Origin of the sequence: Acidovorax sp. 69 (assembly GCF_002797445.1) — a bacterium.
Taxonomy (GTDB): Bacteria; Pseudomonadota; Gammaproteobacteria; order Burkholderiales; family Burkholderiaceae_C; genus Acidovorax.
In genome coordinates, this window is the sequence record NZ_PGEP01000001.1 from 4,038,790 (window position 1) to 4,493,081 (window position 454,292).

Consider the following 454,292-nt stretch of genomic DNA (forward strand, 5'->3'; position numbering starts at 1 on the left):
CAGAGCTTCATGCACTGGATGGAGCTGCGCAGCCCCGCTGGTGCTGCCGGCGGCGTGGTACCACTGATCCAGCAGCTCAACGCCCAAACGGACGAATGGCGCGCTGCTGAAATTGCCCGCGCCAAGAAGCTGCTGTCCAAGGGCGAGGATGTGGACGCCGTGCTGGAGGCGCTGTCACGCGGCCTGACGCAAAAAATGCTGCACGGCACCCTGGCCGAGCTGCGCGCAGGCGACGCTGAAATGCGTGCCCAGACGGCGCAGACCGTCTCGCGCCTGTTCCTGCGCTCGCAAAGCAAGACCGGCCTGTAGCGCCGCTCTGCCGCCTTGGCCCGCCCTCCAACGGGTGGGTTCGGGGCAACGCCGGTTCGGCAGCCCCGGCTGCCCGCTGTTTCCCCTCACCTGAAAATCCAGCCCATGGCCTACCTGCACTACACCGCCCTTTCCATTGCCTTGGCTGTCACCCTGTCGGCCAGCCCACTCGCCCAGGCCAGTTCCGCGCTGGCCGTGGAAATGGGGTGCAACAACTGCCACAGCAACGCGTTCCACCCCAACGCGCCCAGCTTCAAGGAGCTGGCAGACCACTCGGCCAAGCGCCGCGGAGGAAACGGCGCCGAAGACCACCTCATCGGGGAATTGCGCAAGCCGCGCCTCGTGGGCCGCATTGGCGCCCACGAGCACCTGAGCGAAGAAAGCGCAAGGGTGCTGGCGCGCTGGATTCTGGACGGAGCCCACTGAATTTTTGCGCCATTTTTTTTAACCATTTTTTTATGTAGTGCCTGTCACATAAGCGCTAACAGCTACTTTTTTAGTAGCAAAACCACGATTCCGAATGAAACCTTTTCTCCGAAGCCAGCTGGAACGCTACGCGCAGCGTCTGGGCGAACTCGACTTTTTGCTCTCGCGCGAAGACATCATGGCCGACATGGCGCAGTACCGCGTGCTGTCGCGCGAGCATGCCGAGGTCACCCAGGTGGCCGGCCGCTATGCCCGTTTTCTGCAGCGCGAGACCGACCTGGCCGGTGCGCGCGAGATGCTGACTGACCCCGACATGGCGGAGATGGCGCAGGAAGAAATCACCGCCGCCGAAGCCGATTTGCTGCAGCTCGAAGACGAACTGCAGCGCCTGCTGCTGCCCAAGGACCCCGACGACTCCCGCAACGCCTTCATGGAAATCCGGGCGGGCACGGGTGGCGACGAATCGGCCCTGTTTGCGGGTGACCTGGCCCGCATGTACATGCGCTACGCAGACCGCGTGGGCTGGAAGGTGGAGATCGTGAGCGAGAACGCGGCCGAGCTGGGCGGCTACAAGGAAATCGTGCTGCGCATCGAAGGCGACCATGTCTACGGCGCCCTCAAATTCGAATCCGGCGGCCACCGCGTGCAGCGCGTGCCCGCCACCGAAACCCAGGGACGCATCCACACCAGCGCCTGCACCGTGGCCGTGATGCCCGAGCCCGACGAGCATGAGGCCATCAAGCTCAACCCGGCCGACCTGCGCATCGACACCTTCCGCGCATCCGGCGCGGGCGGCCAGCACATCAACAAGACCGACTCGGCCGTGCGCGTGGTGCACTTGCCCACCGGCATCGTGGCCGAATGCCAGGACGGCCGCAGCCAGCACGCCAACAAGGCCAAGGCGCTGCAAGTGCTGCAGGCGCGCATTCAAGAAAAAGACCGCAGCGAGCGCGCCGCCAAAGAGGCCGCGCTGCGCAAGGGCCTGATCGGCAGCGGCGACCGCAGCGACCGTATCCGCACCTATAACTTCCCGCAGGGGCGCCTCACCGACCACCGCATCAACCTCACGCTGTACAAGCTGCTGTACGTGATGGAAGGCGACCTGGGCGACGTGCTGCAAGCCCTGGCCCACGCCCGCGAGGCCGAGCAACTGGAAGAGCTGGAGACGGGCAGCACGGGCTGATCTCCCTCAGAAATTAACTCAAATAAGCCTCTCGCGCTTGATTGATAAGCGCTAGCAGCTATAAAAATCATAGTGAACAGCACCACACCCACCCTCGCCCTGGCTTTGGCCCAGGCCCACACCCTGGGCTTGGCGCGCATCGACGCGCAACTGCTGCTGCTGCACGCCGTGGGCCGCCCCGATGCAGGCCGCGCCTGGCTGCTGGCACACGACACGGACGCGATGGCTGAGGCAGAGCACGCCCAGTTCATCGTCCTGTGCCAGCGCCGCGCGGCGGGCGAACCCGTGGCCTACCTGACCGGGCGCAAGGAGTTCTACGGCCTGCCGCTGCACGTGGACGCCCGCGTGCTGGACCCGCGCCCGGATACCGAAACGCTGGTGGACTGGGCACTGGAAGCCATCGCCCCACAGACCGATTCGCTGCGGCCGCCCCGCATCCTGGACCTGGGCACCGGCAGCGGCGCCATTGCGCTGGCACTGCAAAGCCAGCGCCCCGATGCACAGGTATTGGCGGTGGACACCAGTGCCGATGCACTGGCCGTTGCGCAGGCCAACGCAGAGCGGCTGGGCCTGCCCGTGCGGTTTCAGCAGGGAAACTGGCTGCAAGGGGTTGAGGGGATGTTCGACGCCATCGTCTCCAATCCCCCCTATATCGCCAGTGCCGACCCGCACCTGGCCGCGTTGACCCATGAGCCCCTGCAGGCCCTGGCCAGCGGCACCGATGGGCTCGACGGCATCCGCACCATCGTGACCCAGGCCCCCGCACACCTCACGCCCGGCGGCTGGTTGCTGCTGGAGCACGGCCACGACCAGGCAGATGCTGTGCAGGCGTTGTTGCTGGCGCAGGGGTTTGTGCAGGTTCAAAGCCGTAATGACCTCGCAGGCATTGCGCGTTGTACGGGTGGTGTGTGGCAGACGGCGCAGACAGTGAAATAATCCACCCAGTCCCAACACGGCGGCGACCTTGTCCGCCCAGACCCCTTTTCAGGAGCATCCCCATGAGCGATCCACAACAACGCATCGACGCCCTCGTCAAATCCAGCGACATCCTTCTGTTCATGAAGGGCAACGCCAGCTTCCCCATGTGCGGCTTTTCGGGCCGTGCCATCCAGATCCTGAAGGCCTGCGGCGTAGACCCCAAGAGCGTGGTCACCGTGAACGTGCTGGAAGACGAAGAAATCCGCCAGGGCATCAAGGAATACAGCAACTGGCCCACGATTCCGCAGCTGTACGTGAAGGGCGAGTTCATCGGCGGCTCGGACATCATGATGGAGATGTATGAGTCGGGCGAACTCAAGCAGGTGCTGGGCACAGAAGCCTGAGAACGCCCTCCAGGGCATCACCCCAGACAGGCCGCCCTTGGGCGGCCTTTGGCTTTTATGGGGCTTGGCGGCAACAGAAGCACCATTCGGGGGCTTTTCCGATATTGGTGCAGGCATGTTGTGTGCTTGAATGATTGTGTGACCCACATCACAAGGAGCATGCAATGACCAGCCATAGCCTTGTTCCCCAGCCACCGGCCCTGCGCCTGCCCGTGGCCCAGATGCGCAACGTGTTCCACCCGGGCGATGTCGAGCGCAAGCTCGCACGGCTGCAGGAGTCGGGCAACCAGCGCGAGTACGAAACCCTGCGCACCGTGTATGAACGCATGCTGGAGCGCGGCCCGGAGCGTTTTCAGGTCAAGCCCTCGGGCATCCCCGACATGGCCAGCCTGTACGAGCTGTTGCCCAACTTCACCGAGGTGCTGGACGACGTGAAACGCCACGTGGCCCTGGCCCAGGACAGCAGCGATGGCCTGGAGGTCACGCCCATGCTGCTGCTGGGCCCGCCCGGCATTGGCAAAACCCACTTTGCACGCCACCTGGCCGAGCTGCTGGGAACGGGTATGAACCTTTTGCCCATGAGTTCCATGACAGCGGGCTGGCTGCTGTCGGGTTCGTCCTCCCAATGGAAAGGCGCCCGGCCCGGCAAGGTGTTCGAAGCACTGGTAGAGGGCGAATACGCCAATCCTGTCATCGTGGTGGACGAAATTGACAAGGCCAGCACCGATGCCCAGTACGACCCGCTGGGCGCTCTGTACAGCCTGCTGGAGCATGACACCGCACAGAGCTTTACTGACGAGTTTGCCGAAATCGCCATCGACGCCAGCCAGGTGATCTGGATCACCACGGCCAACGACACCCGAGGCATCCCGGACCCCATCCTGAACCGCATGAACGTGTTCGAAGTGATCGCCCCCACGCAGGAGCAGGCGCGTGCCATCGCCCGCAATCTGTACACCGGCATCCGGGCGGGCCACGACTGGGGTCGCCTGCTGGACCCCGAGCCTCTGGACGACGTGCTCGACCACCTGGCCCAGATGCCACCGCGCGAGATGCGGCGCGCACTGATGACCGGCTTTGGCAATGCCCGGCTGGACCACCGCTGCACTGTAGAAATCGCCGATTTGCCCAAGGCCGCCTCGGGGCGCAGTCGCATCGGCTTCGTGCAGTAGCACTATCGATAGACACCGGCGCCGCACAGGGGTGCCGCCGGTATCGGTCTCCGCCCACAAGGCACGCAGATACACTCGGAGCGCTGGTGTGCCCAGGCCTGTGCCGCCCTCTCTCTCCATGACCCTGTCCCAAAGCCTCTTCGTCATCGTGCTGCTGATCGCAGCCAGCGCCTTCTTTTCCATGGCCGAGATCTCGCTCGCGGCGGCACGCCGGCTGCGGCTGCGGCAGATGGCCGACGAGGGCGATGCGCGCGCGGACCGGGTGTTGCGCATGCAAGAGCAGCCGGGTGACTACTTCACCGTGGTGCAGGTGGGCCAAAACGCCGTGGCCATCCTGGGCGGTATCGTGGGCGAAGGCGCATTGAGCCCCCACTTCAGCGCGCTGTTTGCGCTGTGGCTGTCCGAATCGACGGCAGAAAAAGCAGGCTTTCTGGCGTCCTTTCTTGTCATTACCTCGTTGTTCATCCTTTTTGCCGACCTGTTCCCCAAGCGCCTGGGCATGGCAGAGCCCGAGCGGCTGGTGGTGCGCCTGGCCCAACCCATGGCCTGGTGCACGGCGCTGCTGCGCCCGCTGGTGTGGTTCTACAGCCGGGGCGCCGATGCGCTGTTCCGCCTGCTGGGGCTGTCGTCGCTGCGCGACGACCGCATCACATCCGATGACATTCTGGCGATGATGGAAGCAGGCGCCCGGGCCGGTGTGCTGGCGGCGCGCGAACAGCAGGTCATCACCAATGTGTTTGAACTCGACACACGCACCGTCTCCAGCGCCATGTCACCCCGCGACCGGATTGCGTTTTTTCTGCGCGACGAGCCAGACTCCGTCATTCGCCTGCGCATTGCCGCAGAGCCGTTTTCGACCTACCCCGTGTGTGAGGGCGACATCGACCATGTGGTCGGCTACGTGGACGCGAAAGACCTGTTCCAGCGCGTGCTGAACAACCAGCCCATTTCGCTGGCAGATGACAGCCTGGTGCGCAAGGTGCTCATCGTGCCGGACCGGCTCACCCTGTCCGAAGTGCTGGAGCAATTCCGCCAAGTGCATGAAGACTTTGCGGTCATCGTGAACGAATACAGCCTGGTGGTGGGTGTGGTGACGCTGAACGACGTGATGAGCACCGTGATGGGCGACCTGGTGGGCCCGGCGGATGAAGAGCAGATCGTGCGGCGCGATGAAGATTCATGGCTCATCGACGGCGTCACACCGGTCGAAGACGTGCTGCACGCCCTCTCGCTCGACGAGCTTCCCCATACCGGTGAATATGAAACGCTGGCAGGATTTTTAATGGTGATGTTGCGGCGTGTACCCCGTCGCACCGACAGCGTGAGCTGGGGGGGCTACAAGTTCGAGGTGCTGGATGTGGACAGTTACCGCATCGATCAGGTCATGGTCTCGCGCCTGAGTGCATCCCACAGCGGAAGCCATCCACCCCCGCCACCGGTCCTCCAGGATGCGACTGCTGCCACGCAGCAGGGCAAGTAGGTCAGCCCCGCTCCGCCTGAATACACCACACGCAACCCAGGCCACACGCGTGCGGCCTGCGCCCGTCAGACAGCGGGCGCGTGGGGCCGATCAACAAACGCCCAGCCACGCTGCGCGCCAAACACCGCATCGGGATACGGAGAGCGGCCCCGGCTGCCGTTGTAGCGCCCCAAAGCCAGAAAGAGATCGCCCTGCTCCCGGTCAATGTAATGGCGCAGGATGACGCAGCCAAAGCGCAAATTGGTCTGCATGTGAAACAACTTGCCAGCATCTCCATCACCGATCACCCGCGTCCAAAACGGCATGACCTGCATGTAGCCTCTGGCCCCTACACTGGAAACTGCAAACTTGCGAAAGCCACTTTCCACCTGAATAAGCCCGAGGACCAGTGACACATCCAGCCCCGCTCTTTTGGACTCGTACCAGACGGTCTGCAGAAAATCGCGGCGAACTTCCCATTCCGGCTTGCGGCGGCGCAGACGGTCGCTCTGTGTGCCCAGCCAGCGCAGGTAGTGCAGGCGGGACTCGGTGGTGACAAACTCTGGCTCTGGCGGCGCCTGGTTGACAACGGCCGAACTCAATGCCGTGCGTACGGAGTCCATCAACGGCTCTTCCAGCTGACCTCCGGCATACGCAGCCTGTGGCGCGGCAAGCCATGCGGCCGGCGCAGACAGCGAGGCCACAGAGACCAGGCAGGCACGCCGAGACAGCCCCCCTGCAGCGGCGGCAAGTCGGCCAGAAGAAGATGCTTCCAGATGACTCATACGACCATGCGGCCCTTCACATGGGAGAAAATGTCCGCAACTGCCACCTTGGCGGGTGCAGCGTCACGGCGGTGCTGGTACTCGACCACACCTTCCTTGAGACTCTTGTCACCAACGGTCACGCGATGGGGCACGCCAATCAACTCCCAGTCAGCAAACATGGCGCCAGGGCGCTCCCCCCGGTCATCCAGGATCACGTCCACACCAGCGGCCAGCAGGTCGGCGTAAAGCTGCTCGGCCGTGGCTTTCACGGCTTCGCTACGATCCATGCCGACCGGACAAATCACCACGGTGAACGGAGCAATCGCGTCTGGCCAAATGATGCCGCGTTCATCATGGTTCTGCTCGATAGCGGCCGCAGGAAGACGGGTCACGCCAATGCCGTAGCAGCCCATCTCCAATGGCTGGGGTTTGCCGTTCTCGTCGAGGAAGGTCGCATTCATGGCGCGGCTGTACTTGGTACCCAGGTAGAACACATGGCCTACTTCGATGCCGCGCTCGATGGCAAGTTCACCTTTGCCATCTGGTGAAAGGTCGCCCGCCACCACATTGCGAAGGTCGGCCACAACGTCCGGCTCGGGGAGGTCACGTGCCCAATTGACGCCAGTGATGTGGAAATCCGCTTCGTTGGCGCCGCAGATCCAATCGGCCATCCGTGCAACGTCGCGGTCCACTACCATCTTCAGAGGCTTTTGAAGACCGATGGGACCGAGATAGCCGGGCTTGCAGCCAAAGTGCTCTTCGATTTCGCCCAATGTGGCAAAACGGAAACCCGCCAGGCCGGGCACCTTGCCCACCTTGATCTCGTTCATGTCATGGTCACCGCGCAGCAGCAGCAACCACACCTGGCTCTTGACGATCTCGCCCGCTTCGTTGGTTTCATCGGTGGCCAGCACCAGCGACTTCACCGTGGTCTTGAGCGGTACACCCAGCAACTCGGCCACATCAGCGCAGGTGCTCTTGCCAGGGGTGGCGGTCTTGGTCAAAGCCTGGGCAGCCGTGGCGCGCGGCCCCACAGGCGCCAGGGCTTCGGCCTTTTCCATATTGGCGGCGTAGTCGCTTTGTGGGCAGTAGACGATGGCGTCTTCGCCGGTAGCTGCGATCACCTGGAACTCTTCGCTCAGATCGCCACCAATGGCGCCGCTGTCAGCGGCCACAGCGCGGTAGGTCAGGCCAAAGCGGTCGAAGATGCGCCGGTAGGCCTGTGCCATGACCTGGTAGCTGGCTTTGGCCGCCACCTGATCGCGGTCAAAACTGTAGGCGTCCTTCATGATGAATTCACGCCCCCGCATCAGGCCAAAGCGTGGGCGTCGCTCGTCGCGGAACTTGGTCTGGATTTGATAGAAGTTCTTGGGCAGTTGCTTGTAACTTTTGAGTTCCTGGCGAGCGATGTCAGTCACCACTTCTTCGCTGGTAGGCTGCACGATGAAGTCGCGGCCATGGCGGTCTTGGATACGCAGCAGCTCAGGGCCCATCTTGTCAAACCGCCCCGTCTCCTGCCAAAGCTCCGCAGGTTGCACCACGGGCATGGTCAGCTCCACGGCGCCTGCGCGGTTCATTTCCTCCCGCACGATGGCTTCCACCTTGCGGATCACCCTGAGGCCCATAGGCATGTAGTTGTAAATGCCAGCACCCAGCTTCTTGATCAGCCCCGCCCGCATCATGAGTTTGTGGCTGACCACTTCGGCGTCAGCCGGGGCTTCCTTGAGGGTGGAAATAAAGAATTGGGAGGCTTTCATCGGAATCGATTTCAGGCAGAACAGAGCGGTCCACTTGCTGCGCGCTAGGCGCCGTGCATAATGGACACAGTTTAAAAATTTGGGGTTTGATTATGCTTGACCGGGACGGCTTTCGGCCGAACGTCGGCATCATCCTGCTCAACCAGAAAAACCAGGTGTTCTGGGGCAAGCGCATACGCACCCACAGCTGGCAGTTTCCGCAAGGTGGCATTGACCGGGGCGAGACCCCCGAGCAGGCCATGTTTCGTGAGCTGCACGAAGAGGTGGGATTATTGCCTGACCACGTGCGCGTGGTGGCCCGCACCCGGGACTGGTTGCGCTATGAGGTGCCTGACCGGTACATCCGCCGCGATGCACGCGGACATTACAAGGGCCAGAAACAAATCTGGTATTTGCTGCAACTGGTGGGCCACGACTGGGATTTGAACCTTCGTGCCACCAACCATCCGGAATTTGATGCATGGCGTTGGAATGACTACTGGGTTCCTCTGGACGTAGTGGTTGAATTCAAAAGAGGCGTCTATGAAATGGCGCTCACCGAACTATCACGGTATCTGCCGCGGTATGAGCAGCGCAATCGCTACCTGCGCAGCGGCATGCGTACGCGTGAAGGCGACCACGCGGGAGCAAGCATGTACCGCACTGGCTCCATGCTCATCAATCCAGGAATGGAACTACCGCCAGGCGCCAGTTTTGACCCAGACCCACAAAACAGCATGCCGGGCGAGCTCGATGGGATACCGCCGTCCATGACGACAACCACTCCGCGGTGAGCACCGCACCCACAAAAAAATGCCTGCAACTGCAGGCATTTTTTTGTGCTGGTGCGCAGCAGTCGATCAGGAACCGGCCGCCAGCACCAGATTGTCCCGGTGCACCATCTCGGGCTCGGCCATGTAGCCCAGCAGTTTTTCAAATTCAGCCGATGGCTTGCGGCACAGCAGGCGCGCTTCGGCGGCGGCATAGTTCGCCAAGCCACGCGCAATCTCAGCGCCCGAAACATCTCTCACAGCAATCACATCGCCGCGTGAAAAATCGCCTTCAACGGCCGTCATACCAATGGGCAACAGGCTCTTGCCTTCATCACGCACCTTGGCTGCGGCCCCAGCATCCACGACCACGGAACCCCGCAGTTGCAAATGGTCCGCCATCCACTGTTTGCGGGCCTGCTTTTTCTGGGTTTGTGCCACCAGCAAGGTACCCAGCGCCTCCCCCTCCACCAGACGAACCAGCACATCGGACTCGCGCCCCCAGGCAATGACGGTAGATGCGCCCGAGCCCGCTGCACGTTTGGCGGCCAGTATTTTGGTAATCATGCCGCCCTTGCCAATGCTGGAGCCCGCACCACCCGCCATCGCTTCCAGCGCCAGATCTCCGGCCTTGGCCTCATGCACAAACTGAGCCGATGGATCACGGCGCGGATCGGCGGTGTACAGCCCCTTTTGATCGGTGAGGATGATCAGCGCGTCAGCCTCCACCAGATTGGCCACCAGGGCGCCCAATGTGTCGTTGTCGCCAAACTTGATTTCGTCATTGACAACCGTATCGTTCTCATTGATCACTGGCACCACACCCAGTCGCAGCAGCGTGAGCAAGGTCGAACGCGCGTTCAAATACCGCTCTCGGTCTGCCAGATCAGCGTGTGTCAGCAACACCTGGGCACTGCCCATGCCCTGTTCGCGCAGTTTGGTCTCATACATCTGCGCCAAGCCCATTTGTCCCACCGCTGCCGCGGCCTGCAACTCATGGATTTCCTGCGGTCGCGTGGTCCAACCCAGTCGCTTCATTCCCTCTGCGATAGCGCCGCTGGACACCATCACGACCTCACGCGGGGCACCGCCGTCGCCACGCACCAGAGCCGCCAGCTGGCGGCTCCACTCACCGATGGCCGCTTCATCCAAACCACGACCTTCGTTGGTCACAAGGCTGGAGCCCACTTTGACCACGATCCTGCGGGCATCTCGCAATACGCTGGAAACCATCTTTTAAGTCATTTGAGCCACCAGCGCTTATTCATCAAGCGTCGGAAGCTATTAAAAATATAGCAGTCCTTCAGAGCGACAACAAAGTGCCGTCAGGCAGGCGCATCTCCAGCAAACCGCGGATCCACTTCAACCGGCTCATTTTCTATGCGCTGCTCGGACTGCACGTGGCGGAAGATGGCGTGGATCAACGGCTCGCAGCCTTCACGTGTCAAAGCGGATATCTCAAACACAGGCCCCTTCCACTTGAAGCGCTTCACAAAGTCTTTGACTCTCGCCTCCCGCTCGTCGGATGGGACCATGTCCAGCTTGTTAAGCACCAGCCAGCGCGGCTTGTTGTAGAGCTGTTGGTCGTACTTCTTGAGTTCATTGACGATGGCTTTGGCCTGCGCCACAGGGTCCACCGCATCGTCAAACGGTGCCAAATCCACAATGTGCAACAACAGGCGCGTACGCTGAAGATGACGCAGGAATTGGTGGCCCAACCCAGCCCCTTCGGAAGCCCCCTCAATCAAGCCGGGGATGTCGGCGACCACAAAACTCTGCTCGGGCCCCACGCGCACGACACCCAAATTCGGGTGCAGCGTAGTGAATGGGTAATCGGCGATCTTGGGTCGGGCATTCGAAACTGCCGTGATAAAGGTGGACTTGCCCGCATTTGGCATGCCCAGAAGCCCCACATCGGCAAGCACCTTCAGTTCGAGCTTCAGGTTCTTCTTTTCACCAGGCCAGCCTGGCGTCTTCTGGCGCGGAGCACGGTTGATGGCGCTTTTGAAGCGCATATTGCCAAATCCGCCATCACCGCCCTTGGCAATGGTGATCACCTCACCTGGGTTGAGCAGTTCGTATAACACCTCACCCGTTTCTGCATCCGTGATGATGGTCCCCACAGGCATCTTGAGGGTGATGTCAGTGCCTGCGGCTCCAAACATATCCGAGCCCATTCCATGTTCGCCTCGTTTGGCTTCGTGGCGCCGCGAATATCGGAAATCCACCAACGTGTTCAGATTGGGGTCAGCCACTGCAAACACGTGGCCGCCACGTCCCCCATCCCCCCCATTGGGTCCACCGAACTCCTTGTATTTTTCGTGCCGGAATGACACGCAGCCATTGCCACCGTCACCGGCAGCAATGTCAATAAAGGCTTCATCGACGAACTTCATGGGATATCCAGTTTACAAAGAGGCGCGAGCTCGACCGCAAGCAGGCTTGCTAATTTTGACGGCGGCAAGCGGAGCGCCTTTTTTCGGGCGCCACAGACAGACAACACGAACGCGTCATCGTACAGACCAAACAACAAAGCCCCGGCAAAGCGGGGCTTCGAAGGTAGCCTAGGGGGAAACCTTAGGCGGGGATCACATTGACCGTGGACTTGGACAATGCACCCTTGGTACCGAACGACACATGGCCGTCCACCAGTGCGAACAAAGTGTGATCCTTGCCCACGCCAACGTTGTTACCGGGGTGGAAACGTGTGCCACGTTGGCGCACGATGATCGAGCCAGCGCTGATCAGTTCACCACCGAACGCTTTGACACCCAGCATCTTTGGCTTGGAGTCGCGCCCGTTTCGCGTAGAGCCGCCGCCTTTTTTCTGTGCCATGACTCAGCTCCCTCGATTAAGCAGCAATCGCACCGATTTGCAGTTCAGTGAACTGCTGGCGATGGCCTTGGCGTTTTTGATAGTGCTTGCGACGGCGCATCTTGAAGATGTGCACTTTGTCGTGCTTGCCGTGGGCCACAACAGTGGCTTTCACGGTTGCGCCGGACACCAGGGGCGTACCGATCTTGAGTTCAGCGCCGTTGCCGACTGCCAAAACCTGATCGATCACAATTTCCTGGCCTACGTCCGCAGCAATCTGTTCTACTTTAATTTTTTCGCCGGAAGCAACGCGATACTGCTTGCCGCCGGTTTTTATGACCGCGTACATGTTGACCTCTTGATATGAGTTCTGCAGACGAATTTCTACAGAGCCCATGACTATAGTGCATCATCTTTAAGCCGTCAAGACCCCCGTCGGGGATCTGCAAAGTGTGCGCGCCGCAGCACGATGCCTGCTCGCAGGTCTTCCTATAATCCGGGCACTTTCTGCGACCGCCATCTTGACTGACCATACCGCCCCCGCTGCATCCCCCTCACGCTCGTTGCAAACGACATGCACGAGGTTGACAAGGTCATTGCTCAGCGCCTGACATCCAGCGTGCCGCTGGTGGCGCAAATATCACAGTACATCATCGCTGCGGGGGGCAAGCGGCTCCGGCCCGCGCTGCTATTGATGGTGTGCGGAGCATTGGGCTACAACGGAGCACATCGTTTCAGCCTCGCTGGGGTGGTTGAATTGATTCACACGGCCACGTTACTGCATGACGACGTCGTAGACGCCTCTACCCTGCGGCGTGGACGCGCCACGGCCAACGAAACTTTCGGAAACCCCGCCAGCGTGCTGGTGGGCGACTTCCTGCACACCCGCTCCTTTCAGATGATGGTGGAGGCCGGAAGCATGAGGATTATGGAAATCCTCTCCGAGGCCACCAACGTGATCGCGGAAGGAGAGGTCCTCCAACTCATGAATATGCACGACGCCTCGCTGGATGAGGCGGGCTACTTGCGCGTGATTCGCTCCAAAACTGCCAAACTGTTTGAAGCGAGCGCAAGACTCGGAGCCGTCTTGGCCTGCAGCCCCCGCGAGGTCGAAGAAGCGTGCGCAACGTACGGACAGGCACTGGGTACTGCGTTCCAGATCATCGACGATGTCCTCGACTACGATGGCGATGCTGCGGAAATGGGCAAAAACCTGGGGGACGACCTGCGGGAAGGCAAGTCCACGCTGCCACTGATTGCAGCAATGGAGCGAGGCACGCCCAATCAGGCGTTGATTGTGCGACAAGCCATCGAGCAAGGCTCAACAGAGCGACTGAGTGAAATTGTCAGCATCGTCCGAGCCACCGGCGCGTTGGAGGTCACGCGTGCGGCAGCCTTCGCCGAGGCCCGCCGAGCGATGGCGGCTGCCGAGCAACTACCCACCAATGCGTACTCCCAAGGCTTGCTGGAATTGGCAGCACAGTTGCTCACCCGACGCAACTGAGACATCCATTACGTTCGCGCATGAATACTATGATCGTCTGCGGGGCGCAGCTTGACCTGATTGCGCGCTAGTTCGGGACGTAGAGGCCGGAAGTTCCGTCCCTCACCCTGACCATAAATCACGCGCTTGCACCGCCATTTGCACCCCTTTTGTGGCGCAGTTACCAATATCGGGCGCTGTACACCCTTCACGCAATCGGTGATGATAGGATGGTTTCTTTTCCACACCTAACACATTACCGGTTACATGGCCGCTGTTGATACTGCCCCCAAAGAAGCCTCTGCAGTCGCACTTCCTGGACTGGGTCGGGCTTTGATGTCTGCGGGCAAACTGACCCAAAAGTCAGCCGAGGACATTTACAAAAAATCACAAATCAGTCGGACCAGCTTTATTGCCGAGCTAACAGGCTCCGGGGCAGTATCTGCGGCTGATTTGGCACACACCGTGTCTGCAGTATTTGGGGCACCACTTCTTGATCTCGATGCCATTGACCCTCAGCGCCTGCCCAAGGAGCTGCTGGACAACAAAATATGTCAGTCATATCGTGTTGTTGTCCTTAGTAAACGCAATAACCGCCTGATCGTTGCGACAGCAGATCCGACCGATCAGGAGGCCGCTGAGAAAATCAAATTCACCACCCAGATGGGGGTTGATTGGATCATTGCGGAGTACGACAAGCTAAGCCGACTTGTAGAAGCGACCACCAAATCCACCAGCGAATCGATGGACACGCTGGTGAGCGGCGGCGGTGATTTTGAATTTGACGATGTTTCCATCGAAACTGCACCCGAAGAAGCGGACACGGGCGTCACCGAAGTTGAAGACGCGCCTATTGTCAAGTTTCTCCACAAGATGCTTTTGGATGCATTTAATATGCGTGCGTCCGACTTGCATTTTGAACCCTACGAACACCAATATCGCGTTCGATTCCGGATCGATGGAGAGTTGCGTGAAATTGCTTCCCCTCCAATCGCGATCAAAGATAAATTAGCATCGCGAATCAAAGTTATTTCACGGCTGGACATCTCAGAAAAACGCGTGCCACAAGATGGTCGCATGAAGCTGAAAGTGGGCCCAGACAGAGTCATTGACTTTCGGGTGAGTACTTTGCCCACGTTGTTTGGGGAAAAAATAGTTATCCGCATTCTGGACCCAAGCAGCGCGAAACTTGGTATCGATGCCTTGGGTTATGAACCTGTAGAAAAGGAACGTCTCATCCAAGCGATTGGTCGCCCCTATGGAATGATCTTGGTTACAGGCCCTACAGGCTCTGGAAAGACAGTCTCCCTATACACCTGTCTTAACCTTCTCAACAAACCTGGCGTCAATATTGCAACAGCAGAAGACCCATCCGAAATCAATCTTCCAGGCGTTAACCAAGTCAATGTTAACGAGAAAGCAGGAATGACTTTTGCGGTGGCTTTGAAATCATTCTTGCGACAAGATCCCGACATCATCATGGTTGGCGAAATTCGGGATCTGGAAACTGCAGATATTTCGATCAAAGCAGCGCAAACTGGACACTTGGTGCTGTCTACTCTGCACACGAATGATGCTCCCACTACGCTGACGCGCATGCGCAATATGGGCATTGCCCCATTTAATATTGCATCCAGTGTGATACTAATCACCGCGCAGCGATTAGCACGCAGATTGTGCCCTGTATGCAAGACCCCAGCGGATATACCCCATGAAACGTTGGTCGAGGCAGGCTATGCGGAGCATGAAATTGATGGGTCTTGGGTGACTTACCGACCCGTTGGGTGCCCTGCTTGCAACAACGGCTACAAGGGCCGGGTGGGCATCTATCAGGTCATGCCCATTTCCGAGGAAATTCAGCGCATCATCCTGCGCGATGGAAGTGCCCTGGAAATTGCCGAGCAGGCACGGGCTGAGGGCGTACGCTCACTACGGACATCAGGGCTGCACAAAGCCAAGTTAGGCATGACTTCCCTTGAAGAAGTTTTGGCCGTCACCAACGAATAGCATCCACTGACGAGGGCAGTATGGCGACCGTAGCATCAAAAAGAGATATCAAAGATTTTGTCTTCGAGTGGGAAGGCAAGGACCGCAATGGGAAAATCGTCAGAGGCGAGATTCGTGCCTCTGGCGAGAACCAGGTGCAGGCTACGCTGCGCCGCCAAGGCGTTTTCCCCACAAAAATCAAAAAGCGCCGCATGCGCTCTGGCAAGAAAATCAAGCCAAAAGACATTGCATTATTTACACGCCAGCTGGCAACAATGATGAAGGCAGGCGTCCCGCTGCTTCAATCTTTTGATATTGTGGGCCGGGGAAATACCAATGCCAGTGTCACCAAACTGCTCAATGACGTTCGAGCAGATATTGAAACAGGCACCTCACTGAATGGTGCTTTTCGCAAGTACCCAATGTACTTCGACAGCCTCTATTGCAACTTGGTGGAGGCTGGTGAGTCTGCCGGTATTTTGGAAGCTTTGCTGGATCGACTCGCCACATACATGGAAAAAACGGAGGCAATCAAGTCAAAGATTAAATCTGCCTTGATGTATCCCATTTCGGTGGTTATTGTCGCGTTTGTAGTCGTGACAGTTATTATGCTTTTTGTGATACCTGCTTTCAAGGAAGTATTCACTTCGTTTGGCGCAGATCTTCCTGCACCCACACTCTTTGTGATCGCGGTCAGTGAAATTTTCGTCAAATGGTGGTGGCTGATCTTTGGGGTAATCGGTGGTGGTTTCTTCTTTTTCATGCAAGCGTGGCGGCGCAATGAAAAGATGCAAATGTTCATGGACCGCGTTCTGTTGCGCATTCCCGTTTTTGGGGCTTTGATCGACAAATCATGTGTAGCACGCTGGACTCGCACACTGTCCACCATGTTTGCCGCTGGAGTCCCCCTCGTCGAGGCGCTCGACTCCGTCGGCGGCGCTGCGGGCAACTCCGTCTATTTGCTGGCAACCGACAAAATTCAGCAGGAAGTGTCCACCGGCACCAGCCTGACAGCGGCAATGGGCAACGCCAATATCTTCCCGTCCATGGTTCTCCAAATGTGTGCCATTGGGGAAGAGTCGGGTTCGATTGACCACATGCTCGGCAAGGCCGCCGATTTTTACGAGGCAGAAGTGGATGACATGGTTGCAGGCCTGTCCAGTTTGATGGAACCCATCATCATCGTTTTCCTTGGAACCTTGATCGGGGGTATCGTTGTTTCGATGTACCTTCCTATCTTCAAACTCGGTCAGGTTGTGTAATGGTCCTGGACGCGTGGTGGGACGCTGCATTTGGCGGCGTGATTGGATTGCTACTCGGTAGTTTCCTGAACGTTGTTATTTACCGCCTTCCGAAAATGATGGAGCGGCAATGGGCGGCAGAGTTGGCCCAAATGGATGCAGCGAATCAGGGCAAGGACTCTCTGGCAGACACCCAACCCCCCTTCAACTTGATGACACCTCGGTCACGTTGCCCCTCCTGTGGGCACGTGGTGCAGTGGTATGAAAATGTCCCGGTGCTGAGCTACCTGTTCTTGCGCGGTCGCTGCTCGGCATGCAAGACGCGCATCAGTCCTCGTTACCCGTTGGTCGAGATCGCAACAGGTGCACTTTTCTACTTTTGCATCTACCGTTGGGGTGCCACACCCGCTGGCGTTGCATGGTGCGGGTTTTCGGCAGCCCTTGTGGCACTGGCGTTCATCGACTGGGACACGACCCTTCTGCCGGATGACATCACCCTGCCGCTGCTGTGGGCGGGGTTGTTGTCTGCTGCCATGCAATGGATTGAAGTCCCGCTGTATGCGTCCGTGATGGGGGCAGTGGGGGGATATCTCTCCCTTTGGCTGGTCTACTGGGGCTTCAAGCTGGCAACCGGAAAAGAGGGAATGGGGTACGGTGACTTCAAGCTGTTTGCTGCGCTTGGGGCTTGGTTTGGCTGGCAGGCGCTGGTGCCCATCATTTTGATGTCTTCGGTCATTGGCGCCATTATTGGTATCGCAATGAAGATTTTCAGCAGCTTGCGCGAGGGGGGATATATCCCTTTTGGCCCCTTTCTCGTGGGCGCGGGGTTCACTGCGATGGTGTTCGGGCCCAACGCGATCCTGGCTACCATACTGAAACTGCTGGGTCTTTGATCTTGGCGATGGCGACAAAGAGGACCCCGTGGCGGCTGGGCCTTACCGGCGGTATCGGTAGCGGCAAGAGCACTGTCGGTGACATGCTGGTCTCCATGGGCGCCACTTTGATTGACGCAGACCAGATCGCCCGTGACGTCACCGGGCCCCGAGGGGCTGCAATGGAAGCCATACGCAGCGCTTTTGGCGACGCCTACGTCGATGCGTCCGGGGCGATGGATCGTGCGCGCATGCGAGAACTGGCGTTCAGCACTCCGGAGGCGCGCATCCGACTGGAAAACATCATTCACCCGCTCGTCACCCTTCAGAGCGGTCTCCAGGCACAACAAGCCGGGGTCTCTGGCTCCCCACTGATCGTGCATGACATTCCTCTGCTCGCAGAGTCAGGTCGATGGGCGCGCCAGCTCGACGCGGTGGTGGTCGTCGATTGTTCGACGCAGACACAAATGGAGCGAGTCATACGGCGCAATGGGCTCACCCAAGAGGCGGTACTGGGCATCATTGCATCCCAAGCCACTCGCCGTGCGCGCAGGGCGGTGGCTGATATCGTGATTGCCAACGAAGCCTCCTGCACACTGGATGAGCTGCAGGCCCAGGTAGCACAGACAGCGATGCTGTTCGGGCTATGATGCGAACGAAACCGTTTGTGCTTTCACACCGTGCCGTGCGCCACCGGCGTCAGAATACTCCCTGAGCCTCCAGGAACCCGCCAGCGTGATCCTTTACGAATACCCCTTTAACGAGCGTCTCAGAACCTATCTGCGGCTTGAGCAGTTGTTTCGCCGTCTGGGGGAGTTGATCCCCCGTTCCCACGCACTCGATCACCACTTCGCCTTGGTCACAATCTTCGAGATCATGGATGTGGCCGCTCGGGCAGATCTGAAGTCAGATGTGCTCAAGGACATCGAGAAACACAAGCACCAACTCGACAGCTACCGGGGCAACCCCTCCATATCGGAAGCGGCGCTGGATTCAGTGATCGCCCAACTTGACCGGTGTTTTATCGCCCTCAATACCCAGACGGGGAAATCTGGCCACACGCTGACCGAAAATGACTGGCTGATGAGCATACGCAGCCGCATCGGGATTCCCGGCGGCACCTGCGGCTTTGATCTACCCGCCTACTACGCATGGCAGCACCATGCAGCCGGAGTCCGGCAACAGGCCTTGGAGGAATGGGCCTCTACGCTGGCGCCACTGGCAGAGTCGATTTATGTCTTGCTCAAGCTGCTGCGTGATTCGGGTGTTCCCCAGAAGGTCGCTGCAGAGCGGGGACAGTTCCAGCAGAACCTGCCGCAAGGCCGGACGTTCCAATTGCTGCGACTGCGCATTGATCCGGCACTGAACCTGATTCCTGAAATCAGTGGCAATCGTTTGATTGTCTCGGTGCGACTCATGCGGTTGGAAGGTGATGGCCGCCTCCACGCCTGCAACGAAGACGCCGCATTTGAACTAACGCTGTGCGCCTGAGCCTCCTGAACAGGGGAAGCTGCAGGTCAGGACATTGAAGATAACAACCAGAATGGTTCACCCCCTGCGCACCGATACTGCCACACGCATCGTCACTTGCCCCTGCTGTGGGGGTGACAGCGTCTACGGCCCTGCCAATGTATATCGCCCCTTTTGCAGTGAGCGCTGCAAACAGGTGGATCTTGGTGCTTGGGCCAGCGAAGACTTTCGCATGCCTGCAGAAGCTCCACCCGCCGACGCTCCGTATGGAGATCCGCGGCTGCAACACTGACCCGGTCTAACAAGCCGACGAAATTTGATATGAAGCAAGGTGCTAGCGGCTTCTTCACCTGCGTGAATAGCTATCAAATTTGCAGCAAACTGCATCACTCCGGCAAAAATGGAAGACCACGTTCTTCCGCCAACCATTGCAGCACAGGATAAGCACCGGGCAGCACGGGCGCCACGCTCAGGGGCATCTGCTGCCAGGCCATTACTTGGCCCTCCCGCATTTCAAACTCTCCCGTCCACGCCCAGACCTTGCACCAATGCAGGCGCACCAAGGCATGGGGGTAGTCATGCTCGGTGACCTTCCAGACACTAGCTGGCCCGATGGTCACACCCAGTTCTTCGACTAACTCGCGGCGTAGCGCCTGCTCGACCGTCTCACCCGACTCCAGCTTGCCACCCGGAAACTCCCAGTAGCCCGCATAAGGTTTGCCAGGCGGGCGCGTGGACAGCAACATCGCGCCATCCTCCCGCAGCAAGATCCCCACGGCCACCTCGGTATGTTTGCGTGTCTCAGCCACTGTGCCGCCCCGCATAGTCACGCGCAAACTGGTAGGCCACGCGGCCACTGCGCGAGCCACGCTCCAGCGCCCAGACCAGCGCCTCGGGCCGCGCCTCAGCAATGGCAGTGGCCGGTACATCCAGCGACGACAACCACTGGGCTGCGATGGTCAGGTACTCCTCTTGACTGAAAGGGTAGAAACTCACCCACAGTCCAAAACGTTCCGACAGGGAGATTTTTTCCTCCACCACCTCACCGGGATGCACTTCGCCATCGGCCGTATGGGTGTAGGTGAGGTTCTCCTTCATGTACTCGGGCAACAGATGGCGCCGGTTGCTGGTGGCATAGATCAGCACATTGGGCGTGGCCGCCGCAACCGACCCATCAAGAATAGACTTGAGCGCCTTGTAGCCCGGCTCCCCATCTTCAAAGCTCAGGTCATCGCAAAAGACGATGAATTTCTCGGGCCGATCGGACACCACATCCACGATATCGGGCAGATCCGTCAAATCGGCCTTGTCCACCTCGATCAAGCGCAGACCCTGGGCCGCGTATGCATTCAGGCAAGCTTTGATAAGCGATGACTTTCCGGTGCCACGCGCACCGGTCAGCAATACATTGTTGGCCGACTTCCCCTGGACGAACTGCAGGGTGTTGCGTTCGATTTTTTCCTTTTGTGGATCGATTTCCTTGAGATCGGCCAGCCCCATCGCCGCCACATGGCGCACGGGCTCCAGCGTGCCATGGCCGCTGCTGCGCTTGCGGTAGCGCCAGGCAATAGAGGCCGACCAATCCGGTGCGCACAGGGGCTGCGGTAGCACAGACTCGATACGGGCAATGAGCTGCTCGGCACGCTCAATCAGATGTTCAAATTTTTCATTCATTTCGGCACCAGGCGCTTGTCAATCAAACACCAATAGCTATCAAATATATAGCAAACTCAGTCTCATGATCGATAGTCGGCATTGATTGTCACGTACTCGTGGCTCAAGTCGCAGGTCCACACCGTATCCACCGCGTCACCGCGGCCCAGCAGCACGCGCACGGTGATCTCGCTTTGTTTCATCACGCGCTGGCCATCTTCTTCGCGGTAGACCGGATTGCGGCCACCTTGCACGGCCACATGCACATCGTCCAGATACAGATCGATGCCCGTCTGGTCCAGATCGTCGATGCCCGCGTAGCCCACCGCCGCCAGGATGCGGCCCAGATTGGGGTCGCTGGCGAAGAAGGCCGTTTTGACCAACGGCGAGTGGGCGATGGCATACGCCACCTTGCGGCACTCATCACCCGTTTTGCCGCCTTCCACGCGCACCGTGATGAACTTGGTGGCGCCTTCGCCATCGCGCACGATGGCTTGGGCCAACTTCTGCGACACACCCAGCATGGCTGTCTTGAGGGCCTGACCCTCGATGCTGTCCAACGAGGTGATGGGCACGTGTCCGGCCTTGTTCGAGGCCACCACGACAAACGAATCGTTGGTCGAGGTGTCACCGTCGATGGTCACTCGGTTGAAGGACGCATCGGCCAGCTCGCGCGCCAGCTGCTGCATCAGGCTGGGCGCAACACACGCATCCGTGGCCAGAAAACCCAGCATGGTGGCCATATTGGGGCGGATCATTCCCGCGCCTTTGCTGATGCCCGTGATGGACACCGTGGCACCACCGATCTGCACCTGGGCCGAGAAGGCTTTGGGCAGTGTGTCAGTGGTCATGATGCCCTCGGCCGCACGCGCCCAGTGGTCAGCTTGTGCATCGGCAATGGCAGCAGGCAACCCTGCTTCGATGCGGTCGCAGGGCAAAGGCTCCATGATCACGCCGGTGGAGAACGGCAGAATTTGCTCAGGCGCCACATCGAGCTTGCGCGCCAGCGCAATGCAGGTGGACCGCGCGCGCACCAGGCCATCGGCGCCCGTGCCCGCGTTGGCATTGCCAGTGTTGATCACCATGGCTCGGATGGACTGGCCACTGGCCAGGTGCTCGCGGCTGATTTGCACCGGCGCGGCACAGAAACGGTTCTGCGTGAACACGCCTGCCACGCTGGCGCCTTCGTCCAGCAGAAACACCGTGAGGTCCTTGCGGTTGGCTTTGCGGACACCGGCTTCAGCCACACCGATTCGGACACCCGCAATCGGGTGCAAGTCAGCGGCAACAGGGGCAAGTAGATGGACGGGCATGGAGGTCTTTCTCAAAAAACTGCGGCCGATTATCCGGAAAACCGTGGCGCGCCAGTAAAAACACGGGCCGCAGCCCGTGTCATTTGGTTCTATTTCATCAGGCCAGCTTGCCGTGGCACTGCTTGTACTTCTTGCCGCTACCACAAGGGCAAGGGTCATTGCGTCCCACACGAATGCCTTCCGGCAAGGCCTGGCCGACGGTCTGTGCATCGACCGTGGTCTCCACCTCACCCGTTTCGGTGGGGGCCGTGTAAGTGACGTTCGCAATGCTCTCGGCGCGGCTTTCCATGTCTTGTGCAGCTTGGTCGAGCTGCGCTGGAGACTGTACTTGCACGGTCATGAGGATCTTCGTGACCTCATTCTTGACCTGGTCGATGAGCTGACGGAACAGCTCGAAGGCTTCGCGCTTGTATTCCTGTTTAGGCTGTTTCTGGGCATAACCACGCAGATGGATGCCCTGGCGCAGGTAGTCGAGGGCGCTCAGGTGGTCGCGCCAGTTGGAGTCAAAGTTCTGCAGCAGCACGACACGCTCGAACTGCGTGAAGTTTTCACGGCCCACCTGCTCCACCTTGGCATCGAACGATGCATGGGCAGCAAGCAACACCTTCTCCAGAATTTCGTCATCCGTGACGCTGTTGGCGCCCTGCACTTCCTGCTGCAACGCCAAGGAGACTTGCCATTCTTCGGCCAGCACCGTCTCCAGCGCCGGCAGATCCCACTGCTCTTCCACCGACTCGGCAGGAACGTACTGACGTACCAAATCGGTCATGCAGTCTTCACGCATGGCTGCGATCACGTCCGACAGGTCGGAGGCATCCAGAATGTCATTGCGCTGCTGATAGATCACCTTGCGCTGATCGTTGGCCACATCGTCGTATTCGAGCAGCTGCTTGCGGATGTCGAAGTTGCGGGCTTCCACCTTGCGCTGGGCCGATTCGATGCTGCGGGTCACGATACCGGCTTCGATGGCTTCGCCGTCGGGCATCTTCAAGCGGTCCATGATCGCCTTGACGCGATCACCCGCAAAGATGCGCATCAGTGAATCGTCCAGACTCAAGTAGAAGCGCGAGGAGCCGGGGTCACCTTGACGGCCAGAGCGGCCGCGCAGTTGGTTGTCGATGCGTCGGGATTCGTGACGTTCAGTGGCAATGATGCGCAGTCCACCCAGGGCCTTCACCTTCTCATGGTCGAGCTTCCATTGCTCACGCAAGGCGTTGACCTTGGCAACGCGATCTGCTTCGGACAGACTTTCATCGGTCTCAATGGCTGCCACATCCTTTTCGATATTGCCACCCAGCACGATGTCGGTTCCACGGCCCGCCATATTGGTGGCGATGGTGATCATGCCTTCGCGGCCCGCTTGGGCCACGATGTCTGCTTCGCGGGCATGCTGCTTGGCATTGAGCACCTGGTGCGGCAGACCTTCCTTGATCAGGAGCTGGTCGATGATTTCAGAGTTCTCGATCGACGTGGTCCCCACCAGCACAGGCTGACCGCGCTCGTGACACTCGCGGATGTCCTTGATGGCCGCTTCGTATTTTTCGCGCGTGGTCTTGTACACGCGATCGAGTTGATCGTCGCGCCTGCTTGGACGATTCGGGGGAATGACCGTGGTTTCCAGGCCATAGATTTCCTGGAACTCATACGCTTCGGTGTCGGCCGTACCGGTCATCCCAGCGAGCTTGCTATAGAGGCGGAAATAATTCTGGAAGGTGATGGAGGCCAGCGTTTGATTCTCGGCCTGGATGTTCACCCCTTCCTTGGCTTCCACGGCCTGGTGCAAGCCTTCGCTCCAGCGGCGGCCCGACATCAGGCGACCGGTGAACTCGTCCACGATCACGATCTCTCCGTTTTGCACCACATAGTGCTGATCGCGGTGATACAGGTGATTGGCCCTGAGCGCCGCATACAGGTGGTGCATGAGCGTGATGTTGGCCGGGTCGTACACAGACGCACCTTCAGCAATCAAGCCCTGGCTGGCCAGGATGCGCTCTGCGCTTTCATGGCCCTGCTCGGTCAGGAACACCTGGTGCGTCTTCTCGTCCAGTGTGAAATCACCGGGCTTGGTCACGCCCTCGCCCGTGCGGGGGTCGGCTTCGCCCTCCTGGCGCACAAGCAGCGGGACCACCTTGTTCATGGCCAGGTACGTGGTCGTATGGTCTTCAGCTTGGCCGCTGATGATCAGGGGCGTGCGCGCCTCATCGATCAGGATCGAGTCCACCTCGTCGACAATGGCAAAGTTCAGGCCCTGCTGCACGCGGTCTGCCGCCTCGTAGACCATGTTGTCTCGCAGGTAGTCGAACCCGTACTCATTGTTCGTGCCGTAAGTGATGTCGGCGCGGTAGGCCGCCTGTTTTTCCTCGCGTGGCATGTTGGGCAGGTTGATACCCACCGTCAGCCCCAGGAAGTTGTACAGGCGCCCCATCCACTGCGCGTCGCGATTGGCCAGGTAGTCATTCACGGTCACCACGTGCACACCCTTGCCCGACAAAGCGTTGAGGTAGACCGGCAGCGTTGCCGTCAATGTCTTGCCCTCGCCCGTACGCATTTCCGCGATCTTGCCGAAATGCAGCGCCATACCGCCGAGCAACTGCATGTCAAAGTGCCGCATCTTCATGATGCGCTTGGAACCCTCTCGAACCACCGCAAAAGCTTCGGGGAGGATGTCGTCCAGCGACTCGCCCTTGGCCACGCGCTCCTTGAATTCCTGCGTCTTGGCACGAAGTTGGTCGTCCGACAGCTTTTCGTAGTCGGGCTCCATCGCATTGATGCGGGTGACCGTCTTGCGGTATTGCTTGAGGAGCCGGTCGTTGCGGCTGCCGAATATTTTGGTGAGGAAGTTGGTGGCCATGCGAACAGGACCGCTTGTCCCGCTGCAATCAGCGCGCCAAGCGACCGAAATCCCTAAGATGAATTGAGTTCAGGTGGGTCCTTGGGCCGTGATTGCAAGCACTGCAAACCTGAGCCAAGAACACCGGACCCGCGATTTTACCTGCCCGATGCGGGCACTACTGCCCTGACACCCAACGCGGCGGGCTGTGCAGCCGCCACCTGGGCACTTGTGGACGAGCCACCAGCACTCAGGAATTTCTGGGGATCCTGAAAAACCCCTTGTACCAGCACCTCAAAATGCAGATGAGGACCTGTCGAGCGCCCCGTCGTGCCAATTTCAGCAATCTTCTGCCCACGTCGCACGATGTCCCCTTGTTTCACCAGGGTGCGTGATGCATGGGCATAGCGTGTCACCAACTGGTTGCCATGGTCCACCTCGATCATGTTCCCGTAGGCCGGGTGGTATTCCTGCGTCACGACCACGCCCCCTGCAGCCGCCAGAATGGGGGTACCGGTATCAGCCTGAAAATCAAGCCCCGTATGCAGGGCAGACTGGCCGGAGATGGGATCTACGCGCCAGCCAAATCCGGAGCCCGCAGACCGTCCCGTGACAGGAGCATGGGTGGGCACCATTTTCTTGCGGATGTGCTGATCAAACAAACGGGACTCAAGCACCGTCATCAGGTCAACCCGCTGGTTGGTCAGGCGCTCCAGCTCATCCAGGGTGGACTGCAGTTCTTCCATGGACAGATTGTGCGCACTCACCAACACACCACCCCTGCCCTCGGCTTTCTGGATATCCGCTGGCGCCATACCCGCCAATCCGAGAACGCGGTCACCCAGGGATTCCAGCTGCACCATGCGGGCCTGCATCTCGCCCACGCGGCGCGCCATGGCGTCCAAATTGGCCCGCATAAAGCGGTCACGCTCCGCGAACTCGTCCTTGACCACCAGCCGCACCAGCGAACCCACAATGGGCCATCCTTCCCGCGCCCCCTTCAAGAAGACCCAGTGATACAAGGTCGCGGCGACCAGCATGAGGCACAGCGAAACCGCCAACCCCGCAAGAAACAACCGTGTGCCAGACAAATGTATGGCCCGACTGCGCGCCAGTCTCGCGTCCGTGATAATCAAATGCACTACGAATTCTCCACGCCCAAAGACGCCACACCATGAGTCGCCGCCACTACGCTGTCACGTTGCAGCAAGCCAGCCAAGACAGCCCCACGCTGGCCAAGCTCACAGCGCTGACACGCGACTCCAGTGATCGGCTCCGGGCCATTGAATTGCTGATTCCAGCAGCGCTACGACCAGCCATCCAGGCAGGCCCCATCGACGGGGACAGCTGGTGCCTGCTGGTCAAGAGCAACGCGGCGGCAGCAAAAATACGCCAACTGCTGCCTGCATTGCAGGCGCATTTGCGCAGCCGGGGGTGGGAGGTTAACGCGATTCGCCTGAAAGTTCAAACCTAACAACCAGTGTCAGATCCAGGGAATGCGAAAGAAGAAGAGAAGAAAATGGTGCCGGTTGTCGGAATCGAACTGACGACCTACCGCTTACAAGGCGGGTGCTCTACCAACTGAGCTAAACCGGCGAAGTCCGAATTTTATCTTGTAAATTCTGCCAAAAAATCCAAAACGACTACTATTTAACGCGTTTGAGCGCAGGCCGCGTACCGCCCGAAGCAGGGGGAGGCCGGGGCGCATCGCCTCCCGCATCCTTGTTGCCGTCATCCACCCCTACCAGCTGGACCACACGGTCTTCTGATGACTCTGGATCAACCGCCATGGACTCAGAAGGCGCGGAGGCATTGGCCAGCGCCACGGTCACATCGCCGCCAGCAAGCATGTCCACGGGCGGAGGGAACGCCATACCCTGGCCATTTTCACGGGCGTAAATGGCAATCACACGACCCACTGGCACCAGTATCTCGCGTGGTTTGCCGCCGAAACGGGCCTTGAATTCAATGAAATCATTGCCCAATTGCAACGCACTGGTCGCATCAAAACTGATGTTCAGAACGATCTCGCCATCCTTCACATACTCCCGTGGCACCTGTACGGAATCGTCAACGCGCACCGCCACGTAGGGCGTCAGCCCGTTGTCGGTACACCACTCGTACAAAGCACGAATGAGATAAGGGCGCGTTGAGGTCGATTCCGGTGCGGTCATGAATATGGGCAACTGCGATGGGTAAAGAGAACGTCAGCAGGCCGCAAATTACTTGCGCATGACCTTTTCGGACGGGGTCAACGCCTCGATGTAAGCGGGACGCGAGAAGATGCGCTCGGCATACTTGAGCAGCGGAGCCGCATTCTTGCTCAGGTCGATGCCGTAATAGTCGAGACGCCACAACAACGGGGCAATCGCAACATCCAGCATCGAGAAGTTATCACCCAACATGTACTTGTTCTTGAGGAACACAGGGGCCAGCTGGGTAAGACGATCGCGGATATGCGCACGTGCTTTTTCCAGCGCCTTTTCGTTGCCCTTGGTCGCACGCGACTCCAGCGTGTTCACATGCACGAACAGCTCTTTCTCGAAGTTCAGCAAAAACAGTCGCACACGTGCACGGTCCACCGGGTCGCCGGGCATCAACTGAGGATGGGGGAAGCGCTCGTCGATGTACTCGTTGATGATGTTCGACTCGTACAAGATCAGGTCGCGCTCCACCAGAATGGGCACCTGACCATACGGATTCATCACGCTGATGTCTTCGGGCTTGTTGTACAGGTCCACATCGCGGATTTCAAAGTCCATGCCCTTTTCGAACAGGACAAAACGGCAGCGGTGGGAAAAGGGACAGGTCGTACCCGAATAAAGCACCATCATGGTGGGAGGCTCCTAAAAATCAAAAGAGTGGGACGCCAAAAGCGCCCACTCTGCAAAAAAAACCATACGCACCCCGGAGGGTGCTTTTGATGGATCTGGCGTTTACTTGATGTCCTTCCAGAAGGCCGCGTTCAACCTCCAGGCAATGACGGTGAACACACCCAAGAAAATCAGCACCCAAACGCCCACGCGCCAACGGATGTTCTGTGCAGGCTCGCCCATCCACTGCAGGTAGTTCACCAGATCGCCGATGTTCTGATCAAACTGCAGAGGAGTCATGCTGCCTGGCGAGATTTGCTCCCAACCCTTGAACACCTGGGTCTTGTGGCCATGGCTTTCATGCTCTTCAAACACCGGGCGGCGATCACCTTGCAGCTGCCACAGGACATGGGGCATGCCCACGCTGGGGAACACGAGATTGTTCCAGCCCGTCGCCTTCGTTTCGTCACGGTAGAACGTGCGCAGGAACGTGTACAGGTAGTCCGCGCCCGTACCACCATGCCCTGCACGCGAGCGCGCAATCACGGTCAGATCAGGCGGATTGGCACCGAACCATTCCTTGGCCTGCTTCGGATCAATCGAGGCCTTCATGGTTTCACCCACCTTGTCGGTCGTGAACAGCAGGTTGTCTTTGATCTGCTGCTCGGTCAAACCGATGTCACGCAGACGGTTGAACCGCATGTAAGCCGCAGAGTGGCAGCTCAGGCAATAGTTGACGAACACCTTGGCACCGTTTTGCAGCGACGCCAGGTCATTGGTCTTGTTGGGCGCCTTGTCCCAGGCAATGGTGTCGGCACCAGCAGCATGGGCCGCACCGGCTGCCAAGCCCACAGCGGCGATCAACGTGAGGATGATTTTCTTCATTGTTGTTTTCTCCAGGCTCAGTGCGCCACAAAGGTCACACGGTCAGGCACGGGCTTGGTTTCACCAATGCGGCTCCACCAGGGCATCAGCAAGAAGAAGCCGAAATAGAACAAGGTACCAACCTGCGACACGCGCTCACCAATCGGTGACGGAGGCTGCACACCCAGGTAACCCAAGATCAGGAAGTTGATCACGAAGATACCGTAGAGGTATTTGTGCCAGTCAGGACGATAACGAATGGACTTCACGGGGCTGAAGTCCAGCCATGGCAGGAAGAACAGGATGATCACGGCACCGCCCATCACCACAACGCCCCAGAACTTGGCGTCAATCGACAGCATCAGCAGCACAACCACCACCGCCGCACCCGCGATACCGGCCTTGATGAAGCTGGGCAGCTTTGCCTTGACCACGCCCAGACCGGCACCGGCCAGCACGCAGGCGATCAGGGCATACATCATCTCGCTGGTGATGGCACGCAGCATGGAGTAGTACGGCGTGAAGTACCACACTGGGGCAATGTGTGCAGGCGTCTTGAGGGGGTCAGCCGGGATGAAGTTGTTGTACTCCAGGAAATAGCCACCGAACTCAGGAGCAAAGAACACCACGGCCGTGAAAGCCATCAGGAACATGCTCAGTGCGAAGATGTCGTGCACCGTGTAGTAGGGATGGAAAGGCACACCATCGAGCGGCTTGCCATTGGCATCCTTGGGGGCCTTGGGACCCTTGATTTCCACACCATCAGGGTTGTTGGAACCCACATCGTGCAGCGCCAGCAAGTGAGCCACCACAAGACCCAACAACACCAGCGGTACAGCAATCACGTGGAAGCTGAAGAAGCGGTTGAGCGTAGCGTCACCCACCACGTAGTCGCCACGAATCAGCAGGGCCAGGTCGGGTCCGATGAAGGGAATGGCAGCAAACAGGTTCACGATCACCTGCGCGCCCCAGTACGACATCTGACCCCAGGGCAGCAGGTAGCCCATGAAAGCCTCAGCCATCAGACACAGGAAAATGGCACAGCCAAAGATCCAGACCAGTTCGCGCGGCTTGCGGTAGCTGCCGTAGATGAGGCCACGGAACATGTGCAGGTACACCACCACAAAGAACGCCGAAGCACCCGTGGAGTGCATGTAGCGAATCAGCCAGCCCCAGGGCACATCACGCATGATGTACTCCACCGAAGCAAACGCCAGGCTGGCGTCGGGCTTGTAGTGCATGACCAGAAAGATGCCGGTCACGATCTGTATCACCAGCACGACCAGCGCGAGCGAGCCGAAGATGTACCAGAAGTTGAAGTTCTTCGGAGCGTAGTACTCCGACATATGCACCTTGTAGGCATCGAACGCCGTCGGGAACCGGTTTTCAAACCAGTTCGTGACTTTGGCGCCTGCCGAGGCGTTGGGAGAAATTTCTTTGAATTCGTGGGCCATGTCGTTCTCCGTCAAGCCTTCTTGTCTTCACCGATGATCAGGCGCGTATCGGTCAAGTACATGTGCGGAGGCACTTCAAGATTGTCCGGTGCTGGCTTGTTCTTGAAGACGCGGCCCGCCATGTCGAACGTGGACCCGTGGCAAGGGCACAGGAAACCGCCCTTCCAGTCGTCGGGCAGCGAAGGCTGGGCACCGGGCTGGAATTTGTCCGAGGGCGAACAACCCAAGTGAGAGCAGATACCCACACCCACAAAAATTTCTGGCTTGATCGAACGGGCTTCGTTGCGGGCGTACTCCGGCGTCAGCTCGGACGGCTTGCGCTCGGACTTGGGATCAGCCAGCTGCCCATCAAGCTTCGCCAGCTCTGCGAGCTGCTCGGGGGTGCGCTTGATGATCCAGACGGGCTTTCCGCGCCACTCCACAGTGACTTTTTCTCCGGGTTTGAGGGCGGAGATATCCACCTCAACAGCAGCACCAGCAGCTTTGGCGCGCTCAGAAGGCTGGAAAGTACTCACGAAAGGAACGGCGGTTGCCACGCCGCCCACCGCACCAGCACATGCTGACGTGATGATCCACGTCCGCTTGCTGGAGTCGATTGGAGTGTCACTCATGGGGATCCTCGATTGATCATCGCTAGATTGGGGTCAACCGCGAATTGTAGCGGAGTGAAAATGGTTATTTCAAACTGGGTGACTGTCTTGACAGGGCATCGTACTGAGCAATACTCCAGCATCAACGTTCACACAAGGAGCAACAACATGGGAATGATGCAAGAGTTCAGGGAATTCGCGGTCAAGGGCAACGTGGTGGACCTTGCAGTGGGCGTCATCATTGGCGGCGCATTTGGCAAAATTGTGGATTCGGTGGTGTCCGACCTGATCATGCCGGTGGTGGGCCTGGTCTTCGGAAAACTCGACTTTTCCAACCTCTTTGTGGTGCTCGGCCCAGTGCCAGCGGGCACGTTGCAGACACTGGACGCACTCAAGAAAGCCGGCGTGCCCGTGTTTGCCTACGGCAACTTCCTGACGGTGGCCGTCAACTTCATCATTTTGGCGTTCATCATCTTCATGATGATCAAGCAGATCAACCGCATCAAGCGCGAGAGCCCTGCAGCCGCAGCACCCGAGGTGCCCGCAGCTCCCGCTGAAGACATCGTGCTGCTGCGCGAGATCCGCGACAGCCTCAAGCGCTGACCGTCCATCGGCAGGCACTGATCCTGCCCACCAACGCCCGCATCGCTTTCGCCGCATGCGGGCGTTTTGGTTGATGGAGCATGGTGACGGGCACTCAGCCCGCCAATGCACGGGCCATACGCACAGCCTCGATCAGACTGGAAGCATCAGCCACCCCCTGCCCGGCAATGTCAAAGGCTGTGCCGTGGTCGGGACTGGTTCGCACAAGGGGGAGCCCCAGCGTCACATTCACACCCTTGTCTACGCCCAGGTACTTCACCGGAATCAGACCCTGATCGTGGTACATCGCGATAACCACATCAAACTCGCCCGGCCGCCCGGGTGTGCTGCGCGCCCGCATGAACACCGTATCCGGCGCAAAGGGGCCTTGCACATCCAGCCCCAGTAATCGCGCGGCCGTGATGGCCGGAGAGATCACCTCGATCTCTTCACGACCAAACAACCCGCCTTCGCCTGCATGGGGGTTGAGACCCGCCACCGCAATACGCGGCACACGCCCCAGGCTGCGCAGCAGTGCAGCATGTGTGATGTGCAGAGTCTGCAGCACATTGTCCAGCGTCACAGCGGCAAGAGCATCACGCAGCGACACATGGATGCTGACCAGCACCGTGCGCAACTCGTCGCTGGCCAGCATCATGCGCACAGGCATGTCTGCCAATGGCACGCCCTGGTGCGCAGCAGCCTCGGCCTGCAACAACTCGGTATGCCCCGGAAAATCGACGCCAGCCGCAGACAAGGCCTCTTTGTGCAAAGGCGCTGTGACCAGCGCACCCACCTCGCCCCGGAGCGCTGCACGGGCGGCCCAGACCACACTGCCTGCGGCCGCACGCCCCGCCGCTGCACTGATTTGGCCCCAGGGCTGGGGGCCAGCGATACCCGGCAAAGGCAAAACGGGAATACAGCGCCGAGGCACATCCCGTGCTTCGCTGGGTGTATTGATCTGTGCCACGGGAACCCCCGGAACGCCGGGGCGCGCAATGGCCTGTGCCGCGCGTCGCAAGGTCGCCACATCGCCCACCACGAAGCAGTCGAGCAAGTCGTCGGGCGCGTCACGAAATGCCTTGGCCACGATCTCTGGGCCAATACCGGCAGTGTCCCCTTGGGTGATGGCAATCAGGTGCATGAATTTGAACCAAATAGGCCGGTAGCGCTTATTTTAATTACGCCATCAGCTATAAAAAACTGAGCAAAAAATTCAACAATAGCTGCGCAATGCCAGCCACTACGCAGGATTGTCGATCTCGATGAACTGGTGCTGAAGCCCCCACTGGGTCGCCACATGGGCTGCCACTGCCGGCGCGCCATAACGCTCAGTGGCGTGGTGCCCCGCAGCGATGAAACTCACACCCGTCTCACGCGCAAGGTGGGCCTGGGGCTCCGAAATTTCACCGGTGATGAAGGCATCGGCTCCAGCGGCAATGGCCGACTCGAAATATCCCTGTGCACCGCCCGTGCACCACGCGACGCGACGGATGGGCCGCGGCAATGGCACCGCATCAGCCACGCCGAACGGCTGTACCAGCGTGACAACGCGACCCAGCGCCTGCGCCACGTGGTCGGCCAGGGCTTGGGCGTTGTCAAATGCCGCTGGCGCGGCAAAGCCCAGGTCTTGCTCGCCAAATCTAGCATCGGCAGCCAACCCCAACACCCGACCCAATTGCGCGTTATTGCCCCACTCGGCGTGTGCGTCGAGGGGGAGGTGATACGCATACAGATTGATGTCGTGCGCCAACAAGAGCTGCAACCGCTGCTTCATCCAACCGGTCACGCGGCCATCTTGCCCGCGCCAAAACAGGCCATGGTGGACAAAGATGGCGTCCGCCTGGGCCGCAATGGCTGCCTCAATCAGCGCCCGGCTGGCCGTGACACCGCTCACCACACGCTGAATCTCGTCCCTGCCCTCGACTTGCAAGCCATTGGGGCCGTAGTCCTTGAAACGTTCGGGCAGCAACAGGCCGTCGAAGGCCTGCAAAAGTTGGTTGCGGGAAATGCTCATGCAGCTATTGTCGCGCGCAGCCAGAGCCCCCACATTGGGAGACAATGCCCACAGGGAGGTGGTCTGTTGCCATAACCGCAGGCTTCTAGCGCCACCCCATCGTCCACCCCCTTTCGTACGTTCACTGGTACGCAAATTTCATGAAGCGAATCTGGCTGCTGTTTTCCCAGACCGTGACGGTCCTCGTTGCGGCCTACTTTGTTGTGGCCACCCTACAGCCCGACTGGCTGGGTCGGGGCACCACACGCTCCAGCGCAGGCATTGCACTGCTGGAAGCGCCCGCCTCGCCCCCGTCACAACCCGCTGCAGGCAGCTTCAGCGGCGCTGCGCGCAAAGCGGCACCGGCCGTGGTCAGCATCAACACCAGCAAGGAAGTCCGCCATCCGCGCAGCAACGACCCCTGGTTCCAGTTCTTCTTTGGAGACCAGGGCAGCCAGGCGCAGGCAGGCCTCGGCAGCGGTGTGATCGTGAGCCCGGACGGCTACATCCTGACCAACAACCATGTGGTCGAGGGCGCCGACGAGATCGAGGTCACGCTCACTGACAGCCGCCGCGCTCGTGCGCGCGTGATCGGCACCGACCCCGACACCGATCTGGCCATCCTGAAAATCGAACTCGACAAGCTGCCCGTCATCGTGCTGGGTAACTCCGACGGGCTGGATGTGGGCGACCAGGTGCTGGCCATCGGCAACCCCTTCGGCGTGGGCCAGACCGTGACCAGCGGCATCGTGAGCGCGCTGGGCCGCAGCCAACTGGGCATCAATACGTTCGAGAACTTCATCCAGACCGATGCCGCCATCAACCCCGGCAATTCGGGCGGCGCGCTGGTGGACGTGAACGGCAACCTCATGGGCATCAATACCGCGATCTACTCGCGCTCGGGCGGCAGCATGGGCATCGGCTTTGCAATCCCCGTGTCTACGGCCCGCATGGTGCTGGATGGCATCGTGAAGGACGGCCAGGTCACGCGCGGCTGGATCGGAGTGGAGCCCAATGAGCTGTCCCCCGAGCTGGCCGAAACCTTCGGCGTAAAGAAGGCCACCGAGGGCGTGATCATCACCGGCGTACTGCAGGATGGGCCCGCTGCGCAGGCAGGCATGCGCCCTGGCGACGTGATCGTGCGCGTGGACGGCAAAAACGTGGCCAATGTGTCCGAACTACTGACCGCCGTGGCAGCGCTCAAGCCCGGCACCCAGTCCGCCTTCAACGTGCAGCGCGGGGACAAGCAGGTGGATCTGAGCATCAACCCCGGCGTACGCCCCCGACCCCAGCGCAACGTGAAACGGTAGCGTGGGCACACGGCGATGGCGCCGTAACGCTGGACTGGAGCAACAGAACACCAGGTCGGCAAGCGGCCCTGGCAACCAGCCTATGGGTCTCGCAGGGCATACGCCGAGACTATCAAAACAATAGCTGCCAGCAATTGCCCACCGGGCGCTTGCAGCTATTTTTATTAGCACCCTATTTGTGGTGGCCAGCCCCTTGCCTCGTGGATCCGAAGGGCCAGCAGCGGCGCCACGCACAGGGGCCACAGCCCCATCCCCTTCACGACGAGGAAGTGCTTTCCTCGGTGGCCGCTTCAGGCGCCTGGGTGTGCTTGATGAAAATCTGTGCGGCCCAGATGCCTACCTCGTACAAGATGCACATAGGCACGGCCAATGACAACTGCGACACCACATCGGGGGGCGTGACCACCGCCGCGACCACAAAGGCCAGCACGATGAAATAGCCACGAAACTCGCGCAGCTTTTGCACACTCACGATGCCCATGCGGGCCAGCACCACCACGGCAATCGGCACCTCGAAAGCCAACCCGAACGCCAGGAACATCGACAGCACAAAACTGAGGTAGGCCTCGATATCTGGCGCAGCCGTGATGCTCTTGGGCGCGAAACTCTGAATGAACGCGAAGACCTGACCAAACACCAGGTAGTAGCAAAACGCCACGCCGATGAAGAACAGCAGCGTGCTGGAAACCACCAACGGCAACACCAGCTTCTTCTCATGCGAATACAGCCCCGGCGCCACAAAGGCCCAGACCTGCCACAGCACAAAAGGAAGGGCCAACAAAAAGGCCGCCATCAGCAAAATCTTGAGCGGCACCATGAAGGGCGAGATCACCGAGGTGGCGATCAGCGTGGCCCCTTTGGGCAGATGAGCCACCAGGGGCGCCGCCAAAAAGTCGTACAGCGCGCCAGGGCCAGGAAAGAAGAACAGGATCGCTGCTGCAATGCCAATGGCAATGAGGGCCTTGACCAGCCGGTCGCGCAGCTCCATCAGGTGCTGAACAAACGGCTGCTCGGTACCGGCCAGCTCGTCTTCTTTGGAAGGGGTTTCGGACATGGTGGGTTTTCGTGGGCGTCAGGGCCGCCCATGCGGCGCGCAGGGCGCCGCTGGCTGCATCAGTGAAATTTTTGGGGACGGTAGCGCGCCACACGGGCCGCGCCAGACTGCGCCTTGGTGCGCACGCCACTCTTGGACTTGTACCACTGGGGCACGGCACCCCGCTTGAGGCGCCAGTTCTTTCCGGGGTGCTTGTAGGCAGGCACTACAGCGGTCTGGTCCTGCAAGGCAGCACTGGCGGTGTCAGTGGCTTCGGCCCAATCCTTCTCGAACTCGCTCGCGCTGGTCTGGATGGAGTTCTGCACATCACGTGCAGCGTTTTCCACCGTGTCCTTCATCTTCTTGAGCTCATCCAGCTCCATGGACCGGTTGACCTCGGACTTCACATCGGCCACGTAGCGCTGCGCCTTGCCCAGCAAGGTGCCGACCGTACGGGCCACACGCGGCAGCTTTTCGGGGCCGATGACGATCAACGCCACGGCGCCGATCAGCGCCATCTTGGACAGACCAATATCAATCATGGATCAGGCGCCAGGGCGAAGCGTGCAGCAGAGGCCGGTCAGGGACGACACCGGCTCAGCTCTTTTGCTTGGCTTCAACATCGATGGTGGTCTTGTCGGAAGCCTGGCTGTTGGCGACCTGGCCTGCGGGCGGGGTGGTGGCAGCGTCTGAAGCGGCGCCGTCTTTCATGCCGTCCTTGAAGCCCTTGACGGCCCCTCCGAGGTCCGAGCCCATGTTCTTGAGCTTCTTGGTGCCGAACACCATGACAACGATCAGCAGCACGATCAGCCAGTGCCAGATGGAAAAAGAGCCCATGAAATATCTCCTAACGAATTGCAATCATTTTAGACGGGGGGCGTGGCAGGAGTTCACAGTGGCGGAGTGCCTGCGCACAACTATCTGCGACGCCCGTCAGCCTGGTTCAGCCTTTGAGCCAAGGACGGGGGCCACCCATCACATGGACATGCAGGTGGTGGATTTCCTGGCCACCTTCAAACCCCGTGTTTACCACGACGCGAAAGCCACCCTCCGGGTACGGGTTGCAACCCTCCTCCAGAGCCAGCTTCGGCGCCAGCGCCATCATGCGCCCGAGCATGCCCGCATGTTCTGCGGTGACCTGTGCCATCGAAGGGATATGCAGTTTGGGAACCATCAAAAAGTGCACCGGCGCCCAAGGATGGATGTCGTGAAAGGCAAAAATTTCTTCGTCTTCGTAGACCTTCTTCGAAGGAATCTGGCCCGCGATGATTTTGCAGAAAAGGCAGTTCGGATCGTGCATGAGAAAAATGTCGGTACGAAGTTAACAGTTCACCGGGCGCTGCTCAGCCCCCAAGCCATTGAAACCGGCGCGCCCCAAGCCAGCGCCACCGTGGAACTGGCTCCGCCAGGCCACGGGTGGCGTCCCCCTGAGGGGGAAGGTGCCGCAGGCGACACAAGGGGCTTCACGCATTGTCAGCGATCTTGATGGTGGGCCGCACGCCCACGTCCTTGTGGTGCGCCTGCAGCCACTCCAGCCCGGCCGCACGACCCAGGGCGAAGAGCTTGCGCACAAAAGACAGGTCAGCGCGCATCTTGCTGTCCGCACCGAACGGCGCCAGCACCGAACCACCATCAATGCGGTGCATGCGCACGCTTTTGTAGCGGCGGGCATCCAGTTTGCCTTCGGCCAGCAGCCGTCGCACAAATTCGATGGCGCGCAGTTCTGCCAGCAGGCTGGCGTTGAAGGTGACCTCGTTCATGCGTTCCATGATCTCGGCGGCGGTGTTGGGCACTTCCAGATGCTCGATGGGGTTGATCTGCACCAGCAGGATGTCCGAGGTTTCGGTCTGGTAGATCAGGGGATGAAGCGCCGGATTGCCCGAATAGCCACCATCCCAATAGGCCTCCCCTTCGATCTCGACCGCCTTGAACATCATCGGCAAGCAGGCAGAGGCCATCACGGCATCCGCACTCAAGCGGGGGCCCGAAAAGATTTCACCCCGGCCGGTGCGCACGTTGGTAGCACAGACAAAAACCTTGGGCCCCACCACGCCGGTGCGCGCGGAACACAGCAGGCTGAAATCCACCTCGCGCTCCAGCAACTTGCGCAAGGGATTGAGCCCCATGGGATTGGTCTGGTAGGGCGAGAACCATTGGGACATCATGCCCACCAGCGGGTTGGCAGCCGATAGCGGCGTGCCCCAGGTAAGGCTACCCAAAGAGCCAACCCCTTCCCACAGCCGCTTCAGCGACTCTCGGGCCAGCACGCAGCCCACATGGTGGGCTTCCTCGGGGTCTTTGTGGGCCTGGGCTGCCTGGGCAAAGCCATGCGCAAGGGCCACGGCATTCATGGCGCCAGCACTGGTGCCACTCACACCGTCCAGTTGCCACCGCCCATCTTCCAGCAATGCGTCCAGCACACCCCAGGTGAGCGCACCGTGCGAGCCGCCGCCCTGTAGCGCCAGATTCAGGCGCGGGCGGGCTGGCGCATGAGCCCTTGGCTCAGACATCCACCGCCTGGCTCTTGTTCATGGCCACCATGCCACGCACGATGCGGTACAGGAACCAAAGGGAGATCAGGCCCCAGGCAATCCAGCCGGGCAACACAAACAGCAGCCACAGCGGCGCCGTCACGATGTACAGCACACCCGCCCAGATGACGGTGCGGATGCGCCACGAGAAGTGGTTGGCTTGCCAGGTGCCCTCGGCATCACCCTTCTTCACAAGGTCGAGCACCAGGGCAATGATCAAGAGGACCGCCCCCGGCTGAGCACCAGGAATGACAGCGCCCACGGCCACGATCAAGTGCAGGAGATAGCTGACCCAGCCGATGGCCTTGAGGTCTTCGGCCTTCTGGTCGTTGGTTTGCACATCGATGATGTCGCTCATGACGAACCCTCCTCGGCAGCACGCGCAACCACCTTGCGCAGGGCTTTTTCCTCAATGCCGCTGGTGCCCTCGCGGCGCTCCAGTTCGGACAACACGTCGGCTGGCGTCAGGCCGTAATGGGCCAGCGCCACCATGGAGTGAAACCACAGGTCCGCCACTTCGTAGACCAGTTTGGACTTGTCGGCGCCATGGTCCACGTCCTTGGCCGCCATGACCACTTCGGTGGCCTCTTCGCCAATCTTCTTCAGAAACGTGTCCGGCCCCTTGTGCAGCAGGCGCGACACATAGCTTTTTTCGGGGTCGCCGCCATTGGCGGGCTTGCGGCTTTCGATGACGGCGGCCAGGCGCCCGAGGGAATCATTGGAACTCATGGGTCTTACTTGTAGATGGACTCGGGGTCTTTCAAGACCGGATCGATAGCCTTCCATGCGCCGTCCTTGAGCACGCTGAAGAAGCAGCTATGACGGCCCGTGTGGCAGGCGATGCCGGGCTCATGGCCCAGCTGCGTGACCTTGAGCAGCACCACATCGTTGTCGCAATCGAGGCGAATCTCGTGCACGGTCTGCACGTGGCCGGACTCTTCGCCTTTGAACCACAGCTTCTTGCGCGACCGGCTGAAAAACACGGCACGACCGAGCTCCGCCGTTTTCTGCAGGGCCTCGCGGTTCATCCACGCAAACATCAGCACGTCGCCCGTGCCCTGCTCTTGCGCAATCACGGGCACCAGGCCCTGCGCATCCCATTTCACTTCATTGAGCCAGTTCATGGGGCCATTGTCGGTGATCCGGATGGCATGCCGGGGCACACCATGGCACCCACCTACACATTTAAAGCGTTTTTGGCCGCTAGCGCATACGCTCCATGCGCTAGCAGCTATCAAATCAGGAGTAACGTTAGATCACATCCGCACGGGGATGCCCCGCTCGGCCATGCGCTTCTTGGCCTGGCCCACGGTGTACTCACCGTAGTGAAAGATGCTGGCGGCCAGCACTGCGTCGGCGCCGCCCTGCTGCACACCATCGGCCAGATGGTCAAGGTTGCCCACACCGCCAGAGGCAATCACGGGCACACTCACCGCGTCGCTCACGGCGCGCGTGAGCGTCAGGTCAAAGCCCGCCTTGGTGCCGTCACGGTCCATGCTGGTCAGCAGGATTTCGCCCGCGCCGCGCTGCGCCATCTCGGTGGCCCAGGCCACGGCATCCAGACCGGTGTTTTTGCGCCCGCCGTGGCTGTAAACATCCCAGCCGGCGCCCACGGGCTGGCCGTTCGCACCGATGCGCTGGGCGTCCTCGGCCGAGCGGCGCTTGGCGTCGATGGCCACCACAATGCACTGCGCGCCGTACTTGGCCGACACGGCGTTGATCACCTCGGGGTTGGCGATAGCGGCCGAGTTGAAGCTGGTCTTGTCCGCACCCGCATTGAGCAGCCTGCGCACGTCTTCCACGGTGCGCACGCCGCCACCCACGGTGAGGGGGATGAACACCTGGCTGGCCACGGCTTCGATGATGTGCAGGATCAGATCGCGCCCATCGCTGGTGGCGGTGATGTCAAGGAAGGTGAGTTCGTCAGCGCCTTGCGCGTTGTAGCGCGCGGCGATCTCGACGGGGTCGCCCGCGTCGCGCAGTTCGACAAAGTTGACACCCTTGACCACACGGCCTCCGGTGACGTCGAGGCAGGGAATGATGCGTTTGGCGAGCATGCGGTCCTTAGCCGTTCAGCGCGTCGGCACGGGCCTGCGCGGCGGCAAAGTCGAGGTCGCCGCTGTAAATCGCGCGGCCGCAGATCACGCCTTCAACGCCTTCGCTCTCGACCGCGCACAGTTGCTCGATGTCGGCCATGCTGCCCAGTCCGCCCGAAGCAATGACCGGGATGGACAGGGCCTGCGCCAGCTTCACCGTGGCGTCGATGTTGATGCCCGAGAGCATGCCGTCGCGGCCGATGTCGGTGTAGATGATGGATTCGACGCCCCAGTCCTCGAACTTCTTGGCCAGGTCCACCACTTCGTGGCCCGTGAGCTTGCTCCAGCCGTCCGTGGCGACCTTGCCGTCCTTGGCGTCGAGGCCCACGATGATGTGGCCACCGAAAGCACTGCAGGCGTCCTTCAGGAAGCCGGGGTTCTTGACTGCCGCCGTACCGATGATGACGTAGCGCAGCCCGCCGTCGATGTATTTCTCGATGGTGTCCAGGTCGCGGATGCCGCCACCGAGCTGCACCGGAATATCGCGGCCCACCTCTTGGAGGATGGACTTGATGGCGGTGTAGTTCTTGGGCACGCCGGCAAAGGCGCCGTTCAGGTCCACCAGATGCAGGCGGCGGGCGCCGGCATCCACCCACTTGCGCGCCATGGCGGCAGGGTCTTCACCGAAGGTGGTGGATTGGTCCATATCGCCTTGTTTGAGGCGAACGCAGTGGCCGTCCTTGAGGTCGATGGCGGGGATGAGCAGCATGGTGATGAAGTTCGGGGGGAGAAAAAGGGCGAGACACAGCTCGGCCCGAACGGGTGGATGTTAGGGAGTCAGGGGTTCCAGTGCAGAAAATTGCGGTACAGGGCCAGGCCGTGTTCCGCGCTTTTCTCCGGGTGGAATTGCGTGGCAAAAATATTATCGCGCGCAACGGCAGCGGCGAACCAACCGCCGTAGTCGGCCTGCCCCGCACAATGGGCGGCATTTTGCGGCACGGCGTAGAAACTGTGCACAAAGTAAAAGTAGCTGTTGTCCGGCACACCGGCCCACACCGGATGCACGGCACCGGCATGGTGCATCTGCCGCACCTGGTTCCAGCCCATCTGGGGCACCTTGAAGCGGCTCCCGTCGGGCTGGGTGCGGCCTGCCAGGTCGAACTTGAGTACGTCGCCGGGGATCAGGCCCAGGCCGGGGATTCCACCGTTGGGGCCTTCAGCGCTGTGGTCCAGCAGCATCTGCATGCCCACACACACGCCAAACATCGGCTTGGACGCAGCGGCTTCAAGCACCGATTCCTGCAGGCCCGATTCGCGCAGCTCGCGCATGCAGTCGGGCATGGCGCCCTGCCCTGGCAGCACGATGCGCTGGGCCGCACGCACGTCTTCGGGCCGCTGGGTGACGACGACGGTCCAGCCCGAGCCCTCGGCGGCGGCCTGCACGGCTTGCGACACCGAGCGCAGGTTGCCCATGCCGTAATCGACGACCGCGACAGTTTTTGCTTCCATATTCATAGCTGCTAGCGCTTATAAATCAAGCGCTAGCGCCCGATTTGACCTAAAAAATTCACAAAGAACCCTTGGTGGAGGGGATCACGCCCACCGAGCGCGGGTCGCGCTCCAGCGCCGCGCGCAACGTGCGGCCGAAGGCTTTGAAAATCGTTTCGCACTGGTGGTGCGCATTGACGCCCTTGAGGTTGTCGATGTGCAGCGTGACGCCCGCGTGGTTCACAAAGCCTTGGAAGAACTCGTACACCAGCTGCGTGTCGAGCTGGCCGATGCTGCCAGCCGTGAACTTCACGTCGATGTGCAAGCCGGGGCGGCCCGAGAAATCAACCACCACGCGCGACAGGGCTTCGTCGAGCGGCACGTAGGCATGGCCGTAGCGGCGGATGCCCTTCTTGTCGCCCACGGCGCGCGCAAACGCCTGGCCCAGCGTGATGCCCACGTCTTCCACCGTGTGGTGGCCGTCGATGTGCAGGTCGCCTTCACAGTCGATGTCGAGGTCGATCAGCCCGTGGCGGGCGATCTGGTCGAGCATGTGGTCAAAAAAACCGATGCCGGTGTGCAGCTTGGCCTGGCCCGTGCCGTCGAGGTTGATGCGCACGGTGATGCGCGTCTCGGCGGTGTTGCGGCTGACCTCGGCGATGCGGTCGGCCAGGGGATCGGTGGGCGTGGAGGTGACGAGTGCAGAGGAAGTCATAGGGAGGCTTGGAGCGCAGCCAGCATTTGTGCGTTGTCGGAGGCAGCACCTACCGTGAGACGCAGGCAATTGGTCAGCAATGGGTGCATTGTAGAAACGTTCTTGACGAGGACCTTGCGGCTTTTCATGCCCTCGTAGGCCTTGGCGGAATCCGCCACGCGGATGAGGACCATGTTGGCCTCGCTGTCCCAGCATTTTTCAATACCGGGCATCTGGCGCAATGCGTTGACCAGCAGGGTTCGCTCAGCCACCAGCTCGGCGGCCTGGGCGGCAAACACCTCGGCGTGTTCCAGGGCAAACAGCGCGGCCTCGCAGTTGAGCACGCTCACGTTGTAGGGCGGGCGCACCTTGTCGATCTCGCTCACAAACGCCGAGGGTCCGATGAGGTATCCCAGGCGCACCCCCGCCAGGCCGAACTTGCTGAGCGTGCGCATCAGCAGAACATGGGCGTTGCGCCCGGGCTCGGCCCGCATGCGGTCGATGAAGGTGCGGCTGGCGAACGGCTGGTAGGCCTCGTCCATGACCACGATGCCGCCCTGCGCGCCCGCGGCGTCGATGATGCGCTGCACCGCGCCCTCGTCCCACAGCGTGGCCGTGGGGTTGTTGGGGTAGGCGATGTAGGTGATGGCGGGGTTGTGCTGCGCGATGGCGGCCAGCATGGCGGGCTCATCCAGCTCAAAATCGGGCGTGAGCGGCACGCCGACAAAGTCCAGGCCCTGCAGCTGCGCCGACAGCGGGTACATCACGAAGCCGGGCATGGGCGCGAGCATGGTGGCGCGCTGGCCCGTGCCAGGCTGCGCACAGGCCAGGGCCAGCAGGGTGATGAGCTCGTCCGACCCGTTGCCCAGCACGATGCCGTAGCCCTCGGGCATGCCCGCGTATTTGGCCAAGGCGGCTTTGAGGTCCAGCAGGCGGTCGCCGGGATAGCGGTTGAGCGCCAATGCGCCCAGGCGCTGGCCCAGTGCGGCCTGCAGGTGCGCGGGCAGGCGGAACGGGTTCTCCATCGCGTCCATCTTGAGCATGCCGGTGGAGGGCTGCACGCCATACGCGTGCATGGCGCGCACGTCAGGGCGGATACGGGCCAGGGCCTGAAGCGGGGAAGATGGAGCGGCGTTGGTCATTCGGCAGTGTCCAGTTCGTTGGGGGATACAAGAAAAGGGTTGATGGGGCGCACGGCGTCCAGGGGCTCGTTGTGCGGCAGCGCCTCGGTCAGCAGGTAGCGGCAGCCTTGCTGGTGGGCGGACGAGAGGATCAGCGCGTCCCAGTAGCTCAGGCCATAGCGGTCCTGCAGGTCCCAGGCGCCGTCCACGGTGTACGAGTCGAGGTGCGGCGGCAGCCACACGCGCAGGCGGCGCACCTGGGCGCGCACCTGCTGCAGCACGTGGGGGCCATCAAAGCGCTGAATGGCCTGGTTGTACAGCTCGTTGAGCACCTGCGAGCTGATACGGCCACTGCGCGTCTGCCAGCAAAAGGCGATCCATTCGCGGGCCCTCGCCTGGCGCTCGGCATCCCGGTCGTCCACGCTGGCAAGCAGGATCTCGGTGTCTACAAAAATCGGGGTCGTGCTCATGGAGATCAGCGCTTGAACAAGGTTTCGCGGGGCACGTAGGGCCCGCTGGATGCCCCCCACGACTCAAAACCCAGCGCCTCGCGCATGGCCTGGGCGTAAGCATCTTCCTGGCGCATCTTCTCGGCCATCCATTCACCGAGCAACCGCGAGACGCTGCTGCCGCGCTTGGCGGCCTCCACGCGCACCCATTCGGCAACGGTGTCGTCCATGGTCACGGTGACGTTTTTCATGGGTGAAATATTACACGAACTTCGTGTAACACGAACTTCGTGTTGCTCTTTGGCATTTATGCAGCCTTGGGTTGTGACCCTTTTTGCAACATCCGGCACGCCATATCGCCCACGGTGCGCAGTGCCTCCAGGTGGGCGGGCGTCCAGTCACCCCCCACCCCAATGCGCAGGCAGTTGCGAAACCGCCCGCTGGCGCTGAACACCATGCCGGGCGCAATCAGGATCTGCTGGGTCAGGCAGGCCTCGTGCAATTGCACTGAATCGAGCGCGCGCGGCAGCTCCAGCCACAGCAGCAGGCCACCGGGCGGGTCGCTCACCCGGGTGCCTTGCGGAAAGTGCGTGGCAACGATGTGGCGCACCTCGTCCATGCGCGCGGCCACGGCAGCACGCAGTTGCCGCATGGCGGCCGCATGACCCGCCTGGGTGATGAGGTCGGCCAGCGCCAGCTCCAGCACCGCCGACTGCCCACCCGCCTGCAGGTCTTTGATGGCGCGCAGCTGGTCAGTCCAGCGCCCGGCCTCCAGCCAGCCCAGGCGTAAACCGGGCGCGAGGGTTTTGGAGAACGAATCGCACAGCATCACGTGGCCCGTGGTGTCGTACGACTTGACGGTGCGGCGCATGTCATCCACCTCGACCAGATCGTTGTAGATCGCGTCCTCGATCACCGCCACACCATGGCGCGCCGCCATCTGCGCCAGGCGCTTGCGTTCGGCCTGCGGCATGCAGCTGCCCAGCGGGTTGCTGAGCGTGGGGACGATCATCACGGCCTTGACCGGCTGGGTGTCCAGCGCCAGTTGCAACGCATCGAGCGACAAGCCATTGCGCGGGTGGGTGGGAATCTCCAGCGCCTTGAGGTGCAGGCCCTGCAGCACCTCCAGAAACGAAAAATGCGTGGGCGACTCCAGTGCCACCACATCCCCCGGCTGCGTCACAGCGCGCAGGCACAGCGCAATGCTGTCCATGCAGCCGCCGGTGATCACGATGTTCTCGGGGTCCAGGCTGCAGCCCAAACCCACGGCGTAGCGTGCGATGGCGCGGCGCGCGTCTTCGTGGCCTGAAGAGCTGGGATAGGTGCACAGCAGGTTGCGGTGGCGCTGCGCGGCGCGCACCACGGCGCGGCGCACGCGGTCGGGGTTGAACAGCTCGGGGCCCGGTGTGCCGCTGCTGAAGGAGACCATGTCCACCGGCTGCTTGCGGCCCAAAATGCGCTGACCCAGCCAATCCACCGACACCTCACGCGGGCGACGCAGGGGGCGGGGGTGCTGGGCTCTGGCAGGCTCACGGGGCGCGCTGCCACAAAGAAACCCGAGCGTGGTCGCGCGGTGACCAGGCGCGCGTCTTCGAGCCAGTGGTAGGCCTGTACCACCGTGGTCTGCGCCACCGCATGCTGCCGCGCCAGCTCGCGCACGGAGGGCAGTTTTTCGCCGCGTGCCAAGGTGCCGTTGCGGATCAGCTGCGCGAGTTGCTCCGCGATTTGCAAGTACAGCGGGGGTGCGTCATCGGTGGTCATGGTGCCATTCTGTACTGGCACCGTGTTCAACAGACAGTACAGAGGCGCGCCAGTGCGTACAGTACAGATGGGCTGGGCGGCCGCTCTGTACTGGCCCAGATCGTTCATTCCTGTGGCTGGCGGCGCTTGGCAGCTGGCCGCACAGTGAGGGCATGAACTCGCTGCACACCCCCACCCCACCGTCGCCCGCTCTGCCCCCGCAGCCTGCGGTTCCCCTCACCCTGCAGTGGAAGCGCCAGCCGCTGCCGCCCTTGCAGGCTGTCCAGGTGCTGGACTTCCGCGCAGGCGACATCGCCCTGCTGGAAGTCGAACAAGGCCGCGTCTGGGTGACCTGTGATGGCCTGCTGGAAGACTATTTTCTGGAGGCGGGCCAGCGCCTGTCGTTCACGGGGCCCGTACGGCTGCGGGTGAGTGCCGACGGCCACCGGCCTGCGCGGTTGAACTGGGCGCAGCACCGGGCGGTGGAAGGGGCGGCGTACCCACCCGCCCCGGCTGCCACACCGCAGGCGGTGACCGTGGTGCCCACCTCCTACGCTGCCGGCCGGGCCCTGCCTCGCGGCGCCATCAGCGCGGCTTGACCGGGCTCTTGAGGCGCATCTCTGCGGCCTGCGCGTGGGCCTGCAGGCCCTCGCCATAGGCAAGCTCGGCGGCGATGGTGCCCAGCACCTGGGCACCGGCTTCGCTCACCTCGATGAGGCTGCTGCGCTTTTGGAAGTCGTACACGCCCAGCGGCGAGCTGAAACGTGCCGTGCCGCTGGTGGGCAGTACGTGGTTGGGGCCCGCGCAGTAGTCGCCCAGGCTTTCAGACGTGTAGGCGCCCAGGAAGATCGCACCCGCGTGGCGCAGCAACGGCTCCCAGCGGTGCGGGTCGTTGCTGCTCACCTCCAGATGCTCGGGCGCGATGCGGTTGCTGATGGCGCAGGCTTCTTCCATGTCACGGGTCAGGATCAGCGCGCCGCGGCCGGTCAGGCTTTTGGCGATGATCTCGGCGCGCGGCATGGTGGGCAGCAGGCGGTCGATCTCGCGCTGCACGGCGTCGATGTACGCAGCGTCGGGGCACAGCAGGATGGACTGGGCCAGTTCGTCGTGTTCGGCCTGGCTGAAGAGGTCCATCGCCACCCAGTCGGGCGGCGTGGTGCCGTCGGCCAGCACCAGAATTTCGCTGGGGCCCGCGATCATGTCGATGCCCACCGTGCCAAACACGCGCTTTTTGGCGCTGGCCACGTAGGCATTGCCGGGGCCGGTGATCTTGTCGACCTTGGGCACGGTGGCGGTGCCGTAGGCCAGCGCCGCCACGGCCTGGGCGCCGCCGATGGTGAAAGCGCGTGTGACGCCCGCCACGTAAGCGGCGGCGAGCACCAGCTCGTTGCGCTCGCCCTTGGTCGAGGTGCCCTCGCCTGTTCCACCGGTCGCCACGCTGCCGCGCACGGGCGTGGGCACGACCATGATGATTTCCTGCACGCCCGCCACGTGGGCGGGGATGGCATTCATCAGCAGGCTGGAGGGGTAGGCCGCTTTGCCACCGGGCACATAGATGCCCACGCGGTCTAGCGGTGTGACCTTCTGCCCCAGCAAGGTGCCGTCTTCGTCGCGGTAGCTCCAGCTTTCGCCAGAGGCCTTCTTCTGCGCTTCGTGGTAGCTGCGCACGCGCTTGGCAGCGGCCTGCAGCGCATCGCGCTGGGCCTGCGGAATGGCGTCGAACGCGGCCTTGAAGTCGGCCTGGGTCAACTCCAGCGCCGCCATGTCGGGAGCGCTGAGGCCGTCAAAGCGGGCGGTGTACTCCAGTACGGCGGCATCGCCACGCTGTTGCACGTCGGCCAGGATGTCGGCCACGCGCTGCTCGATGGCCGCATCGGTGTCGGCAGACCAATGCAGGCGGGCTGCAAAATCAGCCTCAAAAGTGGCCGCAGCGGTGGACAGACGGGCGGGAGCAGCTACCAAAGTCATAGTGTCAGTCGGTGGAATGAATCAATTTTTTTTCAGCAGGAATGGCCGAGGCAAACGCATCGATGATGCGGCGCAGTGGTGCCTGCTTGAGCTTGAGCGCGGCCTGGTTGACCACGAGATACGAGCTGATGTCCATGATGCGCTCCACCTCCACCAAATGGTTGGCTTTGAGCGTGTTGCCGGTGGACACCAGATCGACGATGGCGTCAGCCAGGCCAATCAGCGGCGCCAGCTCCATGCTGCCGTACAGCTTGACCATGTCCACGTGCACGCCCTTGCTGGCAAAGAAGTCGCGCGCAATGCCGGTGTACTTGGTGGCGACCTTGAGGCGCGAGCCCTGTTTGACGGCGCGCTCGTAATCAAAATCGTTGCGCACGGCCACGCTCACGCGGCATTTGGCAATGCGCAGGTCCAGCGGCTGGTACAGGCCCTGGCCCCCGTGTTCGATGAGGGTGTCCTTGCCCGTCACGCCGATGTCAGCACCGCCGTATTCCACATAGGTGGGCACATCGGTGGCGCGCACCAGCACCACGCGCACGTTGGGCTGGTTGGTGGGCAGGATGAGTTTGCGCGACTTTTCGGGGTCTTCCAGCACCTCGATGCCGGCGGCAGCCAGCAGAGGCAGGGTTTCGTCAAAGATGCGGCCCTTGGAAAGCGCCAGGGTGATCATGTTGCTGCTGCTCATGCTTTTACTCGTTCGATGTCAGCGCCGATACCGCGCAGTTTGGCTTCCATGCAGTCATAACCACGATCCAGGTGGTAAATGCGGTCCACCACCGTTTCACCATCGGCCACCAGGCCCGCGATGACCAGGCTGGCCGAAGCGCGCAGGTCCGTCGCCATCACGGTGGCACCCGACAGGCGTGTAGAGGCAGAGGCCAGGCCCTCAATCACCGCCACTTTGCCGTCGACCTGGATCTTGGCGCCCAGGCGCACCAGCTCGTTGACGTGCATGAAGCGGTTTTCAAAAATCGTCTCGGTCACCGTGGCCGTGCCCTGCGCCATGCAGTTGAGCGCCATGAACTGGGCCTGCATGTCGGTGGGAAAACCGGGGTACTCGGTGGTACGAAAGCCCTGGGCCTTGAGTGTGCCGCCGCCCGCGCTTTGCACGCGGATACCGCCCTCCACCGCCTGCACGGTGGCGCCAGCTTCCCGCAGCTTTTCGATGACAGCGTCGAGATGGTCGGACCGCCCGTGGCGCAGCACCACATCGCCGCCCGTAGCCGCCACGGCGCACAAGAAGGTACCGGCCTCGATGCGGTCGGCCACCACGCGGTGGGTGCAGCCGTGCAGCGTCTCGACACCCTGGATGCGGATGCGGCTGGTGCCATGGCCTTCGATCTTCGCGCCCATGGCGATCAGCATCTCGGCCAGGTCGGAAATTTCAGGCTCCTGCGCGGCGTTTTCCAGAACCGTCTCGCCCTCGGCCAAGGCGGCAGCCATCAAGAAGTTTTCGGTGCCCGTCACCGTGACCATGTCGGTGGTGATGCGTGCGCCTTTGAGGCGCGTCCAGCCCGCAGGCAGCTTGGCGATCATGTAGCCGTGCTCGACCACGATCTCGGCGCCCATGGCAGCCAGGCCCTTGATGTGCTGGTCCACCGGGCGGGAACCAATGGCGCACCCACCGGGCAGTGACACCGTGGCCTCGCCAAAACGCGCCAGCAACGGGCCCAGCGCCAGTACCGAGGCGCGCATGGTCTTGACCAGCTCGTAGGGGGCCTCGGGGGTGTTGAGCGCTCCGGCATCGATACGGACCGTGCCGTCGTCGGCACGCTCTGCGGTCACGCCCATGTTCCGGATGAGCTTGAGCATGGTGCTCACATCCTGCAGCTGGGGCACGTTGAGCAGGGTCACGGGGTCGGCCGTGAGCAAGGCGGCGCACAACTCCGGCAGGGCGGCGTTCTTGGCGCCAGAGATCAGCACCTCGCCCTGCAAGGTACGACCGCCGCGAATCAGGAGTTTGTCCATCTCAAATCACCACAATAGGAGTCAAAAATGCCAGTAGCGCTAGTGAAATATGCGCCAGCAGCTATCAAAAAGTGAGTAATCAGGCAATCACTGCGCCTGAGCGGCCCATTCGGCCGGAGTGAAGGTCTTCATCGACAGTGCGTGCACTTCGTCGGTGTGCATTTTCGCGCCCAACGTGGCGTACACGCGCTGGTGGCGCTGAATGGCGCGCTTGCCCTCGAACTCCGGCGAAACGATGGTGGCATACCAATGGCGGCCATCACCTTCGAGCGTGATGTGTTCGCAGGCGAGGCCCGCAGCGATGATGTCTTTGAGTTGGTCGGCGGTCATGTCAGTTCCGAATTTTGTAGCCGGTGCGCAGCAGGTGTACGGCCAGCGCGCTCACGGCCAGCCAGGCGATGCCCACGATGGTGAGGCTGAGCCAGGGAGAGGTGTCGCTCTGGCCAAAGAAGCCGTAGCGGAAGCCGTCAATCATGTAGAAAAACGGGTTGAGGTGACTCACGGTCTGCCAGAAAGGCGGCAGCGACTGGATGGAATAGAACACGCCCGACAGGAAGGTCATGGGCACGATGACGAAGTTCTGGAATGCGGCCATCTGGTCGAACTTGTCGGCCCACAGGCCGGCAATCAGCCCCAGCGTGGCCAGCAGCGCCGCGCCGAGCAGCGCAAAAGCCAGTATCCACCATGGCGCCGCGAACTCCGGCCGCGCGAACGCCAGGGTGACGATGAACACCCCGAGGCCCACCATCAGACCCCGCACAATGGACGAGCCCACATAGGCCACGAACCACGCCCAGTGCGACAGCGGTGTGAGCAACACAAACACCAAGCTGCCCATGATCTTGCTCTGGATCAGGCTCGACGAACTGTTGGCAAACGCGTTCTGCAGAACGCTCATCATCACCAGGCCGGGCACCAGAAAGGCGGTGTAGCTGATGCGATCGTAGACCTTGACGTGGTCTTCCAGCACATGGCCGAAGATCAGCAGGTACAGCACGGCGGTGAGCACGGGCGCAGCGACGGTCTGGAAGCTGACCTTCCAGAAACGCAGCACCTCTTTGTAGAACAGGGTCTGCCAGCCGGTCATTGTTGTGCTCCCACGCTCGGCACTGCCGTGTCCTCGCTGCCCCCCAAGGGGACCGCGCCTTGTCCGGGGCGGCCCGGCGCAGCGGCGGGCACGCCCTCCAGGCGGATGTTGGATACCGAGGTACCGGACATCACCTGCAAAAACACATCTTCCAGATCGGGCCGTCGAATCTCCATGTCCTGCGCCTCCACCTCCGCCACGCGCAGCGCAGCCAGATGGTTTTCAATCTCTGCGGCATCATGCGCAGGCAGCTGCACGATGCGGCCGGTGACACGCGCCACAGCCGCCAGCGCCGGTGGCAACGCGGTATCGGTCTTGAACTGCAGCACGCTGCCCGAGGCGGCCTTGAGCAGCTCGGACGTGCGATTGAGCGCCACGACCTGCCCCGCCTTGAGCATGGCAATCCGGCCACACAGCGCCTCGGCTTCTTCGAGGTAGTGGGTGGTGAGCAGCACGGTGTGCCCTTCCTTGTTCAGGCGAGCGATGAACTGCCACAGGGTCTGGCGCAGTTCCACGTCCACACCCGCAGTGGGCTCGTCCAGCACGATGATGGGCGGCTTGTGCACCAGCGCCTGCGCCACCAGCACGCGGCGTTTCATACCGCCCGACAGCTGGCGCATGTTGGCATTGGCCTTGTCCGTGAGGCCCAGATTTTCGAGTAACTCGTCAATCCAGGCATCGTTGTTCTTGACGCCGAAATAGCCGGACTGGATGCGCAGCGCCTCGCGCACGTTGAAGAACGGGTCGAACACCAGCTCCTGCGGGACGATGCCCAGCTTGCGGCGAGCGTCGGCGTAGTTGCCATGTACATCGCTGCCCTGCACCAGCACGCGGCCGCTGGTCGAACGCGCCAGGCCCGCCAAAATGCTGATGAGGGTGGTTTTACCGGCACCATTGGGGCCGAGGAGCCCGAAGAACTCGCCCTCCTCAATGTCCAGATTGACCTGGTTCAGCGCCTGAAAAGGGCCTTTGGGCGTGGCAAAGGTCTTGGAGATGGCTTGAAAGGAGACTGCGGGCATGAAGCCTTTGATTTTAAGGCCTCAGCCCCTGGCGCGCAGGTGTGCCGGTTTGATGCCCCTTGCGCACACGCCCCAAGGTCCCGGCCGCGAAGGCGCGCCGGCAGCGTCGGCAATCAACGCGCCGCTGCGAGCAGGGCGTCCACCCCGTAGAGCCCCGCCATGCCCGCGAGCGCTGCGGGCATGCCTTGCACAATAAAACTCTTGCCCCCAGACAAGGCTTCGCGCCGACATTCCAGCAACACGGCCAGTGCCGATGTGTCAAAAACCGCCAAGGCATGGGCATCCACCACCACCGCGCCGTCGCGGTGCACCCGAAGTCCCTGCATGAGCATGCTCAGGCAGGCCGTGGCCTGACGGTGGGTGAGTTCGGGGGGTAGCACCAGCATGGTCAACGTGCCTCAGCCCTTGGTGCCTGCATTGGCTTTGTTGCGGGCCACCAGCGTCTCAATCAGACCGTCCATGCCTTTGGTATTGATCTCCTGCGCAAACTGGCCACGGTAGGTTTCCACCAGCCAGACGCCGAGAACGTTGAGGTTGTAGATTTTCCAGCCGGCGCCGTCGCCCGGGGTCTTTTCAAGACGGTAGTCGAGCTGGATGGGGTCACCCCGGCCCACGATCTCGGTGCGCACCAGCACGTCCTTGTCCTCGGCCGCCGCGCGCAGGGGCTTGACCTGGATGCTCTGGTCATTGACCTGAGCCAAAGCGCCCGCATAGGTACGCACCAGCAGGATCTTGAACTCGTCCTGCAGCCGCTTTTGCTGCTCGGGCGTGGCCTGGCGCCAGCCAGGGCCCACGGCTGCAGCTGTCATGCGGCGGAAGTTGACGTTGGGCATCACGGTTTTATCCACCAGCGCGACCACTTTGCTCAGGTCCCCGCTCTGGATGGCCTTGTCGGACTTCACCGTGCTGAGCACATCGGTGGACAGGCGCCTGATCAGCGCGTCGGGCGCCTCATCGGCGGCCTGGGCCGACAACGGCAGGCCCAGCGACACGCTGGTTGCCAGGCAAAGGGAAAGGGCCATGCGCCCTACGGAGCGTCGGTTCATCATGTTCAAGACTTTCAATCAGTACGGGCTGTCGCCCATGAATTCATTGTGGTGGCGCGCACCGGCGGACATACGTCGCTGCGGTTGCGGATTGCAATAAAGTGCAACCAGCGCCACCCGGGCCGCCCACCACAGGGCGGTAAGCCAAGCCAGGCGTCAGCGGGCCGGCTCTTCGGGCAAAACGCCGTCGTTGGAATTGCCCGCGTCCTTGCCGTCCGCGTTCTGTGCCTCGCCCGCCTGACTGCGCACTTGCAGGAAAACGTCGCGGGTGAAGCTGTACTTGTCCAGCGCCGCGCTGTCGAGTACGGAGCCCGCCCGCAGGAGGTTCGATCGCACCTCCACGGCACGCAGCCCATACAAAGAGTTGCGGGCAGACACCGGGTCCACATAGCTCACCACGTTGCCTTTCATGTCCACCGGCAGTGCAAGGGTGTCGCGCACGGTCGAAGGCCCAAGAATGGGCAGCACCAAATATGGCCCGGTGCCCACGCCCCAGCGCCCGAGGGTGAGGCCAAAGTCCTGCTTGTAGCGATCGATGCCCAACTCGCTGGCGATGTCGAGCACACCGCCCAAGCCCATGAAGGTGTTGACGTTCACGCGCATGAAGCTGGAGGCCGCAGCCTCGCCACGCAACTGCAACACGTTGTTCACAAAGGACCAGACGTCGCCGATGTTGGCAAAAAAGTTGCTCACCCCGGTTCGCACAGGCGCTGGTGTGATCTCTTTGTAGGCGACGGCCACCGGCTTGAGCACCATTGCATCGACCTGCTCATTGAAATTGGTCATGCTGCGGTTGTAAGACTCCATCGGGTCGCGCGGATCCGGGTTCGCCACCGTGGCACACCCGCTCAGCAATGCGGCCCCCAGCAAGAGTCCCAGCCATGCCACCACGCGCGATGTCAGAGGCCGGAGTCCAGCGCGATGGACCAGGGCTGTGTAGTTTGAGTTCATCATTTTTTTCCGCCTGTCCCTGCAGGCTTCCCGCCATCTTCGGCTTTGCTGTAAAGAAATTGTCCAATGAGGTTTTCCAGCACCACGGCTGACTGGGTTGCAGTGACCATGTCGCCTGGCGCCAGATTTTTCTCGTCCGCTCCGGCTTCGATTCCGATGTATTGCTCACCCAGCAAGCCACTGGTGAGGATTTTCAACGAACTGTCCTTGGGGAACGCATACCGGTCCTCCATCGCCAGGGTGACCCGCGCCTGGTAGGTTTTATCGTCGAACGCAATGGATTCCACGCGCCCGACCACCACACCGGCGCTGCGCACAGCGGCCTGGGGTTTGAGGCCGCCAATGTTGTCAAAACGGGCCGTGATGCGGTAACCCGACTGAAATTTCAGGCTCAGCAGGTTGGCCGACTGCAGCGCCAGAAACACCAGCGCTACCGCACCGAGCATGACAAAAAGCCCTACCCAAAGATCGTTTTTGGAGCGTTGCATTGTTTGAGATTCCTTCACCTGCCAGCATCGCCAGCGTCAGATACTGAACATCAGGGCCGTGAGAACGAAGTCCAGCGCCAGAACCGCCAACGACGCCATGACCACGGTGCGTGTGGTGGCCCGCGACACCCCTTCGGGTGTCGGCTTGGCCACAAACCCCTGCAAAAGCGCCACAAAGGTCACGGTAAAGCCAAAGACCAGGCTTTTGAGCACGCCATTGCCCACGTCTTTCCACACATCCACCCCGCCCTGCATTTGGCTCCAGAATGCGCCAGGGTCGATGCCAATCATGAGCACACCCACCACCCAGCCACCGACGACACCTACCGCGCTGAACACCGCAGCCAGCAGGGGCATGGTGATCACCCCGGCCCAGAACCTGGGTGCAAGAATGCGCTGCACCGGGTCCACCGCCATCATTTCCATGGCGCTCAATTGCTCGCCAGCGCGCATCAGGCCAATTTCTGCCGTGAGCGACGTACCGGCGCGGCCCGCAAACAACAGCGCCGTGACCACCGGGCCCAACTCACGCACCAGGCTCAACGCCACCAGCAACCCCAGGGCTTCGGATGAGCCATAGCGTTGCAAGGTGTAGTAACCCTGAAGCCCCAATACGAAACCCACAAACAGGCCCGACACCGCAATGATGGCCAGCGAATAGTTGCCCAGGAAATGCACCTGATCACGCACCAGTGACGGCCGCAGAAAGGTCGCCCCGACCAACCGCACCAGCCGGAAAAACAGGCGTGCGCCCATGCCGATGTCTGCCAGCTTGTGGCGCACAGCAAAACCGACATCCGAGGGCCGGTACCAGCTCATAGCGCCCGCCCTTCGACGGGCCCGAAGTCCTCGGCCACCGCCGAGCCCGGGTAATGAAACGGCACCGGACCGGACGGCAGGGCATTCACAAATTGGTGCACCAACGGATCAAGGCTGGCGCGCACCTCCTCCGGTGAGCCCTGGGCGGCAACCACGCCCTCGCCCAGAATGATCACGTGGTCCGCCAGTCGGAAAGTTTCTTCCAGGTCATGCGACACCACAATGCTGGTGAGTCCCATCGCATCGTTGAGCTGGCGGATCAACTGGGCCGCAGTGCCCAGCGAGATCGGGTCCAGGCCCGCGAAGGGCTCGTCATACATCACCAGCTCGGGATCGAGCACGATCGCGCGGGCCAGCGCCACGCGGCGCGCCATGCCGCCGGAAATCTGGCTGGGCATCAAGTCGCGGGCACCGCGCAGGCCCACTGCGTGCAGCTTCATGAGCACCACATCGCGGATCAGCGCTTCCGACAGGTCGGTGTGCTCGCGCAGCGGAAATGCCACATTCTCGAACACACTGAGATCGGTGAACAGCGCCCCGAACTGGAACAACATGCCCATGCGCCGACGGGCGGCATACAGCGCCGGTACATCCATCCCCCCCACATCGTGGCCATCGAACAGCACCTGGCCGCTCTGGGCCTTTTGTTGTCCGCCAATCAGGCGCAGCACGGTGGTTTTACCCCCGCCGGAAGCCCCCATGAGCGCAGTGACCTTGCCACGGGGAATCGCCAGGGTCACATCGCGCAGGATGGCGCGATCACCATACGAGAAGGTGACATTGCGCAATTCAGCGAGAAAAGTGGGCTCAGGCATGCAGAAAATAAAGTGGAGTCAATCCGGGAGGCGCCCGCTTGGCTCCAGCCCTTCGCCCAGTGGGCGTAACGCGCAATGGTAGCTGAAGACACAAAGCATACATTCATGTATGTTTGTAAAAAAAGACCCCGCGAGAAGCCCCTTCGACACGTCTTGGCCCGAGACAACCCCGGATTGACAGGGACACCGATTGTGCCAACAAAGAGCAAACACAGTTTGCGCGCTGTTTTAGCCATGCTCCATGGCTCTGCATTGATCCACCCCTCCCCAAGGTCCGAGTCAAGAAAAACGGCGCCCTGCGGCGCCGTTGACTCAAAGATCCCGCCACCAATCAGCGCGGCAGATCGGAGTAACCCATGAGGAACTCATCCACCGACCGCGCTGCCTGACGGCCTTCGCGGATAGCCCAGACCACCAGCGACTGGCCCCGGCGGATGTCGCCTGCGGCAAAGACCTTGGGCACATTGGTGGCGTAACCGCCGTCGAACTCAGTCGTGGCGCGGGCATTGCCACGGGCGTCCTTGTCCACGCCAAAGGCGTCGAGCACGGCGGCCACAGGGCTCACAAAGCCCATGGCCAGCAGCACCAGGTCGGCCTGGTAGTGTTTTTCGGTGCCGGGGACTTCGACCAGCTTGCCGTCCTTGAACTCGACCTGCACGGTGGTCAGACTCTTGACCTTGCCCTTGTCGCCCGTGAACTCCTTGGTGGAGATGGCGAACTCGCGCACGCAGCCTTCGTCGTGGCTGGAGCTGGTGCGCAGCTTGAGCGGCCAGTAAGGCCAGGTCATGGGGCGGTTTTCCACCTCGGGGGGCTGGGGCATCACCTCAAACTGGGTGACGCTGGCTGCGCCGTGGCGGTTGCTGGTGCCCACGCAGTCGCTGCCCGTGTCGCCGCCACCGATCACGATGACATGCTTGCCAGTGGCCAGAATCTGGCCCTTGAGCTTGTCGCCCGCGTTGACCTTATTTTGCTGGGGCAGGAACTCCATGGCGAAGTGAATGCCATCGAGGTCGCGGCCGGGCACGGGCAGGTCGCGCGATTGCTCGGCACCGCCGGTCAGCAGCACAGCGTCGAACTCCTTGTTCAGCTGCTCAGGCGTGATGGTTTCCTTGGCCCAGTTGGTGACCTTGGAGTCCTTGCCCAGGCCGTCCTTGGCGGCGCCAACGAACACGCCGGTACGGATGACCACGCCTTCGGCTTCGAGCTGCTTGGCGCGGCGGTCGATGTGCGACTTCTCCATCTTGAAGTCAGGAATGCCATAGCGCAGCAGGCCGCCCACGCGGTCGTTCTTTTCAAACAGCGTGACGCTGTGGCCAGCGCGCGCCAGTTGTTGGGCTGCCGCCAGGCCTGCGGGGCCCGAGCCCACCACGGCCACCTTCTTGCCCGTTTGGTGCTTGGCGGGGCGGGGCTTGACCCAACCTTCTTCCCAGGCGCGGTCAATGATCGCGTGCTCGATGGACTTGATGCCCACAGCGTCGTCGTTCACGTTGAGCACGCAGGCCGCCTCGCAAGGTGCGGGGCAGATGCGGCCGGTGAACTCAGGGAAGTTGTTGGTGCTGTGCAGCACCTCGATCGCGCTCTTCCAGTCCTGGTGGTAAACCAAGTCGTTGAAGTCCGGGATGATGTTGTTGACCGGGCAGCCGTTGTTGCAAAACGGCGTGCCGCAGTCCATACAGCGCGCGCCCTGTACCTTGGCCTGAGCGCTATCGAGCCCAATGACAAATTCCTTGTAGTGCTTCAAGCGCTCGGGCACGGGCTTGTAGCCCTCTTCGATGCGCTCGTATTCCATGAAGCCGGTAGTTTTTCCCATGACGGTGTCCTTGTTTATGAATGCTGTGCGAAGGTCTATGGCGCTGCCTTATTTGGCAGGCGCAGCTTCTTTTTTGGTAGCAGTTACCGCTGGTGTAGCGGACTCCTCCAGCACTTTTTGTTCATAAATTTCAGCCAGGGCACGCTTGTACTCGGTCGGGAAGACCTTGACGAACTTGCCACGCGAGGCCGCCCAGTTGTCCAGCAGTTCGCGCGCGCGCTTGCTGCCCGTCCAGCGGTTGTGGTCTTCCAGCAGCTTCTTGAGCTGGGCCTCATCCGTCTGGCCACCGTGCCAGATGGCGCGCGGCACCGTGGCCTCTTGCTCCGAAGCCGGCAGGATGCGCTCCAGCGTGACCATGGACAGGTTGCAGCGCGTGTCGAACTGGCCGTCTTCGTCGTAGACATAGGCGACGCCGCCGCTCATGCCCGCTGCAAAGTTGCGGCCGGTCTTGCCCAGCACCAGCACGGTGCCGCCGGTCATGTATTCGCAGCCATGGTCGCCCGTGCCTTCGACGACGGTCGTAGCACCGGACAGACGCACCGCAAAGCGCTCACCGGCCACGCCGCTGAAGAACGCTTCCCCCGTGGTGGCGCCATACATCACGGTGTTGCCCACGATAGTGTTGCGCACTGCGTCGCCGCGGAAGTCGATGCTGGGGCGCACGATGACGCGGCCGCCCGACAGGCCCTTGCCCGTGTAGTCGTTGGCGTCGCCGATCAGGTACAGCGTGATGCCACGTGTGAGGAACGCGCCGAACGACTGGCCGCCCGTGCCTTCCAGCTGGATGCGAATGGTGTCATCGGGCAGGCCTTCGGGATGGGCACGCGTCACAGCACCCGAGAGCATGGCGCCCACGGAGCGGTTCACGTTGCGCGCCACCTCGATGAACTGCACGCGCTCGCCCTTTTCAATGGCGGGCTGGCTGCGCTCGATGAGCTTGCGGTCCAGCGTGTGCTCGATGTTGTGGTCCTGCACATCCACGTGGAAGCGCGGCACTTCGGCAGGCACATTGGGCTGGGCGAACAAGCGGCTGAAGTCCAGGCCGCGCGCCTTCCAGTGCGAGAGGCCTGCGCGCATATCGAGCAGATCGGTGCGACCAATCAGGTCGTCGAACTTCTTGATGCCCAGCTGGGCCATGATCTGGCGCACTTCTTCAGCGATGAAGAAGAAGTAGTTCACCACATGCTCGGGCTTGCCCGAGAACTTCTTGCGCAGCTCAGGGTCTTGCGTGGCCACGCCCACGGGGCAGGTGTTCAGGTGGCACTTGCGCATCATGATGCAGCCTTCCACCACCAGCGGCGCGGTGGCGAAGCCGAACTCATCCGCACCCAGCAGCGCGCCGATGGCGACGTCGCGGCCGGTCTTCATCTGGCCGTCGGCCTGCACGCGAATGCGGCCGCGCAGGCGGTTCAGCACCAGGGTCTGCTGGGTTTCGGCCAGACCGATTTCCCAGGGGCCGCCGCAATGCTTAATGGAAGACCAGGGCGAAGCGCCCGTGCCGCCGTCGTGCCCGGCGATCACCACGTGGTCGCTCTTGCACTTGGCCACGCCAGCGGCGATGGTGCCCACACCCACTTCAGACACCAGCTTGGTGCTGATGCTGGCGTGCGGCGCGACGTTCTTCAGATCATGGATCAGTTGGGCCAGATCTTCGATGGAGTAAATGTCGTGATGGGGTGGTGGCGAGATCAGCCCCACACCCGGTACGCTGTGGCGCAGCTTGCCGATGTAGTTGGAGACCTTGCCGCCAGGCAGCTGGCCGCCTTCGCCGGGCTTGGCGCCTTGGGCCATCTTGATCTGGATCTGGTCGGCCGACGACAGGTATTCGGCCGTGACGCCAAAGCGGCCAGAAGCCACCTGCTTGATACGGCTGCGCAGAGAATCGCCATCCAGCAAAGGCAGGTCCACCTCCACGTTCTCGGCACCAATCACGCTCTTGAGCGTGTCGCCCTTCTTGATCGGGATGCCCTTGAGTTCGTTGCGGTAGCGTGCCGCGTCTTCACCGCCCTCACCCGTGTTGCTCTTGCCGCCAATGCGGTTCATGGCCACGGCCAGCGTGGCATGCGCCTCGGTGGAGATGGAGCCCAGCGACATGGCGCCGGTAGCAAAGCGCTTGACGATGTCCTTGGCGGGCTCGACCTCATCAATGGAGATGGCCTTGGCAGGGTCGATCTTGAACTCGAACAACCCGCGCAACGTCATGTGGCGCTTGCTCTGGTCGTTGATGAGCTGGGCGTACTCTTTGTACGTGTTCCAGTTGTTGGCGCGCGTGCTGTGCTGCAGCTTGGCAATCGCGTCAGGGCTCCACATGTGTTCTTCGCCACGGGCACGCCAGGCGTATTCACCGCCCGCATCCAGCATGGTTTCCAGCACGGGGTCGTCACCGAAGGCGGCCTTGTGCATGCGGATCGCTTCTTCAGCGATCTCGAACACGCCGATGCCTTCCACACGGCTGGCGGTGCCGGTGAAATACTTGCCCACAGTTTCCGTGTTCAGGCCAATGGCCTCGAACAGCTGGGCGCCGCAGTAGCTCATGTACGTGCTTACGCCCATCTTGGACATGATCTTGGACAGGCCCTTGCCGATGGCCTTGACGTAGTTGTAAATGGCCTTGTCGGCCGACAGGTCGCCACCGAGGTCCTTGTGCATCTCGGCCAGGGTTTCCATGGCGAGGTAGGGATGCACAGCCTCGGCGCCATATCCAGCCAGCACAGCGAAGTGGTGCACTTCGCGGGCCGTTCCGGTCTCGACCACCAGGCCTGCCGTTGTGCGCAGGCCTGCGCCCACCAGGTGCTGGTGGATGGCAGACAGTGCCAGCAGCGCAGGAATGGCCACTTGCGTGGCGCCCACAGCGCGGTCGCTGATGATCAAGATGTTGGCGCCACCCTTGATGGCGTCCACGGCCTGTGCGCACAGCGAAGCCAGCTTGGCCTCCACACCTTCACGGCCCCAGTCCAGGGGGTAGGTGATGTCGATGGTGGCGCTCTTGAACTTGCCTTGCGTGTACTGCTCGATATCGCGCAGCTTGGCCATGTCGGCAAAGTCGAGCACGGGCTGGCTCACTTCGAGCCGCATGGGTGGGTTGACCTGGTTGATGTCCAACAGGTTGGGCTTGGGGCCGATGAAGCTGTTGAGCGACATCACGATGGCCTCGCGGATCGGATCGATCGGCGGGTTCGTCACTTGGGCAAACAGCTGCTTGAAGTAGTTGTACAGCGGCTTGTTCTTGCCCGAGAGCACGGCCAACGGACTGTCGTTGCCCATGGAGCCGATGCCTTCTTCGCCGTTCTTGGCCATGGGCGCCATCAGGAACTTGATGTCTTCCTGCGTGTAGCCAAAGGCCTGCTGGCGGTCCAGCAGGGGCAGGTCAGCGGCCTGGGGCGCAGCAGCCTGGGCACCGGCTTCGATGCTGTCGAGCTTGATGCGCAGGTTCTCGATCCACTGCTTGTAGGGCTTGGTATTGACGATGTTGGCTTTCAACTCGTCGTCGTCAATCATGCGGCCTTGCTCCAGATCGATCAGGAACATCTTGCCGGGCTGCAGGCGCCACTTGCGCACGATCTTGTTCTCAGGAATCGGCAGCACACCCGACTCGGAACCCATGACGACCAAGTCGTCGTCGGTGATGCAATAGCGCGAAGGACGCAGGCCGTTGCGGTCCAGCGTGGCGCCGATCTGGCGGCCGTCGGTGAACACGATGGAGGCCGGGCCATCCCAGGGCTCCAGCATGGCGGCGTGGTATTCATAGAACGCGCGGCGGCGCTCGTCCATGGTGGTGTGCTGCTCCCATGGCTCGGGGATCATCATCATCACGGCTTGGCTGATGGGGTAGCCAGCCATGGTCAGCAACTCCAGGCAGTTGTCGAACGTGGCGGTATCGGACTGGTCGGCAAAACTGATGGGGTAGAGCTTTTGCAAGTCGGCCGCGAGCACGGGCGAGGCCATCACCCCTTCGCGCGCCTTCATCCAGTTGTAGTTGCCCTTGACGGTGTTGATCTCACCGTTGTGCGCCACATAGCGGTACGGGTGGGCCAGCGGCCACTCGGGAAAAGTGTTGGTCGAAAAACGCTGGTGCACGAGGCCAATGGCCGAGATGCAGCGCTCGTCGGACAGGTCCTTGTAATACACGCCCACCTGGTCGGCCAGCAGCAGGCCCTTGTAGACCACGGTGCGGCTGGACATGGAAGGAACGTAGTATTCCTTGCTGTGCTTGAGCTTGAGCGCCTGGATGTTGGCGCTGGCCGTCTTGCGGATCACGTACAGCTTGCGCTCCAGCGCGTCCTGCACGATCACGTCGTTGCCACGGCCGATGAACACCTGGCGCAGGATGGGCTCCTTCTTGCGCACGGTGGGCGACATGGGCATGTCCACATTGACAGGCACGTCGCGCCAGCCCAGCAGCACCTGGCCTTCGGCCTTGATAGCGCGCTCCATCTCCTGCTCGCAAGCCAAGCGGGAGGCATGTTCCTTGGGCAGGAAGATCATGCCCACGCCGTATTCGCCAGCTGCAGGCAGTGTCACGCCCACAGACCCATCGGGGGCCGTTCCAGCCCGGGCCATTTCTTCACGGTACAGCGCGTCAGGAATCTGGATCAGGATACCGGCGCCGTCACCCATCAGCGGATCGGCACCCACCGCGCCGCGGTGGTCGATGTTTTCCAGGATCTTCAGGGCCTGCGTCACGATGTCGTGGCGCTTGATGCCCTTGATGTGGGCCACAAACCCGAGGCCGCAGGCGTCGTGTTCGTTACCCGATGAATACAAACCGTGTTGTTGCAGATGCTGGATCTCGGCAGCCGTTGTGGTCATGGCGCACTCCTCATATTTTTCGCAGGGAGTGGAAGATTAGTGCATTGCAACATGATTTGGCAAGAAGATTAATTAGGGTCAGATTCCATATTTAAACCATATCACTTGGCCATTTTTTATATTGGGGACATATCAAAATCAGTAACAGCGTCACAAAGAGATAGCGCCACTTTCGCCTAAGTTTGCAATATTTTTTTTGAACGGGGACGCCCGGGTTGCCCCTGCATCACCCGACGTAGGGTCTGCCTTTGCAGTTCCTCGATGAACTCAGGGCCACCCAAGGCCCAACCGCTCAAGACCGAAGACGTCAACGCTGTCTGCTCCAACGACCCAATCCCCGCCTGCACCAGCGCCGCGTAGGCGGCCTCACGTGCAAAAGGCGTGTTGCCCAGCGCCCAGTACAAGGCATGGGGCGTCAGCAGTCGGTCGTTGCGCACACCACGCCAGTGGGCATGGCTGGACCAGGGGTAGTCAACGGCGTGCACCACGAGCCCCGCCCTCACCGGGTTGAGATCCAAGTACACCATACAGGGCAGCAGGTACCGCTCTGGCTGCAATACGGTCGACCGGTAGCGCCCTTCCCACAAGGTGCCGGTACGCGCATGACGGCGGTTGAAATACTGCACATATCGCCGCCCCACTGCCTGCATCATCTGAGGCAGCCCTTCCAGCGTAGAAGGCGTGACCAGCAAATGGAAATGGTTGTCCATCAATACATAGGCATGGACGGCGACCCCATGCCGCAGGGCGTTGTCGGCCAGCAGACCGAGCATGGTCTCAAAATCTTCTCTATCCTGAAAGATGGACTGGCGGTTGTTGCCACGCTGGATCACGTGATGGAGGTGACCCGGCAAAGTAAGGCGCGGAAGGCGGGCCATGGGGGGACGAAATCAAGAAAGGAAGAAGACGCGATGATAGACCCGCCCCAGTTCTCAAATCACCCAGTCCGGCCGCTCAGCCCACGGTCACTTGAGCCCCTGTCTCATACCAACACGCCAATGCTGATGACCGCGACAAAGGAAGCCCCCCCGTGACTTGGAGCCTTCAGCCCGCAGCATCCTCAGCGGCGGTCGTCAGCGCCTTTTCTGCGGCAGACAGGCCAAAGCGCGGCCCCAAAGCGCTATCCAAACCGAACTCGACCAGAATGGAGCGCAACCGGTCAGCCGCACTGCGCTTCTTCTGGCCGGTGAAGCGGGCAATGATGAGCTCGTTCTTCATGCTGTGCTCCCACCCCACCAGCTCTGTCACCGTCACCTGGTAGCCACTGGCTTCCAAATACAGGCAGCGCAGCACATTGGTTACCTGGCTGCCCAATTCCCGGGTATGCAGAGGATGACGCCACAGCTCGGCCAGTGGCGTACGCGCCAGTTGAAAGGCCTTGCCCTGCCGCAGGCAGGCGGCCATCTCAGCCTGACAACAAGGCACCAGCACCATGGCTCGCGCCTTTTTTTGCAGGCCAAAGGCAATGGCATCATCCGTGGCAGTGTCACAGGCATGCAGGGCCGTGACCACGTCGACTTGCTCGGGCAACTCATCGGTATCCGACGACTCAGCCACCGACAGATTGAGAAATGACATGCGGTCAAACTCCAAGCGCTGCGCGAGCTGACGGGACTTTTCCACCAGCTCGGCCCGGGTCTCGACACCGTAGATATGACCACGGCCCAGGGCTTTGAAGTAAAGGTCATACAGGATGAACCCCAGGTACGACTTACCAGCCCCGTGGTCGGCCAAGGTCGGCCCACCGCTGTCCGACGACAGTTCCGCCAGTAAAGGCTCGATGAAATTGAACAGGTGGTAAACCTGCTTGAGTTTGCGCCGCGAGTCTTGGTTCAGACGCCCTTCCCGGGTAAGGATGTGTAGCTCCTTGAGCAACTCGATCGACTGCCCCGGCTGCAACTCCGACAACTCTGGGGTCTGGGGCTTGGAATGGGGTCGGTCCTTTCGGGTCGGCGCACCAGGTGTGGGCACTGCCTTTTTCTGATTCATCGAGGGTTCTCCACATCGGTTTGCGCCGTCTTCTGCTCAAACCCACTCGGGCCGACCTCAAGTGTCTGCCAGCCCTTCATCCCCAGCGCTTCTAAAACTTCCATGTTCCTCTTAAAGATGGACTCCGCCTCGGGAAAGACTGCGACTGCACGGTCGATGCTGGCCTCACGCAACAGGTGCAGCGTGGGATAGGGCGAGCGGTTCGTACAGTTGGTCACATCATCCACATCCGTACCCGCAAACTGGAATTGGGGATGAAAGCTCGCTATCTGCAGAGTACCGCCCAAACCCAAAGAATCCAGCAACCCCTCAGCTTCATTGAGGAAGTCATTGAAATCCAGAAAATCCTGCAAGCAGTTCGGCGCCACCATCAAGGTGGTGTCACGCACTTCGGCCGATGTCCCCTGCAATGCCAAAAGCTCCTCGCGCAACAGTTGCAGCAGAGATGAAGGCTCCTGGGTCAACGTCACCGCATAGTGGACCTGGTCCTTCACATGCACCCCCTTGGCAAAAGGGCACAGATTCAACCCAATCACGGCCTTCTCCAGCCATCTGACAGTGTCATGCAAGGACCGGGCAGCCAGATCTGGCGCGCCCACGGAAGGAATGGAGGGGGATGTGGTCATGGGGCGTGCGCGTTAGCGCATTAAAACGGATGTCGATTTTACCGGGGGCTGTTGGCGAGCCAGTCCCTCCAGATTCTCCACGCACACACCCTATATTGATGACCCGTCACCGCAACACAGCGGCACCCTGCGAGGCACCACGGAGGTGGACATGGAACGTCCTTCTGCAAGGTGGACGATCAAGAAATGTAGGCCATCAACCTCGGAAAACTGCGACAGGTCATCCGTCCAACAGACGGCGCCCCGTCAAACGCTCATGCTCACGCGCGGCGAAACGGTCGGTCATGCCCGCAATGAAGTCGGCTACAGCCCTCGCTCGGACCGATGCATCCCCCGCCAACGCCTGCTGCGCAAACGCGGCCTTCATCTCCTGCGGCGCCGCAAAATAAGCGGCAAAGAGGTCGCGTACGATCTCCTGCGCCCGGCCTGTGGTTTCCATCACTTGGGGGTGACGATAGAGGTGTTTGAACAAAAACTGCTTGAGCACCTTGGAGTGTTCGCGCATGGCATCGCTGAAGTGCACCAGCGGAGGAGACTTGCGCACCTCATCCGCACTGGCAGGCGCATACAGAAGCAGGGCAGACTGCGTCGCCGCAATCACGTCGTACACCTGCGCGCTCAGCATCCGCCGGATGGCTTCGAACAACAAACGCCTTTCTCGAGACGGTTGCGCGAGATCGGGATACTCTGCCTGCGCGGTTGCCCGGTATTGGTCAAACAAGGGCACTTCTCGCAGCTGAACCAAGGTGATCAAGCCAGACCGCACGCCATCATCGATGTCGTGCGCGTTGTAGGCGATCTCATCGGCCAGATTGCACAACTGCGCCTCCAGGCTGGGTTGCTCCCGACGCAAGAATCGCCCACCGACACCATGAGGCTCTGCAACCTCCAGTTGCTGCGCGTGTATCCGAGAGCAGTGCTTGAGAATCCCCTCTCGCGTCTCAAAGGTCAGATTGAGACCATCGTACTGTGGGTAGCGCTCTTCTAAACAATCGACCACTCGCAAGCTCTGCAGATTGTGCTCAAAACCTCCGTATTCCACCATGCACCCGTGCAAAGCATCCTGCCCGGCGTGCCCAAAAGGCGTGTGTCCCAAATCGTGGGCCAGCGAAATCGCCTCTACCAGGTCTTCGTTGATTCGCAACGAGCGCGCAATGGAACGGCCAAGCTGAGCGACTTCCAGGGAATGGGTGAGACGAGTGCGGAATAAATCTCCCTCATGGTTCAAAAACACTTGCGTCTTATAAACCAAGCGTCTGAATGCTGTCGAATGAACGATCCGGTCGCGATCCCGCTGGTACTCCGTGCGGGTAGGTGCGGGTGCTTCAAGATAGCGTCGCCCCCTAGTCAAAGCGGGGTTGGACGCACAGAGGGATAGATCAGAACTTTGGATCAAAGAGGCCACGTGTGCTTAAAGTAGGGACGCTATCCGCTCTCAATTTGATAACAGCAGGCACCGTCATTCACAACAGGCGTCAATCACCTCACGCACCAGCGCATCCGGCGCAGTCCGAAGAATAGCCTTGCCTGGTTCGGCAAGCAGCACAAAACGGATCTCCCCGGCCTCAGACTTTTTGTCTATGCGCATCAATTCCAAGTAGCGGCCAGAGTTGTCCGTTGCATCCAGAATCGGCCCCTTAACAGGCAAGCCAGCCCGTTGAATCAAGGCTGTGAGCCGCTCGACAAACACTGCATCCACAAAACCCAACCGCCGTGACAACTCTGCGGCCATCACCATGCCAGCAGCTACACCTTCACCGTGCAACCAAACGCCGTAACCCATGCCCACCTCGATAGCATGTCCAAAGGTGTGACCGAAGTTGAGGATGGCACGCAGGCCCGTTTCTTTTTCATCCTGGCCCACAACCCAAGCCTTGATTTCACAGCTGCGTTGAACGACATAAGCGAGTGCATTCCGGTCTTTCGCTAACACACCATCCATCGAACCCTCAAGCCATTCCATAAATTGCGTGTCTGCTATGGGTCCATATTTGATGACCTCCGCCAAGCCCGCGCTGAGTTCACGGGCTGGCAAGGTCTCCAACATGCTTAAATCGCAAATCACCAACTGCGGCTGATAGAAAGCCCCAATCATATTTTTGCCCAATGGATGATTAATTGCCGTTTTCCCGCCCACAGAAGAATCTACCTGCGCCAACAATGTTGTTGGTAGCTGAACAAACGGGATGCCTCTCATGTAGGTGGCAGCGGCAAAACCAGTCAAATCTCCGATCACACCGCCACCAAGGGCAAACAATACTGTTTTTCGGTCACATTCCCATGTCAGCATGGAATCGAAAATTCTATTCAAAGAATCCCAGTTTTTATAAATTTCACCGTCTGGAAGCTCAATGACGTGTACTTTTTCGAAAAATTTCCCCAACGGGTTGATCACTCGAGGCAAATGTAATTTCGCAACGACCTCGTTTGTTATGACAACAGCTGTCTTTGTAGATATATCGAGACTCAAAAGAGACGCAGACAAATCAACATCATTTTCAATAGCGATGTTATATTTTTTATCCACCAAATCAATGTGCACCAAATTCATGTCTTTACCACCGAAATACAATCCAATCGCCCCAGCGAAAAAGGCCAACTTCTAAAGTTGGCCTTTTAAATCAGTGAATATCTCTATTTAAGGACAAACAACAGCCCCACCATCTTTAATGGTTAGAGATACGGTTTGCTTGACCAATTTCGAATCATAGATATCAATTGGAACCACCTTATCAGCAGTCACGCAGCGGGCCCCACCTCCAGGGACAGTAACTGTCAGTGTGTTTGCCGCTATCGAAACAGTTGCGTAAGCAGCATCTGCAGGACTGATCAAAGGTGTATACGGAGCAGTACCGCCCGCAATTAAATATGTCACAACAGTACTAGTGGCACTTTTCTCATCAACGGTCTGACTCGCAGGAGAAACTTGCAAGACGCTAGTATTGACGGTAACGGAAACAATCACCGATTGACCCGCAGCATCCGTGATGGTGACGCTTGATGCGCCCGAAGCAAGCAATGCAACCGACACAGAAGACCCAGACACACTTGCCGTAGCCACCGATGTGTTACTAGAGTTAACAGTATAAGGGGCAACACCCCCGTTAATTGCAATGCTATTCGCTGTGGCGGCAGGTCCAGTGATAGATGTAGGAGACGCTGACAATGTGCTTACTTGAACCGTAACTGTGACGCTCAGCGTCGCACCTGCAGCATCAGTAATCAGCACCGTCGAGCTACCTGCTTTGGATTGCCCCGTTACAGTTACCGTCGATCCAGAAATTGAAGCGACCACGACTCCAGAATCCGAACTGTTAACAGAATATGGAGCTACTCCGCCCCGTATATTAAATTGAAGCGATTGATTCGGCTTCAAAGTGATGGCAGTGCCCGCACTACTCGCGAGTGGAACCGCCTTAGCCGTAACTGTAATCTTCACTTGCTGAACAGGCAAACTCTCATCGTATACGGTGAGTGTAGAAGTGCCATCGCTATTTCCAGAAATGAACAAAATGCCATCTGGAGACAACATAGCGCTGACGGATGCATCGGAACTGATCACACCGTAAGGTCCCTTCCCACCACGAACCTCAACACCGGTAGAACCACTGGCCCCAACTGGAAGACTAATAGCGTCAATGGGAGGATAAACTCGCAAGGTAGCAGAAGGACCATTTGGCGTGCCACCGCCCCCACCACCACCGCCACAAGCCGTCAAAAAGAAACCGACAGCAACAAAAAGCAATGCTTTAAGAAAATTTTTCATAATCACCTACACAGTTAACCAATTAACGTTTCGAACCACTGTCCGAAATTACCTTTGGCGTAATAAAAACCAACATCTCACGCTTGGTAGACTCTTTGGTCCGACTTTTGAACAAATTACCAACCACAGGTACATCACCCAGAAGGGGCACCTTGTTTTCCTGATTGGTTTCTTCCATTTCGAAGATACCACCGATAACTACCGTACCACCATTTTCAATCAAAATTTGTGTTTTGACATGTTTGGTATCAATCGCAACACCCTGTGTGGTGGTCTCTCCCCTACTATCTTTGTTCACATCTAGATCAAGGATGATATTACCCTCTGGAGTAATTTGCGGGGTTACTTCCAGCTTCAATACAGCCTTCTTGAAGGCCAAAGTTGTTGCCCCGTTAGGCGCTGTCACTGCATAGGGGTATTCCGTACCTTGTTCAATCAATGCCTTGGTTTGATCTGCTGTAATAATTCGTGGACTTGAAACAATTCGACCCTTTCCATCGGCCTCCATCGCTGACAGTTCCAACGTCAAAAACCGGTTAGCAGCAGAATTGAAGATGGAGAGAGCAAAACTGCCCACGCTACTTACATTAGACAAACTAGCAGGGAGGTTTACAAAATTCCCACTAGTACTGGTCGTTCCACCTGCACCGCTGGAGGCAACAGCATTGTCGTACGATGTGCCGAATGCCGCTCGATTGTTGCCCCCAAGTCCATAACCTCCGTCGCCCCCACGATTTGCACGAAGATCAGTCCCCCCCAAACGAACGCCGAGCGACCGACCAAACGAATCACGTGCCTCCACAATGCGCGCCTCAATCAATACCTGACGAACTGCCACATCCAAACTTGCCAATAGAGACCGCACCTCTTCTAACTTACTGGGTGTGTCCGTCACGAACAGTTGATTGGTTCGAGGTTCAGATATTACGCTCCCACGTTCAGACAGAAAGCGGGTTGCACCACCGCTACCACCACCAGATGATGTTAGTTGGGTAACAATATCAGCTGCCTTAGCATAATTTAACTGATAGGCCTGCGTTTTTAGTGGTTCTAATTTTTGTATCGCCTGAACAGCTTCAAAATCTTTCTTGGTTCTGGCATCAATTTCATCTTTCGGTGCAATCCACAATACTGATCCCGTCTTCTTCATGCCTAAGCCCTTGGCATCCATAATAATTTGAAGAGCTTGATCCCAAGGTACGTCTTTCAGCCGCAGCGTCAAAGCACCCGTCACCGTATCAGAAGTAACGATATTAAAATTGGTAAAATCAGCAATTACTTGCAGTAAAGATCTCACCTCAATATTCTGAAAATTCAACGAAAGCTTTTCACCCGAATAACCAGGCCCTTGAGTCAACTTGCTAAGATCAATTTTTCTCTGACGAATTTCCACAACAAATTGGTTGTCGCTCTGGTACGCGCTATGTTCCCAGTCCCCGCTTGATTCAATGGTCATGCGAACACGCTCACCTGTCTGGGTCGTGCTCACGACCTGGACGGGAGTGCCGAAATCTGTAACATCTAGACGTCGGCGCAACCCCTCAGGCAGGGAAGTCCGCATAAACTCGACCACAATGCCCTTTGGTTGCTTTTGTAGATCCACACCAACTTGATTGCTTGCGAGGTTTACAACCACTCTTCCAGATCCGTCTGCACCTCGTCGGAAATCAACATCTTTCAGAGGGAGAACATCGTTATTTTGGCTCTCAGAAAAAGCAATCGCGGGAGCGGCACTTAAAGTGGTGGCTCCTACAACAGGATCCAAGTAGATAATTAAAGATTTCCCAGAAACATCAACTCTGTATGAGGTAGGAGATTTCAAGTTCAGCACAATACGAGAACGCTCTCCAGCCTGAACAATGTTTACGCCCTTTAAATTGCCCAAATTCACATCATAAGCAGACTTGCCAGTCGCATTCGTCACCCCCAAAAAATCGAGTGCAATTCGGGCGGGAGATTGAGTCGCAAAACCAGCCGGAGGAGCCGTGACATCACTTGCAAAATCAATTTTCAGCGTTTCAACGCCACCTTGAACACTGGCAGAAACAGCATTGATAGCGCCTTGCGCAGCCACACCCAAAGAGAGAATGGCCATCGAAGCACCAACGATAGCGCCACGGCAGCGACTTACAAAAGAACCACTGTTATGTTTCATTTTTTACCCTCTTGCAGATCAAGCGACGTTGAGCGCTCTATCCAATCCCCGGTTGCATCCTGCGCAATTTCACGCAGTTGAATTACATTCTCAGTTATTCGAATGACTTTTCCATAATTTTGGCCCAGATAATTACCTACTTTGACTTGATAAATTAAATTATCAACCTTGAGCAAAGCAGTTGGTGCACCTGTTTTATTCAGGCTACCGACCATTGCCATGGCATCCAAAGGAAAAGCTTCCAGAGGTTCTTTTCGTCTTGCCATTTCCGGGGCGATCAAAGCCGCATTAGATGCCACTTGCGTGGAATCTCTTCGCAATGCCTGAGTCAACTTGCTCTGATTAAAGGGTTCGACAACCCCTTCTTGTGAGTAAGGTTCCGGAATGAATTTTTTAGGCTCAGTTAATGGTGTAACAACAGGCCTCGTATTGGCTCGTTGCTCTGCCATCCACTGACGCAACTCATCTTCACCAGAAGGGCCACATCCAGCCAGCACCATTGCAAGCAATGGGATGAGTGAGCCACGACAAATAATTTTCATTTCGCGCCCCCTGCCTTCTTCTGAGCCTGGATCTCTTCAGGGTCCAGATATCGGAAAGTGCGAGCCGTAGCGTCCATCACCAAACCATCGCGAGCCCCAGGGGCAATTGAAATATTATTGAGGGTCACGATGCGTGAAAGATGTGCCACATCCGAGGCAAAAGAACCAATATCGTGGTACTTACCCGTTACGCGAATTGAAATAGGCAGCTCAGCATAGTAATCCCTGGCAACAACCTGACCAGGCTTAAAAAGATCGAATTGCAAACTCCGTCCCAAGCCAGACTGATTGATATCAGACAGCAATGCAGCCATTTCGGCCTTGCTAGGCAGTTGCTTTTCCAACTGAATAACATACTGTTGAATCTGCTCTCTCTGCTTCTTCAAAGCATCCAAACTCACCGCCTTAACCAGTTTTTTCTGATAATCAGTCCGTAATGCAACCTCTTTGTTGCGCTCGCCATCCAGTTGTACTTCGTAGTCCTGCAAAAAAGCAAACCAAGCGACTGCCGCAACGGCGCCAGCTATAAAAACACACAAGAAAACTTTTGGCAGAATGGGCCAAAGGGAAGGATCCTTGGTGTCAAGATTTTTAAATTGCCGCTGAACTACGTCAATCCGTTCGGCAAAGTTAATAGAATTTTCTTTTTTACTCGCCATTTCACTTCCCTCCCGACGAAGCCGCAGCAGCTATGGTTTTCTGTGCATCACTCGCCCGAACCAGTTGAAATTTGAGATTAAAAGAAGAAACTCGCCGCTGATCACGCTGAGTCAGTGAGACGGTGCTGGCGGTAATCTCACTCAATTCAGGCTTGGCAAGCCAAGGTGTATTGTTGGCAAGATTTCGCAACAGCTCTGAAATCCGTTCGTTAGACTGGGCCATGCCCTGCATAGTGATTGTTTGCCCAGCCTGTTTAATTGCAGTAATGTAGACACCATCCGGCAATTGCTTGACTAATTCAGTCAGCAAGTGCACAGGCAAATTTCTGTCTGATTGGAGATCTTCAACCGCTTTTTGCCGCGCGCGCAACGATGCAATCTCATCTTCAATGGATGCGATTTCTTTTATTTGCCCTTCAAGAACCTTAATCTCGCTTTGTAGAAAAGCGTTCTTATTTTGCTGATCCGTAATCATCATCTGGAACCACCAATAGATAGCACCAGCGATTACCAGCCCGAAGAGAAATGACGCAAACATCGTGGCCTGAAAGGCTTCCTTGCGACGTTTGCGAGCCTCCTCTCGGTGAGGGAGTAAATTGATCAAGATCACAGCAAAAACCTCCGCATGGCCAGCCCACAAGAGGTCAAGTAAGACGGCGCCTCACGCACCATTTTTTTCAACCGGACGGAACTTCCTATTTCCATTCCATCAAACGGGTTGACCGCACTGCACGCAAAGCCGGTCTGCTGAGTTACGGCCTCAGTCAGACCTGGCAAGGGAGCGGAACCACCCGCAAGCATGATGTGATCGACTCGGTTATGTGGCGTACTGGTAAAGAAAAACTGCAAAGCCCGTCCGATTTCCTGTGCCATGCTTTCGACAAATGGACGTAGCACTGCAGACTGATAGTCTTCAGGAAGGTCGCCGTTGCGTTTTTTGCTCTCGGCTTCTTCTACTGAAAAACCGTACTGACGCACGATCAATTGGGTCAACTGAGCTCCGCCAAATGCTTGATCGCGGTCATAAAGGACTTCTTCGTTGCGAATAACCTGCATGCTCGTTGTCAGAGCACCCACTTCGAAAAGTGCCACCATCGCATCAACACCCTTGTTGGGCAGCGCTTCAATCAGCCGCCCTGCGGCAAGACGGGAAGCGTGGGACTCTATATCGACGACTACGGGCTTTAATCCAGCAGCCTCCGCAAGGCCCTGCCTGTCTTGAACTTTCTCACGGCGAGACGCAGCAATAAGCACATCCACATCGCCCGGCGCATTCTTACTTGGCCCGATCACGCAAAAATCCAGACTCACTTCATCTAGCGAGAACGGTATGTACTGATTGGCTTCGGATTCGACTTGGACCTCAAGCTCTTGCTCGGACATCCCCCCTGGCAGCGTGATCTTCTTGGTGATGACGGCCGAAGGCGGCAGTGCAAGTGCGACATTCTTTGTCCGCGTCCCGCTTTTCTTTACCAGTCTGCGCAAAGCATCCGCGACTTCGTCAAATTTTTCGATGTTGCCATCGGTGATCCAGCCACGCTCAAGCGGCTCGATTGCGCAACGCTCTAGCACCAGGCTGCCCGCCTGGTCACGCCCCAACTCCACCAGCTTGACGCTGGAGGAGCTGATGTCGATTCCCAGCAGCGGGGCTGACTGGCGACTGAACAAAGACCCCATTGAGATCAAGATTGGTCCCCTGTAACTTGCCAAAATGAGGCAACAAAACTTAACACTTCACATGAATGCTATCAGTAAGATAGTTCTCCAGCAAAGATTTTTCCCGTTGTAACGCCTGTCGAGCGTTGCCAAAAGCAGACGAAATTTCTGCGCTTGGCAATACCCTTCAGCAATGGCCGGATGCCTTTTGGCAGCTCTGCAGCGCACAGATTTGGAGATTTCCGGTACCCACCGGGCAGACATTTTTATAATGGGCGGCCTTACCCACCCGGAGCGATATGCCGCCCTCTCCCTCGAAGCCTTCCGACAAGTCGGACGCATCCTCCGCTCGCCACCGCCCTAGCTGGCTTCGCTGGTTTGTTCGCATCACCTTGTGGATGTCAGGTCTGGCCGCCGCCGCTGCCATGGGGCTGGCACTGACGATCGCTGTGGCGCTGTCGGTGGCGTATCCCAATCTTCCAGACATCTCGGATCTCGCAGACTATCGACCCAAGCTCCCTTTGCGGGTGTACTCCGCAGAAGGTGCTCTGCTGGGCGAGTTCGGAGAAGAGCGCAGGAACCTCACGCCGATTTCAGAGATCCCCAAGGTCATGAAAGACGCCGTCCTTGCCATCGAAGACGCGCGCTTCTTTCAGCATGGCGGCGTCGACTATAAAGGGGTGTTGCGCGCTGGATTGGCTAATTTGGGGCGTGTAAAAAGTCAGGGTGCGTCCACCATCACCATGCAAGTTGCGCGTAATGTTTACCTGTCATCTGAAAAAACATTTACACGCAAAATTTACGAAATCTTACTGACATTCAAATTGGAGCACTTACTGACCAAGGATCAGATTCTTGAGATTTACATGAATCAGATTTACTTGGGCAATAGGGCGTATGGTTTTGCCGCAGCTTCCGAGGCGTATTTTGGCAAGCCACTGAAATCCTTGTCGATCGCCGAGGCTGCCATGCTTGCCGGTTTGCCTAAGGCGCCATCGGCTTACAACCCCGTCAGCAATCCCAAGCGTGCGCGTATTCGACAGCAATACATCATCGAGCGCATGGAGGAAAACGGATTTATCACCGCGCCACAAGCAGCTGAGGCGAAGAAAGAAGACCTCAAGATTCGAACCGGCCCGGACAACACCCGCGTTCATGCGGAGTACGTGGCTGAAATGGCGCGCCAGCTGATCTTTGCGCAATATGGCAACGAAGCTTACACACGCGGGCTTAACGTTTACACCACCCTGAATGCGGCTGAGCAAGAGACTGCCTATGGTGCCTTGCGTCGCGGCATCATGGACTATGAGCGACGCCAACAGTACCGGGGACCAGAGAAGTTTGTGACCCTTCCCAGTGTGCCGCAGGAAGTGGAAGACGCCATTGACGATGCTCTGGCCAACCATCCGGACAATGGCGATGTGCTCTCTGCCGTGGTGCTGGAGGCATCACCGCGGAAGATCCTTGCAGCGCGCGCCAATGGGGACACTCTGGAAATTGCCGGGGATGGGCTCAAGCCCGCGCAATCAGGGCTGAGCGACAAGGCACCGCCAAACATCAAGATTCGTCGCGGTGCCGTGATTCGTGTGGTCAAGACACCCAAGAACGCATGGGAGATCACACAACTCCCCGAGGTGGAAGGAGCCTTTGTCGCGCTTGATCCCCGCAACGGGTCCATCCGGGCCCTGGTCGGGGGCTTTGACTTCGACAAGAACAAGTTCAACCACGCGGCACAGGCATGGCGCCAGCCCGGCTCCAGCTTCAAGCCGTTCATTTATTCTGCGGCCCTCGAAAAAGGCTTCACCCCCGCCACCGTCATCAATGACGCGCCGCTCTTCTTTGATGCCGGGGTCACTGGGGGACAGCCCTGGGAGCCCAAAAACTATGATGGCAAGTACGATGGGCCAATGAGCATGCGCACGGGACTGGCAAAGTCCAAGAACATGATCTCGATCCGCATCCTGCAAGCTGTAGGGCCCAAAACTGCACAGGAATGGGTCGGCCGCTTTGGCTTTGACCCCGAGAAGCACCCCGCCTATCTGACCATGGCCCTGGGCGCGGGATCGGTCACGCCATTGCAGATGGCGTCGGCCTATTCGGTCTTCGCCAATGGGGGCTACCGCGTGAACCCATGGTTGATCGCCAAAGTCACCGACCACAAAGGCCGTGTGATTTCCGAGACCACACCTCCGGTCACTAGTGAGCAGCCCCGAGCCATTGATGCGCGCAATGCATTTGTAATGAGCAGTCTTCTGCAAGAAGTGACCCGATCCGGAACCGCTGCCCGAGCACAAGCCACGCTCAAGCGGCCGGATTTGTATGGGAAAACCGGAACCACCAACGATTCAGTCGATGCCTGGTTTGCAGGCTTCCAGCCCACCATCGCGGCCGTCACATGGATTGGCTATGACACACCGCGCAATCTCGGCAGCCGAGAAACAGGCGGGGGCCTCAGCCTGCCTGTCTGGATCAACTTCATGGAGCGTGCACTCAAAGGCGTGCCAGTCATGGAACCCACGGTTCCAGCGGGGGTGGTCAACGTCGGAGGAGAATGGTTCTATGAGGAATATGCCCGCAACGCAGGAGTTGCCAGCATGGGCCTGGAAGACCGTTCCGCGTCTCCGGCCATCGCACCTCGGACACCGCCACCCTCCGAAGAGCGCAGCCGAATTCTGGATTTGTTCCGCAACTAACCTTGTCGCCCGCCCAGCCTTTGCGCCCGGGCGGGTGGCTCGCTCAAGCGGCAAACTGCAAGGGTGTGCCAGCCTGCTCGGTGGCATCGCCGCTCAGGCGCCCGAAAAACTCTCCCGCCCCCTTGGTATCCTGCCAAGTGCTGCCGTCGAAACGATAGTGGTAGCCCCCAGAGCGGGCGGCCATCCAGACTTCATGCAGTGGCTTTTGCAGATTGATCACGATCTGGCTGCGATTGGGAAAAGTCAGTGTCACCATGCTTCCCGAACGCTGGCTGTCCACATCGGCATCCGTGGTGTCGTTGATGCGGTCGCAACTGCGCTCGACAGCAAGCAGCAGTTTCTCGGCGTGGTCGATGAATTCGAGGTCGGTCATTACAATTTACGCATGTTGAAAGCTCACCAAATTCTAGTCAGGACATTTGTCCTTGCTGCCAGTACGGCAGCCCTCCTTGGCTGCGGCCAGCGGGGCCCGCTGTATCTTCCCACCGCTTCCGCAGCCGGCCAACGTGCCACGCTGCCGCAGACACTCACTCCAGGCAACAACGCTGCCACTGCGGCGCAAGCGCCCGCCACCACCGCCTCAGAACCTCGCTGAGCTGCCAGAGCGCTTGCACCTCCATGCAGGCAATACCGTTTCACTTGATTTCCATCAAGCACAAACCGTAAGGGTAATCGTACAGTCTGCGCTTTATTGCACAGCAGGACAGCCATGGCCCTGGAACTCTATCGCGACAAGAATCACGCTTGCCTGATGTTCACCGACCTCATCGAGGAGGACGGCCAGGCCGTACAGGCCAATCAATTCCTGATCGTGGACGACGATACGGGTGCCATCATCGACCCGGGCGGCAACCTCGCATTCAACGAGTTGTTCATGGGGATGACCAAACATTTCCCGCCGCACAAACTGTCGTATGTGATCGCGTCACACGCTGACCCGGACATCATCGCTTCGCTGGACCGATGGATGACCAGCACCAAGGCGAATCTTGTGATCTCCCGTGTGTGGGAACGTTTTGCCCCCCATTTCACCAAGGTAGGCAAGACGGAAAACCGCGTGATCGGCGTACCCGACGGCGGGGGCCACCTGCCTTTGGGCCGCCACGAACTGGTGCTGCTCCCGGCGCATTTCATGCACTCCGAAGGCAACTTTCATTTCTACGACCCGGTCAGCCGCATTCTGTTCACGGGAGACCTGGGCGTGTCGATGATGTCGGGTGCCGAAGCCCGGATCCCGGTCACCGACCTGAAGGCGCACATCCCGCGCATGGAAGGCTTCCATCGCCGCTACATGGTTTCCAACAAGATCCTGCGCCTGTGGGTGAGGATGGCGCGGCAACTCGACATCTCCATGTTGGTTCCGCAACATGGAGCGCCGATCATGGGCAAAGAAGCCATCAATGACTTCTTTGAGTGGATCGAGAACCTGATGTGCGGCATTGACCTTTTCGACGACCGCGCCTACCAGATTCCCACCGCTTACATCGACCCTGTGACTCGACAGATGCGCCCAGCACTGCGGGCAGTCAACGGCTAAATTTTAGCCAAATCGGCTGCTAGCGCATGATATTCGTGCGCTAGTAGCTATTAATTTCAGAGCAATCCATGGGTCATGGTGAACCCACGGCGGACCGTCTGGACGCAGCACCTGCCGGGGCAGATCTGCGCTTTCGCAGCCGCTGCCAGATGCGCCAACCCAGCAGCGTGCCCAGGATGGCCGCATACACCGCCACTTCGCCAAAATTATTTTTACCCGCGCGCATCCAGAAGAAGTGCAGGATACCAAGCCCTGCCACGGCATATACCGCGCGGTGCAGCACCTGCCAGCGCTTGCCGCCCAAGGCCTTGATGGCACGATTGAACGACGTGCCCGCCAGCAGGGTCAGCAACAACAGGGCCAGCGTTCCCACCAGGATAAAAGGCCGCTTGGCGATATCGCGCAAGATGTCCGCGAGGTCGAACCCCATGTCGAACCAGCTGTAGCTCAACAGGTGCAATACGCCGTAAAAGAACACAAACAAACCCAGCATCCGCCGAAAGCGCGCTAGCTGCGGGGTCGATGTAATCACACGCAACGGCGTCACAGCCAGCACCAGACACAAAGCCCGCAACGTCCAGTCGCCAGTGGCACGGATCAACGCCTCTGCCGGGTTGGCGCCCAGCAGATTTGCGACCGTCGCGTACACAAGCCATGCCAGAGGAAGCAGGCACAACACGAACACCACGGGTTTGGCCAAGGGGCGTAGCAATAGTTTTCGCATGGCGATCAGGGTCTTTCCCGAACTTAAACCGACGGATACAGCCGAAAGGTCAATGAACGTCAGTAGAACTTCTTCAGGTCCATGCCCGCATAGAGCTGGCCCACCTGGGCTTCATAGCCGTTGAACATCAGCGTCTTGCGCTTCTTGGCAAACAAACCATCCTCGCCGATGCGCCGCTCGGTCGCCTGGCTCCAGCGGGGGTGGTCCACATTGGGGTTCACGTTGGAGTAAAAGCCGTACTCCTGCTGGGCGGCCTTGTTCCATGCCGTGCCAGGTTCTTTCTCCACAAAGCGGATCTTGACGATGCTCTTGGCGCTTTTGAAACCGTACTTCCACGGCACCACCAGGCGCACGGGCGCGCCGTTCTGGTTGGGCAGCACCTCGCCATACATACCGAATGCCAGCAGTGTCAGAGGGTGCATCGCTTCATCCATGCGCAGGCCTTCCACATAAGGCCAGTCCAGCACACGCGAACCCACAAAAGGCATCGTTGCCTTATCGGCCAGCGTCACAAACTCGACGTACTTGGCGCTGCCCTGGGGTTCCACCCGCTTGATCAGCTCGGCCAGCGAATACCCCACCCAGGGGATGACCATGGACCAGCCCTCCACACAGCGCAGGCGGTAGATGCGCTCTTCCTGTGCGCTGAGTTTGATGAGGTCTTCGATGCCGTATTTGCCGGGTTTCTTGACCAAGCCCTCGACCTCTACCGTCCACGGTGCGGTTTTGAGCGTATGGGCGTTGCGGGCTGGGTCCGCCTTATCGGTACCGAACTCATAGAAGTTGTTGTAGGTGCTCGCATCCTTATAGTCAGTGAGCTTCTCCATCGACATCGCGCCGGCCACGGCCGACTTGGCGCCGGCCAATGCGGCCAGCTTGCCAGGGCGCGCCACTGCAGCCTGCTGCGCCAGCGCCTCACGGCCAGCCCAGGCCGCCATCGCGGCCCCAGCGGCTCCTCCCGCCATGAGCTTGAGCATCTGGCGACGGTCTTCATAGACCGCGCGCGGTGTGATTTCAGAGGGGTGCGGGTGGTTAAAACCCGAGTCGCGCGGTGGGATCAGCATAGGGGGCTCCGGTCATTGCATGGTTGAAACAGCTGTGCGGTAGAGCAAGGCAACTGTAAGTTCGTTCCCTGGACCGCTCAGGTTACACCGAAGACGCAATAGTTATTACCCGACCCCGAATGCCCGACGCCCCCTTAAACCATCACAGCGTTCCGTAACTGTGCAGCCCGCTCAGAAACATGTTCACGCCCAGGAACGCGAACGTGGTCACGGCCAAGCCCACCAGCGCCCACCAGGCGGACACGGAACCACGCAGGCCCTTCATGAGGCGCATGTGCAGCCACGCTGCGTAATTCAGCCAGACAATCAACGCCCAGGTCTCCTTCGGGTCCCAGCTCCAGTAGCCACCCCAAGCCTCGGCAGCCCACAGGGCGCCCAGCACCGTGGCGATGGTGAAGAACGCAAAACCCACGGCGATGGATTTGTACATCACGTCGTCCAGGATTTCGAACGACGGCAGGCGCGCGGCAATGCGCTTGCGGCCCAGCAGGATGCCCGCCACGATGAAGGCCGAAATGCCGAAGTACACCATCCAGTAGCTGCCGCCGTTTTCGGTAGCGCCCTGGCGGAACACGATGGGCTCAAAACACAACACCACGCCCAGCAGCCACAGCGGCGCCAGTTTGTACCAGCGGGTTTCCGTGGCCTGTTGTTTGATCAGGTAGGCAAACGCCACCATGGCCGACAACGCAAACGTGCCATAACCAATGAAGTTGGCGGGCACATGCAGCTTCATCCACCAGCTCTTGAGCGCCGGGACCAGTGGCTGGATCTCATGCGCCTCACGCACCACGGTGTACCAGAGCAAGAAGCCCACGGCGGCACTGACCACCAGCATCACAAAGCCGCCCAGCGCGCGCGTGTCGTACTGTTGTTCGTAGTACAGATAAAACGCCGCCGTCATCCAGCAAAACAGCACGAACACTTCGTACAGATTGCTGACAGGGATATGTCCGATATCGGGGCCAATGAGATAGCTTTCATACCACCGCACCAGCGTACCGATGAGCGCCATGGCCACGGCCACCCAGGCAATACGTGAGCCGAGCATGCTCATGGTCTTGCCCTCGCCCCGCGAGAACATGCCCACCCAGTAGAACGCCGTGCTGATGAAAAACAGCATGCTCATCCACAGGATGGCCGACTGACTCGACAGAAAATACTTGAGGCCAAACACCGTGTCCGCCCGCGCCAGGCTACCCGCTCCGTCTTGCTGGTACAGGCCAATCGCCAACAGCGCCACCGCCACCACGATGAGCATCAGCGCCCGCAGCGGCCGCCAGAACCAGCCCAGCCAGATCGTGCACGGAATGGCGCCCAGCAGGATGCCCTTTTCGTACACGTCCATGAAGCTGCCATACCGCTGCAGCGTATACAAACCGCCCACGGCCACGATGGCAGCAAACAGCCAGTCAAACCAGTTTCGGCGGGTGAAAAAACCTTCGTTCAGGGTGATCGTGGTGGTCGTCGCGGTGTTCATGCTGTGCCTTCGCGGGGCAACGCCCCGATCAGTTTTTGTGCGAGCTGTACAAACTCTTGGTCGCCATCCATGGTCTTGCGATTGGTCGACAGGGCCATGGTGGCGTGCGTGTGGCCGTCCTGCGGTGCCACCCAGACCCACACGCGACGCTCGCGGATGTAGAGCATGGCAAAAACGCCCAGGATCAGCAAGGCGCAGCCCAGATAGACAACATTCTTGCCAGGGGCTCGCGCCACCTGGAAGACGCTGGCCTGCACCTGGGTGAAGTCCTTGAGTTCAAAGGCCATGGGCGCGGGGTAGATTTGCGCATCGCTGAGCGAGAGCACGGCCTGGGTCATGAAACCCTGGGTTTGCTCGTTTTGCGGCAACGGCGGAAGACCGGCGCGCTGGCGGGACAACTGGGCCACCTCGAACAGGGTGCCGTTGAGAATGCGCACCAGCACCTCGCCCGCCCGCGCACGCTCGGCCTCGGGCACATTGGCTTCCATAAAGTCCGACACGGCTTGCAACCCCCCGTGGGTTTGCCATCGACCATGCCCTTGCCCGCAAACAACGCCAACGCGCGCACGGCAGATTGCTGCAATTGCTCGGCCAACTCAGGGCGCGAGGAATCCATGGCCTGCGACACATAGCGGCGCACCGCCTGCTCGCGGGCATCGGGGTCAGCCAGTGTCGCCTTCATGCGCATGAAGCCATCCACACTGCCCTTGTCATCGGCGGGCACACGCAGATAGCGAAAAGGGTCGGCGGGAGACTCCCGCACGCCGAGCAAAAACACCGGCACGCCATCGCCGGTGTCCACCGGCAGCATGTAGTTGTGAAACTCGCGCGCCTGGCCTGCCGCATCGCGCAGCTTGTAGCTCACGCTGGGGCCTACATTGCGCAGCTCTTTTTTGGTGACCGTTTTGTTGGCCGCACCCAGGCGCGATTCCACCGACTCGCGCAGATCCACCTTGCGTACATCGGCACCGCTGCCGCCGGGGCCAGCGCCGCCAAAATTCTCGACGTTGATGGTGCGCAGCGCCGTGAACTCCAGCGTCAGCAAGTCGCTGCCTGCGCCGCCGCCCTTGTTGACGAGCTGTGTGGAGTTACCCACCACGCCTTCCACATCAAAACCCTTGGCCCCTGCCACCATGGGCACGGCGCGCAGCTTGAGCAACGAGCCACCATCGTCGAAGCTGGACTGGTAGATCTCGACGCCTTTGTAGCTGGCTGGGTGATTCACCTCGACGCGGGCGGGCGTCTTCTCGCCGGTCGCCTTGTCGTGGATGATGATCTCGCTGGCAAACAGCTTGGGCATGCCGGTGGAGTAGTGCTCGACGATGAACTTCTTGAGTTCAATCGCAAAAGGCAGGTCCTGCAGTAGCACCCCGTCGGACTGGCTCAGGATGGCGGTGCTCGATTGCGTGCCTTCCGCCACCAGCAGGTTGCCCCGAAAGGTGGGGTTGCGCTCGGACAGGCGGTGCTCTGGCTTCACGTCGGCAATCAGCCCACCGCCTTGATAGGGCGTCTTGCCTCCCAGCAGCATCTGGGCGCGAACGATCAGGTCGCCGTCCAGCAAACCACCCAGGCACACCAGCACGATGGCGCTGTGTGCAGCGATGTAGCCGATCTTGTTGGCAGCACCTGCCTTGGCGGCAACCATCCAGCCCGTACCGGGGCCTGCGGTAGTGTCGCGCTGCTGCAGACGGACTTTCCAGCCACCACCGGCCAGCATGGCTCCAATGCGGCGCGCCTCGACCTCGGCGGAGCCCGGCAAGGCGGCCTGCGCTTTGTGGTGAAAGGCCTTGAGGCTTTGCTCGCGGATGTTTTCCTTGTAGGCCTTGAGATCGACCAGGATCTTGGGCGTATTGCGCGCGATGCACAACGATGTGCTGGTCACCAGAAAAGCCAGAATCAGCAGGAACCACCATGCGCTGTACACCGCATTGAGTTGGATAGCGCTGAACAGCTCAGCCCAGAACGGCCCGAACTGATTGACGTAGTTGACGGCCGGCTCGTGCTGCTTGAGCACCGTGCCGATCACCGACGCGATACAAATCACCGTGAGCAGCGAGATGGCAAATCGCATCGAAGACAGAAGCTCAACCCCGATGCGCAGGGCGTGGGAGCCAGACTTCAGGCTAAGGCCCTGGGTGTTGTCAGACATGGATAAAAAAGGGCTACAGGGCGCGAAAGAAAAAGGGCGGGACCATCTGTGCGATGGACCCGCCCTTTTTGGGTTTGTTATTGGCGGTTGGTTCCGTGCAGCCCGGACCCCGGGCTACGGGTAGCGCTCAGAGATCAGCGCAGGCCGGCGATGTAATCCGCCACGGCCTTGATTTCCTTGTCGTTCAGCTTGGCAGCCACCTGGGTCATCTGGATGCTGTTGGCGCGGGAACCGTCGCGGAACATGTTCAGCTGCGACACCGTGTAGTCGGCATGCTGGCCCGACAGGCGGGGGTACTGCGCAGGAATGCCAGCGCCATTGGGGCTGTGGCAGCCAGCACAAGCGGCGATGTTGCGGTCGGAAATGCCACCGCGGTAGATACGCTCGCCCAAGGCCACCAGATCCTTGTCCTTGGAAAACCCAGCCTTCGCGGGCTTGGAGGCCAGCCAGTAGGCCACGTTACGCATATCGTCATCTGACAGGGCTGTAGCAAAGCCCTTCATGATGGCGTTGTTGCGTTTGCCGGACTTGAATTCCTGCAATTGCTTGACCAGATATTCGGGGTGTTGCTGGGACAGCTTGGGGTTGGCCGCAATGGCCGAGTTGCCGTCCGCGCTGTGGCAGGCCGCGCACACCGCAGTGAAACTGGCCTCGCCCTTGACGAGATCCGGCTTGGCCGCTTTGGGGGCATCGCCCGCCGCAAAGGCCGAGAAAACAGGTGCTGCCAGTACGGCAGCCGTCAACAAAGAGGCGAGCAACTTCATATCGAGGGTGTGTGTTTATGTGCGCAAAACCCCGCGATTCTACAATGAGGCTCCCTCGCATCCCAATTCCTCATGACGACATCCTCCATCGCGCCAGTTGCTGGCTCCCTTCCGCCCGCACCCGACGCCAAGATCGCCATGGGCTGGATGCACACCGCAAAGTTCCTGACCACGGCCGCGCAGCTGCACCACCTGCCCCCCGTCGACGTGCCCGAGATCGCCTTTGTGGGCCGCTCCAACGCGGGTAAATCCACCTGTATCAACACACTCACACAGCAAAAGCAGCTGGCGTTTGCCTCCAAAAGGCCGGGGCGTACACAGCACATCAACCTGTTCTCGCTGGGCAAGCATGGCGTAACCGACGCGGTACTGGCCGATCTGCCCGGCTATGGCTATGCAAAGGTGTCGCGGTCAGACAAGGTGCGCTGGCAGCAGGTGATGGTGAATTACCTGGTGAGCCGCCCCGGGCTCACCGGCATCGTCTTGCTGTGTGACCCCCGGCTCGGGCTGACCGAGCTGGACGAGGCGCTGCTCGAAGTGCTGCGCCCCCGGGTCGAAGAAGGCCTGAAATTCCTCATTGTGTTGACCAAGGCCGACAAGCTTACCCGCGCCGAGCAGGTCAAGGTGCTGTCGATTACGCGACTGAACGCGGGCGGCGGAGAGGTGAAGATGTTCTCGGCCCTCAAGAAGCAAGGCGTGGACGAAGTGGCTCAACTGCTGTGGCAATGGGCGCACCCGGCGCTACCCGCAGGGGGCACGGCACCCGACGCAGGCAGTACCGCCATCGATGCCCCCGCGTCGCCCGATTCCGAGGATATTCAGCAAAATTAGGCCCTAGCGCTTATTCATCAGGCGCTACTAGCTATTAAATGCGTAGCGCTATGATTCAAAATCACCCTGTCCCCCTGCCGCACGGAACCACCCTGCACTGCCGCGTGAGCGGTGTGGCCGGTCGCCCCGTGTTGCTGTTTTTACACGGTTTTCCGGAGGGCGCCTTCATCTGGGACGAGATGCTGCTGCACTTTGCCCGCCCTGAAAACGGCGGCTATCGCTGCGTAGCACCCTATTTGCGCGGGTTTGGCTCCTCCAGCAGCCCGGCCGAGGTGGACGCCTATCGCGCCAAACACCTGGTGCAGGACCTGGTGGCGCTCATAGCCCACGAATGCCCTGGCGGTGCCCTGGAATGCCTGGTGGCGCACGATTGGGGCGGGGCTGTGGCCTGGAACCTGGCCAACCAGCAGCCGCAGCTCATGAAGCGGCTGGCCATCATCAACTCCCCGCATCCCGGCGCCTTCTTGCGCGAACTCCAGCACAACCCGGCCCAGCAGGCGGGCAGCCAGTACATGCACTTTCTGTGCAGGCCTGACGCCGAGGCGCTGCTGGCCGAAGACGACTTCCGCCGGCTTTTCGCCTTTTTCAACGCTCCGGATGGCAGCGCCCCGGGATGGTTGACCGACAGCGTGCGTGCCCAGTACCGCGCCCTGTGGCAGCAGGGTCTGACCGGCGCCTGCAACTACTACCGCGCCAGCCCCATGCGCCCACCGCGCGATGGAGACCTGGGCGCAAAGGCCATCACCCTGCCCGACTCCATGTTGACGGTGACGCTGCCCACGCTGGTGCTGTGGGGCATGGACGACCCCGCGCTGCTACCCGGCCTGCTCGACGGCCTGCCCGGCTGGGTGCCGCAGCTGGAGCTGCACCCGGTGGAGAAGGCCTCGCACTGGATCGTGCATGAGCACCCAGAACGCGTGGCGATAGAGCTGCAACGCTTTTTGCAATCAAAACAATAGCTGCTTGCGCTTGATGGATAAGCGCCGGAAGCCTTTTTGGCACCAACTATTCAGCCGTAGACCGACGGCTCGCCTTCGGGCCGTGTCTTGAAACGCTTGTGCACCCAGTAATACTGCTCGGGCATGGTGTTGATAACGGCCTGCAGCTCGTGGTTCATGCGCAGGGTGTCGGCCTCGGCATCATCGGTGGGGTAGTTCGCCCAGGCGGGCGAGACCTCGGCCACGTAGCCGGTAGGCGTCATGCGCGAATACACGCCCACCACCTTGGCGCGCCCCAGCCGCGCAAAACGCGACAGCGACGGAATGGTGGCCGCCGTCACGCCGTAGAACGGCACAAACACCGAATCATTGCGGCCGTAGTCCATGTCGGGCAACAGGTACAGCAGACCGCCTTTGCGCAGGTTGGCGATGATCGGCTTGACGCCATCGGAACGGTTGAGCATGCGCACATCACCAAAACGCTGGCGCCCGGCCATGAACCAGCCATCCACCGCAGGATCGGGGTGGGTGGCAAAAATGGACGTGAACGCACGGCTCGAATGCAACGGCAGCGCCAGGCCCCCTGCATCCATGCCGCAGAAGTGCGGCGCAAACAGGATGGTAGGCGTGTCGCCCTCCAGCTCGTGCACGGCGCCGGTCAGGCGCACGCGCCGCTCCACGACCACACGCGGCGCGGCCCAGAGCCAGCTGCGGTCCAGCCAGGTCTGGCAGAACACCACAAAACTGGCGCGCGCCACAGCGCGGCGGCGCGTCTCGGTCCAGTCGGGGAAACACAGCGCCAGGTTACGCAGCGCCACCCTGCGCCGGGGTGCCACCAGCACAAAGGCCACCTGCCCCAGCAGCCAACCCATGCCGCGCAGCACAGGCAGCGGCAGAAGCGCCAGCACGCTCATGAACCATACGCCCAGGCGCCCCGTCATGCGGCAGCTCCCTCAGCAGGCACTGCCTCAGCGCGCGGCTGCTTGTAACGCGCGTAGCCCCAAAGATACTGCTCGGGGCACTGACGGATGAGATGTTCCATGGCCTGGTTGATCTGCACAACGGCAGCTTCCAATTGATCGGACAAGGGCTGCGCCAGCGGTTCGAAATGGGTCACGAAGCCTTTCCCCCACGAAAGCCGCTCGCAGCGTACCAGCACCACGGCGGCACCGGTCTGCTGGGCCAGGCGCACGGCCAGGGTCATGGTGTACGCGTCGCGGCCAAAAAAAGGCGCCCACTGCCCCTGGCCCGCGGGCGGAACCTGGTCAGGCAACAGGCCGACGGCCTCGCCCCGGCGCAGGGCCTTGATCATCTGGCGCACCCCCGCCAGCGTAGTGGGCACGGCCAGCATGCCGGGGCGGTTGCGCGCAGTTTCCATGACCTTGGCCAGCCAGGCCTGGCGCGCAGGGCGGTACAGCACGGTGATGGGGCCGCGCTCCGCGCTCCAGCGCCGGGCCGCTGCCTGGGCCGACAGCTCGAAGCACCCCTGATGTGGCGTCAGGTACAGAATGCCGCGCCCGGCTGCATAGGCCTGCTCCACACAGGCCTCACCTTCGATGCGGCAGGGCATGGGGGCGCCCAGCCACAGACGCGGCAGCTCGGCCACCATGCGGCCGGCATGGGCCACGGCGGCACGCACGGCGCAGAACGAATAACCAGCCATCGTCGAGTTGGCCAGGAAACGGCGCCGGTACGTGGGCGACGCACAAAAAGCCACCCAGCCCATCGCCGCGCCCATGATGTGCAGCAACCACAGCGGAAATACGGAAAAGAATCGAAAGACGACTGGCATTAAAATAGAGGGGTCGCTGAGTTAAATGAGCAACTTGCAGGGCGACGTTAAAAAAATCTGCTAAAGCGTTCGCCAAAGCTCCTTCGGGGTGAGGGCAACGCCCCAAATGCCGGAACACAGGAGTTTATTCAAATGGCGAACGACTTTCTTTTTACCTCGGAATCCGTCTCCGAAGGCCATCCCGACAAGGTGGCCGACCAGATCTCGGACGCGATTCTCGATGCGATCTTCAAGGAAGACCCCCGCTCGCGCGTCGCCGCAGAAACGCTGACCAACACCGGTCTCGTGGTGCTGGCGGGCGAGATCACCACCAACGCGCATGTGGACTACATCCAGGTGGCGCGCGACACCATCAAGCGCATCGGCTACGACAACACCGACTACGGCATCGACTACAAGGGCTGCGCCGTGCTGGTGGCCTATGACAAGCAGTCCAACGACATCGCCCAGGGCGTGGACCATGCCAGCGACGACCACCTGAACACGGGCGCTGGCGACCAGGGCCTGATGTTCGGCTACGCCTGCGACGAAACGCCTGAGCTGATGCCCGCGCCCATCTACTACGCGCACCGCCTCGTCGAACGCCAGGCCCAGCTGCGCAAGGACGGCCGCCTGCCCTTCCTGCGCCCTGACGCCAAGTCGCAAGTGACGATGCGCTATGTGGATGGCAAGCCCCACAGTATCGACACCGTGGTGCTCTCCACCCAGCACCACCCCGACCAGAGCGAAACGCAAACCAAGATGAAGGCCTCGTTCACCGAAGCCATCATCGAAGAGATCATCAAGCCCGTGCTGCCCAAGGAGTGGCTGCAGAACACGCGCTACCTGATCAACCCCACCGGCCGCTTCGTCATCGGCGGCCCCCAGGGCGACTGTGGACTGACCGGCCGCAAGATCATTGTGGACACCTACGGCGGTGCCTGCCCCCACGGCGGCGGCGCCTTCAGCGGCAAAGACCCAACGAAGGTGGACCGCTCGGCCGCCTACGCCGCGCGCTACGTGGCCAAGAACATCGTGGCCGCGGGCCTGGCCCGCCAGTGCCAGATCCAGGTGGCCTACGCGATTGGCGTGGCCGAGCCCATGAACATCACCGTGTACACCGAAGGTACGGGCGTGGTGTCGGACGAGCGCCTGGCCGCACTGGTGCGCGAGCATTTCGACCTGCGCCCCAAGGGCATCATCCAGATGCTGGACCTGCTGCGCCCGATCTACGAAAAGACGGCGGCCTACGGCCACTTCGGCCGCGAAGAACCCGAGTTCAGCTGGGAAAAGACGGACAAGGCTGCTGCGCTGCGCGCAGCAGCGGGCCTGTAAAGGCCACGAGCGAAGCGAGCTTGTCCGGCTTTCGGCGCAGGCTCATATCGCGCAGCGATGTGAAGGGCCGCAAGGCCCGTGCCGCAGCCAACGTACGGACAAGGCTGCCGCACTACGCGCGGCAGCAGGGCTGTAAGCCCTCCTCGCATCGCGCGGCTTTCCGTACGTGGACGAAGCTCATATCGCGCAGCGATGTGAGCGGAGACCCAAAAACCGTCAGAGCCGTAACAACCCCCAAGCCGCAACGCCCCGCGTTGCGGCTTTTCTTTTGGCGCATCACGCCTGACATCGCCCCTCTCCTACAACAACAGCCCGCCCGATCTGACGGCTGCTCCGATGGCCCACCGGTATCGTTCCTGCACACCCTTTCGCAGCCTCACGCTGCCAGACCGTCCACTGCAAGGAGCGACCATCATGCTGAAGTACGCCATCATTTTTGCCCTGATCTCCCTGGTGGCAGGCGCCCTGGGTTTCAGCGGTGTCGCCGTGGGCGCGGCGGGCATCGCCAAGGTACTGTTTGTGTTGTTTCTGGTGGTTGCCGTGGTGTTTGTGGTTCTGGCAGCCATCGGTGTAGGCGCAGCACGCAAGGTGCTGAAGTAAACAACTCTCGCCATCGCCTTGCGGCACAAACCACACCACTCCAACCGACCCCACCATGACCAACACCCATATCTTTGAAGCCTTGCGCGAAAGCCACGAACGCCAGCGCGCGCTATACACCGCACTCACCGACACCAGCGGAGACACCCCCGAGCGGCGCGAGCTATTTGACGAACTCAAGACCGAGCTGGCCGCCCATGCCATGGCCGAGGACCGCCACTTCTACGTGCCGCTGATGGCGCACGATGCAGGCATTGACCTGTCGCGCCACGCCATCTCGGAGCACCACCAGATCGACGAGCTGGTGGAGTCGCTGGAAGACACCGAACTCTCCAGCCCCGCATGGCTACCGCTGGCAAAAAAACTAGCCGAAAAGGTGGAGCACCATCTGAAAGAAGAAGAACACCGGTTCTTCCAGATGGCCGGAAAACTGCTCACAGAAACGCAGAAAGCCGCGCTGGCAAAAAGCTACCGGGCCGACTATGAAGACGCCAAGGCCACGATGGCCTGAGCCACTGCGCGCAGTGGTGATCACACCCGGTTTGCGACCCCCACCCGCCAGGGAAAAGGTCACACCGCTTCTTTGGCCTGCACCACGCAGTTGCGGCCGCTCGACTTGGCCACGTACAAGGCGGTGTCCGCACGTTTGATCAGGGCGTGGCTGTCTTCCCTGTGGTCCCAGGTCGCTACGCCAAAGCTGGCGCTGACATGGCCCACGGCATCGAAGGGGACGCTCGCAATGCGGGCGCGGACCGCTTCAGCCATTGCCATGGCTGCGTCCACTGGCGTCTCCTTGAGCAAAATGATGAACTCCTCGCCCCCGAAACGTGCCGCGCAGTCGGACGTGCGCAGCAGTTCGCGCACACGCAGCGCTGTGCTCTTGAGCACCACATCGCCCGAGTCATGCCCAAACGTATCGTTGATGCGCTTGAAAAAATCGATGTCAAACATCACCACCGACAGATGACCCTTTTTGATGCGGGTATCGGCCATCTCGGTCTCCAGCCTCTCGAAGAAGCGACGGCGATTGACCAGATCGGTCAGGAAGTCCTTGGTAGCCAGGTCTTCGAGCTTGCGGTTGAGTCGCGCCATGGGCTCGATCACCAGTGACGACAGCGACAGGTTCAACCCCACGAACAGCAGCACAAAACTGCCCACGAGCGCAGCCATCACTGTGTTGAAAGTCTGACGCGCCTTCTCCAGCGGGAAGTACATCGGCACCTTGACCACCTGGATGCCCACCGTCTCATTCATGCCCCAGCCAAAACCATTTTTGTCGCCATACACCTTGAGCATGGTGGGCGGCGCCACGGCCGGTGTGCTGTGGCAAGCCAAACACTGGGCCTGCTTGATCGTGATGGGACGCGCCACATACATGGCGCGGTGCATACCCTCACCCACCTCCCCTGTGATCTCTTTCTTGGGGTCGGCACGGCCTTCGCGAAAGTCGCTGATGACCCGCTCTTCCCACTCGTTGGCCCGGTCACGCAGGTTGGTGGGGTTGAGCACCGCCTCCTTGTACTCATAGCCCGGGAACCGGTTCTGCAAGCGGCGCAGCGTCTCGGTCGCGGCATAGGCGGGCACGGTTTGCGGCAGAAATTTTTCGGCCAGCGTCACATCCAGGTGCGGCTTGACGAGTTCGGTGGTGTAGTCCCGGATCGCCATGGCCGCATGCATCATGATCTGCGAGTTGTGCTGCACTTCCTCGATGGCCGACTGCTGCAAAAAGCGGTGCACGTAGAGCCCCGCACCCGCCGCGGCCACCAGCAGCACAGCCGCCAGCACCAGGTTGAATTTAAGCCGCAAAGACATGCATTTCCCTCAGGCGCCAGCGTCGGGCTGGCTTATGGTTGGCGATGCTGCGGGGGCGCCCCTGCTCGCGCGGCGCGCACCCATCATTCATGGGACACAAAGTTTGCGTTTGTGCCAGATTTCACGGGGCCGGTCCACCTTTTTGTGCCCAGGGCGCCTGCCACCGCCTCCCGCGCCCGGACGGCACCCTGGCCCGGGGGCCACGCGGCCGACAACCCCGTAGCACCGAGCCGGTTGCACTTGAAAACCCGGGGCCACACTGTGCGACGATGAAACCGGCCGCGCCCATTCGCACCAACGGCCCCCCGTCAACCACGGGCCCCAAGGACCAGACCATGCTTCGCATCACCATCGCCCAACTCAACCTCACCGTCGGTGACATCGAAGGCAACGTGGCCCGCATGGTGGCGGCCGCGCAGCAGGCCGCACGCGAGCAGGCCAACCTCATCGTGTTCAGCGAGCTGTCGCTGTGCGGCTACTACCCCGGTGACCTGCTGGAGGAAACCGCATTCCAGGAACGCATCGCCGCAGGCATTGCCACGCTGCAGAAGGCATCCGCCGCACTGCCGCAACTGCACTGGGTGGTGGGTGCGCCCACGCCCACCAGCGGCCCGGGCAAAAAACTTCACAACAGCCTGCTGGTACTGCAAGGCGGTGCGGTACGCCTGCAATACGCCAAGCAGCTGCTGCCCACCTACAACATCTTCGACGAGCGCCGCCATTTCGAGCCCGGCCCCGATGTGGCCAAGGTGCTGCGCATCGGCAACGCGCAAGTGGGCCTGCTGATCTGCGAAGACGGCTGGAACGACCACGGTGCCGACTACGCCACCAACCCCTTCGAGCGCATGCGCGACGCCGCGCCCGACCTGGTCGTCAGCATCAACGCCAGCCCCAGCCACACCGGCAAACGCGAACAGCGCCACCAAATCTTTGGCGACGCCGCCCGCCGCCACGGCCTGCCCATCCTGTATGTGAACCAGATCGGCGGGCACGACCAGCTCGTGTACGACGGTGCATCGTTTGCGGCCGAGCCCGAGGCAGGCATCGTCTTTGAAGCCCAGCGGTTTGTGGAAGACGTGCGCACCCTGCAGTTTGACAATGGCCACTTCCGCATGGCCGATGGCGCAGCGCCTGCCCAGGTGCCCGCACAGGGCCTGCCCACCATGGACTTCTACCGCCAGCAGATGGTGCTGGGCTTGCGCGACTACGCACGGCGCTGCGGCTTTACGCAGGTGGTGGTCGGCAGCTCGGGCGGCATCGACAGCGCGCTCACGCTCGCACTGGCGGTGGAGGCGCTGGGTGCCGACAACGTGGTGGGGATCACCATGCCCTCGCGCTATTCCAGCAGCGGCTCGGTCGATGATTCGGTGGCGCTGTGCCACAACCTGGGGGTAAAACTGCGCACCCATCCCATTGCCGACTTGGTGGCAGGCTACGCCCAGCAGTTTGCAGCGAGCTTTGACAAGCCGCTGCAAGGCCTGCCGCTCGAAAACCTACAGGCGCGCGTTCGCGGCACGGTGCTGATGGAATACTCCAACGCCTTTGGCCACCTGCTGCTCACCACGGGCAACAAGTCCGAAATTTCAGTGGGCTACTGCACCCTGTATGGCGACACCAACGGCGGGCTGGGCCTGATTGGCGACCTCTACAAGACAGAGGTTTTTGCCCTCTCGCGCCACGTCAACGAACACACAGGGCGCGAGCTGATTCCGCAGGCCATCATCGACAAAGAGCCGTCCGCCGAACTGGCGCCCGACCAGCGCGATACAGACAGTTTGCCGCCGTATCCTGTGCTCGATGAAATCCTGAAGCTCCTGATTGAAGGCGACCGCCTTTCCGCCGCCGAACACGCCGCCGCCAAGGCATTTGTCGCGCAGCTATACACCGACGACGCTGGCCACGCCCTGGTGCAGCGCGTGCGCAGGATGGTGGCGCGCAACGAATACAAGCGCCGCCAGGCCCCGCCCATCGTGCGCGTGCGGGCCCGGGCCTTTGGCAGCGGGCGGCAGATGCCGATTGCAGCGCGGTATGTGTGAAACGGCTCCACGGTAAAATTACTACCAAAAAGATAGCTGCTAGCGCTTTATGGATAAGCGCTAGCAGCCAAAAACACTTCAAAATCACCCGACAACGATTGGAGACACATGGTCGACACTGCCATCTACATCGGGCGTTTTGAACCCGTGCACAGCGGCCACATGGCGCTGTTGCAGCGCGCGCTCGACAGCGCGCAGCAGGTCATCGTGGTGGTGGGCTCGGCCTGGCAGGCGCGCTCTCCCAAGAACCCTTTTACCTGGCAAGAGCGCGAAGCCATGCTGCGCGGCGCGCTGCCCGAGGCCGACCGCAGCCGCGTGAGGGTGCTGCCCATGCGCGACTACTACAACGAGGCCGTGTGGGTACAGGCCGTGCGCCAGGGCGTGGCACGCATGGCCCCACCCGGTGCGCGCATCGGCCTGGTGGGCCACTTCAAAGACGCCACCAGTGGCTACCTGAGCGCGTTCCCCGGCTGGGAGCTGATCCATGTAGAGCGCCAGGGCCCGATCGACGCCACCGCAATTCGCAACGCCTGGTTTGGAGCAAGCCCCGACACCGTACCGGCGGCCCTCGCCCCCCTGGCCAACCAGATGCCCGCCAGCACGCTGGCCACGCTGACCAACTTTGCGCAGACCCCGCAGTACCTGGCGCTGCAACAAGAATGGCAGATGCTTCGCGGATACCGCGAGGCCTGGGCCGCCGCACCCTACCCGCCCGTGTTCGTGACGGTCGATGCCGTGCTGGGCTGCCAGGACCATGTGTTGCTCATACGCCGCGCACACGCCCCCGGCAAAGGCCAGCTGGCCGTGCCCGGTGGTTTTATCGAACAGCGCGAAACGGTGTGGCAGTCATGCCTGCGCGAATTGACGGAAGAAACCCACTGCAATGTGCCGGAAACCACGATGCGCGCCGCGCTGCAATCGGTGGCCGTGTTCGACCACCCCGACCGCAGCCAGCGCGGTCGCACGCTGACGCACGCGCACTACTTCGATCTGGGGGACGCGCCGTTTCCGGTGGTGCAGGCCGACGACGATGCGGCGCTGGTACAGTGGACGCGCATTGACCAGCTTGCGGGTCTGGAAGAGGAGTTCTTTGAAGACCACTTCCACATGCTGGATCATTTCCTGGGGTTGACGGGCTCGGTCACGTCTAACGCATAGCCCGGGAAACGAAAAAGACAGGGCGAACCCTGCCTTTGCCAAGCCCTATCGTGGGCTCACGCCACCCGGAACTGCCCCACCGTCTGCGACAAAGTGACCGCCTGCTGGCTGAGCGACTGCGCGGCGGCCAAGGCTTCCTCCACCAAAGCCGCGTTCTGTTGCGTGCTCTGGTCCATCTGCGAGATGGCCTGGTTGACCTGGGCAATGCCGGCGCTTTGCTCGCCGCTGGCAGCGCTGATCTCGGCCACCATGGTGGTCACGCTTTTCACACCCGCCACCACCTCACTCATGGTGGCACCCGCCTGCTCCACGAGTTGCGTGCCCACACCCACCTTGGCGACGGAGTCGTCGATCAGCCCCTTGATCTCCTTGGCAGCGGCCGCGCTGCGTTGCGCCAAGCTGCGCACCTCGCTGGCCACCACGGCAAAACCACGGCCTTGTTCACCCGCACGCGCTGCTTCCACCGCAGCGTTCAGCGCCAGGATATTGGTCTGAAACGCAATGCCGTCGATGACGCTGATGATGTCCACGATCTTGCGCGATGACTGGTCGATGGAGCCCATGGTGCCCACCACCTGCTGCACCACATCGCCACCGCGCACAGCCATGTCGGATGCAGCACGCGCCAGTTCGTCGGCACGCTTGGCGTTGGCGGCGTTCTGCTGCACGGTCGAAGTCAGCTGCTCCATCGAGGCCGCCGTCTCCTGCAGTGCGCTGGCCTGCGATTCGGTGCGGGCCGACAGGTCGCCATTGCCCGCTGCGATTTCGGACGAGGCCGTGGTGATGGAGTCGGTGCTGTCGCGCACCTGTGTCACCAGGTGGGCCAGGTTGTCGCGCATGGCGCGGATGGCGTGCAGGATGCTGGTGGTGTCGCCGGGCAATGTCTGCACATCCACGGCCAGGTTGCCTTCAGCGATCTGCGTCACCACATCAGCCGCGTATTGGGGCTCGCCACCCAGCTGGTGCACCAGGGTGCGCAGCATCTTCCAGGCCATCAGCGCGATCACCAGCATCAGCGCCGCGCCGATGGACAGCAGGATCGCCGTGTTGCGCCAGAAGGCGTTTTCAATGTCGTCCACATAGTCGCCAAAGCCGATGATCCAGTCCCAGGGCTCGAACTTGATGATGGCGTAGAGCTTGTCCACGGGCTCCTTGGCACCGGGGCGCGTGCCGGGCGCGGTGACCATACCCACGGTCACGCCCTGCAGCGCGGCGCGATAGCGCACGCCCGCTTCCTTGCCGCCTTTTTCATCGACGATGCCGATGCGCTTGGGGTTGGGGTGCACATAGTTCACGTCGTTGGTGAAACCACGGACAAAGAAGTACTTGTCCTTGTCCACAAAACTGCCGATGGTGCGGGTCGCTTCCTTGATGGCGTCTTCGCGCGACAGGGTGCCGCTCTTTTCCTGCTCGTGCGCTTTTTGCGCAGCAGCATGGGCCAGCACCACCAGGTTGGAGAGCTGCGCCGTGCGCTCTTTCATCATCGACTGATAGAGCGTGGTGAGCGCCACGGCCGACAGCACCACCAGGCCCAGGAGTGTGGCAGCACACAGCCACAGGATGCGGGTTTTGAGTTTCATGGCCTGTCCTCTTCTCGGAATACGGAATTAAAAGTAACCAGAAGATACAACGAGGCCCATATCCTGTGGGCGCGATGGTCTAAATCGAAGGGCGCGCTGCCCCGTGTGGCCGCGCCCGATCAGGTGCCTGCGCGCTCCAGCATGGCGTGCAGCAGCACATTGCACCCCGCCTCGATGTGCTCAGGCTTGGCGTCCTCAATCTCGTTGTGGCTGATGCCATCCTTGCACGGAATGAAGATCATCCCGCTGGGCGCCAGCTTGGCCATGTACACCGCGTCGTGCCCCGCTCCCGACACCGCTGGCATGTGGCTGTATCCGAGCTTGGCCGCCGCGCGCCCCACTGCGTCCACGCAGCTCTCATGGAAGGCCTGCGCGGGGTAGCTGGACACCATTTCGACATGGATCTGTACGCCATGTTCCTTGCCCACCTGCTCGGCAAAGGTTTTGACTTCTGCAGCCATCTGGTCCACCAGCGCGTCGGTGCTGTTGCGCAGGTCGATGCTGAACTTGACCCGGCCCGGGATGACGTTGCGGCTGTTGGGGAACACTTGCACCATGCCCACGGTGCCGCGTCCGTGCGGCGGGTGGCGGTGGGCTGCTGCCACCACGTCTTGCATGATGCGTGTGGCGGCCAGCAGGGCGTCTTTGCGCAGCGCCATGGGCGTGGGGCCGGCGTGGGCTTCCATGCCGGTGACGGTGCAGTCGAACCAGCGGATACCCAAGACGCCACTGACCACGCCAATGGTCTTGTCGTTGTCTTCCAGCACCGGGCCTTGTTCGATGTGGGTTTCAAAGTAGGCGCCGATGGGGTGGTCGCCGGGCTCCTGGTCGCCGATGTAGCCGATGCGCTCCAACTCACCCTTCACCGTTTTGCCTTCGGTGTCGGTCGCAGCGTAGGCGTGCTCCAGCGTGAAGGCTTTGGCGAAGACGCCCGAGCCCATCATGACGGGAACAAAGCGCGATCCTTCTTCGTTGGTCCAGAAGGCCACTTCGATGGGGGCTTCGGTTTCGATGCTGTGGTCGTTGAGCGTGCGCACGACTTCGATGCCCGCCAGCACGCCGTAGTTGCCGTCGAACTTGCCGCCGGTGGGCTGGGTGTCGATGTGGCTGCCGGTCATGATGGGTGGCAGGTTGTTGTTGCGGCCGGGGCGGCGCATGAAGCCGTTGCCGATTTGGTCGATGGTGACGCTCATGCCAGCCTCGCGTGCCCAGCGGGTGACGAGGTCGCGACCTTGTTTGTCGAGGTCAGTGAGGGTCAGGCGGCACACGCCGCCCTTGGGCGTGGCGCCGATCTGGGCGAGCTCCATGAGCGATGACCACAGGCGGTCGCCGTTGATGCGCAGGTCTTCAATGTCGGGTTTGACGGGGGTTTCCATCGAGGCTCCAGAGAAATAGGTCAATCAGGGAAAAGCGGTCACGTTGCCCAGCGGATAAACAGGCTGCCGCAGGTTCTTAAACGGAAACAGCCGGTAGTCCGAACTGGTAACGCCCGGGCTGTCGCATTCGACCAGGCCCGCGGACAGCGGAACAAACACCGGACGGCAGTACATGCGCGACTTGAGCAACAGGTAGCGATATGCCGTGGGATCCAGACCCACACAGGAGAAAACCCCCAGGTCCCAAGGTTCGTGCGGCTGTTCGACCACCACGATCTGCGTGCCCCCTGCATCCAGCCAGACGGCACGGCCCATGGAACACCGCTGCCCCGTGTAGATGGGTCCGCTCACGGTGTAGCAGCCATCGCTGATGGCTCGCACGGTGCCCTGCACCAGCACAGGCTCCTTGGTGATGCCCAGCTGGGTCAACGCCACCTTGTTGCCCAGACGCACCGACACCTGGGCACCCACGCCCGCAGCGACGAGCTGCGCCACGGCCTCCGGGTCGGACAGCGGCCCGGTGGCGATATCCGTCAGGCCGTGCTGCCAGGCTGCCTGAAGCACATCCATGGTGTCGCAGGTCCCGCCCGACATGCAGTTGTCACTGTGATCCAGCAGCAGCACAGGCTTGTCTGCTCCTTGCGCCAGCGCACCGGCCCGTGCGAAGGCTTCACCCAATGACTCACTGGCATACACATAACCTTCGCGCTCGGCCCAGATCTGGCCAGCCACGCGGTCCAGGGCGGCAGCACACAGCGCCTCGCTGTCGGGTGTGCGCTCGACGGTGGCGACCACACTCATACAAGGCGCAGCGATGTCGGCGAGCGAAAAACCCGCAAAGATGGTCATGGCCGGCACACCCTTTTCCTCGGCCTGCCGTGCGGAGGCCACTGCCGCAGCCATGGCCCCGCCCAGCGTGGTACTGCGCAGCGTGTGGCTCAAGAGCGGCAGGGGCCGCCAGCGCACCAAATACTGGCGCCCTTCCTGCAGCATCTGCAAAACCAAGCGCGCGGCATGTTCGCCGGTCTCGTACATGTCCACATGCGGGTAGGTCTTGAACCCCACCATGACATCGGCGTTGTCGATCATCTTCTGGGTGATGTTGCCATGCAGGTCCAGTGCCACGCCCAAAGGCACGCCGGGGGCTGCAGCCCGCACGCGCGCGAGCAGATCGCCTTCACCGTCCGGGGTGTTCTGCGCCACCATGGCACCGTGCAGATCCAGCAGGATGGCATCACAGCCCGCAGCCGCCGCCACGATGCGATCGGTGAGCGCATCGTAGGCATCGGCAAACACGGGGCCGCTGGGGTTGGCCGTTGCGGAGACCGGCGTGACGCACTGCGCGCCCACGCGCTGCGCTGCGTCGATGAAAGCGGCCATCGCGGTGCGCATGCCTCTGTTGGCCAGGAAGGCTGCAGCGTCGTAGTCAGGCGCAAACGCCTGCAGGGGCGTCGGAACCGGTGAAAACGTGTTGGTCTCGTGGTTCAGACGTGCGATCAGAAACTTCATGGAATGCCCTTGGTTCAATGCTGCGTTGGCCTGCAATCTATCAAGCCAGGCCCACACCGAGGTAGCGGTCCTTGACTTCGTCATCGGCCAGAAAGGCTGTGTTGTCGGCGGTGTAAACAATGCGCCCCTGCTCCAGAATGCAGTGCCGGTCCGCCAGTTGGGTACAGACCTCCAGGTTCTGCTCGACCAGCAGGATGGCAACGCCTGCAGCCTTGATCGTCTTGAGCTGCGCCACGATCTCTTCCACGATGACCGGCGCCAACCCTTCCACGGGCTCGTCGAGCATCAGCAGCTTGGGATCGTTCATCAGAGCACGACCGATGGCCAGCATCTGCTGCTCGCCACCCGAAAGCTGCCCACCACCATTGCGCCGACGCTCCTTGAGCCGGGGGAAGATCCGGTATACATCCTCCAGCTGCCAGGGCGAACGCTGACGCAGGCCCAGCAGCAGGTTCTCTTCCACCGTCAGCAGTTTGAAGATACCCCGATGCTCAGGCACCAGGCACACGCCCTGCCGGGCAATGGCATGGGGCGGCAGGCCCTGCACCGGTTTACCGCCGAAGGCGACACGACCCTGGGTGGGCGCGACCACCCCGGCAATGCTCTTGAGCGTGGTGGTCTTGCCCGCACCATTGCGGCCCAGCAGCGTGACCAGTTCACCATCGCCCACCTGAAAACCCACACCCTGCAGCACGTGGCTCTTGCCATAGTGCGCGTGCACGTCGTCCACATCGAGAATCATGCTTTGCCTCCGGTGATCATGTTGCCCAGGTAGGCCGCGCGCACGCGGTCATCGCTGCGGATATCGTGCGGCATGCCCTCGGCAAGCACCCGGCCCAGCTGCATCACCGTGACGGTGTCCGAGATGTCCATCACGATGTTCATGTTGTGCTCAATCAGGACCACGGTGTGCTCATCGCGCAGGCTCTTGATCAGGCGCTTCATGTCGTCTAGGTCATCGATGCCCATGCCCGACGTGGGCTCGTCCAGAAAGATGGCCTTGGGTCGGGCGGCGAGGGCCATTCCGACCTCCAGGCGACGCTGCTGGCCGTGCGACAAGTTGCCTGCCGGGGTGTCGGCCAGACTCTCCAGCCCCACTTTGGCAAGCACAGACTCCACCACCTTCGACAGTGCCCGAGGCCCCACGGGCTCATGCCAAGGATTGAGGGCATGCACAGGTGCGACGCCCTGTGCGCCCAAGCGCAGGTTCTCACGCACCGGCAGGCTCAGAAACAAGCTGGTCACCTGAAACGACCGCGCAATGCCGCGCTGCACACGCCGGTGGTCGGGCTCGTGCGTGACATCCTGGCCATCAAACAGGATGCGCCCACCGCTCACCGTCTTGGTCCCTGTGAGCATATGGAACAGAGTGGTCTTGCCGGCCCCGTTGGGCCCGATCACCGAATGCACCGTGTTCGCACGCACCCGCAGGCTCACGCCCCCCAGTGCGGCGAACTTGCCATAGTGTTTCTCGACATCAATGGCTTCCAGGAGGATGGGTGCCTTGGGGCTCATGCCTTTTCTCCTTTGGCGGTCACTTCAACCATCGATGGCGCCGCTGGCTTCCGATGGCCCTGCAACTTGTTCCAGATCGTTTCACCCAGGCCCCACAGCCCCCGTTGCATCCACAGACTGACGGCCATCAAAACGATGCCCAACAACAACAGCCAGCGCGGCCACAGCTGCGACAACCAGTCAGCCAGCAACAGGTAAAACGCCGAACCGAGCAGCGAGGCAAACAGGTTGCCCGTGCCCCCGATCACAGTCATCACCAGGATCATCTCGCTCGTGTGGTATTCGGCGTTGGAGAGCGGCGCCAGGCCGGTCATCATGGCGTGTAGCGCTCCTGCCAGACCCGTGACAGCGCCCGAGATCACAAACGCCTGCAGCTTGAGCAACCGCAGGTTGTAGCCAATGGCCGCCGCGCGCTCTTCGTTGTCGCGCACGGCCAACAGGGTGCGTCCAAAGGTGGAGCGCGACACCTTGAACAACAGCCAGAACACCACCATGAAGATCACTGAGACAAAACCATAAAACTGCCAAGGCGACGCCAGCGTCCACACATCGACGCCGAAGATAGACAAATTGGGGCGAGGAATGTCCATCAGTCCGTTATCCCCCCCCGTCAGACCAGTGGTTGTGTAGGCGATGAAATAGAACATCTGCGCGAAGGCCAGAGTCAGCATCACGAAATACGTGCCCCGCTGGCGGATCGCTACCCAGCCCACCACTGCGGCGCCGAGCGCACCCATCACCGTGGCCAGCAACAGCGCCAGTGGCATGGGCACGGGCCAGCGCGTCAACATCAAGGCCACGGTATAGCTGCCCAAGCCAAAAAAAATGCCCTGGCCGAACGACAGCAGCCCTGTGAAGCCCAATAGCAGGTTGCAGCCCATGGCGGCCAGCCCAAAAATGAGCACCTCGCTGGCCAATGACCCCGACTGCATCATCAGCGGCATGACCGCCACCACCAGCGCCGCGAACAGGAAATGTGTGTACTTCTTCATGGGGTTCACTCCTTGCGGCCCAAAAGACCATGGGGGCGCAATAGCAGCACGGCCGCCATGGCGACATAGATCATCAGACGGGCACCTTCCGGCCACAGCGTGCTCATGACGCTTTGCACGATGCCGATCATCAGACCGCCCAGCAGCGCTCCGCTGAAGCTGCCCATGCCCCCCACCACCACTACAACAAAAGCCACCGCGAGGGCCTCGACCCCCATGAAGGGCTCAGCACCCCGGATCGGTGATGCCAGCACGCCAGCCAGCGCCGCCGTTGCCGCGCCCAAGCCAAACACGAGGCTGAAGATGCGCAGTACATTGATGCCAAGCAGCGAGACCATCTCGGTCGACTCGCTACCCGCCCGCACCGCACTGCCCAAACGCGTGCCCTCCAGCACCCACCACAACAACACCGCCAGCACCGCAGTGAAACCGATCACGAACAGGCGGTACTTGGGGTACACAAAGCTGCCCCACATCACCACACCCTGAAGCGCGTCAGGCACCGCCACACTGTCGCCCAGCGGGCCCCACTGCAGGATCACCAGCTCCTGCACCGCCAGGGCCAGGCCCACCGTCACCAAAATGTGAAACTCATGGTCCGTGGCGTATACGTGGCGCAGGATGAGCTTCTCCGTCGCCCAACCAATGCCACCGACCACCAGAGGCACCACTACCAGGGCCAGCCAGAAACTCATGCCCCAACGTGTCATCTGGTAGCAAAAATACGCCCCGATCAGATAAAAAGCGCCATGCGCGAAATTCACAAATCGCAGCAAGCCGAAGACGATGGACAGGCCCACCGCCAACAGGAAATACAGCATGCCAATGCCAATCCCGTTGATGACCTGTAGCAGGTAGATGTTCATAGAGTGCTCAGCCAGAAGACCACCAGCAGCCCCTTCCGGGGCCACTGTGGTTCACCAAAAGGAGCGCCCAGCACCTGTGCAGGGCCTGTCAGCCATGCAAGCGCTGTGCGGCGCCAGGGAAATCAGGTGCGTTTGCAGCCCGTCTGATCGATGGGCAGGAACGACTTACCCGAACTGAGAACGTCCACGTAGTCGTCCTTGTTCTTCATCTTGGCCTTGGCCTTGCCCTTGAGCAGGTAGTAGCTCTTGAGCACCTGGTGGTCTGCCTTGCGCACCTCCTCATCGCCCGTCAATCCCTGGTACCTGTGGCCCTCCAGCGAGGCAATCACAGCTTTCTGGTCCACCGAGCCTGCCTTGATGATCCCGTCAATCAGAAGCTTGGTGCAGATGTAGGAACCTGCCAGGCTGTAGTTGGGATTCATCTTGAGCTTGTCGTTTGTGCGTTTGACGAGATCCCGGTTGAGTTCGGAATCCACCGTGTGCCAATACTGGGCTCCAAAATAGATGCCGTCGCACAGATCGGCACCCAGCGATTCGAACTGCTCCAGCCCCGAAGCCCAGGCCACCAGGATCGTCATGTTCTTGTGCATGCCGAAGCTCACAGCCTGGCGCAGGGTGTCGGCACACTGCGCACCAAAGTTCAACAACAGCAGCACATCGGGCTTGGCAGCCATCGCATTGGTGATGTAACCACTGAACTCTTTTTCGGTCAGCGAGTGGTAGCTATTGCCAACGTGCTCAATGCCCTTTTCCTTGAAGATGTTCTTGGCGGCCGACAACAGGCCGTCGCCGAATACATACTGCGGCGTGATGGTGTACCAGCGTTTGGCCTTGGGCATCGAATCGATCAGTGGGCGCACAGTCTGCTCGATGGCACCAAACGTGGGCACCGACCAGCGGAAGGTCGCGGCATTGCAGTCAGACCCCGTGATTTCATCGGCTCCTGCGGTGGTCACGAACAGGCCACCAGCCTTCTCGGCCTCCTTGCCCATGGCCAGGGCTTCGCCCGACAGGATGCCTCCAGCAAAGAAACGTGCGCCTTGCTGCTGTGCAGCCTCTTGCACCTTGCGCACAGCAGTGGCAGGCTTGCCCTCGGTGTCCAGCAGGGTGTACGCCAGGGGGCGATTGAGGGCCTTGCCATATTGCTCGATGGCCAGCCGCATGCCCATGTCTGCAAATTTCCCGTTGGCCGCAAACGGGCCCGACATCGGCACAGGGCAACCGAACTGGATGGCGCCCGGGGTCTGTGCAAACGCACTGCGGGTCAGGCCGATGGAAGCGGAAAGTGCACTCAGTGCCGAGACTTGCAGAAGATGACGACGTTGCATGGAGGGCTCCAGTGAAGAGTAGTGGGAGATCAAGAGATGCCACCTCCATGGTGTGCAGGAAACCCCCTTCGCGGTCTTTCCAAATCTTTCATTTGGATTCATGCAAACAAAGGGTTAACCCGCCACACCGCCCCTGTGGGCACAGCCAAGCCAGGCGCACTCCCCACCGGGAGTGCTCCTCGATGAACCACTGGCCGGGGAATCAGTGCAACCGCTGGGTGTCTTGCGCCAACTGCGTCGTGGCAGTGAAGGCGTAACCGATCTGGTGCAGCGTCTTGACCGGCAGGGGCTCGGCGAACGCTTCGGCCGCCTTCTTGCGCAACCGGGTGAGCAGCAGGTTGAGTCGCTCGGCACCGTTCTGGGCACGGGCACCAAACAGATGGGTGCTGAGATCCCGCTTGGGCACCGGCTGGCCGTCAGCACGCATGAGCTGCTGTAGAAACATGAACTCGTGGGTGGTCAACTGCAGGCACCTGCCCTGGGGCGACGACAGCACCCATTCCTTGATCGCCAGCACCCAACATGCGGGTTGTGCGGCAGGCAAGGGGATAGTAGGCAGCGGCATGTCTGTGCCCACGCTCCCCCTGGGCAGCAGCCGGCTCGCGGTGGCGTCGATGTTGGCGGCCAGCTCCAGCAGGTTGACGGGTTTGACCAGATAACGGTCCGCCCCAGCGCGCATTCCTGCAAGCCGGTCGTCGAGCGAATCGCGGGCACTGAGAATGATCACCCCGACATCGGGCCTGGACTTGAGCAGCGACGCCACACTGAGCCCATCCTCACCGGGCAGGCCCAGGTCCAGGATCACGACATCGACGGGTTGAAAAGTAAACCCCTTGTAGAAAGCTTCGGCACTGCATGCCCCCCAAACGCTGTAGCCCGAGTCGAGCAGGAACTCCTCGATGCTGTGCAGTTGGTCGGAGTCATCCTCCACGATTGCGATGCTGGGCTTGAATTGGGTCATGTTGCGAATACCTCCGGCGTCCGTCCGGAATGCAACATTCAGGCCACCGGTGTCACTGTCAACGGAATGTCGATCACAAAACGCATGCCCCGGGGCTGGCGTGCACGCAGCCAAACAGCTCCACCATGCAGGTCGACAATGCGTTTTACCAAAGCTAGGCCCAGTCCGGCACCGGGTTTGCCCTCTGCCGAACGACCGCGGCGGTATTTCTCAAATACCAGCGCCTGTTCTTCGGGGGGGATACCAGGGCCCTCATCTTCGATCGCAAAGCGGCACAAGGCCCCTTCTCGGTGCACGCTCAAGGACACCGACATGCCGACCTCGGAATACTTGAACGCGTTGGAGAGCACGTTCATGAGCATCACGCGCAACAGTACCGGATCGCCGTTCAGTGCGGGTAGGTCTGGCTCCACGCTCAGGTGCAGCGGGTGCTCGGCAGACAGTTGCCCACCATTTTCGATCACCCACAAACACAACTCCCCCACATCAACGGGCGCAGGCTCCAGGGCGAAGTTGTGGCTATCGATACGATCCTGAGTGAGACAGTTATCAAAAAAATAGCTCAGCCGCGCGGAGCCCCGCAAAATGCGCAACGCCAGCGCCTGTTGCGCCGGAGCCTCCTTGGATCGCAACGAGAGCAACTGCCCCGCAGTATTGATCACCGCCAGCGGTGAACGCACCTCGTGCGACAGCATGGCGATGAAGTGGCGCTGGTCGGTCAGTGTCTGTTCAATGGAGGTCACCGCGCTTTCCAGCTCTTGCGTGCGTTGCGCCACCATCTGCTCCAAGTCCTCGGCATGCTCCTTCAAATGCCCAGCCATGTAACCCATGGAATCCGCCAGTGACCGCAGCTCGCGGATCGGACTCGACTTGGGCGCCTGGGCATTCCAGTCGGCCTGCGTCAGTCGGATTGCCCAGTCACTGAGCACCTGCAAAGGCCGCACCAAGCGGCTGGCCACGAACAGTGAAAACAGCACCGACGCAAGCATGACCGCCACGGTGGTGTAGATCGTGTTGCGCAACACCCCGCGCAAAGGTGTGTTGAACCGGCTCTCTGGGAGGATGATCGCCATGGTCAGTGCAGGACCACGGGGCAGGACATGCGTCCACCAGCGCGCCAGATGGCGCACGCCATCTACCTCCATAAACTGGTTGCCCTCAGGTTGACCGCTCTGCAGAATATGCTGTCCCAGTGAACTCATCACGGGATCGCCGCTTTGGTCGATGCGCATGCGATGCCCATCTGCAAGAGCCGTCACCCCTCCAGATGGATCGTGCGAGGACATGGCCAGCAGCTCCCCCGACGCCTCGGCCAAAAAGGCCCTCCCACCTGATTCTGAGGCCAGCGCCGCCAAAAATTCATTGAGTTGGGAGAGCGACACATCGGCGGTCACCACACCTATCAATTGGCCATCGCGCGAACGCACCGGCGCGGAAATTCCCATTCCAATCGCAGCATAGGCTCCCTGTGCATCGTTGATCATGTAGCGGTAGGGGGCGTACCACGAGACCCCGTCGTTGGCGATCGCAGACTGATACCACGGACGATTTCTCGCATCAAAACCTACATCGCTGCGCGAGATCAACGTGGGCTGGCGGGTCACCGCGTCGACACGCAGCACCTCCATGGCTCGGCCATCGCTGATCCGGGCGCGCAGCATGCGCAGTGCGCGGTCATCACCCAGCGGCGGACGGCTGCCAGCGTAATACTGGCCGTCGGGCATGCCCATGGAGATGAAGGTGAGCTGGGGCTGCTGGTCGATCTGCAGCATGAACTGGCGCATCAACACATCGGGTTGCTGCACCATCAAGTGCCCTGCGCGCACCTGCTCGACGTTGAAGGCCACCACCCGCTGTGGAACGTCGAAGAACGACACCACCTTCTCACGCACACGGCCCGAAACCTCGTCAGCCAACTGCAGTGCAAACTCTTCCATGGCCACAACAGCTGAGCGATAAAACAGGCTGCCGCTGGCCAGTACGATGGGCAGCAAAACCGCCAGCAGTGCAAAGGTGAGGTAACTGCGCAGCGCAATGCGGCGAGCAAACATGAAGAAAACTGAGTGTGTGGGCGCTGTAGGTTTATGGCCCGAAACCTCCTCGAGGCTTCGGGCCATACGCACCGTATTCAATCACAGGCCAGCAAAGGCCGCCGGGGCAACACACACGTCGCCCGCCGTCCCCGCAGGGTTTAATCTCTTACACGGCCTCCGTCAGCACACCTTTGCCTGCTCCAGCATGGCGTGCAGCAGCACATTGCACCCCGCCTCGATGTGCTCAGGCTTGGCGTCCTCAATCTCGTTGTGGCTGATGCCATCCTTGCACGGAATGAAGATCATCCCGCTGGGCGCCAGCTTGGCCATGTACACCGCGTCGTGCCCCGCTCCCGACACCGCTGGCATGTGGCTGTATCCGAGCTTGGCCGCCGCGCGCCCCACTGCGTCCACGCAGCTCTCATGGAAGGCCTGCGCGGGGTAGCTGGACACCATTTCGACATGGATCTGTACGCCATGTTCCTTGCCCACCTGCTCGGCAAAGGTTTTGACTTCTGCAGCCATCTGGTCCACCAGCGCGTCGGTGCTGTTGCGCAGGTCGATGCTGAACTTGACCCGGCCCGGGATGACGTTGCGGCTGTTGGGGAACACTTGCACCATGCCCACGGTGCCGCGTCCGTGCGGCGGGTGGCGGTGGGCTGCTGCCACCACGTCTTGCATGATGCGTGTGGCGGCCAGCAGGGCGTCTTTGCGCAGCGCCATGGGCGTGGGGCCGGCGTGGGCTTCCATGCCGGTGACGGTGCAGTCGAACCAGCGGATACCCAAGACGCCACTGACCACGCCAATGGTCTTGTCGTTGTCTTCCAGCACCGGGCCTTGTTCGATGTGGGTTTCGAAGTAGGCGCCGATGGGGTGGTCGCCGGGCTCCTGGTCGCCGATGTAGCCGATGCGCTCCAGCTCGCCCTTGACGGTCTTGCCTTCGGTGTCGGTGGCGGCGTAGGCGTGCTCCAGCGTGAAGGCTTTGGCAAAGACGCCCGAGCCCATCATGACGGGAACAAAGCGCGATCCTTCTTCGTTGGTCCAGAAGGCCACTTCGATGGGGGCTTCGGTTTCGATGCTGTGGTCGTTGAGCGTGCGCACGACTTCGATGCCCGCCAGCACGCCGTAGTTGCCGTCGAACTTGCCGCCGGTGGGCTGGGTGTCGATGTGGCTGCCGGTCATGATGGGTGGCAGGTTGTTGTTGCGGCCGGGGCGGCGCATGAAGCCGTTGCCGATTTGGTCGATGGTGACGCTCATGCCAGCCTCGCGTGCCCAGCGGGTGACGAGGTCGCGGCCTTGTTTGTCGAGGTCGGTGAGGGTCAGGCGGCACACGCCGCCTTTGGGCGTGGCGCCGATCTGGGCGAGCTCCATGAGCGATGACCACAGGCGGTCGCCGTTGATGCACAGGTTCTCGATATCGGGTTTGACTTTGGTATCCATGGTGTTCTCCGTGTGCGTGAAGCCGGTCAGCGGGTGACGGCCGTGGGGGCCAGATCGTGGGCGCGCTTTTGCACCGCCTGGAAGTTGGCGCCAAACGCGGGACGCTTGATGTAGCGGCCCTTGCCCTGTTCGGCCCTCAGGTCGCCGTTGGCATACACCACGCGGCCCTGGCTGATGGTGTGGCTGGGGATGCCCCGCACGGTGCGGCCTTCAAAGATGTTGAAGTCGCCCTTGCTGAACTGCGTCTTGACCGAGAAAGTCTTGGTGCCTTCGGGGTCCCACAGCACCAGATCGGCATCGGCGCCTTCGCCAATGAAACCTTTGCGTGGGTAGATGTTGAACAGCTTGGCGCAGTTGGCCGAGGTGATGGCCACGAACTCGCTCGGCGTGAGTCGCCCGGTGTTCACGCCACCGTCCCAAATGGCCGCCATGCGCTCTTCCACGCCACCGGTGCCGTTGGGGATCTTGGCGAAGTTGTCTTTGCCCGCCGCTTTTTGCGCGGCGCAGAAGGTGCAGTGGTCGGTGGCCGTGGTGTGCAGCTGCCCGGATTGCAGGCCACGCCACAAGGCCTCTTGATGGCCTTTGGGGCGAAATGGAGGGCTCATCACATGCGCGGCAGCCTTGGCAAAGTCGGGGTCGCGGTAAACGCTGTCGTCCACCAGAAGGTGCCCCGCCAGCACCTCGCCATACACGCGCTGGCCCCGCGCACGGGCGCGGGCAATCGCGTCGGCCGACTCCATGCAGCTCACGTGCACCACGTAGATCGGCACGCCCAGCACGTCGGCAATGGCGATGGCGCGGTTGGCGGCCTCAGCCTCGACCATGGGCGGGCGCGACAGCGGGTGGCCTTCGGGCCCGGTGATGCCCATCTTGGCGACCTCTTGCTGCAGCAGGTACACCAGCTCGCCGTTTTCGGCATGTACGGTGGGCATGGCGCCCAGCTCGAGCGCGCGCTTGAAGCTGTTCACCAGGGTTTCGTCGTCGCACATGATGGCGTTCTTGTAGGCCATGAAGTGCTTGAAGCTGTTCACGCCTTCGTCCTGCACCAGCGTGCCCATGTCGGCGCGCACCTGCTCGCTCCACCAGGTGATGGCGACATGGAAGGAATAGTCGGCCGCCGATTTTTCAGCCCAACCACGCCACTTGCGGTACGCGTCGAGGATGTTTTCTTGCGGGTCCGGGATAACGAAATCGATGATGCTGGTGGTTCCCCCGGCCAGGCCCGCTGCCGTGCCGGTGAAGAAGTCATCCATGGTGGTGGTGCCCATGAACGGCAGTTGCATGTGCGTGTGCGGGTCGATACCGCCGGGCAGCACGTACTGGCCGCTGGCGTCCAGCACCTCGGCCCCCGCTGGCGCCAGCGCCGCTGCGCCCTCGCCCACCGCCACGATGCGGCCGTCCACACACAGCACATCGGCGGCTTGCTCGCGGTCGGCGTTGACCACGGTTCCGCCGCGGATCAAAAGGGCTTGGGTCATGGGGGTCTCCTTCAGGGGTACAAATCAAAACAAGGGCCTGCCCTGGCCACGGGCCAGGGCAGGCCATACGGTCACTTTTTCTTGGCAGTCAGGTAGTAGTAGGTGCCTGCCACTGCCAGGCTGAAGAACCAGCCAAAGTCAAACAGGGACAGCAGCAAGCCTGGTACGGCGGCTTTGTCGATGACGCCAGACACCGCCAGGTAGCCGGGCAGGCACGGCAGCACGCCCAGAGCAAACGCAATGAGCGCTTGCACATTCCAGCCGTTGCTGTACTCGTACTCCCCGCCCCTGCGGTACAGGTCATCCACCTTCAGCTCGCTTTTTCGCACCAGGTAGTAGTCCACCAGCAAAATGCCTGCAATGGCGCCCAGCAGCGTGCCGTAGCCGCCAAGCCAGGTGAAAAGGTAGCCGCCCGACGTGGCCAGCAGCTTCCAGGGCATGAACAGCAAGCCGATGACGGCAGCGATCATTCCGCCCATGCGAAAGCTGATCTTGGACGGTGCAACCTGGCTGAAGTCATACGATGGCGACACCAGGTTGGCGGCCACATTGGTCGTCAGGTTGGCCAACAAAATCACCAGCAAGCCCACGCCCGCAGCCACGCTGCCCATCTGCGTCAGCAGGCCGTCCGGAAAGAGCTGCGCCTTGCCATACAGGATGGCCGACGCCGAGAAGCCAATCACACCCACCATGGAGAACAGCGCCATCGGAATCGGCAGGCCGATGGCCTGGCCCATGACCTGGTCCTTCTGGGTCTTGGCAAAGCGTGTGAAGTCCGGGATATTGAGCGCCAGAGTGGCCCAGAAACCGACCAGGCCGGTCAATGCCGCCCAGGTCTTGGGGCCCCCTTCGACCACCTTGGCGGGCAGGTTGAAGAGCTGGCCCGAAGGCACCTTCATCATCAACACCACGACCAGCACGATGGACGCGATGATCATCAGCGGCGCGGCAATCACTTCGAGCTTGCGGATGGACTCTGGGCCCTTCCAGATGAAATAAAGGTGCACCGCCCAGAACGCCAGGAAACACACGAACTGCGAGGTGCTGATGGTCTGCCCATCGGCCGGGCCCGCGAGCCCCATGCCCAGAATGTTCAAGAAGCCATGCAGCGCCAATGCACCGAAGTAGCAGTTGATGGAGAACCAGCCACAGGCCACCAGGCCACGCAGCACGGCGGGCAGGTTGGCGCCCTTGACGCCGAACGAGGCACGTGCCAAGACTGGGAACGGCACACCATACCGGGGCCCGACACGCCCGATGAGCACCATGGGCACCAAGACGATGCAGTTGGCCAAAAAGACGAGCCACACGGCCATTTGCCAAGTGAAGCCCTGGTCCAGCATGGAACTGGCCATGGTGTAGGTGGGCACGCACACCACCATGCCCACCCAGAGCGCGGCGAAGTCTTTCCAGGTCCAGTGCCGTTGTGCGGCGGTGGTGGGGAGCAAATCTTCATTGGCGAGCGTGCTGGAGGCTCCGCCGGGCATTAGCCCCGCCACGTGGGCAGCGCTGCCGGTACTGTTGGTCATGCCTGTACTCCTGTCAAATTGGGGTTGGACACAACCCGCTGTCTCGCCCAGCGATGTCGCGCTGGCAGATGGCGGGCAAGGGGAAGCGGACGATGCTAAATAAGACGCAAGAACCGCACCAGATGCAGTGCAGCATGCGTTGCAAATCGGCACCACGACGGGAGCGCCCAGAACGACTGAAACAGGCGGTGATGGACGCGCGCATCGGGTGTGTGGTCAAGCCGCAGCAGCCACACGCTGCGGGTTGTTGGGGTGCGTGGTCCAGTTGGCGTATTCGCCCGTGACCTTCTTGCCCGTGCGCACGTCGACCTCGCCAGGCTCCAGCGCACGCATGGTGATGCACTCGGGCACAGGGCAGATCGACACGCAGAGGTTGCAGCCCACGCACTCGGCGTCGTTGATCTCGAACTTGCGCACGCCGCCTTCTTTGGTGAACGTGATGGCCTGGTGCGAGGTGTCTTCGCACACCACATGGCACCGGCCACACTGAATGCACGAATCCTGGTTGATGACGGCCTTTTCGATGTGGTTGAGGTTGAGGTTCTTCCAGTCCTTGACCGTGGGCACGGCCTGGCCCTTGAAGTCGTCGAGCGTCGCGTAGCCGTGGTCGTCCATGAAGTTGGAAAGGCCGTCGCACATGTCCTGCACGATTTTGAAGCCATAGACCATGGCCGCCGTACACACCTGCACGGTGCCGCAGCCCAGGGCAATGTATTCGGCTGCGTCGCGCCAGGTGGTGATGCCGCCGATGCCGCTGATGGGCAGGCCGGCGGTCTGCGCATCGCGCGCGATCTCGGCCACCATGTTCAGGGCAATGGGCTTGACGGCCGGGCCGCAGTAGCCGCCGTGTGATCCCCAGCCATCGGTGCTGGGGCTCATGGTCATGCGGTCCAGGTCCACGCCCATGATGGAGTTGATGGTGTTGATGAGCGACACCGCGTCGGCACCGCCGGCCTTGGCGGCGCGGGCAGGCTGGCGCACATCGGTGATGTTGGGGGTGAGCTTCACGATCACAGGCAGCTTGCTGTAGTGCTTGCACCACGCCGTGACCATCTGGATGTATTCGGGCACCTGGCCCACGGCCGCGCCCATGCCGCGCTCGCTCATGCCGTGCGGGCAGCCGAAGTTGAGCTCGATGCCGTCGGCGCCGGTGTCTTCCACCAGCGGCAGGATGGCCTTCCAGCTTTGCTCTTCGCACGGCACCATGAGCGAGACGATCATGGCGCGGTCGGGCCAGTTGCGCTTGACGCGTTTGATCTCTTCAAGGTTGGTGTGCAGGGGCCGATCGGTGATCAGCTCGATGTTGTTCAGGCCAATCACCCGACGGTCTTGCGACATCAGGGTGCCGTAGCGCGGGCCGTTGACATTGACCACCGCCGGGTCTTCGCCCAGCGTTTTCCACACCACGCCGCCCCAGCCCGCTTCAAAGGCGCGGGTGACGTTGATCTCTTTGTCGGTGGGTGGTGCAGAGGCGAGCCAAAAGGGGTTGGGGCTCTGGATACCCAGAAAATTGCTGCGAATGTCTGCCATGGGGTGCTCCCGTGTGTTGTGCGGTATGACTGGTTGGCCGGTCAGGCAGCCTTGGCGGCAGGTGCCATGAGTGCGGCATGCATGGAGACAGCGGCGACCTTGCCGTGCTCCACCGCCTCTACAGTGAGATCGCGGCCGCCGACGCGGCAGTCGCCACCCGCCCAGACGCGCGCCAGGCTGGTGCAGCCCTCCGCGTCGGTCACGATGCGGCCAGACTTCAGTGCGATCGATGCGCCCGCAGGTTCGGCCACGTACGTTTGGCCAATGGCCTTGAGCACCATGTCGGCGTCGAGCACGAAGGTCTCGCCGGTTTCCACCAGCTGGCCACCGCTCAGGGCCGTGGCGGCAAAACGCACGCCCTTCACGGCACCGCCTTCGCTGAGCACTTCCTGGGGCGCCGCCCAATGGCGGATCTTCACGCCGTGCGTCTGTGCCCACTGCTGCTCCACGGGTGAAGCAGACATGGCATCAGCGCCCCGGCGGTACACAATGTTCACGTCTTCAGCGCCCAGCTTGCGCGACTGCACTGCAGCGTCTACCGCTGTCATGCCGCCCCCTATGACCACCACGCGGCGGCCCACGGGCAGGGTTGAGAGGTCGGTGCTCTGGCGCAACTCGGCAATGAAATCCACTGCGTTGCGCAGCCCGGTCGCCGTAGGCTCGGCCACGCCCAGCGCATTCACACCTTGAAGGCCCAGCCCCAGGAACACCGCGTCGAAACCTTGCAGCAGGCCGTCCAGGGTGATGTCACGGCCCAGTTGCTGGCCGGTGCGCACCTCGATGCCGCCGATGGACAACAACCATTCCACCTCCTTCTGCGCGAAGTCGTCGGTGGTCTTGTAACTGGCCAGGCCGTATTCGTTCAAGCCACCCAACTTGGGGCGCGCTTCCAGCAGCACCACGTCGTGCCCGCGCACGGCCAGCCCATGGGCGCAGGCCAGGCCTGCGGGGCCAGCGCCCACCACGGCCACCCGCTTGCCAGTCGATGCCGCACGCTGAAACAGCGGCGCCCCCGGCTTGGCAAAAAAAGCATCGGTGGCGTAGCGTTGCAGCGAGCCAATCTCTACCGGCTTGTCCTCATTGGTGTTGCGCACGCAGGCCTGCTCACAGAGCACCTCGGTGGGACAAACGCGGGCGCACATGCCGCCCAGCGGGTTGGCCTCCAGGATGGCGCGGGCGGCACCGCGGTTGTTGTCCTGCGCAATGCGATGGATGAACGAAGGAATGTCGATGCCCGTGGGGCACGCCGTGGCGCAAGGTGCATCGTGGCAGTAGTAGCAGCGCTCCGCCTCGATGAGGGCCTGGGGCTTGGTAAGCGGCGGGTGCGCGTCGCTGAAATTGGCGGCGTAGTCGGCCAGGTTCAGGCGTGCGGCATGAATGCCACAGGCACGGCTTGCGGGTGTGTCCATCAGGTTTCCTCCGAGAGGGTGAGGGTGGGGGTCTGGGCGCGTGCCTGGCAGGCGGTGGCACGCGCAAGCGCCTCGCTGCGCCGCCGGAACGTGCGGCGCGAGCCGGCCAATGCTGCGCATGCAGGGGTGCTTGCGCTCGCAAACTTCGGAGGTTTCATCGTGGGCCTCGCTGTAGGTGCAGGTGCCCGCTGCGCTGCTGCAGCGGTGCCCTGTGTGGTGGGTCAATTTACCAACCTGTAAAACTTTACCAATTGGTAAAATCCCTAGAGCAAACCCCGTGCCAGCCAAATCCCCGTGAATCTTGGGCTTATGCCAGCGAATTGCCAGTTTTTAGCCCATGGCTTGTTCCACAATGGTGCAATGACCGACGCCCGCCCGTCCAAAGCCGACACAGCCCCCCGCCCCGCCAAGACACCCCGGACCGCGGTGGGGGATGACCCCACACCCCGCGCGCCCACGGCCTCCCGGCTGCTCAAGGAGCAAGGCATCCTCACCGAGGCCGAGAACCACTTTGCGCAGTTTGGCTTTGAAGGCGCATCGCTGGAGAGCATTGCGGCCGCCATCGGCATCAGCCGCCACAACCTGCTGTATTACTTCCCAAGCAAAGAGGCCCTTTACCAACGCGTGCTCGACGATGTGCTCACCCAGTGGCTGGCCGGTATGGAGGATCTGTCCCACAGCGACGATCCTCAGCAGGCCCTTCGGCGCTACATCCGTGCCAAGCTTCACTACTCACGCACACGCCCTCAGGGTGCCAAGGTGTTCACCAAAGAGGTGATTGCCGGTGCGCCACGCTATGGCCAGGCCATCACCGAGCGGGTGGCGCCGCTGCTCAAGACCGAGGTGCGTACCTTCGAGCGCTGGGCCCGCGAAGGCCGGATCGCCAAGGTCAACTTCACGCACCTGATGTTCATCATCTGGTCGGTGACGCAAGCCTATGCAGAGCAGGAGGCCCAGTTCGCCCTGCTGCTGGGCAAACCGGCACTGACCGAACGCGACTACGACAAGGCCGAAGAGCTGATCGTGCGCATGGTGCTCAGTGCGCTGGCGCCCGACGCCGTGGTGTGAAGCAGCGCCTGGGCCCGACCCAGAAAGTGCGTGACTGCATTACTCTTTTTTGCTACTTAATTAATAGCATTTCGCGCTTGAAGGATATGCGCTTCAGTCTGATTTCGCCATCACTCAGCGTTTGGCATTCAATGCTTTGAGACGCCGGTACAGCGATCGTTCGCTGACGCCCAGTTGCTGCGCCAGCGCCACGCGGCTTCCCTGGTGGGCTGCCAGCGCACGGCGCAGGGCATCGTCGTCCATCGCGGTGTGGCGAAGTGGCAGGCCTGCGATTGCAAGCGCCTGTGCCTCGATGGGTGGCGGGTCCGAGACCCCCCGCTCCTCGCTGGGCGGCAGGCCACAGGCCAGGGCCTGCTGCACGTGTTCGGCTTCGATGGCATCACCATCACACAGCAGGGCGGTGCGCTCCAGCAGATTGCGCAGCTCCCGCACGTTGCCTGGGTAGCGCTGCGCTTCCAGCAAGGCCACCGCTGCGTCCGACAGCTGCAGCACACGGGGTGAAGGCACCACGCGCTCCAGCAGCGCGTGCGCCAGCAGGGCCCTGTCGCCCTGGCGCTCGCGCAGTGGTGGCAGGTAGATCGGAAAGATGCTCAACCGGTAGTACAGGTCTTCACGGAACCGGCCCTCAGCCACCATGCGCTGCAGGTTGCGGTGCGTGGCAGACACCACGCGCAGATCAACATGCCGCTGGTCGGTGCTGCCCACGCGGCGGTAAGTGCCGGTCTCCAGCAGGCGCAGCAGTTTGACCTGCAGCGGCAGCGGAATGTCACCCACCTCGTCCAAAAACAGCGTGCCACCGTCGGCTGCCTCTACCAACCCTGGCCGGGCCTGGGTCGCGCCAGTGAACGCTCCTTTTTCGTGCCCGAACAGCTCGGACTCAAACAGCGCCTCGGGCAGGCTGGCGCAGTCCACCGGCACCAACGCTCGCCGAGCCCGCGAGCTACTCTGGTGCACCGCGTGCGCCACAAGCTCCTTGCCCGTACCTGACTCGCCCATCAGCAGCACCGCAGCCCGCGAGGGCGCCACGCGCGCCACCAGACCCAGCATTTTCTGGAATGCGGGCGAACGCCCGATCAGCCCATGGGCCGAAGGCCCGTGCTGTGCAGCGACCGGCAAGGGCACCATCTTTTCGACAAAAAACCCCGGCCCGTTGTTTGCCCCCGCCACCGGTGTCAGCTCGATCTGCACATATTCCTCACCCAGCGGCGTGTGGTGCAGGTGCAGCACCCGTTCGCACCGACCCGAGTCGCGCGCCTGCGCCAAAGGGCAGGACTCGCCCGCCTGATCACAAGGCACGTTGAAACGGTGGGAGACAGCATGGCAAGTGCGCCCCACCACACTGCTCTCCGAGCCGAACTGGCGACGGTAGGCCGCATTGGCCGCCAGGATGCAGTAGCCGACATCCAGCAGGATATGGGGCTCGGCCAGGCTCTCCAGAAAGGACACCAGTTCAGGGGGTGGCGTGGTGGAAGGGGTCACGGCGGAACCTCGGGACATGCAGGGCCTTCACGATGCACCCGATCCGCCTCCTGGCGTTTGACCTATGCCATGCCGACTGCACTTAGTGGCAGATGGCAGTCGAACTGGCAGTTTCGCTGGCGGTTCACGGGCTCGGCAGCAGTCAGCGTTGACATCGACACCGACGCAAACCGTTGAATTCAAAGACTTTTTCTGAGCGGCTCAGTGCGCACCCGCTGTGGCACGCCCCTTGCGGTAAAGCCATGCCTCAGCACGACTGTCTTGGCACTTCCCGGTGCTCCACTTCTGCCCTTCTTCACCCCTGACGAAAGCCCGCCATGCCCCTCACCAGATGCTCCACGACTGCCCCTCTGATGGGCCGTGACAGCCCCCACGATACCGAGCGCCGCCAGATGGTGATGCTGACCGCCGCCGCTGGCTGCGTGGCCGCGGCTGGAGTCGCCGTGCCGCTGGTGTCCAGCTTTGCGCCCAGCGAACGCGCTCGGGCCATGGGCGCCAGCGTGGACGTAGATATCAGCGACCTGCCCCCCGGTGGCGTCAAAACTGCAGAGTGGCGTGGCAAGCCCGTGTGGATCCTGAGGCGCACCCCTGAAATGCTGGCGGGCCTCCCCCAGCAGGACGCGGCGCTGGCCGACCCGGCTTCACGCAAGGATCAACAGCCCGAATACGCGCGCAACCCGCTGCGCTCGATCCGACCCGAGGTGTTTGTCGCTGTAGGCATCTGCACCCATCTGGGTTGCTCGCCCACCGCCGTTCCGGCAGGCACGGCCAACCCCAGCGTGGGCGACCATTGGCAAGGCGGCTTCTTTTGCCCTTGTCACGGCTCCACCTTCGACCTGGCAGGCCGTGTTTTCAAGAACAAGCCCGCGCCCACCAACTTGGAGGTTCCGCCACACCGCTATGTGTCCGACACCCAGTTGCGCATTGGGGACGATACGGTCTGATACCTCCTTACCACCATCAGCGACGCACCTGTGTATCCGTGAGCAGCCGAGTCCGAATGAAACGCCGTGGCGTGCGCTCCGTTGACCCAAGTCTGCGGCCCGCAGCCCCCGTCAGATCAGACCTGCGTTTGCTGCCACAGCACGTCCAGCACATGCTGGATCGCACGCTCTACCGGGCCGGTACGGTGCGCAACACCCAGGGGCCGCCAAAGCCTGGGCTGTAGTGGCAGCATGCGGATACGGGGGTCCAGTGGCGCTGCGGATAGCGCCTCGTGAGGCAACAGCGTCGCCCCGTACCCAGCGGCCACCAGGCTCTTGACGGCATCGTTGTAGTTCAGTTGGATGCGGGCCTTGGGGTGCTCGGCTGCCAACGCGAACCACTCAGTGGTCAGGCGCGACAGGCTGGTGCCTTCGTCATTCAGGATCAGCGGCTGGTGTGCCAGCCAACGGGGGGTGATCCGCCGAGGCAATGCCCATGACGACGGCACAAACGCCATGACCGGGTCCCGACGCCACTGCAACACGGTCACGCCCCGCACAGCCCCTTGAGGCAGCGCCACCAGGCCTATGTCCAGCGCCCCGCTGGCCAGCCGTGCCATGGCTTCTGGCGAGGTCAGCACCTGCACCTGCACGTCGATCCCGGGATGCTCCTCGCCCAGCACTTCCAGCGCCTGGGGCAGCAGGTGCGCAATGGCCCCCGTGGATGCGCCCAGGCGCACACGCCCGGCCAGCCCCTGAACCTGCCGTTGCACCAGATCCATCACCTCATCCGCATCCGCCAGAAGGCGCCGGGCACGCTCGACCAGCAACTCGCCCACCCCGGACGGCTTTACCTCGCCCCGCTTTCGCACCAGCAAAGGAGCCCCCACGAGAGCCTCTAGATCTGCAATGTGCAGACTCACCGTGGGCGGCGCCAGGTGCAAAAAGCGGGCTGCCTCGGCAAAGGAGCCCAGGTCGGAAATGGTGACCAGCGTGCGCAGCCGGTCGAGATTGAGTTCGCGCATATCGTTCAGTAAAACTGATGTTGATGTTTGTGAAATTCAACTTTTCAAAGTTTACCTGCACAACGAAGATGGCTGCTTCCACCGCCGCCACTGGGTGGATCTCCCTCTGATTGCATGGAACCACACCCCATGACCCACCATCCGCTTGTTTTCATCGACGGCGATCAAGGCACTACCGGCCTGCAGATCCATGAGCGCCTGCGCGACCGGTCTGACCTGCGCCTGCTGACCCTGGCCGCCGACGAACGCAAAAATACCGCCCTGCGTGCCGAAGCGGTCAATGCCTGCGACATCGCCATCCTGTGCCTGCCCGATGCCGCTGCGCGCGAGGCCGCGGCCGCCGTCGTCAACCCCGCTGTGCGCGTGATCGATGCCAGCTCGGCGCACCGCACAGACCCGCAGTGGGTGTACGGCTTTCCCGAGATGGGAGCCGCACAGTCCGCGCGCATTGCGGGGGCACACCGTGTGAGCAACCCTGGCTGCTACCCCACGGGCGCCATCGGTTTGCTGCACCCGTTGGTAAAAGCAGGGCTGATTGGCGCCCACACACCCATCACCATCCATGCGGTGTCGGGGTATTCAGGTGGCGGGCGCGCACGGGTGGAAGAACATGAAGGACCTGCCGAAAAATCGGCGCCTGCTTTTCAGCTGTATGGGCTGAAACTGGATCACAAACACACGCCAGAGATCGCACAACACGCCGGCTTGTGGCAACGCCCATTTTTTCTGCCGGCGTATGGATCGTTCCGCCAGGGCATTGCGTTGACCATCCCTTTGCTTCTTTCGCATTGTCCGCCGGGCATCAGCGGCGATGATTTGCGCGCATGCCTGCAACAGCACTACGCAAACGCAGCCTGCGTGGAAGTCATGGACTCAGCACGCACAGAGTCCACAGAACACCTGGACCCACAGGCCATGAACGGCACCAACCAGTTGCGGCTGGGCGTTTTCAGCAACGCGCAGCACGGGCAAGTGCTGCTGACAGCCGTGTTCGACAACCTGGGCAAGGGGGCCTCGGGGGCTGCAGTGCAGAACCTGGACCTGATGCTGGGTCAGCTTGCTGGGTAGCCCCCAACCTTCCCACCGCTTGTGAACCACGCCGTCGCAATCGTGGGCGCAACCCTCAAAAGCGAGCGGATTCCACGCCGGTGCCAATGCGCGGCCGCAACAAAAAAGGGCTCCCCAAAGGGAGCCCAATTGGCTTTGATCTCCATGCAGGCTCAAAACACTCCCCATGGCAGCTCCCCCCGCCAATGCGAGGGACCGCCACCATGGGAAGGCCCGCAAATGCGTCAATTACATGGCGCTGAATTCGCCCGAAGGGATCTGGCCGGTGCGCAGAGCTTCAGCAGCCTGGGCACGCACCGCAGCGCGGTCAGCCGTGGACTTGTAAGTCACGACACGCGAGCCAGCAGGCTCGATGGAACGGGTCTGGGCGACCGTAGCGGCTTCAGCAGCCACTTCAGCGCGGGTGCGGCTGGTTTCAAACTTGGTGGCAAATTGCGAAGCATCGGCTTCGTCGGCTTGTGCGCCAAAAGAAGCGAAAGCGGCCACAGCGGCGATGGAGAGGAAACGTGCAGTCTTGTTCATGGTGAAACTCCAGTGAAATTCAAAAAATGGGGGTGAGGTACTGACAAATACGCAAACAGGGGAACAGCGGATTCAAAAAGAATCAACCGCGCTCGCCCGAAGGGATCTGGCCAGTACGCACAGCGTCAGCAGCCTGGGCACGCACCGCAGCGCGGTCAGCCGTGGACTTGTAAGTCACGACACGCGAGCCAGCAGGCTCGATGGAGCGGGTCTGGGCCACGGTAGCGGCTTCAGCAGCCACTTCAGCGCGGGTGCGGTTGGTTTCAAACTTGGTGGCAAATTGCGAAGCATCGGCCTCGTCGGCCTGGGCACCAAAAGAAGCGAAAGCGGCGACAGCGGCGATGGAGAGGAAACGTGCGGTGTTGTTCATGATGAAAATCCTTGAAGTTAAAAAAAGCGGCTCAATCAAACCGGAACGGCTGCAAAACAAAGAAGGGCTGCTGAACCGGGTTCGGTGAGTCGCCTTGCGGGTTCGGCTCATCGATGGGTTGAACTGTACGCCGATGGTGTTCAGAGAAAAACCACCGGGTCGCGAACTAACTGTTCCAGTAATAGAAACAATAGAGATCTGCGGCGGCAATCGAGAGCAGGACCATTTCTCACGCCAAAGACCCCCTGCATGTCTGGGGGTGTCTTGAAATGGCCATAAATACCCCTATCATTAGCACTCACTACAGACGAGTGCTAACAGCGCTACGGCTGTTGGAAGTTTGGTGGTGCCTGGATGTCCGGGCACTGAGTACGTCAGCTTTTTACTGAAAACAGGAGCATTGCAATGAACCTTCGCCCTCTGCACGATCGCGTGATCGTCAAGCGTATCGAAAGCGAAACCACGACCGCCTCGGGCATCGTGATCCCTGACAACGCCGCTGAAAAGCCCGATCAAGGTGAAGTGCTGGCCGTCGGCCCAGGCAAGAAGAACGACAAGGGTGAAGTGCTCGCCCTGAACGTCAAGGTCGGTGACCGCGTTCTGTTCGGCAAGTACTCGGGCCAGACCGTCAAGGTCAACGGCGACGAGCTGCTGGTCATGAAGGAAGACGATCTGTTCGCAGTCGTCGAGAAGTAATTCTCGCCCTCTGATTTACTCATCTTTTCATAGCTGCTAGCGCTTTATTTGTAAGCACTGGCAGTCAATTTGATTCAAATTTAGGAGCTCCAAATGGCAGCAAAAGACGTAGTTTTCGGCGGCGAAGCCCGCGCTCGCATGGTTGAAGGCGTGAACATCCTGGCCAACGCGGTCAAGGTCACGCTGGGCCCTAAGGGTCGCAATGTGGTGCTGGAGCGCTCGTTCGGCGCCCCCACCGTGACCAAGGACGGTGTGTCCGTGGCCAAGGAAATCGAACTCAAGGACAAGCTGCAAAACATGGGCGCCCAGCTCGTGAAGGAAGTGGCCTCCAAGACCAGCGACAACGCTGGTGACGGCACCACCACCGCTACGGTGCTGGCACAAGCCATCGTTCGCGAAGGCTTCAAGTACGTGGCCGCCGGTATCAACCCGATGGACCTGAAGCGCGGTATCGACAAGGCTGTTGCAGCCCTGGTGATCGAGCTGAAGAAGGCTTCCAAGCCCACGACCACCTCCAAGGAAATCGCCCAAGTGGGTTCGATCTCCGCCAATTCCGACGAAACCATCGGCAAGCTGATCGCTGACGCCATGGACAAGGTTGGCAAGGAAGGCGTGATTACTGTGGAAGACGGCAAGTCCCTCGACTCCGAACTGGACGTCGTGGAAGGCATGCAGTTTGACCGCGGCTACCTGTCGCCCTACTTCATCAACAACCCAGAAAAGCAATCCGCCATTCTGGACAACCCCTTCGTGCTGCTGTTCGACAAGAAGATCAGCAACATCCGCGACCTGCTGCCTACGCTGGAGCAAGTGGCCAAGGCTGGCCGTCCGCTGCTGATCATTGCCGAAGAAGTTGATGGCGAAGCCCTGGCTACGCTGGTGGTCAACACGATTCGCGGCATCCTGAAGGTGGTGGCTGTGAAGGCTCCTGGCTTCGGCGACCGTCGCAAGGCCATGCTGGAAGACATCGCCATCCTGACGGGCGGCAAGGTCATCGCTGAAGAAGTGGGCCTGACCCTGGAAAAGGTCACGCTGGCCGATCTGGGCCAAGCCAAGCGCATCGAAGTGGGCAAGGAAAACACCATCATCATCGACGGCGCTGGCGCTGCTGCTGACATCGAAGCCCGCGTCAAGCAAGTGCGCGTGCAGATCGAAGAAGCCACGTCCGACTACGACCGCGAAAAGCTGCAAGAACGCGTGGCCAAGCTGGCCGGCGGTGTGGCAGTGATCAAGGTCGGCGCTGCCACCGAAGTCGAAATGAAGGAAAAGAAGGCCCGCGTGGAAGACGCACTGCACGCCACGCGCGCAGCGGTGGAAGAAGGCGTTGTGGCTGGTGGCGGCGTGGCCCTGCTGCGTGCCAAGCAAGCCGTTGGCAACTCCATCAAGGGTGACAACGCTGACCAGGACCACGGCATTGCCCTGGTGCTCAAGGCCATCGAAGCGCCTCTGCGCGAAATCGTGAACAACGCCGGCGGCGAAGCCTCGGTGGTGGTGAACGCTGTGTTGGCCGGCAAGGGCAACTTCGGCTTCAACGCAGCCAACGACACGTACGGCGACATGCTCGAACTGGGCATTCTGGACCCCACGAAGGTCACCCGCACGGCTCTGCAAAACGCCGCTTCGGTGTCTTCGCTGCTGTTGACGACCGAGTGCATGGTTGCTGACGCCCCCAAGGACGAAGCCGGCGCTGGCGGCGGCATGCCTGACATGGGCGGCATGGGTGGTATGGGCGGCATGGGCATGTAATTGCCCGGCTCGCTCCTGCGCAGCGGCCTTGGCCTGCTGCGCAGACAGCCCCAAAAAAGCCCGCAGGCCTTACGGCCTGAGGGCTTTTTCCTTTTTCGATCGGACTTCTATGAGGCTCCGCCTCTCTGTCCGACAAGTTCGGTGCACGCCTGCGACGGGCCTGCCAGGCCACAGCGCCGCCCGGGTCTTACTCACCGCTGGGTTGCACCCACCAGTAAATCAGCACCAGGGTGCCGATACCGGTGAGCGACAGCAGTTGCCACCAGCCAGAGCGGCCAATGTCATGCAAGCGGCGAGCCCCCACGGCCAGCGCCGGCAGCAGCAGTGCCAGCGCGGCAATGCCATAAAGCACCTGACTGATCATGGTGGCAATCACCAGCACCCCGAACTGGAACAAAGCAAACCACCAGAACTCGGAACGCGGCGCACGGCCCGAAAACCCTGCGTACTGCGCAAAGCAGCTTTTGACAGCCGAAACAAAATCCATAGCGAACTCCCTCTCTTGAACAATCATTGCTTGGTCACGGGGTTACCCCGCGTGGCCATGATAGGGGGGCGCTACGACAAGTCCAGCGGGCTTGGCGTGCACAGCACGCCTCGCTGTGCCGCCAATGCCACGCGACGAGGCGTCAATTGCTCTTATTTTTATAGCTACCAGTGCTTACTGCACTGTCGCATCCAGCGGTTTTCGCTACCCATCCCGCTCCAGCGCCACCTCAGGCCGCCGCGCGCAGTGCCTGCGTGGCGAGTGCCAGTTGGGTGATGCGCGCCCAGTCGCCCGCACGCACCGCGTCGGCGGGCGTGAGCCAAGAGCCCCCCACACAACGCACGTTGGGCAGCGCCAGGTAGTTGGGTGCGGTGGTGTTGGTAATGCCGCCCGTGGGGCAAAAGCTCACCTGCCCAAACGGGCTGGCCCAGGACTTGAGCAGCGGGATGCCACCCACGGCCTCGGCCGGGAAGAGCTTGAGGAACGAAAACCCGTCAGCCAGCGCCGCCATGATCTCACTGGACGTGGCCACGCCCGGCAACAGCGGAAGGCCCAAGCCCTTGCAGGCACTGCCCACCTCAGACGTATAGCCGGGGCTCACGGCAAAGCGCGCGCCGGCCTCGCTGGCGCGGCGGGCATCGTCGGCGTTCAGCACCGTGCCCACGCCCACCACCGCCTCCGGCAGCTTGCGCGCAATGGCTTCGATGGCCGGCAGGCCCGCAGCCGTGCGCAGCGTTACTTCCAGCACTTTCACGCCACCGGCCAGCAAGGCCTCGGCCAGGGGCAGCGCGTCTTCCACGCGGTCAATCACGATGACCGGGATGACCGGGCCGTGACTGGCGATGTCCAGCGGGCTCATGGAGGAAGAGGATGGGGTCACAGCCATGTGCAGGCTCCTTGTTCGGCACCGCCAGCATGGCGGCGAAAGTTGGTAAACAGTTCCCGGCCAAAGCCGGTGGCGGGGGGTGCGGTGTACGGTGCCGGAGTGCGTGCGGCCCAGGTGGCTTCATCCACCAACACGTCCAGCGTGCCCGCCACGGCATCGACCCGCACGATGTCGCCGTCCAGCACCTTGGCCAGCGGGCCACCGGCCATTGCCTCGGGCGTGACGTGGATGGCGGCGGGCACCTTGCCCGATGCGCCACTCATGCGGCCGTCTGTGACCAGTGCCACCTTGAAGCCCTGGTTCTGCAGCACGGCCAGAGGCGGCGTGAGCTTGTGCAGCTCGGGCATACCATTGGCCTGCGGCCCCTGAAAGCGCACCACGGCGACCATGTCTTGCTGCACCTCGCCCGCACTGAAGGCGGCGAGCAGGGCCTCTTGCGAATCGAATACGCGTGCGGGTGCTTCGATGATGTGGCGGTCTTCCGGCACGGCAGACACCTTGATCACCGCGCGGCCCAGTCGGCCTTGCAGCAGGCGCAGGCCACCCGTGGGCGAGAAGGGCTTGGACACCGGGCGCAGCACGCTGTCGTCGCCCGACTGCACCGGGGCACCCTGCCCGCCTGCGGCAATGCCACCGGCATTCACGCTCATTACATCGGGGTGCATGAAGCCGCCCGCCAGCAATTCGCGCAAGATCCACGCGGGGCCGCCTGCGGCCTGGAACTGGTTCACGTCGGCATCGCCATTGGGATACACGCGGGCCAGCAACGGCACGGCGGACGACAGCTCATCAAAATCCGTCCAATCGATCAAGATGCCGGCGCTGCGCGCCACGGCAACCCAGTGGATCAGGTGGTTGGTAGAGCCCCCCGTGGCCAGCAGGGCCACCATGGCATTGACGATGCAGCGCTCGTCCACCAGCTTGCCAATGGGGGTAAAGCGGGCGCCGCGCTTATCGATGTCGAGCACCGTGCGCACGGCCTGGCGCGTGAAGGCTTCGCGCTCTTCGGTGCCGGGCGGTGCAAAGGCCGCACCGGGCACATGCAGGCCCATGGCTTCGAGCAGCATCTGGTTGCTGTTGGCCGTGCCGTAAAACGTGCAGGTGCCGGGGCTGTGGTATGCGGCCGATTCAGCTTTCAGAAGTTCGTCGCGCCCCACCAGCCCTTGCGCGTACTGCTCGCGCACCTTGGATTTATCCTTGTTCGACAGGCCTGTGCCCATGGGGCCTGCGGGCACAAACACGCAGGGCAGGTGGCCGTAGTGCAGTGCGCCGATCAACAGGCCCGGCACGATCTTGTCGCACACGCCCAGCAGCAGCGCGCCATCGAACACGTCGTGGGACAGCGCTACCGCAGTGGCCATGGCAATGGCATCGCGGGAGAACAGCGACAACTCCATGCCGGGCGTGCCCTGCGTCACGCCGTCGCACATGGCGGGCACGCCGCCAGCCACCTGCGCCGTCGCACCGTGCTTGGCGGCTTCGTCGCGCAGGATGGCGGGGTAGCTCTGGTAAGGCTGATGGGCCGACAGCATGTCGTTGTAGGCCGTGACCACACCGATGTTGGGGGCCTTTTCGACCGTGACCTTGAACTTGTCTGCGCCGGGCAGCGCGGCATAGGCGTGGGCCAGGTTGGCGCAGCCCATGCGGTCTTGCGCGGGCTTGCGGGCGATCATGGTGTCTACGGTGTCGAGGTAGGCTGCGCGGGTGTCTGCGCTGCGCTGGACAATGCGGTCGGTCACGCGCGCTACAACTGGATGCATGGAAGTCTCCATCGGTGGGTGGTTCGGCCCCAGGGCGGTGTGCCTGGCGCCCGTTGTATGAGACCCTAGAATGTAACTCGATAACCACCCCGATTCAACCCATGCCCCTGCAAACACTGCCCCTGCCGCCGTCCGAACTGGGCGAATCACCCTTCTGGCATCCCGTCGAAAAAGCCCTTTACTGGTGTGACATCCAAGGGCAGGTGGTGCATGTGTGGGAGCCGGACAGCGGGCGCCACCGCCAATGGTCCATGCCCAGCGAACCGGGCTGCTGCGCCCCCATCGCAGGCGGCGGTTTGGTAATTGGGTTACGGAACGGATTATATCGGCTGGATACGGCGAAGGACAGCGGCGGCCCCACCGCCCTCACCTGCCTGGCCCTGCTGCCGCCCGAGCAGCACGACACCGCAGTGCTACGCCTGAACGATGGCCGCTGCGACACCGCAGGCCGCTTCTGGGCAGGCTCCGTCATCGCGCCCCGCACCGCACCGAATGCCGCGTTGTGGTGCCTACAGGCCGATGCCAGCAGTGCCACGGGCTACAGCTTGCGCCACATGGCGGGCGACAACTTCACCGCCAACGGCCTGGCCTTCAGCCCCGACAACCGCACGATGTATTGGTCCAACACACCCGAGCACCGCATCGACCAGTTCGACTTTGAGGTGACCACGGGCGCAATCACCAACCGCCGCCCCTGGGTGCAGTTTGACCGCAAGGTAGAGGGACAGCCTTATGGCGGGCGGCCCGATGGCGCGGCGGTGGATGTGGAGGGGAACTACTGGGTGGCGATGTACGAAGGCGCTTGTGTGTTGCAACTCTCGCCAGCAGGTGAGGTGCTGCAGCGCATTGCGGTGCCGGTGCAGTGCCCGACCATGGTGTGTTTTGGGGGAAAGGATCTGCGGACACTGTTCATTACGTCGGCGCGAGCGGGGAGGCCTGCTCAAGAACAGCAAGCAGCAACCCCTGCAGGGTCCATGTTCAGTCTGCAAGCAGGGGTGGGCGGACTGCCGGTCAATTTTTTTGCGCTGGTCAATCGCAAGTAGCGGACGATGTCTTGTAACGAAGCCAGCTTCAACCACCAAAAAACCGCACTGGCTTCTCCATCTTGGGCACACGCACCCACCTGACCAAGAACACCCCCATGGCCGTGCATGCCGTGCTTGTGCTTTGGGTTGAAACCGTTTCATCAGGCTGGTGATGAACGAACTGCACTTCAATGAAATTTGCACGTTCAACAATGTCACGGAAATACAGTCCGTGGCAGCCGCTGTACCCATGCCCCCGTGAAATCCCAATCACCATGTACCGGTTGAAATCCACAGCAGGTCGCCCATGGCGAGGGACGTTTTCATCACGCGGATCCATCACAGTGCCCTGATTCCAAACACGCTCCCACTCGTCCTCGGTTCGAGCAACATACTCCGCCGAAGGCCACATCCGCGCAACGGGATACTCTGGTTGCAGATAAACCAACTCCAGAGGCTTGTACTCGGGTTCGACAATTGGCGCAGGAGTCGCTCCGCAGCCCGCAAGCGCGCTCAGTGCGATAAACAAGGCGGTGCACTTCAAGCGCATGTTCAGAGTAAAAACAGCCATAGTCGATCTCCTGCTGGTACAGCGTGTATTGGCATGCAACAGGATTGAACAGGGAACTCCGCAAATTTGCGAGATGAACTTGGCAAGGTAGGCTTACCAGGTTCGGTAGGGCTTTGGCGCTGGGTATTTGAGCCTTCGGAAATTAGGCGGCAACCGCTGTTCCAGCCATCGACAACCTACAGCTCGCTCCTTTATCCCCCGCTCAACATTCCCAACACGTCATAACACGCCCCCATGTTGTGATAGTCCACCTTCCCCGCGTTGCTCTTCTCGCGGGTGGTGTTGCGGTTGTTGCGGTGCAGGATGCGAAACCACGCGCCATGTTCGTGGTCCACAAAGTGGGTCCAGCAGTAGGCCCAGATGCGGTCGTACCACAGCCAGTAGCGCTCATCGCCCGTGCGCACAGCCAGCACCGCTGCAGCCGCCATGCTCTCGGCCTGCACCCAGTGGTATTTGCCGTCGTCGCAGATGCTGCCGTCGGGCGCCATGCCGTAGTACAGGCCGCCGTGTTCGGCATCCCAGCCCCGCTCCACAGCGGTATCGAACAGGCGCTGCGCACACGGCACGTGCCATTCGGCGGGCAGCAAGGCGTCGAGTTGCAGCAGCAGCTTGGCCCATTCGGTCTGGTGGCCGATCTGGTAGCCCCAGGGGCGGAAGATGTTGCTGCCGTCATGGCGGTTGTAGTCCCAGTCCACGGACCAGTCGGCATGGAAGTGCTCCCACACCCAACCTTCGGCAGCGGGCGCAAGGGCGCGGGTGGACAACGCGGCCTGCCGCTGGCAGATACCTTGCGCGAGTTGTTCGGCACGCTCGATGTAACGACGCTCGCCCGTAGCGCGGAAGGCCGAAATCATGGCCTCGCAGGCGTGCATGTTGGCGTTCTGGCCTCGGTAGCTGGTCACCTGCCACTCGGGGCTTGCCTCGTCGGCATACAGGCCTGCGGCAGGTTGCCAGAAGTGCTGTTCGGCAGTTTCAAAAGCCTCAGCCAGCCAAGCGCGGGCCTCGGGCACTCCGGCCTCGTAAGCGCGGGCATACGCCAGCATCACAAAGGCCATGCCGTAGCAGTGGCGCGTGGCGTCTTGCACGGTGGTGCGGCCATCCTGCCAGTCGATCAGCCAGGCGTAGCCGCCCGTGGCAGGGTCGAGAAACGCGGTGCGCAGGAACGTGAGCGCGTGCCGCATGCCCGCCTGATAACGCGCCTCCCCCGTGGTGCGGTAGAGCATGGCGTGCGTGACCACAAAACGTGTGGCGCTGACGAGGTGGCGCGCGCGCGCGTTGTAGACCGTGCCGTCGTCGAGGAAGAAGTGGTACTGACCGCCAGTGGGGTCGGCGGCCACGGGGGAGTAGAACGCCATGGTGTCCTGCAGGTGCTGGCGCAGGAAGGCGGGGGAACGAAAGTCTGGCAGGGGCGCGCTCATGGTGGGGTCTCCTGAACCGTTCGGTCTGAGCTGATTGAAAGAGCGAAGACTGGTGCCGCGCTTCGACAGGCTCAGCGTGAACGGATATTTGTTTTTAGATGCCTACTGAAAGGCGCACTGCGCAGGGCTTCGACAAGCTCAGCCCGAACGGGCGGGGTGGGCGCAGTGGCGCATCAATCCACGCTGCGCAGCAGGCTTAACCAGCCTGCGGTGGAGCTGTCGAGCCCTGTCGCATCGCCGCTGTCCAGGCGCGTCTCCAGGTCTTTGGCCAGCACCTTGCCCAGCTCTACGCCCCACTGGTCAAAACTGTTGATGCCCCACAGACTGCCGCTCACAAAAACGCGGTGCTCTTGCAAAGCGATCAGCGCGCCCAGCGTGGTGGGGTTGAGCGATTCGAGCAGCATCAGTGTGCTGGGCCGGTTGCCCGGAAAGTGGCGCTGGCCATCGTCGCTTGCCTTGCCCACCATCAGCGCCTGCGTCTGGGCCAGGGCGTTGGCCAGCACCTTTTTCTGGTGGCCGGGAAATGGGTGCGAGGCTTTGCGGACGGCCACGATTTCCAGGGGCAGCACATCGGTGCCTTGGTGCAACATCTGGAAGAACGCGTGCTGGCCGTTGGTGCCAGGCTCGCCCCAGATGGCGGGCGATGTCGCGCAGGCCAGTGTGCTGCCATCTTGCGCCACGCGCTTGCCGTTGCTCTCCATCTCCAGCTGCTGCAGGTAGGCCGCGTAACGGCCCATGGATGCGTGGTACGGGGCCACGCAGCGGCTGGTGAAGCCGTGGAAGTTGCGGTACCACAGGTCCAGCAGCCCCAGGCGCACAGGCAGGTTGCGCGCCAGCGGTGCGGTGCGGAAATGCTCGTCCATGGCGTGCCCGCCCGCTAGAAAATCACGAAAGCCTTGTCCGCCAATCGCAATGGCCAGCGGCAAGCCAATGGCCGACCACAGCGAGTAACGGCCGCCCACCCAGTCCCAAAAACCAAAGGTGGTGGTGATCCCCAAATCGCGTGTGGCTTCCAGGTTGGTCGACAGCGCCACAAAGTGCCGCGCCACATCGCGCCCGCCCTGGGCGGCAAACCACGCCAGCGCCGAGTGCGCATTCATCATGGTCTCTGCCGTAGTGAAGGTTTTGGAGGCCACGATGAACAACGTGCTCTCAGGCCTCAGGCCCTGCAGCACATGGTGCAGCTCATGCCCGTCTACGTTAGAGACAAAGTGAAAGCGCTTGCCCGGCGTGCGGAACTCTTCCAGCGCACGCACGGCCATGTGCGGGCCCAGGTCCGAGCCGCCGATGCCGATGTTCACCACATCGGTGATCGATGCATCACTGCGCACCTGCTCGGCAAACGCCAGCATGGCGCCGAGCGTGTGGTGCACATCCGCGAGGCGCTCTGGGGTTTCAGGCACATCACCGGGCAGCATCACACCCGCCGGGCGGCGCAGCAGCGTGTGCAGCACGGCGCGGTTTTCGGTGGTGTTGATGGGTTGGCCCGCAAACATGGCGTCGCGGTGCGCCTCCAGCCCTGTGGCGCGGGCGAGCTGAAGCAACAGGGCTTCGGTGTCGCGCCCCCACAGGTTTTTGGACAGGTCTGCAAACAGGTGCGGGGCCGATTGGCTGAAATGGGCAAAGCGGCCGGCATCGGTCGCAAACGCCTGGCGCATGTCCAGGGTGCGACCCTGGTCGGTGAAATGGGCCTCCAGCAGGGGCCAAGGTGCAGTCTGGTCGCAACGAATGGGCATGAACGTCATGTCGGCTGAGGATTGAAACGCGCCAAGATAGTAACTTGATTACACAAAAATGCGTTGATTCTTTGGGTTCTTTCTGGTTACAAGAGACTGCAACACAGAGATAGAGGCCCAAAAATCATGTAACGTGATTACAATTCCACGCAACAAAACGATCCAACCCATCACGGAGACACCATGAGTTTTGACCTCGTCCTGTTTGGCGGCACCGGCGACCTCGCCTGGCGCAAACTCATGCCCGCATTGTTTCAGGCCTTCAGGCATGGCACGCTGCCCGAGGGCGGACGCATTATTGCCGTGGCGCGGGACGATCTGAGCGACGAACAATACCGCAGCCTGATCCAGTCGCGTTTTGACAGCGTAGAGCTGGCCAAGCGCCCCACACCGGACGAGTTTGCACGCTTTGCGGCGCTGCTGCAGTACCTGCGCATGGACCTGTCCCAAACCCAGGACTATGAGCGCCTGGCCGAGGTCTTGAAGGCGCGCGGGGCGGATTCGGTGGTGATGTACGTGGCCACCGCGCCCAGCCTGTTTACCAATGTGTGCGAGCAGATCGCCGCCGTAGGACTGAACGGCCCCACCACCCGCGTGGTGCTGGAAAAGCCCCTGGGGCATGACCTGGCCTCCAACCAGGCCATCAACGACACGCTGCGCCGCGTGCTCAAGGAAGAGCAGGTCTTTCGCATCGACCACTACCTGGGCAAGCCGTCGGTACAGAACCTGTTTGCGCTGCGTTTTGGCAATGCGCTGTTCGAGCCCCTGTGGCGGCGCGAGACCATTGCCAACATCCAGATCACGATCGCCGAAGAACTGGGCGTGGAGTCGCGCGGGGCCTTTTACGACCAGACCGGCGCGATGCGCGACATGGTGCAAAACCACGCGCTGCAATTGCTGTGCGCGATTGGCATGGAGCCGCCCATCAATTCCAGCGCCAACGCCATCCGCGACGAAAAACTCAAGGTGCTGCAGTCGCTCAAACCCTGGACCATGGAGACCATTGGGCAGCATGTGATCCGTGGGCAGTATGCCGCGGGCAACCACCAGGGCCAGCCTGTGCCCGGCTACGCTCAGGAGAAAGGCGTGGCCGCCCACAGCGCGACAGAAACCTTTGTGGCGCTGCGCACCGAGATCAGCAACTGGCGCTGGGCGGGTGTGCCGTTTTACATCCGCACCGGCAAACGGCTGGCGGGACGCGACGCGCACATCGTCATCAACTTCCGCCCGGTGCCGCACCCCATCTTCAAGACGCCCGCAGGTGCCGCCAACCGCCTGGTCATCAACCTGCAGCCCAAGGACGGGCTGGAGCTGCACCTGATGGCCCAAGGCGCCGCGCAGCACCAGACCGAGCCCGCCTTGTCGCAAGTGCACCTGAACCTGGACTTTGACCAGCGTTTTGGCACCGAGCGCGTGGGCGCCTACGAGCGGCTGCTGCTCGATGTGATCGCCGGGCGCCTGAACCTGTTTGTGCGCAGCGATGAGCAGGAAGAAGCCTGGCGCTGGGTGGAGCCCATCCTGCAATACTGGAAGAACGATCCAGCCGGCCCCCGCCCCTACCCCGCAGGCAGCTGGGGCCCGCGTGCCGCCAGCGCGATGATTGCGCGCGACGGGTATTGCTGGAGCGAAGAGATGTGACACTGAAAAAGGCCCGACAGGGCCTTTTCTTTTTTGGGGGCGAAAGAAATCAGCGCGGCACGGACACGGGCCCCACCAGCTCGATCGGCAACCCGTCCGGGTCTGCAAAAAAAGTGAACAGCGCGCCGGTGAACGGATCCGTGCGCACGGGCTCCACCGCAATGCCGTGTGCTGCCAACGCGGCCAGGCCAGCCTCCATGTCGGCCACGCGCAGGGCCAGGTGGCGCAGGCCACAGGCCTCGGGGTACGAGGGGCGCGGCGGTGGATGGGGGAAAGAAAACAGCTCCACCTGCGTGCCATCGGGCAGTTGCAGGTCGAGCTTGTACGACTGCCGCTCGGCGCGGTAGTGCTCGTGCACCACCTGCAGGCCCAGCACCTCGGTGTAGAAGCGGCGCGAGCGCGCGTAGTCGCTCGCAATGATGGCCACGTGGTGCACGCCCACCAGCGGCAATGCAGGCCACGCGGCCTGCTCGCAGCTCATGTCCCCGACCCGGCGATATCGAGCGCACGCGAGGCGCCATACAGCGCGGGCGTGGCACCGGGATCGATGATCCAGCAGGGGATCGCCGCCAGATAGGACTGAAACCGCCCCTTGGATTCAAACCGCGCACGGAAGGGGGACTGGTCAAACCACGTGCCCAGGCGCGGCACCATGCCACCGCCCAGGTACACGCCGCCGCGCGCACCCAGCGTGAGCGCCAGGTTGCCCGCCACGCTGCCCAGAAAGCCGCAGAACAGCTCCAGCGCCTCCAGCGCCAGCGCATCGTTGGCCTGCAGCGCGAGTTCGGTCACCTGCGCGGCCGAGCTGACTTCCTTGCCGCCGCGCTGGGCCAGCCTGCGCAGCGCGTGGTACAGGTCCACCAGCCCGGCGCCACACACGGCGCGTTCGGCCGACACGTGCCCGTAGCGCTCTTGCAGGATGCCCAGCACATCGAATTCGCGCTGGGTCTGCGCGGCCAGCGTCACATGGCCGCCCTCGCCCGACAGCGGCACACCCAGGCTGGAGCCCGGTGGAAACACCAGGCCCGACACGCCCAGTCCGGTGCCTGGCCCCAGCAACGCAATCGCCGCGCCGGGCACCGCCTCGCCGCCGCCCGCGGGGCGCAGCTGGTCAGGGCCAAGTAGCGGCAGCGCCAACGCCAGTGCGGTGAAGTCGTTGATGACCACCAGCCGCGCAAAACCAAACGCCTCGCGCACGGCGCGCTGCGAAAAGCTCCAGCTGTGGTTCGTCATGCGGATGGCGTCGCCCGTGACCGGGTTGGCGATGCCAAACGCCGCCTCATGGGGGGTGGCAATGTTCACTTCGGCCAAATAGGCCGACAGGGCGGCATCCACCGTGGGGAACTGGGCACAGGGCAGCACACGGGTGTCGTGCAGGGGGCCGTCGGGCTGGTCTTGCCAGGCCAGGCGAATGTTGGTGCCGCCGATATCGGCCAGCAGGCGCAGGGGTGTCATGCGGTGTTTTTAAGCAAAAACAGCTGCTGGCGCTAGTAGAACATGCGCTAGCAGCTATTGTTTCAATAGCAAACAGAGGGCAAGCGCCCTGCGGCATTCACGCCGCGCGGGTCACGCCAACCGATTCTCGCTGCTCGCGTCAAACCAGTGGGCGTTCGCGGGCTCTACCGCCAGGCCCACGGCGTCGCCGGGCTGCACGCGGGTCTGGGCGTCGGTGCGCAGCGTGACGGTGCCTGCGGCAGTGTCCACCATCACATAGGTGTCGGGGCCAGTGGGTTCGACCACGCTGACCCTGCCGCGCCAGGGAGCGGTCTCCTGCATCACCAGATGTTCGGGGCGCACGCCCAGCAGCACCTCATTGGCAGTGGATGGGGGCACCAGATTCAACGCCGCGCCCTGAATGCCAAACTGCCCACCCGTGGCCGCACCGCGCAGCAGGTTCATGGTGGGTGAGCCGATGAACGTGGCCACATAGGTATTGGCCGGGCGGTTGTAGATCTCGTCGGGCGTGCCCAGCTGCTGCACCACGCCGCCCTTCATCACCGCAATGCGCGAGCCCAGTGTCATGGCCTCGACCTGGTCGTGCGTGACGTACACGCTCGTGATGCCGCTGGCCTGGTGCAGGCGCTTGATCTCGGCGCGCATCTCCACGCGCAGCTTGGCATCCAGGTTGGACAGTGGCTCGTCAAACAAAAAGAGCTGCGGCTGGCGCGCCAGGGCCCGGCCCATGGCCACGCGCTGGCGCTGGCCGCCCGACAGCTGGCTGGGGCGCCGGTCGAGAAGGTGGGTGATTTGCAGCATGGCGGCCACTTCGTCGATGCGCTGCTTGCGCTCGGGCTTGGGCATCTTGCGCATCTCCAGCGCAAAGCCGATGTTGTCGGCCACGCTGAGCGTGGGGTACAGCGCGTAGCTCTGGAACACCATCGCAATGTCGCGGTCGCGGGGGGGCATGCCCACCACGTTCTTGTCGGCAATGCGGATCTCGCCTTCGGTAGGCTCGTCCAGGCCCGCAATGATGTTGAGCAGGGTCGATTTGCCACAGCCCGAGGGGCCCACCAAGATGAGGAACTCGCCCGGTGCCACGTGGATGTCCACCTTGCGCAGCACCTCCACGCTTTTGTCGCCCTTGCCAAAACGCTTGTTGATGCCTGCGATGTCGAGTGATGACGCCATGATTGCTTAACCTCTTTAACCCTTGACTGCGCCAGCCGTGAGGCCGCGCACAAAAAACTTGCCTGCAAGAACGTAGATCACCATGGTCGGCAGGCCCGCGATGATGGCCGCGGCCATGTCGACGTTGTAGGCCTTCACGCTGCTGCTGGTGTTGGCCAGATTGTTCAGGCCCACCGTTACCGGCTTGGACTCGGTGCCCGAGAACACCACACCAAACAGGAAGTCGTTCCAGATGTTGGTGAACTGCCAGATCAGCGTGACCATGATGATGGGCGTGGACAGCGGCAGCACGATGCGCCAGAAGATCTGAAAGAAGCTCGCGCCATCCATGCGCGCTGCGTTCACCAGCTCCTTGGGGATGGCCGCGTAATAGTTGCGAAAGAACAGCGTGGTGCCCGCCAGGCCGGCCAGGCAATGCACCATCACCAGGCCGGTGATGGAGCTGGACAACCCCAGCCAGCCCAGCACCTGGCTCATGGGCAGCAGCACCACCTGGAAGGGCATGAACACGCCGAACAGCAGCATGCCGAACAGCGCATCGCTGCCGCGAAACTTCCACAGGCTGAGCACGTAGCCATTGAGCGCGCCCCACACGGTAGAGACCATCACGGCCGGCACGGCCATGGACACGGAGTTCCAGAAGAAGGGGCGCAGGCCGTTGCAATCCACACCCGTGCAGGCAGAAGACCACGCAGAGCCCCAGGCCGACCAGTTCAGCGCCGCAGGCAAGGCCAGCAACGACGTGCTGCGGATTTCGTCAGCGTCCTTGAAGGACGTGACCAGCATCGCGTACAGCGGCAACAAGAAAAAGGCGGTGGCCAGCGCCAGCACCGCGTAGACCAACAGGCGGCCTACGGAAGGGAGAAGAGAAGGCTTAGCGGTCATGGGGTTTGCTGCGCAATTCGCTGTACAGGTAGGGGATGACCAGGGCCGCCACGGTGGCCAGCATCATGGTGGCACTGGCGGCACCCAGGCCGATCTGGCCCCGCGAGAAGGACATGGTGTACATGAACGTGGCGGGCACATCGGTGGCAAAGCCGGGGCCTCCGGCCGTGAGCGCCATCACCAGGTCAAAGCTCTTGATGGCCAGGTGCGACAGCACCATGAGCGTGGAAAAGAACACGGGCCGCAGCGCGGGCAGCACGATACGCCAGTAAATGCGCGGCAGCGAGGCGCCATCGACCTGCGCCGCCTTGATGATGCTGTCGTCGATGCCGCGAAGGCCCGCCAGGAACAGCGCCATCGCAAAACCCGCGCTTTGCCAGATGCCCGCGATCACCACGCAGTAGATGGCCATCTCGGTGTCCACCAGCCAGCCGAATTCAAAGTTGGGAAAGCCCCAGTCGCGCACCATTTTTTCGATGCCAAGGCCCGGGTTGAGCAGCCACTTCCAGGCCGTGCCGGTAACCACGAACGACAGGGCCATGGGGTACAGGTAGATGGTGCGCAGCGCGCCTTCGGCACGGATCTTCTGGTCCAGCAACACCGCCAGCACCACGCCAATGGCGAGCGAGCCGCCCACGTAGCCCACGCCAAAAATGCCCAGGTTCTTGAGGGCGACCCACCAGCGGTCCATCTCCCAGAGTTTTTCGTACTGAGCAAGCCCGGCCCATTCGTAGTTGGGCAACATGCGCGACACGGTGAAGCTGAGCACACCGTTCCACACCATCAGGCCGTAGATGAAGGCAAAGCCCAGCACAAAAGCGGGTGCGACGACCAACTTGGGCAGCCAGGATTCGAAGGAGTTCTTGGTCGTCATTGCAAAAGAAATATCGGGTTCACACCATGTCGGCAATACAGAAACACAAGCGAAGGGAATGCCACGCATTCCGTCTTTACGGAAAAAAGGGGGGCACGCACGGAGTGCCCCCAAGAACAAAGTCACCTCTGACTAACTCGCTTTCTCACTCGCTCCCTCTCACCACCACACTTCATATTGCACACCCACCAGCGTGCGAGAAGTCTTGCCATTGGCGCCGAAGCTGCCTGCGTTGGCCACCGCCGCGGCCTGGTTCCAGTTGGCCTTGGTCACGTACAGACGCAGCTCGGGGCGCGACCAGAAGTCTTCCGACAGGGCCAGGGCGCCTGCCAGCGTGACCTTGCTCAGGCGCTGGTCAGGCCCGGAGCCTTTGCGGGTGGTGGTGGACACTTCAGCGAGGCCCTTGAAGTTCTTCGTGAAGGCGTACGAGCCACGGCCGCCCAGCGAGAAGTCCTTGGTCTCCACGCCGGTCAGGTCGGCTTTGTTGGTCTGGTAACCAATGAGTGCCTGGCCACCAAACGGGCCGCTTTGCCAGTTGATGGAGTCGGCAATGCGGGTGGCGCGCTTGCCCGCGCTCGTGCCCTCGATCGCCTCGAACTCGCCGTCGATACGGGCATGGCCGCGCGATGTCTGCAGGTACAGCGTGTTGCTGATACTGGGCAGCAGGAACTCTTTTTGCGTGTGCATCAAGGAGATGCCCGAGCCCGAGGCGCCGCCCACCTGGTTCTTGCCACCCACTGCCGTCAGCAGCACCCGCAGCTTGCCGCCGGGGTTGGTGTTGATCTCGGACAGGTCGGCATTGATACGGTGCGCCTTCACGTTGCTCGGCAGGCCACCATCGAACTTGTCGCCCGAGAACACCCCCACACCCAGCTTCATGCCACCCACAGGCACTTCCGTCACACCGGCGCCGATGTTGTCGCCGTAGTTCAGCAAAAAGTAATCAACAATGTGCACGTCCTGGATGCGCAGGCGGCGCTGGCCCACCCAGAACTTGGCTTCGGGCGAGAACGAGAAGCCGCTCATTTCCACAAAGGCCTGCTCGGTGCTGATGTCCCCACTGCCCCACTTGGCGGGCATGTAGTTGACCTTCCACTGGATGCCACCGGCTTCGAAGCCCTTGGCAAAGTTGACTTCGATGCCGTTGTCGCCTTCGTTGCCCAGGCGGTATTTCTGCAGCTCGCCGCCCAGCGCCAGGTTGCCCTTGACGCCGTCGGAGTGGTTGAACACCGGGCCACCCCGTGAGTAGCCGTTGAACTCAAAGCCTGCTACGTCCATAGCAAAGGCGCCATTCGCGCATGCGGCGGCCAAAGCCACCGCCGTGAGGCGGTTTCTTGTCTTCATGATGATTCCCTCAGTGGTGTTGGTTTATTCGGCTTACTTGGTCTTGGCGGCGGTCGCGATCTTTTTCACCGCATCGGCCACGCTGACCTTGTCGTCATTCCAGAACTGGCTGACAACGTCTTTGATGGCGCCTTCCGTGGCGGGCGCAATCGCCATGCCGTGGGCCACGCTGGGCAGCAGGCTGCCGCTTTTGGCGGTGTCGACAAAGTCCTTGGCGGATGCCTTGGCGCAATCGTCAAACTTGTCCATCGGCTGGCCGGCGCGCACGGGAATCGAGCCCTTGTTCAGGTTGAAGACCTCCTGGAACGCCGGACTCATGATGGCGCTGGCCAGGTCGCTCTGCGCCTTCTGGGCCGCTGCGTCCTTGAGCTTGAACAAAATGAACGAGTCGACGTTGAAGGTGTACGACGTGGTCGTGCCCGGTGCGGCTGCACACAGGAAGTCTTTGCCTGGCACCTTGTTCGCGGCCAGGAACTCACCCTTGGCCCAGTCACCCATCAGCTGAAAGCCTGCCTTGCCCTGGATCAGCATGGCCGTGGCCAGGTTCCAGTCGCGGCCCGGGGCGCCAGGATCGGTGTACGACTTGATGCGGCGGAAGGTCTCCAGCGACTTCTTCATGGTGTCGCTGTTGATGGCCTTGTCGTCGAGCTTGACCAGGGCGTCCTGGTAGAACTTGCGGCCACCCACGCCGAGCACCACCGATTCGAAGGTGGTGAAGTCCTGCCAGTTCTGGCCGCCATGGGCCACGGGCACCAGACCTGCGGCCTTGAGCTTGTCGGCGGCGGCAAAGAACTCGTCCCAGGTCTTGGGCATGGCGGTCACGCCGGCCTTCTTCAGGGCTTCGGAGCTGCCCCACATCCAGTTGACGCGGTGCACATTGACCGGAGCAGCCACGTAGGCGCCCTTGTACTTCATGACATCGGCAACGACCTTGGGAAGCAGGTCGTCCCACTTCTCGGCCTTGGCCAGGGTGTCCATGTTCGCCAGCACGCCTTCGGATGCCCATTCCTGGATGGCGGGGCCCTTGGTCTGCGCGGCCGATGGCGGGTTGCCCGAGATCACACGGCTCTTGAGCACGGTCATGGCACTGTCGCCACCACCGCCGGCCACCGCAAAGTCGCGCCAGGTGTGGCCCTTGCCCTGCATGATCTTCTTGAGTTCAGCCACCGACTTGGCTTCGCCGCCCGAAGTCCAGTAGTGCAGGACCTCGACCTCCCCGGCGCTGGCCGACATCGCTGCCACCATTCCCACCGCCAATGCGGCGATCTTTGTCATCTTCCACATACCCTTGTCTCCTCGACGTTGTTTTAAGAATCCGTTGCTGCGCCGTGATACCGGTGCCGTTCAGCGCAGTTGGTACTTTAATTACAATAATTAATGAACATATCAGGGCTTTCCCGGGTGTGGGTTACACACCAAAGCGATGCGCCTGTTATCGAATTACCAGCCGCTTGGGCATGCCACCGGTTGGGCGGCACCGCGCAAGGTGCTTTGTTATGCTCAATCCATGGCCACGATATTGATTGTTGAAGATGATGCGCTGCTTCTGGACGCATTGACGGGGCAGTTGCAGCAGCTGGAATTCAGCGTCTGTACGGCCTCCAGCGTGGCCGAGGCCACGGCCCTGCTGCAGACGCAGGCGGTGGACGGCATCATCCTGGACCTGGGCCTTCCCGGCGCCGATGGCATGGAGCTTCTGACCTGGGCACGCACCCACATTGCCGGACTTCCGGTGCTGATTCTCACCGCACGCGACGGGGTCGAGGACCGCATTCATGGCCTCAACGCCGGAGCCGATGACTACATCACCAAGCCCTTCAACATGCAAGAGTTGCAGGCCCGCCTGCAGGCGATGCTGCGCCGCGCACGGCAGCCCGCCTTTACGCAGGCCAGCAGTGCCACGGGGAGTGCCAGCAGCACCATCGGCCCCCTGGTGCTGGACCACGCCAGCCATTCGGCCGCCCTCAATGGCGACCTGCTGGAACTGACGCAGCGTGAATGGGAGCTGCTGGAGTTGCTGGTGCACCGCTGCGGCGAAGTCGTCACACGCGATGACGTGCTGGCGGCCTGGCGCGCCAGCCCCCCGAGCCCGGGCAGACGGCTGCGGCCTTGAACTCCAATGCGCTGGAGGTGTATGTGCACCGCCTGCGTAAAAAGCTGGACGTGTCGAACCTGGTCATCCGCAACATCCGGGGGCTGGGCTACATGCTGGCCAAACCAGCGGAATAGCCCCATACAGCGTCTGCGCCTGACACCCCCATTCACCATGGCCACGATGCGCCCGATTCCCGGTGTCTCCCTGCAACGCAAGCTGCTGCTGTGGCTGTTGCTGCCACAACTGGTGCTGTGGCTTTCCGGCGGCTTCCTGGCCTGGCGCATTGCGTTGCAGAACGGCGAAAAAGGCATCGACCAGACACTGACCCAATCGGTGCGCGCGCTGGCCCGGCAGATCAAGCCGATTGGCGACGGGCTGCTGGTGGACTTCCCCAAGGCCGCGCAGGACATCCTGGAGCAGGACCCGGCGGACCGTATCACCTACATGGTGTCGTCGCCGCCTGGTCGTTTCTTGCTGGGCAACGCCCAACTACCGCCGCCGCCGCCCATCGATGTGGCCGTGGGCGAGGCGTTTTTGTACCAGGCGCGGGTGGACGACAAACCCGTGCGGGTCGCCCTGCTGGACGTGGACTACGGCACCGCCCAGACTCGCCAGCGCTTGCGTGTGCAAGTGGCCCAGAGCCTCACGGTGCGCGAGCGCATTGCGCAGGAACTGCTGGCGCAGATGCTGATTCCCATGGGCCTCATGGGGCTGGCGCTGAGTGCGCTGGTGTATGCGGGCGTGCTGCGCGGGCTGCAGCCGCTCAAGCGCCTGGAGGCGCAGATCGAACAGGCCGGCGCCCGCCCCCACGGCGCCAATAACCCACTGCCCCCGATCGAGCTGACCTCCGCCCCCCAAGAGGTGCATTCGCTGGCCAGCACCATCAACCGCCTTCTTGATGCCGTGGCCCGGGGCCAACAAAAGGAAAAACGCTTTCTGAACGACGCCGCGCACCAGTTGCGCACGCCCCTCGCGGGCCTGATCGGACAGACTGAGCTGGCCCTGCACGAAAGCCACGAACCCGCCGTGCAGGCGCGCCTGCACAAGGTGCTGTCGGCCGCGCAGCGCAGCGCCCACCTGGTGCACCAGCTGCTGCAACTGGCGCGTTCGGAGTCCACCGTCGACCTGCAGACCATTGACCTGGCTGCCCTGGCCCGCGAAGTGGCGCGCGAATGGGCAGCACGCGCCCTGGCGCAGGGCATGGACCTGGGGTACGAAGGTGATGAACAGCTCACGGTACAAGGACAACCGCTGCTGCTGCGCGAGGCCCTTAACAACCTGATCGACAACGCGCTGCACTATGCGGGCTCCGGCGCCACCGTTACGGTGCGGGTGACCACAGCACCCAGCCACAAGGCCATGCTGGTGGTAGAAGACGATGGCCCCGGCGTGCCACCCGAGCACCTCACCGATCTGTTTGCGCGCTTCTGGCGCGGATCCGACAAGGCCGGAGGTTGCGGTCTGGGCTTGTCCATCGTCAAGGGCATTGCACAACGGCACGGTGGTGACACCCTCGCCGAGCCCTTGGTGCCCCACGGCCTGCGCGTGGGACTGCAGATACCGCTGCCATAAAAAAAGCGCTCCCGGGCGCTTTTTTGGTGGCAATGCCGAGGCCCACCGGGTCTGCGGCGGGGCGGCTCAGGCCGCAAGGATCAGTTTTTCCAGCTTCACCGCATCGACGGCAAAGGCGCGAATGCCTTCAGCCAGCTTCTCCGTGGCCATGGCATCTTCATTGAGTGCGTAGCGGAATCCGGCCTCGTCGTAATTGACGGCCGGCAGGTCCAGCTGGCGCGCAGCCTCGGCGTTGAGTGCAGGCTGCAGTGGAGCATTGCTCGCAGCCAGCTGGGCCAGCAGCTCGGGCGCAATGGTCAGCAGGTCACAGCCCGCCAGGGCCGTGATCTGGCCCACATTGCGAAAGCTCGCACCCATCACCTCGGTGGCAACACCGAAACGCTTGTAGTGGTTGAAGATCTGCGTGACCGACAAGACGCCCGGGTCATTGGCGCCGCTGCGGGCGGCCTCGTCCCACTGGGCACCCGCCTGCTTCTTGTACCAATCGTAAATGCGACCCACAAACGGGGAGATGAGCTGCACCTTGGCATCACCGCAGGCCACGGCCTGCGCGAACGAGAACAGCAGCGTGAGGTTGGTGTGGATGCCCTTGCGCTCCAGCTTTTCGGCGGCCTTGATGCCCTCCCAGGTGGCAGCGATCTTGATGAGCACGCGGTCGATGTGAATGCCTTCGGCCTGATACAACTCAATGATGCGCTCCGCGCGGGTGACGGTCGCACTGGTGTCGAAGCTCAGGCGGGCATCCACTTCGGTGGAGACGCGGCCCGGGATGGTGGCCAGGATCTCGCGACCGAAACGCACCAGCAGGCGGTCAATGATCTCGTCCATCGGACGGCCCTTGAATTGCGCAACCGTGTCATGCATCAGCGGTGCGTACTCGGGCTTTTGCACGGCCTTCAAGATCAACGAAGGGTTGGTGGTGGCATCTTGGGGCTGGAACTGCGCCAGTTGTTTGAAGTCGCCAGTGTCGGCAACCACGGTGGTGAACTGTTTGAGGGCGTCGAGTTGGTTCATGCCGCCATTATTCCGCATCGGCCTGCGCCCCATCGGTACTACCAACCACCGATACGCCATGCACCCCCAGGCCCAGCAGCACATCGTCACCCACCGCCAGCACATCGTCGAGGTCGGAGGACACCACAAAAATGCGGCCCAGCGCTGTGTCAAAGGTGTATTCGTGCACCGCGCCCAGATAGGCCGACTTGGCCAGCCGAGCGGGCACAAGCCCTTCGCCACGGCGTGCAATGCGCCAGGCCTCGGGCCGCACCGCGACCTTGACCGGGCCACTGCGGACCACCGCGCGCGGTCGCAGCACCAGCGGCCCCAGCAAGACCGAGCCATCGGCTTGCGCGGTCGCAGGGAACAACATGGCCTCGCCCATGAAGCCGGCCACAAACTCGCTGCGCGGGGTTTCGTACAACTCGCGTGGCGTGCCTTTTTGCGCGATGAGCCCCTGATTCATCACAATGATCTGGTCGCTCACGGCCATCGCCTCGGCCTGGTCGTGCGTGACATAAGCCACCGTGAGCGACAGGCGCTGCTGCAGCGCCCGAATCTCCTCGCGCATCTCTCGGCGCAGGCGCGCGTCCAGGTTGGACAAAGGCTCGTCAAACAGCAGCACCTCGGGCTCCAGCACCAAAGCGCGGGCCAATGCCACCCGCTGCTGCTGGCCGCCCGACAGCTCGCTGGGCAGGCGGTCGTCAAAGCCCACCAGACCCACGCCGCGCAAGGCCTCTACTGCCTTGGTGCGCGCCACGTCCTTGGGCTGGCCCGACATGCGCAGGCCGTACATCACGTTTTCGGCCACGTTCATGTGCGGGAACAGCGCGTAGCTCTGGAACATCATGCTCACATTGCGCTGCGCGGGGCCGAGCGTGGTCACATCCTTGCCACCGATGAATATCTCGCCCGCTGTGGGCGATTCGAGCCCCGCGATCATGCGCAGCGTGGTGGTTTTGCCGCAGCCCGATGGCCCCAGGATGGTGGTCAACGTGCCGCGCGGCACCTCAAAGCTGATGCCCTTGACGGCCAAGGCCGCGTTGCTATCGGCGCCGTAGCGCTTGGTGATGTTGCGGAACACAATGCCCGCGCCGCTGTGGTTCATGGCGTGTCGTTTCTGGAAAAAATTGATCAGTCAGTGCGTGCCAGCCGGGGCCGCCCGTGCCCCGCTGCGACGACCCAGCTTGCGCTCACCCACCAGCCACTGGATGAGGCCGATGGAGACGGACATCAGGACGATGAGCACCGTGCAATACGCCAGCGCCACGCCATAGTCCCCATTGCCCACGCGGCCAATGATGTAGGTGGTGGCCAGCTCGTTCTCGGCAGTGACCAAAAAGATCACTGCGCTCACCGTGGTGATGGCACGCACAAAGCTGTAGACCAGTGCCGCCACCAGCGCAGGCTTGAGCAGCGGCAGCACCACATGGCGCAGCGTCTGCACACTGCCTGCGCGCAGCATGACGGACGCCTCGTCGAGTGATCGGTCCAGCTGCTTGAACGCCGCCGTGCCCGCCCGCACGCCCACCGGCAAATTGCGGAACATGAAGCACAGCACGATGATGAGGGCGGTGCCCGTCAGCTCGAACGGTGGCACGTTGAAGGCCAGGATGTAGCTCACACCCAGCACCGTGCCGGGGATGGCAAACGCCAGCAATGCCGCAAATTCAAACGCGCCCTGCCCCCGGAATTCGGTGCGCGCCAGCAGCCACGCAATGCCGATGCCCAGCGTGGCCGTGAGCGGCGCCGAGATGGCCGCGAGCTTGATGGTGGTAAAAAATGAGTTCCATGCCGTGCCCGCCCACACCGCGCCAAACTCGCCCCACTCCACGTTGAAAGCGGTGCGAAAGTGCACCAGCGTGATGGTGTAATCGCGCCCCCAGGTCTGCACCAAACCACCCGCCAACGCAAACAGATAGACGATGAGCGTGAACGCCATCCAGGGCAGCGCGATGGAATGCACCACGCGGCGCACACCCGCAGGCAGCGGCATGGCAATGCCCGAGTCACCCTTGCCCGACACAGTGGTGAAGTTCTGCTTGCCCAGCAAACCCCGCTGGATGGCAAACACCGTGAGTGCAAAGAACGTCAGAATCCACGCCAGCGACGCGGCGCGCCCCTGGTCGTACTGCGCACCCACGATGGCGAAGAAGATTTCGGTCGAGAGCACCGAGAATTGCCCGCCCACCACGATGGGATTGCCAAAGTCGGCCATGCTCTCGATGAAACCCACCAAAAATGCATTGGCAAGCCCCGGCTTGAGCAGCGGCAGTGTGACCGTCATGAAGGTCTGGTGCGGGCTGGCGCGCAGCGTCTGGGCCGCCTCTTCGAGGCTGGGCGCCACGCCCTGCACCACACCACGCATGATCATGAAGGCGATGGGTGTGAACGCAAAGGTCTGCGCCACCCATACGCCCAGCCAGCCGTAGAACCAGCGCGTGGGCGTGATGCCAAACGCATATTCGAGAAACTGGTTGAACACGCCAGCGCGGCCAAACAGCAAAATGAGCCCCAGGCCCACCACAAAGGGCGGCGTGATGATGGGCAGCAGCGCAACGATGTTGAGCGGCCTGGCATACCGGCGCGATGCGCGTTCGGCCATCAAGGCCATGAAGGTGCCCAGGAGCGTGGTGCTGGTGGCCGTCATCAGCCCCAGAAACAGCGTGTTCCACGCCACGCCGCAGCGCTGTCCTCCGCTCAGGCACGCCAGGCCAAAGTTGCGCTCGTGGGCGATTCGCTCCCACACCACAGTCACCGAGAAGGGGCCGTCTTCCAGGAAAAAAGCGGCCGACAGCGCCTTGAGCACCGGAAACACGATGAACAACGCCAGCAGGCTGCCGCAGCCCAGCACGGCCGCCGCCACAAACAGATCGCCCTTGAAGAAGCCCCGGCGTGCCACACCAAATGCCAGCAGCACCAACAGCGCCGAGAGCACCACAAACCCGCCCCAGCCCATGCCCGGCTGGCGCGTGCCCAGTTCGCCCAGGCTTTGTGTCATCCATTCAAATGCCCAGCCGCGCGCGCCAATCGCAAAGCCGCTGAGCAGCAAGGCTGCCAGCCCCAGCGCGCCCCCTGCCACCAGAACAGCGCCCTGCCTGCGACCTGCAGGCAGGCCCGCACCCACACCCGCCACGGCCAGACCCATCAAACCCAGCCACAACCAGGGTCGGCCGAACTGCGCCGCCTGCAGCACGCCATTGGCAGCCGGTGCATCGCCCCACACCTGCCCCACGGCCAGCAGGCCATTGGTGTCCTGCTGTGCATACCAGGGCACCAGCAGATAGCCCAACACTCCGATCAGCAGCCAGACCCACAGGGGCCGGTTGGCGGCACCCACCCTCCAAGGTGCGGGCCCCTTCGCCAAAGACGCCGCCGCCATCAGCGCGACGCGTTCTGTACGTCTTTCTCCCAGCGCGCGATCAGGCGGCGGCGCTCGGCGCTGGCACCGTATTTGGCGTAGTCGTAGTTGATGAGCTTCATCTTGGCCGGATCGGTCATGCGTGGGTCCTTGGGCACCTGGGTGTTGCTCGGCAGTTGGAACTGCTTGGCCGCCAGGCCAAACTGCTGGCCGCCGGGCGTGAGCGCCCATTCATAGAACTTCTTGGCGACCTCGGTGTTGGGGCCGTTCTTGACGATACTCATCGAGCCCACCTCGGCGCCAGTGCCCTCTGAAGGCGTGACGGACCCGACCGGGAAGCCGTTGACGGCCTCGGTGGTCACATCGTGCACGAAGCTGACGGACACGGTGGTTTCACCCCGCGCTGCGGCCTTGACCGGTGCGGTGCCTGAGCGCGTGTAGGTGCTCACATTGGGGTGCAGCGCCTTGAGGTACTCAAACGCCTTTTCCTCGCCCATGATCTGCACCAGCGTGGCGATCATGGTGTAGGCCGTGCCGCTGGAGGCCGGGTTGGCCATCTGCACCTCGCCCTTGAACTCGGGCTTGAGCAGGTCGGCCCACGACTGCGGCGGGTTGAGCTTGCGCTTGGCCAGCAGCTCCTTGTTGTAGCCAAAGCCCAGCGGGCCCAGGTACACGCCCACGGTGCGGTATTTCGAATCGGCTGCCTGCTTCTGCGCCCAGGGGTAGAGCTGAGCGAGCTGGGGCGACTTGTATTCCAGCGTCAGTCCTTGCTCGGCCGCCTGCAAGTGCGGGTCGCCCGTGCCACCGAACCAGATGTCGGTCTTGGGATTCGCCTTCTCGGCATTGAGCTGTGCCAGCGCTTCGCCCGAGCCCTTGGCGGTCATGTTGACCTTGGTGCCAGTGGTCTTGGCGTACACGGTGGACATGAGATTGCACCACTCGGCCTGGACCGAGCAGATGATGTTGACCTGACCCTGCGCCAGGGCGCTGGAGGCCAGCAATGCCAGGGCGGCGGCCGCCAGGGTGTTCTTGGTGAGCTTGCGCATCAGAATGCTTCCGTTGGAATGTGACAGTGAGGTTACAGGCCATCCTAGACCCGGCCCACGGCTGCGGCCATCGGGATAACACGCACGGCGTGGGTGCTCTCGCGGTAACTCATGCACCGCTCACCATGAAACGCAGTTACCATTTCTCGCTTGCCCCCGCAAACGCCAGCACCCGCCCAGATCGATTGCCCAGGAACCACGCCCCACCATGCTCGACCGCATCACCGCCTCGCTCTCATCCCTGGCCCCCGCCGAACAGCGCGTGGCCAAGCTGGTGCTGGCCGACCCCCGCGCCTTTGCCCGGCTGCCCGTGCGCGAACTGGCCGAGCGCGCGCACGTGAGCAAGCCCACCGTGGTGCGTTTTTGCCGCAGCATCGGTTACGACGGCTTGGCAGATTTCAAGCTCAAGCTCGCGGGCAGTGTGAGCGAGGGCGTGCCCTTTATCCACCGCAGCGTTGATGCCGATGACAAGACCGGCGATGTGCTGGTGAAGGTGGTGGACAACGCCGTGGCGGCATTCCTCCAATACCGCAATGCCGCCAGCACTGCGGCCATCGAACGCGCGGCCGATGCCATTGCCGCCACCTGGAAGACGGGCAAACGCATCGAGTTCTACGGTGTAGGCAACTCGGGCATCGTGGCGCAAGACGCGCAGCACAAGTTCTTTCGGCTGGGTGTCACATCCATTGCGACCAGCGACGGCCACATGCAGGTGATGAGCGCCACCTTGCTGGGGCCGGGCGACTGCGCAGTGATCATCTCCAACTCGGGCCGCACCCGCGATCTGATGGATGCCGCCGACATCGCCCGCCGCAACGGTGCCACCACCATTGTCATCACGGCCAGTGGCTCGCCCTTGGCCAGCACTTGCCAGATCCACCTGGCCGCCGACCATCCCGAAGGGTATGACCGCTACAGCCCGATGGTGTCACGCCTCATGCACCTGCTCATCATCGACGTGCTGGCGACCTGCGTGGCGCTGCGCATTGGCAGCTCGCTGCAGCCGATCCTGCAGCAAATGAAAGAAAACCTGCGGGCCAAGCGCTACGCATAGGCGCGCCAGGAGGGCGGCCCGGCTGCGCGGGAGCCGTCCAGGGGCCGGGCCTCCATCAGCTCGCCCAAAATCGCTGGCAAGACCGGCCACGTTCTTCGTCCCCCCAAGCCGTTCACGCTGCGCCGGTCGGAGCGCGGCGTAAGGCTTTGACAGGCCCCGCCCGAACGGATGGGGCGGACCGAAGGGACGGAGGAGAGTGGCGGTGCTACCGCCCTCCGCATCTGTCAGTCCAGCGTCACGCCCGCGTTCTTGATCACCTTGCCCCATTTCACCGTCTCTGCCTCGATGAAGGCATCGCAGGCCTCGGGCGTCGTGCCTTCTGGGAAGGTGCCCATGGCATCGAGCTTGGCCTTCGTTTCTTCGCTCTGGATGATGGCGTTCACCGCGTCGGACATGCGCTTGACGATGTCACGCGGTGTACCGGCCGGAGCAATCATGCTGGCCCAGGTGCTGCCCACCAGGCCGGGGATGCCCTGCTCGATGAAGGTGGGCACATCGGGCACGGCGGGCAGGCGCTTTTCGCCCGAAACACCGATCAGGCGCACGCGGCCTGACTTGCCGGCCTGGATCAGCCCCGTGGGTGCATCCAAGAACAGCTGGATCTGGCCCCCCAGCAGGTCGGTGAAGGCTGGCGCTGCGCCCCGGTAGGGGATGTGCACCATGTAGGTCTGGGTGAGCGCCTTCATCAGTTCGCTGGTCAGGTGCGCGGCCGAGCCCGTGCCCGACGAACCAAAGCTGACCTTGCCGGGATTGGCCTTGGCGTAAGCCACCAGTTCCTTGGTGTTCTTGAACGGCGCGTTGTTGGGCACCGCCGCCAGCAGGGGCGACACGCCCATGAGCGACACCCCCACCAGGTCCTTGCGCGGGTCGTAGGGCAGCTTGGGGTACAGGCTGGTGTTGGCCGCATAGGCGGCAATCACCACGCCAAACGTGTGCCCGTCGGGCGCGGCCTTGGCCACGGCATCCACGCCAATGATGCTGTTGGCGCCCGCCCGGTTCTCGATCACGATGGCTTGGCCCAGCGCCTTTTGCAGGCCCACCTGCACGAGGCGTGCCATCTGGTCGGTGAAGCCGCCGGCCGTGTAGGGCACGATGATGCGGATCGGCTTGCTCGGCCAGGCCGTTTGCGCCATGGCGGGCAGGGCCACGCTGGCCAGGGCAGCGGCGCCCGCATGGACGAGGGTGCGACGGGAAAGGGGTGCGCTCATGGTTTTGTCTCCTTTTTGTTGTCAAATCGGGCTGTGGTGCATGTTTTATATGCACCTTCAGCTATCACTTCAATAGCAATTAACCCTCCCTGGCAATCCATGGCCAGGAGCGGCAGCCGCCTCAGAACACGCCTTACAGCGCCTTGACCAGTTCAGGCACGGCCGTGAACAGATCCGCCTCCAGCCCATAGTCAGCCACCGAGAAGATCGGTGCCTCAGGGTCCTTGTTGATCGCCACGATCACCTTGGAGTCCTTCATCCCGGCCAAGTGCTGGATGGCGCCCGAGATACCGGCAGCCACGTACAACTGGGGCGCCACGATCTTGCCGGTCTGGCCCACTTGCAGGTCGTTGGGGGCGTAGCCCGCGTCCACCGCTGCGCGGCTGGCACCAATGGCGGCGCCCAGCTTGTCGGCCAGCGGGGTCATGACTTCGTCAAACTTTTCCTTGCTGCCCAGCGCCCGGCCACCAGAGACGATGATCTTGGCGGCGGTCAGTTCGGGGCGGTCGTTCTTGGCGATTTCGCTGCCCACATAGCTGCTCTTGCCTGCGTCGGCCGTTGCGGCGGCTGTTTCGACGGCGGCACCACCACCGGTGGCTGCTGCGGCATCAAAGCCGGTGGCGCGCACGGTGATGACCTTCACGCTGTCTGCGCTTTGCACGGTGGCGATGGCGTTGCCAGCGTAGATGGGGCGCTCGAAGGTGTCGGCGGCCACCACTTTGGTGATGTCGCTGATCTGGGCCACGTCGAGCTTGGCAGCCACGCGGGGGGCCACGTTCTTGCCGCCGGCGGTGGCAGGGAACAGGATGTGGCTGTAGTTGCTGGCCGCATTTCCCTGAAGTGCCAGGACTTGCGCAGCCACGTTTTCTGCCAGGCCATGGGCCAGGCCGGTGGCGTCGGCGTGGATGACCTTGGCGACACCGGCGATCTGGGCAGCGGCAGCGGCGGCGGCGCCCGCGTTGTGGCCTGCCACCAGCACGTGTACGTCACCACCGCAGGCCACAGCGGCCGTCACGGTGTTGAGGGTTGCGCCCTTGATGGAGGCGTTGTCGTGTTCAGCAATAACGAGTACCGACATGTCAGATCACCTTCGCTTCGTTCTTGAGTTTCTCGACCAGGGCGGCCACGTCGGCCACCTTGATGCCTGCGCCGCGCTTGGCGGGCTCGGCCACCTTCAGGGTCTTGAGGCGGGGGGCTACGTCCACACCGAGGTCTTCGGGTTTGACGATATCGAGCTGCTTTTTCTTGGCCTTCATGATGTTGGGCAAGGTGACGTAGCGGGGCTCGTTCAGGCGCAGGTCGGTGGTGATGACGGCGGGCAGCGACAGGGCCAGGGTTTCCAAGCCGCCGTCGATTTCACGGGTCACGCTGACCTTGTCGGCCGCCAGGTCCACCTTGCTGGCGTTGGTGGCCTGGGGCAGGTCCGCCAAAGCGGCCAGCATCTGGCCGACCTGGTTGGCGTCGTCGTCAATGGCTTGTTTGCCCAGGATGACGAGGCCGGGTTGTTCCTTGTCCACCAGGGCCTTGAGCAGTTTGGCCACGGCCAGGGGCTGCAGGTCCAGGTCGGCTGGGGTTTCAACCAGAATGGCACGATCGGCACCAATGGCCATGGCGGTGCGCAGGGTTTCCTGGCACTGCGTGACGCCGCAGGAGACAGCGATGACTTCGGTCACCAGGCCTTTTTCTTTCAGGCGCACGGCCTCTTCAACGGCGATTTCGTCAAAGGGGTTCATGCTCATCTTCACGTTGGCGATGTCCACACCCGTGTTGTCCGACTTCACTCGGACCTTCACGTTGTAGTCCACCACGCGCTTGACAGGGACGAGGATTTTCATGGGTTGGGTCTTTCTCGAACAAACAAAAAAATCGGTTAACGCGACAGCGTGGCGTGCAGTTCGCGCAGCTCGCGCTTGAGCACCTTGCCGATGGCGCTGCGGGGCAGCTCATCGATGAAATAGACGGCTGACAGCCGCTGCGTCTTGCCGGCGCGGGCGTTGTACCAGGCCATGAGCTGGGCGGCGTCGTCCGTAGCGCCGGGCAAGCGGCACACAAAGGCCACCGGCGTTTCGCCCCACTGGTCCGACGGAACCCCCGTCACGGCCACATCGGCCACAGCCGGGTGCTTGCGCAGCTCAGCTTCGAGGTCGCTCGGGTAGATGTTGAAGCCGCCACTGATGACCATGTCCTTGCGGCGGTCCAGCAGGGTCAAAAAGCCCTGTTCGTCAAACCGGCCCACATCGCCTGTGCGGATGAAGCGCTTGCCAGTGGCGTCAAACCACTCGGCCTCGCGCGTCTTGTCGGGCTGGCGGTAGTAGCCGGTCATCATGCCGGGCGAATGGCCCACCACCTCGCCGGTGGCACCGGGCGGCAGTTCTCGGCCCTCTTCATCGATCAGGCGGATGTCGCTGGTGGTTGCGGGCTGGCCCACGGTGTGCAGCTTGTCGGGGTGCTCGTGCGCGGCCAGGATGCAGGTGCCGCCGCCCTCGGTCATGCCGTAGAACTCGAACAGCGCGCCCGGCCAGCGCGCCAGGATGTCGGCCTTGAGATCGGAGCGAAACGGCGCACTGGTGCAGAACTTGGCGCGAAAGGACGACAAGTCGAATTCGCCAAACTGCGGCAGCGCCATGATGCGCTGGTACTGCACCGGCACCAGCATGGAGTGCGTGGCGCGGATCTTCTGCGCAATCTGCAGGTAGCGCAGCGCATCAAACTTCGCCATCAACCGCGCGCTGCCGCCCCAGCACAGGCCGGGGAAGAACGACACCAGCGTGGTGTTGGAATACAGCGGCGTGGCCAGCAGCGTGACACTGTCAGGCCCGTAGCCCTGGGCCTGGCCGCGCACCAGGTGCGCCCAGCGCATGCCGTGCGACTGCACGATGCCCTTGGGGTGGCCCGTGGTGCCCGACGAATAAATGATGTTGAACGGGTGATCGGGCCCCACCTCCACCGGCTGCGGCACCGCGCCTTCGGGGGCGAGCCATTCGCTCCACGGCGTGCCCGCGCCCGCGTCGTCCAGCGCCACCAGCGCCAGAGCGGCCGCAGCCTCTGGCGGCAGGGCCGCCCTGCCCTGCGCATCGGCAAACAGTGTGCGCGCCTGGGCATCGCCCAGCATCGACGCCATGGCCCCTGGCGTGACCGACGGTGCCAGCGGCGCCACCACCACGCCCGCGCGCAACGCGCCCAGGTACACGGCGGCATAGCGCACCGACGAAGCGGCGCACACCGCCACCACGTCGCCCGGGGCCAGCCCGTCGCGCTGCAGCGACGCTGCGACGCGGTCTACCAGCGCATCGAGCTGGGCCCAGTTCAGCGCGGCGTCATCGTCGGCCAGGGCGCTGGCGCCCGGGCGCTGCCCGGCGTTGTCGCGCAGCAGGTCAGAAACACGCCGAAATGGCGGGAAGGGGGCAGACAGGTCAGGGGAAGCGGAGCGGTTCATGGCACACAACTTACTCGAAGACGATGCCCTTGTCGCGAATCACCTGCCCCCACTTGGCGTAATCGCCGTTCACGCGCTGGGCCATCTGTGCCGGGCCCTGGTAGTGGGCAATGGCGCCAGCGTTGAGCAGCTTGTCCTGCACTTCCTTGTCGGCCAGGATGGCTTTGACTTCGGCGCTGATGCGCTCGACCACATCCTTGGGCGTGCCGGGCGGCGCCATCAGGCCGCCCCACGACACGGCATCAAAGCCCTTGAAGCCCTGCTCTGCAATGGTGGGCACGCTGGGGATCACGCCCACGCGCTGGGGCGAACCCACGGCAATGGCGCGCAGCTTGCCGGTCTGGATGTGGGGCAGCGCCGCCACGAGGTCGGCGTACATCATGGGCACCTGGCCGCCCAGCGTGTCGGTGATGGCGGGCACGCCGCCCTTGTAGGGCACGTGCTCCATCTCGAACTGGCCCAGCTGCTTGAGCAGCTCCATGCTCAGGTGGCCAAAGCTGCCCACGCCCGAGCTGGTGTAGTTGAGCTGGCCAGGCCGCGCCTTGGCGTGGGTGATGAGCTTTTGCAGATCGGTCACGGTGGGCATCATGGCGGGGTTGACCACGACGACGATGGGCAGGTCGTACACGGTAGCCACCGAGACAAAATCCTTGGTGGTGTCGTAGCCTGCCTTCTTGTACAGGTGTGGCGCCAGCAGCGTGGGGGTGGCCAGCATCATCAGCGTGTACCCGTCGCCGGGGGTCTTGGCGATCTGCTGCGCGGCAATCGAGCCCGAGGCACCGGCGCGGTTCTCGACGACCACGGGCTGCTTCAGGCGCTCGGCCAGCTTCTGGCCCACGATGCGCGAGGCGGTGTCGGTGGGGCCGCCCGGCGGGAAGGGCACCACCAGCTTGATCACCTTGTTGGGCCAGGCCTGTGCATGAGCGGGGGCCGTGCCCAGCAGGCCAAGAGCCGATAACGCCGCAGCTGTGGAGAGAACGGCGCGACGTGAAAAAGCCGCGCGCAAAGAGGATGGTGTTTTCATAAAGAATTCGTTTGTGCTGTCTGTATCTGCGGCCCTGCTGAGGCCCGAGGCGTCTTAAACCGGCGCTGCCCAGGCGCGGGCAGCCGCGCAAGGGCCGCCCCGCCGCGCTGGCTGCGTCCCCCTGCCCGCAACGCGCAGCGTTACGAGAGCGGGGGGAAGGCGCGAAGCGACTCAGGGGGGTGTCAGTCGAGCTTTGCGCCAGACACCTTGACCACGCGCTCCCAGACCGGCGCGTCTTTTTTGAATTGGGCGCTGAATTGTTCAGGGCTGCTGCCAACGGGGATAAAACCCATCTGCTGGATGCGCTCGCGCACCTCAGGCATCGCGATGACGGCCTGCAGTTCGGTGCCCAGACGGGCCACCACTTCGGGCGGCGTTTTGGCAGGGGCGCTCATGCCCACCCAGCCGGTCACTTGGAAGACCTCGTCCTTGATGCCCTGCTCGGCCATGGTGGCCACCTTGGGCAGGGCATCCATGCGCTGGCCGCCCGTCACCGCCAGCGGCTTGAGCCGGCCCGTTTCAATGTACGGCCGGGCCGACTGCAGGCTGGCAAACGCCATCTGGAACTGTCCGCCCACCAGGTCCTGCAGCATGGGCGCCTCGCCCTTGTAGGCCACGTGGTTCATGTCGGCCTTGTGCTTGTCAGACAGCCAGGCGCCCGCCAGGTGGGCATACGAGCCCATGCCCCAGGAGCCATAGGCCATCTTGCCCTTGTTGCGATCGATGTAGGCCATCAGCTCGGAGGCATTGGACACCGGCAATTGCGGGTTCACCAGCAACACGACCGGAGCCAGCGCGATCTGCGTGATGAGCGACTGGTCCTTTTGCGGCTGGTAGGGCAGGCGGTCGTACAGGTACTGATTGATCAGCATGGTGGTGCCCAGCGACACCAGCAGCGTGTAGCCGTCGGCCGTCGACTTGAGCGCCAGGTCGGTACCCGTCACGCCCCCGGCACCCCCGCGGTTGTCCACCAGCACGGGCTGGCCCAGCCGGGCCGAGAGCTTTTCGCCCAGCGTGCGTGCGGTGATGTCGGTGGCGCCTCCAGCCTGGTACGGCACGATCAGCTTGATGGGCTTGGCAGGCCAGGCGTCTTTGCCCGTTTGCGCAAGGGCAGAGCCGAGCAGGCCGGTGCTGGCCAAAGCGGCCAAGCCCTGGACGACGCGGCGGCGGTGAATGTGGGTGAAGTTCATGCTTGTCTCCTGATTGAGGTTAAAAATTGGCTCCAGCGCTTATCTAACAAGCGCCTAAAGCTATTATTTTTATAGTGCTTAGAGCGGTGGAAGCGTGAGTACGCCCTTGTCGCGCAGCGCCTGCAGCTCGGCCTCGGGCAGCTGCAGCAGCTGCTGCAGCACGTCACGCGTGGCGGCGCCCAGCGTGGGCGGTGCATGGCGGATCGGCAGGCGCTGCCCATCCATCCGATAGGGCGGCGCGAACACGTGCGTGGTGCCCGCCACGGGGTGCGGCATTTCTTGCAGCAGGCCGCCCCGGCGCGTGCGCTCGCTGGTCAGCGCCTCATGCAGGCCTGCCACGCGGCCGCACGGAATGCCGGCAGCAGTCAGGCGCTCCAGCAGCACGTCGCGGGCGAAGCTGGCGATCAGCTCTTTCATCAACGGCAGCAGGGTCAGCCGATTGCGGGCACGCTCGACGTTGGTGGCGTAACGCGGGTCTTCCACGATGTCGGGGCGCATCACCACATGGCGGCAGAACTTGTCGAACTGGCTGTTGTTGCCCACCGCGATGATCAGCGGGCCATCCTGCGCCTCGAACATGCCGTACGGCACGATGGAGGGGTGGGCATTGCCGTAGCGCTGCGGGTCGTGGCCCAGCAGCATGGCATCCAGCCCGTAGTAGCCGGTGATCATCAGCCCGCAGTCGTACAGCGCCATCTCGATGTGGCGCCCCTTGCCCGTGGTGCAGCGACGGAACAGCGCCGCCAGCACGGCCTGCGCCGCGTACATGCCGGTCATCATGTCTACCGCCGCCACGCCGAACTTCAGGGGTGGCTGGCTGGCCTCTCCATTGATCGCCATCAATCCCGCCTCCGCCTGGATCACCAGGTCGTAGCCGGGGCGCTTGGCCTCGGGCCCTGAGCTGTCATAACCGGCGACCGAGCAATAAATCAGGTCGGGCTTGATGGCTTTGAGTTGCTCGTAACCCAGACCCAGTTTTTCGGCGCCGCCCGTCTTGAAGTTCTGAACCACCACGTCGCACTGCGGCAGCAGGTCATGGATGATCTTCACGCCTTCGGGCGTTTGCAAATCGACCGTGATGGACCGCTTGTTGCGGTTCATGCTGTTGTAGTAGGTGGTCTCGGTCTTGCCGACACGCATGCCCCAGTCGCGGGTATCGTCGCCCCGGCCGGGGTGCTCCACCTTGATGACATCGGCACCAAAGTCGGCCAGCACCTGGCCACACAGTGGCCCGGCAAACACGCGCGACAGATCGAGCACGCGCACGCCCTCCAGCGGGAAGTCCATGCCCTCGGGCAACGGTGGTGTGGGTGTCGTTGTGGTCATTTCTGAGTCTCCTGTTTGTCAGCGCCTGTCGCGTTGATCTGACGCAGGCGCGCGAAATCGGCTGGGCGTTTTTCCAGAAACGCGCCGATGCCTTCACGGGATTCCTCGGTGGCCTGTGCCTGCACCATACGCTGCGCCTCCTGCTCCAGCTGGTCGTCCAGCGGCAGCGCATAGGCGCTGCGGCACAAAGCCTTGATGTGGGCCATCGCCAGGTCGGGCCCGGCGGCCACCTGCGCAGCCAGTACCAATGCCTGGGTGAGCGCCTCGCCCGGCTCTGCCAGGCGGTTGACGGGGCCCAGCGCGTGCAGCCGCTCGCCCGAGATGCGTTCACCGGTGAGGCACAGCTCGGTCAGCACCTGGCGCGATACGAACTCGGCCAGGAAAGCGGTGGCACCGCCATCGGGCGTGAGCCCCACCTTCACGTACGCCACCGAGAACACGGCGTTGCGTGCGGCCACCAGCATGTCGCAAGCCAGCGCCAGCGACAGGCCGGCACCCGCCGCAGCGCCCTCCACCGCCGCAATCACCGGCTTGCGGCAGTCGCGCACGGTGCGGATCAGGTCGTGCAAGCCTTCGAGCTTGGCGCGGCGCTCTTCCACGGGCAGCTCGCGCCGCTTGGCCAATTGGCGCAGGTCGCCGCCCGCGCAAAAGTGCCCGCCTTCACCCGTGAGCACGATGGCGCCCACGGTGGGGTCGGCCTCGGCCTGCGCCAGGGCCTCAGTCAACGCCGCGTAGAACGCGGGCGACAATGCATTGCGCGCGGCGGGGTTGTTGTTGGAGAGCACCAACACCGCGCCCTCGCGGCGTTGCAGCAGGACGTCGTTCATTTCATTCTCCGGTTCCGGGCGACGCGACTCAGGCGGTCGGTCATTCCAGTGATCCATAGCGGTGCCTGCCACCCGCATCGCGTGCAATGGGCGCGGACCAGGCCAGTGCTCCCGCGCAAGGGCCGCCAAGACGCGCATGCGGCACTTCGCTTGCGTGCGCCGGGAGCGTCCCCCTGCCCGCAGCGCGCAGCGCTGCGAGAGCGGGGGGAAGGCGCCGAAGGCGACACAGGGGGGTGTTTCATTTCCTGCCCAGCGCGATGAAGCGCGCCAGGTGGTGGTCTTCGTCGCCAAACTGGTGGTCCACCATGACCAGGCGCTTGGCGTAGTGCGACAGCGGCAGCTCCCACGTCATGCCAATACCGCCATGCAGCTGAATGCTTTCTTCGGCCACCAGCGCGCCAATGCGGCCCATGGTGACCTTGGCGGCCGACAGCGCGCGCTCGCGCTCGGTGCGGTCGGTGCTGTCCATGGCGGCAGCGGCGTTGATGACCGCAGAGCGGGCCTGTTCCACTTCGAGCAGCAGGTCGGCCATGCGGTGCTGCAGCGCCTGAAAGCTGCCAATGGGCACGCCAAACTGCTTGCGCGTTTGCAGGTATTCCAGCGTGTGCTTCTTGGCCACATCCATCGCGCCCAGCGCCTCGGCGCACACGGCCAGAATGCCCCAGCCCACCGCATGCTCCAGCGTGGCAAAGCCTTGCCCTTCGGTGCCCAGCAGGGCCTCTGCGCCCACCTGCACATTCTGCAAAGTGACTTCGGCCACGCGGCCACCGTCGATGCGGCCCATGCCACGGCGGCTCAGGCCTGCGGCACCGGCGGGCACCAAAAACAGCGAGATGCCGTCTGGGTCATCTTCCGCGCCCGAGGTGCGCGCGCTGACCAGCAGCAGCTGGGCCTGGTCGCCATGCAGCACCACGGCCTTGTGGCCCGTCAGCAGCCAGCCGTCGCCGTTGCGCACTGCGCGGGTGGTCACGCGGTTCAATGCGTAGTGGGCGCCGGGCTCCTCATGCGCCAGGGTGGCCACGGTGTTGCCGTCGATGATGCCGGTGATGTGTTCCTTCTGCGCTGCGCTGCCATCCAGGCCCAAGGCACGGCCTACCAACAGTGCGCTCAAGAAGGGCTCGGCCACCAGGCCTGCGCCCAGGGATTCGAACACCACGGCCACGTCAAAGCCTGCGCCGCCAAAGCCACCATCGGCTTCAGGGAACAGCGCGCCAATGGCGCCCAGCTCGGCAAAGCGGGCCCACAGCGCCGGGTTCATACCGGTGTCGCCATAGGCGATGTGGTTGCGCGTCTCGATGCCGTACTGCTCGGACACAAAGCGGTTCAGGGTGTCCGCCAGCATGCGGCGGTCTTCGGTATGTTCAAAGTTCATTTCCACGTTCCTCTGGAATCAGTTGTTGGCAGGCTCGCCAAGGTGCAGGGCGGATGCAACTGGCGCCGCCCAGGCCAGCGGCCGCCGCGCAAGGGCCGCCGCGACATCCTGATGTCGCCTGCGCTCCGTGCGCTGGCGGTGTCCCTCTTCCCGGCGAAGCCGAGAGAAGGGGGAAGACGCGCAGCGGCTCAGGGGGTTGTTCACTGCTACAAACCAAGGATCATTTTTGAAATGATGTTCTTCTGGATTTCATTGGAGCCGCCGAAGATCGACAGCTTGCGGTAGTTGAAGTAGTTGGCCGCCGCCGTGGCCGCCTCCTTGGGCCCCACTGGTTCGTCGGCAAAGCCTTCGTACTGGGCTTCTTCGATGAAGGGCAGCGCATACGGGCCCATGGCGCGGCGGATAAGCGACAAAATTTCCTGGCGGATCTCGGTGCCGCGAATCTTGAGCATCGAGCTTTCAGCCCCCGGCACTCCGCCACCCGCCACGGCGGCAATCACGCGCAGGTTGGTGGTCTTCATGTTCTCCAGGTCAATCTCGACCTGGGCCATACGGGCGGCAAACAACGGGTCCTGGTCTAGCGGCTTGCCGTTCTTCACCACCTTGGCGGCAATCACCTGGAGCTTGGCCAGCGCTGCAATGCAAAAGCCCACGCCTGCAATGCCGGTGCGCTCGTAGGTCAGCAGGTACTTGGCGTAGGTCCAGCCCTTGTTTTCCTCGCCCACCAGGTTTTCCACCGGCACCTTCACATCGGTAAAGAACACCTCGTTGACTTCCTTGTCGCCATCGAGCGTGCGGATGGGGCGCAGCTCCACGCCGGGCGCGTTCATGTCCACCAGCAAGAAGCTGATGCCCGACTGCGCCTTGGCCTCACGGTCGGTCCGCACCAGGCAGAAGATCATGTTGGCGTGCTGTCCCTGGGTGGTCCAGGTCTTCTGGCCGTTGACGATGTAGTGGTCACCTGTTTCGTCCGTGACTCGCACCGCCGTGGTCTTCACTGAAGCCAGGTCCGAGCCCGCGCCGGGCTCGGAGTAGCCCTGGCACCACCAGTCCTCGCCGCTCAAGATGCGCGGCAGCCAGTACTTCTTCTGCGCCTCGTTGCCAAACTTGATGAGCACCGGGCCCAGCATGTTCACGCCAAAGGGCACGATGCGCGGGCCGCCAGCCAGTGCGCATTCGGTGTCGAAAATGAACTTCTCCACCGCGCCCCAGCCCGGGCCGCCATAGGCCTCGGGCCAGTGGTTGGCCAGCCAGCCGCGCTCGTTCAAGATGGCGTGCCACTCGTCCTGGTCGGCCCGTGTCAGGCGCTGCCCGGCCTTGACCTTGGTGGCAATGCTTTCGGGCAGCTTGGCTTTCAGGAAAGCCTGCACCTCGGCGCGGAAGGCTTGTTCTTGGGGGGTGAAATTCAGGTCCATTGACAGTTTTCCTCAGTCATCCATGGCGCTGTGCGCCTGTCTACGGCCTTCGCACTGGCGCACCTCACGCGGGGGACGGCAAGCCAGGGCCGCCCCGCAGCGAGGGCATCGTCCCCCTCCCCCAGGAGAGGGGGAAGCGGCGCCAGCCGCTCAGGGGGTGTTTCAATAAATCTCGAAGAGACCTGCCGCGCCCATGCCGCCTGCGATGCACATCGTCACCACGCCGTACTTGGCCTTGCGGCGGCGGCCTTCGAGCAGCAGGTGGCCCACCAGGCGCGCGCCCGTCATACCGAAGGGGTGACCGATGGCAATCGCTCCGCCGTTCACGTTCAGCCGCTCGGTCGGAATGCCCAGTCGGCGCTGGCAATACAGCGCCTGCGAGGCAAAGGCTTCATTCATCTCCCACAGATCAATGTCCTGCACCGTGAGGCCGTGGCGTGCCAGCAGCTTGGGCACGGCAAATACGGGGCCAATACCCATCTCGTCGGGCTCGCAACCGGCCACCGCAAAGCCCCGAAACGCGCCCAGCGGCTGCAGGCCAAGGCGCTCGGCCTCTTTGGCTTCCATGAGCACGCAGGCGCTGGAGCCGTCGGACAGCTGCGAGGCATTGCCCGCCGTGACGAACTGGCCTGGGCCCTTCACGGGCTCCAGCTTGGCCAGGCCTTCGAGCGTGGTGCTGGCGCGGTTGCAGTTGTCTTGCGTGGCCGTCACTTCGCGGTAGGTGACCTCGCCGGTTTCCTTGTTCTTTTCCATCATGCGCGTGGCGCAGGGCACGATCTCGTCGGCAAACACGCCGCTCTGCTGTGCGGCGGCGGTGCGCTGCTGGCTTTGCAGCGAGAAGGCGTCCTGGTCTTCGCGGCTGATGCCGTAGCGGTGGGCCACGATGTCGGCGGTGTCGATCATGGCCATGAACAGGTCGGGTTTGTGTTCCTGCAGCCAGGGGTCCACGTCACCCGGCTGGCCAGCACGGATGGCCGAGATACTCTCGACCCCGCCTGCGACCATGGCGGGCACCCCTTCGGCCACGATGCGGCCGGCGGCAATCGCCACCGACTGCAAACCCGACGCGCAAAAGCGGCTGGCCACCATGCCTGCCACCGACAGCGGCAAGCCCGCGCGCAGCGCCGTCTGGCGGCCGATGTTCTTGCCGGTGATGCCTTCGGGGTAGCCGCAGCCCATCACCAGGTCTTCGATCAACGCGGGGTCGATGCCCGAGCGCTCCACGGCCGCCTTGACGGAAAAGGCCGCCAGCTGCGGACCGGGCGTGGCGTTGAACTCGCCCCGGTGCGACTTGGTCAGCGGGGTGCGGGCGGTGGAAACGATGACGGCTTCACGCATAATTTGCTCCTGATTTAATAGCTACCAGTGCTTATATTGATTGCACTTGAGGCTGAAATTATTCAAAAACCGGTGCTGGGGCCTGCAGCAGCGTCCGGGAGTGATGAGTTCGGGTTGGGGTTGGGGTTCGGTCTCAGCCCATCCATTCACCCGCCCGTTCGGGCTGAGCTTGTCGAAGCCTTGCGCAGCGCTTCGGCAGGCCCAGCTTCAATGGGCGTGGTCATGCGCCCTTGTTCAGGCTGTCGAAATTGCGGCCCTCAGCCACCAGTTGCTCCAGCAGCGGCGAGGGCTTCCAGAACAGCGGGTCTTCCTTCGCGAATTCGCGGATGTCGGCCAGCACCTTGTCTAGGCCCGCCATGTCGGCCCATTTCATGGGGCCACCACGGTGGCGCGGAAAGCCATAGCCCGCCACAAAGGTCACATCCACATCCAGCGGGCGCAGGGCAATGCCCTCGTGCACCACATTGGCCCCTTCGTTGACCATGGCGGCCATGTAGCGGCGCATGATCTCGTCGGCGCTGAAGCTGCGGGGCATGACGCCTTTTTTGGCACGCTCGGCGTCCACAATGGCCAGCACTTCCGGGTCCGGCTGGCCCACGCGGGCGCCATCGGGGTACCGATAAAAGCCCCGCCCCGTCTTCTGGCCAAACCAGCCGCGCTCGCAGATGCGGTCGGCAATTTCCACATAGCGGGCCTTCGGGTCGCGCGTGGCGGCGCGGCGTTTGCGGGTGGCCCAGCCAATGTCGCCACCGGCCAGGTCGGTCACCTGGAAGGGGCCCATGGCAAAGCCAAAGCCGCGCACGGCAGCGTCGATGTCGTACGGGCTGGCGCCGTCTTCGAGCAGGTAGTCGGCCGCCTGCTTGTACACGGCCAGAATGCGGTTGCCAATGAAACCGTCGCACACACCGGCGCGCACGGGCACCTTTTTCAGCTTCTTGGCCAGCTCGAACGCCGTGGCCACCACGTCGGGCGCCACCTGGGCGGGCACCACGATCTCCAGCAGCTTCATGATGTTGGCGGGGCTGAAGAAGTGCAGGCCCACCACGTCCTGCGGGCGGCTTGTGGCGGCGGCAATGGCGTCGATGTCGAGGTAAGACGTGTTGGTGGCCAGCACCGCACCGGGCTTGCACACGCGGTCCAGCTCGCGGAACACGGCCTTCTTCACTTCGATGTCTTCAAACACGGCTTCGATCACGAGGTCCACCTGGGCGATGTCGGCGTAGTCGGTGCTGCCGGTGTAGCGCGCCATCACGGCGGCCTGGGCAGCGTCGGTCATGCGGCCCTTGGCTACCAGGGCGTTGTAGACCTTCTCGACATTGGCGCGGCCCCGGGCAATGGATTCGGCATCGCGCTCGATCATGGTCACCGGCAGGCCCGCATCCAGCGCCGCCACCGCAATGCCCGCGCCCATGGTGCCGCCACCGATGACGGCAATGCGGGCGACAGGGCGTGGCTGCGTAGCCCGCGCCTCTGGCACCTTGACGACCTCGCGTTCGGCAAAAAAGGCGTGGATGAGCCCGGCGCGCTGCGGGCTGTCGATGCATTCCATGAACAGGGCGCGTTCGCGCTGCATGCCTTCATCAAAGGGCAGCTGCAACGCCGCCTGCACGCATTCGATGATCTTGAGCGGCGAGAACAGGCCGCGCGATTTCTTGGCGGTCTCGGCCTTTTGTTCTCCCAGCCAGACCAGCGCGGCCTGCGGCTCAGCAATCACCAAGTCGCGGGTGCGGCGCACGGGGGCCTGGGCGGCCAACAGTTCACGCACATAGGCCAGGCCTGCGGCCAGTGGGTCGGTGCCGTCCACCAGCTTGTCGACCAGGCCCGCCTGCAGTGCGGCTTGCGCCTTCAGGGGCTGGCCGCTGAGCATCAGGGTGGTGGCGGCCTGCACGCCCATCAGGCGCGGTGCGCGCTGCGTGCCACCGGAGCCGGGCAGCAGGCCCAGGTTCACCTCGGGCAGGCCGAGCGTGGCGGCAGGCAATGCCAGGCGGTAGTGGGCCGACAGCGCCACTTCCAGACCACCGCCCAGGGCTGCACCGTGCAGCACGGCCACCACGGGCTTGTCCGAGTCTTCGATGGCGCGGCAGACCTGGGGCAGCAGCGGGGAGACGGGCGGCTGGCCAAACTCACGGATGTCGGCCCCCGCAATGAAAGCCTTGCCGGCGCCCACCAGCAGCACGGCGGCCACGGCAGCGTCGGCCTGTGCCTGCTCCATGGCGGCCAGAAGGCCCTGGCGAACCGCGGCACCCAAGGCGTTGACGGGTGGGTTGTCGATGGTGACGACCAGCACATCGCCACGAAGCGCAGCAGTCACAACGGAAGAAGCGGGGATGGCAGCGCCCATGCGGGTAAGTCTCCTGGTCAGTGGCGGGTGCCGTTGGATGAACCCGCGATTGTTGATGCGTGAAGTTATCTTGACAATTACATAGCGCATTGACAGACTGTTAAAGAAATTTTGACAAACAACGCAAAACCGCGGCTTCGCGCCGTCTCTGATTCATGGAACTGACCTCCCTGACCGTGCTGGTCGACATCCTCGATGCAGGCAACCTCAGCCAGGCGGCGCGCAACCTGAAGATGACGCGCGCCAACGTCAGCTACCACCTGCACCAGCTGGAAAAATCGGTGGGTGTGCAGCTGGTGCGCCGCACCACGCGCCGGGTGGAGCCCACCGAGGTGGGCCTGCGGCTGTACGCACATGGCCGCGCCATCCAGAACGAGATGCTGGCCGCGCGCGAAACCATCACCACATTGGGCCAAGGCCTTCAGGGGCGGGTGGGCCTGAGCGTTCCCAGCGGCTACGGGCAAATGGTCATGTCCGACTGGTTGATCGACTTCAAGCGGCTGTACCCCGGCATCGTGCTCGATGTGCGCTTTGAAAACCGGGTGGACGATTTGATCCGCGATGAGGTGGACATCGCCATCCGCGTGATGCCAGAGCCCCCGCCCACGCTGGTGGCACGCGACCTGGGCAGCGTGCGATACATCGCCTGTGCCTCTCGGGAGTACGCCAAAGCGCAGGGGCTTCCCCAAAGCTTCGAAGCGCTGAGGGCCGCGCCGGTGATCACCTCAGGCGTGGTGGGCAAACAATTGCGCCTGCGCGGCTACCGGGGCGACGAGCGCCAGGAGGTGCTGCTAGAGCCCACCATCATCTCCGAGCACTTTCCGTTTTTGCGCCAGGGCATCCTGGCCGGTCTGGGTGTGGGGCTGGTGCCTGACTATGTGGTGCAGGACGCCGTGACCAGCGGCGAAGTGCTGACCACGTTGGATGACTGGCGGCTGAGCATTTTTGGCACCCAGATGTTCATGCTCTACATGCCCAACCGCCACCAGACACGGGCGGTGCGCACCTGCATTGATTACTTGCTGGGGCGGGCGTTACCCGCCGCCGAGCCCACAGTGACCGCAGAGTCCTGATCAGCACGTTGACTGCATTTTGTATAAAAAAGGCTGCAGGCGCTGGTTGAATATGCGCCAGTAGCTATATTTTTTATAGCAAATGTCATTCCTGCGGAATGCCGTCGCCCTGCGGGCGACAGCGCCGCACACCGGTGCGGCGCTGGGCGTCAGATACGCCCCTCCTCCACCGCGTGGCACGCAATGCGGATGCCGCCAATGCTCTTGAGCTGGGGGCGCTCTGAGCGGCAGCGGTCGTTCACATGCGGGCAGCGCGGGTTGAACGCGCAACCGGGCGGTGGGTTCAATGGGTTAGGCACCTCGCCCTGCACCGGAGTGCGCGCCTTGCCGGTGTCGTGCATCTTGGGGATGGCATCGAGCAGCATGCGCGTGTAGGGGTGGCGCGGGGTGTCAAACAGCGTGTGTTTGTCGGCCAGCTCCACCAGGCGGCCCAGGTACATCACGCCCACCTGGTCGCTCACGTGGCGCACCACGGCTAGGTTGTGGCTGATGAACAGGTAGGTCAGCTGCCGCTCGCGCTGCAGGTCCTTCATGATGTTGAGCACTTGCGCCTGTACCGACACGTCGAGCGCCGAAGTGGGCTCGTCGCACACCAGAAACTCGGGCTCGGTGGCCAGAGCACGGGCGATGGAAATGCGCTGGCGCTGCCCGCCCGAGAACTGGTGCGGGTACTTGACCATGTCGAGCGGCGACAGGCCTACGGATTGGAGCAGCTCACCCACACGCTGTTTCAGCTCGGCCTTGTCGGTGATGAGGCCGTGTTCCTTGAGCGGCTCGCCGATGATGTCTTCGACCAGCCAGCGCGGGTTCAAACTCGCGTAGGGGTCCTGGAAGATCATCTGGATGCGGCGGCGCATGGCCTGCGCATCCTTGCCCTTGAAGGCAGCGTGTGCATCCTGGTTGTCAAACGTGAGGCCGCCGCGTGTGGGCTCGTACAGCCCCACCAGCAGGCGGGCCACGGTGCTTTTGCCGCAGCCAGACTCGCCCACCAGGGCCAAGGTTTTGCCTTTTTCGATCTCGAAGCTGACGCCGTCCACAGCATGCAGCAACGTACGGGGCTTGCGCTCCAGCACGCGGTTGAGCCAGGGTGCGGACACGTCAAAAGTCTTGGCCAGGTCGTGCGCCTGCACCAGGGCTTTGCTTTTGACGGTGGCAGCGGTTGAGGTGTTGGCGGCGGTGCTCATGCGATCACCTCGGCTTTTGTCGTGGCACCAGCGTGCAGCCAGCAGGCGGCCCGGGTGGGGCCTGCGTCCATCAGGTCAGGGCGGTCGGTCATGCAACGGTCAAAGGTCTTGGGGCAACGCGGGTTGTAGGCGCAGCCCTTGGGGATGGCATTCAGGCGGGGCATGGCTCCGTCGATCTGGTTCAGGCGCTCGCGGTCCTGCTCCATGTCGGGGATGGAAGCCATCAGCCCTGCGGTATAGGGGTGGGCCGGCTTGTTGATCACAACGTGCACCGGGCCGATTTCGGCCACACGGCCGGCATACAACACAGCCACCCGGTCGCAGGTTTCGGCGATCACACCCATGTCATGGGTGATGAGCATGACGGCCGCACCACGCGATTTGCAGATGTTCTTGAGCAGCGTGATGATCTGCGCCTGAATAGACACATCCAGCGCGGTGGTGGGCTCGTCGGCCACGATGAGCTTGGGCTCAGCCGCCAAGGCCAAAGCAATCACCACGCGCTGGCGCATGCCGCCAGAGAACTGGTGCGGGTAGTGGTCAATGCGCTCTGCCGCAGCGGGAATGCCGGTGTCCTGCAACAACGCGATGGCACGCTGGCGCGCCTCGGCGGGCGTGACCGGCAGGTGGGCCAGGATGGTCTCGGTAAGCTGACGGCCCACCGTGTACAGCGGGTTCAGCGATGTCAGCGGGTCTTGAAAGATCGCGCCGATGTGGCGGCCGCGGATATGACGCATTTCCTCGTTGTTGAGGTTGTCGATGCGTTTGCCTTCCAGCAGGATCTGGCCAGACGCCACGCGGCCCGGTGGCTCCAGCAGGCCGATGATGGCGGCACCGGTGAGCGACTTGCCCGCACCGGACTCCCCCACCACACCCAGGATCTCGCCGGGTGCGATAGAGAAGGAAATGTCGTCCAGGGCGCGCAGGGTGCCGCGACGGCTCGGGAATTCGACAACGAGGTTTTTGACTTCTAGGAGACTCATGGGGTCGTCACTTCTTCTGGTTCAACGCAGGCGTGGATTGAGGGCATCACGCAGCCAGTCACCCAGCAGGTTCACCGACAGGGCAATCAGCACCAGCATGGCGCCGGGGAACACGGTGATCCACCATTCGCCCGAGAACAGGTAATCGTTACCAATGCGGATCAGCGTGCCCAGCGAAGGCGACGTGGGCGGGGCCCCGACGCCCAGGAAGGACAACGTGGCCTCGGTAATGATGGCCGTGGCCACCTGGATAGTGGCCAGCACGAGCACCGGGCCCATGACATTGGGCAGCACATGCTTGCGCATGATGCGCAGCGGCGAGACACCCGTCACGCGGGCAGCCTGGACGTATTCCTTGTTGCGTTCCACCAGCGTAGAGCCGCGCACGGTGCGCGCGTACTGTACCCAGCCAGTGAGCGAGATGGAGATGATCAGCACGCCAAAGGCCAGGGACTCATGCGCATTGGGGAACAGCGCACGGCCGACACCCGCAATCAGCAGGGCAACCAGGATGGCAGGGAAGGACAGCATCACGTCGCACAGGCGCATGAGCACGGCATCAACCCAGCCGCCGCGAAAACCCGCCAGCAGGCCAAAGGCCACGCCCACCACCACCGAGAGCACCACCGACGCGATGCCCACTACCAGCGAAATGCGTGCGCCGTAGATCACAGCAGAAAGGATGTCGCGGCCCTGGTCGTCAGTGCCCAAGGGGTATTTCAGAGAGCCCAGTTCACTCCAGGCGGGTGGCAACCGCGCATCGCTCAGCTCCAGCGTGGTCAGATCAAACGGGTTGTGGGGGGCGACCCATCCGGCAAATACCGAACAGAACAGGCAGATCAGCGCAATCGCGGCGGCGACCATCGCCATCGGGGACGTGCGAAAGCTGTAGCCAACATCGCTGTCGAGCCAGCGGGCAAGGGTAGTTTTCATTGTGGGAAACCAGTAAACAGGCAACAACCCACGCAGCGGGTAGCCACGTGTGTTGTTGCGGGCTTGGAGTAGCCGATGGCGTTGTTTTTTCTTGTGTCTCGCTACGTGCGACTTACTTGTCGATGCTCATCCATTTGAATGGCATGTAGTTGTCGGCCATCTGCACCAGCTTGACCTTCTTGCTCACGCCCCAGGCCAGCGCCTGCTGGTGCAGTGGCAGGTGGCCCACATCGGCACTGTGCAGGTCAAAGGCTTCCTTGATCATGGCGTCACGCTTGGCCTTGTCGGTCTCAACCAGAATCTTCTTGGTCAGCTCGTCCAGCTTGGGGTTGCAATAGGCACCCAGGTTGAACTGGCCCGCGCCACCCTTGTCGTCGGGGCAGATCATCAGCGCATTGAGCGCGTTGTGCGCGTCGTACGTGGTGGGGGTCCAGCCCAGCATATAGAAGCTGGTGTCGCGGCGCAGCACCTTGGGGAAATAGGTGCCCTTGGTTTCGGCCTGAAGGTTGATCTTGACGTTGATGCGCGACAGGTTGGCCGCGACGGTCTGGCAAATGCGGCCGTCATTCACATAACGGTCATTGGGGCAGTTCATGCTAACTTCAAAGCCATTGGGGTAGCCCGCTTCGGCCATCAGCTTCTTGGCAGCTTCCACGTCGTAAGGGAGGCGCTTGACGTCTGGCTGGAATCCGTTGACACCAGGGCCCACCATCAGGGCCGATGGGTTGGACGCCCCACGCATCACGGTCTTCTTGATGCCGTCGATGTCGATGGCCTGATAGAAGGCCTGGCGTACGCGCTTGTCCTTGAAGGGGTTCTTGCCCTTGACGTTGGAATACAGCAACTCGTCCCGCTTTTGGTCCATGCCCAGGAAGATGGTGCGCAACTCAGGGCCGGTGATGGCGCGCGCATTGGCACTGCTGTTGATGCGGTCGATGTCTTGCACGGGCACCGGCTCCATCACGTCGACCTCACCCGACAACAAGGCCGCCACGCGCGTCGCGTCGTTGCCAATGGGGGTGAAAACGACCTCGGTCGCATTGCCTTCGATCTTGCCCCAGTAAGCGCCGTTGCGCACGAACACGGAGCGCACATTGGGCTGGCGCTCGCGCAGCCGGTAAGGGCCTGTGCCGTTGGCGCGGAACGATGCCGCGTTTTCGATGCCCTTGCGGCGGTCCACCGGCATGACGGCCTGGTTGGTCTCACACCATTTTTTGCTCATCATGTACGAGGTGGTGATCACATCCGGCAAGATGGGCTGCGGTGCCATGGTGTCGATTTCGACCGTGTGATCATCAATCTTGCGAACCTGCTTGATGTCGCTGTTGGTTGCCTTCATGTCGGAGCCTTCGCCCTTCATGCGGGCAAAGCTGAAGATCACGTCATCGGCGGTGAAGGGGGTGCCGTCATGAAATTGCACACCCTTGCGCAGCTCAAAGCGCCATACGGTGGGTGCCGTCTGCTTCCAGCTGGTTGCCAGCGCCGGGGCCAGGCTCAGGTCCTTGTTGCGGCCCACCAGGGGTTCGTACACGTTGCTGGTGACGCTCAGTTGCAGCGACTCATTGAGCGAGTGCGGGTCCATCGAGAGCGCGTCGCCCTGGTTGGCGATGCGCACTGTCTGTGCGTGGGCTACCAAACTCGCCGCCGTCAGCGCAGCAAAGAGGGCGGTAACGACAACTTTTTTCTGGAATTTCATGGAAATCTCCTGGTAGTGAAAGTGGGGGGGAAAGTACGGGACTTCCGGGGTGAGTGAGTGTGCAAAAGAAGGTACTGGTCAGCAAGACCGCCTCAGGGCATGGCCAGGGGCATGGCCTGCTCGATCAGGCTGGCGTGCAACGCAGAGCCCAGGGGCAGGATGTCATCATTGAAGTCATAGCGGCTGTTGTGCAAGGCGCTGCCACTGGACCCCGTGCCTTGGCCAATGCGCAGGTACGCACCCGGCCGCGTCTGGAGCATGAAAGAGAAGTCTTCCGCGCCCATGCTGGGCTCCAGATCGCGCACCACATGGTCCGCACCCAGAAGGGACTCGGCCACGTCGCCCGCGAAAAGCGCCTCGCTCTCGCTGTTGATCGTGGCGGGGTAGATGCGCTCGTAGTGCACGGTGGCCGTAGCCCCAAAGCCCAGCGCAATGGCATTGCACAGCTCCTTGAGGCGCTTCTCCACCATCTCCTGCACCTGGGGGTCGAACGTGCGGACGGTGCCCACCAGCGTGGCCGAACCCGGCAGCACACTGAACGCGCCGAGGTCACCCGCCTGCATGGCACACAGGCTGACCACGGCACCATCGATCGGGCGTACATTGCGCGACACAATAGTCTGCGCCGCCGTGATGATGTGCGCGGCCACCACCACCACGTCCACCGTCTGATAAGCGTGGGCTCCATGGCCACCACGGCCGGTGATCTCGACAGTAAAACGATCGGCTGCCGCCATCATGGGGCCGGAGTTGATACCCACTGTGCCGGGTTTCATGGCAGGCCAGTTGTGCATGGCGAAGATGGATTGCACCGGAAACCGGTCAAAAAGACCATCCTCCATCATGACCCGTGCACCGGCGAAACCCTCCTCACCGGGCTGAAAGACCAGCACCGCGGTGCCGTCGAAATTGCGGGTTTCAGCCAGATAGCGGGCGGCGCCCACCAACATGGCGGTGTGGCCATCATGGCCGCAGCCATGCATCAGCCCTTGCTTGCACGACTTCCAGGAGAAGTCGTTTTGCTCTGTCAGGGGCAGCGCATCCATGTCGGCCCTCAGCCCCACCATGCTGCCACTGGAGGTGCTGCGCCCACGAATCACACCCACAATGCCGGTTCGCCCGATGCCGTCATGGATCTCGTCCACACCGCAAAGCTTCAAGGCTTCTTTCACACGTTTGCCTGTGTAAACCTCCTCAAAGCCCAGCTCCGGGTGGGCATGCAAGTCACGCCGCAGTGCCGTCAATTCGGGGTGGTATTGGGCAATGTGCGCAAACGCCCGACCGCCCGCCTTCAGACGAGGGCCCTGCATCAGTGGCCCCCTGCCTTGCCGACGCGCAGGCGGGGATCCACAGCAAAGTACAACAGGTCCACCACCAGATTGATCACCACAAAAATGAGGGCGATCAGGCAGAGGTAGGCCGCCATCACCGGGATATCAGCAAACGTCACGGCTTGAATGAACAACAAACCCATGCCCGGCCATTGGAAAACCGTCTCAGTAATGATGGCAAACGCGATCAGACCACCGAGTTGCAGGCCGGTGATGGTCATCACGGGTACCAGCGTGTTCTTGAGCGCATGACCAAAATGAATGGCCCGGTTGGACAGGCCACGGGCACGCGCGAACTTGATGTAGTCGGTGCGCAGCACCTCCAGCATTTCTGCCCGCACCAACCGCATGATCAGTGTGAGTTGAAAGATGGCCAGCGTGATCGCCGGCAAGGTGATGTGGTGCCAGCCCTTCGCCTTGAGCAGGCCGGTGCTCCACCAGCCCAGTTGCACCACCTCACCCCGACCAAAGCTCGGAAACCAGCCCAGGGTGACGGCAAAGAGCAATATCAGCAGGATGCCAATCAGGAAGGTGGGCAGGGACACCCCCAACAGAGACAGCGTCATGAACAGCTGACTGGTGAAAGTGCCGCGCTTGAGTGCGGCATACACCCCCATCGGCACACCAATCGCCAAGGCCAACAGCGCGGCGACCAAAGACAGCTCCAAAGTGGCCGGGAAGCGCTCCGCAATCAGGCGTGACACCTTGGCCCCTTGGCGCAGGCTCAGGCCGAACTCGCCTTGTGCCGCGTTCACAAGAAAGTGCCAAAACTGCACAAAAAAGGATTTGTCCAAACCGAGCGCGCTGCGCAATTCGCGGATTTGCTCGGGGGTGGCGTCCTGACCCAGCAGAAACACCACGGGGTCTCCGACGTACTGAAACAGCATGAAGGAGATGAAGGCCACCGTGACCATGACAATCACAGCCTGTATCAGGCGGCGCAATATAAAGGCAAGCATCAGAGAGTCGAGTGAGTGTTCGATAGAGACACCACAGCCACTTTTGGTAACCGCAGCGTCGTGGAGCAAGACGTCGTCGTCAAACTAAACCAAAGAGAGCAAGGACTTACGGGCCCTTGCTCTCAGTGTGTCGAGAATAAATCAGTTCATCTTGACCGTACGCATGTCCACGCGGTTATCTGCGCGATGGACCACTTCCACATTTTTCTTCATGGCCCAAGGGATGACCTGGTCATGCAATGGAATGTGCGAGACAGTGTCATTGGACAGTTGCAGCGCCTCGGTCAGCATGCGTGCCCGCACGGGGGCATCGGTTTCGGCCTTGATGCGGTCCACCAGATAGTCCATGCGCTGGTTGCTGTAGCGACCCACGTTGTAATTGCCATCACCCCCTTGGCCCACTGTACGCACCAACGATTGCAAGCTATACAACGAATCAAATGTGGGCACACCCCAACCCAGCATGTAGATGCTGGCTTCGTTGCGCTGAATCATCGGGAAATAGTTCACCAGCGGCAAGGTGCGCAACTTGGCCTTCACCCCCACGCGAGACCACATGGCAGTCACAGCCTGGCAGATAGCTTCATCGTTGATATAACGATTGTTCGGGCAGGCAAAATCCACCTCGAATCCGTCGGGGTAACCGGCTTCTGCCAGCAGCTTCTTGGAAGCATCCACGCTATAGGGGAAACGCTTGCCCACGGCCTCGGTATAGCCCGCCACCTGTGGCGCCACGATCGTGCCCGTGGGCTTGCCCAGACCACGCATGATGTTGCGCGAGATGGTTTCGGCATCAATGGCTTGGTACAAGGCCTTGCGCACGCGAACATCCTTGAGTGGGTTTTTGCCCTTGATGTTGGATCCGGGAAGCTCATCGCGGAACTGATCCATACCCAGGAAAATGGTGCGATTCTCGACCCCGTCAATCACCCTCAGATCCTGGCTGGCACGCAGCCGCCCCAAATCCTGCGGCGAAGGGTCCAGCACCAGGTCCACCTCGCCCGACAGCAATGCCGCTATGCGCGTGGCGGCTGACTTGATCGGGGTATAGACGATTTCGGTCACATTGCCGTCCATCTTGCCCCACCAGTTGGGATTGCGCTTAAACACCATTTTTACATCAGGCTGCCACGACTCCAGCGTGTAAGGCCCCGTTCCCATCGCATTGCGGTGCGCGAAGTTTTCATCGGTACCCTTGATGTCCTTGGGCTCCACCGACTTGTTTTTCTCCGCCCACGCTTTGCTCATGATGCGCAACTCCGTCATCTGGCGAAGCAGGACGGGATTGGGCGCAGACAAAATGACATCGAAGGTCTGGGCATCCACCTTGGCAACCTTACTGATGCCTTGAACATACGGCGTGAAATTCGACGTCTTGGCCATGGCTCGCTGAATGGAATACACAGCATCATCGGTCGTCAGCGCTGAACCATCGTGGAACTTAACCCCCTGGCGCAGAGTAAAACGCACCTGGGTGGGGCTCACTTCTTTCCAGGATGTCGCCAGAACAGGCTCCACATCAAAAGTCTTGCTGTTGTAGTACACCAGGCTCTCATACACGTTCGCATGGAGGCCGTTTTGCAGAGCATTGTTCTGGGAATGAATGTCCCAGGTCGAAATCTCTCCCTGACTTGCCCATTTGAAGGGTTTGGCTTGCAATGCTGGCGCAAACAACAGCGCGGCGGCAACGGCTGCCGACAAAAGACTGTATTTGAGTTTCATGGAACCCTCTTGTTGAAAAGTTTTACTATGCAGTAAAGGTTGCTCTATAGCCAACGGGAAATCCCTGAATCCCTGGTGTACCGAAGGGCCTATAAATGCATCTCTATGCGGACCTTCCATGCAAGGATGGTGCCAAGCATTTGCACCGCTCCCATCAAATACTCCACCCCGCTCACGGATCACGTGCCCCAGCAGTCACCAACCCATCTTGATCGCCTCAGGCGTATGGGTGCCGTTACAGATACCTCTATCCATCATGTAGAACGGGGTAACCAACCCACTCACAGCCCCTATGGGCAGCGCAGAATCTAGCGGCCATGAAAAAGCCGCCCGAAGGCGGCTTTTTTTGCTTTGATATCGGCAGTTGGCAATAAGCCAACCTTCGATATTAGAAGCTGTGACGGATACCGAAGTCGTAGCCGTTGGAGTTGCTGTTCACACCAGTCACAGCACCGTTCAGAGCTTGAGCAGCGCCGTTCTTGTTGCTCAGGTGAGCGTACGTTGCGTACAGAGCCGTGCGCTTGGACAGGTTGTGCACATAGCCCAGAGCCAGCTTGTTCGTACGTGGATCAGCACCAACGGTGTCGATCTTGTAGGTCGAGTAGGACAGACGAACTTCGCCAGCGCCCACGGGAACCAGACCACCGATCAGGAAGCCCTTACCGTCGTTGCCGCCGCTGATCTTGTCTTGGTTGTAGTGAGCCATGATCTTGGCAACGCCCAGATCATACTGACCACCCAGGTTCACGGCCTTGATGTTGCCAGTCAGGAACTTGGTTTCGGAGAAAGCGATAGCGGCGTTGATAGGGCCGTTAGCGTAACCAGCGCGCAGTGCCAGGCCGTTGCCGTCCTTCTTGTTGGCAGCGTTGCTGTTGTTTTCACCCATGTAGTACTGGGCTTGGCCGTAGAAACCACCCAGGTTGCCAGGCAGGAAGTAGCCGATGGCGTTCGAAGCACGGATGGTGGTAGGGCCACCCAGGCTGGAGTTCAGGGTTTGGGTCGTGCCGACGCCGTTCGTGCCGAACGGATCAAACACAGTCAGGTTCCAGAATTGGGGGGTGTAGTCACGGCCCAGACGCACTTCACCGAAGCCGCCGTTCAGGCTAACCGTCGAACGACGGTTGAAAGTCAGGCCGCCGCCAGTGCTGGTAGCTGCTTGGTTGTTGGTGTTGGTAACGCCGCCAGTGCCGTTGTCGTTGTTCAGACCAGCTTCGAGCCAGAACGAAGCGGACATGCCGCCACCCAGGTCTTCAACGCCGCGGAAACCCAGACGGCTGCTGTTGTAGCCGGAGTTCGTCAGTTGCGACTTGTTAGAGACGCTACCGGAACCGTAGGCGTAGGTTGCATCAACCACGCCGAACAGGGTCACGGAAGATTGAGCCATTGCAGCGCCGGAAGCAGCCAGCACAGCCAGGGCAATCAGGGATTTTTTCATTGCGAGTTACTCCAAGGTTAAACATCGGGCTCCGGTACGGGGGGTCTATGGTGAAAACACCTGCACAGTCCCGCCGGTTTCCCGGGCCAACCTCCTGGTGGGGAAGTTGCTCTTATTGCACCAGACCCGGCCCGGTTTCGCAAAGGAATTCACCCACAATCGGCCCGAAAGGGAAAATTCGTTGCAGTGTTGCAACATTTCAGTGCGCACAGGCAAAATCCCATTTGGGCTATGCAACTCCCGTGCCCCATCTTTGGATTTTTTGTATCCAAGTGCAATTTATGTTTCGGCGCCCTTGTGCGTCCAAAGGCTTCCATGGACTCTTTACTGACTGCTGCTGACGGCGCATTGCGCACGCTTTTCGCGAAACCCAGAGCCACCGAGAGGACGCCCGCCCACGGCATGGCAGAAGCCGAACTGGACGCAGCCCAAAAGAAACTGGCTGGAGCGCTGATGCGCGTGAACCATGTCGGCGAAGTCTGTGCCCAAGCGCTTTATTCCGCTCAGGCTGCCGTGACACGGGACCCCCAACTCCGCGCCCATCTACAAACTGCCGCGCAGGAAGAAATGGACCACCTGGCGTGGACCCAGCAGCGATTGGACGCACTAGGCGCCCGACCCAGCCTGCTCAATCCATTGTGGTTTGCTGGCGCTTTCGCCCTGGGCCTGGCCACTGCCAAGATCAGCGACCGCGCCAGTCTGGGGTTTGTGGTGGAGACGGAAAACCAGGTGGCAGCCCACCTTCAGAGCCACCTGGAGCGACTGCCCGAGCAGGACAAGGCATCACGGGCCGTGGTGGCCCGCATGAAAGAGGATGAAGAGAGGCACGCGGCGCAAGCCAGAGCGTCCGGCGCATTGACGTTGCCAGCCCCGGCCCGTGCAGCCATGCGGGCTGCCGCCAAGGTAATGACCACAACGGCGCACTATCTCTAGATCTAAAACCTGTCCACAGCGTCCCAGGAAATCACGGAAAGGTTCGCCACACCCCTGCGCCCTTGATACCCCCGGCATGCGGCATCAAAAAGCGTGAGGGAAATGAGGCGATGAGAGACAGAAATTCAGATGGGCGCCGCGCTCACCCCTCCAGCACTTCAAAACCGGTGGTGATTTCTGCCGTTTTCCCCAGCATGATGCTTGCAGAGCAGTATTTGTCATGGCTCATGGCAATGGCGCGCTCCACCGCGGCAGGAGGAATCCCTGTGCCGGTGACGGTGAAATGCATGTGGATCTTGGTAAACACTTTGGGATCGGTCTCGGCCCGCTCAGTGGTCAGTTTCACACTGCATCCGCGCACCACATGGCGACCCCGCTTGAGGATCAGGACCACATCGTAGGCCGTGCACCCACCGGTACCGGCCAGCACGGTTTCCATGGGTCGAGGGGCCAAATTCTGGCCGCCGTTGGCAGGGTTCGCCGCATCTGGCGCACCATCCATGGTCAGGACATGGCCGCTGCCTGTTTCAGCCACAAAGCCCATCCCCGACTTGGTTCCAGCGCCGCCCGTCCAGCTGACTGTGCATTCCATTTGTGTTTCTCCTGTGTGACACGTGGTTTTTTTCGCACGGAATGGTCCGACGAAACGAATTTGATGCGAATTTTGCTGCATTGCAACAAGACTCGCGCTAAACTGACCTCAAGCGCTGCTTTTCACGGAGTGACAAAGCAGATGGCAAAAGCCCGACACACTGTCCGGCCCCAGCCACGCACCGATTGTCTCCTCCATCTCCTCAAAGGATGGATTAGCCCCAGGCCTCACGGCCCGGGGCTTTTTTTTATCTGTACGCAGTGCCTCACCCCGGTCAGCCCCCCACTTGCAGCAGCTTAGCGAGGGTGACGCCCTATGATGTGGGCCCCCGCCTGCCCTGCGCCTGAGCGGGTTCTCTCCCCTGCCCTGCCATGACCCTGCACCTCACTCCCGCCGACTACCTGAAGAAAATCCTGACCGCCCGCGTATACGACGTGGCGGTAGAGTCGGCCCTGGAGCCCGCCAAGAACCTCGGCCGTCGCCTGCACAACAAGGTGCTCTTGAAGCGCGAGGACCAACAGCCCGTGTTCAGCTTCAAGCTGCGCGGCGCCTACAACAAGATGGCGCACCTCACGCCAGAACAGTTGGCACGCGGCGTGATCTGCGCCTCGGCCGGCAACCACGCCCAGGGTGTGGCCATGAGCGCCCACAAGCTCGGCACGCGCGCCGTCATCGTGATGCCCACCACCACGCCGCAGCTCAAGATTGACGCCGTCAAGACGCTGGGTGGCGAGGTCGTGCTGTTTGGCGAGAGCTATTCCGACGCCTACACCCACTCGGTCAAGCTCGAACAGGAACAGGGTCTGACCTTTGTGCACCCTTTTGACGACCCCGACGTGATCGCCGGCCAGGGCACGATTGCCATGGAAATCCTGCGCCAGCTTCAAAGCCTGGGCAGCAACCAGCTCGATGCGGTGTTCGTGGCCATTGGTGGCGGCGGACTGATCTCGGGCGTGGCCAACTACATCAAGGCCGTGCGCCCCGAGATCAAGGTCATTGGCGTGCAGATGAACGACTCGGACGCCATGATCCAGTCGGTCAAGGCGCATGAGCGCGTCACGCTGGCCGATGTGGGCCTGTTTTCCGACGGCACGGCCGTCAAGCTGGTGGGCGAAGAGACTTTCCGGATCGCTCACAGTGGCCTGGTGGATGACTACATCACCGTGGACACCGATGCCGTCTGCGCCGCCATCAAGGACATCTTTGTGGACACGCGCAGCATCGTCGAGCCAGCCGGTGCACTGGCCGTGGCCGCCATCAAACAGTATGTCGCCACGCACAAGACCAAGGGCGAGACCTACGCCGCCATCCTGTGCGGCGCCAACATGAACTTCGACCGCCTGCGCTTCGTGGCCGAGCGTGCCGAGGTGGGCGAGGAACGTGAGGCCTTGTTGGCGGTCACCATCCCCGAAGAGCGCGGCAGCTTCCGCCGCTTTTGTGAGGTGGTGGGCGGCCTGCCCGGCGGACCGCGCAACGTGACCGAGTTCAACTACCGCATCAGCGACGCCGCCCAGGCCCATGTGTTTGTGGGCCTGACCACGCAGGGCAAAGGCGAATCGGAAAAGATCGCCAAGAACTTTGGCCGCCACGGCTTTGAGGCACTGGACCTCACGCACGACGAACTGGCCAAGGAGCATCTGCGCCACCTCGTAGGCGGGCACTCTGCGCTGGCGCAGGATGAGCGTCTGATGCGCTTTACCTTCCCCGAGCGGCCCGGTGCGCTGCTCAAGTTCCTGAGCCTGATGCAGCCGACCTGGAACATCAGCCTGTTCCACTACCGCAACCAGGGCGCCGACTACGGCCGCATCCTCGTGGGCATGCAGGTGCCCCCCGAAGACGCCGCCACGTTCGACGCCTTCCTGGCCACGCTGGGCTACCCGTATGTGGAAGAAACGCTGAACCCGGCCTACCGGCTGTTCCTGCGTTCCAAATAAGAAAAATTTGGGTGAAATTGGCCTTCAGCGCTTATCCGATAAGCGCTGGTAGCTATCAAATCTGATAAACCTACGGCCCAACCTCCATGCAAGCCCTGCGCCATTACCTGCTGGCTGTGCAGTTCTTCACGCGCATCCCGGTCACCGGGCGGCTGGCGCAGTGGGTGGGCTACAGCCCGGCCATGCTGCGCGCCAGTGCGGCGCACTTTCCGGGCATTGGCTGGCTGGCGGCGTTGCTGTCCACCGGCGTTTATGCCGCACTCCACTGGGCCCTGGCGCCCAACCCGCTGGCCCCGGCCGTAGCGGCCGTGTTCTGCACCATCGCCACCGTGCTGATGACCGGCGGTTTTCATGAAGATGGCCTGGCCGACGTGGCCGATGGCCTGGGCGGCAGTGACGACCGCGAACGGGCGCTGGACATTATGAAAGACTCGCGCATCGGTGCCTTTGGAGCCATGGCACTGGTGCTGGCGCTGCTCGCCAAGCTCAGCCTGCTGGCGCTGCTGGGTGCCCACAGCCTGCTGGCTGCGGTGGCCGGGCTGGCGGGGGCGCATGTGCTGTCGCGTTTCTGGCCGTTGCTCATTGTGCGCAGCCTGCCGCATGTGGGCGACACGGCACGCTCCAAGAGCAAGCCCCTGGCGGACCAAATATCTGGCGCAGCACTGGCGGCAGCGGGTTTGTGGTGTTTTATGCCGCTGGTGGCAGTTGGATATGCCCAGTCAGCTCTGTTTTTAATAGCATCTATCACCATCAGCGGGCTGACTGCCGCCTGGATGGCTCGCTGGTTCGCCCGCCGGTTGCAGGGTTTCACGGGGGACTGCCTGGGTGCCACGCAGCAGGTCAGCGAGATCGGTTTCTACCTCGGCGCCGCACTCGCCCTGCCATGGATGTGACCCCCCGCAGTAGCCGCCTGTGGCTGGTACGCCATGCAGCTCCTCTTGTGGCACCCGGCACCTGCTACGGCGCGCTAGACGTGCCCGCAGACGCCGAAGCGACCCGCATTGCGGCAGAACGCCTGGCCATTGCCCTGCCCACCCGGGCACCGGTATTTTGCTCTACGCTACAAAGATGTGAGCAGCTAGCGCTTGCGATACAAGCGCTCAGGCCCGATTTGGCCTCAAACCCAGACACACGCCTGCGCGAGATGGACTTTGGAGCCTGGGAAGGACGGGCCTGGAACGCCATTGCCCACAGTGACGTTGACGCCTGGGTGGCTGCCTTCGCCACCCATGCCCCTGGCGGGGGTGAGAACCTGGCCTCTGTGTTACAGCGGGTGTCGTCGGCCCTGCAGGCCGCCCGCCAATGGAGCACCGACCACGGCGCAGCCGATGTGGTGTGGATCACCCATGCGGGCGTGGCACGCTGCGTGGCATGGCTGGAACACCATGGCCCAGGGGCCATGCCCCGCTCCGAAGACTGGCCTGTGGCCGCGCCAGCATGGGGCGACTGGGAAATACGGGACCTGGCCTGACAACGCCACCGACAGGAACCTCAGAATCCCCCCACACGTCGGTTGGTGAATTGGTGGATTGGTTGGTGACAGGCTTAATTCTTGAGTGGCATGTCCAGCGTCACCGTGGCAGGCCCGCCCATGCCAGACCCCAACTGCGCCTGCCGAGGCCCCAGGGCCTGCAGCACCAGGCCTTCCTCCACGGCCGCCCCCACACGAAACGGTTTGGCGGGCTTGCCGTCCACAGCAATCAGCGCCGCTCCACCGCCACTGCTGCGACCCGACAACACACCAATGAGCGAGAACCGGCTCGCCAATGAAGCCACAGGCGTTGACGGAGCCACGCCAGGCGCGGAAGGCCCGGCGCCCAGCAAGCGCGCCATTGCCTGGGCATCCAGCGCCACCGGCGCGGTTGCCACCACAGGCGCGGTGGTCGCGGCCGAAGGCGCCGACAGACGCAGCCCCCAAAAAACCACACTGGCACCTGCTGCGGCCCAGAGCGCCAGAGTCCCCAGACGGACGCCCCATTTGCTGTACGAATTGGTCACCATGCGGGGATTATGATTCACGCGATTCGACCATCCCGAGAGATCGCCAGCAGTGAACACTTCTTTCTCCCTCCTTGTGCGCTCCGCCCCCCGTCGCATGGCCCGAACCATGGCCCGGGGTTTCACCCTCATCGAGCTGATGGTGGTGCTTGTGATCATCGGCGTGCTGGCCGCGCTCATCGTGCCCAATGTGCTGGAGCGCGCCGACGACGCGCGCGTAACGGCCGCCCGCACCGACATCACCAACATCATGCAGGCGCTCAAGCTCTACCGCCTGGACAACCAGCGCTATCCTGCCGCCGAACAGGGCCTGCAGTCGCTGATCATCAAGCCCACGTCAGGTCCGGTGCCCAATAACTGGAAGCTGTACCTCGAAAAGCTGCCCAACGACCCCTGGGGCCGCCCCTACCAGTACCTGAACCCCGGTATCAAGGGCGAGATCGACGTGATGTCGTTCGGCGCCGATGGCCAGTCGGGCGGCGAGGGCAAGGACGCCGATATTGGCAGCTGGCAGTAAAGAGATGTGGCCCCCACGGTCGTGCACTGGCGTGTCACGCCCTGCCCCCCGCAGCAGGCTCGCCCTGCGCTTCGCTGGTGCATGGGGCCGGGCTTGGCTTGGGACGGCCCGGCGCTGCGACCGCACGCCTTGTGGATACGCCACGACCGTTGCAACCTCAAATCGCGCAAGTCCATGAACCGCTCGCGCGGATTCACGCTTCTGGAGTTGCTGGTGGTCATCAGCATCATGGCGCTGGCCACGGCGGGTGTGGGGCTGGCGATGCGCGATGGCGGGCAGACGCAGCTGGAGCGCGAGGCGGCCCGGCTGGCGGCACTGCTGGAATCCGCGCGCGCGCAGTCGCGGGCCGGAGGCATCCCCGTGCGCTGGCGTGCACTGCCACAGGGGTTCCGTTTTGAAGGACTGCCACCCAGCGCACAGGCGGCGTTGCCCAGTCGGTGGCTTGATGCCGGCACCTCTGTGCGTGGGCAGGCCGTGCTGCAGCTGGGCCCCGAGCCCCTCATCGGCCCGCAGCAGGTGCTGATCACCCACCAGTCCCACCCCGAGCGGGCCTTGCGCATTGCGACCGATGGCGTGCGTCCGTTTTCTGTGGACACGGTGCAGTGAGAACAGCAACGTCCACGAACCTTCGGCAACGCGGCTTCACCCTGGTGGAAGTGCTCGTTGCGCTGGCCATTGTGGCCATTGCGCTCATGGCGGGCCTGCAAGCCACCACGGCACTCACGCGCAACGCGCTGCGGCAATCCGACATCGTGCTGGCACAGTTGTGCGCCGAAAACGAATTGGTCAAGGCCCGACTCTCGCGCCAGATGCCCAGCGTGGGCGACAGCAGCCTGACCTGTGAGCAGGCCGGACGGCAGTTGCAGGTGCTGACCATCGTGCGCCCCACCCCCAACCCGAGCTTTCGGCGCATCGATGCGCAGGTGCTGGATGGCGACAACTCCATCCTGCGCCTCTCCACCATCATTGGACGGTATTGATGCCCCCCCTGAGTCGCTTCGCGCCTTCCCCCCGTGAGGGGGACGCACCCGGTGGCCTGGCAGAGCCAGTTCCACGGGTGCGCTGGCCTCGCGTCGCGCCAGTTTTGAAGGTCCCGCGCGGCTTCACGCTCATCGAGCTGCTGGTCGCCATCGGTGTGATGGCGCTGATTGCCATCCTGAGCTGGCGCGGGCTGGACGGCATGGTGCGGGCCCAGGAGTCCACACGCCAGCGCGCCGACGAGATGCTGGTGCTGCAGGCGGCGTTGGGCCAGTGGGGCACCGACCTGGATGCCCTGATGCCGATGGCCCACACGACACCACTGGACTGGGATGGCCAGGTGCTGCGCCTCACGCGCCGCAGCAGTGCCGTGCCCGACGAAGGGGCGCTGGTGGTGGCATGGACACGCCGCAGCAACAACCAGGGCACGGGCCAGTGGCTGCGCTGGCAATCACCCCCACTGCGCACGCGCGCCGAATGGCAGCAGGCCTGGCAGCAGGCCGCTCAGTGGGCGCGCACTCCGGGCGACGCCGAACGGCGCTATGAGGTCACGCTGCTGCCGCTGGACAGCTGGCAGATCTTTTACTACCGGGGTGGCGCCTGGTCCAATCCGCAGTCGAGCACCGGCACCACCGTGGGCGACACCTCGGCCGCCATCCCCGACGGGGTGCGGCTGCAAATCACACTGCCACCCGGCCAGGCGCTGGCGGGCCAGCTCACGCGTGACTGGGTCAACCCGGTGCTGGGCGGGGGGAGGACATGACCACACGCGCACAACCACCACGAGGTGGCCAAAAGGGCGCCGCACTGCTCGCCGCCATGCTCACCGTCACGCTGGTCGCCACGTTCGCCGCCGCAGCCATGTGGCAGCAATGGCGGGCGGTGGAGGTAGAAACCGCCGAACGTGGCCATGTGCAGTCCACCTGGATCCTGATCGGCGCGCTCGACTGGTCGCGGCTGATCCTGCGCGAAGACGGCCGCTCGGGCGGCGCGGACCACTTGGCCGAGCCCTGGGCCGTGCCATTGCAAGAGGCACGCCTGTCCACCTTTCTGGCCGCCGACAAGAACGTGAGCCAGGTTCAGGATGCCAGCACCGACACCACCGAGGCCTTTCTCTCGGGCCAGATCACCGACATGCAAGGCCGCCTGAACATCACCAACCTGGCCGAAGGTGGACAGGTGCAGGCCGTGGCCCTGCGGCAGTTCACGCGGCTGTTCGAACGCCTGGGTCTGCCCGCGCAACAACTGAGCATGTTGATTGACGGCCTGCGCAGAGCGCAGGCTGGTGCGGGCGGCGAGAACAGCACGGCACCGCTGATGCCGCCCAGCATCACCCAACTGGGGTGGCTCGGCCTGACCCCCGCCACAGTGACCACCCTGGCGCCACATGTATCACTGTTGCCCGTACGCACCCCCGTCAACCTCAACACCGCTGACATTGATGTGCTGATGGCCGCCATTGATGGCCTTGACAGCGCCACCGCGCAGAAAATAGTGCAGACCCGGGAGGCCAGCCATTTCCGCACGCTCAGCGACGTGCGCAACCTGGTGGGGGCCAGCACCGACATCAACGAAAGCGCCCACGCCGTCGCGTCGTCCTACTTTGAAGTGCGTGGCCGCCTGCGCCTGGGCGATGCGATGGTGGATGAGCGCTCCCTGGTACGCAAACAGGGCATCGAGGTCACCACGCTGTGGCGCGAGCGCGGAGCGTTTGACCGCGAAACCACGCAGTTCACCCCCGAGGTGGCACGCTGACAGGGCCACAACCCTCTCACCGCGCCACCACCCGCCGTCGCTGCGTCACGCCCGCCCCCTAAAATGGCCCGCAAAACCCGTCCATGAGCACCCTGATCCTTTTCCTGCCGCCGACCCGCCCGGGGCCCACCACCGAGTACAGCCATACGCTGACGGCAGACGGCCACTCCGCACTTCGCCACGCCACCGCCCCTGCAGCCCTGTTGCCCGAGCCCACACGCCCCGGCGGCGAGGTGGTGGCCGTGGTGCCTGCGCGGTGCCTGTCGTGGCAGCGGGTGCAGATGCCTGTGGGCGTTCCGTTGGGAGCAAGCCAGCAAACGCCGCGCCTGCGCTCGGTGCTGGAGGGCCTGCTGGAAGACCGCGTGCTCGACGACGCCTCTCAACTGCACTTTGCCCTGCAGCCCGACGCACAAAGTCGTGTGCAAAGGGGCGACCCCGTGTGGGTGGCTGTGTGCGACCGCACCTGGCTGCGAGAGCACCTGCAGGCACTGGAGGCCGCAGGCCGCCGCGTGGCCCGCGTGGTACCTGAATTTGCGCCCGGCCCCACCGCCAGCGGCCACCCCGAGTTGTGCGCACTCGGCACCCCGGAAGAGGCTTTTGTGGTGCTCACCGGCCACGGCGCTGACCAGGGCGTGGCCGTGCTGCCCCTGGCCCCGATGGCCCTGGCGCTGGCACGCACCGGCTTGCCGCCCGCCGATGCCGCCCACACCGAAGACCACCCATTGGCCGTGCGGGCCGAGCCCGCAGTGGCAGCCCTGGCCGAACGCACGCTGGGCCAACGCGTGGCCCTGCACACCGCCAGCCAGCGCGCCCTGGACGCCGCACGCGGTGACTGGGATCTGGCCCAGTTCGAATTGGCAAGCACCGGCCGCACCCGGGCGTTGCGCAAGGTGGGCAGCATGACCAGTGCGCTGTTGAACGCTCCCCAATGGCGGGCGGCTCGTTGGGGCGCCGGGTTTCTGGTACTGGCCCACCTGGTGGGGCTCAATGCCTGGGCCTGGCAGGAGCGCCAGTCCCTTGCCGCCAAGCAGACCGGGGTGCGCGCCGCACTGACCCAGACCTTCCCCAAGGTCCAGGTCGTGGTCGATGCGCCTGTACAGATGGAACGTGAACTGGCCCAACTGCGGCAGGCCGCAGGCAGCGTCTCGGCCCGTGACCTGGAGCCCCTGCTCGCCGCAGCCGGAGCAGCGCTGCCCGACGGTCGCCTGCCCGGCAGCATCGAATACACCCCCGGCGAGCTGCGCCTGCGCGGCGTGATGCTGGCGCCAGATGAAGAATCTGTCCTTTTTGCCCGCCTTCAGGCCGCCGGTTACCGGGCGCGGCTGGACGATGGCAGCCTGTTGCTGCGCACCGAGGTGAGCCCATGACAAACCCCTCCCCCACACTCCAAGACCGCTGGAAAACCTTGGCGCCCCGTGAGCAAAGCCTGGTGCTGGCTGCGGGCGCCCTGGTGGCGCTGGCCCTGCTGTGGTGGGTGGCGCTTGCCCCCGCCCTGGCCACGCTGCGTGCGGCCCCCGCGCGCCATGCCGCACTGGATGCCCAGTTGCAACGCATGCGAAGCCTGCAGGCCGAAGCGCAGCAACTACAGGCAACCCCCCCCAGCAGCCCTGGCGACGCTGTGGGCGCCCTGCGTACCGCACTGACACAGCGCCTGGGCAACACCGCACAACTCCATGTGGCGGGTGACCGCGCCACGGTAACCCTCAAAGGGGCATCGGCCGATGCACTGGCCCAATGGCTGGCACAGGCGCGCAGCAACGCACGCGCCACCCCGCTCGAAGCGCGCCTGACCCGCAGCGCGGCCGCAGCCGCCTCCGCAGGCACCACGCCCGTCACCCTGGGCAGCCCGGTGGTTGCCATGCCCCGCTGGGACGGCACCGTGGTGCTGGCCCTGCCCGCCGCCGCCCGTTGACCCACCTCCATCTCGCCGTGGCCCGCACCCTGCATACACGCTCCGCATCCCGCGCTGAACCCCGCCCCCTGTGGGGTTGGGCGCTGGCGGGCGCCGTGGCAGGGGTACTGCCCGCACTGATCGCCTTTGCGCCCGCCCACTGGCTGGCCGAAGGCGTGGCCAGCGCCACCCACGGGCAGGTGCTGCTGCAGCAGGCGCGCGGCACTGTGTGGACCGGATCCGCGCAGTTGGTGTTGACCGGCGGCAGCGCCAGCAAAGACCGCACGGCCCTGCCTGGCCGCGTGGACTGGCGATTGCGCCCCACCTGGGACGGCCTGAGCGCACAACTGCAGGCAGGCTGCTGCACCCCGCAACCTTTACAAGCCCGGGTGCATGCGCGCTGGGCCGGCATGCACTTGACTGTGGCCGATGGCCAGAGCCAGTGGCCCGCAGCCCTGCTCACCGGCCTGGGCACTCCCTGGAACACCTTGCAGCCCCAGGGCCAACTGACGCTGCAGACACGCACCCTCGAAATGCGCTGGAACGCTGGCCGCATGGTGCTGACCGGCCAGGCGCAGCTGGATGCGCGGGCCATGTCGTCACGCCTGTCCACCCTGCGCCCCATGGGCAGCTACCGGCTGGCGCTACAAGGGGGCGATGCACCGACGCTCACGCTCAGCACGCTGGAGGGCGCGCTGCAGCTCAGCGGCACCGGCCAATGGGTGGGCCAGCGCCTGCGCTTTGCGGGCGAGGCCAGTGCCGCCCCCGAGCGCGAAGCGGCACTATCGAATCTTCTGAACATCATCGGACGGCGCAACGGCGCGCGCTCCATCATCACCGTGGGTTGACTATGACTTCCTTGCTTTCGCCACGCCTGCGCTTTACTCTCAAAACAATAGCTGCCAGCGCTTTATTGACATGCGCTAGTGGTCAAATTGCTGCCCAAACCGCCATCCACACCGGCACCAGCAGCGTTCGCCCCAGCGAACCCGTCACGCTGAACTTTGCCAACGCCGAGATCGAGGCCGTGGCCCGCACCATGGCCACCATCACCGGACGCAACGTGGTGGTGGACCCACGGGTCAAAGGCCAGCTCAACCTGGTGACCGAACGTGCCGTCACACCCGCTGCGGCCTTCCAGCAGTTCCTGGCCGCACTGCGGCTGCAGGGCTTCACCGTGGTGGAGGCGGCAGGCCTGTACAAGGTCGTGCCCGAGGCCGACGCCAAGCTGCAGGGCGGCAGCGTGAGTGTGGTGCAGGGCAGCGCGGGCAGTGCGCCCGGTGGCGGGCAGATCGTCACGCAGATCTTCAAGCTCAATTTCGAGAATGCAGCCAACCTGGTGCCGGTGCTGCGCCCGCTGATCAGCCCCAACAACACCATCAACGTGAACCCCGGCAACAACTCGCTGGTGATCACCGACTACGCCGACAACCTGCAGCGCCTGGCGCGCATTGTGGCGGCCATGGATGTGTCCAACGCCAGCGATGTGGAGGTGATCCCGCTCAAGAACGCCATCGCCTCTGACCTGGCGCCCCTGGTGGCGCGACTGATCGACGGCGGCAGCGGTACCGGGGCCCCCGCCGCCGCACAAGGCCAGACCGACACCGCGTTCAAGACCACGCTGATCGCCGAGCCGCGCAGCAACTCACTGATCCTGCGCGCGGCCAACCCGGCCCGCGTGGCCCAGGTGCGTGCACTGGTGGCCCAGTTGGACCAGGCCCCCGCGCCCGGCAGCAGTGCAGCCAGCGGCAACATCCATGTGGTCTATCTCAAGAACGCCGATGCCACCAAGCTGGCCACCACGCTGCGCGCCGCCATGGCCAGCATGGGGGGCAGCAATGGCAACGGTGGCAGTGCCGGCGGCTCCAGCTCAGCAGCGCCCAGCACCGGGTTGAGCACGGGGGGCATGTTGTCCACCAGCGGTACATCGTCGTCCACCAGCAGCAACAATTCGGGCCTGGGCGCCGGCAACAGCAGCCTGGGCACCAGCAGCACCAACAACAACCAGCCCTCTACGGGCGGCCAGATCCAGGCCGACCCCACGACCAATTCGCTCATCATCACCGCCCCCGAGCCACAGTACCGCCAGTTGCGCGCCGTCATCGACAAACTCGACGGGCGCCGCGCGCAAGTGCTGGTGGAGAGCCTGATCGTCGAGGTGTCGGCCAACAAGGTGGCTGAGTTCGGCATCCAGTGGCAGGGCATTCTGGGCAAAAATGGGGATGGCACAGTGGGTGTTATCGGCACCAATTCCGCGCAGGCAGGTGCCAACATCCTGGGGGTCACGGCCGCCATTGCATCGGGCTCCGCCACCTCCATCGCCACGGCCGCCAACTCGCTGGGCAAGGGATTGAACCTGGCCCTGGCGCCACGCATCAACGGCCAGTATTACCTGGGGGCGCTGGCCAACTTTCTGCAAAACAGCGGCGACGCCAACGTGCTCTCCACCCCCAACCTGATGACGCTGGACAACGAAGAGGCGCGCATCATCATCGGTAACAACGTGCCCTTTGTGACGGGCTCCTATGCCAACAGTTCGGGCACCAACACCGTGAACCCGTTCACCACGGTCGAACGCAAGGACGTGGGCCTGATGCTCAAGGTCCGCCCCCAGATCAGCGAGAACGGCACGGTGAAGATGGCGATCTACCAGGAGGTCTCCAAGATCGACACCGCCACGCTCAGCAACGCCAATGGCCCCACCACCAGCAAGCGCTCCATCGAATCGAACGTGGTAGTGGATGACGGCAGCATCATCGTGATCGGTGGCCTGCTGGAAGACAGCTATTCGCAGGGGCAGGACAAGGTGCCGGTGATGGGCGACATCCCGGTGCTGGGCAACCTGTTCCGCAGCGAGAACCGCACCCGCAACAAGACCAACCTGATGGTGTTCTTGCGCCCCATTGTGGTGCGAGATAACGCGACCAGCGACGCACTGATGATGGACCGCTACGAAGCCATCCGAGCGCTCCAGCAAACCACACAACCTGCGCCCAGCGTAGTGATGAAGTCGGTGTCTGGCGCCCCCATCCTGCCGGCACTGCCCCAGCGTGCAGAACCCGCAGCGGCCACCCCACCGGCACAGCCCCTGGCTTCACAGCCAGAGACCACCCCACGCTGAAGGGCGCGCCACGCATGCGTCACCCCCTACCCTACGCTTTTGCACGCACCGCCCAGCTGCTGCTGGAAGACGATGGCCACCAGCTTGTGCTGTGGCACAGCCCCAGCCCCGACGCCGGGGCGCTGTCGGAAGTTCTGCGCAAGCACGCTGTCCAGCAATTGCTGCCACTCGACGCCCCCGCCCTGGCTCAGCGCATCAGCGCCGCCTATTCGCACAGCGAATCGAGCGCCGCCACGGTGGTCAGCGAGGTCGAAAGCGATGCCGACCTCTCGCGCATGATGCAGGAGCTGCCCGCCGTGGAGGACTTGCTGGAATCGGCCGGCGATGCGCCCATCATCCGTATGCTCAACGCCTTGCTCACGCAGGCGGCACGCGATGGCGCCAGCGACATCCACATCGAGCCTTACGAGCGCCATTCCAGCGTGCGTTTTCGGGTGGATGGCACGCTGCGCGAGGTAGTGCAGCCCAACCGCGCGCTGCACGCGGCCCTGATCTCGCGCCTGAAGATCATGGCCGACCTCGACATTTCCGAAAAACGCCTGCCGCAAGACGGCCGCATCAGCCTGCGCCTGGGCACCCGCGCCATCGACGTGCGCGTGTCCACCCTGCCCAGCGCGCATGGCGAACGCGCCGTGCTGCGCCTTCTGGACAAAAGCGAAAGCAAGCTCAGCCTGGAATCGGTGGGCATGCAGGGCGATACCCTGCGCCGCTTTGAGGGCCTGATCAGCCAACCGCACGGCATCATCCTCGTGACCGGCCCCACGGGCTCGGGCAAGACCACCACGCTGTACGCGGGCCTGGGGCGGCTCGATGCCACGCGCAACAACATCATGACGGTGGAAGACCCCATCGAATACGAGCTGCCCGGCGTGGGCCAGACCCAGGTCAACAGCAAGATCGAGCTGACGTTTGCCAAGGCCCTGCGCGCCATCCTGCGCCAGGACCCGGACATCATCATGATTGGCGAAATCCGCGATTTCGAAACCGCGCAGATCGCCATCCAGGCATCGCTCACAGGCCACCTGGTGCTGGCCACGCTGCACACCAATGACGCCGCCAGCGCCGTCACGCGCCTGACCGACATGGGCGTAGAGCCCTTCCTGCTGTCTTCCTCGCTGCTCGGCGTATTGGCCCAGCGCCTGGTGCGCAAGTTCTGCAGCCACTGCCACGGCAGCGGTTGCGACCACTGCGGCCAGACGGGCTACACCGGCCGCACCGGCGTGTTTGAACTGCTGGTAACCACGGATGCAATCCGCGCACAAATCCACAACCAGGCCTCCGAGGCCGACATTCGCACGGCCGCCATCGCCGACGGCATGGCACTGATGCGCGAGGATGGCGAACGGCTGATTGCCTCAGGCATCACCAGCCGCGAAGAAGTGCTGCGGGTGACCCGGGACTGATCTGCTACACATCTGATAGCTGCCAGTGCATGAAACACCGGCGCCACCAGCCCAAAACACCTGAAATTACCGGATCTGCAGCGCAGGCCGGCGCGCCACCTGGGCCATGGCAGGTGCGGCGGGTGCGGTGGGTGCGGCGGTACTGAACGCGGGGATCGGCGACGCGCCGTCCTGCAGCTTGAACTGACTGACCGCGTTGGTCAGGTGGTGCGCCTGCTCCCGCAGCGATTCGGACGCGGCGGTGGACTCCTCCACCAGCGCTGCGTTTTGCTGGGTCATCTGATCGAGCTGGGTGACTGACTGGCTGATCTGGCCAATGTTGTCGCTCTGTTCGGCCGACGAGGCGGTGATCTCCGCAATGATGTCGGACACGCGGCGCACGCTGTTCACGATCTCGGTCATGGTCTGCCCAGCCTGGCTGACCAGGCGCGAGCCATCTTCGACCCGCTCTACCGACGAACCGATCAGGCCCTTGATCTCCTTGGCAGCCTCGGCGCTGCGCTGCGCCAGGTTGCGCACCTCGCTGGCCACCACCGCAAAGCCTCGGCCCTGCTCACCGGCTCGGGCCGCTTCCACCGCAGCGTTCAGCGCGAGGATGTTGGTCTGGAAGGCGATGGAGTCGATCACGCCCGTGATGTCGGCGATCTTGCGCGAGCTGGTCGTGATCTGGTCCATGGTAGTGACCACCTGCGACACCACGGCACCGCCGCGTGCGGCCACTTCGGCCGCCGACGAGGCGAAATCGCTGGCCTGACGTGAGGACTGCGCACTTTGCTGCACGGTACTGGTCAGCACTTCCATCGACGAAGCGGTTTCTTCCAGGTTGGCCGCCGTCTGTTCGGTGCGGTGGCTCAGGTCATGGTTGCCACTGGCGATCTCGGAGCTGGCTGTAGAGATATTGCCCGCCGCATCTTGCACTTGCCGAACCAGACCACGCAGGGAGTCCTGCATGCGCCCCATGGCCGACACCAACTGCCCTACCTCGTCCTGGTTCATGGCCGCCACATCGCGTGACAGGTCGCCGCTGGCAATGCGTTCGGCCAGCTCCTGGGCCTGGCCCAGGGACTTGGTGATGGAACGCACGCTGAAGAAGGTCAGCGGAATCAGCACGGCCAACCCCAGCACCAGCCCAATGCCGATCAGTGCCGACATGGTGGATGTACGGGACTCGACGCCCGCGCGGGCCTCGTCCATTTGCGTGCGGGCGCTGGTGGCCAGGCTGGAGAACAACTTGTCAGTGGCCTCCATGTGGACCTTGAGACGGTCAGCGTAGGCACCGCCGCCCGCACCATCGAGCTGCGCGCCCTCGATTTTCTCGAAGATGGGAGAAATGCCGGTTTCGTAGGCCTTGATCTCGGTGAGCGACTTGTCGATGGACTCAACAAATGCGACATCACCCGACTGCACCTGGCGCACATCGGCCAGGCTCTTGCGCAGCGAGGTCAGAGTCTTGGCCCAGGATTCGCGCAAGGCGGCCACCTCCACCGTGTTGTTGAAATTGATGATGATGTCTTTTTCGGTCCGGCGCAGATCACCCAGGGTGGTGCGCAGTTCGGACATGTCGGTCAAGGTCTGCACACGCTCTGAAAACAGCACCTGCAGGGTACCGCGCGTGCGGTCCAGGGCCACATAACCCATCGCGCCAATGACGACCAGGAGGATCAGGGAAAAGACGGTTCCGAAGTAGAGGCGCGTGCGGATGGAGAAGCGGCCGAGAGCATTCATGGCTCTTCCTTACAATTTTTAACAGATAACCCAGCATAGCAAATTTAGTGCCACACGTGCCCACCGGCCTTCTGGGTCGATGGTGGGCGGGACTATAGGGCCAGGCACAGGGTCTGCCGCACAGGGTAAGCACGGCCCCAAGGCTCTGTTCAGGGAATCCTCGGGGCCAGTAGCTGTGCTTATTGCGCCGCTCTTACACCGGCTTGAGCGGGATATACAACTCGCCCCCACCCTTCTGGAACTCCACGGCCTTGGTCTGCAGACCCTGGGCCAGCGCCTCGGCTTCGGCGACCCCCTTCTGCTTGGCGAAGTCGCGCACCTCCTGTGTGATCTTCATGGAGCAGAACTTGGGGCCACACATGGAGCAGAAATGCGCCACCTTGGCCGAGTCCTTGGGCAGGGTTTCGTCGTGGTATTCCTTGGCCGTCTCGGGGTCCAGGCCCAGGTTGAACTGGTCCTGCCAGCGGAAATCGAACCGCGCCTGGCTCAGGGCATCGTCGCGCGAGCGGGCGCCGGGATGGCCCTTGGCCACATCGGCGGCGTGCGCGGCGATCTTGTAGGCAATGATGCCCTGCTTGACGTCGTCACGGTCGGGCAGGCCCAGGTGCTCTTTCGGAGTCACGTAGCACAGCATGGCCGTGCCCATCCAGCCGATCATGGCGGCGCCGATGGCGCTGGCAATGTGGTCGTAGCCGGGCGCGATGTCGATGGTCAGCGGGCCCAGGGTGTAGAACGGCGCCTCGTGGCAGGTCTTGAGCTGCTCGGTCATGTTGGCCTGAATCATGTGCATGGGCACATGGCCGGGGCCTTCGATCATGGTCTGCACGTCGTGCTTCCAGGCGACTTGCGTGAGTTCGCCCAGCGTGTGCAGCTCGGCAAACTGGGCTTCGTCGTTGGCGTCCGATGCGCAGCCGGGGCGCAGGCCGTCGCCCAGGCTGAACGACACGTCGTACGCCTTCATGATGTCGCAGATGTCCTCGAAGTGCTCGTACAAGAAGCTCTCGCGGTGGTGCGCCATGCACCACTTGGCCATGATGGAGCCGCCGCGAGAGACGATGCCGGTGCGCCGCTGGGCCGTGAGGTGAATGTAGGCCAAGCGCACGCCCGCGTGGATGGTGAAGTAGTCCACGCCCTGCTCAGCCTGCTCGATCAGCGTGTCGCGGAAGATCGCCCAGGTCAGGTCTTCGGCCACGCCGCCCACCTTTTCCAGTGCCTGGTAGATCGGCACGGTGCCAATCGGCACCGGGGAGGTGCGCACGATCCAGTCGCGCGTGGTGTGGATGTTTTTGCCGGTGGAGAGGTCCATCACGTTGTCGGCGCCCCAGCGGATCGCCCACACGAGCTTTTCCACTTCTTCTTCAATGCTCGACGTGACGGCCGAGTTGCCGATGTTGGCGTTGATCTTGACCAGGAAGTTACGGCCAATCGCCATCGGCTCCACCTCGGGGTGGTTGATGTTGGCGGGGATGATGGCGCGGCCCCGGGCCACTTCGTCGCGCACGAATTCGGGCGTGATGATGCGGGGGATGCTCGCACCCATGGGGTTGCCCATCAGGCGCTTCTCGCGGCCTGCGTCCTGCATGTACTGCGCCATCCACTCGCGCTTGCCGTTTTCACGGATGGCCACGTATTCCATCTCGGGGGTGATGATGCCTTTCTTGGCGTAGTGCATCTGGGTGACGTTGGCACCTGCCTTGGCGCGCAGCGGCTGGCGCTGCAGGGCTGCGGCCTCGGCACGCAGTTGGGCGAGGCGGGTGGCGTCTTCGCTCTTTTGCCCATCGTCCAGCGCCACGGGGGCGCGGCCTTCGTAGTGCTCCACATCGCCACGACCAGTGATCCAGCCACCGCGCACGCTGGCCAGGCCCTGGCGCACGTCGATCGCTGCGGTCGGGTCGGTATAGGGACCGGAGGTGTCGTACACGCTGACCAGCTCGCCATTGGTCAGCGCAATGTCGCGCACAGGCACGCGCAGATCGGTATGCAGGTGGCCGGGGATATAAGCCTTGCGGGATGCGGGGAAGGACTCGCGGGTGCGCGCAAGCAGCTCGGCGAATTTTTCGGTACTGGCCAGCTTGGCGTGGGGATCGGGGGCGTTCATGGGGCAGGTCTCCTGGTTCCGGTGGCGGTGGATAACTGCTCCGGAATGGACCTGTGCGCCCCTCAAGTGCGGCTGCACCTGAGACATGGCGTGCCAGCAGGGACTGCGGGCACGGGGACAAGGAGGTCGGCTCTTCTTCCGCCGGTATGAACCGGATCAAGTTCGTCGGGTTCGCAAAGCCGGCCGAATTTCTTCAGCCACCTCGCATCTCAGCGCTTTCGCACACCCCGGAGCAGGCGCGAGTATAGGCCAGCGGAAAAAAGGGTGTCAGCCGCGCTGGGGCCATACCATCAGGCTAGGCGGCCGATGAGGACCACTGCAAAGAAAAAGACGGCAGCAATCACCGTCCATTTGAGAATGACGAGCCCCAGGCGCTTGTAGTGGGCTTGGCCCGTGCCCGCATAGAACGCAAACGACACGGCGGCCGCCAGAAGCAGCAGCATGGCCAACCAGCGAAAGATCAACATGGCGGCGACCGCTCCTACCAGGCCCGCACGGGTTGGACAAAGCCGCTGGGCGCCTCACGTTCGTCCTCGAACGTGACCACCTCCCAGGCATCGCGTTGGGCCAGCAGCTCACGCAGCAGCAGGTTGTTCATGGCATGGCCCGAACGGAACGCGCTGTAGGCCGCCAGCAAGGGCTTGCCAATGAGGTACAGGTCGCCCATGGCGTCCAGGATCTTGTGCTTCACAAACTCGTCGTCGTAGCGCAGGCCGTCGCTGTTGAGCACCTTGTAGTCGTCCATGACGATGGCGTTGTCCAGTCCACCGCCCAGCGCCAGGCCGTTGGAGCGCATCATTTCCACGTCGCGGGTGAAGCCGAAGGTGCGCGCACGGGCAATGTCGCGGCTGTAGTTGCCCGCCCCCAAGTCAAACTCCACGCGCTGGCCGGTGGAGTCCACCGCCGGGTGGTCAAAATCGATTTCAAAGCTGAGCTTGTAGCCGTGGTAAGGCGTCAGGCGCGCCCACTTGGCGGCAGCGCCCTCGCCCTCACGCACTTCTACGGGCCGCGTTACACGAATGAAGCGTTTGGGGGCATTCTGCAACTCCACGCCCGCGCTCTGAAGCAGAAAAACGAAGGACGCAGAAGAACCGTCGAGGATGGGCACCTCCTCGGCCGTGATGTCCACATAGAGGTTGTCAATGCCCAGCCCTGCACACGCTGACATCAGATGCTCGACCGTATGCACCTTGGCGTTGCCCACCGAGATGGTCGAGGCCAGCCGCGTATCGGTGACGGCTTCGGCCTGGATCGGAATATCCACGGGTTGGGGCAAATCTACCCGCCGAAAGACGATCCCCGTGTCTGGCTGCGCGGGCCTCAGGGTCAACTCGACCCGCTGGCCGCTGTGCAGCCCGACGCCTACGGCGCGGGTCAATGTCTTGAGGGTGCGTTGCTTGAGCATGTCCGTATTTTAGTTTCCGGCGCCTCATCCCGCACACGCTGAGGTCTTGTGCGCCGTACGAAACAGGGCACACAGCGCCGCTTCGGCCGCCCATACGTGAAGCTACCGCCGCGTTTTCACCTACTGCGCCCGAAGCCCCATTCGCCGCACAATCCCAGAGCGGCGGGCACTGTTGAGCTGCACCGGGTGACCTATCCACCGGCACGGCAGCGCCTCGAACACATATGACACAGAAACACAAGCCGCCCCACCGGAGAACACCATGAGCAAACTCAGCTTCAAAATGAAAGTCATGCTGATGATTGGCACCGCGCTGGCCGCGCTGCTGGTCATGGCGGTCACCTCCCTGTTGCAGGAGCGCCGACTGATCAGCGAGTCGCGCAAAGATTTGCTGACCACCGCGGTCCAGTCTGCCCATAGCATCGTGGCCGCTTACCAGGCCAAGGCCGCCAGCGGTGCGATGCCACAGGAAGAAGCACAAAAAGCTGCCAAAGAGGCCCTGCGCATTGCACGTTATGGCGGTGCCGAGGGCAAGACCGAGTATTTCTACATCTGGACCACCGAAGGCGTAGGCGTCATGCACCCCTTCAAACCTGAATGGGACGGACAGGACATGCTGGGCAAGGTCAAGGATGGCTCGGGTGTGGACATCATTGGCCTGCTCGTGAACGGCATGCGCAGCAGCAAAGACGGCAAGGCTTTTGTGCCCACCATGTTCGCGCGCCCCGGGCAGCAGACCGCAGTGCCCAAGCTGCAGTACATCATCAAGGTCGACGGGTGGAACTGGATGGTCGGCTCGGGGCTTTACACCGACGACGTCGATGCGCTGCTGCGCCAGGCCCTGCTGTCAAGCCTGGTCATGGTGGTGGCGGTGTTTCTCGTGGTGGGCGTCATTGGCCTTTTCGTCTCGCGCTCGGTGTTGCGCCAGATCGGTGGTGAACCGACGGACGCCATCGCCATCATGCAAGAAGTGGCCGAGGGCAACCTCGACACGCAAATCCCGACGGCCCACCCGGGATCGATGCTCGACGGCCTCGCCCACATGGTGACCTCACTGCGCAAACTGGTCACCGAGGTGCGCTCTGCGACCGACAGCATTGCCACCGCTTCAAGTGAGATCGCCCAAGGCAACAATGACCTCGCCCACCGCACCGAAGACACCGCCAGCAACCTGCAGGCTACGGCCAGCAGCATGGAGGAGCTGACCAGCACCGTCAAACAAACTTCGGACTCCGCCCAGACCGCTAACCAGATGGCCACATCGGCGGCGGATGTTGCAGCGCGCGGCGGCCAGGTGGTGTCACAGGTGGTCGCCACCATGCAGGACATCAATGCCAGCAGCAAGAAGATCAGCGACATCATCGGCGTGATCGACGGCATCGCGTTCCAGACCAATATCCTCGCGCTCAACGCAGCCGTGGAGGCCGCACGCGCTGGCGAACAAGGCCGCGGATTTGCGGTGGTGGCAGGAGAGGTGCGCAGCCTGGCCCAGCGCAGCGCAGAGGCGGCCAAGGAAATCAAGTCGCTCATCGGTGCATCGGTCGAGAAGGTCGAGTCGGGCACCCAGCTTGTGGGCAACGCAGGCGCCACCATGACCGAGATCGTCGCCAGCGTGCAACGTGTGACCGACATCATTGGCGAAATCCGCGCGGCCACCTCCGAACAAAGCCAGGGCATAGCGCAGGTCAACACGGCCATGAACCAGCTCGACCAGATGACCCAGCAGAACTCGGCACTGGTAGAGGAGTCCACCGCCGCCGCCGACAGCCTGCGCGAACAGGCCATGAAGCTCACCCAGGTGGTGGCATTGTTCCGTGTGAACGGCAGCAACACCGCCGCCCCCGCTGCCGCACACCGCCCGGCGCCAAAACCTGCGCCACGCCCCGCTCCGGCAGCGGCTGTGCGCACCGCGGCGCCACGACCCGCGCTGGCCAAGGCCACCGCCCCTCGCCCGGCGCCCACCGCCCCGGCGGTGGCGTTGCCCTCCAAGGCCGGCGGCACCAAACCTGCCACAGACAGCAACAACGAGGACTGGGAATCCTTTTAAACAGATAGGCCAGCGAGGGGACTGCAGCGCCGTTCACCGCTCAGGGCCCAAGCGCCTCACCATGCAAGAAGCCCTGCCAGCTCACGCTGACAGGGCTTCATTTTTGGGAAGCTACCCAGTCACCGCCAAGGCGACCGGGGCACTGCACCACATCGATCAGTCGGCTTGCTTGCGCAGGAAGGCCGGGATCTCCAGGTCGTCCATGCCACCCGACGACAGTGCGTCCACGCGGGCTGCTGCCTGGGTGCGGTTGGTACGCCATACGCTGGGCACCGACATGCTGCCGTAGTCGGCCTGTGCGCTGCCTGTATGACCGCCCTGCACGCCCACAGCAGACCCCATGGAACCAACACCCGCCACCGGCATTTGGTAGGCCATGTTGTCCGTGCCGGTGCGAAGGCCGCCCTGCACCACCGAGATGGGCTGGCGGCGTGCGTTGGCGCGAGACAGGCCCGTGGCTACCACGGTCACGCGGATATCGTCTCCCAGGGTTTCGTCGTAGGCGGCACCAAAGATCACATGGGCATCGGTCGAAGCATAGGCATTGATGGTGTTCATGGCCTGGCGCGATTCGGACAGCTTGAGGCTGCCCTTGCTCGCCGTGACCAGTACCAGCACGCCCTTGGCGCCAGACAGGTCGATACCTTCCAGCAGTGGGCAGGCAATGGCTTGTTCGGCCGCGATGCGGGCGCGATCAGGACCGTTGGCGGTGGCCGTGCCCATCATGGCCTTGCCAGGCTCACCCATCACGGTGCGCACGTCCTCAAAGTCGACGTTCACCTGGCCGTACTCGTTGATGATTTCGGCGATGCCGCCCACGGCGTTCTTGAGCACGTCGTTGGCATGCGCGAAGGCTTCGTCCTGGGTGATGTCATCGCCCAGCACATCCAGCAGCTTCTCGTTGAGCACCACGATCAGCGAATCCACGTTGGCTTCCAGCTCGGCCAGGCCATCGTCAGCGTTCTTCATGCGGCGGCCACCTTCCCAGTCGAAAGGCTTGGTGACTACGCCCACCGTCAGGATGCCCATCTCCTTGGCCACGCGGGCGATCACAGGAGCCGCACCGGTGCCCGTGCCGCCACCCATGCCGGCCGTGATGAACAACATGTGTGCGCCCTGGATGGCGTCGCGAATGTCATCCACCGCTGCTTCGGCCGCATCGCGCGCCTTTTCAGGCTTGCCCCCCGCGCCGAGGCCACTGCCACCCAGTTGGATGACACGGTGAGCCGAACTGCGGGTCAGTGCCTGCGCGTCGGTGTTGGCGCTGACAAACTCCACGCCCTGCACGCTGCGGGCAATCATGTGCTCGACGGCATTGCTGCCACCACCGCCCACACCGATCACCTTGATCTGGGTGCCCTGGTTGAATTCTTCGGCTTCGATCATTTCGATGGTCATCTTGGAGCTCCTGTTTCTAGATTCGTATGCAATTGCCAAATGGGGATCGGGATACTGGGTATTGAAGAGCGCGGCGGTCCTGTACATCGCCATCGCTCGCGCGGTATCCGGTGAGGACTTCCCCGCGCTAACCAGAGTGGGTATTTCATGGTCAGAAATTCCCCACGATGAAATCTTTGAAGCGTCCGAACGCGGTCTTCATGGACCCGCTTTTTTGCGCCACCTTGAAACCGCGCAACCGTGCCAGGCGTGCTTCTTCAAGCAGCCCCATGACAGTGGCCGCCCGGGGTTGCGCCACCATGTCCGCCAGGGCACTGGAATACTTGGGAATGCCGCGCCGCACGGGCTTGAGGAAGATGTCCTCGCCCAGCTCGATCATGCCGGGCATCACCGAGCTGCCGCCCGTGAGCACGATGCCCGAGGACAACACCTCTTCGTAACCCGACTCGCGGATCACCTGCTGCACCAGCGAGAAGATCTCTTCCACGCGCGGTTCGATCACACCGGCCAGCGCCTGCTTGCTCAGCATGCGCGGGCTGCGGTCACCCAGGCCGGGGACTTCCACCTGCGCCTCGGGGTCAGCCAGCAACTGCTTGGCGTAACCACTCTCGACCTTGATGTCTTCCGCGTCCTTGGTGGGCGTGCGCAAGGCCATGGCGATGTCGCTGGTGATCAGGTCGCCCGCAATCGGGATCACCGCCGTGTGCCGGATCGCCCCGCCCGTGAAGATGGCCACATCGGTCGTGCCGGCGCCGATGTCCACAACCACCACGCCCAGTTCGCGCTCATCGTCGGTCAGCACGGCCTGGCTGCTGGCCAGCGGGTTGAGCATGAGCTGTTCGACCTCCAGGCCGCAGCGGCGCACACACTTGATGATGTTCTCGGCCGCGCTCTGTGCACCGGTCACGATGTGGATCTTGGCCTCCAGGCGGATGCCGCTCATGCCGATGGGCTCTTTCACATCCTGCCCATCAATCACGAACTCCTGAGGTTCCACCAGCAACAAGCGCTGATCGCTGCTGATGTTGATGGCCTTGGCCGTCTCCACCACACGCGCCACGTCAGCGGAAGTCACTTCCTTGTCCTTGACGGCCACCATGCCACTGGAATTGAGGCCCCGGATATGGCTGCCCGTGATGCCGGTGTACACGCGCTGGATCTTGCAGTCGGCCATCAGCTCAGCCTCTTTCAGGGCCTGCTGGATGCTCTGCACGGTGGCGTCGATGTTGACCACCACGCCACGCTTCAAGCCATTGCTCGGGGCCACGCCCAGGCCTGCGAGCTTCAGCTCGCCATTGGGCAGAACCTCGGCCACCACAGCCATGACCTTGGCCGTGCCGATATCCAGCCCCACCACGACATCTTTGTATTCTCTTGCCATATCAGTCTCTGCCCTTCTCTGTTCTGTCCCGCCATCCCACCGCCTGTATCGCACTTCGCCGACTGCTTTGCTGTGCCATGCCATCACCTCCTGCGCACGCCGCCAGGGGAACCGGCAGCGTCCGCGCTGACCGTGCTCACGCCCCGCAAGCGCAGGGCGTAGCCTCCCGCATGCCGCAAATCGGCGGACTCCAGCGCGTCCACACGCCGGCCATACTGCGCAGCCACCTGTGTCAGGGTCCGGATAAAGCGCTGCGTGCGTTGCACCACTTCCTGGGGCGCTCCGCCCCCCAGCTCCACCACGGCCTCGCTGTCGAGCGTGGCACGCCAGCCCCCTCGGCCCGTGAGTTCCAGCTCATCCACATCCAGCCCCAGGGGCTTGAACACGGGCTGGATCAAGCCATACATCTGCAGCACCTCGGGCGAGCTGCCTGCAGGCCCTTGCAGGCGCGGCAGGCCTTCCTGCTCCACATCGCCCACGTTGGCCTCGAACACCTCGCCCTGCGTGTTGACCAGCGCGGAGCCGCTCTCGGGGCCCCAGTACGCCACGGCGTCGTGCTCCTGCAGCTCTACGCGCAGGCTGCCGGGATACACACGTCGCACCTGCGCACGGCGTACCCAGGGCACCTGCTCGAAGGCCTCGCGGGCGGAGCGCAGGTCCACGGTGAAAAAATTGCCCGCCAGATGCGGCGCCACGTTGGCCCGCAAAGTCACGGCGTTGTTGTGTGCAAGCTCGCCCTGCACCACGATGCGCGCAATGGCAAACCCCTGGTAACGCAACACCCACCAGGCCCCCGCTGCCAGCACAAACGCCACAAAGCCCACGAACAGGACCGATGCGGTCAGGTTCATGAGCTTGACGTCCAGAGGTGCTGGCAAGGTGTTGGTCATGCGCTGAGGGCTCCCAACGTGGCGCCTGGTGGCGTATCGAGCGTGGCCGTCGCCAACACCCCCACACACAAGTCTTCATAGCTGATACCGGACGCGCGCGCCGACATGGGTACGAGCGAATGGCCTGTCATGCCGGGCGAGGTATTGATCTCCAGCAAGAATGGCTGGCGGTCGCTGGCGCGGATCATGATGTCCGCACGTCCCCAGCCCCGGCAGCCCAGCGCACGAAAAGCCTGCACCACCAGGCGCTGGATCTCGCGCTCTTCGGCCTCGGGCAAACCGCTCGGGCAGTGGTATTGCGTCACGTCCGTGAAGTACTTGTTCTGGTAGTCGTAGTTGCCTTCGGGTGCCACGATGCGGATCACAGGCAACGCATGGGCGCCAGCACCTTCACCCAATACCGGGCAAGTGGTCTCGTCACCCTCGATGAACTGCTCGCACAACACTTCGGGGTCGTATTTCGAGGCCAGCAGGTAGGCCTGCTCGCACTGCGCTGGCGAAGTGACCTTGGTCAGGCCGATCGTGGAGCCCTCGCGCGAGGGCTTCACGATCATTGGTGCACCCAGCGCCAGCAGGGCCTGCACCGTCTGTTCTGCGCTGGACACCAGACGCCAGTCGGGTGTGGGCAGTCCTTCAAAGCGCCAGATGCGCTTGGTCATGATCTTGTCCATGGCGATGCTCGATGCCATGACGCCAGGGCCCGTGTAGGGAATACCCAGCAGCTCCAGAGCACCCTGCACAGTGCCATCTTCACCATGGCGGCCATGCAGCGCGATGAAGCAGCGTGCATAGCCATCGCGCTTGAGGTCGCCCAGGTCGCTTTGCGCGGGATCGAACGCATGGGCATCCACGCCCCGCGAGCGCAAGGCCTGCAGCACACCGCTGCCCGACATCAATGACACTTCGCGCTCGGCCGAAGCACCGCCCATCAGCACCGCCACCTTGCCCAGCGCTTTCACATCCACATTTGAATCAATAAGGGTCATAGTGCGCTCCCTTCAACCGCCTTCAGCTCACTATTTTGTAGCAAATCAACGACCTTTCCGGGTACAGCCCCGATGGAGCCAGCGCCCATGCACATCACCACATCGCCATTGCGCGCGTTGTCGCCAATGGCCTGCGGCAGGTCGGCCACGTTGTCAACGAACATGGGCTCCACGCGCCCCGCGACCCGCAGAGCGCGGGCCAACGAGCGACCGTCGGCGGCCACCACGGGCGCCTCGCCAGCTGCATACACCTCGGTGAGTAGCACCGCGTCGGCATTGCCGATGACTTTCACAAAATCCTCGAAACAATCGCGCGTGCGGCTGTAGCGGTGCGGCTGAAAGGCCAGCACCAGGCGGCGGCCCGGAAAGGCGCCGCGCGCTGCCGCCAGCGTGGCGGCCATCTCGACCGGGTGGTGGCCGTAGTCGTCGATCACGGTGAACAGCCCCCCGTCTTTGGCGGGCAAGTTGCCATAACTTTGGAAGCGCCGACCCACACCCTTGAAACCCGCCAGCGCACGCTGCACGGCTTCGTCGGGAATGTTGAGCTCCACCGCCACCGCGATGGCCGACAGCGCGTTGAGCACGTTGTGCTCGCCCGCCAGGTTCAGCACGATGTCCAGATCAGGCAAGGTCACGCCATTGCGCCGCTGCACCGTGAAGTGCATCTGCCCCGCCTCAGCCCGGACGTTGACGGCACGCACCTGCGCATCCTCCGAAAAACCGTAGCTGGTGATGGGGCAGGTCACGCTTTGCAGAATGTCGCGCACGGCCGGGCTGTCCACGCACAGGATGGCCGTGCCATAGAACGGCATGCGGTGCAGAAAATCGACGAACGCACCCTTGAGTCGGCCAAAGTCGTGGCCGTAGGTCTCCATGTGGTCGGCGTCGATGTTGGTCACCACGGCCATCACAGGCAGCAGGTTCAGGAACGATGCGTCGGACTCGTCGGCCTCAACCACGATGTAGTCGCCACTGCCCAACTTGGCATTGGCACCCGCGCTGTTGAGTTTGCCGCCGATGACAAAGGTCGGGTCCAGACCGGCCTCGGCCAGCACGCTGGTCACCAGGCTGGTGGTGGTGGTCTTGCCGTGGGTGCCTGCAATGGCGATGCCCTGCTTCAGGCGCATCAACTCGGCCAGCATGAGCGCGCGGGGCACTACCGGGATCTTTTTCGCGCGCGCGGCCAGCACCTCGGGGTTGTCCGAAGTCACCGCGGTGGACGTCACTACCGCATCAGCGCCATCGATGTGCGCAGCGGCATGGCCCAGGCAGGTGGTGATGCCCAGGCCCTGCAGGCGGCGCAGCGTGGCGCTGTCGGCCAGGTCAGAGCCCGAGATGCGGTAACCCAGGTTGAACAACACCTCGGCGATGCCGCTCATGCCGGCGCCGCCCAGGCCAACGAAGTGAATGTGGCGAATCGCGTGTTTCATGCTGCAAGCTCCTCGCAGGCAGTGACCACTTCGCGAGTGGCATTGATTTTTTGCATGTTTTTGGCCTTGAGCGCTTTATCTATCAGCGCGGGGCGCTCCATATTCAATAGCATCTGTGCCAACCCTTGGGGCGACAGATCACGTTGCTGCACCAGCCAGCCGCCTCCGGCGTTCACCAGGAACTGCGCGTTGGTGGTCTGGTGGTCGTCCACCGCCGAGGGGAAAGGTACAAAAATGGACGCGGCCCCTACGGCGGCAATTTCTGTCACGGTGCTGGCGCCCGCGCGGCAGACGATGATGTCGGCCGCCGCAAATGCGCTGGCGGTGTCGTCGATGAACGGTGTGAGTTCGGCCTTGACCCCGGCGGCCGCATAGTGGGCACGCAGGGCATCGATCTGCGTGGCACCACTCTGGTGAACCACGGTGGGGCGCTGTTCGAGGGGCATGAGGGCGATGGCCTGCGGCACGATCTCGTTGAGCGCGCGTGCGCCCAGGCTGCCACCCACCACCAACAGACGCAGAGGGCCGGTGCGCCCGGCAAACCGCTCAGCGGGCCCGGCTTGCTGCGTGAAGGCCGTGCGCAGCGGGTTGCCCACCCACTGGCCTTGCTTGAACACATTGGGGAAGGCAGTGAACACGCGGTCGGCCACGCCTGCCAGCACCTTGTTGGCCATACCCGCCACCGAGTTCTGCTCATGCAGCACCAGCGGCTTGCCAGCCAGAACGCCCATCATTCCACCCGGAAAAGTGATGTAGCCCCCCAGGCCCACCACCACGTCGGGCTTGACGCGGCGCACCACCTGCAGGGCTTGCCAGAACGCACGCAACAAGCGAAGCGGCAGCAGCGCCAGCGTGACGAGACCCTTGCCGCGCACGCCCGAAAAGTCGATCAGCTCCAGCGCAAAGCCGTGCGTGGGCACGATGCGTGACTCCATGCTGCCCGGCGCGCCCAGCCAGTGCACGCGCCAGCCACGCGCGCGAAGCTCCTCGGCCACGGCCAGGCCGGGGAAGATGTGGCCACCGGTGCCACCCGCCATGATGAGGGCGGTTTTTGGCGTCATACGCGGCCACCCCTCATGAGGCACTGCGTGCCTGGCATTGCTTGCGCAATGCACAGCTTGTTTTGGTGAAACAAACTTCTCATACGCGGCCTCCGCGCATGAGAAGCTTGTTTTCATAATCCACCCGCAATACCACCGCAAGCGCCACGAGATTCATCAAGATCGCCGACCCCCCGAAACTCATCAGTGGCAGCGTGAGCCCCTTGGTGGGCAGAGCCCCCAGGTTCACACCCATGTTGATGAACGCCTGGAAGCCGATCCAGATCGCCACCCCTTGCGCCACCAGGCCAGAGAACACGCGGTCCAGTGCAATGGCCTGGCGGCCGATGTGCATGATGCGGCGGGTCATCCACAGGAACAGCACGATGAGTGCGAGCACACCCAGCAAGCCGAACTCCTCGCCAATCACGGCCAGCAGAAAGTCGGTATGAGCTTCGGGCAGCCAGTGCAGTTTTTCCACACTACCGCCCAGGCCGACACCAAAAATTTCGCCGCGCCCGATGGCGATGAGCGAATGCGAGAGCTGGTAGCCCTTGCCCAGTGCATGCTGCTCGCTGAAGGGGTCGAGGTAAGCGAACACACGCTCGCGGCGCCAGGGCGAGCTGGCGATCATCAGCGCAAAGGCGCCCACCAGCACCCCGGCGATCAGGAAAAACATGCGGGCGTTGACGCCGCCCAGAAACAAGATGCCCATGGCGATCACCGCCACCACCATGAAGGCGCCCATGTCGGGCTCGGCCAGCAACAAAACGCCCACAATGGCCACGGCAGCGCCCATCGGCAATACCGCGCGGAAGAAGCGCTCCTTGACCTCCATCTTGCGCACCATGTAATCGGCAGCGTAGATGAGCACAGCAAACTTGGCCACCTCGGAGGGCTGGAACCCGATAGGCCCGATGGACAACCAGCGCCGCGCCCCATTGACCACCTTGCCGACCCCGGGGATCAATACGGCCACCAGCATCAGAAGGGCCAGCACAAACAGCCAGGGCGCCACGCGCTCCCACAGTGCCATAGGTATCTGGAACGTCAACAGCGCCGCCACAAAACCCACCACCAGGTACATCACGTGCCGGGTGAGGAAGTGGGTGGATGCATAGTTGGCAAACCGCGGGTTGTCCGGCATGGCGATGGATGCCGAATACACCATGACCAGCCCCCAGGCGAGCAATGCCACCACCACCCACAGCAGGGCCTGGTCAAACCCCAGAACGCTGGCAGGTGTGCTGGAAGATTGCCGGTACTCGGTGCCGCCCACACGCACGGGCAGCACATCGGCCGCCTTGCCCGGCAAGCCACCAAACCAGCCGGTCACGCGTTGCAGCAGGGTGCTGGCGGGTGCTGTCATGCCATCCCCTCCACCGGCTGCCCGGCATCGTCTGCCATCGCGCGCACGGCGTCACAGAAGACCTGTGCCCGGTGCTCGTAATCCTTGAACATGTCGAAGCTGGCGCAGGCAGGCGACATCAAGACCGCATCGCCCGCGTGCGCCCGCTGGGCGGCCAGCGCTACGGCCTGAGGCAGCGTTTCAGCATCCAGCAAGGCCACGCCGGACTCTTCCAGGGCTGCGCGGATCAGCGGCGCATCGCGCCCCATCAGCACCACCGCGCGGGCATAACGCGATACCGGCACGGCCAAGGGAGAGAAGTCCTGCCCCTTGCCTTCGCCGCCCAGGATGACCACCAGGCGGCGCTCGGTACCCAGGCCGATGAGCGCTGCGACCGTGGCGCCCACGTTGGTGCCCTTGCTGTCGTCGAAGTATTCCACGCTGTGGATGATCGCCACGGGCTCCACGCGGTGTGGCTCACCCCGGTATTCACGCAGGCCGTACAACATGGGCGCCAGGGGGCAGCCAGCGGCTGCGGCCAAAGCCAGTGCGGCCAGCGCGTTGGAGGCGTTGTGGCGCCCCCGGATGCGCAGCGCGTCGGCAGGCATGAGCCGCTGGATGTGCAGGTCTTCCTCGACGTCGTTGCGTCCGCGCTTGCGGGTTTCGTCTGCGTCCATGGCACGCACCAGCCAGGGCATTCCGCTCACCACCTCAATCCCAAAGTCGCCCGGACGCCGGGGCATGTCGCCGCCAAAGGTGAGGTGCGCGCGCACCTGCGGCTTTTGCAGCTTGACCTTGACGGGGGGAGGCAACATCTGAATGACAGTGGCGTCTTCGCGATTCAGGACCATCAGGCCTGTCATGCCAAAAATACGGGCCTTGGCGGCGGCATAGGCGTCGATGTCGCCATGCCAGTCGAGGTGGTCCTGCGTGATGTTGAGCACGGTCGCCGCGGTGGGTTCGAAGCCAGTGATGCCATCCAGCTGGAAGCTCGACAACTCCAGCACCCACACGTCGGGCAGCGTATCCGCATCCAGATGACCGGCCAGCGTATCGAGCAGAGTCGGGCCAATGTTGCCGGCCACCGCCACGCGCTTGCCAGAGCGTTCCACCAGCTGGCCGGTGAGCGAGGTCACGGTGGTCTTGCCGTTGGTCCCGGTGATGGCCAGCACGGCAGGCGTGTAGGCATGCGATGCACGCAGGGCCGTCAACGCCGCCGCATACAAGCTCAACTCGCCCCCAGCGCTTATTCCACCGGCGGTAGCCGCTTCAAAAACAGGAGCAACCGACTGCGGACTCAGCCCTGGCGAGCGGTAGACCGCCTGCAGGTTCTGCCCCACGACCAGGCTGGCGTCGAAGGCGCCCGACACAAAACGAACCAGGGGCAACTCCTGCTGCAGCGCGGGCAATTGAGGTGGTGCAGCACGCGTGTCGGCCACAGTGACCTGCGCGCCGCAGCGCACGCACCAGCGCGCCATGGCCAGGCCCGAGGCGCCCAGGCCCAGGATGAGGATGTTCTGGCCTCTCAGCAGTTGTGCAACACCTTCGCGGGCGGGGGCCAGCGGTTCGACGGGCTCTGCCGACGCAGCGGCAGCCTCGTCGCTATCAACGCCTGCACTCACAGCGGCGCTGTCCTCGGGGGCCGACACGTCGGCAAAAATCTGCGCCACAAAATCGGCTGCAGCCTTGGCGGCCGACACGGCGGGCACGGCTTCGGGGTTCCACGCCGTGCTGGTGCCCGCGATGGCGGGCTTCGCCGTCAAGGCATCCGCCGCCTCTGCGGGCCGTGCGGATTCAGGCGGTGCATCGGTGGTGGGCAACTCCGCAGCGACCACGGCATCCAGCGCCCCTTCCTGCGCTTCAGCGCGCTCGCTGGCGGCTGGTGGAACGGCCTGCGCCTCAGCGCTCGGTGCGCTGGGCACAGGCACGCCCGCACCTGCACCAGACCCAGAGGACAACTCGGTCTCGGGCACACCGGGTGTGCCAAGGGAGGGCGTGTGATCGTTCGGGTTCATCGCAGTTTGAGCGTGGACAGGCCGATCAGGCACAGCAGCATGGTGATGATCCAGAAGCGCACGACCACCTGCGTTTCTTTCCAACCGCTCTTTTCAAAGTGGTGGTGCAGGGGCGCCATCTTGAGCAGGCGGCGGCCTTCGCCATAGCGCTTCTTGGTGAACTTGAACCAGGTCACCTGCAGCATCACCGACAGGGCTTCAACCACGAAGATGCCTCCCATGATGGCCAGCACGATCTCCTGGCGCACGATGATGGCGATGGTGCCCAGGGCTGCGCCCAGCGCCAGCGCGCCCACATCGCCCATGAACACTTGCGCCGGGTGGGCGTTGAACCACAGGAAAGCCAGACCCGCACCCGCCATGGCGGCACAGAAAATCAGCAACTCGCCCGAACCGGGGATGTGCGGAAAAAACAGGTACTTGGAATACACCGAGCTGCCCGTGACGTAGGCGAACACCCCCAGGGCCGAGCCCACCATCACCACCGGCATGATGGCCAGGCCGTCCAGGCCATCGGTCAGGTTGACCGCATTGCTCGAACCCACAATCACCAGGTAGGTCAGGACCACAAAGCCCAGCACGCCAAGTGGGTAACTCACTTCTTTGAAGAACGGCAGTTGCAGGCCCGCCTTGGGGGGCAGGTCGAGCGCAAAGCCCGACTGCACCCAGCCCACGAACAGCTCCCACACCTTGGCGTTGGAGCTTTCGGAAATGCTGAACACCAGGTACAGCGCGGCCATGAGTCCAACGACCGACTGCCAGAGGTATTTCTCACGCGAGCGCATGCCCTCGGGATCCTTGTTGACCACCTTGCGCCAGTCGTCCACCCAACCGATCGCGCCAAAACCGAGGGTGACGATGAGCACGATCCACACAAAGCGGTTGGACAGGTCAAACCACAGCAGGGTGGAAATAGCGATCGACAGCAGGATCAGCACACCGCCCATGGTGGGCGTGCCGCTCTTGGACAGGTGTGACTGCATCGCATAGCCCCGGATGGGCTGGCCGATCTTGAGCGAGGTGAGCACGCGAATCACCTTGGGCCCAGCCACCAGACCGATGAGCAGCGCCGTCAGAGCCGCCATCACCGCGCGGAAGGTGAGGTACTGGAACACCCGAAAAAACCCGAACTCGGGGGACAGGCCCTGCAGCCATTGCGACAGCATCAGCAGCATGTGGCACCTCCGGCATGGGCTGGCACCGTACGGGCAATATCAATGCGTTGCGCCATGGTGTCCCTCCCGTGGATTGATCGGCTTTTGTTGTTGTTCTGGGGGCAGTGCGGCGGCGCCAATGGCCTCGACCACCTGTTCCATCTTCATGAATCGCGATCCCTTGACCAGCACGCTGCCCACCGTGGGCAGGGCGTTGCGCACCGCATTCAGCAGTGCGCTCATATCGTTGAAATGCCGGGCACCATCGCCGTACGCCGACGCGGCGTGCACCGACTGCGCGCCAAGCGCAAACACCAAGGGAATTCCGACCTTGCGGGCATGCACTCCGGCCTCGGCGTGGAACTGCGGCCCTTGGTCGCCGACCTCACCCATATCGCCCAGCACCAGCAGCTGCGGACCGGGCAACTCGGCCAGCACCTCGATGGCAGCGTGCATGGAATCGGGGTTGGCGTTGTAGGTGTCGTCCACCACCGTGATCTCGCGGCCTGCGGCCGTCACGCTGAAGGCGCGCGAACGGCCTTTGACTGGAGTGAAGTCGTTCAGCCCCTGTGCAATGGAGGCCAGCGGTGCGCCCGCAGCCATGGCACAGGCGGCAGCGGCCAGGGCATTGGTCACGTTGTGGCGGCCCGCAATGTGCAGTTGGATGGAGACTTCGCCCTGGGGCGTTGCCAGGGCAATGGCCCAGGCACCGTGCTGCCACTGCGCACGGGAGCAGTCCACATCTCCCCCAGCACCAAAAGTCAGACAAGCACGCCCCGCAGCCAACGAACGCCACAGACCTGTGTAGACATCGCCTGCAGGGAACACGGCCGCACCATGGGCGGGCAGACTGCGGAAGACCGCGCCGTTCTCGCGGGCTACGGCCTCCACGGTGTGCATGAACTCCAGATGCTCGCGCTGCGCGTTGTTGACCAGCGCCACAGTGGGCTGGGCCATGGCAGCCAGCGTGGCGATCTCGCCGGGGTGGTTCATGCCCATCTCGATCACGGCGGCGCGGTGTGTATCGCGCAGGCGCAGCAGCATCAAAGGCACGCCGATGTCGTTGTTGAAATTGCCCTGGGTCGCAAAGGCCGCATCACCGTGCCAGGCGCGCAGGATGGAGGCGATCATCTGCGTCACGGTGGTCTTGCCATTGCTGCCTGTCACGCCGATCAGCGGCAGGCCAAATTGTGCGCGCCAGCCCGAGGCCAACGCACCCAGCGCAACCAGACTGTCAGGTACCTCGATGCCCGGCAGGCCAGCAGCCGCCAGGCCACCATGGGCCATGGCCGCCGCGGCACCGCCCGCACGGGCATCGGCCAGGAAAGCGTTGGCATCAAAGCGCTCGCCCTTCAACGCAACAAAAAGATCCCCTGCCTGCAGGCTGCGCGTATCGGTATGCACACGCATCAGCGGCGTGGTGCCCTCACCCACCAGACGGGCCGCTGGAATGCGCGGTTGCAGCAGCGCCAAGGCATGCTGCAAGGTCATGGCAGGCGTTGCTGTCGTTATTGTCATGCCCATGACTGGGCTCCTCGGGCCTGCAGCGCAGCTTGCGCATGGACCATGTCGGAGAACGGCAGGCGCACACCAGCCGTCTCCTGGGTGTCTTCATGGCCCTTGCCGGCAATCAGCACCACATCCAGGGGGCAGCCTCGGCAATGGCCTGTGCGATGGCAGCAGCGCGATCCAGCTCGGCGCGCACGGAGCCACCGGCAATGGTTCCTTGCAGGATCTGGTGCAGGATGGCCGCCGGGCTTTCGCTGCGGGGGTTGTCGCTGGTCACCAGCACCTGATCGGCCTTCTGCTGCGCCACGGCACCCATCAGGGGGCGTTTGCCCGCATCCCGGTCGCCACCGCAGCCAAACACGCACCACAGCCGTCCACCGCGTTCGGTGGCCAAGGGGCGCAAGGCCTGCAGGGCTTTTTCCAGCGCGTCAGGCGTGTGGGCGTAGTCCACAGCCACCAGGGGCTGTCCGGCAGCCACCAGCCGCTGCATGCGGCCCGGCACAGGTTGCAGACTGGCGCAGGCGCGCACGGCATCAGCCAGTGGCACGCCCCGGCTGCGCAGCGTGGCCAACACGCCCAACAGGTTGAGCACGTTGTAATGGCCGATCACGCGGGTTTGCAGCACTTGGCGCGCCCCCCCCTCCACCACCGTGAAACGCAGGCCTTGTTCACCCAGCGCAATATCCTGCGCGGCAAGCCGGGCCGGCCCCTGGGCAGAAACGCTCCACAGATCAAGGGCACTGCCCGCCAGTTCGGCATGCAACTGGGCACCTGCGGGGTCATCCACATTGATCACTGCCGCCTGCAACCCCGGCCAGTCAAACAGGGCGCGTTTGGCCAGCCAGTAGTCGGCCATGCTGCCGTGGTAGTCGAGGTGGTCCTGGGTGAAGTTGGTAAAGATGGCCGCGCGGATCCGAGAACCATCCAGCCGCGCCTCTGCCAGGCCGATGGAGGAGGCCTCGATAGCGCAAGCGCCCAACCCTTGCGCCACAAACTGGCCAAACGCGCGCTGCAGGCGCACGGGGTCGGGCGTGGTCATCCCGGTGGATACCAGCGCGGGCGGGACACCCATACCCAAAGTGCCCACCAGCGCACACTGGGCATGCGCTGACAGCTTCTCATTTGATAGCGAATTCAAAGCACCAGCCAACCACCAGGCGGTACTGGTTTTGCCGTTGGTGCCGGTGATGGCCCACACGTCCAGCCGTGTGGTGGGCTGCCCAAACCACTGCGCAGCGATCGGCCCCGTGGCGGCCTTGAGGCCATGCAGTGCAGCCATGTGGTCGCCGGAAAAATCAAAGGCCTCGGCCCCGGCCTGCTCCACCAGACAGGCCGTAGCGCCGCGCACCAGCGCGTCGGCCACATGCGCACGGCCATCGGTGGCAGCACCGGGCCAGGCAATAAAACCGTCGCCCGGGGTAATCTGGCGGCTGTCGGTGTGCAAGGTGCCAGTGACACGCGCGCGCAGCCATTGCACGGCGTCACCAGCGGAGTGCAGGGTGTGAAGGAGCGCGGGCATCACAGCGACTCCTCCACCGCGTTGGCCACGATTTGTGGTTTGACGGCCATGTCGGGCTGCACACCCATCATGCGCAGCGTCTGCTGCACGACTTCGCTGAACACGGGGGCTGCCACGGCACCGCCATAGAACACGCCATTGCTGGGCTCGTCGATCATCACCGCCACAATGATGCGGGGCTTGTCGATAGGCGCCATGCCGGTAAACCAGGCGCGGTACTTACCTGACGCATAGTTCTTGCCCACCTGCTTGCGCGCAGTGCCCGACTTGCCACCCACCGAGTAGCCGACGGTCTGGGCCTTCTGGCCCGTTCCACCCGGGCCCGCAGCCATCTGCAGCATCTTGCGCACCTGGTCGGCTGTCCGCTCGGAGAACACAGGCACACCCACGGCCGTTGCATCGGTCTTGAGCATCGTGGCAGGAATCACCCGGCCGCCGTTGGCAAACACGGTGTACGAACGCGCCATCTGAAACAGACTGGCCGACAGGCCATAGCCATAGGACATGGTGGCCTGCTCGACGGGGCGCCAGCTCTTGTAGGGGCGCAGTCGGCCCGTCACCACCCCCGGAAAGTGCAGCTGGGGCTTCTGACCAAAACCAGCAGCCGAGAAGGTTTCCCACATCTCGCGCGCAGGCATCTGCATGGCCAGCTTGGTGGTGCCTACGTTGCTGGATTTCTGGATCACCCCTTCGACCGTGAGCACGCCGTAGTTATGCGTGTCGGAAATGGTGGAGCCCGTGATCGTGATGCGTCCGGGGTTCGTATCCACAATGGTCTCGGGACGCACGCGGCCGGTTTCCAGCGCCAGGCCGATGGTGAACGGCTTCATGGTCGAGCCAGGCTCGAAGACGTCGGTGAGCGCGCGGTTGCGCAGCTGCTCGCCGTTCAGGTTCTGGCGCCTGTCGGGTACGTAACTGGGGTAGTTGGCCAGCGCCAGCAACTCGCCGGTGTGCGCATCGAGCACCACTACGCTGCCCGCCTTGGCCTTGTGCACAGCCACCTGGTCGCGCAGCTTTTGGTAGGCGAAGAACTGCACCTTGCTGTCGATGGACAACTGCATGTCCTTGCCGTCCACCGGAGGCACGGTCTCGCCCACGCTCTCCACCACGCGGCCCAGACGGTCCTTGATCACGCGGCGTGAGCCCGCCTTGCCGGCGAGGTCCTTGTCGAAGGCCAGCTCCATGCCTTCCTGGCCATGATCTTCGACGTTGGTAAAACCCACCACATGCGCAGCAGCCTCGCCTTCGGGGTACTGGCGCTTGTATTCCTTGCGCTGGTAGATGCCCTTGATGTCAAGCGCCGTGATCTGCTGGCCCAGGTCCCAATCGAGCTGGCGTTTGATCCAGACAAACGTTTTGTCTTCATCGGCCAGCTTTTTCAGCAACTCGGCCTGGGGCATATCCAGCAGCTTGGCCAACTGCTTGAGTTTGGCGCGCACCTCGGGCTTGTCTTGGTCCACATCCTCGGGGATAGCCCAGATGCTGGCCGCCGGCACGCTGGAGGCCAGGATCAGGCCATTGCGATCCAGGATCTTGCCGCGGTTCGCAGGCAGCTCCAGCGTGCGTGCGAACCGCACTTCACCCTGGCGCTGAAAGAAGGCATTGCCGAACACTTGCACATAGGCAGCGCGGGCACCCAGGCCCAAAAAGCCCAGCGCGATCATGGCCACGATGAACTTGCTGCGCCAGACCGGCGTCTTGCTGGCCAGCAAAGGGCTTGCGGTGTAGACCACGCTGCGGCTCATGGCTGTGCGCCCCCGGACTGCGATGCGGCGCGGGCTGCCGCCACCACGCCTTGGGGGTCGGACACGTACTGCGTGATGGCAGGCGTCGCCGTGCGCATGTTCAACTGACCCCGCGCAATTTTCTCCACCCGCAACGGGGTGGCCTGCGCCCGCTTTTCCACCTGTAGGCGTTGGTGTTCGGTCTCCAGGCGGCGCGCCTCGACGGTTGCGCGGTCCAGCTCAGTGAACAGGCGCCGCGACTCGTACTGGGTGTGCACCAGATAGATCGCGCTGGCCAGAACGGCCACCAACAAGACGAGGTTGAGCCGGGTCACGCTGTCAGACCCCGGTGCGCTCGGCCACGCGCATGATGGCGCTGCGCGAGCGCGGATTGGCCGCCACTTCGGCGGCGCTCGGCTTGATACGGTTCAGGGCCACCAGTTTCATGGCCTGCGGCACGGCAAAGGGCGCGCGGCGGTCGTACACCTCCTTGGAGTGCTTGGCAATGAACTGCTTGACGATGCGGTCTTCGAGCGAATGAAAACTGATGACCACCAGGCGCCCGCCTGGCTGCAGCACAGAGAGGCTTGCCTCTAGCGCCTGTTGCAGTTCTTCAAGCTCGGCGTTGATGAAAATCCGAAGAGCTTGAAATGTGCGCGTTGCAGGGTTCTGGCCCGCTTCGCGGGTTTTGACCGCGCCAGCCACGAGATCGGCCAGTTCGGCGGTGGTTGCAAGAGGGCCCCGTTCTTCGCGCCGAGCAACAATCGCCTTTGCAATGGGGCCAGCAAACCGTTCTTCACCGTAGTCACGTATCACCTCCGCAATCTGACCGACTTCGGCCGTGGCCAACCAATCGGCCACGCTTTCGCCGCGCGTGGTGTCCATGCGCATGTCCAGCGGGCCGTCAAAACGAAAACTGAAGCCCCGCTCGGGGCTGTCGATCTGGGGCGAACTCACACCCAGGTCCATCAGCACCCCGGCGGCGCTGCCTGGCGGGAGGTCGGCCAAATGGCGAAAACCTTCGTGCCGAATGGAAAAACGCGCATCGGTGATGCGCGTTGCTTCGGCAATGGCTTCAGGGTCCTTGTCAAAGGCCACAAGACGCCCTTGTGGCCCCAGCCGCAGCAGGATGAGGCGCGAATGCCCCCCGCGCCCGAAGGTGGCATCCACCCAGGTGCCAGAAGGCTCGGCACCGGCGCCGCCCAAAAGGGAATCCACAGCCTCGGCAAGAAGAACGGTGGTGTGTTGCAAAGAAGATGTCACGGTGGGCCTTAGAAGGAGAAGTCCTTGAAGACATCCGGCATCTCGCCCTGCATGGCCTTGGCTTCCTGCTCGTCGTAGGTGGCCTTGTCCCAGAGTTCGAAATGGTTGCCCATGCCCAGCAGCATGGTGTCCTTGGAAATACCGGCCGCCTCGCGCAGCTCGGGCGAAATCAGCACGCGGCCCGTGGCGTCCATCTCCACGTCCATGGCGTTACCCAGAAAGATGCGCTTCCACCACTGCGCAGACATGGGCAGCTGAGCGATGCGTTCACGGAACTTCTCCCACTCGGTGCGAGGAAACACCATGAGACAGCCGTGTGGGTGTTTCGTGATGGTGAGCTGACCCGATGCGGTGGCCGCGAGGACGTCACGATGCCGGGTCGGCACGGACAGCCGACCCTTCGCATCGAGACTCAGCGACGAGGCACCTTGAAACACGGACAGATTCCCCATTCGGTTTTGCGCCTCGCCGGTCCGTGCAATGGACCTTGAGGGCACTTTTCACCACTTAATTGCACTTTTTTGCACTGTAGCAGGAAAAGCACACCGAACAAGAGGGTGTTCCACAAACTTTTGCAATGAAATCAATGACTTAGGCGCGACTTTGCAGCTGGCAAAACACCAAAAGTCGTTGAAAAAGAAGCACTTAGAGAGGCCTATGAAAGTGACCTCTCAAGGCTTTACGCAGTGGTCACAGGATGTAGCGCGACAGGTCTTCGTCCTGGCTCAGGGTCTGCAGGCGGGCATCCACGTAGGCCGCATCCACGACGACCGTCTGGCCCGATAGGCGAGCGGCATCAAAACTGACCTCGTCCAGCAGGCGCTCCATGACGGTGGACAGCCGACGCGCACCAATGTTTTCCGTGCGCTCATTCACGTCAAAGGCAATGTGCGCCAGGCGGGTAACACCCTCGGGCACAAACTCCAGCACCACCCCTTCGGTCGCCAGCAGCGCCTGGTACTGTTTGACCAGCGAGGCATGGGTCTGCGTGAGAATGGCTTCGAAATCCTTGACCGACAAAGAGTCTAGCTCCACGCGGATCGGGAACCGCCCCTGCAACTCCGGGATCAGGTCGCTGGGCTTGGACAGGTGGAACGCCCCAGACGCGATGAAGAGGATGTGGTCCGTCTTGATCATGCCGTATTTGGTGGACACCGTGGTGCCCTCGACCAGCGGCAGCAGGTCGCGCTGCACACCCTGGCGCGACACGTCGGCGCCACTGCTTTCCTGGCGCGCGGCCACCTTGTCGATTTCGTCGATGAAGACAATGCCGTTTTGCTCGGCATTGGCGATGGCGCGGGTCTTGATCTCGTCCTCGTTCACAAGCTTCCCCGCCTCTTCATCGGCGATGAGTTTCAGGGCTTCGGCAATCTTGAGCTTGCGGGTCTTGCGCTTGTCCTGGCCCATTTGGCTGAACATGCCGCGCAACTGCTCCGTCATTTCCTCCATGCCCTGCGGCCCCATGATTTCCAGCGGGGCACGGGCTTCGGCCACGTCAATCTCGATGTCCTTGTCATTCAAGGCACCTTCGCGCAACTTCTTGCGGAACACCTGCCGCGCCGTGTTGTCGGCGGCGGGTTCGGCGCCGGTCGCGGCACGGGCGGGCGGGATCAACACGTCCAGGATGCGCTCTTCAGCGGCATCTTCGGCGCGGGTGCGCACCTTCTTCATCTCAGACTCGCGCGTCTGCTTGACGGCCATCTCTGCCAGGTCACGGATGATGGAATCCACGTCCTTGCCCACATAGCCCACTTCGGTGAACTTGGTGGCCTCGACCTTGATGAAAGGCGCATCGGCCAACCGGGCCAGGCGGCGCGCGATCTCGGTCTTGCCCACCCCCGTGGGTCCGATCATGAGGATGTTCTTCGGTGTGATCTCCTGGCGCAGGCTGCCCTCGACCTGCTGGCGGCGCCAACGGTTGCGCAGCGCAATGGCCACGGCGCGCTTGGCACTGGCCTGCCCCACGATGTGGTGGTCGAGTTCGGAGACGATTTCCTGGGGGGTCATGGACGACATAGAGGTCTTCCTGGTATCAAATTAGGCTCAAGCGCATATACATCATGCGCCGACAGCTATAAAAAACAGAGCATTTTCACCGGAAATGCAATCCATGCGACGCGGCAAAAGCACCCGACATCGGGCCACTCACAGCGTCTCGATGGTGTGATTCATGTTGGTGTAGATACACAACTCGCCCGCAATTTCGAGCGACTTCTTGACGATCTCCTGCGCAGACAGCTCGGTATTTACCAAAAGTGCCTTGGCAGCCGAGTGGGCGTAGGCGCCGCCCGAACCAATGGCCACGATGCCTTGCTCTGGTTCAAGTACATCCCCGTTGCCGGTGATGATCAGTGAGGCCATGGTATCAGCCACCGCCAGCATGGCCTCCAGGCGGCGCAACACGCGGTCGGTGCGCCAGTCCTTCGTCAGCTCGATAGCGGCACGGGTCAGGTGGCCCTGGTGCTTTTCCAGCTTGGCCTCGAACCGCTCGAACAGCGTGAAGGCGTCGGCGGTGGCACCCGCAAAACCCGCGAGCACCCTGCCATGGTAGAGCTTGCGCACTTTGCGCGCCGTGCCCTTGACCACAATGTTCCCCAGCGTGACTTGGCCGTCACCGCCGATGGCCACTTGCACGCCATCAGGGGTTTGACGGCGCACGCTGATGATGGTGGTTCCGTGAAACACCGGGTTGTCTTGAGATGAGTCCATAACTGCGGCAGATGGGGGTGACCCCATATTTTGCAAGCAGTGCCAAACCACCACGCTACCCACACCATGCCACCAGGGCGTGTGGGTGGCGCCATGGCGCTCGGTCAGTTTTTGCGGGGGACGACCCAGGCGTGCTCGTTGATGCCGATCACGTTGAAGAAAATCGCCACCAGTCGCTGCAAGTTGTGGAACTGGACCACGTGACCATGTCCTTGCTGCTCTGCCGCCCAGTTCAGCACCGAGCCCGCTGCGGCAAAGTCCACGCGAATGAGCTTGTCGCAGGCAATCGTGAGCGGCACCCCCGGCCGCAGGATGGCCTCGAACGGCTGCAGCAGCGGAGTGGCATCACCGTCGATGTGGCCACTCAACTGCGCGACCGGACCCACATCCGGCGCGGCGGATGCAGACGGCTCACCCATGTCAGTGGCCAGCAAATCGCCGTCAGCAGCCAGCGGGGCCGAGCCCGAGTTGACGCCCTCGTTGTCCGAATACCCGGAGCGCGGCGACACCCAGGACGGCGGCGACACCTCGTAAGTCACACAGTAATCCAGCGCCACCAGCTCAAACTCATCAGGTTTCCCCATGAGCCGCATAGCGGCCATGCGCAAGCGCCACCACTCCGTGCTGTTGGAACGGTCGCCTGACTGGGTTTTTGCCTCCAGCAGCGCATTGAGTTTTTCAACGCCCGAAAACACAAACTGCCCCTCGCGGTCGGCCCATTGCATGACCTGGTCCGCCAGCAATGGAACCGCTGCCTCGTCAATCGCTGTGAGACGAGCCCACGACAGCGTCCAGGGCGACGCAGAGCGCGCCAGCGAAGCCTGCAACGCAGCCACCGACGACACAGCCAATGTGGGCGGAGCGTTCCAGCTGAAATCACGCCGCATGGCCGCTGCAGGGGCAACCTCAGCGCCCCCGGCAACGGGGGTCACGGCCGCCGCCATCCCCAACTGCTCCGGCATCGAGAACCACAAGGGTGCGGAGCGGCTGTACTGGGCGGCAAAGTCAATGGCCAGCGCATCAAAACGGTCATGCTGTCCGGTAGCCCGGTGCAGATCGAACAGCGTCATCCAGATTTCCAACTGCTGCTCAGGCTCATCCTGCTGGTGCTGTGCCAGTACATCGAGCAGGCCAGACTCGGCCCCCGCATGGTCACCATTGGCAAACCGGATGGCGGCTTCTTCTAGATCGGGTTCGTGCACGAATTCCTCCGGTTCGAATGCGGGAGCGGTCATGGCCGCAGGAGCCGCAGGGCTGAAGGACGCCTCGACAGGGTGATGGCTACCCGCCAGCATGGGCGCATCGGTGCCGCCAAAGCGGCCAATGACCATGCTGTCGTCAGCAAACAGCGGCTGAACGGCCGCCTTGTTGTCCAATGGGGCCGATAGGCTGCCAGGGGCGGTAGGGGCATAGGCCCTGGCGTGGGCCGAATCTGAGGTTTCGGTGCTGGAATCTGGCATCACGCCCGGCTGGGTCGGCGCATCGGCCCCCTGCTTGCTCTTCCACCACTGCTGCGACATCTGCGCTTCGATCTCGTCGATCTTCTTGAGCGTGACGGCGCGCTCATCGGGCGAGGCCATGCTGCTCTGAAAGAACGAAGGCCGACCGGCAGCGTCTTCCACGCGCTGACCCTGCAGCACTTCACGCTGGCGCAACTTGCGCAGCTGATCGAACTCACGGCGCCGCACAAAATCGTTGCGGCGCTTGCGTTCAATCATTTCCTTGAGCATCTGCTTGCTGTACTGGCTCTCCCGGTCGTCCTGAATGGAGTCCAGCTCCGTCCAGTTGACCGTCGGATTCTTCACGAACCGAACCACCTTCGATAGCAGGCCGCCGGGGGTGGTTTCTTCCTTGCTCATGGCTCAGAGTACAGAGTGCGCGGGGTGATCAACAAGCCACAGCCCGTTCAATCCCCAAACATCTTCTGCTTGAGTTCGCGGCGTTGCTGCGCTTCCAGCGACAGCGTGGCAGTGGGGCGAGCGATCAGGCGGCCCACACCAATGGGTTCGCCGGTTTCATCGCAATAACCGTAATCGCCAGCGTCGATGCGGGCAATGGACTGCTCGATCTTCTTGAGCAGCTTGCGCTCGCGATCGCGGGTGCGCAGCTCCAGGGCGTGTTCTTCTTCGATCGTGGCGCGGTCGGCGGGGTCAGGCACCACCACGGTGTCTTCACGCAGGTGCTCGGTGGTTTCGCCAGCACTGTTGTGAATGTCTTGCTTGAGCTGAACGAGCTTGAGGCGAAAGAACGCCATCTGCTTGTCGTTCATGTACTCGCTGTCGGGCATGGCCATGACTTCGGCGTCGGTCAACTCAGCGGCGGACTTGGCTTTCCAGTTGTTCGCCAGCTTGGGGTCTTTTTTGGCAGCCGTGAAGGTTGGGTGCACTTGCGCGGTCGTGGGCATGGTGTGTAAATAACTGGCTTTGGCAGCGGTTGAAGCCACTGCCTGTGCCATGGATGGTACGGTCAATTGGGCCAATCGTGAAGAAGGCCGGGTTGTGCGCACGGGTACCTGTGAACCTGCTTGCAGCACGGGTGCCGGAGCAGGTGCCGCCACGGCGGGGCTGACCATCGCCTTGGGCGCTGAAGCCACCTTGGCAGTGGCCTTCGCAGCAGCTTTGGGTGCCGCTGGGGCTGCGGCGCTTTTTGCCGCGACGGGGGTGGCCTTGGTGGTCCCCTTGGATTTGCTGGTGTCGGCTTTCACTTCCTGGTCTCCTCGCAGTACGGGCGGGCCCAGCTGCTTTCGCAGCCTAGGGCGGGTGGCAAGCCTTCCGGGGTTTTACCGGGGCGCGATTGTATCGACCTGGGCCGACGCAAACGGAAACGTTGTAGATACAACACAAACCCGTGGGCCAGCCCTGGCAAACACAAGGGCATGGAAGCCTCAGATAAGGCTCTGCTCAAGCCCTTGCAGGAAGATGTCTTTGGGCAGATCGATGCCAATAAAGACCATTTTGCTGGTCCGCGCCTCGCCCTCGGCCCATTGGGGCCCCAGGTCGCTGCCCATGAGCTGGTGCACGCCCTGGAAGATGACCTTGCGCTCGGTGCCCTTCATGTTCAGTACGCCTTTGTAGCGCAACATGCGTGGGCCATAAATATTGACAATCGCGCCCAGAAAGTCCTCCAGCTTGACCGGGTCAAACGGGCGGTCCGAGCGATAGACAAAACTCTTCACATCGTCGTCATGGTGATGGTGGTGACCCTGCCCGTGTTCATGCTGATGCGACGGGTGGCTGCAATGCTCCCCATGTTCGTGGTCATGGCCATGGTCATGGTGGTCGTGCGCCTCGTCTTCGTCCTTGAGGAAATCGGGGTCAATGTCCAGCTTGGCATTGAGATTGAAGCCCCGCAGGTCCAGCACCTCCTTGAGCGGCACCTCGCCAAAGTGCACCGCCTTGATGGGCGCGCGCGGGTTCATGTGCTTCAAGCGGTGGATCAGCGCTTCGGTGTCCTCGGCACTGACGAGGTCGGTCTTGGACAGGAAAATCTGGTCGGCAAACCCCACCTGGCGGCGCGCTTCCTGGCGGTCGTTGAGCTGCTGGGGGGCGTGCTTGGCATCGACCAGCGTGATGATGGAGTCGATCAGGTACGTCTCGGCGATCTCCTCGTCCATAAAGAAGGTCTGCGCCACAGGCCCCGGGTCGGCCACGCCGGTGGTCTCGATCACGATGCGTTCGAAGTCCAGCAGGCCCTTGCGCCGCTTGGCCGCCAGCAATTGCAGGGTCTCGCGCAGGTCTTCACGGATGGTGCAGCAGATGCAGCCGTTGCTCATCTGCACGATCTGCTCCTTGGACTCGGTCACCAGGATGTCGTTGTCGATGTTCTCTTCGCCGAACTCGTTTTCGATGACGGCGATCTTTTGGCCATGGGCTTCGCTCAGCAGGCGCTTGAGCAGGGTGGTTTTGCCAGCACCCAGAAAGCCGGTGAGGATGGTGACGGGGATCAATGCCATAAATCTGTCTTTCAATCGAATCAATACAGGTGCTGCGGCCGGTTGCTGGAGGCCGCAGTGCCCCGATCGGGGCGTATTTTTCAGTGTACCGAGGCTGTCAAGCCCCTGCAGGACGCCAGTGCAGCATCCAGGCCTCAGCCCTTGCGCATCACCACCAGCCCCTTGAGGTACTCGCCCTCCGGAAACTCCAGCGTCATCGGATGGTCGGGCGCCCCGCCCAGGCGCTCCAGGATGAAACCGTCCACCCCGGCGTCCGCCCCGGCGGACGCCACGATCTTGTGGAACAGGTCGGCACTGATCCCGCCCGAACACGAGAACGTGAACAACACCCCGCCCGGCGACAGCAACTGCAGTGCCAGCCGGTTAATGTCCTTGTAGGCCCGGGCCGCGCGATCCGCGTGGGCGGCTGTGGGGGCGAACTTGGGCGGGTCGAGCACGATGGCATCAAAGCGCTGGCCTTCTTTCAAGAACTGGCGCAGAGAGGCGTTCACGTCCGCATCCATGAAACTCGCGCGGTTCACATCAAACCCGTTGAGCGCCACGTGGGCCCGTGCCCGCTCCAGCGCCGGCCCCGACGAATCGATCGAGATCACCTGCCCGCCCGCTGTGCCCCCAACAGCCTCAGCAGCGCGCATGCCCGCCAGCGCGGCCACACTGAAACCACCGGTGTAACAAAAGCAATTGAGCACGCGCTGAAAGCCCAGGCGCTGGGCATAGTCGGCAAACCGCTTGCGGCTGTCGCGCTGGTCCAGATAGAAACCGGTCTTGTGGCCCTCGGCGATATTGAGCGTCAGACGCCACTGGTGCTCACGGATGGCCAGTTCCAGCGGGGGCGGCGCATCGCCGGCCTGCACTGGCACTCCGCCACGCAACCAACCCGTGGCGGGCTCCAGCCCCTCCAGGGTGCGCACACTGGCGTCTGAGCGCTCATAGAGCTTGGTCAGGCCTGTTTCGCGCAGCAACGCATCAGCGATCACATCCTTCCAGCGTTCGGTGCCGGCGCTGGTGAACTGCGCCACCAGGGTGTCGCCGTAGCGGTCCACGATGAGCCCTGGCAGGCCGTCGGACTCACCATGCACCAGGCGGACACCATCGCTTTGCACATCAAAACGGGCTCTAGCGATGATGGAGCGTGCGCAAGCAGCTATAAAAAATGGAGCATCTATGCGCTGCGCCTCGTCAAAGCTCCACACCCGTGCACGGATGCGCGAGCTGGGGCTGAACGCGGCCCAGGCCAGAAACTGGCCGTCATGCGACTCCACACGCACCGTCTCGCCACTGTCGCCGCCACCCTTGGCAATGGCCGATTCGAAGATCCAGGGATGGCGGCGCAAGAGCGAGCGCTCTTTACCAGCGCGAAGTCGAAGGGTTTTCATGCCCCGGATTGTGCGGGCTGGCAGTTGCCGTACCACCCCGACCCCGCAAAAAACACCGCGCCACCCGCACTGTGCTCCACGCCGAACCCTGACAGCCGCCGCCCACAGCCCCGGCGCGCCCTCAATTTGCCATGTCTTTTTATCAATTGCCGAGCCATTTATTTGACAAATATGATTTTCAAAACTTAAAATTGCGAAAAATATCATTTTTATCAAACATGACTTCCATCGCCACCCTCCCCCGTTCCACACGCCTGGCGCCCGCGCCCGGCACTGCCCAAGCCAAGATGACCGACATTCGGGAATTCCTGGCGTTCAAGATCGGCAACGAAGAGTACGGCGTGGACATCCTGCGCGTGCAGGAAATCCGGTCGTATGAGAAGCCCACCACCATCGCCAACGCTACCGGGGACCTCAAGGGCGTGGTGAACCTGCGCGGTGTGATCGTGCCCATCATCGACATGCGCCTGAAACTGGGGATCACCACCGTGCAGTACGACCACCTCACGGTGGTGATTGTTCTGAATATCGGCCAGCGGGTGGTGGGCGTGGTGGTAGACGGGGTGTCCGACGTGCTCACGCTGGAGCGTGAACAGTTGCGCCCGGTGCCCGCGCTGCGTGGCGACTTCAACCCAGACCACCTTCTGGCCATTGGTTCGGTGGGCCCGCGCATGCTGATCCTGCTGGACATCGAGAAATTCCTCGCGCCTTCGACGGCGGGCGAGCCCCCCGCACTCACGCACTGAGCCCGCCCCCCCCTGAACACCCACCATGAACGTCAACGACCTCAAGATATCGACCCGCCCATCGCTGCTGCTGGCAGCCCTTTGCCTGCTGACCACCGTGATCGGTACCGTCGGCCTGATGGGCATGTAACGCGCCAACGTCGGCCTCAACACGGTCCATCAAGACCGGGTGGTGCCGCTCAAGCAGATCACAGAGGCGGCGGACGTCGTGCGCACCATGAGGGACATCAACCACAGCAGTGGCAAGATTGCCGACATAAACGCAGCCCTGGTCGAAGAAATGGCCGCCGCAGCCGCCAGCCTGAACCAGCAGGCCAGTGAACTGGTCGGCCCGTGGCCACCTTCAATTTGCCGCAGGTTTACGCGCAGCACGCGGCACAACCGCACCACGCAACGCACCGCCCTCTGCTGGGCTGCAACTACCGCATGGCAGCCGCCTGAGCGTGTGCCCAATCCCGCGCGTTTACGGTTTACGGCTTCTTGCGCGCACGCGGGTGGGCTGCGTCATACACCTTGGCCAGGTGCTGAAAATCGAGCCGCGTATAGACCTGCGTGGTGGTGATGTTGGCATGGCCCAGCAGTTCCTGCACTGCGCGCAAGTCGCCACTGCTTTGCAACAGGTGGCTGGCAAATGAATGGCGCAGCATGTGCGGGTGCACAGGGGTCGTGAGCCCCGCCTGCTGACTGCGCTGGCGCAGGCGCAGCCAGATCGACTGCGCGGTGAGTCGCTTGCCACGCTGGCCCACAAACAGTGCCGCGTCGAGCCGCGCAGAACCCTCGCCGCCAAATGGTGAAGCCCGGAGCTGCAGCCAGGCCTGCAACGCAGCGGTGGCCGCACGGCCCACAGGCACGCTGCGGCGCTTGCTGCCTTTGCCAAACACATGGGCTTCGCCCGCTTGCAAATCCACCCATCCGCGCCCCAGGCGCTGAGTGTCGGCGTTAGGGATGGCATCGAGGCCAGCCAGTTCGCCCACCCGCAGGCCACACCCGTAAAGCAGTTCGACCATGGCCGCGTCCCGCGCCTCCAGCCAGGGGTCGGCCCCGGTGTTGTCGAACTCGGCCAGGCGCACGGCGTCGTCCACACCCAGCGCCTTGGGCAATGGCTTGGGCGCCTTGGGGGCCCGCACATCCTGCACAGGGTTGTGCGGGATCAGCCCCTGCCGCCCGGCCCAGATGAAAAACCCGCGCCAGCCCGAGAGGATGAGCGCAATACCGCGCCCGCTGCGTCCGCCGCTGTGCATCTGCGCCACAAACCGGCGGATGTGCGCGGTCTGCAGTTGCAGCAAGGGCAGGTTCACCCCTGTCGCAAACTGCGCGAGCTTTTCGAGGTCCAGGGTGTAGAGCGTGAGCGTGCGCGCCGCCAGCCGCTTTTCAACGCGCACATGCTCCAGGTACCGCAGAACGTGCGGGTCAAGAACGGTGGGCGTTTCAGACATGGTTACCGTGGCTGAAACATCACCAGGCTTCTGCCGGACCGCGGGCTACTTCAAGCGCAGCAGGGCCGCACTGGCCAGCTCCGCCATGCGTGACAGAAATTCGGTGCCCATCGTGGCATCGAAACGCTGCGGGTCGTGCGAACCCAGCACCAACAGGCCAAAGGCGGGCGTGGCGCTGTCGATGGCGCCCGCGCGCAGTGGCAGCAGGGCCAGCGACTGGGCCGGCTCGCCCGCCCCATGCACCAGCCAGCCTGCAGGCTCAAAGCCCAGATTGGGGCCACAGAACGGCATGGTCAGCGACGAAGCAAAGGCACGCGCATCGTCGCTCGCGCCCTGGGTGAAGTCGGCATCGATATAGGGGCCCGCCACATCCCACACGCGCACGGCGGCCTGGGGCACGTCAAACAGGGTACGCACTCCCTCCACCACGGCTTGCGGCAGATCGAACGGGTCTTTCACCTGCAGCAGCGCGCCGGTCCACTGGTGCACCTTGTGGGCAATGGCGGCGTTTTCGGTGCTGTTGCGCACCATCTCCATGATGCGGTGCTCCAGGCCCTTGATCTTCTCGCGCAGCATTTCGGCCTGGCGCTCTTGCAGGCTCACAGCGCGCGCGCCATGGGGGCTGGTGATCTGCACGCTGGCCAGCACTTCGGCATGGCGCTCAAAAAAGCCGGGGGTGTTGCTCAGGAACTGGGCGATGTCGTCTTCGGTGATCGGTGGGATATGGGAGGTCATACGAGGGTGTCAGGAATATCGATCTGGCCTTCGAACACCGTGGTGGCGGGGCCGGTCATGTAAACGGAATCGGTGTCTGCACCGCTCCAGGCAATGGTGAGGCGGCCGCCGCGCGTGTCCACATGCACCTCGGGGCCGAGCAGCCCCAAGCGGATGCCCGCTGCCACCGCCGCGCAGGCGCCCGTGCCACAGGCCAGGGTTTCACCCACGCCGCGCTCAAACACACGCAGCCGCACATGGCCCCGGTCCACGATCTGCAGAAAACCCGCATTCACCCGCTGCGGAAAACGCGCGTGGCGTTCGACCAGCGGGCCGGCCTCTTGCACGGGGGCCGTGTCCACGTTGTCCACCAGCTGCACGGCATGGGGGTTGCCCATGGAGACAACCGCTACCAAAACAGTAGCATCTAGCGCTTTACCATCCAACGCCAGGGGCCATTTTTGCCCTGATCCTTGGGCGACAGGCGTCAGGCCGGCAGCATCGAACGGCACCAAGGCGGGATCGAACTGCGGGCGCCCCATGTCCACGGTAACGCGGCCATCGGGCGTGAGGCGGGGCGCGATCACGCCGCTTTTGGTTTGCACGCGGATCGCGTCTTTGCCCGACAACTGCTTGTCGTGCACAAAACGCGCAAAGCAGCGGGCGCCGTTGCCACATTGCTCCACCTCGCCACCATCGGCGTTGTGGATGACATATTCAAAGTCGATGCCGTCGGCGGCAGCCTCGGCAGTGGGGGTCCGCACGGTGAGGATCTGGTCGGCACCCACACCGAAATGGCGGTCGGCCAAAAAACGGTACTGGGCCGCAGACAGCCCCAGACGGCCCTGGGTTTCGTCGAGCACCACGAAATCGTTGCCCGCGCCTTGCATTTTGGTGAAGCGAATCTGCATCGGCGGATTATCGTCGTTGCGCTGCCAATCACCTCGGACAGCGCCGGTTTCGCCATCGCATTAGGCTTGCACTCTTTTGGCACCGCTGTGGTCGCCTCCCGCCAGGACTCCTCCATGCCCGATCTTTCCCCCTTCGCCATCACCCACAAATGGCCCGCCCAGCACCCTGACCGCCTCCAGCTGTATTCGCTGCCCACGCCCAATGGTGTGAAGGTGTCGATTGCGCTCGAAGAAATGGGCCTGCCCTACGAACCCCATCTGGTGAGCTTCGACACCAACGACCAGACAACGCCCGAGTTCCTGTCGCTCAACCCCAACAACAAGATCCCCGCCATCCTCGACCCGAACGGGCCGGGTGGCCAGCCGCTGGCGCTGTTCGAGTCCGGCGCCATCCTGCTGTACCTGGCCGACAAAACCGGCCAGCTGGTGCCCCAGGACGCCGCCGCGCGCTACGAAACCATCCAGTGGGTGATGTGGCAGATGGGCGGCGTGGGCCCCATGTTTGGCCAGCTCGGGTTCTTTCACAAGTTTGCCGGCAAGGACTTTGAAGACAAGCGCCCGCGCGACCGCTACGTGGCCGAATCCAAGCGCCTGCTGGCGGTGCTCAACCAGCGCCTGGCAGGCCGCCAATGGGTGATGGGCGATCAGTACACCATTGCCGACATCGCCATCCTGCCGTGGGTGCGCAACCTGATCGGCTTCTATGGTGCGGGGGACCTGGTGGAGTTTGCGCAATTCAAGGAGGTCCAACGTGTGCTCGATGGGTTTGTGGCCCGTCCTGCCGTGGCCAAGGGGCTGCTGATCCCGGCACGGGCTTGACCTGGGACAATTTCTCGCCCGCCTTTGATGTCGATCAGGTTCGCAAGCCAAGGGGCCACCTGTCCCACACCTACCATGGGCCTCCTCAAAATAACAGGGAGTGCCCCATGGGATTGACCGTCAATGTTCTGGATGATCTGGACACCCATAACCTGCATGCAGCCGCCCAGGCAGCGATGCAGGAGAACAACGCCATCGCGCTGATCGAGCTGCTGGAAATGCTGTGGAGCTGCGATGTGGAAGGCGCCAACGCCGTCATTGACGCCGTGCTGCTGCGCCTGCAGCAGTTGCGTGCGCAGCGCTGAGGCGCGGCTGCAGGCTCAGCCCATGTGCTCCTGCAAAAAATCCAGAAAACACGCAATACGTGCCACCAGCTGCGTGTTGCGGTAGTACACCGCACTGACGGGCTGGCGCACATCCACCGTGTCCTTGGCCAGCACCGGCACCAGGTCGCCGCACGCGCGGTCGGCGGCGGTCATGAAATCCGACAGGCACACGATGCCCACGCCCTGCAACGCCAACTGGCGCAGGGTTTCGCCACTGGATGCCGTGATGCCCGGCACCACGGGCCATTCGTCGCCATGCGCTCCGCGCAGCGGCCAACGGTTGAGCGACTCGGGCTGCGTGAAGCCCAGCAGCGTGTGCCGCGACAGGTCCGCCACCGACCGGGGCTTGCCCTGCGCCTCCAGATACGCCGGGCTGGCCAGCACGCGCAGGCGGCTGGTGCACAGCGGGCGCGCATGCAGGGTGGAGTCCCGCAAGGGGCCGATGCGGATGGCCACGTCGGTGCGCCGCGCCAGCAGGTCGATGTTGAGCTCGTCCGTGTCCAGCTCCAGCGTGATCTGCGGGTAGGCCTGGCGAAACGCAGGCACCAGCGGCACCACGGCGTGCAGCATGAAGGGGGTGGCGGCATTCACGCGCAGGCGGCCAGCGGGCTGCTGGCGGCGTGCGGCCATGTGCTCCTCGGCGTCATCGATGGACGCGAGGATGGCGCGCGTGCGGTGCAAGAAGGCCTGGCCCTCCTCTGTCAACTCGGTGCGCCGCGTGGTGCGGCGCAGCAGCGTGGTCTCCAGCTTCTTCTCCAACCGGCCCAAGGCCCGGCTGATGCCCGACACCGTCTGGCCCAACTGGTCCGCCGCTGCGGTGATGGAACCGCCATCGACCACGGCGACAAAGGCCTGCAGCTCTTCCAGGGTGGTCTTCATGGCGGACATCCTCGCTGATTGTTGATTTCAAATCAACAATTTATGGATTTAAACCCTATTTTTCTGCAAAGCTGAAGACCCGACACTTCCTCCCGTCCACAGAGGAGTGTTTCCATGCCCATTGCCTTGCTCGCGCTGACGCTCAGCGCTTTTGCCATCGGCACGACCGAATTCGTGATCGTTGGCCTGCTTCCCACCGTGGCGGCCGACCTCGCCATCAGCATCCCCTCGGCAGGCCTGCTGGTCAGCCTGTATGCCCTGGGGGTCGCCATTGGCGCCCCGGTGCTCACCGCACTCACCGGCAAGCTGCCGCGCAAGGCGCTGCTGCTGTCGCTGATGGCGCTGTTCACCGCTGGCAACCTGCTGGCCTGGCAGGCACCGAGCTACGAATCGCTGGTGGCCGCGCGCATCCTCACCGGCCTGGCGCATGGGGTGTTCTTTTCCATCGGCTCGACCATCGCCACCGGCCTGGTGCCGCGCGAGAAGGCGGCCAGCGCCATCGCCATCATGTTCACCGGGCTCACCGTGGCGCTGGTCACGGGCGTGCCGCTGGGCACCTTCATCGGCCAGCACTTCGGTTGGCGCGAGACCTTTCTGGCCGTCTCGGCCCTGGGCGTGGTCGCCTTCATCGGCAGCGCCGTCTTTGTTCCCAGCAACATGGCCCACACCCCGCCCGCCTCGCTGCTGCAGCAGGCCAAGGTGCTGGCCGAGCCGCGCCTGCTGCTGGTGTATGCCAAGACAGCCATCGGCTACGGCGGCACGTTCATTCCGTTCACCTTTCTGGCGCCCATCCTGACCGACATCTCAGGTTTCAGCGTGGGTGCCGTGGGCTGGGTGATGCTGGTGTATGGCGTGTCCGTGGCCATAGGCAACCTCTGGGGCGGCCACCTGGCCGACCGCTTGGGGCCCATTCCTGCGCTGCGCATCATCTTTGCGCTGCTGGCCGCCGTGCTGTTGGTACTGCAGTTCACCGCACCCTACCCGTGGCTGGCCCTGGGCACCGTGCTGCTGTGGGGTGCCGTGGCGTTTGGCAATGTGCCGGGACTGCAGGTGTATGTGGTCAAGCAGGCCGAACGCGTCACCCCGCAGGCAGTGGATGTCGCCTCGGGCCTGAACATCGCGGCCTTCAACCTGGGCATCGCGGGTGCGGCCTGGGCGGGTGGCCTGATCGTGACGCACCTGGGTCTGCGGCACACGCCGTGGATTGGAGCGCTGGTGGTGCTGGTGTCGTTGGCACTCACGCACTACAGCGGTGTTCTGGACCGGCGCAGCGGCATCCCTGTGCGCAGCAGCGGGCCGGTGCCCGTGGGGCACTGAAGCGCCCTTGCTCGCCACTGGTGCGGGGCCGGGACCGAGCCCCCAAAGGCGGCGGGCTGGCACCCGGAGCGCGCCACCTCGATAATGGGCCGATGCCCCGCACCACCCAACAACTGCATCCCCACCGCGAACCTGTTGCCACCCGCCCGGCTGCCACTGTGCTGCTGCTGCGCGATGCGCCCGGCCCGGAAGGTCTCGAAGTCCTCATGACCCGGCGCTCGGACAAGGCCAGCTTTGCGCCTGGCGCCTATGTGTTCCCCGGCGGCGGCATCGATGCGCAGGACGCCGTGCCCGCCACCCACGCCGCCGCCGACCGCCGCCCCGCACAAAGCGATCTTCACCTGACCCAGGCCATCGCCGCCATCCGTGAAAGCTTTGAGGAGCTGGGCGTGCTGCTGGCCCGTCACGCCGATGGCCGCATGGCCGACGCCACGGACATCGCAGCCATCGACCGCCAACAGCCCTTTGTGGCGCAATGCCAGGCCCGGGGCCTGCGGCTGGCGGCCGATGCTGTCTTTTTGCTAGCCCACTGGACGGCCGACCGCGACCTGGCGCGCCGTTTTGAGGTGCCCTTTCTGGTGGCCCGCATGCCCGAAGGCCAGGAGCCCGTGGCCGATGAGGCCGAGCAGTTCGAGCCGGTGTGGGTGCGCCCGGCCGATGCGCTGGCGCGGCACGAGGCGGGGCAGTTCTTCATGATCTTTCCCACCATCCGCACGCTGCAGCGCCTGGCAAAGTTTGCCAACACCCAGGCCGTGCTGGACGCCGTGGCGCACGAACAACCGCTGTGGGTGAGCTGCCCGCGCGCGGGCACGCTGGCGGGCAAAGAGGCCCGCTACATGGAAGACGAAATGCCGTTTGGCGAGCTGGCGCTGGTGTGCCCCGACGGCCAGATCGTGCACCCGCTGGACTGGCAGACCGAGCGCCCGGTGCCGCTGCTGCGCAACGTGCAACGACTCACGGCCCCCAACCCGGGCGTGATGACCGGCCCGGGCACCAACAGCTATCTGGTGGGCGACCCGGCCACGGGCTACATCGCCATCGACCCCGGCCCGGCCGATACCGACCACCTGGACAAACTCTGGCGCGCTGCGGGTGGCGATATCCGCATGATTGTCTGCACCCATTCGCATGCCGACCACTCACCAGGCGCTGCACCGCTTCAGGCGATGTGCGTGCAGGCGGGCAAACTCAAGCCGCCCATCCTCGGCCTGCCATCGGCGCCCACCGCGCGCGCCGCCAGCGAATTCACGCCGGATCGGCCACTACAAAATAATGAGCTACTCACGCTTGAAGGACAAGCGCAAGACGGCAAAATCACCCATACCCTGCAAGTGATCCACACCCCTGGCCATGCGGCCAACCACCTGTGCCTGCGGCTGGTGGAAGACGCACTGCTGTTCAGCGGCGACCACATCCTGAACGGCAGCACCACGGTGATCGACCCGCCGGACGGCAATATGGCCGACTACCTCGATTCGCTGGACCGGCTGCACGCGGTGTGCGCCGAACACGGCGTGGAATTCATCCTGCCCGCGCATGGGTATGTGCTCGGCGATGCACGCGGCGCCATTGCGCGCCTCAAGGCCCACCGGCTGGCGCGCGAAGCCAAGGTGCTGGCGGCCCTGCAGGCACTGCCACAGGGCAGCATGGAAGACTGGGTGCGCCACGCGTACGACGATGTGCCGCCGCGCATGTGGCCCGTGGCGCAGCGCTCGCTGCTGGCGCATGTGGAACGCATCCGTTCGCAACAACCCGGCAACAACTGAACATCAAGAACACCCAGACCCCATTCATTCAATGACCGAAAAAAACCCCGACCCCACCCACATCCGCCTGGCCAAACGTGTGGCCGAACAACTGAACTGCTCGCGCAGCACGGCCGAGCAATTCGTCGAAGGCGGTTTTGTGAGCGTGGACGGCCAGGTGGTGGAGGCCCCCGGCGCGCGCGTGCGCCCCGACCAGACCGTGACGGTGGCGCAGGACGCAAGCCTTTTGGAGCTGACACCCGTCACCCTGCTGTTGCACAAACCAGCGGGTTTTGAAGCAGGCCTGGGCCAGCCGGCCCCCGGCGGTAGCGCGCCACACCGCAGCCAGGCCAGCCGCAGCCAGGGCGCCACCCCGGCCACGTCGCTGCTGGAGATCGCCTCCCATCTGGCCGAAGACGCCTCGGGCATCCGCGTGCTGCAGCGCCACTTCAAGCAGCTCGAGTGCTTCACCCCCTTGCCCACCGAAGCCAGCGGGCTCGTGGTCTACACCCAGGACAAACGCATCGCGCGCAAGCTGGCCGAGGACATCGAGTCGCTGGAGCAGGAGTGCATCGTGGAGGTCCAAGGCGATATTGCACCCAATGGCCTGCAGCGTCTGTGCCATGGCCTCTCGTTCAACGGCCGCGCGCTGCCGCCCATCAAGGTGAGCTGGCAGAGCGAAACCAAGCTGCGCTTTGCGCTCAAGGGAATTCGCCCCGGCCAGATTCCGGCCATGTGCGACGCCGTGGGCCTCACGGTGGTAGCCCTCAAGCGCATTCGCATCGGCCGCGTACCGCTGTCCAAGGTGCCGGAGGGTCAGTGGCGCTATCTGCAGCCGTGGGAGAAGTTTTAACCCCCGTGTTGCTTCGTGCCTTCGCCCCCACGGAGGTGCTGGTGGGGCCGAGCCAGTGGCCAATGACGGGATTGGCAAAGCGATCGCCCCGCCAAATAGCTACCAAAAACATAGCTGCAAGCGCTTGATAGTCAAGCGCTAGAAGCCAATCTGGATTGATACATTCCGCCCTGAGCCGCTGCTACACTGCGCGACAAACAGGAGGGAGTTCATGAGCCAAGTTCCATCAGACGGCGCGGCGGGGCCGATGTCGACGTTCATGCCGATGAACATCGACGCCCACCCGCTCGAATTCACGGGCAGCGGGGGTGAGTATTTCCGGGTCTGGATCGTCAACGTGCTGCTCAGCATCGTCACGCTGGGCATCTACACCCCCTGGGCCCGGCGCCGCACGGCCCAGTATTTCTACAGCCACACCCTGGTGGCCGGCAGTCCCCTCGAATTCACCGCGCAGCAGCGCAAGATGGTGATGGGCTTTGTGCTGCTGATGCTGCTCACCATTGCCTACAACCTCGCCGCCAACACCGGGCAAGACACGGCCGTGGGCTTGTTCCTGCTGGGGGGTGCACTGCTGGCCCCCTTCATCTGGGGCAGCGCCATGCGGTTTCGCCTGGGGGCCACGCGCTGGCGCGGCCTGCGACTGCAGTTCACCGCCAGCTGGAAAGAGGTCTACGTTGCCAGTTGGCCCGTGTTTGCGCTGGCGCTGGTGTGGTTTGGCGTGTTCTTTGGCATGCAGATGCTGTCACCGGAGTTGGCCGATGCACTCCAGGCCGCTGAGGACGAAGTCCGCAAGCCGTCCATGCCCTCGTTCACACCCGCCATGGGGGGCCTGCTGCTACTGGGCCTGGTGCTGTCGGTGCTGTGTTTTATCCGCCTCGAATACAACTACAAGAGCCTGCTGGTGCTCAAGGCCCAGGTGGGCGCCGAGCGCGGCCGCTGGAAACCGGTGTACATGGACTTTGTCAAGGTCTGGCTGGCCACGGTGGCAGTGTTCATCCTTTGCGTGGTGGGCATCGCGGTGCTGATCGGCGTGCTCGCAGGCAGCTCCATCGCGTTGGTGGCCAGCCAGAGCAACCGCCTGGGGCTGTGGATGTTTGTGGTGATCATCGTGTCCATCGTGGCGGGCATCTTTTTGCTGATCCTGGCGTCAGCACCCGCCCGCGCCTACCGCGAGGCGCGCATGTTCCAGCTCCTGTGGAGCAACATCGGCGTGAGCCACGTGGCGCGCTTCAAATGCCAATTGAAGAGCGGCCGCTATGTGGGACTGCGCATCAAGAACATGCTGCTCACCTTGCTCACGCTGGGCCTCTACCGGCCGTTTGCACGGGTCAGCGAATACCGCATGAAGCTTGAATCCGTCACCCTGCACGTCAAAGGCGGCGTGAACCAGGTGGCGGGCGCCATGGCACGCCAGCAGCAGGGAGGGCTGGGCGATGCGCTGGCCGATGCGGCTGGCCTGGATCTCATCGGGTGAGCGTGCCCGCGCCTCTACATCCGGCCCTGATCTCCGGACGCTGGTTCGACGGCCGAAGCAGCCAGGCCCGGCCCGTGATGGTGGGCCTGCAAGCCACGCCGCGGGGGCCATCGCTGGTGCTGCACCCACTCTCGCAGCCGGGGGCCGAGCCCGTGGTTTTTGCCTGGACGGAAGTCGGCTGGCCCGAAGCCTGGAACAGGCGCAAGCCTCAGCCCCTCGTGGTCGTTGACTTGCGCGACCACGGCAGTGTGGAGATCGACGCCGTGGCCGCCTGGCGTGCCGCGCTGGCGGCTGCTGGCGAGCGCCCGGGCATCGCGCAGCGCATGCAGACCCGCTGGCCCGTGCTGCTGGGCGTGACGGCCGCTGCCATCCTGGGCATCACCCTGTTCTACCGCTACGGCACGCCCTGGGCCGCCACCCAGCTCACGCGTTTTGTCCCCCTCGGCTGGGAGACCAGCGTAGCCGAGAACGTACTCAAGCAGATGGACGATGGCACCTTGAAACCCAGCAAGCTGCCCAAGGAACGGCAGGCTCAGCTGAAGGCCCGATTTGATGCGATCGCTCAGCAAACGCCCGCCACACATCACCGCTACCCCGGCTATCGCCCGCCACTGACACTGGAGTTCCGCTCCGGCATGGGCGCCAATGCCTTCGCGCTGCCCGGTGGCAAGATTGTGATGACCGACGGCATCGTGAAAGCCGCCGCCGACAAGGGCCTGCCCGACGATGCCCTGGTGGGCGTGCTGGCGCATGAGATCGGCCATGTGGTGCAGCGCCACACCACGCGCATGGTGGTGCAGCAGGGTGTACTCCACATGGGGCTGGGACTGGCGCTGGGCGACGTGTCGGGCATCGTCTCCACCGGCGCTTCATTGCTGACCGGCCTGGCCTACAGCCGCAGCCACGAGCGCGAGGCCGACTGCTTCGCCATCGCTGCCATGGCCCAGGCAGCCCTGCCCACGGCGCCCATGGGCCAGCTGCTGCTGGCGATTGCACGCGACGCAGACGAGGACAGCAACACCCAGAAAAAGGACCCGGCCCAAGGCACCGCTGCCGGCGCACCCACACCCCAACCCGGGGCCAGCGCGCCTGACGCCACGCGCCAACGCAAGACAGCCCAGGAGGTCGAATCGCACCCTGTCTGGTCGTTGTTGAGCAGCCACCCAGACACCGTGGAGCGGGCGACAGAGCTGGAACGGGGGCATGCGCCCCACTGCACAAAGGGCTGAACACACCGCGCAGCAGGGCCGGTGTGCCCGAAGCCCGCTTCACATGCGGGCCGGAAAAAATAAAGTGTGAAGCGCGCCGATAAGCCGGATTCTGTGCACCACGGTTGCCCGCAGTGTGACCGCCATTAATCTGGGCCGGGTGTTGCCACCACGGCTCGGTGCTACCTACCCGCCAACTCTGCGGAACCACATCAACGTTGGCCTACTTGGTATTGCTGCGCGTAGAGATTGCCCGTTTCACCCAAGTCGCGTTCCGCGCCTTGGGTGGCTATGGGGCTTCAGGCTTGCGCCTGAGCGTCTGGCTTGCGCCAGCCGTTGCCAGCTTGCGCTGGCACCCCATAGAACACCCTTGGTGGCTGAAAACGACCTGACTCGTCTCTGTTGCTCTGATCCTCACCTCACGGTGGGCAGCCGTTAGCTGCTACGCTGTCCTGTGCAGTCCGGACGTTCCTCCAGTGCCTGGTTTCCCAGATTGCACCAGCGGCGGTCTGGCGCGCTTCACAGGCAGGATTATCGCCCAGTGCTGAGGGGCCAGCACCCCATCGGATCGAAACCCACCCAATCCGTGAGTGGGCATCCGCATCGGCCAGCCCCATGTGCTGCGTCCGGATATCCATATAGCCAAGGCCGCAGAACAACTGGTTCAGAATGCGCGTCATCCCCTCTTTGCCCTTCACAGGAGACGCCATGAAAGTTGACAACATTCTGCAGACCATCGGCAACACGCCCCACGTGCGCATCAACCGCCTGTTTGGCCCGGCCGCCAACGTGTGGGTGAAGTCCGAGCGCAGCAACCCCGGTGGCTCCATCAAGGACCGCATTGCCCTGGCCATGGTGGAAGACGCGGAAAAATCCGGTGCACTGCAGCCCGGCGGCACCATCATCGAGCCCACCAGCGGCAACACCGGCATTGGCCTGGCATTGGTGGCGGCCGTCAAGGGCTACAAGCTGATTTTGGTAATGCCAGACAGCATGAGCATCGAACGCCGCCGCCTGATGCTGGCCTATGGTGCGCAGTTCGACCTGACCCCGCGCGAAAAGGGCATGAAGGGCGCGATTGCCCGCGCGCAAGAGTTGCAGGCGCAAACGCCGGGCTCCTGGGTTCCGCAGCAGTTTGAGAACCCGGCCAATATTGACGTGCACGTGCGCACCACGGCGCAGGAAATCCTGGCGGACTTCCCTGAAGGCCTTGATGCGCTGATCACCGGCGTGGGCACGGGCGGCCACATCACGGGCGTAGCGCGGGTGCTCAAGGCCCAATTTCCCCATCTCAAGGTGTTTGCGGTGGAGCCTTCGGCGTCGCCCGTGATCTCGGGCGGCGCACCATCGCCCCACCCCATCCAGGGCATTGGTGCCGGGTTTATCCCCAAGAACCTGGACACCAGCCTGCTCGACGGCGTGATCCAGGTCGATGCCGAACCGGCCCGTGAATACGCCCGCCGCTGTGCACGCGAAGAGGGCATGCTGGTGGGCATTTCGTCGGGCGCCACACTGGCCGCCATTGCGCAAAAACTGCCGGAGCTGCCCGCAGGCGCCAAGGTGCTGGGCTTCAACTACGACACCGGCGAGCGTTATCTGTCGGTGGAGGGATTCCTCCCGGCCTGAAGACGCACCGCAGCAAGCGCGGCACATCGTCTTGTGTGAATGGGGCCCTGGTGGCCCCATTTTTTTCGTCCTCTGCTGCACAAACCAACGGCCAGCCGTCCTACAGCGGCAGCGCCGTGCGGCGGAAACAATCGTCTCACTCTTCGCCCCGCCTATGGTGGCGCGAGTGCGAAGGGCCACAACAACGATTGTTTGACTGCCCATGGCCACCACCACCGCTACCGACCCCCAGCCCATTGCGTTCAAGGTGCTCACCGTGAACGTGCACAAGGGCTTCACCACATTCAACCGGCGTTTCATGCTGCATGAACTGCGTGACGCCGTGCGCAACGTAGCGGCCGACCTGGTGTTTTTGCAAGAGGTACAGGGCACGCACCACCGGCACGCCAGCCGCCTGGCCAATTTTCCGCAGGTGCCGCACTACGAGTTTCTGGCAGACACCATCTGGTCGCAATATGCCTACGGCCGCAATGCGGTGTATGACAACGGCGACCACGGCAATGCGCTGCTGTCCAAGTTCCCCATCACGCGCTACGAGAACCACGACATCTCGATCAGCGGTCCAGAGCGGCGCGGCATGCTGCACTGCGTGTTGCAGCCGCCAGGGCACCATTTGCCGGTGCATGCCATCTGTGTGCACCTGGGGTTACAAGAGTCACATCGGCAGCAACAGCTCCAGCGCGTGTGCGACCTGGTGCGCACCTTTCCCGCCAACGAGCCCGTGGTGCTGGCGGGTGACTTCAACGACTGGCGCCACCGCGCCCACGAGGTGCTGCGCCGTGAGGTGGGGCTGCACGAGGTGTTTGTGCAGGCCTTTGGGCGTGCGGTGCGCACGTTCCCGGCGTCGATGCCACTGCTGGCGCTGGACCGCATCTACGTGCGCAATGCCTCTGTTCATTCGCCGCTGACGCTGCCCAAGAAGCCGTGGGACAAGTTGTCGGACCATGCCCCCCTGGCTGCGGAGATCTTGTTATGAAGCGCCCGTTTCGCGCGCCCCGTTCGTCGCGGTGGGTGCCTGGCAACCACTTCGATCTGCTCGAAAACGGCGAGGAATTTTTCCCGCGCGTGTTCAACGCCATTGCCCAGGCCCGGCGGGAGGTGATGCTGGAAACGTTCATCCTGTTTGACGACAAGATCGGCCAAGAACTGCACAGCGCTTTGCTGCAGGCCGCACAGCGCGGTGTCGAGGTGCATGTGCTGGTGGACGGCTTCGGCTCGCCCGATCTGTCGGACCAATATGTAGGCAGTCTGGTGGAGGCCGGCGTTCAGTTTCGGGTGTTTGACCCGGGCCGCACCTTCATGGGACAGCGGCTGAACGTGCTGCGCCGCATGCACCGAAAAATTGTGGTGGTGGACGGCGAGCTGGGCTTTATTGGCGGCATCAATTACTCGGCCGACCACGTGGCCGACTTTGGGCCCGAGGCCAAGCAGGACTACGCGGTGCAGGTGCGCGGGCCCATCGTGGCGCAGATGCACCATTTCACGCGCGCGGCAGTGCTGGACCGCGCCGAGCACAAGCGGCATCGGGCCGCCGCTGACACGGGGCGCCCGCATGCAGGCACCGCCCATGCCATGTTTGTCACGCGCGACAACCAGCACCACACCAGCGACATCGAACGCCACTACCGCGTGGCGTTGCGGGCTGCGCGCAGCCGGGTAGTGATTGCCAACGCGTATTTCTTCCCCGGCTACCGATTTATCCGCGAGATGCGGCGCGCCGCCAAACGCGGGGTGGATGTGCGGCTGATTTTGCAGGGCCAGCCCGACATGCCCATCGTGAAGACAGCGGCCAGCCTGCTGTACGACCACCTGCAACGCGCAGGGGTGCGGGTGTATGAATACTGCGACCGCCCGCTGCATGGCAAGGTGGCGCTGGTGGACGACAACTGGTCTACCGTGGGCTCCAGCAACCTCGACCCGCTGAGCCTGTCGCTGAACCTGGAGGCCAACGTGATCATCCAGGACCGCGCGTTCAACGCCCAGCTGCACCGCCGCTTGTCGCACCTGATGGACCATAGCTGCAAACAGATCGAAGCGGCTTCGCCCAGCCGTTGGGACGGGCTGCGCGTGGTGCGCAGCTACGCGGTGTTTCACCTGATGCGGTGGTTTCCCGCCTGGGCCGGCTGGCTGCCCAAGCACGAGCCCACGATCACACTGGCCAAACCGGGCGCCGCCGTCGCGGCCTCCGCCGAGCCCTCCAGCAGCCCGGCCACCTGACAGCCCCTGGACGACCTCCCATGGCCCACCCCACGCTGCTCGCGGACACCGACACCCTCGCCGACGCCAAGGCACCAGCGGCGCGCGGCCATACCGCTCGCGGCTGGCGCAACTGGCCGCAGCAGGCCTGGTGGCCGTGGGCAACCCGGGGGGTCGCAGCCGCATTTTTTGTGGTGGTGGCAGGCCTTATTTTTCGGCAGGCGCGCACGGTGGACTGGCCCGCCGTGCTGCAGGCCGTGCGCGACCTGCCCACCATGGCGCTGGCAATGGCGGGCGGGCTGGCGTTGCTGAGCCATTTCACCTATGGCACCTTCGACTGGGTAGGCCGCTATTGCAGCGGCCACCGGTTACCGCGCGCCACCACGCTGGGTATTGCCATGACGAGTTACCCGTTCACCCTGAACCTGGGTTCGCTGATCGGCGGGGTGGGTGTGCGCTACCGCCTGTATGCGCGGCGCGGTGTGGACCCCGGCACTATCGGCCAGGTGGTGGGTACCAGCATCTTGACGAATTGGGTCGGTTACCTGCTGCTGGCGGGCGTGCTGGCCTGGCTTTGGCAACCGCCCACCGTGGCGGGATGGGCGGTCAACACATGGCAATGGCGCCTGGGCGGCACTGTTGTGGGCAGTCTCGCACTGGCGTACACCGGGCTGTGCGCACTGCGCAAGGGCCGTGCGCTCACACTGCGTGGCCACGAATTTCCGCTGCCCCGCTGGCCGGTGGCGCTGTGGCAGGTGGCGGTGTCCGCGTCCAACTGGATGCTGATGGGTGCCGCGCTGTGGATGGTGTTGCAAGCCCAGGTCAGTTACCCCGCCGCCCTGGCCACCGTGCTGCTGGGTGCCGTGGCCGGGCTGGTGCTGCGCGTGCCTGCTGGCCTCGGCGTGCTGGAGGCCGTGGGCGTGGCGCTGCTGGCCACCGAGGCGCTGGGGCAAGAAGAAGTGCTGGCCGCGCTCCTGGCCTACCGGGCGCTGTATTACTTCGGGCCGCTGGTGCTGGCCATGGTGGCCTTGGGCAGCGCAGAGCTGCGCTGGCGCAACCGGGCGGGGCCTCCGACAGAGGCTTTGCCTAAAATATAAGCAAAAAGTGCCGTAATCGCCCGTCCATCAAGCGCAAGCAGCTATCATTTTTGCACATCAGAACCCGCAAGCCCGGGCCATCACTGGGGCATCGGCCCATACGCGGCCAGGAACGCGGCCACCGCACGCTGCACCGTGTCATTGATTTGCGCATCGGCCACCGGCCCCAAGGTCTGAAACAGAAACCGGTCGAGCCATTCGGCCTCCAGCAGACCGCGCAGGTGCAGTGCCGCAATGTGGGCATCGGCCTGGCGCAAATGCCCGGCATCCATGGCCTGCTGCAAAAACACCGCGGTCGCCGCTTCATTGCGCACGGGTCCGAGTTCGTAGCACTTTTGGCCCAGTTCCGAGCGGCTGGCCTCCGACACGATCAATCGGCGCATGGCCTGGACCTGGGGCGAGTACAGCAAGGTGAGCAAGCCGCGGCCAAACTTTTCCAGGGCCAGGGTGATGTCGGTGAACGAGGCGTCCAGCGCCTCCAGCGTGGACTGGAACTCGGCCTCGGTGGCCTCAAACACCACGGCCGAGAACAACTCTTCTTTGGACGCAAAGTAGTTGTACAGCGTGGCCTTGGAATATCCCAGGCGCTCGCAGATGGCGGCCATGGTGGCCCGCTCAAACCCCGTTTCCTGAAAAACCTCTGCGGCGGCATCCAGGATGGCTTGGCGTCTTATCTCGGTTTTTGCCCGCACGTCAACTCCTTTATTTTTGAACCAGCCGGTTCAGTTTAGCTTGATTTTCGACAATCGCAAAGGTAAACTAAACCGATCAGTTCAGTTAAATGGAGTCTTGATGCGTCAACCCAGCACGCCACCGTCGCCCGCCTTGCGCAGGCTGCGCACGCCCCGCCACCTGCCCCTCCTCGGGGCAGTTTTGTTTTTGGCCGGGTGCGCCCAATTGCCCGACCTGGGCGCCTCCCCACAGCCGAAGTCGGCCGACGCATTCCAGAGCGCCCGGTCGCTGACGGCTCCGCTGGCGCAATGGCCCGCGCAACAGTGGTGGACGGCCTACGGCGACACCCAGCTGGATGCCCTGATCGCCGAAGCGCTGGCCGACGCACCCGATCTGGCCGCAGCAGCCGCGCGCCTGCAACGCGCCGATGCCGTGGTGCAAATCGCTGGCGCGGCCAACCGCCCCCAGCTCAGCGCCAACGCCTCCATCAGCGAGGACAAGCTGAGCTACAACCACCTCACGCCCCGCGCGATGACGCCCTCGGGCATGAACGACTACGGCCGCGCGACGCTGAACCTGCAGTGGGAGCTAGACTTCTGGGGCAAGAACCGCTCGGCACTGGCGGCGGCCACGTCCGATGTGCACGCCAGCCAGGCCGAGCTGGCCCAGGCACGCCTTTGGCTCGCCTCGGGCGTGGCCGCCCACTATGCGGAACTGAGCCGCCTGTACGCCAACCGCGACACCGCCGACAAGGCGGTCGCCATTCGCGCCAAGACAGCGGGCCTGTTCTCAGAGCGGCTGGACAACGGCCTGGAAAACCGGGGCGGCCTGCACAACGCACAGGCCCGCCTGGCCATGGCCGAAGGTGAGTTGCTGGCGCTGGACGAGCAGATCGCGCTGCAACGCAACCGCCTCGCTGCCCTGCTGGGCGCGGGGCCGGACCGGGGCCTGACGATCACGCGCCCCAGCCTGAAGCTCGACCGCGCCTTTGGCCTGCCCGCCGAACTCTCGGCCGACCTGCTCGGTCGCCGGCCCGACGTGGTCGCCGCACGGTGGCGCGCCGAGGCACAGTCGCGCCGCATCGACCAGCAAAAGGCCGAGTTCTATCCCAACGTCAACCTGTCGGCACTGGTGGGTGTGCAATCGCTGGGGCTGGACATACTGACCAAGGGCGGCTCCGGCATTGCGGGCATTGGCCCGGCGATTTCGCTGCCCATCTTCAGCGGCGGGCGCCTGCAAGGAGCGCTGCGGGGCGCCCATGCGGCCTATGGCGAAGCCGTGGCCGCGTACAACACCACCGTGGCCCGTGCGCTGCAGGACGTGGCCGACAACGCCATCAGCCAGAAGGCGTTGGGCGAGCGCCTCCTGAAGGTGCAACAAGCCGTGGACGCCGCGAGCCAAGCGCACCGCGTCGCCAACAACCGCTACGAAGGCGGATTGGCCACCTACCTCGAGGTGCTGACCGCCGAAGACGCACTGCTGGGCGCGCTGAGCGCCCAGACCAACCTGCACTCGGCGTCGTTCACGCTGGACATCGGCCTGCAGCGGGCGCTGGGCGGGGGCTACCAACAGCCCGACGTCATCGCCAAAAAGTAAGCACCCCGCTGCCCACCCCCTTCTTTCGATCCAGGAATCTCCATGTCTGAAAACAACACCTCTGCCAGCGCCGACGCCCTGAACAAAAAAAACCGCAACATCCGCCTCGCCGCCCTGGGGGGCGTGGTGGTGCTGGCCGCCGCCGGGTCCACCGCGTACTGGAAGCTGCACGCGTCGCACTACGTCTCGACCGACAACACCTACGCCGCTGCCGAAGTGGCGCAGATCACACCCGCCGTAGGCGGCACCGTGCTGGAAGTGAACGCGAGTGACACCCAGGCGGTCAAACAAGGCGATGTGCTGCTGGTCATCGACCCGACCGACGCCCAGCTGGCCGTGGCGCAGGCCAAGGCAGAGCTGGACCGGGCCGAGCGCCGCGTGAAAAGCCTGATGGCCAACGACAACAGCCTGTCCGCTCAAATCAGCGCACGCGCGGCCGACGCCCAGCGCGCCACCGCCCAGTTGGCTGCGGCGCAGGCGGACTTCGAACGCGCCAAGGTCGATCTCCAACGCCGCCAGGCGCTGGTCGCCTCGGGTTCAGTCTCGGGCGACGAACTGACGCGGGCCAAGAATGGCTTTGACGCCGCCACCGCACAACTGGCCGCCGCCAAGGCCAGCGCGGCACAGGTGACGGCCAACCAGCGTTCGGCCGTGGCCGCCAAAGAAGCCAATGCGGCCCTCATCAGCAACAGCACCGTGGAGACCAACCCCGAAGTGGCCGCAGCCCGCGCCCGGCTGGACCAGGCCGAGGTGAACCTGGCGCGCACCGTGGTGCGCGCACCACTCGACGGTGTGGTGGCCAAACGCATGGTGCAGCTGGGCCAGCGCGTGCAGCCCGGCGCGCCCCTGATGGTGGTGGTGCCGGTGAACGACATCTACGTGGAAGCCAACTTCAAGGAAGTGCAGCTGGAAAAGGTGCGCATCGGCCAAGCGGTGAAACTCCACGCCGACATCTACGGCAAGGCGGTGACCTACCAAGGCGTGGTCGAAGGATTCTCGGGAGGCTCCGGCGCAGCGTTTGCAGCCATTCCGGCACAGAACGCCACCGGCAACTGGATCAAGGTGGTGCAGCGCCTGCCGGTGCGCGTCAAGCTCGACGCGGCCGAGCTGCAGGCCCATCCGCTCAAGATCGGCCTGTCGATGAGCGCCGAGATCGATACCCGCACGGGCGGTCAACAGGCCGCCGCCGCTGCCTCCGCTGACACCCAACGCACCGCAGCGCAATAAGCGGGGGTTCCACCATGAGTCAAGCGACAACGGCGCCCGGCGCGCCAGGAGTGCCCCTGGGCCGCGATGGCGGCATTGCGCCGCTCAGCGGCCCCATGCTGGTGCTGGCCGCGCTGATGCTGGCCTCGGCCAACTTCATTGCGGTGCTCAACATGACCATCGCCAACGTGGCAGTGCCCAACATCGCGGGCGCCCTGGGCGCAGCCGCGAGCCAGGGCACCTGGGTCATCACGTCCTTTGCAGTGGGCGAGGCCATCACGGTGCCTTTGACCGGCTGGTTTGCTGCGCGCTTTGGCGCGGTGCGCGTGTTCGTCGTGTCCATGGTGCTGTTCGGCATCTTCTCCATCTTGTGCGGCCTGTCCACCTCGATTGGCATGCTGGTGGTGATGCGCGTGTTCCAGGGCCTGAGCGGTGGCCCGCTGATGCCGCTGTCGCAAACGCTGATGCTGCGCATCTTTCCCAAGGACAAGGCGGGCGCGGCCATCGGCATCTGGTCCATGACAACGCTGATCGCACCCGTGGTCGGCCCCATCCTGGGCGGCTGGCTGGTGGACGATTTCACCTGGAACTGGGTGTTCTTGATCAACGCCCCCATTGCCATCGGCTTTGGCCTGCTGACCTGGAAGGTGCTCAAGCACTACCAGGATGCACCGGTACGCAACCCCTTCGACAAGGTCGGGTTGATGCTGCTGCTGGTCTGGGTGGTGGCCTTACAACTGGTGCTCGATGAAGGCAAGAACCTGGACTGGTTCGCGTCCAGTCAGATCGTGGCGCTGACCTGTATCGCCGTGGTGGGTTTTGTGGCCTTCCTGATCTGGGAACTGCACGAGAAACACCCGGTGGTCGATTTGCGGGTGTTCCGCCACCGCGGCTTCAATGCGGCGGTGCTGACGGTCAGCGTGGCCTATGCGGCCTTCTTCGGTGTGAGTGTGCTGACCCCCCTGTGGCTGCAAAGCTTCATGGCCTACACCGCCACCGACGCCGGCCTGGCGACCGCGTGGACCGGGGTAACTGCATTGTTGGTGGCGCCCTTGGTGGCATCCAGCAAACGGGACCCGCGTGCGCTGGTGTTTGTGGGCGTCATGTGGATGGCATTGGTCACCCTGTGGCGCACCTTCGCCAACAGCGACATGGCGTTCTGGGACATCGCCATCCCGCTGGCGGTGATGGGCTTTGCGCTGCCGTTCTTCTTCATCCCCACCACCGGCATCGCCCTGGGGAGCGTGGAAGAGCGCGAGATGGATTCGGCCGCCGGGCTGATGAACTTTCTGCGCACTTTGTCCGGCGCGTTTGCCACCTCGGTGGTGACCACCGTCTGGGCCAACCAGACCACACGCAACCATGCGGAGCTGGTCGGCCTGGCCGACCGCGACGGCAGCGTGCACCACATGCTGACCCAGTCGGGTGCGCCACCCGACACAGCCACGCAGGTGGTGGACTTCATGATCACGTCGCAAAGCGGCATGTTGTCCACCAACCAGGTCATGACCGGCATCGCCGTGATGTTCTTCATCGCGGCCGCCATCATCTGGATCGCGCCCAAACCCACACGCACCATCGAGCCGGGCGCGGGCGGGCATTGAACCCGGGGAAGGACCGAAGGTGCTCGCACCTTCGCGGATCCCGGTAGCTGTGTGCCGATAAGGGTGGAGCCGGTAAAATCCGGCCTCACCCATTGCCCACCGCCCGATAACCACGGGCCTGCAAAAATGATCCGCCTTTCCGAAATCCGGCTGCCCTTCACTGTGGCCGAAGCCCCCGAGGCGCCCCTGCGCGCCGCTGCCACCACCCTCCTGGGCCTGGCAGACACCGATATCGCCCACCTGCAAGTCTTCAAGCGCAGCTTTGATGCGCGCAAGGCCGACCTGCTGGCGGTGTACATCGTGGACATCACGCTCGCGCAGCCTGAATGTGAAGCCGCCCTGCTGGAACAGTTCGCCAGCAACCCCCACATCCAACCCACGCCCGACATGGCCTGGCACCCCGTGGGCCAGGCCCCGGCCGACCTGCCCCTGCGCCCCGTGGTGGTGGGCTTTGGCCCCTGCGGCATTTTTGCGGCACTGGTGCTGGCGCAGATGGGCTTCAAGCCCATCGTGCTGGAGCGCGGCAAACCCGTGCGCGAGCGCACCAAGGACACCTGGGGCCTGTGGCGCAAGCGCGAGCTGCATGCCGAGAGCAATGTGCAGTTTGGCGAAGGCGGCGCAGGCACCTTCAGCGACGGCAAGCTCTACAGCCAGATCAAGGACCCCCGCCACCTGGGCCGCAACGTGATGAACGAGTTCGTCAAGGCGGGCGCGCCCGAAGAAATTTTGTACGTCGCGCACCCGCACATCGGCACGTTCAAGCTGGTGAAGGTGGTGGAGAACCTGCGCGAGCAGATCATTGCGCTGGGTGGCGAGATCCGCTTTGAGCAGCGTGTGACGGACGTGATCGTCGAAGACACAGGAGAAAGCCGCCATCTGCGCGGCCTGAAGGTGCTGAACCAGGCCACCGGCGAAACCACTGATCTGCGCGCCGACCACGTGGTGATGGCGCTGGGCCACAGCTCGCGCGACACCTTCGCCATGCTCTACCAGCGCGGTGTGGCCATGGAGGCCAAGCCGTTTTCCATCGGCTTTCGCATCGAACACCCGCAGGGCGTGATTGACCGCGCCCGCTGGGGCCGCCACGCGGGCCACCCGCTGCTGGGCGCGGCCGACTACAAGCTGGTGCACCACGCCGCCAACGGCCGTGCGGTGTACAGCTTTTGCATGTGCCCCGGCGGCACCGTGGTGGCCGCCACCAGCGAACCGGGCCGCGTGGTGACCAACGGCATGAGCCAATACTCGCGCAACGAGCGCAACGCCAATGCGGGCATGGTGGTGGGCATTGACCCCCGCGACTACCCCACCGATGCCACGGCGTTTGAAACCCACCTGGGCAGCACCTATGGTGTCGAAGCACAGGCTGCCAACAGCTTTCACCCCCTTGCAGGCCTGGTGCTCCAGCGCCAGCTGGAATCCAATGCCTATGTGCTGGGCGGGCGTGACTACAGCGCGCCGGGCCAGCTGGTGGGCGACTTCATTGTGGGCAAGCCGTCCACCGAACTGGGCGGGGTGGAGCCCTCGTACAAGCCCGGTGTGGCCCTGGGTGACCTGCACGCGGCCCTGCCCGGCTACGCCATCGAGGCGCTGCGCGAGGCGCTGCCCGTGTTCGGCCGCAAGATCAAAGGTTTTGACATGCACGACGCAGTGCTGACGGGCGTGGAGACACGCACCTCGTCACCGCTCAAGATCGGGCGCGACGAAACGCTGCAGAGCCTGAACACCGCCGGCTTGTACCCGGCCGGCGAAGGCGCCAGCTATGCGGGCGGCATCCTGTCGGCCGGGGTGGATGGCATCAAGGTGGGCGAAGCGGTGGCCCGAAACCTTCTCGGCACAGCAGGCTGACCAGCAGCGGTGAAGAGCGGGTCAGCCGCCCCGCTCACTTGCGCTGCAAAAAGTCCACCGCCAGTGCGGCCAACGTGCGCGCGCCCACGGGCAGCTGGTCTTCGTCGATGTCGAACAGCGGCGAGTGGTTGGACGGTGCGGTCTTGAAGTCCTTGTCCTTGGGCGGCGCGCCCAGGAAGAAAAAGAAACCCGGGGCCACCTTCTGGAACTCGGAGAAGTCCTCCGAGCCACTCACCTTGGGGATGATCATGGCCTTGCCACCCACCGCCAGCTTGAGCGCAGGCAGCGACGCCGCCGTCAGCTCGGCAGGGTTGGTGGTCACCGGGTAGGCCACGGGGCCAAACACCACCTTGGCCTTGGCGCCGCTGGAGATGGCAATGGACTCGGCGGTGGTCGTGATGCGTTTCAAGGCCTCCTGGCGCATGCCTTCGTCAAACGTGCGCAGCGTGCCCAGCAGCTCCACGTTGTCGGGGATGATGTTGTAACGCGTGCCGCCCTGGATGGAGCCGATGGTGATGACTGCGGGCTCATTGCTGATGTTGAGCTGGCGGCTGACCACGGTCTGCAGGCCCAGCACGACCTGGCTCGCGGCCACCACAGGATCTACGGCGTTCCAGGGCGACGAGCCGTGGCCGCCCCGGCCTTCGACCAGGATCTTGAGGCTGTCGGAGCCCGCCATCAAAGGCCCACTGCGGTAGCCCACCACGCCTGAAGGCAGGTTGGCGGTGATGTGCAGCCCATAGATGGCCTGCACGTCTTTCAACGCGCCCTCCTCCACCATGGCCTTGGCACCAAAGCTGGGGACTTTGCCGGTCGCGTCGGGCTCCACCGGCGCGCCTTCCTCGGCGGGCTGGAAGATGAACTTGATGGTGCCGGGCAGCTGCGCCTTCATGCCCGCCAGCGCCTCGGCCGCACCCATGAGCATGGCCGTGTGCGCATCGTGACCACAGGCGTGCATCACCGGCACCTCCTTGCCCAGGTAGTTGGACTTGACCTTGCTCGCAAAAGGCAGGCCGGTGTTCTCGGGCACAGGCAACGCGTCCATGTCGGCGCGCAGGGCCACCACTTTACCCGGCAGGCCGCCCCGCAGCGTGCCCACTACACCGGTGCCGCCGACGTTGGTCTGCACTTCCATGCCGAGCTTTTTCAGGTGCTCGGCCACCAGCTTGGCGGTGCGCACCTCCTGGCCCGAGAGTTCAGGGTGGGCGTGGATGTCGCGGCGCCAGCTGACCATCTTGGGGACCACCTTGTTCACGGCGGTGTCGATGGCCTGAAGACCCGCCGCGTCCAGCGCCTGGGCCTGGGCCGAAGAAGCGAAGGCCAGGCCGCTGACGAGCAGGCTGGCGGCCCACGAAATGGCAGAGAGGGGTTTGTGCATGAACAGATCCGTGCGGTGAATGACAACAATAAAAGGAAGGAGGCCAACAAAACGCACATTCATGCTAAGACCCCAAGCCCTTTTGGATGCAAGCGAAAATGGCCATCCACAGAGCCAATATCGCCATGCCACCTTCTTCTGCACCGTCCACAACGACCCCGGTTTTTCGCATCGACATCCCGCTGCTGCCCGAATCCGCACTGGGCAATGCGCTGCAGTTCATCGACCTGCTGCGCAGCGCCAACCTGCTGGCGGGTCTGCGCGGGGGAGCGGGCACCCCCCGCCTGGGCTGGCGCCTGCTGGATGCCGATGGTCAGCCTTTGGCGCCGATGCCTGGCCCTCTGGCGGCATACACACAGTCCCCCACGGCAGCCACCGAGGGACCCGCTTTCGCTTGGTTCATCCCCTCATTCCATGCCGCAGACATTCCCGCCATTCGCAGCGTGGCCACGCGCCACCGCGCGCTTTCCCGGCGGATCGGCATTGCACTCGATGCGGGGCAGAAAGTGCTGACACTGGGCAATGGCGCCTGGCTGGCGGCGCAGAGCGGGCGGCTGCGCGACCATCAGGCCAGCCTGCCATGGTTCTACATTGCCGGCTTCGAACGCGACTTTCCCGAGATCGCGCTCACTCTGGGGGAAGACTTCGTCGACGACGGCCCCTGGCTCAGCTGCGCACTGCCGCACAGCCTGGGAGACATGGCCGTGGCCCTGGTGCGCCACGCCCTGGGTGACGGGCTGGCCCAAGCCTGCGCCAGCGTGCTTCGGCCCGACCACGAACGTGCCCGGGCCGCGCTGCAAGCCAACGCGCAGCAGCACATCCCGGCCACACGCGACAGCACACTGGCGCGCGCAATGGCCTGGATGGAAGCCCACCTGGACGAGCCCTATTCGCTGGCCCGGCTGGCCGAAGCCGCAGCCGTGAGCACGCGCACGCTGCTGCGGCATTTTCAGCAAGAGCTGTCGCAGTCGCCGCTGGACCACCTGCACAGCCTGCGCTGCGCACGCGCCAAGGTCCTGCTGGAAGTGACGCTGGAGAGCGTACCCAGCATCGCAGTGGCTTGTGGTTACGCCGACCCGGCGGCTTTCCGGCGCATCTTTGTACGCCACACCGGCATGCCACCGGGCGAGTACCGACAGCGCCACACGCTGCGAGCCCCCCGGCGGCGCTGGCGGGTAGATATGGGGACCTAGCGCGCTCTGTCTGCATTACAAAAAAAAGCCCGCGCCCACGCAGCCACAGCCCCTTGATCTGCATCAACACCCGCCCGGGGCATGTTGCAACACTGGAAAGCCCTGCGCTTTTTTGCCCTAAGAGGCGCATCTGCCTTTGTTCGCGCGCATTGCGCACCGCCAGGAGAAGCCCATGTCCACCCCGTCTTTGCCCAGCGCGTCCCCCAGCGCTTCCGCAAGTCTCGCCCAACGGCTCGGCCTGATCGGCGCCCTGGTGGCGCTGCTGGCGGTGCTGGCATTGCCCACGCCAGCCGGGTTGCCGGTGGCGGGGCAGACCATGTTGGCCATCCTGGCGTTCGCCGTGGTGGTCTGGATGACCGAGGCACTCGAATATTCAGTGAGTGCGGTGGTGATCGCCGCGCTGATGGTGTTTTTGCTGGCTTTTGCGCCCAGTGTAGCCAAGCCCGACGGCGCCGACATGGGCACGGGCGCTGCGCTGAGCCTGGCGCTCTCGGGTTTTGCCAACAGTGCCGTGGCGCTGGTGGCCGCAGCCTGCTTCATCGCGTCAGCCATGACGGCCACGGGGCTGGACCGGCGCATTGCACTCACCGTGTTGTCCAAGGTGGGGGCAAAAACCCACCACATCGTGATCGGAGCCATGGTGGTGGGGTTTCTGCTGTCGTTCATCGTGCCCAGTACCACGGCCCGTGTAGCCTGCCTCATGCCGATCATGATGGGCTTTGTGCTGGCCTTCAAGGTGGATCGCAAGAGCCGCTTTGCCGCGCTGCTGGTCATCACCACGGCACAGACCGCCAGCCTCTGGAACGTGGGCATCAAGACCGCTGCTGCCCAGAACATGGTGGCCATAGGGTTCATCGAAAAGCAACTGGGCGCGCAGATCACCTGGGGAGAATGGTTTGTGGCCGCCGCCCCATTTGCAGCGCTGATGACGGTGGCGCTGTTCTTCATCATGACGCGCATGATGAAGCCTGAAATGCAGGCCATTGCCGGCGGACAAGAAACCATCAGACAGCAGCTGGCAGAACTGGGCCCCATGACGCTGAATCAGTGGAAGCTGCTGGCCGTGGTGCTGGTGCTGCTGGGTTTCTGGTCCACCGAAAAGGTGCTGCACGACTTTGACACCACCTCCACAACCATTGCGGCCGTCGCGCTGATGCTGTTTCCACGCATCGGCGTGATGGACTGGAAGCAGTCGCAAAAGGGTTTCCCGTGGGGCACGGTGGTGCTGTTTGCCGTGGGCATCAGCGTGGGCTCTGCACTGCTGCAGACCAAGGCGGCGGGCTGGCTGGCCCAGCTCATCGTGAGCCACCTGGGCCTGCAGATGGCATCGGCCTTTGCCATCCTGATGCTGCTGTCGGGCTTCCTGATCGTCATCCACCTGGGTTTTGCCAGCGCCACCGCACTGGCCTCCACGATGATTCCCATTGTCATCAGCGTGTTGTCCACCGTGCAGACGCCCGGCATCAACGTGGTGGGCATGACGATGATCCTGCAGTTCGTAGTGAGCTTTGGTTTCATCCTGCCAGTGAACGCGCCGCAGAACATGATCGCCTACGGCACTGACACTTTTGACGCACACGACTTTGTACGCACCGGCATCGTGATCACGCTGACCGGGGTCGTTCTGCTGGTGGTTTTTGCGCTGACCTACTGGCCTTGGCTGGGCCTCATGGTGACCCGCACCTGACCCAGGTCTAGCCTGCGGGGCCTCTAGCGCAACGCCCTCTGCGCACCGGCGGCCGCAGCAGGCAAACGGAACGCCTCCACCAGCTCGGCCAGCTGCTGCGCCTGCACCCGCAGGCCCTGCGCGGCAGCCGACGATTCTTCTACCAGCGCGGCATTTTGCTGCGTCATCTGGTCAAGCTGCGAGACGGCCTCGCCCACCTGGCTCAGGCCCGTGGTCTGCTCACGCGCTGCCGTGCTGATCTCGCCAATGATGGTGGCGACCTGCTGCACGGACTGGACGATCTCGCCCATGGTGCTGCCCGCCGCGTGCACCAGTTGGGTGCCTTCATCCACCTGCCGCACGCTGTCGCTGATCAAGCCCCCAATCTCCTTGGCCGCTGTGGCCGAGCGCTGGGCCAGGCTGCGCACCTCGCTGGCCACCACGGCAAAACCCCGCCCCTGCTCCCCGGCACGGGCCGCTTCCACGGCGGCGTTCAGCGCGAGGATGTTGGTCTGGAACGCAATGCCATCGATCACGCTGGTGATGTCGGCAATGCGGCGCGACGACAGCGCAATGCCGTCCATGGTGCCCACCACGCGGTCCACGGCGTCGCGCCCGCGCTGGGCAATGCCGCTGGCACCGGTGGCCAGGGTGCTGGCCTGTGCAGCAGCGTCGGCGCTGTGGCGCACGGTGGCCAGCAGCTCCTCCATGCTGGCGGCAATCTCTTCGAGGTTGGAGGCGGTCTGTTCGGTGCGGGCCGACAGGTCGCTGTTGCCCGCCGCGATCTCGCTGCTGGCGCCAGCCACCGAGGTGCTGGCCTGGCGCATGCCGACCACCAGTTCGGCCAATCGCGCCTGCATGCCCCCCAGGCGCGACAACAGCGCCTGCAACTCATCGCGGTTGCCTGCGGTGGGGGCAGGAATCGCCGAGGTCAGGTCGCCCTCCGCAATATGGTCGGTGACCTCGGACGCATGGGCCAGGGGCTGCAAAATGGAGCGCGACAGCAGCCAGGCGCAGGCCAGGCTCAGGAGCAAACCGACCACAGACCCCGCAGCCAGCAGAGTGATGCCCTGCCGCTCGCTGCGTGCAGCGGCGTCACGCGCCTCGGCCACACGCTGGCGCTGGAACTCGGCCAACTTGTCCACAGCCGCCGCATAGGCGTCCGCCGCAGGCCGCAACTGCTTGGCAATGGCGTCTGGCGGCAAAGCCTCCCCCGCTTTGCGGCGTTTGACGAGGTCGTCACGCACGGTGCGAAAGCCATTGCCAGCCTTGTCGATGGCATCGAACAAGGCCTGGGACTCGGGGTCTGCCGCCAGCTCATCCAGGCGTTTGCGCACGTCGGACGAGCGGGAGGATGTGACCTTGCGGTCCGCATCGATGCGCGCAGCATAGGCGGGGTTGTCGATTTCCAGCAGGGTTTCGGCCCGCACAGAGCTGAGCACCACGATGGCATGCAGCTCACGCGCCAGCAAGGCCCGCTCCGACGAGGCACCGCCCAGGTCATCGGCAATGTCTTGCAGGCCGGCCAGGCGCCAGATCCCCACAGCGGCCGATAGCGACATGACAAGACACACCACACCAAAGGCCAGGGCCAGACGGACCGCAACACGTGCGTGAGAGATGGACATAGAAGGTTCCCGCAGGAGTGAAGTTCAGTGAGCAACCTGCGCTGGATGCGCAGCGGAGAACGCCGGGTTGTCATCCACTGATCGACAAAAGGTTACAAGTGCTTGAGCATTCCCACAAGGGCGCCAACCCACCCACCAACAAAAAGGCCGCCGCCGGGTGTCACCCTGCAGCGGCCTCACAGGACCAACGCGAAAGACGTCTTATGGCTGCGCGTTTTGCAGCGCAGCAATGCGATCTTCGATGGGCGGGTGGGTGCTGAACAGCTTGCCGATGCCACCGGCAATGCCCATGGCGGCCACGCTCTTGGGCAGCTCGCCCGGATGCATGCCACCCAGTCGGGCCAGGGCATTGATCATGGGCTGGCGGCGACCCATCAGCTGGGCAGCGCCCGCGTCTGCACGGAACTCGCGCTGGCGGCTGAACCAGGCCACGATCATGGCGGCCACGAAGCCCAGCACGATGTCGAGCACGATGGTGGTGACGTAGTAGCCGATGCCAGGGCCCGAGCTGTTCTCGTCGTTCTTGCGCAGGAAGCTGTCGACCGCGTAGCCAATCACGCGCGACAGGAACACCACAAAGGTGTTCATCACGCCCTGGATGAGCGTCATGGTGACCATGTCGCCGTTGGCGATGTGGGCCACCTCGTGACCGATCACGGCCTCGACCTCGTCGCGCGTCATGCCTTGCAGCAGACCGGTGGACACGGCCACCAGCGCCGAGTTCTTGAAAGCGCCTGTCGCAAACGCATTGGGGTCGCCTTCAAAGATGCCGACTTCGGGCATGCCGATCTTGGCTTCGGTGGCGAACTTGCGCACGGTCTCGACAATCCAGCGCTCGTCGGGTGAGCCGTTGCCATCGATCACACGAACGCCCGAGGTCCACTTCGCCATGGGCTTGCTGATGAGCAGCGAGATGATCGCGCCGCCAAAACCCATGACCAGTGCGAAGCCCAGCAACATGCCCAAATTCAAACCATTGGCCGTCAGATATTTATTGACATTCAGCAGGCTGGCCACCACCCCCAGCACGACAACGACGGCCAGGTTGGTCATCACAAATAACAGGATCCGCTTCATGGCTTGAATTCTCCGTGGGGTAAACAACGACAACGAGTGTTTGCTGACTCAGATGGGGGCTGGGGACTGCGCTTCAAGCACCGGCCCCAGGGCTGTCGGGCCACTGCGAACCCTTGGCAACCCACCCACATGGCCGCGATTTCATCGCGCAATGGTAGGTGCAAACCCACGCTGGGGCCTTATCACACAAGCCTTGACGGGAATTAGGAAACCGGCACCACCCGGTGGGGCCGGAACACCTGTGCATCGGCATAAAAGCCCGGCGCCTCATTGGCAGGCCACCAGCCGGGCACGCCCAGCACGGGCATGGGGGTGAAGGGTTTGGTGGCCCACAACCCAGGCTGCACAGCTTGCGCAAGCCAAGCGTCCAAATTTGCTACTGAATTAATAGCTACTGGCGCTTGATATACGTGCGCTACCATGGTTTTTCGGGGTGAGACCAACTTTTCGAGCAGCGCATGGCCGAACAGCATCAATCGGGCCTCGCGCCATAACGGGCGCAGATCCACAAACAGCGCCTGCCAGTCGCGTGCCCGCAGCGCATCCCACAGCGCATCGGGGGCCTGCAGCACTGCGCCGTTCTCGTCGAACACCGTGAGCGCATCCCGCAGCCGCCCGCGCACGGCCTGCACGCCATCAGCGGCAATGGCCTGGGCCTGGAGCTGGTTCAGGCGGCGCTTGGTGTGCGGAAACTGGTGCCATACCAGGCCGTTGAAGAAGTCATGCAGGTTGTTGCGCGTGGGGACGCGGCGGGTGTCCCAGATGTATTGCTCGTAGGCGGTGCCTTCGGGCAGTTCGGACTGGGGAACAAAACGGACAGAGGCCATGGAAAGTACATTGAGTGCCTCAGCTACCGGCTTTCCTTCGAACACTTCACGCTGAACACGGACTCCCGGATCGCGAACTGCGCTTAGCCAAGGCGCCCCCCAATCAACCCGTTCCATTCGCAGAATCCCGTCGCAGGGGAATATTGGTGGCCACGTTGGGTGCTGAGGGCTCCACGTAAGTGACTTGCGTAGGCTGCCCTTGAGGTGCAAGCTTGAAATGGGAGGGAAACTGTCCAAAAAAGGTGGTCGATTTGGTCGTTTTCCCAAGGATCATTTTCTGACGCAAGAGCGGGACGACTTGGCTGAGCATTTGCGGCCCGCGTCTCAAATCCGGCAACACCGTCAAAACTCGCTGAACCATCTCAGGGGGAGGCATTGCAGATGAAGCCGAAGCAGCATCTCTAGTCGCTTTGGCTAACTTCTTCGCCTGAGCATCAGAGATGTAAGCGATCTGATTTGGCTTCTGCGAAGGTTGCAGCTGAAAACAGCCGCCTAACTGCGCGAACCACACGGAGGTCTTCGTGGTCTTCCCTAAAACGCCCCGCTGGCGCAACGTGGACACCACTTGGCTGAGGTGCTGGCTTTGACCATTGCGTAGTGATGGAAGAGCCCGAAGCACCTGCTCGACAAGCTCTTTAGTTGAGGGCTGCGGCGCCAAAGGTTTGGGCCCGGCAGCAAAGCCACCGGCCGGACGAATTTCACTGCCAAGGGCTTCTTCCACATCGCGCGAGGAAGGTTCCGAATCGATAGCTTGCGGTAACTCTGGCTCCGCTATTGTCGAAGCGGCCGGGCTCTGCGGCTTTTCTACAACCTCCAGCAAGACCACTTCGTCATAAAAGCTCTCGGGATTCGCAAAAATTTTGTGGGAGAGGCTGAAACAAAGAACATGACAACCGCGCTCTCTGACCCAGGTCGCCAAGGGGACAAAGTCCGCGTCACCCGAACAAATGGCCACTGTGTCAATGTCTTGAGTGCAAACGGCCTCTACCGCATCAATCACCAAGGCGCTGTCCGTAGTGACCTTGTTCACGATCATGTTGCTGACCGGACGCACGCCATGGCGCCACAGCACCGACTCGATACCCCTGAGGCTATCAACCCGGCCGTAGGCGCGCTTGTAGAGCACACGTTCCGCGCGGTGGCGTAAATCCGTCAGAACATGGTCCAACGCCGTCGCATCATTCAGGTTGTCCGCGTCAATGAAGACGGCCATGTTCCTGGCCGTCCCAACCTTACGCGGCTCCTGCGGCAAGGTCATTTCACCAACCGCCACGGCAGCGCTTCACCCGCGCGCAGGGGCTTGAGTTCCGCTTCGCCAAACGCAAAGCTGTCGGGTGGTGTCCATGACTCGCGGCGCAGCGTGATGGTGGTGGTGTTGCGCGGCAGGTTGTAGAAGTCGGGGCCGTGAAAGCTCGCAAAACCTTCGAGCTGATTGAGAGCACCTGCGTTGTCAAACGCCTCGGCATACATCTCAATGGCCGCGTGGGCCGTGTAGCACCCGGCGCAGCCGGTGGCGTGTTCCTTGAGGTGCGCGGGGTGGGGTGCGCTGTCGGTGCCCAGAAAGAACTTGTTACTGCCGCTGGTGGCGGCCTGCACCAAAGCCACGCGATGTGTTTCGCGCTTGAGCACGGGCAGGCAGTAGTAGTGCGGGCGCACGCCGCCGATGAAGATGGCGTTGCGGTTGTAGAGCAGGTGATGCGCGGTGATGGTGGCGGCGGTGAAGCGATCGGCGCTGGACACGTAGTCGGCCGCGTCTTTGGTGGTGATGTGCTCGAAGACGATCTTGAGCTCAGGGAAGTCGCGGCGCAGCGGGATGAGTTGCTGTTCGATGAACACGGCCTCGCGGTCGAACAGGTCGATGTCGCTGCTGGTCACTTCGCCGTGCACCAGCAGCAGCATGCCGGCCTTCTGCATGGCTTCCAGCGTCTTGTACGTCTTGCGCAGGTCGGTCACGCCCGCGTCGCTGTTGGTGGTGGCGCCTGCGGGGTAGAGCTTGCAGGCGACCACGCCTGCGGCCTTGGCACGCACGATTTCCTCGGGCGGGAGGTTGTCGGTGAGGTAGAGCGTCATCAGCGGCTCGAACGGCACACCGGCGGGCACGGCGGCCAGGATGCGCTGCTTGTAGGCCAGGGCCTGCTCGGCCGTGGTGACCGGTGGGCGCAGGTTGGGCATGATGATCGCGCGGCCGAACTGGGCAGCGGTGTGGGGCACAACGGTGTGCAGGGGCTCGCCGTCGCGCACGTGCAGGTGCCAGTCGTCGGGGCGGGTGAGGGTGAGGGTGAGGGTGAGGGTTTGAGGAGCGGCAGTCATGGGCTCCATTGTCCCATTGGCTCGTTTACTATCATTTATATAGCAAAAACCACTTATCAGATAAGCGCCTGAGGCCGAAAATACGAAATATCCCGGCGAGAAGCAGGGGGACGTCCACCAAAAGAAAAGCGCCCGCAGGCGCTGTTCTTTTGTCTCTTGCCGCGCCACAGGCGCACAGGCACTGACTCAGTGCTGCAGGATCTTGTTGAGAAAATCCTTGGTGCGAGGCTGGCGCGCATCAGGGTTGTTGAAGAACTCGTCCTTGGAGCAGTCTTCCAGGATCTTGCCGCCCACGTCCATGAAGATCACGCGGTTGCTCACCTTGCGGGCAAAGCCCATTTCGTGGGTCACGCACATCATGGTCATGCCTTCGTTGGCCAGGCCCACCATCACGTCCAGCACTTCGCCGACCATTTCCGGGTCGAGCGCCGACGTGGGTTCGTCGAACAACATCACGATGGGGTCCATCGACAACGCGCGCGCGATGGCGACACGCTGCTGCTGGCCGCCCGAGAGCTGGCCGGGGAACTTGTCCTTGTGCGCCATCAGGCCCACGCGCTCCAGCATCTTCAGGCCGCGCTTTTTGGCATCGTCCGCGCTACGGCCCAGCACCTTGATCTGCGCAATGGTCAGGTTGTCGGTCACCGACAGGTGGGGGAACAGCTCGAAGTGCTGGAACACCATGCCCACGCGGCTGCGCAGCTTGGGCAGGTTGGTGCTGGGGTCGTGCAGTTTCACGCCGTCGACCGTGATCTCGCCCTTCTGGAAGGGCTCCAGCGCGTTGATGGTCTTGATCAGCGTGGATTTGCCCGAGCCCGAGGGGCCGCACACCACCACCACTTCACCCTTGTTGATGGTGGCCGAGCATTCGTTGAGCACCTGCACGGGGCCATACCACTTGGATACGTTTTTGAGTTCGATCATTGTTTATTCCTCAATCTCTCGGATCACCGGATGATGGCAATCTTCTGGTGCAGGCGCTTGACCACCCAGGACAGCGCGTAGCACATCACAAAGTACAGGACGGCAGCGGCCAGGTAGGCTTCGATGGGGCGGCCGAAGTTCTTGCCCGCCACCTCAAAGCCCTTGAGCATGTCGTAGGCGCCGATGGCATAGACCAGCGAGGTGTCCTGGAACAGGATGATGGTCTGCGTGAGCAGCACCGGCAGCATGTTGCGAAACGCCTGGGGCAGCACCACCAGCTTCATGTTCTGGCCATACGTCATGCCCAGCGCCTGCCCGGCATACACCTGGCCACGCGGAATGGACTGGATGCCCGCACGCATGATCTCGCTGAAGTACGCGGCCTCGAACGCGATGAACGTCACCACCGCAGACAACTCGGCCCCGATGGGACGCCCGATGATGGCGGGCACCAGCAGGAAGAACCACAGAATCACCATCACCAGCGGAATGGAGCGCATGCCGTTGACGTAGATGGTGGCGGGTACGTCCAGCCACTTCTTGCCCGACAGACGCATCAGCGCCAGCAAGGTCCCGAACAGCACGCCCCCGATCGTGGCAACCAACGTGAGCAACAGGCTGAAATACAGCCCCTTGAGCACAAAGTTGGAGATCAGGTCCCAGTTGTAGAAGGAAAAATCGAGATTCATATCAGTGCCCCCCACCCGCGCCGCTGGCGACGACCATGCCGGGGATGCGCGCACGTTTTTCGATGAACGCCATGATGCGGTTGATGGCAAAGGCCGAGACCACGTAGAGCCCCGTCACCGCCAGGTACACCTCAATGCCACGCGAAGTTTCTTCCTGTGCCTGCATGGCAAACATGGTGAGTTCTGCCACCGACACGGCAAAGGCCACGGAGGAATTCTTGAAGATGTTCATCGTCTCGCTGGTCAGTGGCGGGATGATGATGCGAAACGCCATGGGCAGCAGCACATAGCGGTAGGTCTGGAACGTGGTGAAGCCCACCGCCAGACCAGCATAACGCTGGCCGCGCGGCAGAGCCTGGATGCCCGATCGCACCTGCTCGGCGATACGTGCCGAGGTAAAAAAGCCCAGCGCCAGCACCACCAGCGCAAAACCTGGAACGCCCCTGAGCACGGGGAACAGGCTAGGCAGGACGTGGTACCAAAGAAAGATCTGGACCAATAGCGGAATATTGCGAAACAGCTCGACCCAGGCATTGCCCAGGCGCACGATCATCGGTCGATCCTGCAAGGTACGCAGCGTGCCAATGAAAGAACCCAACACAAGCGCCAGCACCAGGGCCAGCAACGAAACAGACACCGTCCAGCCCCAGGCCGACAGTATCCAGTCCAGGTACGTGATATCGCCGCCTTTGCCAAAGCAGCCTTGCACGACTTCCCTGTCCATGGTGTCCTGGCAGAACACCTGCCAATCCCAACTCATAGGAGCACCCCTTTAATTCTTGGTATTACCGTTGGAGGCAACCCTTTGCCAGTCCAACAAAAAAGCCCCTTCAAACCATTTGGCCGAAGGGGCACCAGCGTTCAGAAGATCACTTCTTTGCGTAGTCTTCCATGGGCTTGTCGTTCGGAGTTGCCCAAGCCGCCTTGGTGGCATCCGACATCGGCAGGCCAATCTTGGTGTTGGTAGGTGGCACAGGTTGCATGAACCACTTGTCGTACAGCTTGGCCAACGAGCCATCAGCGATCTGGCGCTTGATGGAATCGTCTACCGCCTTCTTGAAGGCCGTGTCATCCTTGCGCAGCATGCAAGCAATGGGTTCCACCGACAGAACTTCGCCCACGACCTTGTAGTCGGCGGGGTTCTTGGACTTGGAGATGTTGGCCGCCAGGATGGAGCCGTCCATCACAAACGCGTCCGCACGGCCCGTTTCCAGCATCAGGAAGCTGTCTGCGTGGTCCTTGCCGAAGACTTCCTTGAAGTCGATGCCACCGGCGCGCTCATGTTTGCGCAGCGTTTGCACCGAGGTGGTGCCTGTGGTGGTAGCCACGGTCTTGCCATTCAGATCCTTGATGGACGTGATGCCAGAGCTGGCCTTGACGGCAGTGCGCACTTCTTCCACGTAGGTGGTCACGGCAAAAGCCACGTCCTTTTGGCGGGTGGCATTGTTCGTGGTGGAGCCACACTCCAGGTCCACGGTGCCATTGGTCACCAGGGGAATACGGTTTTGCGAGGTCACGGGCTGGTACTTGATCTCCAGCTTGGCCAGGCCCAGTTGCTTCTGGATGTCGTGCAGGACGACTTCACCCATCTCGGTGTGGAAGCCCACAAACTTGCCGTTGCCCAGGGTGTAGGAAAGACCCGAAGACTCGCGCACACCCAGCGTCACGCTGCCCGATGCCTTGATCTTGGCCAATGTGTCTGTGGCCTGAGCGAAAGCGCTACCAGCAGCCAGTGCGGTCACGGCAACCGCGAGCAAATGTTTCTTCATAGGGATCTCCTTGTGTTGAAAACAGAAAAAAGGGGGGATTCTAGAGACTGGCAGCCGTCGGCAATGCCGACAGGCCCGGTTCTCTAAAAAAGGGGGGGGCAGGCAACCGAGGATAGTGGTCAGAACGGGACCTGGTCTGTAGGGTATTTCCAGAAGTCGCGCAACAGATAACTGACCGGAAGATTCAGCACCGTGTTGTTGGGCGGGATCGGCTTTGAAAACCACTTCTCGTAGATCGGGTAAATGTCTCGGCTGGTGATGAGCCGGCGCATCTCTTCATCCACCAGCTTCTTGAAATCAGGGTCGTTCTTGGACAACATGATGGCAAGGGGTTCGGTGGTCATGAACCGTCCCACCACCTTGAGCGCCTTGGGATCGGGCCGACCGGCAGCCAGCCCGTACAGCAGCACATCGTCCATCACGAAGGCGTCGGCTTCGCCTTTTTCGACCATTTCCACTGCTTTGGCATGGTCGAGCGCCTCGACGATGGTGATGCCCATCAGGCGCTCGCGATTGGCCTGGTCGGCCGCTTTCAGCGGCGTTGTACCTTTGGTAGAAACCAGCTTCTTGCCGTTGAGGTCTTCCACGCGGTCGATAGGGCTGGCGGCCTTCACCAGCAGGCGCGCGCCGGTGATGAAGTGAGGGATGGTGAACGCCACTTTCTGGCGCCGCTCGGCATTGTTGGTGGTAGATCCACACTCCATGTCAGCCTTGCCCTGCTCGATCACGGCAATGCGATTGGCAGGTGTTACCGGCACCAACTCAACCTCCATGTCTTTCTTGCCCGTCTTCTTGCGCACCAGCTCTGCCATGCGCAGGCAGAGGTCCATGGCGTAGCCAACAGGTTTGCCCGACTGGCTGTCAATGTAGGAGAAAGGTACTGACGACTCTCGGTATGCGATGACCAGTTTGCCACCTGCGCCCACACGCTCCAGCACACCCGCTTGCACCGACGCGCCCGCAGCACAGCACAGGGCGGCGAAGCCCCAGGCAAATCCCCAATGCTGAACTTTCATGCGGAGCCTTACTGAGTGAATGGACCGGAATTGCAATCTTCGTGCCACCGTTGAACCTGTTCAGGCACACGCTGCTGTCTCCCGATCCGGCGATGGCGCAGACTGTACGTGTCGTTACCGTGAAATTCCAATGCCGTTTGCGGGCACAACTATGCAAACTGTTTATGTCCGTATTTACCCTTAGCATGACGCCGCTTGGGCTTGCAGGTAGGTCCACAGCGCCTGCGCTGTTCCCTTGGGCGCATCTTTGCCGTTCGGCTTCTCGCGGTACGCACGCACATCCATGGTCATCTGCAGCCCCTCCGCCTCGGAGGGCGCGGCGCTGACCAGACGGCGTGCCCGCAGCTCTTTCTTCACGGCGCTGTGCGGCAAAAAGGCCACGCCATGGCCTTCGAGCGCCATCGCCTTGAGGCCTTCGGCCATGTCGGTCTCGTACACACGCTCCAGGTGGATCGGGGTGTCCGACTGCTTGAGGATCAGTTCCGTCACCCGCCCAAGGTACGCGCCCGGTGCATAACCCAGATAAGGCAATGGCTGCCCCGCACGCCCTGGCAGCCGGTACACCGGCTGGCCATCTGTGTCCGCCTTGCTGTAAGGCGACAGGATCTCCTGCCCCAGGCTGACCATCTCATAGCGATCAGCATCCAGCTGAAAAGGTTGCGACGGATGGTGGTAGGCAATCAGCAGATCGCATCCTCCCTCCACCAGGCGCATCACGGCGTCGTGCACGTTCAGGGCGATGAGCCGACTCTTGAACGGGCCGAACTTGTCGTGCAGGCTCGACACCCAGGCGGGGAAAAACGTGAACGCCAGCGTGTGCGGCACCGCAAACTCGATCATGTCCTTGCTGGCGCTGGTGTGCGCGCGCAGCATGGCGCGGGTATTTTGCAGCGCCTGCAGCATCTCCAGGGCCTGGTCGTACAGCGTCTTGCCGGCGGGCGTGAGGCGCGTGGGGTAGGAGCTGCGGTCCACCAGATCGGTGCCTGCCCAGGCTTCCAGCGCCTGGATGCGCCGCGAAAAGGCGGGCTGGGTCACATGCCGCAGCTGGGCAGACCGGCTGAAGCTGCGCGTTTCCGCAAGACTGACAAAATCTTCAAGCCACTTGGTTTCCATCGACGCATTATCCGCTTGCGTTTGGTTGCGTTTCACGGCAGGGCTTTGCTGCAACGCAGCACCCTCGTATCACAGAAAGCCTGCGCAATGTCTTGCCATAGTGCCTGCAAGGCAGCCCATCAGCGCCGCCCGGTGCGCGCAACAAGCCGGGCAGGTGGTCGGTGCAACGGGAAGACCAGCGCGTAGAAACATGCATGCGCCCTGGCATCGATATGCACACGCATTACCAAAGCGATAATCGTGCACAGCGCCCACTACGCGCTGGCCTTCCACAGCCCCAGGTGCACAACGCCGCCGGGCAGCGAGATCTGCATTTGCCATGTTTGTTCTTCTGACCCCCCGCGTCCATGTCCACCTCCTTCCCCGAAGGGCGCCAACCTGCGCCCAAGACCGAAACCCCCACCGTTGACGAACCCCGATCACTGCGCCTCGAAGACTGGTTGATCGTTCTGACGATGGCGGCCCTCGCGCTCATCACGTTCGTGAACGTGCTCGTGCGGTACTTCACCGACGCATCCTTCGCCTGGACTGAGGAAATCTCCGTTTTCCTCATGATCGTTCTGGCCATGGTGGGCGGCTCGGCCGCCGTGGCCCGCCAACTGCATATCCGCATCGAGTTCTATGCCGATGGCGGCTCCGAGCGCAGGCGCCAGGCGCTGGCCCAGTTTGGCGCGCTCATGGTGGCCCTGCTTTTTGCATTGATCACGGTGCTCAGCGTGCGCGTTGTCTGGGATGACTACCGATTTGAAGAAACCTCCCCCGGCATCGGCGTGCCGCAGTGGTGGTATTCCGTCTGGCTGCCCATCCTGTGCGGGCTGACCACGGCCCGCGCGTTGCAGTTGCTCGCCCGGCTGCGGCGCGCGCCGGCCGCGCCCCAAGGGGCTCGCGCATGATCGCCACGCTGCTGTTCGTCGCCTTTCTTGGCATGATGTTCTTGGGCGTGCCGATTGGCGCCGCCCTGGGGCTGGCGGGCGCCACCGCCATTGCGCTGGCCAATGCCGATGCATCCTGGTTCGGGCTGCTGGCCGTGCCGCAAAACTTCTACGCGGGCCTGGGCAAGTACCCCCTGCTGGCCATTCCGATGTTCGTGCTGGTGGGGTCGATCTTCGACCGCTCTGGCGTCGCGCTGCGACTGGTGAACTTTGCCGTTTCCATCGTAGGGCGCGGGCCCGGCATGCTGCCGCTGGTAGCGATTGCCGTGGCCATGTTCCTGGGCGGCATCTCGGGCTCGGGCCCCGCTACCGCAGCGGCGGTGGGGGGCGTGATGATCGCGGCCATGGCGCGCGCTGGGTACCCTGCCGCCTACTCGGCGAGTGTGGTCGCGGGCGCAGCGGCCACCGACATCCTCATCCCGCCCTCGGTGGCCTTCATCGTGTATTCGGTGCTGGTGCCGGGCGCCTCGGTGCCTGCGTTGTTTGCCGCGGGCATGTTCCCCGGCATCCTGGCGGGCCTTGCGTTGATTGTGCCGGCCGTATGGCTGGCCCGCCGCCACAAGATGGGCGCCGCAGAGGCCGACATGCCCCGCCCCCCGTTCTGGCGCAGCCTGCGCGAGGCATCGTGGGGGCTGGCCGCGCCGGTGGTGATTCTGGGTGGCATGCGCGCCGGCTGGTTCACGCCCACTGAAGCGGCAGTGGTGGCTGTGTTCTACGGCCTGTTTGTGGGCATGTGCATCCACCGCACGATCCGTGTGCGCGACCTTTTCAGCATCCTGCGCGAGGCGGGCGAACTGTCAGCGGTGATCCTCGTGGTGGTGTCGCTGGCGGGCATCTTTGCGTTTTCGCTGTCCACCCTGGGGGTGATCGACCCCGTCACCCGCGCCATCGTGCAGTCGGGGCTGAGCGAGCAAGGTGTGCTCGGCGCACTGATTGTCATGCTGCTGATCGCAGGCATGTTCCTCGACGGCATCTCCATCTTCCTGATCTTTGTGCCCCTGCTCATGCCCATCATGCAGCACTACCAGTGGGACGTGGTGTGGTTCGGCGTGGTGCTCACCCTCACGGTGGCCATCGGCCAGTTCACCCCGCCCATGGCCGTGAACCTGATGGTGTCCAGCAAGATTGCCGGTGTGCGCATGGAGCAAACCACCCGCTGGGTCATCTGGCTGGTGCTCGCCATGACGCTGGCGATGCTGCTGGTCGTCGTGTTCCCGTCGATTGCGCTCTGGTTGCCACAGCAACTGGGCTACTGATTTTCCCCATCCATCCAACAAGGAGACAACCCATGAAACTGCGCACCTTCCTCACCTCTGCCGTGGCTGCCGCGGCCGCCCTGGCCTTCACCGCCCCCGCCGCCATCGCGCAGACCGCGTACAAGAGCGAGTACCGCATGTCGCTGGTGCTGGGCCCCGCGTTCCCTTGGGGCAAAGGCGGCGAGCTGTGGGCCAACAAGGTGCGCGAGCGCACCCAAGGCCGCATCAACATCAAGCTGTACCCCGGCGTCTCGCTGATCCAGGGCGACCAGACGCGCGAGTTCTCCGCGCTGCGCCAGGGCGTGATCGACATGGCCGTGGGCTCCACCATCAACTGGTCGCCCCAGGTCAAGCAGCTCAATATGTTCTCGCTGCCCTTCCTGTTTCCTGACTACGCAGCGGTGGACGCTGTGACGCAGGGTGACGTGGGCAAGCAGATCTTCGCCACGCTGGACAAGGCCGGTGTCATGCCCCTGGCCTGGGGTGAGAACGGCTACCGCGAAATCTCCAACTCCAAGCTGGCGATCAAGACCCCTGCAGACCTGAAGGGCCTGAAGATCCGCGTGGTGGGCTCGCCCCTGTTCCTGGACACCTTCACTGCCCTGGGCGCCAACCCCACGCAGATGAGCTGGGCCGATGCACAGCCCGCCTTTGCCAGCGGCGCCGTGGACGGCCAGGAGAACCCGCTGTCGATCTTCACCGCCGCCAAGCTGCACAGCGTGGCGCAAAAACACATCACGCTGTGGGGCTACGTGAACGACCCACTGGTCTTTGTGGTGAACAAGGACATCTGGAACAGCTGGACCCCGGCCGACCGCGAGATCGTCAAGCAAGCTGCCATCGACGCCGGAAAGGAAGAAATCGCCATCGCCCGCAAAGGCGTGATCGAGGCCGACAAGCCGCTGCTCAAGGACATCGGCGCGCTGGGTGTGACCGTGACCCAGCTCAGCCCCGCAGAGCGCGCTGCCTTTGTGAAGGCCACGCGCCCCGTGTACGACAAGTGGAAGGGCCAGATCGGCGCGGACCTGGTGACGTCGGCCGAGAAAGCGATTGCAGCGCGCAAGTAAGTCGAGTTCTGGGGCCACCGGGCGCGCCCAGTGCGCACCCGCCCCCCGCTCACTGCCCCGCCACGGCGGGGCTTTTTCATGGGCGCTGCGGAGTCACGCGCGCCGGGCCCACACCATGCTCACACCTCAATTGCCACAAAATAGATAGCAACAGAGGTATGCAACACCGGCGCAAGCAGTCGATTTCGCTAAGAACTCTCTGGAACGGGGTGCTTGACCGCGTTCTTGCGCAGCTTGTGCTCCACCGCCTCGGCCAGGTCCACGCCCGCATGGTCGGCCAGTTGCAGCAGGTACAGCAGCACATCGGCCACTTCGTCGGCAATGGGCTCCTTGAGCGCCGGGTTGTCGCGCACCGCCAGCGACTGCTCGGGCGTCATCCACTGGAAGATCTCGGCCAGCTCGGCCGCCTCCACCATCAGGGCCATGGACAGGTTCTTGGGGGTGTGGAACGGCTGCCACTGCCGCTCGGCCGCAAACGCGCGCAACCGGGCCTGCAGCCCATGCAAATCAACCGGCATTCATTGCTCCTGATTCAATAGCTGTCAGCGCTTATTCATATTGCGCTAGCAGCCAATACGGCACAAATTCATTCACACCGGCGTAACGGGCGCCTCGCCCGCCAAGTGGCGCCGGGCGTTTTCCATGAAACGGTCCACCGAGGCCTGCACCGCTTCGGGCGACCAGCCTGCTACATGGGGCGTCAGCACCACGTTGTCCAGGTCCAGCAGCGCGGCCGGGGGGGCGGGCTCGCTCTCATACACATCCAGCCCCGCCGCCGCAAGGCGGCCTTCGCGCAGGGCGGCGGCCAGGGCTACCGTGTCGATCACGCTGCCGCGTGCGATGTTGACGACCACGCCGCGCGCACCCAGCGCGTTCAGCACCTCAGCGTTGACCAGATGTTTGGTGCCCGCACCACCGGGCGTGGCGACCACCAGAAAATCGGCCCATTCGGCCAGCGCCTTCACATCGCCAAAGTAACGGTAAGGCACATCGGTGCGTGCGCTGCGGTTGTGGTACCCCACCTCGATCTCGAAGCCCAGCGCGCGCTGCGCGATCTTCTTGCCGATGGTACCGAGGCCCATGATGCCCAGCCGCTTGTGCGACAGGTTGGGCGGCAGCGGCAGCGCAGTGCGCCAGATGCCCGCGCGTGTGGCCTTGTCCAGCGACACGATGCGGCGCTGCGCCGCGATCAGCAGGCCCCAGGTGTGGTCGGCCACACAGTCGTCGTTGGTGCCCGCGCCCGTGGCCACCACAATGCCGCGCGCCTTGGCGTGATCCACCGCCACGTTCTCGTAACCTGCGCCCAAGGCACAAATGAGCGTGAGCGCAGGCAATGCGTCGATCTGCACGGGGCTCAGGCCCACGGCACCGATAGTGAGCACCACCCGCACGCGCCTGCCGTGCTGCGAAATGGCCGCAGCGGCCTGGGACGCATCGGGGGCGTAGATCACCTCAAAGGTCTGGGCCATCTGGGCGATGTGCTCGTCAGACAGGAACATGAGGGCAAGCAGAACTGGCTTCATGGGTCAAATATCGCGAAAAATTGAGAGAAATGAGGGAGCGACTCAAACGGCCGCATCGCTTTGCTGGAGGGACCACATGCTCGCGTAGCGGCCTCCCAGCGCCAGCAGCTGGGCATGCGTGCCACGCTCGATGATGCGGCCGGCGTCCATGACCAGGATCTCGTGCGCCTCCACCACCGTAGACAGGCGGTGCGCAATCACCAGCGTGGTCTTGTTCTGCGCCACGCTCTGCAGCTCGGCCTGGATGGCGCGCTCGTTGGCAGAGTCCAGGGCCGATGTGGCTTCGTCAAAGATCAGGATCGGCGGGTTCTTGAGCAGGGTGCGCGCAATGGCCACGCGCTGCTTCTCGCCGCCAGACAGCTTGAGCCCACGCTCACCCACCATGGTGCCGTAACCCTTGGGCGCGCTGGCAATGAAGTCGTGGATGCGCGCGGCGTTCGCGGAGGCTTCGATCTCCTCTTGCGTGGCGCCGGGGCGGCCATAGGCAATGTTGTAAGCCACGGTGTCGTTGAAGAGCACCGTGTCCTGCGGCACGATGCCGATGGCCTGGCGCACGCTGGCCTGGGTCACGGCGCGGATCTCCTGTCCCGCAATCGTGATGCGGCCCTGCTGGATGTCGTAGAAGCGGAACAGCAGGCGCGCCAACGTGCTCTTTCCCGACCCTGAAGGCCCCACCACCGCCACCGTCTTGCCCGCCGGGATCTCGAAGCTGATGCCCCGCAAGATGGTGCGCCCGCCATTGGGATCGTAGGCGAATACCACGTCTTCAAACCGCACGGTGGGCTGGTCCAGCCCCGCCAGCGGCTGGGCGCCGGGCGCGTCGGCCACTTCACGCTCTTTGTCCATCAGCGTGAACATCTTGTCCAGGTCGGTCAGGCTTTGTTTGATCTCGCGGTAGATCACGCCCAGAAAATTGAGCGGGATGTACAGCTGAATCATGAACGCGTTGACCATGACCAGATCACCCAGCGTCATGCGGCCATCGACCACGCCCTGCGTGGCGCGCCACAGCATAGCCACCAGCCCGGCGGCGATGATGAGTTGCTGGCCGGTATTGAGCAGGGACAGCGTGGTCTGGCTCTTGAGCCGTGCACGGCGCAGGCGCTCCAGGCTTTCGTCGTAGCGGCGGGCCTCGAAGCCTTCGTTGTTGAAATATTTGACGGTTTCGTAGTTGAGCAGCGAATCCACGGCCTTGGAGTGCGCCGCCGAATCGAATTCATTGGCCTCGCGGCGAAACTGCGTGCGCCACTCGGTCACCAGCACCGTGAAGGTGATGTACAGCGCCAGCGCCGCCAGCGTGATCCACGCAAACCAGGCATCGAACTTGACGGCCAGAATGGAAAGCACCAACACCACCTCGACCAGGGTGGCGACCACGTTGAACAACGTGAACGAGATCAGCGACTCGATGCCACGCACACCGCGCTCAATGTCGCGGGTCATGCCGCCGGTCTGCCGCTCCAGGTGAAACCGCAGGCTCAGGGCATGCAGGTGCTCAAACGTCTGCAGCGCAATCGAACGTGCAGCACCCTGCGTGGCCTTGGCAAACACCAGCTCGCGCAGCTCGGTAAACAGCGACGTGGACAGCCGCAGCCCACCATAGGCCACCAGCAGCCCCACCGGCACCACCAGCAGCGCGGCGGGGTCGCCCGGCTTGAAGCTCATCGCATCGACCAGCGTCTTGAGCAGGATGGGTACGCCCACATTCGCGAACTTGGCGCCCACCATGAAAACGATGGCGGCTATCACCCGCCACTTGTATTGCCACAGGTAGGGCACCAGCCGGTGCAGGGTGGCCCAGTCGGACTGGGCGGGCGCGGCACCGGTGGCAGAGGCACTGGCGGCATTAGGGGCGGTTTCGCCGTGGTGGCGCATGGGGGACAATTCCGGTTGTTGTTTTTCTTTACCGACCCGGCTGATGCCAAAGTGGTTTTGCGGGGCGCACGCCGCTTGCGAAAACCACTGGTTTCCCCAGCGATTGGCTCAGCCCCAACCGAGATTGTGCCCATGTCTGCCGTTTTCAGCCCGCCACCTGCCGCATTACCCACCGACAAGGAGCTGGTGCTCAAGGTCATCCCCATGCCCGCCGATACCAACGGCAATGGCGACATCTTTGGCGGCTGGGTGATGGCGCAGGTGGACCTGGCGGGTTCCGTGCTGCCCGCGCGCTACATCCAGGGGCGCATGGCCACGGTAGCGGTCAATGAATTCATCTTCAAGCAGCCCGTGCGCGTGGGCGACATCCTGTCGTTCTTCGCATCCATCACGCGGGTGGGCAACACCTCGGTCACCGTGCAGGTGGAGGTGTATGCCGAACGCTTTACCGACCAGGGCCGTTATGTGAAGGTCACCGAGGCGCGGCTGACCTACGTGGCCATTGACGACCAGGGCCGACCGCGCGCGGTGCCTAAACACACCGCGCCGGATTGAGGCCCCAAAGCTCCAAAAGCCCCGAGAACCCCCAAAGGCACGCGGCCTCTGCGATCAGGCGGCCAGCACCGCCGGTTCGGCGCGCAAGGGCGCTGCCGCGCGCTGCAGCTGGCTGGACGACGACGCCGTGAAACCCGCCTCGATCTCGCCCGCCAGCTGGCCACCCTCTTCCACCACCAGTTTGCCGTAGCGGATCTTGCCGTTGACCTTGCCTGTGCTGTAGATCACCAGCTTCTGGCGCACCGTCAGCGTGCCGTTGAACTCGCCGTGGATCTCTGCAATGTCGATCTCCGCCGAGCCTTTGAACGCACCGTTTTCTGATATCTGGATCACGCGCGAGTCCATCGTAGCCTCCACGGTGCCTTCGACCACCAGGGTGTCGCAATCGGTGATCTCTACGCCCTTGAGCTTGATGTTGGGGCCCACGGTGAGCTTGCTGCCGGTGGAGTCGCCCGCCACCGACTTGGGCGCGGCGGGCGCAGCCACCGGTTGCGCGGACACGGAACCATGGGCCGCCGAGCCACCCAGAACCGATGACGATGTGGTGCTCTGGCGGGGTTGGAACGGTTCGGGTTCACGCTTGCCAAAAAAGGGGTTTTGCACGGCCATCAGATCTCCTTGAAAAGAGAGTCATCGTAGGTTTCGTGTCATGTGAAAGATGCCCTGGTTACGCAAGAACGGTAACCAAACGGTTCGCTCGTAGCATGCGCTTGCAAGGCTTGCAGCGACACACATTCGCGGGCAGGGCGGGATCACCCGCTGGCGCGGCCCCGCCATGCGGTCTTGCTAAGAAACAATGTACGCCGCAGCCCCTGCCGACATGATCTGCCCATCCGGCCCCAGAAACTCCATGCGAGTGGTTGCCACGCGCGAGCCCAGGCGCAGCACCTGGGCGCGCAACTCGAAGTGGCTGCCAATGCCCGGGCGCAGGTAGTCAATGCGCAGGTCGATGGTGCCCAGCTTGGCAAAGCGGTGCAGCCGCTGCTCGGGGGCCTCGTCCAGGTGCTTGGCGCCAATCGCGGCCATGACTGCCAGCCCACCCATGGCATCGAGCCCCGCGCTGATCACGCCGCCATGGATGCGGTTGTAGGCGTAGTGGCCCACCAGGTCCGGTTTCATGTCGATGCGGCCCACCACACCATCGGGCGCCAGCGATGTGATCTTCAGGCCCAGCACCTGGTTGAACACAATTTTTTCTTCAAAGATGGACTTGAGGCCTGCAATGAATTCGGGTTCAAAAGCCTGCAAGGGCGGCGTGACGGATTTGCTCATGGTGTTCCTGGGCGGCCCAGCGAGGGGGCAGCATGCCCGCACGGCCGATGACTCCTGTTTTTGTAGCTGCCAGCGCTTGAAGGACAAGCGCTCCAAGCCATTTTGACTTAAAACTGGCCGTGGCGCCCCTGGCCGTTGCTGAAACGAGTGGCCCCACGCAAGGCATCGGCCAGGCATTCCCGGCCACCGCTCCACTCCTGCAACAGGGCCTGCGGCAACGGCAGGCCCTCGCTGGCAAGGGCACTGGCGCGGTCTGCACGCAGCGTGGCCTGCGGAAACGCCGCCAGCTCGCGCGCCAGCGCCAGAGCCACATCCCGCGCCTGCCCCGGCGGCACCACCCGGTTACACAGCCCCATGCGCAGGGCCTCGGCCGCCTCGACCTTGCGTCCCGTAAGAATCAGGTCCAGCGCGTGCGACAGGCCAATGAGGCGCGGCAGGCGCACGGTGCCGCCATCGATCAGCGGCACACCAAAGCGGCGGCAGAACACGCCCATATAGGCATCTTCCTCCATCACGCGCAGGTCACACCACAGCGCCAGCTCCATCCCGCCCGCCACCGCCGCGCCACTGATGGCCGCAATCACGGGCTTGGACAGGTGCAAGCGGCTGGGCCCCATGGGGCCGAGCGGCAGGGGCGCATCGGACGTGAAGTCGAGCGACGCGGCCAGCGCCTCGGGCGATACGCCCTGCGCCTGCAGCCGCGCGCCCGACTGCAGATCCCAGCCGGCGCAGAAATGGCCGCCTGCGCCATGGAACACCGCCACATCGGCCGCATCGTCATGCTCGAACGCCACAAAGGCCGCGTGCAGCGCCTGCGCGGTGGCGGCGTCCACGGCGTTGCGCACATCGGGGCGGTGCAATATCACCAGCGTGACACGGTCGTGCGTGTGTACCTCTACCGACATGGACTCTCCCTGCGCCAGAAACAGCGCTTATCGGACGCAACCCTTATTGCGCCCTGCCCCGCACTGCGTCAATATGCGCAGCGTCCCCACGCCACCCCATCAGGGTTAGCCCCGAGTGCGGGACGGGCCAGGCACAGGCACCATTATTTATGCAAAGCAATCGCTTTGTAAAAATATTCTGGGAGATCCCGTGTGCAATTCGTGCAACTGTTGATCAGTGGTATCTCCCTGGGATGCATCTACGGGCTGATCGCGCTGGGCTTTGTACTCATCTACAAGGCCACAGAAACCGTGAGCTTCGCGCAGGGTGAGCTGATGATGCTGGGCGCGTTCTGCGGCCTGGCGCTTATGACGGTGCTGGGTTTTCCGTTCTGGGTCGCCGTGATCGCCAGCATCGCCGCCATGGGGCTCTTTGGCACCGTGCTGGAACGCGCCGTGATCCGCCCCATCCTCGGGCAGCCTGCGTTCTCCATCGTCATGCTCACCATTGGCATCGGCTATGTGCTGCGCGGGCTGGTCACGATGATCCCCAACATCGGCACCGAAACGCACACCCTGCCTGTGCCCTACAAAGACCTGTCGTTCCGGCTGGGCACGCTGGTGCTCAACGCCGAGCAGCTCGTGGTGATTGGCGCCACCGCCGCGTTGTGTGCGCTGTTGTTCGCCATGTTCCGCTACAGCAAGCTGGGCATCGCCATGCAGGCGTCATCGCAAAACCAGCTGGCGGCCTACTACATGGGCATCCCTGTGCAGCGGCTCAACGGCCTGGCCTGGGGCCTCGCGGCGGCCGTGGCCGCCGTGGCGGGGCTGCTGCTGGCGCCCATCACCTTTGTGCACGCCAACATGGGGCTCATCGGTCTCAAGGCCTTCCCGGCCGCCGTGGTGGGCGGCTTTGGCAGCCTGCCAGGGGCCATCGTGGGGGGGCTGGTCATCGGCATTGTGGAATCGCTCTCGGGGTTTTATCTGCCCGACGGTTTCAAGGACACCGCTGCCTACATCGTGGTGCTCGTCATGTTGATGGTCAAACCCAACGGTCTGTTCGGCGAAAAGCTGCGCAAGAAAGTCTGAGCCCATGCGCTTTCTGTTCAAGACCTCCTACGAACAAGACCTTCGCCTCGCCAAACATGGCGGGCATGTGTTCTGGTACAGCCTGCTGTGCCTGGCGCTGGTGGCCGCGCCCTGGGTGGCGCCTGAATACTGGCTCGCGCAACTGACCTTCGTGCTGATCTACGCCATCGTGGGGCTGGGTCTGATGCTGCTGGCGGGCTTCACGGGGCAGTTTTCACTGGGGCACGCGGCCTTTCTGGGCGTGGGCGCCTACACGCAGGCCGTGCTCACAGGCATGGGCTGGCCGTTTGCGCTGTCCCTTGCCTGCGCGGCGGGCCTATCGGCCGCCGTGGGCGTGGTGGTGGGCCTGCCCGCGCTGCGCGTCAAGGGCATCTACCTGGGCATGGCGACGCTTTCGTTCGGTTTCATTGTGGAGGAAGTGTTTGCGCGCTGGGAGTCGGTGACCGGCGGCAACTCGGGCAAACACCTGGTGCCGCCGCAGATCTTCGGCTACTCGTTTGAGTCCACCGAGTCGTTCTATTTTCTGTGTCTGGTGATAGCCGTGGTCAGCACACTGGGCATTTTGAACCTGCTGCGCTCGCCCACGGGCCGGGCGTTTGTCGCCATCCGCGATTCAGAAATTTCAGCGCAGAGCATGGGCATTCATCTGGCGCGCTACAAGACACTGTCGTTCTCGCTGTCGGCCGCACTGGCGGGCGTGGGTGGCGCGCTTTATGCCCACAAGCTGCAGTTCATCTCGCCCGACCAGTTCAACATCCTTCAGTCCATTGACCTGCTGCTGATGATCGTGATCGGCGGACTGGGCTCGGTGCATGGGGCGTTCCTGGGCGCCATCTTCCTTATCTCCATGCCGCAACTCATATCGCTGGGCAAAGACTGGCTGCCCGCCGCCATCGGCCAGGCGCCGGGGCTGCAGGCGGTGGTGTACGGTGCCGTGCTGATTCTCTTCGTGCTGTTCGAGCCCATGGGGCTGTACGGCCGATGGCTCAAGGTGCGCACCTGGCTGCAGATGTTTCCGTTCTACCGCAAGGGCCTGTTCAAGCGGCAGAAGTCTTTCCAGAAGTCCGACAGGCTGAAATGAGCGCGATGCCCACCATGAACAACGACGTGCTGCTCAGCGCCCAGAACCTCAGCGTGCGCTTTGGCGGCGTGCTGGCAGTCAACAACGTGAGCTTCGACGTGCGGCGCGGCGAGGTGTTCACCCTCATCGGCCCCAATGGCGCGGGCAAGACGACGGTGTTCAACCTCATCAGCCGCATCTACACACCCACCACCGGCTCCATTGCCTACGCAGGCCCTGGTGGCGCCCTGCTGCCACTCACTGACCAGCCGCCGCACAAGGTGGCGGGGCTGGGCATAGCACGCACCTTTCAGAACATTGAACTCTTCGAACACGCCAGCGTGCTGCACAACCTGCTGATCGGCCGCCACACGCGGCGCGAAACGGGCGTGTGGGCCGACATGTTCTTTACCCGCAAGGTGCGCGATGCCGAGGTTCATGCGCGCGAAAAGGCCGAGCAGATCATCGATTTTCTGGACCTGCAGCACTACCGCGACACCATGGTGGCCGGTCTGCCCTATGGCGTGCGCAAGGTGGTCGAGCTGGCCCGCGCGCTGTGCACTGAGCCTCAATTACTGCTGCTCGACGAGCCATCGTCGGGCTTGAACGTGGAGGAAACCGATGACATGGCGTTCTGGATCCAGGACATCCAGCACGAGCTGGGCATCACCGTGCTGATGGTGGAGCACGACATGTCACTGGTCTCCAAGGTGTCTGACCGTGTACTGGCCATGAACCAGGGCGAATTGGTGGCCATGGGAACGCCGCGCGAGGTGCAGGCGCACCCCGGTGTGATCGAGGCGTATCTGGGCACCATCGACGATGTGAGCAACCTGCGCCGGCCGCCCGGCACCTCTTTCGGAGCCCGACCATGAGCGCCGTGCTTGCTGCCACTCAGGCTGATCCTGCGGCCCAGCCCCTGCTGCGGCTGCAGAACGTCGAAAGCGCCTACGGCCCCATCAAGGCCATCCGGGGCGTGAGCCTGCAGGTGCGGCGTGGCGAGATTGCCGCCGTGCTGGGCAGCAACGGCGCGGGCAAGACCACCATCCTCAAAACCATCTCCGGCATCATCGACCCGCGCAAAGGCTCCATCGAGTTCGGGGGCGTCGACATCACCGCCAACGACCCGGCGGCCATCGTGCGCCGGGGTCTCATGCATGTGCCTGAGGGGCGCGAGGTGTTTGCGCTGCTGTCGGTGCGAGACAACCTGCTCATGGGCGCCTACACGCGCAGCGACGCCGACGCGGTGGCGCGCGACATGGAGACGGTGTACGGCTACTTTCCCATCCTGAAGGAGCGCGCCGCGCAGGATGCCGGCCTGCTCTCGGGCGGACAGCAGCAGATGCTGGCAATCTCGCGCGCGCTCATGGCCAACCCCGAACTGATCCTGCTCGACGAGCCCAGCCTGGGCCTGTCTCCCAAACTCACCAAGGAAATCTTCGAGATCGTGGTGCGCATCAACCGCGAGCGTGGCACCACCATCTTGCTGGTGGAGCAGAACGCCAACATGGCGCTCAACGCATCGGACTACGGCTATGTGCTGGAGAACGGCCGCATCGTGATGGAAGACAGCTGTGATCGCCTGCGCGAGAAGGACGACATCAAGGAGTTCTACCTCGGAATGAAGGATGTCGGCGTGCGTGGTGAGCGGCGCTGGAAAAAGAAAAAGACCTGGAGATGACATGAAGCACCCCCTGAGTCGCTTCGCGCCTTCCCCCTCTCTCGACTCGCTGCGCGAATCGGGACGCCCCCAGCGCACGCACGCAAAGCGCCGCCTGCGCGGCTTGGCGGCCCTTGCGCGGGGGCGCTGGCTTCGGCCTCGCCAATTTCATGCGCAGCCAACGTAGCAGAGCGAAGCGGATTACTGACATGTCGAATCTTTGGGACCTCTCTCACATCCAGCCCGCAGGCACCGACGTGCTCGCGGGCGGCACCGTTGCCGCGATGTTCTGGAACGCTGTGGCCAGCCGAGGCCCGCGCGTGTGGATGCGCCAGAAGGAGTTGGGCATCTGGAAGAGCTGGACCTGGGACCAGACCGCCGAGGCCGTGCGCGAGATCGCGGGCGGTCTGATGTCGCTGGGTTTTGCGCCGGGTGATTGCGCGTCTGTCTTGTCCAACACCAACATCGAATGAGTGCTGGCCGACCTGGCGGTGCTGAGCTGCGGCGGCGTGTCCAACGGCATTTACCCCACCGATGCGGCAGCGCAGGTGCACTACCTCAGCGAAGACTCCCGCACCACCGTGCTGTTTGTGGAAGACGACGAGCAGCTCGACAAGGCCCTGGAGGTACGCGATAGCCTGCCCCTGCTGCGCAAGATTGTGGTGTTTGACATGGAAGGCCTGCGCGGCCTGAGCGACCCCGGTGTGCTAAGCCTGCAGGCCCTGCGCGGGCTGGGCCGTGCCTGGAACCAGCAGCACCCTGACGAAATCCAGCACCGGGTGCAAGCGTGCAAGCCCGACGATGTGGCCATCCTCGTCTACACCTCGGGCACCACCGGCAAGCCCAAGGGTGCCATGCACACCCACGCTGCGCTCACGTACACCGTGCGGGGCTACAACACGCTCATATCACGCAGCGAAAACGACGAGACCATGTGTTTCCTACCGCTGTGCCACATTGCCGAGCGCATGGGGGGCGAATACTTTTCGCTCTACACCGGGGCCAAGCTCAACTTTGTAGAGAACCCCGACACTGTGCCCGAGAACGTGCGCGAGATCGCGCCCACCGTTTTCACCGCCGTGCCGCGTGTGTGGGAAAAGTTTTACTCCGGCGTGATGATTGCTCTGAAGGAATCCACGCGCATGCAGCAGGCTGCTTACGCCTGGTCGATTGGCGTAGGCACCCGCATTGCCGATTTGGTGCTGGCGGGCCAGCCGGTCGGCGGCGCACTCAAGCTGCAGTTCCAGCTGGCGCGCTGGCTGGCACTCAACAATGTGCGCAAACTCATCGGCATTCACCGTGCGCGTTTCCTTGTCACGGGCGCGGCACCTATATCGCCCGAGCTGGTGAAGTGGTACCTGGCGCTAGGGGTGCCCATGCTGGAGGTGTGGGGCATGACCGAGACCTGCGGCGCTGCCACCGGCGTGCCCGCCAGCCGCATCAAGCCTGGCTCCATCGGCCCGGCCGCCAGCTACAACGAGGTGCGCATCGACGCGGCCACGGGCGAGATCTTGGTGCGCGGCCCCAATGTGTTCAAGGGCTACCTCAACCTGCCAGAAAAGACGGCCGAAACGATTGACCCCGACGGCTGGCTGCACACTGGCGACGTGGGCCTGATCGATGCCGATGGCTACCTGCGCATCACCGACCGCATGAAGGACATCATCATCACGGCGGGCGGTAAAAACATCACGCCCAGCGAGCTGGAAAACGAACTCAAGTTCAGCCCGTATGTGACCGACGCCGTGGTCATTGGTGACAAGCTGCCCTACCTCACGGTGATCATCATGATCGACCAGGAGAACGTGGAGAAGTATGCGCAGGACAACGATGTGCCGTTCAGCAACTACGCCAGCCTGACCCGCACCCGCGAGGTCCAGGAGCTGATCCAGACAGAGCTGGATCGCGTGAATGCCAAGTTTGCCCGCGTGGAGCAGATCAAGAAGTTCTTCCTGCTCGACACCCAGCTCACCGCCGAAGACGAGGAGCTGACCCCCACCATGAAACTCAAACGCAAGCTGGTGCAGCAGAAATACGCGCCGCAAATCGAGGCCATGTACCAATAGCCCCTTGCTGCGGGCCTTCGACAAGCTCAGGCTGTACGGCTTGGGAATGGCCACGGGACCGTACGTCCAGCACGTTCGAGCTAAGCCCGCCGGCGCCAGGGCGCTCCGCCCGCCCAGAGCCCGCCCGAGATAGGGAAAGTGCTGGTGCCCCACCCCGGGCATCGTTCTATAACGAGCAACCAAGTTCGATCCAACCAAAGGAGACCTGCCATGAAACTTCATCACATTGCCGCGCTGGCCATCGTGGCCATGGCCGGGGGTGCTGCACAAGCGCAGCCCAGCCAGGGCGTGAGCAAAGACACCATCACGCTGGGGTCCATTCAGGATCTGTCGGGCCCCTTGGCGGGTTTTGGCAAGCAGGTGCGCTTGGGCATGATGCTGCGCGTGGACGAGGTGAACGAGCAAGGCGGCATCAACGGCCGCAAGCTTGACCTCAAGGTAGAAGACTCGGGCTACGACCCAAAGAAAGCCGTGCTGGCTGCGCAAAAACTGGTGAACCAGGACAAGATCTTCATGATGATCGCGCACATCGGCACGGCCCAAAACCTGGCCGCCATGCCCGTGCAGTTCAGCAAAAACGTGATCAATTTCTTCCCTGTGACGGCCGCGCGGGAAATGTACGAACCGTTCCACAAGCTCAAGTATTCGTTTGCCGCCACCTACTACGACCAGATCCGACTGGCATTGCCCAAGCTTGCCAAAGAAAAGAACGCCAAGAAGATTTGCACCATTTACCAAGACGATGAGTTTGGGCTGGAAGTAGAACGCGGCGGCGAGGCAGCGCTGAAGGCCATGGGCATGGAATACGCCGAAAAGACGTCGTTCAAGCGCGGCGCCACCGACTTTTCTTCTCAGGTCGCCAAGATGAAGGCGGCCGGGTGCGACTTCGTGGTGCTGGGCACCATCATCCGGGAGACCATCGGCACCATCGGTGAATCACGCAAGACGGGCTTCAACCCCACTTTCCTGGGCTCCAGCGCGGCGTACACCGACCTCATCCACAAACTGGGCGGCAAGCCCATGGACGGCCTGTACGCCACCATGACGGTGCAGCACCCCTACCTGGACGAAGCCAGCCAGCCCATCCGCTTCTGGGCCAACAAGTACAAGACCAAGTTCAACGAAGACCCCACCGTCTTCTCGGTCTACGGCTACAACGCCGTCGATGCGTTCATCAAGGCTGCACAAAAGGCAGGCCCTGGCCTCAGTACCGACAGCTTCATCAAGGCCATGGACACCATGGTGATCCCGCCCGACATGTTCGGCAGCGCCGAGGGCACCTTTGGCCCGCAGAAGCGCCTGGGCAGCGATCTTTCGCGCCTGTCGCAAATCACCGACGGCAAGTGGAAAGTGGTGTCTGACTACGTCAAGCCATGACTGCCTGACCGCCCCGCCCCAGCCGCCCTCGGGCGGCTTTTTGCATTTCGGGGGGTGCGTAAATGCCCGGTCAGTGGCAGAATTTAACCAAGCAGTAACTTTGTATAAATAGCCTGAGCCGCCACCATGATCGAACGCACCCTTTACCAGCCCGACCACCAGGCCTTTGCCGACAGCTTCCGCCGTTTCATCGACAAAGAAGTGACGCCCCACCACGCCGACTGGGAAGACCAGGGCTATGTGGCGCGCGAGGTGTGGAGCCAGGCGGGCGCCAATGGGTTTCTGTGCATGAGCCTGCCCGAGGAATACGGCGGCGCCGGGGCCGACAAGCTTTACTCAGTAGCACAGATGGAAGAACTGGCGCGCGCAGGCACCACCGGCATCGGCTTTGGCCTGCACAGCGAGATCGTGGCGCCGTACATCCTGCACTACGGCACCGAAGAGCAAAAGCAAAAATACCTGCCACAGATGGCCAGCGGCGCGGTGGTGGGCGCCATTGCCATGAGCGAGCCCGCTGCGGGCAGTGATCTGCAGGGCATCAAGACCACGGCCACCAAGAGCGCCGATGGATCGCACTACGTGCTGAACGGCAGCAAGACCTTCATCACCAACGGCTGGCATGCCGACCTCGTGATCGTGGTGGCCAAGACCGACCCGGCGGCCGGGGCCAAGGGCACCAGCCTCTTCCTGGTGGAGCGCGGCATGCCCGGCTTTGAAAAAGGCCAGCGGCTCAAAAAGATGGGCATGAAGGCGCAAGACACGTCCGAGCTGTTCTTCAACGACGTGAAGGTGCCCGCCGCCAACCTGCTGGGCGGCCCCGCCATGGAAGGGCGCGGCTTCATCTGCCTGATGGAGCAGTTGCCCTGGGAGCGCCTGCAGATCGCCATCACCGCCGTGGCCGCCGCACAAGCCGCCATCGACTGGACGGTGGACTACGTCAAAGAGCGCAAGGTCTTCGGGCAAAGCGTGGCGTCGTTCCAGAACACCCGCCACACCCTGGCCGAGCTTCAGACCCAGGTGCAGGTGGCGCGCGTGTTCGTGGACAAGTGCTGCGAGCTGATCACACGCGACCAGCTCGACACCCAGACCGCCAGCATGGCCAAGTACTGGACCACCGACCTGCAGTGCAAGGTGATGGACGAATGCGTACAGCTGTTTGGCGGATACGGCTACATGTGGGAGTACCCCATTACCCGTGCTTACGCCGATGCGCGCGTGCAGCGCATTTACGGCGGCACCAATGAGATCATGAAAGAAGTGATTGCGCGGGCCATGGGCCTGGGCAAATAGCGCCGCAAACAACGTGACCGTTAGCCCAACGAACAGCGCTTTCTACGGAGTAGCGCTGAACCCCTCACTACCGTTCTGGCGGAGCTTGTCGAAGCCCCGCGCGGCGTTTCGACAAGCTCGGCGTGATCGGCCTTTTAGCTTTGACGGCACATGGGCGTCAGTAGGTCACAACCACCATCACAAATACCAGGCGGCGCGGGCTTCTTCGGGGCTGAGCGGCGCGCCGGGGCGGCGGTCGGTGACATTCATCCAGGCGCGCACACCCTGGCTGCCACTCAGGGCGCGCATCAACAGCAAGCCCGCGCCAATGCCGCGTATGGCCGCTGAACTGCGGCTGGGCGCCATGAAGGCCGCCACCGCCAGCGCGCTGGATGCGGCCAGCACCACATGGTGCTCCAGCGCAAACCCTTCGCGCGTGTCGTCGTACTCGATGGCGCTGCGGGCCACGCGCTGCAAAGCAGGAGAAGTATTTCGTTTCATAGCCATAAATCTAGAGAGCAACGGCAGAAAGATAGTGCAAAAACGATGTGAGCCACGTCAGAGAGCATGCTGTTGTGCCGCCAACTGGGCACCGCGCGCTATCGATGTGCCAAAGGCTTGTTCTAAAGCATCTGCCCATTGCCCCGCAACTTTCATGGCATCACCGAGCAAGCCCGCGGCACGCACTTGCTCAGCGTTGCCTTCGTTTTGAAGACCACCGGAGACCATTCATGACCGAAGCCTATGTATTCGACGCGCTGCGCACCCCGCGCGGCAAGGGCAAGAAGGACGGCACCCTACACGAGGTCAAGCCCATTGACCTGCTCGCGGGCCTGCTCACCGAGCTGCAGGCGCGCCACCGCTTTGACACCGCCGCGGTGGACGACGTGGTCATGGGCATCGTCTCGCCCGTGGGCGAGCAGGGCTCCGTCTTGCCCAAAGTGGCGGCGCTCAAGGCCGGGTGGGATTTTCGCTGTGCGGGTGTGCAGGTCAACCGCTTCTGCGCCTCAGGCCTGGAGGCCGTCAACCTGGCCGCACAAAAGGTGCGCAGCGGCTGGGAAGACCTGGTGGTGGCCGGCGGCGTAGAGAGCATGAGCCGCGTGCCCATCGGCTCCGACGGCGGCGCCTGGGCGCAAGACCCTGCCACCAACTCCGCCACGCTGTTCGTGCCCCAGGGCATCGGCGCCGACCTGATCGCCACGCTGGACGGCTACACCCGCGCCGACGTGGACGCCTTCGCACTCGAATCCCAGCGCCGCGCCACCGCAGCGCGCGCAGCGGGCTATTTCAAGAACTCCGTCGTGCCCGTGCGCGATTTCATCGGCCAGACCATCCTGGAAGAAGACGAGTTCATCAAGCCCAAGACAACCCTCGAAGGCCTGGGTGCGCTCAAGGCATCGTTCGAACAATTGGGCGGCATGGGCTTTGACGCCGTGGCGCTGCAACGCTACCCGCAGGTGGAGCGCATTCACCACGTGCACCACGCGGGCAACTCGTCGGGCATTGTGGACGGCGCCGCCGCCGTGCTCATCGGCAACGAGGCCGCCGCCAAGGCCCACGGCCTCACGCCGCGCGCACGCATCGTGGCCACCGCGCTCAGCGGTGCCGACCCCACCATCATGTTGACCGGCCCCGTGCCCGCCGCCAAGAAGGCGCTGGCCCGCGCGGGCATGACCATCGACCAGATCGACCTGTTCGAAGTGAACGAGGCCTTCGCGGCCGTGCCCATGCGCTTCATGCGCGAGCTGGGCGTGCCGCACGACAAGGTCAACGTGAACGGCGGCGCCATCGCCATGGGCCACCCGCTGGGCGCCACGGGCGCCATGATCCTCGGCACCCTGATTGACGAGCTGCACCGCAGGGGCCAGCGCTATGGCCTGGCGACTCTGTGCGTGGGCGGCGGCATGGGCATCGCAACCATCGTTGAACGCGTATGAGGAACAACCCCCTGAGCGGCTGCGCCGCTTCCCCCTTCTCTCATCGCTGCGCGATGGGAAGGGGGACGACGCCACTGGCCTGGCAAAGCCAGTTCCACGGCGTCCGCTGGCCTCGGCCACGCTTCATCTAAGGCCGCGCCCCATAACTGCGCTATGTCGCATTACAGATTCGGAGACATCAGCATGCACACCATCCGCTACGAACTCATCCCCGCCCAGGGCACCGAAGGCCAGGTCGCCGTCATCACGTTTGACGAAACCAATTCCCCCGTCAACACCATGTGCCGCCAATGGCAGCAAGAGCTGGGCGAGGTCACGGCCCAGGTGCTGGGTGACCGCGAACGCCTGGGCGCTGCGCTCAAGGGCATCGTGCTCGCATCCGCCAAGACCAGTTTCTTTGCGGGCGCGGACCTCAAGGCCACCATGCGCCTGACGCCGGCCGACGCACCTGCCGTGTTTGGCGAAATCGAGCGCATGAAGAAGCAATTTCGCACGCTCGAAACCCTGGGCATCCCCGTGGTGGCCTGCCTCAATGGCGCCGCGCTGGGCGGCGGGTGGGAGGTGGCGCTGATCGCCCACTACCGCATCGCAGTGGCCGACCCCAAGATCCAGTTCGGCCTGCCCGAGGTGACGCTGGGCCTGATGCCGGGCGCCACCGGCGTGACCAAGATGACGCGGCTGCTGGGCCTGATGGGTGCGCAGCCCTACATCCTGGAAGGCAAGCTCTTCAACCCCGCCGAGGCGCTGGAGCTGCAACTGGTGCACGAACTGGTTGCCACGCGCGATCAGCTGCTGCCCGCAGCCCTGGCCCACATCGCCACCCATCCGCACGCGGTGCAGCCGTGGGACGACAAGAACTACAAGATGCCCGGCGGCACGCCCGCCAACCCCAAGATCGCTGACGCCCTCACCGTCGCGCCCGCCATGCTCAAGAAGACCACGCGTGGCCGCTACCCCGCGCCCGAGGCGGCGCTGGCCGCCATGGCCGAAGGCGCCATGGTGGACTACGACACCGCCCTGCGCATCGAAAGCCGCTACCTCGCCCGCCTGATGACCGGCCCCGTGGCGCGCAACATGATCAACACGTTCTTCTTCGACATGAACGCGATCAAGAGCGGCAAGTCGCGCCCTGGCACCACGCCACGCTACAAGCCGCAAAAGGTCGGCATCCTGGGCGCCGGCATGATGGGCGCAGGCATCGCCTGGGCCCAGGCCAGCAAAGGCATCGCCACCATGCTCAAGGATGTGAGCGCCGAGAAGGCCGAGGCGGGCAAGGCCTACAGCGCCAAGCTCACGCAGGCCCGATTGGACAAGGGCCGCATGACGGCCGAGGCGCAGCAGGCGCTGCTGGCGCGCATCACGCCCACCGCCAGCGCGGCCGACCTGGCGGGCTGCGACCTCATCATCGAAGCCGTGTTCGAAAGCCGTGACCTCAAGGCCAAAGTCACGCAAGAGGCCGAGCCGCAGTTGGGGCCCGGCGGCTTCTTTGCCAGCAACACCTCCACCCTGCCCATCAGCGGCCTGGCCACGGCCAGCAGCCGGCCCGAGAAGTTCGTCGGCATCCACTTCTTCAGCCCCGTGGACAAGATGAAGCTGGTGGAGATCATTCGCGGCAAACAGACCGACGACGAGACCGTGGCCCGCGCGTTCGACTACGTGCAGGCCCTGGGCAAGGTGCCCATCGTGGTCAACGACTCCCGCGGCTTCTACACCAGCCGCACCTTCGGCACCTTTGTGATGGAAGGCGCCGCCATGCTGGGCGAAGGCATCCCCGCCGCCGCGATTGAAAACGCCGCCATGCAGGCCGGCCTGCCCGTGGGCCCGCTGGCCGTGCTGGACGAAACTGCGCTGACGTTAAGCGTGCACGTGCTGGACCAGACCCACGCCGACTACGCGGCCGAAGGCAAAACCTACACCGCCACGCCCGGCGAGCTGCTGGTGGAGCGCATGGTCAAAGAGTTGAAGCGCCCAGGCCGCGCTGGCGGCGGCGGCTTTTACGACTACCCCGCTGGCGCCAAGAAGCACCTTTGGCCGGAGCTGAAACCTCTGTTCGAAAAGCCCGGCGTGGAATGGAGCGTGCAGGAGATTCAGGACCGCCTGCTCTACCGCCAAGCCATCGAAACCGCGCGCTGTCTGGCCGAGGGGGTACTGACCAGCGTGCATGACGCGAACATCGGGTCGATTTTTGGGATCGGGTTTCCGGCTTGGACGGGGGGGGCGATGCAGCTTATCTATGGAACGGGCGTAGAGGCGTTCTTAAAGCGGGCGGATGAACTGGCGGCAAAGTACAACTCGGGGTTCATGATCGACTCAAGGGCACGGGAAGCAATACGCACACACAAACCATCTTTCTAAACATATGCCCCGGCTCGTCACACCGGGGCAAAGCGATTGGCAGTTTTCAGTTTGACCCTCGCTTGCCCGATGGTCAAACTAGCAAAAGCATGGATGCTCCATGCACTGCTCTGAGCAATGGCCCATGGCACGGTCATGCCGCTTATGGCGAGCAGAACCTTTAAAACTCCCAATAGGAGGGCAGAAGATGCCTCGCTTCATCATCAACAATAAGCCGCAGGCGAATGGAGACCACGAAATCCACAATGCAACAACCGGTTGTACATACATGCCAGCGCAAGCGAATCAGATCGACCTAGGAACCCATGCAACCTGTCAAAGCGCGGTTCTGGACGCGAAAGGGCGTTGGCCGAACGACAGAGTTAACGGTTGCTATTTCTGCTGTAACCAATGTCATACCAGCTAGGAAAATCCATGCGAGCTTGTGTGAAGGCTCAAGCGTTCGCTTAGCTTTACAACAAAGAAGATGAATGGAGGAGTAGATGGCGACTGAAGCGGCACTCAGTGAATGTCAAAAATCTCTAGAGCGAATTCAAACGTTCGATCCGGAAACGCTTGGTCGTGTGGATGACTTGGGCAGACAGATGAATTTTGCGGAGGCAGTGCCTCCCGCTGAATCGATCATTGCGCTGTACAAGCGAATTCCGGTAAGCACCCTGCCAGACTTCACAGATGGACAACTAGGAGTCATTCAGTCCAACGCCAATTCAGACTACAACCTATTCAGCCAAATTCTGGAGTTCAGCGCAGCATCAAGCAACTCTGCCAGTACGCGCACCAACATCCTGGCGACTATCAAAGGGCGACGCGACCAGATATTCGATCAACTTTGGCAGTACGTTGCCTACAGCGTTGCGCGAATCACAGACACAAGTCTGCTGGAAACTCAAGCACGAGCCACAATTCAAGGGATAGAAGACCAGGCAGCAAAGCTCACCGGTCAATTGGCAGATGCCAAGAAAGACGCGGACGCAGCCCTTTCGGCAATCCGGGCTGTCGCATCTGAGCAAGGGGTTTCACAGCAGGCGATCTATTTCAAAGATGAAGCGCAGTCCCAGGAAAATTTGGCTAGAGAGTGGCTAACTTTTACGTACCGTTTTGCAGCAGCTCTGGGTGCCTTCGCTATCTTGAGTTTGTTTTTACACAAGTTTGAATGGATTAAGCCCACCAGCAATGCCGAAGTCCTTCAACTGATTACGAGCAAGATTCTTATCTTCTCGGTCATAGGCTACTTGCTACTAATGGCAGCGCGAAACTATGCGACCCACAAGCACAACGCTGTTGTGAATCGCCATCGGCAAAATGCGCTCCTAACTTACAGAGCGCTCGTAACGGCTGCTGAGAGTACGGGGACACAAGACATCGTTTTAGCCCACGCGGCGTCCTGCATCTTCTCTCCGCAAGAAACGGGTTTCGCACAAGGAAAAGGCGAAACGAGTCCCGGATCAAAGTCGGTACTTGAATTGCTAACTAAAGGTCCATCGAAATCGACCGAATAGCTGAATAGTCCGATATGTCGAGTACACCGTTCGACCAATTCGACCTACGGCGCCACGGTCGCCATCGCGTCACTGCCAATTGATCAGATGGCGATCAATGTGCGGGGACAAAAACTAGGTGGATGAGTTCGCCAGCCCTTTTGGCATGCCCGCGGCCTTCAAACCCAACATCCCCCGCGCCTCCAGCGGCGACGCCACCTCTCGCCCCGCATTCCTTGCATACCGCGCCAGCTGCTCAATCAACGGCCCGTTCGAATCCGCCTTGGTCCCATCCGGCAGATAGAACGTGTCTTCCAGACCGCTGCGCAAATGCCCGCCCAGCTCGGCCACGCGCTGGTGCACGGGCCAGATCTCGCTGCGGCCGATGACGGTGGCTTGCCATGGCGCGTCGTTGATCTTGAGCTTGAGCAGGATGGGCAGCAGGTCCGGGTCGGCAGGCATGCCGGACTCGACGCCCATCACAAAGTTGTATTCGGGCAGGCCCTGGGTGTACATGCCGGTCTGCACATACATCTCCACACAGCGCACGATGCCCACGTCAAAGCATTCGAACTCGGGCAGCGTGCCGGTCTCCAGCATCACGTCGATGAAGTCCTTGACCTTGGCGGGCTGGTTGTCGAACAGCATGGGCGGCCAGGCCCAGGTGCCGTTGCTGCGCACCTTCAGGTAGTTGAGCGAGCCAGCGTTGCACGCCGCCATCTCTGGGCGGGTGGCGCGCAGGCAGTCGAGCGGGCCCTGGTAATTGGGGCCGACCACGCCGGTGGTCTGGTTGATGATCAAACCCGGGCAGGCCTCGCGCATGGCTTGCACGCAGTCGCGCGCCACCTGCGGGTCCCAGCTGGGCAGGTGGCCCTTGCCGGGCTCCTGGTTGCGAAAGTGCACGTGGACAACGGCGGCGCCTGCGTCGCAGGCGCGGCGGGCTTCACTCGCCAGTTGCTCAGGTGTGACGGGCACGTGGTGCTGGCCGGGGTCCGTCAGCACGCCGGTGATGGCGCAGGTGATGATGGCTTTGTTGCCATGGTCGGTGCTGTGCATGGTGTGTGTCTCCTTCATTCAAATCCCCAACTGACGTGCAGCCAGGTCCTTCATGATTTCTTCCGCACCGCCGCCGATCATCATGACCTTGACCTCGCGGTAGATGCGCTCGCTGACGGTGCCGCGCATGAAGCCCATGCCACCCAGGATCTGCACGGCCTGGTCGGCGCAGAACTGCATGGTTTGGGTGGCGTGGTTCTTGAGCAGGCACACCTGCGCCACCCACTCCGGGCCAGTGCGGCCCGCGTCGGCCTGCGCGGCCACGGACTCGCACCACGCGGCGGTGGACTGGATGCGCATCTGCATGTCCACCAGTTTGTGGCGGATGACCTGGTGCTCCACCAGCGCGGCGCCAAAGGTCTTGCGCTGGCGGGCCCAGGCCAGGGCCTCGTCGTAGCAGGCCTCGGCAAAGCCCAGGGCTGATACGGCCAGGCCAAAGCGCTCGCCATTGAAGTTGGCCATGATGATGCGAAAGCCCGCACCCTCCTCGCCCAGCAGGTAGCGGGCGGGCACGCGCACGTTGTCAAACCGCAGGTGGGCGGTGTCGGAGCAGAGCCAGCCCATCTTGTCGAGCTTGCTGCGCGACAGGCCTGGGCTGTGGCCGGGGATGAGCAGCATGGAGATGCCTGCGCTGACTTTGCTTCCGGCCTCCCCGGTCCTCACAGCCACCGTGATCCAGTCCGCGCGCATGCCGGAGGTGATGAACACCTTTTCGCCGTTGACGATGTACTCATCGCCCTCGCGCCGCGCGGTGGTCTTGAGTTGGGCCACATCGGACCCGCCACCGGGCTCGGTGATGGCCAGCGCAGCAATCTGCTCGCCCGCCAACACGGGCGGGATGACCTCAGCACGCACAGCATCGCTGCCATGCGCCAGCACGGGCGGCAAGCCGATGTTGTGCGAGAGCAGGCTGGCCAGCACGCCGCCGCTGGCACCGTGGCGACTGAGCGCGCGCCACAGCGGCAGGCGCAGCAGGTAGCTGGCAGGCGTGCCGCCGTACGACTCGGGGTAGCCCAGGCCCAGCAGGCCCAGGTCGGCCGCACGGCGGTACAGGCTGCGAGGGAATTCACCGGCGGCGTCCCAGGCATCGACATGCGGGGCGATCTCGGTGCGGGCGAAGCGGGTGACGGTGTCGGTGAGCGCGGTGCGGTCTTCGTCGCTCACAGAGGTCACATCGGATGAGGATGTCATGCGGGCGCTCCTTGCGTGGCGGGTGCAAAGCGGGCCAGCACCTGGCCAGGCGCCACCTGCTGGCCGGGCGCCACCAGCAGCTCGGCCACAGTGGCGGCGACGGGGCAGGCCAGGCTGTGTTCGAGCTTCATCGATTCGATGACCACCACCGTATCGCCCGCCGCCAGTGTCTGGCCTGGGGCCACGGGCAATGAAACCACTTTGCCGTTGAAGGGCGCGCGCAATTCCGTGGCACCGCCCGCTGCACCCGCGCGCGCAGCGGGCTCCCACGATGCGTCTTCCACCCAGCCATCCACACCACCGGTTTGCCAGTGCCAGCGCAATGGGCCCACGGGCACACAGCGCACACCGCGTTGGAGCAGTTGCAGCGTGGTGCTTGCGGGCTCGGCACCCGCCTGCTCGACCTGCAGCCGCCCGCCGCCCAGCTCGCGCACGGCCACGGCATGTACCTGGCCCTGGTGGCGCAAGCGCAACGGCCGGGCCAGCGCGCAAGGCAGGCTGGGCGATGGATTTGAAGCAAAAATGGCCTCTAGTGCAGATGGAATAAGCACCAGTAGCTCTTTTTCTAATAGCAACTGCAGCAAGCCCGCTGCATGCTCCGCCAAGAAGGGCACCAGCGCCTGCCCGCTGGCAAACACCGGGTGCAATAAGCACTCCGCCAGAAACGCGCGGTTGGTGGGCAGGCCCAGCACGCGAGTGTTGTGCAGGGCGCGCACCAGGGTCGCAATGGCCTCGGCCCGCGTGGGCGCATGCACGATGAGCTTGCCCAGCATGGCGTCGTAGTGGGGGGTGACTTCGGCGCCCTCTTCCAGCGCGTGGTCAAAACGCAGCGCACCGATGGCAGCCCGTTCAAACGCCGTGGCAGGCGGCGTGTTGAAGTGCAACACACGGCCGGTGTGCGGCCGAAAGTGCGCGTCTTCGGCACACAGGCGCACTTCGATGGCGTGGCCCTTCATCACCACCTGCGATTGCGTGAGGGGCAGTGGCTCGCCCCGTGCCACGCGGATCTGCCATTCGACCAGGTCCAGGCCGGTGAGTGCTTCGGTCACCGGGTGCTCCACCTGCAGGCGGGTATTCATCTCCATCAAGAAGAATTGCGCCCCCACGCTCCCCGCTACGCGTGGTTCGCTGCCCCCAACCGGGGTAGGGGCCCCGGCTTTGCCGGGCCGGGGGTCCTTCGCGACTTGGGGCGGCCCGGCGTCGCTCAACCCCCCACCATCCAGCAAAAACTCCACCGTGCCCGCGCCCACATAGCCAGCCGCCTGTGCCAGCGCTACGGCATAGGCACCCATGCGTTCGCGCAGCGCGGCGTCCACGGCGGGGCTGGGGGATTCTTCGATGAGCTTCTGGTGGCGGCGCTGCACCGAGCAATCGCGCTCGCCCAGGTGGATGCAGGCACCGTGGGCGTCGGCAAAAATTTGTACCTCTACATGGCGGGGCTGCAGCAGCGCGCGTTCGATGAGCAGGTCGCCACAGCTGAATCCCGCCAGCGCTTCAGACCGTGCGCTGGCCAGTGCGGCGGGCAGTTGCGCCGCATCGGTGACGAGCCGCATGCCACGCCCGCCGCCGCCCGCCACGGCCTTGACCATGGCGGGGTAGCCAATGCGCGCGGCCTCTTGCGCAAAGCGCTCGTCGCTTTGGTCGTCACCCGCGTAGCCAGGCAAGCAGGGCACGCCGTGCGCTGCTGCCAGCGCCTTGGCGCCCGCCTTGCTGCCCAGCGCGCGGATGGCGGCGGGCGGCGGGCCGATCCACATCAGGCCCGCATCGACCACGGCCTGGGCAAAGTCGGCGTTCTCGCTGAGGAAGCCATAGCCAGGGTGCACGGCATCTGCGCCCGTGGCACGGGCTGCGGCCAGGAGCTTGTCGGTGCGCAAGTAGGTGTCGACGCTGGCGGCGCCGCCCAGGGCCACGGACTGGGTGGCCTCGCGCACATGCAGGGCGTTGGCATCGGGTTCGGAGTAAACCGCGACCGTTTCGATGCCCATGCGGTGGGCGGTGTGGATGATGCGGCGGGCGATTTCGCCGCGATTGGCGATCAGTATCTTCTTCATGACTTAACGCTCCAAGGCGGCGCCTTGCGTGCAGCAAACGCCGCCAGCCCCAGCGGCGCCTCCATCCCGCGCAGCGCCTGCGCAAAGGCCATGGCCGCGTCGTCGAGCAACGCAGGCAACGGCGTATCAGGCTGCGCCAGCAACAAACGTTTGGTAGCAGCCACGGCTTGCGGTGCGGCGGCGGCGTGGCGCGCGATGGCTGCCTGCACAGCGGCATCCATGTCGCCCGGCACCACCTCATCGACCAAGCCAAAGCGCTCGGCGGAAAATGGGTCCCATCGCTCACCCGTCAGCAAACAACGGCGCGCAGCCGCAGGGCCGAGGCGACGCACAACAAACGGCGCAATCTGCGCGGGCACGATGCCCAGCGTGACCTCGGGCGTGGCGAACTGCGCGCTGGTATAGGCCAACACCCGATCAGCGCAACACACCAGGCCAAAGCCACCGCCCATGGCCGCGCCCTCTGCCGCCACGATGAGCCACTGCGGCAGCGCACACAGGGCCTGCAGCAGCTCGCCAAAGCGGCGATTCAGGGGCACGAGCGGGTCGGCCTCGCCCGCAGCCAAGGGTTGGCCGATGGTCTTGGCGAAGCCGCCCAGGCTGCCGCCGGCGCAGAAATTCCCGCCCGCGCCGCGCAGCACCACGCCGCGCAGGTCGGTGTCGGCCGTAGCCCGTTCGCACGCGGCTATTAAACCGTCAACCATCGCCTCGGACAGCGCATTGCGGCTGGCCGGGTCGTTGAGCGTCCAGGTTTCTACACAGCCGCTGGCCAGCGGAGCGCGGTTGATCAACAGCGAATTGGCCATGTCAGTGCGCGGGCCGCTTGGCGATGCCCATGAGCTTGGCGAGGATGCCCAGCATCACCTCGTCGGCCCCACCGCCGATGGACGCCAGTCGCCCGTCGCGGTACATGCGCGAGACCTTGTTCTCCAGCGTGTAGCCCATGCCGCCCCAGAACTGCAGGCACATGTCGGGCACCTCGCGGTTCAGGCGGCCAGCCTTGAGCTTGGCCATGCTGGCCAGCTCCATCACGTCCTGCCCGTTCACGTACAGGTCGCAGGCGCGGTAGGTGAGTGCGCGCAGCGCTTCCACCTCGGTCTTGAGTTCGGCCAGCTTGAACTGCACCCACTGCTGGTCGGCCAGCGTGGCGCCAAACAACTTGCGCTCCTGCGCGTAGTCAATCGTCCACTGGATGCAGTGGTTCAGCGACTCCAGCGTGCTGGCGGCGCACCACAGGCGCTCTTCCTGGAACTGCTGCATCTGGTAGATGAAACCCTGCCCTTCGGCACCGATGCGGTTGCGCTGCGGCACGCGCACCTCGTCAAAGTAGATCAGGCCCGTGTCGCTGCTGTGCATGCCGATCTTGCGGATCTTCTGCGCCACCTCGACGCCCTTGGTGAGCTTGCCGCCGGGGCCGTCGCGCATGGGCACCATCACCAGGCTCTTGTTCTTGTGCACGGGTCCTTCGCCCGTGTTGACCAGCATGCACATCCAGTCGGCCTGCAGGCTGTTGGTGATCCACATCTTCTGGCCGGTGATCACGTAATCATCGCCATCCTTGCGCGCCACGCTCTTGATGCCCGACACATCGCTGCCCGCCGCAGGCTCGCTCACGCCGATGCAGCCGACCATGTCGCCCGCAATCGCAGGGGCTAGAAAGTCGCGCTTGAGCTCTTCGCTGCCGTAGCGCGCCAGCGCCGGGGTGCACATGTCGGTCTGCACGCCAATGGCCATGGGCACGCCGCCGCAGTGGATGTGCCCCAGCGTCTCGGCCATGGCCAGGCTGTACGAATAGTCCAGCCCCTGCCCGCCGTATTCCTCGGGCTTGCACAGGCCCAGCAGGCCCAGGTTGCCCATCTTCTTGAAGACCTCGTGCGCGGGGAAGATCTCGGCCGCCTCCCACTCGTCCACATGCGGGTTGATCTCTTCGTCGATGAAGCGCTTGAGGGTCTTCTGGATCTCGCGGTGCTCGTGCGTGAAGTGCATGGTGCTTGTCTCCGTGATGGTTGGTGCCACATTTCCTGATTTCACATCACCGTTCGGGCTGAGCTTGTCGAAGCCTTGCGCAGCGCTTCGACGAGCTCAGCGTGAACGGTTGGTGGCGTGTTTGATGCCAATTCCATGGGCTGTAGCGAGGATGCCGGGTGGTGGGCTACATGCGCGCCACCCCGAACTGCATGGGGTGCAAGGCACGCGCAGCACCTTCGGCCACGGTGTCCAGGCAAAACGCCAGCACAGCCCGCGTGTCGCGCGGGTCGATCACGCCGTCGTCCAGCAGCAGACCGCTGGTGTAGAACGCATCGGCCTGGGCCTCGAAAACGGTCACGATCTTGTCGAACTGGGCTTGGGATTCGGTGGGGTCGGGCGTGATGCCTTTGCGCGCCAGCGCCGCCTCGGTCACGATCTGCATGGTGCGTGCAGCCTGCTCGCCGCCCATCACCGACGTCTTGGCCCCGGGCCAGCTGAACAAAAAGCGCGGCGCATAGCCGCGCCCACACATGCCGTAGTTACCCGCACCAAAGCTGGCGCCACACTGGATGGTGATCTGCGGCACGGTGGCGTTGGACACGGCCTGGATCATCTTGCTGCCGTGCTTGATCATGCCGCCCTGCTCGCTGTCCTTGCCCACCATGAAGCCCGTGGTGTTCTGCAGGTAGACGATGGGGTGGCCCAGCTGGCACATCCACTGGATGAAGTGCGTGGCCTTATTGGCGCCCGCCACATCGATGGGGCCGTTGTTGCTGATGAAGCCCACGGCATGGCCGCCAATGCGGCCCTGCGCGCACACGGTGGCCGCGCCGTAGCGCGCCTTGAATTCGAGAAGCTCTGACCCATCGACCACCCGCGCTATCACCTCGCGCATGTCTACAGGCTGGCGCAGGTCGCCCCCCATCAGGGCGAGCAGGTCGTCGGCAGGCAGTGTGGGCGGTGCACCGACGGCACGCGGGGCCAACGCCCACCCGGTGTTGGCGATCACGTCGCGAGCCATGCCAATGGCCTCGCGGTCGTCCAGCGCCAGGTATTCGCCCAGACCCGAGACAGCGGTGTGCATGTCAGCGCCGCCCAGTTCTTCTTCGGTGGCGACCTCGCCGGTCGCGGCCATGAGCAGCGGCGGCCCGGCCAGAAAAGCGCGCGAGCGGCCCAGCACCATGATGACCACATCCGACAGCCCCGGCATGTAAGCGCCGCCCGCCGTGCCCGAACCATGCTGCACGGTGATCACCGGAATGCCCGCCGCCGACAGCCGCGCAAGGTTGCGAAACAGCGTGCCGCCATGCACAAAGCCCTCGACCCGGTAGCGCATGAGGTTGGCGCCCGCGCTCTCGACCAGGTGCACAAAGGGCAGACGTTCGCAGAGCGCGATCTCTTGCACGCGCAGGATCTTTTCCAGGCCCATGGGCTGGATGGCACCGGCCTCGATGCCGGAGTCGCTGGCCACCACCATGCAGCGCACGCCACTGACGAAGCCAATGCCCGCGATCATGCCGCCGCCGGGTACAGACTTTTCCGGGTCCTTCACATCCTGCAGGTAGCCCGCCAGCGTAGCCAATGGCAGCCATGGCGCGCCCGCATCCAGCAGCAGCGCCACGCGCTGGCGCGGCAGCAGCTGGCCGCGTTTTTCAAACTGGGGCAGCGAGCGCGCCGAAGCGGCGGCGGCGCGGTCTTCCAGCGCGCGCAGCGCATCAAGGCGCGCAGCCAGGGCAGCACGGCGACTTTGCGCATCGGGTGCGCCGGGGTTGAAGCGCGAGGCGAAGGCGGCGGTCATTCGGAGTCCTTGGGCGCGCTGAAAGCCGGGTCTGCGGACGCAAACACACGCGGCACCTCCGCACGGTGGAAGCCCGCGTAAGGCTTCACTGCAGCCCTCTGCTGCGTGGCGGCATCGGGCACGCGCAGCGGCCAGCCCAGGCGCATCTGCGGCCGCGCGCCATCTACGCGCAGCGTGGTGCCGCTGATAAAGCTGGCAGCCGGGCTGAGCAGGAACGCGATGGCGGCCGACACTTCGGCCTCGTTGCCAAAGCGGCCCAGCGGCACGGTTTGCGGCATGGCGCGCAGCATTTGGGCAGCGGCAGGCGGGTAGTTGTCCATGCCGCTCGATGCGATGTAACCCGGCGCCACGGCGTTCACGCGCACGCCGCTGCAGGCCCATTCGAGCGCGGCGGTTTCGGTCAAGCTGACCATGCCCGCGCGCGCTGCACCGCTGTGCCCCATGCCGGGCATGGAGCCCCACATGTCGGCCACGATGTTGACAATGGAACCGCCGTTTTGCGCCATCCACTGCCGGTAACACTCGCGCGCCATCAGAAAGCCGCCGGTGAGGTTGGTGTGGAGCACGGCCTCCCAGCCCTTGGCGCTGATGGATTCCAGGGGCGACATGAACTGCCCGCCCGCGTTGTTCACCAGACCATTAATGCGGCCCTGCGCTGCCAGTACCTGCTGCACCAGCAGCGCTACCGCGTCTTCGGAGCGGATGTCACAGGCATGCCAGGACGCGGCGCCACCGTCGGCGGTGATCTCGTCAGCAACGGCCTGCAGCTTCTCCGGCTTGCGGCCGACCAGCACTGCGTGCGCGCCCAGGCGGGCCAGCTCGTGTGCGGTGCAACGGCCAATGCCCGAGCCGCCTCCGGTGACGATGACCACCTGGCCATCGAACAGGCCGGGCGCAAACACAGACTGGTAGGCAGTGGGGGCCGTGGGGTTCATTGCTCGCCGGGTTTTAGGGGTGGATGAAAAGCGAAAGGGCTTCGTCAGTCAGTGCATCGAGCGACTTGCCCTTTTTGGGCGAGAACCACTGCACGGCCCAGTTGAGGGCGCCGAAGATGAACAGCCGCGCCACGCCGGGATCTGCCTGCAGAGCGCCCTGCTGCGCCAGCGCTCCAAGCGCGGGCATCCACGCGGCCTCGTAACTGTCTTTGAGCCGCGCAATGCCTTTGCGCTGCGCGGGCGTGAGCGACCGCCATTCGTACAGCATGACCGGGATGAAGCTGCTGCGCGGACCGAGCAGGATTTCAAAATGGTGGCGAATGAGGGTGCGCAGCTGCTCGCGCGCAGAGGCATCGGCGGCCAGCGCTTGCAACGCCTGCTGCTGGCTCTGCGCGGCCATGGTCATGCCCTCGCTCATCACCGCATGCAGCAGGGCACTTTTGCTTTCAAAGTGATAGAACGGCGAGCCGCTGTGCATGCCAGCCGCCGCTGCAATGTCACGCGTGCTGGTGGCGGCAAAGCCCTGGGTGCGAAACAGCTTGGCGGCGCCGTCCATGAGTTTGCGGCGGCGGTTGCCATCGTCAAGCTCTTCGGGCGTTTTGCGAGGGCGGCCACGGCGGCGGGGTTCTTCGTCGGCGGATGATTTTTCGGCGTCGACGGGATTGGAGGAAGAGGCCGCCGCTGCACGGCTGCGGGGGCGAGGGCGAGCGGAGGTTTTGCTGGGAGCGGTGGCAATGGCGTTGGTGCGCCGCACGGGTGATTCCATGTGGGCACGATATCAAAACTGCTTATTTTTAGCAAGCAAGTGCTTGGTGAAAATAAGCGCCTGAAATGTTGTTAGTTTTTGGGACTTTAGAGTATTTGCTTTTTTTGGCTTCTAGTGCCGGTTGAATAAGCGCCAGTAGCTATTATTTCTGCAGCATTTGATCCGGAACTATCTGTGCGGTTGAGTTTGTCGAAGCGTGTGTGCCACGACAACCGCTCGGGCTGGGCTTGTCGAAGCCTGTGCGCCCGCCCCACCCGTTCGGGCTGAGCTTGTCGAAGCTGTGCGCTCACTCGACCGCACGCCTATGCAGAGGGCGGAGGCCGGGGTGTGCGCCCGGCGGCGCAGTGGCTTTCTTTTGCTTCGCCAAAAGAAAGCCACCAAAGAAAAGGCGACCCTACACGCTGCGTCCCTTCGCTTCGCTGCGGGCAACCTGCGGTGCTCGCGTCCAGCGGGGTCTCGCTCGAACTCGCTCCACTGCGTTGCGCTCAGACAATCGCGAGCCCTGATCCGCTGGCCGCTGCGCTCCTCGGCGCATCCTGAAGGGAACCCGGGGGATCGGACATCCATGCGGGCCATTGCTGCGCTCGGCCCCGAACGCGCGGGCGCTTCGCGCTGCGCAGCCTGGGCCGAGCGAAGTGATGGCCCGTGAGGCTGTTCGGCTGTTGGGCTCCTCACCCCTGCGGGCTGCGCCTGCGGCGGGGCGGTTGCGGGGTGAACACGCGCGTCGGAGCGCGCGTGCCTCGTGAACTGACTCGCCGTGGTTGTCCGAGCGGCGCGCGCAGCGCACAGCGAGTTCCACGGCGCACCCCGCAACCGCCCCGACGCAGGTTTGCCCCCACGCACCGCGTGGGGGTCGCAGACTGGGGGTCGCCTTTTCTTTGGTAACTTTCTTTTGGCGAAGCAAAAGAAAGTTACTCGCATGCCGGGGCGACAACCCGGCCTCCGCACTCAAGACGAGCATGCTTCTCAAACCAGCACGCCCAAGCTTCGACAAGCTCAGCCCGAACGGTTGGAAAAGGCTTCGAAGCTATAAAAACAATAGCTGCCAGCGCTTTATTCACAAGCACCAGCAGCCAAAACAACCAAGATAAGAGGTCCAGAGTGCGCCAGAATCCGGCCAACACCTTTACCGAAAGATCGTTCGGCAAGCTGCACGATCCACGCCGCTCGCGCAGCGGCCAGGATTCAGCTCCTGCTGAAATCTGGCCTCCTCTTTTACCGACAACCCGTCGGCCTGCCTCGCAGTCCACGCCGCTGACGCGGCTACCCTTTAGACTGCGCTGAAGTTGGGACGGCGCTTTTACCGAAAGATCTTTCAGCCCGCTGCGCGGTCCCCGCCGCTCACGCGGCGGCCTGATTTCAGCTCTTGCTGAAATCAGGCTTTCTCTTTTCCATAAATGCCGAGAAAGCCTCGCGCGCCGCTGGCTCGCGCAGCATGCGGCCAAAGCTCACGCCCTCCTCTGCCATCACCTCCAGCACCTTTGCCGTCTGCCCACCCTTCATCAACCGCTTGGTCTCGATGAGCGCAGACAACGGCTTGGCTGCGAGCTTCTTGGCTTGCGCCTGGGCTACCCCATTGCATTCCGTGGGTGGCACCACGCGATTGACCAAGCCCACTTCCAGCGCCGCCTCGGCCATGAAAGGCTCGCCCAGCAGCAACGCCTCGGCCGCACGGTGGTAGCCCATCATTTGCGGCACCAGCAGGCTCGAAGCCGCTTCAGGGCACAGGCCCAGGTTGACGAAGGGCATGGAAAACGCCGCGTTATCGCCCGCGTAAACCAAATCGCAATGGAACAACATGGTCGTACCAATGCCCACGGCCGGGCCGCACACCGAGGCAATCACCGGCTTGGGGAAGGTGGCGATGCCGCGCAGGAAGCGGAACACCGGCGAGTCTTGGGTAGCAGGCGGCTGCTGCAGAAAGTCGCCAATGTCATTGCCAGCACTGAAGATGGCCACGTCGCCCTGGAACACCACCACGCGCACACTGGCATCGGCCTTGGCTGCATCCAGCGCATCGGCCATGGCGGCGTACATGGCGCCTGTGATGGAGTTCTTCTTGTCGACGCGGTTGAAGGTGATGGTGGACACACCCGCTTCGGTGTGGACAAGGATGTCTTGGGTGGTGGCTTCGGTCATGGTGGTGAAGGTTCCGGGGTCTGATGGATGGGGGCGAAAAGAATGCCAGGCGCAGCACAACGGGCCGACTTCCTATTCCTTGTAATAAACGATCTGGTGGCTGGTGGCCAGCATGATGCCCGCCTCATTCCACAGCTGCACGGTCTGGTCGAAGAAACCATTGCGAAACTCCTGCCCGCGCGCCTGGCCGAGCAGGTAACCACTGCCCGTGGCCTGCAGTTGTGCCGCGGTGGCGTGGAAGTACACGGTGATCGACACGGTGCCCGCAGGCACCTGGCGCGCGCGGCGCAGCCACACGCGAGGGAAGAACACATCGGCCAGCCCGGTCAGTGCACAAAAGTCGAGCGGGCGCTGCGGCGCGTCGCGCATCCACAACTGGGTCAGACTGTGGTCACCGCTGCCGTCCCAGGTGCGCGGGATGAAACCGGCGATGGGGCGCATCTCGTAGCGGTTCAGCCATTCCACCGCACCGGGCGGTGCCACGATGGCCTTGTGCTCTGCAGGCGGCGGCACCTCAGGCATGGGCACATCGCCCACGCTCCAGGTGTCGCGACGCACCGCCGTCACCGCCGTGCCCGTGGTAGTGACTACCTGCGCGCCCTCGGCATCGGACTGCAGGATGGACAAGGTCCAGTGCTGGGTGGATCGGTTGGTACGCACGGGCACGGCCTGCACCGTGAAGGCCCCAGAAGTTAAAGCGCCCGCGTAGTTGACGGTGAGCGACAGCGGGTCGCCCAGCCGGTCGGGGTGCTGCAAGATGGCCTGCAGCAGCGTGGCCGCGGTGATGCCGCCAAACGGGCCCACCATGTTCCAGTAGCCGGGATGGGTCTGCCCTGCGTACTGACCAGGCGATGACGAAGATGGCGTCAGCGCAAGCGCCTCGTCCAGTGGATGGATGGAAGAAGAAGAAGAAGAAAAACTCATGATGCTGCAAGTGTGCCGCCAAACGGCAGGTCAGGCCGTCGTGCCCGCGACTGCCCGGGGCATCCCACCCAGCCCAGCGAGCGCCTCTGCGGCACGCGGCCACAGGCTCTGGCGAAACTGATCGCGAAAGAACCCGAAATGTCCGATGCGGCGCACCTGCAGATCGGCCGGGGTGATGCTCTCTACCCGGCGCTCGGTGTTGACATACAGGTTGACGAGGTTGTGCGTGCCGCGCAGCGTCATCAGCTCGTCGTCGCTCATCGACAACGCCAGCACCGGAAAACGCACTGCGCCATAACTTGCTGCGACCGCTGCGCCCTCGGCCCCCACGCTGTAGGTGGGGTTCAGACACCAGCGGCGCCATTGCAGGATGACACCCGCAGGCAAATCACCCACTTTCTTGAGCATGCGCCCCGGAAAGTACCCGCACAGGCGCGTGGCCAGCGGCACCAGCACCCACCAGAAATACGGAACCATGCGCTTGAGCTTGGGCGCGTTGTCGCGCCAGTAGCCACTGCCTGCGGCCACGCTGAGCAGACCATCGACCTGCTCGGGCTTCTGTAGCAAACCCGGCAACTGCGCGCCCAGGCTGTGCCCCAGCAAGTACAGCGGCTGCGACGGGAGCGCCGCCTTGGCGGCAGAGATCACCGCCTCGTAGTCCTGCGCCCAATCCAGCAAGTCCGCCTTCACATCGCGCATCAGGCCCTGCAATGAATCGCCATGGCCCCGGTAGTCGAACGTGGTGACCCGGAACCCCTGCTGCGCCATCCACAGTGCAAAAGCCTCGTAAAACGACTGCCGCACCCCCATCGCGCCGCCAATGACCACACTGGCGCGTGGCGCGCCCTCGGGTTCGTAGACACGCAGTGCCAAAGACACTGCCCCGTTGACCTGCAAGGTTTGCTTGTTCATGTCTGTCTCCTTGTGTCGAAACCGATCTACGTCGGCTTGAAAAGAAAACGATCGCTGAGGATTCGGCCTTGGCTTCGACAGGCTCAGCCCGAACGGGTGGGTGTGATTGCCCCGCCCTTATGTATTCACACCCCACCCTCATGGGCGTAGCGAGCGGCTTTCAGGCTAGGCGGACGGAGCGCAGCAACCGGAACGTACTTGCGGTACGTGAGGATTGCGAGCACCGCCCAACGACGCATGAAAGCCGCGCAGTAGCCAGTTACAACGCCTCGATGATGCCGGCGGCGCCTTGGCCTGTTCCTACGCACATCGTGACCATCCCGTACTTCAGCTTGTGCCGGCGCAGCGCATGCACCACCGTCGCCGCACGGATGGCACCGGTAGCACCCAGCGGATGCCCCAATGCAATGGCGCCCCCCATGGGGTTCACGTTCGCAGGGTTCAGGCCCAGCGTATTGATCACCGCCAGCGACTGGGCCGCAAACGCTTCGTTCAGCTCATACCAGCCGATGTCGTCACTCTTGAGGCCCGCATAACGCAGGGCCGCAGGAATGGCTTCGATAGGGCCAATGCCCATGATCTCGGGCGGCACGCCGCGCGCTGCGTAGCTCACAAAACGGGCCAGGGGCGTCAGGCCAAACTGTTTCACCGCCTTTTCGCTGGCCACGATGAGCGCACCCGCACCGTCGCTGGTCTGCGAGCTGTTGCCCGCCGTGACACTGCCACGCGCGGCAAACACGGGCCGGAGCTTGGCCAGGCCTTCCAGCGACGTGTCGGGGCGGGGGCCTTCGTCCAGGCTCACGGTGCGGCGCTTTTCCACCACTTCGCCGGTGGCGAGGTTGGGCGAACGCTCGACGATCTCATAGGGCGTTATTTCGTCGGTGAACTCACCGGCCTTTTGCGCCTTGATGGCACGCAGATGGGATTCGAGCGCGAAGGCGTCTTGCGCCTCGCGGCTGACCTTCCACTGCTGGGCGACCTTTTCGGCGGTGAGGCCCATGCCGTAGGCGATGCCCACGTTCTCGTCGCGCGCAAAAATTTCGGCGTTGAACGAAGGCTTGTTGCCGCCCATGGGCACCAGGCTCATGGACTCGGCGCCACCAGCGATCAGAACGTCGGCCTCGCCCACACGGATGCGGTCGGCGGCCATCTGCAGCGCGGTGATGCCCGATGCGCAAAAGCGGTTCACTGTGACGCCGCCCACGGGGTGGTTGAACGCCAGGCCCACGGCAATGCGCGCCATGTTCATGCCTTGCTCGCCCTCGGGGAACGAGCAGCCGATGATGGCGTCTTCAATGGCCTTGGGGTCCAGCGTGGGGACCTGCAGCATGGCGCTTTGGATGGCGGCGACCAGCAGGTCGTCGGGGCGGGTGTTCTTGAAATAGCCGCGGCCGGAGCGCCCGATGGGCGTGCGCGTGGCAGCAACGATGTAGGCGTCCTGGACTTGTTTTTGAGCCATGGTGTTGAAACTCCTTCAATTCTTGGCGGGGCGGCTGGAAGGAATCCAGGCCCACGTAAATACACATTCGACCGGCTCCACGCCGGCGTCGTCGGTCACGGAGACCGCCACCTGCACCTCGCCCTTGTCGCTGGCCTGCATGGCGGCGCGCTGCTCGGCCGTGAGCGTGGCCACGGCCTTCAAGCCGCCGGTGGCGCGCTTCTTGAACGCCATGGAGAGCTCCTTGGCCAGCGGGATGCAGTCGTCGCGCACGTTCATGCCCACCACCATGCCGGTGGCCGTTTCGGCCAGCAGGTTCATGGCCGAGGCATGCACACCACCAATGTGGTTCTGCACGCGATGCTCGTTGGCCAGGTGCACCTCGACGCGCTCAGGGGTGAGCGATACGAACTTCACCCCGGCCGTGCCGGTGAAGGGCACAGCCCGGCGCAAGATGATGTTCTGCACGAAGCCACGCATGAAGGCGGGCGCCTCGTCCAGGCGCATCAGCGAGCGCTGGAGTTTGTTGGGGGCGTGGTCCGTCATAGCGATGCCGATCAGTTGCGGACTGGCTTGCCGGTCGAGAGCATCCCAAGGATGCGCTCGTGCGTCTTGGGCTGCGCGATCAGGTGGCAGAACGCCTTGCGCTCCAGCGTGAGCAAGTATTCCTCGCTCACCAGCGCGCCGGCATCCACATCACCACCACAAACCACCTCGGCAATCATCGTGCTGACCTTGAAGTCGTAGGCGCTGATGAAACCGCCGTCGCGCATGTTCACCAGCTGCGCCTTGATGGTGGCCAGGCCACTGCGGCCAGCCACCGGGAACAGGCGCTTGTGCGGTGCACGCCAGCCGCTGGCGGCCATGGACTTGGCTTCGTTGATGGCCACGAACAGCAGCTCGTCCTTGTGGGGCACGATGATGTCGCTGTCCAGCAAAAAACCCAGCTTGCGCGATTCCAGCGCGCTGGTGCCCACCTTGGCCATCGCGGCGGCGGTGAAGCCTTCGGTCAGGAAGGGCAGGATGTCCTTGCCCGTAGAGGCCGCCATGTTCTCGGCCGCACGGCGAGCGATGTAGGTCAGGCCACCGGCGCCGGGCACCAGGCCCACGCCCACTTCCACCAGGCCGATGTAGCTTTCCATGTGCGCCACACGCTTGGCCGAATACACGGCCAGCTCGCAACCACCGCCCAGAGCCATGCCGTGGATGGCAGCGACGACAGGCACCTGCGCGTAGCGGATGCGCATCATCAAGTTCTGCAGCTCCTGCTCGATGCTTTCCACCGCATCGGCGCCGCCGACCATGAAGGCGGGCATCGTGGCTTCCAGGTCAGCACCCACGCTGAAAGGCGCGTCGCCAGACCAGATCACCATGCCTTGATACTCGGCCTCGGCCAGCTCCAGGCCTTCCATCAGCGCTTCCATCACTTCAGGGCTGATGGCGTGCATCTTGTTCTTGATGCTGGCAATGAGGACTTGACCGTCCAGCGTCCAGGTGCGCAGGGCTCTCGATTCCGCGATGGTCGTACCAGCGGTGCGCCAGTCAGGCAGGTTGGTCTCGCCCAGCAGCGTCTCGGGGAAGATCTGGCGTTGGTACACAGGCAGTTGGCGGCGCGGCACGAATTGGCCTTGCGATGCACTCCACGAGCCTTGCTCGGTGTGCACGCCACCGGCTTCGGCCACAGGGCCCTTGAACACCCACGCGGGCAGCGGTGCCTTGCACAGTGCCTTGCCAGCGTCGATGTCCTCTTGAATCATCTGGGCCACGTCGAGCCAGCCGGCTTCTTGCCACAGCTCGAACGGGCCCTGCTTCATGCCGAAGCCCCAGCGCATGGCCTGGTCCACATCACGGGCGTTGTCAGCAATCGTGCCCAGGTGCACGGCAGCGTAGTGAAAGCTGTTGCGCAGAATGGCCCACAGGAACTGGCCGGGCGCGCCTTCGGCGTTGCGCAGCAGGCGCAGGCGCTCGGCAGCGGGCTTCTTGAGCATGCGGCCATACACCTCGTCGGCCTTCTGGCCGGCGGGCACGTACTCTTCGCTCTCCAGCTCAAAGCGCATCACATCGCGGCCGACCTTCTTGAAAAAGCCTGCCTTGGTCTTCTGGCCCAGGTTGCCCAGTTCCAGCAGCTTTTTCAGCACGGCGGGTGTGCCAAAGCTTTCGTAGAACGGATCAAACTGTGCAGCCCCTTTGGTAGCGTCGCCGCTCAGGTTGTCCTGCAGCGTCTTGATGACGTGGGCCATGGTATCGAGGCCCACCACATCGGCGGTGCGGAAGGTGCCACTCGATGCTCGGCCGAGCTTCTTGCCGGTGAGGTCGTCCACCACGTCGTAGGTCAGGCCGAAGTTCTCGACCTCTTTCATCGTGGCCAGCATGCCGGCGATCCCGACCCGGTTGGCGATGAAGTTGGGCGTGTCGTGCGCACGCACCACGCCCTTGCCCAGGCCGCTGGTCACAAAGGCTTCGAGCTGGTCCAGCACTTCGGGCTGGGTGGTGGGGGTGTTGATCAGCTCCACCAGCGTCATGTAGCGCGGGGGGTTGAAGAAGTGGATGCCGCAAAAGCGCGGCTTGATGCTCTCTGGCAGCACTTCGCTCAACTTGGTGATCGACAGGCCCGAGGTGTTGGACGCCAGGATGGCGTGCTTGGCCACGTGGGGCGCGATCTTGATGTACAGGTCGAGCTTCCAGTCCATGCGCTCGGCAATGGCCTCGATCACGAGGTCACACTCCTTGAGCAGGTGCATGTGCTCTTCGTAGTTGGCCTGCTGGATCAGCGCGGCGTCATCGGCCACGCCCAGGGGCGAGGGCTTGAGCTTCTTCAGGCCTTCCACAGCCTTGGTGACGATGCCGTTCTTGGGACCCTCTTTGGCGGGCAGGTCGAACAGCACCACGGGTACCTTGACGTTGACGAGGTGGGCGGCAATCTGCGCGCCCATCACGCCTGCGCCGAGCACGGCGACTTTCTTCACTTGAAATCGGGACATGTCTTTTGTTCCTTGTTGATGGCGTTGCCGCGCGCAGGCGGGCAACGCAGGGGCCCGTTACTGGACCCGAACCCAGGTCTGCGTGCGACCGAAAGGGCCGAAGGAGCCCCGCACTTCGAGCTTCTTGCCGCCCTCGACGGGCGTCATGCGCAGGGTGTAGTTGCGGCCGTTCTCAGGGTCGAGAATCTTGCCGCCTTCCCACACGTCCTTGCCCTCGGTTTTTTTGGCGCTGCGGATGATCTCCAGCCCCAGGATGGGCTTGCCCTTGCGGTCGTCCGAACACTCATCGCAGACATCGTCGGGCTTGGCGTCCTTGGTCAGGCGCTTTTCCAGCGCCCCGTTCAGAACACCGCTGCCCATGTCACGGATGCGGATCTCGGCCTTGGCTTCGCCGGTTTTGTCGTCGATGTTGCGCCACAGGCCTTCGGGCGTCATCTGCGCCCAGGTCGGCAATGCACTCGCTACTAAAACTATAGCTACTACCGCTTTGAACATAAGCGCTCCCCGGCAAAAAGGCTTGAAATCCGCACGATGCACCGATCAGGCCAGGGCCAAATCGGTGTCCATCAGCACCTTGCTGCCAGCACGGGCCGTGCGCATCAGCGTGGCGGTTTCGGGGAACAGCTTGGCGAAGTAGAAGCGTGCCGTCTGCAGCTTGGCGCCATAGAACGGGTCGGTATTGCCAGCGGCGATCTCGCGCAGTGCCACCTGGGCCATGCGGGCAAACAGGTAGCCGAACACCAAGTGGCCCGCCACGCGCAGGTAGTCCACGGCGGCAGCGCCCACTTCGTCGGGGTTTTGCATGCCCTTGAAGCCGATTTCGGTGGTGAACTTGGTCATCTGGTCACCCAGCATGGCGACGGGGTTGATGAACTCGGCCATCTTCTCGTTCACGCCTTCTTCTTCCACCAGCTGGCCAATCAGTTTGCCCAGCTTCTTGAGCGTGGCGCCTTGGTTGCCCAGCACCTTGCGGCCCAGCAGGTCCAGCGACTGGATGGTGTTGGTGCCTTCATAGATCATGTTGATGCGGTTGTCGCGCACGTACTGCTCCATGCCCCATTCCTTGATGAAGCCATGGCCGCCGAAGACCTGCATACACGCGTTGGTGCTGATGTGGCCGTTGTCGGTGATGAAAGCCTTGACGATGGGCGTGAGCAGGGCCACCAGTTCTTCGGAGTCCTTGCGCACCTTTTCATCGGGGTGGCTGTGCACCTTATCGAGCAGCAGCGTGCAGAAGATTTGCAGCGCGCGGCCACCTTCGGCATAGGCCTTGGCGGTGAGCAACATCTTGCGCACGTCGGGGTGCACGATGATCGGGTCGGCGTCCTTGTCCTTGGCCTTGGTGCCGCTCAGCGAGCGCATCTGGATGCGGTCCTTGGCGTAGGCCAGTGCGTTCTGGTAGGCCACTTCCGTCAGACCCAGCGACTGGTTGCCCACGCCCAGGCGGGCGGCGTTCATCATCACGAACATGGCCGCCAGGCCCTTGTTGGGCTGGCCCACCAGGGTGCCGGTAGCGCCATCGATGGCGATCTGCGCCGTGGCATTGCCATGGATGCCCATCTTGTGCTCCAGGCCCGTGCAGAAGATCGGGTTGCGCTCGCCCAGCGAGCCGTCAGCATTGACGTTGAACTTGGGCACGACGAACAGGCTGATGCCTTTGCTGCCCTTGGGCGCATCGGGCAGGCGGGCCAGCACCAGGTGCACGATGTTGGCGGTCATGTCGTGCTCGCCAGCGCTGATGAAGATTTTGTTGCCGGTGATCTTGTAAGTGCCGTCAGCCTGCGGCTCGGCCTTGGTGCGCAGCATGCCCAGATCGGTACCGCAGTGGGGTTCGGTCAGGCACATGGTGCCGGTCCACTCGCCGCTGGTGAGCTTGGGCAGGTACACCTTCTTTTGCTCGTCGGTGCCGTGCGCATGCAGGGCTTCATACGCGCCGTGCGACAGGCCGGGGTACATGGTCCAGGCCTGGTTGGCCGAGTTCATCATTTCGTACAGGCACTGGTTCAGCACGAAGGGCAGGCCCTGGCCGCCGTAAGCGGGGTCGCAGGAGAGTGCTGCCCAGCCGCCTTCGACGTACTTGGCATAGGCATCCTTGAAGCCCGACGGGGGCTTCACTTCGTGGGTGGCCTTATCGAGCACGCAGCCTTCGGTGTCGCCGCTGATGTTGAGCGGGAAGGTCACTTCGGCGGCGAACTTGCCGGCTTCTTCGATCACCGCGTTGATCGTGTCCACATCCACCTCGGCATAGGGCGGCATGGCCTTGAATTCATCGCTGACCTTGAGCACTTCGTGCATGACGAATTGCATGTCGCGCAGGGGCGGCGTGTAGATAGGCATGGGGTTTACTCCTTGGAGGTGGTGGTTTGGTTGGAAACTTTGCGGCGCTTGGCGGCAGCAGGGGCTGCGGGCGCGGCTTCGGCCGACGGCTCGGCGCTGTAGCGCGCCACGGTGTTGTGAAAGCCCTGCACAGCCCGGCCCATGGAGCCAGGGGTCTGCAGGAACCGCGCTTCATAGTGCAGCGCGAGGATGAGACCGTGGATCTCGAAGAGCATCTGCTCGGCATCGGTGTCGGCGCGCAACTCGCCCAGGACCTTGCACTGCTCGATGGCGCGGCGCATGGCGGCGTGCCAGGTCAGCACCGAACTGGCCAGCGCATCGCGCACGGGGCCGGTGCGGTCATCGAACTCGACTGCGCCGCTGATGTAGATGCAGCCCGAGTCGATTTCAATGGAGGTGCGCTTCATCCAGTTGTCGAACAGCGCAGAAAGACGCCCCACGCCGCGCGCAGCGGACATGGCGGGGTAGAAGACCTCTTGCTCAAAACGCGTGTGGTATTCGCGGATGACGGAAATCTGCAGTTCTTCACGCGAGCCAAAGTGGGCAAACACGCCCGATTTGCTCATGCCCGTGACATCGGCCAGCGCCCCGATGGACAGGCCTTCGAGCCCGATGTGTGTCGCCAGCCCCAATGCGGCTTCCACAATGGCCGCCTTGGTTTGCTGACCTTTTTGCAAGGCGCGCCCGGTACCGCTGCGAGCGCGCGGAATGCGGGTGACCTGGCGGGATTCAGGGATGGCGGGCATGGGTGTAAATAAAAACGAACGTTCGTTCTATTTTGCAGCAAATTCACTGCGGGACCCAAACCCCCGGAAAAAATAGGGAGGCCCACCCAAATCACCTGTTGCAGTGGCGCCACCGTCTGCCACCACCGTCTGCCACCACCGTCTGCCACCACCGCCCTCACCACCCACCGGTCCACCCGCCATAGGCGGCGGCTTTGCCACCAATTACAGGATCAGCGCCAGACTGGCTTCCAGGTGCTCAGAGGGCAGTCGCTTGAAGCCTGAACGGGCATAACGCTGCAGGCGCCCTAAAGCAAAAGCGGTCAACACACTGGCGGCCACCTGGGCATCGACCGTGGGGGTGTCCGACCCAATCGCCGCCGAGCGCAGGCACTGGCGCAGGGTGGATTCGATGCGGTCGAAAAACTGGTTCATGCGTTGCTGCAGGCGTTCATGTTCAAACACGAGGGCGTCACCCACCATCACGCGCACCATGCCAGGGTTGCGTTCGCCAAACTGCAACAGCAACGCCACGATGCGCGCTGCCTGGCGCGCCCCCACGTCAGGGCTCTGCTCGGGGCCGGGCACATCGCGCCCGGTGATCTGGGTCACCAGGGTGAAGACGGTCTGCTCGATGAAGTCAATCAGACCTTCAAACATCTGCGCCTTGCTGGCGAAATGGCGGTACAGGGCGGCCTCGCTGACGGCCAGGCGCGCCGCCAGCGCGGCCGTGGTGATGCGCTCGGCCCCGGGTTGCTCCAGCATGGAGGCCAACGCCTGCAGGATTTGCTCGCGCCGCTCTCCGGGCTTGGGCCGCTTGCGCGCAACCGGGGTATCACCCGCATCGTCGGTAGTGGCAGGCTCGGGAATGGGCGAAAGTTCGGACATGCGGGACAGAAGCTCTGGTAGGGCCCCGCGCCCCCGACATGCCGGCTGGGCATGCGCTGGTCTGCGGCAGGGCATGGATCATCACGGAGTGCGCGCCACCGGTGCAAGCAGGCCACCGGCTCTGGGGCGCCCGCTTGCGCCGCCCCCTTGTTTGCACAGGTCAGTCGTGTATGGAAATGATTCTCGCACAGGGTTCCGGGCCTGACCGCTGCGGCCAGACGCAGGCCCGGCGTTACAGCGGAAACACCACGGTGACCAGCAGCCCACGCCCCTGCGGGCCCGTTCCGAGCTTGAGTGCAGCCCGGTGCACGCGTGCGATTTCATCGGCGATGGCCAGGCCCAGGCCCGTGCCCTCGCCGCCAGCACCGGGTACGCGATAAAACCGCTGGAGCACGCGGCCCCGCTCCGAATCAGGCACGCCGGGGCCATCGTCCTCCACCTCGACATACGCACGTGGCGGCCCCGCCCGACCCTGGCGCAAGCCGCAGCGAATGGTGACCACGCCGCCCGGTGGGGTGTATTTGATGGCGTTGTCCACCAGGTTGGACAGCAGTTCACGCAACAGCCAACCATGGCCGGTGACATGCACCAGCTGCACGTCGAGCCCCAGATCCAGACCCTTGCCGGTGGCTGCATCCAGAAAGGTCTCCAGCAGCGACTCGCAGAGGTCCTTGAGATCCACCCGCTGCGGTGGTTGGGCATCCAGGCTGCGCGCATCGGCACGCGACAGCGCCAGAAGCTGGTGCGCCAGTTGCGAAGTGCGGCGCGTGGCATTGCGCAGTTTCTCAATCTGATCCACTCCCAAAACAATAGCACCCTGCGCACGATCTTCGTGCGCTAGCGGCATTTTTCGGTCGAAATCAGGGAAAGAGGTGCGTGGCGGTGCAGCCGCCTTGGCCATCATCGCCCAGGCCTCGACCTGCGCCTGCAGACCTGCCAGCGGGGTGCGCAGTTGGTGTGCGGCGTCGGCCACAAAGCGGCGCTGCCCCTCGGCTTGTGCATTGACCAGCGCAAACAGGCGGTTGAGGGAGTGCACCAGCGGGCGCACCTCGTCGGGCGATGCGGCTTCGTCAATGGGACTCAGATCGCGCGGCGAGCGGCGCTCCACCGCTTCGGCCAGGCCCACCAAGGGCTTGAAGGCCTGGCGCACCGCCCAGTGAATGGCAAATCCTGCGGCAATCAGCAATACCAGGTTGGGCAATAGCACCCTGAGCAGCAGTTGCTGGGCCCATTTCTGGCGCGGGTCGGACCCGTCGGCCAGCGCCACCACCAACTCACCCGCTCCGGTGCGCCCCCGCTGCACAGCCACCCGGTAGGTCACGCCGCCAAACTCCACGCTGTGGAACTCCGGGGCTTGCGTGGCGGGCACCGTGCCATGCACCCAGGCCTCTCCCAGCAGCAGGCGTCCCGAGGTATCGCGCACGCTGTAGGCAGAAAAGCCCGCGTTCTGGCGCAAAAAATCCTCGATCGGCGGCGCCAGCAACAACAGCGGTGGGTCGTTGTCGTGAATGGGCGGGGCCAATACCGAATCAGCCAGCGCGGGCAGCATCCGCACGAGGCGCTGGTCATGCTGGCCCGCCGCCTCGTCGGCCGAGCGGTAATCCATCCAGACCCCCACCAGCACCAGCAAGCACAGCGGCAGCACCAGCATCAGGAGCAGCCGCGTGCGCAGGTCAGAGGTCATGGCCCGCAAGCCGGGGCGCTGGGTGGCGTTTTTCCGGAACAGCATGGCAGGGCGATGAGAAAGGAGGAGTCCCGCTCAGGGGGACTGAAGCTCCAGCCGGTAACCAAAGCCACGGATGGATCGCAGCGCCACGCCATGGGGCTCCAGCTTGCCACGCAGGCGGGAGACATAGACCTCGACCGCGTTGGGCGTGATCTCCTTGTCCCAACCGGTCAGCGCCTGCAGCAGCTTGTCTTTGCTGGCGGGCTTGGGGGCGTTGATGAGCAGGTACTCCAGCACCGTCCACTCGCGGGGACCCAGTTCGATGACCTGCTCTCCATCCGCAGCACGAATGCTCGCGCGGCGGCCTGCCGTGTCCAGCTCCAGCGGGCCAAAGCTCAGCACCGCCGTCGTCGCAGCCTGCGAGCGGCGCAGCAGCGCCCGCAAACGCGCCAACAACTCCGGCAGCTCGAACGGCTTGACCATATAGTCATCCGCCCCCAGGTCCAGCCCCTGCACCCGATCGTGCAGGGCATCCCGAGCGGTCAGGATAAGCACCGGCATGGAGGGGCTGGCCATGTCGGGGCGGCGCAGACGGCGAGTCAGCTCCAGGCCATCCATGGCGGGCAGACCAATATCGATGATGGCCGCATCAAAAGACTCGGTGCGCAACACTTCTTCGGCGCGCTCGCCGCTGCCCACCCAATCCACCGCATAACCCGCATCGGTGAGCCCCAGCTTGATGCCACTGGCCACCATCACATCGTCTTCGACCAAAAGCAGGCGCATGGCGTACAGCGGAAAAAGGTGTCAGTGCGACCGAATCATGGTGCCGTAAGCCTGGTCCGTCAGGATCTCCAGCAGCATGGCGTGAGGCACGCGGCCATCAATGATGTGAACGGCATTGACCCCCGCCTTGGCGGCGTCCAGCGCTCCCGCGATCTTGGGCAGCATGCCGCCCGAGATGGTCCCGTCGGCAAACAGTTCTTCGATGCGACGGGCCGTGAGGTCAGTGAGCAGATTGCCCGCCTTGTCCAGCACGCCGGGCGTGTTCGTCAGCAGCATCAGTTTTTCGGCCTGCAGCACCGTGGCCAGCTTGCTCGCCACGACATCGGCGTTGATGTTGTAGCTTTCGTTGTTCTCACCAAATCCGATGGGGCTGATGACGGGGATGAAGGCATCGTCCTGCAGGGCCTTCACCACGCTGGGGTCGATAGAGACAATGTCCCCCACCTGGCCCACATCGTGCTCAATGCTCGGGTCCTTGTTGTCCACCATCTTGAGTTTTTGCGCGCGGATCATCCCGCCATCGCGCCCGGTCAGCCCCACGGCCTTGCCACCGGCCTGGTTGATCAGGCCCACGATGTCCTGCTGCACTTCACCCGCCAACACCCATTCGACGACCTCCATGGTCTCGGCATCGGTCACACGCATGCCCTGGATGAACTCGCCCTTCTTGCCCAGGCGATTCAGCGCGGTCTCGATCTGCGGGCCACCGCCGTGCACCACCACAGGGTTCATGCCCACCAGCTTGAGCAGCACCACGTCTTCGGCAAAGTCGGCCTGCAGGGCCGGGTCGGTCATGGCGTTGCCGCCGTACTTGATGACCATGGTCTTGCCATGGAACTTGCGGATGTAGGGCAGCGCCTGGGCCAGGATTTCAGCCTTGTCGCGCGGAGCAATCGAAAGAAGGTCGGTCATGGAGGCGGGCCATCCGGAGAAAACAATGAGGCGCAAATTGTGCCGCATTCGCAAGGCACGCAGACACAAGACAGTGTCAGTGACGAAGCCAATGCGGAACCTTGAAGCGCACGATGGCCAGGTAGGCCATTACATAGCTGATCACAAACAGGCCACAAAACGCCATGAGCAAAAGCGTGTTGTTCCAGAACAGCACGGCGGGCACCACCGTCAGCAGCGTAAAACCCCACAGGTAGGGCGACGTGCGGTTGTTGCGCATCAGTACGCGGCGCGACTCATCGTCATGAAAAACCCCCCGCACGATGCGCCGGTAAATCAGCTGGTGAAAGTGCAGCGCATCGGCCACCCCGGGCGACACACCACGAACCGCCTTGCGGTAAATCGAAAAGATGGTCTCCCAGACCGGGTAGATCAGCAGCAACATGGGAAACCAGGGCGAGACGTCCGCATTGCGCTGAACCAGGGAAATGCTGGCCATGGCAATCACCACACCCCACACATAAGCCCCACCATCGCCAGCAAACAGCATGCCGCGCGGGTAGTTCCAGACCAAAAACCCCCCCGTGGCAGCAGCCGTGGACACCAGCAGTGCCGCCAGTGCGCGATCCCCTACTTGCAGTGCCACATGGGCCAGCGCCAGGCAGACGATCAGGGCCACCATGCCCGCCAGACCGTTGTAACCATCAATGATGTTGAAGGCATGGGGCAGGCCCGCAACGGCCAGCACGACCACCGCAATACCCAGCCACGGAACGGCGGCCAACACCCCGTCAAGCCAGGGCCATCCCATACGGGGCAGGGTCAGATCGAGCAGCACAACGGCCAAAACCCCCGACGCACCCGTCAAAATCAGCCGGTAGCGAACAGAAAGGCGCTGGGTCATGTCCTCAGCAATTCCCCCAGAGCGGCCGGCAAAAGCACCACCAACCAGCCACCCACCCACCCACCCAATCGGAGAGAGCCGGGGTCCCCCCACTGAAGAGACTGGAGAATGCCCAGGCCCCAACTGCAGCCCAAGCCCAGCAATACAGCCGCCCCGCCCAAACGAGGAACATCTCCCAAGTGAAAACGCTGCGGCATGCTGCTGCCATACACAGAAGCATGTGCACTCATCCAGCGAACGACAAGCCCCGCCGCCAGCGCTGCCACCACAAAAGCCACCAAAGACAACCAGATCATGAGCGCCCGATGGTACCTGTGCCTGCCACTCCGCCCCGTAACAGAAGGCACGCTTGACCGTATACCGGTGAGCGCCACAGCCGCACAAGGCTGCGCACATGCCACTGTAGATGGCGCCAGCGCCTGTGACTGGCGCGCTGACCGACATGCACCACCTGCACGGGTACGCGAACCAGCGCCCAACCTGCAAGTCGTATACGCAGGCACAGATCTACGTCTTCGCAATACATGAAATACGCTTCGTCAAATCCTCGGACAGCTTGCCACACGGCCTGAGGCAATACCAGACAGGCAGCATTCACCCAATCCACCCGAGTCTCGCGACACCCCAGAAAACGACGGCGCCAGAGCGCCCGGGGCGTGGGCAATTCGCGCTCGCTGTCTTGCAGATGGCCACGTTCATCCAGCTGGGTCGGGTAAGCACACCCCACGCCCGGTTGCCCGGCGGCCTGGGCCAAAGCGGCAAACGGATCCTGCCCGTTCAAACCCACATCCGGATTCAGCACACAAACAAAGGGCTCTGTCGCACCGGCCAGTGCGCGGTTGTGATTGGCACCAAACCCCACGGGCACTTTGTTTCTAACCACTTGTAATACAAACGGCCACCCCGTGGCAGGCGCCTCAGGCTCCGCCTCTGGCAGATTCTGCGTCAGCACCACGCGCACTATCGTGACAGCAGACAGGCGAGCCAGATCGTTCAACAAGTTCTGCACCAATGGCCCATGGCCGTGACTGACCACGGAGACCACAAGACTGCGCGACGGGGAAAGAAAGGCGTTCATCAAGTCGTCATTGTCCCAGTTTCGACTCCGTGCGCTGTTACAAATGCACCGCCCCCGCCGTCATAATCCCTGAATGACGCATTCAATGGAAGATTTGCACGTATATCTGCGCCACATCACACCGGGTGAGCGCACCTCACTGTCGGTGTTGGCGAGCTTGGTGAACAACCGGTCAACCGTGCTGGACCTGGGTTGTGGCAGCGGCGCACTCGGACAACACCTGTCAGAGGCAAAGGGCTGCACGCTGGACGGTGTCACCCTGAGCGAAGCAGAAGCCACCCACGCGCGGCCCCACTACCGGCGCTTGGTGGTAGATAACCTGGAGTCATGCGATCTGGTTGCCACCTTTGCCGACCAACGCTACGACTTCATCGTCTGCGCTGATGTGCTGGAACACCTGAGCCGCCCCGAGCAGGTGCTGGAGGCATGCCGCCAATTGCTCCTGCCTGGTGGGAAACTGCTCATTTCCGTGCCCAATGCAGGCTACAGCGGCCTCATTGCCGAATTGCTGGAAGGGGAATTCCTCTACCGCGAAGAAGGCCTGCTGGATCGCACACACCTGCGCTTCTTCACACGCAAGTCGCTGGCACGCTTTCTCGGAGAACACCGCTGGGCCCCGGACTCCATCGACACCATTGCCCGCGAGTTGCCCGAGTCAGAGTTCAATGTCGCCTTTGACCGCCTGCCCCCCTCCGTGGCCAGGCATTTACTGGGTGTGCCCGATGCACTGACCTATCAGTTCATCTGTGTTGCGCATCCAACAGGCGAAGCCACGCGGGCCCTGGAGCCGCCGGTCCCTCCTCCCAGAAGCCCAGCACAAGCGCTGTTCACTACCCAGCTATATCTAGGCCGCGACGGCCACTACGATGAAGCCCACAAGCTCACCGCGTCGGGGGTCATTGGCCGGGAGCGCCAAACCCTGCACTTCGAACTGCCCCACTCTGAAGTACCGGTCACCCAATTGCGCCTGGACCCCGCCGACCGACCAGGATTTGTGCACCTGTTCCGGCTGGCATTGCGAACCGCCCGTGGCGAGCTGCTGTGGCAATGGGCCTCCACCTCCGACTCGCGATCGCTTCTGGCGTCGACCCCCCACAGCCAGATCGTCTGGCAAGCGCCCATGCCAGCGGCATCCGGCGCCACACTGCTATTGCTCGCGGGCGACGAACCGTGGTTCGAACTTCCCATCCCTCCCGCAGATCTGTCACAGAGTGCTTCAGAAGGCGCCACTCTGGAGGTCGAGATGGGCTGGCCCATGTCTGCAGACTACGTGGCCCTGTCTGGCACAGTGCTCCCCTTGCACGATCACATTGCCCAACTGGAAAGCACCGGCCGCGATATGGCCGGCAGGTTGAACCAAGTGCAGACGGATCTCGCCACAACCCAAAGCCGCAATCAGTTGCTGGAAGAGGCCAACCAGGCGGCATCCAGGCAGCGTGCCATCTGGCAACAAGAAGCGACCCGCCTGAAAACCGATCTCGACGAACTGGCCCAGCACCTTCACAACATTGAAACCTCTACCGTGTTCCGCGCTACCCGCCCCATTGTTCACACCAAGATGTGGCTCGACCGGTTGCTGGGCCGTGGGCCGCAGGCAACCCTACACAACAAGCCTGTCCGGACGACCACACCGCTCACACCAACACAGCACCCGATAGACATCATTGTTCCCGTTTACCGAGGACTGGCCGACACCCGCTTGTGCGTCGAATCCGTGCTGGCCAGCGCCAACCAGAGCGCCTGGCGCCTCATCGTCATCAACGACGCCAGCCCCGAGCCTGAGGTCACAGGATGGCTGCGCGAGCGTGCTGCACAAGATAGCCGAATCACCCTGCTGGAGAACCCCGAAAACCTGGGTTTTGTAGGCACCGTCAACCGGGGTATGGCGCTGAGCGACAGCAACGACGTTTTGCTGCTCAACAGCGACGCCGAGGTGGCCAACGACTGGCTGGACCGCATTCGCCGTGCGGCCTATGGCGATAGCAAAGTGGCGTCGGTCACGCCTTTTTCAAACAACGCCACCATCTGCAGCTATCCCCAATTTTGCAAGGACAACCGTTTGCCTGCCGGCTACGACACAGCACGGCTGGATGCCCTGTGCGCCCAAACCAATCCTGGCGAGGTGGTGGACATACCCACAGGCGTAGGTTTTTGCATGTACATCCGGCGTGATTGCCTTGCCCAGGTGGGCCTTTTTGACACCGAGAACTTCGGCAAAGGCTATGGGGAAGAAAACGATTTCTGTCAGCGGGCAGCCGAGGCAGGATGGCGCAATCTGCACCTGCTAGACACTTTCGTGCTGCACACCGGTGGCGTGAGTTTTGGCGACAGCAAGAGCCCACGCGAGCGTGCCGCCATGGAAACCCTGCGACGCCTGCACCCTCGCTACGAGCGCGAGGTCATGGCCTTTGTTCAGGCAGATCCGGCGCAACCATATCGGCTCGCGCTGGATATGGCACGGATACAGCAGGCTCAACGCCCCGTCGTGCTGGCTGTGCTGCACGACCGTGCGGGCGGCACACTTCGCCATGTGCGCGAACTCGCGCAACATTTGAGTGACCAGGCGACTTTCCTCACGCTCACTCCCGCACCAGACCAGCGCGTACGCCTGGAACTGGCTGGCAAGGATGAAGGCCTTGAACTCTTGTTCCGGCTCTCCGACCAGTTCCCAGACCTCGTTCAGGTGCTCAATATCCTGGGCGTGCGGCATATCCACTACCACCACATCCTTGGCCATGATCCGCTGGTTCTGGACCTGCCAGCACAGTTGGGGGTGGACTATGACTTCACCGCGCACGACTACTACAGCTATTGCGCTCACATCTCCCTGACGGGCAGCGACAACCGATTTGCGGGAGAACCCTCCCCCGGGCAGTGCGCTTGTTGCTCCCCGCATGACCCCGCCCCCATGGGCTACGGCACGGTGGCGGACTGGCGGCACCGCAACCGTCACTTTCTGACAAGCGCTCGCCTGGTTATCGCCCCCAGCGCAGACACCGCGCGGCGCATCGCTGCATTTGCCCCCAGTGCGCGTGTGCGGGCTATTCCCCACACCGACATGGCCACGCCTGGCAGCGAGGGAACGCCACTGCCGCAGGCCAAAAATTTGGCCCCGGACGCACCACTGAAAGTGGTGGTCCTCGGCGCTCTCAGTGCCATCAAGGGAGCTGATGTGCTTGAAGCGGCGGCCCAGGAAGCCGCCCGAACAGGTGCGCCTGTGGAGTTCCATCTGCTGGGCTATGGGTACCGCCACCTGCAAACCCAGCCCCGCGCACGGATCACCGTGCATGGCGCCTACCAGGACGAGGACTTGCCGGGGCTGCTGGCTTGGCTGCAACCCGACATAGTCTGGTTCCCCGCCCTCTGGCCTGAAACCTACAGCTATACGCTCAGCGCCGCTTTGCAGGCAAGCTTGCCGGTGGCCGTTCCGGATATCGGCGCATTTGCAGAACGCGTTGTTGGCAGGCCTTGGAGCTGGGTCTGCCCGTGGGACCAGGAAGGAAAGCAATGGGTGCGCTTTTTCACAGCCTTGCGCACCGAGCATTTCGTACCTGGCTTGCCGCCAGCACCCCCGGTCGCCCAACCTGCACCTGATAGCCGTACGCCCTGGACCTACCAGCACGACTATTTGCTGGGCGTGTCGGTCAAAGCAGACGCGCAGCCACCATTGGCTGCCGCGTTGCTGGCCCAATACCTGGCGCCCAAGGGCGCGTCCGCACGCTCTGAGGCACTGAACGCACTCGCTTACCTACGTTCGCTCCCTCTGCTGCGCACTGCAGCCCGCCGCATTCCTGCGCACTGGCAGCGTCGAATCAAGAATTGGCTGCAAAAGTAAATTACTTCCATCACCTCCATGAACAGTATTTCCGACCCCAACCTTCCGCTTATCGAGGCCGCCCGCACGCTGATAGAACAAGGCCAACTTGCGCAAGCTGCCGACGCGCTCAATCAAGCACGAGCCCAGTTCCCCAATGACCCACGCATATACATGATGGCAGGGGTCATGTCAGAAAAAGCCGGCAATGTGGCCGGAGCGTTTCAACTCATGCAAACCGGGCTGTCACTCGCCCCCAACTGGGCTCCCGGCATTGTTGTGCTGGCGCAGTTGCAGGCGAGACAGGGACAGTATGAAGAAGCGAGCGAGAACGCCGCCACAGCGCTTCAACTTGACAGCGAGACCCGCGTCGTGCTGGATGGTGCGATTGACGTGGCACAACTCACGGGTGACTTCGCCCTTGCCGTGCGCCGCATCCGGCAAGGTCTGGCCCGGCAACCCACCGACGCCAAGTGGCGTTTGTTGCTCGCCTCCGCCCTGGGTCAGATGGAGCAGTATGACGAGGCCCTTGCTCTCTGGGATGGGCTCATTGCAGACTCGCCCGAGGATCGCGCAGCACTCGAAGGGCGCATGCACATGCTCTTGATTGCAGGGCGCCTGGAAGAAGCTGCTCTCGCGACAGCCCATCTGCGAGCGCTGGACCCCACCAATCCCGTCTACGCCTACTACGAAGCGCGCGCACAAGGACAAACTCCAGCACACCAACCCACCGAACTCAACCGGCAACTTTTCGACAACGCTGCACATTTTTTCGATGCCCAGCTGGTCCAGGGCTTGAACTACAGGTTGCCACAGCAGATTGCCAAGAGGATCATCGCTTTTTATCCGGACAGAAAGCTCAACCTGCTCGACCTAGGCTGCGGAACAGGACTGCTGGGGGCCCAACTGGGCAGGCTACAAGGTCGCCTGGCGGGCGTGGATCTATCCCCCAAAATGCTCGATCAGGCACGCCGCTACAACCTTTACGACACATTGACCGTTGCTGACCTGCACGACGCACTCAGCGAGGCTGAAGCTACTTCCTACGATGTAGTCGTCGCACTGGATGTCTGCATTTATGTGGGCGACTTGAGTAAAGTCATTCCTGCAGTATGGCGCACCCTGGTGCCAGGTGGAAGACTGTTTTTCTCATGCGAAAGTGGGCCAGAGGATGGACCTGACCTCTTCCTGAATCGGTCTACCGAACGGTACGTCCACAAGCGCAGCCATGTCGAGAGCCTGTGCCGGGATGCCGGATTTGTGGTGGAAGTCGAAAACACCGTGCTGCGTACCCAAAAGGGCCAGCCCGCGCATGGCTTTGTAGTCATGGCACGCAAGCCCTCGTGAACGGCTTGCCTTCCTAAGCACTCTTGCGCAGCAGCAGAAAAATCTCATTATTGCGCAGCACTGACTCACTGTATTGCACACGTAGTTGCTGCGGTGGCAGCAGGTCTACGCTGCGCCGCTCCTGTTGCTCCACTACGAAACCAGCCTGACGCACAAGATCCACCAGTTCATCCGCCGTCAAGCGGTTGAGCTGTTGGTACTCCTTGAAAACGAAGCGTTTGTAGCCGTCTACGCCAAAGTCGGCAAACCCAAAGTCGACTTCCTCCGCGTTGATCGGCCCTTCGTGGGCTTCGATGGTGGACCACAGCACCTCTTCGGGCACGAGCAAATGGTGCCAGGGCACTTCGTCATAGCGGCGCAGGTGCGAACCATAGGGTGAATGGAACAACGGCTCGATCTGCAAGAAAAACACCCCCCCCGGTCGCAAACAGGCGTGCAGATCCCGCAAGATCGGCAACAACTGGTCGCGCTGCACATGTTCAAAAGTAGACCAGCTCATAATGCCATCGACACCCGAATGGCGATCCGACAAGCGCGCGCCCGGCACGATGGTCTCAAACGTCAGTGCAGCCGGGATACGGCGCATGCCCAGTTGCTCGCTGGCAATGCGCGGCAGTTTGGTGTATTCCCTGCGAATATCGATGCCATGAATGGCGGTAGCGCCATGGCGCAGCACCAGAGACAAATCGGTAATGCCATCGCCGCAGCCAAAATTTAGCAGCCTTGCCGTGCGCATATCGAGCGCGCCGCCCATCCACTGGTGGACCACGTTGGCTGCGTAATCGAAATGCGCCCGAAACCACTCGTCACTGATGCGCTGTGCATCCCATGGAGCCATACCCCACAGCCGCTCCTGCAACTTTAACCACCAATTATTCTTCATTGCTTCTCCAGGAATAGCACTGTGATCCATCGCTTCCTACGTTCCCGCCGCAGTACCGTGTTGCAAGCAGTCTTGGCGTCTTGGCCACACTGCCAACGCTCCGCCCGAGTGCTCCCCTCACGGTTTACGCAGCACGTAAGCGTCCTGGTGGTTCCAGAAATGCACTGGCGCTTTGTGCACCAGCCTGTCGGCCCCCACTGTTTCGGCGATGCGCGCCAGGACGAACGCCTCTGAGGTGAAAGTGGTGCCGTATTCCTGCTCGTCGATGGCAGTGGATTCACTGGAAGCCGCAAAGAAATAGCCATCCTCGTCCAGCGTCACATGATCAAAGTCGGCCGCCTTGATACCGTGGGTGCTGAACACCAGCAGCCCGCCAGGGGCCACCGCTTCGTACAACACCTTGAGCCAACGCGACCACGTGGCGCTTGGCAAATGGCTGAAGAGAGACAACACAAATACCAGGTCATAGCGGGCAGGCCATTGCACACTCTCTGGCACGCTGGTCGACAAGAAACCATCCACACCAAACGTGTTGCGCGAAAACTCCACCGCATTCGGCACCACATCCGACACCACGACCCGCGAAGAACCCAGGGCCTTGACCAAGTGCCGGGTAAACCGGCCATGGCCACTGGCGAATTCCAACACGCTGTGCGTCCTGAATAGTGGCTGGTCCACCGCCTCCAGCAGCAGCATCAGCTCCGACAAGGTTCTCCAGCCGTCCGCGAGGTAGTCGCGCAATGGGTTACGGCTTGAGTGGTGACTTCGAAAGAAGCCAAAAATGTCGTCTTGCTCAGAGATGGTGCAGTTCAGCCCCATGACGTTGTTGAAAGAACCGATCAGGTCGTTCGCCTCTATGAGTGCGTGGGCGGCCAGCACCACATCGCGCTCATCTCGCGCGCGCACCAGTACTTGCGCTGCAGCCTCCCTGTCGCCCCGTGCCAGCAGCTCCCCCCCCTCTCGCAGCAGTTGTTGGCCAAGGGTGGAGGTTGATGTTGGAAGAACAGTCATGGTGTTGAAATGCACGAGAAACCGCAGATTATCGGGGAGCCGCTGGAAGAGACAGATTCAAGAGCGCAAGGCAGGTGCGCACGGCAAGCGCAACTCACGCGCGACATCCTGACGCCTTGGTTGACCGCCCCGCCGTACGCAAATGCGTCAGCCGAGGGTCTGTGGGAGGGTCTGGGGGCGTCAACTCCAGCGATGGGGCAGCCGCACCAAACCAGGCAGCGGCTTGGGAAAAATGAAGCGGAAGTGCAAAAACTGAAACCACTCGTCATATACCGCCAGACCCGTCTCATCGAACAGGAACGCGCTGATCACATAGTCGCCGCTGTGCAGAGGCAGGTCCGGAAAGGTCAGGACAGATTGCCAAGTGCCATCGTCTTGCTGCACGGGCACTGCACCGTCTTCATGCGTCGCCAGCGACGTGATTCCGACACCCTTGGACTGCTCGATCATGAACCCAATGTTCGGGCGCTCTGCACCGCGTCCGCGCGCGCGGATGGTTACCACCAAGTCGAGCCCCTGAAGCACGGGCGGCTGGCCCGCTACCGACTCATCCAGATGCGCCACGTCCACCGACAGAATGCAGGCACTGCCCCCCTCGCTCGGCGCCTGCGGAGCCGTGCTGTTGTTGCCGTTATGTTGCGCCACCGTGGCGCTGTCGATTGTGAACGCAGGGGGCTCTGTACCGGCACTGCTTTCAGCGGTGGACTCGCGTTCCCGGGTGTGTACGTCGTAGGCTGCAAGCACCGCCTCGGTATTGCCGAACTGCGCTACGCGGCCACCTTTGAGCCAGAGCGCCCGGTCGCACAGATGGCGAATGTGGTAGGGACTGTGTGAACAGAACAGAATGGTGCAGCCACTGTTTCGAAATGCCGTAATGCGCTCGACACACTTTTTCTGAAAATTCTGATCTCCTACGGCCAACGCTTCGTCGATGATCAAAACGTCGGGCTGCACAGCCGTCACCAGGGCAAAAGCCAAGCGCACGGTCATGCCCGACGAATAGGTTTTTACCGGCCGGTCCAGCGCCTCACCCAGTTCGCAGAAATCGATGATTTCAGGCTCCAGGCGCGCCATCTCATCATGATTGATACCAATCAGGCTGCCCGCGAAGTAAAGATTGTCGCGGCCACTGAAGTCGGGGTGAAAGCCAGCACCCAGCTCCAAAATGGCAGTCACCCGTCCTACGCGATCAATGCGCCCATGGCTGGGCTGCAAAGTACCCGCCAACAGTTTGAGCAAAGTGCTTTTGCCTGCCCCGTTGTCACCGATCACACCAATACATTCGCCCCGCCGCAATTCAAACGACACATCGCTCAGCGCCCAGTGGCTGCGGTGGGTGGCCTTGCCCGTCAACAGCGCACGCAGCCTGGCCCGTGGGGTGGGATAAAGCTTGTATTCTTTAGCTACGCCAGCCACGGACAGCACCGTGTCAGGAGCAACGCTTGGCGTGTTGGGGGAGTTTTTGGTGCTCACAACCAGTCCACCAATTGATCGCGGCTGCGGGCCACCAAGGCGTTCAGTGCCACTGACAGTGCACACACCCATACAAGCGTTGCGCACCATACGCTCCAGTGGGGCCACTGACCTTGCAGCAGCACCTGCTGATATCCCATTACCAGCCCCGTCATCGGGTTGAGCCATAGTACCCAGCGCCAGGCTTGGGGAAAGAGCTGAATGGGAAACAGAATCGGTGACAGATAAATGCCCACAGAGAGCAGAAAACCCACCAGCTGCGCAACGTCTCGCAGCGCCGCAGCCAGTATGGCCAGTGCGTAACCCAGCACCATACACAACAGCATTTGCAACAGCAGTAAAGGCAGCAGAGCCAGGATGGCAGGCTTCAGTCCATGAGCAGGAATGTAGGCCACTGCTACAAGCAGCAGCAACGGGCCATAAATAGAGAAGCTGGCCAACACCGAGCGTGACGTAAACAGCACAGGTGGCAGAGGGTTCTTGTGCAACAGGCTGCCAGCGTCGATCAGGCTGGTCATGCCACGCTGCACTGCATCGCAAAAAGCCATCCAAGGCAAGGCACCGACTACCAGATACGCGCCAACGGCCCTTGTAGGGGCCTGCTCGCCCAGGCGCATGCCAAACACCACGTCAAACACCAGATAGTACGCAGCCACGGTGAGCAGTGGCTGCAGATACGGCCAGACAATGCCCAGCGCCGTACCGGTGTGGCGTGAAGCCACCTCCCGGCGCGTCAGCACCCACACCAATGTGCGCGCACGCCACAGCGCGCGCGCTTCACTCCAGAGAATGTTCATGAGAAGGATGTTGCAGGCGGACAGCCGCCCACCGTGGCTCGTCTGGCTTTGGCTTTGGCTTCAGGCGACTAGGCGTTAAGCGACTAGCCGCCGACTACCCATATTACTTGGCGATTGGCACCGGAATACCGGCTCCTTTGGCATAGCCTGCCGCAAAGTCTTCAATTGCCTTGGCATTTGGCTCCACACCGTCTTGCAGCTTTTGTGCCGCCTTCACACGAGCATCTTGCGTGACGCTAGCGCGCACTTCCTTGAGCAGCTCATCTTTCACCTCGTCGAAGGAGCGAGTGCTTGGCGGCTTGCGGTCTTCCAACTGAATGATGTGGTAGCCAAACTGGGTTTCCACCACGCCGCTGAGGTCGCCTTTTTTCTTGAGATCAAAGACCGCCTCGTCAAAGGCAGGCACCATGCGGCCCTTTGGGAACAAACCCAGATCGCCGCCACGAACTGCACTGCCTTTGTCCGTGGAGTGCTCTTCTGCCAGCTTAGCGAAATCGCCGCCCTTCTTGATATCCGACAGCAATTTTTCGGCTTTGGCACGCGATTCCGGGGTTACCCCTGCAATGAGAATGTGCCGCGCTTGCACCTGCTCACCCACCTGGAAGCGTTCAGGCTTCGCACGGTAGACACTGCGGGCCATTTCAAGGGCGGCAGCGTCGTTGGGTGCTGCCTGCTGATCAATGCGCGCCAGCATCATGTCAGACAGGACCTTGTCGCGCGCCAGTTGCAGCATGGCAGCCACCTGCGGGTCCTTGTCCAGTCCTTGCTGCAAGGCCTGCTGGCCCAGGGCACGGCGCACATACATGTTCATGGCCACTTGGCTCACGCTCTGCTTGTTGCCCAGCACCATGGGGCGCATTTCTGCGGGCATGCGCATCAAGGCATCCGCCTCCAGATCATTGCTGGTGATGGCAAATTTTCCACCCTGGGTCAAGGGCACAGGGCCCGCTGCCTGGGCCATCGAACCAAAGGCGAGCAAAGCAGCAGCCAGGGCAATACCGCGCAGCGGCGAGATGCAAGTTGTCGTCAGGAGCTTCATGGATAAAAAGGAAAAATGAAATGAAAAAAAGGCGGGGAACCCCCCGCCTTTTTTGGATCACGTTGCCGCGATTAAGTGCCCACGAATTACTTCGTGTAGCGATGTGGCCAGGAGATACCGTAGGTACCCGACACGCCAACACCCGCTTGTGGGTTGGTCAGCTTGACGAAGGAGTTACCCAGCAGTGGCAGACCCAGAGCAGCGTTGGACGTGTCGATCACGCCCCAGCCGTTCGTGTAGATGCCGGAAGTGATGGTGCTACGAGCCACCGAAGCGCCCAACACGGAGTTGCCCGTGTCAGCGAAGGCCAGCACGCTGACTTCGCCGCAGAATGCAACAGAGCTGGCGGTACCAGGCGAGAACACAGGACCTGCAGTGGCAGAGGTTTCTTCACGGTCGAAGAACTTCTGGCCATCGGCGTACACGCAGATGTTACCATTGGTATCCACCGTTGTGTTACCCACGCTCTTGTACAAGCCACCAGCTGCAGCGACGTTATTCGCACCTGCCGTGTAGAAGTAGTTGCCAGTCTGAACACCAGCAGGAACTGGGACAGCAACCGTACCAACGTTGTTAATGTCCGTGAACAAACGATAGCCAGGATTGCTGGACGTTGCGCCCGTTGCACCGCTGGTGCCAGTCACTGCAGCGTAGTTTGCGGCCACGTTGTAACGACGAGCAGGCATGGAGAACACCCAGTCCGTCTTGGCAGTGATGCTTGCGTCCAGAGCGTATTGGTTAGTCACCGACTTCACAGCCAGCGCAGCCAGCAGGGCCTTAGCCTGGCCTACAGCGTTCGGGCTGGTAGCAGCATTGAAGAAAGGCGTAGACAGATCTGGCGCATCGTAGTTGAGCATCGGCAGCGCTGCAGCGGTCACGTTCGTACCAGCAGCGTTGTAAACACCAAGCGTACGGAACAGAGGATCAGCCGTCACGCCGTTTGCACCGTCAGCGCCGAGCGTCACCAGGGAATTGCCCAGTTGCGCAAAGTGGCGGAAGTTAGCCACGCCATTCACGCCACCAGCACCAACGGTAGCAGCAATAGCGGTTGCAGCACCCGAGAACACGGTGGTTTGGGGCACGTTGATGATGTACCAGTCACCCATCAGACCGCCGGTGGGGCTGTCCAGACCAGCAGCAGCGATTTGTGCTTCAGTGGTGTAGTCAGCGATAGCAGCTGCGTTCAGAGCCGAACGGGCAGTAGAACCTGCGACAGAGCAAGGTGCCACGCCAGACACGTGCTTGGTAGCGGTGTACAGAGCGGAGCGGTTAGGACCGGCAGCAGCCAGAGCGCCAGCTGCATCAAAGGCCTTCAGAGCCGTGATGTCAGCGACGTTGAACACTTCCACATAACCTTCGCGGGTCAGCGCAGTGCGCTGGACTTCCGTCAGGTAGCCAGGCAGACGGCTGCTGGTGTTGTTGAAGGACTGGGTAGTCAGTGCAGGCACCGTGCAGGTGTTGTCTGCTGTGGTGATTTGAGCCAAGCCATTGGCATCAGCCGTCACAGCAGCCGTCCACACGTCGCCAGGCGACAGGAAAACCTGGAAATCCAGCAGGTCGTCGGAGTTGGAAGCGGAGCGGAAACGCACCTTGGCGACCTTACCGTTGGTTTGGTCGGTGTTGGTGATGTGCAGCACGGTCATGTTGCCGTTTTGCGCATTGAAGTAAGGCACCACCAGAGCATGGCCCACGCCACCAGCCGTCACCGCCAAAGCAGTCGCCGTTGGCTTAGCAATAATCTTGCCAGCATAGGTAGTTGCAGTCTGAGGACCGGCATCGGTACCAACAACCACGTCAGCCGACGCAACACCCGCGAAGCCCAGGCCACCAATCATGGCAGCAATGCTCAGGGCCATCACATTTTTTTTCATACAAGAACTCCAGTTAAAAAAGTTGGTAAGCGCAACTACCACGATTGATTACGCTAGAGAATCGTAGCACAGCGCTTCTGGGAACTAAACTTGATTACGAGGGCCTGCTGGCGTTTGTTGACCAAATACAACAGTTCCGAATAACCAAAACCTTATCCCCTAGCCTGCAAGGGAGCCGCCTCAACCCTTACAGATCTTGGTAGCGCCACCACTGGCCGTCTTCCAACAGCCAAGTCTCACTCAGGTGGGTTGCAATGGTACCCAAATTCATGCCCACCAAGGCAGGTGCAGCGCTGATTTTTATGCGAACGGTGCATTTTTCAGGCTCGCAGGTGGTATTGATGGGCTCCGCCCCCTTGAGGGATGCGCCATCTCCGAACTGCATACGAAACTGCTCCATCGTGTGCAGCTTGCGATATGAGGGGGTGGACAGAGCATAGGCCTTGGCGTAATTCCCCGTGACACGCGCCTTCCAGTACTCGGTTGCACGCTGCTGCACAACCTGCTCGGGCGGCCCTGAGAAAGTAGCACACCCGGCCAGCGCCAAAGTGGCTGTTACAACCAGGGCCGACATCCAGACGGGCTGGTGCTGGCGAATCCACGTAAGAGTCTTCATCTTGATGGTTTCCTTCTATTAACAATCTACAATTGATTTGGCAGCCATATGGCTCGATAGGCAATCTATTGAGGGCTCACGGACTGCACTGCGGGAGTGGCGGGCGCCGGGCGTACATTGGAACGCTCGCGCATCTCGATGATGTTCAAACCTCGCAGGCGGTCACGCAGATCCTCACTCACCTCACGGATCTCAGGGTCGGTACGAACCACCCGGGGACTGATCACCACCAACAGCTCGGTGCGTTTGCCGGTGTTGTTGGTATTGCTGAACAGGCTGCCCAGCAGCGGCACATCCTTCAACAGGGGGACGCCACTTTTTCCTGCGGAGCGATTGTCTTTGATCAGACCGCCCAAAACAATGGTTTCGCCACTGCGTACGGCCACCTTGCTGCTGATCTGGCGTTGCAGAAAAATGGGCTGGCTGTTGGCTCCGCTGCTGGCTGACTGGTCGGTCATGCTCTGGTCGATCTGCATGGTTACCAGGTTGCCTGCGTTGACAGAAGGGGTGACTGCCAGGCTAACGCCTGTATCACGGTACTGCACGGTGCTGGTGATGGCGTTGCTGTTGCTGATGTAGTCGGTGGTGCTGGTCAGCACAGGAATCTGGTCGCCAACGGCCATGGTTGCGGTGTGGTTGTCCAGCACCATCAGCGATGGGCTGGATACGACCTTGAGCAGATCCTGACTTGCCAGGGCGTTCAAGATGACCCGGACTTTGCTTGCCGAATTGATCAGCGAGTAGCTAAAGCCACTGCCAGCCGCCACGTTGAGGCTGCCACTGTTGGCGGCGTTGTTGGTGCCAGTGGACAACTGCCCCACCCCGGTGTTTCCCCCTGAAGTGCCGCCGCTAAAAGCCCATTGCAAGCCGTATTGCAAACTATCGTTCAGTGTCACTTCAATGATCGACGCGTCAATGAGCACCTGCGTAGGCGGCTGGTCCAGCCGCTTGAGCGTGGATTCGATCTTTTGGAATTCGGCACGGGTGCTCCACACCAGGATGGAATTATTGAGCTCGTCGGCCATGACGCGGACCCCCCCCACATTCGCCGCAACCATTGCCTGGGTGGCAGTGGCCGATTGATTGGTGCGGTTCTGCGAGGTGTTGGTGTTGCCAAAACCGCCTGTGCCGCCCAACGACGAGCCGGTGCGGTTGGCTGTGTAGCCCGTATTGCCCGTGCTGCCCCCGAATGCAGACCCTGAGCCCCCCGTATTGCCAAAGGCCGATTGGCCTTGTGATGTACCAAGGCCCGTGCCCAATGCAGGAGAGACGCCACTGTTGGCGGTGGCCGCACCGGTTTGGCTAGAGCCAAAGATACCGGAAAGCACACTGGCCAGATGCCGCGCATTGCCGTTTTGCACTCGGTAGATGAACAGTTGCGCCTCGGCGCCATTGTCGCTGGGTTGATCGAGCTTTTCGATCCACCTGCGCGCCTCTTCAAGATATGCGGCACGAGGCGTCACTACCAGGATGCTGTTGAGACGCTCGACCGGCATGATTCGCAACGCTCCGAACAAGGGGTTGCCCTCGCCCAGCATGGCGGTGGCAGATGCCCCGCCCGCCGCAGCCGCACCGGCCGTTGTTGCCACGGAAGACCCTCCTGACGCACCGCCCGAGGCCTGGGCCGAGCCGCTGACCAGGCGCAGGGCCGCCTCGACTTCCTTGATGGTTGCGTGCTTGAGCGGAAACAACCCCACCGACATCCCCTTGAGCAGGTCCACATCAAAGGTGTTAACAAGGTCCAGCCAGCCCTCGGCTTGGCTGCGGGTGCCTGCGAGCACCAGCAGATTGCGCACATTGTCTACGCGCACGATGGCTTCGGCAGGCGCCAGGGGCCTGAGGATGGTGGCCATTTCGGCCGCACCGATGTAGCGCAATGGCACCACGATCGCCCCATACCCCGGGGGGAGTGGGGCACCGCCGCTGCCGTTGAACTGACGCACGGCGCTGCCTATGTTTTTAAGCGCATCGGCTTTGCCGACGTGGTACGTACCCCGCACGTCGCGCACCATGGCGAGTCCATTGGCCTGCAACGCGCTCTCCAAGAGGAACACGGCCTGATCTGGCTGGATGGGTGTGCGCGTGGATAAAGTGACGGTGCCGGCGAGCGGAGGGTGCAGCACGTAAGGCATTTTGAGAATATCTCCCAAAATCGTGCGCGCCACCTCCGCCACAGGCGCCTCTTCAAAGTTGAAAGACAGCGGCGCACCCTCGATAGGAGACACCGCCCGCGCGGGCGCCAACACCTGATCGTTGCCTTGTATGTAGCGCGGCTGCGCGGTGCTGGGCGCAGTGCTGCCGGAGGGTTGCGCGGGGTCAACGGCAGAACCGGCCTCAGCCCCCGCAGCAGCGCCTGTTGGCGGCGTGGGCGCCTGAACGCGTGCTGCAGGCGCTTGGGCAGTTTCGGCGGAGGGGGGCTGCGCGCCCTGAGCAAGCGCCGCCTGAGCAGCAGCCAATGCCAAAGCGGTCAGCACGAATCGGGTTGAAATCATAGAGTTACACAAGCCCTTGTGGGGTGAGGTTGGACACAAGCGGGGCGAGCAGTTTGTCTTATTGGGATGCGCTACCGCCAAAGACGGGCTGCAACGGACGCCCGGTTGCACGCACCGCAGGCGGCTGCACTGGCCCACTGTTGACGGATGGAAGCGGCACATTTTGCGCCGCAGCGGGAACGGGAGACCTCGGCATCGATGGGGCCGCTGAACCGGCCGCTGGCGGCAGGCCGGTATAGGAGGTCAACGCTGCGCGCGGCAGTTGCAAAACACGACTCTGCCCACCCAGCGTGAAAGTCACACTACGGTCTTGAATGGCTGACAGTGTCCAGCCCTCGACCACCTCACGCAGTCGTACACGCTTGTGCTTTCCTGCGATCTGGATGATGACGCCTCCGTCGCCACCGCCCTGGAATAACCCCGAGAGCTGAGCCGTACTGAGGTTGTCAACGGGCGCTTTTTCCTCTGGCGGAGGAGGTGGTGGCGGGGGGCGCCGCGTAGGCGAGAAGACCGGCCGATCAAGCATGGCAATGAATTGACCGGTATCTGTGGGCACTGAACGTGGCAGAACCGGCACCATGGAGGCGTAGTCCACAGTCTGGGGAGGGGGCGCTTTCCAGTGAATGTTGCGCAGGTGCCCGGATTTGTCGATCCACAGGCTTGCCAATACCAACGCCAGCGCGACATTGATGAATACAAGGACATGCAGCGAGTACTTCTTCATGGCCGTTCTCTCAGCACGCTCAAGGTAAATTGCGCCGATAGACGTGGAGGCATCTTGGGGTTGATGTTTGCCAGCCCCCCCAGCACTTGGACATCCAGCTCGTTGATGACGATAAAGGGCTGCTGCGCCCCAAGCACCGCCAACGCGCTTTGTAGACCCAGAAGCTCCCCTTCCGCGCGCAAGACGAGAGGGATGCGGTCGAAGCCCTTTTCCTCCTTTGGCGGAAGGACCTGACTGGTGATGACTTGCAAGCCGGCGGATGAAAAAAGGTCGCGAACTTTTTGTTGCGCCTGGTTGCCTGTTTGCGCTCCGTCTGACACCGCTGGGTAAACATACTGGGTGCGCAGTTCCGTCGCCCGCTGGCGAGCTGCCTCTAGTTCAGCACGCTGCGATTCGAGTCCCAACAACCGCGCATGCCGAGGTTCAATCTGCGCGAGACGTTCTTCACCCCAGGCGTGCTTGCGCAGCACGTACAGAGCCCCGGCAACGACCGGAAGCAGAGCAACAGCCAATATCAGCACAACAATGGCGGTTCGACGTACGGCGAGCGTATTCATGGAGTTCCTTTACGCTCTGGCTTTGCCAAGGAAGGCTTTGAAGCTGCCTGAGGGGCACTTCCGCCAAATACGGGCACAAGTGCACCCGGCGCCGCAGGTGGGGCGACGGCAGCACTGGACGGCGCGCTTACCGACGCAGTCGGCGCCGAAGCAGGCGCAGCCACGGCGGCCACTGGAGCTGCAGCCGAGGCCGCAGACGAGGCGGACAAAGGAGCCACGACCGACACCGGCGACTGCACCATGGCGACCCCGAATTCTTGCGGATCGAGCGAAAATTCGATGACAAAATTTTCCTTGGAGTTCGCTCCACCAACACGCGTGGTGGGAGTGGGCGCACGAACATCGCGAACACCCGGCTGCTCCCCAAGGATTTGCATGAGTGCCGACGCATTGGCCGTTAGACCCGTGATCGTGACCTTCAGGCCTTTGAGGGTTAAGCCCTGGAGTGCCGTGTCATCGGGCAGAACTTTGGTGAGCCGGTCAAGCACCCGCATCGGCTCTACGCGGCCAGCGAGCAGCTCAGACAATACATTGAGCTTTTCCACCGACTGCATCAGTGCTTCGCGATCTTTCACCATAGTTGGCGTCCGATGCACAGCGCCATCGTAAGCACCCACGGCCTCGATCGCACGCGCACGCAATTGCAGGGTTGGAGTCACGAGGATGGCGGCCATCAAGACCAGGGCTGATGCCAAGAGGCCATATCGAGCCCACCGCCCCCGCCCCCCCTGCGCCCGCCTCAGTCCCTCTCCATAGCCGCTAAGGACGATGGGGGGCCCTGCTGACATGTCCACCCAGACCTCAGGAGTCTTTGCCCCCAAACGTGCAGAGTGCGACTGAATGCATTGCGCAATCTGTTTGCGAGACGCAAGGGCAAGATCCAGAGCACTGCCCCCCGCTGCATCAGGCCGGGTGCGATAGCCCCAAACAAGATCATGTTCCGCAAACGGACTTATCGACCGCACCTGAAGTGCCGCAGCGCTTGCAGTGTCGGACTCCCCCATGGCCGGGACGGTCAAAGTTCGGCGCAGCAGCAGATCGTCAGGCAGCTCCACTGCAATGAATGGAGTTCCGATCTTCTTGCCGCCCATGACGCGGCGCGTACCACCCCACCACAGTGACTCCCCTCCATCTTGCTGTAGCAGAATGATGGGCGCCTCAGGCGTCAGCCAAGAGAGCAGCGGGGAGCCCTGCAAGTCCGACCATGCCTGTCGAACGCTGCGCCCCAGAGCGCTAAGGTCGAGCCCCAGAAAACGGGCATCGGTTTGGATGGATGGCATTGGATTGATTGTTCAGGGGTGCTTGCGATTTACGGGCTCAAGGCGCACAGTCATACGGAAGGTATGCCAAGGCGCGCCATTGGGTGTGCGGGCATTGAGGTCAACCTTGCGCGATACAAGCACATGCCCCCCGTCTGCCAACGGCACGCGAGCCTGGACTCGGATTCGGCGAGATACGGAGGCATCCAGCAGACTGCCATCCAAGGCCGTCGTATCGACCCCAGTCTGGCCTGCATCACGGGCAGCCGCAATCTGAGTGGCAGAAGCAATGTTGCCTGCAGCCAAAACAGCGAGCACCCCAACGGGCGCGGCCAATGGGTTCACGCGACCCGAACCCTGCAAATCGGCGGTCAAAAGGCTTTCAAGTCTAGCATAGAGGTCATAGTCGATCTCCGGCACACGTAACAGGTCCTCTTCCGCCTCGAAGCGTTGCAAACCACCTCGGGCGTCTCGGCGTTCACGCATCTGCACTATGGCCTGAGCAGTCGCCAGCGCCGCTTCGGCAGGAAGCCCTCCCGCGACGACCAGAAGGCGTTCCAACAATGGGCGTCCCGCCATATTGATATCAACAAGCCCGTTGAGCGGCATGACCTGCACCTGCATGGTGACACCACGGTAGGTAATTTCGGTCAGGACCGTCCTGGCCAGGGGCTGATTGCTCGCAACGAGGGCCTGCAAGGCCATCTGAATCGCGCCATCACCCAAAGCTTCCGCCTCTACCTGTTGCCGCGCTTGCACAATGGCTCGACTTTCTGTGCGGATGGTACGCGTCGTGCCTGTGGCAATGATGCTGAGGGCGGCAACGATCCAGAGCACGGCCAACAAGGCCATGCCGCGCTGATAACCTCCAAGGACCGCGACTGGATTCCGCCTCATGCTCACGTTCCTCCAAACACAGGACCACTCGTCCGAGGGTCACTACCCGGCAAAACCCGCAACGGAATGACAATCTCAGGCCAAGCGCCAGACGCCATCTGCACAGAGATCGAAACCCGCTCGGGTAGCCTGTCGATGACCGTCCATTGAGGAGACCACTCAGGAGGCTCGACAACAGCATCTTCGTACTGGAATGTCAGTCCGGTCACGCCAGCAAGAAGAGGCGTGCTCTGTCCAGCACTCCAATCTGGCAGCACCGGCGCCCCCTCCCAGGGCAAGTATTGCAACAAAAGCACTCCGGCGTCCGTCACCTGCAGACGGAAGTGGTAACGCCCTCCTGCACCGTAACGGGCAGGCATAACCCCCACCCAACTTATGGATGACGCGGATCCACTAAAAAAATAAGGACTTTCTCCAGCCCCCAGGGGAGTGCTGATTTTTTGAGCAGAAACCCGACCTAGCACTGAGCGCAGAAAGCCACTGACAGTTCGCAAGTCGTCCATGCGCTGCAGCCGAGCGTCAACCCGCGCTTCCGTCTGTGATGCCGTACGCAGGGCAGACCCCATGGCCACCATCACAAGCGAGAGCAAAGTGATAACGACCAATAGCTCCACCAAGGTGAAGCCCCGCACATCGTGCCCCTCTGTTCGGCAAACGCGCATCATCGCCGCACCTGCGAAGGAGGCTTGCGCTCAGGGCGCAGGGTGGTCAGCTCAAGGCTGCGTTGCCGCCTATCCTCTGACCAGGAAATGACAATGCTCACTTCATGCAGTGCCGGAATAGCGGGGCCCGACAATCCCGTCGCATAAGGAGTGGACTGGATTTGCCATTGATAACCAGACGTCTCCCCCACCTGCTGCCACCCGGTGTCGGACACAGTGTCGCGCAGCGACAGCAGGGACTGCGCAAGGACCACCGCACGCTGATATCGCTCCATCTCTCCCGCGCTACGGACGCTCCCACCCATGACGCGATAAAGTAAACCCAATGACATCGCCATGATTGCAAACGCAACGAGCAACTCGAGCAGCGTGAGACCGCGCTGCCTCTTCAGCGCCCTCATGGCAGTAGCAATTCCTGCGTAGCTCGTCCCGACAACCAGTCCACACGCAAGCGCGTTCCGGAGCCTGGGGAGCGCAGAATTTCTATGCTGCCCCCCGTGGCACCGCCTGACGGAAGAAAACGAATAGATACGAGTCCTTGGGGCGCCACTTCACGATCAGCCACAACTGCACGCAATTGCAGGGGCTCAGGCAACGCCTTTACCTCCAGACCGTCAACGCCGTAGCGCCGACGTGCCAAATCCGCCGTAAAACGGACCTCGCGCCCTTCGCTGACCGCAATCGCCCGCGCCGAGCGCAATTGGTTGAACATGGAACGCACCGCGTCACGATACTGCGATGCCTCTCGCATACGCTCGTAGGCCACTGGTACCAGACCAATGACGAGTGCCATGATGCCGAACACCACCAGCAACTCAATCAGCGTAAAGCCGCGTTCACGCCGCACGGAGTATCCAACCGCAGAGTACGGGACTCAGGGGGTGTTGCGAATGTCAGCGTTTTCGCCCTCACCACCGGAGGCACCATCGGCCCCCAACGAAAGGATTTCTATGCTGCCATTCGGACCAGAATTTGCATATTTGTATGGACGCCCCCAAGGATCAGAAGGAACCCCGCCCTTGAGGTAAGGCCCGGACCAGCCATTAACGGAGCCGGGGCGCTTCACCAGCGCATCCAACCCCTCCTCGGTGGTGGGATAGCGCCCCACATCAAGCTTGAAAAGCTCCAGAGACTTGTCCAGGTCAGCAATCTGCACACCCGCCGTCTTGGACTTGGCGCCGCCCAGTTGCCCAAGAACACGAGGGCCCACCAGACCAGCCAACAGTGTGAGGATCGCGAGCACAACCAGCAACTCGATCAGAGTAAAACCCCGCGAGCGCTGGGGCGCGGACACCGTGCCGCGAACGCGGCCAACACTTGTACTCACCATGGGAGAAGGATCCTTGGGCAAACGAAAATTATATGGCGAGGTCATTAATAGACAGAATTCCAAGCAAGATGGACACAATGATGGCCGCAATCAGCACGCCCAGCACCAAAATGAGTACGGGCTCGACCAACGTCAACAGGCGTTTGATGCCCGTCTCCACCTCTCGGTTCAATATATTCGACAGCTCCAGCATCATGGGCCCAATGCGACCAGTCTCCTCGCCCACACGGATGAGGTTGATCGCCAACGGCGCAAAGATGCCGGTAGCCGTAATGGCTTGCACGACCTTGCCCCCCTCCTTGACGATGGGTGCCACACGTCCCAGCGCTTGCTGAAGCACCGTATTGCCCACGGTTTCGGTGGCGATGTGAAGCGCCGTCAACATGGGCACGCCATTTCCCAGCAATGTCCCTAAAGAACGAGAGAACAAAGTAAGTTGATACTTGAGTGCGAGTGGGCCCATGAGTGGCAGTCGCAGGACCAGCGCTTGCCACCAACGCCGTCCGACGGGAGATTTTAGCCAGCGTGCCACCACCACCCCAACACCTGCGAGCACCAGCCCCATCACCAAACCATACCGAGTGAACGCATGCCCCAGCCCCATGACCAGGCGCGTAGGCATTGGCAATGCATCACCCATGTCGGTGAAAAGCTTCTCGAACTGCGGCACCACAAAGCCGAGCATGGCAATCAGCGAAAGCACCGCTACGCCCAACAAAATGGCCGGATAGATGGTGGCGGAAATGACGTTATCGCGCAGAGCACGCTGACGCTCCATATGCTCGACCAGCCGGTCGAGCACAGCAGACATCTGCCCACTGGCCTCGCCCGAACGCACCATATTGATATAAAAATCGCCGAACAAATCGCGGTGCTGCGCCAAAGCACGACTGAGAGGCGTACCGCCTTTAACCGCATCCAGAATGCCTTGCATCATCGCGGCGACACTGGGTTTGTGGCTCATGTCAATGAGCACGCGCAAGGCGTTGTCGAGCGCCAAACCGGCACGCAGCATGATGGCCAGCTCGGAGGTGATCGCCAACACGTCGGTGGCCGTGACAGGCCCCTTGGCCTGACGCACCTTGGGCTGCGCAAAGTGACCGGGGAGATAGGCTGCATTGACGCCCACCGAAGCACCGACGTCATCGATACTCAGCGGCGTCAGCCCCTGACTGCGCAGCTGTTTGAGGGCAGCAGAAGCACTGGCGGCACTGAGCCTACCTTCTTCTACCTTGCCGGAGGCTGAGGCAGCGCGCCAAACAAAATCAGGCATCGGACTGGTCCTGAGTGACTCGGGCCAATTCGTCCAGCGTGGTCTGACCCGTGGCAACCTTGCGCAGCCCGTCTTCGTACAGACTCAGCATGCCGCTCTTCGCCGCAATGCCATTGAGGATGTTGGCATCCCGTCCTTCGATAATGGCACGGCGCATCGGCTCGTCTAGCACCAGCAACTCATGGATGCCGGTGCGCCCTCGGTAGCCAGACTGGCGGCATTGCTCGCAGCCGACTGCGCGGTAAATCGGCTGGGTGGCTGCACAAAAGCGCCCCAGGCCGGTGCTCTGACGTACTGCGGTGCCCGGTTCGTAGGCTTCCTTGCAGTGCCCGCACAGCGTGCGTACCAGGCGCTGCGCCAACACGCCGTTAACGGCCGAGGTGATGAGATAGGGCTCCACTCCCATGTCCTGCATGCGGATCACAGCGCCTGCGGCAGTGTTGGTGTGCAGGGTGGAAAGCACCAAGTGCCCCGTCAGCGCGGACTGCACGGCAATCTGCGCCGTCTCACCGTCGCGCATTTCTCCAATCATGATGATGTCGGGATCCTGGCGCAGGATGGAGCGCAACGCATTCGCAAAGGTCAGGTTGATCTGCGCATGCACTTGGATCTGGTTAATGCCTTCAAGTTGGTACTCGACCGGATCTTCGACGGTAATGATTTTTTGCGCTGAAGCGTCGATCTTGGCCAGCGCGGCATACAGCGTAGTGGTCTTGCCAGAGCCAGTAGGGCCTGTGACCAGCAAGATGCCGTGCGGACGCGCCAGCAGGGCATTGAAGCGCTGCAGCGTGTCCTTCTCGAACCCCATTTTCTCCAACTCCAGGCGCACGCTGGCGCGGTCGAGCACGCGCATGACCACACTTTCTCCGTGCACTGTGGGCACAGTAGAGACACGCAAATCCAGCTCACGCCCCTTGACGCGGGTCTTGATGCGCCCATCTTGCGGCAGGCGCCGCTCCGCAATGTCCAAGTGCGCCAGCAACTTGACGCGCGAATTGACGGCGGCGCTCAACCGCGGTGGCACCAGTTCGCCGGGGTGGATCACGCCATCGACGCGGTAGCGCACATGCAAGCCGTCGTCGAACGGTTCGAGATGGATGTCAGAGGCACGCAGATCGATCACGCGGCCTATGATGGTGTTGACCAACCGGATAACGGGGGCCTCGCTGGCCAAGTCTTTCAGATGCTCAACGAAATCACCGCCATCAGAGCCGTCACCAAAGCCGTCATCCTCATCTTCAGCAGCTTCCTCAACCGGCTCGGCCAAGGCTTTCTCAATGTCGCTTTCCAGCGCCAGGTGCGGCCGGATAGCGCAGCCCGTGGCTAGGTGCAAAGCCTTGACGACAAATGCATCCTGCGGGACAGCCATGGCCACATGAAGTTGCCCGCCATCCAGCCGCAGCGGAAACACCGCGTTGGCCTGCAAAAATTCAGGCAGCAGACCTTCCACTTCGGGCATGAGATCGGGGAAGCCATTGGCGGGCACCAGGGGAATGCCGAGCTGAGCGGACAGCGCCTGCGCCACATCGGCATCGGAAACCAACCCCAGACGCACGAGCACTCGCCCGAGCATGCTGCCCATTTCTTGCTGCGCGGAAAGCGCGCGATCCAGGTCGCGCGCGCTGAGCTTGCCGGCTTGAACCAACAGATCTCCAATGCGCGGACCCGGCACAGCGTTGTCGCCCAGCGGTTCGGCCAGGGCCGAAATTGTGTTTGTCGTCATGAATGGTCTAGGTATGAACCCGTGCTGCACTAGTCAGGGGCGTAGAGGCACAGCGCGGCAGCGACCTGCGAGGAATGGGCGTGAGTGTAGCCGGGGCTGTGCAAACCACCGGAGCGCATGGCACACCATCGCAGCGCAAAAGGGCCTTCCCCGGCATGCACCAAATACTTTCGCTACGCATTTTATAGCTGCCAGCAATTACAGCATAAGCACGAGGGCCAGATTTACCTCATATTTTCATGCCATATGGCCCACACCTTGGCACAGCGAGTCAAACGCCGCTTGGTGCTTTGCTTTACATTCATTGGCCCCTCCTGATCTCAACCGCCCCGGACGGCATCCGCCGCAGCATCCGCAATGAACCATCACCCCGCTCACCGCAAAACCACCCTGGCCATCGCCATTGCCGCCTGTGGTGTGGTGGCCGCCGGCGCGGTCGGGCTGATGCAGTTATCCCGCCATACACCCGAAAAAGCCCACAAACCGGGTTCCATGCTGCTGGCACCAATGATTGGAGTGATTGACTCATGTGTGTTATTGCAAGATGGTGTGGTTGCGCAAGGCACACACGACACACTGGACACCTGCAAAGGGCCCAAGGGCTCTGCGGCAGCGTTGGTGGAGTCCACCCTCTCGGAGTTACAGCCACGCCGCAGTACCCTAGGCCCCTACCAGCTCGGCTACACCTTGCCGGTGCCTTTGCTACAGCTGTTTCGCCCAGCCGCCGATGGCTGGGCTATTGACAACGACACCGTCGGACGGTTGGTGCGCACCGTGCGAGACACCGAGCGCCCCCTCATCCTGTATCTGTTTTCCACACACTTCGCTACCGACGCGCCGCTGGAAAAGGCACTGTCCCTGGACCCAACCAATCTGGCGCAGACGCGCGACGGCCCGCTGACTCCAGGGCGGTACTACGACTCCGTCATCAACAACTGGACCTTTGCCAATACACAAACGGAATTAACTTCGCGCCGTGTGCAGGCCACGCAAGCCTTGCTGAAAGAAATATGCCGACTGCCAGCGCAAGACATCGGCAAAATCAAGGGCGTGACACTGCTGGGTGAACTGCACCACCTGTTTCCCGACTTCGAGGCTGGCATGGGATTCAACACGCCCTACCGCGCAACCGACTACAGCCCGCCATCGGTTGCAGGATTTCGGCAGTTCTTACAACGTGAGTTTGCAAGCATTGGGCAGCTCAACCGCGTGCTGGGCGCAAACTATGCCTCGTTTGATGAAGTGCTGCCACCGTCGCGTGACATTCGCACCGAACCACTGCAGCGCTTTACCGAGCACATCGATTCTTTTGCACAAGGCAGCCTGCCGATTGCCGGTTGGGCCTACATGAAGCAGTCAGAAGGAAGCACAACACCGGCGTGGGTGCATGTCTACCGCAATGGCGTGTTCGTGGGCAAGACCCTGGTCAACCAGGGCCGACAGGACGTGCTGGCGGCAAAACCCGAGTTTGGTGACGCAAACACTGGCTGGCGACTGGACATGGACTTCCGCCACCTCCGCACGGGCTTGTACCGCATTGACGTGTTTCTCGAACAAAAACCAGGTCAATTGACGCCTCTGGGCACACGCAGCATCGCCCTCATGGACCGGCTGCAGAGCGCGCCCCAAGCCCTGCCACAAAACCCCCTGCCCGCCGCTACACCGGCAGACGCCTCGCTGCAAGCGCACATCGACATGCCGACCGATCAATCGGCCTACTATTACAACCCGCTGGTACCGCTGTGGCATGCATTCCGGCAAAAGCAGGTGGTGGACTACCTGGAGTTTTTTGATGGCGTGGTGAACCAATCTTGCCTGGCCAGCATTCCGCATTACACGCACCAGATCATTCCGTTCACCAATCCCAGTTGGGATGCGAACAAGTACGCCATTCAGGCATCCCTGCGACCCATGGGCAGCATCCGACTTGGTGTGAGCCTGTATGGCGATGCGACCTACGGCAAGACCTTCTCGCAGTGGTATGGCAAAACCGCACACAACGGCTATGGCGTGACGGAGTTTCATCCACTCAAAGCCATGGATCCATCGGCCGTGCAACGCATGCTGGGCCAGCATGCAGCACAGGGAGCAGAGTTTCTGTCGTTTTTCCTAGAGCCGCGCTGGCAGGGCAAGCGCGTCCCGCGCAACCACAACTTGTTCTCGCTAGACCCGAGCAATACGCAGTTCGGCTCTGATCGACTCTACCAATCCATGCAAAAGAGCATGGCAGCATCGCAGCCGTAGATAGCGCCAGACAGCAAGCGACAGATCAGGGGAACACTTCAGCCTTTGCCAAAGAAAGTCCCTGCGCATCCTTGACCGACAGGCTCGGCTGTCCCTGAAAATGCCAATCGATGGCCAGAGATGCGTCGTCCCAAGCGATGCAACGCTCGTACTCCGGCGCATAAAAATCGGTGGTTTTATACAAAAACTCCGCCACCTCGCTGAGCACGACGAACCCATGCGCAAACCCTGGCGGCACCCAGAGCTGGCGGCGATTGTCAGCGCTCAACTCCTCTCCCACCCACCGGCCGAAGGTCGGCGAATTTTTGCGGATATCCACCGCTACGTCGAACACTGCGCCATGCACAACGCGCACCAGCTTGCCTTGGGGCTGCTGGATCTGGTAGTGCAGCCCACGCAGCACGCCCTTGGCGCTGCGGCTGTGATTGTCCTGCACGAACGAGTGGTCAGTACCGGTGGCCTCGTTGAAGGCGCGCTGGTTGAAGCTCTCGTAGAAAAAGCCGCGCGCATCGCCGAACACCTTGGGTTCGATCAGCACGACATCAGGAATGGCCAGGCGGGTTGCTTGCATGGAAAGGGCGATCAGTTCTTCAGTAGATTTTTTCTTTGAGCACACGCATCAGGTACTGGCCGTAGCCGTTCTTGGTGAGTGGCTGGGCCAGGCGCTCCAGTTGCGCGCTGTCGATCCACTGGCTGCGCCAGGCGATCTCTTCGGGGCAGGCAATCTTCAGGCCCTGGCGGTGCTCCAGCGTGGCGATGAACTGCCCCGCTTCCAGCAGGCTCTCGTGCGTGCCGGTGTCGAGCCAGGCGTAGCCACGGCCCATGATCTCCACGTTCAACTGGTCATGCTCCAGGTACAGGCGGTTGAGGTCGGTGATCTCGTACTCGCCCCGGGCCGATGGCTTGAGGCCCTTGGCCAGCTCCACCACCTGATTGTCGTAAAAATACAGGCCCGTCACCGCATAGCTCGACTTGGGCACCTTGGGCTTTTCTTCCAGCGACAGGACCTTGCCCTGTGCGTCGAACTCGGCCACGCCATAGCGCTCGGGGTCGTGCACGTGGTAAGCAAACACACTGGCCCCACTCTGGCGCTTTGCCGCACTGCCCAGCAGATCGTGGAAGTCATGGCCGTGGAAGATGTTGTCGCCCAGCACCAGCGCACTGGGGGAGCCATCCAGAAAGGACTCACCGATCACGAAGGCCTGCGCCAGCCCGTCAGGGCTCGCCTGCACCGCGTACTGCAGGTTGATGCCCCACTGGCTGCCGTCACCCAGCAGTTGCTCGAAGCGCGGCGTGTCCTGCGGCGTGCTGATGACCAGGATGTCGCGGATGCCCGCGAGCATCAGGGTGCTCAGCGGGTAATAGATCATGGGTTTGTCGTACACCGGCAGCAACTGCTTGCTGATGGCCAGGGTGGCCGGGTGCAGCCGGGTTCCGGAGCCTCCGGCGAGGATGATGCCTTTGCGTGCCGTCATGGGGGTGTCTTGGTTCAGAGTATCTCGGTTAGCATGCGCGCCACGCCGGTCTGCCAGTGCGGCAGCGCCAGGCCAAAGGTGGTGCGCAGCTTCGTGGTGTCCAGGCGCGAGTTGTGCGGGCGCACGGCCGGTGTGGGGAATGCACTGGTCGGTACCGGTGCGACTTCCCTGGCGATGATCTTTTCGGCCACCGGGTGCTTTGCAGCCACCGCCAGCACGTACTTCGCGTACTCGTTCCAGTTGGTTTCGCCGGCCGCCACCAGGTGGTACAGGCCCGCGTCGCCGGGATGCTGCTGCAGGTGGCGGATGGCGTGGGCCGTGACGTCGGCCAGCAGATCGGCGCCCGTGGGTGCACCCCACTGGTCGTCGATCACGGTCAGGCGCTCGCGCTCCTGGGCCAGGCGCAGCATGGTCTTGGCGAAATTACCGCCGCGTGCGGCATAGACCCAGCTCGTGCGCAGGATCAGGTGGTTCGCGCCCGACTGGGCGATCAGTTGCTCGCCCTCGAGCTTGGTGCGGCCGTAGACGCTCAGGGGCGCCGGCGTGTCCGTCTCGACCCAGGGGCGGCTACCCCTGCCATCGAACACGTAGTCGGTGCTGTAGTGCACCAGCCAGGCGCCCAGCTTCGCGGCTTCCTGCGCGATGGCGCCGGGGGTGGTGGCGTTGAGGGTGCGCGCAAAGTCGGCCTCGCTCTCGGCCTTGTCCACGGCGGTGTGGGCGGCGGCATTGACGATGACGTCAGGGCGCAGGGTGCGCACCGTCTCGACCACGCCGGCCGGGTTGGAGAAATCACCGCAGTGCTCGGTGCTGTCGAAGTCCAGCGCCGTCACGGTGCCCAGCACCGACAGGCTGCGCTGCAGCTCCCAGCCAACCTGGCCGCCTTTTCCGAAGAGCAGGATGTTCATATGCTGGCGTCCGCCACGGCCGCGGGCTCCTGCGCGTACTGGGTCTGCACCCAGTCGCGGTAGGCACCGGTCTGCACGCTGGCCACCCAGTCAGCATGGTCCAGGTACCACTGCACGGTCTTGCGGATACCGGTGTCGAAGGTCTCGGCGGGCTTCCAGCCCAGCTCGCGTTCGATCTTGCGGGCGTCGATGGCGTAGCGCCGGTCGTGGCCCGGGCGGTCTTTCACGTAGGTGATTTGCGTGCTGTAGCTCTGGCCGTCAGCGCGGGGGCGCAGCTCGTCGAGCAGGCCGCAGACCATGTTCACGATCTCGATGTTGGGCTTCTCGTTCCAGCCGCCCACGTTGTAGGTCTGGCCGGGCGTGCCGCCATCGAGCACGCGACGGATGGCGCTGCAATGGTCCTTCACGTAAAGCCAGTCGCGCACCTGCATGCCGTCGCCGTACACCGGCAGCGGCTTGCCGGCCAGGGCGTTGACGATCATCAAGGGGATCAGCTTCTCAGGGAAGTGGTACGGCCCGTAGTTATTGCTGCAGTTGGTGGTGAGCACCGGCAGACCGTAGGTGTGGTGCCAGGCGCGCACCAGGTGGTCGCTGGCGGCCTTGCTGGCGCTGTAGGGGCTGTTGGGCTCGAAGCCGCGCGTCTCGGCAAAGGCTGGGTCTGTGGGCGCCAGCGAGCCGTAGACCTCGTCGGTCGACACGTGCAGAAAGCGAAAGGCTTCGCGCTCGCCCGCAGGCAGGGCGCTCCAGTAGGCGCGCACGGCCTCCAGCAGGCGAAACGAGCCGACGATGTTCGTCTGGATGAAGTCTTCCGGCCCATGGATAGAGCGGTCCACATGCGACTCGGCCGCGAAGTTGACCACCGCACGGGGTTGGTGCTCGGCCAGCAGGCGGGCAATCAGGGCGGGGTCGCCGATATCGCCCTGCACGAAGACATGGCGCGCATCCCCCTGGACGCTGTCCAGGTTGTGCACATTGCCCGCGTAGGTGAGCTTGTCGAGATTGACGACGGGTTCGCTGGAGGCAGCAAGCCAATCAAGAACAAAGTTGGCGCCGATGAAACCCGCGCCGCCAGTAACCAGAATCATAGGGTGGGCTGTATGAAATGCCTGCTTGGCAAAGCCTGCGATTATCCCCGTGAGCCCGACCTGCAGGTAACAGATTTCAACTTCGGTGACTCGGCAATGGGCTGAGCGGCATCAGAAGTGGATTCCGCGCATCATCTGCTGCAGCGCCACCGCCTCGGCCGACAACTGTGGCTTGGCGTCCTTGCTGCCCTTGGCGGCGGTGGAATCCGGGAACATGCGAAAGCTGGTGTTCATGGTGATCTGCGCCACACGCGGCACCAGCGCGTGCAGCAACTGCCCGGTGATGCCCAGGCGCGTAGCAATGCGCACCGGTTTGAAGATACAGGCCTGGGCGATCATGTCGGCCGCCTCTTCGGGGCTCAGGGTGGGTACGTTGTTATAGATCTTGGTGGGCGCGATCATGGGCGTGCGCACCAGGGGCATGTTGATGGTGGTGAAGGTGATGCCCTGGTCGGCAAACTCGCTGGATGCGCAGCGCGTCCAGGCATCCAGCGCCGCCTTGCTGGCCACATAAGCCGAAAAGCGCGGAGCGTTCGTCAGCACACCGATGGAGCTGATGTTCACCACATGGCCCTTGTGTTTATCCACCATCCCGGGCAGAAAGCCCATGGTCACGCGCAGGCAGCCGAAATAGTTGAGCTGCATCGTGCGCTCGTAGTCGTGGAACCGGTCGTAGCTTGACTCGATGGCGCGGCGGATGGACCGGCCTGCGTTGTTGATCAGAAAATCCACGCCGCCGTGGTTGTCAATGAGCAGCTGCACAAATCGGTCGCAGTCAGGCATGTCTGCAATGTCAGCGGAATAGGCGATGAACGCGTAGCCCTTGGCCTTGGCTTCCGCGCAGGCCTCATCCAGCTTGTCCTGGTCGCGACCGCAGATGATGGTGGTCGCGCCGGCTTCAGCGAACTTGTGGGCGGCCGCAAGGCCAATACCCGACGACCCGCCGGTGATCAGCACCACCTTGCCGGCCACCGTGCCCTTGAGCGTGCGGTCGATGAACAGCTCGGGATCGAGGTGACGCTCCCAGTAGTCCCATAGCCGCCACGCGTAGTCCTTGAGGTTGGGGCAAGACACACCCGAGCCCTTGAGCGCCGCCAACGTCTCGCGGCAGTCAAAGCGCGTGGGGTAGTTCACGAAGGTCAGCATGTCCTCGGGCAGACCCAGGTCCTTCATGACGGCGTTGCGCACGCGGCGCACGGGCGCCATGGCCATCAGGCTCTTCTTGATGCCCTTGGGGATGAAGCCCAGCAGCGCAGCGTTGATGAACAGGTTCATGCGCGGGGCGTGCGCTGCGCGGCTGAAGATGTCCAGCACGTCGCCCACGCGGTAGCCCACCGGGTCCACCAGGTGAAAGCATTTCTTGGCAATGGACGGCTGGTGGCTGATGACGTTGAGCGCGTTGACCACAAAATCCACCGGCACGATATTCACACGCCCGCCTTCCAGGCCCACGGTGGGCATCCAGGGCGGCAGCAACTGGCGCAACCGCTGGATCAGCTTGAAGAAGTAGTACGGACCATCGATCTTGTCCATCTCGCCCGTCGTGCTGTCGCCCACCACCATGGCCGGGCGGTATACCGTCCAGGGCACCTTGCAGTCCTGGCGTACGATCTTTTCGCTCTCGTGTTTGGTCTGAAAGTAGGGGTGATCCAGGCCCTCGGCCTCTTCGAACATGTCTTCGCGGAACACGCCTTCATACAGGCCTGCGGCCGCGATCGACGAGACATGGTGGAAATGCCCGGCGTCGATCGCCTTGGCCAGATCGACCGTGTTGCGTGTGCCCTCGATGTTCACAGCCACCTGCGTCTCTTCGTCGGCGCCGAGGTCGTACACCGCAGCCAGGTGGTAGAAGTGGTCGATCTGGCCCTTGAGCTTTTTGACATCTTCCGCAGCCACGCCCAGCTTCTTCGCAGTGAGGTCACCAAACACGGGCATGGCACGCGTGGCACCCACGCCCCAGAAGCTGCGCAGATCTGCCACCTTGTCCGCACTTTCCTTGCGGATCAGGAAATGGACCACAGAGCCTTTGCGCTCCAGCAACTTCTTGACCAGCCGCTTGCCAATGAACCCCGTTGCCCCTGTCACGAAATACTGCATGGAAAACTCCTGTGAGATGCCTTCATTCTTGCCCAAGGCCCGCACACCCGGATTCAGCAGAAACCCGCGCCGATACCAGGCCGACCGAGCCCCGGCCCGCTAGATGGCACGCTCTACATTTTTAGAAGCGCGTGCCTACACCAGGCAGGCCGTGCGGCGTACAGTGCTGCCATGCGCCAGAGGCAACCAGCCATGGCAAACCCAACCAGCCGCACAACGGAGGCCTCATGGTCAAGAAACTGCAGAAACTCAGCGCCGACAACAAGAAGAGCAACGCCCAACTCTCCAGCACCGTCAAGGACTCCGCACAGCAGATCTGGCTGGCTGGCTTGGGAGCTTTCTCCAAGGCGCAGGAGGAAGGCGGCAAAGTGTTTGAAGCCCTGGTCAAGGAAGGCCTGACCATTCAGCGCAAGACCCAGGCCGTGGCCGAAGAAAAGATCACCGAAGCCACCAGCCGGGTAACCACCATGGCCAGCGACATCGGATCCAAGGCCCAGGGCCAGTGGGACAAGCTCGAAAACATCTTCGAAGACCGCGTGGCCAAGGCCCTGTCCAAGCTGGGCGTACCCTCCGCCCGCGACCTGGAAGTGCTGAGCGCCCGCGTGGACGCCCTGACCAAGGGCAGCGCCAAGGCGGCGCCCGCCAAGACCGCAGCAAAGCCTGCAGCCGAGGCTCCCGCAAAAAAAGCCGCCGCGAAGAAGGCCGCACCTGCCAAGGCAGCACCAAAGGCTGCTAGCAAGACGGCCCCGGCCAAAAAGACCACGGGCCGTGCTGCGTCCGGCGCCAGCGCTGCGTCCACCAACTGACAGCTCGCCCTGCGCCCCACACCGGATACGCCCTGAGGTGATTGCAGCGCCCGGGGCGCGCGCATCCGCAGGGAGTCAATCGGCTGTGGCACTAACCGCCCTGGCGAAGGCAAAGCTCCGGGCTGTCGCTATGGATAGCTACAGACCATTGGCGGGGCGAATCGAATAATCAGCGGACCCATTCCCAGGAGTTCGCAATGTTCACGCCCACCGCTCTTAGCCAAACCCTCTGTGCTTGCGCAGTCGCCTGCGGTTTGGCCGCTTGTCTGCCTGCATCGGCTTCCGAACTGGATGACGGCAGTATTTTCTACTGCCCGCCAGCCACCCTGGCTGCGGGATCACAACCCACCAGGGGCATCATGTGCAACGCACAGCAGTGCGTCAGCAGCCAGACTCCAGGCCTGAGCAGCGCTCAATCGAACTTTCTGCTGACCGCCCAGGGCCAGTGCCGCAATCTCTCGGCGCAGGAGATCAAGGACTTCTGGCCCAGGGACCTTGCAAACCTCTCCCAGCACGCCGTCAAATAAACAGCAACTCACACCGCCACATCCAGGCGCCGCAAAGGCAGCCATAGCGTGAAGCGGGTACCGCCAGCTACCGGATCCCAGGCCACCTGCCCCCCAATGGCGTGTGCTCGGCGCGCCATATTCGAGAGACCTCGCCCCACATCGCCGAAGTGGCTGCGGCTAAAACCTAGGCCGTTGTCCTCCAACAGCACGTACACGCCGCCGTCAGCCTCGCCCGTAGCCACCCGTATTTCTGACGCGCCCGAATGCTGAATGATGTTGGAGATGCCTTCCTGCAGTATGCGCAGCACGTGCAGCGCACTGCGCGGGTCCAGCCAGTTGAGCGTGGGAACCTCCTTGACCTCCCAGCGCAAAGTCAGGCCAGAGCCTTGCAGCCGCGGCGCAAGCCGATAGCGCAGCGTGGCGAGCAGCAATAACAAATCAGCCTCCACACACTCCAGCGAGTCCACCGTGAGTTTCAGGTCGTCTATGCACTCGCGCAGCACCTGCGCCATTTTGGCCTCGCTCAGCCCCCCTGACTCGGCCACCTTCAAGGCGCTCATCAGCTGCGAACCCATGCCGTCATGAATGTCCTGCATCAAGCGGTTTCGCTCGTGGTTGAGCAACTGGCGTTGCTGCACGCTGCGCAGTTGCTCATAGCTCACGGCCAACTCCTTCTCTCGGGCATGAAGTCTCTGGGCGAGCACCGCGTTAGATTGCTCAGCCGTGGCCAGAGCCCCCACATAGCGATTCAAAATCACGTAAAGGAACATGCCAATGCGCGCTGCGGTGGAAAACGGCCATGCATAGATATGCTCAGGGTCGACCAAATAACTGTGCATCATCCAGTCGTGCACCGCCACCGGTAGATGCAAGAGTCCGATGGACGCTGCCACCAGGCCCTCACGACCGCCATGGCGCCAGGCTGCCCAGGCCATCAAGAGGGTGGCCGGAATGCCCACCAGGTTGGTGACCAGATAGGGCAGAGGCGCCAGCGCTTGAATCCACACCGGGTTGGTGATCACCGGCAAAGTCACCGCGCTGGACAGCAACAAAAGGCCCAACAACACGCGCACCGGCCAACGCGGTGCAGTCGGCACCAGCGTGCACATGAAGGCATACCAGGTGACCAGCAAGGCATTGCCAGCGTTGATGGTCATCCAGCCAAACCAGGCACTGGAGATGGGCAACGGCTCCAGCCCCACGTGAAAACGCTGGCTGCGCAACGCCCAAAGCAACGTGAACAGCGCAAACAACAGATAGGTGCGCTCGCGTCGCAACAGCCACACCGCCAGCGCAAAGCCGCCGAGGCCCAAGAATGACATCCCCATGACTTCCGCCACGCCCGTCTGCAACATGCGCCTCAGACGGTAGCGCGGCCATAGGTCCTTCGCCTGGCCGATCCAGAGACTGGACACGGTGCCGCCAGCGTTGGCCAGGCTGTCGATGCGCAGACGCAGCACTTTCGGCCGCGGTGCAAGGCCCTCGCCGTCCAGCGAGACCCACAAGGGGTAATTGAAGCCATTCCAAAGCACATCACCGACCGATCGGTAAAGTAGTCGGTCGTCGCCGTAGACCGCGATCCGGCCCACCGTCTGCCAGCGCGGAAGATACAGAACCAGGCCACCCTCGGTCGCGGGCAACCCATCGAGCGGAACCTGCAGCCAGATGCTGCGTGGCGCGGCGCCGGTTTGCAGGTCAAGCGACTGCGGCCAGGTATGTGGCAGGGCGACGCTCTGCCATTGATCAGGCTCAGCCGCCTGGGACACGGGAGGAAGCGGAGCAAACGTCCCTTCGGAGCCGCTCGCCAGTTGGGCCGCCCGCACATGCCAGGTGGTGGGTGCCGAACGCCCCACCTCCAGTGACAGCGCCAAACCGCCAGCGATGCCGGCCAGCACAACAAACACCAGACTAAGTATGAAGTAGGCCTTGGACCCGTGCTTCATAAATGGCTTCCAGCTGCGAACGCACCTTGAGCTTGGCGTAGATGCGGCGCACAAAACTCAGCACCGTATTGCGCGACACGCCCATCAGCCCACCAATCTCTTCGTAGCTGAAACCTTTGGTGATGTAGTCAAGCACCTGGCGCTCGCGTGGCGACAACCGGGCCTGCTCCTCCTGCGGCCCGCAGGCTTGCTGCGGTGGCGAAGGGGCGGCCTCTGTCGTCAGGGTCTGGCGAAAGCGGGTCAGCAACTGGCGCGCTATCAACGGGCTTATAGGACTGCCGCCAGCGTGCACATTGCGGATCTCTTCCACGATCAATGCTGGCGTACTGTCTTTGAGGAGGTAGCCTGTGGCACCCGCTTCCAGGCTCTGGATTACATGGGACTCGTCGCCGAACACACTACTGACCATTGCCATGCAGCGTGGCCACTGGCGCTGTGCGGCGCGAATCACGTCCAGGCCAGAGCCATCTGGCAAACCCAGATCCACCAGCAGCACGTCGGCGGCGGGCTGCGCCAGCATCTGCAAGGCTTGTTGGCAATTGACGGCCAAGCTGTGCAGATACACATCTGGTGCCGCATGAATAGCGTCAGCCAGCGCGCGCGCAAAGAACACATCGTCTTCGACCAGAGCGACCCGGATCTGCGGTACAGGAGAAGGCTCGAACATGCGCGCATTGTCGGTCCGCAGGTCGAAGTCTGAGAGCTTGTCACTACAAATAGCGACAGACGCCCCTCCACAAGACCTATCTCGCAATTTGCCGCACTGCAGCATTTTGAGTGTCGGTTAGAGTAGCTCCCGGAGACACTGAAACAACAACGTCAAACGACGCGAAGGGGCCCGCACACATGGTGAAGAAAGCGCCACGCCGCACCGCAGAACGCATTCTGGAAGTGACGCTGGACCTGTTCAACCGGTTCGGCGAACCCAACGTCTCCACCACCCTGATTTCAGCCGAGCTGCGCATCAGCCCTGGCAACCTCTACTACCACTATCCCGCCAAGGACGAGCTGATCAACGCACTGTTTGATCGCTACGAAAGCTCACTCACCGAGCTTCTCGCCGCTGCCGACGGTGTGCGCAACGTGGAGGACGCCTGGTTCTTCATGCACACGCTCTTCGAGCTGATCTGGCAATACCGGTTTTTGTACCGCGATCTCAACGACCTGCTGTCCAAGAACCGGCGCCTGGAGACACATTTTCAGGCCATCCTCAAGAACAAGACCCGCGCCGTGCGGGCCATGCTCGATGGCATGGGCCGTGCGGATGCGCTGCACATCGACTCGCGCGAGCTGGAGGCCACCGCCACCAGCATGGTGGTGGTGCTGACCTACTGGCTCAGCTTCGAATACGTGCGCGACCCGCGCCGCGCGCTGGAGCCTGAAAGCGCCCAGGCAGCGCTGCTGCGGGGCGCCCACCATGTGCTGAACCTGCTCATGCCCTACCTCGAAAGTGGCCAGCGGGCCCACCTGCTGCAGCTGGTGGGCGCTTACGCCACAACCCAAGGCTGACGACCGTCCCCTGCACAAAGCGGCCCCTGGTCACCTGCCACAGAAACCCACCAACAAGAACTTCCGGAGACACACACCATGGCCAAATGGACCCCCTTCCCCCACGCAGGCGACTACCCGTTTGACGCCGCGAGCGTCAAGAAGCACTGGGCGCGACTGCACGGCGGTGATGCTGAACCCTGCCCCAAGGACGCCGCCTTGCTGGAAGCCTGGGCGCTGTTCCACAACGGCGAGTTTGAAAAGGCCGCCACCGTCGGGCTGGCGGCCGGTGGCGGGGGCATCACTGTGGCCAACAAGGCCACCGCCATTTACGCCACCTACCTGGAGCCCAAGGAAAAAACCCGGCTGGACCTGTTCACCCAGGTGGCCGAACGCGCCGAGGCCCAGGCGGCCCAGGAGCCTGGCAATGCCAATGCCTGGTATTGGCACGCCTATGCCCTGGGCCGTTACAGCCAGGGCATCAGCGTGGCCAAAGCCCTGGCACAGGGTTTGGGTGGCAAGGTGAAGGAATCCCTGGAAAAAGCCATCGCCCTATCGCCCAAACACGCCGATTCGCGCATTGCCCTGGGCGCCTTCCACGCGGAGGTGATTGACAAGGTGGGCTCGCTGATTGGCGGCATGACCTACGGCGCCAAAAAAGACACCGGACTGAAGTTGTTCCAGGAAGCGCTCAAACTCAACCCGGGTTCGGCCATTGGCATGATCGAGTACGCCAATGCGCTCGTCATGCTGGAGGGCGACAAGAAAATGAAGGAGGCGACCGCGCTGTACGAGAAAGCCGCCGCCGCCGAACCCATGGACGCCATGGAGCGTCTGGATGTGGAAATGGCGCGGGCTGAACTCGAAGAGTAACCCCCTTGTGGCGCTTCGCGCCGTCCCTCTTCAGCCCCCAAACCGCTGCGCAGCAATCTCCAGCAGCCCGTCAAAAATCAGGTTGTCCACCAACTCAAACGGGCGCGTCATGCTGGGTGCCATCTTCCAGCCGGCGCCGCCGGTCATGATGCAGGCGGGCTCCTGGCCGCAGTGCTGCAACAGGTGCTGGTACATGCGCTCCACTGCGCCAGCGATGGCGTAAGTGCCGCCGCTGGTCAGCGCATCGCTGGTGTTGGTGGGAAACGGGCGCACGTCACCGGTGGGCACATGCAGACCCGCCGTGCCAGACTCCAGTGCGCGCAGCATGATGCCGTGGCCGGGCAGGATGAGGCCCCCCATAAAACGGCCTTCGGTGTCGATGCACTCCACCGTGACGGCGGTGCCCACCATCACCACCACCAGCGGGCGAGCGGGGCCCTGGGCCAGCACATGGTGGCGTGCACCGATCATGGCCACCCAGCGGTCCGAGCCCAGCCGCGAGGGGTGGTCGTAGCCATTGGCCAGCCCCGCCTCTTGCGCAGACGAGACCACCCAGGATGGCGTCACATCCCAGATCTCCATCTGCTCTTGCACACGGCGCTTGATGGCGTCCCCCGCCACCACACAGCCCAGCATGCGTTCGGGGTGGGGCAGCGACGCCCAGCTGCCTTCGGCCAGGCGGTCGATGTGGTCAAGAAACTCGGCGCCATGCGCAATGAGCGCAGCCCCGGGGCGGGGAGCGTCGTACAACGCCCATTTGAGACGGGTGTTACCGACGTCGATGGCCAGAAAAGTCATGCGGCGGATTATCCCGAGTTTTACGACCGTCCCCGCCCCCACGGCGACAGCCCGCAGCGGCGCCGGGTCCGTCCGATGCCACAGGCCCACTGGCACAACAATGTGAAAAATCGTTTCGCGCTGGTGTCCGACACACCGTTGCACCGCTTTGCCACTACAGTGATTTCTCCAGTTTCTGCAACCTTTGGAGGTACCACATGGGTGTTTTCAGTTTTATCAAGGAAGCCGGTGAAAAGCTGTTCGGCGGCAAAGACGCGCAGGCGGCCACGGCGGCAGCCCTCACCCAGGATGAACTCAACGCCAAAGCGTCCAAGGCCATCGAGGCCTACATCACCGCCCAGAACCTCGGCGCCAGCAACATTCAGGTCGCCTTCGACGGCACCCAGGGCAAGGTCACCGTGAAGGGCTCGGCACCCACCCAATCAGCCAAAGAAAAAATCACCTTGTGCTGCGGCAATGTGGCCAGCGTCACCAGCGTCGAGAATCTGATGGAGGTGACCCATCCCGAGCCCGAAGCCCAGTACCACGACGTGGTACGCGGTGACACACTCAGTGCCATTGCCAAAAAGTTCTACGGCGACGCCAACAAGTACCCCGCGATCTTCGAGGCCAACAAGCCCATGCTGGCCCACCCCGACAAGATCTACCCCGGCCAGAAGCTGCGCATTCCCCCGTTGGCCCAGTAAGCCCACCCGGCTTCACGCCAAAAGAGCTGCTGGCGCTTTCCTATCAAGCGCCAGCAGCTCTTTTTTTAGGAGCAATCTTGGCGATGCCGGGCCGTCTCCATATGAAGACACCCGCTGGGGCCGCGGCGGAGCATGGGGTGCGCGTGATCAACCCTGCTTCCACGGCAGGCCATGAAAGCGCCAGCCGCCCTTCTTGCCGCGCTGGCCTTGCGCATCGGCATCGCCCTCAAAACCTTCGAGGATGTTGTAGGCGGTGATGCCCAACTCGGTGGCACGACGCGCGGCCGCGATGGAGCGCACACCACTGCGGCACAGCAGCACGGCGCGCCCGCCCTCGGGCACGGCAGCACGCATCTGGGCATCAAAATCAGCGTTCATGGCCATGCCCGGCCACTGCTTCCAGGCCACGGGCACAGCGCCCGGCACCTGCCCCACCCAATCGCGCTCGGCGTCGCTGCGCACATCCACCAGCACGGCCTGGCCTGCCTGTACCCACAGCCAGGCTTGCTGGGGTGTGATGTCGCCCGCATAGCCTTCGGAGGGGGTGATGGGTTGTTGTGGGGTCATCGAATCCTTCCTTTCGTACATGTATCCGTCACGGACGGCCTGAACCTGTCGCGGCACACACCAGAGCCACCGTGGGACAGGTGTCGCCGAGCCGCCCGAGGCGCGCACCCATAGGGGATGGCGCGAAGCGGTTCAGGGGCTTGCTCACTCCCACAGCGGCGCAGGCTCATCGCGCAAGTGGCTGCGCAGCGATGCATAGTCCGGCACCACCGTGGCCACCGTGTCCCAAAAGCGCGGGCTGTGGTCCATCACACGCAGATGGGCCAGTTCGTGCGCCACCACGTAGTCGATGATGGCCGGGCGATAGTGCAGCAGGCGCCAGTTCAGGCGGATGGAGCCATCGGCCTTGGCGCTGCCCCAGCGGGTCTGCGCGCTCGACAGCCGCAGGCTGGCCCAGCGCACGCCCAGCAGCGGGGCAAAGTGGTCGAGCCGGGCCGTGAAGTGGCGGCGCGCGTCGCGCATCAACCAGGCCTGCACGGCATCGCGGATCTGCGCGGGGCTGGCGCTGTGCGGCAGGCCGATGTGCAGGCCGGGGGGGACGACCTCCCCCGGCTCCACCACCGCCGCCACCAGTGCCCCCCCCTTGCCCGCGAAACCGTGGCTCGGGTCCAGCACCACCCGGAGTGGCTCGCCCAGGTACGGCAGCTCTGCCCCATGGGCCCAGACGATGCGACCACCTTCCATGCGTTGTTGGCGCTCCCGCGCCTCGGACAGCTTGCGCAGGATCCAGTCGGACTTCTCGCGCAGCGCGGCATCCACCGCGCCCAGCGTCACCCAGCTGGGTGCCCGCACCGCCAGGCCATCGGCCCCCACGGTAAAGCCGATGCTGCGGCGCCGTGCACGTTGCAGCGCATAGGCCACAACGGCATCACCCAGCAGCACCTCGCGGCTGGCCTGTGGGTGGCGGAACTCGGCGGGGGACAACAGCGAAGGCAGCGGCACCGCAGGGGCTGCGGGCCGAATTGCTACACTTTCAGGAGCTATCAGCGCTTTATTTACCTGCACCAACGGCTTATTTGGCTTCAAATCCGCGACCACGGGGCGGGGAGCGGCAACGGGCGCCCCCGGCGGGTCAAACAGGTCCAGCGCCAACTGCACAAGCCGCTGCATCACGGTGGTGTTACTTCCCGCTGGAAGGGGCAGCATGTGCCGCAGAGGCGGGATAGGCCTCGGGGTCCAGGCGCCGCATCTCAGCCTCGATCCAGGCCTCCACCTCGCGCATCAGTTCCTCGGGCTGGCGCCCCGCGCTGGGAATCGGCTTGCCAATCGACACATGCACCACGCCGGGATGTTTGACGAAGGCCTTGCGTGGCCAGACTTTGGCCGAGGTCACGGCAATCGGCACCACGGGTGCGCCGGTGTCGATGGCCAGGCGCGTGCCACCCGTCTTGTAGTTGCCCTTTTGGCCGCGATCGATGCGCGTGCCTTCGGGAAACATGATGATCCAGACGCCCTTGGCCAGCAGGTCCTTGCCCTGCTGCACAACCTTGTTGAACGCCTGGGTGCGCTGGTTGCGGTCAATGTGGATCATGTCCAGCCGGCCGATGGCCCAGCCGAAGAACGGCACGCGCAGCAGTTCCTTCTTGAATACGTAGGCCAGGGGGTGCGGCATGATCGCCGGCATCAGAAAGGTCTCGTACGTGGACTGGTGCTTGACCAGCAGCACAGCACCGGCGTTCTCGCCCTGGGGCAGGTTCTCCATGCCCATCACATTGGCACGGATGCCCAGGATCACGCGGGCGCCACTGATACACAGCGACAGCCAGGCCCGCGCAATGCGGTACAGCGGCACACCCCGCACACCGAGCAGGGTGCCCAGCATGATGGTCAGCGCATAGGGCACCACGGTAATGCCCATCCAGAGAAGATGAATGACGGAACGGATGAAAGCCATCTTTGTAGTCTTTTGGGCCGCAGGCGCTTTTAAATCAAGCGCCACCAGCTATTAATTAAGTAGCATCAGACAGGTGCTGTCCCCTGCCCCACCAGAGGCAAAGGTGTGGCGGCCATGGCCGCAGCCAATGGCGCCGCGCTCTGCTGCGCCGGCAGCAGTTGGTCCACAAAATCGCCCAGGCTGGCATGCACCAACACGCCAGCCGGGAGCCCCGCCGGCAGTTCCCCGCCCAGGTTGAAAGGCGCCGAGCGCCCAGTGCACACCAGATGCACCTGGGCCCCCAGTGCAGCGCCCGCCTGGACATGGGCCTCACAACTGCCGACCACCCGCACCTCATGCCGCTCCACGCCATAACGGTCACAGATCTGCTCCAGCAGACCCGGGGCCGGCTTGCGGCAGGTGCAGTCTTCGTCGGTCGCGTGGGGGCAATAGAACACGGCATCGATGCGCCCGCCCACCGCCGACACCTGGCGGTGCATCTTGGCGTGGATGGCATTGAGCGCCACCACATCAAACAGCCCCCGGCCCAGCCCCGGCTGGTTGGTGGCCACCACCACATGCCAGCCCGCATGGTTGAGCCGTGCAATCGCTTCGAGCGCGCCGGGGACGGCCGTCCACTCATCGGCCGAGGTGATGTAGTCGTCCCCCAGCGGGTTGAGGGTGCCGTCGCGGTCCAGGATGACGAGTTTCATGGGGTGGGTTTACCTTGTGAGAACCGTCAGCCTATCAGCACCGGGATCAGACCGCCAGGCGCGACAGATCGGCCACACGGTTCATGGCGTCGTGCAGGCTCTTGAGCAGGCCCTGGCGGTTCAGGCGCAGGTCCAGTTGCTCGGCATTCACCATCACGTCGTCAAAGAAGGCATCCACAGGCGCACGCAGCACGGCCAGGGTCTGCAGGCTGGCGGTGTAGTCCCCCGCTTCGAACTGGGCATTGGCCTCGGGCACAAAGCGTTGCAGGGCGGCGAACAGGTCCTTCTCGGCCTGCTCTTGCAGCAAGGCAGGGTTCACATGGGCGTCCACCGGGCCTTCAACCTCGGCCTTTTTGAGGATGTTGCCCACGCGCTTGTTGGCGGCGGCCAGGGCCGGGCTTTCGGGCAAGGCGGCAAAGGCACGCACTGCCGCCAGTTGTTTCTCGACCAGGGCCAGGCGCTGTGGGCGCAGGGCCAGCACGGCGTCCACTTCTTGCGCGCTGTAGCCTTGCTCGCGCAGGCTGCCAGCGAGGCGGTCGTAGATGAAGTCGGCCAGGGCGGCCGATGCGTCGGTGATCTTGTCGCCAAAGGCGGGCACGGCACCGGCGAGCAGCGCGTTCAAATCCAGCGGCAAGTCCTTCTCGACCAGCATGCGAATCACGCCCAGCGCGTGGCGGCGCAGCGCAAACGGGTCACGGTCGCCGGTGGGCAGGTTACCAATGCCGAACATGCCGACCAAGGTTTCGAGCTTGTCGGCCAGGGCGACGGACACACCGGCCGTGTTGCGCGGCAAGGTGTCGCCCGCAAAGCGCGGCTTGTAGTGGTCTTCAATGGCATGCGCCACGGTGTCGCCCAAGCCGTCGTTGAGCGCGTAGTAGCCACCCATGGTGCCTTGCAGCTCGGGGAACTCGCCCACCATGTCGGTCACAAGGTCGGTCTTGGCCAGTTGCGCGGCCAGATCGGCATCGGCCACCAGGGCGGCGTCGCCCAGTTGCGTGGCGATGGCCTTGGCAATGGCGCGCACGCGCTCTACGCGCTCACCCTGCGTGCCCAGCTTGTTGTGATAGACCACCTTGCCAAGGCCTTCCACACGCGAGGCCAGCGTCTTCTTGCGGTCCTGGTCGAAGAAGAACTTGGCGTCGGCCAGGCGCGGGCGCACCACGCGCTCGTTGCCGCCGGTCACAAAGCTGGTGTCTTCGGGGCTGATGTTGCTGACCACCAAGAACTTGTGGGTGAGCTTGCCTGCCGCGTCGAGCAGCGGGAAGTACTTCTGGTTGGCTTTCATCGTGAGGATGAGGCATTCCTGCGGCACGTCGAGGAATTCCGTCTCGAACGAGCAGATGAGCACATTGGGGCGCTCGACCAGCGCGGTCACTTCATCGAGCAGCGCCTCGTCCTCGATGGGGCGTGCGCCATTGCCCACCTGCGCGGCGGCGGCGGCCAGCTGGCGGGCGATTTCGGCCTTGCGTTCGGCAAAGCTGGCGATCACGGCGCCATCTTTTTGCAGCGTGGCAGCGTAGCTGTCTGCATCTGCCAGCACCACGGGCGACACGGCGGCTTCAAAACGGTGGCCTTGCGTGCTGTTGCCCGCCGACAGGCCCAGCGCCTTGACCGGCACCACGGTGCTGCCGTGCAGCGCGACCAGGCCGTGCGCGGGGCGCACGAAGTTCACGCTGCTCCAGCCGGGCAGCTCGCAGTCAGTCTCGAGCTGGTAGCTCATGACCTTGGGGATGGGCAGCTTGGCCAGGGCTTCCAGCAAGGCCTTTTGCAGACCCTCTTGCAGCGCGGCGCCAGGCACTACGCTGTCGTAGAACAGGGCTTCGGCCTTGCCGTCTTGCGCGCGCTTCAGGGCGGCCACGGCGGAAGCCGGGTTGGACACATCAGCGCCCAGGGCCTGCAGCTTCTTGAGCAGCGCGGGCGTGGCATTGCCGCTGGCGTCCAGGCCCACGGTGACAGGCATGAGCTTTTGCAGCACGGCTTTGTCAGCGGCCTTGCTGGCCACGGCGGTCACATGCGCAGCCAGGCGACGGGGCGAGGCAAAGGGCGTGACGATGGAGGCGGCGGTGGCCAGGCCTTGCGCCTTGAGCTGGTCGGCCAATACGGTGGCGAAGGCATCGCCCAGCTTTTGAAGCGCCTTGGGTGGCAGCTCTTCCACAAACAGTTCGACCAGAAGATTTTGCGTTGTCATTTTTTCAAGAACTCCGGGTCTCAATTCAGGCGGCCTTCTTGGCCATTTGTTCCACCCACTCGCGCGGCGCCATGGGGAAGCCCAGGCGTTCGCGGCTTTCGTAGTAGCTTTGCGCCACGGCGCGGGCCAGGTTACGAATGCGGCCAATGTAGGCAGCGCGCTCGGTCACGCTGATGGCGCCGCGTGCATCCAGCAGGTTGAAGCTGTGCGCCGCCTTGAGCACCTGCTCATACGCGGGCAGGGCCAATTGCTGCTCCATGAGGTGCTTGGCCTGTTTTTCGTGCGCGTTGAAGGCCGTGAACAAAAAGTCAGCGTCGCTGTGCTCGAAGTTGTAGGTGGACTGCTCCACCTCGTTTTGTTTGTACACGTCACCGTACGTCAGCTTGGAGCCGTCGGCGCCTTCGGTCCAGGTCAGGTTGTAGACGTTGTCCACGCCCTGCAGGTACATGGCCAGGCGCTCCAGGCCATAGGTGATCTCGCCCGTGGCGGGCTTGCAGTCGATGCCGCCCACTTGCTGGAAGTAGGTGAACTGCGTGACTTCCATGCCGTTGAGCCAGACCTCCCAGCCCAGGCCCCAGGCGCCCAGCGTGGGGTTCTCCCAGTCGTCTTCCACAAAGCGGATGTCGTTCTTCTTGAGGTCAAAACCCAGCGCTTCGAGCGAGCCCAAGTACAGCTCCAGAATGTTGGCGGGTGCGGGCTTGAGCACCACCTGGAACTGGTAATAGTGCTGCAGGCGGTTGGGGTTCTCGCCGTAGCGGCCATCTTTGGGGCGGCGGCTGGGCTGCACGTAGGCGGCCTTCCACGGCTCGGGGCCAATGGCGCGCAGGAAGGTGGCGGTGTGCGAGGTGCCAGCGCCCACTTCCATGTCATAGGGTTGCAAAAGGGCGCAACCCTGCGCGTCCCAGTAGGACTGCAGCTTCAAAATGATTTGCTGGAATGTCAACATGGCGTCTGCGGCACTGGTACGCCAGCGCCGGGCAAGTAAAAGGGGAGAAAAAAGGCGGTGTGCGTGCCAGGCTCCGCGCCTGCAGTCACCAGGACGGCAAAAACGGGCGTCGCGCGCGCAACCGGTCATTTTACGGCGCTGCGGCAGGGTGCCTTGCAAACGGCGCAACAGGCCCTGGTCCCATGAAAAAAGGCCGGAGCCCTTTTGGAGCCCCAGCCTTCCCAACCAGCCACGCGAGCGATATGCCGGTGCGTACCGGTGGCCACCTTTGCGGGCGACCCGTGGGCGCACCGGTGGTGCGCCAAGTCGCGTATCAAATATTCGCTGCGCAGTTCACAGCAGGGGGCGCATTCAGAGGGCATGCCCTCAAGCCAGTGCACCCGTGCATCTGGCTGCGCCAGTCCACCGGGTGCGTCCCCGCCCTCGGGGGGGAAGGCGCGAAGCGACTCAGGGGCGCTCAATACTCCCAGAAAATGCGCTGCAGCTCTTTGCTGTCATTGGTCTTGGTCAAGGCCACCATGGCCAGGATGCGGGCTTTTTGGGGGCGCAGGTCGTGGGCCACCACCCAGTCGTACTTGTCGTCAGGCTGTTCGGCATTGCGCAGCACAAAACCATCGGGCACGCGGGCCGAGCGGATGATCTGCACGCCCTGGCCGCGCAGGGCCTTGAGCGAATCCACCGCCTGCGCGGCCACCGAGCCGTTGCCGGTGCCAGCATGAATCAGCGCCTTGACGCCCGCCCTGCCGTAGGCCTCGATGCCCGTGGTGTTCATGTTGCCGTAGCCGTACACGATGTCCACTGCAGGCAGGGCCTGGATGTCGTCGATATTGAATTCGGACTGCGTGGTGTGGCGCTTGACCGGTGCACGGAACCAGTAGTTCTTGCCCTCCACCACCATGCCCAACGGGCCCCACTGGCTCTTGAAGGCTTCGGTCTTGATGTTGATGGTCTTGCTCACGTCGCGGCCGCTCTGGATCTCGTCGTTCATCGTGACGAGCACACCCTTGCCGGCAGCGTCCTTGCTGGCGGCCACACTCACGGCGTCGTACAGGTTCAGCGTGCCATCGGCCGACAAGGCCGTGCCGGGCCGCATGGAGCCCACCACCACGATGGGCTTGGTGGTGCGCACCACGAGGTTCAGGAAGTACGCGGTTTCTTCGAGCGTGTCGGTGCCGTGGGTGATCACGATGCCGTCCACATCGGCCTGCTTGGCCAGGGCCGAGACACGCTGGCCAAGGCGCAGCAGGTGCTCGTTGGTGAAGCTCTCGGACGCGATCTGGAACACCTGCTCGCCCGACACCTTGGCCACATTGGCCAGCTCGGGCAGGCCCGCCAACAGCTTCTCGACCGGCACCTTGGCGGCAGCATAGGTGGCGCTGTTGGCGGCCGATGCGCCGGCACCAGCAATGGTGCCACCGGTGGCCAGCACCACCACATGGGGCTTGGCGGCCTGGGCCATGGCCAGCGTGGAGAGTGCCGAAAGAACTACCCCCGCAAACCAGCGGCGGGTGATGAGTGATGTGGACGAGGCGATGTGCATGCGAGAGGTCTCCAGATGATGCAGGGCCCAGTCGTTTGCAACGCTTGGCCCGTGACCGCCCGGTGAGGCGGTGCCGCATCCTATGAGAAATTAACGCACAGCAAAGTGGAATAATTAGCCCACCCTTGTGAATTCAATTCACAGACAAACCCCACACAAAAATCACCCCGCAAATGCCCGGCGCTACCGTACAAGAGCCCGCTGGGGGGCCCCGCGCCGCACACACCGCCACGTCACGCCTGCACCATGAACCTGCGACAGCTGGAGGTCTTTCAAGCGGTTTTACAAACCGGCAACATGAGTGCTGCCGCGCGTCTGCTGTGCATCACGCCCTCGGCGGTGAGCAAAGCCGTGGCTCACACCGAGCTGCAGTTGGGCTACCGCTTGTTCAACCGCACGCCCTCGGGCCTCACCCCTACGCCCGAGGCCCAGGTGCTGGCGGCAGAGTCCACGGGCATTTACCGCCAGCTCGATGCGCTCAAGCGCACCGCACGCAATCTGGCCACCAGCGATTCGGGCGATGTGCGGCTGGCCGCCATCCCCTCCATCACCCACGAGTTTCTGCCGCGCCTGCTGCAGCACCATGCAGGGCTGCACCCGCAGGTGGGGGTCGAGGTGCGCACCATCCACCAGGACCAGATGACACAGGCACTGCTCACGCGCAGCGCGGACTTCTGCCTGGGTTTTTACAAACACCCTCACCCCCAGATTGCCAGCGACCTGCTGGTCAGCGGCAGGCTGTACCTGGCTGTGGCGACCAGTGTGTGGGCGCGTGCGCCGCGCGCTGCCAGCCTCGGAGCGCGGCTGGCACAGGTGCCCGTGGTGCGCCTGGTGGGTGACGACCCCATGCGCCAGTCGATTGACGACATTGCACAGCGGTTGGGCTCACCGGCCGGGCCTGGCATTCAGGTGCAGACCTCACGCCTGGCACTGGAGCTGGTACGCCGGGGCATGGGCTGGACCGTGGTGGACTTTCTGACCGCCACCGGCCTGGACCCTGCGCACATGGTGGCGCAGGAGCTGCACGAGCTGGCCCCCATGTCGCTGTACAGCTACCACGCCCGCTCGTTTCCGCCCAGCCTGCAAGCGACACGCATGCTCGCCATGCTGCCCGCCTTGCTGCACGAAGCCCTGCAACCCAACCCCAAAACGACCAGACGCTGAGGACCCGGTGGCACCAACAAAACGGCCTGACCATCCGAAGACAGGCAGGCCGTTGTAGTGGGCAGACCGGGGTCAGTTGTTCCAGCGGCGCAGCACCAGGCTGGCGTTGGTGCCCCCAAAACCGAAGCTGTTGGAGAGCACCGTGTTCAACACAGCATCTCGCGTCTGCGTGACCAGGGGCATGGCATCCAGCGCCGGGTCGGGCGTTTCCACATTGGCCGAGCCTGCGATGAAACCCTTGTTCAGCATGATCATGCAGTAGATCGCCTCTTGTACGCCCGTCGCGCCCAGCGAGTGGCCGGTCAACGACTTGGTGGACGAGAACGGTGGCACCTTGTCGCCAAACAGCGCCTTCATGGCGCGCACTTCCTGCATGTCGCCCACGGGCGTGGACGTGCCATGGGTATTGATGTAGTCGATGGGGGCATCGAGCCCTTCCATCGCCTGCTGCATGCAGGCAATGGCGCCGTCGCCGGACGGTGCGACCATGTCTTCGCCGTCGCTGGTGGCGCCAAAGCCCACCACTTCAGCCAGGATGGTGGCGCCACGGGCAAGGGCATGCTCCAGGCTCTCCATCACCACAGCACCGCCGCCGCCCGCGATCACAAAACCATCGCGGTTGGCGTCATAGGCGCGCGAGGCTTTCTCAGGCGTGTCGTTGTACTTGCTGGACATCGCGCCCATGCCGTCAAACAGCAGCGACATGCCCCAGGACAGCTCTTCGCCACCACCGGCAAACATCACGTCCTGCACGCCCCAGGCAATCTGCTGCGCCGCAGCGCCAATGCAGTGGGCCGACGTGGAGCAGGCCGAGGTGATGGAATAGTTGATGCCCTTGACCTTGAAGTTGGTGGCCAGGCACGCAGACACGGTAGAACTCATGCACCGCGTGACCTGATAAGGCCCCACCCGGCGAATACCCTTTTCGCGCAGCGTGTCGGCCGCTTCAATCTGGTTGGCGGGCGAACCACCGCCCGAGCCCATGATGAGGCCGGTGCGCGGGTGGCTCACCTGCTCAGGCGTGAGACCCGCCTGGGCAATGGCGTCTTCGAGCGCGATCTGCGCATAGGCCGCCGCATCACCCATGAAACGCAGCTGCTTGCGGTCGATGCGCGCTTCGATGTCGATGTCAGGGGCGCCGCCCACCTGGCTGCGCAGGCCCAGTTCCTTGAACTTCTCCACGGCCTTGATGCCGCTTTGACCTGCGCGCAGCGAGGCCTCCACGCTGGCCAGGTCGTTGCCAATGCACGAGACAATGCCCGCGCCGGTGATGACTACGCGCTTTTTGGTGGTCATGCTGCGTCCTTGCCGTCTTCCTCGCGCTTGAACAAGCCCACACGCAGGTCGTTGGCTACATAGATTTCCTTGCCATCGGCCAGCAAACGGGCATCGCCGATGGCCATGACCAGCTTGCGCTTGATGACGCGCTTGATGTCGATTTCGTAGGTGACGAGTTTCACATCCGGGCCCACTTCGCCGGTGAACTTGACTTCGCCCGCACCCAGCGCTCGGCCGCGGCCTGGCAATTGCAGCCAGGTCAGATAAAACCCGATGAGCTGCCACATGGCATCGAGCCCCAGGCAGCCCGGCATGACCGGGTCACCCTGGAAGTGGCAGGCAAAAAACCAGAGGTCGGGTCGCACGTCGAGTTCGGCACGGATCTTCCCCAGCCCGTGCGCGCCACCATCACTGTCGATGTGGGTGATGCGGTCAAACATCAGCATGGGTGGCAGCGGCAGACGCCCGCTGTCAGCGCCGAACAGCCGGCCCTCGCCCGAGGCGATCAGTTGTTCGTAGGAAAAGGAATCTGCCATTTTCAGTCGTGCTCCAGAACAGCGGCTTGGCCGCCTCAAATCATCGTTGTACGCAATGCAAGCCCCCGCGTGCGGGCCTCTATTATCAAGGCATAGGGAGCCGCCTCTAAAGAATGACCTGTCAGCCCATCCGCGCAGCCGGGCAAAACCTGACCTGGATCAAGGCGCGCGCACCGTGCGGCCGCGCTGGGCGACCGTGGCGAGCGCCAGCACCAACGCCCCCAGCATCCACAGCGGCGCAAGCCCCCAGCGCGACACCCACCAGGCATACGGAGTGATCGCCCAGCCGCTTTGCGCGTCCACGCCGCGCCCCTGTACCTCGCCCTTGAGTACGCCCCGGGTGTAGCGCGCCAACTGGTGCGTCACCACACCCCGGTGGTCGATGATGACAGTGGCGCCGGTGTTGGTGGCGCGCACCATGGGGCGCTCGAACTCCAGGGCGCGCATGCGGCTGATGTGCAGGTGTTGGTCAATGGCCAGCGTGTCGCCAAACCAGCCGATGTTGCTGAAGTTGACAAACACGGTGGGCGCTTGCGCAGGGTTGATAAAACGCGCCCCCAGCTCCTCGCCAAACAAGTCTTCGTAGCAAATGTTGGGGGCAATGCGCTGCCCGGCCCAGGCAAAGGACGCCTGGCCCACGGTGCCCCGGTTGAAGTCGCCGAGCGGGATGTTCATCATGGCGGTGAACCACCTGAAGAACGGCGGAATGAATTCGCCAAACGGCACCAGGTGGTGCTTGTCGTAACGGTAGGGTTCCGCCCGGGTGGAGGCACTCAGGCCCAGCACCGAATTGGTGTAGCCCTGCGTTTCATCCCCCAGCGGGATACCCAACAAGGCCGCCTGGGGGCCTTGGGCGTAGCGCTGCTCAATGCCTTCCAGGTAGCCGGGAATCAGCTGCTGGGGCAGCAACGGAATCGCCGTTTCTGGCGCCACCACCAGATCGGCCGTGGCATCTCGCAGGGCTTGTGCATACCACTTCAGCGCCACTGGCACACCGCTGCCCGACTGGAACTTCTCGTCCTGCGGGATGTTGCCTTGCAGCAGCTCCAGACTCAGGGAAGGCGCCGGGCGCTGCGACGGTGTGTAGCAAAGATTGACCGCACAAAAGCGGTCCGCCGTGGCCGCAGCCAGCACGCCTGCGCCTGCCAGCAACACCACCCACAGGCGCCCGGTGCGAAGGTCGGGGCGACGCACCTGCACGGCGAACATCGCCAGCATGGCGGCCACGGCCCCTATGCCATAGACGCCCACATGGCGCGCCAGCGCGGCGAACGGGCCATCCACATGCGCATAACCGCCAGCGCCCCAGGGAAATCCGGTCCACCAAATGCCACGCGCCAGCTCAGCCACCAACCAGAGCGCTCCGAAAAGAAGAGCACTCAATGCTTTATTGATGGGCGCAAGGCGGCAAAACAATGCCAATGCCGCCGCATAGTAGCTGGCCAGGAACGCCGCCAGCCCCAACACAGCGGCCACGGCCAGCGGTGCTGACAAGCCGCCGTAGGTGTGCATCGAAATGAACAACCACCAGAAAGTGCCCGCCAGCCATGCCGTGGCAAAGACGCCGCCGACGAGCGCGCCGCGTTGCCACGGGATAGCCACACCCACCTCCGGCCGCAACAGCCAGGCCAGAGCGGCCATGGAGACCAGCTGCAGCCACCACAGAGGCTCACCGCTCCACGGCCAGGCCAACGAAGCCGCTTGCGCCAGTCCGGCAGCCAAGGCAAGCAGCATCTGCAGGGGCCAACCCGGCATCGGAGAGACCCGCGGCATCAATCGGCGGCGCTTGTTTCTTGGACCTTGGACACCTTGAACCAACGCACGGCACCCCCTTTGGTGTGCAGCACGACAAAGTGCAGGCCACACAATTGCAGGTGCTCGCCCCGCTTGGGCACATGGCCCATCTCATGGGCAATCAAGCCGCCGATGGTGTCAAAGCTCGCGCCAGGGTCGCTGCCCTGGATCTGTGCATCAAAGGCCTCGGAAACCCGCTCAACCGACGTGTCGCCACTCACCCGGTAGGTGCGATCAGCCAGTCCAAAGATATCGCCATCGTCTTCGGGAATGTCAAACTCGTCCTCGATCTCACCCACGATCTGTTCGAGCACGTCCTCAATGGTGATGAGCCCCGCCACACGACCAAACTCGTCAATCACGATGGCCAGGTGATTGCGGTTGCCCCGGAATTCGCGCAGCAAGTCATTCAGCCCTTTGCTTTCAGGCACAAACGCCGCAGGTCGCAGCAGGGCACGGATATTCAGCTCAGGAGCCCGCTGCAGCTTGAGCAGGTCCTTGGCCATCAGGATGCCAATGATGTTCTCGCGCTCGCCCTGGTACACCGGGAACCGCGAATGTGCGGTATTGATGACGAGGTGCAAAAGCTCATCGAATGGGGCCTCGATGTTGACGAGGTCCATGCGGGGCGCCGCCACCATCACGTCGCCCGCCGTCATGTCAGCCATGCGGATGACACGCTCCAGCATCACGCGCGACTCGGCGCCAATGACTTCGTTGTCTTCGGCCTCTGCCAGGGCTTCGATGAGTTCTTCCGTAGAGTCTGGCCCAGGGTGGATGAACTCGGCCACTTTCTGCAGGAAGGTGCGCTTGTCCTCCCTTTCGGGCGGGCGCCCGGGGTGCGCGGGGTGCGGGTCAGACACTGTCTGGAGTGCAGGACGTGCGGTAGTGGATCAAGGCCCCTAGGATAGCGGATTGTCGTGACAACCGGCCGCAACAAGCGTCACGGCTTCGTCATTTCACTCGGCTGACTGGTGGCGGGCGTGCTGCACGCCGCTGCGCACTTCCTGCACACTGGCCAGAAAGTCCCAAAACTGCTTGGCCTGCTTTTTGAGCTGGTAGTCCACCTCGGCGAACTGCTGCTCCACGATCTCGGTCATGCGGGTGTCCAGGCTGGCGGGAGGAATCTGCAGGTAGGCCTCGGACTCCGACCCGTCACGGCGCACCGTGGCACCAGCGTTGCGCGCGATCTTGAGCATGGCCGTGTTTTCAGACAACGCATGGATGAACACCATGTTCACGCCTTCGTTGCGGGCGTGCATCACGGCACGCTCGAACAAGCGCGCTCCAAACCCGCGGCCCCGGGCTTGCTTGAGCACCGACACGCCGAACTCGGCACAGTGCTTGTATTCGGGGTGCTCCGAAAAGGCCAGATGGGCCATCGCGATCAGTTCGAGCCGGCGGTTGTAGATGCCAAAAATCTCATCCCGGTCAAAGTTGAGCTGTTCGGCATAGCGGCGAATCTGCTCGTCATTGGCGGCGTACCCAAACCGCAGATAACGGTCTGCCGGTTCAAGTTGGAGCAAATGCTGGGTGATCCGCTCGCGGTAAGAAGGACCCAGGGCGCGGATGGGAACCATCATGGGCACCTCCTGCTTGATGCGAATTTCATGGACGGACGGGTGGCCCGTCACCGGGCGCAACATGTCCCGACCTGCGTGCCAGGATGCCTTGAGCCAGTCTTTGGTTGCGATCATGGCGCTTACTTTAAGGGTTTTCCCTGATCATTTCCAGCGAAATTTGCTGCGCTGCAACAAAATAGTGAGCCAACCCAATATCCCATTAAAACGGCATATTGCGCATTCAACATCTATATTTATAGCTATATATTCAATAGCAACAAAGTCGCAAATGCTGCCAGTGCCGTCGCCATGGCGACTGGCAAAGCGACTGTTTTGCAAGGTCGGCCCCGCCCGCTGCCTCCCTGCCCCAAAGCGTATAGCGGACCGGCAGTGGCAGCAACACTTCCGCCCCGATGAAAACCCGCAGAAGAGCCCTCAGCGCGCGGGCCTTGCACCGTGCTCAACACGGTCGGCGCACAGCGCCGTCACACGGGCACGGCCGTGGTCGCCTTCACGCGGTCGAGCACAAAACTGGTCTTGCAGTCCTGCACGCTGGGGTGCTTGAGCAGCGTGTCCATAATGAAGCGGCTGTAGTGCGCCATGTCGGCCACCACCACACGCAGCAAGTAGTCCATCTCGCCCGTGAGCGAGGCGCACTCCACCACCTCGGGCCAGGTCTGTACGCTCGCACGGAACAGGTCCATGGGATTGCGTTTGTGGCTTTCGGTGTGTTTTTCAAGCCGCACGTTGAGATACGCCGTCAGCCCCAGGCCCACCGCTTCGGGCTGCACCAGGGCCACGTAGCGGTGGATCACGCCGTTGTCTTCCAGCCGCTTGACGCGGCGCAGCACCGCGCTGGGCGACAGGCCCACCTGTTCTCCGATGACGTCGTACGTCTCGCGGCCGTTGTCCTGCAGGCGGCGCAGGATGGCGCAGTCCAGCTTGTCGAGTGCGTCAAAGGCTTTCATAGCGCAGGATTTTATGGAATCCAGGACTTTTGCGCTCAACAAGCTGAGGGCACGGGTATGTCCCGATAGTGACACCGGCCACCTCCAAGAAAAATTAACTCCGCAAAAACGAACGATCGTTCTTTTTTGCGGAGCATAAAAATCACACCAATGGAGACAAACACATGACCGGATTTTTCAGCCGCTTTCTGCGGCGACTGGTGCTGGCAGCGACTGCGGGGTTGCTGCTGATGGGCGTGGGCGCGCAAGCGCAAACGGGCTACACACAAACACGTTACCCCGTCGTGCTCGTGCACGGCCTGTTTGGCTTTGACTCGGCCTTGGGCGTCGACTATTTCTACGGCATCCCCGACGCACTGCGCCAGGGCGGCGCCAAGGTCTACGTCGCCCAGGTCTCGGCCGCCAACAGCACCGAGGTGCGCGGCGAGCAATTGCTGGCACAGGTCAAGACCATCCTGGCGCTGACCGGGGCCCCCAAGGTCAACCTGGTGGGCCATTCGCACGGTGGCCCCACCACCCGCTATGTGGCGGGCGTGGCGCCGCAGCTGGTGGCATCGGTCACCTCGATTGGCGGCGTCAACCGGGGTTCGCGCGTGGCCGACATCCTGCGCGGCGTTGCGCCTGCAGGCTCGGTGTCTGAAGCCGTCGCCAGCGCCGCCGCCAAGGCGCTGGTGGGCCTGATCAACCTGACCTCCGGCGGTACCGGCCTTCCCCAGATGCCCACGGCGGCGCTGGACTCGCTGACCACGGCGGGCTCGGCCAAGTTCAACAGCCGCTTTCCGCAAGGCGTGCCCACCTCCGGCTGCGGCAGCGGCGCCGAGCTGGTGAACGGTGTGCGCTACTACTCCTGGACCGGCACCCTGCCCCTGACCAACGTGCTCGATGCCAGCGACGCCCTGCTGGCCACGCTGAGCCTGACCTTTGGCGAAGCCAACGATGGCTTGGTGTCGGCCTGCTCGTCGCGCCTGGGCAAACACCTGGGCGACTACCGCCAGAACCATCTGGACGAGGTCAACCAGCTGCTCGGCCTGCGCGACTGGTTCTCCACCGACCCGGTGACGCTGTACCGCCAGCACGCCAACCGCCTCAAGCTGCAGGGCCTGTAAGCCATGACGACGCGCTCCCGTGCCTGGACAGTCGCCGCCTTGGCCCTCACCACGGCCGCCGTGGTGTGGTGGCTGGGCAGCCCCGCGTGGTCCGGGGCGGGAGACGAAAACCAGAAACTGGCGGGGGCGGCCACCGCGTCCTCCAGCGCTCTGGGCCTGCCACCGTCCGCGCAGGGCACGGACACCAGTTTCTTCGCCCGCCGCCGAGTCAGCAGCGCTGACGGCACGGCCGACCCACTGCTGGTGGATGGCCTGCGCGACACACTGGAAGCCTTGCTGATGGAAGCAGGCGACACCCGTGACCCGGCTGCGCTCAAACAGCGACTGGCTGCACTGGTGGGCCACCATTTCCCCGCCGCCCTGGCCACGCGTGCGCTGGCACTGGCCGAGCGCTACGTGGACTACCGCGTGGCCCTGGGCAGCTTGCGCGCGCCGCAGGACCTGACCGATCCACGCGCACTGCGCGATGCCCTGGAGGCACGCCACAAGGTCCGCCTGCAGTTTTTTGACGACACCGAATACGACGCCCTGTTTGCCCGCGAGGCAGACCTGGACCGCTACACCCTGGCGCGCCTGGAGATCGCACGCAACGCCCAGCTCACCCCCGAGCAGAGCGCTCAGGCCCTGCAGGCCGCAGACAACGAACTCCCCAAAGAGCGCCGCGCCGAACGCAGTGCAGCCACCGAACACATGGTGGCCGCAGCACAAACCGCCGCCTTCAATGCCAGCAATGCCGACGAGCGCGCCCGCTATGCAGCGCGCAGCACGCAATACGGCGAGGCCGCCGCCCAGGCCATGGCGCAACTGGACCAGAACGAGCAGCAGTGGAACCAACGGCTGGACCAGTACAGCCAAGCGCGTGCGCAACAAGGCGAAGGCGCTGGGCTGCAGCAACTGCGCCAACAGCTTTTCACCCCTGAAGAGCTGCAGCGCATTGACGCAGCCCTGGCCCTGCGCGCGCTCAGCACCCGCACACCAGGCTCCTGAGCGGGGATGCAGGTCGGGGGCGATACAACCGCCCCGAGCGCTGCCAACCTGCATCGCAATTTGATAATTCGCAAGATTCCTGCAAATCAAAGGCCAAAGCCTCTTGATTTCGCCAGAAACATGAGGCACGGCGCGCCTACAGTCCATGACATTCATCAACGAATGCCGGAGACACCCCATGAACGCCGCCCTGCCGCAAACAGCTAGCACCCAGATCGAAGCCTGGGACAACCCCATGGGCCTGATGGGCTTCGAATTCGTCGAATTCACCTCGCCCCAGCCCGGCGTGCTGGAGGCGGTGTTTGAAAAGCTCGGCTTCACCCTGGTCGCCAAGCACCGCTCCAAAGATGTGGTGCTGTACCGCCAGAACGGCATCAACTTCATCCTCAACCGCGAACCCCACAGCCAGGCCGCCTACTTTGGCGCCGAGCACGGCCCGTCGGCCTGCGGCCTGGCTTTTCGTGTGAAAGACGCGCACAAGGCCTACAACCGCGCGCTGGAACTCGGTGCCCAGCCCATCGAAATCCCCACCGGCCCCATGGAACTGCGCCTGCCCGCCATCAAGGGCATTGGCGGCGCGCCGCTGTATTTGATCGACCGGTTTGAAGACGGCAAGTCCATCTACGACATCGACTTCGAATTCATCGAAGGCGTGGACCGCCGTCCCGTGGGCCACGGCCTGAACCTCATCGACCACCTGACGCACAACGTGTACCGAGGCCGCATGGGCTTCTGGGCCAACTTCTACGAAAAACTGTTTGGCTTCCGCGAAATCCGCTACTTCGACATCCAGGGCGAGTACACGGGCCTCACGTCCAAGGCCATGACCGCGCCAGACGGCAAAATCCGCATCCCGCTCAACGAAGAGTCCAAACAAGGCGGCGGCCAGATCGAAGAGTTCTTGATGCAGTTCAACGGCGAAGGCATCCAGCACATCGCACTGATCTGCGACAACCTGATGGAGGTGGTGGACAAGCTGGGCATGGCCGGTGTGCAGCTGGCCACGGCGCCCAACGATGTCTATTACGAGATGCTGGACACCCGCCTGCCCGGCCACGGCCAGCCCCTGCCCGAGCTGCAGTCGCGCGGCATTCTGCTGGACGGCACCACGGCCGACGGCACGCCGCGGCTGCTGCTGCAGATCTTCTCCACGCCCATGCTGGGCCCGGTGTTCTTTGAATTCATCCAGCGCGAAGGCGACTACCGCGACGGATTTGGCGAGGGCAACTTCAAGGCACTGTTCGAATCGCTGGAGCGCGACCAGATCCGCCGTGGCGTGCTGAACACATAAGACATCAGACATCTAGGGTTAACCCTGAACAAATACCTATACTGCGCGCTCCCCGGAACTCAAAAGGATCCCGATGTCGCTCCATAGCAAACTGTTCAGCATCCTTCTGGCCGGCGCGGCCACTGCCGCCCTGGCACAGAACCCGTCTGCCCCCCTCACCATCGTGGTGCCCTACCCCGCTGGCGGCCCGCTGGACATCTCGGCCCGCATCGTGGCCGAAGGTGCCGCCAGCCAGCTTGGCCCCATTGCGGTGGAGAACAAGCCAGGGGCTGGCGGTGGCACTGGCGCTGACCAGGTGGCGAAGGCCCCCAAAACCAGCAACCAGTTGCTGATGGGCGCGGTGGCCACCCACGCGGTGAACCCTTGGCTGTACAAAAACGTCCCCTACAACGCCATCAAAGACTTCAAACCCATCGCACTCGTGGCCCGAACGCCCAACGTACTGGTGGTGAACGCGGCGCAGGCCGCCAAACTGGGCATCAAGACCACGCCCGACCTGGTGCAGTACCTCAAGAAGAACCCCGACCAGGCCAAGTACGGCTCGGGCGGCAACGGCAGCATCGGGCACATCTCGGCCGAGATGTTCAAGTCGCTCACCAACACCAAGATGGGCCACACGCCGTTTCAGGGCTCCAAGCCCGCGCTGACGGCGCTGGAATCCGGCCAGGTGCTGATGGTGTTCGACAACCTGGCTTCGGCGCTGCCTCAGATCCAGTCGGGCAAGCTGCTGGCGCTGGGCGTGACCACTTTGAACCGCAACGAGGCGCTGCCCAACGTGCCCAGCATCAACGACAGCGTGCAGGGCTTCAACGTGTCCACCTGGTTTGGGCTGTTCGCACCCGCGTCGCTGCCCGATGCGGACGCACGCCGCTACGCCACGGCGCTCTCGGCGGCCATGCACTCGCCTGTCGGCAAGGAGAAGTTCAAAAAGATGGGCATCACGCCCGAAGAGCTGACGCTCGACGGGTTTGCGCAGTTTGTGCGCTCGGAAAACAGCAAGTACGAATTTCTGATCCGGGCCGCAAAAATCAAGATCGATTAGCCGCCGCGTGGGCAGTTGCGCACCACGGTCACGGTGCGCGGACCATGGCGGCAAAGGAGAAAAAAATGGGACAAGCCCCTGTCGTCTATGGCCAATCCACCCGCCCACCCCGGGGCGATTACTCGCGTGCCAGCGAGGACTACACCTGCCCGCAGGACTACGCGGCCTACACCGCCGCCGACCACGACACCTACCGGCGCCTGTATGAGCGCCAGCGCGCGCTGCTACCCGGCCTGGCGAGCCAGGCGTTCATCGACGCCCTGCCCTCACTGGGCGCGAGCGACCGCATTCCGCGTTTTGAGGAGGTGAACGAGCGCCTGTACAAGGCCACAGGCTGGGAGCTGGTGGGCGTGCCCGGCCTGATCCCCGAAGTGCCCTTTTTTACCTTGCTGGCCAACCGCCAATTCCCGGTGACGGACTGGATCCGCAAGCCCGAAGAGTTCGAGTACATCGTCGAGCCCGACATCTTTCACGACCTGTTCGGCCATGTGCCGCTGCTGTTCAACCCGGTGTTTGCCGACTATGTGCAGCGCTATGGCCAGGGCGGGCTGAAGGCGCAGGGGCTGGGGTCGTGCGAGATGCTGAGCCGCTTGTACTGGTACACGATCGAGTTCGGCCTGATCCGCGAGGCGGGGGAGCTGCGGGCGTATGGCGCCGGCATTTTGAGTTCGTCGGGCGAACTGGCGTACTCGGTGCAGAGCCCCGAGCCGCAGCGCAGACCGCTTCAGCTGGAGCGCACCATGCGCACGCGCTACAAGATCGATACGTACCAGCAAACGTATTTTGTGATCGACAGTTTTGAGCAGCTGTTTGAGATGACGGCGGCGGACTTTGCGCCGATTTATGAGCGGTTGCAGGGGCTGCCGGAGTTTGCTGCGGATGAGCGGGATGTGGTGACGGCTTGATTTTTGAATGAAATAGGGCTGTGGCGCTTATATAAAAAGCGCCAGTAGCTATTATTTTTGTAGTATTTCGGTATCCATAACCGTTCGGTCTGAGCTTGTCGAAGCTGTGCGCTCACCCGACCGCATGCTTGGCTTCAGGGCGGAGGCCGAGGTGTGCGCCCGGCGGCGCAGTGGCTTTCTTTTGCTTCGCCAAAAGAAAGCCACCAAAGAAAAGGCGACCCTACACGCTGCGTCCCCACACGCCCTTGCGGGCGCGAGGGTAAACCTGCGGTGCTCGCGTCCAGCGGGGTCTCGCTCGAACTCGCTGCGCTCAGACAATCGCGAGCCCTGATCCGCTGGCCCCTGCGCTCCTCGGCGCATCCTGAAGGGAACCCGGGGGATCAGACATCCGCTCGGGCCATTGCTTCGCTGCGCTGCGCTCGGCCCCGTTTCGCGGGCGCAAGCGCTTAGCGCTGCGCAGCCTAGGCCGAGCGGAGCGATGGCCCGTGTGGATGTTTGGCTGTTCGGCTCCCCACCCCTGCTGGCTGCGCCTGCGGCGGGGCGGTTGCGGGGTGAGCATGGGCGTCGAAGCGCCCATGCCTCGTTGTCTAGCTCGCCGTGGCTGTTTGAACGTAGCGCGCAGCGCGAAGTGAGTTCCACGGCGCACCCCGCAACCGCCCCGTCGCAGGTCGCCCCGTAACGAAGCGAAGGGGTCGCAGACTGGGGGTCGCCTTTTCTTTGGTGACTTTCTTTTGGCGAAGCAAAAGAAAGTTACTCGCAAGCCGGGCGACTCCCGGCCTCCGCCCTCAACCCAAGCACTCTGACCCGACCAGCACGCCCAAGCTTCGACAGGCTCAGCCCGAACGGGTGAGGGCACGCACTGACTTCGACAAGCTCAGCCCGAACGGATTGGGGTGGGCGCCCTGGCTCCGGCAGGCCCAGCCCGGACGGTACTGTGGAAATCAGAGCGCTATCTAAAAAATAGCTACCAGCGCTTCATGGACATGCGCTAGAGGCCAAAACAAGCAAAAACTAAGCTCGACCTATCTCTTCGAGACAATCCTTCATCACCCCCGCATCCAACGCCATCTGCACATGCGCCACCCCCTCCACCAACCGGTTATCGGCCCCCGCCAACGCCGCCGTGGTCGCAGGGAACACGATGTTGTCGCAGTTGGAATACCAGCACGTAAACAACGCCGCCCGCCCCGCTGGCTCGGCCCGCTGCAGCGCCACCACCCAGTCCCCGGCCAGACTCATCTGCCGCCCGTTCACCGCCCGGCTGAAGCGCCCCAGCCATGTACCGCCATGCGGCGTGCCCAGCGTCAGCACCCGGTGCACACGGCCATCTGCCTGGTGCGCCCGCAGCCACGCCCGCACCGCCAGCCCGCCCATGCTGTGGCACAACAACACCGGCGCCTGCCCGGTGGCTGCCGTCACCCTGCGCACAGCGTCTTCGATGATGTCCGCGTACTCGTCAATCGAGCCCATCACCGGCTCCAGATTCACCGCCACATAGGCATGGCCCCGGGCGTGCAAATGGGCAAACCACGGCAGCCACAAGCCGCGGTTGCACATGAAGCCATGCACCAGCACCACGCCGCGTTTCCCCGTGGCCTGCGCGGGCAGCCAGTCGGGGGTGGACTGGTGGCGAAACGGCTGGCGCCAACAAAAAACCAGCAAAGCCACCCATACCTCGGCCCACCAGGCGCTTATCACCTGCAACTGACGTGCACGGGGCGCTGCGTCGGCGCGGTTGGTGAGGTGCATCAGCACAAACTCCACCGCCATCACCATCAGGTAAATACCCAGCGGCAACAACGCTCCCAGCACGGCGTGCCAAGGCGATTGGGGCCACTGCCACATCAACCACGCGGCCATGACCAGCAGGATGCACAGGAGAAGGATTCGTTGCCAGCGCGCGATCATGATGGTGGTGATGGGCAGATGTTGTAATTGACCAGACGCATTGTGCGGTCTGACCACAGCCCGACACCGCAGAACGCAGAAAGGACCCCGCCCCATGGATGCCGCCCAGACCATCCGCGATGCCATTGCCGACGTGACCGCCCAGCGCCTGCACCGCACGGGCGATCCGGCGCTGGGGCGGCTGTGGGCAGCGTCAAAAGCCTGCAGGCGCGGCGCTTTCGGGGCACCTACGCGGACCTGATGGGCTCGCCCTCGTTCGGGCCCGCAGCGCAGTTCTTTCTGGAAGAGCTGTACAGCGACACCGACTACACCGACCGCGACCTGCAGTTTGGGCGCATTGCGGGCACGCTGCAAACCATGTTCCCCCAACCGGTGGTGAACACCGCTGTGGCCCTGGCCGTGCTGCACGCGCAGACCGAAGGGCTGGACCAGGACATGGGCCGCGCGTGGCTGGCGCATGAAGCCGACGCAACGAGCGACGCCGCCCGATACACCGCCGCCTGGCGCGCCGTGGGCCAGCGCCATGCGCGCCAGGAGCAGCTCAAACGGGTGCTGGCCATGGGCACCGACCTGGCGCGCCTTACGCGCACGCCCGGCCTGCGGATGATGCTGCGCATGATGCGCGGCCCGGCGAACGCCGCTGGCATGGGCGCGCTGCAGAAGTTTCTGGAGGCGGGCTTTGACACCTTCGGCCAGCTCGCACGCCAGCGCGGCGGGGTGGAGCAGTTCCTGGCCACCATCGAGCAGCGTGAGCGGGCACTGATGGACCAATTGTTCGACGCCGATCCTGTCACCTGCGGGACCCAACTCATAAACACACTAGGACAAGCCCGATAGCCCGTTGCCCGCCCGCCTTCCACAATCTGTGCCCACCTATCAATGGCATTTGGCGAGCACAAGGAATCAAGCGCATGGAAAAGATCTGGCTCAAGAGCTACCCCCCGGGCGTCCCGCATGAGGTGAAGCCCGAGCAATACCGCTCTGTGGCCCACCTGCTGGAAGAGTCGTTCCGCAAACACGCATCGAGCCCGTTCTCGGTCTGCATGGACCAGTGGATGACCTACGGCGAGCTGGAACGCCGCTCGGCCGCACTGGGCGCCTACCTGCAAAGCCTGGGGCTGGAGCCTGGTGCGCGCGTGGCCATCATGCTGCCCAACATTCCGCAGTTTGGCGTGACCATGGCCGCCGTGCTGCGCGCGGGTTACACCTGCGTCAACGTGAACCCGTTGTACACAGCCCGCGAGCTGCAGCACCAGCTCAAGGATTCGGGCGCCACGGCCATCGTGATCCTGGAGAACTTTGCCCACACGCTGGCCGATGTCATTGACCACACGGCCGTCAAGCAGGTGGTGATGGCATCCATGGGCGACCTGCTGGGCTTCTGGTTCGGCAAATGGATCACCTTTGCCGTGCGCCACCTGGCCAAGATGGTGCCCGCCTATGACCTGCCGCTGTCGAACGGCCGCAAGGTCGTCACCTTCAAGAAGGCGCTGTCGCTGGGCGAGCACAAGTCGCTGGCGCCCAGCCAGGCCACGCTCGACTCGGTTGCCTTCCTGCAGTACACGGGCGGCACCACGGGCCTGTCCAAGGGCGCGGTGCTCACCCACCGCAACATCGTGGCCGCCACGCTGCAGGCCGAGGCCTGGTTCACGCCCGCGCTGTCCAAGGTGGGCGACCTCTCCAAGGCCAACAGCATTGCCGCGCTGCCGCTGTACCACATCTTCGCGCTCACGCTGTGCCTGCTGGCCATCCGCCAGGGCTCCAGCCTCACGCTGATCCCCAACCCGCGCGACATTCCCAAGTTCATTGCCGAACTCAAAAAACGCCCCTTCCACATGCTGCCTGCGGTGAACACGCTGTTCAACGCGCTGCTGCAAAACCCGCAGTTCAAGACGCTGGACTTCTCGCACCTGTGCGTGTCACAGGCCGGGGGCATGGCGGCCAGCGAGGGCACGGCCAAGCAGTGGCAGAAAGTGACCGGCAGCACCATGATCGAAGGCTGGGGCATGAGCGAGACCTGCGCCATCGGCACCAACAACCCCGTGACCAACACCGAGTTCAGCGGCACCATCGGCCTGCCGCTGCCGGGCATCGACATTGCCATCAAGGACGACGAAGGCAACAGCCTGCCCCAGGGCGAATCGGGCGAGATCTGCATCCGCGGCCCCAATGTGATGGTGGGTTACTACAACCAGCCCGAAGAGAACGCCAAAGCTTTCACGCCCGACGGCTTCATGCGCACGGGCGACATCGGCATCATGGACGCGGCTGGCTACACCCGCATCATCGACCGCAAGAAGGACATGATCCTGGTGAGCGGCTTCAACGTGTTCCCCAACGAGCTGGAGCAGGTCATCAGCCTGTGCCCCGGCGTGGTGGAATGTGCGGCCATTGGCATCCCCGACGAGAAGCAGGGCGAGGCCATCAAGGTGTTCATCATCAAGAACGACCCGGCCCTGACCGAGGACGAAGTGGCCAACTACTGCCACCAGAACCTCACCGGCTACAAGCGCCCCAAGTACATCGAGTTCCGCGACGAGTTGCCCAAGAGCAATGTGGGCAAGATCCTGCGGCGCGAGTTGCGCACACAAAAATAGGCGCCAACTGCGCCCCCTTCCTCTTCCCCGCGGCGAGGGGAAGGGGTCAAGGGCTGCTCTTTGCGGGTTTTGGAGGGCGTTGCGGCCCGCCGTGCTGCGGTACGCTGCCAACAGCCTTTGACCGCACAGCAACCATCTTTTCCCATGCCCACCCGCCCAGCGCCCCACGATCTCCTGCCCCGCGAAATCACCGTTCTCGAACGCGGCTGGCTGTCGGCCAACAACGTCCTCTTCATCGGCCAACACGACACCGCCATCGTGGACACCGGCTACTGCAGCCACGCCACGCAGACTGTGGCCCTGGTGCAGGATGCGCTTGCGGGCCGCGCGCTGGATCGCATCCTCAACACCCATCTGCACAGCGACCACTGCGGCGGCAACGCGGCGTTGCAAAAGGCCTGGCCCGGCGTGCTCACCGCCATTCCGCCCGGCCAGGCGGACCATGTGCGCCAGTGGGACGCCTACGCGCTGAGCTACACCCCCACAGGCCAAGAGTGCCCGCCTTTTCGGGCCGACACCCTTCTGCTGCCCGGCTCTTGTGTGCTGCTGGGCGACAAGCCCTGGCAGGTGCATGCTGCGCCGGGGCACGACCCGCACTCGGTGGTGCTGTTCGAACCCCAGGGCCGCGTGCTGATCTCGGCCGACGCGCTGTGGGAGAACGGGTTTGGCGTGGTCTTCCCCGAACTGGAGGGTGAAGATGCCTTTGCCGAGGTCGCCGCCACGCTGGATGTGATCGAAAAGCTGGCGCCGCAGGTGGTGATACCGGGCCACGGGCCGGTTTTCGCCGATGCCCCCCGCGCCATCGACGGCGCCCGCCGCCGGCTGGACGGCTTTGTACGCAATCCCGGCAAACACGCGCTCTACGCGGCCAAGGTGCTGCTCAAATACAAGCTGCTGGAATGGCAGCAGATCAGCCTGCCTGACCTCACATCGTGGGCGCAGGCCACACCATATTTCGGCATGCTGCGCGAGCGGCACTTTGCAGGGCAGACCGAGACGCAATGGTTGCAAAGCCTGGCGGATGAACTGGTGCGGTCTGGCGCCGCCGTGCGCCAGGGCGAGCTGCTGCACAACGTGTGAGGCCGTCACCCAGGCGCAGCGGTGTGCCCCGGCTAACTGCGCACCCTCGCTGCGGCCCAGCCGGCAACGGCAAGGGTGCTGTGCCCCTCTGGCGGAAGGCGCCACAGCGCATCAGGGCGACCCCGTCAGTGCTTGTGTTGATTGCCGCAACCCGTCACATGGTTCTTGCTGCTGGACATGCACTGGTAAAACGACTTCTTGTTGCCCGATGACCCCTGGCAGTCCGACACGCTGTATTTGCCCTTGTTTTCTCTGATTTGGGGCGCGGCAGAATCAAAAGCGGCCTGCGTCATGTAGCCATCGCGCACGTTCTTCTGGCCCACTTCCAACATCAGGTCCGCCTGGTAGTGGATGTTGTCCACGGCGGTGGCGCAGTTGAGTGGCACCTGCTTGCTGTCCACCGTGCCCAGCGCCTTCTTGAGCCCATCACCAAATTCCTCCACATCCTTGGAGACCTTTTTGGTGCCGTCCGGGTTGTACTGCTGCGCGCCCTTGGCGCTGGCGCCCTTGCTGCCGGATGCTCCGCCGCTGCCACTGCCGTTGTTGCTTTGCAGCTTCAGAGGCTCGGTATCCTGCTTGGCTGGTGGGGGCTGTGACCCGTAATGGGTCTTGCCGTCGGCATCGACCCATTTGTACACAGGTTGCGCCTGGACGCCAACGCCCCACGCCACCACCAAGGCCGCACAGGCCATCCACGCCAGCTTCTTCATGACATCCCCCTCATTTTTATAAGAATGCGCTTGAGCGCTTATACATAAAGCGTCAAAAGCTCTTCTATTTATAGCAAATCACTCTCGCTGAACGGACTCTGCCGCTGACTCAGGGCAAGTCCTTGTTCACCTCGGGCAACGCCGCGTCGCGCGGGCCGATGGTGCCCAGGCGGCTCTTGAGGGACTGGGGCAGGCCGGTGAGCATGGCCGCGTAGTTGGTGGTGTTGGACAGCACCTTCTTCACATAGTCGCGCGTCTCGGCAAAGGGCACGTTTTCGGCCCAGATGGCGGCGTCCAGCACGGGGCCGTTGCGCCAGCTGCGTGGGCGGCCAGGGCCTGCGTTGTAGGCCGCAGCGGCCATCGGCATGGAACCCGCAAAGTCGTCCAGTGCCAGCTTGAGGTAGGCGGTGCCGATGGTGATGTTGGTGTCGCGGTCGGTGATCTGGTCGGCGGTGAAATTGGTCAAACCTATTTTCTTGGCCGTCCAGCGGGCCGTGGCCGGCATCACCTGCATCAGGCCCGAAGCACCCACATGAGAGCGCGCATCCATCACAAAGCGGCTTTCCTGCCGAATCAGGCCATAGACATAGGCCGGGTCGATGCCGATGCCTTGGGCACGCTCCAGCACCGCGTTGCGGAACGGCGTAGGAAAACGCTGGGTGACCTCGATCACGCCCTTGGTGCGTTCACTGGTGTTGATGCAGCGATCCCACACCTCGCGCTGGCAGGCGAAGTCGGCGGCGGCCAGCAACTCGCGGTCGGGCATGCCGCCGCTCTGGTGCAGGTTGGTGGTGTAGTTCCACTCGCGCACGCCCTCGCTGCGCAGGCCGAGCAGGATCGCGTACAGGCCCCGGTTGAGCCCCGGATTGGCGCGGGCGGCGGCTTTTTCGTCGGCCGTGAGGGGGGCGGGGGCGGGCGGCACGGTGATGCGCTGGCCCAGCTCCTCCAGTGCCAGTTGCTCGTAGAAGCCGCGCGTGCCGGCAATGCCTTCGAACAGCTGGCGTGCCTCGGCACGGTCGGTCTCGCTGGGACGGCCCGCCAGTAGCGAGCGCGCCTTCCAGTACACCCAGGTGCTGTCCTGGCGGGCCTCGGGGGACATGGCGTCTACCGCCTTGCCCACCGTCTTCCACTGGCCTGCGCGCAGCGCGGCGCGCACCTTCCAGCCGAGCAAGTCGTCGTTGAGGTCGCTGTCCTTGGTGACATTGGCAAAGTGGCCCACCGCATCGCTCGACAGTTTTTGGGCCGCCGCCTTGCCGATCACGCCCCAGGCCCAGTTGCGCTCCTCGGGCGAGAGGTGCACGCTCCACTTGCTGTCGAGCTGCTGGGCAGCACCGTCCGGGTCGCTCCCAGCCAGTTTGACCAGGGCCAGCAACACCAACTCTTGCCGCACCTTGCCGCGTGCCGTGGCCCGGCCCAGCAGGTATTTGCTGGGGGTATCAAGCACATCCTTCAGCTGGGGCAGCGCATCGGGGGCAACGATTTCCACCGCATTGCGCACCACGCGCGGGCGGTTGGCCTCCACACCCAGACGCGCCTTGCGCCAAATGTCCAGCGCGCTGAGCTTCTTGGCGCCATGCAGCTCGCCCGCCGCATGGGTGCATCCATCGTCCGCATCGCGGATGCCATACCAATTGCTGCGCACCTCGTCAGCCGCCGTGGCGGGTGCCGTGCCCTTGATATGGTCGATCAGCAGCGCATAACAACGCACCTCGCGGTCATCCGACATGCGGTAGCTGGGGTGTTGTTCGGCAAATCGTCCCCAGTCGCGCCGCTGGCCCAGCAGCAGCAGCCAGTCGTTGCGCAGGCGGTCTTCCTGGTAGCTGCCGGCGTAGCGCTGCAGAAAAGACTGGATCTCCTGCGGCGAGGCCTCGCCCAAACGCACCTTCAACTCCCAGTAAGCAGCCCACGGTTCGAGCGCATGGCCCTTTGCGACGGGCAGGAGCTGCTCCAGCTTCTTGCGGTCGCTCTTGCGGAACGCCTGCTGCATCTCCAGCAGGGTATCGTCACCACGGTTTTGCGCCATGACAAGGGGCGCGGTGGCGGCCAGCAGGGTGGCGGCCACAAGGGGTGTCAGAATCGCTCTGAGAAATTGCATGGGGGAATTATCTGATGGACAAAGCAGCCCTTCGGCGCGCATTGATAGAAGAACGCCTCAACCTGCCCGACCGCCTACAGCGGGCCGACCTGTTACAACAGGTGATGCGCATCTGGCTGGTGAACCGGCCAGATACGGTGATCGGCGCCTACTGGCCCATCAAGGGTGAATTCGACCCCCTGCCCGCCCTGCACCGCTGGAAGGAAGACGGCGAGCTGCTGGACGAGCCCCAGCGCCGCCGCATCGGCCTGCCGGTGGTCGACAAAGTGCACAAGACCCTGACTTTCCATGCCTGGCACCCCGGCTGCCCGATGGAAGAAGACGCCTACGGCATCCCCAAGCCCAAGGACACCGAGGTCATCGTGCCCACGCTGCTGTTTGTGCCCTGCGTGGGCTACGCGCCGGGCGGCTATCGGCTGGGTTACGGCGGTGGTTTTTATGACCGCACGCTGGCCACGCTGCAGCCCAAGCCGTTCACCGTGGGCCTGGGTTTTACCCACGGCTACCTGGACGACTTCGAGCCCGAGGCGTTCGACCTGCCGCTCGATGCCATCCTGAACGACAACGGGGTGGTATGGCCGTTCTGACCCACTGATGCGGTCTGTGATGCGCGCAGCGCATCATTCAAGCGGTTTTTTGGCATCGCCGGAGCGCCCGGCAGCCGCTAGCATGGCGGGCTCACCCCATATTTTCAGGCGCCCCCATGCTCAAGCTCTACATCGGCAACAAGAACTACTCGTCCTGGTCCATGCGCCCCTGGGTGCTGTTGCGCCAGGCTGGCATTGCGTTTGAAGAAGTGCGCGTGCGCTTTGACAGCTTCGACGCCGACTCGGCGTTCAAGCGCGCCATTGGCGCCGTAAACCCTGCGGGCAAGGTGCCCGTGCTGATGGATGATGACCTGGTGGTGTGGGACACCCTGGCCATTGCCGAATACGTGGCCGAAACCCACCCCGACAAGATTCTTTGGCCCAAAGACGCCAAAGCCCGTGCACGCGCCCGCAGCGTCTGCGCCGAAATGCACAGCGGCTTCACCGCCCTGCGAAGCCACTGCCCCATGAACATCGAAGCGAACCTTGCCGACACCGGTGCCCTGATCTGGCGCGACCAAGCGGGTGTGCGCGCCGACGTCCAGCGCCTGGTGGACATGTGGAGCGCACTGCTGCAAGAACATGGCGGCCCGCTGCTTTTTGGCGAGTTCACCGTGGCCGACGCCTACTTTGCCCCCGTGTGCATGCGCCTGCACACCTACGCCCTGCCCGTGCCACCCCACATCGCCGCCTATGTGCAGCGTGTGCGCACCCTGCCCGGCGTGAAGGCCTGGATCGACGACGCCCTGGCCGAGAAGGACTTTCTGGACTTCGAAGAACCCTATCGCCTGCGCCATACCGAAGGCTGAGCACCACCATGGCCGTCACCATCTACCTGCGCTACGTGCTTAACACCAGCAAGCTGACAGAGTTCGAACACTACGGAAAACGGTGGATCCCGCTGGTCGAGAAATTCGGCGGCCAGCACCACGGCTATTTCATGCCCAGCGAGGGCGCCAACAACATCGCGCTGGCGCTGTTCACCTTCGACAGCCTTGCGGCCTACGAGCGGTACCGCGAGGCGTCGATGCAGGACGCGGAATGCCAGGCGGCGTTCCGTTACGCCAAGGAGACGGGCTGCATAGTGAGCTATGAACGGAGCTTTTTCCGGCCTATGTTCCGCTGAACGGGCACGGGCAGACCGACCCCGCTACCGAAACTGCTTGCGCAAAAACGCCTTGTGCCGTGCGATGTGCGCGAGCTGGGCCGGGGCCATGCTGCCACCCAGATCTTCGTCCTCGGTATTGAGCACCTGGTTGGCATAAACCATCGCGCGGGCCACCACGTCTTCTTCGCTCACCCCCTGCGCGGCGGCCAGGTCCATTGCCACGCGGCGCATGGCACGCTGCGACAGCATCCACATCGCGCCATAGGAATCCCACGCAGCCGCCACCTCTTTAAACTTATCGTGCTCGGCCAGGATGTCATTGAGCGGCTTGGCCAGGATCTCCTTCAAACCCTCCACCTGGGTCTTGAGCGCTTCCAGCTGCGCCTCGCGCTGCAGGGCTTCGGCCGCCGCGTTGGCCGCTGCGTCGGGCGCCGTGGGCACGGGCACGCTGCCGTCGGGGTTGAGCTGGGCAATGGTGAGGTCGGATAGTTCGGACGATAGGGGCATGGTGGGCTGGAATATAAGGCCGAGGGCCCGGCCTAAACTATGCCGATGCAAATCTACATGGTGGGCGGCGCGGTCCGCGACAAGCTGCTGGGCCGGCCCGTGAATGACCACGACTGGGTGGTGGTGGGCGCCACGCCCGAGCAGATGCTGGAGCTGGGCTATCTGCCCGTGGGCCGCGACTTTCCGGTGTTTCTGCACCCCGAGACGCGCGAGGAATACGCGCTGGCGCGCACCGAACGCAAGAGCGGGCGGGGTTACCGGGGTTTTGAGGTGCAAAGCTCACCCGATGTGACGCTGGAAGAAGACCTGTCGCGCCGCGACCTTACTATCAATGCAATAGCTACTAGCGCTTATAGAACAAGCGCTGGAGGCATATTTGATCCATATTCTGGCGCTAAAGACATCGAGGCACGGGTGCTGCGCCACGTGACCGATGCGTTCCGCGAAGACCCGGTGCGCATCCTGCGCGTGGCGCGGTTTGCTGCACGGTTCACCGACTTCACCGTGGCGCCCGAGACGATGCAGCTGATGCGCGAGATGGTGGCGCATGGCGAGGTGGACCACCTGGTGGCCGAACGCGTGTGGCAAGAGCTGGCGCGCGGGCTGATGGAAGAAAAACCCTCGCGCATGTTCGAGGTGCTGCGCGAGTGCGGCGCGCTGCAGGTGCTGCTGCCCGAGGTGGCGCGCCTGTGGGGCGTGCCCCAGCGCGCCGAATACCACCCCGAGGTGGACACCGGCGTGCACCTGATGATGGTGCTGGACATGTCGGCCCGGCTGCAAGCCCCCTTGACGGTGCGTTTTGCCTGCCTGGCGCACGACCTGGGCAAAGGCAGCACGCCGGCCGACCTGCTGCCGCGCCACATCGGGCACGAGGAGCGCAGCGCCAAATTGCTCCGGGGCGTGGCCGATCGCCTGCGTGTGCCTGTGGACTGCCGCGAGACGGCCGATGTGGTCGCCCGCGAGCATGGCAACATCCACCGCAGCAGCACGTTGTCGGCCGCCGCCCTGCTGCGCCTGCTGGAGCGTTGCGACGCGATCCGCAAGCCAGAGCGGTTTGCCGACATCCTGCTGGCCTGCGAATGTGATGCACGCGGACGGCTGGGGTTTGAAGAATCGGCCTACCCGCAGCGCCCCCGCCTGGCAGCAGTGCTGGCTGCGGTGCAGTCGTTGGTGACGCGCGACATTGCCGCGCACGCCGCAGCCAAAGGCGTGAGCGGCCCGCAGGTGGGCGCATTGATCCACCAGGGGCGTGTCGACGTGGTGGCGCAGTGGCTGGTGCACCACGGCGACGCGGCCTGACCCTGCGCACAGCGCCCCAAAACGCGGGCAGAACTGCTCCTACAATCCGCGTCCGCTCGCCCCCCTCATCCGGGGTGCAGTTTTGCAAACCCCGCACGCCTCTTCGCGCCCTTCTTCCATCCCAAAGCCGCCATGACTGCTGTGCACATCCGCCCTGCCACACCGGCCGACGCCGACGCCATCGCGCCACTGTTTGACGCCTACCGGCAGTTCTACGAGCAGACGCCAGACCTCGCCAAAGCACACGCATTCGTTGCCGAGCGGCTGGAGCGCCAAGAGTCGGTGATCCTGCTGGCGCTGGATGCGTCACAGGCGGCTGTGGGCTTTTGCCAGCTCTACCCCACGTTCTGCTCGGTGGAGGCAGCGCCCATCTACACGCTGTACGACCTGTTCGTGGCCGCTGCGGCGCGCAAGACGGGCGCCGGGCGTAGCCTGCTGATGGCAGCCGATGCCACAGCACGCGCCCATGGCAAGGTGCGCATGGACCTGACCACTGCACACACCAACACCACGGCGCAGTCACTCTACGAATCGCTGGACTGGACGCTGGACACGGTGTTTCGTGCCTACAGCAAGCAGGTTGCGGCCTGACCCGAGCACCGCCCACCGGACCACTGCGCCGATCGCGATTACCAGTGCAGCAGGCGCGGGCCCAATAACGCCCCCAGCGCCGTCGGGATGGCCATGCCCGCCAGGTACCAGACCGCCAGGAACGGGGTGGCCATCTCGGGGCAATGCAGCGCATACACCAAGGCGCCCAACGCACCCGCCAACAGGCCAGCCCCTGCACCGGCCCAGGCCAAACGGGTAGGCGCCGCACCTTTGAGTGCCCAAAACCCGGCCACAAAAGCAGGCACCGACAACGCCGCAATATTGAATGGGCAGGTGCGCCAGGTGCTGCCCAGGATGAGTGGCAATCGCTCGGCGGGGGAGACCTGCGACAGCGCCAGGAGCGCCATCGCCCAGAGCACCAGCGGCGGCAAAGCCAGCAGCGGCACGGCATGCCCCAGCGCCATGCCGGGGCGGGCCATGCGGCGCAGCAGTGCCAGCCCGGCAGCCGCCAGGGCCGCCGCAAACACCAACTTGCCCCAGAACATGGGCAGCGCCATGGTCGACAGCAAATCGGGCCGCAGGCCGAACAGGGCCAACATCAGTACGGCGGCGCCCGCAATACCCGCCAGCGTGGCCACCACAAAACGCCGCTCTATCGCGTTGTTCTGCACCGGCCGGTCATCCAGGGCCAGCAGGTGGATCAATTCATCGGTTTTCATGCCATTCCCCTGATCTTGGCGGCCAAGGCCTTGAGCCCCCGGTGCACGCCGACTTTGACGGCCGATTCCGACAGCCCTGTGAGGCGCGCCGTCTCGACCACCGACAAACCTTCCAGCTTCACGTACTCAATCGGCAGACGCTGCTTGTCGGGCAACGTCCGCAGCAATTGCCCCAGATCGCGCCGCGCTTCAGCAGCCTCGCTGTCGCTGCTGGCAAACAATTCGCTGGCATCGTCCAGCGGGTCGTTGCGCCCTTCCTTCACGGCGTGCGAGCGGAACCAGTCGATGAGCTTGTAGCGCGCAATCGCATGCACCCAGGCCGTCACCGGCATCTCGGGCCGGTAGGTGTGGCGCTGGTTGTGCACCGCCAGCAATGTCTCTTGCACCAGATCCTCCACTTCGTCAGGCCGTTGCATCAGGCGGCGGCGCAAAAAAGCGCGCAGGTGGGCGCTCAGCTCTTTCAGAAAGCGCTGGTACGCAGCTGCATCGGCGTCCAACCCCTGCAAAAGCAAACCGCGCAACCGCTCTTCCACAATCTCCATGGCGTCTCCCTAGGGGGAAGTTCGGACCCAAAGGTCCATCGGTTACACCTCCCGCGAAATAAATACCGCGCAACTATTTGTCGATGCGGTGTAACCGGGCCGGTGCACTGCGCGAATTACAACGCAGATCGGGCAGTTTGGACGAACCGCAGTGCGGTACCCCGGTCGGTTTCAACCCTCAACACCTGGAGAACACCATCATGACCACTCGCACCCTCAGCCTCGGCGCCCTCGCCCTTGCCGCCCTGGCCTCCGGCGCCGCCATTGCCCAAACCGCTCCGGCCGATGCCGCCAAACCCGCCATGGAAAAGTGTTACGGCGTCTCGATGGCTGGCAAAAACGACTGCGCTGCGGGTCCCGGCACCACCTGCGCGGGCACCTCGAAGATGGACTACCAGGCCAACGCCTGGAAGTTCGTACCCGCCGGAACCTGCGCCTCGATCAAGACCCCCAAGGGCATGGGCATGCTGACGCCCATGAAGAGCTGATCCGGCCCGGGGCACACCATGGCACCGATCCTCACCGCCGGCCTGGGCCTCAAGCCCCAGCACTATGGCGAGGCGCTGCACTGCAACGCCCCCGGCCTGTGGTGGGAGGTGCATCCCGAAAACTACCTGGCCGATGGCGGCCCACGCCTGGCCTGGCTGGAGGCCATCCGGGCACGCCACCCCGTAGCCCTGCACGGCGTGTCGCTGTCGCTGGCCGCCGACGCACCGCCCGATGCAGCGCACCTGGCCCGGCTGGCAGGCCTGGTCCGGCGCATAGAACCCGCACTGGTCTCTGAGCACCTGGCCTGGTCTACCTGGCGGGGGCATTACCTGCCGGACCTGCTGCCATTTCCCCGCACAACCGCGGCACTGCAGCGCATTGCAGACAACATCGCGCGCACGCAAGATGTGCTGCAACGGCCCATCGCGATCGAAAACCCCACGCACTACCTGCACATCGATGGCCACGAGTGGGCAGAAACCGGCTTTCTGGCCGAACTGGTGCAGCGCACCGGTTGTGCCCTGCTGCTGGATGTGAACAACGTTTACATCAGCGCGAACAACCTGGGCTTCAGCGCGCAGGATTACCTCGACGCTTTCCCCCTGCACGCCGTGGCCGAGATCCACCTTGCGGGTCACCATGCGGACCCTGTGCACGGCAACGCCTTGCTCATCGACAGCCACGACGCCCCGGTGGCGCATGCCGTGTGGTCGCTGTACCAAAACGTGGTCGCGCGCGCAGGCCCGCTGCCTACCCTCATCGAACGTGATGACCAGCTGCCGCATTTCGACGAACTGCTGGGCGAACGCGAGCAGGCCCACCGCACGCTCATGGCGATGTACACCGAGGAGGTCGCACCATGCCGTTGAGCGACTTTCAGGAATGCTTCTCGGCCGCGTTGCTGGGCGACGGGCAGGTACCACGCGCGCCCTGGCTGGTGGCACTGGAGTCGCAGCCCGGCTTTGCCGTGTACCGCAACACCGTACTCAAGGGCTGCCTCGACGCGCTGCAGGCCAACTACCCCACGGTATGCCAGCTGGTGGGCGCAGACTGGTTCCGTGCAGCGGCGGCGGTGTATGCCCACACCCAGCCGCCCCCGGACGGACGGCTGATGGACTACGGCGCTGGATGGGGCGATTTCCTGGCCGGTTTTGCACCTGCCGCCGAGCTGCCCTACCTGCCCGCTATTGCCCACCTGGACCGGTGCTGGACCGAATGCCATCTGGCCGCCGACGCCGCCACCGTGGACCGGGCGTGGCTGGCCCGTCAGGACCCCGCTGCATTGGCCGGCCTGCGGCTGAAGCCCCACCCCGCTGCCCGCTGGTCCTGGTGCGATGAGCACCCGGCGTACACCCTTTGGTTGTGCCACCGTGAGGGCTGGGACGTCCCCGAATCGCTGGCCTGGCGGGGCGACGGCGGCCTGCTCACGCGGCCCCATGCCGAAGTCACCTGGCGCCCACTGGCACACGCAGGGGTCGCCTTCATGGACGCCTGCGCTCAAGGACACCCGCTGGAGGCTGCTGCCACCCGCGCATTGGACACCGATCCGACCACCGATTTTTCCGCACTGGTGGGCAACCTGCTGGACGCGGGAGCCCTGATCTCAAACCACTCGCACACCGACTGAGAAGGCCCCATGAACACCCCGAACAGCGCCACCACCCACGTCCCCGCATCCTCCACCAAAGGCCCGCGTGTGTTGCTAGGCCGCCTGGCCGATGTCGCCACGTGGCTCACACCCCACAGCCTGCTGGCCCTGGTCAACCGTGTGGGCGTGGCGAGCATCTTCTGGATGTCGGCACGCACCAAGGTCGAGGGCTGGTTCACGATCTCCGACAGCGCCTACGCGCTGTTCCGCGAGGAATACAAACTGCCCCTGGTGCCGCCCGAACTGGCCGCGCAGATGGCCACCGTGGCCGAGCATGTGTTTCCCATCCTGCTCGTGCTGGGCCTGTTCACCCGCCTGTCGGCTGTGGCCTTGCTGGGCATGACGCTGGTCATCCAGGTTTTTGTCTATCCCGATGCCTGGCCCACCCATTTGTCGTGGGCGGGATTGATGCTTTATGTGGCCGGGCGCGGCGCTGGCAATGTATCGCTGGACCGCGTTCTGGGAATCCGCTGATCGTTGCGTTTCAGCCTGCGGCCGTCTGCACCCAGCGCACAATGTCCGCAGCACCCAGCGCCCCCGAGATGCGTGCCACCTCACGCCCTTGCTTGAAAAGAATCATGGTCGGAATACTGCGGATCGCGTAACGCGCCGCAATGGCCTGGAGATCTTCGGTATTGAGCTTGGCCAAGCGCACACGCGGCTCCAGCTCCCGGGCAGCCTGAGCAAAAGCAGGTGCCATCTGGCGGCACGGCCCGCACCAGGGCGCCCAAAAATCCACCAGCACCGGGATGTGGCTGCGTCCCACATGTTTGTCAAAACTTACCCCGTCCAGCTCCAGCGGGGCGCCCGCAAAAAGCCCTTGGTGGCATTTTCCGCAATCGGGCGCGTTGGCCAGATCGGCGCTTTGCACCCGGTTCGTGGTGTGGCAATGCGGGCAGACGATGTGCAGGGCTTCGGTCATGGGCGGGCAATCGGTTTCAAGCAAGAACAGGGCATTGATACATTGCGGCAGAAGCTTCGCGTTTCAAGAGTGGGACCGGCACGCCCGGACGTTGGCATGTTGCAAGGGGTCGCACACGTTGCGCGCGTTTACCCGTATTGAATCCCCCCTTTTAGCAAGTCAGCTTCATGGCGTCTGCTAAGGTTTGGCCCATGCAGCGGCTCCCCTTACTGACAACTGCCCATGCGCTTTTTCTGGACTTCGACGGCACACTCACCGAGCTGGCGCCGCGCCCCGAGGCGGTACGCGTGGCATCAGGACTGCCCCCCACGCTCGCATCACTGCACACCCACCTGGGCGGCGCGCTGGCCATCGTGACCGGGCGGCCCGAGGCCGATATCGACCGGTTCCTGGCCCCGTTGCGCCTGCCACTGGCCAGCGAGCATGGCGCCCAATACCGCCTGGGCAACACCTCCGTCCCTGCCGTCTCCGCTCCCGATCTGGGGTTCGTCTTGCAGGCGGCCCAGAGCCTTGCCGCGCGCCACCCTGGTCTGCTGGTAGAGACCAAGCGCGTCAGCGTGGCCCTGCACTACCGCCAGGCCCCGCAACTGGAGGCGCTGTGCCACGACACGCTGGCCCGTGCCATGCGCCATGTGGAAGGCGTGGAACTGCTCTGCGGCAAATGTGTCTTTGAAGTGAAGCCCTGTGGCGCCCACAAGGGCCAGGCCATCGCCGATTTCATGACCCAGGCACCTTTTGCCGGGCGTATCCCGGTCTTTGTCGGTGATGACGTCACGGACGAGACGGGTTTTGCCGCCGTGCAGGCGCGGGGCGGCTGGGGCATCAAGGTGGGCGAAGGGCCGACCATGGCACAACACCGCTGCATGACATCTGCCGCCTTGCGCGGCTGGCTGTCTTCTGCACGCACGACCCTGGAGCGCGAACGATGAACACAGCCGCCAATGGCCCCCAGACGGGCTCGCTCAACCTCGGAATGATCGGCAACTGCGCCATCAGCGCACTGATCGACAACCATGCCCGCATGGTGTGGTGCTGCCTGCCACGCTTTGATGGCGACCCGGTGTTCAACGCCCTGCTGCAGCCCGGCGACGACGGCAGCCACTTCGCGATCGAGCTGGAAGACCTGGCCTCAGCCCACCAGTGGTACGAGCCCAACACCGCCATCCTGCGCACACAGCTGTTCGACAAGGCGGGGCATGGCGTGGAGATCACCGACTTTGCGCCGCGCTTTTACAGCCGGTCGCGCTACTTTCGGCCCATGACGCTGGTGCGCCGGGTGCGCCCCCTCCAGGGCGCGCCGCGCATCCGCGTGGCGATCAAAGTGCGCTATGACTGGGGCCAGACCGAGCCCGAGATCACGCGCGGCAGCAACCACATCCGCTACGTGGGTGAGAGCATGACCTTGCGCCTGTCCACCGATGCGCCGATCTCGCATGTGTTGTCGGGCCAGGCGTTCGTGCTCACGCGCGATCATCACTTTCTGCTGGGGGCCGACGAGACGCTGGTGGACGGCATTGCCGACACCGCGCGCCTGTTCGAGCAAGAGACCACGGCCTACTGGCGCAGCTGGAGCCGCGCCCTGGCCGTGCCGCTGGAGTGGCAGGAGGCCGTGATTCGCGCGGCCATCACGCTCAAGCTCTCGCTGTACGAAGACACCGGCGCCATCGTGGCCGCCATGACCACCAGCATCCCCGAGTCCGCCCACAGTGGCCGCAATTGGGACTACCGCTACTGCTGGCTGCGCGATGCATTTTTTGTGGTGCGCGCGCTCAACAGCATCTCCGAGGTGGGCACCATGGAGGACTACCTGCGCTGGCTGAGCAATGTGGTGGTCGAAGGTGGCGACGGCCACATCCAGCCGCTGTACGGCATCGGGCTGGAGAAGGAATTGCCTGAAAGCCTCGTGCCCCAGTTGGCGGGCTACCGGGGCATGGGCCCTGTGCGCGTGGGCAACCAGGCGGCCGAGCATTTCCAGCACGATGTGTACGGCAACATCGTGCTGGGCGCCGCCCAGGCGTTCCACGATCACCGCCTGCTGCACCGCGCGGGCCTGGCCGAGTTCACGCGGCTGGAACAGGTGGGCGAGAACGCTGTGCGTGTGTACGGCCAGCCCGATGCGGGCATGTGGGAGCTGCGCACGCGCGCCCGGGTGCACACCTCATCGGCCCTGATGAGCTGGGCCGCGTGTGACCGCCTTGCGAAGATCGCCGTCACCTTGCAACTGGCCGATCGGGCCCAACACTGGCAACAGCATGCAGACCGCATGCGCACCGAGATCCTCGACAAATCCTGGTGCGAATCGCGCCAGGCCTTTGCCGAGAGTTTTGGCGGCCATGAGCTGGATGCCAGCGTGTTGCTGATGGCCGAGGTCGGCCTCATCGACCCGAAAGACCCGCGCTTCGTGAGCACCGTGGAGGCCATGGAAAAGAGCCTGTGCGATGGCCCCTACATGCGCCGCTATGAGGCGGCCGACGACTTCGGCAAGCCTGAGACGGCCTTCAATATCTGCACCTTCTGGCGCATCGATGCCCTGGCGCGGATTGGCCGCAAAGCCGAGGCGCGCGCCATCTTCGAGACCATGCTGGCCGCCCGCAACCCGCTGGGCCTGCTGTCGGAAGACACGCACCCCGACACCCGAGAGATGTGGGGCAACTTCCCGCAGACCTATTCGATGGTGGGCGTGATCAACGCCGCAGTACGCCTTTCGGCGCCCTGGGACAGCGTGATTTGAGGCGGTGTCTGACAACGCCGCACCTCCTGTTACAGGGATGATCGACCGATGAGCCGTCTTGTCGTTATCTCCAACCGCCTCGCAGATCCCCGCAAACCCGCCGCAGGGGGCTTGGCCGTCGCCCTGGGCGAAGCCCTGAACCAGACCGGAGGGTTGTGGTTTGGCTGGAGCGGCAACGTGGTCGAAGGCGGCACGCCCGGCGAGGGCGAACTGCACACCCGCCAGGCCGGTGCCGTGACCCTCGCCACCGTCGACCTGTGCCGCGAAGACCACGACAGCTACTACCACGGCTACAGCAACAGCGTGCTCTGGCCGGTTTTCCACTACCGCCTGGATCTGGCCGACTTCAACGCCAGCTACATCGCAGGGTACCGGCGTGTGAACCAGATGTTTGCACGCAAGCTGCTGCCCTTGCTGCGGGATGACGACATCATCTGGGTGCACGACTACCACCTCATCCCCCTGGCCGCCGAGCTGCGCGCCATGGGCTGCAAGCAGCGCATCGGCTTTTTCTTGCACATCCCCATGCCGCCGCCGCTCATCATGGCGGCCATCCCTCAGCATGAGTGGCTGATGCGCTCACTCTTCGCCTACGACCTGGTGGGCCTGCAGAGCGAGGCCGACGTGTCGCATTTCACGCGCTATGTGCGCAACGAAGGCAGTGCCGAGGCACTGGACGAGCGGCGGGTACGTGCGTTCGGCGCTACGGTGGTGGTGCAATCGTTTCCTATCGGCATCGATGTGGACGAGTTCACCCGCCTGACCCACGCGCCCGACGCAGTGGAGACTTACGAAAACATGCGCGACGAGTACTCGCGCAGGCGCCTGTTGCTGGGCATTGACCGGCTCGACTACTCCAAGGGCATTCCGCACCGCGTGCGCGCGTTCCGCGAACTGCTGGACCGCTACCCGGAAAACCGCGACAGCGCCACACTCATCATGATCGCCTCGCCCACGCGCGACGACGTGCATGCCTATGCCGACCTGCGGCAAGAGCTGGAGGGCCTGTGTGGCTCGGTGAATGGCGACTATGGCGAGCTCAACTGGATGCCCGTGCGTTACATCCACCGCATGGTCGCACGCAAACGGGTGCCAGGCCTGTGCCGGGCCGCTGCCGTGGGCCTGGTCACGCCGCTGCGCGACGGCATGAACCTGGTCGCCAAGGAATACGTGGTGGCGCAAGACCCAGACGACCCGGGCGTTCTGGTGTTGTCACGGTTTGCCGGGGCTGCCGAGCAACTCAAGGAGGCTTTGCTGGTCAACCCCTACGACACCCAGGGCATGGCAGACAGCATTCAGCAGGCGCTGCAGATGCCGCTGGCCGAGCGACGGGCACGCCACCAGAAGCTCATGGCACGCATCCGTGGGCAGGATGTGCACTGGTGGCGCCATGCATTCCTGAGCGCCTTGCAGGCTGCGGGCCCATAAAAACGGGCTACAGCAGCTTGGTCAGCAGGCCGACCACAAAACTCAGCAGCAGCGTGGACGCCAGCGGTACATCCCAGTCCCGCCCCAGCCACCGGAAACGGAAGTCCCCCGGCAAGCGCCCAAAACCCATGCGGCGCAGAAACGGCGACAGCCAGCTGATGAACATCAGGGCCAGAAAGACGACAAGGAACCAGCGCATGGTGGGGCGGTGTTACAAGCGGTGCGACCGGTCCCCGTGCACAAACCCCACCGGCTCCCACGGCTCGCCCGCGCCCAGCGCGAGCACCTTGAACAGCTCGCCCATTTCATGCTCCATGATCAATTTGGCCGCTGTGGCACGGTCCGCTTGCGGTAGCTGCTCCATCTTGGGTGCCAATCCGCAGTTGATGAGGAAATGCGCTTGCGTGGTGTAGCCCAGCACGCTCAGGCCCGCCTCCTGCGCGGCCAGCGCCATCGCGGTGAAGTTGACATGGGCCGTGATGTCCTTGCGGCCCACTGCCACCAGCGGGTCGCTGTCGGCCAGATGCCCTTGGTGACACATGACAGTGCCCATATGGCGCTGGGGGTGGTAGTACTCACTCTCGCCAAAACCATAGTCCAGCAAAAAGGCTGCTCCGCGCGTGAGCCGGTCGGCCAGTGTGCGGATGAAGCCTTCGCCCTGCGCGTGGATCTCGGTCAGGTAGTCCTGCGGGCCTTCAATGTCGAGCGGCGGGCGAAGATCGGTGGGGCGGTCGGCCCACGCAAAGTGGCCATCATCAACCACCACCCCGCGCTCATGCCACACACCTCCCTGCTGGCCGCCGTGGCGGGCGAGCAGTTGCACGGGCATGGCATCGAGCACCTCGTTGCCCACCACCACGCCGCTGAATTTCTCAGGCAAGGCATCCACCCAGCGCAACTTGTGGGCGTGGGCTACCAGCTTGGCCTGCTGGCGCGCGCGCAGGCTGCCCGACAGGTCAACGATGGTGTAGCGCTGTACCTGGTCGCCCAGCGTGTCGAGCAGTTGCAGCGCAAGGGCGCCCGAGCCCGCGCCGAACTCCCACACCTCGTCGGTACCGGTCTGCGCCAATGCCTCGCCCACCTGCACGGCCAGCGTCTGGCCGAACAAGGGGGTCAGCTCGGGCGCGGTCACAAAGTCGCTGCCAGACTCGGGCATGGTGCCGAATTTGGTGGAATCGTTGGCGTAGTAGCCCAGGCCCGGGGTGTACAGGGCCAGCGCCATGAAGCGGTCAAAACCCAGCCAGCCGCCCTCGGCGGCAATGGCCTGGGCAATGTGCTGGTACAGGGCGGTCGTTAAACTGTCGGGTCTTTGGGTCACGGCCCGCATTGTCCCCCACATGTCCACCCCTTCCCTTTCTTCCGGTCCCCGCACCGTGCTGGTGACTGGCGCCGCCAAGCGCCTGGGCCGCGGCATTGCGCTGGCCCTGGCTGCGGGCGGCTGGCAGGTGGCGGTGCACTACCGGTCGTCCGAGCAAGATGCTATTGAAACCGTAGCTGCTTGCGCACGACTGACAAGCGGTAGCGCTCATTTTGATGCTGATTTTGACAACGAAACCGCCGTGCGCGGCTTGCTGCCCCGCGTGGTGGCGCACTTTGGCCGCGTGGATGCGGTGGTCAACAGTGCCTCGCTGTTCGAGCATGACACCGCACAGACTTTCGGCTTTGCCGCGCTGGAAAAACACCTGCGCAGCAACACCGCCGCCCCCGTGTTGTTGGCCCAGGCGCTGCACCAGCATGTGGCCGACCGCACTGCGGCAGGCGAAGCCGATGCCCAGGGCGCCGTGGTCAACCTGCTGGACCAGAAGCTCTGGAACCAGAACCCCGATTTTGTGAGCTACACGCTCTCCAAGGCCGCGCTGGAGGCTGCTGGCACCATGCTGGCCCTGGCCCTGGCGCCGCGGGTGCGCGTGGTGGGCGTGGCGCCGGGCCTCACGCTGACCAGCCACATGCTCAGCGACGACAAGTTTGCCCAGTTACACGCCCTGAGCCCGCTGGGCCGCTCGTCCACCGCCGAGGACGTGGCGAGCACGGTGAAGTTTGCGCTGGAGAACCGCTCGATCACCGGCACCACACTGCTCGTGGACGGTGGCCAGCACCTGATGAAGTTTGACCGCGATTTTTCGATGATGTGAGCGCACGCTCGCTCACCCCAGGACCTTTTCATGACCACAGCAGCAGGCACCCAGATCCTCACGCTCACCGGCTTGCGCTTTGACGCCAACCTGGGCATCCTCGACCACGAAAAAACGGCCCCCCAGCCCATCCAGGTCGATGCCGAACTGAGCCTGGGCATGCAGCCGCTGGCCCCGCGCGACGACGACATCGGCCATGTGCTGGACTACCGCCGCGTGCGCCAGATCATCATTGACGAGTGCACCGCCGAACACGTGAATCTGCTGGAGAGCCTGATCGGCAAGCTGGCCAACCGCCTGATGCAGCTACCCGGCGTGCTGGGCGTGCGGGTGAAGATTGCAAAACTGGAAATTTTTGACGACTGCGAAGTGGCCATTCGCGTCGAGACAGGACAGTGGTAACCCCATGAGCGCAGTATTGAACGAAGCCCCCATCGCAAATCCCTCCTCCGACCCTTCCTCCGGCTGGGCCGATGAGCCCGCAGAAGCGGTAGCCAGCGGCGCGGCCCGCATGAAGATCGAGCGCGAAACCCACAAGCTCGAAAAGCGCCTGTGCCGCGAGGTGGGCAAGGCCATTGTCGACTTCAACATGATTGAAGAAGGCGACAAGGTGATGGTGTGCATGTCCGGCGGCAAGGACAGCTACGCCCTGCTCGACATCCTGCTCAAGCTCAAGGCCCGCGCCCCCATCCACTTCGACCTGGTGGCGGTGAACCTCGACCAGAAGCAGCCGGGCTTTCCCGAGCACATCCTGCCCGAGTACCTGGCCACCACCGGTGTTCCGTTTCACATCGAGAACGAAGACACCTACAGCATCGTCAAGAAGCTGATCCCCGAAGGCAAGACGACCTGCAGCCTGTGCAGCCGCCTGCGCCGGGGCATTCTGTACCGCGTGGCCGACGAGCTGGGCTGCACCAAGATTGCGCTGGGCCACCACCGCGACGACATCCTGCAGACCTTGCTGCTCAACATGTTCTTTGGCGGCAAGATGAAGAGCATGCCGCCCAAGCTGGTCAGCGACGATGGCAAACATGTGGTGATCCGTCCGCTGGCCTACGTGGCCGAGAAAGACACCACCCGCTGGGCCGCGCACCGCAACTTCCCCATCATCCCGTGCAACCTGTGTGGCAGCCAGGAGAACCTGCAGCGCAAACAGGTGGGCGAGATGCTGCGCGATTGGGAAAAGCGCTTCCCGGGCCGCGTGGAGAACATGTTCAACGCGCTGCAGAACGTGGTGCCGTCGCACCTGCTCGACGGCAGCCTGCACGACTTCAAGAACGCCAAAGCCACCGGGATCGCCAGCGAAGATGGCGACAAGGCGTTTGACAAGGAAGACTTCGTGGCGCCCTCACCATCGCTGCCAGGCGTGCAGGTGGTGCAACTGTTGTGAACCCTTGGCGGTTGCGGCACTCTCACGGGAATCCTTTTTTCAGGAGTCTCTGACCATGACGCAACGCCGATGGATTCCTGCCCTGGTGCTGGGCCTCGCCGCCGCCACGCTGGCGGGCTGCAGCACCACGCGCCTGGTAGACGGCCAGGTGCAAAGCTTTTCCACCCTGGCGGCGGTGCCCGCACCGGCCACCTACCGCATCGAACGCCTGCCATCGCAGCAAACACCGGCGTTTGACGCCGTGGCCACGCTGGCCGAGCAGGCCCTCACCCGCGTGGGACTGCAACGCGACGATGCCGCACCCCGCTTGGTGGTGCAGCTTGGTGTGCAGGCCGAAGCCGTGCCGCGCCACGACCCTTTTCAATCGTATGGCCCGGGCCCTTGGGGATTTGGCGGCTGGTATGGCCGTGGCTGGGGCCTGCACGGCAGCTGGCGCTTTGGTGAGCCCACGCCCCTGCACCGGCGTGCGGTGAGCATTTTGATGCGCGACGCCACGACGCAGGCCGTGGTGTACGAGACCTCGGCCGTGCACGAGGACGTGTGGGTGAGCGATCCGGTCGTCTATGGTGTGCTGTTCGACGCCGCCCTCACCGGGTTTCCGCTGCCGCCCCAAGGCCCCCGGCAAGTGCGACTGCCCCTGGTCCCGCCCGCCCCCTGACGCCCTTTACTTCCTCTTTTTATCCACTGCATGCACGCCACCCGCATCGTTGCCATCCGCCACGGCGAAACCGCCTGGAACGTAGACACCCGCATTCAGGGCCATCTGGACATTCCGCTCAACGACACCGGCCTGTGGCAGGCCGAGCAGGTGGCGCAGGCCCTGGCGGGCGAGCCCATTGCCGCCATCTACACCAGCGACCTGCAACGCGCGCATGCCACGGCGCAGGCCGTGGCCCGCACCACGGGCGCGCCATTGATGACCGAGCTGGGGCTGCGCGAACGCAGCTTTGGGCACTTTCAGGGCCGCACGTTTGCCGAGATCGAGGCCGAGTTGCCCGAAGACGCGCTGCGCTGGCGCAAGCGTGACCCGCACTACACCCCCGAAGGCGGCGAGTCGCTGGTCACCCTGCGCGAACGCATCGAACGCACCGTGGCCACGCTGGCACAGCAGCATGTGGGCGAGCTGGTGGTGATGGTGGCGCATGGCGGCGTGCTCGATGTGCTGTACCGGCTGGCCACACGCCAGGACATCCAGGCGCCGCGCACCTGGCAGCTTTCCAACGCGGCCATCAACCGCCTGCTGTGGACGCCGGATGGCCTGACCCTGGTCGGTTGGGCCGACACCCAGCACCTTGACAACAACGCAGCGCGCGATGAAACCCATTCCTGAAGCACTGCAGTCCACCGTGGGCCAGCGCGTGGACCGGATCGACACCCCCGCCCTGGTGGTGGACCTGGACGCCATGGACCGCAACATCCAGCGCATGGCCGACTTTGCCCGCAAGCACCAGGTGCGCTGGCGCCCCCACGCCAAGATGCACAAAAGCGCCGAACTGGCCCTGCTGCTGCAGCGCGCCGGTGCACAGGGCGTGTGTGTGCAAAAGTTGGCGGAGGCCGAAGCGCTGGCGGCGGGTGGCGTGAACGACATCACCATCACCAACCAGGTCATTGCCATGCCCAAGCTGCACCGCGTGGCACGGCTGGCCGCCCAGCTCGCGGCACGCGGCGGGCGCCTGGGGATGGCGGTGGACCACCCCGAAGGCATCGAGCGGCTGGCCGAGGCCATGGCACAACAGGGCAGCGATGCGGGCATCGATGTGCTGGTTGAGATCGACGTCGGCCAGGGCCGCTGCGGCGTGCCGCCCGGCGAGGCCGCCGTGCCCCTGGCGCTGGCCGTGGCGCGCAGCCCCCGCCTGCGGTTTGCGGGCCTGCAGGCCTACCATGGCCGCGCCCAGCACATGGCCAGCACTGTGGGCCGGCGCGAGACGATTGCCGCGGTGGTGCGCGCTGCCGACCACACGCGCCAGCTGATCGAAGCTGCCGGGTTGCCCGTCCCGCTCATCACGGGCTCGGGCACGGGCACCCTGGTGCACGAGGCCGCGAGCGGCGTGTTTGGCGAGCTGCAAGCAGGTTCGTTTTTGTTTATGGACGCTGACTACGCACGCAATGAGCGCGAGCCCGCTCAGCCGGCTTTTGAACACGCGCTGTTTGTCAAAACCCAGGTGGTGTCGGTGCGCGACACCCACGCGGTATGCGACGCGGGCCACAAAAGCCACGCCATCGACTCCGGCCTGCCCACCGTGGCCTTGCTCCCGCCCGAGCGCGGGCTGCGCTACGCCAACGGGGGCGACGAGCATGGCCTGCTCTATGCCGACGGCCCCAAGGCCCGCCTGCCCGCGCTGGGTCGCATGCTGTGGCTCATTCCCGGCCACTGCGACCCCACAGTGAACCTGCACGACTTTCTGATCGGCGTGCGCGGCGGGCTGGCGATGGGCGTGGTCGAGCGCATCATCCGGGTGGACGCCCGCGGCGCGCTGACCTGACTGCATCAAACGCTCGGCGCCCCCCTTGGGGCCAACCACCCCACAGGATGCACGGTGCTGGGCACGCCCCTTAAAATTGCGCATTTGCGCAGCACCTGCCCCGCGACCGAGCCGCCCTGGCTGTTGCGGTTGATGCGCCCCATTCTTCGACTTGCCTGGTTCGACCACCGCGCTGGTGAATCGCCCTGCCGGCAAGCACCCATTCTGGTACCCCATGAGCCCCACCCCTCCCTCATTCTTGTCCCGCGTCGCCATTGCGATCGGCAGTTTCTTTGCCATCCTGGGCAATGCCCGCCTGGCCGGCGACGTGGCCCGCGTGCGCAACGGCGAAGCCTTCGCCGCCGACGTGGCGCCCACAGAAGTCCGCGTCGAAGTCCCGGTCGAGAAAATCGTCGAGGTGCGCGTGGAAGTGCCGGTGGAAGTGCCGGTGGAAAAGATCGTGGAAAAGACGGTTGAAAAACAGGTGGCGACCGACACCGCCGCCCTGCAACTGCTGGGCCTGATGCAGCGCGAAGCGCGTTTTGTGGATTTCATCCAGGAAGACGTCGCCCCCTACACCGACGCCGAGATTGGCGCCGCCGCCCGCGTGGTGCACACCGGCTGCCGCAAGGTGCTGCGCGAGCATTTCACCATTGCCCCCGTGCGCGCCGAAGCCGAAGGCAGCCGCATCAAGCTGGCGGCTGGTTTTGACGCCGCCGCCGTGCGCCTGACCGGCAATGTGGTCGGCCAGGCCCCGTTCACCGGCACCCTGGGCCACCGGGGCTGGCAAGTGACCGAAGTGAAGCTGCCCCAGTTGACCGACGCCCAGGCCGCCAGGGTGCTGGCCCAAGCCGAGGTGGAGCTGTAAGTCATGAGCGTTTTTTCATCGATTGCCAGCGCGGGCACGCCCGTCGCTTCCGTGCCGGCCACTACCAATACCATAGCTACTAGCGCAATAACAGCAAGCACTGTAGGCCAAAATGGCTTGAAATCCAGTGCGCGTTTCAGCATTGGCATCGACTTGGGCACCACCCACTGCGCGCTGTCTTTTGTCGACAAAGGCGCCAGCGATGGCGAGTCCGTGGTGCAGGGCGTGCTGGACATTCCCCAGCTCACCGCGCCCGCCAGCGTGGAAGGCAAGCCCCTGCTGCCGTCGTTTTTGTACCTGCCCCACGAGAGCGAGCTGACTGAAGCCGAGCGCACCTTGCCCGGCGCACCGGCGGCGCACGCCATCACCGGCGAATTCGCCCGCAACCGTGGCGCAGCCACGCCCATCCGCCTGGTCAGCAGCGCCAAAAGCTGGCTGTGCCACCCTGGCGTGGATCGCCGCGCGGGCATCCTGCCGCCCGATGCGCCCGAAGAAGTCCAGCGCATCTCGCCGCTGACCGCGTCGACGCGTTATCTGGAACACCTGCGCTGGGCCTGGGAGCAAGCCCACCCCGAGGCACCGTTTGCCCAGCAGGACATCACCGTCACCATCCCCGCCTCGTTCGACCCCGCCGCGCGCGAGCTGACGGCCGAGGCCTGCAAGGCCGCAGGTTTCCAGAACCTGACCCTGCTGGAAGAACCCCAGGCCGCGCTGTACAGCTGGATCCAGGCCAGCGGCGGCCAGTGGCGCAAGCAGGTGCACCACGGCGACGTGATCCTGGTGGTGGACGTGGGCGGTGGCACCACCGACCTGTCGCTCATCGCCGTGCTGGAGCGCGAGGGCAACCTGGAATTGCAACGCATTGCCGTGGGCGAACACATCCTGCTGGGCGGCGACAACATGGACCTGGCGCTGGCCTACGGCGTGGCCCGCAAGCTGGCGCAAGAAGGCAAGCAGCTGGACGCCTGGCAAACCCGCGCCCTGTCGCACGGTTGCCGCGCCGCCAAAGAGCAATTGCTGGCCGATGAAACCCTGCAGTCCGTGCCCGTGGTGGTGCCCAGCCGGGGCAGCAAGCTCATCGGCGGCTCCATCCGCACCGAAGTCACGCGCCAAGAGGTGCTGGCCATGCTGGTCGAAGGCTTCTTCCCCCGGGTTGCGGTCAGCGACAAACCCCAGACCCGCGCCCGCGCGGCGCTCACGCAACTGGGCCTGCCCTACGCGCAAGACGCCGCCGTCACGCGCCACCTGGCCGCCTTCCTGAGTCGCCAGGTCCACGCCCTGCAAGCCATCGAGGGTTTGAATGGGGCGCCGGTGGACGGCGCCACCTTCTTGCACCCCACGGCCATTTTGTTCAACGGCGGCGTGCTCAAAGCGCCGCAGATCGAGCAGCGCATTCTCGAAGTGATCAACGGCTGGCTGGACAGCGAGGCCTGCGCGCCCGCCCGCCTGCTCGACGGCGCCAACCTGGACCTCGCCGTGGCCCGTGGCGCGGCCTACTACGGCCACATCACCACCACCGGCCGTGGCGTGCGCATCCGCGGCGGCACGGCCCAGTCGTACTACGTGGGCGTGGAGTCCAACATGCCCGCGATCCCCGGCATGGAGCCGCCCCTGTCTGCGCTGTGCCTGGCACCGTTTGGCATGGAAGAAGGCACGGAAGTGGCGCTGGATGCGCAAGAGTTCGGCCTGGTCGTGGGCGAGCCCGTGCGCCTGCGTTTCTTCGGCTCGTCCGTGCGCCGTACCGACGCCGTGGGCACCCTGCTGGACTTCTGGGGCCCGGAAGAACTGGTGGAGCTGCAGGAGATTGAGTTGAACCTGCCGGCGTCGGGGCGTACCGCGGGCGAGGTGGTGCCTGTCACGCTGGAAGCCCGGGTGACGGACATCGGCACGCTGGAGCTGAACGCCGTGCCGGTGGGCGGTGCGGAGCGCTGGAAGGTGGAGTTTGACGTGCGGGCGGAGACGGCAGACGCGGCATAGCCGCCCAGCCCACCGCTCACGCTCTGTCCCACTCCATGGCTGCCGCGCCCCCATCGTCTGCCTTTGTCGTCGGTATCGACCTGGGCACCAGCCACACCGTGGCCGCCAGCGTGCCCCTGGGCGGGGCGGCGGCCGACATTGCGCTGCTGCCCATCCCCCAGCGCAGCACTGCCGGTGAGGTCACCGCACAGCCGCTGCTGCCCTCCATGCGCTACCAGGCCGCCCCCGGCGAACTGGGCGATGCCTGGCAGCAGCCCTGGCCCGCGCAGGGCGCGACGGCAGAGGCGCCCGCCGTCGTGGGCCGCTGGGCGCGCGATCTGGGCGCTGCGGTGCCCGCGCGGCTGGTGGCCAGCGCCAAGAGCTGGTTGTCCCACACCGGGGTGGACCGCACGGCCGACATCCTGCCCTGGGGCGCGCCCGAGGGCGAAGGAGGCGTGGCCAAAATCTCGCCGCTGAAGGCCTCGGCCTCGTACCTGGCGCATGTCGCGGCCGCCTGGAACGCCGCGCACCCCGACGCACCGCTGCAGCAGCAAACCGTGGTGCTCACCGTGCCCGCCTCGTTCGATGAGGGTGCGCGCGCACTGACGCTGGAGGCCGCGCAGCTTGCAGGCCTGCCCCCGGTGCACCTGCTGGAAGAGCCCAAGGCCGCGTTCCACGACTGGCTGGTGCTACAGGGCGACCGCCTGGCCGCACAGCTGGCGCACAGCCGCCTGGTGCTGGTGGTGGACGTGGGCGGCGGCACCACCGATCTCACGCTGATCCGCGTCGAGCCCAGCGAGCCCGGCGCGCAGGGTGGTGGGTTGCCCACGCTCACCCGCACCGCCGTGGGCGAGCACCTGATGCTGGGCGGCGACAACATGGACCTGGCGCTGGCGCACCGGATGGAGCCGCACTTCGCCCCCGATGGCCAGCGCCTGCCCGCCGCGCGCTTTGCCCAGCTGGTGCAGCGCTGCCGACAGGCCAAGGAACAACTGCTCGCGCACGACGCACCCGAGAGCGTGGCCGTGACCCTGCTGGGCGGCGGCAGCCGCGTGCTGGCGCAGGCGCAAACCGCCACACTCACGCGCGAACAAGTACAGCAATGGGTGGTGGACGGCTTCTTCCCGCCCGCGCAGGCGCACGACGCGCCCGCCAAACGCCAGGGCGCGCTGCGGGGCCTGGGCCTGCCCTACCCGGCCGATGCGGCCATCACGCGGCATCTGGCGCAGTTTTTGGCGCAGCACGCTCCCGATGGGCTGCCCGACACCTTGCTGCTCAACGGTGGCGTGTTCCATGCGCACGCCATCGTGCAGCGCCTTACCGACCAGCTCACGGCATGGCGCGGCAGCCCGCTGCGCGTGCTGCACAACCCCCACCCCGACTGGGCCGTGGCGCGTGGCGCGGCCGCGTACGGGCTGGGGCGCTTCCAGCCCGCGCCAACCGCCGCCGAGCAGTTCTCCGAAAAATCAGCATCCAATCAACCTCCAGCGCAATCACAGCAAGCGCTGGCAGCTATCAAATCCAAAGCAGACAGCGCCAGTCCGCGCTGGCCCCACATTGGCGGCGGCTCGGCGCGCAGCTACTGGCTGGTGCTGCCCGGCCCACCCGGCGCGCCGCCGCAGGGTGTGTGCCTGCTGCCCAAGGGCACGGGCGAAGGCGTGCGCATTGTGCTGAGCGGCCGCCGGTTTGCGCTGCGGCTGGGCCAGGCCGTGCGTTTTGCGTTGCTGGCCCACAGCAACCCACGCGCCAGTGCCCAGGCCGGCCAGATCGGCCCGCTGGTGGGCGACGGCTGGGTCGAGTTGCCGCCCCTGTCCACTGTGCTGCCCGCGCCCGAAGGCCCGGCCAAGGCGCAGGTCGAGGTGCAGCTGCAGGCCCGCATGACCGAAGTGGGCACGCTCGAAGTGCGCTGCGTGGCCGCGCACGACCCCGCGCAATCGTGGCTGCTGCCGTTTGCCGTGCGCGGTGCCATCGCAGCGCCGCAGACAGCTCCTGAATCCATAGCTACCAGCGCTGATGCAGAGAGCGCTGGAGGCCAAAAACACCTAAATCACCCGGGCACCGCGGTCTCCACCGCCGTGGCCCAGATCGACCGCATCTTCGGCACGCAGGCCCAGGAGATCGGCCCGCGCGAAGTGCGCCAGCTGCGCCAAACGCTGGAAAGAACCCTGGGCCCGCGCGAGGCTTGGGACATCGCTGTGCTGCGCGCGCTGTTCGACGCACTGCTGCTGCGCGCCAAGCGCCGCCGCCGCACGCCCGAGCACGAGCGCGCGTGGCTCAACCTGGCCGGTTGGTGCCTGCGCCCTGGCGTGGGCGCCGAGTTGGACGGCTGGCGCATCGCGCAAATCTGGGCCCTGTACGCGCCCGGCCTGGCGCACCGCCAGGAGGCCGCCAACTGGACCGAATGGTGGGTGTTCTGGCGCCGCGTGGCTGCGGGGCTGAACGAGGACCAGCAAATGCAGGTGCTGGAGGCCGTGGCCGGGCACATGCAAAAGGCGGTGCAGCAAACCACTCGCAAACGCGAGGACGGCAGCGGCGGCAAATCTACCCACGGCAGCTACGAAGACATGCTGCGCCTGTTTGCCGCCATGGAGGCCGTGCCCTGGCCATACCGCCAGGAGATGGGCCAGTGGATGCTGCAGCGCCTGCGCCGCCCCGCCGAAACCACCCAAACCTGGTGGGCCATCGGCCGCCTGGCCGCGCGCCATTCCCTTGCAGCCAATGCCCACCGCATCATGCCCCCGGATGCGGCGCAGGAGTTCATCGACGCCACGCTCGCACAAGACTGGCGCAAGAACGAAACCGCCATGTTCGCCGCCGTGCAAATGGCCCGCATGACCGGCGACCGCGCCCTCGACCTGCCCAACTCTGTGCGCAACCAGGTGCTGGACAAAATGCGCGCCAGCGGCGCCCCCACGCGGTGGACCACGATGGTGGAGCAGGTGGTACCGATGGCCGCCGAAGACCAGCAACGCAGCCTTGGCGACAGCCTGCCGCCGGGATTGGTGCTGCTGTAGGCGGGGCAAGGTCCCTCCTCCGGGTTCATGCCAAGGGCGCACCGACCAGATTGGGGCAAGAATCGGCGGACACTTTCATCGCCGCCATGAGCCCCAGCCAGATCATCGTCCTCGCGACACCCGTCTTTTTCCTGCTGATCGCCATCGAGTTGCTGGTCGCGTACTAACGCCAGCGCAGCGCGTACCGGCTGGCCGATGCCATCAGCAGCATCAGCCTGGGGATGCTGAGCCAGACCAGCGCCGTGTTCACCCGGCTGCTGCGTGTAGGCATCTACACCGCACTGTTCGAGCATGTGGCGCTGTGGCGCAACGATGCGTTCTGGACCAGCCTGCCCGGCTGGCTGCTGGCGCTGGTGTTCTATGACTTTTGCTACTACTGGCTGCACCGCATGGGCCACGAGTCGGCGGTGCTGTGGGCCGCGCACGCGGTGCACCACCAGAGCCAGGACTACAACCTGAGCACCGCGCTGCGCCAGACCAGCTCGGGCGCGCTGCTGGGCTGGGTTTTTTATGTGCCCATGGCGCTGGCGGGCGTGCCGCCGCTGGTGTTTGCGGTGGTGGCGCTGATCGACTTGCTCTACCAGTTCTGGGTGCACACCGAGCAGGTGGGGCGCCTGGGCTGGTTTGACCGCTGGTTTTGCAGCCCCAGCAACCACCGCGTGCACCACGCGGTGAACGACAGCTATCTGGACAAGAACTACGGCGGCATCCTGATCGTGTGGGACCGGCTGTTTGGCACCTTCAAGGACGAAGACGACCAGGAGAAATGTGTGTACGGCACACGCGGCCTGCTCAACAGCTGGGACCCGCTGTGGGCCAACGCCCAGGTCTACGCGGGGCTGGCGCACGACAGCTGGCATGCACGCAACTGGCTCGACAAGGTCCGGGTGTGGATCAAGCCCCCCGGCTGGCGGCCAGCCGATGTGGCCGAGCGCTTTCCCAAGCCCGCTTTCAGCATGGCGCAGATGCAGCTTTACCACCCGCCGCTGTCGCGTGCCGTGCAGCGGTTTGCGTTGGTGCAGTTCGGCGTGTTGCTGGCGGGCGTGGCGGCCTTTTTGTGGCAGGCAGATGCGGCACCGCTGGCCGACAACGCGATCTGGTTTGCGGTGCTGCTGGTGTGCCAGTGGGCGTTGGGCGCCGTGTTGCAGGGGCGCATCGGCATGCTGATGGCGCTGATGCTGCAAAGCGGCGCGCTGGCCACCGCCACGAGTGCGCTGGGGTTTATGCAATGGTACTGGCTGTTCAAGCCACTGACGATGGTGATTGCTATGATTTTGGTAGCTATTAGCACTTATTCATCAAGCGCTAGAGGCCTATTTGACTCAAAACGCTGGGCGTTGCTGGCCGCAGCCCTGGCCGGATCGCTGGCCGGGGATGTGTTTCTCATGTTCCCCGGCTTCTTCATTCCCGGTCTGGTGAGTTTTCTGGTGGCGCATCTGTTTTATGTGGCGCTGTTCAAAAGCGGACAGCGGTGGTTTCCGCACCGGGGTGCACTGACCGCCACGCTGGGGGTTGGCGCGGCGATGTACGCCTTTTTGTGGGTGGGCGGGCTGCCGCCTGCGCTGCGTGCGCCTGTGGCCGCCTATGTGCTGGTGATCGCGCTGATGGCGGCCCAGGCCATCGGCCGGGCGACGGTGCTGCGCGATGCACCGTCGCTGCTGGTCGCCATCGGCGCCGGGTTCTTCATGCTCAGCGACTCGCTGCTGGCCACCAACCGATTCGTGCAACCGCTGCCTGGGTCACAGGTGTGGGTGCTGGGCACCTACTACGCGGCCCAGGCGCTGATCGTCAGCGGGTGGCTGGCCCACACCGCCCCAGCGCCCGCCACCGCTGCGCAGCGAACGGGCGCAACGGGGGATGAGGGCCGCACCCACGTGAAGCGGGACATGGCCGCAAGCGCCGCCCCCGAGACGGCGACACAATCTTCCTGAGAATCTCTGGGCGGCGGGCGATGGTTTTATAGCCAAAATGGCCGCTGGCGCTTTTAGAACATGCGCTGACAGCTATTTAATCAATAGCAATTCGCCTGCCTGTGCTCACACGGCAGGCGCTGGCTCCACGCCCACGGTGATGGCCTCATCGCGCGCGATCCGGCCATCCACCAGCTCCACCAGGCGGTCGCAGCGCGCGGCCAGGCGCGGGTCGTGCGTGACCACCACAAAGCTGGTACCCCGCTCGGCGTGGATGCGGCGCAGCAGGGCAAACACGTCGGCCGACGAGGCGGTGTCCAGGTTGCCCGTGGGTTCATCGGCCAGCACCAGCGGCGGGTTCATGACCAGCGCACGCGCAATGGCCACGCGCTGCTGCATGCCGCCCGACAGCTCCCCCGGCCGCTTGTCCATGGCCTGGGCCAGGCCCACGGCGTCCAGCAGGCTGCGCGCGTGATCGCGGTGGGCGGCGCTGACGCGGCCTTCGGCCATCAAGGCGGGCAGCGTCACGTTCTCCAGCGCAGAGAACGCGGGCAGCAGGTGGTGGAACTGAAAAACAAACCCGAGCGTGCTGCGTCGGCGCAGGGTCAGGGCTGCATCGTCCAGGCCCTGCACTGCTTCGCCGTCCAGTAGATAGCTGCCGGACGTCATCCGTTCGAGCAAGCCCAGGATGTTGAGCAGCGTGCTCTTGCCCGAGCCCGAAGGCCCCATCAGCGCGATGAACTCGCCCCGGTGGACCTTCAGGTCGATGCCATGCAGCACCTCGGCCTCACTGGGGCGGCCCAGGTTGTAGCTCTTGCGCACGGCGTCGAGCGCGATGAGTTCGGGGGCAGCAGCGACGTTCACAGCGTTCACGCGGCCTTCACATGCGGATGGCCTGCGCCGGGTCCAGCGCCGCCGCGCGCCGCGCTGGCGCCACGGCCGCCAGCACGCCGCACACCGACGCAATCAGCGCAATCTGCACTGCCATGGCGGGCGCCAGCGATATCGAAAAGAGCGGCATGCCGTCCGAGCCCCGCACAAAGTGGGTGAACACCCAGATCAGCGCCACGGCCAGCAGCAGGCCCAGCACCGAGCCCAGCGCGCCCACCACGGCGCCCTGCACCAAAAACACGCGCAGAACCTGGCCCCGGGTGGCGCCCATGGCGCGCAAGATGCCGATCTCGCGGCCCTTTTGCACCACCGACACCACCAGCACACTGGCAATGCCCAGCACCACCACCGCCAGCACCACGCCCCGGATGATGGAGGTGCTGATCGACTGTGCATTGAGCGCTGACACCAGCTGGGCATTGCTCTCCTGCCAGCTCTCTATCTTGTAGGGAAACTGGGTCTGCAACTCGCGCGCCAGGGTCTGGGCTACCCACACATCTTTCAGGGTCAGGTCGAGCTGGCTCGCGCCCCCGGGCAGCGCCAGCAGGCTTTGCGCGGCGCGCAGCGGCACGATCACGGTGCGCCGGTTCAGGTCTTTCACGCCCAGGTCCACCAGCGCGGTGACGCGCACCGAATCACTCACCGTGCCGCCCGCGCCGCTCGTCTGCACCGTGAGCCGGTCTCCCACGCGCACGCCCAGGTCAGAGGCCAGCTCGCGCCCCACGATGGCCTCGCCCGGTGACAGCCGCGCCGTGCCACTGACCACCTTGGAGCGCAGCCCCACCACGCGGTCATAGCGGTCCAGGTCAACACCCATCAGGGCCATGGCTTGCGATGCCTCGCCGCGCAACGCCAGGCCAGAGCCGGACACCATGGGCGACACCCCGGCGACTTCGGGCAATCGCTCCAGCAGCGGCACCAGCGCCTGCCAGTTGGCGACGGACCGCAGGCGCTGGGCACGCGGCTGCGTTTCAGTCAGCGCAGCGATGCCAGGCAAGGCAGGGGCTGCCGGTATGACCAGGTCGTCCGGCGCCCGCAGGGTAATGTGCGCCTGGGCGCCCAGGGTTTTGGCCAGGGTGTTCGATTGCAGTCCATTGATCAGCGCAGAGATGTAGGCAATGACCGCCACACCCGCCGCCACACCCACGATGATGAGCACGGTCTGCATGCGCCCCTCGCGCAAAAAACGCAGCGCCACGCGCAATTCAAAGCCGGGCCAGATCCACATGGCAGCGCGCTCAGCGGCCCATGGCGTTGGTCAATGCGGCGCCTGCATCACCGCCCTGCCCTTTGCCCTGCGCACCACCCTGGGCGGCGGGACCGGGAGCGGCAGAGCCGGCCTTCCAAGCCACCACGCGGGCACGCACACGGTCGCCCGCCTGCACGGCGCCGCCACGCAACACGGTGTCGCCCTCGGCCAGGCCGTCCAGTACCTCCACCGCGTCCAGTGTGCGCAGCCCCAGGCGCACGCTACGGACCTGGGCGCGCCCCTCCTGCAGCACCAGCACCGTCGCCTGCTCACCCTCCATCGGGCTCCTCAGAGCCGCCTGCGGCAGCACCAGGGCACGCTCGCGCCGCGCGGTTTCCACCTCGACCGACAAGGTCATGTCCTCGCGCAAAAAGGCGGGGGGCTGCTGCTCCAGCGCAAACTTCGCCTCGATGGCGCCGCGCTGGGCATCCACCGATGGCGCAATCGAGAGCACACGCGCTGCAAAGCGCTGGCCCGCAAACGCATCAGCCACCACCGAGGCCGTCTGGCCCGGCTGCAACTGGTCCAGAAAGCGCTCATCCACCTGGGCTACCAGCTGGGTGGGCCCTGCCAGCGCAAGGCTGAGCAAGGCCTTGCCAGGCTGCACGATCTGCCCAGGCTCGACTTCGCGCACTAGCACGCGGGCATCGGCCGGGGCCACCAGGGTGGTCTGCGCCAAGCGGGCCTGGGCCGCTACGGTGGCGGCCTGGGCCAGCGCCAGCTGCGCCTGCGACTGGACCACATCGGTGCCTGCATCGGCGTTGGCCTGCACCTGCGCCTGCGCGCTCGACTGCTGGGCCCGGGCCACATCGACGGCACGCTGCGCCTCATCGAGCTGCGCGGCGCTGTAGAAACCCTGGGCCACCAGCTGCTGCACCCGCACCAGGCTGGCACTGGCCGCCTGCAGGGTCGCATCGGCCTGCGCGCGCGCCGCCTGTGCCGCGCTGCGGCCGCTACTGCGCAGGCCCACCAGGCGCGACTGCGCCTGGCGCTCGGCCGCCACGGCCTGCGCCAGGGCCGCCCGCAGCTCGTCAGACTCCAGCTGCACCAGCACATCACCCTGGCGCACCTGTGCGCCTTCTGCCACCCGCACCTGGGCCACGCGGCCGGTGAGGGTGCTGCCCACGTCCACCCGCGACAACGTGGCCACACGCGCCGAAAACTGCAGCGTGCGCACCAGCGGTGCCGACTGCACCACCAAGGCGTCGACCTGCGGGCCGCGCAGCGCCATCGCCCCAACGGCGGCAACCGCCGCCACCAGCACGGCAGCGCACAGCGCCAGAGTGAGAACCCGTTTATTCACAGCAATGCCCTTGGAGCCATGAACACGGCCCGCCTATTCCGCAAACAGCCCGCCAGCCGCCTGCGGAGGGGTGACCCCGAGGTGGCGGAACGCCGCCAGCGTGGCAATGCGCCCGCGCGGCGTGCGCTGCAAAAAGCCCTGCTGGATGAGGTAGGGCTCGATCACGTCTTCGATGGTGCCCGCCTCTTCGCCAATGCTGGCGGCAATGTTGTCCAGCCCCACGGGGCCGCCATCAAAGCGGTGGATCACGGCCTCCAGCAGCTTGCGGTCCATCACGTCAAAGCCCTGCGGGTCCACGTCCAGCATTGCCAAGGCCTTGTCGGCAATGGTTTTGGTGATGCGGCCATCGCCCTTGACCTCGGCGTAGTCGCGCACCCGGCGCAGCAGCCGGTTGGCAATGCGCGGCGTGCCGCGCGAGCGGCGGGCAATCTCGAAACCGCCCTCCTCGTCAATCGGTGCCTTGAGCAAACCCGCGCTGCGTTTGACGATGCGCGCCAGCTCTTCGGAGGTATAAAACTCCAGCCGCGCCACGATGCCAAAGCGGTCGCGCAGGGGGTTGGTCAGCATGCCGGCGCGTGTGGTGGCACCCACCAGCGTGAAGGGCTGCAGGTCGAGCTTGATGGAACGCGCCGCCGGGCCTTCGCCGATCATGATGTCGATCTGGTAGTCCTCCAGCGCCGGGTAGAGGATTTCCTCGACCACAGGCGAGAGACGGTGGATCTCGTCGATGAACAGGACGTCGTTCTTTTCGAGGTTGGTCAGCAGCGCCGCCAGGTCCTTGGGTTTTTCGAGCACGGGGCCGCTGGTCTGGCGCAGGTTCACGCCCAACTCAGCCGCAATGATGTGGGAGAGCGTGGTCTTGCCCAGCCCGGGCGGGCCGAACAGCAGCACATGGTCCAGCGCCTCGCCACGCTTCTTGGCCGCGCCGATGAAGATCTCAAGCTGCTCGCGCGCCTTGGCCTGGCCCACGTATTCCTGCAGGAGTTTGGGGCGCAGGGCGCGCTCAATGGCCTCCTCTTGGGGGATGCGGGGACGGCGGAGATGACGCGTTTAGCGGGTGCTGGGGCGAAATCGTCGGTCTGGATGGTCATTGTGCGAACGGGGAGAGTCTGTGCTTTGGATACTGCGGCACAAACTCACTGCGAAGTCCATGCGTAGTACATGGGGCCCTCGTACTGAAAGTCCTTGTGGACCTGAATCACAAAGTCCCGCTCGGCTGCACTGATGGTGTAGAAGTGCGCTCGTGTTTTGGCGTTGTAGAAGCGGTAGATCGGAGAAGATTCGTTGCCCTCGGACTTCTGTGCATACCAACTGACGACCTCGTAGCGATATTCAGGGAAATGGGTGATCACATAGTCGCGTTCCTCCACACTGCCCGAATAGAAATGCGCGCCACTGGTCGCGTTGTAGAAGCGAAATACCGGGTCCTTTCCCGAGCTGACATCCGGATATGCATAGAACGCGATATTTTCATATCCGAACTCGGGGAAGGTTCTGATTACGAAATCCCGTTCGGCAGCGCTGGCCGTATAGAAATGCGCACCGGTTTTGCTGTTGTAAAAGCGGTAGACAGCTGTGCGACCACCGCTGACTGCCGATGCCAGCCAGTTCTTCAACGCAGCGTTGTAAGCCACGTCGAAACGACCATAGAAGTCAGACGACGACTGGTTGGTACATACGGCACTCCCCCCATACAAGGTGCCCACTACCTTACCGTTCCTGAACAGCGCCGAGCCGCTGCTTCCCCCCTCGGTGGTGCCCTGGCTCCAGTTGACCCGATAGTAGTTACCGCTGGTTCCCCCACAAGAGAACGTTGTGTCAGATATCGTGTTGCACGAAGATTGACCGACCACCGCGCCATAGCTCAGCTTGAGCAAGTCCCCACGGGGATGATGCAACCCAATCGTGGACACCCCAGCGGCAACTGTGGATGCATCCCACCCTGCAAAAACGGCTCCCGCAGGGGGCGTATCGTTGAGCAAGAGGAACGATGTGTCGCTGTCTGCGCTGGCGTAGAGGAGTTTGGCTCCTCCCACCCTCTTGGTGCTTGAACTTTGCAATGCACCACTATTGCAACTGGACGAACGGAAAAACCAGTCCGTCTGCAGAGTCGAAGCCACAGTCTGATCTGAAATGCAGTGATTGGCACTCAGGAAGTAGGGCTTGCCGCTGGAGCTGCCATCGTTGAGCAGTGTGCCTGTGCAAAGGTAGGCGCTCGCGCCCTTCACGAACACCATGCGCGCGACAGCATTGCGTTCGCTGGCGCCGTCGTTGTAGCAAGTCGCATCCAGGTTACAGGTATCTGCATCGCCGATGGCTTTCGCATTTTGCTGTACCTGCGCCTCGTACTCTTGAACAGTGGGCACGGCCAGGTTCGCAAAGATATGCGACAGTTGGGGCACCGATATCTGTAAGGTGTTCGCCAAAATGCCAGGTGGCAACTCCACCTCCAGCGTCGCTTCACCCGCTCCTGTATCGGGAGTCCACCACGTGCGTGCGGCATCTGAACGGTCACCGCCTGCCTGATTGCGCTCAATCAGCTGCAGGATTTCCTGCCCGGAGGTCTCAAACACTTTGCCAGGCGCTGCCTGGGTGTAAACACGCACGATGGCACTACCAGGAAGCTGCTGGACCAGCACGCCCAATCGCAAACCATAGGCCCCTTCTGCACTGAAACTGATGGCGGCAACCAGGCCACCCGCCGGAGTTTTGCGCCACTGCCACAGGGATCCCATGGCCGACACAGACTTTGTGGCCTCCACATCGCGGCCTTGGCCCACGAGCCGAGGGCCCACCGAGTCCATGGACTGGGTTTTTTCGGCCGCCAGGGCCTCCAAAGCAACCGCTGCAGCTACGGGCGCCGCAGCGGCACTGCGCGACTTGATGCGAGCAACATCCTGAATAGCATCTACGGGCTGAACACGACTGTCCACTTTGGAGAGCAAAGGCGCGCTGATGGATACGTCGCCCGAACCACCGCCACAACCAACCAGCAGCGCAGCCGCTGTGAGCAAGGCTGGTATCCAACGCCCTATGGAAAACTTTTTCATTGTCAGCATCCTTGAAATCGCTACGACTCACGCGTGCAAGCCCAGAGAAGGGTCGCCGCAAAACCACACGCTTAGGGCCCAGCCCCCACGTCGGGCACAGGTTACAGAGGACGATTATCAGCGGGCCAGCGCCTTCAGCGCCATCTTGATCCCCTCACTCACCCCCACCTCTGCCGGCAACGCCTTGAGCGCCGCTGCAGCCTCCTTGTCGTTGTAACCCAGCGCCAGCAGGGCCTGCAAAATGTCGGCCTGCGCATCGCTGGTGGCAGCACCGCGAACGGCCCCTATATCGGCACCGAGCTTGCCCTTAAGCTCCAGCAAGAGCCGCTCGGCTGTCTTCTTGCCGATGCCAGGCACCTTGACCAGGCGACCCGCCTCCTGCAACGAAATCGCCTGTGCCAGATCCGCCACGCCCATGCCGGAAAGAATCGACAACGCCGTTCGCGGCCCCACGCCCGAGATCTTGATCAGCTCGCGGAAGGCCTGGCGCTCTTCGGGCGTGGCAAAGCCGTAAAGCAGTTGCGCGTCTTCGCGCACGATGAACTGCGTGAGCAGGCTCACGCGTTCGCCCACGGCGGGCAGGTTGTAGAAGGTGCTCATGGGCACATTCACCTCGTAACCGACCCCATGGCAGTCCAACAGCACCTCGGGGGGGTTCTTCTCCAGCAGGGTGCCGGTCAATTTGCCTATCATTGATGTCCTTTGGCGACGCGGGCATGACATGCAGCGTCGTCGTTCTTGCCGTTTTTCCGTTGCCTGACTGGAATTATCAGCGTGATCCTGCGCCACACCTTCATCCCCCACAACAACACCCGGCTCACGAACCTGTGCGGACCGGCCGATGCGCACCTGCGCACTATCGAAGTGGCCCTGCAGGTCAGCATTGCGCACCGCCACGAGCAATTCAAGGTGGACGGCCCCAAGGCCAAGGCCACGCAGGCCATGGAGCTTCTGCAGGCCCTGTACGAAATGGCCGAGCGCCCCATCCCCGAAGACCACATCCAACTCATGCTCGCAGGCGACAGCGAGTTACTTGCAGCACCGGACGGCGCCATCGTGCTCAACACCCGTCGGGCAGACCTGCGCGGGCGTACGCCCACACAAAACCTGTACCTGCAGAACATTGCCACACACGACATCACCTTCGGCATTGGCCCGGCTGGCACGGGCAAGACCTATCTGGCCGTGGCCTGCGCCGTGGATGCGCTGGAGCGCAGCAGCGTGCAGCGCATCGTGCTGACCCGTCCGGCGGTGGAGGCTGGCGAGCGCCTGGGCTTTCTGCCCGGTGACCTGGCACAGAAGGTAGACCCCTACCTTCGCCCGCTCTACGACGCGCTGTACGAGCTGATGGGACACGACAAAGTGCAGAAGGCCTTCGAGCGCAACGCCATCGAAATCGCGCCGCTGGCCTTCATGCGCGGGCGCACGCTGAACAACGCCTTTGTCATCCTGGATGAAGCGCAGAACACCACACCCGAGCAGATGAAGATGTTCCTCACCCGCATCGGCTTCGGTGCCAAGGCGGTGGTCACCGGTGACGTGAGCCAGATCGATTTGCCCAAGGGCGCGCTGAGCGGCCTGATCGATGCCGAACGCGTTCTCAAGCGCGTCAAAGGCATCTCCATCACCCATTTCACCAGCGCCGACGTGGTGCGCCATCCGCTGGTGGCGCGCATCGTGGACGCCTACGACGCCCCCCGCCGCGCAGCGACTGCACGCAGCAGAGACTAAAACTCCTATTTTTATAGCACCTGGTGCTTATCCATCAACCGCCAGTGACAGAAACGATCCACAATGCCTTTGAACCAACTCTCTTTGTCACTGCAGTTTGGCCCCTTTGACGGAGTGGCGGCCCATCGCGCCGTACTGTCGCGCCACAAGGTCACGCGGTGGATACGCCATGCGCTGGCCACCGATGCCGAAATCACCGTGCGCGTCGTGGGCGCCGAAGAAGGCCAGCAGCTCAACCACGAATACCGCAAAAAGAACTATGCGACCAACGTGCTCACGTTTGATTACGCGCAAGAGCCCCTGGTGACCGCCGACCTGGTGCTGTGCGCCCCGGTGATCGAGCGCGAGGCCAAGGAGCAAAACAAGAGCCTGGAAGAACACTACGCCCACATGCTGGTGCATGGCACGCTGCACGCCCAGGGCTGGGACCATGAGACCAGCGAGGCCGATGCCGATGAGATGGAGGCCTACGAGACGGCCATCCTGCAAGAGATGGGGTTTGCAGACCCCTATGCAAAGTAGCCACTGCGCTGCCACGGCGCCTCTGCGCATCACTCCCACCTGACATGGTTTCACTCTTTTTTGGGCAAAACACCTTTGCCCACAGGCAGCCAGCGCCCCACCGGGCCAGGTCATCACAGCCACTACCATCCAGAGATCACCAGCCCGCGCCGGTATTTTTCTGATCGAGAGACATGTCTGAGATTGCCCTGCTCCTTTTCGCCGCCTTTATCGCCGGCGCCCTCAATGCCGTCGCCGGTGGTGGCAGCTTTCTGACCCTGCCGGCTCTCGTTTTCACCGGCGTTCCCCCAGTGGTGGCCAATGCCACGGGCACAGTGGCGCTGCTGCCGGGCTACATGGCGGGGGCCTGGGGGTTCCGCGAAGACACCGCCCCGCCACCCGGGCTGTCGATGCGGCTATTGGTAGTGCTGTCGCTCATCGGTGGTGCGGCCGGTGCGACGCTGCTGCTGGTCACGCCCGATGCCACCTTCCGCCGCGTGGTGCCCTGGCTCCTGCTGGCGGCCACGGCGATGTTTGCGTTTGGGCCGCAGTTGCGCAAACGGCTGGCGGGCGGAACGCCATCCACCGCCAAAGCCACCGTGGGCGTGCTGGTGGTGGCGGCCTACGGCGGCTATTTCAATGGCGGGCTCGGCATCTTGTTGCTGGCGCTGTTTGGCCTCCTGGGCCAGACGAACCTCAACGCCATGAACGGACTCAAGAACTGGGTGTCGGCCCTGCTCACGGCCATCGCCGTGGTCATCTACGCTGCAGGCGGCGTGGTGTTATGGCCCCAGGCACTGATGATGATGGTGGCCGCCACCGCCGGTGGCTATGGCGGCGCACGCGTGGCACGGCGCATTCCGCCCCACTGGCTGCGTGGCGGCATTGTGCTGACGGGCCTGGTAATGGCCGGGTTGTTCTTCTGGCGGCAGTGACCTCCTCGCACCAGAAGTGCGGGCGGCTGAGCGAGAGCCGCCCAAACGCCGCTAGCGCTGAGATCAAACCGGCGCACCGTGCCAAGCCAGCGCGCTCGCCTTCAGCCACTGCGCACAGGCCAGATAGGCCAGCACCAGCCCTGACATCCCCGCGACCATGGCCATGGGTGGCGCAACAAAACCGAACCACGACCCCACTGGCGTGAATGGCAACGCCATGGCGACAAGCAGCGCCACCAGCGAAGACCATAACAAGGCCGGGTGAGGAAGATCCCGCCAAGGCAGGCCGTGCGTGCGGACAACAAAGATCACCAGAATCTGTGTGGCCATGGACTCCATAAACCACAGCGTGCGGAACTGCTCAGGGGTGGACTGGAACATCCACAGCAACCCGCCAAAAGTGACCATATCAAACAGCGATGACAGCGGGCCCATGGTGCCCGCAAAACGCAGCAGGCCACGCATATCCCACACCTGCGGCTGCGCAATGGACTCCGGCGGCACCGTGTCAAACGGAATACCGATCTCCGAAAAGTCGTACAACAGGTTGTTCAGCAAGATCTGCGTCGGCAGCATGGGAAGAAATGGCAGAAACAACGACGCCACCGCCATTGAAAGCATGTTGCCGAAATTGGAACTGGCCCCCATGCGCACGTACTTGAGGATATTGACGAAGGTCCGGCGCCCCTCCTCTACGCCATCCGCCACCACGGCCAGGTCCGAGTCCAGCAGGATCATGTCGGCTGCGGCCTGGGCCACACCGCTGGCACTGTCCACCGACAATCCTATATGGGCCACCTTGAGTGCGGGCGCATCGTTGATCCCATCGCCCAAAAAACCCACCACCGCACCGTGCGCCTGCAACGCGCGCACGATGCGCGCCTTATGGTCGGGCGCAAGCCGACCATAGATGTCCACCGACTGCACTTGCACCGCCAGGGCATCGTCCGTCAAGCCAGCCAGCTCGGCGCCCGTCAGCACCCGATCGGCGCACAAGCCCATTTGCTGCGCCAACCTCTGCACCACGACGGGATCATCACCCGAGAGTATCTTCAGGCGAACTCCAGCGGCCGACAGCCTGGCAATGGCCACCTTTGCCGTGGGCTTGGCCGGGTCGGCGAAGGCACAGAACCCTTCGAAGACCAGCTCCGCTTCATCGGCCGGCGACAACGGCGACGATGCACTGGTGGCGTCTGGCCGTGCGCGTGAGGCCACCGCCACCACACGCAACCCCTGCTGGGCCAGCACATGCACAACCTGCAGGCCCTCGGCACGCCCGGTATCGCCAAAAGGCAGCACCTCGCCACTCTGCCGTCGGCGTGTGCACAGAGACAGCACGGCCTCGGGCGCGCCTTTCACAATCAGCAGGCGCTCACCCGGACCCTCAACCCAGACGCTGCCGACGCGCCGGTTGAAATCGAATGCATGCCGCTGCAGCAGGGCCCAGCCCTGCGCAGCATCCGGGTGACTGGCCTGCAGCGCAGCATCCAGCGCGCCCCGGTCGCCCGCCAGGGTGGCGGCAATGGCCCCGAGCCACGCGGCCCGTGGGTCGTCCTGACCGGCACCGTTCAGACTTCGGGCCAAGGCAATCTCCGCACGGGTCAAGGTACCCGTTTTGTCGGTGCACAGCACCGTCATGGCACCCAGGTCATGGATGGCCGCCAAGCGTTTGACAATGACCTTGCGCCCCGCCATGCGCAAGGCGCCACGGGACAGGGTCACGGTGGTGATCATGGGCAGCAACTCGGGCGTCAAACCCACCGCCAGCGCCACGGCAAACATCAGCGATTCCATCACCTGGCGGCCAAACAGCATGTGCGTGACCAGCACCATCACCACCAGCGCCAAAGTCAGGCGGGCCGTGATCAGACCAAAAGCATGCATGTCGCGCTGGAAGGCTGACACCTCTGCCCCTTCGCCCAGCACGGCCGCAGCGGCACCAAACAAGGTGTTGCGGCCAGTGCTCACTACCAACGCACGGGCTTCGCCAGTCTGTGCAACCGAGCCACGAAACAGGGCGTTACGGGCCTCACTGGCCGCGTAGGCCGCCTGCAAGCCGGGCCGCTTCTCCACGGGGTAGGGCTCACCGGTGAGTGCGGCCTCGGAGGCGGTGAATGCGTCGCTCTCCAGCACCAGGGCATCGGCCGCAATGATGTCGCCCGCCCGCACGCGCATGATGTCGCCGGGGACCACCTCTTCCACTGGCACCTGGCGAAAGCTGCCATCCCGCATCACCTCGGCCTGCAGTGCCACGGCGCGGCGCAGCATTTCGGCGGCCCGGGTCGCACGCCCTTCCTGCACGGTGTCCAGTCCGATCGACAAGCCCAGGATGGTGACGATGATCCCGCCGCCCACACCATCACCGGTGGCCACCGACACGGCGCCAGCGCCCAAGAGAATCAGCGAAAGTGGCTCCCGCAGACGGCGCCCGATGGCGGCCGCCAGCCCCCTGGCCTGCGGCGGCGCGTCAGCGTTGGGGCCATGGCGCACCAACAGCGTCTGTGCCTGTGCGCCCGTCAAGCCGCCCAGACTGCACTGCAATCGCTCACACAGCGCCTGCGCAGACAGGTTCCAAAACCGCTCTGGGGCGGCGCTGGGGGGATGCACCATGGATTTTGAAAGACCGGTTGGGGTCGGGGCCAGGCTCAGCCCACGGCCCGTGCACACCTGCTTCAGGCGCCACGCACCAGAAGCACCGGCACCGGCGACTGACGCAGCACCTGCTCGGCATCGCTGCCCAGCAGCATCCGCCCCACACCGCGCCGACCATGAGTCCCCAGAACGATGATCTGCGCGCCCCATTCCTTGGCCTTGGCCAGGACCAGCTCGCTCACACGCCCGGAGTAGCTTTCAAACAGCTCGGCCTCCACCGGCACCCCCGCAGCGCTGACACGGGCTTGGGCATCCTGCAGCACCTGCTGACCGGCCTCTTTGAGCAAATCGAACACATTCGGGGGCAACGCCATGGCCGCCTCAAAGCTCGTCATGAGCGATATTTCGTCCACCACATGCAACACCTTGATGGTCGACCCCATGACCCGCGCGAGCGTGATCGCTTCGTTCAATCCAGCCAGCGATGTGGGGCTGCCATCCACGGGAACCAGAATCTTTTCGTACATGGGTCATCCTCCGTAAAAACACATCGTAGCCCCTGGGACCACCCTCACTCCGTGGCGCTCAGGCCGCAACAGGCGCCGGCGCCACCCGCAGCGGAATCGTCACCGGCCCGTCATTGATCAGGTGCACCTGCATCTCGGCGGCGAACCGGCCCGTTTGCACGACGGGATGCAAGGCGCGTGCACGCTCCACCACGTAGTCAAACAGCCGCCGCCCCTCGTCCGGCGCGGCGGCCTGGGTAAAACTGGGGCGGTTGCCACCCGTGGTGTCGGCGGCCAGGGTGAACTGGCTGACCAGCAACAGGCCGCCCGCCACGTCCTGCACGCTTTTATTCATCTTCCCCGCATCGTCGCTGAAGATGCGCAGCTTCAGGAGCTTGGCCAGCAACTTGTCAGCCTCCACCTCGGTATCGCCGCGCTCGGCGCACACCAGCACCAGCAGGCCCACACCAATGGCGCCAACGGTCTGCCCGTCTACATCGACACGTGCTTCGCGCACACGTTGCAAGACACTGATCACTTCACGTCATCCTTGGGGTCGTCAAAATGTGCCTCCACATCGGTGGGCAGTAGCTCGATGGTGGCACGCAGGCCGGGTACGGCGGTCATCAAAGCACGCTCGACCTGGCCGCGCAGCTCGGCGGCGTGGCGCAAAGTCCAGTCAGCGGGCATGTGCAGGTGCATGTCCACAAACTGGCGCTGGCCCGCGCGGCGCGTGGACACATGGTCAAACCGCACCGTCCCGGAGGGCTGGGTCTGCACAAACTGCTGCAGGGTGGTGTCGATGGTGGCTTGCACCTCGGGCTCCACGGCCGAATCCATCAGCCCCTGGGATGAGCGCCAGACCAGCTCCACGCCTTCCTTGAGAATATTGAGCGCCACCGCCATAGCGGCCACCGCATCCAGCCATAGCCAGCCGGTGAGGGCCGCACCGACAATGCCCACCAGCACCCCGGCCGAGGTCCACACATCGGTGACGAGATGGCGGGCATCGGCCTCCAGCGCGATGGAGCGGTGTTCACGCGCCGAGCGGAACATGACCCAGGCCAGCAGCCCGTTGAGGGCGGAGCTGAGCACCGACAGGCCCAGGCCCCAGCCCACCTGCTCGATGGGCTGAGGATCAAACAACCGATGCCCTGCCGCCCAAAGGATGCCCGCAGACACACCCACAATGAGAATGCCTTCGAACCCCGAGGAGAAATACTCGGCCTTGTGATGTCCGTAGGGATGGTCGTCATCCGCTGGCCGTGTCGCCACGGTCACCATGGCCAGGGCAAACATCGCGCTGGCCAGGTTCACAAAAGACTCCATGGCGTCAGACAACAAGCCCACAGAACCCGTGACGGCCCAGGCCAGCGTCTTCAGTGCGATGGTGACCACGGCGACGGCCACCGAAGTCCAGAGCAAGTTGCGGGGGGTGAGCCACTGGTGTGACGCAGGAGAAGGCGGGGGCGTGGGGTGCATTCGATGAGCGCTCAAGAACCGAGCGGCGAATTACACCAGAGCCGTCTTAAGACCGGCTTTACACCGCAGGCGCCCTGAGCATCTCCCATGCGGCCCCATGCCAGAATCCGGCCATGACCCAGGCTTGGCGCCGCACCTTCTTCACCCCACACCTCCCCAGCCTGTTGATCTGGGCCTTGGTGGCGTGCGCCGGCGCCGGTTGGCTGGCCGTCGCGCGCCTGCAGCAGCTGCAAGCTGCGTTTGAAACCGATGCACGCATCGTGCACCGCCTGCTGAGCCAGCGGGTGGTGCAGCACGATGCCATCATGGCCACACTGGCGCTGTTGCAACCGACTGGGGGAGCCACGGGTGAGAACAGCACAGCAGCCCCGCTGCCCCGACTGCCTTCGGTGTACCCTCAGATCCTGGCGGTTCTGGAGCGCCCGGCCCACGGTAGCTGGCCCACACCACTGCAGACAGAACTCGCACAAGCCGAAGCGGCCTCGCGCCGCACAGGCCAGGCGGCGATGGCAGCGCTGGACCTTGGGGCGGGTCGCTACTACCTCGTGCTGGCAGGCACGCCCGCCAGCTATGCGCTACACATCGACCTGCGCACCACCATCCCCACCGAAGAATGGCCCATGGACATGGCCACCAGCCCTGTCCGCGTAACGCTGGAGCGGGGCGGCCAGGCCTTTGTCGTGCAAAGCGGCGACGGTGCCGATGTGGGCAGAAACCACGTGTACGATTTTCACAAGCTGCTGGCCTCCCCCAGCCAGCCCCTCACCGTGGTGGCGCGGCGCAGCGTGGGCCCACACGAGCTGCCCTGGTGGTCCATGCTGGGCTGGTGCGCGCTGACAGCCACGCTGTGGGCCGCAGGCCGCGCACTGCGGCGCCAGCGGGTGGCACGCCAGCGCGCCGAAGAACTGCTGCGCCTGGGCCAGGTGGCGCGACTGAACACGCTGGGTGAACTGGCTGCCGGCATGGCCCATGAGCTGAACCAGCCGCTCACCGCACTGCTCTCCAGCACCCAGGCCGCCCAACGCCTGCTGGCCAACGACCCGCCCGACCTGCCGGACCTGCCCATGGCTCAGACGGCCATGGCCCGCGCGGTGGAGCAGGCCCGCCGCGCCTCTACCGTGGTGGGACGCCTGCGCCGCCTGGTAGAGCGCCCCGATCTGGCCGGCCAGGCGCAGCCGCTGGCCTTGCCCGCAGCGGTGCATGAGGTGCTGCACCTGCTGGAACCCGAGTTCGCACAGCGTGGCGTGGTGCCCGATGTCACCACCGGCGCCGACCTGCCCCCCGTATTGGCCGAGCCCGTGGCACTGCAGCAAATCATCCACAACCTGCTCATGAACGCCCTGCAGGCACTGGAGCAGGTGCCACCCTCCGAGCGCCAGTTGCGCATTGCCATGTCGCGCTTGAATGCCGGGCATGTGGCCCTGTCGGTGCGCGACCACGGCCCCGGCATACCGCCCGAAGCACGCCAGCACCTGTTTGAACCCTTCTACACCACACGTTCCGGCGGTCTGGGGCTGGGTCTCACGCTGTGCGAAAGCCTGGCCCAGGCCATGGGCGCGCACTTGGCCCTGGCGCCCGAGGCGCCCGCCGCAGAAAACCGGGGTGCCGAGTTTGTGCTGACCCTGCCCACCGCACCGCCCGCCCGACCATGACCGACAGCGCCCCCTCCCTCTCACCCCTGATCCACCTGGTGGACGATGATGCCGCCGTGCGCGACAGCCTGGGCTTGCTCATCAGCACCGTGGGCCTGCGGGTCAAGACCTGGGCCGACCCACAATCCTTCATGGCGGGCTTTGACCGTGCCAGCATCGGCGCCATCGTGCTGGATGTGCGCATGCCCGGCATCAGCGGCCTCACAGTGCTGGAGCAGCTGCTGGCGCAGGGCGTGGACCAACCCATGATCCTGCTGACGGGCCACGGCACGGTGGAGATGTGCCGCCGTGCCTTCAAGGCGGGGGCGGCAGAGTTTCTGGAAAAACCCGTGGATGACGAGGTACTGATCGAAGCCTTGCAGAACGCCGTGCGCCAGCATGTGCGCTCACGCCAGCGGCACCAGGCCGACCAGCAGGCACGCGAACGCTTCGCCCAGCTCTCCGCCCGTGAGTGCGAGGTGCTGGGCCTCATCGTTGAAGGCCTGACCAACAAGGAAATAGGCCGGGCTTTGGCGCTCTCGCCCCGCACTGTGGAGACCCACCGCGCCAACCTGTTTGCCAAGCTGGGAGCAGAGTCGCTGGCACAGCTCATCCGCCGCTATGCGGCGCTGGTGGACACCGCCCCGGGCGCATAAAGCGAGCGCGGCTGCTCAGACGACGCCCCTCGGGGCCCGAAGCGAAGCACCACAGGGGCTTGCACCCATTCAGTAGTTCTACGGAGCCCGTCGCGTGGCGACACGCATGGCGGTGAGGCCGTGCATTTTTTACAGTTCTCCCACGGCGCCACACCCTGTGGCTCCGGCCCAAAACTGAAGAAAACCACCGGAGAACACCATGCACCACGCCACCGCCAAGATCGCCGCCATCGCCCTGAGCCTGATCGCCACTGCCGCCGCCCACGCCGAGGGCGTTCGCACTGAAAAGAACATTTCCCTGGACTTGGCCACGCAGATCGCCGCCCAGACCGTGGCCACCTGCACCGCCAACGGCTACGCCGTGACCGCCACCGTGGTGGACCGCGCCGGCACCGTGCGCGCCGTGTACCGCGCCGACAATGCCGGCCCGCACACCTTGGAAGCCAGCCGCCTGAAGGCCTACACCTCAGCCTCGGCCAAGAACACCACGCTGGCCATGATGGAAGGCGCCCAAAAGAACCCCGCCGCCGCCAACCTGGTGAACATTCCTGGCTATCTGCTGCTGGGCGGCGGCGTGCCCGTTAAGGTGGGCAACGAAGTCATCGGTGCCGTGGGCGTGGGTGGTGCTCCCGGCGGCCATCTGGACGAGCAATGTGCCGTGGCCGGCATCGCCAAGGTGCAGGACCTGCTGAAATAAGACAGGCCCACACACTGCGCCGGAGGCCCCATGAAGCACTGGAACCTTGCCATCACGCTGGCGGCCACCCTGGCCTGTGCCACATCCACCGTGGCGCAAGTGCCTCCCACGGCATCCGAAGCAGCGGCCTACCAGGGCCTGCATGCGGCGGCGGCCAGAGGCGATCTGCCTGCGCTCAAAAAGTGGGTGACAGCGCGGGCCGATGTGAACGCCCGCGATGCCTACGGACGCACGCCGCTGCATGTGGCCACCTTTGCCCGCCAGCACGACGTGATCCGCCAGCTGGCGCGGGCTGGGGCCGATCTGAACGCGCTGGAAAACGACCGCTATGACGCGGTGACTATTGCCGCCGTGGCCGATGACGAGGTCACGCTGCGCCAGCTGCTGCAACTGGGCGCCAGCGCCCAGCAGGTGACCAGCCGCTACGATGGCACGGCCCTGATTGCGGCAGCGCACCTGGGGCACGACGGCGTGGTGCGCCAGCTGATCGCAGCCGGCGCGCCGCTCGACCTTGTGAACAACCTGCACTGGACGGCGCTCATCGAGTCCATCGTGCTGGGCAATGGTGGACCGCGCCACCAGGCCACGCTGCAGGCCCTGCTGCAGGCCGGGGCCAGCCATGCGCTGACCGACCGGCAGGGCACCACGCCACTGCAGCTGGCACGCCAGCGGGGCTACGCTGAGATGGTGCGGATGCTGGAAGCCTCGGGCGCCCGGCGCTGAACCGGGCGAAGGGCCAATGCTATATTATTTATAGCATCAAGCGCATTAATCACTAGCGCCTCAGCCCTTTTTTATTCAAAATCCTGATTTCCGGTCACCAGCCGGGCCTTCACGGTCTTGCCCTTCACCCGGCCCTGGTTCAGGCGCTGCACGGCCTGCGCACCAATGGCACGGTCCACTGCCACGTAGGTGGAAAAATCGTTCACATTGATCTTGCCGATCTGCTCACGGGTGTAGCCCATGTCGCCGGTCAGTGCGCCCAGCACATCGCCCGCGCGGATTTTTTCCTTGCGCCCGCCGATGATCTGGATGGTGGCCATGGGCGGCACCAGCGGGCCGCTGCCCACAGGGGTGAGGTCGGCCAGCGGATACCAGCGCGACTCGCGGCCCTGCAGCACTTCGATCTTGCCCACAAAGCCCATCTCGTCCAGGCTGGCCAGATTGAGCGCCAGGCCCTCGGCATCGCCCCGGCCCGTGCGGCCGATGCGATGGATATGCACCTCGGAGTCGGGCGTCACGTCCACATTGATGACGGCCGCCAGGTTGGCGATGTCCAGCCCGCGCGCGGCCACGTCGGTGGCCACCAGCACCGAGCAGCTGCGGTTGGCAAACTGCACCAGCACCTGATCGCGCTCGCGCTGCTCCAACTCGCCAAACAGCGCCAGCGCGCTGAAGCCCTGGGCCTGCAGCACACCCACGAGGTCACGGCATTGCTGCTTGGTGTTGCAAAACGCGATGGACGATTCTGGGCGAAAGTGGTTGAGCAGCTGCGACACCGCATGCAGGCGCTCGCTGTTCTTCACCTCGTACCAGCGCTGCTCGATCTTGCCTTCGGCATGCTGGGCCTGCACGGTGATCTGCACGGGCGTCTTCATGAACTGGGCGCTGAGCTTGGCGATGCCCTCGGGGTAGGTGGCCGAGAAGAGAAGCGTCTGGCGCTCCTTGGGACACTGGCGCGCCACGGTCACGATGTCGTCGAAGAAGCCCATGTCGAGCATGCGGTCGGCTTCGTCCAGCACCAGGGTGTTCAGCGCCTCCAGCGTGAGGTGCTGGCGCTCCAGGTGGTCCATCACGCGGCCGGGCGTGCCCACCACGATGTGGGCGCCATGCTCCAGGCTCAGCATCTGCCCGCGCAGCGGCACGCCGCCGCACAGGGTCACGACCTTGATGTTCTCTTCGGAGCGCGCCAGACGGCGGATCTCGGTGGTCACCTGGTCGGCCAGCTCGCGCGTGGGGCACAGCACCAGCGTCTGCACCGCAAAACGGCGGGGGTTGAGGTTGGCCAGCAGCGCCAGGGCAAACGCGGCGGTCTTGCCGCTGCCGGTGCTGGCCTGGGCGATCAGATCCTTGCCCAACAGCGCGGGCGGCAGGCTGGCCGCCTGGATGGGCGTCATTTGGATGTAACCCAGCTGCTGCAGATTGGCCAGCATGGCGGGGTTCAGCGCCAGCGTGCTGAAATCAGTGCTGGCTTGGTTTTCTTTGGAGGTCATGGGGCGATTATCCGGCCCCGCCTGCCGAGACCATCATCCTTGCAGGGCCAACACCCCCACAAAGGCCAGCGTATGCGCCAGGATGCCCGGTGCCACGGCCAGCGCGTAGCGCCAGCCGCCGCTGGCCAGCGCCACCGCACACTTGCTGCCGGCATGCACCAACAGCGCCGCCATCAGGGCATTCATGATGGCCGATGATGCCATGCTGTCAGGGCCACCCCGCACCAGCACCGCTGCCGTGGCGGCATGCACATCGGCCAAGGCGGCCAACAGTGCGCCTGCCAGCATGCCCCTGTCGCCCTGCCAGGCCGTCAAACCCTGCACCCCCGCTTGAATACCCGTGAGCAAGGCCGCAATCAGCAAGGCATCGCGCAGCTTGAACATGGGCGAGTCGGGTGTCAGCGAAGGAACGGCCTGCGCCTCGGCATCCGAGGAAACCCGGCGCGACGCGCCCCGCCCGCCCCACCACCCCACGGTGGCCGCCACACACCCACCCACCAGGGCAGGCAGCCACAGCCGGGCCAGCCACTGAGGCTGCACGGTGGCTGCCACCACCACGATCTGGACCATGGTGGCCACACACGAGAGCACAGCAGCCCCCGCATGGGCGCGCGGCGTAGCCTGCCCCGCGCGCACGTCCATGCCCAGGCTGCCAATGGTGGCCGTGCTCGACACAAACCCCGACGCCAGCGCCGACAGCGCGACCGCATGGCGCGCCTGCATCAGCCGCTTGGCCAGGTGCGCTAACGACTGGATCACCAGCAACACAATGATCAGGCGCACGACCACCTGCGGGTTCAGCACGCCTTGCCACAGGGGCGTATTGGGAGCGAGGGGGTACACCAGCAACGCCAAAGCGGCCAAGATGAGCCCGCTGCGCACCTCGCCGGGCTGAAGCCACTGGCTGGAAAACTGGTGCAAAGTGTCCCGCAGCGCGAGCAGCCCGGTCACCACCACCGCCAGAGCGGCCGCCAGCAACTGGTCGCGCGCACTGGTCACGCCAATCAGGTAGGCCAGCAGCAGGGCGATTTCGGTGGTGACCCCGGGGTCTCCGGAGCGGTCCCGCGCGTAGCCAACCACCGTCAAGGCAGCCACCAGCAACGCCCCCACCACCACCAGGGCGGGGATCTCCGTCAGCGCGGCGGCGGCACCGCCGATCGATGCCAGGGTGAACGACCGCACCCCGGCGAGCGCCCGGCCCGGCCCCACCCCCTTGCGGCGCTCCCGCTCGATCCCCATGAGCAATCCGCAACCGGCCGCACTCGCCAGCACACCCATCGCCGAAGGAAACCCCGCCAACTCCTGCATCAGACCCATCCCCTTTTCTTCCACCGTTCGTACGTCCCCAAAGAGCGTCGACATGCCATCACGCTCAGAGCGCCCTCCCGCCGCATGGTGACAGAAAGATGAGGGCCGCAGGGTGTTGGCACCCGCGCGAGGGTGGCGCACGGGGGGGCCATGCGCACCTTGGCCCCTCTCCATGGGGAGTTGCACCTAGCCACGCCATCGAGGCGATCGGCTATAACCAAACCAACCAGCGCCTGCACATGCAAGACCACCCCAACGCAGCCCCTGCCCCCAGCCCCCGCGGCTCCAGCGACGCTTTGCTGCGACTGATCGCCGATTCGGTGCCGGCCTTGATGGCGTACTTCGACCTGCCCGGACTGCGCTGCCAGTTCGCCAACCAGGGCTACGCGGCCTACAACGGCCACAGCACCCAATCCATTCTCGGCCTGACCGTACAAGAAGCCATTGGCGACAAGGCCTGGATCGCCATACAGCCGCATGTCGAGCGCTCCACGCTGGGCGAGCACGTGAAGTACACGCGCGAGCAGACCCTGCCCAACGGCGAGGCACGGATGATCGAGGTCAACCTGATCCCCCACTTTGGCGACGACGGAAAACAGCTGGGGTCGTTCGTGCTGATCACCGACATCACCGAGCGCTGGCGCGCAGAACGCACGGTGCGGCAAAGCGAAGAGCGCATGCGCAAATTCACCGAGGCCACCGACGAGGCCATCGTGTTCCACCGCGACGGCATCATCACAGACGGCAACGAGGCGCTGAACCGGCTCACGGGCTATGCACTGCACGAAGTGCTGGGCCTGTCGATCTTCAACTTCATCAGCCCCGAGTGGCGCGCCACGGCGCTGGAATACACCCGCAGCGGCCGCGAAGACCCGTACGAAGTGACCATCCGTCACAAGGACGGCCGCTCCATTCCCGTCGAGGTCGTGGGAAAAACCATGCCCCTGCACCATGCGGACTACCGCATCGTGGTGGTTCGGGACATCACGGCACGCAAGCAGGCCCAGGAGCGAGAGGCTTTCATCACACTGCACGACAGCCTGACGCAGTTGCCCAACCGGCATTTTTTGATGGAGCAGCTGTCCCAGGTACTGGCACTGGCCCGCAGGAGGCATCGCCGCGCGGCCGTACTGTTTGTGAACCTGGACCATTTCAAGACCGTGAACGACTCGTTGGGCCACCAGGCCGGCGACCAGTTGCTGCGCAGTGTGGCGGACCGCCTGCGCCAGGGCGTGCGCGACGCCGATGTCGTGGCACGGCTCGGCGGTGACGAGTTTGTGGTGGTACTCACCGACGTGCAAAACCAGGACGATGTCGCCATGGTGGCCGACAAACTGCTGGCATCCATGCACGGCGTGTTCACGGTGGACCGGCTGCCCCTCACCATTTCGCCCTCCATTGGAATCAGCCTGTTCCCAGACCATGGGGCCAGTGCAGACACCCTGCTGCGCTGCGCCGACGCGGCCATGCACCACGCCAAAGAGAGTGGTCGCGGCAACCGGCAGTTCTATACCTCCCGCATGGACGCCAGCGCCCTCGATGTGCTGCAGCAGGAACGCCTCCTGCGCGAGGCCATCGCCAACAGCCATTTCGTTCTGCACTACCAACCCCAGATTTGTCTGGCAGACGGCTCGTTGCGCGGGCTGGAAGCCCTGGTGCGCTGGCGCCACCCCGAGCGCGGGCTGGTGGGCCCGGACGAATTCATCACCTTCTCGGAGTCGCGCGGGCTGATCACCCCCATCGGCCGCTGGGTGATGCGTGAGGCCTGCCGCCAGCTCAAGGCCTGGCAAGACCAGGGCCTGGCCATGGTGCCGGTGGCGGTGAACCTGTCAGCCCTCGAATTCCGCCAGCGCGATGTGGCTGGCGAAATTGCTGCGGTCCTGCACGAAACCGGGCTCTCCTCCCGGTATTTGGAGATCGAACTGACGGAATCCGTGCTCATGCACCAGACCGGCCAGGAGCTTCACACGCTGGATGCCATCAAGGCACTGGGCGTTGGCATCTCCATTGACGACTTCGGCACGGGGTATTCGTCTCTCGCGTATCTCAAGCGTTACCCCATCGACAAGCTCAAGATCGACCGCTCCTTCGTGGCCGATACCCCAGACAACGCCGACGATGTGGCCATCGTCACCGCCATCGTCCAGATGGCGCGCAGCCTGCAGCTCAAGACCGTGGCGGAAGGGGTGGAGACACAGGCGCAGATGGATCTGCTGGCGGAAATGGGATGCGACTTGATCCAGGGGTTTGTGGTTTCACCCGCCCTGGACGCCGACGCCACGGAGCGGTGGTTGCGGCGGTAATCAGCGCCTTTTTCCGATGCCTGCCCTCTGGCTTGTGGACAATAGGCGAATGCCCCTCATCCCTGACTTCATCGCCCCCACCCGCCACACCGACCCGGCCGAAGCGCTGGCCCAGGTGCAGCGCATTTACCAGCAACAGATTGGCCACCTGCGCGACGCCATGCAACGGTTTGTGGCGGGCGAAACGCCCGAAGGTGCCGTGCGCGCCTTCTACCCCTTTGTGCGGGTACACACCACCACCGTGGCGCGGGCTGACACCAAGCTCGCCTACGGCTTTGTGGAAGGCCCAGGCCGCTACGAAACCACCCTGACCCGGCCCGACCTGTTCGCCAACTACTACGCCGAGCAGTTCCGCCTGCTGCGCGCCAGCCATAACGTAGAGCTGGAAGTGGGCACCAGCACCCACCCCATCCCGATCCACTTCTCGTTTGCCGAGCATGACCACATCGAGGGCACGCTGACCCAGGCGCGCCGGATGCTGATGCGCGACGTGTTCGACCTGCCCGATCTGGCCGCCATGGACGACGGCATCGCCAACGGCACCTGGCAGGCCGCGCCCGGCGAAGCGCAGCCGCTGTCGCTGTTCACCGCACCGCGCGTGGACTACTCACTGCACCGCCTGCGCCACTACACCGGCACGGCGCCCGAGTGGTTCCAGAACTTCGTCCTGTTCACCAATTACCAGTTCTACATCGACGAGTTCGTGCGCCTGGGCCATGCCGAGATGGCCAAGCCTGACAGCGAGTACATCGCCTTCATCGAACCCGGCAACGTGGTCACCCGCCGCGTGGGATTGAACGCCGTGGCGGGCGACGACCTGGGGGCCTCCCCTCCACGCCTGCCACAGATGCCCGCCTACCACCTGGTGCGCAAGGACGCGAGTGGCATCACCATGGTCAACATCGGCGTGGGCCCGGCCAATGCCAAGACCATCACCGACCACATCGCCGTGCTGCGCCCCCACGCCTGGATGATGCTGGGCCACTGCGCGGGCCTGCGCAACAGCCAGCAACTGGGCGACTATGTGTTGGCCCACGCCTATGTGCGCGAGGACCATGTGCTCGACGAAGAGCTTCCGCTGTGGGTGCCCATCCCGGCGCTGTCCGAAATCCAGGTGGCGCTGGAACAGGCCGTGGCCGATGTCACACAAATGGGCAGGGACGAACTCAAGCGCATCATGCGCACCGGCACCGTGGCCAGCACCGACAACCGCAACTGGGAGCTGCTGCCCGACAACACCCCCCAGCGCCGCTTCAGCCAGAGCCGCGCCGTGGCGCTGGACATGGAGAGCGCCACCATCGCGGCCAATGGCTTTCGCTTCCGGGTGCCTTACGGCACCTTGCTGTGCGTGAGCGACAAACCGCTGCACGGCGAAATCAAACTGCCCGGCATGGCCAACCACTTCTACCGCGAGCGGGTCGACCAGCACCTGCGCATCGGCATGCGCGCCATCGAGATCCTGCGCAACGGCGGCGTGGACCGCTTGCACAGCCGCAAGCTGCGCAGCTTTGCCGAGGTCGCTTTTCAGTAACCCAACCCGGGGCCGCTGCGCATGCCACTGGATTTCCTCACCCTGATGACGGTCATGGCGGCCAACCTGTTCATGATCTCGGCCGCACTGCCGCTGATCATGGGCCGGGACGTGAGCCGCGCGGCCCGCCATGTGCAGGCCAGCATGCTGCTGCAGGCGGTGGCCTGGGCCGCCATCATCGCTTCGTCCACTCTGTGGGACCAGGCCCTGTCCACCGTGTCGATTGCCTGCAACGCGGCCGCGCAGTGGATGCTGTACCGGGCGCTGGAGGAATGGCTGGGCCCCCGTCCCTTGCGTCGCATGCTGCTGGTGCTGGTGATAGCCGCCCCGCTGGGCTACACCCTGGGCTTTGGTCACTACGCCTGGCGTGTGGGCTGGGCCAACTTTTTGTTGGCCACCATCCTGTGCATCGTTGCGCGCGCCACCCTGGCGCCCGTGGTCGAGGCCAATCTGCGCTGGCGCAGCCTGCTGCTGGGCTGCCTGCTGACGTCGGCCGCGTTCACGCTGGCGCGGGGCATGCTGGGCGCCTTCACCGACCATTACCCCAGCTTTCGCACGCCACACCCCATCAACCTGGCGGCGGCCGTGGCCACCAACGTGAGCCTGGTGCTGGGCACCGTGGCCGTGCTGGTGGCGTGGCGGTCAGAGGCAGAACACAAGCTGCGCACGCTCGCAATGACGGACGGCCTGACCGGTGTGCTGAACCGGCGCGGCTTCACCACACAAGGCGGCAGCCTGCTGGCGCACGCTGCGCGCCACCAGCTGCCCATGACCGCGCTGATGCTGGACCTGGACCATTTCAAGCAGGTCAACGACACCCACGGCCATGAAGCGGGCGACCGTGCGCTGCAACTGTTTGCCCGTCTGCTGTGCGACACCTGCCGCAGCGGCGACCTCGTGGGACGGCTGGGCGGCGAGGAATTTGGCGTGCTGCTGATGCACAACAGCGCGCCCGCCGGGCTGGCGCTGGACCGCCGATTGCGCAAGCGCCTGCAGGCAGCCAGCGTGGCAGAGCTAGGCTTTGCCCTGAACTACAGCGCCGGGATGGCGATGCTGCAACCCGGTGAGGCCGGCCTGGCGGAACTGATGGCCCGTGCCGACAGCGCACTCTATGCGGCCAAGACCGCAGGCCGGGGGCGGCTGGTGGCTGCGGACGGAACCAATCAATCCTGATTTGATAGCAATAGGCGCAATATTCATATGCGCTTGCGGCGCATTTCACGCCAAATCCTGCCACCAGCCCCTGGCACGCCCGCGTCGCACACAATTCACCCATGACCGCACTCTTCGAAGCATTGAACCTGCGCAAGCGCTATGGCGAGACCACGGTGGTGGACGATGTCTCGTTTGCCATTGCCCCCGGCGAATGCCTGGGGGTCATCGGCCCCAATGGCGCTGGCAAGACCACCACCATCCGCATGTGCCTGGGCCTGGCGTCGCCCGATGGCGGTGCCGTACATTTCACGCCCGAGCCCGGGGCCACGCCACTGCACATGCCACGCGATGCACTGGCCATCAAGGCGCAACTGGGCGTGGTCACCCAGTTCGACACGCTGGACCCAGACTTCACCTGCGCCGAGAACCTGCGCGTGTTTGGCCGCTACTTCGGCATCAAGGGCGCGGTGATGGACGAGCGCGTGCCCCAGTTGCTGGAATTTGCGGCGCTCACCAACAAAGCCGATGCCAAGCCCGGGGAGCTGTCGGGCGGCATGAAGCGGCGGCTGTCGCTGGCGCGCGCGCTGGTCAACAACCCGCGCCTGCTGCTGCTCGACGAGCCCACCACGGGCCTGGACCCACAGGCCCGCCACCTGATGTGGGAGCGGCTGCAACTGTTGCTGCAACAAGGCAAGTCGATTTTGCTGACCACCCACTTCATGGACGAGGCCGAGCGCCTGTGCTCGCGCCTGTTGGTGCTGGACCATGGCAAGAAGATCGCCGAGGGCAAGCCGCGCGAGCTGATCGCCCAGCACCTGGAACCTGATGTGGTGGAGGTGTTTGGCGTGGGCGCCAAGGCCTTGGCAGGAGACGCCGCACTGCGCGCATTGGCGGCGCGCACCGAGATCAGCGGCGAAACCGTATTTTTCTACACGCAAAACGCCCAGCCACTGCTGCAAGCCCTGGCCGCCCACGGCCACCTGCGCACGCTGCACCGGCCCGCCAACCTGGAGGACCTGTTCCTCAAACTCACGGGGCGGCAGATTCGGGAGTGATGGAGTGATGGAGCGACCGGGCGAGTGAATGGGGGAGCGCCATGCACCGGGCATGCAAACGCTCCTCAATGTATAGCTGCCAGCGCTTATGGAATAAGCGCCAGAAGCCCATTTGACTCATATTTTCAGCCTCAAGCCTTGCGTGACTTGACTTTGCTGGCTGCCAGCTTGGCGTTGGTGCGCGCCGTGTCCACATCGGCCGCCCGCGTCAGCGCCACGCCCATGCGGCGCTTGGTGAAGCTCTCGGGCTTGCCGAACAGGCGCAGGTCGGTGCCGGGCACACGCAGGGCTTCTTCCACGCCGTCAAAGACGATGCCCACGGCATCCACACCACCGTAGATCACGGCGCTGGCGCCCGGGTTGCGCAGGCTGGTATCTACCGGCAAACCCAGGATGGCGCGGGCGTGCAGCTCGAACTCGCTCTGGTGCTGGGTGCACAGCGTGACCAGGCCGGTGTCGTGCGGGCGGGGGCTGACTTCGCTGAACCACACGTCCTGGTCCTTCACGAACAGCTCCACCCCAAACAAGCCCTGGCCACCCAGGTTGTCGGTCACGGCCTTGGCGATCTGGCGCGACTTGTCGAGCGCGGCGGGGTGCATGGGGTGGGGCTGCCAGCTTTCCACGTAGTCGCCGCTGACCTGCACGTGGCCGATGGGGTCACAGAAATGCGTTTCGATCTCACCATCCGCGCCGACTGCACGCACCGTGAGCTGGGTGATTTCGTAATCAAAGTCGATAAAGCCTTCGACGATGACGCGGCCGTGACTCACGCGGCCACCGGCCATGGCGTAGTCCCAGGCCTTCTTCACGTCTTCGGGGCCGTCGATCTTGCTCTGGCCCTTGCCCGAGCTGCTCATCACGGGTTTGACGATGCAGGGGTAGCCGATGCCCGCATCGATGGCCGCCTGCAATTCATCCAGCGAGTTACAGAACTGGTACGGGCTGGTAGGCAGGCCCAGCGTTTCGGCCGCCAGCACGCGGATGCCTTCGCGGTCCATGGTCAGGCGTGCGGCGCGGGCCGTGGGGATCACGCGCACGGTGCCCGCAGCTTCCAGCTCTTCCAGCATGGGCGTGGCGATGGCTTCGATCTCGGGCACGACCAAGTGCGGGCGCTCGGCCTCGATCAGGGCCTTGAGCTGGGCCGGGTCGCTCATGGTGATGGTGCGCGCATGGTGGGCCACCTGCTGGCCGGGGGCGTTGTCATAGCGGTCCACGGCAATGGTTTCCACGCCCAGGCGCTGCAGCGCGATCAGCACTTCCTTGCCCAGCTCGCCCGAGCCCAGCAGCATGACTTTGGTGGCATGGGGCGACAGCGGGGTTCCGAGGGTGGTCATGGTGGGGGTGCTTTCAGAAAAGATAAAAGTCGGGATGGGGCAGAACGCTGGCGACTTTAATGCACGCAGGCGCAGAACTTGCAGGCACGGGGCGCATGCCCCCACAACCCCTGCCGCCCTCCACCAGCCCAGCGCGCCCCCACGGCCCCACCGACTGGCACGCCCAGGAGCTGCTGCTGATGCGCGAGGTGATGCGCCTCATCGGCCGCAGCCTGGCGCCCGGCCTGGTGCTGCGCGAGATGCTGCACCTGATGAGCGAGCTGCTGGGCCTGAACCGGGGGCGCATCGTGCTGGTGGACAGCGCCCCCACCGAAGCAGGCGCGCCGCGCACCGCCGCCATCCAGCACGCCTACGGCCTGACCCAGACCGAGGTGGCACGCGGCCACTATGCCTGGGGCGAAGGCATCACAGGCCGCGTGCTGGCCACGGGGCAGCCTGCCATCGTGCAGGACATTGATGCCGAACCGCTGTTTCTGGCGCGCGCGGTGGAGCGCAGCCAGCTGCCGCCCGAGACGGTGGCTTTCATCGCCCTGCCCATCGAGGTCAACAACGCGCCCATCGGCGTGCTGGCCTGCCACCGCATCCGCAGCCGCCAGCGCCACCTGAACGACGACCTGGCCGTGCTGCGCGTGCTGGCCACGCTGGTGGGCCAGTTGCTGCAGCTCGAAGCCCTGGTGGCCGAGCAGACGCGGCAGCTGGAGGCGCGCAATGCCGTGCTGGCCAACGCGCTCAACACCAAAAGCGCGCGCTACGGGCTCATCGGCAGCTCGCAGCCGCTGCTGCAGGCCTTGAGCGAACTAGAGCGCGTCTCGCAGACCCAGGCCACCGTACTGCTGCTAGGCCAGTCGGGCACCGGCAAGGAGCTGTTTGCGCGCGCCGTGCACCTGGCCAGCGGGCGGCGCGACCGGCCTTTCATCAAGGTCAACTGCTCGGCCATCCCCGATGCGCTGTTTGAATCGGAACTGTTTGGCTACGAAAAAGGCGCCTTCACCGGCGCGAGCACCGCACGCGCGGGCTGGTTCGAGCAGGCCGATAGCGGCACCATCTTTCTCGACGAGATCGGCGAGCTGCCGCTGGCCATGCAATCCAAACTGCTGCGCACGCTGCAAGAGGGCACGCTGGTGCGCCTGGGCGGGCAGCGCGAGGTGAAGGTGAACGTGCGCCTGGTGGCGGCCACCAACCGCGACCTGGCGCAAGAGGTGGAGCTGGGCCACTTCCGGCAAGACCTCTACTACCGCCTGAACGTGATCCCCATCCGCCTGCCCTCGCTGGCCGAGCGGCGTGGGGACATCCGCGCGCTGGCGCTGCACTTTGTGAGCCGCGCCAACCAGGCGCACCAGCGCAACGTGAACCTGTCGCCCGACGCGCTGGCCCGGCTGGAAGAACACCCCTGGCCCGGCAACATCCGCGAGCTGGGCAATGTGATCGAGCGGCTGGTGCTGCTGGCCAACGACACGCTGGTGGGGCGGGCAGAGCTGGACCGGTTTCTGCCCATGACATTTGCGTCTGCGGCTTTGCCTGCAGCTTCGTCACACGCACCGCCACACGAAGCGGCGGTGCACCCTGCCAACCCCGCGGCGCCGCTGGTGCGCGATTACGCCTCGGCGCAATCGCACAGCGTTTTGGTGCTGCAGGCCGCGCTGGCAGAACACCACGGCAACCAGTCGCGCGCGGCGCAGAGCCTGGGGCTGACGCTGCGGCAGTTCAGCTACCGGTTGCGCAAAGCTGGGTTGAAGTAACCCCCTGTGGCACTTCGCGCCTTCCCCCAAACGGGACGACGCCCTCGCTGCGGGGCGGCCCTTGCTTGGCGTGCCTCGCGTTTGCCGCGTCAGTATCAACGGCTGCTTTGGGAGGAGAGAACCTGGGTCCGCACCACTGCGGCCGCTGGACACTGTGTCGACAATTTGTAGACACAGTGTTGGGCGTGGTCATTGGTCAGTCCGCTCATCAACGAGACATGGCGCATAGATACTATTGAATTAATAGCTGCTAGCGCTTTATAGATAAGCGCTAGCGGCCTATTTGATTCAAATTTTTTGCATTGCAGCGCTCTGGCACACCTGTTGCGATAAGAGGGTAGGCATCCCGCCCTCCACCGCATCGAAAGGTTTCCCATGAGCACCATGACCGCCTCCGCCTACGACGCCGTCCTCATCTCGCCCACGCAATTGCTGGCCCTGCAAGCCGCAGAGCCCGTGGTGCTGATCGACACCCGCGACGCTGACACCTATGCCCTGGGGCACATCCCGGGCGCGGTGAACCTGCGCGAGACCTTCACGTACCTCGCCACCTCCACGCCCCAGGGCCTGCAAGAGCTGAAGGACACCTTTGCCGCGCACCTGGGCGCCATCGGCCTGTCGGGCGCAGAGACGGCGGTGTTCTATGAAGATGCGCTCAACAGCGGCTACGGCCAGTCGTGCCGGGGCTACTACCTGCTGACCTGGCTGGGCTACCCCAAGGTCAAGGTATTGAACGGCGGCTACTCGGCCTGGAAGGCGGCAGAACTGCCCATCTCCACCGACGCCGTGGTGCCCACGCCCGCCATCTTCCCCACCCAGCTGGCCACCACCGATGTGATGCTGACCAAGGAAGACGTGATCGAGGCCCTGGGCACCGACACCGTGCTGCTGGACGTGCGCGATGTGGACGAGTGGATTGGCGACAGCTCCAGCCCCTATGGCAAGGACTTCGCGCCGCGCAAGGGCCGCCTGCCCGGCGCCAAGTGGCTGGAGTGGTACCGCTTCATGAAGCCATCGGCCCAGGGCCCGGTGTTCAAGTCGCCCGACGAAGTGCGCGCCGAATGCGCCACGGCGGGCATCAGCCCGGCGGACACGGTGTACCTGTATTGCTTCAAGGGGGCGCGCGCGTCCAACACCTTCCTGGCGCTCAAGCAGGCGGGCTTTGCCGATGTGCGCATGTACTTCGGCTCGTGGAACGAATGGTCGCGCGACGACAAGTTGCCGATTGAAAGCGGGCTGCCGCTGGTCAAGTTCCCCAAGAAGCCTGCGCTGGCGCTGGCGGCTTGAACCCACCGTGTTGTTGCAGCGGGCGTGGCCCGCTGCGAGCCCTGTCCTTCTTTTTTTGCATTCCCTTCTCTTTCTCCAAGGAACACCATGTCCACCGATCTGCTGGAACCCTCTGCCCCCGTCACCACCGTGCACACGCACCTGCGCCCCATCGACCGCGACGGGCTGATGGCCTTTGCCGACAAGGGTCGCAACAACCCCGCCAGCCGGGGCACGAACAAGGTCCACACGGTGATGGAGGGGCAGTACCGCTCGCTGAGCACTGTGGGCAACCATGCGCCGGTGGTGGTGGACGAGCCCCTGCACCTGTTCGGTCAGGACACGGCGCCTGCGCCCGGTGAGATCGTGCTGTCGGGCCTGGGCGGCTGCCTGGCCGTGGGCATCACGGCCGTGGCCACCTGGAAGCAGGTCAAGCTCAGCAAGATCGAGGTGTTCATGGAAGGCGACATCGGCAACCCCGCCGCCTGGGGTGCGGGTGGCGCATTGCAGAAGACGCCGCCGGAGATGGGCTTCCAAGCGATCCGCGTGAAGGTGCTGGTAGAGGGCGATGCGCCGCGCGAGGTGCTGGACGAGATCGTGCAGCACGCCAACTTCTACTCGCCCGTGGCCAACAGCATGCGCAACCCCATTCCGTTCGAGATCAGCCTCGCGGACTAAATAGCCCCGCAACCGAGCCCACCCCGCGCCCACAAGGAGCCCCATGAACCCCGCCGACCTCCCCCCCAACTCCACCTGGACGGCGCCCTGCGGGGCGATGCGCTGCTGGCCGCCGTGCGCCAGATGGCCCAGGGCCCGCTGGCCGCGCAAGTGGAAGCGATTGACCGCACCGGCTACTACCCCTGCGCCGAGCTGCAGCAGCTGGCCGCTGTGGGCGCAATGAGCGCGCACCTGGACAGCACCGCCGGCCCGGCCGACTACGGCCTGGCCATCCGCGCCATGGCCGAGGCCTCGCGCGTGTGCGGCGCCACCGGCTTCATGATGTGGTGCCAGGCGGTGTGCGGGCTGTACCTGCAGCAGTCGGGCAACCCCGCGCTGGTGGGCGATGTGCTGCAGCGCCACGCCAGCGGTGCGGGCATGGGCGGCACGGCGCTGTCCAACCCCATGAAGAGCTACGCGCAGATCGAAAGCCTGCTGCTCAAGGCCACGCCGGTAGAAGGCGGCTACCTCATCAACGGCACCCTGCCCTGGGTGAGCAACCTGGGGCCTGGCCACTACTGCGGCGCGATTGCGGCGGTGGTGGAGGCCGACGGTGCGGTCAGCCAGCGCGAGGTGATGTTCCTGCTGCGCTGCGATGCCCCGGGCGTGGAGATGCGCGAATGCCCCAGCTTCTCGGCCATGGAGGGCACGGGCACCTATGCGCTGCGGCTCAAGGACCATTTCATCGGCGCAGCCGACACCATGGCCGACCCCACACGCCCTTTCATCGCGCGCATCCGCGCGGCATTTGTGATGCTGCAATGTGGCATGGCCGTGGGCATCACGCAGGGCGCCATCGACTCGATGTGGGCGGTGGAGGCCCAGCTGGGCCACGTCAACCAGTTCCTGGAAGACCGGCCCGATGCGCTGCAGGCCGAGCTCGATGCGCTGACTGCGCGCGTCATGCAGCTGGCCCAGACCCCTTTTGACACCCGCACCGACTTCTTCATCGACGTACTGGACGCCCGCGCCCATGGTGCGGAGCTGTGCCTGCGTGCGGCCCAGTCGGCCCTGATGCACCAGGGCGCGCGCGGCTACCTGATGAGCTCGGACGTGCAGCGGCGCGTGCGCGAGTCGCACTTTGTGGCCATCGTCACGCCCGCCATCAAACACCTGCGCAAAGAGATCGCCCGGCTCAGCACCGAGGAGATGCCTGCATGACGCCCGCCCTGCCCACCGCCACCACACCGTCTGCAGCCTCCGAGTTCGCGTTGAGCGCAGCATCGCAGGCGCTGTGCGATGCGTTTGCTGACGGGGCCAACGGGTCCGCCCAAGCGCCCTGGCAAAGCTACATCTGCAACGCCTGCGGATACATCTACCACGAGGCCGATGGCGACCCCGATGGCGGCCTGCCGCCCGGCACGCGACTGGCGGATATTCCCGACGACTGGGCCTGCCCGCTGTGCGGGGTGACCAAGGCCGATTTTTCTCCGTACGAAGCCCCCACGCTGGAGGCGCTGCGGGCGCAGGCCAGCGCAGCGCCAGCCGCCGCCATCCGCGTGCGTGGCGAGCCCGGCGCGGTCATCGTCGGCGCGGGCCGTGCAGGCTGGCAACTGGCCGAAACCCTGCGCCAACACAACGCCACGCTGCCCATCACCCTGGTGACGGCCTGCGCGGGCGACCGGTACGACAAGCCTTTGCTGTCCGTGGCAATGGCGCGCCAGCTGGACCCACAGGCGCTGGCGTCCGAAACCGGCGGCGATGCGGCGCAGCGCCTGGGCGTCACCCTGCTGGCCGATACGCACGCGGTACGCATCTGCGCCGACACGCGCCAACTGCGCACCACGCGGGGCGTGCTGCGCTACGGCCACCTCGTGCTGGCCCATGGTGCGCAGGCCACCTTGCCGCCAGGCTTGCCCGCCAGCCTGTGCTGGCGCATCAACCATCTGGACGCCTACCAGCGACTGCGCCAGCACCTGGGCGACCAGCCCAAGGATGTGCTCATCATCGGCGCGGGCCTGATCGGCAGCGAGCTGGCCAACGACCTGGCGCTGGGCGGCCACCGCATCACGCTGCTGGACACGGCCGCCGAGCCGCTAGCGCGCTGGAGCGATCAGCAGGCGGGGCCGCAGTTGCTCGACGCCTGGAAGGACCTGTCCATCCGCTTTGAAGGCGGCCTGCAAGTGCAAGCGCTGGAGCGCGTGGGCGCGCGCTACCGCGTCACCACCACCAGCGGGCGGCGTTTTGCGGCCGACGAAGTGGTGGTGGCGGCGGGCCTGCAGCCCCCCCAACGCCTGGCGCAGAGTGCCGGGCTGGCCTGGGCCAACGGCATCGCAGTGGACGCCGCCACGCTGCAAACCAGCGTGCCCGGCATCCATGCGCTGGGCGACTGCATCAGCATTGACGGGCAATGCAGCCGGTTCATCGAACCGATTGCCCGGCAGGCGCGCACCGTGGCCGCAGCCGTGCTGGGCTTGGCAGCCAGCCCCTACGAGCAAAGGGCTGCGGTGGTGCGGGTGAAAACCACCACCAGGCCGCTCACCCTGCATTGACCTGGCGTGGCCGGGATCGAACCTGCAAGGGCCCGCGTCAAAAAAGCCTGAAATTATTTTTTGCGCAGACTGCATCCAAATGGCGTTTTCGTGGGTAGTACCTACAGCAGCGGAATTTGCTGCTGTTCTTTCAACCCAACCGAAGAAGAGAAACGCCATGAAACAGACCATGCCAACGATCTCCCGCCTGATCCCCCTGACCGGCGCTGTGGCCGCTGCCCTGCTGCTGAGCGCTTGCGGCTCGATGATGTCGTCGTCATCGGCCTCCATGCCCATGTTCTCGCAAGACGGCCTGCCCGACGCCATCAAGGTCCCTGCGGGCAACAAGGTGGCGATGGAAACCGTGGGCGTGGGTGAGATCACCTATGAATGCCGCGACAAGGCCAACATGGCCGGCCAGACCGAATGGGTGTTTGTGGGCCCCAAGGCCGTGCTCAACGACCGCAGCGGCAAACAAGTGGGCACCTACTACGGCCCCCCGCCACCTGGGAGTCGGCCGACGGCTCCAAGCTGACAGCCACCCAGCTGGCGGTAGCGCCTGCCGGCGCCGGCAACATTCCTTTCCAACTGGTCAAGGCGAACCCGGCCATGGGCATGGGCGCAATGTCTGGCGTGACCTACATCCAGCGCGTCGCGTTGAAGGGTGGCGCAGCGCCTGCGGCTGCCTGTGCACCCACCAACAAGGGCGAACGCCAGATCGTCAAGTACCAGGCCGACTACATCTTCTGGAAAGCAGCGTAAGCGCCACGGCAATCCCCTGCAGTGCCGGGGATTGCGCACAGGCAGCACGAGGTTCTCGGCTACGATGCTCTGACGTTTTAGCCGAGCCCACTGCAACCCGTGCCTGACACCTCTGGCGATTTTGATTACGAAGCAACCCTTGTGGCCTGCGCAGCGGGTGACCGCAATGCCATGCGCCGCCTGTACGAACAAGAAGGCGCTCGGTTATTGGGCGTAGCACTGCGCATCGTGCGCCAGCGCGCATTGGCCGAAGACATCGTGCACGACGCCTGCGTCAACATCTGGACGCGTGCCGCCAGCTTTGACCCCAGCCGGGGCAGCGCACGTGGCTGGATCTACAGCGTGGTGCGCAACCTGGCCCTGAACACCGTGCGTGACGCAAGCCGCCACGTCGATGTGGACGAAATCACCACCCAAGCCCTGGAGGCCGACATGTCTGTGCAGGCCTACCACGCGGTGGAAGAAACCTTTGAACTCAACGCCAGCCTGGGCCGCCTTCAGCATTGCCTGGAGGGACTGGACCCGGCGCGGCGCAACTGTGTGCTGCATGCCTATGTGGATGGCTGCTCGCACGGCGAAATTGCCGAGCGCCTGGGCGCCCCGCTGGGCACCGTGAAGGCGTGGATCCGGCGCAGCCTGGTGTCGCTGCGGGAGTGCATGGCATGACCGGCACACCCAGCAGCTCGCCGCTGCCTGACGACCTGAACGTTCTGGCCGGCGAGTACGTATTGGGCACGCTGCCTGCCGCCCAACGCCAGGCCGTGCAGCAGCGCTTGCCCACCGACCTGGCGCTGCAGCGATCGATTGCCGAGTGGGAAACCCGGCTGCTGCCGCTGACCCAGCTGGCAGAGCCGATGGCGCCATCGGCCGCATTGTGGTCGCGCATCGACCAATCGCTGCAAGCGGCCAACCCGCAGCGGGCCGCGACTACCCCTGTGGCTTCGCAACCCCGCGCCAAGACGGAGCGCACGCCTTCTGTGCGCTGGTGGGACCACCTGGGCTTGTGGCGGGGCCTCGCAGGCTCGGGCTTTGCGATGGCCGCCGTGCTGGCGGCCGTGCTGGTCACGCGCACTGCCCCCGTAGCCGCGCCGCCGCAATACATGGTGGTGCTGGTAGCGCCGCAGGACAAAGCCCCCGGCTGGGTGGTGCAGGCCAGCTCGCCGCAACAGATCAGCCTGATCCCGCTGGGCGTGGCCGAGGTGCCTGCCGACAAGGCGCTGGAGTTCTGGACCAAGGCCGATGGCTGGAGCGGCCCCGTCTCCCTGGGCCTGGTCAAGCCGGGCCAACCACTGCAACTGGCGCTGGACAAGCTGCCCCCGCTGCAGCCCAACCAGCTGTTCGAGCTGACCCTGGAGCCGCCCACGGGCTCACCAATTGGCAAGCCCACGGGGCCTATCCAGTTCATCGGCCGCGCCGTCAAAGTGCTCTGACCGTCTTAGTTTCCCCACTCAGCGCAATGCATAGGCCCACACCGGTGTAACGAGCACGGCCTATACCAGCCACCGCCGCGCAAGGGCCGCCAAGCCGCACAGGCGGCGCTTCGTTGGCGGGCGCTGGTGGTGTCCACCTTCCAGAATTGCGCAGCAATTCGAGAGAAAGGGGCAAGGCGCGAAGCGACTCAGGGGGTTCAATACTGCTTGTACGGCAGGAACTTGCCCGACAGGACCACGTTCACGCGATCGCCATTCGGGTTGGCTTCACGCTGGATGTCCATGCTGAAGTCGATGGCACTCATGATGCCGTCGCCAAACTCTTCGTGGATCAATTCCTTGATGGTCGTGCCGTACACGCTCACCACCTCGTACCAGCGGTAGATCAGCGGGTCGGTGGGCACGGGCGTGGGCAGCGAGCCCTTGTAGGGCACCACCTGCAGCCACTTTTGCTCCTCGGCCGTGAGGCCAAAGATCTTGCCGACGATCTTGGCCTGCTCGGGCGTGGCGGTCATCTGGCCCAGGCACAGGGCAGTGGTCCACTCCTTGGACTGGCCGACCTTCTTCGCAATGGCATCCCATTGCAGGCCCTTCGAGACTTTGGTGCCGATGATTTTTTCGGTGACGTCGTTGCGGTTCATGGTGATGGCTCCTTCGGTTGGATGGGTTTTGGAACAGGGAACAGGAACTTCAGGGTGCAGCACTCCCTGCCGCCCCGAGGGCAACACGACAGGGCTGGGTTATTCAGGAAATCAGTGGGCTTTGGCTCGGGTAACGAGAAAGTCCACGATGTGGTTGCGCAGCGCGTAGTAGCCGTCCAGGTGGTGAAGGCTGGTGCGCGTGCGTTCGCGCGGCAATGGGTTCACCACCACCTCGGCGATGCCGCCGGGGCGGTAGCCCTCGGGCGTTTCGTTGCCGTTGCTCATGAGCAGGATGCGGTCGGCCAGCAAAATGGCTTCGTCCACGTCGTGCGTGATCATGAACACCGTCTGCTGCGTCTGGCGCACGATGGTCATCAGCTCGTCCTGGATGGTGCCGCGCGTGAGCGCATCGAGTGCGCCGAAGGGCTCGTCCAGCAGCAACATCTTGGGCTGGATGGAGAAAGCGCGCGCAATGCCCACGCGCTGCTTCATGCCGCCCGACAGCTGCGAAGGCTTTTTGTCGATGGCAGCGCTCAGGCCCACCAGTGCCACGAACTTCTCCACATGCGCATCGACCTGGGCTTTCTTCCAATCGGGCCAGCGCGACTTCACGGCAAACGCGATGTTCTGGCGCACCGTGAGCCAGGGCATGAGGGCGTGGCTCTGGAACACCACGCCCCGGTCCAGGCTGGGGCCGGCCACTTCGCGCCCGTCCATGATGACGGTGCCCGAGGTGGCGGTATCGAGCCCCGCCAGCACATTCAGGATGGTGGTCTTGCCGCAGCCCGAGTGGCCGATGATGCAGACGAACTCGCCCTTGTCGAGCGTGAACGACACGTCGGCAAACACGGGCTTGGCGGGTACAAAGGCTTTGCTCAGCCGGTCGATCTGGAGGAAGCCTTGGGTCACGGCAGAGGCCTTTCGTTGCGCGATATCAGTGGCGTCAGTGGCATAAGGGGCTGCAGCAGCCGGGCGCTGGGCGACATCACTCCACATAGGTCACCACCTTCTGCAGTTGGCCAAAAGCCAGGTCGAGCAACATGCCCACCACGCCGATCACCAAAATGGCGAAGATCACGTTGGTCAGCGACAGGTTGTTCCACTCGTTCCACACGAAGTAGCCGATGCCCGTGCCGCCCACCAGCATCTCGGCCGCCACGATCACCAGCCACGCAATGCCCATGCTGATGCGCATGCCCGTCAGGATGGTGGGCGCTGCGGCAGGCAAGATCACCAGAAACGCCTTGCGCAGCGGGTTGACCTGCAGCGTGGCCGAGACGTTGAGCCACTCGCGCTTGACCGATGCCACGCCAAACGCCGTGTTCACCAGCATCGGCCACACCGAGCAGATGAAGATCACGAAGATGCCGGAGATCGACGAGTCCTTGATGGTGTAGAGCGCGAGCGGCATCCACGCCAGCGGGCTGATGGGCTTAAGCACCTGAATGAAAGGGTCAAACGCACGGCGCAGCAGCGGCGACATGCCGATGACGAAACCGAGCGGTATCGCCACCAGGCAGGCCAGGCCAAAGCCCAGCGCCACGCGGCCCAGCGAATGCGCGAGCTGTATGGCGATGCCCTTGTCGTTGGGCCCGTTGTCATAAAACGGGTTGGACACATGGCCCCACACGGTACGGCCCATCTCTGCCAGCGAGGGAAACCCACTGCCCTTGGCGCTGGCGCCTGGGTCCTGTCCCATCATCTTGGCGTACTCGATCTGCTCGGCCGTCATGCCCGCCGTGCTGTTGCCCGCACCCGAGGAAGCAGTGGCGATGTACCAGATGCCCAGCAGGGCCAGGAAGATGAGCACGGACAGCAGCCCCGCGCGCAGGTTGAGGTTCTTGGCGGGAGTCATGTCATGCCGCCTTGCGGATGGGGAAACTCTTTGCGTACTCGCTCGCCTTGGCGGCATCGAACTCGCGCCCCATGATCTTGAACTTGGGGTACGCGCCTTCGGGCACCTTTTGGTCCAGCGCCTTCATCTGCTTCTTGGCGTCGGTGATGAGGAACACCTTTTCCGCGATCTGCTTGTAGTCCACATCGCCCTTGATGTAACCCCAGCGCTGCATCTGCGTGAGCATCCACACAGCCATGCTCTGCCAGGGCATGGGGTCGAAGTCCGCGCGGTCGGGCACGTTCTGGATCTTGCCCAGGCCGTCAGCGAACTTACCGGTGAGCACTTGGTTGATCACGGCCTCGGGCTGGTTCAGGTAGGCCTGGGGCGCAATCACCTTGGCGATGAGCTCGCGGTTGGCCGGGTCGCGCGCCATGGCGGCCGAGGTGAGCACCGCGCGGTACAGCGCCGCAAAGGTGTTGGGGTTCTTCTGGATGAACTCGGTGCTGGTACCAAAAGCGCAGCAGGGGTGGCCGTTCCACAGGTCCTTGGTGAGCAGGTGGATGAAACCGACTTCCTCGAACACGGCGCGCTGGTTGAACGGGTCGGGGCCGAGGAAGCCGTCGATGTTGCCCGCGCGCAGGTTGGCCACCATCTCGGCCGGGGGCACCACGCGCAACTGCACATCGGTGTCGGGGTTCAGGCCCGCTTCGGCGAGGTAATAGCGCAACAGGAAGTTGTGCATGCTGTACTCAAAGGGAATCGCGAACTTGAAGCCCTTCCAGTTCTTCGGGTCGCGGTTGTCCTTGTGCTTCAAGCTCAGCGTGATGGCCTGGCCGTTCACGTTCTGGATCGTGGCCACGTTCATGGGCGTGGCGTTGGAGCCCAGGCCCATCGAAATCGCCAGCGGCATGGGGCTCAAGAAGTGCGTGGCGTCGTACTCCTTGTTGATCATCTTGTCGCGGATCAGCGCCCAGCCGGCCGTCTTGGTCACTTCCACGTTCAGGCCCTGCTTGCTGTAGAAGCCCAGCGGGTGCGCCATGATCAGCGGCGTGGCGCAGGTGATCGGGATGAAGCCGATCTTGAGGTTGGTCTTCTCCAGCGCGCCTTGTTTCTCTTGCGCCATGGCCTGCATGCTGGCCACGGGCAGCACGCTGGCAATGGCCGCCATGGCCGTGCCCTTGCCCACGGCCTGGAGGAAGCGGCGGCGCACTGCGTCTTGCGGAAACAGCGCCTTGACCAGGGTGGCTTCGATGAACTCGTTGCTGTAGAGCTCGAACTCGCGGGTCTCGCTGCGCTGGCGCAGGGTGGCTGCGGCGGCATCGGCCGACACCTCGGCGTGGTGGTCGGCCGCCGTGTGGTCGCGGCCACAGCTGCATTTCAGCATCAACGGGCGGTCGGCATCGTAGGGCGAGAAGAATTCGGACATGGCACACCTCGAAGAAGTTGGTGCCGTGCTCTACGCAAAGCGCGGGCCAGTTGGGCGCCCTGCCGGCAGGTTGTCGCGAATTCGTGGGTGTGGTGTCTACAGCGTGTAGGGCCAGCACTACAAATCAGGCGCCAACACCCCTAAGAACCCGTTCCAAGTCACTCGGCAGGGGCCTCGCGCGCCAGCAACGCCAGTTCCACATCGTTGCGCGCGCCGGTCTTTTCGAGGATGCGGGCGCGGTAGGTGCTCACCGTGTTGGGCGCGAGCTTGAGCTGCGCACCAATTTCGCTCACGCTCTGCCCTGCTGTGAGCAGGCGGAACACCTGATGCTCCCGATAGGAGAGCGCGTCCACTCCGGCGGGCGTGCCCTGCTGGGCGGTACGCACCACCCCGGTGCGTTCTAGTGCACCTGCCATGGCTTGCGCGGTCGCCTCCGTCAGGTAGCGCCCGCCAGCGGCCACCTTGCGAACGGCGGCCACCATGTCGTCGGGATCGGCGCTTTTGTGCAGGTAGCCCGCCGCGCCCATCTGGATGCAGCGCACCGCGTATTGCCGCTCGGGGTAGGTGCTGAGCATCAGCACCGGTAATGCAGGCCAGGCCTTGCGCAGCGCCTGCAGCACTTCGAGGCCGTCCATGCCCGGCATGGCGATGTCCAGCAGCACCAGGTCCAGCCCCGGTGCGCCCGTGGGCCCTTGCAGGGCGGCGACCTGCTCCAGCACCTCGCTGCCCTGGGTGGCCTCGGCGACCACAGTGATCTCGGGCACGCCATTGGCCGGGTCGCCCAGCACCTGCTTGAGCCCCTCCCGCACGATGCGGTGGTCATCCCCGATCAGTACACGGACGACGGAATTCATGACAGCTCCAGAGGAATCAGCAATTGCAGGCACGAGCCCTGCCCCGGCTCGCTGGTGATGCTCAACCGGCCGCCGAGCTGCCGCGCCCGCTCGCGCATTCCCATCACACCATACGCAGTGGGCGCCTCCAGGGCCTGGCGGGTAGCACCCACGCCGTTGTCGCGCACGCGCAGTTGCAGCATCTCATCCTGCACGTCGATGGCAATGTCGATGGCGCTGGCCTGCGCGTGGCGGCCCACGTTGCTCAGCATCTCCTGGAAGATGCGGAACACCGCGATGGCCGCAGGCTCGGGCAGGTGCAGGGTGGCAGGCACCTCCATCTGCCACGCCAGCTCCAGCTCGGCCGACTGCACGAACTCCTGTGCCTGCCATTCGAGCGCGGCCCACAGGCCCTGGTGGTCCAGGATGCTGGGGCGCAGGTCGGTGATGATGCGACCCACGTTGTCCACCGCGTTTTCGATCAGGCGGCTCATGTTCTGGCATTTGCACCGCATCTGGGTGCGCATGTCGCCCGCGGCCTCGGGCGTGCGCTCACCCTGCTCGCCCAGGCGCTTGTGCAGCCAGTTGACATCCATCTTCAGCGCCACCAGCAGGCTTCCCAGCTCGTCATGCACTTCGCGGGCGATGCGGGTGCGCTCGTCCTCGCGCACCTGCTCTGAATAAGCCGACAGCTCGCGCAGCTGCGCCAGCGCCTGCGAAAGCTCGTGCGTGCGAGCGGCCACGCGGCGCTCCAGCTCGTCATTGGCGCGGGCCAGTTCATCGTGCGCGCGCTGCAGCTCATCGGCGCCGCGCTTGCGGCTGGTGATGTCAACAAAGGCGATCACGGCGCCCTGCACCTGATCGCCTTCGAGAATGGGGTGGCTTGAATATTCGACGGCAAACGCTGAGCCATCGCGGCGCCAAAACACCTCGGTGTCTACCCGGCAAGGCAGGCCTTGGCGGAACGCGTTGAAGATGGGGCAGTCGCTGTCGGCATAGGGGCTGCCGTCGGGGTGGCTGTGGTGGGTGAGCGCGTGCATGTTGCGCCCCATCACCTCCTCGGCGGCAAAGCCCAGCATCTGCGCGCCCGCCCGGTTGATGAACACGCAGTTGCCTGCCAGATCAATGCCAAACACCCCCTCGCCCGTGGAGTCCAGCAGCAGCCCCAGGCGGTTCTGCCAGAGCGCACTGGCACCGGCGGGCAGGTTGAGCACATGGGAGGGCATGGGGGTACCCAAGCAATGGCCGTGCCCAGAGCGCGCACATCGGGTGCGGCGGGGGCTGGGCACCGGCTCGTCCACATCGCACAATAGGCCCATGCAATCCGTATCCCCATCGTCCGTGGCTGCCGTAGCCCCGCCCCCGCCCTCGGTATGGCGCCCGCCCAGCCTGTCTTTGCGCTGGTGGCCGGTGTTCATGCGCAACCTGCTCGTCTGGCGCAAGCTGGCCATCCCCAGCCTGGTGGGCAACATTGCCGAGCCGCTGATGTGGCTGGTGGCCTTTGGCTACGGCATGGGGGCGCTGGTGGGGCAAGTGAACGTGGCAGCGGCCGGTGGCGACACCAAGGTGCCTTACATCCTGTTCCTGGCCAGCGGGTCGATCTGCATGAGCGCCATGAACGCGGCGAGCTTCGAGGCGCTGTACTCGGCCTTCTCGCGCATGCATGTGCAAAAGACCTGGGACGGCATCATGAACGCGCCGATCAGCCTGGACGACGTGGTGCTGGCCGAAATGCTGTGGGCGGCCTTCAAGGCGGCGTTCACCGTCACCGCCATCCTGGGCGTGATGCTGGCGCTCTCGATCAGCCACAGCCCCAAGTTGCTGATGGCCTGGCCGGTGCTGTTGTTCGTGGGGGTGATGTTCTCCAGCATTGCGCTCATCTTCAATGCGTTGGCCAAGGGGTATGACTTCTTTACCTACTACTTCACGCTGGTGCTCACCCCCATGATGTTTCTCTCGGGTGTGTTCTTTCCGCGCGAGCAGCTGCCGCCCGTCGTACGCACCATCTCCGACTGGCTGCCGCTGACCAACGCAGTAGAGCTGGTGCGCCCTCTGTTCATGGACCAGTGGCCCGCCCACCCATGGCGCCACGGCCTGGTGCTGGTGGTGACCACGGTGGTGGCTTTCTGGGTGGCGCTGGCACTGACGCGCAAGCGCTTCATGGCATGACGGCCCTGCTGGACCCGGACCGCATCGCCATGGTGGCCAAGGGCGTGTCGGCCATCGTGGCCTCACGCGATGCCACCATGCGCCCAAGCATCATGCGGGCCGTGGGCAGCCACATCAGCGCCGACGGCAGCGAGGTCACGGTGTACCTGCGGCACAGCCAGTCCGGGCAGTTGCTGCAGGACATTGCCACCACCGGCGAGATTGCCGTGGTCTTCAGCGAGCCATCCACCCACCGGACCCTGCAGCTCAAGGCCCGCCAGGCCAGGCAGCGGCCCGCCCATGGCGATGATCTGCCCGTGCTGCAGGCCTACCTGCAATCCATGGTGCACGAGGTGGGCCAGGTCGGCTATGGGCCTGTCTATGTGGCCGCGATGCTGGTGGCGCCGCTGGAGGATGTGGTGGCCGTGACCTTCACCCCTGTCACTGCATTCGATCAGACCCCAGGCCCGCGCGCTGGCGCAGAGCTGGCCGCGCCACCGAAACCCCGGCCATGAGCAACGCCCCCTCACTGCACACCATCCGCCCCTGCCTGGAGGGCGCGATTCCTGCCGTCATGGCCACCTGTGACCTCGACGGCACGCCCAATGTGGCCTACATCTCGCAGGTGGTCTATGTGGATGCGGCGCATGTGGCGCTGTCGTTCCAGTTCTTCAACAAGACCCGCCAGAATATTCTGCGCAACCCGCGGGCATCGGTGCTGGTGCTGGACCCGCTCACCGCCCATTTCTACCGCCTGCACCTGCTGTACGAGCGCACCGAAGACAGCGGCCCGGTGTTCGAAAGCATGCGCGCGCAGCTGGCGGGCATTGCATCGCATGCGGGCATGGCCGAAGTGTTTGAACTCAAAGGGGCCGACATCTACGCTGTGGAGCGCATCGAACCGGTGGCGGGCGAAGGCCTGCCGGCACCGGCGCCACGCTCCGGGCTGCTGCACACGCTGCGCCTGTGCAGCGAGAGGATTGCGCGCTGCACAGGGCTGGACGAGTTGCTGCAGGGCGCGCTGCAGGGCCTGCAGGACAAGCTGGGTATTGACCACGCCATGGTGCTGATGCTGGACGCCAGCGCCGAGCAGCTGTACACGGTGGCCAGCTGCGGCTATGCCACCTCGGGCGTGGGTTCAGAAATTCGGCTGGGCCAAGGGGTGATCGGCATGGCTGCGCGCGAGCGCACGCCCGTCCGCATCAGCCACATGACCCACGCGGCGCTCTACAGCCACGCCATCCGCGAAAGCATGGATGCCCATGCTGCGCCCAATGCGCCTTCGCTGCGGGGCATGGACATCCCCTATCCCGGCCTGCGAGAGCCCCACAGCCAGGTGGCGGTGCCGTTGATGTCGGCCGGGCGGCTGCTGGGTGTGCTGTTTGCAGAAAGCCCCGAGGACATGCGCTTTGGCTTCGAGGATGAAGACCTGCTGGTGGCCATTGCGGGCCAGCTGGCCGCCGCCATCGACCTGCTGCAGGCCGCGCCGGATGCGCCCGAGCCCCTGCCCACCCCAACGCCAGCGCCGCCCGTGAGCGGCAGCGCGCTGCGGGTACGCCACTTTGCAGCCAACGACAGTGTGTTCATCAACGACGACTATCTGATCAAGGGCGTGGCGGGCGCCATCTTCTGGAAGCTGTTGCGCGACCACTTGCAAACGGGCCGCGTGGACTTCACCAACCGCGAGATGCGTCTGGACCCCGCCCTGCGGCTGCCCGACGTGGCCGACAACCTGGAGGCCCGGCTGCTGTTGCTCCAGCGCCGCCTGCAAGAGAACAGCCCGCACATCCACATCGAAAAGACGGGGCGCGGGCGTTTTCGGCTGTGTGTGCAGCGCCCCGTGGTACTCGAAGACGCTTGATTGCCACGCGCCGATGATCCCGTGGGATCAGTGGGCCAGACCTGGCACCACCGGCAGGCCCAGGCTGCGCATGAGCTTGGCCCACTCAGGCTGCGTGAGATGGGGCTGCACGTGCGCCAGGACGGCTGCCAGCACCGGCGCAGGAGCGTGTTGCTGCATGTCCAGCAACAGGGCTGTGCGCTCGGCAGGCGACATGAAAGGCACCATCCACCGCGCGATCGCCATCATTTCGTGCGGAGGAATCGACGCCACCAGCGCGTCATGGACACCCGCCAGCTCCGCGTCGGTGTAGCACTGCCACAGCACGTCGTTGTGCCGCGTTTCTTCCTCGTGCATGTGCTCAAAGTTGTGCGCCACAAACAGGGCCAACTGGCGGTACAGGGCCAGGGTGGCGGCAGGGCGTGCAGGCTTGGCACAGGCCATCAGGTGGTTCACACCGTCGGCCAGGGCCGTGATGGCCTGTTCGTGCTCCACATGTTCACCGGCAATGCTCTGGCTGGATCCGGGCTGGCGCACCTCCATGGCGGCGTGCACAAACTGGTTCTCGTGGTGCAGGTGCGAGCGGCACAGGCCCAGCAATTGCATTGCGCGGTCGCAGGTCTGGGCAAACTCCAGGTCATCATCTACATCCATGCGGCCCAGGCCCAGCAGCGTGTCGACCATGAAGGCGCGCAGCGCCTTATGGATGCCGGAGTACATGTCCATGCGGGGTGCGACAGGTTGGGCTTGGGTCAGTTCGGCAATTTCGCGGGCATCAATCTTCATCACGTTCTTTCATAGCCCCAATGGGCTCTTTCAGCGCCTCTTTCGTTGCGCCGGGCCGGGTGCACCATGCACCCGCTTCCATGCCAGGAAGTCTAGAAACGTGCCGCCGTTTTGCCTGTTAAAAACTCCTTAAACAGACCTTCTACAAACCTTAAAAATCGCGTTCTGTGCGCCAAACGTGAAATCGTTCACACGGCGGCGCGCAGCAGGTCGACCGCTTTTTCCGCAATCATCACCGTGGGCGCGTTGGTGTTGCCG

General features: G+C 63.4%; 410 protein-coding genes, 1 tRNA gene, 1 other RNA gene, 8 pseudogenes and 1 riboswitch (2 of these 421 only partly in view). Of the genes and pseudogenes, 150 read left to right on the plus strand and 270 right to left on the minus strand.

Annotated features, from left to right (window positions below):
• The 7 genes from hemA to CLU85_RS18555 form a co-directional block, all read left to right on the plus strand.
• Positions 1-309 carry the 3' portion of a glutamyl-tRNA reductase gene (gene hemA, locus CLU85_RS18525; protein ID WP_100411551.1) on the plus strand. The gene continues 999 nt to the left of window position 1, outside the view, so the window shows 309 of its 1,308 coding nt (coding positions 1,000-1,308); the start codon falls outside the window, past its left edge; the stop codon is at positions 307-309.
• A 105-nt stretch (positions 310-414) separates the two neighbouring features.
• Positions 415-735, plus strand: a complete 321-nt coding sequence (locus CLU85_RS18530; protein WP_100411552.1) for a hypothetical protein — start codon at positions 415-417, stop codon at positions 733-735.
• Positions 736-829: 94 nt separating this feature from the next.
• Positions 830-1,918, plus strand: a complete 1,089-nt coding sequence (gene prfA, locus CLU85_RS18535; protein ID WP_100411553.1) for a peptide chain release factor 1 — start codon at positions 830-832, stop codon at positions 1,916-1,918.
• A 72-nt stretch (positions 1,919-1,990) separates the two neighbouring features.
• Positions 1,991-2,854, plus strand: coding sequence for a peptide chain release factor N(5)-glutamine methyltransferase (gene prmC, locus CLU85_RS18540; protein WP_100411554.1), 864 nt, complete (start codon positions 1,991-1,993; stop codon positions 2,852-2,854).
• Positions 2,855-2,916: 62 nt separating this feature from the next.
• Positions 2,917-3,240, plus strand: coding sequence for a Grx4 family monothiol glutaredoxin (gene grxD / locus CLU85_RS18545; RefSeq protein ID WP_100411555.1), 324 nt, complete (start codon positions 2,917-2,919; stop codon positions 3,238-3,240).
• Positions 3,241-3,404: 164 nt separating this feature from the next.
• Positions 3,405-4,412, plus strand: coding sequence for an AAA family ATPase (locus CLU85_RS18550; RefSeq protein ID WP_100411556.1), 1,008 nt, complete (start codon positions 3,405-3,407; stop codon positions 4,410-4,412).
• Positions 4,413-4,530: 118 nt separating this feature from the next.
• On the plus strand, positions 4,531-5,892 hold the full coding sequence (locus CLU85_RS18555) for a hemolysin family protein (protein ID WP_100411557.1): 1,362 nt from the start codon (positions 4,531-4,533) through the stop codon (positions 5,890-5,892).
• Positions 5,893-5,957: 65 nt separating this feature from the next.
• On the opposite strand, the gene CLU85_RS18560 is transcribed toward CLU85_RS18555, so the two are convergent.
• Positions 5,958-6,656, minus strand: a complete 699-nt coding sequence (locus CLU85_RS18560) for a lytic transglycosylase domain-containing protein (protein ID WP_100411558.1) — start codon at positions 6,654-6,656, stop codon at positions 5,958-5,960.
• A complete protein-coding gene (locus tag CLU85_RS18565) occupies positions 6,653-8,395 on the minus strand; it encodes a proline--tRNA ligase (protein ID WP_100411559.1) in 1,743 nt (580 codons plus the stop codon). Before CLU85_RS18565 ends, CLU85_RS18560 begins: the two co-directional genes overlap by 4 nt.
• 92 nt (positions 8,396-8,487) lie before the next feature.
• Here CLU85_RS18565 and CLU85_RS18570 point away from each other — a divergent pair, with 92 nt between their 5' ends.
• Positions 8,488-9,168 (plus strand): RNA pyrophosphohydrolase, encoded by a 681-nt coding sequence (locus tag CLU85_RS18570; RefSeq protein ID WP_100411560.1) that lies wholly within the window; start codon positions 8,488-8,490, stop codon positions 9,166-9,168.
• Between the two features lie 66 nt (positions 9,169-9,234).
• On the opposite strand, the gene proB is transcribed toward CLU85_RS18570, so the two are convergent.
• The 4 genes from proB to rplU form a co-directional block, all read right to left on the minus strand.
• On the minus strand, positions 9,235-10,377 hold the full coding sequence (proB, locus tag CLU85_RS18575; protein ID WP_100411561.1) for a glutamate 5-kinase: 1,143 nt from the start codon (positions 10,375-10,377) through the stop codon (positions 9,235-9,237).
• Between the two features lie 92 nt (positions 10,378-10,469).
• The gene (gene cgtA, locus CLU85_RS18580; RefSeq protein WP_100411562.1) at positions 10,470-11,540 is read right to left on the minus strand and encodes an Obg family GTPase CgtA; all 1,071 of its coding nucleotides are present in this window, start codon (positions 11,538-11,540) and stop codon (positions 10,470-10,472) included.
• A gap of 181 nt (positions 11,541-11,721) precedes the next feature.
• The gene (gene rpmA, locus CLU85_RS18585; RefSeq protein ID WP_100411563.1) at positions 11,722-11,979 is read right to left on the minus strand and encodes a 50S ribosomal protein L27; all 258 of its coding nucleotides are present in this window, start codon (positions 11,977-11,979) and stop codon (positions 11,722-11,724) included.
• Positions 11,980-11,995: 16 nt separating this feature from the next.
• Complete coding sequence (gene rplU, locus CLU85_RS18590) at positions 11,996-12,307, minus strand: 50S ribosomal protein L21 (protein WP_010462012.1); 312 nt, start codon at positions 12,305-12,307, stop codon at positions 11,996-11,998.
• A 225-nt stretch (positions 12,308-12,532) separates the two neighbouring features.
• Between rplU and CLU85_RS18595 the strand changes: the two genes are divergently transcribed.
• The 7 genes from CLU85_RS18595 to CLU85_RS18625 all read left to right on the plus strand — a co-directional run bounded on the left by CLU85_RS18595 (position 12,533) and on the right by CLU85_RS18625 (position 19,302).
• Positions 12,533-13,462, plus strand: coding sequence for a polyprenyl synthetase family protein (locus CLU85_RS18595; RefSeq protein WP_100411564.1), 930 nt, complete (start codon positions 12,533-12,535; stop codon positions 13,460-13,462).
• Between the two features lie 246 nt (positions 13,463-13,708).
• Positions 13,709-15,448 (plus strand): type IV-A pilus assembly ATPase PilB, encoded by a 1,740-nt coding sequence (pilB, locus tag CLU85_RS18600; protein WP_100411565.1) that lies wholly within the window; start codon positions 13,709-13,711, stop codon positions 15,446-15,448.
• Positions 15,449-15,468: 20 nt separating this feature from the next.
• Positions 15,469-16,689, plus strand: a complete 1,221-nt coding sequence (locus tag CLU85_RS18605; protein ID WP_100411566.1) for a type II secretion system F family protein — start codon at positions 15,469-15,471, stop codon at positions 16,687-16,689.
• Positions 16,689-17,561: an A24 family peptidase gene (locus tag CLU85_RS18610; protein WP_100411567.1), complete on the plus strand. Its 873-nt coding sequence runs from the start codon at positions 16,689-16,691 to the stop codon at positions 17,559-17,561. Before CLU85_RS18605 ends, CLU85_RS18610 begins: the two co-directional genes overlap by 1 nt.
• Before the next feature lie 8 nt (positions 17,562-17,569).
• Positions 17,570-18,190, plus strand: coding sequence for a dephospho-CoA kinase (gene coaE / locus CLU85_RS18615; RefSeq protein ID WP_100412642.1), 621 nt, complete (start codon positions 17,570-17,572; stop codon positions 18,188-18,190).
• An 85-nt stretch (positions 18,191-18,275) separates the two neighbouring features.
• Positions 18,276-19,031 (plus strand): cell division protein ZapD, encoded by a 756-nt coding sequence (zapD, locus tag CLU85_RS18620; RefSeq protein WP_100411568.1) that lies wholly within the window; start codon positions 18,276-18,278, stop codon positions 19,029-19,031.
• Between the two features lie 52 nt (positions 19,032-19,083).
• Positions 19,084-19,302: a DNA gyrase inhibitor YacG gene (locus tag CLU85_RS18625; RefSeq protein WP_100411569.1), complete on the plus strand. Its 219-nt coding sequence runs from the start codon at positions 19,084-19,086 to the stop codon at positions 19,300-19,302.
• 94 nt (positions 19,303-19,396) lie between these two features.
• Here the strand turns inward: CLU85_RS18625 and CLU85_RS18630 are convergent, their stop codons facing one another.
• The 5 genes from CLU85_RS18630 to CLU85_RS18650 form a co-directional block, all read right to left on the minus strand.
• The gene (locus CLU85_RS18630) at positions 19,397-19,834 is read right to left on the minus strand and encodes an NUDIX domain-containing protein (protein WP_100411570.1); all 438 of its coding nucleotides are present in this window, start codon (positions 19,832-19,834) and stop codon (positions 19,397-19,399) included.
• The gene (locus CLU85_RS18635; RefSeq protein ID WP_100411571.1) at positions 19,812-20,684 is read right to left on the minus strand and encodes an ATP-binding protein; all 873 of its coding nucleotides are present in this window, start codon (positions 20,682-20,684) and stop codon (positions 19,812-19,814) included. Before CLU85_RS18635 ends, CLU85_RS18630 begins: the two co-directional genes overlap by 23 nt.
• 62 nt (positions 20,685-20,746) lie before the next feature.
• Complete coding sequence (argJ, locus tag CLU85_RS18640) at positions 20,747-21,976, minus strand: bifunctional glutamate N-acetyltransferase/amino-acid acetyltransferase ArgJ (protein WP_100411572.1); 1,230 nt, start codon at positions 21,974-21,976, stop codon at positions 20,747-20,749.
• 97 nt (positions 21,977-22,073) lie between these two features.
• A complete protein-coding gene (secA, locus tag CLU85_RS18645; RefSeq protein WP_100411573.1) occupies positions 22,074-24,827 on the minus strand; it encodes a preprotein translocase subunit SecA in 2,754 nt (917 codons plus the stop codon).
• 137 nt (positions 24,828-24,964) lie between these two features.
• Positions 24,965-25,948, minus strand: coding sequence for a M23 family metallopeptidase (locus CLU85_RS18650; RefSeq protein ID WP_100411574.1), 984 nt, complete (start codon positions 25,946-25,948; stop codon positions 24,965-24,967).
• 32 nt (positions 25,949-25,980) lie between these two features.
• Here CLU85_RS18650 and CLU85_RS18655 point away from each other — a divergent pair, with 32 nt between their 5' ends.
• Positions 25,981-26,280, plus strand: a complete 300-nt coding sequence (locus CLU85_RS18655) for a hypothetical protein (RefSeq protein WP_100411575.1) — start codon at positions 25,981-25,983, stop codon at positions 26,278-26,280.
• A 46-nt stretch (positions 26,281-26,326) separates the two neighbouring features.
• Here CLU85_RS18655 and CLU85_RS18660 read toward each other — a convergent pair.
• The 6 genes from CLU85_RS18660 to petA (CLU85_RS18685) all read right to left on the minus strand — a co-directional run bounded on the left by CLU85_RS18660 (position 26,327) and on the right by petA (CLU85_RS18685) (position 30,548).
• Positions 26,327-26,402, minus strand: a tRNA-Thr gene (locus CLU85_RS18660).
• Positions 26,403-26,452: 50 nt separating this feature from the next.
• Positions 26,453-26,980 carry a ClpXP protease specificity-enhancing factor gene (locus CLU85_RS18665; protein WP_100411576.1) on the minus strand — a complete coding sequence of 176 codons (528 nt, stop codon included), beginning with the start codon at positions 26,978-26,980 and terminating at the stop codon, positions 26,453-26,455.
• A 48-nt stretch (positions 26,981-27,028) separates the two neighbouring features.
• The gene (locus tag CLU85_RS18670; protein WP_005794209.1) at positions 27,029-27,640 is read right to left on the minus strand and encodes a glutathione S-transferase N-terminal domain-containing protein; all 612 of its coding nucleotides are present in this window, start codon (positions 27,638-27,640) and stop codon (positions 27,029-27,031) included.
• Positions 27,641-27,742: 102 nt separating this feature from the next.
• Positions 27,743-28,504 (minus strand): cytochrome c1, encoded by a 762-nt coding sequence (locus CLU85_RS18675; protein WP_100411577.1) that lies wholly within the window; start codon positions 28,502-28,504, stop codon positions 27,743-27,745.
• Between the two features lie 17 nt (positions 28,505-28,521).
• Positions 28,522-29,937: a cytochrome bc complex cytochrome b subunit gene (locus tag CLU85_RS18680; protein ID WP_100411578.1), complete on the minus strand. Its 1,416-nt coding sequence runs from the start codon at positions 29,935-29,937 to the stop codon at positions 28,522-28,524.
• A gap of 11 nt (positions 29,938-29,948) precedes the next feature.
• Positions 29,949-30,548, minus strand: a complete 600-nt coding sequence (gene petA, locus CLU85_RS18685; RefSeq protein WP_100411579.1) for a ubiquinol-cytochrome c reductase iron-sulfur subunit — start codon at positions 30,546-30,548, stop codon at positions 29,949-29,951.
• Between the two features lie 147 nt (positions 30,549-30,695).
• Between petA (CLU85_RS18685) and mscL the strand changes: the two genes are divergently transcribed.
• Positions 30,696-31,130 carry a large conductance mechanosensitive channel protein MscL gene (gene mscL / locus CLU85_RS18690; protein ID WP_100411580.1) on the plus strand — a complete coding sequence of 145 codons (435 nt, stop codon included), beginning with the start codon at positions 30,696-30,698 and terminating at the stop codon, positions 31,128-31,130.
• Positions 31,131-31,224: 94 nt separating this feature from the next.
• Here the strand turns inward: mscL and pdxA are convergent, their stop codons facing one another.
• Complete coding sequence (gene pdxA, locus CLU85_RS18695; protein ID WP_100411581.1) at positions 31,225-32,253, minus strand: 4-hydroxythreonine-4-phosphate dehydrogenase PdxA; 1,029 nt, start codon at positions 32,251-32,253, stop codon at positions 31,225-31,227.
• 99 nt (positions 32,254-32,352) lie between these two features.
• Positions 32,353-33,126, minus strand: coding sequence for a Nif3-like dinuclear metal center hexameric protein (locus CLU85_RS18700; RefSeq protein ID WP_100411582.1), 774 nt, complete (start codon positions 33,124-33,126; stop codon positions 32,353-32,355).
• Positions 33,127-33,266: 140 nt separating this feature from the next.
• On the opposite strand from CLU85_RS18700, the gene CLU85_RS18705 reads away from it, so the two are divergent.
• Positions 33,267-34,415, plus strand: coding sequence for a trypsin-like peptidase domain-containing protein (locus CLU85_RS18705; RefSeq protein ID WP_100411583.1), 1,149 nt, complete (start codon positions 33,267-33,269; stop codon positions 34,413-34,415).
• 256 nt (positions 34,416-34,671) lie between these two features.
• On the opposite strand, the gene tatC is transcribed toward CLU85_RS18705, so the two are convergent.
• The 16 genes and pseudogenes from tatC to CLU85_RS18785 form a co-directional block, all read right to left on the minus strand.
• The gene (gene tatC, locus CLU85_RS18710) at positions 34,672-35,469 is read right to left on the minus strand and encodes a twin-arginine translocase subunit TatC (RefSeq protein WP_100411584.1); all 798 of its coding nucleotides are present in this window, start codon (positions 35,467-35,469) and stop codon (positions 34,672-34,674) included.
• Between the two features lie 59 nt (positions 35,470-35,528).
• The gene (gene tatB, locus CLU85_RS18715; protein ID WP_100411585.1) at positions 35,529-35,990 is read right to left on the minus strand and encodes a Sec-independent protein translocase protein TatB; all 462 of its coding nucleotides are present in this window, start codon (positions 35,988-35,990) and stop codon (positions 35,529-35,531) included.
• 55 nt (positions 35,991-36,045) lie between these two features.
• Complete coding sequence (gene tatA, locus CLU85_RS18720; protein ID WP_100411586.1) at positions 36,046-36,285, minus strand: Sec-independent protein translocase subunit TatA; 240 nt, start codon at positions 36,283-36,285, stop codon at positions 36,046-36,048.
• Between the two features lie 106 nt (positions 36,286-36,391).
• On the minus strand, positions 36,392-36,748 hold the full coding sequence (locus CLU85_RS18725; RefSeq protein ID WP_100411587.1) for a histidine triad nucleotide-binding protein: 357 nt from the start codon (positions 36,746-36,748) through the stop codon (positions 36,392-36,394).
• Between the two features lie 163 nt (positions 36,749-36,911).
• Entirely contained in the window at positions 36,912-37,958 is a 1,047-nt protein-coding gene (locus tag CLU85_RS18730; protein ID WP_100411588.1) for a patatin-like phospholipase family protein, read from the minus strand.
• A complete protein-coding gene (locus tag CLU85_RS18735; protein WP_100411589.1) occupies positions 37,951-38,337 on the minus strand; it encodes a hypothetical protein in 387 nt (128 codons plus the stop codon). Before CLU85_RS18735 ends, CLU85_RS18730 begins: the two co-directional genes overlap by 8 nt.
• Positions 38,334-38,708 carry a phosphoribosyl-ATP diphosphatase gene (locus tag CLU85_RS18740; protein WP_100411590.1) on the minus strand — a complete coding sequence of 125 codons (375 nt, stop codon included), beginning with the start codon at positions 38,706-38,708 and terminating at the stop codon, positions 38,334-38,336. The genes CLU85_RS18735 and CLU85_RS18740 overlap by 4 nt, the downstream gene beginning before the upstream one ends.
• Before the next feature lie 5 nt (positions 38,709-38,713).
• Positions 38,714-39,103, minus strand: coding sequence for a phosphoribosyl-AMP cyclohydrolase (hisI, locus tag CLU85_RS18745; protein WP_100412643.1), 390 nt, complete (start codon positions 39,101-39,103; stop codon positions 38,714-38,716).
• Positions 39,104-39,235: 132 nt separating this feature from the next.
• Positions 39,236-40,036, minus strand: a complete 801-nt coding sequence (hisF, locus tag CLU85_RS18750) for an imidazole glycerol phosphate synthase subunit HisF (RefSeq protein WP_100411591.1) — start codon at positions 40,034-40,036, stop codon at positions 39,236-39,238.
• 7 nt (positions 40,037-40,043) lie between these two features.
• Positions 40,044-40,784, minus strand: coding sequence for a 1-(5-phosphoribosyl)-5-[(5-phosphoribosylamino)methylideneamino]imidazole-4-carboxamide isomerase (gene hisA / locus CLU85_RS18755; RefSeq protein ID WP_100411592.1), 741 nt, complete (start codon positions 40,782-40,784; stop codon positions 40,044-40,046).
• Positions 40,785-40,852: 68 nt separating this feature from the next.
• Positions 40,853-41,530: an imidazole glycerol phosphate synthase subunit HisH gene (gene hisH, locus CLU85_RS18760; RefSeq protein ID WP_100411593.1), complete on the minus strand. Its 678-nt coding sequence runs from the start codon at positions 41,528-41,530 to the stop codon at positions 40,853-40,855.
• Positions 41,531-41,582: 52 nt separating this feature from the next.
• Positions 41,583-42,218 (minus strand): imidazoleglycerol-phosphate dehydratase HisB, encoded by a 636-nt coding sequence (gene hisB / locus CLU85_RS18765; RefSeq protein WP_100411594.1) that lies wholly within the window; start codon positions 42,216-42,218, stop codon positions 41,583-41,585.
• Positions 42,215-43,339, minus strand: a complete 1,125-nt coding sequence (locus tag CLU85_RS18770; RefSeq protein ID WP_100411595.1) for a histidinol-phosphate transaminase — start codon at positions 43,337-43,339, stop codon at positions 42,215-42,217. Before CLU85_RS18770 ends, hisB begins: the two co-directional genes overlap by 4 nt.
• Positions 43,336-43,788, minus strand: coding sequence for a PIN domain-containing protein (locus tag CLU85_RS18775; protein WP_100411596.1), 453 nt, complete (start codon positions 43,786-43,788; stop codon positions 43,336-43,338). The genes CLU85_RS18770 and CLU85_RS18775 overlap by 4 nt, the downstream gene beginning before the upstream one ends.
• 5 nt (positions 43,789-43,793) lie before the next feature.
• Entirely contained in the window at positions 43,794-44,018 is a 225-nt protein-coding gene (locus CLU85_RS18780) for a CopG family transcriptional regulator (protein WP_100411597.1), read from the minus strand.
• A 56-nt stretch (positions 44,019-44,074) separates the two neighbouring features.
• Positions 44,075-45,528, minus strand: a pseudogene (locus tag CLU85_RS18785) (PLP-dependent aminotransferase family protein).
• A gap of 152 nt (positions 45,529-45,680) precedes the next feature.
• On the opposite strand from CLU85_RS18785, the gene CLU85_RS18790 reads away from it, so the two are divergent.
• On the plus strand, positions 45,681-46,106 hold the full coding sequence (locus CLU85_RS18790) for a DUF2917 domain-containing protein (protein ID WP_100411598.1): 426 nt from the start codon (positions 45,681-45,683) through the stop codon (positions 46,104-46,106).
• On the opposite strand, the gene hisD is transcribed toward CLU85_RS18790, so the two are convergent.
• The 25 genes from hisD to CLU85_RS18910 all read right to left on the minus strand — a co-directional run bounded on the left by hisD (position 46,093) and on the right by CLU85_RS18910 (position 73,710).
• The gene (hisD, locus tag CLU85_RS18795) at positions 46,093-47,475 is read right to left on the minus strand and encodes a histidinol dehydrogenase (RefSeq protein WP_100411599.1); all 1,383 of its coding nucleotides are present in this window, start codon (positions 47,473-47,475) and stop codon (positions 46,093-46,095) included. The two genes, CLU85_RS18790 and hisD, sit on opposite strands and share 14 nt — an antisense overlap.
• A 4-nt stretch (positions 47,476-47,479) precedes the next feature.
• Complete coding sequence (gene hisG / locus CLU85_RS18800) at positions 47,480-48,145, minus strand: ATP phosphoribosyltransferase (RefSeq protein ID WP_100412644.1); 666 nt, start codon at positions 48,143-48,145, stop codon at positions 47,480-47,482.
• Positions 48,146-48,156: 11 nt separating this feature from the next.
• The gene (murA, locus tag CLU85_RS18805) at positions 48,157-49,443 is read right to left on the minus strand and encodes a UDP-N-acetylglucosamine 1-carboxyvinyltransferase (RefSeq protein ID WP_100411600.1); all 1,287 of its coding nucleotides are present in this window, start codon (positions 49,441-49,443) and stop codon (positions 48,157-48,159) included.
• A gap of 87 nt (positions 49,444-49,530) precedes the next feature.
• Entirely contained in the window at positions 49,531-49,773 is a 243-nt protein-coding gene (locus tag CLU85_RS18810; RefSeq protein WP_100411601.1) for a BolA family protein, read from the minus strand.
• A 1-nt stretch (position 49,774) separates the two neighbouring features.
• Entirely contained in the window at positions 49,775-50,530 is a 756-nt protein-coding gene (locus CLU85_RS18815; protein ID WP_100411602.1) for an ABC transporter permease, read from the minus strand.
• Positions 50,527-51,549, minus strand: a complete 1,023-nt coding sequence (locus tag CLU85_RS18820) for an ABC transporter ATP-binding protein (RefSeq protein WP_100411603.1) — start codon at positions 51,547-51,549, stop codon at positions 50,527-50,529. Before CLU85_RS18820 ends, CLU85_RS18815 begins: the two co-directional genes overlap by 4 nt.
• Before the next feature lie 113 nt (positions 51,550-51,662).
• Positions 51,663-51,935 (minus strand): lipid asymmetry maintenance protein MlaB, encoded by a 273-nt coding sequence (locus CLU85_RS18825; protein ID WP_100411604.1) that lies wholly within the window; start codon positions 51,933-51,935, stop codon positions 51,663-51,665.
• A gap of 12 nt (positions 51,936-51,947) precedes the next feature.
• On the minus strand, positions 51,948-52,598 hold the full coding sequence (locus tag CLU85_RS18830; protein ID WP_100411605.1) for a phospholipid-binding protein MlaC: 651 nt from the start codon (positions 52,596-52,598) through the stop codon (positions 51,948-51,950).
• 153 nt (positions 52,599-52,751) lie between these two features.
• Positions 52,752-53,549, minus strand: a complete 798-nt coding sequence (locus CLU85_RS18835) for a VacJ family lipoprotein (protein WP_100411606.1) — start codon at positions 53,547-53,549, stop codon at positions 52,752-52,754.
• On the minus strand, positions 53,546-54,034 hold the full coding sequence (gene mlaD, locus CLU85_RS18840) for an outer membrane lipid asymmetry maintenance protein MlaD (protein ID WP_100411607.1): 489 nt from the start codon (positions 54,032-54,034) through the stop codon (positions 53,546-53,548). Before mlaD ends, CLU85_RS18835 begins: the two co-directional genes overlap by 4 nt.
• Before the next feature lie 36 nt (positions 54,035-54,070).
• Positions 54,071-54,853 (minus strand): lipid asymmetry maintenance ABC transporter permease subunit MlaE, encoded by a 783-nt coding sequence (gene mlaE, locus CLU85_RS18845; RefSeq protein WP_100411608.1) that lies wholly within the window; start codon positions 54,851-54,853, stop codon positions 54,071-54,073.
• The gene (locus CLU85_RS18850) at positions 54,850-55,668 is read right to left on the minus strand and encodes an ABC transporter ATP-binding protein (protein ID WP_100411609.1); all 819 of its coding nucleotides are present in this window, start codon (positions 55,666-55,668) and stop codon (positions 54,850-54,852) included. The genes mlaE and CLU85_RS18850 overlap by 4 nt, the downstream gene beginning before the upstream one ends.
• A 331-nt stretch (positions 55,669-55,999) precedes the next feature.
• A complete protein-coding gene (locus CLU85_RS18855) occupies positions 56,000-57,478 on the minus strand; it encodes a glutamate synthase subunit beta (protein ID WP_100411610.1) in 1,479 nt (492 codons plus the stop codon).
• Between the two features lie 48 nt (positions 57,479-57,526).
• Positions 57,527-62,287 carry a glutamate synthase-related protein gene (locus CLU85_RS18860; protein WP_100411611.1) on the minus strand — a complete coding sequence of 1,587 codons (4,761 nt, stop codon included), beginning with the start codon at positions 62,285-62,287 and terminating at the stop codon, positions 57,527-57,529.
• A 176-nt stretch (positions 62,288-62,463) separates the two neighbouring features.
• Positions 62,464-63,165, minus strand: a complete 702-nt coding sequence (locus CLU85_RS18865) for a transposase (RefSeq protein WP_100411612.1) — start codon at positions 63,163-63,165, stop codon at positions 62,464-62,466.
• 166 nt (positions 63,166-63,331) lie between these two features.
• Entirely contained in the window at positions 63,332-64,276 is a 945-nt protein-coding gene (locus tag CLU85_RS18870; RefSeq protein WP_100411613.1) for an SAM-dependent methyltransferase, read from the minus strand.
• Positions 64,273-64,902, minus strand: a complete 630-nt coding sequence (locus tag CLU85_RS18875; RefSeq protein ID WP_100411614.1) for a DUF1415 domain-containing protein — start codon at positions 64,900-64,902, stop codon at positions 64,273-64,275. The genes CLU85_RS18870 and CLU85_RS18875 overlap by 4 nt, the downstream gene beginning before the upstream one ends.
• A gap of 220 nt (positions 64,903-65,122) precedes the next feature.
• Positions 65,123-66,295 carry a deoxyguanosinetriphosphate triphosphohydrolase gene (locus tag CLU85_RS18880; RefSeq protein WP_100412645.1) on the minus strand — a complete coding sequence of 391 codons (1,173 nt, stop codon included), beginning with the start codon at positions 66,293-66,295 and terminating at the stop codon, positions 65,123-65,125.
• Positions 66,296-66,361: 66 nt separating this feature from the next.
• A complete protein-coding gene (gene aroB / locus CLU85_RS18885; RefSeq protein ID WP_100412646.1) occupies positions 66,362-67,453 on the minus strand; it encodes a 3-dehydroquinate synthase in 1,092 nt (363 codons plus the stop codon).
• A gap of 87 nt (positions 67,454-67,540) precedes the next feature.
• A complete protein-coding gene (locus tag CLU85_RS23055) occupies positions 67,541-68,674 on the minus strand; it encodes a hypothetical protein (RefSeq protein WP_157803991.1) in 1,134 nt (377 codons plus the stop codon).
• Positions 68,675-68,690: 16 nt separating this feature from the next.
• Positions 68,691-70,823, minus strand: a complete 2,133-nt coding sequence (gene pilQ / locus CLU85_RS18890) for a type IV pilus secretin PilQ (RefSeq protein ID WP_100411615.1) — start codon at positions 70,821-70,823, stop codon at positions 68,691-68,693.
• On the minus strand, positions 70,820-71,365 hold the full coding sequence (locus CLU85_RS18895) for a pilus assembly protein PilP (RefSeq protein ID WP_100411616.1): 546 nt from the start codon (positions 71,363-71,365) through the stop codon (positions 70,820-70,822). Before CLU85_RS18895 ends, pilQ begins: the two co-directional genes overlap by 4 nt.
• On the minus strand, positions 71,362-72,024 hold the full coding sequence (locus tag CLU85_RS18900) for a type 4a pilus biogenesis protein PilO (RefSeq protein ID WP_100411617.1): 663 nt from the start codon (positions 72,022-72,024) through the stop codon (positions 71,362-71,364). The genes CLU85_RS18895 and CLU85_RS18900 overlap by 4 nt, the downstream gene beginning before the upstream one ends.
• A 1-nt stretch (position 72,025) precedes the next feature.
• On the minus strand, positions 72,026-72,634 hold the full coding sequence (locus CLU85_RS18905; RefSeq protein WP_100411618.1) for a PilN domain-containing protein: 609 nt from the start codon (positions 72,632-72,634) through the stop codon (positions 72,026-72,028).
• On the minus strand, positions 72,631-73,710 hold the full coding sequence (locus CLU85_RS18910) for a pilus assembly protein PilM (RefSeq protein ID WP_100411619.1): 1,080 nt from the start codon (positions 73,708-73,710) through the stop codon (positions 72,631-72,633). Before CLU85_RS18910 ends, CLU85_RS18905 begins: the two co-directional genes overlap by 4 nt.
• Positions 73,711-73,979: 269 nt before the next feature.
• On the opposite strand from CLU85_RS18910, the gene CLU85_RS18915 reads away from it, so the two are divergent.
• Positions 73,980-76,373 (plus strand): penicillin-binding protein 1A, encoded by a 2,394-nt coding sequence (locus CLU85_RS18915; protein ID WP_100411620.1) that lies wholly within the window; start codon positions 73,980-73,982, stop codon positions 76,371-76,373.
• A gap of 43 nt (positions 76,374-76,416) precedes the next feature.
• Here CLU85_RS18915 and cyaY read toward each other — a convergent pair whose 3' ends face one another.
• Positions 76,417-76,746: an iron donor protein CyaY gene (gene cyaY / locus CLU85_RS18920; protein ID WP_100411621.1), complete on the minus strand. Its 330-nt coding sequence runs from the start codon at positions 76,744-76,746 to the stop codon at positions 76,417-76,419.
• A gap of 12 nt (positions 76,747-76,758) precedes the next feature.
• Here cyaY and CLU85_RS18925 point away from each other — a divergent pair, with 12 nt between their 5' ends.
• The gene (locus tag CLU85_RS18925; RefSeq protein WP_100411622.1) at positions 76,759-76,968 is read left to right on the plus strand and encodes a lipoprotein; all 210 of its coding nucleotides are present in this window, start codon (positions 76,759-76,761) and stop codon (positions 76,966-76,968) included.
• A gap of 114 nt (positions 76,969-77,082) precedes the next feature.
• Positions 77,083-77,910 (plus strand): MBL fold metallo-hydrolase, encoded by an 828-nt coding sequence (locus CLU85_RS18930; RefSeq protein WP_100411623.1) that lies wholly within the window; start codon positions 77,083-77,085, stop codon positions 77,908-77,910.
• A gap of 73 nt (positions 77,911-77,983) precedes the next feature.
• On the opposite strand, the gene CLU85_RS18935 is transcribed toward CLU85_RS18930, so the two are convergent.
• The 5 genes and pseudogenes from CLU85_RS18935 to CLU85_RS18955 all read right to left on the minus strand — a co-directional run bounded on the left by CLU85_RS18935 (position 77,984) and on the right by CLU85_RS18955 (position 84,091).
• On the minus strand, positions 77,984-78,634 hold the full coding sequence (locus CLU85_RS18935; protein ID WP_100411624.1) for a sulfite oxidase heme-binding subunit YedZ: 651 nt from the start codon (positions 78,632-78,634) through the stop codon (positions 77,984-77,986).
• A gap of 59 nt (positions 78,635-78,693) precedes the next feature.
• Complete coding sequence (gene msrP / locus CLU85_RS18940) at positions 78,694-79,698, minus strand: protein-methionine-sulfoxide reductase catalytic subunit MsrP (protein WP_100411625.1); 1,005 nt, start codon at positions 79,696-79,698, stop codon at positions 78,694-78,696.
• Positions 79,699-79,840: 142 nt separating this feature from the next.
• A complete protein-coding gene (gene ccsB, locus CLU85_RS18945; protein WP_100411626.1) occupies positions 79,841-81,178 on the minus strand; it encodes a c-type cytochrome biogenesis protein CcsB in 1,338 nt (445 codons plus the stop codon).
• A pseudogene (locus CLU85_RS18950) lies at positions 81,175-83,327 on the minus strand (cytochrome c biogenesis protein ResB). The gene ccsB and the pseudogene CLU85_RS18950 overlap by 4 nt, the downstream one beginning before the upstream one ends.
• 134 nt (positions 83,328-83,461) lie before the next feature.
• Positions 83,462-84,091: a cytochrome c gene (locus CLU85_RS18955; RefSeq protein ID WP_100411627.1), complete on the minus strand. Its 630-nt coding sequence runs from the start codon at positions 84,089-84,091 to the stop codon at positions 83,462-83,464.
• A gap of 72 nt (positions 84,092-84,163) precedes the next feature.
• Here CLU85_RS18955 and yihA point away from each other — a divergent pair, with 72 nt between their 5' ends.
• Together yihA and CLU85_RS18965 are read left to right on the plus strand one after the other, a co-directional pair.
• Positions 84,164-84,922, plus strand: a complete 759-nt coding sequence (gene yihA / locus CLU85_RS18960; protein ID WP_232727866.1) for a ribosome biogenesis GTP-binding protein YihA/YsxC — start codon at positions 84,164-84,166, stop codon at positions 84,920-84,922.
• 50 nt (positions 84,923-84,972) lie between these two features.
• Positions 84,973-85,881: an alpha/beta fold hydrolase gene (locus tag CLU85_RS18965; protein WP_100411628.1), complete on the plus strand. Its 909-nt coding sequence runs from the start codon at positions 84,973-84,975 to the stop codon at positions 85,879-85,881.
• 50 nt (positions 85,882-85,931) lie between these two features.
• Here CLU85_RS18965 and CLU85_RS18970 read toward each other — a convergent pair whose 3' ends face one another.
• A complete protein-coding gene (locus tag CLU85_RS18970) occupies positions 85,932-86,801 on the minus strand; it encodes a lipid A biosynthesis acyltransferase (RefSeq protein ID WP_100411629.1) in 870 nt (289 codons plus the stop codon).
• Entirely contained in the window at positions 86,798-87,652 is an 855-nt protein-coding gene (locus tag CLU85_RS18975) for a lysophospholipid acyltransferase family protein (protein ID WP_100411630.1), read from the minus strand. The genes CLU85_RS18970 and CLU85_RS18975 overlap by 4 nt, the downstream gene beginning before the upstream one ends.
• Before the next feature lie 132 nt (positions 87,653-87,784).
• On the opposite strand from CLU85_RS18975, the gene metK reads away from it, so the two are divergent.
• The 3 genes from metK (at position 87,785) to CLU85_RS18990 (ending at position 90,077) form a co-directional block, all read left to right on the plus strand.
• Positions 87,785-88,966, plus strand: coding sequence for a methionine adenosyltransferase (gene metK / locus CLU85_RS18980; RefSeq protein WP_100411631.1), 1,182 nt, complete (start codon positions 87,785-87,787; stop codon positions 88,964-88,966).
• Positions 88,967-89,380: 414 nt separating this feature from the next.
• Positions 89,381-89,566, plus strand: a complete 186-nt coding sequence (locus CLU85_RS18985; protein WP_100411632.1) for a DUF1328 domain-containing protein — start codon at positions 89,381-89,383, stop codon at positions 89,564-89,566.
• Between the two features lie 55 nt (positions 89,567-89,621).
• Complete coding sequence (locus tag CLU85_RS18990; protein ID WP_100411633.1) at positions 89,622-90,077, plus strand: hemerythrin domain-containing protein; 456 nt, start codon at positions 89,622-89,624, stop codon at positions 90,075-90,077.
• Positions 90,078-90,136: 59 nt separating this feature from the next.
• Here the strand turns inward: CLU85_RS18990 and CLU85_RS18995 are convergent, their stop codons facing one another.
• The gene (locus CLU85_RS18995; protein WP_100411634.1) at positions 90,137-91,378 is read right to left on the minus strand and encodes a diguanylate cyclase; all 1,242 of its coding nucleotides are present in this window, start codon (positions 91,376-91,378) and stop codon (positions 90,137-90,139) included.
• 335 nt (positions 91,379-91,713) lie between these two features.
• Here CLU85_RS18995 and CLU85_RS19000 point away from each other — a divergent pair, with 335 nt between their 5' ends.
• Together CLU85_RS19000 and CLU85_RS19005 are read left to right on the plus strand one after the other, a co-directional pair.
• Positions 91,714-93,414 carry an NAD+ synthase gene (locus CLU85_RS19000; protein ID WP_100412647.1) on the plus strand — a complete coding sequence of 567 codons (1,701 nt, stop codon included), beginning with the start codon at positions 91,714-91,716 and terminating at the stop codon, positions 93,412-93,414.
• 108 nt (positions 93,415-93,522) lie between these two features.
• Positions 93,523-94,572 (plus strand): bifunctional nicotinamide-nucleotide adenylyltransferase/Nudix hydroxylase, encoded by a 1,050-nt coding sequence (locus tag CLU85_RS19005; RefSeq protein ID WP_100411635.1) that lies wholly within the window; start codon positions 93,523-93,525, stop codon positions 94,570-94,572.
• A gap of 56 nt (positions 94,573-94,628) precedes the next feature.
• On the opposite strand, the gene CLU85_RS19010 is transcribed toward CLU85_RS19005, so the two are convergent.
• The 16 genes from CLU85_RS19010 to CLU85_RS23060 form a co-directional block, all read right to left on the minus strand.
• Positions 94,629-96,152, minus strand: coding sequence for a methyl-accepting chemotaxis protein (locus CLU85_RS19010; RefSeq protein WP_100411636.1), 1,524 nt, complete (start codon positions 96,150-96,152; stop codon positions 94,629-94,631).
• Positions 96,153-96,271: 119 nt separating this feature from the next.
• Positions 96,272-97,528 (minus strand): Zn-dependent hydrolase, encoded by a 1,257-nt coding sequence (locus CLU85_RS19015; protein WP_100411637.1) that lies wholly within the window; start codon positions 97,526-97,528, stop codon positions 96,272-96,274.
• Positions 97,529-97,552: 24 nt separating this feature from the next.
• A complete protein-coding gene (locus CLU85_RS19020; protein ID WP_100411638.1) occupies positions 97,553-99,037 on the minus strand; it encodes a M81 family metallopeptidase in 1,485 nt (494 codons plus the stop codon).
• A gap of 40 nt (positions 99,038-99,077) precedes the next feature.
• Entirely contained in the window at positions 99,078-99,779 is a 702-nt protein-coding gene (locus CLU85_RS19025) for an ABC transporter ATP-binding protein (RefSeq protein ID WP_100411639.1), read from the minus strand.
• Positions 99,776-100,552 (minus strand): ABC transporter ATP-binding protein, encoded by a 777-nt coding sequence (locus tag CLU85_RS19030; RefSeq protein ID WP_100411640.1) that lies wholly within the window; start codon positions 100,550-100,552, stop codon positions 99,776-99,778. Before CLU85_RS19030 ends, CLU85_RS19025 begins: the two co-directional genes overlap by 4 nt.
• The gene (locus CLU85_RS19035) at positions 100,549-101,544 is read right to left on the minus strand and encodes a branched-chain amino acid ABC transporter permease (RefSeq protein WP_100411641.1); all 996 of its coding nucleotides are present in this window, start codon (positions 101,542-101,544) and stop codon (positions 100,549-100,551) included. Before CLU85_RS19035 ends, CLU85_RS19030 begins: the two co-directional genes overlap by 4 nt.
• A gap of 5 nt (positions 101,545-101,549) precedes the next feature.
• Positions 101,550-102,410, minus strand: coding sequence for a branched-chain amino acid ABC transporter permease (locus tag CLU85_RS19040; protein ID WP_100411642.1), 861 nt, complete (start codon positions 102,408-102,410; stop codon positions 101,550-101,552).
• A 122-nt stretch (positions 102,411-102,532) separates the two neighbouring features.
• Positions 102,533-103,738, minus strand: a complete 1,206-nt coding sequence (locus CLU85_RS19045) for an ABC transporter substrate-binding protein (RefSeq protein WP_100411643.1) — start codon at positions 103,736-103,738, stop codon at positions 102,533-102,535.
• A 202-nt stretch (positions 103,739-103,940) separates the two neighbouring features.
• Complete coding sequence (locus tag CLU85_RS19050; protein WP_100411644.1) at positions 103,941-104,699, minus strand: response regulator transcription factor; 759 nt, start codon at positions 104,697-104,699, stop codon at positions 103,941-103,943.
• A gap of 38 nt (positions 104,700-104,737) precedes the next feature.
• Entirely contained in the window at positions 104,738-106,750 is a 2,013-nt protein-coding gene (locus CLU85_RS19055) for an ATP-binding protein (protein ID WP_198509218.1), read from the minus strand.
• A gap of 162 nt (positions 106,751-106,912) precedes the next feature.
• Positions 106,913-108,172 (minus strand): Zn-dependent hydrolase, encoded by a 1,260-nt coding sequence (locus CLU85_RS19060; RefSeq protein WP_100411646.1) that lies wholly within the window; start codon positions 108,170-108,172, stop codon positions 106,913-106,915.
• Positions 108,173-108,198: 26 nt separating this feature from the next.
• Positions 108,199-109,650 carry a dihydropyrimidinase gene (gene hydA, locus CLU85_RS19065; RefSeq protein ID WP_100411647.1) on the minus strand — a complete coding sequence of 484 codons (1,452 nt, stop codon included), beginning with the start codon at positions 109,648-109,650 and terminating at the stop codon, positions 108,199-108,201.
• A gap of 71 nt (positions 109,651-109,721) precedes the next feature.
• Entirely contained in the window at positions 109,722-111,179 is a 1,458-nt protein-coding gene (locus tag CLU85_RS19070; RefSeq protein ID WP_100411648.1) for an NCS1 family nucleobase:cation symporter-1, read from the minus strand.
• Between the two features lie 216 nt (positions 111,180-111,395).
• On the minus strand, positions 111,396-112,709 hold the full coding sequence (gene preA, locus CLU85_RS19075) for an NAD-dependent dihydropyrimidine dehydrogenase subunit PreA (protein WP_100411649.1): 1,314 nt from the start codon (positions 112,707-112,709) through the stop codon (positions 111,396-111,398).
• A gap of 41 nt (positions 112,710-112,750) precedes the next feature.
• A complete protein-coding gene (locus tag CLU85_RS19080) occupies positions 112,751-114,118 on the minus strand; it encodes an NAD(P)-dependent oxidoreductase (protein WP_100411650.1) in 1,368 nt (455 codons plus the stop codon).
• Positions 114,118-114,276 (minus strand): hypothetical protein, encoded by a 159-nt coding sequence (locus tag CLU85_RS23060; RefSeq protein ID WP_157803992.1) that lies wholly within the window; start codon positions 114,274-114,276, stop codon positions 114,118-114,120. The genes CLU85_RS19080 and CLU85_RS23060 overlap by 1 nt, the downstream gene beginning before the upstream one ends.
• Before the next feature lie 202 nt (positions 114,277-114,478).
• On the opposite strand from CLU85_RS23060, the gene CLU85_RS19090 reads away from it, so the two are divergent.
• A complete protein-coding gene (locus tag CLU85_RS19090) occupies positions 114,479-115,186 on the plus strand; it encodes a TetR/AcrR family transcriptional regulator (RefSeq protein WP_198509219.1) in 708 nt (235 codons plus the stop codon).
• A 114-nt stretch (positions 115,187-115,300) separates the two neighbouring features.
• On the opposite strand, the gene CLU85_RS19095 is transcribed toward CLU85_RS19090, so the two are convergent.
• Positions 115,301-116,683: a sigma-54-dependent Fis family transcriptional regulator gene (locus CLU85_RS19095; RefSeq protein WP_100411652.1), complete on the minus strand. Its 1,383-nt coding sequence runs from the start codon at positions 116,681-116,683 to the stop codon at positions 115,301-115,303.
• Between the two features lie 299 nt (positions 116,684-116,982).
• Between CLU85_RS19095 and petA (CLU85_RS19100) the strand changes: the two genes are divergently transcribed.
• Entirely contained in the window at positions 116,983-117,609 is a 627-nt protein-coding gene (gene petA, locus CLU85_RS19100; RefSeq protein WP_232727867.1) for a ubiquinol-cytochrome c reductase iron-sulfur subunit, read from the plus strand.
• 116 nt (positions 117,610-117,725) lie between these two features.
• On the opposite strand, the gene CLU85_RS19105 is transcribed toward petA (CLU85_RS19100), so the two are convergent.
• Positions 117,726-118,613, minus strand: a complete 888-nt coding sequence (locus CLU85_RS19105) for a LysR family transcriptional regulator (RefSeq protein ID WP_100411654.1) — start codon at positions 118,611-118,613, stop codon at positions 117,726-117,728.
• 129 nt (positions 118,614-118,742) lie between these two features.
• Between CLU85_RS19105 and argC the strand changes: the two genes are divergently transcribed.
• Positions 118,743-119,681 carry an N-acetyl-gamma-glutamyl-phosphate reductase gene (gene argC, locus CLU85_RS19110; RefSeq protein WP_100411655.1) on the plus strand — a complete coding sequence of 313 codons (939 nt, stop codon included), beginning with the start codon at positions 118,743-118,745 and terminating at the stop codon, positions 119,679-119,681.
• A gap of 228 nt (positions 119,682-119,909) precedes the next feature.
• On the opposite strand, the gene CLU85_RS19115 is transcribed toward argC, so the two are convergent.
• Positions 119,910-120,203, minus strand: a complete 294-nt coding sequence (locus CLU85_RS19115) for a DUF4148 domain-containing protein (RefSeq protein WP_100410584.1) — start codon at positions 120,201-120,203, stop codon at positions 119,910-119,912.
• Positions 120,204-120,285: 82 nt separating this feature from the next.
• A complete protein-coding gene (locus tag CLU85_RS19120; protein WP_100411199.1) occupies positions 120,286-120,573 on the minus strand; it encodes a DUF4148 domain-containing protein in 288 nt (95 codons plus the stop codon).
• Positions 120,574-120,978: 405 nt separating this feature from the next.
• Here CLU85_RS19120 and CLU85_RS19125 point away from each other — a divergent pair, with 405 nt between their 5' ends.
• Both CLU85_RS19125 and groL read left to right on the plus strand, forming a co-directional pair.
• On the plus strand, positions 120,979-121,269 hold the full coding sequence (locus tag CLU85_RS19125; RefSeq protein ID WP_056173280.1) for a co-chaperone GroES: 291 nt from the start codon (positions 120,979-120,981) through the stop codon (positions 121,267-121,269).
• Positions 121,270-121,362: 93 nt separating this feature from the next.
• Complete coding sequence (groL, locus tag CLU85_RS19130; RefSeq protein WP_100411656.1) at positions 121,363-123,015, plus strand: chaperonin GroEL; 1,653 nt, start codon at positions 121,363-121,365, stop codon at positions 123,013-123,015.
• Positions 123,016-123,202: 187 nt separating this feature from the next.
• Here groL and CLU85_RS19135 read toward each other — a convergent pair whose 3' ends face one another.
• From CLU85_RS19135 to edd, 3 genes are all read right to left on the minus strand, one after another.
• Positions 123,203-123,502 (minus strand): DUF805 domain-containing protein, encoded by a 300-nt coding sequence (locus CLU85_RS19135; protein WP_056744079.1) that lies wholly within the window; start codon positions 123,500-123,502, stop codon positions 123,203-123,205.
• 229 nt (positions 123,503-123,731) lie between these two features.
• The gene (eda, locus tag CLU85_RS19140; RefSeq protein ID WP_100411657.1) at positions 123,732-124,388 is read right to left on the minus strand and encodes a bifunctional 4-hydroxy-2-oxoglutarate aldolase/2-dehydro-3-deoxy-phosphogluconate aldolase; all 657 of its coding nucleotides are present in this window, start codon (positions 124,386-124,388) and stop codon (positions 123,732-123,734) included.
• Positions 124,379-126,148, minus strand: coding sequence for a phosphogluconate dehydratase (edd, locus tag CLU85_RS19145; RefSeq protein ID WP_100411658.1), 1,770 nt, complete (start codon positions 126,146-126,148; stop codon positions 124,379-124,381). Before edd ends, eda begins: the two co-directional genes overlap by 10 nt.
• Positions 126,149-126,249: 101 nt before the next feature.
• On the opposite strand from edd, the gene CLU85_RS19150 reads away from it, so the two are divergent.
• A complete protein-coding gene (locus CLU85_RS19150; protein ID WP_100411659.1) occupies positions 126,250-127,191 on the plus strand; it encodes an SMP-30/gluconolactonase/LRE family protein in 942 nt (313 codons plus the stop codon).
• A gap of 28 nt (positions 127,192-127,219) precedes the next feature.
• On the opposite strand, the gene CLU85_RS19155 is transcribed toward CLU85_RS19150, so the two are convergent.
• From CLU85_RS19155 to pgi, 3 genes are all read right to left on the minus strand, one after another.
• Positions 127,220-127,744, minus strand: a complete 525-nt coding sequence (locus CLU85_RS19155; RefSeq protein ID WP_100411660.1) for a hypothetical protein — start codon at positions 127,742-127,744, stop codon at positions 127,220-127,222.
• 191 nt (positions 127,745-127,935) lie between these two features.
• Complete coding sequence (locus CLU85_RS19160) at positions 127,936-129,162, minus strand: AGE family epimerase/isomerase (RefSeq protein WP_100411661.1); 1,227 nt, start codon at positions 129,160-129,162, stop codon at positions 127,936-127,938.
• A 173-nt stretch (positions 129,163-129,335) separates the two neighbouring features.
• Positions 129,336-130,898 carry a glucose-6-phosphate isomerase gene (gene pgi, locus CLU85_RS19165; RefSeq protein WP_100412649.1) on the minus strand — a complete coding sequence of 521 codons (1,563 nt, stop codon included), beginning with the start codon at positions 130,896-130,898 and terminating at the stop codon, positions 129,336-129,338.
• A gap of 183 nt (positions 130,899-131,081) precedes the next feature.
• Between pgi and zwf the strand changes: the two genes are divergently transcribed.
• Positions 131,082-132,536, plus strand: coding sequence for a glucose-6-phosphate dehydrogenase (zwf, locus tag CLU85_RS19170; RefSeq protein ID WP_100411662.1), 1,455 nt, complete (start codon positions 131,082-131,084; stop codon positions 132,534-132,536).
• A gap of 49 nt (positions 132,537-132,585) precedes the next feature.
• On the opposite strand, the gene CLU85_RS19175 is transcribed toward zwf, so the two are convergent.
• The 7 genes from CLU85_RS19175 to CLU85_RS19205 form a co-directional block, all read right to left on the minus strand.
• Complete coding sequence (locus CLU85_RS19175; RefSeq protein ID WP_100411663.1) at positions 132,586-133,017, minus strand: VOC family protein; 432 nt, start codon at positions 133,015-133,017, stop codon at positions 132,586-132,588.
• Positions 133,014-133,991: a glucokinase gene (gene glk, locus CLU85_RS19180; RefSeq protein WP_100411664.1), complete on the minus strand. Its 978-nt coding sequence runs from the start codon at positions 133,989-133,991 to the stop codon at positions 133,014-133,016. The genes CLU85_RS19175 and glk overlap by 4 nt, the downstream gene beginning before the upstream one ends.
• Positions 133,992-134,102: 111 nt before the next feature.
• Positions 134,103-135,164 carry an ABC transporter ATP-binding protein gene (locus CLU85_RS19185; protein WP_100411665.1) on the minus strand — a complete coding sequence of 354 codons (1,062 nt, stop codon included), beginning with the start codon at positions 135,162-135,164 and terminating at the stop codon, positions 134,103-134,105.
• 15 nt (positions 135,165-135,179) lie between these two features.
• Positions 135,180-136,049 carry a carbohydrate ABC transporter permease gene (locus tag CLU85_RS19190; RefSeq protein WP_100411666.1) on the minus strand — a complete coding sequence of 290 codons (870 nt, stop codon included), beginning with the start codon at positions 136,047-136,049 and terminating at the stop codon, positions 135,180-135,182.
• Positions 136,039-136,923: a carbohydrate ABC transporter permease gene (locus tag CLU85_RS19195; RefSeq protein ID WP_100411667.1), complete on the minus strand. Its 885-nt coding sequence runs from the start codon at positions 136,921-136,923 to the stop codon at positions 136,039-136,041. The genes CLU85_RS19190 and CLU85_RS19195 overlap by 11 nt, the downstream gene beginning before the upstream one ends.
• Before the next feature lie 159 nt (positions 136,924-137,082).
• Positions 137,083-138,201 (minus strand): carbohydrate porin, encoded by a 1,119-nt coding sequence (locus CLU85_RS19200; RefSeq protein ID WP_100411668.1) that lies wholly within the window; start codon positions 138,199-138,201, stop codon positions 137,083-137,085.
• Positions 138,202-138,300: 99 nt separating this feature from the next.
• Entirely contained in the window at positions 138,301-139,551 is a 1,251-nt protein-coding gene (locus CLU85_RS19205; protein ID WP_100411669.1) for an ABC transporter substrate-binding protein, read from the minus strand.
• Between the two features lie 223 nt (positions 139,552-139,774).
• Between CLU85_RS19205 and CLU85_RS19210 the strand changes: the two genes are divergently transcribed.
• From CLU85_RS19210 to CLU85_RS19215, 3 genes are read left to right on the plus strand one after another with little or no spacing between them, the layout of a single operon-like run.
• A complete protein-coding gene (locus CLU85_RS19210; RefSeq protein WP_232727868.1) occupies positions 139,775-140,380 on the plus strand; it encodes a response regulator transcription factor in 606 nt (201 codons plus the stop codon).
• On the plus strand, positions 140,377-140,496 hold the full coding sequence (locus CLU85_RS23460; protein WP_232727869.1) for a helix-turn-helix domain-containing protein: 120 nt from the start codon (positions 140,377-140,379) through the stop codon (positions 140,494-140,496). Before CLU85_RS19210 ends, CLU85_RS23460 begins: the two co-directional genes overlap by 4 nt.
• 46 nt (positions 140,497-140,542) lie before the next feature.
• Positions 140,543-141,934 carry a sensor histidine kinase gene (locus CLU85_RS19215; protein WP_100412650.1) on the plus strand — a complete coding sequence of 464 codons (1,392 nt, stop codon included), beginning with the start codon at positions 140,543-140,545 and terminating at the stop codon, positions 141,932-141,934.
• Positions 141,935-142,000: 66 nt separating this feature from the next.
• Here CLU85_RS19215 and tal read toward each other — a convergent pair whose 3' ends face one another.
• Genes tal through CLU85_RS19235 form a run of 4 tightly spaced genes read right to left on the minus strand, consistent with a single transcriptional unit; the run spans position 142,001 to position 147,337 of the window.
• A complete protein-coding gene (gene tal / locus CLU85_RS19220) occupies positions 142,001-142,948 on the minus strand; it encodes a transaldolase (RefSeq protein ID WP_100411670.1) in 948 nt (315 codons plus the stop codon).
• A gap of 7 nt (positions 142,949-142,955) precedes the next feature.
• Positions 142,956-144,038: an ABC transporter ATP-binding protein gene (locus CLU85_RS19225; protein ID WP_100411671.1), complete on the minus strand. Its 1,083-nt coding sequence runs from the start codon at positions 144,036-144,038 to the stop codon at positions 142,956-142,958.
• Between the two features lie 30 nt (positions 144,039-144,068).
• Positions 144,069-146,312: an iron ABC transporter permease gene (locus CLU85_RS19230; protein ID WP_100411672.1), complete on the minus strand. Its 2,244-nt coding sequence runs from the start codon at positions 146,310-146,312 to the stop codon at positions 144,069-144,071.
• The gene (locus CLU85_RS19235; protein WP_100411673.1) at positions 146,312-147,337 is read right to left on the minus strand and encodes an ABC transporter substrate-binding protein; all 1,026 of its coding nucleotides are present in this window, start codon (positions 147,335-147,337) and stop codon (positions 146,312-146,314) included. Before CLU85_RS19235 ends, CLU85_RS19230 begins: the two co-directional genes overlap by 1 nt.
• 208 nt (positions 147,338-147,545) lie before the next feature.
• Between CLU85_RS19235 and CLU85_RS19240 the strand changes: the two genes are divergently transcribed.
• On the plus strand, positions 147,546-148,391 hold the full coding sequence (locus CLU85_RS19240) for a MurR/RpiR family transcriptional regulator (RefSeq protein WP_100411674.1): 846 nt from the start codon (positions 147,546-147,548) through the stop codon (positions 148,389-148,391).
• Positions 148,392-148,615: 224 nt separating this feature from the next.
• Here the strand turns inward: CLU85_RS19240 and CLU85_RS19245 are convergent, their stop codons facing one another.
• The 12 genes from CLU85_RS19245 to CLU85_RS19300 form a co-directional block, all read right to left on the minus strand.
• Positions 148,616-149,599 carry a tripartite tricarboxylate transporter substrate binding protein gene (locus CLU85_RS19245; RefSeq protein ID WP_100411675.1) on the minus strand — a complete coding sequence of 328 codons (984 nt, stop codon included), beginning with the start codon at positions 149,597-149,599 and terminating at the stop codon, positions 148,616-148,618.
• Between the two features lie 133 nt (positions 149,600-149,732).
• Positions 149,733-150,677: an electron transfer flavoprotein subunit alpha/FixB family protein gene (locus CLU85_RS19250; RefSeq protein WP_100411169.1), complete on the minus strand. Its 945-nt coding sequence runs from the start codon at positions 150,675-150,677 to the stop codon at positions 149,733-149,735.
• A gap of 1 nt (position 150,678) precedes the next feature.
• Positions 150,679-151,434 carry an electron transfer flavoprotein subunit beta/FixA family protein gene (locus tag CLU85_RS19255; RefSeq protein WP_100411676.1) on the minus strand — a complete coding sequence of 252 codons (756 nt, stop codon included), beginning with the start codon at positions 151,432-151,434 and terminating at the stop codon, positions 150,679-150,681.
• A 35-nt stretch (positions 151,435-151,469) separates the two neighbouring features.
• Entirely contained in the window at positions 151,470-153,035 is a 1,566-nt protein-coding gene (locus CLU85_RS19260; protein ID WP_100411677.1) for a class I adenylate-forming enzyme family protein, read from the minus strand.
• 10 nt (positions 153,036-153,045) lie between these two features.
• Positions 153,046-154,059, minus strand: coding sequence for a tripartite tricarboxylate transporter substrate binding protein (locus CLU85_RS19265; protein ID WP_100411678.1), 1,014 nt, complete (start codon positions 154,057-154,059; stop codon positions 153,046-153,048).
• Positions 154,060-154,241: 182 nt separating this feature from the next.
• Positions 154,242-155,249 carry a tripartite tricarboxylate transporter substrate binding protein gene (locus tag CLU85_RS19270; protein ID WP_100411679.1) on the minus strand — a complete coding sequence of 336 codons (1,008 nt, stop codon included), beginning with the start codon at positions 155,247-155,249 and terminating at the stop codon, positions 154,242-154,244.
• A 78-nt stretch (positions 155,250-155,327) separates the two neighbouring features.
• Positions 155,328-156,575 carry a CaiB/BaiF CoA-transferase family protein gene (locus CLU85_RS19275; RefSeq protein WP_100411680.1) on the minus strand — a complete coding sequence of 416 codons (1,248 nt, stop codon included), beginning with the start codon at positions 156,573-156,575 and terminating at the stop codon, positions 155,328-155,330.
• Complete coding sequence (locus tag CLU85_RS19280; protein WP_100411681.1) at positions 156,572-157,402, minus strand: oxepin-CoA hydrolase, alternative type; 831 nt, start codon at positions 157,400-157,402, stop codon at positions 156,572-156,574. Before CLU85_RS19280 ends, CLU85_RS19275 begins: the two co-directional genes overlap by 4 nt.
• Positions 157,403-157,640: 238 nt before the next feature.
• Entirely contained in the window at positions 157,641-158,774 is a 1,134-nt protein-coding gene (locus CLU85_RS19285; protein WP_100411682.1) for an acyl-CoA dehydrogenase family protein, read from the minus strand.
• A gap of 206 nt (positions 158,775-158,980) precedes the next feature.
• Positions 158,981-160,189: an acyl-CoA dehydrogenase family protein gene (locus CLU85_RS19290; RefSeq protein ID WP_100411683.1), complete on the minus strand. Its 1,209-nt coding sequence runs from the start codon at positions 160,187-160,189 to the stop codon at positions 158,981-158,983.
• A gap of 162 nt (positions 160,190-160,351) precedes the next feature.
• Positions 160,352-161,527 carry an acetyl-CoA C-acyltransferase gene (locus CLU85_RS19295; protein ID WP_100411684.1) on the minus strand — a complete coding sequence of 392 codons (1,176 nt, stop codon included), beginning with the start codon at positions 161,525-161,527 and terminating at the stop codon, positions 160,352-160,354.
• Positions 161,528-161,747: 220 nt separating this feature from the next.
• A complete protein-coding gene (locus tag CLU85_RS19300) occupies positions 161,748-163,868 on the minus strand; it encodes a 3-hydroxyacyl-CoA dehydrogenase NAD-binding domain-containing protein (protein ID WP_100411685.1) in 2,121 nt (706 codons plus the stop codon).
• Between the two features lie 155 nt (positions 163,869-164,023).
• Between CLU85_RS19300 and CLU85_RS19305 the strand changes: the two genes are divergently transcribed.
• Positions 164,024-164,941: a LysR family transcriptional regulator gene (locus CLU85_RS19305; protein ID WP_100411686.1), complete on the plus strand. Its 918-nt coding sequence runs from the start codon at positions 164,024-164,026 to the stop codon at positions 164,939-164,941.
• A gap of 149 nt (positions 164,942-165,090) precedes the next feature.
• Here CLU85_RS19305 and CLU85_RS19310 read toward each other — a convergent pair whose 3' ends face one another.
• From CLU85_RS19310 to CLU85_RS19345, 8 genes are all read right to left on the minus strand, one after another.
• The gene (locus CLU85_RS19310; RefSeq protein WP_100411687.1) at positions 165,091-166,125 is read right to left on the minus strand and encodes an ABC transporter ATP-binding protein; all 1,035 of its coding nucleotides are present in this window, start codon (positions 166,123-166,125) and stop codon (positions 165,091-165,093) included.
• Positions 166,122-167,108: an ABC transporter ATP-binding protein gene (locus CLU85_RS19315; RefSeq protein WP_100411688.1), complete on the minus strand. Its 987-nt coding sequence runs from the start codon at positions 167,106-167,108 to the stop codon at positions 166,122-166,124. The genes CLU85_RS19310 and CLU85_RS19315 overlap by 4 nt, the downstream gene beginning before the upstream one ends.
• 21 nt (positions 167,109-167,129) lie before the next feature.
• Complete coding sequence (locus tag CLU85_RS19320) at positions 167,130-168,041, minus strand: ABC transporter permease (RefSeq protein WP_100411689.1); 912 nt, start codon at positions 168,039-168,041, stop codon at positions 167,130-167,132.
• Positions 168,042-168,153: 112 nt separating this feature from the next.
• Positions 168,154-169,737, minus strand: coding sequence for an ABC transporter substrate-binding protein (locus CLU85_RS19325; protein WP_100411690.1), 1,584 nt, complete (start codon positions 169,735-169,737; stop codon positions 168,154-168,156).
• Positions 169,738-169,829: 92 nt separating this feature from the next.
• Positions 169,830-171,047 (minus strand): M20 aminoacylase family protein, encoded by a 1,218-nt coding sequence (locus CLU85_RS19330; protein WP_100411691.1) that lies wholly within the window; start codon positions 171,045-171,047, stop codon positions 169,830-169,832.
• On the minus strand, positions 171,047-172,027 hold the full coding sequence (locus tag CLU85_RS19335; protein WP_100411692.1) for an ABC transporter permease: 981 nt from the start codon (positions 172,025-172,027) through the stop codon (positions 171,047-171,049). Before CLU85_RS19335 ends, CLU85_RS19330 begins: the two co-directional genes overlap by 1 nt.
• A 141-nt stretch (positions 172,028-172,168) precedes the next feature.
• Complete coding sequence (locus CLU85_RS19340; protein WP_100411693.1) at positions 172,169-173,749, minus strand: ABC transporter substrate-binding protein; 1,581 nt, start codon at positions 173,747-173,749, stop codon at positions 172,169-172,171.
• Between the two features lie 388 nt (positions 173,750-174,137).
• Positions 174,138-175,184, minus strand: a complete 1,047-nt coding sequence (locus tag CLU85_RS19345; RefSeq protein WP_100411694.1) for a porin — start codon at positions 175,182-175,184, stop codon at positions 174,138-174,140.
• 315 nt (positions 175,185-175,499) lie between these two features.
• Between CLU85_RS19345 and coq7 the strand changes: the two genes are divergently transcribed.
• Positions 175,500-176,117 carry a 2-polyprenyl-3-methyl-6-methoxy-1,4-benzoquinone monooxygenase gene (gene coq7 / locus CLU85_RS19350; RefSeq protein ID WP_100412651.1) on the plus strand — a complete coding sequence of 206 codons (618 nt, stop codon included), beginning with the start codon at positions 175,500-175,502 and terminating at the stop codon, positions 176,115-176,117.
• Between the two features lie 142 nt (positions 176,118-176,259).
• On the opposite strand, the gene CLU85_RS19355 is transcribed toward coq7, so the two are convergent.
• Positions 176,260-176,709: an OsmC family protein gene (locus CLU85_RS19355; protein ID WP_100411695.1), complete on the minus strand. Its 450-nt coding sequence runs from the start codon at positions 176,707-176,709 to the stop codon at positions 176,260-176,262.
• A gap of 371 nt (positions 176,710-177,080) precedes the next feature.
• Between CLU85_RS19355 and ilvA the strand changes: the two genes are divergently transcribed.
• The 3 genes from ilvA (at position 177,081) to CLU85_RS19370 (ending at position 180,114) form a co-directional block, all read left to right on the plus strand.
• Positions 177,081-178,643, plus strand: a complete 1,563-nt coding sequence (gene ilvA / locus CLU85_RS19360) for a threonine ammonia-lyase, biosynthetic (RefSeq protein ID WP_100411696.1) — start codon at positions 177,081-177,083, stop codon at positions 178,641-178,643.
• 86 nt (positions 178,644-178,729) lie between these two features.
• Positions 178,730-179,536, plus strand: a complete 807-nt coding sequence (locus tag CLU85_RS19365; protein WP_100411697.1) for an adenosylcobinamide-GDP ribazoletransferase — start codon at positions 178,730-178,732, stop codon at positions 179,534-179,536.
• Positions 179,527-180,114, plus strand: a complete 588-nt coding sequence (locus tag CLU85_RS19370) for a histidine phosphatase family protein (RefSeq protein WP_100411698.1) — start codon at positions 179,527-179,529, stop codon at positions 180,112-180,114. Before CLU85_RS19365 ends, CLU85_RS19370 begins: the two co-directional genes overlap by 10 nt.
• Before the next feature lie 74 nt (positions 180,115-180,188).
• Here the strand turns inward: CLU85_RS19370 and CLU85_RS19375 are convergent, their stop codons facing one another.
• A complete protein-coding gene (locus CLU85_RS19375) occupies positions 180,189-180,644 on the minus strand; it encodes a type II secretion system protein N (RefSeq protein WP_100411699.1) in 456 nt (151 codons plus the stop codon).
• A gap of 94 nt (positions 180,645-180,738) precedes the next feature.
• Here CLU85_RS19375 and gspG (CLU85_RS19380) point away from each other — a divergent pair, with 94 nt between their 5' ends.
• The 10 genes from gspG (CLU85_RS19380) (at position 180,739) to CLU85_RS19425 (ending at position 190,306) form a co-directional block, all read left to right on the plus strand.
• Positions 180,739-181,158 carry a type II secretion system major pseudopilin GspG gene (gene gspG / locus CLU85_RS19380; RefSeq protein ID WP_232727870.1) on the plus strand — a complete coding sequence of 140 codons (420 nt, stop codon included), beginning with the start codon at positions 180,739-180,741 and terminating at the stop codon, positions 181,156-181,158.
• Positions 181,159-181,332: 174 nt separating this feature from the next.
• Positions 181,333-181,764: a prepilin-type N-terminal cleavage/methylation domain-containing protein gene (locus tag CLU85_RS19385; RefSeq protein WP_100411701.1), complete on the plus strand. Its 432-nt coding sequence runs from the start codon at positions 181,333-181,335 to the stop codon at positions 181,762-181,764.
• Positions 181,761-182,138 carry a type II secretion system minor pseudopilin GspI gene (gspI, locus tag CLU85_RS19390; protein ID WP_100411702.1) on the plus strand — a complete coding sequence of 126 codons (378 nt, stop codon included), beginning with the start codon at positions 181,761-181,763 and terminating at the stop codon, positions 182,136-182,138. The genes CLU85_RS19385 and gspI overlap by 4 nt, the downstream gene beginning before the upstream one ends.
• A complete protein-coding gene (locus CLU85_RS19395) occupies positions 182,138-182,899 on the plus strand; it encodes a type II secretion system protein J (RefSeq protein ID WP_232727871.1) in 762 nt (253 codons plus the stop codon). The genes gspI and CLU85_RS19395 overlap by 1 nt, the downstream gene beginning before the upstream one ends.
• Positions 182,896-183,891, plus strand: coding sequence for a type II secretion system minor pseudopilin GspK (gene gspK / locus CLU85_RS19400; RefSeq protein ID WP_100411704.1), 996 nt, complete (start codon positions 182,896-182,898; stop codon positions 183,889-183,891). Before CLU85_RS19395 ends, gspK begins: the two co-directional genes overlap by 4 nt.
• A gap of 83 nt (positions 183,892-183,974) precedes the next feature.
• A complete protein-coding gene (gene gspL / locus CLU85_RS19405; protein ID WP_100411705.1) occupies positions 183,975-185,258 on the plus strand; it encodes a type II secretion system protein GspL in 1,284 nt (427 codons plus the stop codon).
• Positions 185,255-185,803 carry a type II secretion system protein GspM gene (gspM, locus tag CLU85_RS19410; protein WP_100411706.1) on the plus strand — a complete coding sequence of 183 codons (549 nt, stop codon included), beginning with the start codon at positions 185,255-185,257 and terminating at the stop codon, positions 185,801-185,803. The genes gspL and gspM (CLU85_RS19410) overlap by 4 nt, the downstream gene beginning before the upstream one ends.
• 17 nt (positions 185,804-185,820) lie before the next feature.
• Positions 185,821-186,630, plus strand: a complete 810-nt coding sequence (gene gspN, locus CLU85_RS19415) for a type II secretion system protein N (RefSeq protein WP_100411707.1) — start codon at positions 185,821-185,823, stop codon at positions 186,628-186,630.
• 2 nt (positions 186,631-186,632) lie between these two features.
• Complete coding sequence (gene gspD, locus CLU85_RS19420) at positions 186,633-188,903, plus strand: type II secretion system secretin GspD (protein ID WP_100411708.1); 2,271 nt, start codon at positions 186,633-186,635, stop codon at positions 188,901-188,903.
• A 14-nt stretch (positions 188,904-188,917) separates the two neighbouring features.
• Entirely contained in the window at positions 188,918-190,306 is a 1,389-nt protein-coding gene (locus CLU85_RS19425) for a GspE/PulE family protein (RefSeq protein ID WP_100411709.1), read from the plus strand.
• 66 nt (positions 190,307-190,372) lie between these two features.
• Here CLU85_RS19425 and CLU85_RS19430 read toward each other — a convergent pair whose 3' ends face one another.
• From CLU85_RS19430 to lpxC, 4 genes are all read right to left on the minus strand, one after another.
• Positions 190,373-192,031 (minus strand): methyl-accepting chemotaxis protein, encoded by a 1,659-nt coding sequence (locus CLU85_RS19430; protein ID WP_100411710.1) that lies wholly within the window; start codon positions 192,029-192,031, stop codon positions 190,373-190,375.
• 193 nt (positions 192,032-192,224) lie between these two features.
• Positions 192,225-194,129 carry a phosphomethylpyrimidine synthase ThiC gene (thiC, locus tag CLU85_RS19435; RefSeq protein ID WP_100411711.1) on the minus strand — a complete coding sequence of 635 codons (1,905 nt, stop codon included), beginning with the start codon at positions 194,127-194,129 and terminating at the stop codon, positions 192,225-192,227.
• A gap of 116 nt (positions 194,130-194,245) precedes the next feature.
• Positions 194,246-194,369, minus strand: a riboswitch (TPP riboswitch).
• A 50-nt stretch (positions 194,370-194,419) separates the two neighbouring features.
• Positions 194,420-194,596 carry a hypothetical protein gene (locus tag CLU85_RS23175; protein ID WP_198509220.1) on the minus strand — a complete coding sequence of 59 codons (177 nt, stop codon included), beginning with the start codon at positions 194,594-194,596 and terminating at the stop codon, positions 194,420-194,422.
• A gap of 14 nt (positions 194,597-194,610) precedes the next feature.
• Entirely contained in the window at positions 194,611-195,534 is a 924-nt protein-coding gene (gene lpxC / locus CLU85_RS19440; protein ID WP_100411712.1) for a UDP-3-O-acyl-N-acetylglucosamine deacetylase, read from the minus strand.
• A 262-nt stretch (positions 195,535-195,796) separates the two neighbouring features.
• Here lpxC and CLU85_RS19445 point away from each other — a divergent pair, with 262 nt between their 5' ends.
• Entirely contained in the window at positions 195,797-197,581 is a 1,785-nt protein-coding gene (locus CLU85_RS19445) for a methyl-accepting chemotaxis protein (protein WP_100411713.1), read from the plus strand.
• A 156-nt stretch (positions 197,582-197,737) separates the two neighbouring features.
• Here CLU85_RS19445 and ftsZ read toward each other — a convergent pair whose 3' ends face one another.
• From ftsZ to CLU85_RS19550, 21 genes and pseudogenes are all read right to left on the minus strand, one after another.
• Complete coding sequence (gene ftsZ, locus CLU85_RS19450) at positions 197,738-198,979, minus strand: cell division protein FtsZ (protein WP_100411714.1); 1,242 nt, start codon at positions 198,977-198,979, stop codon at positions 197,738-197,740.
• Between the two features lie 151 nt (positions 198,980-199,130).
• On the minus strand, positions 199,131-200,360 hold the full coding sequence (gene ftsA / locus CLU85_RS19455; protein WP_100411715.1) for a cell division protein FtsA: 1,230 nt from the start codon (positions 200,358-200,360) through the stop codon (positions 199,131-199,133).
• 83 nt (positions 200,361-200,443) lie between these two features.
• Complete coding sequence (locus tag CLU85_RS19460; RefSeq protein WP_100411716.1) at positions 200,444-201,250, minus strand: cell division protein FtsQ/DivIB; 807 nt, start codon at positions 201,248-201,250, stop codon at positions 200,444-200,446.
• Positions 201,247-202,236 (minus strand): D-alanine--D-alanine ligase, encoded by a 990-nt coding sequence (locus CLU85_RS19465; RefSeq protein ID WP_100411717.1) that lies wholly within the window; start codon positions 202,234-202,236, stop codon positions 201,247-201,249. The genes CLU85_RS19460 and CLU85_RS19465 overlap by 4 nt, the downstream gene beginning before the upstream one ends.
• Complete coding sequence (murC, locus tag CLU85_RS19470) at positions 202,233-203,666, minus strand: UDP-N-acetylmuramate--L-alanine ligase (RefSeq protein ID WP_100411718.1); 1,434 nt, start codon at positions 203,664-203,666, stop codon at positions 202,233-202,235. The genes CLU85_RS19465 and murC overlap by 4 nt, the downstream gene beginning before the upstream one ends.
• Positions 203,663-204,727, minus strand: coding sequence for an undecaprenyldiphospho-muramoylpentapeptide beta-N-acetylglucosaminyltransferase (gene murG, locus CLU85_RS19475; protein WP_100411719.1), 1,065 nt, complete (start codon positions 204,725-204,727; stop codon positions 203,663-203,665). Before murG ends, murC begins: the two co-directional genes overlap by 4 nt.
• A gap of 79 nt (positions 204,728-204,806) precedes the next feature.
• Positions 204,807-206,075, minus strand: coding sequence for a putative lipid II flippase FtsW (gene ftsW, locus CLU85_RS19480; protein WP_100411720.1), 1,269 nt, complete (start codon positions 206,073-206,075; stop codon positions 204,807-204,809).
• Entirely contained in the window at positions 206,072-208,069 is a 1,998-nt protein-coding gene (gene murD / locus CLU85_RS19485; protein ID WP_369858272.1) for a UDP-N-acetylmuramoyl-L-alanine--D-glutamate ligase, read from the minus strand. Before murD ends, ftsW begins: the two co-directional genes overlap by 4 nt.
• A complete protein-coding gene (gene mraY / locus CLU85_RS19490) occupies positions 208,066-209,244 on the minus strand; it encodes a phospho-N-acetylmuramoyl-pentapeptide-transferase (RefSeq protein ID WP_100411721.1) in 1,179 nt (392 codons plus the stop codon). The genes murD and mraY overlap by 4 nt, the downstream gene beginning before the upstream one ends.
• Before the next feature lie 39 nt (positions 209,245-209,283).
• The gene (murF, locus tag CLU85_RS19495; protein ID WP_100412653.1) at positions 209,284-210,741 is read right to left on the minus strand and encodes a UDP-N-acetylmuramoyl-tripeptide--D-alanyl-D-alanine ligase; all 1,458 of its coding nucleotides are present in this window, start codon (positions 210,739-210,741) and stop codon (positions 209,284-209,286) included.
• Positions 210,738-212,251 (minus strand): annotated as a pseudogene (locus tag CLU85_RS19500) (UDP-N-acetylmuramoyl-L-alanyl-D-glutamate--2,6-diaminopimelate ligase). The gene murF and the pseudogene CLU85_RS19500 overlap by 4 nt, the downstream one beginning before the upstream one ends.
• The gene (locus CLU85_RS19505; protein ID WP_100411722.1) at positions 212,251-213,996 is read right to left on the minus strand and encodes a penicillin-binding protein 2; all 1,746 of its coding nucleotides are present in this window, start codon (positions 213,994-213,996) and stop codon (positions 212,251-212,253) included. Before CLU85_RS19505 ends, CLU85_RS19500 begins: the two are co-directional and overlap by 1 nt.
• Positions 213,993-214,310: a cell division protein FtsL gene (ftsL, locus tag CLU85_RS19510; protein ID WP_100411723.1), complete on the minus strand. Its 318-nt coding sequence runs from the start codon at positions 214,308-214,310 to the stop codon at positions 213,993-213,995. Before ftsL ends, CLU85_RS19505 begins: the two co-directional genes overlap by 4 nt.
• Before the next feature lie 4 nt (positions 214,311-214,314).
• Positions 214,315-215,238 (minus strand): 16S rRNA (cytosine(1402)-N(4))-methyltransferase RsmH, encoded by a 924-nt coding sequence (gene rsmH / locus CLU85_RS19515; protein ID WP_100411724.1) that lies wholly within the window; start codon positions 215,236-215,238, stop codon positions 214,315-214,317.
• An 8-nt stretch (positions 215,239-215,246) separates the two neighbouring features.
• Complete coding sequence (mraZ, locus tag CLU85_RS19520; protein WP_100412654.1) at positions 215,247-215,675, minus strand: division/cell wall cluster transcriptional repressor MraZ; 429 nt, start codon at positions 215,673-215,675, stop codon at positions 215,247-215,249.
• Positions 215,676-215,928: 253 nt separating this feature from the next.
• Positions 215,929-217,254: an ATP-dependent protease ATPase subunit HslU gene (hslU, locus tag CLU85_RS19525; protein WP_100411725.1), complete on the minus strand. Its 1,326-nt coding sequence runs from the start codon at positions 217,252-217,254 to the stop codon at positions 215,929-215,931.
• A 129-nt stretch (positions 217,255-217,383) separates the two neighbouring features.
• Positions 217,384-217,947 carry an ATP-dependent protease subunit HslV gene (gene hslV / locus CLU85_RS19530; protein ID WP_100411726.1) on the minus strand — a complete coding sequence of 188 codons (564 nt, stop codon included), beginning with the start codon at positions 217,945-217,947 and terminating at the stop codon, positions 217,384-217,386.
• A gap of 104 nt (positions 217,948-218,051) precedes the next feature.
• The gene (locus CLU85_RS19535) at positions 218,052-219,806 is read right to left on the minus strand and encodes an STAS domain-containing protein (protein ID WP_100411727.1); all 1,755 of its coding nucleotides are present in this window, start codon (positions 219,804-219,806) and stop codon (positions 218,052-218,054) included.
• Between the two features lie 47 nt (positions 219,807-219,853).
• The gene (gene dksA / locus CLU85_RS23665; protein WP_369858275.1) at positions 219,854-220,351 is read right to left on the minus strand and encodes an RNA polymerase-binding protein DksA; all 498 of its coding nucleotides are present in this window, start codon (positions 220,349-220,351) and stop codon (positions 219,854-219,856) included.
• 480 nt (positions 220,352-220,831) lie between these two features.
• A complete protein-coding gene (locus CLU85_RS19545) occupies positions 220,832-221,899 on the minus strand; it encodes a GTP-binding protein (RefSeq protein ID WP_100411729.1) in 1,068 nt (355 codons plus the stop codon).
• A gap of 134 nt (positions 221,900-222,033) precedes the next feature.
• Complete coding sequence (locus tag CLU85_RS19550; protein ID WP_100411730.1) at positions 222,034-223,275, minus strand: class I SAM-dependent rRNA methyltransferase; 1,242 nt, start codon at positions 223,273-223,275, stop codon at positions 222,034-222,036.
• A gap of 218 nt (positions 223,276-223,493) precedes the next feature.
• Here CLU85_RS19550 and CLU85_RS19555 point away from each other — a divergent pair, with 218 nt between their 5' ends.
• Complete coding sequence (locus CLU85_RS19555; RefSeq protein WP_100411731.1) at positions 223,494-224,021, plus strand: chemotaxis protein CheW; 528 nt, start codon at positions 223,494-223,496, stop codon at positions 224,019-224,021.
• Between the two features lie 470 nt (positions 224,022-224,491).
• Here the strand turns inward: CLU85_RS19555 and CLU85_RS19560 are convergent, their stop codons facing one another.
• Genes CLU85_RS19560 through dapF form a run of 3 tightly spaced genes read right to left on the minus strand, consistent with a single transcriptional unit; the run spans position 224,492 to position 227,082 of the window.
• Complete coding sequence (locus tag CLU85_RS19560; protein WP_100411732.1) at positions 224,492-225,457, minus strand: tyrosine recombinase XerC; 966 nt, start codon at positions 225,455-225,457, stop codon at positions 224,492-224,494.
• A 45-nt stretch (positions 225,458-225,502) separates the two neighbouring features.
• Positions 225,503-226,192, minus strand: coding sequence for a DUF484 family protein (locus CLU85_RS19565; RefSeq protein WP_100411733.1), 690 nt, complete (start codon positions 226,190-226,192; stop codon positions 225,503-225,505).
• On the minus strand, positions 226,189-227,082 hold the full coding sequence (dapF, locus tag CLU85_RS19570; protein WP_100411734.1) for a diaminopimelate epimerase: 894 nt from the start codon (positions 227,080-227,082) through the stop codon (positions 226,189-226,191). Before dapF ends, CLU85_RS19565 begins: the two co-directional genes overlap by 4 nt.
• A gap of 114 nt (positions 227,083-227,196) precedes the next feature.
• On the opposite strand from dapF, the gene CLU85_RS19575 reads away from it, so the two are divergent.
• Together CLU85_RS19575 and CLU85_RS19580 are read left to right on the plus strand one after the other, a co-directional pair.
• Positions 227,197-227,901 (plus strand): glutathione S-transferase N-terminal domain-containing protein, encoded by a 705-nt coding sequence (locus CLU85_RS19575; protein ID WP_100411735.1) that lies wholly within the window; start codon positions 227,197-227,199, stop codon positions 227,899-227,901.
• A 107-nt stretch (positions 227,902-228,008) separates the two neighbouring features.
• Complete coding sequence (locus CLU85_RS19580) at positions 228,009-228,206, plus strand: hypothetical protein (protein WP_100411736.1); 198 nt, start codon at positions 228,009-228,011, stop codon at positions 228,204-228,206.
• A 15-nt stretch (positions 228,207-228,221) separates the two neighbouring features.
• On the opposite strand, the gene CLU85_RS19585 is transcribed toward CLU85_RS19580, so the two are convergent.
• The gene (locus CLU85_RS19585; protein WP_100412655.1) at positions 228,222-229,106 is read right to left on the minus strand and encodes a LysR family transcriptional regulator; all 885 of its coding nucleotides are present in this window, start codon (positions 229,104-229,106) and stop codon (positions 228,222-228,224) included.
• A gap of 114 nt (positions 229,107-229,220) precedes the next feature.
• Between CLU85_RS19585 and CLU85_RS19590 the strand changes: the two genes are divergently transcribed.
• The 5 genes from CLU85_RS19590 to CLU85_RS19610 all read left to right on the plus strand — a co-directional run bounded on the left by CLU85_RS19590 (position 229,221) and on the right by CLU85_RS19610 (position 235,724).
• Positions 229,221-230,423 (plus strand): MFS transporter, encoded by a 1,203-nt coding sequence (locus CLU85_RS19590; protein WP_100411737.1) that lies wholly within the window; start codon positions 229,221-229,223, stop codon positions 230,421-230,423.
• 92 nt (positions 230,424-230,515) lie between these two features.
• Positions 230,516-232,189 carry an MBL fold metallo-hydrolase gene (locus CLU85_RS19595; RefSeq protein WP_100411738.1) on the plus strand — a complete coding sequence of 558 codons (1,674 nt, stop codon included), beginning with the start codon at positions 230,516-230,518 and terminating at the stop codon, positions 232,187-232,189.
• A gap of 31 nt (positions 232,190-232,220) precedes the next feature.
• Entirely contained in the window at positions 232,221-233,021 is an 801-nt protein-coding gene (locus CLU85_RS19600) for an rRNA pseudouridine synthase (protein ID WP_100411739.1), read from the plus strand.
• Positions 233,022-233,232: 211 nt separating this feature from the next.
• The gene (locus CLU85_RS19605; RefSeq protein WP_100411740.1) at positions 233,233-234,495 is read left to right on the plus strand and encodes a YjgN family protein; all 1,263 of its coding nucleotides are present in this window, start codon (positions 233,233-233,235) and stop codon (positions 234,493-234,495) included.
• Positions 234,496-234,497: 2 nt separating this feature from the next.
• A complete protein-coding gene (locus tag CLU85_RS19610; protein WP_369858277.1) occupies positions 234,498-235,724 on the plus strand; it encodes a M48 family metallopeptidase in 1,227 nt (408 codons plus the stop codon).
• A gap of 64 nt (positions 235,725-235,788) precedes the next feature.
• Here CLU85_RS19610 and rnpB read toward each other — a convergent pair.
• Positions 235,789-236,224: RNase P RNA component class A (gene rnpB / locus CLU85_RS19615), an RNA gene on the minus strand.
• 187 nt (positions 236,225-236,411) lie between these two features.
• Here rnpB and cysK point away from each other — a divergent pair.
• From cysK to CLU85_RS19635, 4 genes are all read left to right on the plus strand, one after another.
• A complete protein-coding gene (gene cysK, locus CLU85_RS19620; protein WP_100411742.1) occupies positions 236,412-237,329 on the plus strand; it encodes a cysteine synthase A in 918 nt (305 codons plus the stop codon).
• A 202-nt stretch (positions 237,330-237,531) separates the two neighbouring features.
• Complete coding sequence (locus CLU85_RS19625) at positions 237,532-238,305, plus strand: endonuclease/exonuclease/phosphatase family protein (RefSeq protein ID WP_100411743.1); 774 nt, start codon at positions 237,532-237,534, stop codon at positions 238,303-238,305.
• Positions 238,302-239,546 (plus strand): cardiolipin synthase ClsB, encoded by a 1,245-nt coding sequence (gene clsB, locus CLU85_RS19630; RefSeq protein ID WP_100411744.1) that lies wholly within the window; start codon positions 238,302-238,304, stop codon positions 239,544-239,546. The genes CLU85_RS19625 and clsB overlap by 4 nt, the downstream gene beginning before the upstream one ends.
• A 20-nt stretch (positions 239,547-239,566) precedes the next feature.
• Positions 239,567-240,622 carry a lysylphosphatidylglycerol synthase domain-containing protein gene (locus CLU85_RS19635; RefSeq protein WP_100411745.1) on the plus strand — a complete coding sequence of 352 codons (1,056 nt, stop codon included), beginning with the start codon at positions 239,567-239,569 and terminating at the stop codon, positions 240,620-240,622.
• A gap of 80 nt (positions 240,623-240,702) precedes the next feature.
• On the opposite strand, the gene CLU85_RS19640 is transcribed toward CLU85_RS19635, so the two are convergent.
• Positions 240,703-241,314, minus strand: coding sequence for a TetR/AcrR family transcriptional regulator (locus CLU85_RS19640; protein ID WP_100411746.1), 612 nt, complete (start codon positions 241,312-241,314; stop codon positions 240,703-240,705).
• 100 nt (positions 241,315-241,414) lie between these two features.
• Between CLU85_RS19640 and CLU85_RS19645 the strand changes: the two genes are divergently transcribed.
• The 4 genes from CLU85_RS19645 to CLU85_RS19660 all read left to right on the plus strand — a co-directional run bounded on the left by CLU85_RS19645 (position 241,415) and on the right by CLU85_RS19660 (position 247,545).
• A complete protein-coding gene (locus CLU85_RS19645; protein ID WP_100411747.1) occupies positions 241,415-242,890 on the plus strand; it encodes an efflux transporter outer membrane subunit in 1,476 nt (491 codons plus the stop codon).
• A 42-nt stretch (positions 242,891-242,932) separates the two neighbouring features.
• Positions 242,933-244,117, plus strand: a complete 1,185-nt coding sequence (locus CLU85_RS19650) for an HlyD family secretion protein (protein ID WP_100411748.1) — start codon at positions 242,933-242,935, stop codon at positions 244,115-244,117.
• A 14-nt stretch (positions 244,118-244,131) separates the two neighbouring features.
• Positions 244,132-245,700 carry a DHA2 family efflux MFS transporter permease subunit gene (locus CLU85_RS19655; protein WP_369858278.1) on the plus strand — a complete coding sequence of 523 codons (1,569 nt, stop codon included), beginning with the start codon at positions 244,132-244,134 and terminating at the stop codon, positions 245,698-245,700.
• Positions 245,701-245,826: 126 nt separating this feature from the next.
• Positions 245,827-247,545, plus strand: coding sequence for an NAD(P)/FAD-dependent oxidoreductase (locus CLU85_RS19660; protein ID WP_100411749.1), 1,719 nt, complete (start codon positions 245,827-245,829; stop codon positions 247,543-247,545).
• Between the two features lie 34 nt (positions 247,546-247,579).
• Here the strand turns inward: CLU85_RS19660 and CLU85_RS19665 are convergent, their stop codons facing one another.
• Positions 247,580-248,923, minus strand: a complete 1,344-nt coding sequence (locus CLU85_RS19665) for an amidohydrolase (protein WP_100412657.1) — start codon at positions 248,921-248,923, stop codon at positions 247,580-247,582.
• A gap of 125 nt (positions 248,924-249,048) precedes the next feature.
• Between CLU85_RS19665 and CLU85_RS19670 the strand changes: the two genes are divergently transcribed.
• Positions 249,049-250,116 (plus strand): GlxA family transcriptional regulator, encoded by a 1,068-nt coding sequence (locus CLU85_RS19670; protein WP_232727872.1) that lies wholly within the window; start codon positions 249,049-249,051, stop codon positions 250,114-250,116.
• Between the two features lie 172 nt (positions 250,117-250,288).
• Entirely contained in the window at positions 250,289-251,803 is a 1,515-nt protein-coding gene (locus CLU85_RS19675) for a DASS family sodium-coupled anion symporter (RefSeq protein ID WP_100412658.1), read from the plus strand.
• Positions 251,804-251,826: 23 nt separating this feature from the next.
• Here the strand turns inward: CLU85_RS19675 and CLU85_RS19680 are convergent, their stop codons facing one another.
• The 11 genes from CLU85_RS19680 to CLU85_RS19730 all read right to left on the minus strand — a co-directional run bounded on the left by CLU85_RS19680 (position 251,827) and on the right by CLU85_RS19730 (position 263,135).
• Positions 251,827-253,410, minus strand: a complete 1,584-nt coding sequence (locus CLU85_RS19680) for a methyl-accepting chemotaxis protein (RefSeq protein ID WP_100411751.1) — start codon at positions 253,408-253,410, stop codon at positions 251,827-251,829.
• Positions 253,411-253,611: 201 nt separating this feature from the next.
• Positions 253,612-254,487, minus strand: a complete 876-nt coding sequence (gene htpX / locus CLU85_RS19685) for a protease HtpX (RefSeq protein ID WP_100411752.1) — start codon at positions 254,485-254,487, stop codon at positions 253,612-253,614.
• Between the two features lie 203 nt (positions 254,488-254,690).
• Complete coding sequence (locus tag CLU85_RS19690) at positions 254,691-255,431, minus strand: DUF3025 domain-containing protein (RefSeq protein WP_100411753.1); 741 nt, start codon at positions 255,429-255,431, stop codon at positions 254,691-254,693.
• The gene (locus CLU85_RS19695; protein ID WP_232727873.1) at positions 255,418-256,527 is read right to left on the minus strand and encodes an NYN domain-containing protein; all 1,110 of its coding nucleotides are present in this window, start codon (positions 256,525-256,527) and stop codon (positions 255,418-255,420) included. The genes CLU85_RS19690 and CLU85_RS19695 overlap by 14 nt, the downstream gene beginning before the upstream one ends.
• Before the next feature lie 41 nt (positions 256,528-256,568).
• Positions 256,569-257,633, minus strand: coding sequence for a dihydroorotase (gene pyrC, locus CLU85_RS19700; protein ID WP_369858281.1), 1,065 nt, complete (start codon positions 257,631-257,633; stop codon positions 256,569-256,571).
• Positions 257,634-257,810: 177 nt separating this feature from the next.
• A complete protein-coding gene (locus CLU85_RS19705) occupies positions 257,811-258,548 on the minus strand; it encodes an amino acid ABC transporter ATP-binding protein (protein WP_100411755.1) in 738 nt (245 codons plus the stop codon).
• A gap of 23 nt (positions 258,549-258,571) precedes the next feature.
• Positions 258,572-259,237, minus strand: coding sequence for an amino acid ABC transporter permease (locus CLU85_RS19710; RefSeq protein ID WP_100411756.1), 666 nt, complete (start codon positions 259,235-259,237; stop codon positions 258,572-258,574).
• Between the two features lies 1 nt (position 259,238).
• Positions 259,239-259,997, minus strand: coding sequence for an amino acid ABC transporter permease (locus tag CLU85_RS19715; protein WP_100411757.1), 759 nt, complete (start codon positions 259,995-259,997; stop codon positions 259,239-259,241).
• Positions 259,998-260,106: 109 nt separating this feature from the next.
• Positions 260,107-261,006, minus strand: coding sequence for an amino acid ABC transporter substrate-binding protein (locus CLU85_RS19720; RefSeq protein WP_100411758.1), 900 nt, complete (start codon positions 261,004-261,006; stop codon positions 260,107-260,109).
• Between the two features lie 119 nt (positions 261,007-261,125).
• A complete protein-coding gene (locus CLU85_RS19725) occupies positions 261,126-262,022 on the minus strand; it encodes an amino acid ABC transporter substrate-binding protein (protein WP_100411759.1) in 897 nt (298 codons plus the stop codon).
• Positions 262,023-262,202: 180 nt separating this feature from the next.
• The gene (locus tag CLU85_RS19730) at positions 262,203-263,135 is read right to left on the minus strand and encodes a LysR family transcriptional regulator (RefSeq protein ID WP_100411760.1); all 933 of its coding nucleotides are present in this window, start codon (positions 263,133-263,135) and stop codon (positions 262,203-262,205) included.
• A 347-nt stretch (positions 263,136-263,482) separates the two neighbouring features.
• On the opposite strand from CLU85_RS19730, the gene CLU85_RS19735 reads away from it, so the two are divergent.
• From CLU85_RS19735 to CLU85_RS19745, 3 genes are read left to right on the plus strand one after another with little or no spacing between them, the layout of a single operon-like run.
• On the plus strand, positions 263,483-264,028 hold the full coding sequence (locus CLU85_RS19735; RefSeq protein ID WP_100411761.1) for a TRAP transporter small permease: 546 nt from the start codon (positions 263,483-263,485) through the stop codon (positions 264,026-264,028).
• Entirely contained in the window at positions 264,025-265,323 is a 1,299-nt protein-coding gene (locus tag CLU85_RS19740) for a TRAP transporter large permease (RefSeq protein ID WP_100411762.1), read from the plus strand. The genes CLU85_RS19735 and CLU85_RS19740 overlap by 4 nt, the downstream gene beginning before the upstream one ends.
• Before the next feature lie 32 nt (positions 265,324-265,355).
• Complete coding sequence (locus CLU85_RS19745) at positions 265,356-266,390, plus strand: DctP family TRAP transporter solute-binding subunit (RefSeq protein ID WP_100411763.1); 1,035 nt, start codon at positions 265,356-265,358, stop codon at positions 266,388-266,390.
• Between the two features lie 188 nt (positions 266,391-266,578).
• Here CLU85_RS19745 and CLU85_RS19750 read toward each other — a convergent pair whose 3' ends face one another.
• The 3 genes from CLU85_RS19750 to CLU85_RS19760 all read right to left on the minus strand — a co-directional run bounded on the left by CLU85_RS19750 (position 266,579) and on the right by CLU85_RS19760 (position 269,788).
• A complete protein-coding gene (locus CLU85_RS19750) occupies positions 266,579-266,908 on the minus strand; it encodes a nucleotide pyrophosphohydrolase (protein ID WP_100411764.1) in 330 nt (109 codons plus the stop codon).
• A gap of 72 nt (positions 266,909-266,980) precedes the next feature.
• A complete protein-coding gene (locus CLU85_RS19755) occupies positions 266,981-267,913 on the minus strand; it encodes a 2-hydroxyacid dehydrogenase (protein WP_100411765.1) in 933 nt (310 codons plus the stop codon).
• 42 nt (positions 267,914-267,955) lie between these two features.
• Positions 267,956-269,788, minus strand: coding sequence for an ABC transporter ATP-binding protein/permease (locus tag CLU85_RS19760; protein ID WP_100411766.1), 1,833 nt, complete (start codon positions 269,786-269,788; stop codon positions 267,956-267,958).
• Positions 269,789-269,920: 132 nt separating this feature from the next.
• Here CLU85_RS19760 and CLU85_RS19765 point away from each other — a divergent pair, with 132 nt between their 5' ends.
• Positions 269,921-270,343, plus strand: a complete 423-nt coding sequence (locus CLU85_RS19765; RefSeq protein ID WP_100412660.1) for an acyl-CoA thioesterase — start codon at positions 269,921-269,923, stop codon at positions 270,341-270,343.
• Between the two features lie 54 nt (positions 270,344-270,397).
• Here the strand turns inward: CLU85_RS19765 and CLU85_RS19770 are convergent, their stop codons facing one another.
• The 3 genes from CLU85_RS19770 to CLU85_RS19780 form a co-directional block, all read right to left on the minus strand.
• Positions 270,398-270,952, minus strand: a complete 555-nt coding sequence (locus CLU85_RS19770) for a polymer-forming cytoskeletal protein (protein WP_100411767.1) — start codon at positions 270,950-270,952, stop codon at positions 270,398-270,400.
• 177 nt (positions 270,953-271,129) lie between these two features.
• The gene (locus tag CLU85_RS19775; RefSeq protein ID WP_100411768.1) at positions 271,130-271,615 is read right to left on the minus strand and encodes a thioesterase family protein; all 486 of its coding nucleotides are present in this window, start codon (positions 271,613-271,615) and stop codon (positions 271,130-271,132) included.
• Positions 271,616-271,722: 107 nt separating this feature from the next.
• Positions 271,723-272,520, minus strand: a complete 798-nt coding sequence (locus tag CLU85_RS19780; protein WP_100411769.1) for a crotonase/enoyl-CoA hydratase family protein — start codon at positions 272,518-272,520, stop codon at positions 271,723-271,725.
• A 192-nt stretch (positions 272,521-272,712) separates the two neighbouring features.
• Between CLU85_RS19780 and CLU85_RS19785 the strand changes: the two genes are divergently transcribed.
• The 7 genes and pseudogenes from CLU85_RS19785 (at position 272,713) to CLU85_RS19815 (ending at position 281,041) form a co-directional block, all read left to right on the plus strand.
• The gene (locus CLU85_RS19785; RefSeq protein WP_100411770.1) at positions 272,713-273,588 is read left to right on the plus strand and encodes a branched-chain amino acid ABC transporter permease; all 876 of its coding nucleotides are present in this window, start codon (positions 272,713-272,715) and stop codon (positions 273,586-273,588) included.
• Positions 273,589-273,592: 4 nt separating this feature from the next.
• Positions 273,593-274,669 carry a branched-chain amino acid ABC transporter permease gene (locus CLU85_RS19790; RefSeq protein WP_100411771.1) on the plus strand — a complete coding sequence of 359 codons (1,077 nt, stop codon included), beginning with the start codon at positions 273,593-273,595 and terminating at the stop codon, positions 274,667-274,669.
• A 14-nt stretch (positions 274,670-274,683) separates the two neighbouring features.
• A complete protein-coding gene (locus tag CLU85_RS19795) occupies positions 274,684-275,523 on the plus strand; it encodes an ABC transporter ATP-binding protein (protein ID WP_100412661.1) in 840 nt (279 codons plus the stop codon).
• On the plus strand, positions 275,520-276,329 hold the full coding sequence (locus tag CLU85_RS19800; RefSeq protein WP_100411772.1) for an ABC transporter ATP-binding protein: 810 nt from the start codon (positions 275,520-275,522) through the stop codon (positions 276,327-276,329). Before CLU85_RS19795 ends, CLU85_RS19800 begins: the two co-directional genes overlap by 4 nt.
• A gap of 188 nt (positions 276,330-276,517) precedes the next feature.
• Positions 276,518-278,374: pseudogene (locus CLU85_RS19805) on the plus strand (long-chain fatty acid--CoA ligase).
• A gap of 210 nt (positions 278,375-278,584) precedes the next feature.
• Entirely contained in the window at positions 278,585-279,751 is a 1,167-nt protein-coding gene (locus CLU85_RS19810; protein WP_100411773.1) for an ABC transporter substrate-binding protein, read from the plus strand.
• Positions 279,752-279,877: 126 nt separating this feature from the next.
• Positions 279,878-281,041 carry an acyl-CoA dehydrogenase family protein gene (locus CLU85_RS19815; RefSeq protein WP_100411774.1) on the plus strand — a complete coding sequence of 388 codons (1,164 nt, stop codon included), beginning with the start codon at positions 279,878-279,880 and terminating at the stop codon, positions 281,039-281,041.
• A 177-nt stretch (positions 281,042-281,218) separates the two neighbouring features.
• Here the strand turns inward: CLU85_RS19815 and CLU85_RS19820 are convergent, their stop codons facing one another.
• Positions 281,219-281,521, minus strand: coding sequence for a hypothetical protein (locus tag CLU85_RS19820; RefSeq protein WP_232727875.1), 303 nt, complete (start codon positions 281,519-281,521; stop codon positions 281,219-281,221).
• Between the two features lie 230 nt (positions 281,522-281,751).
• On the opposite strand from CLU85_RS19820, the gene CLU85_RS19825 reads away from it, so the two are divergent.
• The 3 genes from CLU85_RS19825 (at position 281,752) to CLU85_RS19840 (ending at position 286,811) form a co-directional block, all read left to right on the plus strand.
• Positions 281,752-282,957 (plus strand): acetyl-CoA C-acetyltransferase, encoded by a 1,206-nt coding sequence (locus CLU85_RS19825; protein ID WP_100411776.1) that lies wholly within the window; start codon positions 281,752-281,754, stop codon positions 282,955-282,957.
• A 183-nt stretch (positions 282,958-283,140) separates the two neighbouring features.
• Positions 283,141-285,312, plus strand: a complete 2,172-nt coding sequence (locus tag CLU85_RS19830) for a 3-hydroxyacyl-CoA dehydrogenase NAD-binding domain-containing protein (RefSeq protein ID WP_100411777.1) — start codon at positions 283,141-283,143, stop codon at positions 285,310-285,312.
• 482 nt (positions 285,313-285,794) lie between these two features.
• Entirely contained in the window at positions 285,795-286,811 is a 1,017-nt protein-coding gene (locus CLU85_RS19840; RefSeq protein ID WP_100411779.1) for a hypothetical protein, read from the plus strand.
• Between the two features lie 114 nt (positions 286,812-286,925).
• Here CLU85_RS19840 and CLU85_RS19845 read toward each other — a convergent pair whose 3' ends face one another.
• From CLU85_RS19845 to CLU85_RS19960, 23 genes and pseudogenes are all read right to left on the minus strand, one after another.
• Positions 286,926-287,846 (minus strand): 3-keto-5-aminohexanoate cleavage protein, encoded by a 921-nt coding sequence (locus CLU85_RS19845; protein WP_100412662.1) that lies wholly within the window; start codon positions 287,844-287,846, stop codon positions 286,926-286,928.
• A gap of 18 nt (positions 287,847-287,864) precedes the next feature.
• Positions 287,865-289,037, minus strand: coding sequence for an acyl-CoA dehydrogenase family protein (locus CLU85_RS19850; protein WP_100411780.1), 1,173 nt, complete (start codon positions 289,035-289,037; stop codon positions 287,865-287,867).
• Entirely contained in the window at positions 289,034-291,088 is a 2,055-nt protein-coding gene (locus tag CLU85_RS19855) for a biotin carboxylase N-terminal domain-containing protein (RefSeq protein WP_100411781.1), read from the minus strand. The genes CLU85_RS19850 and CLU85_RS19855 overlap by 4 nt, the downstream gene beginning before the upstream one ends.
• Positions 291,085-291,894 carry an enoyl-CoA hydratase/isomerase family protein gene (locus CLU85_RS19860; protein ID WP_100411782.1) on the minus strand — a complete coding sequence of 270 codons (810 nt, stop codon included), beginning with the start codon at positions 291,892-291,894 and terminating at the stop codon, positions 291,085-291,087. The genes CLU85_RS19855 and CLU85_RS19860 overlap by 4 nt, the downstream gene beginning before the upstream one ends.
• Position 291,895: 1 nt before the next feature.
• Positions 291,896-293,074: an acyl-CoA dehydrogenase family protein gene (locus tag CLU85_RS19865; RefSeq protein ID WP_100411783.1), complete on the minus strand. Its 1,179-nt coding sequence runs from the start codon at positions 293,072-293,074 to the stop codon at positions 291,896-291,898.
• 166 nt (positions 293,075-293,240) lie between these two features.
• A complete protein-coding gene (locus CLU85_RS19870) occupies positions 293,241-294,854 on the minus strand; it encodes an acyl-CoA carboxylase subunit beta (protein ID WP_100411784.1) in 1,614 nt (537 codons plus the stop codon).
• Positions 294,851-295,789: an SDR family oxidoreductase gene (locus CLU85_RS19875; RefSeq protein ID WP_100411785.1), complete on the minus strand. Its 939-nt coding sequence runs from the start codon at positions 295,787-295,789 to the stop codon at positions 294,851-294,853. The genes CLU85_RS19870 and CLU85_RS19875 overlap by 4 nt, the downstream gene beginning before the upstream one ends.
• Before the next feature lie 13 nt (positions 295,790-295,802).
• Positions 295,803-296,555, minus strand: a complete 753-nt coding sequence (locus CLU85_RS19880; RefSeq protein WP_100411786.1) for a TetR/AcrR family transcriptional regulator — start codon at positions 296,553-296,555, stop codon at positions 295,803-295,805.
• A gap of 1,359 nt (positions 296,556-297,914) precedes the next feature.
• Complete coding sequence (locus CLU85_RS19890) at positions 297,915-298,694, minus strand: enoyl-CoA hydratase (protein WP_100411787.1); 780 nt, start codon at positions 298,692-298,694, stop codon at positions 297,915-297,917.
• 72 nt (positions 298,695-298,766) lie between these two features.
• A complete protein-coding gene (locus CLU85_RS19895; protein WP_100411788.1) occupies positions 298,767-299,618 on the minus strand; it encodes an acyl-CoA thioesterase II in 852 nt (283 codons plus the stop codon).
• Between the two features lie 30 nt (positions 299,619-299,648).
• Positions 299,649-300,530 (minus strand): alpha/beta fold hydrolase, encoded by an 882-nt coding sequence (locus CLU85_RS19900; protein WP_100411789.1) that lies wholly within the window; start codon positions 300,528-300,530, stop codon positions 299,649-299,651.
• Positions 300,531-300,789: 259 nt separating this feature from the next.
• The gene (locus CLU85_RS19905; RefSeq protein ID WP_100411790.1) at positions 300,790-301,989 is read right to left on the minus strand and encodes an acetyl-CoA C-acyltransferase; all 1,200 of its coding nucleotides are present in this window, start codon (positions 301,987-301,989) and stop codon (positions 300,790-300,792) included.
• Positions 301,990-302,004: 15 nt separating this feature from the next.
• On the minus strand, positions 302,005-302,514 hold the full coding sequence (locus CLU85_RS19910; RefSeq protein WP_100411791.1) for a DUF4442 domain-containing protein: 510 nt from the start codon (positions 302,512-302,514) through the stop codon (positions 302,005-302,007).
• 11 nt (positions 302,515-302,525) lie between these two features.
• Entirely contained in the window at positions 302,526-304,949 is a 2,424-nt protein-coding gene (locus CLU85_RS19915; RefSeq protein ID WP_100411792.1) for a 3-hydroxyacyl-CoA dehydrogenase/enoyl-CoA hydratase family protein, read from the minus strand.
• A 57-nt stretch (positions 304,950-305,006) separates the two neighbouring features.
• The gene (locus tag CLU85_RS19920; protein WP_100411793.1) at positions 305,007-305,444 is read right to left on the minus strand and encodes a DUF2147 domain-containing protein; all 438 of its coding nucleotides are present in this window, start codon (positions 305,442-305,444) and stop codon (positions 305,007-305,009) included.
• A 45-nt stretch (positions 305,445-305,489) separates the two neighbouring features.
• The gene (locus tag CLU85_RS19925; protein WP_100411794.1) at positions 305,490-307,286 is read right to left on the minus strand and encodes an acyl-CoA dehydrogenase C-terminal domain-containing protein; all 1,797 of its coding nucleotides are present in this window, start codon (positions 307,284-307,286) and stop codon (positions 305,490-305,492) included.
• A 5-nt stretch (positions 307,287-307,291) separates the two neighbouring features.
• Positions 307,292-308,032 (minus strand): TetR/AcrR family transcriptional regulator, encoded by a 741-nt coding sequence (locus CLU85_RS19930; protein ID WP_100411795.1) that lies wholly within the window; start codon positions 308,030-308,032, stop codon positions 307,292-307,294.
• Positions 308,033-308,236: 204 nt separating this feature from the next.
• On the minus strand, positions 308,237-308,899 hold the full coding sequence (gene slmA / locus CLU85_RS19935) for a nucleoid occlusion factor SlmA (protein WP_100411796.1): 663 nt from the start codon (positions 308,897-308,899) through the stop codon (positions 308,237-308,239).
• 232 nt (positions 308,900-309,131) lie between these two features.
• Positions 309,132-310,583: a sensor histidine kinase gene (locus CLU85_RS19940; RefSeq protein WP_100412663.1), complete on the minus strand. Its 1,452-nt coding sequence runs from the start codon at positions 310,581-310,583 to the stop codon at positions 309,132-309,134.
• Between the two features lie 75 nt (positions 310,584-310,658).
• Positions 310,659-311,351: a response regulator transcription factor gene (locus CLU85_RS19945; RefSeq protein ID WP_100411797.1), complete on the minus strand. Its 693-nt coding sequence runs from the start codon at positions 311,349-311,351 to the stop codon at positions 310,659-310,661.
• 21 nt (positions 311,352-311,372) lie between these two features.
• Positions 311,373-312,263 (minus strand): acetylglutamate kinase, encoded by an 891-nt coding sequence (argB, locus tag CLU85_RS19950; RefSeq protein ID WP_100411798.1) that lies wholly within the window; start codon positions 312,261-312,263, stop codon positions 311,373-311,375.
• Between the two features lie 76 nt (positions 312,264-312,339).
• A pseudogene (locus CLU85_RS19955) lies at positions 312,340-313,442 on the minus strand (glycosyltransferase).
• Positions 313,439-314,224, minus strand: coding sequence for a glycosyltransferase (locus CLU85_RS19960; protein WP_100411799.1), 786 nt, complete (start codon positions 314,222-314,224; stop codon positions 313,439-313,441). Before CLU85_RS19960 ends, CLU85_RS19955 begins: the two are co-directional and overlap by 4 nt.
• 73 nt (positions 314,225-314,297) lie before the next feature.
• On the opposite strand from CLU85_RS19960, the gene CLU85_RS19965 reads away from it, so the two are divergent.
• Positions 314,298-318,059 carry a methyltransferase domain-containing protein gene (locus tag CLU85_RS19965; RefSeq protein WP_100411800.1) on the plus strand — a complete coding sequence of 1,254 codons (3,762 nt, stop codon included), beginning with the start codon at positions 314,298-314,300 and terminating at the stop codon, positions 318,057-318,059.
• Between the two features lie 18 nt (positions 318,060-318,077).
• The gene (locus tag CLU85_RS19970; RefSeq protein WP_100411801.1) at positions 318,078-319,385 is read left to right on the plus strand and encodes a tetratricopeptide repeat protein; all 1,308 of its coding nucleotides are present in this window, start codon (positions 318,078-318,080) and stop codon (positions 319,383-319,385) included.
• A gap of 13 nt (positions 319,386-319,398) precedes the next feature.
• On the opposite strand, the gene CLU85_RS19975 is transcribed toward CLU85_RS19970, so the two are convergent.
• From CLU85_RS19975 to gspE, 18 genes are all read right to left on the minus strand, one after another.
• The gene (locus tag CLU85_RS19975) at positions 319,399-320,298 is read right to left on the minus strand and encodes a bifunctional 2-polyprenyl-6-hydroxyphenol methylase/3-demethylubiquinol 3-O-methyltransferase UbiG (RefSeq protein WP_232727877.1); all 900 of its coding nucleotides are present in this window, start codon (positions 320,296-320,298) and stop codon (positions 319,399-319,401) included.
• Between the two features lie 87 nt (positions 320,299-320,385).
• Entirely contained in the window at positions 320,386-321,279 is an 894-nt protein-coding gene (locus tag CLU85_RS19980) for a class I SAM-dependent methyltransferase (protein ID WP_100411803.1), read from the minus strand.
• A 180-nt stretch (positions 321,280-321,459) separates the two neighbouring features.
• A complete protein-coding gene (locus CLU85_RS19985; RefSeq protein WP_369858323.1) occupies positions 321,460-322,752 on the minus strand; it encodes an ABC transporter ATP-binding protein in 1,293 nt (430 codons plus the stop codon).
• Positions 322,749-323,549, minus strand: coding sequence for an ABC transporter permease (locus CLU85_RS19990; protein ID WP_100411805.1), 801 nt, complete (start codon positions 323,547-323,549; stop codon positions 322,749-322,751). Before CLU85_RS19990 ends, CLU85_RS19985 begins: the two co-directional genes overlap by 4 nt.
• A gap of 103 nt (positions 323,550-323,652) precedes the next feature.
• Positions 323,653-324,588, minus strand: a complete 936-nt coding sequence (locus CLU85_RS19995) for a peptidylprolyl isomerase (protein ID WP_100411806.1) — start codon at positions 324,586-324,588, stop codon at positions 323,653-323,655.
• Positions 324,589-324,674: 86 nt separating this feature from the next.
• Positions 324,675-326,459: a cell surface protein gene (locus CLU85_RS20000; protein WP_100411807.1), complete on the minus strand. Its 1,785-nt coding sequence runs from the start codon at positions 326,457-326,459 to the stop codon at positions 324,675-324,677.
• Positions 326,460-326,646: 187 nt separating this feature from the next.
• On the minus strand, positions 326,647-327,075 hold the full coding sequence (locus CLU85_RS20005; RefSeq protein ID WP_100411808.1) for a hypothetical protein: 429 nt from the start codon (positions 327,073-327,075) through the stop codon (positions 326,647-326,649).
• A 65-nt stretch (positions 327,076-327,140) separates the two neighbouring features.
• Positions 327,141-329,567, minus strand: a complete 2,427-nt coding sequence (gene gspD / locus CLU85_RS20010) for a type II secretion system secretin GspD (RefSeq protein WP_100411809.1) — start codon at positions 329,565-329,567, stop codon at positions 327,141-327,143.
• Positions 329,568-329,625: 58 nt separating this feature from the next.
• On the minus strand, positions 329,626-330,291 hold the full coding sequence (locus CLU85_RS20015; protein ID WP_100411810.1) for a hypothetical protein: 666 nt from the start codon (positions 330,289-330,291) through the stop codon (positions 329,626-329,628).
• Positions 330,288-330,848: a type II secretion system protein GspM gene (gspM, locus tag CLU85_RS20020; RefSeq protein ID WP_100411811.1), complete on the minus strand. Its 561-nt coding sequence runs from the start codon at positions 330,846-330,848 to the stop codon at positions 330,288-330,290. The genes CLU85_RS20015 and gspM (CLU85_RS20020) overlap by 4 nt, the downstream gene beginning before the upstream one ends.
• Entirely contained in the window at positions 330,845-332,128 is a 1,284-nt protein-coding gene (locus CLU85_RS23180) for a PilN domain-containing protein (RefSeq protein ID WP_232727879.1), read from the minus strand. Before CLU85_RS23180 ends, gspM (CLU85_RS20020) begins: the two co-directional genes overlap by 4 nt.
• 12 nt (positions 332,129-332,140) lie before the next feature.
• Complete coding sequence (locus CLU85_RS20030) at positions 332,141-332,959, minus strand: general secretion pathway protein GspK (protein WP_232727880.1); 819 nt, start codon at positions 332,957-332,959, stop codon at positions 332,141-332,143.
• A gap of 47 nt (positions 332,960-333,006) precedes the next feature.
• Positions 333,007-333,669: a prepilin-type N-terminal cleavage/methylation domain-containing protein gene (locus CLU85_RS23670; protein ID WP_369858283.1), complete on the minus strand. Its 663-nt coding sequence runs from the start codon at positions 333,667-333,669 to the stop codon at positions 333,007-333,009.
• Complete coding sequence (locus tag CLU85_RS20040) at positions 333,666-334,067, minus strand: type II secretion system protein (RefSeq protein WP_100411813.1); 402 nt, start codon at positions 334,065-334,067, stop codon at positions 333,666-333,668. Before CLU85_RS20040 ends, CLU85_RS23670 begins: the two co-directional genes overlap by 4 nt.
• Positions 334,064-334,513, minus strand: coding sequence for a GspH/FimT family pseudopilin (locus CLU85_RS20045; protein ID WP_100411814.1), 450 nt, complete (start codon positions 334,511-334,513; stop codon positions 334,064-334,066). Before CLU85_RS20045 ends, CLU85_RS20040 begins: the two co-directional genes overlap by 4 nt.
• A 27-nt stretch (positions 334,514-334,540) precedes the next feature.
• Positions 334,541-334,996, minus strand: coding sequence for a type II secretion system major pseudopilin GspG (gspG, locus tag CLU85_RS20050; protein WP_100411815.1), 456 nt, complete (start codon positions 334,994-334,996; stop codon positions 334,541-334,543).
• A 28-nt stretch (positions 334,997-335,024) separates the two neighbouring features.
• Complete coding sequence (locus tag CLU85_RS20055; RefSeq protein WP_100411816.1) at positions 335,025-336,269, minus strand: type II secretion system F family protein; 1,245 nt, start codon at positions 336,267-336,269, stop codon at positions 335,025-335,027.
• Positions 336,262-337,992 (minus strand): type II secretion system ATPase GspE, encoded by a 1,731-nt coding sequence (gspE, locus tag CLU85_RS20060; RefSeq protein ID WP_100411817.1) that lies wholly within the window; start codon positions 337,990-337,992, stop codon positions 336,262-336,264. The genes CLU85_RS20055 and gspE overlap by 8 nt, the downstream gene beginning before the upstream one ends.
• Before the next feature lie 357 nt (positions 337,993-338,349).
• Here gspE and CLU85_RS20065 point away from each other — a divergent pair, with 357 nt between their 5' ends.
• Complete coding sequence (locus tag CLU85_RS20065) at positions 338,350-340,236, plus strand: hypothetical protein (RefSeq protein WP_100411818.1); 1,887 nt, start codon at positions 338,350-338,352, stop codon at positions 340,234-340,236.
• A gap of 25 nt (positions 340,237-340,261) precedes the next feature.
• Here CLU85_RS20065 and rfbC read toward each other — a convergent pair whose 3' ends face one another.
• The 5 genes from rfbC to CLU85_RS20090 form a co-directional block, all read right to left on the minus strand.
• Positions 340,262-340,807: a dTDP-4-dehydrorhamnose 3,5-epimerase gene (gene rfbC / locus CLU85_RS20070; protein WP_100411819.1), complete on the minus strand. Its 546-nt coding sequence runs from the start codon at positions 340,805-340,807 to the stop codon at positions 340,262-340,264.
• Between the two features lie 19 nt (positions 340,808-340,826).
• Positions 340,827-341,711, minus strand: a complete 885-nt coding sequence (gene rfbA, locus CLU85_RS20075) for a glucose-1-phosphate thymidylyltransferase RfbA (RefSeq protein ID WP_100411820.1) — start codon at positions 341,709-341,711, stop codon at positions 340,827-340,829.
• A gap of 14 nt (positions 341,712-341,725) precedes the next feature.
• Positions 341,726-342,616, minus strand: coding sequence for a dTDP-4-dehydrorhamnose reductase (gene rfbD / locus CLU85_RS20080; RefSeq protein ID WP_100411821.1), 891 nt, complete (start codon positions 342,614-342,616; stop codon positions 341,726-341,728).
• Complete coding sequence (gene rfbB / locus CLU85_RS20085) at positions 342,613-343,701, minus strand: dTDP-glucose 4,6-dehydratase (RefSeq protein WP_100411822.1); 1,089 nt, start codon at positions 343,699-343,701, stop codon at positions 342,613-342,615. Before rfbB ends, rfbD begins: the two co-directional genes overlap by 4 nt.
• Positions 343,702-343,812: 111 nt before the next feature.
• Positions 343,813-345,798 carry an SDR family oxidoreductase gene (locus CLU85_RS20090; protein ID WP_100412666.1) on the minus strand — a complete coding sequence of 662 codons (1,986 nt, stop codon included), beginning with the start codon at positions 345,796-345,798 and terminating at the stop codon, positions 343,813-343,815.
• Positions 345,799-346,025: 227 nt separating this feature from the next.
• On the opposite strand from CLU85_RS20090, the gene CLU85_RS20095 reads away from it, so the two are divergent.
• Both CLU85_RS20095 and CLU85_RS20100 read left to right on the plus strand, forming a co-directional pair.
• A complete protein-coding gene (locus CLU85_RS20095) occupies positions 346,026-346,604 on the plus strand; it encodes a phasin family protein (protein WP_100411823.1) in 579 nt (192 codons plus the stop codon).
• Positions 346,605-346,801: 197 nt separating this feature from the next.
• Positions 346,802-347,131 carry a hypothetical protein gene (locus CLU85_RS20100; protein ID WP_100411824.1) on the plus strand — a complete coding sequence of 110 codons (330 nt, stop codon included), beginning with the start codon at positions 346,802-346,804 and terminating at the stop codon, positions 347,129-347,131.
• An 8-nt stretch (positions 347,132-347,139) separates the two neighbouring features.
• Here CLU85_RS20100 and CLU85_RS20105 read toward each other — a convergent pair whose 3' ends face one another.
• Together CLU85_RS20105 and CLU85_RS20110 are read right to left on the minus strand one after the other, a co-directional pair.
• Positions 347,140-349,056, minus strand: coding sequence for an ATP-binding protein (locus CLU85_RS20105; protein ID WP_100411825.1), 1,917 nt, complete (start codon positions 349,054-349,056; stop codon positions 347,140-347,142).
• Positions 349,022-349,723, minus strand: a complete 702-nt coding sequence (locus tag CLU85_RS20110; RefSeq protein WP_100411826.1) for a response regulator transcription factor — start codon at positions 349,721-349,723, stop codon at positions 349,022-349,024. Before CLU85_RS20110 ends, CLU85_RS20105 begins: the two co-directional genes overlap by 35 nt.
• Before the next feature lie 179 nt (positions 349,724-349,902).
• On the opposite strand from CLU85_RS20110, the gene CLU85_RS20115 reads away from it, so the two are divergent.
• The gene (locus CLU85_RS20115; RefSeq protein WP_100411827.1) at positions 349,903-350,565 is read left to right on the plus strand and encodes a TetR/AcrR family transcriptional regulator; all 663 of its coding nucleotides are present in this window, start codon (positions 349,903-349,905) and stop codon (positions 350,563-350,565) included.
• Between the two features lie 78 nt (positions 350,566-350,643).
• On the plus strand, positions 350,644-351,417 hold the full coding sequence (locus CLU85_RS20120) for a hypothetical protein (protein ID WP_100411828.1): 774 nt from the start codon (positions 350,644-350,646) through the stop codon (positions 351,415-351,417).
• A gap of 30 nt (positions 351,418-351,447) precedes the next feature.
• On the opposite strand, the gene CLU85_RS20125 is transcribed toward CLU85_RS20120, so the two are convergent.
• A complete protein-coding gene (locus CLU85_RS20125) occupies positions 351,448-352,215 on the minus strand; it encodes a type III pantothenate kinase (RefSeq protein ID WP_100411829.1) in 768 nt (255 codons plus the stop codon).
• Positions 352,216-352,412: 197 nt separating this feature from the next.
• Between CLU85_RS20125 and lysM the strand changes: the two genes are divergently transcribed.
• Positions 352,413-352,901, plus strand: coding sequence for a peptidoglycan-binding protein LysM (gene lysM / locus CLU85_RS20130; RefSeq protein WP_100411830.1), 489 nt, complete (start codon positions 352,413-352,415; stop codon positions 352,899-352,901).
• 147 nt (positions 352,902-353,048) lie between these two features.
• Here the strand turns inward: lysM and CLU85_RS20135 are convergent, their stop codons facing one another.
• The 7 genes from CLU85_RS20135 to CLU85_RS20165 all read right to left on the minus strand — a co-directional run bounded on the left by CLU85_RS20135 (position 353,049) and on the right by CLU85_RS20165 (position 360,728).
• Positions 353,049-353,468: a rhodanese-like domain-containing protein gene (locus CLU85_RS20135; protein ID WP_100411831.1), complete on the minus strand. Its 420-nt coding sequence runs from the start codon at positions 353,466-353,468 to the stop codon at positions 353,049-353,051.
• Between the two features lie 144 nt (positions 353,469-353,612).
• Positions 353,613-354,578, minus strand: a complete 966-nt coding sequence (locus tag CLU85_RS20140) for a M48 family metallopeptidase (RefSeq protein ID WP_100411832.1) — start codon at positions 354,576-354,578, stop codon at positions 353,613-353,615.
• Between the two features lie 10 nt (positions 354,579-354,588).
• A complete protein-coding gene (locus CLU85_RS20145) occupies positions 354,589-355,362 on the minus strand; it encodes a 1-acyl-sn-glycerol-3-phosphate acyltransferase (protein ID WP_100411833.1) in 774 nt (257 codons plus the stop codon).
• Between the two features lie 65 nt (positions 355,363-355,427).
• Positions 355,428-356,054 carry a D-glycero-beta-D-manno-heptose 1,7-bisphosphate 7-phosphatase gene (gmhB, locus tag CLU85_RS20150; RefSeq protein WP_100411834.1) on the minus strand — a complete coding sequence of 209 codons (627 nt, stop codon included), beginning with the start codon at positions 356,052-356,054 and terminating at the stop codon, positions 355,428-355,430.
• Positions 356,055-356,100: 46 nt separating this feature from the next.
• A complete protein-coding gene (glyS, locus tag CLU85_RS20155; protein WP_100411835.1) occupies positions 356,101-358,242 on the minus strand; it encodes a glycine--tRNA ligase subunit beta in 2,142 nt (713 codons plus the stop codon).
• A gap of 25 nt (positions 358,243-358,267) precedes the next feature.
• Positions 358,268-359,188 (minus strand): glycine--tRNA ligase subunit alpha, encoded by a 921-nt coding sequence (gene glyQ, locus CLU85_RS20160; protein ID WP_100411836.1) that lies wholly within the window; start codon positions 359,186-359,188, stop codon positions 358,268-358,270.
• Positions 359,189-359,645: 457 nt separating this feature from the next.
• Positions 359,646-360,728, minus strand: coding sequence for a type II asparaginase (locus CLU85_RS20165; protein ID WP_100411837.1), 1,083 nt, complete (start codon positions 360,726-360,728; stop codon positions 359,646-359,648).
• 246 nt (positions 360,729-360,974) lie between these two features.
• Here CLU85_RS20165 and CLU85_RS20170 point away from each other — a divergent pair, with 246 nt between their 5' ends.
• Positions 360,975-361,892, plus strand: a complete 918-nt coding sequence (locus tag CLU85_RS20170) for a LysR family transcriptional regulator (protein ID WP_100411838.1) — start codon at positions 360,975-360,977, stop codon at positions 361,890-361,892.
• Between the two features lie 72 nt (positions 361,893-361,964).
• Here the strand turns inward: CLU85_RS20170 and fabB are convergent, their stop codons facing one another.
• The 6 genes from fabB to CLU85_RS20200 all read right to left on the minus strand — a co-directional run bounded on the left by fabB (position 361,965) and on the right by CLU85_RS20200 (position 368,030).
• Entirely contained in the window at positions 361,965-363,188 is a 1,224-nt protein-coding gene (gene fabB, locus CLU85_RS20175) for a beta-ketoacyl-ACP synthase I (protein WP_100411839.1), read from the minus strand.
• Positions 363,185-363,706 carry a 3-hydroxyacyl-[acyl-carrier-protein] dehydratase FabA gene (gene fabA / locus CLU85_RS20180; RefSeq protein ID WP_100411840.1) on the minus strand — a complete coding sequence of 174 codons (522 nt, stop codon included), beginning with the start codon at positions 363,704-363,706 and terminating at the stop codon, positions 363,185-363,187. The genes fabB and fabA overlap by 4 nt, the downstream gene beginning before the upstream one ends.
• Before the next feature lie 159 nt (positions 363,707-363,865).
• Positions 363,866-365,479 carry an apolipoprotein N-acyltransferase gene (gene lnt / locus CLU85_RS20185; protein WP_100411841.1) on the minus strand — a complete coding sequence of 538 codons (1,614 nt, stop codon included), beginning with the start codon at positions 365,477-365,479 and terminating at the stop codon, positions 363,866-363,868.
• Positions 365,479-366,363, minus strand: a complete 885-nt coding sequence (locus tag CLU85_RS20190; RefSeq protein WP_100411842.1) for an HlyC/CorC family transporter — start codon at positions 366,361-366,363, stop codon at positions 365,479-365,481. Before CLU85_RS20190 ends, lnt begins: the two co-directional genes overlap by 1 nt.
• Positions 366,364-366,459: 96 nt before the next feature.
• Positions 366,460-367,197: a GNAT family N-acetyltransferase gene (locus CLU85_RS20195; RefSeq protein ID WP_100411843.1), complete on the minus strand. Its 738-nt coding sequence runs from the start codon at positions 367,195-367,197 to the stop codon at positions 366,460-366,462.
• A gap of 350 nt (positions 367,198-367,547) precedes the next feature.
• Positions 367,548-368,030, minus strand: a complete 483-nt coding sequence (locus CLU85_RS20200; RefSeq protein WP_100411844.1) for an Lrp/AsnC family transcriptional regulator — start codon at positions 368,028-368,030, stop codon at positions 367,548-367,550.
• Between the two features lie 164 nt (positions 368,031-368,194).
• Between CLU85_RS20200 and CLU85_RS20205 the strand changes: the two genes are divergently transcribed.
• The 5 genes from CLU85_RS20205 (at position 368,195) to phhA (ending at position 373,361) form a co-directional block, all read left to right on the plus strand.
• Positions 368,195-369,136 carry a triacylglycerol lipase gene (locus CLU85_RS20205; RefSeq protein WP_100411845.1) on the plus strand — a complete coding sequence of 314 codons (942 nt, stop codon included), beginning with the start codon at positions 368,195-368,197 and terminating at the stop codon, positions 369,134-369,136.
• A gap of 3 nt (positions 369,137-369,139) precedes the next feature.
• On the plus strand, positions 369,140-370,123 hold the full coding sequence (locus tag CLU85_RS20210; protein WP_100411846.1) for a lipase secretion chaperone: 984 nt from the start codon (positions 369,140-369,142) through the stop codon (positions 370,121-370,123).
• 178 nt (positions 370,124-370,301) lie between these two features.
• Entirely contained in the window at positions 370,302-371,414 is a 1,113-nt protein-coding gene (gene hppD / locus CLU85_RS20215) for a 4-hydroxyphenylpyruvate dioxygenase (RefSeq protein ID WP_100411847.1), read from the plus strand.
• Positions 371,415-371,487: 73 nt separating this feature from the next.
• Positions 371,488-372,456, plus strand: a complete 969-nt coding sequence (locus CLU85_RS20220) for a tripartite tricarboxylate transporter substrate binding protein (RefSeq protein ID WP_100411848.1) — start codon at positions 371,488-371,490, stop codon at positions 372,454-372,456.
• Positions 372,457-372,521: 65 nt separating this feature from the next.
• Positions 372,522-373,361 carry a phenylalanine 4-monooxygenase gene (gene phhA / locus CLU85_RS20225; RefSeq protein WP_100411849.1) on the plus strand — a complete coding sequence of 280 codons (840 nt, stop codon included), beginning with the start codon at positions 372,522-372,524 and terminating at the stop codon, positions 373,359-373,361.
• A 1,011-nt stretch (positions 373,362-374,372) separates the two neighbouring features.
• Here phhA and CLU85_RS20230 read toward each other — a convergent pair.
• A complete protein-coding gene (locus tag CLU85_RS20230; protein WP_198509224.1) occupies positions 374,373-375,269 on the minus strand; it encodes a triacylglycerol lipase in 897 nt (298 codons plus the stop codon).
• 94 nt (positions 375,270-375,363) lie between these two features.
• On the opposite strand from CLU85_RS20230, the gene CLU85_RS23470 reads away from it, so the two are divergent.
• The 4 genes from CLU85_RS23470 (at position 375,364) to CLU85_RS20245 (ending at position 378,946) form a co-directional block, all read left to right on the plus strand.
• Positions 375,364-375,510 carry a hypothetical protein gene (locus CLU85_RS23470; protein ID WP_232727882.1) on the plus strand — a complete coding sequence of 49 codons (147 nt, stop codon included), beginning with the start codon at positions 375,364-375,366 and terminating at the stop codon, positions 375,508-375,510.
• A complete protein-coding gene (locus tag CLU85_RS20235) occupies positions 375,510-376,106 on the plus strand; it encodes a hypothetical protein (protein ID WP_232727883.1) in 597 nt (198 codons plus the stop codon). Before CLU85_RS23470 ends, CLU85_RS20235 begins: the two co-directional genes overlap by 1 nt.
• 74 nt (positions 376,107-376,180) lie before the next feature.
• Positions 376,181-377,866 carry an AMP-binding protein gene (locus CLU85_RS20240; RefSeq protein WP_100411850.1) on the plus strand — a complete coding sequence of 562 codons (1,686 nt, stop codon included), beginning with the start codon at positions 376,181-376,183 and terminating at the stop codon, positions 377,864-377,866.
• Between the two features lie 144 nt (positions 377,867-378,010).
• Entirely contained in the window at positions 378,011-378,946 is a 936-nt protein-coding gene (locus CLU85_RS20245; protein WP_100411851.1) for an MBL fold metallo-hydrolase, read from the plus strand.
• Between the two features lie 125 nt (positions 378,947-379,071).
• On the opposite strand, the gene CLU85_RS20250 is transcribed toward CLU85_RS20245, so the two are convergent.
• Both CLU85_RS20250 and CLU85_RS20255 read right to left on the minus strand, forming a co-directional pair.
• Entirely contained in the window at positions 379,072-379,656 is a 585-nt protein-coding gene (locus CLU85_RS20250) for a DUF4124 domain-containing protein (RefSeq protein ID WP_100411852.1), read from the minus strand.
• Positions 379,657-379,765: 109 nt separating this feature from the next.
• Positions 379,766-381,751 (minus strand): lytic transglycosylase domain-containing protein, encoded by a 1,986-nt coding sequence (locus tag CLU85_RS20255; RefSeq protein WP_100411853.1) that lies wholly within the window; start codon positions 381,749-381,751, stop codon positions 379,766-379,768.
• A 14-nt stretch (positions 381,752-381,765) separates the two neighbouring features.
• Here CLU85_RS20255 and CLU85_RS20260 point away from each other — a divergent pair, with 14 nt between their 5' ends.
• From CLU85_RS20260 to CLU85_RS20270, 3 genes are all read left to right on the plus strand, one after another.
• Complete coding sequence (locus tag CLU85_RS20260; RefSeq protein WP_100411854.1) at positions 381,766-382,338, plus strand: 5-formyltetrahydrofolate cyclo-ligase; 573 nt, start codon at positions 381,766-381,768, stop codon at positions 382,336-382,338.
• Positions 382,339-382,454: 116 nt separating this feature from the next.
• A complete protein-coding gene (locus CLU85_RS20265; RefSeq protein WP_100411855.1) occupies positions 382,455-383,147 on the plus strand; it encodes a glutathione S-transferase family protein in 693 nt (230 codons plus the stop codon).
• An 8-nt stretch (positions 383,148-383,155) separates the two neighbouring features.
• Entirely contained in the window at positions 383,156-383,464 is a 309-nt protein-coding gene (locus tag CLU85_RS20270; protein WP_100411856.1) for an NIPSNAP family protein, read from the plus strand.
• Between the two features lie 24 nt (positions 383,465-383,488).
• Here the strand turns inward: CLU85_RS20270 and CLU85_RS20275 are convergent, their stop codons facing one another.
• On the minus strand, positions 383,489-383,953 hold the full coding sequence (locus CLU85_RS20275; RefSeq protein ID WP_100411857.1) for a hypothetical protein: 465 nt from the start codon (positions 383,951-383,953) through the stop codon (positions 383,489-383,491).
• A gap of 45 nt (positions 383,954-383,998) precedes the next feature.
• Between CLU85_RS20275 and CLU85_RS20280 the strand changes: the two genes are divergently transcribed.
• Together CLU85_RS20280 and CLU85_RS20285 are read left to right on the plus strand one after the other, a co-directional pair.
• A complete protein-coding gene (locus tag CLU85_RS20280; RefSeq protein WP_100411858.1) occupies positions 383,999-385,252 on the plus strand; it encodes a multifunctional CCA addition/repair protein in 1,254 nt (417 codons plus the stop codon).
• A gap of 132 nt (positions 385,253-385,384) precedes the next feature.
• Positions 385,385-385,843 carry a GNAT family N-acetyltransferase gene (locus tag CLU85_RS20285; RefSeq protein WP_100411859.1) on the plus strand — a complete coding sequence of 153 codons (459 nt, stop codon included), beginning with the start codon at positions 385,385-385,387 and terminating at the stop codon, positions 385,841-385,843.
• Between the two features lie 38 nt (positions 385,844-385,881).
• Here CLU85_RS20285 and CLU85_RS20290 read toward each other — a convergent pair whose 3' ends face one another.
• Positions 385,882-386,523 carry an NrsF family protein gene (locus CLU85_RS20290; RefSeq protein WP_100411860.1) on the minus strand — a complete coding sequence of 214 codons (642 nt, stop codon included), beginning with the start codon at positions 386,521-386,523 and terminating at the stop codon, positions 385,882-385,884.
• Positions 386,520-387,065, minus strand: a complete 546-nt coding sequence (locus tag CLU85_RS20295) for a sigma-70 family RNA polymerase sigma factor (RefSeq protein ID WP_100411861.1) — start codon at positions 387,063-387,065, stop codon at positions 386,520-386,522. The genes CLU85_RS20290 and CLU85_RS20295 overlap by 4 nt, the downstream gene beginning before the upstream one ends.
• A gap of 200 nt (positions 387,066-387,265) precedes the next feature.
• On the opposite strand from CLU85_RS20295, the gene CLU85_RS20300 reads away from it, so the two are divergent.
• Genes CLU85_RS20300 through CLU85_RS20315 form a run of 4 tightly spaced genes read left to right on the plus strand, consistent with a single transcriptional unit; the run spans position 387,266 to position 389,676 of the window.
• The gene (locus CLU85_RS20300) at positions 387,266-387,553 is read left to right on the plus strand and encodes a DUF2282 domain-containing protein (RefSeq protein ID WP_100411862.1); all 288 of its coding nucleotides are present in this window, start codon (positions 387,266-387,268) and stop codon (positions 387,551-387,553) included.
• A gap of 18 nt (positions 387,554-387,571) precedes the next feature.
• Entirely contained in the window at positions 387,572-388,423 is an 852-nt protein-coding gene (locus CLU85_RS20305; RefSeq protein ID WP_100411863.1) for a DUF692 domain-containing protein, read from the plus strand.
• A complete protein-coding gene (locus tag CLU85_RS20310) occupies positions 388,414-389,181 on the plus strand; it encodes a DNA-binding domain-containing protein (protein WP_100411864.1) in 768 nt (255 codons plus the stop codon). Before CLU85_RS20305 ends, CLU85_RS20310 begins: the two co-directional genes overlap by 10 nt.
• Positions 389,182-389,190: 9 nt before the next feature.
• Positions 389,191-389,676 (plus strand): DoxX family protein, encoded by a 486-nt coding sequence (locus tag CLU85_RS20315; RefSeq protein ID WP_100411865.1) that lies wholly within the window; start codon positions 389,191-389,193, stop codon positions 389,674-389,676.
• Between the two features lie 10 nt (positions 389,677-389,686).
• Here the strand turns inward: CLU85_RS20315 and trxC are convergent, their stop codons facing one another.
• The gene (gene trxC / locus CLU85_RS20320) at positions 389,687-390,124 is read right to left on the minus strand and encodes a thioredoxin TrxC (protein ID WP_100411866.1); all 438 of its coding nucleotides are present in this window, start codon (positions 390,122-390,124) and stop codon (positions 389,687-389,689) included.
• A 191-nt stretch (positions 390,125-390,315) separates the two neighbouring features.
• On the opposite strand from trxC, the gene otsB reads away from it, so the two are divergent.
• From otsB to otsA, 3 genes are read left to right on the plus strand one after another with little or no spacing between them, the layout of a single operon-like run.
• Positions 390,316-391,053, plus strand: a complete 738-nt coding sequence (gene otsB / locus CLU85_RS20325; RefSeq protein WP_100411867.1) for a trehalose-phosphatase — start codon at positions 390,316-390,318, stop codon at positions 391,051-391,053.
• Complete coding sequence (locus CLU85_RS20330; protein ID WP_100411868.1) at positions 391,050-392,855, plus strand: glycoside hydrolase family 15 protein; 1,806 nt, start codon at positions 391,050-391,052, stop codon at positions 392,853-392,855. The genes otsB and CLU85_RS20330 overlap by 4 nt, the downstream gene beginning before the upstream one ends.
• A 48-nt stretch (positions 392,856-392,903) precedes the next feature.
• Positions 392,904-394,283 carry an alpha,alpha-trehalose-phosphate synthase (UDP-forming) gene (otsA, locus tag CLU85_RS20335; RefSeq protein WP_100411869.1) on the plus strand — a complete coding sequence of 460 codons (1,380 nt, stop codon included), beginning with the start codon at positions 392,904-392,906 and terminating at the stop codon, positions 394,281-394,283.
• A gap of 7 nt (positions 394,284-394,290) precedes the next feature.
• Here the strand turns inward: otsA and CLU85_RS20340 are convergent, their stop codons facing one another.
• Entirely contained in the window at positions 394,291-394,482 is a 192-nt protein-coding gene (locus CLU85_RS20340; protein ID WP_100411870.1) for a DUF2905 domain-containing protein, read from the minus strand.
• Between the two features lie 12 nt (positions 394,483-394,494).
• Complete coding sequence (locus tag CLU85_RS20345; RefSeq protein ID WP_100411871.1) at positions 394,495-395,610, minus strand: class I SAM-dependent methyltransferase; 1,116 nt, start codon at positions 395,608-395,610, stop codon at positions 394,495-394,497.
• Positions 395,611-395,620: 10 nt separating this feature from the next.
• Between CLU85_RS20345 and CLU85_RS20350 the strand changes: the two genes are divergently transcribed.
• The 10 genes and pseudogenes from CLU85_RS20350 (at position 395,621) to CLU85_RS20395 (ending at position 408,036) form a co-directional block, all read left to right on the plus strand.
• Positions 395,621-396,415: an SDR family oxidoreductase gene (locus CLU85_RS20350; RefSeq protein WP_100411872.1), complete on the plus strand. Its 795-nt coding sequence runs from the start codon at positions 395,621-395,623 to the stop codon at positions 396,413-396,415.
• A gap of 30 nt (positions 396,416-396,445) precedes the next feature.
• Positions 396,446-396,817 carry a dihydroneopterin aldolase gene (locus tag CLU85_RS20355; RefSeq protein WP_100411873.1) on the plus strand — a complete coding sequence of 124 codons (372 nt, stop codon included), beginning with the start codon at positions 396,446-396,448 and terminating at the stop codon, positions 396,815-396,817.
• Between the two features lie 4 nt (positions 396,818-396,821).
• Positions 396,822-397,805, plus strand: coding sequence for a tRNA 2-thiocytidine(32) synthetase TtcA (gene ttcA, locus CLU85_RS20360; RefSeq protein ID WP_198509225.1), 984 nt, complete (start codon positions 396,822-396,824; stop codon positions 397,803-397,805).
• A 55-nt stretch (positions 397,806-397,860) separates the two neighbouring features.
• On the plus strand, positions 397,861-398,463 hold the full coding sequence (locus tag CLU85_RS20365; RefSeq protein ID WP_100411874.1) for a DUF4136 domain-containing protein: 603 nt from the start codon (positions 397,861-397,863) through the stop codon (positions 398,461-398,463).
• 30 nt (positions 398,464-398,493) lie between these two features.
• The gene (locus CLU85_RS20370) at positions 398,494-399,135 is read left to right on the plus strand and encodes a histidine phosphatase family protein (RefSeq protein ID WP_100411875.1); all 642 of its coding nucleotides are present in this window, start codon (positions 398,494-398,496) and stop codon (positions 399,133-399,135) included.
• Positions 399,119-400,288: a DSD1 family PLP-dependent enzyme gene (locus CLU85_RS20375; RefSeq protein WP_100411876.1), complete on the plus strand. Its 1,170-nt coding sequence runs from the start codon at positions 399,119-399,121 to the stop codon at positions 400,286-400,288. The genes CLU85_RS20370 and CLU85_RS20375 overlap by 17 nt, the downstream gene beginning before the upstream one ends.
• Before the next feature lie 214 nt (positions 400,289-400,502).
• On the plus strand, positions 400,503-401,135 hold the full coding sequence (locus tag CLU85_RS20380; RefSeq protein WP_100412669.1) for a DUF2760 domain-containing protein: 633 nt from the start codon (positions 400,503-400,505) through the stop codon (positions 401,133-401,135).
• A 3-nt stretch (positions 401,136-401,138) separates the two neighbouring features.
• Positions 401,139-403,112 (plus strand): Hsp70 family protein, encoded by a 1,974-nt coding sequence (locus CLU85_RS20385; RefSeq protein WP_100411877.1) that lies wholly within the window; start codon positions 401,139-401,141, stop codon positions 403,110-403,112.
• Between the two features lie 35 nt (positions 403,113-403,147).
• Complete coding sequence (locus CLU85_RS20390) at positions 403,148-406,105, plus strand: Hsp70 family protein (RefSeq protein WP_100411878.1); 2,958 nt, start codon at positions 403,148-403,150, stop codon at positions 406,103-406,105.
• An 86-nt stretch (positions 406,106-406,191) separates the two neighbouring features.
• Positions 406,192-408,036 (plus strand): annotated as a pseudogene (locus tag CLU85_RS20395) (lysoplasmalogenase family protein).
• Positions 408,037-408,141: 105 nt separating this feature from the next.
• Here the strand turns inward: CLU85_RS20395 and CLU85_RS20400 are convergent.
• The 6 genes and pseudogenes from CLU85_RS20400 to ruvA all read right to left on the minus strand — a co-directional run bounded on the left by CLU85_RS20400 (position 408,142) and on the right by ruvA (position 415,201).
• Entirely contained in the window at positions 408,142-408,879 is a 738-nt protein-coding gene (locus CLU85_RS20400; protein WP_100412670.1) for an ABC transporter ATP-binding protein, read from the minus strand.
• Positions 408,880-408,895: 16 nt separating this feature from the next.
• Positions 408,896-410,134, minus strand: coding sequence for an ABC transporter permease (locus tag CLU85_RS20405; protein ID WP_100411879.1), 1,239 nt, complete (start codon positions 410,132-410,134; stop codon positions 408,896-408,898).
• A 10-nt stretch (positions 410,135-410,144) separates the two neighbouring features.
• Complete coding sequence (locus CLU85_RS20410; RefSeq protein ID WP_100411880.1) at positions 410,145-411,458, minus strand: efflux RND transporter periplasmic adaptor subunit; 1,314 nt, start codon at positions 411,456-411,458, stop codon at positions 410,145-410,147.
• 33 nt (positions 411,459-411,491) lie between these two features.
• Positions 411,492-412,549 (minus strand): annotated as a pseudogene (ruvB, locus tag CLU85_RS20415) (Holliday junction branch migration DNA helicase RuvB).
• Positions 412,550-412,594: 45 nt separating this feature from the next.
• Positions 412,595-414,517, minus strand: coding sequence for a trypsin-like serine protease (locus CLU85_RS20420; RefSeq protein WP_232727884.1), 1,923 nt, complete (start codon positions 414,515-414,517; stop codon positions 412,595-412,597).
• Between the two features lie 108 nt (positions 414,518-414,625).
• Positions 414,626-415,201, minus strand: a complete 576-nt coding sequence (gene ruvA / locus CLU85_RS20425; protein WP_100411882.1) for a Holliday junction branch migration protein RuvA — start codon at positions 415,199-415,201, stop codon at positions 414,626-414,628.
• An 81-nt stretch (positions 415,202-415,282) separates the two neighbouring features.
• Here ruvA and CLU85_RS20430 point away from each other — a divergent pair, with 81 nt between their 5' ends.
• From CLU85_RS20430 to CLU85_RS20440, 3 genes are all read left to right on the plus strand, one after another.
• On the plus strand, positions 415,283-416,239 hold the full coding sequence (locus CLU85_RS20430; RefSeq protein ID WP_100411883.1) for a PhoH family protein: 957 nt from the start codon (positions 415,283-415,285) through the stop codon (positions 416,237-416,239).
• Between the two features lie 63 nt (positions 416,240-416,302).
• A complete protein-coding gene (gene ybeY / locus CLU85_RS20435; RefSeq protein ID WP_100411884.1) occupies positions 416,303-416,761 on the plus strand; it encodes an rRNA maturation RNase YbeY in 459 nt (152 codons plus the stop codon).
• Between the two features lie 173 nt (positions 416,762-416,934).
• Positions 416,935-417,675, plus strand: a complete 741-nt coding sequence (locus CLU85_RS20440) for a sulfite exporter TauE/SafE family protein (protein ID WP_100411885.1) — start codon at positions 416,935-416,937, stop codon at positions 417,673-417,675.
• A 63-nt stretch (positions 417,676-417,738) separates the two neighbouring features.
• On the opposite strand, the gene mgtA is transcribed toward CLU85_RS20440, so the two are convergent.
• The 4 genes from mgtA to CLU85_RS20460 all read right to left on the minus strand — a co-directional run bounded on the left by mgtA (position 417,739) and on the right by CLU85_RS20460 (position 422,255).
• Entirely contained in the window at positions 417,739-420,285 is a 2,547-nt protein-coding gene (mgtA, locus tag CLU85_RS20445) for a magnesium-translocating P-type ATPase (RefSeq protein WP_100411886.1), read from the minus strand.
• A gap of 62 nt (positions 420,286-420,347) precedes the next feature.
• Positions 420,348-420,794, minus strand: a complete 447-nt coding sequence (locus CLU85_RS20450; RefSeq protein ID WP_100411887.1) for a universal stress protein — start codon at positions 420,792-420,794, stop codon at positions 420,348-420,350.
• Between the two features lie 58 nt (positions 420,795-420,852).
• Positions 420,853-421,311 carry a D-aminoacyl-tRNA deacylase gene (gene dtd, locus CLU85_RS20455; RefSeq protein WP_100411888.1) on the minus strand — a complete coding sequence of 153 codons (459 nt, stop codon included), beginning with the start codon at positions 421,309-421,311 and terminating at the stop codon, positions 420,853-420,855.
• A complete protein-coding gene (locus CLU85_RS20460) occupies positions 421,308-422,255 on the minus strand; it encodes a cation diffusion facilitator family transporter (RefSeq protein WP_100411889.1) in 948 nt (315 codons plus the stop codon). The genes dtd and CLU85_RS20460 overlap by 4 nt, the downstream gene beginning before the upstream one ends.
• 113 nt (positions 422,256-422,368) lie before the next feature.
• On the opposite strand from CLU85_RS20460, the gene CLU85_RS20465 reads away from it, so the two are divergent.
• The 4 genes from CLU85_RS20465 to CLU85_RS20480 all read left to right on the plus strand — a co-directional run bounded on the left by CLU85_RS20465 (position 422,369) and on the right by CLU85_RS20480 (position 425,962).
• Positions 422,369-423,907 carry an ATP-binding protein gene (locus CLU85_RS20465; RefSeq protein ID WP_100411890.1) on the plus strand — a complete coding sequence of 513 codons (1,539 nt, stop codon included), beginning with the start codon at positions 422,369-422,371 and terminating at the stop codon, positions 423,905-423,907.
• Positions 423,904-424,542, plus strand: coding sequence for a response regulator transcription factor (locus tag CLU85_RS20470; RefSeq protein WP_100411891.1), 639 nt, complete (start codon positions 423,904-423,906; stop codon positions 424,540-424,542). Before CLU85_RS20465 ends, CLU85_RS20470 begins: the two co-directional genes overlap by 4 nt.
• 199 nt (positions 424,543-424,741) lie before the next feature.
• Complete coding sequence (locus CLU85_RS20475; protein ID WP_100411892.1) at positions 424,742-425,239, plus strand: heme-binding protein; 498 nt, start codon at positions 424,742-424,744, stop codon at positions 425,237-425,239.
• 30 nt (positions 425,240-425,269) lie between these two features.
• Complete coding sequence (locus tag CLU85_RS20480; RefSeq protein ID WP_100411893.1) at positions 425,270-425,962, plus strand: ankyrin repeat domain-containing protein; 693 nt, start codon at positions 425,270-425,272, stop codon at positions 425,960-425,962.
• A 71-nt stretch (positions 425,963-426,033) separates the two neighbouring features.
• Here CLU85_RS20480 and dbpA read toward each other — a convergent pair whose 3' ends face one another.
• Together dbpA and CLU85_RS20490 are read right to left on the minus strand one after the other, a co-directional pair.
• Complete coding sequence (gene dbpA / locus CLU85_RS20485) at positions 426,034-427,452, minus strand: ATP-dependent RNA helicase DbpA (RefSeq protein WP_100411894.1); 1,419 nt, start codon at positions 427,450-427,452, stop codon at positions 426,034-426,036.
• A 33-nt stretch (positions 427,453-427,485) separates the two neighbouring features.
• A complete protein-coding gene (locus tag CLU85_RS20490) occupies positions 427,486-428,814 on the minus strand; it encodes an MgtC/SapB family protein (RefSeq protein ID WP_232727885.1) in 1,329 nt (442 codons plus the stop codon).
• Between the two features lie 185 nt (positions 428,815-428,999).
• Here CLU85_RS20490 and CLU85_RS20495 point away from each other — a divergent pair, with 185 nt between their 5' ends.
• The 4 genes from CLU85_RS20495 (at position 429,000) to CLU85_RS20510 (ending at position 434,804) form a co-directional block, all read left to right on the plus strand.
• On the plus strand, positions 429,000-431,063 hold the full coding sequence (locus tag CLU85_RS20495) for a bifunctional diguanylate cyclase/phosphodiesterase (RefSeq protein WP_100411895.1): 2,064 nt from the start codon (positions 429,000-429,002) through the stop codon (positions 431,061-431,063).
• 49 nt (positions 431,064-431,112) lie between these two features.
• Entirely contained in the window at positions 431,113-432,594 is a 1,482-nt protein-coding gene (locus CLU85_RS20500) for an AMP nucleosidase (RefSeq protein ID WP_100411896.1), read from the plus strand.
• Positions 432,595-432,615: 21 nt separating this feature from the next.
• Complete coding sequence (locus CLU85_RS20505) at positions 432,616-433,767, plus strand: GGDEF domain-containing protein (protein WP_100411897.1); 1,152 nt, start codon at positions 432,616-432,618, stop codon at positions 433,765-433,767.
• Positions 433,768-433,868: 101 nt separating this feature from the next.
• Positions 433,869-434,804, plus strand: a complete 936-nt coding sequence (locus tag CLU85_RS20510) for an ATP-binding cassette domain-containing protein (protein WP_100411898.1) — start codon at positions 433,869-433,871, stop codon at positions 434,802-434,804.
• A gap of 131 nt (positions 434,805-434,935) precedes the next feature.
• Here the strand turns inward: CLU85_RS20510 and purT are convergent, their stop codons facing one another.
• Complete coding sequence (purT, locus tag CLU85_RS20515; protein ID WP_100411899.1) at positions 434,936-436,138, minus strand: formate-dependent phosphoribosylglycinamide formyltransferase; 1,203 nt, start codon at positions 436,136-436,138, stop codon at positions 434,936-434,938.
• Positions 436,139-436,233: 95 nt separating this feature from the next.
• Between purT and CLU85_RS20520 the strand changes: the two genes are divergently transcribed.
• The 8 genes and pseudogenes from CLU85_RS20520 (at position 436,234) to CLU85_RS20555 (ending at position 444,523) form a co-directional block, all read left to right on the plus strand.
• Entirely contained in the window at positions 436,234-437,877 is a 1,644-nt protein-coding gene (locus tag CLU85_RS20520) for a sigma 54-interacting transcriptional regulator (protein ID WP_100412672.1), read from the plus strand.
• A gap of 375 nt (positions 437,878-438,252) precedes the next feature.
• The gene (locus CLU85_RS20525) at positions 438,253-439,164 is read left to right on the plus strand and encodes a sulfurtransferase (RefSeq protein WP_100411900.1); all 912 of its coding nucleotides are present in this window, start codon (positions 438,253-438,255) and stop codon (positions 439,162-439,164) included.
• A gap of 87 nt (positions 439,165-439,251) precedes the next feature.
• Positions 439,252-439,821, plus strand: a complete 570-nt coding sequence (locus CLU85_RS20530; protein ID WP_100411901.1) for an OsmC family protein — start codon at positions 439,252-439,254, stop codon at positions 439,819-439,821.
• A gap of 123 nt (positions 439,822-439,944) precedes the next feature.
• Positions 439,945-441,021, plus strand: a complete 1,077-nt coding sequence (locus CLU85_RS20535; protein ID WP_369858324.1) for an acyl-CoA dehydrogenase family protein — start codon at positions 439,945-439,947, stop codon at positions 441,019-441,021.
• Entirely contained in the window at positions 441,018-442,352 is a 1,335-nt protein-coding gene (locus CLU85_RS20540) for an FAD-dependent oxidoreductase (RefSeq protein WP_100411903.1), read from the plus strand. The genes CLU85_RS20535 and CLU85_RS20540 overlap by 4 nt, the downstream gene beginning before the upstream one ends.
• Positions 442,353-442,509: 157 nt before the next feature.
• Positions 442,510-443,093 (plus strand): annotated as a pseudogene (locus CLU85_RS20545) (DUF3455 domain-containing protein).
• A gap of 99 nt (positions 443,094-443,192) precedes the next feature.
• Positions 443,193-443,759, plus strand: coding sequence for a sigma-70 family RNA polymerase sigma factor (locus CLU85_RS20550; protein WP_100411904.1), 567 nt, complete (start codon positions 443,193-443,195; stop codon positions 443,757-443,759).
• Positions 443,756-444,523 carry an anti-sigma factor domain-containing protein gene (locus tag CLU85_RS20555; RefSeq protein WP_100411905.1) on the plus strand — a complete coding sequence of 256 codons (768 nt, stop codon included), beginning with the start codon at positions 443,756-443,758 and terminating at the stop codon, positions 444,521-444,523. Before CLU85_RS20550 ends, CLU85_RS20555 begins: the two co-directional genes overlap by 4 nt.
• Positions 444,524-444,720: 197 nt before the next feature.
• Here CLU85_RS20555 and cynS read toward each other — a convergent pair whose 3' ends face one another.
• The 6 genes from cynS to CLU85_RS20585 form a co-directional block, all read right to left on the minus strand.
• The gene (gene cynS, locus CLU85_RS20560) at positions 444,721-445,164 is read right to left on the minus strand and encodes a cyanase (RefSeq protein WP_100411906.1); all 444 of its coding nucleotides are present in this window, start codon (positions 445,162-445,164) and stop codon (positions 444,721-444,723) included.
• Between the two features lie 111 nt (positions 445,165-445,275).
• Positions 445,276-446,160 (minus strand): ABC transporter ATP-binding protein, encoded by an 885-nt coding sequence (locus CLU85_RS20565; protein WP_100411907.1) that lies wholly within the window; start codon positions 446,158-446,160, stop codon positions 445,276-445,278.
• On the minus strand, positions 446,150-447,019 hold the full coding sequence (gene ntrB, locus CLU85_RS20570; RefSeq protein WP_100411908.1) for a nitrate ABC transporter permease: 870 nt from the start codon (positions 447,017-447,019) through the stop codon (positions 446,150-446,152). The genes CLU85_RS20565 and ntrB overlap by 11 nt, the downstream gene beginning before the upstream one ends.
• A 1-nt stretch (position 447,020) precedes the next feature.
• Positions 447,021-448,427 carry a CmpA/NrtA family ABC transporter substrate-binding protein gene (locus tag CLU85_RS20575; protein ID WP_100411909.1) on the minus strand — a complete coding sequence of 469 codons (1,407 nt, stop codon included), beginning with the start codon at positions 448,425-448,427 and terminating at the stop codon, positions 447,021-447,023.
• 158 nt (positions 448,428-448,585) lie between these two features.
• Complete coding sequence (locus CLU85_RS20580) at positions 448,586-449,281, minus strand: response regulator transcription factor (protein ID WP_100411910.1); 696 nt, start codon at positions 449,279-449,281, stop codon at positions 448,586-448,588.
• Positions 449,278-450,486 (minus strand): PAS domain S-box protein, encoded by a 1,209-nt coding sequence (locus CLU85_RS20585; RefSeq protein WP_100411911.1) that lies wholly within the window; start codon positions 450,484-450,486, stop codon positions 449,278-449,280. The genes CLU85_RS20580 and CLU85_RS20585 overlap by 4 nt, the downstream gene beginning before the upstream one ends.
• 91 nt (positions 450,487-450,577) lie before the next feature.
• Between CLU85_RS20585 and CLU85_RS20590 the strand changes: the two genes are divergently transcribed.
• The 3 genes from CLU85_RS20590 to CLU85_RS20600 are packed head-to-tail and all read left to right on the plus strand — an operon-like array spanning position 450,578 to position 453,269.
• Positions 450,578-451,429 carry an ABC transporter permease gene (locus tag CLU85_RS20590; RefSeq protein WP_100411912.1) on the plus strand — a complete coding sequence of 284 codons (852 nt, stop codon included), beginning with the start codon at positions 450,578-450,580 and terminating at the stop codon, positions 451,427-451,429.
• A complete protein-coding gene (locus CLU85_RS20595) occupies positions 451,426-451,923 on the plus strand; it encodes a hypothetical protein (RefSeq protein ID WP_100411913.1) in 498 nt (165 codons plus the stop codon). The genes CLU85_RS20590 and CLU85_RS20595 overlap by 4 nt, the downstream gene beginning before the upstream one ends.
• A complete protein-coding gene (locus CLU85_RS20600) occupies positions 451,920-453,269 on the plus strand; it encodes a GAF domain-containing protein (RefSeq protein WP_100411914.1) in 1,350 nt (449 codons plus the stop codon). Before CLU85_RS20595 ends, CLU85_RS20600 begins: the two co-directional genes overlap by 4 nt.
• Positions 453,270-453,296: 27 nt before the next feature.
• Here the strand turns inward: CLU85_RS20600 and CLU85_RS20605 are convergent, their stop codons facing one another.
• Both CLU85_RS20605 and CLU85_RS20610 read right to left on the minus strand, forming a co-directional pair.
• Entirely contained in the window at positions 453,297-454,034 is a 738-nt protein-coding gene (locus CLU85_RS20605) for a hypothetical protein (RefSeq protein ID WP_100411915.1), read from the minus strand.
• 188 nt (positions 454,035-454,222) lie between these two features.
• Positions 454,223-454,292: the 3' portion of a GMC family oxidoreductase gene (locus tag CLU85_RS20610; RefSeq protein WP_100411916.1), read on the minus strand. 1,520 nt of this gene lie beyond the right edge of the window; the window shows 70 of its 1,590 coding nt (coding positions 1,521-1,590); the start codon falls outside the window, past its right edge; it ends in the stop codon at positions 454,223-454,225.

What these genes read in the sequence shown, in the direction of transcription:
- lpxC (WP_100411712.1), bottom strand. Translation starts at nt 195,534, where the DNA reads ATGCTCAAGCAACGCACCCTCAAGACATTGACCCGCGCCGTAGGCGTC.
- CLU85_RS19235 (WP_100411673.1), bottom strand. Translation starts at nt 147,337, where the DNA reads ATGCGCAAGCTCACCAAGAACACCCTGGCGGCCGCCGCCCTGGCATTG.
- CLU85_RS19430 (WP_100411710.1), bottom strand. Translation starts at nt 192,031, where the DNA reads ATGAATGCTCTCGGCCGCTTCTCCATCCGCACGCGCCTCTACTTCGGA.
- CLU85_RS18925 (WP_100411622.1), top strand. Translation starts at nt 76,759, where the DNA reads ATGTTGAAAGCTCACCAAATTCTAGTCAGGACATTTGTCCTTGCTGCC.
- CLU85_RS19635 (WP_100411745.1), top strand. Translation starts at nt 239,567, where the DNA reads ATGGCCCACCCCACGCTGCTCGCGGACACCGACACCCTCGCCGACGCC.
- cysK (WP_100411742.1), top strand. Translation starts at nt 236,412, where the DNA reads ATGAAAGTTGACAACATTCTGCAGACCATCGGCAACACGCCCCACGTG.
- CLU85_RS20255 (WP_100411853.1), bottom strand. Translation starts at nt 381,751, where the DNA reads ATGCAATTTCTCAGAGCGATTCTGACACCCCTTGTGGCCGCCACCCTG.
- CLU85_RS19195 (WP_100411667.1), bottom strand. Translation starts at nt 136,923, where the DNA reads ATGACGACCAAGAACTCCTTCGAATCCTGGCTGCCCAAGTTGGTCGTC.
- hisF (WP_100411591.1), bottom strand. Translation starts at nt 40,036, where the DNA reads ATGCTCGCCAAACGCATCATTCCCTGCCTCGACGTCACCGGAGGCCGT.
- CLU85_RS19230 (WP_100411672.1), bottom strand. Translation starts at nt 146,312, where the DNA reads ATGGCGGCGGCGTCTTTGGCGAAGGGGCCCGCACCTTGGAGGGTGGGT.
- CLU85_RS20440 (WP_100411885.1), top strand. Translation starts at nt 416,935, where the DNA reads ATGTCTGAGATTGCCCTGCTCCTTTTCGCCGCCTTTATCGCCGGCGCC.
- CLU85_RS20135 (WP_100411831.1), bottom strand. Translation starts at nt 353,468, where the DNA reads ATGACCCCACAACAACCCATCACCCCCTCCGAAGGCTATGCGGGCGAC.
- CLU85_RS19975 (WP_232727877.1), bottom strand. Translation starts at nt 320,298, where the DNA reads ATGGATCACAGTGCTATTCCTGGAGAAGCAATGAAGAATAATTGGTGG.
- CLU85_RS19240 (WP_100411674.1), top strand. Translation starts at nt 147,546, where the DNA reads ATGCTCGACCGCATCACCGCCTCGCTCTCATCCCTGGCCCCCGCCGAA.
- glyS (WP_100411835.1), bottom strand. Translation starts at nt 358,242, where the DNA reads ATGACAACGCAAAATCTTCTGGTCGAACTGTTTGTGGAAGAGCTGCCA.
- CLU85_RS19915 (WP_100411792.1), bottom strand. Translation starts at nt 304,949, where the DNA reads ATGTCCCGATTTCAAGTGAAGAAAGTCGCCGTGCTCGGCGCAGGCGTG.
- CLU85_RS19660 (WP_100411749.1), top strand. Translation starts at nt 245,827, where the DNA reads ATGATCCGCCTTTCCGAAATCCGGCTGCCCTTCACTGTGGCCGAAGCC.
- CLU85_RS19730 (WP_100411760.1), bottom strand. Translation starts at nt 263,135, where the DNA reads ATGGAAACCAAGTGGCTTGAAGATTTTGTCAGTCTTGCGGAAACGCGC.
- CLU85_RS19650 (WP_100411748.1), top strand. Translation starts at nt 242,933, where the DNA reads ATGTCTGAAAACAACACCTCTGCCAGCGCCGACGCCCTGAACAAAAAA.
- CLU85_RS19900 (WP_100411789.1), bottom strand. Translation starts at nt 300,530, where the DNA reads ATGAACAAGCAAACCTTGCAGGTCAACGGGGCAGTGTCTTTGGCACTG.
- CLU85_RS19290 (WP_100411683.1), bottom strand. Translation starts at nt 160,189, where the DNA reads ATGGACCTGAATTTCACCCCCCAAGAACAAGCCTTCCGCGCCGAGGTG.
- CLU85_RS20605 (WP_100411915.1), bottom strand. Translation starts at nt 454,034, where the DNA reads ATGAAGATTGATGCCCGCGAAATTGCCGAACTGACCCAAGCCCAACCT.
- CLU85_RS18665 (WP_100411576.1), bottom strand. Translation starts at nt 26,980, where the DNA reads ATGACCGCACCGGAATCGACCTCAACGCGCCCTTATCTCATTCGTGCT.
- CLU85_RS20390 (WP_100411878.1), top strand. Translation starts at nt 403,148, where the DNA reads ATGGCTGCCGCGCCCCCATCGTCTGCCTTTGTCGTCGGTATCGACCTG.
- tatC (WP_100411584.1), bottom strand. Translation starts at nt 35,469, where the DNA reads ATGTCCGAAACCCCTTCCAAAGAAGACGAGCTGGCCGGTACCGAGCAG.
- CLU85_RS19325 (WP_100411690.1), bottom strand. Translation starts at nt 169,737, where the DNA reads ATGAAATTCCAGAAAAAAGTTGTCGTTACCGCCCTCTTTGCTGCGCTG.
- gspM (WP_100411811.1), bottom strand. Translation starts at nt 330,848, where the DNA reads ATGAATACGCTCGCCGTACGTCGAACCGCCATTGTTGTGCTGATATTG.
- CLU85_RS19020 (WP_100411638.1), bottom strand. Translation starts at nt 99,037, where the DNA reads ATGAAGTTTCTGATCGCACGTCTGAACCACGAGACCAACACGTTTTCA.
- CLU85_RS19210 (WP_232727868.1), top strand. Translation starts at nt 139,775, where the DNA reads ATGGCCACGATATTGATTGTTGAAGATGATGCGCTGCTTCTGGACGCA.
- CLU85_RS20200 (WP_100411844.1), bottom strand. Translation starts at nt 368,030, where the DNA reads ATGAAAGCCTTTGACGCACTCGACAAGCTGGACTGCGCCATCCTGCGC.
- CLU85_RS20465 (WP_100411890.1), top strand. Translation starts at nt 422,369, where the DNA reads ATGACCCAGGCTTGGCGCCGCACCTTCTTCACCCCACACCTCCCCAGC.
- murG (WP_100411719.1), bottom strand. Translation starts at nt 204,727, where the DNA reads ATGACGCCAAAAACCGCCCTCATCATGGCGGGTGGCACCGGTGGCCAC.
- pilB (WP_100411565.1), top strand. Translation starts at nt 13,709, where the DNA reads ATGGCCGCTGTTGATACTGCCCCCAAAGAAGCCTCTGCAGTCGCACTT.
- purT (WP_100411899.1), bottom strand. Translation starts at nt 436,138, where the DNA reads ATGACCACCCTCGGAACCCCGCTGTCGCCCCATGCCACCAAAGTCATG.
- CLU85_RS20300 (WP_100411862.1), top strand. Translation starts at nt 387,266, where the DNA reads ATGACCACTCGCACCCTCAGCCTCGGCGCCCTCGCCCTTGCCGCCCTG.
- CLU85_RS19120 (WP_100411199.1), bottom strand. Translation starts at nt 120,573, where the DNA reads ATGAACAACACCGCACGTTTCCTCTCCATCGCCGCTGTCGCCGCTTTC.
- murF (WP_100412653.1), bottom strand. Translation starts at nt 210,741, where the DNA reads ATGACAATAACGACAGCAACGCCTGCCATGACCTTGCAGCATGCCTTG.
- CLU85_RS19775 (WP_100411768.1), bottom strand. Translation starts at nt 271,615, where the DNA reads ATGAGCAAATCCGTCACGCCGCCCTTGCAGGCTTTTGAACCCGAATTC.
- lnt (WP_100411841.1), bottom strand. Translation starts at nt 365,479, where the DNA reads ATGCCGCGGGTCTCTCCGATGCCGGGTTGGCCCCTGCAGATGCTGCTT.
- CLU85_RS19825 (WP_100411776.1), top strand. Translation starts at nt 281,752, where the DNA reads ATGACCGAAGCCTATGTATTCGACGCGCTGCGCACCCCGCGCGGCAAG.
- CLU85_RS19270 (WP_100411679.1), bottom strand. Translation starts at nt 155,249, where the DNA reads ATGAACTTCACCCACATTCACCGCCGCCGCGTCGTCCAGGGCTTGGCC.
- CLU85_RS20340 (WP_100411870.1), bottom strand. Translation starts at nt 394,482, where the DNA reads ATGCGCTGGTTCCTTGTCGTCTTTCTGGCCCTGATGTTCATCAGCTGG.
- CLU85_RS20500 (WP_100411896.1), top strand. Translation starts at nt 431,113, where the DNA reads ATGCCCCTCATCCCTGACTTCATCGCCCCCACCCGCCACACCGACCCG.
- pdxA (WP_100411581.1), bottom strand. Translation starts at nt 32,253, where the DNA reads ATGCACCTGATTGCCATCACCCAAGGGGACACTGCCGGTATTGGCCCA.
- CLU85_RS19365 (WP_100411697.1), top strand. Translation starts at nt 178,730, where the DNA reads ATGCAAGCCCTGCGCCATTACCTGCTGGCTGTGCAGTTCTTCACGCGC.
- CLU85_RS18870 (WP_100411613.1), bottom strand. Translation starts at nt 64,276, where the DNA reads ATGAATCAGAAAAAGGCAGTGCCCACACCTGGTGCGCCGACCCGAAAG.
- hslU (WP_100411725.1), bottom strand. Translation starts at nt 217,254, where the DNA reads ATGTCGTCCATGACCCCCCAGGAAATCGTCTCCGAACTCGACCACCAC.
- mraY (WP_100411721.1), bottom strand. Translation starts at nt 209,244, where the DNA reads ATGCTGCTGATGCTGTCGCAATGGCTGCAGGGCCTGTCCCCCGAGTTC.
- dbpA (WP_100411894.1), bottom strand. Translation starts at nt 427,452, where the DNA reads ATGACCTCCAAAGAAAACCAAGCCAGCACTGATTTCAGCACGCTGGCG.
- coaE (WP_100412642.1), top strand. Translation starts at nt 17,570, where the DNA reads ATGGCGACAAAGAGGACCCCGTGGCGGCTGGGCCTTACCGGCGGTATC.
- CLU85_RS19605 (WP_100411740.1), top strand. Translation starts at nt 233,233, where the DNA reads ATGAGCCAAGTTCCATCAGACGGCGCGGCGGGGCCGATGTCGACGTTC.
- CLU85_RS19965 (WP_100411800.1), top strand. Translation starts at nt 314,298, where the DNA reads ATGACGCATTCAATGGAAGATTTGCACGTATATCTGCGCCACATCACA.
- CLU85_RS20115 (WP_100411827.1), top strand. Translation starts at nt 349,903, where the DNA reads ATGGTGAAGAAAGCGCCACGCCGCACCGCAGAACGCATTCTGGAAGTG.
- tatA (WP_100411586.1), bottom strand. Translation starts at nt 36,285, where the DNA reads ATGGGCTCTTTTTCCATCTGGCACTGGCTGATCGTGCTGCTGATCGTT.
- CLU85_RS20245 (WP_100411851.1), top strand. Translation starts at nt 378,011, where the DNA reads ATGCCCACCCGCCCAGCGCCCCACGATCTCCTGCCCCGCGAAATCACC.
- CLU85_RS19345 (WP_100411694.1), bottom strand. Translation starts at nt 175,184, where the DNA reads ATGAAAAAATCCCTGATTGCCCTGGCTGTGCTGGCTGCTTCCGGCGCT.
- CLU85_RS19320 (WP_100411689.1), bottom strand. Translation starts at nt 168,041, where the DNA reads ATGAAAACTACCCTTGCCCGCTGGCTCGACAGCGATGTTGGCTACAGC.
- gspK (WP_100411704.1), top strand. Translation starts at nt 182,896, where the DNA reads ATGACCACACGCGCACAACCACCACGAGGTGGCCAAAAGGGCGCCGCA.
- CLU85_RS19225 (WP_100411671.1), bottom strand. Translation starts at nt 144,038, where the DNA reads ATGAACCACAGCGGCGCGGGCATTGTGTTCCGCAACATCACCAAGCGC.
- CLU85_RS19580 (WP_100411736.1), top strand. Translation starts at nt 228,009, where the DNA reads ATGGGATTGACCGTCAATGTTCTGGATGATCTGGACACCCATAACCTG.
- CLU85_RS20270 (WP_100411856.1), top strand. Translation starts at nt 383,156, where the DNA reads ATGGCCGTCACCATCTACCTGCGCTACGTGCTTAACACCAGCAAGCTG.
- CLU85_RS20580 (WP_100411910.1), bottom strand. Translation starts at nt 449,281, where the DNA reads ATGAATTCCGTCGTCCGTGTACTGATCGGGGATGACCACCGCATCGTG.
- lysM (WP_100411830.1), top strand. Translation starts at nt 352,413, where the DNA reads ATGGGTGTTTTCAGTTTTATCAAGGAAGCCGGTGAAAAGCTGTTCGGC.
- CLU85_RS19795 (WP_100412661.1), top strand. Translation starts at nt 274,684, where the DNA reads ATGAACAACGACGTGCTGCTCAGCGCCCAGAACCTCAGCGTGCGCTTT.
- CLU85_RS19395 (WP_232727871.1), top strand. Translation starts at nt 182,138, where the DNA reads ATGCCCCCCCTGAGTCGCTTCGCGCCTTCCCCCCGTGAGGGGGACGCA.
- CLU85_RS19550 (WP_100411730.1), bottom strand. Translation starts at nt 223,275, where the DNA reads ATGAAAACCCTTCGACTTCGCGCTGGTAAAGAGCGCTCGCTCTTGCGC.
- CLU85_RS18935 (WP_100411624.1), bottom strand. Translation starts at nt 78,634, where the DNA reads ATGCGAAAACTATTGCTACGCCCCTTGGCCAAACCCGTGGTGTTCGTG.
- CLU85_RS20125 (WP_100411829.1), bottom strand. Translation starts at nt 352,215, where the DNA reads ATGACTTTTCTGGCCATCGACGTCGGTAACACCCGTCTCAAATGGGCG.
- CLU85_RS19690 (WP_100411753.1), bottom strand. Translation starts at nt 255,431, where the DNA reads ATGGAACGGGTTGATTGGGGGGCGCCTTGGCTAAGCGCAGTTCGCGAT.
- CLU85_RS20345 (WP_100411871.1), bottom strand. Translation starts at nt 395,610, where the DNA reads ATGCGGGCCGTGACCCAAAGACCCGACAGTTTAACGACCGCCCTGTAC.
- zwf (WP_100411662.1), top strand. Translation starts at nt 131,082, where the DNA reads ATGAGTTTTGACCTCGTCCTGTTTGGCGGCACCGGCGACCTCGCCTGG.
- phhA (WP_100411849.1), top strand. Translation starts at nt 372,522, where the DNA reads ATGGGACAAGCCCCTGTCGTCTATGGCCAATCCACCCGCCCACCCCGG.
- ruvA (WP_100411882.1), bottom strand. Translation starts at nt 415,201, where the DNA reads ATGATAGGCAAATTGACCGGCACCCTGCTGGAGAAGAACCCCCCCGAG.
- CLU85_RS20355 (WP_100411873.1), top strand. Translation starts at nt 396,446, where the DNA reads ATGACCACAGCAGCAGGCACCCAGATCCTCACGCTCACCGGCTTGCGC.
- CLU85_RS18680 (WP_100411578.1), bottom strand. Translation starts at nt 29,937, where the DNA reads ATGGCCCACGAATTCAAAGAAATTTCTCCCAACGCCTCGGCAGGCGCC.
- mgtA (WP_100411886.1), bottom strand. Translation starts at nt 420,285, where the DNA reads ATGGTGCATCCCCCCAGCGCCGCCCCAGAGCGGTTTTGGAACCTGTCT.
- CLU85_RS19855 (WP_100411781.1), bottom strand. Translation starts at nt 291,088, where the DNA reads ATGAAGAAGATACTGATCGCCAATCGCGGCGAAATCGCCCGCCGCATC.
- CLU85_RS18835 (WP_100411606.1), bottom strand. Translation starts at nt 53,549, where the DNA reads ATGATGAACTCAAACTACACAGCCCTGGTCCATCGCGCTGGACTCCGG.
- CLU85_RS19445 (WP_100411713.1), top strand. Translation starts at nt 195,797, where the DNA reads ATGAGCAAACTCAGCTTCAAAATGAAAGTCATGCTGATGATTGGCACC.
- CLU85_RS19185 (WP_100411665.1), bottom strand. Translation starts at nt 135,164, where the DNA reads ATGGCGTCATCACTCGACATCGCAGGCATCAACAAGCGTTTTGGCAAG.
- CLU85_RS19025 (WP_100411639.1), bottom strand. Translation starts at nt 99,779, where the DNA reads ATGATTCTCGATGTGGACGACGTGCACGCGCACTATGGCAAGAGCCAC.
- CLU85_RS18725 (WP_100411587.1), bottom strand. Translation starts at nt 36,748, where the DNA reads ATGCACGATCCGAACTGCCTTTTCTGCAAAATCATCGCGGGCCAGATT.
- CLU85_RS19160 (WP_100411661.1), bottom strand. Translation starts at nt 129,162, where the DNA reads ATGAGCGCGCCCCTGCCAGACTTTCGTTCCCCCGCCTTCCTGCGCCAG.
- CLU85_RS19265 (WP_100411678.1), bottom strand. Translation starts at nt 154,059, where the DNA reads ATGAAAACACCATCCTCTTTGCGCGCGGCTTTTTCACGTCGCGCCGTT.
- fabA (WP_100411840.1), bottom strand. Translation starts at nt 363,706, where the DNA reads ATGGCAGATTCCTTTTCCTACGAACAACTGATCGCCTCGGGCGAGGGC.
- CLU85_RS20475 (WP_100411892.1), top strand. Translation starts at nt 424,742, where the DNA reads ATGCACCACGCCACCGCCAAGATCGCCGCCATCGCCCTGAGCCTGATC.
- CLU85_RS18735 (WP_100411589.1), bottom strand. Translation starts at nt 38,337, where the DNA reads ATGAGCGACATCATCGATGTGCAAACCAACGACCAGAAGGCCGAAGAC.
- otsA (WP_100411869.1), top strand. Translation starts at nt 392,904, where the DNA reads ATGAGCCGTCTTGTCGTTATCTCCAACCGCCTCGCAGATCCCCGCAAA.
- CLU85_RS18635 (WP_100411571.1), bottom strand. Translation starts at nt 20,684, where the DNA reads ATGAATGAAAAATTTGAACATCTGATTGAGCGTGCCGAGCAGCTCATT.
- CLU85_RS20205 (WP_100411845.1), top strand. Translation starts at nt 368,195, where the DNA reads ATGACCGGATTTTTCAGCCGCTTTCTGCGGCGACTGGTGCTGGCAGCG.
- pgi (WP_100412649.1), bottom strand. Translation starts at nt 130,898, where the DNA reads ATGCCCATTCGTTGCGACCAGACTGCACCTTGGCCCCTGCTGGAGGCC.
- CLU85_RS19370 (WP_100411698.1), top strand. Translation starts at nt 179,527, where the DNA reads ATGGATGTGACCCCCCGCAGTAGCCGCCTGTGGCTGGTACGCCATGCA.
- CLU85_RS19275 (WP_100411680.1), bottom strand. Translation starts at nt 156,575, where the DNA reads ATGACCACAACGACACCCACACCACCGTTGCCCGAGGGCATGGACTTC.
- CLU85_RS18555 (WP_100411557.1), top strand. Translation starts at nt 4,531, where the DNA reads ATGACCCTGTCCCAAAGCCTCTTCGTCATCGTGCTGCTGATCGCAGCC.
- pilQ (WP_100411615.1), bottom strand. Translation starts at nt 70,823, where the DNA reads ATGAAACATAACAGTGGTTCTTTTGTAAGTCGCTGCCGTGGCGCTATC.
- CLU85_RS20120 (WP_100411828.1), top strand. Translation starts at nt 350,644, where the DNA reads ATGGCCAAATGGACCCCCTTCCCCCACGCAGGCGACTACCCGTTTGAC.
- CLU85_RS18700 (WP_100411582.1), bottom strand. Translation starts at nt 33,126, where the DNA reads ATGAGCATTTCCCGCAACCAACTTTTGCAGGCCTTCGACGGCCTGTTG.
- CLU85_RS18560 (WP_100411558.1), bottom strand. Translation starts at nt 6,656, where the DNA reads ATGAGTCATCTGGAAGCATCTTCTTCTGGCCGACTTGCCGCCGCTGCA.
- CLU85_RS20555 (WP_100411905.1), top strand. Translation starts at nt 443,756, where the DNA reads ATGACCGGCACACCCAGCAGCTCGCCGCTGCCTGACGACCTGAACGTT.
- gspG (WP_232727870.1), top strand. Translation starts at nt 180,739, where the DNA reads ATGGCCCGAACCATGGCCCGGGGTTTCACCCTCATCGAGCTGATGGTG.
- CLU85_RS20195 (WP_100411843.1), bottom strand. Translation starts at nt 367,197, where the DNA reads ATGATCGCAACCAAAGACTGGCTCAAGGCATCCTGGCACGCAGGTCGG.
- hisH (WP_100411593.1), bottom strand. Translation starts at nt 41,530, where the DNA reads ATGAATATGGAAGCAAAAACTGTCGCGGTCGTCGATTACGGCATGGGC.
- CLU85_RS20590 (WP_100411912.1), top strand. Translation starts at nt 450,578, where the DNA reads ATGCAATCCGTATCCCCATCGTCCGTGGCTGCCGTAGCCCCGCCCCCG.
- CLU85_RS18820 (WP_100411603.1), bottom strand. Translation starts at nt 51,549, where the DNA reads ATGCCCGCAGTCTCCTTTCAAGCCATCTCCAAGACCTTTGCCACGCCC.
- rfbC (WP_100411819.1), bottom strand. Translation starts at nt 340,807, where the DNA reads ATGCAAGCAACCCGCCTGGCCATTCCTGATGTCGTGCTGATCGAACCC.
- CLU85_RS20295 (WP_100411861.1), bottom strand. Translation starts at nt 387,065, where the DNA reads ATGGAGATTGTGGAAGAGCGGTTGCGCGGTTTGCTTTTGCAGGGGTTG.
- CLU85_RS20480 (WP_100411893.1), top strand. Translation starts at nt 425,270, where the DNA reads ATGAAGCACTGGAACCTTGCCATCACGCTGGCGGCCACCCTGGCCTGT.
- CLU85_RS20095 (WP_100411823.1), top strand. Translation starts at nt 346,026, where the DNA reads ATGGTCAAGAAACTGCAGAAACTCAGCGCCGACAACAAGAAGAGCAAC.
- CLU85_RS19870 (WP_100411784.1), bottom strand. Translation starts at nt 294,854, where the DNA reads ATGACCGCCGCCTTCGCCTCGCGCTTCAACCCCGGCGCACCCGATGCG.
- ftsA (WP_100411715.1), bottom strand. Translation starts at nt 200,360, where the DNA reads ATGGCAAGAGAATACAAAGATGTCGTGGTGGGGCTGGATATCGGCACG.
- CLU85_RS19940 (WP_100412663.1), bottom strand. Translation starts at nt 310,583, where the DNA reads ATGACCTCTGACCTGCGCACGCGGCTGCTCCTGATGCTGGTGCTGCCG.
- CLU85_RS19460 (WP_100411716.1), bottom strand. Translation starts at nt 201,250, where the DNA reads ATGACCAACACCTTGCCAGCACCTCTGGACGTCAAGCTCATGAACCTG.
- CLU85_RS20350 (WP_100411872.1), top strand. Translation starts at nt 395,621, where the DNA reads ATGTCCACCCCTTCCCTTTCTTCCGGTCCCCGCACCGTGCTGGTGACT.
- CLU85_RS19105 (WP_100411654.1), bottom strand. Translation starts at nt 118,613, where the DNA reads ATGCGCGAACTCAATCTCGACCGGCTGCGCACGCTGGTCACCATTTCC.
- secA (WP_100411573.1), bottom strand. Translation starts at nt 24,827, where the DNA reads ATGGCCACCAACTTCCTCACCAAAATATTCGGCAGCCGCAACGACCGG.
- CLU85_RS20285 (WP_100411859.1), top strand. Translation starts at nt 385,385, where the DNA reads ATGACTGCTGTGCACATCCGCCCTGCCACACCGGCCGACGCCGACGCC.
- CLU85_RS20595 (WP_100411913.1), top strand. Translation starts at nt 451,426, where the DNA reads ATGACGGCCCTGCTGGACCCGGACCGCATCGCCATGGTGGCCAAGGGC.
- CLU85_RS20055 (WP_100411816.1), bottom strand. Translation starts at nt 336,269, where the DNA reads ATGCCTGATTTTGTTTGGCGCGCTGCCTCAGCCTCCGGCAAGGTAGAA.
- CLU85_RS19575 (WP_100411735.1), top strand. Translation starts at nt 227,197, where the DNA reads ATGCCCGATCTTTCCCCCTTCGCCATCACCCACAAATGGCCCGCCCAG.
- CLU85_RS18915 (WP_100411620.1), top strand. Translation starts at nt 73,980, where the DNA reads ATGCCGCCCTCTCCCTCGAAGCCTTCCGACAAGTCGGACGCATCCTCC.
- ttcA (WP_198509225.1), top strand. Translation starts at nt 396,822, where the DNA reads ATGAGCGCAGTATTGAACGAAGCCCCCATCGCAAATCCCTCCTCCGAC.
- CLU85_RS20220 (WP_100411848.1), top strand. Translation starts at nt 371,488, where the DNA reads ATGTCGCTCCATAGCAAACTGTTCAGCATCCTTCTGGCCGGCGCGGCC.
- CLU85_RS19205 (WP_100411669.1), bottom strand. Translation starts at nt 139,551, where the DNA reads ATGTGGAAGATGACAAAGATCGCCGCATTGGCGGTGGGAATGGTGGCA.
- proB (WP_100411561.1), bottom strand. Translation starts at nt 10,377, where the DNA reads ATGGTTTCCAGCGTATTGCGAGATGCCCGCAGGATCGTGGTCAAAGTG.
- CLU85_RS20365 (WP_100411874.1), top strand. Translation starts at nt 397,861, where the DNA reads ATGACGCAACGCCGATGGATTCCTGCCCTGGTGCTGGGCCTCGCCGCC.
- argC (WP_100411655.1), top strand. Translation starts at nt 118,743, where the DNA reads ATGACCCACCATCCGCTTGTTTTCATCGACGGCGATCAAGGCACTACC.
- CLU85_RS23470 (WP_232727882.1), top strand. Translation starts at nt 375,364, where the DNA reads ATGGATGCCGCCCAGACCATCCGCGATGCCATTGCCGACGTGACCGCC.
- CLU85_RS19045 (WP_100411643.1), bottom strand. Translation starts at nt 103,738, where the DNA reads ATGCAACGTCGTCATCTTCTGCAAGTCTCGGCACTGAGTGCACTTTCC.
- CLU85_RS20250 (WP_100411852.1), bottom strand. Translation starts at nt 379,656, where the DNA reads ATGAAGAAGCTGGCGTGGATGGCCTGTGCGGCCTTGGTGGTGGCGTGG.
- CLU85_RS20510 (WP_100411898.1), top strand. Translation starts at nt 433,869, where the DNA reads ATGACCGCACTCTTCGAAGCATTGAACCTGCGCAAGCGCTATGGCGAG.
- CLU85_RS20450 (WP_100411887.1), bottom strand. Translation starts at nt 420,794, where the DNA reads ATGTACGAAAAGATTCTGGTTCCCGTGGATGGCAGCCCCACATCGCTG.
- CLU85_RS19995 (WP_100411806.1), bottom strand. Translation starts at nt 324,588, where the DNA reads ATGAAGCTCCTGACGACAACTTGCATCTCGCCGCTGCGCGGTATTGCC.
- CLU85_RS19375 (WP_100411699.1), bottom strand. Translation starts at nt 180,644, where the DNA reads ATGGTGACCAATTCGTACAGCAAATGGGGCGTCCGTCTGGGGACTCTG.
- CLU85_RS19750 (WP_100411764.1), bottom strand. Translation starts at nt 266,908, where the DNA reads ATGCCGGTTGATTTGCATGGGCTGCAGGCCCGGTTGCGCGCGTTTGCG.
- CLU85_RS19745 (WP_100411763.1), top strand. Translation starts at nt 265,356, where the DNA reads ATGAAACTGCGCACCTTCCTCACCTCTGCCGTGGCTGCCGCGGCCGCC.
- CLU85_RS19655 (WP_369858278.1), top strand. Translation starts at nt 244,132, where the DNA reads ATGAGTCAAGCGACAACGGCGCCCGGCGCGCCAGGAGTGCCCCTGGGC.
- CLU85_RS18790 (WP_100411598.1), top strand. Translation starts at nt 45,681, where the DNA reads ATGAACTCGCTGCACACCCCCACCCCACCGTCGCCCGCTCTGCCCCCG.
- CLU85_RS19315 (WP_100411688.1), bottom strand. Translation starts at nt 167,108, where the DNA reads ATGAGTCTCCTAGAAGTCAAAAACCTCGTTGTCGAATTCCCGAGCCGT.
- CLU85_RS19505 (WP_100411722.1), bottom strand. Translation starts at nt 213,996, where the DNA reads ATGAGCCGCAGCGTGGTCTACACCGCAAGCCCTTTGCTGGCCAGCAAG.
- CLU85_RS19990 (WP_100411805.1), bottom strand. Translation starts at nt 323,549, where the DNA reads ATGAACATTCTCTGGAGTGAAGCGCGCGCGCTGTGGCGTGCGCGCACA.
- CLU85_RS19850 (WP_100411780.1), bottom strand. Translation starts at nt 289,037, where the DNA reads ATGACATCCTCATCCGATGTGACCTCTGTGAGCGACGAAGACCGCACC.
- CLU85_RS19695 (WP_232727873.1), bottom strand. Translation starts at nt 256,527, where the DNA reads ATGGCCGTCTTCATTGACGCGGACAACCTGAATGATGCGACGGCGTTG.
- trxC (WP_100411866.1), bottom strand. Translation starts at nt 390,124, where the DNA reads ATGACCGAAGCCCTGCACATCGTCTGCCCGCATTGCCACACCACGAAC.
- CLU85_RS19090 (WP_198509219.1), top strand. Translation starts at nt 114,479, where the DNA reads ATGACCGACGCCCGCCCGTCCAAAGCCGACACAGCCCCCCGCCCCGCC.
- msrP (WP_100411625.1), bottom strand. Translation starts at nt 79,698, where the DNA reads ATGCTGATCCCACCGCGCGACTCGGGTTTTAACCACCCGCACCCCTCT.
- CLU85_RS20470 (WP_100411891.1), top strand. Translation starts at nt 423,904, where the DNA reads ATGACCGACAGCGCCCCCTCCCTCTCACCCCTGATCCACCTGGTGGAC.
- CLU85_RS20165 (WP_100411837.1), bottom strand. Translation starts at nt 360,728, where the DNA reads ATGCACATCGCCTCGTCCACATCACTCATCACCCGCCGCTGGTTTGCG.
- CLU85_RS20530 (WP_100411901.1), top strand. Translation starts at nt 439,252, where the DNA reads ATGTCCACCGATCTGCTGGAACCCTCTGCCCCCGTCACCACCGTGCAC.
- CLU85_RS20525 (WP_100411900.1), top strand. Translation starts at nt 438,253, where the DNA reads ATGAGCACCATGACCGCCTCCGCCTACGACGCCGTCCTCATCTCGCCC.
- CLU85_RS20105 (WP_100411825.1), bottom strand. Translation starts at nt 349,056, where the DNA reads ATGAAGCACGGGTCCAAGGCCTACTTCATACTTAGTCTGGTGTTTGTT.
- CLU85_RS19005 (WP_100411635.1), top strand. Translation starts at nt 93,523, where the DNA reads ATGGTCGACACTGCCATCTACATCGGGCGTTTTGAACCCGTGCACAGC.
- rfbB (WP_100411822.1), bottom strand. Translation starts at nt 343,701, where the DNA reads ATGATTCTGGTTACTGGCGGCGCGGGTTTCATCGGCGCCAACTTTGTT.
- petA (WP_100411579.1), bottom strand. Translation starts at nt 30,548, where the DNA reads ATGAGTGACACTCCAATCGACTCCAGCAAGCGGACGTGGATCATCACG.
- grxD (WP_100411555.1), top strand. Translation starts at nt 2,917, where the DNA reads ATGAGCGATCCACAACAACGCATCGACGCCCTCGTCAAATCCAGCGAC.
- cynS (WP_100411906.1), bottom strand. Translation starts at nt 445,164, where the DNA reads ATGAACCGCAACGACGTCACCGAAAAAATCATCGGCACCAAAGTCTCG.
- CLU85_RS19200 (WP_100411668.1), bottom strand. Translation starts at nt 138,201, where the DNA reads ATGGACGTAGCAGGCTTTGAGTTCAACGGCTACTCACGGGGTGGCCCG.
- CLU85_RS18655 (WP_100411575.1), top strand. Translation starts at nt 25,981, where the DNA reads ATGAGTCGCCGCCACTACGCTGTCACGTTGCAGCAAGCCAGCCAAGAC.
- CLU85_RS20260 (WP_100411854.1), top strand. Translation starts at nt 381,766, where the DNA reads ATGGACAAAGCAGCCCTTCGGCGCGCATTGATAGAAGAACGCCTCAAC.
- CLU85_RS19875 (WP_100411785.1), bottom strand. Translation starts at nt 295,789, where the DNA reads ATGAACCCCACGGCCCCCACTGCCTACCAGTCTGTGTTTGCGCCCGGC.
- CLU85_RS19050 (WP_100411644.1), bottom strand. Translation starts at nt 104,699, where the DNA reads ATGACCCAATTCAAGCCCAGCATCGCAATCGTGGAGGATGACTCCGAC.
- CLU85_RS19030 (WP_100411640.1), bottom strand. Translation starts at nt 100,552, where the DNA reads ATGAGCCCCAAGGCACCCATCCTCCTGGAAGCCATTGATGTCGAGAAA.
- rpmA (WP_100411563.1), bottom strand. Translation starts at nt 11,979, where the DNA reads ATGGCACAGAAAAAAGGCGGCGGCTCTACGCGAAACGGGCGCGACTCC.
- glyQ (WP_100411836.1), bottom strand. Translation starts at nt 359,188, where the DNA reads ATGTTGACATTCCAGCAAATCATTTTGAAGCTGCAGTCCTACTGGGAC.
- CLU85_RS19970 (WP_100411801.1), top strand. Translation starts at nt 318,078, where the DNA reads ATGAACAGTATTTCCGACCCCAACCTTCCGCTTATCGAGGCCGCCCGC.
- CLU85_RS19545 (WP_100411729.1), bottom strand. Translation starts at nt 221,899, where the DNA reads ATGGCATTGATCCCCGTCACCATCCTCACCGGCTTTCTGGGTGCTGGC.
- CLU85_RS19645 (WP_100411747.1), top strand. Translation starts at nt 241,415, where the DNA reads ATGCGTCAACCCAGCACGCCACCGTCGCCCGCCTTGCGCAGGCTGCGC.
- CLU85_RS19865 (WP_100411783.1), bottom strand. Translation starts at nt 293,074, where the DNA reads ATGCACTTCACGCACGAGCACCGCGAGATCCAGAAGACCCTCAAGCGC.
- CLU85_RS20495 (WP_100411895.1), top strand. Translation starts at nt 429,000, where the DNA reads ATGCAAGACCACCCCAACGCAGCCCCTGCCCCCAGCCCCCGCGGCTCC.
- CLU85_RS18975 (WP_100411630.1), bottom strand. Translation starts at nt 87,652, where the DNA reads ATGCCAGTCGTCTTTCGATTCTTTTCCGTATTTCCGCTGTGGTTGCTG.
- CLU85_RS19555 (WP_100411731.1), top strand. Translation starts at nt 223,494, where the DNA reads ATGACTTCCATCGCCACCCTCCCCCGTTCCACACGCCTGGCGCCCGCG.
- rplU (WP_010462012.1), bottom strand. Translation starts at nt 12,307, where the DNA reads ATGTACGCGGTCATAAAAACCGGCGGCAAGCAGTATCGCGTTGCTTCC.
- preA (WP_100411649.1), bottom strand. Translation starts at nt 112,709, where the DNA reads ATGGCAGACATTCGCAGCAATTTTCTGGGTATCCAGAGCCCCAACCCC.
- CLU85_RS20575 (WP_100411909.1), bottom strand. Translation starts at nt 448,427, where the DNA reads ATGTCCGAATTCTTCTCGCCCTACGATGCCGACCGCCCGTTGATGCTG.
- CLU85_RS19930 (WP_100411795.1), bottom strand. Translation starts at nt 308,032, where the DNA reads ATGCCCGCCATCCCTGAATCCCGCCAGGTCACCCGCATTCCGCGCGCT.
- murA (WP_100411600.1), bottom strand. Translation starts at nt 49,443, where the DNA reads ATGGACAAACTCCTGATTCGCGGCGGTCGTACCTTGCAGGGCGAGGTG.
- CLU85_RS19720 (WP_100411758.1), bottom strand. Translation starts at nt 261,006, where the DNA reads ATGAAGAAACATTTGCTCGCGGTTGCCGTGACCGCACTGGCTGCTGGT.
- CLU85_RS19585 (WP_100412655.1), bottom strand. Translation starts at nt 229,106, where the DNA reads ATGAAGACCACCCTGGAAGAGCTGCAGGCCTTTGTCGCCGTGGTCGAT.
- dapF (WP_100411734.1), bottom strand. Translation starts at nt 227,082, where the DNA reads ATGCAGATTCGCTTCACCAAAATGCAAGGCGCGGGCAACGATTTCGTG.
- CLU85_RS18730 (WP_100411588.1), bottom strand. Translation starts at nt 37,958, where the DNA reads ATGTCTGAGCCAAGGGCTCATGCGCCAGCCCGCCCGCGCCTGAATCTG.
- CLU85_RS18900 (WP_100411617.1), bottom strand. Translation starts at nt 72,024, where the DNA reads ATGGCGAGTAAAAAAGAAAATTCTATTAACTTTGCCGAACGGATTGAC.
- CLU85_RS19255 (WP_100411676.1), bottom strand. Translation starts at nt 151,434, where the DNA reads ATGAAAATCCTCGTCCCTGTCAAGCGCGTGGTGGACTACAACGTGAAG.
- CLU85_RS19910 (WP_100411791.1), bottom strand. Translation starts at nt 302,514, where the DNA reads ATGACGGACCACGCCCCCAACAAACTCCAGCGCTCGCTGATGCGCCTG.
- CLU85_RS19305 (WP_100411686.1), top strand. Translation starts at nt 164,024, where the DNA reads ATGGAACTGACCTCCCTGACCGTGCTGGTCGACATCCTCGATGCAGGC.
- CLU85_RS19600 (WP_100411739.1), top strand. Translation starts at nt 232,221, where the DNA reads ATGACCGAAAAAAACCCCGACCCCACCCACATCCGCCTGGCCAAACGT.
- CLU85_RS20040 (WP_100411813.1), bottom strand. Translation starts at nt 334,067, where the DNA reads ATGAGGGCGCTGAAGAGGCAGCGCGGTCTCACGCTGCTCGAGTTGCTC.
- CLU85_RS20280 (WP_100411858.1), top strand. Translation starts at nt 383,999, where the DNA reads ATGCAAATCTACATGGTGGGCGGCGCGGTCCGCGACAAGCTGCTGGGC.
- CLU85_RS19735 (WP_100411761.1), top strand. Translation starts at nt 263,483, where the DNA reads ATGTCCACCTCCTTCCCCGAAGGGCGCCAACCTGCGCCCAAGACCGAA.
- ccsB (WP_100411626.1), bottom strand. Translation starts at nt 81,178, where the DNA reads ATGAACACCGCGACGACCACCACGATCACCCTGAACGAAGGTTTTTTC.
- CLU85_RS18570 (WP_100411560.1), top strand. Translation starts at nt 8,488, where the DNA reads ATGCTTGACCGGGACGGCTTTCGGCCGAACGTCGGCATCATCCTGCTC.
- CLU85_RS19625 (WP_100411743.1), top strand. Translation starts at nt 237,532, where the DNA reads ATGGCCACCACCACCGCTACCGACCCCCAGCCCATTGCGTTCAAGGTG.
- CLU85_RS19770 (WP_100411767.1), bottom strand. Translation starts at nt 270,952, where the DNA reads ATGGCCGTGCAAAACCCCTTTTTTGGCAAGCGTGAACCCGAACCGTTC.
- CLU85_RS20030 (WP_232727880.1), bottom strand. Translation starts at nt 332,959, where the DNA reads ATGGCCTTGTTGGCCGTGCTCTGGATCGTTGCCGCCCTCAGCATCATT.
- tatB (WP_100411585.1), bottom strand. Translation starts at nt 35,990, where the DNA reads ATGATTGATATTGGTCTGTCCAAGATGGCGCTGATCGGCGCCGTGGCG.
- CLU85_RS20290 (WP_100411860.1), bottom strand. Translation starts at nt 386,523, where the DNA reads ATGAAAACCGATGAATTGATCCACCTGCTGGCCCTGGATGACCGGCCG.
- CLU85_RS19295 (WP_100411684.1), bottom strand. Translation starts at nt 161,527, where the DNA reads ATGCGTGAAGCCGTCATCGTTTCCACCGCCCGCACCCCGCTGACCAAG.
- CLU85_RS18855 (WP_100411610.1), bottom strand. Translation starts at nt 57,478, where the DNA reads ATGGGAAAAACTACCGGCTTCATGGAATACGAGCGCATCGAAGAGGGC.
- edd (WP_100411658.1), bottom strand. Translation starts at nt 126,148, where the DNA reads ATGCATCCAGTTGTAGCGCGCGTGACCGACCGCATTGTCCAGCGCAGC.
- CLU85_RS19060 (WP_100411646.1), bottom strand. Translation starts at nt 108,172, where the DNA reads ATGGATACCAAAGTCAAACCCGATATCGAGAACCTGTGCATCAACGGC.
- CLU85_RS18970 (WP_100411629.1), bottom strand. Translation starts at nt 86,801, where the DNA reads ATGACGGGGCGCCTGGGCGTATGGTTCATGAGCGTGCTGGCGCTTCTG.
- CLU85_RS18815 (WP_100411602.1), bottom strand. Translation starts at nt 50,530, where the DNA reads ATGACCGGCTGGCAGACCCTGTTCTACAAAGAGGTGCTGCGTTTCTGG.
- CLU85_RS20370 (WP_100411875.1), top strand. Translation starts at nt 398,494, where the DNA reads ATGCACGCCACCCGCATCGTTGCCATCCGCCACGGCGAAACCGCCTGG.
- CLU85_RS20265 (WP_100411855.1), top strand. Translation starts at nt 382,455, where the DNA reads ATGCTCAAGCTCTACATCGGCAACAAGAACTACTCGTCCTGGTCCATG.
- rfbD (WP_100411821.1), bottom strand. Translation starts at nt 342,616, where the DNA reads ATGAACATCCTGCTCTTCGGAAAAGGCGGCCAGGTTGGCTGGGAGCTG.
- CLU85_RS19000 (WP_100412647.1), top strand. Translation starts at nt 91,714, where the DNA reads ATGCTTCGCATCACCATCGCCCAACTCAACCTCACCGTCGGTGACATC.
- CLU85_RS19800 (WP_100411772.1), top strand. Translation starts at nt 275,520, where the DNA reads ATGAGCGCCGTGCTTGCTGCCACTCAGGCTGATCCTGCGGCCCAGCCC.
- CLU85_RS18995 (WP_100411634.1), bottom strand. Translation starts at nt 91,378, where the DNA reads ATGTCTTTGCGGCTTAAATTCAACCTGGTGCTGGCGGCTGTGCTGCTG.
- CLU85_RS20110 (WP_100411826.1), bottom strand. Translation starts at nt 349,723, where the DNA reads ATGTTCGAGCCTTCTCCTGTACCGCAGATCCGGGTCGCTCTGGTCGAA.
- cyaY (WP_100411621.1), bottom strand. Translation starts at nt 76,746, where the DNA reads ATGACCGACCTCGAATTCATCGACCACGCCGAGAAACTGCTGCTTGCT.
- CLU85_RS19310 (WP_100411687.1), bottom strand. Translation starts at nt 166,125, where the DNA reads ATGAGCACCGCCGCCAACACCTCAACCGCTGCCACCGTCAAAAGCAAA.
- CLU85_RS18985 (WP_100411632.1), top strand. Translation starts at nt 89,381, where the DNA reads ATGCTGAAGTACGCCATCATTTTTGCCCTGATCTCCCTGGTGGCAGGC.
- CLU85_RS19340 (WP_100411693.1), bottom strand. Translation starts at nt 173,749, where the DNA reads ATGAAACTCAAATACAGTCTTTTGTCGGCAGCCGTTGCCGCCGCGCTG.
- CLU85_RS19590 (WP_100411737.1), top strand. Translation starts at nt 229,221, where the DNA reads ATGCCCATTGCCTTGCTCGCGCTGACGCTCAGCGCTTTTGCCATCGGC.
- CLU85_RS19780 (WP_100411769.1), bottom strand. Translation starts at nt 272,520, where the DNA reads ATGTCGGTAGAGGTACACACGCACGACCGTGTCACGCTGGTGATATTG.
- CLU85_RS20330 (WP_100411868.1), top strand. Translation starts at nt 391,050, where the DNA reads ATGAACACAGCCGCCAATGGCCCCCAGACGGGCTCGCTCAACCTCGGA.
- CLU85_RS20005 (WP_100411808.1), bottom strand. Translation starts at nt 327,075, where the DNA reads ATGAAGACTCTTACGTGGATTCGCCAGCACCAGCCCGTCTGGATGTCG.
- CLU85_RS18670 (WP_005794209.1), bottom strand. Translation starts at nt 27,640, where the DNA reads ATGATGGTGCTTTATTCGGGTACGACCTGTCCCTTTTCCCACCGCTGC.
- CLU85_RS19285 (WP_100411682.1), bottom strand. Translation starts at nt 158,774, where the DNA reads ATGAACTTTGAACATACCGAAGACCGCCGCATGCTGGCGGACACCCTG.
- CLU85_RS19705 (WP_100411755.1), bottom strand. Translation starts at nt 258,548, where the DNA reads ATGATCGAACTCAAAAACGTATCCAAGTGGTATGGCCCCGTGCAGGTG.
- CLU85_RS23175 (WP_198509220.1), bottom strand. Translation starts at nt 194,596, where the DNA reads ATGTTGATCTTTCGCTGGTTGGCCATGCTGCTGCTTCTGGCGGCCGCC.
- pyrC (WP_369858281.1), bottom strand. Translation starts at nt 257,633, where the DNA reads ATGGAGCCCATGACTGCCGCTCCTCAAACCCTCACCCTCACCCTCACC.
- gspD (WP_100411708.1), top strand. Translation starts at nt 186,633, where the DNA reads ATGACTTCCTTGCTTTCGCCACGCCTGCGCTTTACTCTCAAAACAATA.
- metK (WP_100411631.1), top strand. Translation starts at nt 87,785, where the DNA reads ATGGCGAACGACTTTCTTTTTACCTCGGAATCCGTCTCCGAAGGCCAT.
- CLU85_RS18775 (WP_100411596.1), bottom strand. Translation starts at nt 43,788, where the DNA reads ATGAGCACGACCCCGATTTTTGTAGACACCGAGATCCTGCTTGCCAGC.
- hisA (WP_100411592.1), bottom strand. Translation starts at nt 40,784, where the DNA reads ATGCTGCTCATCCCCGCCATCGACCTCAAGGACGGCCACTGCGTTCGC.
- CLU85_RS20230 (WP_198509224.1), bottom strand. Translation starts at nt 375,269, where the DNA reads ATGATCGCGCGCTGGCAACGAATCCTTCTCCTGTGCATCCTGCTGGTC.
- CLU85_RS20090 (WP_100412666.1), bottom strand. Translation starts at nt 345,798, where the DNA reads ATGCAGTATTTCGTGACAGGGGCAACGGGGTTCATTGGCAAGCGGCTG.
- slmA (WP_100411796.1), bottom strand. Translation starts at nt 308,899, where the DNA reads ATGTCCGAACTTTCGCCCATTCCCGAGCCTGCCACTACCGACGATGCG.
- gspD (WP_100411809.1), bottom strand. Translation starts at nt 329,567, where the DNA reads ATGATTTCAACCCGATTCGTGCTGACCGCTTTGGCATTGGCTGCTGCT.
- rfbA (WP_100411820.1), bottom strand. Translation starts at nt 341,711, where the DNA reads ATGACGGCACGCAAAGGCATCATCCTCGCCGGAGGCTCCGGAACCCGG.
- hslV (WP_100411726.1), bottom strand. Translation starts at nt 217,947, where the DNA reads ATGGACTCATCTCAAGACAACCCGGTGTTTCACGGAACCACCATCATC.
- mscL (WP_100411580.1), top strand. Translation starts at nt 30,696, where the DNA reads ATGGGAATGATGCAAGAGTTCAGGGAATTCGCGGTCAAGGGCAACGTG.
- CLU85_RS19115 (WP_100410584.1), bottom strand. Translation starts at nt 120,203, where the DNA reads ATGAACAAGACTGCACGTTTCCTCTCCATCGCCGCTGTGGCCGCTTTC.
- CLU85_RS19945 (WP_100411797.1), bottom strand. Translation starts at nt 311,351, where the DNA reads ATGCGCCTGCTTTTGGTCGAAGACGATGTGATGGTGGCCAGTGGCATC.
- CLU85_RS19190 (WP_100411666.1), bottom strand. Translation starts at nt 136,049, where the DNA reads ATGACCGCTAAGCCTTCTCTTCTCCCTTCCGTAGGCCGCCTGTTGGTC.
- ftsW (WP_100411720.1), bottom strand. Translation starts at nt 206,075, where the DNA reads ATGACAGCACCCGCCAGCACCCTGCTGCAACGCGTGACCGGCTGGTTT.
- petA (WP_232727867.1), top strand. Translation starts at nt 116,983, where the DNA reads ATGCCCCTCACCAGATGCTCCACGACTGCCCCTCTGATGGGCCGTGAC.
- CLU85_RS20000 (WP_100411807.1), bottom strand. Translation starts at nt 326,459, where the DNA reads ATGAAAAAAAATGTGATGGCCCTGAGCATTGCTGCCATGATTGGTGGC.
- CLU85_RS19810 (WP_100411773.1), top strand. Translation starts at nt 278,585, where the DNA reads ATGAAACTTCATCACATTGCCGCGCTGGCCATCGTGGCCATGGCCGGG.
- CLU85_RS19905 (WP_100411790.1), bottom strand. Translation starts at nt 301,989, where the DNA reads ATGGCTCAAAAACAAGTCCAGGACGCCTACATCGTTGCTGCCACGCGC.
- mlaE (WP_100411608.1), bottom strand. Translation starts at nt 54,853, where the DNA reads ATGAGCTGGTACCGGCCCTCGGATGTCGGTTTTGCTGTGCGCCACAAG.
- CLU85_RS18565 (WP_100411559.1), bottom strand. Translation starts at nt 8,395, where the DNA reads ATGAAAGCCTCCCAATTCTTTATTTCCACCCTCAAGGAAGCCCCGGCT.
- gmhB (WP_100411834.1), bottom strand. Translation starts at nt 356,054, where the DNA reads ATGAAACTCGTCATCCTGGACCGCGACGGCACCCTCAACCCGCTGGGG.
- CLU85_RS20100 (WP_100411824.1), top strand. Translation starts at nt 346,802, where the DNA reads ATGTTCACGCCCACCGCTCTTAGCCAAACCCTCTGTGCTTGCGCAGTC.
- groL (WP_100411656.1), top strand. Translation starts at nt 121,363, where the DNA reads ATGGCAGCAAAAGACGTAGTTTTCGGCGGCGAAGCCCGCGCTCGCATG.
- CLU85_RS19080 (WP_100411650.1), bottom strand. Translation starts at nt 114,118, where the DNA reads ATGGACACACCCGCAAGCCGTGCCTGTGGCATTCATGCCGCACGCCTG.
- CLU85_RS20310 (WP_100411864.1), top strand. Translation starts at nt 388,414, where the DNA reads ATGCCGTTGAGCGACTTTCAGGAATGCTTCTCGGCCGCGTTGCTGGGC.
- CLU85_RS19385 (WP_100411701.1), top strand. Translation starts at nt 181,333, where the DNA reads ATGAACCGCTCGCGCGGATTCACGCTTCTGGAGTTGCTGGTGGTCATC.
- CLU85_RS18625 (WP_100411569.1), top strand. Translation starts at nt 19,084, where the DNA reads ATGGTTCACCCCCTGCGCACCGATACTGCCACACGCATCGTCACTTGC.
- CLU85_RS18630 (WP_100411570.1), bottom strand. Translation starts at nt 19,834, where the DNA reads ATGCGGGGCGGCACAGTGGCTGAGACACGCAAACATACCGAGGTGGCC.
- argJ (WP_100411572.1), bottom strand. Translation starts at nt 21,976, where the DNA reads ATGCCCGTCCATCTACTTGCCCCTGTTGCCGCTGACTTGCACCCGATT.
- murC (WP_100411718.1), bottom strand. Translation starts at nt 203,666, where the DNA reads ATGAAACACGCGATTCGCCACATTCACTTCGTTGGCCTGGGCGGCGCC.
- CLU85_RS18705 (WP_100411583.1), top strand. Translation starts at nt 33,267, where the DNA reads ATGAAGCGAATCTGGCTGCTGTTTTCCCAGACCGTGACGGTCCTCGTT.
- eda (WP_100411657.1), bottom strand. Translation starts at nt 124,388, where the DNA reads ATGGCTGTGACCCCATCCTCTTCCTCCATGAGCCCGCTGGACATCGCC.
- cgtA (WP_100411562.1), bottom strand. Translation starts at nt 11,540, where the DNA reads ATGAAGTTCGTCGATGAAGCCTTTATTGACATTGCTGCCGGTGACGGT.
- CLU85_RS19765 (WP_100412660.1), top strand. Translation starts at nt 269,921, where the DNA reads ATGTCTGCCGTTTTCAGCCCGCCACCTGCCGCATTACCCACCGACAAG.
- CLU85_RS19150 (WP_100411659.1), top strand. Translation starts at nt 126,250, where the DNA reads ATGCCCCTGCAAACACTGCCCCTGCCGCCGTCCGAACTGGGCGAATCA.
- CLU85_RS19155 (WP_100411660.1), bottom strand. Translation starts at nt 127,744, where the DNA reads ATGGCTGTTTTTACTCTGAACATGCGCTTGAAGTGCACCGCCTTGTTT.
- htpX (WP_100411752.1), bottom strand. Translation starts at nt 254,487, where the DNA reads ATGAAGCGGATCCTGTTATTTGTGATGACCAACCTGGCCGTCGTTGTC.
- CLU85_RS19280 (WP_100411681.1), bottom strand. Translation starts at nt 157,402, where the DNA reads ATGAACGACGTCCTGCTGCAACGCCGCGAGGGCGCGGTGTTGGTGCTC.
- CLU85_RS20275 (WP_100411857.1), bottom strand. Translation starts at nt 383,953, where the DNA reads ATGCCCCTATCGTCCGAACTATCCGACCTCACCATTGCCCAGCTCAAC.
- CLU85_RS20460 (WP_100411889.1), bottom strand. Translation starts at nt 422,255, where the DNA reads ATGCACCCCACGCCCCCGCCTTCTCCTGCGTCACACCAGTGGCTCACC.
- CLU85_RS19425 (WP_100411709.1), top strand. Translation starts at nt 188,918, where the DNA reads ATGCGTCACCCCCTACCCTACGCTTTTGCACGCACCGCCCAGCTGCTG.
- gspG (WP_100411815.1), bottom strand. Translation starts at nt 334,996, where the DNA reads ATGGTGAGTACAAGTGTTGGCCGCGTTCGCGGCACGGTGTCCGCGCCC.
- CLU85_RS19790 (WP_100411771.1), top strand. Translation starts at nt 273,593, where the DNA reads ATGCGCTTTCTGTTCAAGACCTCCTACGAACAAGACCTTCGCCTCGCC.
- CLU85_RS20210 (WP_100411846.1), top strand. Translation starts at nt 369,140, where the DNA reads ATGACGACGCGCTCCCGTGCCTGGACAGTCGCCGCCTTGGCCCTCACC.
- CLU85_RS19010 (WP_100411636.1), bottom strand. Translation starts at nt 96,152, where the DNA reads ATGAAACTCAAAACCCGCATCCTGTGGCTGTGTGCTGCCACACTCCTG.
- CLU85_RS20305 (WP_100411863.1), top strand. Translation starts at nt 387,572, where the DNA reads ATGGCACCGATCCTCACCGCCGGCCTGGGCCTCAAGCCCCAGCACTAT.
- CLU85_RS19715 (WP_100411757.1), bottom strand. Translation starts at nt 259,997, where the DNA reads ATGAGTTGGGATTGGCAGGTGTTCTGCCAGGACACCATGGACAGGGAA.
- CLU85_RS19095 (WP_100411652.1), bottom strand. Translation starts at nt 116,683, where the DNA reads ATGTCCCGAGGTTCCGCCGTGACCCCTTCCACCACGCCACCCCCTGAA.
- CLU85_RS19250 (WP_100411169.1), bottom strand. Translation starts at nt 150,677, where the DNA reads ATGTCGGTACTCGTTATTGCTGAACACGACAACGCCTCCATCAAGGGC.
- CLU85_RS23060 (WP_157803992.1), bottom strand. Translation starts at nt 114,276, where the DNA reads ATGAAACCTCCGAAGTTTGCGAGCGCAAGCACCCCTGCATGCGCAGCA.
- glk (WP_100411664.1), bottom strand. Translation starts at nt 133,991, where the DNA reads ATGACACCCCTGCGCCTGCTGGCCGATATCGGCGGCACCAACATTCGC.
- CLU85_RS20505 (WP_100411897.1), top strand. Translation starts at nt 432,616, where the DNA reads ATGCCACTGGATTTCCTCACCCTGATGACGGTCATGGCGGCCAACCTG.
- CLU85_RS19670 (WP_232727872.1), top strand. Translation starts at nt 249,049, where the DNA reads ATGCCACCTTCTTCTGCACCGTCCACAACGACCCCGGTTTTTCGCATC.
- CLU85_RS19355 (WP_100411695.1), bottom strand. Translation starts at nt 176,709, where the DNA reads ATGGAATGCACAGTCAGCTGGACGGGCGGCGCTGGAACCAAGTCGGGG.
- hydA (WP_100411647.1), bottom strand. Translation starts at nt 109,650, where the DNA reads ATGACCCAAGCCCTTTTGATCCGCGGCGGAACCGTGGTCAACGCCGAC.
- CLU85_RS18830 (WP_100411605.1), bottom strand. Translation starts at nt 52,598, where the DNA reads ATGATGAACCGACGCTCCGTAGGGCGCATGGCCCTTTCCCTTTGCCTG.
- hppD (WP_100411847.1), top strand. Translation starts at nt 370,302, where the DNA reads ATGAACGCCGCCCTGCCGCAAACAGCTAGCACCCAGATCGAAGCCTGG.
- CLU85_RS19330 (WP_100411691.1), bottom strand. Translation starts at nt 171,047, where the DNA reads ATGCAGGGCCCTCGTCTGAAGGCGGGCGGTCGGGCGTTTGCGCACATT.
- CLU85_RS19960 (WP_100411799.1), bottom strand. Translation starts at nt 314,224, where the DNA reads ATGAACGCCTTTCTTTCCCCGTCGCGCAGTCTTGTGGTCTCCGTGGTC.
- CLU85_RS19710 (WP_100411756.1), bottom strand. Translation starts at nt 259,237, where the DNA reads ATGAATCTCGATTTTTCCTTCTACAACTGGGACCTGATCTCCAACTTT.
- CLU85_RS18875 (WP_100411614.1), bottom strand. Translation starts at nt 64,902, where the DNA reads ATGACCACATCCCCCTCCATTCCTTCCGTGGGCGCGCCAGATCTGGCT.
- CLU85_RS19845 (WP_100412662.1), bottom strand. Translation starts at nt 287,846, where the DNA reads ATGCACAGCACCGACCATGGCAACAAAGCCATCATCACCTGCGCCATC.
- CLU85_RS20015 (WP_100411810.1), bottom strand. Translation starts at nt 330,291, where the DNA reads ATGAAGAAGTACTCGCTGCATGTCCTTGTATTCATCAATGTCGCGCTG.
- CLU85_RS19335 (WP_100411692.1), bottom strand. Translation starts at nt 172,027, where the DNA reads ATGCTTGCCTTTATATTGCGCCGCCTGATACAGGCTGTGATTGTCATG.
- CLU85_RS20065 (WP_100411818.1), top strand. Translation starts at nt 338,350, where the DNA reads ATGAACCATCACCCCGCTCACCGCAAAACCACCCTGGCCATCGCCATT.
- gspE (WP_100411817.1), bottom strand. Translation starts at nt 337,992, where the DNA reads ATGACGACAAACACAATTTCGGCCCTGGCCGAACCGCTGGGCGACAAC.
- CLU85_RS19840 (WP_100411779.1), top strand. Translation starts at nt 285,795, where the DNA reads ATGGCGACTGAAGCGGCACTCAGTGAATGTCAAAAATCTCTAGAGCGA.
- CLU85_RS19015 (WP_100411637.1), bottom strand. Translation starts at nt 97,528, where the DNA reads ATGGAAACCCCCGTCAAACCCGACATTGAAGACCTGCGCATCAACGGC.
- dksA (WP_369858275.1), bottom strand. Translation starts at nt 220,351, where the DNA reads ATGCCCACGACCGCGCAAGTGCACCCAACCTTCACGGCTGCCAAAAAA.
- CLU85_RS18865 (WP_100411612.1), bottom strand. Translation starts at nt 63,165, where the DNA reads ATGGCCCGCCTTCCGCGCCTTACTTTGCCGGGTCACCTCCATCACGTG.
- CLU85_RS18850 (WP_100411609.1), bottom strand. Translation starts at nt 55,668, where the DNA reads ATGCCTGAGCCCACTTTTCTCGCTGAATTGCGCAATGTCACCTTCTCG.
- CLU85_RS19560 (WP_100411732.1), bottom strand. Translation starts at nt 225,457, where the DNA reads ATGTCTGAAACGCCCACCGTTCTTGACCCGCACGTTCTGCGGTACCTG.
- CLU85_RS19055 (WP_198509218.1), bottom strand. Translation starts at nt 106,750, where the DNA reads ATGTTTGCTCGCCGCATTGCGCTGCGCAGTTACCTCACCTTTGCACTG.
- CLU85_RS20235 (WP_232727883.1), top strand. Translation starts at nt 375,510, where the DNA reads ATGGGCTCGCCCTCGTTCGGGCCCGCAGCGCAGTTCTTTCTGGAAGAG.
- aroB (WP_100412646.1), bottom strand. Translation starts at nt 67,453, where the DNA reads ATGAATTTGGTGCACATTGATTTGGTGGATAAAAAATATAACATCGCT.
- CLU85_RS20315 (WP_100411865.1), top strand. Translation starts at nt 389,191, where the DNA reads ATGAACACCCCGAACAGCGCCACCACCCACGTCCCCGCATCCTCCACC.
- CLU85_RS18965 (WP_100411628.1), top strand. Translation starts at nt 84,973, where the DNA reads ATGATTCAAAATCACCCTGTCCCCCTGCCGCACGGAACCACCCTGCAC.
- CLU85_RS18610 (WP_100411567.1), top strand. Translation starts at nt 16,689, where the DNA reads ATGGTCCTGGACGCGTGGTGGGACGCTGCATTTGGCGGCGTGATTGGA.
- CLU85_RS19760 (WP_100411766.1), bottom strand. Translation starts at nt 269,788, where the DNA reads ATGCGCCACCACGGCGAAACCGCCCCTAATGCCGCCAGTGCCTCTGCC.
- CLU85_RS20565 (WP_100411907.1), bottom strand. Translation starts at nt 446,160, where the DNA reads ATGTGGAGTGATGTCGCCCAGCGCCCGGCTGCTGCAGCCCCTTATGCC.
- fabB (WP_100411839.1), bottom strand. Translation starts at nt 363,188, where the DNA reads ATGACCACCAAAAAGCGCGTAGTCATCACCGGCGCGGGCATTGTCTCG.
- CLU85_RS19890 (WP_100411787.1), bottom strand. Translation starts at nt 298,694, where the DNA reads ATGACCGAAGCCACCACCCAAGACATCCTTGTCCACACCGAAGCGGGT.
- CLU85_RS18860 (WP_100411611.1), bottom strand. Translation starts at nt 62,287, where the DNA reads ATGACCACAACGGCTGCCGAGATCCAGCATCTGCAACAACACGGTTTG.
- murD (WP_369858272.1), bottom strand. Translation starts at nt 208,069, where the DNA reads ATGAACCCGAACGATCACACGCCCTCCCTTGGCACACCCGGTGTGCCC.
- CLU85_RS18770 (WP_100411595.1), bottom strand. Translation starts at nt 43,339, where the DNA reads ATGACCAACGCCGCTCCATCTTCCCCGCTTCAGGCCCTGGCCCGTATC.
- clsB (WP_100411744.1), top strand. Translation starts at nt 238,302, where the DNA reads ATGAAGCGCCCGTTTCGCGCGCCCCGTTCGTCGCGGTGGGTGCCTGGC.
- CLU85_RS18595 (WP_100411564.1), top strand. Translation starts at nt 12,533, where the DNA reads ATGCACGAGGTTGACAAGGTCATTGCTCAGCGCCTGACATCCAGCGTG.
- CLU85_RS20490 (WP_232727885.1), bottom strand. Translation starts at nt 428,814, where the DNA reads ATGTCGACGCTCTTTGGGGACGTACGAACGGTGGAAGAAAAGGGGATG.
- CLU85_RS20420 (WP_232727884.1), bottom strand. Translation starts at nt 414,517, where the DNA reads ATGCTGACAATGAAAAAGTTTTCCATAGGGCGTTGGATACCAGCCTTG.
- prfA (WP_100411553.1), top strand. Translation starts at nt 830, where the DNA reads ATGAAACCTTTTCTCCGAAGCCAGCTGGAACGCTACGCGCAGCGTCTG.
- CLU85_RS18990 (WP_100411633.1), top strand. Translation starts at nt 89,622, where the DNA reads ATGACCAACACCCATATCTTTGAAGCCTTGCGCGAAAGCCACGAACGC.
- yihA (WP_232727866.1), top strand. Translation starts at nt 84,164, where the DNA reads ATGACGACATCCTCCATCGCGCCAGTTGCTGGCTCCCTTCCGCCCGCA.
- CLU85_RS19215 (WP_100412650.1), top strand. Translation starts at nt 140,543, where the DNA reads ATGCGCCCGATTCCCGGTGTCTCCCTGCAACGCAAGCTGCTGCTGTGG.
- CLU85_RS20240 (WP_100411850.1), top strand. Translation starts at nt 376,181, where the DNA reads ATGGAAAAGATCTGGCTCAAGAGCTACCCCCCGGGCGTCCCGCATGAG.
- CLU85_RS19920 (WP_100411793.1), bottom strand. Translation starts at nt 305,444, where the DNA reads ATGTTCAAAGCGGTAGTAGCTATAGTTTTAGTAGCGAGTGCATTGCCG.
- CLU85_RS18780 (WP_100411597.1), bottom strand. Translation starts at nt 44,018, where the DNA reads ATGAAAAACGTCACCGTGACCATGGACGACACCGTTGCCGAATGGGTG.
- CLU85_RS18810 (WP_100411601.1), bottom strand. Translation starts at nt 49,773, where the DNA reads ATGACCGCCGACCAACTCAAAGACATCATCGCTGCGGGCCTCGCCTGC.
- otsB (WP_100411867.1), top strand. Translation starts at nt 390,316, where the DNA reads ATGCAGCGGCTCCCCTTACTGACAACTGCCCATGCGCTTTTTCTGGAC.
- CLU85_RS19725 (WP_100411759.1), bottom strand. Translation starts at nt 262,022, where the DNA reads ATGAAAGTTCAGCATTGGGGATTTGCCTGGGGCTTCGCCGCCCTGTGC.
- hisB (WP_100411594.1), bottom strand. Translation starts at nt 42,218, where the DNA reads ATGACTTCCTCTGCACTCGTCACCTCCACGCCCACCGATCCCCTGGCC.
- CLU85_RS19860 (WP_100411782.1), bottom strand. Translation starts at nt 291,894, where the DNA reads ATGGCCAATTCGCTGTTGATCAACCGCGCTCCGCTGGCCAGCGGCTGT.
- gspL (WP_100411705.1), top strand. Translation starts at nt 183,975, where the DNA reads ATGAGCACCCTGATCCTTTTCCTGCCGCCGACCCGCCCGGGGCCCACC.
- CLU85_RS20405 (WP_100411879.1), bottom strand. Translation starts at nt 410,134, where the DNA reads ATGTGGATCTGGCCCGGCTTTGAATTGCGCGTGGCGCTGCGTTTTTTG.
- CLU85_RS20600 (WP_100411914.1), top strand. Translation starts at nt 451,920, where the DNA reads ATGAGCAACGCCCCCTCACTGCACACCATCCGCCCCTGCCTGGAGGGC.
- CLU85_RS18740 (WP_100411590.1), bottom strand. Translation starts at nt 38,708, where the DNA reads ATGAGTTCCAATGATTCCCTCGGGCGCCTGGCCGCCGTCATCGAAAGC.
- ybeY (WP_100411884.1), top strand. Translation starts at nt 416,303, where the DNA reads ATGCCTTTGAACCAACTCTCTTTGTCACTGCAGTTTGGCCCCTTTGAC.
- thiC (WP_100411711.1), bottom strand. Translation starts at nt 194,129, where the DNA reads ATGAACGCCCCCGATCCCCACGCCAAGCTGGCCAGTACCGAAAAATTC.
- CLU85_RS20170 (WP_100411838.1), top strand. Translation starts at nt 360,975, where the DNA reads ATGAACCTGCGACAGCTGGAGGTCTTTCAAGCGGTTTTACAAACCGGC.
- CLU85_RS19535 (WP_100411727.1), bottom strand. Translation starts at nt 219,806, where the DNA reads ATGAGCAAGGAAGAAACCACCCCCGGCGGCCTGCTATCGAAGGTGGTT.
- CLU85_RS20375 (WP_100411876.1), top strand. Translation starts at nt 399,119, where the DNA reads ATGAAACCCATTCCTGAAGCACTGCAGTCCACCGTGGGCCAGCGCGTG.
- CLU85_RS18895 (WP_100411616.1), bottom strand. Translation starts at nt 71,365, where the DNA reads ATGAAAATTATTTGTCGTGGCTCACTCATCCCATTGCTTGCAATGGTG.
- CLU85_RS19880 (WP_100411786.1), bottom strand. Translation starts at nt 296,555, where the DNA reads ATGGAATCACCCGTGCGGCGCACCAACGCCATTGCCACCGCTCCCAGC.
- CLU85_RS19755 (WP_100411765.1), bottom strand. Translation starts at nt 267,913, where the DNA reads ATGAAGCCAGTTCTGCTTGCCCTCATGTTCCTGTCTGACGAGCACATC.
- CLU85_RS19680 (WP_100411751.1), bottom strand. Translation starts at nt 253,410, where the DNA reads ATGTCCATCTCTCACGCACGTGTTGCGGTCCGTCTGGCCCTGGCCTTT.
- argB (WP_100411798.1), bottom strand. Translation starts at nt 312,263, where the DNA reads ATGACCGACCTTCTTTCGATTGCTCCGCGCGACAAGGCTGAAATCCTG.
- CLU85_RS23670 (WP_369858283.1), bottom strand. Translation starts at nt 333,669, where the DNA reads ATGATGCGCGTTTGCCGAACAGAGGGGCACGATGTGCGGGGCTTCACC.
- CLU85_RS19675 (WP_100412658.1), top strand. Translation starts at nt 250,289, where the DNA reads ATGTCCACCCCGTCTTTGCCCAGCGCGTCCCCCAGCGCTTCCGCAAGT.
- CLU85_RS20385 (WP_100411877.1), top strand. Translation starts at nt 401,139, where the DNA reads ATGAGCGTTTTTTCATCGATTGCCAGCGCGGGCACGCCCGTCGCTTCC.
- CLU85_RS19040 (WP_100411642.1), bottom strand. Translation starts at nt 102,410, where the DNA reads ATGAACATCTACCTGCTACAGGTCATCAACGGGATTGGCATTGGCATG.
- CLU85_RS20585 (WP_100411911.1), bottom strand. Translation starts at nt 450,486, where the DNA reads ATGCCCTCCCATGTGCTCAACCTGCCCGCCGGTGCCAGTGCGCTCTGG.
- CLU85_RS18825 (WP_100411604.1), bottom strand. Translation starts at nt 51,935, where the DNA reads ATGCTGGTGCTACCCCCCGAACTCACCCACCGTCAGGCCACGGCCTGC.
- CLU85_RS18605 (WP_100411566.1), top strand. Translation starts at nt 15,469, where the DNA reads ATGGCGACCGTAGCATCAAAAAGAGATATCAAAGATTTTGTCTTCGAG.
- CLU85_RS18675 (WP_100411577.1), bottom strand. Translation starts at nt 28,504, where the DNA reads ATGAAGAAAATCATCCTCACGTTGATCGCCGCTGTGGGCTTGGCAGCC.
- CLU85_RS20540 (WP_100411903.1), top strand. Translation starts at nt 441,018, where the DNA reads ATGACGCCCGCCCTGCCCACCGCCACCACACCGTCTGCAGCCTCCGAG.
- CLU85_RS19135 (WP_056744079.1), bottom strand. Translation starts at nt 123,502, where the DNA reads ATGGATTTTGTTTCGGCTGTCAAAAGCTGCTTTGCGCAGTACGCAGGG.
- CLU85_RS19815 (WP_100411774.1), top strand. Translation starts at nt 279,878, where the DNA reads ATGATCGAACGCACCCTTTACCAGCCCGACCACCAGGCCTTTGCCGAC.
- CLU85_RS20145 (WP_100411833.1), bottom strand. Translation starts at nt 355,362, where the DNA reads ATGGCTTTCATCCGTTCCGTCATTCATCTTCTCTGGATGGGCATTACC.
- CLU85_RS20535 (WP_369858324.1), top strand. Translation starts at nt 439,945, where the DNA reads ATGGCCCAGGGCCCGCTGGCCGCGCAAGTGGAAGCGATTGACCGCACC.
- ftsZ (WP_100411714.1), bottom strand. Translation starts at nt 198,979, where the DNA reads ATGACCATCGAAATGATCGAAGCCGAAGAATTCAACCAGGGCACCCAG.
- coq7 (WP_100412651.1), top strand. Translation starts at nt 175,500, where the DNA reads ATGGACTCTTTACTGACTGCTGCTGACGGCGCATTGCGCACGCTTTTC.
- CLU85_RS20520 (WP_100412672.1), top strand. Translation starts at nt 436,234, where the DNA reads ATGCCCCCACAACCCCTGCCGCCCTCCACCAGCCCAGCGCGCCCCCAC.
- CLU85_RS19260 (WP_100411677.1), bottom strand. Translation starts at nt 153,035, where the DNA reads ATGAACCGCTCCGCTTCCCCTGACCTGTCTGCCCCCTTCCCGCCATTT.
- hisG (WP_100412644.1), bottom strand. Translation starts at nt 48,145, where the DNA reads ATGATCACCCTGGCGCTTTCCAAGGGCCGCATCTTTGACGAAACCCTG.
- CLU85_RS19465 (WP_100411717.1), bottom strand. Translation starts at nt 202,236, where the DNA reads ATGACCCTTATTGATTCAAATGTGGATGTGAAAGCGCTGGGCAAGGTG.
- CLU85_RS19300 (WP_100411685.1), bottom strand. Translation starts at nt 163,868, where the DNA reads ATGGGCGCTGCCATCCCCGCTTCTTCCGTTGTGACTGCTGCGCTTCGT.
- CLU85_RS18955 (WP_100411627.1), bottom strand. Translation starts at nt 84,091, where the DNA reads ATGAAGTTGCTCGCCTCTTTGTTGACGGCTGCCGTACTGGCAGCACCT.
- CLU85_RS19565 (WP_100411733.1), bottom strand. Translation starts at nt 226,192, where the DNA reads ATGACCTCCCATATCCCACCGATCACCGAAGACGACATCGCCCAGTTC.
- CLU85_RS19035 (WP_100411641.1), bottom strand. Translation starts at nt 101,544, where the DNA reads ATGAAGAAGTACACACATTTCCTGTTCGCGGCGCTGGTGGTGGCGGTC.
- CLU85_RS20380 (WP_100412669.1), top strand. Translation starts at nt 400,503, where the DNA reads ATGAGCCCCACCCCTCCCTCATTCTTGTCCCGCGTCGCCATTGCGATC.
- CLU85_RS19595 (WP_100411738.1), top strand. Translation starts at nt 230,516, where the DNA reads ATGCCCCGCACCACCCAACAACTGCATCCCCACCGCGAACCTGTTGCC.
- CLU85_RS19125 (WP_056173280.1), top strand. Translation starts at nt 120,979, where the DNA reads ATGAACCTTCGCCCTCTGCACGATCGCGTGATCGTCAAGCGTATCGAA.
- ntrB (WP_100411908.1), bottom strand. Translation starts at nt 447,019, where the DNA reads ATGACTCCCGCCAAGAACCTCAACCTGCGCGCGGGGCTGCTGTCCGTG.
- hisD (WP_100411599.1), bottom strand. Translation starts at nt 47,475, where the DNA reads ATGACTTTGGTAGCTGCTCCCGCCCGTCTGTCCACCGCTGCGGCCACT.
- mlaD (WP_100411607.1), bottom strand. Translation starts at nt 54,034, where the DNA reads ATGCAACGCTCCAAAAACGATCTTTGGGTAGGGCTTTTTGTCATGCTC.
- CLU85_RS19665 (WP_100412657.1), bottom strand. Translation starts at nt 248,923, where the DNA reads ATGCACAAACCCCTCTCTGCCATTTCGTGGGCCGCCAGCCTGCTCGTC.
- ilvA (WP_100411696.1), top strand. Translation starts at nt 177,081, where the DNA reads ATGACCCTGCACCTCACTCCCGCCGACTACCTGAAGAAAATCCTGACC.
- CLU85_RS18930 (WP_100411623.1), top strand. Translation starts at nt 77,083, where the DNA reads ATGGCCCTGGAACTCTATCGCGACAAGAATCACGCTTGCCTGATGTTC.
- CLU85_RS18530 (WP_100411552.1), top strand. Translation starts at nt 415, where the DNA reads ATGGCCTACCTGCACTACACCGCCCTTTCCATTGCCTTGGCTGTCACC.
- tal (WP_100411670.1), bottom strand. Translation starts at nt 142,948, where the DNA reads ATGAACCAACTCGACGCCCTCAAACAGTTCACCACCGTGGTTGCCGAC.
- CLU85_RS19175 (WP_100411663.1), bottom strand. Translation starts at nt 133,017, where the DNA reads ATGAGCTGCGAGCAGGCCGCGTGGCCTGCATTGCCGCTGGTGGGCGTG.
- CLU85_RS18550 (WP_100411556.1), top strand. Translation starts at nt 3,405, where the DNA reads ATGACCAGCCATAGCCTTGTTCCCCAGCCACCGGCCCTGCGCCTGCCC.
- CLU85_RS19895 (WP_100411788.1), bottom strand. Translation starts at nt 299,618, where the DNA reads ATGAGTTTTTCTTCTTCTTCTTCTTCCATCCATCCACTGGACGAGGCG.
- CLU85_RS19925 (WP_100411794.1), bottom strand. Translation starts at nt 307,286, where the DNA reads ATGCCTATCTACACGCCGCCCCTGCGCGACATGCAATTCGTCATGCAC.
- CLU85_RS19820 (WP_232727875.1), bottom strand. Translation starts at nt 281,521, where the DNA reads ATGAAACGAAATACTTCTCCTGCTTTGCAGCGCGTGGCCCGCAGCGCC.
- CLU85_RS19245 (WP_100411675.1), bottom strand. Translation starts at nt 149,599, where the DNA reads ATGAGCGCACCCCTTTCCCGTCGCACCCTCGTCCATGCGGGCGCCGCT.
- CLU85_RS19830 (WP_100411777.1), top strand. Translation starts at nt 283,141, where the DNA reads ATGCACACCATCCGCTACGAACTCATCCCCGCCCAGGGCACCGAAGGC.
- CLU85_RS19070 (WP_100411648.1), bottom strand. Translation starts at nt 111,179, where the DNA reads ATGACCAACAGTACCGGCAGCGCTGCCCACGTGGCGGGGCTAATGCCC.
- CLU85_RS20140 (WP_100411832.1), bottom strand. Translation starts at nt 354,578, where the DNA reads ATGCAGCGGCTTGTGCAGTTGGCGCTGGACCTGTTTGACCCGCCGGGG.
- CLU85_RS19740 (WP_100411762.1), top strand. Translation starts at nt 264,025, where the DNA reads ATGATCGCCACGCTGCTGTTCGTCGCCTTTCTTGGCATGATGTTCTTG.
- hisI (WP_100412643.1), bottom strand. Translation starts at nt 39,103, where the DNA reads ATGAACTGGCTCAATGAAGTGAAATGGGATGCGCAGGGCCTGGTGCCC.
- CLU85_RS19980 (WP_100411803.1), bottom strand. Translation starts at nt 321,279, where the DNA reads ATGACTGTTCTTCCAACATCAACCTCCACCCTTGGCCAACAACTGCTG.
- gspM (WP_100411706.1), top strand. Translation starts at nt 185,255, where the DNA reads ATGACAAACCCCTCCCCCACACTCCAAGACCGCTGGAAAACCTTGGCG.
- CLU85_RS23180 (WP_232727879.1), bottom strand. Translation starts at nt 332,128, where the DNA reads ATGCCATCCATCCAAACCGATGCCCGTTTTCTGGGGCTCGACCTTAGC.